The following is a 391,204-nucleotide window of genomic DNA, read 5'->3' on the forward strand; positions in this document are numbered from 1 at the left end:
CGCTACCCGGACGGCTGGGGCGAAGCAGCTCCCCTCACAGGCTTGCTTTATTGTGCCGATTGCGGCGGCAAGATGTATGTCCACCGTACCAACAACGGCAAGCGTATTTCTCAATATACCTGTTCCCAATACAGCAAAGTCCCAGTTGGAAAGCTCTGCACGACACAGCACCGTATCAATGAAGATGTGGTACTGTCCCTTGTTTCCGAAATGCTCAAAGCTATTGCCGAGTATGCCAAGCATGACCGAGCCGAGTTTGTCCGTGTGGTGCAGGAAGCGCAGTCCAGCCAGCAGACGGCAGAGGTCAGAAAACAGCGCACACGCCTTGCCACAGCAAAGCAGAGAGTTTCCGAGCTGGAAGTCCTGCTCTGCAAAATCTATGAGGACAACATTTTAGGCAAGCTGTCCGACAGCAGATACGCCACTCTGGACGCTCAATACGAAAAGGAACAGTCCGAGCTTACCGCTGAAATCTCTGTTCTGGAAAAGGCTGTCAAGAGCTATGAGAAGCACGAAAAGGACGCTGACCGTTTTATCGCTCTGATCGACAAATATGAGAACTTCGACAAGCTGACCATTGCCATGCTCAACGAGTTTATCGAGAAAATCCTTGTGCATGAGCGTGACCGCAAAGGCAGTATACAGACCACACAGGAGGTCGAGATTTACTTCAATTTTGTTGGGCGATTTGTTCCCCCGGCGTTTGGAGAAGTGGAGCTGACCCCGGAAGAATTAGAGGAAATCCGCAAACGTGAGGAACGCAAGGACAGGCTTCATCAGAACTACTTGAAGCGGAAAGCCAGCGGAGCGCAGAAGCGATACGAGGACAAAATCAAGAAGCGGAAAAAGGCAGAAATCGAAGCCAAGAAAGCCGCCATTCGTGCGGAGGATATTGCAAAGGGCGTGTTCGTCCCGGTCAGCAGTTTACCGCAGAGAGAGCCGATGAAAGGAGTACAAACAGCATGAATATCACTTACACACAGAACGGCGATTATCTTATCCCAAACATCATTATCCGCAAGACCAAGCCCCTCGGACACTACGGCAGACTTCGCAAGGCGTATCTGGAAATGCACCGTCCGATACTGTTCAATGAGCTGGTGCTATCCGACAAGCTCTTTGAGCATTGCGCCGAGATTGACGAAACAGCACGAAACCGCATGGAGCTGATCGTGCGGTCACTGGCAGAGCAAAACGGCGTGACCGAGCAACTGAAAGCCGAAAACCAAATGGAATGGGTGCGGCAGATGAACGCTTGCAAGGCACAGGCAGAGGAGATTGTGAAAGTGGAATTGATTTATGATTGAGCGAGGAAGTCCGGGCAGAAAACTGTTCGGACTTTTCTCATGTAGTCCAAAGTTACGGTAGAATTGTTCACGAGTTTTATGGTACAATTTATGCGAATAAAGAAAACGGAAAATTAGAATCTAACAAGAGAATGTGGTTGTATGAAAAAATCCATATTAGTATTTTGGGCAATCGTGTGTCTGTTACCTATTCAAAGGAGGTTTAAGAATTTCAAATGAAACATATAAGAAATATATTGCTGTTGATTACGATTATTTTTGCTTTTGTTATGCAAGCTGAAGTATATCAAAATATGCTCTGGAACTTTAATGGTGCTTATTATTTATCGTCCAGATACACAACTACCAATGACGATATGGATTCATTTTTAGCCAATGCAGAAGATACAGCTGAGAAGCATGGTGTTCATATTTTTTCGACCTTTAATCAGAGAGTTTCTAATTATCAGACAAGACTTTATATTTATGGTGATGATACCGTTGTTCGGGATAGTCTTAAAAGCACAATGGATATTGAGGAAAAAACATATACGGCTTTGATAGGCGGAATCACCGTAATAGAATTTGAAGATTTTAGAGAAGCAAAAAACACAGGCAATGGACAGGAAATAATGGTCAGCTATATCGGTGACGATGATGACATTATTGCCACATATCAAGATTTGGCAAAAGAATATTCTATATCGCAGCCAGAGTTTTGGCAATCAACCGAAACTGATATGATGTTCATTGTTTGGGGCCTGGTTGCCATATTGATGATTGTACTTAATATGATTGAGGTGATACGCAGACAAAAGGAAGTAGTTGTACGAGCTTCTCTGGGCGAAAATGCTGCTGTGATTGCTCTAAAAGCTGTAGTGGCTGATATGATTTCATATGCTGCATTATTCGTCTTAGCAAAGTTGCTTGTTTCTCAATTTATATCGGGAGCGTATGAAGATCATCTCATTTTGGCAGTGTATTGTGCCGGAGCAGTTCTTTCCGTAATTCCTTATGCTGCTTTTGTCCGCTTTGATGTAAAAAAAGCCTTTGCCAATGCTTCAGATAAAAAAGGTATGTTTTATCTTCTGAACGGTCTTAAAGTATTTGCTACTGCTATGACAATTTTTACAATAACTACAAATCTCAGTAGCATTCAAGGTAATTTACTTACAAACACGACTCTTTTAGAAAATCATTATAATGATTATTATTTTGGAGTTATGCAGATTGAACCTCCTTTTGAAGAAAATGAGGAGGAATCCAAAGAGAGCAAATTTTGGAATGACCTTTACGAAAATGAATACAACACTATAAATCCGGTGGTCTGCATAGGCAGCCGGATAAGCGATACGGATAATTATATTTTTGTAAATCATAATGCCAGAGATATGCTACAAGGGTTTTCTGATATGCTTACTGAAGATGATGAAAAAGAGGATATCGTGGTCTTCGTGCCAAAGGGAAGAAATGCGGAATCATACAAAGATATCGCAAAAGAGGAAATTGGCTCTCTTACCCAAAATGCAGAAGAACTGCGTGTTGTTTATAAAGAATATTCTGGCAGAGAGCAATTTTATTATCTCAATTCGAACAGAGAAGAGGCTATTGACGGATTGTCAAGAGTAACAAATCCGATTGTGATTTATCAGGCAAATGAGGCTGTTGCTTTAAATGGAAGTTATATCGAAACAGGAACATATAATGGTGAGGTAATCTACGGATGCGATGAAAGCACAATTCGTAATGCTGCGAAAAAATATGCAGAACAGCTTGGTTCACACTATTTTATGCTGACGAATGTCGGAGAGGATTACATTTATAGTCATAGTTTCCTTGTAAAATTGATTAGCTTTATAAGCTCTCTTTGCGTATTAGTATTGCTGTTAGATATAGCTATCATCGTATCTGAAGCGAAAATGGAATTTAGACTTAGCTCTATGGAAATCTCCCTCAAAAAGGTTTTAGGTTATAGCTTTTATGAAAGGCACAAAAGATTTATTTCCGTTAATCTCATAGAAAATATAGCCGTTGTGATATTGATTTGCATTGTTTCGATTTTTATATCTAACGCAAGTGTCGGGATTGCTTTACTGATTGGATCATTGCTCACCATTATTGAAATGGCAATCATTTTCACAAATATTATGTGGGTTGAAAAAACAAATATCTCAAAGTCATTGAAGGGAGGATGTTTATGATTATAATTCGTGGCTTAAATAAAGCATTTGGAGAGAAAATAATTTTCTCCAACTTTAATTTGGAAATTCCGGATGGAAGTTTTGTAGTAATCAGCGGGGATAGCGGCAGTGGAAAAAGCACTTTGCTCAATATGATTGGTGGTATCGAAAAGCCGGATAGCGGCAGTATCATAATCGAAGGGCTGAATATTACCCGGCTTAAAAATAAAAACAGTTTTTTTGCGGATACAGTGGGGTTTCTTTTTCAGAATTTTGCACTGCTTGAAAATAAGACAGTTAAAGAAAATTTAAGTTTGATTAAAAAATCAAGCCGAACTAAAGTATCACTTAAAGAAGCTCTTAATCGTGTGGGGTTATCAAAGGAAGTTAACAAAAAAGTTTATCAGCTTTCCGGTGGTGAACAACAGAGAGTTGCTTTAGCTCGTCTTATGATGAAAAAATGTTCTGTTGTTTTGGCAGATGAACCTACTGGCTCACTTGACAAGAAAAATAGAGATATTGTTATGAGGTTATTGCACGAACTCAATGAAGAAGGTAAAACGGTTATCATTGTTACCCACGATCAGGGTATTATTGAAGATGAATCTTATGTTGTGAAAATCTGAGAGTACCTCTTAGAAATGTCTTGATCTACATTTTATGTAATTTGGGTCAGAAGAAAATCCCTTTAGGAACTAAAGGGCGCACTTCTATACTCTCCTATCGGGAGTATGTGCGTCCTGCGGAGCTTCATTCCCGGTCAGCAGAAGAAAACTGCACGACCGAGAATGTTGCGTCACTTTGTTCCGTCAAGGTGGCTACACCCCCTTGCGCCGCTAAAGCGACTATCCCCTGTGTACTTGCCGTCCGCAAACAGCATGAAATGCTGTTCGCCGCCAGCAAGTTTGGAAAAATAAATACCGAAAATCAGACCGTTGACTGGTCGCAATGTGCGAAAAGTTGACGGTCTTTTTTATCCCAAAAATCAAAAAAGGAGGTCAATCACAATGACAAAACCGAAAACCCTCGATCAGCTTCGAGCCGAAAAGGAACGGGCCGAGACGCAGCTTGCACAGGAACAGCACAAGCTCAACCGTCTTGAGAACAGAAAGAAATATCTGGAGAAAGGCGAAAGGCAGCAACGCACCCATCGTCTTTGCAATCTGGGCGGCACGATTGAGAGCCTTGCCCCGGAGGTCAAAGATCTCACACGCACCGAAATGACAGAGCTGATGGAACACATCTTTTCCCTGTCCGAAGTCCAGCGAGCCGTCCGTCACATGGCGATTACTCACACCAACCAAGCGAACAGAGAAAAGGAGTTGAAAGCCGATGGCACTATTTCATCTAAGCGTCACGCAGACTAAGCGAAGCGCAGGACAGTCCGCTATTGCTTCTGCCGCCTACCGTGCCGGGGAGCGATTGTATAGCGAGTATTACGGCGAATACAGCGACTACACCCGCAAGGGCGGCGTGATCTGCTCCGATATTCTCCTGCCGTCCCATGCCCCGCCAGAATACGCAGACCGCCAGACCCTATGGAACGCCGTGGAAAAAGCCGAGCGTGGAAAGAACGCCCAGCTCGCATACAGCTTTGACATTGCCTTGCAGAATGAATTTTCCCTTGAGGAAAACATCGCTCTTGCAAGGCAATTTTTATTGGAGAACTTTGTGAGCCGGGGCATGGTGGTTGACTTCGCCGTACACCAGCCAGACCGGGAGGATGGCGGCATACCCAATCCACATTTTCATGTGCTTTGCCCCATCCGTCCCATTGAGCAGAACGGCAAATGGGGACTAAAGCAACGCCGGCTGTATGAGCTGGACGAGGACGGCAACCGTATCCGGGACGCAGATGGAAACTTTGTGTTTAACGCCGTCCCCACTACCGACTGGGGCATTCCCGAAACGCTGGAATACTGGCGGCAGACATGGGCGGAGCTATGCAATGGCAAGTTTGCGGAAAAGGGGCTTGACGTTCGTATCGACCACCGAAGCTATGAGCGTCAGGGCGTGGAGCTTCTTCCCACCGTCCACGAGGGCGCAACCGTCCGGGCAATGGAGAAGAAAGGCATACGCACCGAGAAGGGCGAGTTCAACCGCTGGATCAAGGCAACCAATGCCGTTATCCGGGACATCAAGAAGAAAATCGCTCTCCTGTTCGATTGGATTGCCGAAGCAAAAGCAGAGCTTGCCAAGCCGCAGGCACCCGACCTTGTTTCTCTGCTGAACGCCTATTACACCCAGCGCAGAGCCGGGGCGTATTCGCAGAAAGGCAAGGTCAGCAATCTAAAGGAGATGAACGAGACTTTCAATTATCTCCGGGCAAACGGCATTTACTCCCTTGAAGATTTGGAAAGCCGTGTCAGCGAACACAGTGCTGCCACAGAGAGCTTGAAGAAAACGCTGGACGAACAGACTGCCCGAATGAAAGCAATTAAGCAGCTCTATGACAGCTCCGCTGCTTTCCAGAGCTTGAAGCCTGTCTATGACGGCTTGCAGAAAATCAAGTTTGAGAAGCCCAGAGCCAAGTACAAGGCAGAGCATGAAGCGGAACTGAAACAGTTCTACGCCGCCAGACGAAAGCTGACCGGGGAGTTCCCAGACGGCAAGGTGGATATGAAAAAGCTGTCCGACGAGTATGACGAGCTGGAACAGGCGCACAACACCACCTATGGCGAGTTTAAGACCGTCAGAGACGATTTACACCGCCTTTGGAAGGTCAAGTCATGTGTAGATACTGCCGCCCGATTTAACGAGCGTACAGAGGAACAAAAGCTCCAAAATCGACCCCAAACACGACAGAAAAAGGAGGAACTATCCCGATGAATTACACCCAAGCACAGATTGACCGGGCAAACGCCGTCAGTCTGGAAGATTTTCTCCGCACACAGGGAGAGACACTTATCAAAAGCGGACGGGAATACCGCTGGAAAGAACATGACAGCCTGACCGTCCGGGGAAACAAGTGGTTTCGCCACAGCCAGAGCAAGGGCGGCTATCCCATTGATTTTGTCATGGAGTTTTACGGCAAGTCCTTTCCCGAAGCTGTCCAGCTCCTGACCGGCGAAAGCGGCGAAGGACAGACCGAAGCCACCACAGCACCGCCCACAGCGTTTCACTTGCCCTTGCACAACAGGACAGCCGACAGAGCAATCCAATATCTCACAGAAAACCGAGGTCTCAACAAAACGCTTGTTGAGGCTTTTCTTCTTTCCGGGGATATTTACGAGGACGCAAAGCGGCACAATGTTGTGTTTGTCGGCAGAGACCGAAACGGCACACCGAGATATGCCCATGTGCGAGGAACGGCAGACACATTCAGACAGGATATTACCGGGTCTGACAAGTCCTATCCGTTCCGCTATGAGGGCAACAGCAACCAGCTCTTTGTCTTTGAAGCGCCAATAGACCTGTTATCATTCATCTGCCTTTATCCGCAGGATTGGCAGACAAGAAATTATCTTGCCCTGGGCGGCGTTTCGGGCAAAGCCCTTGACAGTTTCCTTTCTGAACGCAAGGACACCCGAAAAGTGTTCCTCTGCCTTGACAGCGACGCCGCAGGAAGTGAAGCCTGCTTCCGACTGGCGCAGGACATTCCCAGCGAGATCGCCGTCATGCGCCTTGTCCCGGCAAGGAAAGACTGGAACGATGTTCTCCGTCAGCAAGGGGACATTCCCAGCCGCAAATTCATAGCCGAGACAATCACGCTGCGAGAGCTGCCCACCGCCCAGCCTGTCCCAATGCTCCGTATGGCAGATGTGGAGCTGACGAGCGTGGATTGGCTATGGTTTCCGTATATCCCCTTTGGAAAGCTGACCATCATACAGGGCAACCCCGGCGAGGGCAAGACCTACTTTGCTATGCGCCTTGCGGCGGCTTGCACCAATCGAAAGCCTTTACCCGGTATGGGGACACTTGAGCCTTTCAATATCATCTATCAGACCGCCGAGGACGGTCTGGGCGATACCGTTAAGCCCCGGCTGATGGAAGCGGACGCAGACCTTGAAAGAGTACTTGTCATTGACGATAGAGACACGCCGCTGACCCTTGCTGATGAGCGCATCGCAAGAGCAATCCGAGAGAACAACGCAAGGCTGGTTATCATTGACCCGGTGCAGGCGTTTCTGGGCGCAGATGTGGACATGAACCGGGCAAATGAAGTCCGTCCCATCTTCCGCAGTCTGGGAGACATTGCACAGGCTACCGGGTGCGCTATCGTGCTGATCGGACACCTGAACAAAGCCGCAGGAACACAAAGCACCTATCGGGGATTAGGGTCTATCGACATTACGGCGGCAGTCCGCAGTCTGCTTTTTATCGGCAAGCTGAAGGACAGCCCCACAACGAGGGTGCTGATCCATGAGAAAAGCTCCCTTGCGCCGCCCGGACAGTCCCTTGCCTTTTCTCTGGGAGACGAGAAAGGTTTTGAATGGATAGGGGCTTATGACATTACCGCTGACGAGCTTCTTGCCGGGACGGACACCGCCAAGACCGAGAGCAAGACCGCACAGGCGCAAATGCTCATTCTGGAACTGCTTGCAGACGGAAAGCGTATGCCGAGCGCAGAGCTGGAAAAGGCAGTCAATGAGCGTGGGATTTCCTCACGCACCATGAGAACGGCAAAGAGCCGTATCGGGGACAGACTTGTGACCGAGAAAGACGGCACAGCATGGGTCTGCTATCTCCGAGACTAACAACAGGAACAAGGCAAGCGTGGCAAAGACGGCAAGGTTTTTATAGATACCTTAATGTTGCCGCCTTGCCTTCTTCCCTCATACCGACACCGCCCGATGATGAACAGTCACCGGGCATTTTTCATTTACAGGAGGATTTTGAATGAACAATACCGCAACCAACAGCACCCCTTGCCCGACTGTCAGAAAGCAGATCGGCAAGACAACCTATATCGTCCGTGTCCATTTCAGCCAGACCGCAAAAGAGACGATGGAGGACAAAATCAAGCGTCTGCTCCGTGAGGAAGTCCGCAAAATGTGACTTCTTTTTGAATTTGATGAAAAAGTCCTTGACTTTTCGTCTCTGGCAAAACGGCTAAGTCTATCCTAATTAGCTGTTCGACACGACTCGCGCCTTTTGCAATAGATGAGGTTTTGGAGATCACCTCCTACGATGAGCTGCACCTCGACAAGCTCGGTGACGAGCTGAGTGCGCTTTTCATCATTATCTCCGATACAGATGCCACATTCAACTTCCTTGTAGCGATCATGTATTCCCAGCTTTTCAACCTACTCTGCACCAAAGCAGATAATTCCCCAGGTGGAAAGCTGACCTATCATGTACGCTGTTTGTTAGACGAGTTCGCCAATATTGGCGAAATACCGCAGTTTGAGAAGCTCATTGCGACTATCCGAAGCCGTGAAATATCGGCAAGTATCATCTTGCAAGCTAAGAGCCAGCTAAAGGCTATCTACAAAGACAATGCAGACACGATCGAAGGCAACTGTGATACGATGCTGTTTTTGGGCGGCAAGGAGAAGTCAACATTAAAGGAGATCAGTGAAAGTCTCGGAAAAGAGACAATCGACTCCTTTAATACTTCTACTAACAGAGGTCAGAGTGAAAGCTACGGTATGAACTATCAGAAGCTCGGCAAAGATATGCCATACTTGTTCGTGAAGAGTTCAGTTGCCTTGAATTTATCATGAACAGGGACACGATCAACTGGATTCTGAAAAAACTGAATACAGGAGGTCGAACATGGAGCATTTACCAAAGAAAATCCATCAAAACGGCATCAGCTACACGCTGGTGGGAGAATACTACATCCCCGACCTGAAGCTGCCGGAGGAAAGCCGCCCCATTGGACGGTGGGGCCGGATGCACAAGGCGTTTCTGCAAGAACACCGGCCCGACCAGTACAGCGCCCTGCTTCTGTCGGGAAAACTCTGGACATATCTTGCTGACCTGAACGAACAGGCCGCTGACCGGCTGGCGTGTATCGTCTCGCAGATGCAGGAGGCGGAGGGCGTCACCGAGGAACTGAAAGCCCTTGACCAGCTTGCATGGGTCGGGGCCATGAACAGCATCCGCAGTCGGGCAGAGGAAATCATTCTGTCTGAGATGATTTTTGTCTGAGGGAGGTGGACGCATGATTCTGGAAGAAATGTTTAACGGCAAATTTTATCCCTGCGAAACAGTGGTCGCAGATTCACCGAGATTTAAGCAGGCAGTCAAGGCCAGTGCCGCCCTGATGGACACCTTATCGGAGCGTCTGAGCAAAGAGGACTATGCACTGGTTGAAGAATTGCGGGAGCAGGTGGCAATCGCTCAGTGTGAGGAAAACGAAAGCCACTTCAAATACGGCTTTTCGGTGGGGCTGCTTGTCCAGCAGGAAGCCCATACGCAGGTGTCGCAGAAAGACAAAGAATAGCATCTTCAATAGTGGCTGTTCCCAAACTGGGAACAACCACTACAACAGAATACAGCTTCACGAAAGCCATTTGCCAATCAACCGGCGGATGGCTTTTTTGCCGCTCCCGGATATGGAAATTTTACTTCCGCTTACGTCTGGCCTTGCGGTTGGGCGGGATGGGGCTGGCCTTTCCTCTCATATTGTTGGGGCTTTTGAGCTGCTTGGACAGGCTCAGTATCCGCAGGAACGCCGAGAAGTCCTCCGAAGAAATCTTCTCAAAGGGTATCTGCAACTTATCGCAGAACTCGTGGATCAGCATTTCTGTATCGCTGCCCTGCCCTATGGCCTGCTCAAATTTTTCCTTCACATCATCCAGCGTGGGCTGCGGGTCGGCGGTGGTCTTGTCTTTGCGGTGTGCTTCCCGGATGTCCCGGACGATGCTGTCCAGATCATCGTGCATGACGTGGCTGTAAAAATCGCTTTCCTGCACCTGCCCCAGTTCCAGCGTCCGCATATAGAGGTCATCTTCTCCGGGTGCATACTTGCTCATGACGGTCTGCCGGGTGGCCTCCAACACCAGATTCATCTGCTCCACCCGCATATTGGCGATCTGGTCGATGCAGATTTCCATATCTATCATCAGCCGCCGGAAATTCGGGTGGGTAGCCAGTTCGCAGAGAAGCCGGTTGTTGATTTTGCCGCTGCTCAAAAGTTCCACCATATCATCACTCAGATGCAGAGATTGAAGTTCTGTGTTTGGGTGATTTTTATTTTCCGTCAGCCCCATCAGATAGTCGGTGGACACGCCGTAAAAGTCCGCCAGCGTTGCAATCGCAAACGGGCTGATGTCCTTGTAGTCATCGGTTTCGTATTTTCCCAGCGCGGATTTAGACAGGCCGGTCTGCTCCGCCAGTTGTTCCAGCGTCAGGTGCTTGTCCACCACCCGCAGGTCTTTGAGCCGCTCCGGGATTGTCAGCTTTGCGTACATCCAAAGCCCCCTCTCTCGTTATCGTTTTTCAGTGATTACATCCATTATAGCACGATTCCATAAGCGTGGAAATATGCGGATTTCAAGCGTTTTTCCGACGTTTTGGATATACGGGAAAGGGCCTCTTTTTTCGGTAAACTGGTTCTTGCAGACAGGCACAGAACCTTGAAAATCGAATGACCGGCTGCAAGGGGTATGGCCTCCGGGAAAGTGACGCCAGGACAGAAATCGAGCGCACCAAAGAGGCCGATACGCCGGGAGAAATTCCGGGCAGGAGCGGCTTGCAGGCAGACCGGCGGACAGGAAACAAGTTTATCATGCGGGGCGTATGGCTCCGCAGCAAAGAAATGGAGGAAGTCATTATGACACTGAGTATGAAAGAAAAGAAGATTCTCTACGCTTACGGCTGTCCCAGCCACCACAATACGGTGACACGGCTGAAATGGCTGACGGCCCTGACGGTTGACCCGGAGGCCAAACGCCGGATGCTGGGGCTGGCCCGGAAAGTGGAGACAGAGGTGGATGAAAGCTGGTACGAGGATTTTTACCACCATCTGCGGATGGAGATGGACGAGTACCGCCGTCTCAAGCGCAGCCTGCGTGTGCTGAAATCTTACACTGATTATGAGGAGGATCTGTATGAGGAAGCTGTCTAAGTATGAGAAAGAAACCATCATCAACTGGAACGAGGCGGAGAACCTTGCCAGCATCTACACCTTCAACGCCAGCTTGAAGCGCAGGCTGGCTGATTTCAGCCGGAAGTACCCGCTGCTGTGCCGGTTGGAGCGCAGCACGCCGGAGGGCAGCGTGACCTATGTGCTGGACAAGTCCCGGCTGTCGATCCGGCTGGTGCCGCCGTACAGCGAGGAACGGAAAGCCGCCGCAAGGGAGTACGCAAAGGAGCATGGCTTTCAGGTGGTAGGGGCGGAAGAAAAAATCGCCTGAAATCGGGGCGATTACGGTCAAAATGCCGGGTCTGCACCCGCTGTTTTGACGGGCAATCCCCGCAGGCGTATTCCGTATCCACTTCCCGCCTATGGGCGCAAATGTGCGGATACGGAGCCGGTGAAACTGGCAAACACCGCTTCTGCGGTGGAAGCCAGCTTCGCCGGTGCGGGAGTACAGAGGGCAGCCAGCCCTTTGTGCCGGGGTGCAGGGGCGGCAGCGCACTGCTGGGGTCAAGGGGCAACGCCCATTGGCGGGTTGAGGGTAGCCGCCCCATCGGGTCAAGGGTGAAACGCCTTGCCCAGGGAGAGTTGATGCCTGCGTCAACTCGTACTGGGTATTACCTGACGCAAAATTCGCAGGATTTGCGGCTTCGCCGCCCCTTGCCCGGCCCCAGGACATCTTCGCAGGAAGGAGGAAATCTGTTTGAAACTGACACGACACAATGGGCGCTCCGGCAAGCATGGCACCTATAATCCCCGCCACAATGACCGCCGGTTCGATGTGGAGAACAGCGAACACATTGACGCAGAACGGGCAAAGCAGAATGTCTACTGGGACTGCTACCGGGGCTTTACCACCCATGAGTTCCGGGAGAACCCGGAGCAGCCGGATTTCAGCTTTGAGGAAATTGAGCGGATGTACTACTACGAGCATTACGGCGGCCATGTGGAGGCCCAGAACGCTCGGAATGAGAAAACCCGCCACACCGAGCGCAACCGCACCGTGGAGGACTTGCTGAAAAACAACAAGACCTGCCCGGAGGAAAGCATCTACCAGATCGGCACGCTGGGAGAATCCGTCCCGCCGGATACGCTCTTTTCCATCGTAAATGAGTTTTATGAGGAATTTGAGCGCCGCTTCGGTTCCCATATCCACATCCTGGACTGGGCGCTCCATCTGGACGAGGGGACGCCCCACATCCATGAGCGGCACGTCTTTGACTGTGAGAACCGCTACGGGGAGCTGTGCCCCCAGCAGGAAAAGGCGCTGGAGGAACTGGGCATCCCTCTCCCCAACCCGGAGAAGCCCAAAGGCCGGAACAACAACCGCAAGCAGACCTTTGATGCGGTCTGCCGGACGATCCTGTTTGACATCGCCAGACGGCATGGGCTGCATCTGGATCAGGAGCCGTCCTACGGCGGGCGGGACTATCTGGAAAAACAGGATTATATCCTGATGAAGCAGAAGGAGCAGCTTGCGGCGCAGGAGCAGAAGCTGGAAGAACTGACGCTCAAAATTGAGGATGTGGAGACACTGTTAGATGATGTTTCCGATGCGGCATACGACAAGGCGGTGGAGGTCGTGACCGATACCGTCCGGCAGGAGACGCACAAGGAAGATATTCGTCTGGTGGAGGAATCGAAAAAATGGGTGCTTTCGCCGGAGCGCAAAGCCCCAAAGAAGGAACGTGAGTATGCCGCTGAGCGTCTGGATGGGGTCATTACCAAAATCAAAAACGCCATGCAGCACGCTCTGGCGAAAATCCAGCGGACGCTGATGCAGCCGGAAGTCAAGCAAGCCGGGAAGGAGCAGGTCAAGAAGAAAGCCAAAGAATCCATTATGGATATTCTGGCAAAGGCAAAAATTAACGCTGACCGGGATAACCGGGAGCGTTGGGAACGTGAGGGGCGAATCGCCCCGACCAAAAAGAACGATATAGAGTTGTAAGGCATCTGATTTTCTGTGAAAACCGGATGCCTTTTTCTCTGTCTGGAGGTGAGAAAATCGAATGTATTTGAAGCGGTGAAGCAGGCTGTCCCCACAAGGCAGGCTGCGGAATCTTACGGGGTACGGGTCGGCAGGAACGGGATGGCCTGCTGTCCCTTCCATAATGACAAGCATCCCAGCATGAAGGTTGACCGCCGGTTCCACTGCTTCGGCTGTCAGGCGGACGGGGATGTGATTGATTTTACCGCCCATCTGTTGGGGCTGAGCAGTAAGGAGGCGGCGTTGAAGCTGGCGGAAGATTTCTCGGTCAGCTATGACGCCAAAGGCCATGACCCGCCCCGCAGGAGGCCGGTCAAACGGAAAATCAGCGAGGAACTGCGCTACCGGCAGGCGGAGCAGAAATGTTTCCGGGTGCTGTGCGATTACCTGCACCTGCTGGAACGCTGGGAGAAGGAATATGCCCCGCATACGCCGGAGGAAGCATGGAACCTGCTGTTTGTGGAGGCATTACAGAAAAAGCCTTATATCGAGTATCTGCTGGATATTCTGTTGTCCGGCAGCATGGAGGAACGGGCCTGCGTGGTCGCTGAATACGGAAAAGAGGTGAGGAAGATTGAGCAGCGAATATCAGAGTTTACAGCCAGCCACCCGGCAGGCCGCCATGAGCGCAGCCGAAGCCTTAGCGCCGGAGCGGAGCGTTGACGAGGTGCGGGAAAGCCTCTCTGTCACCGAGAAGGGCCAGCCCGCTAACACCATCGGCAACTGCCGGACGGTGTTCTGCCATGACCCGCTGCTGCGGGACGCCATCCGGCTGAACCTCCTGACTGACCGGGTGGACATCGTGCGGGATTTGGGCTGGCGCAGGAACACCAGCGCCCTGACGGATACGGACGTGAAGTATCTGCTTCTCTATTTTGAGCAGAACTACGGCCTGACCAGCGAGAAGAAAATGACGGCGGCCCTGTCCATCGTGGCGAATGAGAATTGCTACCATCCCATACAGGACGTGCTGAACGGCCTTGTCTGGGACGGGACGCCCCGTATTCGCTCCTGTCTCCATCACTTCTTAGGTGCGGAGGTCAGCGACTATGTGGAGGAAATGCTGAAACACTTCCTGCTGGGGGCTATCCGGCGGGTGTTTTCCCCCGGCTCCAAATATGAGGAAATGCTCTGTCTGGTGGGCGGACAGGGGGCTGGCAAGTCCAGCTTCTTCCGCCTGCTGGCAATCCGTGACGAGTGGTTTAGTGACGATCTGAAAAAGCTGGACGATGACCGGGTGTTTTTGAAACTGCAAGGCCATTGGATCATCGAGATGTCGGAGATGCTGGCCACCAGCAGCGCCAAAAGCATTGAGGAAATCCGCTCGTTCATCAGCCGCCAGAAGGAAACCTACCGCACACCCTATGAGGCCCAGCCCAAAGACCGGCTGCGGCAGTGCGTGTTTGGCGGTTCTTCCAACACGCTGGACTTCCTGCCCCTTGACCGGGCCGGGAACCGGCGTTTCCTGCCGATTATGATTTACCCGGAGAATGCGGAGGTTCACATTTTGGAGGACGAGGACGCTTCCAGAGCCTATCTGTTGCAGGTCTGGGCGGAGGCCATGACGGTTTACCGCAGCGGCCGCTACTCCATGAAATTCAGTAAGTCCATCCAGCGGCAGCTTGTGGAGGTGCAGAAGGATTTCATGCCGGAGGACACGGAGGCCGGGCAGATACAGGGATTTCTGGAACACTACACCGGCAGCATGGTCTGCTCCAAACAGCTGTTCAAGGAGGCGCTGGGCCACACCTATGACGAGCCGAAGCGGTGGCAGCTTCACAATATTAACGAGATCATGAACACGGTGGTGACGGGCTGGAAGCCATTCTCTAATCCGAGGATGTTCGCCGGATACGGCAGGCAGAAGGGCTGGGAACGGGATGCTTCCGGCAACGAACTGCCTGGCAACGAAGATGGATTTGTGGAACTGAGCGAGGAAGAATGCCGTCAGTTGGAGCTTCCGAATGAGTGGATTGCCTGAAAATAGCGGTCTGTTGCCGGGATGGTTGCCGCTTGGTTGCCGGGTTCGTTGCCGGGGATTTCCCTGTCTGGATACGGGAAAAGCCAGTAAATAAGGGATATTTTATGATTTATCTTTATCTCCGGCAACGAAAGCAACGAGATTTTTCAAAAAAATTCACAAAGTAAGATTTACAGGCCAGACGGTAGTTTACAGGTTTTTAGAGGTTCGTTGCCGGACTTCGTTGCCGGTGCTGCCGTCCGGCCTATCTCTCTATGGAGGTAGCCTATGGAAAAAAGCAAAAATCAGAAGAATAAAGTCCGTTTTGTGGTGGTGCGGGAGTTCTCCGGGGAGAAGTCCATGCGGGAAGCCTTTGAGCAGCTCATTGAGCGCCAGACCTGCGAACACTTCGAGGAATGGCGGCATCAGCGGGAAATGGCAGAAAAAGCTGCGTAAAAACGGTTGATTCAGGGACAGGGACATGGTACTATAATGGTATCGTGTCCCTGTTCATAGAAGGAGAACGCTATGAGCAGGAAAAAACAAGTCTATGAGAAAATCACCGCTCTCTACTGCCGTATCTCTCTGGATGACGGCGGCGACAATGAGAGTATGAGCATCAGCAACCAGAAACTCATGCTCCGGGACTTCGCAGAAAAGCATGGGATGTTCCAGTATGAGTATTATGTGGATGACGGCTATACGGGCCGCAACTTCAATCGTCCCTCGTTCCAGCGCATGATCGTTGACATTGAGGCGGGGAAAATCGGCTGCGTCATCACGAAAGACCTATCGAGGCTCGGCAGGAATTATATCGAAGCTGGAAGCTATATCGAAATCTTTTTCCCCAAACACAATGTGCGCTATATCGCCGTCACGGACGGTGTGGACAGCCTGACCCGTCAGGAAATGGACATCACGCCCTTTAAGAATATCCTGAACGATATGTACAGCCGGGATATTTCCAAAAAGGTGCTGGCGGGACGCATGACCCGTTCCCGGCAGGGAAAGTTCTGCGGCGGGCAGCCGCCTCTTGGCCTGATGCGTGACCCGGAGGAAAAAGGTCATTTGATCCTTGACCCGGAAACGGCGCCGGTGATCCGAAAAATCTATGATATGGCACTGGACGGCTGGGGCTGTATGCGGATTGCAAAGCAGCTCATGGAGGATAAAATCCCCATTACCAGAGTAAAGAGCAATACAGAATGTGACGTGAACTACTATTCATGGGGGAGCGCAAGGATCAGCCATATCCTGAGAAATCCCTTTTATAAAGGCGCACATCTTGTCTGCCGGACACACCAGAAAGGCATCCGCTCCAATACCTATGACATTATCCCACGTGAGGATTGGGAAGTCATTGAGGGCTGCCACGAAGCGATTGTGACGCCGGAGGAATGGGAACAGGTGCAGGAAATCATTGACCGCAGGCCAACCATTATGAAAGGCAACGCCTGCCCCTTCTATAACCTGTTCCACGGGCTTGTCTACTGCACCACCTGCGGGAAGTCCATGCAGGTGCGGTATGAAAAGGTCGGCAGAACCGGGAAGAACCGCTTCACCGGCGAGATGCGGGAGCCGATTGACAGGGCATACTATATCTGCCAGACCTACAACCGGCTGGGCAAGAGCGCCTGTACCAGCCACAAGATTGAGGCCAGAGATTTGTACAATCTGGTGCTGAAGGATATACAGGAATTGGCGGAGCAGGCCATGAAGGACGCCGATGCGTTCTACCAACGGCTCAGCAGCCGGATGGAGCGCCGGTATCTGGTGGACGCTTCCCAGACAGAGAAGGAACGGAAACGGCTGGAAGCCCGGAATCAGGAAATTGACGGGATGTTTTTGAGCCTGTACACCGATAAGACCAAAGGCGTCCTGACTGAACAGCGGTTTATGAAGCTGACGGCGGCGCTGGAACAGGAGCAGGAAGCCAACCAGAAGCGCCTGCATGATCTGGCGGTGATGCAGAGCCGGGCGGACGCACAGGAAAGCGAAGTCCGAACCTTTATCAAGGAAATCCGGCGCTATGCCGCCATTGAGGAACTGGACGAGTCCGTACTGAACCGGCTTATCAGCAAAATCCTGATCGGCGAAGTCAAAAAGGTGGACGGTCAGAAGGTGCAGGAAGTCAGGATCGTGTATAACTTTGTCGGGGAAATCCCGGAGATTGCAGCGTAAATAGTTTGCCCCATCTCTCAACCACTGAGGGATGGGGCTTTTGTTGTGGATAAAGCGATTTGTCTGAACGATAGTATTATCCCATATAATCCGTTCGCAGTGCTTCTACCAGATCACATTTCAGAATTTTCTTGCCACCCAGGTAATATGCCAATGCGACAAAGCCAAAAAGTGCCGCGATAAAAAGCAGGATAGGAACAATGGGAGCCACTGCTAAAAATTCCATTGGATTCAGGTAGCTTGCCGTTATCATCAACCACACAAACACAACCGTAATCGGCAGCGTGATCAGAACGGGGCGACCCGCTATCACGAGGGCCTCGATCCAAAACATTTTTCGCATACCTTCCGGCGTCATGCCAATGGACATATATCTCGCAAATTCTCTTTTCCTTTGCCGGATAAATCCCAGCGTGTTGGAAAATACGTTAGCGATCCCGATGAAGGCCAGCAACACACACAGCGCCCCAATTATCAGTTTGTATCCGTTCAGCATGGCATCGTTGTCTATCTTTTCCTGAACCCGGTTTTCCACCTCGAAAGAAATGTCATGCCCCAGCACATTCGTCAGCTCGGTTTCAATCATACTCAGTTCTGTCAGGGTTCTTTCTTTTTCTGAGAGAATGCGGATATAGGTATCTGGTTCAGCATTTCCAATCGTCTCTTCGATTTGTTTCCATGTGGAAAGGGACACAAATTGAACTAAAGCATAGTTATCATATTCTTCTCTCAAAACCGGCGGCTCCTGTGTAAAGCCCAAAACCGGAATTCCCACAGTTGCAGCCGCATCTTCCGGGTTTTGTAAAGTCATCGTGTCCTGGTTCTCTGACAAAAATGGAACATATTCTTTGTATCTGAAATTGCTGTTTATGTTGTCCCAAATACGGTTCAAAACAACGCTCCCGTTTTTCGCTGAGGAAACGCCGATCTGCTCACAATACGTGGCAAAGCTGCTGTCGTCCATGATTACAATAGGAGCCTGAATGGTATAAATCCCATCTGCCATACTGACATCACTTCCGGCGACTGTTTCAAGACCACCCAGACTTTTTACTTCTTCGCTGACAGCGTCCGCCCCAATAGAACAAACGGCGTTTGCCCTTTGATAAATCACACTGTCTGTATCAGGCAAAGCATGGATTTCATCCGTATGAGAAAAGTCCTCGATCCTTGTGTCCTCAAGAGTTGCCATCACATCCCAGGCATCCTGGTAGCGTTCAAAATAGGTATGGTTTGTACTGATTCCAGAGAGAGTAAAAAAGCTCAGCATGAGAGCAAAGCCCAGAAAGGAAAGGGTCAACGACAGCGTGGCGGTTCGCAGAGATTTTTTCTGTGCTTTCAGCGCATTCCCGGCAAGTTCCCCTTCGGTTCCAAATAAAAGCGCAAGAATACGGGATTTTTTTCTCCGTTTTAGCTGTAATTCTCCCGTGTTTTTTATAGCTTCCAGTGGGGTCATCTTGCTCAATTTCCTGGCTGGCAGCCAGGCAGAAATCAGTACCGTCAAAAACGAGGTCAGAATCGTGACTGCAAACACCAGCGGATGATAGGCAAAGGCAGCTTCATGTCTGCCGACAATACCATCGGCGAGAATATTGACTGCTTGGATGGCTCCGAAGGTCAAAGCGATTCCGACAATACTTCCGATCAAAACAGGAATCACACAAAGCATCGCCGCTTCCTGTAAAAGACAGGTGCGGATTTGCCCCGGCGTCGCCCCAATGCTGGAAAAAATGCCAAACTGATGGACACGGGCATTCATAGATACAGCAAACGAGTTATGGATGATTAAAATCAAAGACACCGACACAAGCAGGAGTACAAAGAGATAAAAAGCCATCAATAAGGGCGGATTGCTGTCCTGCGGATCGTTGATGAAATAACTTGACAGCAGTGATTCATGATACGATACGGAAGTTTCCGGAACACCTAACTGCTGGGCGATAAGAGGCATATCCTGATACACAGCCCTCATGTTATCAAAGCAAATATCAACTACAAGAGTTTGATCGTCTGATAAATCCTCATTGATTATAGCCGTTTTTACATTGGCGAAATTCTCAATCTCGGACACTTTATCTTCTTCAAACGCCCCGCTGATGCGTCCCTGCCAGTTTCCTTCTTCTAAAACAACAGATTCTATTTCATAATTCCAGAAGTTATAAAACAAACCGCACAGCAAAGAAAGAAACAGGGCAGAAATAAACGCCGCAACCAGAACGGATACGCTGGAAGCCCGATTCTTTTTGATGAATCCTATCGAATAGTCTTTCCACATATTCTTACCTCCGTTTCTGATCGCCGACAATTTTCCCGTCCTCTATGGTAATAACGCGATCCGCCTCCAATGCGATCTTTTCATCATGGGTAATCAAAAGAATCGTCTGTTCCAGATTACGGTTAGATAATTTTAGCAAGTCAATAATTTCCTCTCCGTTTTTCCGATCCAGGTTGCCGGTCGGTTCATCAGCAAGCAACAGCGCCGGGCGATAGATCAAAGAACGGGCGATAGCAACTCGCTGCTGTTGTCCGCCGGAAAGCTGGCTGGGCAGTGATTCCAGTTTATCTTCGATTCCCAGGGAATGTATAATCTGCTCAAAGTATTCTTGATTGGGTTTGCGTTTGTCTAACAGGAGCGGCATGAGTATATTTTTTCGGACGGTAAGGGTGGGGATCAGGTTATAAAATTGATAGACCAATCCGACCTTCCTGCGCCGGAAAATGGCTGCCTGGGTTCGGTTCATGGCAGATAATTCTGTCCCCTCTATCAGGACTTTCCCTTCTGTCGGCTTATCCACGCTTCCCAAAATATGCAGCAGTGTAGATTTCCCCGAACCGGATGCCCCTACGATTGCTACAAATTCTCCTTTTTGTACAGACAAGTCAATGTGATCCAACGCCACGACCTGATTGTTCCCAGAACCATATACCTTTCGGACATTTTCACATTTTAGTATTTCCATGTCACTTTCTCCTCTCTACGAAATGGTCTTGCGTACAGTATAACAAAGTAAAGTGACATCTCAGTGACTGTACATCCTTATTTCAAAACAAGCACCGCCATTTTGCAAGTTACAGGCGGTTATAGTTCCGTTCTGCAATTCAAAAATGGAACGGGCAAGAGCCAGACCAATTCCAATTCCATCTCCAACCGCACACCGGCCCCGGTAAAAACGATCAAAAAGATGCGGTAAGTCCTCTGTGTCAAAGCCCGCCCCGTCATCCCATACCTGAATTTCTACATAGAGAGGGTTGCCAGAGTAGCCACAATGGACTACGCCGCCCGGCTTGGAATGTTCCATACAATTCTTGATGAGATTGATGAGGGCTTCCATTGTCCACTCCAAATCCCCCCAAAATTCAATACAGCCATTTTCTGGAATTTCAACAGTAATATGATTTTTCCGCAATAAATCGTTCAGATTATCTGCCGCCAGATTTAATACCGTATAAAGATCGACCTTTTCCCGTTTGAGCGGCAGCGTTCCAGCATCAATTTTGGAAAGCATAAGCAGAGATTCTTCCAGACGGTTTAATCGTTTCAACTGCTGCTTTACCTGTTCTGCGTAAGCCCCCGGAATTTCTTTTTCCATAAGCTGCAACGACAAAAAGGCCGCTGTGATCGGCGTTTTCAGTTGATGTGCGATATTAGCCAGGTTCTCTGCAAAATTTTTCTTTGCGGCAACTGCTGTTTCCCTTGTTTGATAAAGCATCGTGACAGTTTTGTATATTTCGTCCTGCAAATGGGAATATTCATCTTCCTTCGCCTGTATCAATGTCCCGCCAGCACCGATATTAACCTGTTCCAAATACTCGGTCAAATCATCAATTCTCTTTCGATTTTTTCTGTGGGACAAAAAAGTTCCAGCTCCAAAAGCACAAGCAGTCACAAGGAAAAATAGAATCGGAAAAAGCACGGTATCCAGCGGGAAATCATAGCAAAAATCATCGACCCGGTATCCGTATTTTTCCAGATAATCGTTGCCTCTGAGTTCTTGTTCCGTCAATGAATGATAGTCTTTCAGAGCCGCTAATAGCTGTGGCTCTGCTTCAGGAGAATTTGCCAATATGGTTTCGCATAATGCCGAGGTGTGTTCAAATGCAATCTGCCGGTACGTGTGCAGGAAGAAAGCGGCGGTAAGTATCATGCCTGCCGCAAGAACAGCAAACGGAAAAATCAGAAGTATTTTTTGTTTCCATTTTTCGCTCATTGTGTGTCCTCCATACGGTAGCCAAAACTTCGGATCGTTTTTAGGCAGGCTGGATGATTCAGCTTTTCCCGCAATCTTTTCATTGTGACCGTCAGCGTATTATCGTTTACATAATTCCCGCTGCGATCCCAAACCTGCTCTAATAGCTGATTTCTGGTGATCGTTTTTCCCTTGTTTTCCATCAAAATCAGCAGAATGCGGTACTCCGGCTGGCTTACAACGATTTCTTTCTGCCCGTCATAGACAGCCGTTTTTTCTTTATCCAACATCAGGTCATCGCAGAATAGCTTTGTGTCGGTTACGGTTTTGGTTCTTCGCAGCAGTGCCAAAATACGGGAATACAGAACGGCAAGATCAAAGGGCTTTACCACATAATCATCCGCCCCATTTTGGAAACCAGTAACAATGTCGTGGGAATCGCCCCGAATCGTTAAATAAACAATAGGCAGAGTTTTCCATCTTTCCCGAATCCAAAGGCATAATTCACTCCCTTGTCCGTCCGGCATATTCCAGTCCAGCAAGACGATTGTAGGTAAATGACCGATTAATGCTTTCTTGACATCTGCAATTCTATCAAAAACGGCTACTTTGCAATTCTGCTGTTCCAAATATTCTTTTACAGACTTGCCAATCGTTTCGTCATCTTCCGCATAATAAACTTCAATCATGATGTTCTCCTCCTGATTGCCCGGCAGATTTTCTCCGCCCATCCAATGGCTTCGTAGCATTCTTTGGGATAAGCCAGACGGTTCCCATTTTTTCCGCTCCTGGGATACGTCCTGCGGAACAGTAGTAATTTATCCAACGGGGTGTTACTCCCCAAATTTTGCTTGCTTCTTTCAAAGTCATGTAATCCATATAGCACCTCCGTACTGCCATATTATAATTCGTACTCTCGAATAAAACAAGTTAAGCAGTACAAGTCAAGCTAATAATTATCAGAATGGCAGCCACAAAAAGGAATTCTTTGATCGTGGCTGCCATTTTTTTAATTCATCACTTGACATTGTGGCAAAGAACTGAAAAGTCAGGACGAACTGGCGGTCATGGACGGCGGTAAATGTATCTTACAGGTGCGAGGAGTGCGTCCGTTCTTCTCGGACAAGTTTGACATTACCCGTCATAAGCAATATCCAATGCTCTTGGACGATAATCCTGAGATGGGGTTCAACATCGAAAAATTTGTGAGTGACCAAAAGGCGATGCGTTTGAGACTGTCTCGACAGGAAAAGTTCACGGGGTATGGTGTTGATATGACGGCCGCCGGACAGGAAGTTACAACAGTATCAGCAACAGAAACAGAAACCGCTGATACACAAAATTCTGAGGAAACCGACGAAAAAGAGATATATGTCGGATTTTAACTCGGACAGTGAAGAAACCGAATAAAAGAGAAACGGTTGAAGCTGCGGACACTACTTTTTTTATTTTGAGGGAGACTTTTTACCTATGAACGAACTGAATATTTCTGCGGTCGATGCTACCGCTATGGAGACAGCAACCACTACCTCTGCACCTAAGCACAAGTGGCTCTCTAAGCTCACCCGTGGTGCAAAGAAGGCAACGATGTTCTGCACTGTTGCAGGCATCATGGCATCTACCTGTGCAACTCAGGCATTCGCAGCAGGCACCGGCGAGGTCGATACCTCGTCCTTTATCACTACTGCCTGCACCGTACTCAAAAGCGTCATCTGCCTTATCGGCGGCGGTGTTTCGCTTTGGGGTGTCGTAAACCTCCTCGAAGGTTACGGCAACGATAACCCCGGTGCGAATGCTCATGTACGGTAGAGAAGCACAAGACATGGATAGCCAGCCCTGCCACTATTCCGAAGTCAGGGGAACGCAATAGAAAAATTCATAGCTGTATGCTATACTTAATTAGCATTTGAACATATCAAGCTGACACAGCAATCTCTTTGCTTGCCGTTAATGCGCGTCTACCAATAGTCCGCAGAAAGCAAGAGTAGCGTAAAGGTATAAAAATTTCAAACTTCTTTGTAACGAAATTCCGATTTCTCCGTCTAACCTATGAAGCTGAAGGAGGTGATGACAAGTATGGACTATGAAAAGCTCTATAAAGCCTACTATTTACAGGTATACTCGTATACTATTTCTCTTGCCAAAAATCGTGAGATAGCAGAGGAAATCACGCAGAACACATTCTATAAGGCTGTTTCTACAACATCACAATTCAAAGGCAAGTCAGATGAATTGACATGGCTCTGCTCCATAGCAAAAAATCTTTACCATGATGAAATGCGAAGCCGTCAGCGAGTAGCTGATGTGAGTGAAATCAATGACTTGCCATCAAATGAAAATGTTGAGAACTCAGTTGCAGATTCTGACATGGCGTTCCGCATACACCTCGTTCTTCACCGTTTGGAAGAACCATACAAAGAAGTCTTTCAGCTTCGCGTATTCGGGGAACTATCTTTTTCACAAATCGCTGCAATTTTTGGAAAAACAGAATCATGGGCGAGAGTTACTTATCATCGTGCAAAGCTAAAAATTCAAGAAAGGATGGATGAAAAGCATGAGTAAACAATGCGATATTGTTCGAGATATTCTTCCGCTGTATGTTGACGGTGCTTGCAGCGAAGCAAGCGCAGAGATGGTAAAAGAGCATTTGAACGCCTGTGCTGACTGTAACGCAATTTATCAGAAATTGCTTTCTCACACGAGCGAAGATGTTCTTCACGAAGAAAGCGAAAGCGTTATTATGCGCCATGAGGCAAAAGAAAAGCAGAGAGGCAGAAAAAAGATAACGATTGCTGTTCTCGTTTCCATCGCTCTTTGTATCATTGCAATTTTTACAGCTCTCTTTCTGTTACCTATAAACATTGCTTATGAGCCTGTCAAAATCGACTTCCCATTTGAGGTTGAAGATGTCGAAAACGTTGAAATGTACCACTATGACGGAGTGCCTGCATCAGCAGAAAAGAAAGTAGTTGTTGCTGAAAATGATATAAAGACCCTGTATGATAAGTTCAAGGGCTTATCCCTAAAAGACAAAACGACTGAGGAAACTGCCGGAGCAGATGTGACCAGCTTTAGATTTAACCTCTCAGATGGAACAAGCTACGATTTGATTTACGCCTGCTATGGGGTTAAAAACGGCGAATTGAAGTCAGCAGCAGGCGGTTTTAAGTATTTCACAAGTGCGGATATCGGCTCTTATTGGAACAATTTGAATACGGAACTTGAGGCAATTCCTATCAATGAGAGTGAATTGCCGTGAGCAGATAGCAAACCCAGCCGAGCCTGTCAACGGTCAAGATGAACGGCGCAAATGCGCCGCCGTTGACAGCCCCGCCCGTCTTTGCTGTTCGGTAATCAAGAGGGCGACAGCATAAAATGCTGCCGCCCTCTGCCATTATTCAGAAAGGGGGATTTTCCATGACCGAACACGAAAAGTATCAAGAACATATCCGGCATACACACGATGCCTTTTGCAAGACTGTTATTCGCCACGCTGCCATAGACGCAGCCCGGAGCATACGCAGCCGCCGCAAGCGGGAAATCTCGCTTGAATATCTGATAGAAGAAAAACACTATCCATTCAGCACCACAGATAAATACTTTGCGGAGCAAGCTGCCATGAACAGCTATCCGCTTTTCGTCTGTGGTCAGATGGTGCTTTTGGAAAGTCCAGAGCTTGCCGCAGCGCTGTCCGCACTATCACAGATGGAACAGGAAATCATTTTCCTGTACTACTTCCAACGATTGACGCATAGGGAGATTGGACGGAGATATGGACGGGCTGGCAACACAACCGGGCGGCGTATTCAGATGATTTTACGGCAGCTACGGGCAGAGTTGGAGGGCTTGTCCTATGAACCAGCTACTTCCCTATGAAACAATCGTTAAGGCAAGCGAGGGCGACCCAGAAGCTGTTGCCGCCGTTCTATCTCATTATGCCGGATATATCCGCTCTTGTGCGAAAATGGACGGACAGATTAACACGGATATGCAGGAGCATATCGTCAGGCAACTGATAGAAAGCCTGTTGAAGTTCCGCTTTGACCGCTAAACAGAAAAGTTGTATAATTAGAGGCTGACAAATTAAACTTCAATGAGGGTAGATCAAATGGAACAGATTATCAATTATAGAGACATACCCACAGATAAAAGGATTGACATATTAAATGCTCTTGAGCGAATAGGTTTTTTTCCGGCATACGGCGGCGTGAAAACAATGCAGCAAATTATGGAAAAGTCAGTTCCAGGTTCAGGCCCACAATTCTATTTCGTTTTCCGTGAAAATGAGTTGATAGGGTACAATTTTCTCATTGGGGACACTAAGAAATATAAAGCGTTCCCATGGCTTGCTATTAGCAATATGGATGAGCAGAAGTTGACTGTTTGTGAAGAACTGATGAAAATACAAATTGCCTTTTTTGAAGAACTCGGAATGCAAAAGATAGCAGATCATTGCGTTAGGATTATGGAAGATTACAGAAAAGGAATTGGAAAGCAGAAAGAAAGCGATTGCAGATAAATTCCATTTGAAAAACGGCTGACAATTTAATACCGCCGCCCATCACAGCGGCAGATAAGCAGTAAATCTTGAAAAGGTTTACTGCTTTTTTTGCGTCCATTTTCAAAAATCTTTGGCAAACCACACCGCCGGATTGTTGTAGGGAGCAGACAGGGAAAACAAAAAAAATTCCGCTGCGTTTGCCAAAACGCCCCCTTTTCACCGTTGTAGTGGTGAACAGCGGGCAGAACACGCCGCCGCAATCGCTATATTGGTGGAGCAAGCCAGTATATCCACAAACCAGAGCCGCCGAGGAAAGCGGTAGTTTTTTAGAGCAAGATTCTACCGCAGTACCAAAATTCGCTTTTCGCTCATTTTGCCCCTGCGGGAATCTTGTTGGGGAGTGCCTTCCCCAAACCCTGCTTATGCGGCTTGCGCCGCTTAAAAATCCCTCAAAATATTTTTTCGGATTTTTCAAAAACAGTTCCGCTTCACCCCCCTGTTTTTCTCCTATTAGTGAGAGGACACCACGCACAGAAAGGAGGTCAACCACCTATGAAACGATACAACACGCCGCACCGCAGCCGGGTAGTCAAGACACGCATGACCGAGGAAGAATATGCCGAGTTTGCGGAAAGGCTTTCTGCTTACAACATGAGCCAAGCCGAGTTTATCCGGCAAGCCATAACCGGGGCAGCCATACGCCCCATCATAACCGTTTCCCCCGTCAACGATGAGCTGCTTGCCGCTGTTGGGAAGCTGACCGCCGAATACGGCAGGATCGGCGGCAACTTAAACCAGATAGCCCGGACGCTGAACGAGTGGCACAGCCCCTACCCGCAGCTTGCCGGGGAGGTACGGGCGGCGGTTTCCGACCTTGCTGCCCTAAAGTTTGAAGTCTTGCAGAAAGTGGGTGACGCTGTTGGCAACATTCAAACATATCAGCTCTAAAAATGCGGACTATGGCGCAGCGGAAGCCTATCTCACATTTGAGCATGACGAGTTTACCATGAAGCCCACCCTTGATGAAAACGGGCGGCTGATACCGAGGGAGGATTACCGCATTTCTTCCCTCAACTGTGGGGGCGAGGATTTCGCTGTTGCCTGTATGCGAGCCAATCTCCGCCATGAGAAAAATCAAAAACGGGAAGATGTGAAAAGCCACCACTATATCATCAGCTTTGACCCACGGGACGGAACAGACAACGGCTTGACCGTAGACCGGGCGCAGGAGCTGGGCGAGCAGTTCTGCAAAGAGCATTTCCCCGGACACCAAGCCCTTGTATGCACCCACCCGGACGGGCATAACCACAGCGGCAATATCCATGTGCATATCGTCATCAACTCCCTGCGGATTTACGAAGTCCCGCTTCTGCCCTACATGGACAGACCAGCCGACACAAGGGAGGGCTGCAAGCACCGCTGTACCAACGCCGCTATGGAATATTTCAAGAGTGAAGTCATGGAGATGTGCCACCGGGAGGGGCTTTACCAAATCGACCTCTTGAACGGCAGCAAGGAACGGATAACGGAACGGGAATACTGGGCGGCAAAGAAAGGGCAGCTTGCCCTTGATAAAGAGAACGCCGCCAGAGAAGCCGCAGGACAGCCGACCAAGCCCACCAAGTTTGAAACGGACAAGGCGAAGCTGCGCCGGACGATACGGCAGGCACTTTCCCAAGCTGCCAGCTTTGACGAGTTTTCTTCCCTTTTGCTGCAGGAGGGTGTGACCGTCAAGGAGAGCCGGGGGCGGCTTTCCTACCTCACGCCGGACAGGACGAAGCCTATCACAGCCCGGAAGCTGGGGGACGATTTTGACAAGGCTGCTGTCCTTGCCCTGCTTACGCAGAACGCCCACAGAGCCGCCGAACAGACCAAAGCCATACCGGAATACCCACACACCCAAAAGGGACGCTTGCAGGAGGAAAAAGCCGCAAAAACCACCCCGGCAGACAACATCTTGCAGCGCATGGTTGACCGGGAAGCCAAGCGAGCCGAGGGCAAGGGCGTGGGTTATGACCGCTGGGCGGCAAAGCACAACCTAAAGCAGATGGCGGCTACCGTTACTGCCTACCAGCAGTACGGCTTTTCTTCCCCGGAGGAACTGGACGAAGCCTGTTCTGCCGCCTATGCCGCCATGCAGGAAAGCCTTGCAGAGCTGAAGCAGGTGGAAAAGACGCTGAACGGGAAAAAGGAGCTGCAACGACAGGTGCTTGCCTATTCCAAGACCCGCCCTGTCCGGGACGGGCTGAAACAGCAGAAAAACGCCAAAGCAAAAGCAGCCTACCGTCAGAAGTACGAAAGCGACTTTATCATAGCAGACGCAGCCGCCCGCTATTTCAGGGAGAACGGCATTTCCAAGCTGCCGAGCTATAAAGCCCTGCAAGCAGAGATTGAAACCCTTATCCAAGAGAAAAACAGCGGCTACAACGATTACCGGGCAAAACGGGAGGAATACCGCCGCTTACAGACGGTCAAGGGCAATATCGACCAGATTTTACACCGGGAGCGCAAGCCTGTGAAAAGGCAGGAACAGGAACGATAAAAACCGCCCCAAAATGTACCCGAACCTATACAGAACAAGGGGGCTGCCCCGTACCCTACCCGCAAATACCAAAGGATTTTTTAACGGGCTTATAGGGCAGAAAAACCCCGAAAATGATACCGAGATGATACAGAATTACCGCCGATACCGCCACACCAGCGGAAACGGCAGAAAGGAGCGCACCCATGCCAAGAATGAGCAAGAAACGGCGGCTGGAATGGTCTTTTTTCCTGCGGCAAGTGAAAGTCGGGAATTCCACCTGCGACCGTATCACATACAATGACCTCTGCCGGGGCTGTACCCATAGCTGCAAGCAGAGCTTCCGGGCGGTTGTCATACTCTGCCCCCGCTACTACTCCAAACGCCGGAAAAAGGAGGACAGGGACAATGGCAGATAACCGCAAGTATTACTACCTCAAGCTGAAAGAGAACTTTTTTGACAGCGACTCCATTGTGCTGCTGGAAGATATGAAAGACGGGATTTTATACTCCAATATCCTCTTGAAGCTGTACTTAAAATCGCTGAAAAACGGCGGGAAATTGCAGCTTGACGAGCATATCCCCTACACAGCGCAGATGATAGCGACACTGACCCGCCACCAGATAGGGACGGTTGAGAGGGCTTTAGAGATTTTCCGGCAGTTGGGGCTTGTGGAGCAGCTTGACAGCGGGGCTTTTTATATGACCGATATTGAGCTGATGATAGGACAGTCCTCTACCGAAGCCGAGAGGAAACGGGCTGCAAGGCTGGAAAACAAGGCACTTTTACCGCCCCGGACAAAAGGCGGACATTTGTCCGACATTCGTCCACCAGAGATAGAGATAGAGTTAGAGAAAGAGATAGAGATAGAAAAAGAGAGAGAGGGAGAAACGGGACACCCCGCCCCCGCTGCTTATGGCAGATACAACAATGTGATACTGACCGATACAGAGCTTTCCGGGCTGAAAACAGAGCTGCCCGACAAGTGGGAGTATTACCTTGACCGGCTTTCCTGCCATATCGCTTCCACCGGGAAGCAGTACCACAGCCATGCAGCCACCATTTACAAGTGGGCGCAGGAGGACGCTGCCAAAGGCAAGGCTGCCCCGAAACAGGGCATACCCGATTATTCATGCAAGGAGGGCGAGAGCTTATGAAAAACGAGATTGAAGCTATGATTACGGACATTACAACCACTACCACCGAAGCGGAGGATTACACAGGCGAGGACGGGCTTTTATACTGCGGTAAGTGCCATACGCCCAAAGAAGCCTATTTTGCAGAGGGAAAGACTTGTTTCGGGCGTAACCGCCACCCAACAGACTGCGACTGCCAGCGGGCAGCCCGTGAAAAGCAGCAAGCCGCCGAAAGCCGACAGAAGCACCTTGAAAAAGTGGAGGACTTGAAACGCCGGGGCTTTACTGACCCTGCTATGCGGAACTGGACATTTGAGCATGACAACGGCAGAAACCCACAGACCGAAACCGCCCGCTTTTATGTGGAGAGCTGGGAAACCATGCAGGCTGAAAATATCGGCTACCTGTTTTGGGGAGGCGTGGGGACGGGAAAAAGCTACCTTGCCGCCTGTATCGCCAACGCCCTTATGGAGCAGGAAGTCCCGGTGTGCATGACAAACTTTGCAACGATACTGGGTGACCTTGCCGCCAGCTTTGAGGGCAGGAACGAATATATTTCCCGCCTTTGCAGCTACCCCCTGCTGATACTTGATGATTTTGGTATGGAGCGAGGGACAGAATACGGACTGGAACAGGTTTACAGCGTGATTGACAGCCGTTACCGAAGCGGCAAGCCGCTGATCGCCACGACCAACCTCACACTGGAGGAATTGCAGCACCCGCAGGACACGCCCCACGCCCGTATCTATGACAGGCTGACTTCCATGTGCGCCCCCGTCCGCTTCACGGGCAGCAACTTCCGAAAGGAAACCGCACAGGAAAAGCTGGAACGCTTAAAGCAACTGATGAAGCAGCGAAAGGAGAGCCTATGACAGAAACGAAACAGACAAGCACCACCAAAACAGACCGCCGCCCGGACTGTGTGACGGAAATCCGCATGGGCAACTCCGTCCTTACCGTTTCCGGCTTCTTCAAGCAGGGCGCAACCGATACCGCAGCCGACAAGATGATGAAAGTGCTGGAAGCGGAAGCTGCTGCCGGACATACGCCACCGTTCAGCGCATAAGTGATGACATGGAAAAGCGGTCATGCCGGGGAGCATGACCGCTGGAATATCAGTAACAACTTTATTTTTTCCGAAGTTTCAACTCAATGCCTTTTGGAACAGCTATATCCCGCAACAGTTTTGCGATAACAGAAGCCTGTTCTTTCTTCCCCATACTTTGAAAATCCTTATCGGATTTAACTGTTTGCAAGATATTTTCAATTTCTTTAATCGTTAAGAGATTGACTGCAACACAGAATAGATTTTTTCTGCGCCCGTCATTATAGTGTGACAAGAGGAAATCCAATAATTTGCGCTTTTCTTCCTGTTCAGCATTATAGGCGGGAATCCCTATCTGGCTGGCTTTTTCCATGTCATTCATTTGATTATGATGAGTTATAAAGGAATCAAAATCATCTATATGAGCGTATTTGTCACAAGGGAAGCTGGTACACTGAAAGCAATATTCGATTTTCCCATGTTCAATACTACACTTTGCGATTTTACAACTTTGATTATCAACGCCGCAACCGGAACAATGCCCTGCCAAATTCATAGGACATAATTTACAATTTAGACCACAAAGAGAAAGGTACTGATTGTTACGGACAAACCCTTTCATTGTCACACCCCCTTGTATTGATTAGCTCCATTTTACCATAAGAACAAGAGTTTTTCTACTATGCAATCCCAATCATCTGCTACACAAAAAACGGCGATTTGACCGACCATAAAGAAGCAGATTTGACGCTTTTGCCGCTATACAGACAGCCACCCCATGTGGTACAATCAAGGTACGAAATAGTGGGGCTGGCTGTCGGAAACGGAGGATTTTATGTTAAGACAGACCAACCAACAACCAATTACCGCCCTTTACCCAAGACTTTCCCATGAGGACGAGCTGCAAGGCGAGAGCAATTCCATTTCCAACCAGAAGCGTATCCTTGAAACCTATGCAAAGCAGAACGGCTTTTCCAATCTGCGCTGGTACACGGACGACGGTTATTCTGGTGCGAACTTTCAAAGACCCGGTTTTCAAGCCATGCTTGCGGACATTGAAGCCGGAAAAGTCGGGACAGTTATCGTAAAGGATATGTCGAGGTTAGGGCGAAACTACCTGCAAGTGGGAATGTACACGGAAATGATTTTCCCACAGAAAGGCGTCCGCTTCATCGCTATCAATGACGGAGTGGACAGCGCACAGGGCGACAATGACTTTGCCCCGCTGCGGAATATCTTTAACGAATGGCTGGTGAGAGATACGAGCAAGAAAATCAAAGCAGTAAAACGCTCAAAAGGCATGAGTGGCAAGCCCATCACAAGCAAGCCTGTGTATGGCTACCTCATGGACGAGGACGAAAATTTCATTATTGACGAGGAAGCTGCACCCGTAGTCAAGCAGATATACAACCTCTGCCTTGCCGGGAACGGTCCGACTAAGATAGCCCGTATGCTCACAGAGCAGCAAATCCCCACGCCGGGGACGCTGGAATACCGTAGGACGGGCAGCACCCGCCGCTACCACCCCGGCTATGAGTGCAAGTGGGCGACCAATACCGTTGTGCATATCCTTGAAAACCGGGAATACACAGGCTGTCTGGTAAACTTCAAGACAGAAAAGCTCTCTTACAAAGTCAAGCACAGTGTAGAAAATCCCCTGGAAAAGCAAGTGATTTTCGAGAACCACCACGAGCCTATCATAGACACCCAGACATGGGAACGGGTGCAGGAACTTCGCAAGCAGCGCAAACGCCCCAACCGCTATGATGAAGTGGGCTTGTTCTCCGGCATACTGTTCTGTGCGGACTGCGGCAGTGTCATGTATCAGCAGCGATACCAGACGGACAAGCGCAAGCAGGACTGTTATATCTGCGGCAACTACAAGAAACGCACCCATGACTGTACGGCGCACTTTATCCGCACCGACCTCTTGACCGCTGGCGTACTCTCCAATCTGCGGAAAGTGACAAGCTATGCGGCAAAGCATGAAGCCCGGTTTATGAAGCTCTTGATTGAGCAGAACGAGGACGGGGGCAAGCGCAGGAACGCCGCTAAGAAAAAGGAGCTGGAAGCCACCGAGAAACGCATAGCCGAGTTATCCGCTATCTTCAAGCGGCTGTATGAGGACAGCGTGACCGGGCGCATATCAGACGAGCGTTTCACAGAGCTGTCGGCAGACTATGAAGCAGAACAACGGGAGCTGAAAGAAAGAGCCGCTGCTATCCAAGCGGAGCTTTCCAAAGCACAGGAAGCCACCGTGAACGCAGAAAAGTTTATGAATGTTGTCCGGCGGCATACCAGCTTTGAAGAACTTACCCCTACTCTGTTGCGGGAGTTTGTAGAGAAAATCGTTGTGCATGAGTGCAGCTATGACGAGAACAAGACCCGTAGGCAGGACATTGAGATTTATTATTCTTTTGTTGGCAAGGTGGACTTGCCCGAATAACCGCCCGACCTATCCGACACAAGAGCTAAGTGCCGGATAGGAACGGCAAAATTTTTTGCACTTCTATTACTTCTTTATCACACATCAGCAAAGTCTCAGGGCATGAAGCAGCTCATGGCTAATTAGATGTAATAAAAGCGGAGAAAGGAAAAGCACAATCCAGACGGAACCGGCGGTGTAGTCAAGAAATATTGTGGAAACGCAAGATTTCTGCTATAATGGGTATAAAACACTTGACGATGGAAAGAAAGGCGGGAAGCCTATGCACATTAGTTATCAGCCACTATGGAACACACTGAAAGAGCGTGGCATGAGGAAAGAGGATTTGCGGCTTGCCGCCGGTCTTACCACAAATATGATTGCCAACATGGGCAAGGGAAAGAATATCAGCATGGAAACGCTGGTTCGCATTTGTGAAGCCTTGAATTGTGGTATTATGAATGTGATTAAATTAGAACAGGACAATATCTAAAGCGATATAATTTTATATTTGATTCGATTTGCACAAAAAATTAAATTTTAATGGTGTATATTTTCTATTGTACCCAATGTAAATAAGTGCTATCATAAAATAAAACAAGTACATTTGAAACATTTTATGATTTGAGAGTGTGCTTGCAGGTTAGTAGCATATTGCCAATAACTGAATACAAAAAATGTAGGTTCTGGTCATTTTAGAAAGGAGCATTGTTTATGAAAAAATTTAGTAAAAGATTGTTTACCTCGTTGGTAGCGTTTTGTATGCTTTTTTCTGTGAGTGCGGTTCCTGCTTTTGCAGCGGAAACAACAACGGAAATAACGGATACTCAACAGCCGGTAGTCATTGGAGAATATGACGGATACTTAACCGATGTTATGATTTCCGATGGTGTCACCAAAAGAGCAGTCGCTAATGTTCGTATTAACTCTTATGCAACTTATGATGAGGATGTTCATGTGAAGTTGTATGTACCGTGGTATGAATCTCCAAAACCGGAGTTCACTGGTATGACTGGTACAGTTAATGTGCTTATGAACAAAAAATCCACCAATACGGCATTTGCAGAATTAGCCGACGGTGAAGAAACAATCGAAACTGATGTGGATACTGGAAGAACAGGTAATAGCGGAGATAAGGGAACGGTTTCTGTTTCTGGTGTTGCTACCGCTAATAATGCCTTGGCAGGCGGTGGAGCTTTCGCTATTTCTTACCCTGTGACACTTCCCTAATTAAATGCAAAACAGTTGTGAATTAAGGTTGGTAATAGGTAAAATGAAACGGTTATTGGCAATATGCGTATGTTTTTTTATGTGTGTAGGCTTATGTTCGTGTGATTCTTCCCAAACTCGGTCGGTATCATCATATAACTGGTCTTTAGAATTTATTACTGATTTAGATGGTAATATGTTATTCTCAGGTTCAGTGCATGATGACATACCAGTATTGGATTTGACATTGAGTTTTGAAGAAAAAAGTTTTATCTTAACAGATAACACTCATAAACAAGAATGGACAGGTACATATTCGCTTGAAAAGATTGACAATTCTTCTTCGAAACTCGGATTAACTTTTGAAAATTTAGAGGAGCCTGTTACAGGCGTATATGGAACAAGAGTTTATTCTGATGATTCAGAAAGCGCAACAATTACATTACAAACTGATGAAAATATCCTGTCTTTTGTTGGAGAAGATTCATAAATAAAAACAGCCGCTGTAGGAACAAAATCCTACAACGGCTGTTTTTATTTCCACGGCCTGCGCCGGAAGTTCATACCAGACTGTTTTATCAGCGGGGATTTCTTGAACAGCTTTTTCAAAAGGCTTCGTTCCTCTTGTGAGAGCCGCTTGTATTTGAGCCGGAACGCCTTGCAGAATATCTCCGTGAATTGCTGAACCCTGTCCCCCGGAGATTGCATGGCCTTTTGTACTTCCCGTATAAGTTCATCGGCAGGCGTGGTATCCGGCGCACTTTCGCTGTCATTTTCGTGCGCCTTGCGTATATCATGGAGAATGACGTCCCATGTTTTGTGCGTCACATGGCAGAAAAAATCTTCTTCCTCTATCTGACAGGCTTCCAACACTTTGATTGCCCGGTCTGCCGCAGCTTCGGGGTGTTCTTCCAGTACCATAGCCCGTAAAGCAGCCAGTGAGCTGTTTGTGTCATGGAAGTGCATGGTTGCTATCCCGTCCACATAGATTTCTGCGTCTGCCAGCAATTCCTTAAATTTTTCATGGGAGATAATCTCACACAGCAGCCGGTTATTGAAGCGTTCACTTTTCAGCAGTTCCACGACTTCATCACTCAAATGTAATTCTTCTATCGGGGTGTTTTCATATCTCCGATTATTGGTAAGGCCGAGCAGATAGTCAACCGACACCTGATAGAAGTCTGCCAGCTTCAACAGGCTGCCGTGGTTAATTTCCTTGTATTCGTCGTTGTCGTTTTCATAACTGCCGAGGGCTGATTTTGAAATGCCGGTTTCCTGTGCCAGTTCTTCCAGATTCAAGCCCCGTTCCACCCGTAAATCTTTCAGGCGTTCCTGTACGGAAATGCGGGTTTTCATAAACACATCGCTCCTTCCTGCGGCTGGCTGCCGCTGTTATTCCTTATTATACCATATACCGTTCCGAAATCGTGGAATTTTTCGATTTTGGGGCGGTTTTCCTATTTTATGGACATACGGGAAAGGGTTCAAAAATGAGCTATGATTAAGTCAGTTCATCGATGGATTATTTCCAATCGAATGACCGGCCTGATGGGATATGCTCCCCGGCGATGTAGCGCAACGACCTGCGGCAAGGAAATGGAGGAACCTTGACCGCAGCGAGTGTACCAACGGGAACGAAACGCCGCTGTGAGATTCAGGGGCAGGAACGACAGCAGGACAACCCGGCAGAACTGATACCAAAACGCTACCCAAACACGACAAATCGGCGGGGTGTAGTCTGCCCCGTCCGTGTAATACTATGGGGCATTTCAAAGCGGCTCTATGGCCGTATTTTCCTTGAAAATCGCCCCGAAACATGACACCAAAAACCTTTATCCGCCTGTTCCCGTTGTTACGGCTGAAATGGGCGGATTTTCTATGATAGGAGGCACTATGCCGAGAATGAGCAAGAAACGGAAGTTGGAGCTTTCCTTCTTCCTCAATGACCGGGGGCGTGTGGCCTACAACGACCTGTGCCGGAAGTGCCAGCATAAGTGCAAGCAGAGTTTCCGGGCTGTCGTGATAGACTGCCCCCATTACCTGTCAAAACGAGCCAAGCGAAAGGAGAAAATCAGTTAAATGGAATTTGAATTTATGAGCGCAGACACGGTTCTGCCGCCTTGTATGCCGCTACCCGCCGCAATGCTTCGGCTGCCGATCAGCAGCACAGCAAAAGTCATGTATGCCCGTCTGCTGAACACCACCCTTACGGCAGGGATAGAGGATAGCAACGGCATTTTGTTTGTCCGTTTTCCTATCATGGAATTAGCGGCAGCCCTCTCCCGCAGCCCCGTCACTGTGAAGCGTTCCCTGAAAGAATTGGAGGACATCGGGCTTATCCTGCGGGTGCGCCGGGGTGTGGGAGAACCAAACCGCATTTACACGCTGCTTCCCAAAGGAGGGCTGCCATGATAAATGAGAAGCTGGAAAAGCTGAATCAGGAGATTGCCAAAGGCGAAGCCAGACTGCGGCGGGCGCAGCATGAAGAAAAAATACTGGAACACCAGGTGAAGCAGCTTACCCGGAAGGAACGGACGCACCGGCTCTGTACCAGAGGAGCTATGCTGGAAAGTTTCCTTTTAAGGCCGGAAGTGCTGACAGACGAGGATGTGATGGACATTCTGAAACAGGCATTTTCTCAAAGTGGCATGAAGGAAATAGTTGCAGAAAGCGTGAAAGGGCGGGTAGCCGGGGAATCCCTTACGGAGTAAGGGCGCAACTATACACCGGTCAAGCCGGTGCGTTGCGCCCTGCCGGGGGCTTCCTGCGGAAAGCGGATGATTTTCAGCACCGTTGCGGCTGCTTCCAATCATCACAGGGGACGCTACACTTCCCCTGCGCTGGCTGCGCCAGCTACCCCTTTGTGGACTTGCCGCCCGGGAACACCTTGCGCTGCAAGCTGTTCCCGTCCAGCAAGTTTACAATTTATCTATTCCAAAACAGGACTGCCCGTAGTATAATAAAGCTAATGACGAACACTATCTAAGGAGATGGTTTTATGTATGGATTGATTGCTTTGAATTTCATCATACCCTTTGTTATGGTTTTTGTAGGATATATCTTAAAGAAGCACCCGGTAAAAGATATGACATCCGGTAACGGATACAATACGCCTACATCTCGGAAGTCACAAGAGCATTGGGATTATGCACAAAGCATAGCACCTAATATTTTTATTGGTATTGGCAAAACATTAGGTTTGGTAGAAATCGTTTTGTGTATATCCTTACTTCTTCTTAATATTTCTACACAGACTACCGTATTTGCAGGAGTAGTTGTTGGAATTATTTTTCTGATTTTTGGATTTTATAAAACAGAAACTGGAATTACAAGTAAATTTGCGAACAAAAACTTTTAAGCTATTAGACAGCTTTCCATCATCGAGCCAACCTGACCCGAACCTTCAAAACTGAATACTAATCGCCTACCAGCGACACCACTAAGCAGGAAATCAGAAACGGTTTCCTGCTTTTCTTTTGCCCAAAATCAACCACAGGAAGGAGGAACGCTATGCCCTGTCCACACCATGATATAAAAATAATCCAGCGCAGCAACCACCAGTCAGCCGTTGCGTCTGCCGCCTACCAGAGTGGGGAACGGCTGTTTTCCGAGTACGACCAGAAGCAGAAATACTATTCCCATAAAAGCGAGATTGTCCATACAGAAATCATGCTGCCGCCCCACGCCCCACCAGCGTATGCAGACCGCAATACTTTGTGGAACGCCGCCGAAGCTATCGAGAAGCAATGGAACTCCCAGCTTGCCCGGAGAATCGTGCTTGCCATACCGAGGGAAATCCCCCCGGAACAGCACGCCGACCTTATCCGGGACTACTGCCGGGAGTTTTTTGTTTCTAAAGGCATGATTGCCGATTTTGCCATCCACGACAAAGGGAATGGGAATCCCCACGCCCACATCCTGCTGACCATGCGGGCAATGGACGAAAACGGGAAATGGCTTCCCAAGAGCCGGAAGGTTTATGACCTTGACGAGAACGGCGAGCGTATCCGGCTCCCGTCCGGGAGCTGGAAAAGCCACAAGGAGGATACCGTGGACTGGAACGACCAGAAGTACGGAGAGATCTGGCGGCAGGGCTGGGCGGCTACCGCTAACCGCTATCTGGAAGCCAACGGACGCCCGGAGCGCCTTGACCTTCGTTCCTATGAACGGCAGGGGCTTGATAAAATCCCCACCGTCCATATGGGGCCAGCAGTCAGCCAGATGGAGAAACGAGGGATACAGACCAACATCGGCAACTTGAACCGGGACATCAAAGCCGCCAATTCCCTTATGCAATCTATCCGGCAGATGGTACGCCACCTGAAAGGCTGGATTGCAGACCTGAAGGAGAAAAAAGCCGCCCTGCTGGAAGCCTTGCAGGAATCGAAGGAACCCACCCTGCCGGAGCTGCTGGGGAAATATCTGGATTTGCGCCGGGAGGAACGTACAGGCTGGACAAGCAAAGGCCAGCTTACAGGCAGCGTTGCCGATTTCAACAAGGTTATGGAAGCTATCCGCTATCTGCGGGAAAAGGAGCTGTCCACTGTGCAGAGTTTGGACGCTTATCTGGATACCGTCAGCGGGCAGGCCGTTTCCATCCGGGCAGAGATGAAGCCGAAAGAACAGCGTATGAAAGAAATCAACACCCTGCTTTCCCATATCGCCAACTTTGAAGCCCATAAGCCGGTTCATGTGGAGTATGCTGCCATCCGGTTTAAGAAGCCACGGGAACAGTTTGCCGCCGCCCATCGGGACGAGCTGGACGCCTATAATGCCGCTATCCGTTATTTCAAGGTGCATTTGAAGGAGAAGAAGTACAGCATTAAAAAGCTGAATGAGGAACAGACACAGCTTGCCGGAGAAGTTGCCGGATATAAGGAACGGTTGTCCGCATTACAGGAGGATGTGAAGATTCTCCGGGATGTGCGTCACTGGCTCAATCAGGTTCTTCCGTCTGAACAGTACCGCCAGACCGCCGAGCCGGGAAAGAAACCGTCCATCCAGCAGGCAGTCAAAGGCCGGACGCAGCGTATCCGGGAAGAACAGGCCGAGAAACGGAAGCAGCCCCGCACAGAGAAAAAACAGGATATGGAACTTTAATAGGCGCTTGCTATTTTCTTTTTCGAGAATGACAGGCGCTTTTCTTATTTTCAGGAGGATTTATTTGAATGTATTTAAAGCTGTCAAGCAGTCTGTTACCACCCGGCAGGCTGCGGAGCATTTTGGAATCCGGGTGGGACGAAACGGGATGTGTGTCTGCCCCTTCCATGCTGATAAAAACCCCAGCATGAAGGTTGACCGGCGCTTTCACTGTTTCGGCTGTCAGGCAGACGGGGATGTGATTGACTTTGTTTCCCGTCTGGAAGCTGTCAGTCCGAAGGAAGCCGCCCTCATGCTGGCGCAGGAGTTCTCCATCCCCTATGAGGACAGGGAACCACCCGGCAGGAGAAAACCCAAACCCCGGCAGGAAACCCCGGAACAGCGGTTTTGCCGCATGGAGCGTTACTGCTTCCGGGTGCTGTCCGATTATTACCATCTTCTGCGCCGCTGGAAACGGGACTATGCCCCTAAGATGCCGGAAGAAGCATGGCACCCGCTTTTTGTGGAAGCCTTGCAGAAGCAATCCCATGTGGAATATCTGCTGGATGTGCTGCTCTCCCCGGATATGGAGGAACGGGCAGTCCTTATCGTTGACTATGGAAAGGAAGTGAGCAATCTTGAAAGACGAATGGCAGAGCTTGCCGCCCAAGATACGGCAGGCCGCAGAACAGACCATACAAGAAGCAGCCCCGCCCCGGAGCATTGAGGAAGTAAAGGCCATGCTGGAAAGCACCGAGAAAGGCAGCGTCCGCAACAGTATCCGCAACTGCCTGACCGTCTTTCAGAATGACCCGCTGCTTTCCGGGGCAATCGCAAAAAATCTGCTGACCGAGCGAGTGGACATTGTAAAGCCCATCGGCTACCACCGCATCGGCACCGCCATCACGGACACGGATATGAACTATCTGCTCCTGTATCTGGAAGAAACCTATGGGCTTACCAGTGAGAAAAAGATTACCGCCGCCATCGGGATTGTTGCCAATGAAAACGGCTACCACCCCGTCCGGGACTACCTGAACGGCCTTTCATGGGATGGGCAGGAGCGTATCCGCTATTGCCTGCGCCACTTTCTGGGAGCCGACACCGACCAGTACACCTATGAAGCCCTGCGGCTGTTCCTGCTGGGAGCCATCCACCGGGCATTTTGCCCCGGCTGTAAATTTGAAGTCATGCTCTGTCTGGTGGGCGGTCAGGGAGCCGGGAAATCCACCTTTTTCCGGCTGCTGGCAGTAAAAGACGAGTGGTTTTCCGATGATTTGCGGAAGCTGGATGATGATAACGTGTACCGCAAGCTGCAAGGCCACTGGATTATCGAGATGTCGGAGATGATTGCCACCGCCAATGCCAAGAGCATTGAGGAAATCAAGTCATTTTTAAGCCGACAGAAGGAGGTCTATAAAATCCCATACGAAACCCACCCGGAGGACAGGCTGCGGCAATGTGTGTTCGGCGGCACTTCCAATGCCCTTGACTTCCTGCCCCTTGACCGTTCCGGCAACCGGCGCTTCCTGCCGGTCATGGTGTACCCGGAACAGGCCGAGGTTCACATTTTGGAGGACGAAGCCGCTTCCAGAGCCTATCTTGCACAGGTCTGGGCAGAAGCTATGACGGTTTACCGCAGCGGGGATTTTAAGCTGTCTTTCAGCCCGGAAATGGTGCGCTATCTCAAAGAACACCAGCGGGATTTCATGCCGGAGGACACCAAGGCCGGGATGATACAGGCATACCTTGACCGCTATACCGGCGGCATGGTGTGTTCCAAGCAGCTTTTCAAGGAAGCCCTGAACCACCCCTTTGACGAGCCGAAGCAATGGGAAATCCGGGAAGTCAACGACATCATGAACCATTGCGTGACGGGCTGGAATTACTTTTCCAACCCCCGTGTGTTCCCGGAATACGGCAGGCAAAAGGGCTGGGAGCGTGAAACGAAAGCAACGGACATCAGCAACGGAGCTGAAAAAATCCCGGAAGGATTTGAGGAAGTCACGGAACAGATGGAGCTTCCCTTCTGAAAAATGCAGCCGGTTGCCGACCCTGTTGCACTCCCGTTGCCGAGCCGGTTGCCGGGAAACCCCCCGTAACTGCGGGCTTTTCCCCTTATCAGCAACCAAAACAACAGAAAAATAAAAGAAAATAAAAATAAGAGCCAAACTGCCAGACAGAGATAGTTTTCAGGTTTTTTGAAGCCCGTTGCCGGACTTCGTTGCCGACCTTCTCCTTGTCTGGCTTATTCTATTATGGAGGATAACTGCCTATGGCAAAAACGAAAACAGAGATTCATGTTACCACAGTTTTTGACGGCGAACTGGACGCCACAGACGTCTTTGTGAGCCTGATTGCCCAAAAATATGGGCAGAATACCAGCAAAGAAAATCTTGCGAAAACACAAGATTTAGAGTATAATAAGGATGAGGTTCAGAAGAACCGTGTTCCGTCTGGATTGTGCGGGTAAACGGTTATGATGAACGGATATGAATATACAGACATGGACGCAATACTGGCAGGCAGCTTCCGGGCAGCCATCTATTGCAGGCTTTCCAAAGACGATGACCTTGACGGGGAGAGCGCCAGTATTGCCAACCAGCGGGATATGCTGGAAAAATACTGCGAAAAGCAGGGATGGGAGGTTGTGGCAGTCTATCAGGACGATGGCTACACGGGGCTGAACATGGAGCGCCCCGACCTGAAACGGATGCTCAAAGCCATCGAGCGCAGGCAGATAAACCTTGTCATAACGAAAGATTTATCGAGGTTGGGCAGAAATTATTTGCAGACCGGCACACTCATTGAGGACTTCTTTCCCCGCCACGGCGTCCGCTATATCGCCATGAATGACGGTATCGACACCATGCGGGAGAATAACGACATTGCGCCGTTCAAGAACATCCTCAACGAGATGTACAGCAAGGATATTTCCAAGAAGGTACATTCCTCTTACCTTCTGAAAGCCCAGCAAGGCCAGTTTACCGGCTGTATCGCCCCTTTCGGGTATCAGAAAGACCCGGAGGACAAAAACCATCTGCTGGTGGACGAGGAAACCGCCCCCATTGTCCGGCAAATCTTCCGCTGGGCGCTGGAAGGACACGGCCCGAACTTTATCCGGCGCAGGCTGGAAGAACAGAAGGTGCCTTGCCCTACATGGTGGAACCGGGAACGGGGCTTCCGCAATGTCCGCACTAAATGGGAAAAGAAAGACCCGGTAAACGGGCGGTATATGTGGGATTTTTCGGTAATCAAGGACATCCTGATGAATCCCGTCTATACCGGGGCTATCGCTTCCCAGAAGAAGGACTACCGCTTCAAAATCGGCACCATCGGGGAAAAAAAGCCGCAGGACTGGATTGTGGTGGAGGAACGGCATGAGCCGATTGTTGACCGCAAGAGCTTTGACATCGTGCAGGACAAGCTGAAATCCCGGCAGCGTTCCCGCCAGACCGGGGAAATCAGCCTGTTTGCGGGGCTTCTCAAATGTGGCGAGTGTGGGAAATCACTGACTATCCGCTACACCAACGACAAGCACCCGAAGCAGATTTATTCCTGTAAGACCTATAATGCCTATGGGAAACAGCACTGTACCCAGCACCGTGTGGAGTACGAAACCCTTTACCGCCTTGTGCTGAACAAAATCCGGGAATGTGCGAAGGCCGCCCTGATGGACGGGGAAGCTGTTGCCGGACGGCTTACCAACACCTGTGAAGCCGAGCAGAAAGGCCAGCGGGAAGCGTTGGAGCGTTCCCTGACGAAGCACGAGGAACGGATTGAGGTACTGGAAAAAATGGTGCTGCGGCTCTATGAGGACATGGTTGCCGGACGTATCAGCGAAGCAAACTTCAATCTCATGCTGGATAAGACGCAGAAGGAACAGGCTGAACTAAAGGAACGGGTTGAACAGGGGCGCAGGAAGCTGGCTGATGAAATCCGCCTTGCCGTGGACGCCAAGCAATGGGTGGACGCCATTCAGGAATACGCCGACATCACGGAGCTGGACGCTGCCACCCTCAACCGTCTGATTAAAGAAATCGTTGTCCATGAACACATCGACAGCGATAAGACACGACACATTTCTATTGAAATTCATTTTAATCTCAAACCCATCCCGGAGGTGGAACAGGTCACGGCCTGACCTGTTCCCGCCGGGGCGGTTCTAAAAAAATTCCATAAATTTCTTGACACGCCGCCGCCCGCCATCGAGCAGAGTTTTACACCTATTTTGGTATGAAACAGCTTATGGCTGGTCTTGGTCTGATCCTCCTCGCTATCATTCTCGTACCTGTTCTTGAGGGTATGATGACGGGTGCGGTGTAATCTGACACACGCTAATCAAGAAAAGAGACAAGCGTAAACCTCGGCTGAACGCTATATAAATGATGCCGTTCCAATAGAATTATGAAAGGTCGCTCAGCGGTGGGCTGTGGTGGGTATGGGCGATAAGACAGAATGGGAATAAACATCGGTTATCTGACAGCGAACCGAACAAGTGCAGGAGATGAGGTCTACACACCATTTTATGCGGTAGAACCGTTACTGGAGTTTCTTCCGAAAGACAAGAAGATATGGTGTCCGTTCGATGAGGAATGGAGCGCTTTCTATCAGTTCCTTTCGGAGAAAGGCTATGAAGTGGAGCGAAGCAGCTTAAAGGAGGGACAGGACTTTTTCAGGTATGAACCCGAACATTGGGACATTCTTGTGTCCAATCCCCCATTCAGCAAAAAGAATGATGTACTGAAACGAGCATTTTCTTTCCAAAAGCCCTTCGCTCTGCTCCTGCCCGTGAACAGTATTCAAGGCAAGGCGAGATATAAGATTTTCAACAACGAAATCCAGATGCTCTCCTTTGACGGGCGTGTGGACTATCATACACGGCAGAACATGGAATGTACCACTAAGGGCAATCACTTCGGCTCTGCTTATTTCTGCCGTGACCTTCTGCCCTCCAAACTGGAGCTTCGGCAGCTTGTCAAATATGACAGACCTTTAGTCACTCCCACGATTGGAGGTGATGAATAATGGGAATTATCAGCGATGCGATCGATGCACTGGAAGATTGGTGTAAAGACTTATTTAAGGACGGCATCCAGTCTCAGTTTGACGGCATTTCCGACCTACTGACCGACACTTTCTCGCAAACAACGGGAACAGGCGGCAGCGGTGGACTTGTCAATGACTTCGTAACTCAGCACCCGTCACAGTTCACCGGCGGAGGTACTGGCGGTACTACGATCTGGACAACGATCGAAACGCTTTGCAACAATGTCGTAGTGCCTATCGGCGGTTTCATTCTGACAGTTATCCTGCTGAATGAACTGATACAGATGGTACTGCGAGGAAATAACTTCAAGGACTTCGATGATTCTATCTTCATTAAATGGATCATCAAAGCCTTGTGCGGTGTAATACTGGTCGCCAACACCTATTACATCGCTTCGGCACTATTCTCGTTTGGCACAACGGTATGCTCCAATGGGCTTGCCACACTATTCGGGACCGGAGATTATCTATCTTCCACACTCTCGATCAATCCGTCGGCTCTCAGCGGTCTGAGCTTGGGTGAGCTGATGACGGTGTGGTTTATTTCCCTGATCGTTCATCTTGGGGTGCTGATACTGATAGTTGCTATCGTTATCACACTTGCAAGCCGTATCATCGAGGTGTTTATGTATCTCAGCATTGCACCTATCCCTATGGCAACCATGATGGACAGCGGTGAATGGGCTTCTATCGGTAAGAACTGGATCAAACAGCTTCTTGCTCTTTCTTTCCAGGGCTTCTTTATCGTGGTGGCACTCGGTATTTTCAAGACGCTGTTCAGCAATGCGATCGTTGCCCTGAATGCAAGTACAGACGGCGTGATCCTGCAAATGGGACTGCTTCTTGGCTATACTGCGGCACTTATCTTCACGATTCTCCGTACAGGAGCTATCAGCAAATCAGTCTTTAACGCACGATAAAACAAGATCGGAGGTCAAAAATGGCACATTACGTTCCTATCCCGAAGGACTTGAACGACATCAAGGAAAAGTTCATCATGGGATTTACAAAACGTCAGGTGATCTGCTTCGGCATCGGTCTTGTTTTGGGTGCGCCCGTGTATTTTCTGACAAGAGCGTCTATCGGAATGTCGGGAGCGATCTTCGCAATGGGGGCGGTCGCCGCCCCTGCGATCCTCTGCGGCATTTACAAGAAAAACGGCGTGTTCTTGGAGAAACAGGTGAAGTTCATGCGTGAATACTTCACAAGACCACGAAAGCGGTATTACCGCACAACCAACGTATTCATGTGCATTGAACGGCACATCGAATACAACAGAATCAAGAAGAAGCTGGCAGATGCCGAAAGAAAAGGCTAACAGCTTTACCTATACATAATAGTATAACTTTCGGTATCTCCGCTTTTGCATATAACGGAGGTTTCCAATGGGCTTTAGAAAGAAAAATGCCAAAAGAAGTGATAACCGCAGTTCTGCTAAGGTTATCATGGGCAAGCCTGCCTCTAAACTGACAAAAGAGGAAAAAAAGATTTTATCCGCACGAATGGCGGAGATCAGGAGTGAAAACGGCGGTAAATCGACTGTGCAGAACACCATTCCGTACCTGTGTATGTATCAGGACGGCGTGTGTCAGGTGTCGGAGAATTTCTTTTCTCTGACGGTGCAGTTTTACGATGCCAACTACTCTATCGCTGAATTTGAGGAGCAGAACAACATTTTCAGCAAATACTGTGACATTATCAATCTTTTCGATAACACGATCAAATTCCAGCTTACCTTTGAGAACCAGAACCGTTCAAAGGCAAAGCTCGTCAAGACGGTGCAGATACCCGAACAGGACGACGATTTCAATGCGATCCGCAAGGAGTACAGCGAAATGCTCACCGATAAGCTACTGAAAGGCAGTAACGGTCAGAGTGCAAGGAAGTTCCTGACATTCGGTATCGAATCCACATCATACAAGGCAGCAAGGGCAAAGCTGATGAGTATCAAGAATGACGTGATCAAGGGCTTCAAAGCCTTTGGCGTTGATGCCGAGGTACTGGACGGCAGACAGAGACTTGAAGCTCTGTATTATGCCCTGAACCCTTACAGAAACGCCCCATTCATTTTCGATTGGGACTCTATGCTGAGGGCAGGAATGGACACAAAGGATTTTATCTGTCCGCCCTCGATCAAATTCAATAAGGCGGACTTTGAGATCGGCAATGCCTACGGCGCAGTATGGGGTATGAATATCCTCGCCGGAGAGCTGCCCGATGAGATACTCAAAGACTTCCTTGAAATGCAGAACCTTTTCTGCGTGAACATTCATGTTGATCCGCTGGACCAGATAGATGCCCTGAAATTCGTCAAAAAGAAGCTCACGAATGTGGAGCAGATGAAGATCGACGAACAGAAGAAAGCATCGCAGTCGGGCTATGATCCGGACATTCTGCCTCCTGCGATCAAGATGTATATCGAGGACATCGAAAAGCTCCTCGGTGACTTGAACAGCAAAAATGAGCGATTATTCCATATCAGCATTTCACTGAGGGCATACGCAAAATCGAAGAAAGACCTGAAACTTCTTTCTGAGATGCTGAAAAGAACTTGCCAGAAAAACAACTGCATCATGTTCCCGTATGATTACAGGCAGGAGCAGACACTTGTATCCACGCTGCCTATCGGCTATAACGAGATTCCCGTCCGTCGTGAGATGCACACTTCGGGCATTGCGATTTTCGTACCGTTTACCACAAAAGAGCTGTTTCAGGACGGACAGGCTACCTATTACGGTATCAATACGCTGTCGGGCAACATGATAAGAGCAAATCGCTCCCGATTAAAGAACCCGAACGGTCTTATCCTCGGTACGCCGGGTGCCGGCAAGAGTTTCAGCGTCAAGCGTGAAATCCTCGACTGCTTTCTCACTACGCTCGATGATATTATCATCTGCGATCCCGAAGGCGAGTATTTTCCGCTTGTATCGGCGCTTCACGGTCAGCTTATCCGCATCGCCAGCAATTCCGAACAGCATATCAATCCGATGGACATAACCATTGATGACTATATGTTCACCAATCCTATGGAAGTGATTGCAAACAAGAGTGATTTTCTTATCAGCTTGTGCGAGATCATTGTCGGCGGCAGATACGGGCTTTCCGCTGAGGAACGCTCGGTCATTGATAAGTGCGTACAGCGTATCTATAAGCATTTCATCGAGAATGAACCGACTGAGGACAAGATGCCGCTTCTCTCCGACTTACAGCGAGAGCTTCATGAGGAGGGTGAAGTCGCTCTGCGTGTGGCGAACAGCCTTGAAATGTTTGTAAATGGTTCTCAGAACCTTTTCAATCACCGCACAAACATTGATATGAGCAATCGTATCATCTGCTTTGATATTAAGGAACTTGGCAACCAGCTCAAAAAGGTCGGTATGCTGATCGTTCAGGATACGGTTTGGAACAGAGTTTCCGCTAACCGTGAGAAAAAGAAGATCACCCGCTACTACATCGATGAATTCCACTTGCTTCTGAAAGAGGAGCAGACTGCGAAATATTCCGCTGAGATATGGAAGCGTTTCCGTAAATGGGGCGGAGTTCCGACAGGTATCACGCAGAATGTCAAGGACTTGCTTTCTTCTCAGGAGGTCGAGAATATCTTTGATAACTCGGACTTCGTGTATATGCTCAATCAGGCAGCCGGTGACAGGGACATTCTTGCCGAGAAACTGCACATTTCCAAAGAGCAGATGAAGTATGTCACGAACAGCGGTCCGGGCGAAGGACTTATCCGTTATGATAAGGTGTTACTGCCGTTTACGGATAAATTTCCGCAGGATACGCAGATGTATCGCCTTATGACAACCCGTCCCGCTGACCTTGCATAAACTGCGCAGAATGGAGGATTTATGAGCTTACAACGAAAAGAAAATAACCTCCGCAGAGCGCAGGCGCGTTTCGATAAAGTCAGCAGACGGTCGAAGCAGTTTCAGATAGACTTCCGCCGTGAACAGAACAGCAGAGGTCGCTTTCATACCCGTGCCCATATCCTTCGTGGTGAGAAAACGCACCACGGCGGCAGGGGTATCATTCACAAGTTTGCAAATGCAAAATACCGTATTACGGGTGATGCTCCCTCGGTCACAAGGACGATCAAATCATGGCAGCCTAAGACCTTTAAGGGCAAGCTGTTCAAGGCGAATGCCCGTGCGGTCAATTTTGCAGTACATGATGTAGCGCAGACGGCGGTAGATACGGCTCTTGCGACAGAAACGGTAGGGCTGAAAGTATCGGATACTGCCCAGCGTGAAGTCCGCAGCAAACTCAAACAGAAATATACCCGTGAAGCGGTTGACGATTATCACCGTGGAGTATTTCTCATGGGACGGACGGCGACTGATGCTGTCAAGGGCGTTCACAGTCACCTGAAAACCAAGAAGCAGTACAAGCTCGAAAAGGCAAAGTTACAGCTCAAAAAGGCGGATAACAAGCTGTATCGGGCAAAAACGAACCGTCCGAAGCTCTGTGCCAATTCCGCCGATCTGCGGAAAGCGAAAGCGGAGTATATCGGATTTCTCCGTGAGTTTATGGGAATGTCCTTTGTAGAAGCCGTTGAAGCCCTCAACGGTGAACACTATGACCTGACATATACTCCGTCCCGCACCTACGAACAGAAGCCGAAAACAGTAACGGCAAGGGAGCTTTCCCTTGCCGAAGATGATAATTGCAGGCGTGTATTTGCGTATCTCTGCAAGACCAGAGGGCTTGACTATGACCTTGTGGCTTCACTTGTGAGACAGGGCGTAGTATCTCAGGAAGAAAAGACAGGCAATGTGCTTTTCAAATATTATGACGATAACGGCAAGGTCATCGGTGCTGAAAAGGTCGGTACTTCGACAGAACACCGATTCAAGGGTATTGCCGAACATTCAGCCGATGGGCACGGCTTTGAGGTTGTCCGCGGCACGGGCGAAAAGGCTTTTTTCTTTGAGAGTGCAATAGATATGCTCTCCTATCTGCAAATGCACGATAAGGAAATGACGGATTGCAGGCTTGTTTCCATGATGGGCGTGAAGCCGAATATCGTTCTTGACACGATGCTCCGTCATAATATCCCGCCTGAGAATGTTTTCCTTTGCTCCGACAATGATACCGCAGGCAATGAATTTGCCCAGCGTTTGCAGGAGCAGTATCCAGACATGAAGCGTGTTATCACTCCCGATACATATAAAGACTGGAATGATATGCTTCGTTGTATCCCAAAACAAGTAGAACATGAGACTGAAAAAAAGGAGGTTCAGCAAACGAATATGCAGTATTACGGCAACGAAATGTGGAACAAGGCAACAGATAACAGAGACAAAAACCTTGTGACGATCCAGGCTGCGGATTTTGCAAGATTGCAGAAACAGCTTGATAATTCGGGCATCAATTACTATGCCTATGCCCGTGATAATTCCGTCATTATGGCGATCAATGATAAAGATATAGAGTGGTTCAAGCGTATCGCAGGCACTCCCGACCTTGTTCCCACCAAATCCAACAGACCTTATTCTCCGCCCGAAAAAAACATCTTCGGTTCAGCGGAGTATCGTTATATTCCGCAGAAAGAGTACCTTTCCGCTGACCGTGACCTTGTGCTGAAAATGGCTGAGATCATGAAAGCCCGTGGTATGCAGTTTTCGGGCAGAGTCTATCCGTCCGGCAAGGGTACGCTGACGGTTTCTCACGCTGACCTCTTTGCTGTCCGCAACATCAGGGACGAAGTCGTGAATATGCGTAAGCAGTTCGCAAGTCCCGATAAGGCGCAGGAAGTCGGCAATCGTGACTATCGTGCAAACCGTGATACCCATTACTATATGAGCAAGCTCACACCTGATCAGTTCGGAGAGGTCAAGCCTTTCCTTGAAACAAGTGTGAGCTATCATGCTGTTGTCCGTGACGGTAAGGTTGCTTTTGCGGTCGATAAGGAGAACGCTCCTGCATTTCACAGAGCTTTGGAGAACGCTGTCCGTGAGACAAATATGCTCCGCAAAATGACTGACCTCGGTCTTTCTATGGAGCAGAATATCGCACTTTCGCCCGTAGTTCATCGTCTTGCTGTTGAGGATATGCAGCTTGATCTTGCTGATTTCTTTGACCGCAGATACGATGAAGCACAGTTCGGTGAAATGCTGTCTCTTGTTCAGGCATACTTGGCACAAGCTCCTGCAGAGAGATACGGCGAAAACAGCAAGCTCACCGATATGCTTGAAGCAAAGTCCAGTTTTGATCGCAGTATCGAGCTTTCCGACTTTTTCTCTCAGCACGATTTCTCCGATGAACAGAGGGCCGCTATTACTGCTATGTTCGTGGGTGATGTGACAAGAGGACAGATTGACAGCATTGACGAGAGTTTCACCGCTGAGGATATTCAGGCTTATGACGAGATTCTGCACAATGCTTTGCAGGAATCCGATGTTGCTGACTTTCTGACTGCCCATAAGCAGGCAGTTATCAACCGTGAGAACGCAAACAGAGTTCCTACTGAGGAAGAAGTGCTGTTTCCGCAGGCTGACCTTGCAAAGTTCCTTGCAGTGCGTACTCTTTCCTCCGATGAGTGGGAGGATATGGCGTATCCGATGTTTGAGCGTGGGTATCTTGAAAAGCATAAGCCCAGCGACAAGGCGGCTTTCGGCTATCATCTGAGTGAGCCTGCGTTCTATGACCTTGCCCAGCGTTTCCATTATGGTGAGGATATTCGCCGTGAGCTTGCCCTCGGACTGTTAGAGGGCGGTACTGCTTCTGACATTGAGTTTGTCTTTGAGGACGGCAAGATTTCGGACAGAGTGTACTACTATGCTGAGAACCTCCGTCATTCCCTGCATTTAGAGAGGACTGAGGACGGATATAATTGCAGTTTCGGCGGTATGGAGCGTTTTGTTTCCTTTGAGGAGATCGGCCAGGCTTTCATAGACCGTATCCATGAGGAATTTGACGATCTCGCTTTATGGTGGGTGCGTGACGATATGCTCGATGCGATTCCCGATATGTCCGATGAAAAGATCGCTGACCTTCTGACTGCATTTGACGGTGCGGCTCTGCACGGTTGGGAGAACGGCGATAATATCCCGAAGCTCAACCGTATCAAGAAGGCTCTCCATGATATTCTCGGTGATGAAGCACTGACCGAAAAGGCTTTTGCTATCATCGCAAAGGAAAAGTATCATGTGAGCTTTGATGCAGAAACACCCGAAAAACAGCCGGATAGCCTCTCTTTCCATTTCGGTAAGGATAAGGGCGATGAATGGGTTAGCGAAAGCGACATCGTTCACGATTTTGCCCTTGCACACCCTGATTGCAGTTTTGCCCTCGGCAATGCTGTCCTTGAATACCTTGATGAGAAGCAGCATTCAGAGCGTACTATCCCTGATCTGAAAGCAGGCTGGTACAAAAAGACTGATTTCAGCATTACTGCTGTCATCGGCGGTGAGGAGTTCAACTATGACGGCCGCTTTGATATTGGCGACGGCAAGGGTACGGGCGGCGGTTCGCTGATCGACCATATCCGCACATACAATGAGGGTATCCTCGGTTATACGCAGCACCCGTTCAATCAGCCGGAGTATAAGGAGAGGGCGCAGAGAATGCTTGACATTTTCGTTCCTTTCCTTGAAGCACACTCTGAGCTGACTGCTGAGGAACAGCGTATTTTCGACGATTTCAAGGCGCAGCACCCGATCCGCACCTACGATAATGTGGAAAAGGCACAAGGGACTTTCAAAATCTATCAGCTTCCCGGTGGTGAGAAGTATCACGGCATTCGCTTTGAGGGTATGGAACAACTCAAAAAGGACGGTGTACAGCTCAACAAGGACGATTATGAGCTTATGTATGAGGGTGAGGTCGGAGAGTTCAGGGGCAATGCTACGCTTGAAGCACTTTTCACTCAGTTTAATAATGACCGTCCCGATGATTTCTTCGGACACTCTCTTTCTGTTTCTGATGTTATCGTCATTTCCGCTGACGGCAAGGATACAGCATATTTCTGTGACAGTTTCGGTTTTACGGAAATGCCTGAGTTTTTCAAGGAGAAGGAGCTTGTGCAGGAAAAGTCCGAAACAGCCAAAGTATCCGATCTCGCTGTTGGTGATATTATCATGTATGACGGCGCTCGCCGTGAGGTCGAGAAGATCAGCGATAAGAGTATTTCGCTGAAAGACCTTGACGCTCCCGATTATGGCGGTATTCTGCTCGGCACTTCTGATGTACTTGCCTACGACGGCTGGCAGCAAGATATGGAGGAAAAGGGCTTTGAGATCATCAGCAAAGGCGGACAGCAGGCTGAAAAGGCTGAACCCGAAGATAAAGGTCCGGTATCGCTCCGCAAGGCAGGCGATTTTTACGAGATGCACGGCAAAAATGCTGAGATCGGTGTGGAAGTCCTCGGACTGCAAATGCACTCAAAAAACGGGCAGCCTATGGTCGGATTTCCGGCTGAGGATAAAGACGAATACTCCAAAAAGCTCAGTGATGCAGGATATTCCGTCCTGATCGAACAGGCTTTTGAGCTGAATCCTCCGAAGCGTGAGCCTGAAAAGCTCCAGACTTTACAGCAGGTCGTTGATAAGTTCTTCGGCACTGACTGCGAATCTGCGGAGACAGAGCGCGGCACATGGAAACTTGCTATCGCTGACGGCGATAAAGTCGGTGAGCTGTTTTATGACGGTGATCCCGTCTGCGGTATCTATAACCGTAGCGATAAAATGGAGATCGAGCCGTACCGTGAGCTGACTACATTTCCGGCGCTCCTGCGTACTGCGATGCTTGAACATAATCCCGACAAACCTGTGGAGATCATGGACTTTCAGCGTACTTTTGAGACTCCGCTTGATAAGGCAAAGTTCTTAATTAACGACTTCTGCGAAGCAGAGTACCGTGAGAGTGCTGATTTTGATGATCTGCACAATGTCGGTCTGGTGTTTACCACTCTGACCGACGATGAGCTGCCTATTCAGGTGACGGCTGACCTTGTGGACTTCAAGATCACCTACGAGTTTGACGGCGAAGTTTACAATACGGAGCAGTATGACAGCATTGAGGATATGATCGAGAACGGTCTGACTGGACTTGATTTCTCTGACCTCATTTCCGTTCCCGATGAAGCTTAATTGCTTCTTTTGCGAGTGTAAAAGCTTCTTGGAACTGACCATTAATAAACGCCACTTTTGAATTAGATATAAACTCAATGAGTCTTTCATTTTGTATATCTGACATTTTATCACTCCATTCTCTTCTGGACTGTTTACGAATCATTATACGAAATGAACCATATCATATGGATAATATTGCTCATTTTTCAAATCGTCATCTATAAAACCAAGTCTTTTTGCAATAGCACCAGCTTCAAAACACCAATATCCATAATACTGATATTTATTCACCAGTTCATGTGTACCATACCAAGCACTATCTACAGAGCCTTTATACCATCCTCTCAAATATTTTAGAAAAGCATCTCTATCTTCATCGTTAATGCTTTTTACTAACTTTTTGTATGGACGAGGAAAGGATATTTTCGATGTATCAAACTCACTTTTATTTCCAATGAGGATAAAATCTAATAATGAATCATATGTTTCAGATTTCCTCAATTTATTTTTTATTATATTCAACTTACCATCGTCCAAATTCAGAAGATATGCTAAAGAAGCAAAAATAATATTGCTCTCGTATACTGAATCATCCCACGCTTCACCAAACAAATCTAAAGAAGATTCAAATTCTTTTTTTATTTCTTCAATTGAATCACCTTTTGAATACTTAGCGATTATTATCCCGATTTTTTTTTGTAAAATGTAATCTTTTACAAAAAGTATCTTGTCATTTAAGTATTTTCCAGCAGCAATACCCTCTTCAAATCTTTTGATTCCTTCTGACATTTTCAAAATATACTCATCAAAATACTCTTTTGATTTAATTGTATCTCGCATAATATTCTCCTTAATATCAAAAATTCTTGATGTAAATAATTGTCTACTTTAATGACTTAACACTAGTTGTAACATTTACTAAACCGTTATCGTTACTTACATTTACTCTGAACAATTCCTTAACAGTATCACCAGTTGCAAGTCCTTCGATTATGTCATCTGGGTCATCGACTATTTTTCCTATATTATTTTTTATCCATTTATCACCCATTTGCGGACCGCTCTTTTTGGTGTTACCTAACTGCGAAGAACCATACTTTGCCTCTGCTATGATAAATTTAGGATCTCCATTTGGATCCTTATTCTTATATACGCCATCTATACCATGATGAATTTTATCGTCCAGTGATTCAACACCATTATGCATTTTCTCAAATCCCTTGCTGTCATAGTGTTCATCCATCTTCATTTCACCATAGTTGCCTTTTTGTTTTTTTGTTTCCAGTTCTATTTCACCAGATTCGACTTTCTTTACACAGTCATTGTTATGAACCCAAATCTTGCAATTGCCAACAAAGTATGTATGGTAATCCTCAACTTTGAAGTTATAAACAGTTATAGGCTTCTCGCACTGCTCAATATCATGTGTTTCAACGATAAGATCTTTACCGTCAACACTTATGAGTTTATCACCTACGAAAAGACCTTCTGCCTTGATAAATCCTCTGCCTTGTACATAGAATGGGTGATTGTCAGTAGTTACTATCTTCTCACCGTTTATTGTAAGATGAACAAGCTTGTATACCTTACGTTCAAATGCTTCAAGAATGGTTTTCTCACCGACTTCAAATGACTCAGGATCAGCAGCTAAGACCTTATCACCAGCTCTAAGCTTTTCAATTGCAAGTAAACCAGCAGTTGTAAGAATCAATGTACCAGCAACAAAGCATGCCATATTCTGAGAAGCAGCACCTGAGAACGAAGATACCAAGCTAACACCCATCTGGAACTTGTTGTATACATCGCTCTGGTGCATTTTGTTGTTCAGTTCTGTAATAGGATTGTTAGGATCTATCATTCCAAGTCCCAATGAAACCATGTCGAAACCATCCATACTATTGGAAATGGCTCCGCTGATTTTAGAGGTTGTCTGTATTGCGTTTCCTAATTTAGAACCGCAGGTTATGAATTTGCCAGCGATTCCACCTACGCCGCCCAAGGCACCACCCATTATGGCACCATCTAATGCGCCTTGGGCAAATCCTTCTAGGAATGACCCTCCGGTTAGCATACTGGTAATTCCGCCGATCAAGCCGCCGGTCAAAGCACCTTTTAAGGCTCCGATAAGAATACCAGTGCCTATACCCTGTAAGCCAGGAACGCAAAGGCAGACAACAGCCGCTACGATTTCAATTACAAGCACAATCTCTTTCCAGTGATCTTTACACCACTGACCGACCTTCTTTAAGCCTTCGCAGAACTTTTCCCAGTCGGTCTTCTCACAGTCAGGCTTAAGATAAGAGTATTGTTTGTAAAAGTTTATCTAACTTCTACCGTATCCACCAGGCATGCAGCACACACAAGGCATACCGCTTACACAACATGACATGAGGGTACATATAGTACAAAGGTTGTTGCAGAACTTTCCGCCGGTCGGCATATCCATTCCATATCCGGCACCTCTGTCCATGTACCACTGGCGTCCGCTCTTGATGGCCTCATATGCCTGTCGGTACTCCTGATTGCCCGGGTCAAGCTCCATGGCGCGCTTTATCATCTCCATGGCCCTTATCTGATTGCCAAGTCCGGCGTTGCACACACCACTGTAATAATGCCATCTGGCATCGTGGTTATCTATCTGATTGAGGACGTTCTTCGCCTCCTCATAGCTTCCGCTGTTCATGTAGTTCTTCGCAGCCTGAAAATATCTGGAATCCTTATCATTTGGATCGTAGTCATTCTGTCTCTGATATCCTCCAAAGCCAAATGGGCCAAATCCTCCAAAACCGCCAAATGGATCATCATACTGTCCGTAGCCTCCTGACGAACCGCCATAAGAGCTCCCACCATAAGATCTACCAGATCCATAACCGCCGCCGTAGCCCTGCGAGCTTCCGGTTCCATATCCACCAGCACCACCGTAACTTGCACGGTCGGCCTCACCACTCACAATGGACTTGTACGCCTGCTGTATCTCCTTGAACTTTTCCTCAGCCTCATCCTTGTGGGGATTGTTGATATTTGCATCCGGATGATACTTGCGGCTCAGCCTTCTATATGCTTTTTTCACTTCTTCTTCGCTGGCACCTCTTTTGAGTTCCAGTACCTCGTAAGGATCCTTCATAATCTGTTCCCTATCCTTTTCACCAAACCATTTATAATCGTCTTTGACTAGGCCTAGTGCTATAATCAAGTAATCTTCTATTTGATGACGTTTTATTTATCTGCATTTTCACCATCTGTATTTTTATCTTCTGCGCATCCACATCTTCTGTTCGTAGTTGCATAATACGCTTCCCATATCCCTGAGTATATTATATTCCTGAGTATTCCTACATTCTCAATAATAGGAAGCATCTCATACTCTTTTGCAAGTGGTGCCACCATCATCATCAGAACATCCTTCGTCCACTCTGCAAGTTCCTGCCATTTGCCCTGATCTATTGGGTTATCCACACCCACTGATTGTACCTCAACACCCAGCTCATGCGCAAGTCTACACACGAATGGATTGTAGTTTCCGGCACCTATATCCTTCTCTATATCGTCATACGCGTCCATTATGTAGACAAATTTGCCCAGATAATAGCCTATGGTGCGGAGATATGATTCCCACTCATCATGTTTCGGGGCACATATCTCTGCCATTATATTGCCAAAATGCCCCGACAATGCATCCATGTCATCAGATCCTGCCTCCTCCAGCTCGCTTATCGCCTTGAGGTTATCCACTATGCTGCGAATCTTCTGTGAATACTCTTCCTTGAGTCTCCTGCCATTTTTCCCGGCGAGCAGCACATCTGCATAAAGCTTCCGGGTAAACATATGCTCATCGTCCCAGTCATCTATACATTTATAATAGGTAAGGATCACGTTCATGTCAGCAACATAGTCTGTGTACTCATTCTGTACATAAGTATGCTTTGATGCCGGGTGTGCGATGCACCTTCGGCTGCCCGAAAACTTCTCCGGTTCATATAGCCCTGTCAGAAGAAGTACCAGAAATGTCATGTCGTAGCTGAGGCTGATCTGTCCTCTGGCACCATATCTGTCCTTCAGCGATTTGCACAGGCCGCAATAATACTTACGGTATTCATCATATTCTTTCATCTTAAGCTCAGGCTGGTTCACCACTATATATCCAAACATCTCTCAATCTCCACACTGTATTCCAATATACGACTTTATCAGTCTGCGCTGTTACTATGACTTCTTCACAAATCTGTTGCCGCACTTAGGGCATCTGATCTCTATCTTGCCCTTTCCTCTTGGCACTCTGATCATCTGCTGGCATTTGCTACAGACAAATATCTTGTATTCCTTGCCGGCTTCCTTCTGTTTCTTCGCGCGCTTGAATATATTTCTCACGCCCGCGGTATGCTCCATGAACCATCTGTTCTGCGCCGCGCGCTTGTCATAGTTCTTGGACATGATCCTGACATATCCATATATGAACATGAGAAGTCCAAGGAAATAAAATATCCCTGTCTTGATAAATGCATCCAGCACCATAAATATCAATCCGCCCCAGGTAAGAAATGATGACAACTGATCGTTGCCGTACCTGGATCTCATAAATCTTATAAATTTGTCTTTCATAATTCACCATTCTCCTCGCAAATTCTTACATTGTCTCCAGTTTCTCTGCAGATTCCTGGAGCTGTCTGTAGGCTTCCTTCATCCTGCCCATCTCCACGTCATCTACATGATTCATGTCTGTTCGTGTCACAAGCTTCCTCAGATACTCGCAGTCGCTCTTGATCCGTTTCATTTCTTTTTTATCGAGCTGTGCGCCCTTGGTCTCAAGAAGATTCTCTACCTTATATACATACGCCTCGGCCTCGTTCATAATGTCTTTGAACTCTCTGGCTCCAGCCACATCATCCTCGTACTTCTTCGCATCCTCCCTGGCTCTGCGGATCTCCTCCTCCGAAAGGTTGGTGCTGGATGTGATCACTATCTGCTGTTCCACACCCCTGCCCAGATCCTTAGCTGAGACCTTGAGAATACCATTTGCATCCATGTCAAATGTGACCTCGATCTGAGGAACGCCCGCCATGGCTCTCTTGATACCGCTGAGTCTGAAGTTGCCTAGCAGCTTGTTGTCCCTTGTGAAATGCCTCTCGCCCTGGTATACCTTGATCTCGACATCCCTTTGGAAATTGCCCGCCGTGGTAAATATCTTTGATGCCCTGGTCGGAATGGCTGAATTTCTCGGAATGATGACATTTGCCACGCCTCCAAGGGTCTCGATGGACAGCGAGAGAGGCGTCACATCCATGAGGAGTATATCATTCACCTTGTTCGACACGGTGAGCTCGCCGCTGAGCTTGCTTCCCTGAACCGCCGCACCCATGGCAACACACTCGTCCGGGTTCATATTCTTGGATGGCTCCCTGCCGGTTATGGCACGAACCTTATCCACAACCGCCGGTATACGGGTGGAGCCACCCACCAGCAGCACTTTATCTATCTGATTTCTCGTTATGCCCGCATCGGACAGCGCCTGATTCACGGGTCCCGCCGTTCTCTCCACCAGATCATAGGTGAGCTCGTTGAACTGCTCCCTGGTTATCGTCATATCCAGATGCACCGGCTGATTCTTCACCGTCGATATAAATGGCAGATTGATGTGTGCAGTCTGCGCGAATGAGAGCTCCTTCTTGGCATTCTCACAAGCCTCCCTCACTCTCTGGGATGCCGTGATATCCTTCGCCAAATTGACCTTTGTCTCCTTTTTAAAGGTCTTGATGACGTAGTCCTGCAGCCTCTCATCAAAATCATCTCCGCCTAGATGATTGTCTCCCGCGGTGGCAAGAACCTCTATGACGCTGTCCCCTATCTCTATAACAGACACGTCAAATGTTCCTCCGCCAAGATCGTACACAAGTATCTTCTGCGCCTGACCATTGTCCAGGCCATAGGCAAGAGCCGCCGATGTAGGCTCATTTATGATTCGAAGCACATTCAGCCCCGCTATTCTTCCGGCATCCTTGGTCGCCTGCCTCTGGCTGTCGTCAAAATAAGCCGGGACTGTTATGACTGCATCAGATACCGGTCTGCCCAGATAACTCTCAGCATCGCTCTTCAGCTTTGCAAGTATGATGGCCGATATCTCCTGCGGTGAATAATCCTTGCCGTCTATCCTCTTTCTGTATGTTGTTCCCATCGCTCTCTTGATGGATGTGATAGTTCTGTCCACATTCACAGTCATCTGTCTCCTGGCAGCCTCACCCACCAGTCTCTCGCCATTCTTCGTGATGGCTACTATGGAAGGTGTGGTCCTGCCACCCTCCGAATTCGGTATGACGGTTGGCTGATCGCCCTCAAGCACTGCCACACAGCTGTTTGTTGTTCCCAGATCTATTCCTATTACTCTGCTCATATATGTCAACCTCTCTGTTATGGTATTCTGATCCACTCATGGGGACGGAGGGGTCAGGCACCTCCGTCCCCATCTATCGTATATAATAACCATCACTTATGAACATAATTTGGACAAAAAATAAAGTAAGTATAAAGTTCGGTTAAGAGAGTATAAAAAAGGGGACGGAGGTACCTGTCCCCTCCGTCCCCGGACTGAATATTCTACTTTGATGCTTTCTCTGCCTTGATAACCGCCTGGAATTCCTTTATATCCTTTGCGATCTCTCCGCTTAATGCCAGCAGGCAGATAAGGTTCGGAATCGCCATGAGCGCATTCGCTATATCTGAGAAGTTCCATACAAGATCCAGTGATATAGTCGCGCCTACGTATACAACGAGCGAGAACACTATCCTGTATATCATATTGTACTTGTGCGACTTGAACAGGTACTCGAACGCCTTCTCTCCGTGATACTCCCATCCAAGAATCGTGGAGAATGCGAAGAGCACAATTCCTATAGTTACGAGCCAGCCTCCCACCTTGCCAAGTGCAGAGCCAAATGACAGGATCGTGAGAGCCGCACCTTTTATAACAGTTGAGCAGGCAAATGTTCCATCCTCAGCAAATGTATAATGGTTTCCGGCTACATCAGTCCATGTACCGGTAAGACTTCCTATGGCAGCCTGACTCTCCTCCACCACAAGCTCACTTGCAAGCTTTGTATTCTCATCCTTGTTGAGTTCGTCGGATGGAAGAACTGAAAGCGTCAGGGTATTTGACGAATTGGATGTATCTGTCAGGATGAGCTGGTCATCTGTGAATTCATATGTATAATCCGTCGTGGTAGTCTTGTTATCAGAATCAACAGCCTCCACAGTAACCGCCGTTCCGCTCACCTGATAGCTGCCCTTTGTACTGTTCTCAGTAATACCAAGCACACCCGATGATGCAATACAGAGACCTGTGATGGTGCAGACTACTATAGTATCCCAGAATGTACCTGTCATATTGATGTAACCCTGACGGACAGGATTGTCTGTTGTGGCAGCTGCCGCTGTGATGGCCGCCGAACCCATTCCAGCTTCATTTGAGAATACTCCTCTGGCAACACCGAATCTCATGGCATTCATCATAGCTGCTGTGATCGTACCACACAGACCGCCACCGACTGCCTTGACTGAGAATGCCATCTTGAATATCATGGCAACTCCTGCCGGAAGATTCTGGATATTGACGATTATTACAATAAGTCCGGCTACAACATAGAATATCGCCATCAAAGGAACAACAACTGATGACACCTTAGATATGGTCTTGATTCCTCCAACTATTATAAGAAGGGCAAAAACCGTAAGTATGATTCCTGTAACATATGTAGGCACGCTGAATGTGCTGCTAAGAGATTCAGATATGGAATTGGCCTGTGTCATATTTCCTATTCCAAATGAGGCGATGACTGCAAAGAGTGCGAACAGCCAGCCCAGCACTGCGCCGAACTTCTTATGCTTGAATGCTTTCTTCATAGTGTACATAGGACCGCCGCTCATCTCGCCCTTGGCATTCACCTCACGGTACTTGATAGCAAGCATACACTCTGAGAACTTGGATGTCAGTCCAAATGCTGCGGATATCCACATCCACACCAGTGCCCCCGGACCTCCCGATACCATGGCCGTTGCAACACCAACGATATTTCCCGTTCCTATGGTTGCAGCAAGCGCGGTGGTCAGTGCCGAAAATGGTGACACGTCTCCGGTTCCTCTGCTCTTTGTCCTTGCCTCCTTGCTAAGTGTACTCTTCAGCGCATAGCCGAGATTCCTCCAGGGAAGAAACCCTGTTCTGATCGTCAGAAATATTCCCGTTCCAACCAGAAGCACCAGCATGACCGGTCCCCAGACAAATCCGTCCACCGCCGACACGATCTCATTTAACTTTTCCATACAACCGCCTCCTCTTTCCAGGTTATCCATACCATCCGACCCGGCACTCCCCTCATTTTTTGTCCCGAATCAGTTTATATACCCGTAAATTTACTTTATTTTTGCCACAAAGTCCAGAGTATTGTGGTGTTATAGTTATTTTCCTTTATTAATTAAGTTATGCGAGCGGTTGGCGAAATATTATGCGGTGTGGTGGTCATTTAAAATTCACCGTTATCGGACATATCTCCGCCTTGGTTCCAACCCGCATATCAGGGCCAAACACACCGACTCCGGATGTCACTATGTTGTGCATGCCGTCAACATTCAGGTAACCGCAGGAATTTTCCCACATCATCGCCACAAGGATGTTGCCTGGGAACATTTGTCCGTCATGGGTGTGTCCACACAGATCCATATCCACACCTGCCGACGACAGCTCCTCCAGCTCCTTTGGTTCGTGATCGAGAACTATGATAGCTTTGGACTTGTCCACATTTTTCGTTATCTCATCCGCCGATACTCTGTCAGTGACTCCATTTCCCGGTCTATGGGCATCGCGGCGGCCATAGATGTATATGGAATCGTTTATCAGCACTCCCTCGTCACGAAGAAGTGTGATTCCCGCTTTCTCTATAAACTCGTCCATCTCCGGGCTGCTGGTCTTCTCCTTCTGTCCGCCAAATGTAAATCCGGCAAGCACCTGCTCCTGTATATCGTGGTTGCCATAGCAGGCATACACTCCATACTTTGATTTGATCCCCCGGAGTATTTTCTCAAGCTCCTCCGGCTGGTCAACGGCTTCCCATTCGTTGTCAAATATATCACCCGCTATCAGCACCAGATCTGCGTCCTGCTTATTTATGGAATTCACTATTCTTTGAACCTGCCTGACACCTATGTTGTATCCAAGATGAAGATCTGCAACCAGCACTATCTTCATGGAATCCATCTTCTGACCATTCTCATCCTGTGCTTCCTTATTGATGGTCACATCATAAGGCGTCACCCGCACAAGTCTCGCATTTACCACTCCCCAGATGGATATGCATATAATGAGTGTTGCGCACGCACAGCCCACTATCCTGCGTACCCTCGGCACGCATATCTTATCTTTGCTCACTCTGAATACATGAAGCAGAAGGAATCTTCCAAGCTCAGCTATCACTATGAAAAATATCATATACAGCAGAACGCCCAGCCAGTAATTGCCCACCAGCTTCATGCCACGTCTGAACCTTCCCTGTGGCAGGAAGAATGCGATCACCAGCGCCGACGCCAGAAATGCGTATAGCACTATCGGGACTATCCAGCCCTTCTTGCCTTTGAGTTTCGGGAAATATGCCTGTACCCAACCCTTTATTCTCCAGAACAAATATATATTTAACGCTATGTAAAAAGGCGCAATAAAAATTGCTATCATCTTTTTTCTCCTTTGTTTTTCTGACTGGCCAATATACATATTGACGGCAGTCCTTTGTACGATTTATTCATACAATAATATACTCCCAACACCACACATACACAAACTTAATAAATCGTAATTCCACCGTCATCCCCTAATATCCAAATATATTTAAAGAAAGTACAAAATTATCCTAAATCACAAAAAAATAGCCCGAAAGATACAAAATCTTTAAGATTTGTACCTTTCGGGCCGTATTCTCTTGATCAGGGATAATTTTTTCCAAAATGCCTGTTTTAAACCCTAATATTATATCCCTTAGTCGTTCTTCTTCACTCCGAGAGTTACCTTCTCGCCGTTGATGTTCCACTCCTTAGAGTAACCATCAACTGAACCGGTGATGATCTCTGTTGCCATAACGTCGCCGATGATGGCATCCGCATTTGCTGCGATGATGTCATTTGCCTTCTGGCTTCCGTCAGCGTATACAGTGATCTTGTCCATAACCTCGAATCCAGCCTCTTTTCTCATAGTCTGAACCTTGGATACTATCTCACGGACAAATCCTTCCTCAAGAAGCTCCTCTGACAGATTTGTGTCGATAACTACTGTCACACCGCCGTCTGCCTCAGATACGAAACCGTCCATCTGAGCCATGTCGATCAGAAGATCAGCCTCAGTGAGTACGATCTCCTCTCCGTCTGCCTCAAACTTCAGAGCGCCCTCTGCCTTGAGCTCTGCCATGGCTGCGTTGCCATCCAGTGCTGACAGATGCTCCTTGATCTTACCAAGGTGCTTACCGTACTTAGGTCCGACTGTACGAAGCTGTGGCTTGAAGCTGTATGTTGTGTAAGCGCTTACATCATCATCGAACTCAACGTTCTTCACGTTCAGCTCATCCTCGATGATAGCCTTCTCCTCACCGAAAAGCTTCTTGTCAGCCTTGACATACATCTTGCCGATTGGCTGTCTGTTCTTGATATTTGCTGTATTTCTTGCTGCACGTCCCAGAACTACGATCTTCAGGATCTCGTCCATAGCTACCTCGAGCTCTGGATCGATCATCTTCTCATCCACCTCAGGGAATGAGCACAGATGAACTGAGAGAGGTGCATCCTTGTCTATATTTCTAACCAGATTCTGGTAAATATCCTCTGCCATGAATGGGAGCATAGGAGCTACTGTCTGTGCTATAGTAACGAGCGCTGTGTAAAGTGTCATGTAAGCATTTACCTTGTCCTGCTCCATGCCCTTTGCCCAGTATCTCTCACGGCCACGACGGACATACCAGTTACTCATGTCATCCACAAACTCCTCGAGAACTCTTGTTGTCTCAGGGATCTTGTATGCGCCAAGGTTTGCGTCAACTGCCTTGACTGTTGAGTTCAGCTTGGACAGAAGCCACTTATCCATAAGTGACAGCTTGTCGTACTCTAGCTCATGCTCAAGTGGATTGAAGTTGTCTATATTTGCATAGAGTACATAGAACGCATATGTGTTCCACAGTGTACCCATGAACTTTCTCTGACACTCAACAACCGCATCCTCATGGAATCTGTTAGGAAGCCATGGTGCTGAATTGCTGTAGAAGTACCATCTGATGGCATCTGCACCATATTTGTTCAGAGCATCCATAGGATCTACCGCATTTCCCTTGGACTTACTCATCTTCTGTCCGTCCTTATCCTGGACATGTCCGAGAACGATTACGTTCTTAAACGGCGCCTTGTCGAACAGCAGTGTTGAGATCGCCATAAGTGAGTAGAACCATCCTCTTGTCTGGTCAACAGCCTCACTGATGAAGTCAGCAGGGAAGTGCTTCTCAAATATATCCTGATTCTCAAATGGATAGTGCCACTGTGCAAATGGCATTGATCCTGAATCGAACCAGCAGTCGATAACCTCTGTAACTCTGTGCATCTGCTTGCCACACTCAGGACACTTGATGGTTACAGCGTCGATAAACGGACGGTGAAGCTCGATGTCCTCAGGGCAGTTGTCACTCATCGAACGGAGCTCTTCCTTTGATCCGATTGCATGTCTGCAGCCGCACTCACACTCCCAGATGTTCAGCGGAGTACCCCAGTAACGGTTTCTTGAAAGTCCCCAGTCCTGAACGTTCTTCAGCCAGTCGCCGAAACGACCCTTACCGATGCTCTCCGGGATCCAGTTTACAGTGTCATTATTCTTAACCAGCTTGTCTCTGACTGCTGTCATCTTGATGAACCATGTATCTCTTGCGTAGTAGATAAGTGGTGTGTCACATCTCCAGCAGTGTGGATACTCATGCTCGAACTTAGGCGCATCGAAGAGAAGTCCCCTTGCGTCCAGATCCTTGAGTACCTCAGGGTCTGCATCCTTTACGAACATTCCGGCAAATGGAGTCTCCTCAGTGAGGTCACCCTTGCCATCTACAAACTGTACAAATGGAAGATCGTAGTTTCTTCCAACATTTGCATCGTCCTCACCAAATGCAGGTGCGATATGAACGATACCTGTACCATCTGTCATAGTTACATAAGTGTCACATGTGATGAAGTGGCCCTTCTTGTGCTGCTTCTCACATACAGGCTTTACGCACTCATAGAGTGGCTCATACTCCTTGTACTCAAGATCCTTACCGACATATGTCTCAAGAACCTCGTATGCAGGAACTGCTGCCTGATCGTCTGCTGCTTCCTTTGCAAGACCGCCGAGAACCTTGTCTGCAAGCGCCTGTGCAAGATAATATGTGTAGCCGTCTGCTGCCTTAACCTTCACGTATGTCTCATCTGGATTTACACAGAGTGCTACGTTTGAAGGAAGTGTCCAAGGTGTTGTTGTCCATGCGAGGAAATATGCGTCCTCTCCGATAACCTTGAATCTTACTACTGCTGAACGCTCCTTGACTGTCTTGTATCCCTGTGCAACCTCATGGCTTGAAAGAGGTGTACCACATCTTGGGCAGTAAGGCACGATCTTGAAGCCCTTGTACAGAAGTCCCTGATCCCAGATCTTCTTCAGCGCCCACCACTCTGACTCGATGAAGTCATCATGGTATGTTACATATGGGTTGTCCATATCAGCCCAGAAACCTACCTTGCCTGAGAACTCTTCCCACATGCCTTTATATTTCCATACGGACTCCTTACATTTCTGGATAAATGGCTCCAGTCCGTACTCCTCTATCTGCTCCTTGCCGTCGATTCCCAAGAGCTTCTCAACCTCGAGCTCAACAGGCAGACCGTGTGTATCCCATCCGGCCTTTCTGACTACGTTATGTCCCTTCATTGTCTGATATCTAGGGATCATATCCTTGATTACACGTGTGAGAACGTGTCCGATATGTGGCTTACCATTTGCTGTTGGAGGGCCATCATAGAATGTGTATGTTGGCAGATCCTTTGTCTCTTCAACACTCTTCTCAAATACCTGATTTTCTTTCCAGAAGTCCAATACCTTCTGCTCTCTGTTCACGAATTCCAGTTTAGTCGAAACCTTGTCGTACATGTCGTCTTTCCTTTCTGTGATAAATATAAAAAAGCCCTTCGTCGTAATCAGGACGAAGGGCTTTGAGTTCGTTATACCACCTATTACTTACATACTAACATATGCGCTCCCCTTAACGCAGGAAATACGTCAGAGCCTACTTGATATGCCACAAATGCCTCACCGATTATCACCGCTTTGACACCGCAGCTCTTTTGGTCTGCAACTCCAGAGTGATATTCCGAAAGTCTCTACTGTCACCGGGCTCGCACCGCCCCCGGCTCGCTGCTGATCTCGCAGACTCCGTACTGTCTCTGTCATCGTTTTTAACTTATATGATCCAGAAAACCGCCTGTATAAGCCATTTCTGAACCTATCCATTCATTAGTATAGCAAGTATTTGTGGTTTGTCAATCGCAATATGCGCAAATAATTTACTATTCTACTTCTTTATAACCACATTCTTTGTTGTGCTCCATGCAGAATAGTAAGTTGTTTTTCCTACCTTCTTGAAGCTTCTGACTCTCACATAATATTTCTTCTTAGCCAATTTTGCTATTGTGACATTTGACTTTTTAGCTCCGGTCACTTTTACAGTCTTTGCCTTGGCAAAATTGCTCTTTACAGAATACTGTATCTGATATCCTCCTGCCTTGGAATTTACCGACCACTTAACCGTCATCTTCTTTCCTGCCTTGTTCGTGGTCTTGGTAACCTTTGACGAAGTGATTCTCATAATGGTTTTCTGATTGCTGTCAGCCGCATTGTAACTTGTCTTGCCTGCCGTCTTGCACGCAACAATCTTATATGTGTATACCGTTCCATTTTTAGCTGACTTATCTGTATAGCTCAGTATTGTGTTTTTGTTTATATTGGCCAGCTTGCTGTACTTTCCCTTTCCAGCCTTTCTGTATACGATATATCCACCAGCTCCATTATTAAGATACATATAAAAATTTCTTACGTTTTTTATATTATCACCATGCATATACAAATACAATTTGTTTTTTATGCATATTTACTACAAAACACGTTCGTATTTATCTAATATATACAAAAATCTCATGAACTGAGAAATCAATCCTCAATCCATGAGATTTATTTTCTAATATACGTAGAGATCATAGTCTACAAGATACCACTTACCGCCAGTCTTTATAACTGTGTATATGATCTCGCCATCTGATTCGTCAGTAGATCCTTTTATCTTGACATCAAGGTCCACCTCGTAGCACTTGTCAACCGTCATGTCGACATCCAGCATGTCAAATGTATCATTTACATCCTTAAGCTTATCCTCGTCATATTCCTTCTCTGATCGGTCCTCGACCTTGATACTCTTGACCTTGCCTACCTCATCTACCATGTCGCTGACCTGCTCGTTGAATGTATCCTTGACATAGTCATCACTGCCTGTATAGCTTCTTATTCTGTTATACAGCTTGTAATATTCCTTGTCCATCAGATCAACCATGGCATCGGCATCGCCTTTTTCATAGGCTGTCACCAGCTTGTCTCCGACCTTCTTGGCACTTCTCTCACCGGAACCACCCGCCAGGATCAGAACAACGACTATTATCGCGATCAGGACTGCCGCTGCGATTCCTCCTATTATTGCTATAAGCTTCTTGTTCACCTTTTTACCCGGCTCCATAACACCCGGAGTCATGCCCGGCTGCTGGCTGTACTGTGGCTGCCCATACTGTGGCTGCCCAAATCCTCCATACTGTCCACCTGTCGGCTGGACATTTCCACCAAACTGCTGACCCTGACCGTACTGCGGCTGACCATACTGTGGCTGTCCAAATCCTCCATACTGTCCACCTGTCGACTGGACATTTCCACCAAACTGCTGACCCTGACCGTACTGCGGCTGACCATACTGTGGCTGTCCAAATCCTCCATACTGTCCGCCCATCGGCTGTCCAAATCCACCCGGCTGCTGATTCTGCTGTGGCTGACCCGGGTTCGGCTGCCCTTGTGCACTGTTCTGCACCGGAGAAAATGCGCTCACTCCCGGAGTCGTGAGGACAGTAGTTCCCTCGTCCTCATCGTCGTCCATATCATTAAATCCATTTACGTTATTCTCGTCCATCTTTCTCTCCTTATTCTGCTCATCCCTTTTGCTGCTCTGGAACAATAATGTTCCCATAGAATCATGGTAGCATTTTATATCTGCCATGTCCAACTAAAAACATCACATTACCTCAAATTTTACACTTTATTACCTGTTTTCTTTCGCTATTATGTAATAAAAGGCGTTATGATGATGAACACACAGAATAAAAAAACAATCCGCCACGGATACAAATTGTATCCATGGCGGATTCTTCTATTTCTTTTGATATTATCTCTTCTTTATTACAACCGATTTCTTTCCACTCCATGCGGAATAGTAAACCTTACCATCAATCTTCTTAAAGCTTCGTACTCTGACATAATATCTCTTGCCCTTAGTAAGTCGTTTGATGGTCTTACTTGTAACTGAACCTCCGTTTACATTGGCCGTCTTTGCAGATTTAAACGATGCATTGTCTGCATACTGTATCTGATATCCGGTGGCCTTGGCTGCCTTATTATATGTAACCTTGGCTGTTCCGGCCGATGCACTTGTGAATTTCTTCAGCTTCACGGCAGGTACATAACTTCCTGTCTTCTCGCCGCCAAATGCCGAATTGTATGTCACATCGCCAAATGTCTTATAAGTTCTTATCTTATATGTATACTTTACACCCACATTTTTAGCTGTGACGTCCACGAACGATGTTGTATCCGGATTCTGAACAACACCTGCTATCGTATATGCTTTTCCATTTACTCCTCTGTAAACAACATATCCCGATGCCGCTTTATACTTCTTCCAGCTCAACTTTATTCCATTTGCTGTGTTGTCAATGGACTCAACTTTTCTCACACCCATCTTGATGTCAAATGTGAGTGTCTTCTCCCCTTCATAGTCACCCTTGAATTTGATGACAACTTTGGCCTTGCCGATATTCTTGTTATTTGAATATGAAACGCTGTAATTTCCTGCGGCAACCTTTCTGCCCTTTGAGTCTTTTACCTCTACCGCAGGCTTCTTAGCTGTACCATCATACTCAACAGCGCTGTATGCAAGCCTGATACTCTTTATCCTGTATATACTCTGAGTTTCCTTGCTGGCTGACTTGCAGTTTTTGCACACATGCGCCTTATATCCGTCACTGGTCTGTGATGCCTTTTTCTTAACCGTCCACACCGTCTGATAATCGTGAGGAACTGTGGTCTCATCGTCTATGATAGTATCCTTTTCTCCGCAGTTATTGTCACATTTTGCCGTCTTGGTTCCCTTCTGCGAACATGTGGCATTTCCATCTGACTCATACTTTGTGAAACTGTGTCCTGTAGCAGGGATCACCTCGGTCTCATATATATCCTCATCCTCAATATACCTTGTCTTCTCTCCGTTCTCAGTACATGTCGGAATCTTGGTTATGATCCATCCCTCGTCATCTCCATCCCCAAACTTCTGGGTCTTTGACTCGGCATACACCCATTCTGATGAACCCGTATTCTTATATCTGAGATCCAGAGTCACATCTGTGTATGTGTCATTTTCCACAACAGACATGATTCCCTGAATGATATTTCCATATGCATCAGTCCATCTTCCGCTGACAAATGGTGTCTTCTGGCTCTCATTATTTGCATATGTTATCTTTATATCTCCGGTTACACTGTATCCGTCCTCCGTCTTCTTCACCTTGCATCCTGATATGCTCACAGCGGAGATATCGTACTCGTTCTCTACCTCTGCCTCCACCTTCTCAGGAGTGATCGTCACGCTTCCTGTCTGCTGCGACGCAAGGCTGATCCTGAATGTATAACTGCGGTTCGCCTCAAATGTCCTGTCTATAATGAGTTGTCCGCCGTTCCGTGAGTATGTCTTTTCCAGAACCCCATCAGCATAGATTCTGGTGTATACTGTATTATCTCCGCAGTCCACCGTAAATCTGTACTCTCCGGTCTCCGTTGGGATAAATTCATACTCGATGCCCTCTCCGTCATAGCTTATATCCGCTGTTGTCTTCTGACCCGGTGTTATTTTTCCATTACCTGTCACATACGAATCGTGATATGTAAATGTTATCTGATCATCTTTCTCTCTCGCATAGAGTGCTATAATATAGCTTCCCTTTTTCAGAGAGAAAGCATCTCCACTGCTATATGTATCTGAAAAGCTGCCATCATCCTCAATGGTATATATACCCTTAAGCTCAAAGCCCTGTCTCTGAAGGGATACCACTCCATCTGACGCAATATCAAATCTGTACAGCTTTACATCCCCAGTGTTCTCAACACCTGAAAGCACCGCAGGCTCACCTGATATCAGGTACTCCAGCTCATCCACATTCAGATCTACGACGTCAAATGATGCTCCCTGAACTTCACAATCGTCAGCCATTCCCCATATGGAAGGTATTATCTCATATAATCCGGTCTGTTCTGTTATCGTGTCGATGCTTAAATAGCTGCTCACCCTGCCGTTTTTCTTGATCGTAAAGCTTATATCATCGTCATCCGCGCCAAATGTTCTGGTACTTCCATCAGAATATGTGACAACGGTTTTTATGCTGCCCTTGATCTCATCAAATTCCCTCAGATATTCAGTCTTAGAAACGGTTGTGCTTACACTTACAGCCTTGACGATCTCCTTCATTGTCACGCCGCATTTATTTACATTTTTTCCCGGATACACACATACATACAGATCCCCGCCTGCTGTGTCAAATCCCGCACTGCCAAATCCATCAGATGAATAAGCCACGTTGTTAGTCGTTATCTCTGTTCCATTTGCATCCAAAATCCTGATGCCATCGATCTTCTCATCAGCGGATACCACATACGAACCCGCCTGGGCACTTACCTTATATACATACACATATCTGTCGCCTGAAATATCAAGCGTCTTTGAGCCGTCCCATGTTCCAAGGCTCATGCTCTGTGCAGTCTTCACTGCAAATGGTATCTCAACCGTATCCATGCCATCCGCACCAGCAATTGCAAGTTCAACCATGTATCTGCCAGTATCAACCCTGCCGCCAAAGCCTGCGATCTCGACATACTTTCCAGTTTTCTCGTTATATCTGTACCATGTACTCGTGATCAGCTCATTATCCTCGCTGTCACCGACACTGGCCTCTTTTACACTGCCATCATCATATACAAACTGGAGAGTCTCTCTATCCAGAAGGTTTTTAATACCTGATAATTTCATATCTGGAAGGAATTCATAGGTTCTGTTATCTCTCAGCTTCCATGAACTGATCTTTGAATTTGACAAAGTTTCTCCCCTTGTCACATTCATGCTCCAACTGGTCTGCGTATCTCCCCACTTGTCCTCTACTCCGCCATCGAGACAGATATAGTATGTATTGCCGCTCTCAAGTACAGCCTCGCCATCCGATACACTAAGTTTCTTCAGATCATACATTGTCTCATCATCAGCGTCAATTTTGCTGTAGATCTCCATACCGCCCACTGGGGCAAATGTATACCTAGCGGATGTCGAAGGCATAAACGTATAATATGCACTGCCATTCTCCGACAGACTTACCTGGTTAGATCCCTCCGCAAGACTTCCGGCAGCAACATCCTCTATATCCTTTATCTCTATGTCATATGCATAAGAGTCCTCACTATACAGTGTGTATATCCTAATCTGTGCCGCTCCGACAGGGCACTCATTTTCCATATCTGTAACTATCTCAGCACGTACCTCGTCTCCTCTGGAGGTTTCCACACTGTCCGAATCGTCAAACACCAGCTCCTCTGTTTTTCCGTCAGCATACGAGATCTTTACTCTGGTTCCATCTACATAACTGCTGATATCCTTATCATAGCTGCCCATTCTGATAAAATCTGTGTTCTCGGGAACAGCAATCATATCTGTTACTTTCGGAATAAAGCTCAGTCTCACATTTGTCTTGGAAGTAGATAACTCATTATACAAGCCTACGTAATAAGTGCTGCCTCCAGTAAGTTTTCCTGTAACCTCTACCGGGCCCTCATCACCGGACTCATATACACAATAAGGACTGTCGCTTTCTATTACCACACTTCCGTCAAATGGCATGACAAAACTGTAATAGGCCTTGTCATACTCATCCGTTCCGACACTCACATTGTTGTCACCTTCGGAGAGCTGTCCTGCGCTCAGCTTGTCTATGGACACTACCTTAAGCACTGCCGTGCCGAGCAGCTCCTGATCTTCCTCAGCCGCATCATATCCCACAGCTACTTTGTACTCGCCCTCTGAAAGAGTTACACCTTTTTCATATTCGTACTCTTTCCAGTTATCATCAGATGACGAATAATATACTGTATATCTGTTTCCATTACTGTATCCACTTCCACCGGTCAGATCTATGCTTTCCGTGGACTTATCATTATACTTTATTGTACTGCTCGCACCATTCATGAAGCTTATCGGCGTTCCGGCTGCCCATTCGCTCTTTGCCAGCTTCAATGTCACCCCTGAAGGTGCCGCATACTTCTTCGCCTTGAGCCTGACCTCATTCAATGTTTCATTGTCATCATCCGTTGTTCCTGAAAGTCTGACATAATAGATCTTTCCCTTGACAAATGAATACCTGTCATTATCGGTCTCAACCACCGCCATGTCCGAATCATATACATCTATAAATGCAGTTGATGATTTATCTACTTCAAACACAAAGTCAGCAGTTGCAGATGGTATAAATCTGTAATACTCGTAACCGTCCACCCTGGTATCATATGCGTAGGTATCCGTCTCACTGATATTCCTTTTTCCTACAAAATATTCAGCAGGAGTCTGCACCTTTGCAGTGTACGAATCGTATATCTTGGTCGACTGGTTCGGCTCACTATCCATTTTATCTGTAAGCTGAACAGTATACGTACCGGCCGGAAGTTTTTCCGCATCCGCATACGATACCATATCCCCTTCATCGCCCTCATAATAATAACTTCCCTTGGAATCCTTCACCCACAGACTGTATGTAACTCCATCTATCTTACAGTCTGAGCCGCTGATACCTGAACTGCGCACCTTTCCACCGGAATAGGTTACCGTTGCGTACGCCGATGTTATGGAGTCTGGTGTTCCCTCCAGTATCGTTGTATTATCCGGCACCATTTTTATTGCCGCCACATCCGGAAGCTTTCTCACGCTTATATTTGCACTTTCGGAAACTGTATAAGAACGGGCATACTTAGACCCAAGAATGTATTTCTCCCCCGCAGTGCACTTGTATACCAGCCTGCAGCATCCACTGCCATCCTTTTTACCTGTAGCAAGGCGCTTACTCTTACTGTTATACAAGGTCTCCTGAAGCATCAGCCGTGACTGGCTTCCCTGCAATATTATCTCATAATATCCTGTCTCATCCGTGACAAATGATATTTTACTCTCCTTGCCATTAAATATGTTCACAACCCCATAGTCACCCTCAAGCTCTGAAATATCCTCTGTAGCTGCTGATATCTCAGCTTCATTCATCTGTACGGCATACGCTGTCATATTTGACAGTAAAGTCTGTGCCTGTGCAGTCGTCATCGGTATATGAATGCACGACGACACCATGGCTACAGTTACAGCCGCAGCCATTATCCCCTTCAATTTCATATGTAACCTCCCTTTTTCTCCCATACATATTCAGCACATTTATGCCGAATATATAAGCACAAAAAATTACAGCCTCATATTATCATGAAGCTGTAATTTAATACAATATAATTAATAATTATGTATAAATAACACAATATCACTTATGCAATTTTACTTTCTAACCAGATGGATCTGGTAAGCATTGTACTCGCCGAACTTGAGTGGTACAGGAAGTCCTATCTGGTCAAGTCCCTGTCCGCTGTACTCTGCGCCGGTCTCCTCGTCAACATATGTGGCATCCACATCAAGTCCCTTTACTCTGACAAAAGGTACAGGGGCATTGCAGAAGCTCTCCACCGTCACGATATTGACAAGGGTCTCTGACTTGTCCCTTGCGACAAATGACCATGCAGCTACACCTTTGCTCTTATCCGCATCCGTCAGTCTGTAGTAAAGTCCATTATGAAGAAGATCCCAGTACTTCTTGTAGTTTTCTACCTGAGCCTTTACCTCTTCCTTCTCCTCATCGCTGACCTTGTTCAGATCAAGCTCGTAGCCAAAGCTTCCTGCCATGGCAACAACGGCTCTTGTATTGAATGGAGTTGTCCTGCCTGTCTGATGATTTGGAACCGCTGATACGTGTGAACCAACCACCGATATAGGATAGCCAAATGAAGTTCCATACTGTATGTCAAGTCTGCAGATGGCATCTGTGTCATCACTGCACCAGATCTGTGGTGTGTAATACATCATTCCGGCGTCAAATCTTCCACCGCCACCGCTGCAGCCCTCGATGAACATCTTTGGATATCTTGCCTGAAGTCTCTCCATGAAGTCATATACACCGAGTACATACTTGTAGAGGATAGTTCCATTGTTCTGGATTCCTTCGGTCATGGAGTATACGTTCAGTATACTTCTGTTCATATCCATCTTTATGTAATCAACATCTATCTTGTCCAGCACTGCTGTCATCTGGTCAAATATGCAGTTTACGACCTCTTTTCTTGAGAAGTCCAGATTGAGCTGGCTTCTTCCCATGACAGGCTTTCTTCCAGGGATCACAAATGCATAATCCGGATGCTCCTTGAACAGCTCGCTCTTCTCGGATACCATCTCAGGCTCGATCCAGATACCGAACTTCATGCCGAGATCCTTAACCCTCTTGACAACATCAGCCATAGGGCCGCCCATCTTATCCTCATTTACAAACCAGTCGCCGAGACCTGACTTGTCGTCATTTCTCACACCGAACCAGCCATCATCCAGAACCAGCATCTCAACGCCGAGCTCTGAAGCCTGCTTTGCTATATTAACTATATCATCACCATTGAAATCGAAGTATACTGCCTCCCAACTGTTGATGAGAATAGGTCTCCTCTTTGTCTTGTACTCACCGCGGCAGATATTGTATCTCACAACGTCATGCATCTTATGTGACATGTCAGCAAATCCATCAGGTGAATAAACCATAACTACCTCAGGTGCCACAAACTCGCTCTCAGGATAGAGCACATACTCAAACATCTCATCCTGAACACCCATATTGAGTCTCACCTGATCTGTCTGATCCTTCTCAACCTCACAGTTGAAGCTTCCGCTGTAGAGAAATGAGATTCCATAGCAGTCACCTGCATCCTCATTCGCATCCTTGCCTGCTATAACCACAAATGGGCTGTGCTGATGGCTTGATGTACCCCTTGTGCTTCCGATCTTCTTCACACCATGATTTATAGCTTCTCTCTCATACATGCGCTCCATAGCATGTCTTCCGTGGAAGTGGATGAGATCATAATCACCTGTCACAAAATCCAGGCTCATACTTGATGCCTTTGCCACAAATATATCCGCATCGCTTATATTTCTGACTATAGCTGATCTTGTGATCAGATCCTTATCCTCTATAATTCCATACAGAAGATCAACCTCCACTCCCACCTGAGGATCCTGAAGAACGATCTTAAGGGTCTCACCCTTCTCGCCGTCATTTGTGTAAGCAGCAGGAAGTCCCTTGAGACTATACTTACTGTCCATCACCTCATATGAAACATATCTGAGATCACATCCATGTATTCCCTCTATGTCCTTTATGTTGAATGCCGGAGTCCTGAAATCTCCGTTGCCGTAGCAGCTATATTCCAGTGGAATGTTGTCCAGAGAGAATTCTCTGTGCTCCTGTGCTTCATAAGGATTGCCTGAGAATCCTCTATCGTAATGAGTTATGACATATGACATATCCCCGTCCATTTTCTTGCCATAATACAGATGAGCCAGATACCCATAGTCGATCACCTTCATCTGATATGTAGTATTTTTGGTGTTCAATGTGAAAAGCTTTTTCTCTTCATTTATCAATATTGCCATGCCCAAGTCCTCCTTTTCGTGATCTCCAGTTTCTCTACAGCCAAATTTCATTTGACTGGTCTTTCCTCATAATTTATCTACAACCGGCTCCGCCGGATTGTATTCCAAGTTCCACCATGTAGTCCACAAATTTCTCCACATATCCATAATCCGCCGCATATGCTGACAATCCAATATATGCCTTGCCATCTGTGTACTCAGTAAGTCCTGCCGCCTTGTATCCTTCAGATACATCTATTCCGACAGGTATCTTCTTCCCCTCTTCATCCTCGTAATAAATTATCCTATCCTTATACTTATCATATATATCGCCGACCTTCTCATCCGACAGGTCTGCAAGTCTGCCGCTCTTCGCCAGACCTATGAGATTGTCATACTGGCACAAGACTGCCTGAGCAGTGTCCGCCTCAAGGTATGCCAGCACCTTCATATAGTAACTGTTCTTATAATCTGAGTTATTTGCCAGATTAAAAAATGCATTGTTGTCAAATGTAACCCTTCCCGGGAGATTTTCTTCCCCTACATACGACACAAACCCCTGTGTCAGCCTGCAGTCCTCTGAAACATCATCGTAGTTGTTCACAAGGACGACATCCAGTATCGGCTTGTCCTCCCTCGTTGCAAACACAACAGTGAAATACACTACAAGTCCCACGAGAACGACCGCACCGATTATCCAAAGCTTGTAATAATCCCAGATATATCCTATTTTTTTGCGGGTGGAGTCCATCTCTTTGATCTTCTGTTTTTCTTCTTCCGTGATTATCGGCTTTTTCATAGACGTCCTCCTTTTGTTTCGCACTTACGATATATTTTGGAGTGGACGCATGAGAGGCGCTTCGCGCGGCGTCCACGGCATCGTAAATACTTCGAATTTACGATATATTTCACAAGGGTGGCGTCAGTAACCGACGTCACCCTGTGGTCATATATAATATCTTCTTTAACTTTCTTTAGAGCTTTCCACCTGATGTTGCAATACCTTCTACGAACTGCTTCTGGAATATCAGGTATATAACGATCATTGGTATACATGATATAAGAGATGCAGCCATCAGCTGTGGATAATTGGACTGATACTGTCCCTGCATTGTTGCAAGAGCTGCTGAGAGCGGCATCTTGTTTGCACTGCTGTTTACAACCAGTGGCCACATCAGATCCTTGAATGCGAACACTGCTGTGAATATTCCGAGGGCAACCATAGATGATCTTGCAAGTGGAGCCATAACGAACACGAATGTCTTTGGAATGTTACATCCGTCAAGTCTCGCTGCCTCCTCGAGATCTCCAGGAAGTCCCATGTAAGCCTGCTTGAGCAGGAAAGTACCAAACGCTGTTACGATACCTGGGAATACCAGGGCGAACATTGTATTTGTCAGTCCCATCTTACTGATCATCAGGAACTGTGGGATGATGAATATCTGTGAAGGAATCATCATCTGGAAAAGTATCAGGGAGAACATAAAGTCTCTGCCCTTGAACTTAAGTCTTGCAAATGCATATCCTGCGAGTGTTGCTGTGAGACATGCACACACAACTCTAAAGAATATGAGCAGTAATGTGTTCTTGTAGAGAACAAGGAAGTTCATGTTATTCCAAACAGTAGTGAACGCGTCTGTACGCCACTGTGATGGGAATATTACGAATGGACTTACCGAAGTTGCCTCTGTTACTGTCTTAAATGCTGTGAGTGTCATCCATACAAATGGCACTATCATAATGATTGAGAATATGATCAGAATGAGGTGAATCAATAATCTCTGCATTCTTCTCTTAAACTGTACGCCTCTTGTCATATCGATTCCCCCTTCCTAGTTATAATGAACCCACTTCTTCTGACCGATCATCTGGAATACTGTAAGTACCATGATGACTGCGAGAAGAAGAACTACTATTGCTGATCCATAACCCTTGTTACCATTCTGGAATGAGTACTGGTAGAACAGATATACGATGGATTCTGTCTTCTTGAGGGCCGGATTGGAAATATCCATTACCATGTATACAAGGTCGAATACCTGAAGTGCTCCGATTACTCTTGTTACAAGTACGAAGAATACTGTAGGGGAGAGAAGTGGAAGAGTGATCTTGAAGAATGCTCTTACTCCTGATGCTCCGTCAATATCCGCTGCCTCGTAGTAATCCTTAGGTATCTCCTGAAGTCCTGCAAGGAACAGAACCATGTTGTAACCAATGATTGACCATACACCGATGATCGCAACTGAGATCCATGCGATCTTTGGATTGGATATCCACTCGATCTTTGTACCGAGGATGTGGTTTAACAGACCGAACTGTGAATTGTATAACCATCTCCATACCATGGCTACAGCTGCAGGTGCAACTACCATTGGCAGGAAGAATATTGCTCTGTATATTGTTCTTCCGTGCATCTTACGATTCAGGAATACCGCAAGTATAAGTGCGATGGCGATTGAGAATGGAACCTCAATGATCGCATACTTGAATGTATTGAGAAGTGACTGCCATACCTCAGGGTCAGCAAACATCTTCTTGTAATTTGCAAATCCTGCAAATGATGAATCTCCGAATGATCCAACCTTACAGAATGACTGATATATTGTCTGTACTATAGGCCATAAGTTAAGTACGATGATTCCTATCATTGTTGGGAGGATGAATGCCCAGCCCCATTTGCGCTGGTTTCTTTCCCATGTTGTTGACTTCTTTTTCTTGAACTCTTTATCTTCTGCTGCTGCCGGCTTAACTGTCTGTGTCTCTGTAGCCTGGATTATCTCAGCCGCTTTTTCTTCAACTTTCTTGTTGTTATCTGACATAAAATCCCTCCTCTTATTCATTTATATTGTAATTAACACCCCGCCTGTTTCTGGTAAGCAATGGGTAGGACCTCCATCCTACCCACTGTTATGTTATCTTATAAATGCTCTGTAGGATTACTTGTCTTCCTCATCGATGTACTGGTTCATCTGAACTGCGAAGTCCTTACATGACTGCTCCATCTTTGATGGATCTGCCCATGCATCTGCGAAGAAGGTCTGTGCTGCCTGTGACCATACTGTTGAATTGTATGTGTAAGGTCTGAGTACAAGCTCATTTGTTACGCCTGGAACTGTCGACTCCTTTGTGATATCAAGGTAAGCGTTGAGGTTGAACTTATCTGTACAGTTAACCCACTTGTCTGATGTGTTGTTGTAAGCTGACATTGTTACACCGAGCTCAGCCTGCTTCTCCTGCATCTCCTTTGAACCGAACCACTCGATAAGCTTCCAGCAGTCATCTGGTCTCTTTGTGCCTGCTGATGCAGCCCATCCAAGTCCGTTACAGATAGAAGTTCTCATACCTGTTGTCTTGTCATATGGAAGAATTGCTACATCACAGTTCTCAACGAGATACTCGTTGTCAAGGAATCCTGCTGTCATCCATGAACCCTGTGTGATCATTGCTACTGTGCCTGACTGGAACATAACGTCTGTACCTGTCTCTGACATTGTTGTTGCTGGTGGGCAGCAATCCTTGAGGAGCTTTCCTACATAATCCATAGCCTTGATAGTGTTGGCATCATCATATCCTGACTTTGTGTGATCGTCATTTACGATGTAACCGCCCATTGAGTAAACCATGTTGTAGTAAGTATCCTGATCGTTTGATGTGTTCATACAGAAACCGTACTGTGAACCGTCATCCTTTGTGAGTTTCTTAGCTGCATCATAGAGATCATCCCATGTCCAGTTCTCATTTGGATACTCAAGTCCTGCATCATCGAACATCTTCTTGTTGTACCAGAGAGCGATTGTATCGTAATCCTTTGGTATTGCATAATATGAACCATCATATGTGTAGAGCTCTGTGATCTCTGACATGTAGTTGCTCATATCAACTTTGTCACTCTTTTCGATGTAGTCATCGAGCTTTAAGAGCTTGTTGTTCTTCATGTACATCTGTGAGTTGTTGGAGTGCATCCAGAATACATCCGGCATATCTCCACCTGATGCTCCAGCCTCAAGAAGTGTCCAGTATGAATCCCACTCCTTAACCTGTACATCAACCTTGATTCCTGTCTCTTCTGTGAAAAGATCACATATCTGCTGCAGACCCTTCTGCTGGTTGTTATCCCAGATAACTACCTCAAGTGCATCCTTGCTGCTGCCGCCCTTACTTCCATCGCCGCCGCCACATGCGCACAGTGAAAATGCTGTTGCTGCTGCAAGCCCTACTGCCACTGCTTTCTTCATTGTTCTTCTCATAAAACATTCCTCCTTTTTACATCACCGGCAGGATTTACGACACCCACATTCTCTTTCATACCCTGAATTCTGCGTCCTGTTCTGCCGGTTCGCCTTACGGCGTTCTGTGTGCTTCCTATGATTGAATTATAAAATTTTGGTGAAGATTTTTACATGGAAAAATGTCAAAATGTCATGGGTTTTTGTCACAAATGTATATTTTTAAGTAGTTAAGTTCGCTGTTTTTGTGCTATTTTATGGTAAATTGTAGAATACATATGGTAAATTGTAAAATTCGCTATATATTGGCATACCTTTTTGTGCTATAGTTAAACAAACGATATTATCACTTTTTACATCAGGAGGAATTTTATGAACATTTTCAACAGTGACGGCTGGTTTTCCAGATTTTTTGGAACGCTCGGCGATATTATAATAGTGAACATTCTATTTATATTGTGTAGTATTCCCATAGTCACCATGGGAGCTTCCATGAGCGCAATGTATTTCACTCTGTTAAAGAAGCAGAGGACAGGCGAAAATGGAGGTGTAGTGAAATTATTCTTCAAAGGCTTCAAGGATAATTTCAAACAGTCAACGATTTCATGGCTGCTATTCCTTCTTATATCATTTATATTCACTCTGGATTTCAACCTTTTTGGCAAGGGTGGTCCACAGGAAAACAAGCTCATGTACTACACCAGTGTCGTGCTTATGATATTGACATGCTTCATCGCAATTTACCTGTTCCCTGTCATAAGTGCCTTTAAGAACACATTGAAGAACCTTCTCTTGCAGTCCATTTACCTGGCAGCCAAGAACTTCATATTTACAATAGTGATCATGGTTCTCTACACTCTGCCTGCATATGTTCTGCTATCCAGCACTCAGGTATTCATGGTAGGTATATTCGTGTTCATAGTATGTGGCTTTGGCCTTATAGCATATGTATCATCATTCATGTTTTTGAAGGCATTCACCCCATATCTGGATGAGGTCACAAAGAAGTACACGGACGACGATCCTGCTTCATGGATGCACAGCGATGACCAGACATCTGAATCAGATGAGGATAATCCCGAATCCACAAAGGTGACCAAGAAGCTTATCGTTGACAATTCATATCATGGCAGACAGTAGTTTTTACCGTATATCGTAAATACAGCAAAGGCGGATGTGCGACAAATCGCACACCCGCCTTTTGCTTAATTCAAATTTTTTGATTCAATTATATCTTACAGCTTCGAAGCCTCATGTCCAAACTTGGCATCCTTCGTCTCAAGCTCAACCTCAAGATTCCTGAATGACTTAGGACTCATTCCAAACTTCTGCTTGAATGCTTTGGAGAAAGAAAGAGAATCCTCATAACCACACTGATATGCGATTATATTGATCTGTTCCTTTGATGACCGGAGAAGACTTGCAGCTTTCTCCAATCTGAAGTTGATAAGATACTCCTGAGGAGATACACCCATCTCCTTCTTGAAGCTTCCTGTCAGATGACTTCTGCTGATTCCTATGAAATCCGCAATGTCATTGATCTTGTTCATGTACTTCTCTGTTATGAAGTCGACAGCAGCCTTTACATATATCTTACTTGGATACTCAATGTTATCATCTTCCTGCGCATCGGAGGCATTATCCTCCATAATGGTTGCGAAGAGAAGCATCAGTGCACTCATTCTCTTCACCTCGTTTATACGTGTGATCTGGGAATATTCGAGCATCTTGTTGATACATTCTGCACACGTATCCATCTGCTCTATCTTGATGATAGGTGAGCCCTTTACATACCCCATCGCCTCAATAAAATCTTCAGCTCTGTAGCCATGAAATCCAACCCACATGTAGCTCCATGGATCATCATCGTCAGCCCTGTAAGTAGTCTCCTCACCAGGTCTGATGATAAACGCCTGTCCAGGTCCCAGTTCATAAGTCTTCCCCGCAATTGTAAATGTACCCTTGCCCTTCTTTACCATATGGATAACATATGATTCTCTGACGTATGGACCAAACTTCCAGCCTTTTATACAATCCTCTCTGCCACAATAGTCCAGACTGATTGCGGTACCCCACATATAGGAGTTCGACAACTGTAGATCTTCCAGACAAGCAAAACCAACACTGTCAGTTAAACCAACCTTTCTTACCATAACCCGTCCTTTCCTTTACCATATCTTTGCCACCCTTTTATATAAGTTAACACCAAAACACCTTTATATTTTAACAAAAGCAGACAAACCTGTCAATTTTCAGATCTGTCTGCTTCCTGTAAAATATCTATAAATTATGTCTTACCAGTGACGGTAACCAAATACTGTTGCAGCGTTCTTGAAGTAGCTGAGTACCTGCTCTGCACATGTTGCGCTGTCACTGAATATCTTTTCTGCGATGTTATCTATAACAGTGATGAGGAATACTGAGATAACTATAGCAGCGATAACTGCAAATATCTTTGAGTTGTCATTTGTCTCAAGGTTATCGAATAACGCATGAGCTGCGATCACGATTCCGCAAAGGCTTATTCCGAGGAAGAGTATGTATCCAAAGCCTCCGATGATTCCGCTGAGGAAATCAACCTTGTGGAAGAGTGCTGAGATGATCTCAAATATGATTCCTGCAACCATTGCTATTGCCTCATAAAGTGCAAATACACCAACGGCGTTAAGTGCTTTTCCAAATGTGATTCCACCCTTGAATATAATTCCTCCGGCGATAAATACCGCTGCTGTCATGATGACTGCTGCGATTATAGTGAAGAAGAACATGTAGAATCCCTTTGCTATTGAATCGCCAAAGTCAAATCCCATTATGAGGAATCCGACAGTTACAAATATAAGTGAGAGGATGGCATTTACTCCTGCAAGTATTCCGCCAGGAACCATGTTGTCACTCTGAACCATCTCACCCGCTGTATCTGCAGGGCTCTTGAAAAGACCTATCACATTCTTGAGAAGATCATTTATCATATTGCCCGCTGCTGATGGCTTCTTCGGCTGTGGCTGTGCATAGCCCTGCTGGCCGTACATCTGCTGGTTCATCTGTGGCTGGCCGTAGCCCTGCTGACCATACATCTGCTGGTTCATCTGCTGACCGTAGCCCTGCTGATTGTATGCTCCCTGGTTCATCTGCTGGCCATAACCCTGCTGATTATACATCTGCTGGTTCATCTGCTGACCGTAGCCCTGCTGGTTGTATGCACCCTGCTGGTTCATCTGCTGGCCGTAACCCTGTTGATTGTATGCACCCTGCTGGTTCATCTGCTGGCCATAGCCTTGCTGATTGTACACTCCCTGCTGACTCATCTGCGGCTGGCTGTAAGCCGCTGCCTGCTGATCTGCCTGTGGCTGGCTGTTCTCCGCCGCCTGCTGATTTGTCTGTGCCTGATCTGCCACCTGCTGTTCTCCCTGTGGCTGACCAAACTGCTGATCCTGATTCTCGTTCATTCCTGTTACCTCCAATTCCTTTCCCTGTGTGAAAATATATCAAAAATATGATACCAAATCCCCCTGGTTTTGTCATCATATCATTGCTCTATAAACTTCTGTGCGATATCGAAGGATCTGACTCAATCCTTATAATATCCATCGAAATAGTTAATCGGGCTGTGGCTGTCATACTTTGCATGATACACAAATGTAGTATAATCAACGTATTCCGCTTTCTTCTCCTCATTCTGTCCAATATTGTTGGATCTTACAAGAGCAGAAATCACTATGGATACCGTTAAGCATATCCCGCACACGATACCTATTGCAACATACAAAAATACTATCGAACCCATGTCTTATCCTGCCTTTCCTTAACGTATTCTATAGTGCCATAGCTTCTGAATCTGTGAATATCTATCCTTGATCTGTGAAGCTTGTTGATCGCACGCCAGAAGCTCACCAAACTATATATAACTCCAGCCACATACGCGGAAAATACCATAAAAGCTCCACTTGAATCACCCACACCTGCACTTATCCTATACAGATCCGTCATAAGTCCCCCAACAAATACAGATACATATGTACAAAGCACAACCATCACTGTCATAAGTATCGCTATGGATGCCCCAACCTTAAATCTGTTGGATGGGACATTTCCCACGACCTTGCCGGTCTGCCCATTCACTGCCACGGTATAGAGTATTCCCTGATAACGAAAAGTCATGAACCACGCTGGCAGCAATGCATACTCAATATCCGTCATCTTTATATCCGTTTTTTCCTCAGTAACCCGTGCGTTTTTCGGAACATCACTCATCATCTCTTCCTTCACCGCATCATTACTCTTTCTCTTTGCAACTGCTGCGACCTCGGCAGCTGGTACATCGTACCTGTCCGTGTAAAATCCGGACAGATATTCTGGGGAAAACGTCAATGCCTTCTCTAAATCATAAGGCTCCAGTCTTGCCGAAATGTGATCATTCAATCTTCTTGTTGCATCACCAGGTACCCTTGGAACTGTACACTCACAATCTCTCATACAATTGTGTGTGACTGTTTTGTCTGCAGTTTTCTGTGCAACTGCTGCTATAGAACCAAAGCATTTTTCATAATTACTAACGCGCTCGCCTTTTTCATTCTCCTGAAATACATACTTGAGCTTTTTTCTAACATGATAAGATGCCAGCCAATATGGTATATATATTCCTCGTATCTTATCAATCTCAAATTTCTTTATCTCATCCGGAACAAACCACCCTTTGCAGAACCTGTCACGTATAAGCTGTTCTGCTCTCTTCTGAGAAATTCCAAATGGAATAATAAGGTCCGGCTCCAGTTCATCCTTAACTCTGTCAACCAATATCATCGGCTGCCCACAATACGCACAGAAACTGGAAGTTTCCGTGGATTTCACCATAAGTCTTGCACCACAGGATGTACATTCATATAGATTCATATCCATATACCTTGGTGATTCATCATCCTTTCCAATATTGATCTCATCCAATGTGTATATCGTATCCGTGGCATCAGTTATGTATCTTTTTATTCTGGCAATCTTCTGAATTGCCTTATAGCTTCTCTTATCTACAAGCTCTCCATCCTCATTCCTGGTCATGGCAGAGTTTTCTTCTCCTATGCCTCTGCTGATCACCGAATCACACTGCGTACACTGCAGCTGCCTCGTCTTAGGATTCAGTACCACAACACCGCCGCAGGATGGACATTTTACTGTAAGATTCATTGCATGTTACCCCCATGTCTACCAAACATAAGCCCCATTTGACTAAAACAGTATCATCTAAATTATAAGCTATCAAGTAGTCAAATTACAACTATATGTACCTGTAACGGATGTAAATATTACATAAAACGTCTTATCATCCAAATAAAGCTGTATCATAACCATTCCATCACAATACAGCTTCATAATGTTATCAATTTATCTTATTCACGTCGTCTTTATTGGTGTCGGAAATTATATAATGTGGTCTTCCCTTGGTCTCCATATATGTCTTGGCGATATATTTGCCCATGATTCCTATGCACAGGAACTGGAGTCCTGATACAAACAGTATGATGCACACAAGTGACGGCCATCCCGCAACAGGGTCTCCCCACACCAGCTTTCTTATGAAGAAGAACAGCATCATGACAAATGAGACAAATGTACAAAATATTCCAAATCCTGAAGCTATACTCATCGGCGCCTCGGAGAAGTTGATTATTCCGTCCAGTGCGTATTTGAAAAGCTTCCAGAAGTTCCACTTCGTCTCGCCCGCAACTCTCTCCACATTCTCGTATTCCAGCCATTTTGTCCTGAACCCGATCCAGCCAAATATTCCCTTGGAGAATCTGTTGTACTCGCACATCGACACGATGGCATCCTTCATCTCTGCCTTCATAAGCCTGAAATCCCTGGCGCCATCCACGACATCGGAGTCGGATATCTTGTTGATGATCTTGTAGAACATCCGCGCAAACCATGATCTTATCGGCGGCTCGCCCTTTCTTGTGACTCTTCTGGTCGCCACACTGTCATATTCTCCCTGCTCAAGTATACCGAGCATCTCCGGGAGCAGACTTGGCGGATCCTGCATGTCGGCATCCATCACCGCCACGTAATCCCCATCTGCATTGCAGAAGCCCGCATACATTGCAGCCTCCTTACCAAAGTTTCTGGAAAATGACAAATACTTGAAATAATCGTATTCCTCTGAGATCTTTTTCATGGTCTCAAGAGTCTTATCCGACGAACCATCATTTACCATAAGAACCTCAAAATCATACTGCCTGAGTTCCTGTCTCACCTTGTCCAGCTCCCCTGCAAATATCGGAAGAGCCTGCTCTTCGTTATAGCATGGAATTATCAAACTAACTTTTTTCATTTTGTTTCACCTGCTTTAAATTTATAAATTCGTATTCCTGAAAATCTGTATTCTATAGATTTCTTTGTATACTTTGTTATCTCTGCTATTTTCTCAGTCATCTTGTGTATCTTTTTCTCTTCAAATTTTGGATCATTGATGACCGCCACATATATCTCATCGCCGCAGTCCTTCACCAGATCAGCGATGCTGTCTATATCATCCTCGTACACATACCGGCATCTTCCCATCTGGGAAAATACGTTCATTCCCGCGTACACGTTGTTCCATTTGCCATCTCCGTGACACAGTATGATACAGTCCTGTCCCTTCATCTCCTCCAAGGCTGTGCTCCAGTCGCTGTAGCCCATGTACTGCCAGTCTATACCCTTTACAGCTATACTGCCTGCACATAATACCAGGCATATGACAGCGGTTACAACTGCACTTCTCTTCCTGGTTATTACTGGAACCAGCTTCATCATACACCATATCATAAACACAGCCACTATAGGAAGTGCCGAGTAAATATATCTTGCATTTACAAGCTCGGACCCCTGTATTCCCACAAATGCAAGAACGGCGTCAGCCACGATAACCCCCGCCAATAACAGTGAGCGTGACTCTATCCTTCCTGTTCTGTCCGCATCTATATCTCTCCTGTGTATACATACTCTGTAGGATAATCCATCATTTTCCCTGACCAAGGATATCTTTATATCCACAAATGAAAGCACTATCCTTGCCACGATGAGCACCAGTGCCACAAGCACGATCAGCGGAAGCAGTCCTGCAAAATACGACCTGTTTATATAACTGATATAATATAAGAATTTGTGACCGGAAAGTCCTATCAGATTATCGGTAGCATAGCTTCCCCTGTAACCAAATATGTGCTTTATCGTCGCGGGAAATACCGCTATTGCCGCACCAAGTCCAGCAACAAGACTAAAGCCATACGCAAACATCTGCTTTACCTTTCGCATATACAGCAGGTATATACATACACACAATCCAAGTCCGGCAACATAGAAGTAGAAATAATAGTGTGTGAGTCCGCCGAACATGACCGCCAGTGCCAGCAATATAAAATACGGCACGGTCATCTTCTTTTTATGTCTCAGTATATATACATGAACCGCCGTCAGCAGCAATACATTCAAGGTCTGAAGAAGATACATACGTATGAGCATACAGTTGCTTATGCCCACCGATGATACGCCCCACAGAGCTGCCGCCATCAGTCCATACCATCTGTTTCCAAGCAGATATGCCGCCACATACAACAGAAGAATATCCACAAATATCAGGAGTATGAGGTTGAGCACTATTCCCGGAACTGCACTGTATCCCGCTCCTTTGAAAAAGTAGCACACCGTATGCAGCAGCATATAATATACCGGCGGGTGGACATCATTTTCCTGATTTCTGTATGCCGCACTGTAGTTGAATGAATCATCGTTATAATTCATATAGTTCTCAAAATATGACCCCGTCACCCACTCATCAAGTGGCGTGTTGTCCTCTCCCGGATGGAGAAAAGTCTTGTCCGTGGAGTTTGCAAGGCCATAGCTGTACACCTCATCGCAAAACAGATACTGTCTCTTAAGCCCGTAGTGGATGCACAGTCCATACTGCAGTAACACCAGCACTATGCATGCGATCCAGAAATACCGATTTGTCCTGATTTCTTTATTTTTCTTTACACTCTCTGTCATAATCTATTCTCCCACTGTCTTTGCCCATATAATAAGAGCAGTTTACCTCCTTTGTATACTTAATTTATTTTAAAATAAAAAACGGACTGCTACATTGTGACCGTATATTATACGTCACTGTAACAATCCGTTTGTTTATGATTATTTTTCTTTATTACTTTTCAAGTATATCGTAGATAAGATCCATGACCTTGTCACCAAATGCTGCTGACTCCTTCTGTGCCTCATCGTATGATGAACCCTTGATTCCGTAGTAGAACTTGATCTTTGGCTCAGTTCCTGAAGGTCTTACCGCAAGCCATGCATCGTTCTCAAGCTCGTAGTAGAGTACATTGGCATTCGGGAATCCGGTAGGCTTAACCTCACCTGTCTCGATATTCCTTATATACTCAAGACGATAATCACGTACCACTCTGGTCTTGTATCCTGCTACTTCCTCAGGTACATTTGCACGGAGGATATTCATGATGTGTCCGATCTTCTTAGATCCCTCAACACCCTTGAGTGTTACGGTCTTGATGTCATCTACATAATATCCGTACTTCTCGTACATATCCATCATCGCATCCCAGAGAGTCTTGCCCTGACCTCTGTAGTAAGCTGCTGCCTCACAGAGAGCCATAGTTGCAACAACCGCATCCTTGTCTCTTGCATGTGTTCCGATCAGGCATCCGTAGCTCTCCTCAAATCCGAAGAGGTATGTTCCCTTGCCTGTCTGCTCAAATCTGAGGATCTCACGGCCAATGTTCTTGAAACCTGTGAAACACTCGATGAGATCTGTTCCATAATACTTTGCTATAGCATCTACCATGTTGGTAGTAACGATAGTCTTGATGATTGCTCCGTCTGCTGGAAGGCTGCCATTCTTCTCCTTCATCTGGCTTACCTCATACTCGCAGAGTAAGCTTCCTGACATGTTACCTGTGAATACCTTGTACTCACCTGTCTTGGAATCCTTGGCGTAGCATCCGAGTCTGTCGGCATCAGGGTCTGTTGCCAGAACGAGATCTGCATCGACCTCCTTTGCCAGCTTGAGTGCCAGTGCAAATGTTTCCTTTGCCTCTGGGTTTGGATACTCAACTGTTGGGAAATCTCCATCCGGAAGCTCCTGCTCAGGAACCACGTACACATTCTCAAATCCGATCTCCTTGAGAATCCTTCTTACAGGGATGTTGCCTGTTCCGTGAAGTGGTGTGTACACGATCTTGATATCCTTGCCATACTTGTCAATTGCATCCTGATTGAGGATGAGCTTCTTGAGCTCGCCCATGTATGCGTCATCAACCTCTGAACCGATAGTTACAAGAAGCCCCTTCTTCTTTGCCTCTACCATGTCCATGGTCTTTGTATCTGCGAAATCTGTGATGGCCTTTACCTCGGCCATGATTCCCTGGTCATGAGGTGGTGTGATCTGTGCGCCATCCTCCCAGTATACCTTATATCCATTGTACTCTGGTGGGTTATGTGATGCTGTTACATTGATACCAGCTACACAGTCCAGATATCTCACTGCAAATGAGAGCTCAGGTGTCGGTCTAAGTGACTCGAATCTGTAAGCCTTTATGCCATTTGCTGCCAGGCAGAGAGCTGCCTCCATAGAGAACTCAGGTGACATTCTTCTTGAATCATAAGCTATTGCCACACCTTTGTCCTGCTTGCCCGCCTTGATGATGTAGTTTGCAAGTCCCTGTGTAGCCTTGCGCACTACATATATGTTCATTCTGTTAGTACCAGCTCCGATGATGCCTCGAAGTCCGGCTGTTCCAAATACAAGATCACAATAGAATCTTTCTTCTATCTCTTTCTCGTCGTCCTTGATCGCTAAGAGCTCATCCTTGGTTTCCTGACCAAACAAAGGATTGTTCACCCACTGCTCATACACGTCCTTGTAATTATAATCGCTCATCATTTTGCCTCCTGTGAAATCTATTGCTTTATGTTACCCATAGAGCATCCTACAAATGGAAAACACACACACGAAAAAACCATCTGTAAAATACATCACAATTCAGTATCACGTGTCTAACTCAATTATTATCCACGCCCCAACATTATACTCTTAATTTGTCAGCTTGTGAAGTCCATAGGTATCGTTAATTTCACTCAAAATTTTGAGCTTTTCTTGGTCATCTTCGATAACTTTTTGGAGTTTTTCCATCAAAACCGGGGATATGTAGCTCTTTCTGGTGTTCATATACCGGTTACTTATCTTCCAGAACTTCTCCGGGAAACTGTACATAAGATATATGAATTCATAATCCTCATGTTCAAGATAATTGATCTGACTGTACGCACTCAGAATGTCCTTCGCCATGGTGATATCATACCTGTTCTTCTCCATGGCTTTGCGGAGAAACTGGTACAGATCCATGAGCTGGTATCCCACATGGAACCGGTCAAAATTTATGGTTGCTATGTATCCATCACAGAACATCACGCTGTGATAATTATACGAGCCGTGACAATAGCCAAGCCATTTGTCGTTGTATGTGAAATTATCCTGAAACAGCGACAGGCACTTCTCTGCCTGGCTGTAAAAATAATCAAATGTCTTTATGTACAGCATCTCAAAGTCATTCTTCAGGGTTCTCCTGCTGACAAAATTTCTTATCCTGCGAAGCTCATTTACCTTTCTATCCAGATTTCCCGGAGTTTTTTTTGTGTATGACGTATTCTCCTCCATGTACAGTTCCCTTCCGGCTCTGTGAAACCACGCCAGATTTATAACTGCTTTCTCAAGATCCCTTATGCTTGATGCATTACACTCCCGCCCTTGGAAATATTCCCTGCACACAAATGGATTTCCATACCTGTCGCAGGTCACCAGCTCGTCTTCTCTGTTGGCCACGACCCGGTCTATATTACAGAAGCCCTTTTCATATATCTTATCCTTAAATTCCTTCTCCTGCTGAAGCCTCTCGTCAGTTCCATTCAGGGATGACACCTGTCTGACCCCCTTGTCCGTCATCAGGATCACAGCACCTCTGCCTCTGCCCGTTCCCTGTACTTCCATATCGTATGCTTCATACACTTCACCCATTTTTTCAGCCAAATAAAAACCCCCTCCTACAACTGTCGCTCGGGGGTATCTGTGAAGTGTGTATCTATCTGGCTTACCTAATCATGAGCGCTCTCGCTCGATGAATCCTGCAACGGCACTAGCACTCGCTCCGCATCGCTGAGTGCCGGCGGATTCATATGTCATGATTATGGTAATGTCAGATAAGATACACACATCCACTTCACAGATAAACCCTCGCTCACTTTATAGCAATAATAACCTGCTAAATTATTGTATGAGGGGCTGTTAAGTTTCATTCTTAAGTTGTAACTTTTTATTTGTCTGTTTTACGACGGGTATCGCTGATACCTACATCTGCTTTACCTGATCCAGCAGATATTCCCTGCCGTTCTTCTCCGGGTCTTCTATAACCATATCCAGCAGTTTCTGAAGTATCTCGCCCATCTGAGGTCCCGGCTTTATTCCCAGCTTTATGAGGTCTCCGCCATTTACCTTGAGGTCCTTGATCCTGACGCAGTCAGCATCTGCCACGATCTCTTCATATTTCTTCTCAAGCTCCGCAAGCTGGCTCTGTCTCTCCTCCAGCTTGTAATCGCTCTGGGCAGCCATATCGGCTTTCTTGATCTCGATTATATATGGGAAGAAATCCTTTCCAACCTCTCCGAGAAGCTTCCTGATGGTATTCTTCTTCGGAACGCAGCCCATGCCAAAGTCATGCCATCTCACCAGCTTGCACACGTCCTTGATGGTATTGTTGTCAAACTTCAGTCTTCTGAGAACCGCCTCCGCCAGTGGAACTCCAGCGATCTGGTGGTCGTAAAAGTGATCTGTTCCATTCTCGTCCACAGTGTGTGTGGATGGCTTGCCTATATCGTGGAGAAGCGCCGCCCATCTCATGGTGACGTCAGCTCTTATATTTTTAACCGCCTCAATGGAGTGTACACCCACATTGTATCTGTGATACTGGTTGTTCTGTGGCTGCTCCATCATCTTGTCAAATTCAGGAAGGATATATGCAGTGATACCTGTAACATAGGCCTCGAGCAGCTTGTCCGGGTGATCTGATACAAGGAGCTTTGTGAGCTCCACCCTGATCCTCTCCGCACTTATATCCTTGAGGTACTGTGCCTGGATGATCATGGCCTTTCGGGTATCCCTCTCTATGTCAAATCCAAGCTGTCCCGCAAATCTTATGGCTCTGAGTATCCTAAGTGCATCCTCATCGAATCTGTCCCTTGCCACACCGACAGCTCTTATAACCTTGTCATTCAGATCCTGCACACCGCCAAACATATCTATTATGCCCTTGCTGTGGCTGTACGCCATGGCATTTATGGTGAAGTCTCTTCTCTTCAGATCCTCCTCAAGGCTGGCTGTGAACTCCACCTGATCCGGTCTCCTGTGATCACTGTACTCTCCATCTATCCTGTACGTCGTGACCTCATAGCCTTCCTTGCCCATCATGACTGTTACGGTTCCATGCTCTATTCCTGTATCTACGGTTCGCCTGAATATCTCCTTGACCTGCTCAGGTCTGGCAGATGTGGTGATATCCCAGTCCCCCGGCTCTCTTCCGAGTATGCTGTCTCTCACGCAGCCGCCGACTATATAGGCCTCATAGCCTGCTGCCTCAAGACCCTCTATAACTTTATTTGCTCCCTCTGGAATGTCTATTCTCATATATCTTCTCTCCGCATCTTTATATCTGTAAAATAATAACTTCTCCAGCAAAATGCTGAAGAAGTTATTATACATGATTATTATCTATATTTTAGTATGCTCTTCCGAAGTATACCATCTTCTTGGCCGGCTTGCCGCAGTGTACACATACATCTGAAAGATGCTCCTGTGCAAATGGCATACATCTTGTGGATGCTCCTGTCTCATCCTTGATAGCCTCCTCACAAGCTGTCTCGCCACACCACATAGCCTTTACAAAGCCCTGCTCGTTGTCGATGATATTCTTGAACTCATCCCAGTTAAGCGCTGCATGTGTATGTGAATCTCTGTGAGCCTTTGCTCTCTCGAACATATCCTTCTGGATAGTCTCAAGAAGCTCTCCAACCTTTGTATCTATCTCATCAAGTGATACTGTGATCTTCTCTCTTGTGTCACGGCGTACCAGAACTGCCTGATTGGCCTCGATATCCTTTGGTCCGATCTCAACTCTGATAGGAATACCTCTCATCTCCTGCTCTGAGAACTTCCAGCCTGGGCTCTTGTCGCTGTCATCGACCTTTACTCTGAATGCTCCAAGCTTCTCACGGAGCTCTGCTGCCTTCTCAAGCACTCCTGCTTTCTTCTGCATGATAGGAATGATCATGACCTGAGTTGGAGCAACCTTTGGAGGAAGTACAAGACCTGAATTGTCTCCGTGAACCATGATGATGGCTCCGATAAGTCTTGTTGTCATACCCCATGATGTCTGATGAACATACTTGAGCTTGTTGTCCTTGTCTGTAAACTGTATTCCAAATGCCTTGGCAAATCCGTCTCCGAAGTTATGGCTTGTTCCTGACTGGAGCGCCTTGCCATCGTGCATAAGTGCCTCTATTGTGTATGTTGCCTCTGCTCCTGCGAACTTCTCCTTCTCTGTCTTCTGTCCACGGATAACAGGCATAGCCAGTACATCCTCACAGAAGTCTGCATACAGATTCAGCATCTGTATTGTTCTTGCCTCAGCCTCCTCAGCTGTTGCATGAGCTGTGTGACCCTCCTGCCACAGGAATTCTCTTGAACGAAGGAAAGGTCTTGTCTCCTTCTCCCAACGCATTACTGAACACCACTGATTATATACCCTTGGCAGATCACGATATGACTGGATATCATTCTTGTAGAAATCGCAGAACAAAGTCTCTGATGTAGGTCTTACACACATACGCTCTGTAAGAGGATTGAGTCCACCATATGTAACCCATGCTACCTCCGGTGCAAATCCCTCAACGTGATCCTTCTCCTTCTCAAGAAGGCTCTCTGGAATAAGCATTGGCATGTACACATTCTCCACACCTGTAGCCTTGAATCTCTCATCAAGCTGCTTCTGTATAAGCTCCCAGATTGCATATCCTGCGGGCTTGATAGCCATACATCCCTTCACGTTGGTATATGCGATAAGTCCTGCCTTGAGGACAACGTCAGTATACCACTGTGCAAAATCTTCATCCATGGAAGTAATAGCTTCAACCATCTTCTTATCGTTTGCCATCTTATTTATCTCCTTAATTCTAAAACATTCTATATCTGCTGCATAGCTGAACTACCTAATGCATACACTCTTTAATCTACAAAATTTCAGGACGTATGTCAACACGAAACATGCCAACATCCGCCCTGTAAATACCATTTTAACTAAAACTCATCCAGATCCAGAATGGCAAATGCTCCGCCCTCCGGCTCATGCTTGAACACCATGTGTTCCCCTGTTGTCGGATGGTCAAATTCCAATCTGGACGCGTGAAGTCCTATCTCCTTGTACTTCTTCTTTGTCCTCTGAAATTTAGGATTGTACTTTGTGTCACCCCAGATTCCACACTTTCTCTTTGCAAACTGTGCCCTGATCTGATGATGTCTTCCAGTTATGAGTTCAACAAGTATATATGACAGAACTCCCTCGTCCGTATCCATGACATCCAGCACCTCATATTCCAGCTCGGAATACTTTGCTCCAGGTGTGTCCTTGTCCACGACCTTTGTCACATTGTCCTTAGTATCGTGAAGAAGATAATCCTTCAAAACTCCCTGGTCATTTGAAAGCTCACCAGTGAGGATCGCCTGATAATACTTCATCATAGAACCATCCTCGCTCTGCTTTGAGAGATTTGCAGCCGCCTCAGGAGTCTTGGCAAATACCATAACTCCGCCTACAGGCCTGTCCAGTCTGTGTATAGGCACAAGATATGGCTCCTCTTTTCTGTTCTCCTTCTCGTATATCCTGAGCTTGAGCATACTCACCATGCTCTCTGAATTGGTCTTGTCCGGCTGAGTTGGCACACCACATGGCTTTACAGCCACGATTATATCATTATCCTCATGTAAAATGTTTAATTTCATTTGTTTTCTCCTCATTCGCCATCTGGGGCTTATTATAATTGTGATAAGAAAGCCTTACGATTACTTCGCCACTTCGTGGCTCTCGTAATCGCACATTCATTCGCATTCCTGCCTATCGGCATACATGCTCATGAATATCTGCCCATCCGATGAACATGCAGCGTTTCATGCAAGCATGAACGCTGCATGTTCGCCGTCTGGGGCTTTCTTATCACATCCTAAACCTGTAACCAACGCCCCATACAGTCTCTATGTACTGTGGATTCGATGTGTCAAATTCAATCTTCTCTCTGATCTTCTTGATATGAACAGTAACCGTGGCTATATCTCCTATGCTGTCCATATTCCATATCTTGCTGAACAGCTCATCCTTGGAAAATACCTTGTTTGGGTTGCTGGCAAGGAAGCACAGTATATCGAACTCCTTATTCGTAAATACCTTCTCCTCGTTATCAACATACACTCTTCTGTCCGTCTTGTCTATCTTAAGACCTCTGATCTCGATGACGTCATTCTTGAGTGCCGTTGAACCAACAAGTCTCTCGTATCTGGATATGTGCGCCTTGACTCTTGCCACCAGCTCACTTGGACTGAATGGCTTTGTGACATAGTCGTCAACTCCCAGACCAAGACCTCTGATCTTGTCTATATCATTCTTCTTGGCTGTTACCATGATGATCGGAATATCCTTCTTCTCCCTTATCTGTCGGCATATCTCAAATCCATCCACCTCAGGGAGCATGAGATCCAGAATGATAAGACTGTATTCCTCATCCAATGCCTTCTCAAGACCCTTAAGTCCATTTGTCTCTATCTCTACCTCGAAATCATTGAGCTCCAGATAATCTCTCTCAAGCTCTGCAATACTAAGCTCATCTTCTATGATCAATATCTTACTCATCTGTATCTCTCCTTTTCTTTAGTGAATTTATGATCTGCAATGATCCTTTTCTCTGACCATCCTTTTTCTGATTGTCTTTTCTCTGATCATCTTTTTTCTGTGTATCCTTTTTTACATTTGCCTGCTGTTCACCGCTGGCGTCAGAAGTATCACCCTCGATCTCCTCAACCTTTGGAATATACTTCTTCAGGGTAAATACTATCGTTGTTCCGACACCAAGCTGGCTTGTGGCATATATGTTGCCGCCGTGCTCCTCAACGATCTTCTTGCATATAGCAAGTCCAAGACCACTTCCGCCTCTTGACTGTCTTGCGCTGTCAGCTCTGTACATTCTGTCAAATATATGAGGCAGGCTCTCTGAATCTATTCCACGGCCATTGTCGCTTATGGATACCTTAACCTCCGCGTCATTGTCATATATGTTGATATCTATCTGTCCATATTCCTTATCGGTATACTTGATAGCATTTGTAATTATGTTGTTGATGACCCTCTTGAGCTGGTCAGGATCAACTATGACCTTCACATCGTCATCACAATAGTTCTTGTATGTGAGCGTCATGTTCTTGGAAAGGAGCGTCGTATATACCTCCTCCATACAGTCATCAAAATAATCCTTCACCGATACCCTGTGGAACTCATATGGTATGGCGTTGTTGTTGATATTCGTATACAGTGAAAGCTCATTGATGAGGCTGTCCATCTCATTTGCCTTGCTGTATATCATCTTCAGATATCTCTCCTGCTTCTCAGGGGTATCTGCAACTCCATCCATGATTCCCTCCACATAACCCTTGATGGTCGTGATAGGAGTACGGAGATCGTGTGATATATTGCTTATGAGCTGCCTGTTCTCTTCCTCATATCTCATCTTCGCCTTGGTAAAGTCTGACAGTTTCTGTCTCATATCCTCAAATGACTCACAGAGCTCACCAACCTCATCGACTCTGTTATCGCCAAAGTCTATCTTCTCGTCAAGGTTGCCTGAGCCCATACGCTCTGCTGCCTCCTTGAGCTTGACAAGAGGATTCACAAACTGCTGGTATACAAGGAATGCCACGACACCGCTCAGGAGCATCATCATTAGAACCATCAGTATGGAATAACCCATGATGGTTCCCCTGAACTTCGCCATATAATTACCATAGTATGTGAGCATGTAAATATCTACCTGACTTCCATCCAGCACATATGATACCTGGTTGCACAGATAGAATGACGGCTGGGTTATGAGATATTCCTGAACCTTTATATCACTGTTATTTCCGGTATCAATCGAATCACCATCTATCGCATTGATATTCGAACTGTTATCATTTCTCTTTAACTGCTCCTTCAAGCTCTCAGAAAAAGGATCAACGGAACTATATATGTACTCTCCACCCTTCTTCACTGCTATATGAGTATTTAATACCGAGCTCTTTTCATCCAGGGCATCTGCATTATCCTGGGTTGTATAGTATGAAGGATCCTTCTTCACCTTGCTTATAACTTCCTCACGCAATGTGGACAGAGATTTGTACACATCATTGACCGGATCGTCCTCCGAATATAAAAGCTGCAGTGAGTGATTACGGCCATAAGTTCCAGTGATAAAATATCGCCCTATGATAGCCGTACCTATAACCATGGACAATATCGCTGCTATCCATATAAAAATTATCGCTATCTTAACTTTCTTAGTAATCTTCATTCGTGTTAACTCCCATCTTACTAGCGCTAATTATAGCATTAATCCCTATTGTTAGTGTGTGAAGTTTTTATAAACTCTCTCTCTGTTTTCTTCTGAAAATGCCCTTTTTCTTCCTCTTTATCTCCGTTGCCGCAACCTCCTGTCTGGTCTGCTGAAGTTCTCTTATGGTGGCGTCAAGCTTTCTGTATCTCGCTTCCTCCTGATCCTCCTTCTCCTTCATCAGCACATCCATCTGTTTTACCACGTCATCGGACACCGCAGCGGACACTGACTGTGTTATCACCTTAAGGTTGTCCTTTATGGAGTTGCTGATTATCTTGTCCATGATATTCTGGAATTGTGCCATCTTGAAATCAACTATTCTTGAATCATCCCCCACATCGCTGCTCACCCTTATGGTTTCTATGGTCTTCTTCTCTGTATTTTCTCTCTCTGCGATAAGCTCCGTCACCGCATCATCCACATTTTTTTCCTCTGTGCTCTCTCCCTCGTCAAGAAGTTCATACATTCTGTGAACCATATCCTTTATCGCCTTGAGCTGTATCCCCTTATCCTTCAAAGTCTTAACCCTCTGAAGTATCTTTACATCCTTCTCACTGTAGCACCTGTGACCCATGTCATTTCTCTTGATATCGATCTCAAGCTCTTCCTCCCAATACCTAAGCACATGTGACTCAACCTCAACCTTGGCTGCTGCCTCACTTATACTGTAAACTCTCTCTGTCATCGTGTATATCTCCTCCTTGTCTCAGATCAGGTCCTGTCTTAAGTTATTTCCTGTCCTGATACAATTCTAAGGACTTTAATACACAGTCTCAACGCGAATCGTCCTCTAAATTTTCCCACTATACTTGTTTATTCTCCCATACTTATCACATTCTGAACTTATTCGTGGCAAATAGAACTTTTTCAGTATTTTTAAACAGAAAAATCCCCTGCACATATCAGTTTGCCCTTATGTGCAGGGGATAAATATCAGTTATTTATTTTTGTGATGACAAACTGTCCATCGTCGTTCAGTCTGAAATGTACATTTTTATAGTTTGTTCCAATTACATATTCGGAGCCGTCGTTGGTTTTTCTCAGATTATCCAGTGCATTCTCATCGTTCAGAGCCTTCATAAGAATGTCAGTGAACAGCGCCTTCTTATCAACATTCAACAGCTCATTTTCATTTGCTATGGACTGTCCACCACTTGTCTCCTGAGGATATAAAACCATATCCTTCATGGTCTCAAGATCTTCATCATTGAACACCTTCACGATCTTCTCAGCAAATGCTCTGCTGTCCGTCTCTATCTGCTGCTGGACATCAGCCCTGTCCGTATATCTGTTCTCAAATACTATATGTGACAGCACTTCATTGAGTACCTCATCACTGGCTGTGACGTATATATATAGCGAATAGTTAATTGTTCCATCGCTCCAGAAAGCTATACGTCCGGGAGTCAGAGTGTAATAAGTAGCACTGTATCCCTGGATGTTGCCGGTTATCATGTCACCATTGCTGGTGTTCTCAACGCCCGCCAGATCGTACATCTCGTATTTGCAGGAGCCTCTGAGTTCAACCTTCACTCCGCTGTACCTGAAACTCACGATACCTATGTCACCGGATATCTTGTACTTCACATCCGTTATCTCGGAACTGTTCTTATCCACATCGAGATACACTCCTATCTGAGTCATATCCTCCGCGGATTCAACATCACCGCTCTTTATCTGGATACCGGTACTCTCCTCCTGACCGTCATCCACCTTCCCGCATCCCATGCAGATACCTGCAAAACAGATGACCGCAATCATAAATAATATATATTTTCTGCCCATGTCCATCCACGACGCTTTTTTCATATATCTATTCTCTCCACATTGAACACGATATTACCATGCTATTCCCTTATGACATCCGTTCTCTCTACACTTGTATGCCATGGTTGGATCTGTAGGATCCCATGTATGGCTGTAATCAAGCTGAACTGATGTAGGCTTAGGGAACGGGCCGCTCTTATTGCTCTCGAATATAGTTACCTTTGTTCCAAGATCGCAGTTATCATATATCCACTTTGCATCTCCTGCCTTAAGTCTTATACATCCGTGTGAGCATGTCGTTCCGAGCATGTTATAAGCGCTGACTGATAATGTGGTAGGATCCTCCTCTCCGTAATACACAGAGTGGAAAAGTATATCACCTGTTATAAGTGTATCCCACTGTCCATAGCATGGCCCCATCAGTGTCCACCATCTTCCCTTTGCCGGGGTACAGAATGTTCCAAGAGGTGTTGTGTCACCGCCTGAACATACAAATGCCTTTACCGGAATGATATATCCCTTGTTGCCATCCTTTGCATATACAGTCACAACATTTGTGGTCTTGTTGACCTTTATCTCATAGGAATCCTGTTTTCCGAGGATCTTATCAACATCTGTGAGTCTCTTGCCACCTCTGTTGAAATAGAACTTATATCCATTCGCATATGCCCACTTGCTTCTGTACATGGCACCGCTCTTACTGAAGTAATAGTATGCTCCATCCACATATCTGTATCCGGTGAGTAATGTTCCCTTGACGCTTACGAAGTAACGCTTGCCGTTGTAATATTTCCAGCCTCTGCCCTTCACCAGTGCACCATTCTTGTCGAACAGATACAGCTTGCCATTTACCTTCTTAGGTCCTTTGTATGCAACACCTGAAGCGCTGTAATACTGTCTGTTTCCAAGCTTTGTAGTATACCATCCTGTATATGGCTTTCCATTGGAACCAAATCTGTATGTCACGCCATTTATCTTTCTGACACCCTCCGCAAGATAACCATTACTTGAGAAATTATAGTAATACTTGCTATTCTTTACCTTATGTGCACCCTTATAGGCTTTTCCATCAGAACCAAAGTAATACTTCTTACCCTTTATTTTCTTCCAGGTATTCACCAGTGCCTTGCCATTTGTTCTGAAGTAATAGTAATTATTCTGGATCTTGTTAAGACCTCTCACCATGCGGCCATATCTGTTAAAATAATATTTGTCGCCCTTGTATGTAAGGAACTTGCTCTTTAACGCCTTGCCGTTCTCATCGTAATAATATGTCTTACCGTTCTTGGTATACCAGCCCTTCTTATTCTTCACAGTGGCAGTTGCATCCGTCAATGTCGCAACACTCTCTCCGGCATCAGCCTGAGTCTCCGCAGCGTACACCGTGTACTGTCCGCCGACCCTGCTTTCTGACAGATTTGAGATTCCTGTCGCACAAGTTGACAACAATACTGCTGCCATTGTCAAAAACGCAATTTTTCTAAACTTTACCATATACTACCTCTCTTATTCCTCACATGGATTTTATTCATTCAAATGCTTCTGATACACTCTTCTCGTCTGCTGCCTTCTGATTCCTATACACATACCACACTCGACCATGGTCATGAGAAGTGCGGAACCTCCCGAGCTTATGAAAGGAAGAGTGACACCTGTATTCGGAATTACATTTGTCGCAACGCTTACGTTGATCACTATCTGGCATACAAGGTGTACCATCACACCTATGACCATCATGCTTCCAAATACGTTCGATGACTCTTTAACTATAACATACATCTGGTATAACAGATAGCCATACAGAAGAAATAACATGATTGCTCCTGCCACACCAAGCTCCTCGCAGATTATAGCGAAGATCATATCATTCTGGGCCTCCGGTATAGCCGAAAGCTTCTGTGTTCCATTTCCAAGTCCCTTGCCGAAGAAAGATCCGCTTCCTATGGCATACAGCGACTGTATGACCTGATATCCTGCACTCTTCTCATATTTTTCTGTGTACAGCCATCCCAGGATTCGCTTTGCACGGAAGTTGTCATTTGACAGAAGTTCTTCCTCCGTAGGCAGGTAGCTCGTGGCTACCTTCACATAGACCACCGCCACCACCACAGCTATCAGCAATATTCCCAAATGCAGTTTCCAGTTCTTGCTGGCTATAAATGTTGAACAGTAACATATTCCAAGAACGACCAGACACGAACTCAGGTTTGTGGATATGACGAGCAAAAGTCCCGCCTGGAGTCCCACAAGCACCCACAGTATTATGACAGTCTGCCACTTGTGCATCTCTCTCCATTTGCTGCTTATAAATGAAGCTATGAATATGATCATGAGAGTCTTCACTATATCAGCGATCTGGATTCTGAATGGTATGTGAGGGATCTGGATCCATCTCGTCGCACCATTTACATTTACTCCCAATGGCGTGAGAAGCAAAAATGTCAGTATCAATGACAGAAAATATGCAGGCCATGTAAGCTTCTTATACAGACCGTATGGGAAAAACGCCAATCCCCATATTGCCAATGCTCCGAAAACGATAAACACCAACTGGCTTCTGAAATTGCTGGCAGCCGTGCCGTAACTGGATGCGCTGAATATCATTATCAGTCCAAATGCCAGAAGGAACGTTATAGCAATTATCATCTTATATATGGTTCCCGATGTATATCTGCTTTTTTCTTTGCCCGTGGAGTTATCCACAACTGATGTATCACTCATATACAAATCTCCATCTATCTGTTCATTATCTCTTTTATAAATTTATACGCACTTATCACATCTGTGTCAAATATATCCAGGCTGTCCCTGTATTCCGGTTTCTCTATCGCTCCTGAATCACAGCCGATATGCATGCTTCCATCACTGTCCCCGCTCCACGCAAGATCAATGCTGTTACCCTTATCATATCCGGTGATCTCCGCATTTTTTCTGAACACGGCATCTCCAACCTGTATACCAAGAATTGCATCACTTCCAGACAATCTAAGCTCCAGCGATGCACTTATACTGACAGGCTTCATGGAATCCATGAGATCGGCTGCCGATATATCCACATCAAACACCACTCCTGTCTCTCCGTCACTGCTCACATCCCTCTTTTTTATCACAAGATGGTTGTCAGAATTGTCAGTAACAGTGAACTCATACGACTGTGCTGTATATTTGTCTCCGTAAAATGTCAGCGACATGCTCATATCCCTGTCGGACACATGATCCGCATACAGCTTGACCAGCTCATTTTTACTGTTCACAGCAAAATAGAGCGTGATATCCCTGCCGTCTAACATTTCATCCACAAATTGCTTTATATCATGTACCAATTCTGCCGTATTGTCAATGGTATCTATCTCCGGTATGTATTTGCCAAACATGTCATACACTTCCTGAAGATCTATATCATGTGTGCCAAAACATTCATCCAGATAACTATAGAAATCATCCACATTGAAGATGACCGAGTACACCTTGCAGTCCTGTGTACTATCCCCAGTAACCACAGTCTGTTTTCCCTCACTCGTACCCTCCATATTGAAGAAATACTTAAGTGTCTTCTGGATAATATCTGTCTGGATATCGTCACCGTTGATGTCCGCATAATTATTTGCAGCCATCCTCATACAGTTCTCATAGGCAGTGCCAAATGAGTACACTGTGTCGCTGTCTATCCCAAGCAGTGATACCACCTGAGAATTGCTCATGTTCGTGATGAGATTGTCAGCGTACTGTATTCTGATTGCCATATCATCTATATATATGAGAGAAGTCCTCTTATTTGCATAGAGCTTGAATGTCTTGTCATCAACTCCTGCCTCCGCAAGAAAATTGTGATCCGAAGCACTTCTCTTCAGCGATATGTCAACGCTGTGATCAGAATTATCCTCAAATGAAAAGCTCTGACTGCCATTTATCATGTTCATACCCATGTCAAATGTGCCATACTGCTGATTCATCTCCGACTCTCTGGAAGAATTGATGGTATTTACCATGGCCTCCACAAGCTTTATCTGAGGTTTTCTCATAAGATGAAAAAAAATAATTGCAACAACTGCTGCCATCAGAATGATGACAGTCGCTGTTATTCCAATTATTCTTTTAAGTAGTTTATTATTGTTTTTTTTGTGCATATGCATCATGATTTTCATTCAACCAGGCTATGGCCTCACACAATCCTTCCTCGGAAAAATCAAACTGCTTCGATCCCTTCTGTTCATCCGGTGTGACCTCAAAACAGAATGGCTCCGGCCATATAAATGCCGTGAGTACAGTCTTTGTCTCCTTCGGTGCATCTTCCTCTGTCTGATCTTTTTCACCCTCCGGCTCAATCTCCACAACATCCTTCTGTATCATGTAACGGATACCCTTGTCACTGCCCTTAAAAGGCCGCGACTTGTAGAATTCCAGAGCCAGCAATTCAGGTCTGTTTATCACATATATCACCCTGTCTCTTTACTTTATTGTGAACGGATATACCTCTATGATCTTCTTGGTCGTCTCATTCTGAAGATACAGATATGTTACACCCTTAGGTGCGCTGTCACCTGATATCTTGACCCATGTTGACCAGCCATCAACCACAGGATCTGAGAATGTTATGACGTCAGACTTGTTTCCATCCGCATACACAACGTATCCCGATATCTTCATAGAGTCATCACCGTCAAATCCAAATGACGTATGAATATATATATCTGATCCATCCTTTGTCTTGATGCTGTTAGATCCCTTATCAAGATCTTTTTCACTGCTGTTTACAAATGATTCTATATTCCACTTCACAAGCTCTGAATACAGCTTCTGAGCCTTCTCGTTGCCGTCGTATCTGAGTTCTCCGAGATATGTCATTGTAGTCTCATTGGCTGCGTTCTTATTTGCATTTGCAAATGCAAGCTTTCCATTTGCTATCTTCTTGGACACATCAGTCTTGACTACCTTCTCATAGTAATCAACTGACTTCTTGTATTCCTTATCCTTGTATGCCTGGGCTCCAAGTGCCTGATAACACTTGTCTTTCTCAGCTACACAGTCCTTGTAATCCTTGTCCACCTTATCATAGCTCTTGATGGCATTCTCGTAATCCTTGTTCTTGTAATACTGCTCTGCCTTCTTGTATGTACACTCACTGGCCTTGTTCTTGTAGTCATCAAATTCTGACTTCATGTACATATCATACGCATCGTCATATTTGCCGCTGTCGAGCAGCTCTGATGCCTTGTTGTAATAGCACTTTGCAAGAAGAGTCTGGGAATCGCTGTACTCCTCTATGGTTGACAGAATACTGATGGCGTCATCGTACTTCTTGGCTGTTATAAGTGCCTCCGCTTTCTTATATGTACACTCGATAACCTTGTCCGATGCATCCTTGTATGAGCCTGCGTTGTTGAATGCATCTATGGCTGCATCGTAGGATGCCGCATTCATCTGATCCATTCCCGCATTGTAATAACACTGATAAGCCTTATCAAATGCGTCATCGCTGCTGAAACTCTCCTCGTCACCGTCAGATGACTTGCTGTAGTTCTCTGCAGCCTTTCTGCTATTGCCTGACTTCTTATAATATTCAGCCGCCTCAAGGTTCTTGCCTTCTTTTTCAAGACCCTCGGCATACTCATAATAAGCGTCTCCGTTTGCCTTTTTATAGGAATCCTTGAATTTTCCAAGATCCTTATACAGTGTCACGGCCTCTTCAACCTTTCCCTGGTCCATGAGGTCGTTGGCCTCGTTATACTTTCTAAACTTTGGAACAAATATAAATGCAAGGACGCCTATAGCGATGACGATAACCACTGGTATAGCTATGAGTGCGGCCTTTGCACCCTTGCTCATACCCTTCTTCTCGCCCTTTTTCTTTATCATTATATCGGCGCCTTCCTGTGGCATTATCTGAGGTTGTGGCATTCCCATCTGAGGCTGCTGCGGTGGCACAGGATTACCCTGTGGCTGCTGCATCATCTGAGGCATGCCCTGTGTTCCGCCTGTCAGGACAGTTGTGCTGTCATCGTCCTCATCGACGTCCGGCTCACTTGTAAGCACAGTTGTGCTGTCGTCAACTTCCGGCTCTATCAAAGGAAATTCTTTTCCACAGACAGGACACTTTCTTACGTTCTCCCCCAATTCACAACCACAATTATCACAATACATATCTCTTCCTCCATCTTGAACTCCAGCCATTCAAAATTTGCCTTCGGCAAATGGCTGGAGCTACATGTCAAGTTTTCATAGAAAACTTGACACATCCCTTACGGATCAACCTGATTTATTACATTTATCGAACTCCATATTTAAGAATTTATCCTGAATATGAACTCCTCGTTTGAAAGCCTTATCACACTGTTATCAGGGATAGCCACATCAACATTGCTGTACACCTGAGTTCCGTTCAGGAATGTATGGTTTGTTGAGTTGTTATCTCTCAGATAATGTGTTCCATTGATACTGGTGATATAGGCGTGTCTTCTACTTATAGACTTGTTTCCTGTTACCTTATAGTCAACACCCTGATCAGCCTTGCCAATACAGAATACCTGTTTATTAATCTGAACGCTCTCACCCGTAGTCTTTCTGGTGAGGGTCGGCTTGCTGCCTGTGACAAGTGTTCTGTTGCTGAACAGTGTTGTAGGTGGCTCCTCATCCGGCTGCTCGCTAAGTCTCTTGGCTTCCTCCGCCTTGAGCTTTGCAAGGCCTGCCTGTCTCTTAGCCTCCTCAGCATTCTTGCGGGCTGCAAATTCTGCCTGCATTCTAGCCTCCTCAGCATGCATCTCCTGCTCTCTGGCACGTCTTATCTCATCTGCATACTGCGATGAAACCTTCTCTGCCCTGATTCGCTCCTCCTCGGCATTCCTGAACATTTCTTCAGCCTTAAGCCTCTCACTGTCATCGGAATTGCCCTGATATGAGTACATATCCTGAGCTGTGAGTACCGCTGTCTGCTCATAATCCTTTGCCTCAGCAGTGACCTTCTGTCTCCATATCTCGGCTTCGACCCTTGCCGCCTCGGCCTTCATACGGGTCTCCTCTGCCTGTCTGGCAACTTCCGCCTGATACTTTGCTTCCTCTATCTGTCTCTTTACCTCATTCTCGGCCTGCATTCTTGCCTCTTCAGCCTTTCTGGCTGCCTCCTCGGCTTTGTGGATTGCAAGCTCTTTATTATTGTCATTTGAAGTGAGTACCTTACTCTTGCCCTTTTCACCCTGTATTATAAGGAGCTGACTTGATGCTCTGAGATCTGACACGAATTCATTGAAATGAAATGCATCAAACTCCCTGTGATCGTTGAAATAATCAACTATCTGGTTAGCACATTCTATGGCTGGTGTGTGTGCATAGACAAATCCTGACAAGATGCTCTTCACGAACTCCCCAATGTCCTTCTTGTCAAATTTGCTTTCAAATGGAAGATACAGAAGCTGTATGGAGAAGTCACTAAATCTCACATACATATAATTCGTATCCCACACTACCTTCTCGGGTGCTAGTCCATTCTGTATGACTGACACAAGCTGCTTGCTTATGCTGAATATGTATTCCACCAGTTCATCCCTGAAAACCGGTTTCTGCATTATCTTACTAAGACTCATATCCCCATCTATTGAGAATTCGAGTTTTCTTTCCCCCTTAACAAACACTTCCCTGCACATGCTTGTGTTGCCTGCAAAAGGCACATTATAGGCATTCATTTCATATTTGCTAATAGGAGTAACCTGATCAAGTTTGTATTCAATTTTTATTGAATCTTTTAAAATTTGAGTCATACCCCACCTCCTACTATTTCAATAGCCAATATACCTCTACAGTATAACAGACAAAAAAAGCATATTCAAGGTTACAAAAAAAGGAAGATATATATTACATATATCTTCCGCTTGAGAGGTGCGAGCCGGATTTGAACCGGCGATGACGGTGTTGCAGACCGGGGCCTTACCACTTGGCTATCGCACCATATTATTTAATTAAAGCTCCCCGAGTAGGGCTCGAACCTACAACCCCTCGGTTAACAGCCGAGTGCTCTACCATTGAGCTATCGAGGAATAACGTCATAAGCATCTCCAAAAAGGAAACGCAGAAGGAGGGATTTGAACCCTCGCGCCGCGCAAACGGCCTACACCCTTAGCAGGGGCGCCTCTTCAGCCACTTGAGTACTTCTGCAAAATGCCTAAATAAAAATCTCCTACCAAAGAGTATTTAATTTTTGACGCTTGTTTATAATACCAAACCTGGCAGTGAATGTCAAGGAGTTTTTACAAGAAAATAATAAGCCAAAAATCGACAAAAAGGCGGATACTTTTTTGTATCCGCCCTCTTATCGTTTTGTAGATGTTTCTTACTATCTTATCTATAGTAGTAACTGCATCTTATATACTCACAAGCCTGTCCTCTGTAGGTCTTTCCTCTTACCTTGACAACAGGGATAACATATACTCCAAATGTAGAATATGCCTTAAGACCTCTTATTGTATAAGAGCTGCTCTTAGCACTTACCTTTTTCTTTATCCATTTTGCATTTGAAGCGTATGGATTCTTTGTATAGTATACAAGATAATACTTTGTATTTGCTACTTTCTTCCATTTAACCTTTGCAGCAGTGCTGCTTACAGAAGTTACATTACTCTTCTTTACACATGCCTGAGGTATGATTGTCTTGAATGCTGACCAATTGCTCCAGCACTTAGCACCACCATTTGCCTCTTTGTATGCACGGATTCTTACCTTGAATCCCTTGTTGTTGATTGCCTTACGAACCTTTGCGTTGTTGATCTTAACGCTGGTCTTTGTTGTAGCCTTTGTTGTGTATAATCTGGTCTTTCCGTTGAGAGAGTAGATCTGAACCTGATATCCTGTAGGATAGTCATAGTTTGGATTTGCCTTCCATCCGATTGTTATTACATTTCCACTCTTAGCTGGACTCCATATAAGAGTTCCTGCCTTTGCATCGGCAACATACTGTGGGTTAACAGGTGCTGAGTAGAGTGTACCTGTTGACTGTCCATAACCAAGTGCTATGTAGTTTGACTCTGATCTCTTATATGAATATACATAATATCCACTGTAGTGGGTTCCGGCCTGTGCAGGTACAGTTGCCTTGTTTGTAGTAACGTTGTACTGAGCCTCAACCTTTGAACCACTGATCTTGGCAACTACATATCCTGTTACACCTGAAACGCTGTTCCACTGTAAACCAATCTTGTTCTTTGTGCCTGAAGTCTGCTTTATTGACTTATAATTTACATTCTCAGGAGTTGTTACAACCTGAAGTGGATCTGACTGTCCAACAAGCTGCTTGTTGACATATGTCTGAACTATTACATAGTATGCTCTGCCGGCCTGAAGATTGTAAATATACTTCTTATTTGATGTTGAAGTATAAGAACTTAATGCCTGATATCCTGAAGATCTATCCTGGGATAAATACACTAAGTATTCCTCTCCATAATTACCGCTCCACTGAACTGTGACACTTGTCTTGGTATCATCTGTCTGCTGAAGATTTGTTACTGCTCTTCCTGATGCTGCCGATGCTGTTATTGTCATTGCAAAGAGCATGATTGACATGATTGCAAGGATCAATAACGATCTGTTGAAAACTTTTTCTCTTCTCATTAAATCTCTCCTTTTTCTTCTTTCCCTTGTTAATACAACAATTAATTTAATATGAGACTAACTCATATTAAAAGTTTAATATATTTTAGTCAACATTATTGTGACTGTAATATTCAACAATTATTTTGTGCATTTTTGCTAATTCATTGTTGAGATTCTGTATACTTTTTATTTTATTCCTGTATTATTTATTCTGCTCAATATAATCTTTTACCGCTGTTTCATACAGGTTGTGTCCCTCTGAATCTATAACCACAATAGCTGGGAAATTCTCCACTGTCATCTTCCTTATAGCCTCTGTTCCGAGATCATCGTATGCAATCACCTCGGATTTCTTGATACATTTGGAGAGAAGCGCTCCTGCACCACCAACGGCTGCCAGATACACAGCCTTGTTGTCGATTATTGCCTGTATAACCTCCGGGCTTCTCTTTCCCTTTCCTATCATTCCACACAGACCCTTGCTGAGAATGAGTGGAGTGTATTTGTCCATTCTGCTACTGGTTGTCGGTCCCGCCGATCCTATGACCTGTCCAGGCTTTGCCGGTGTCGGTCCGAGATAATATATCACATTGCCGTTAAGGTCTATAGGAACTATGCCCTTCTCATATAACTCAGTTCCACTGGCGTCCACGCATCCTGATTCCATGATTGAATCATACATTCTCTTGTGTGCGGCATCCCTGGCACTGTACACTATCCCATCTATATATACATAATCCCCTGCCTTAAGGGTCTTTACCTCTTCTCTGTCAAATGGTGCCTTTATATGTCTATCCATGATGAACCTAACCTCCTCCTATAATACTCTCGTAACGTGTCTGTTCACATGACAGCACATATTAACTGCCAGTGGCATTCCGGCTATGTGAGTGGCATATGTCTCTATGTTCACAGCCAGTGCCGTGGTCTTTCCTCCAAGACCGCCAGGTCCTATTCCGGTGTTGTTGATCATCTCCAGAAGCTCACTCTCTATCCTTGCTATATGCTCTCTGTCTGAGTGAACTCCGACCTTTCTTGTAAGAGCCTTCTTTGCAAGCTTCGCAGCGAGCTCAAAGTCTCCTCCAAGACCCACACCTACAAATACGGGAGGACATGCATTTGGTCCGGCATCCTTTACAGCCTGAAGAACAGCAGCTTTCACACCCTCTTCTCCATCTGCCGGCTTGAGCATGTACACCTTGCTCATATTCTCGCTTCCAAATCCCTTTGGAGCTATAGTTATCTCTATTTTATCTCCCGGAACTATATCATAATGTATGATTGCCGGGGTATTGTCCTTTGTATTTTCTCTGATAAGAGGATCCTTTACCACTGATTTTCTCAGGTATCCGTCAGTGTATCCCTGTCTCACACCTTCGTTTATGGCATCAGTTATGTTCATTCCTTCTATATGTACATCCTGTCCAACATTCACAAAGAAAACAGCCATTCCCGTATCCTGACAGATAGGAATATCATTCTCCTTTGCTATATCCAGATTCTCACATAACTGTCCAAGTATCTGTTTTCCGAGCGGACTGTCCTCAGATTCTACTGAATCCCTGACCGCCTTCTCCATATCCTCAGACAGATTTACATTTGCTTCGATACACATCTCCCTTACATTTCTGGTAATCTCTTCTGCTGCAATAACTCTCATCTCTTCACCGCCATTTTATAAATTTGTTTTAATCATCCAGGAACGTATCATCGTTCTTTTTGTAGTTTGGATCTCTCCTGTTCATGATGAATTTGTATATGTATAACACCACTGTAAATATCGCAACAACTATGATCATCGCCGCCAATATATATATGATGTTCATTATACTGTAAGAAAGTTCAGACGCCTTCTCGGAGCTCTGGAATATCTTGTCCAGTTTTCCCTCCGTTGTTGCCTCTGTAACTGTAGACGCAGCCGTTGTAGCCGCCGATGCCACCACCTGTATCACATTCGCCGTCATGCCTTTTACCCCCAATAATTTTGTTGTATTTTCCCATAATTTCAATCTCTTTATAATAACCTTCAAAATCCTGCGTTCAGGATTATTTTCTCCCAATGTGTAATCCAAGATAAGTATATCATAACGGCTATTTGCACACAATCTGTAAACATCCATGGACATAAAAAAAGATGTACTGTCTTGCATATTACAACACAGTACATCTATCTTTATTTGTGATTATAATTACTCCTCTGAATTACTCTCGGCATCATTCTCCGTATCGTTCTCTACATTCTCTGATACTTCATTTTCTGCTGATTCTGGATTCTCTGAGTCCTCTGCCTCTTCATCTTCATCACTTCTTGCAAGCTTTGCAACAGATGCCACAAATGTGTTGCCATCCTTGCCGATATTCATAAGCTTGACACCTGAGGTTATTCTTCCTATTACAGTTATATCTGAACAATGCATTCTGATCATGATTCCCTCATTGGTCATCATCATAATGTCATGGTCATTTGTCACGGCCTTTGCGCTGACGATGTCACCGGTTTTATCGGTTATCCTGTAACATTTGACACCCTTACCGCCTCTCATCTGAGGGGCAAATTCTGACAGTTCAGTTCTCTTACCCATACCCTTTGTGGTTACGAAGAGAATCTCATCGCCCTGAACATCAAGCTGCATTGCTATGACTTCATCTCCCTTGTCGCATCTTATTCCACGTACACCCATGGATGTACGTCCTGTATCACGGACACATTCCTCATTGAATCTGATACACATACCCTTGGCAGTTACAAGGAATACATCATTCTCACCGCTCGTTGCCTTAACCTCTATGAGTTCATCTCCCTCATTCAGTGTTATGGCAGCCAGACCGGTCTTTCTTATATTCTCAAATGCCTCTATCTTGGTCTTCTTTACAATACCATTCTTTGTAGCCATCATGAGATACTTCTTGTCAAATCCGGCTATAGGGATTATGGCTGTTACCTTCTCACCAGGAAGAAGCTGAAGAAGGTTGACTATCGCAACACCCCTTGCATTACGTCCCGACTCAGGTATCTCGTATCCCTTCATTCTGTATACTCTTCCCATATTGGTGAAGAACATTATGAAGTTGTGGGTATTAGTAAGGAATATCTCATCGATTATATCTTTGTCGATGGTGTTCATTCCCTTGATACCCTTGCCGCCTCTGTTCTGTACCTTGAAGGTATCCTTTGGCATTCTCTTGATATATCCGAGCTTTGTCATGGAGATAACTATCTCTTCTCTCTTGATAAGCTCTTCATCTGTTATATCATCTGAATATGCAGTTATGGATGTTCTTCTCTCATCACCGTACTTGTCAGCTATCGCTGCAAGCTCAGTCTTGATAACTCCAAGAAGCTTATTCTCATCTGCAAGTATCTCCTTGTACTCAGCTATCTTCGCAATAAGCTCATTGTACTCGTTCTCGATCTTCTCTCTTTCCAGACCTGTCAGAGCACGGAGTCTCATATCAACGATTGCTCCGGCCTGTGCCTCGGAAAGTCCAAATCTTTCGATCAGCTTTGCCTTAGCCTCTCCAACATTCTTTGAATTTCTGATGATCGTGATGACCTCATCTATGTTGTCCAGTGCTATGAGATAACCCTGTAATATGTGGGCTCTCTCCTCAGCCTTGTTCAGATCATACTTTGTTCTTCTTGTGACAACATCCTCCTGATGCTTCAGGTAGTATGTGAGCATGTCCTTGATGTTGAGTATCTTAGGTACTCCATCCACCAGAGCCAGCATGATACATCCAAATGTATCCTGGAGCTGTGTGTGTTTGAAGAGCTGGTTGAGTATTACGTTGGCATTGACATCCTTTCTAAGCTCAATGACAACTCTCATTCCCTCTCTTGAAGACTCATCTCTTATATCTGTGATTCCATCGATTCTCTTGTTCTTGACAAGATCGACCATATTCTTTATAAGAAGTGATTTATTTACCATATATGGTAGTTCGGTTACAACAATACGGTGCTTTCCGTTGTTCATTGTTTCGATTTCTGTGATTGCACGTACTTTTATCTTGCCTCGACCTGTTCTATATGCATCGTTTATTCCCTGTCTGCCCAGTATCTGTGCGCCTGTAGGAAAATCCGGACCCTTTACTATGTCCATGATCTCATCTATCTCTGTCTCACGTCCTTCTTCCACTCTGTTATCGATGATCTTTATGGCTGCATTGATAGTTTCCTTTAAATTATGTGGTGGAATATTGGTAGCCATACCTACTGCGATACCTGATGTACCATTTACCAATAGGTTGGGATAACGTGATGGTAGTACCACAGGTTCTTTCTCTGTACCATCAAAGTTAGGTGTGAAATCAACTGTATCTTTGTTTATATCTGCCATCATTTCCATGGATATCTTGGAAAGTCTTGCCTCTGTATATCGCATGGCAGCGGCATGGTCACCGTCGACCGATCCAAAGTTTCCATGTCCATCCACAAGTGGATATCTGGTATTCCACTCCTGAGCCAGCTTTACAAGTGCCTCGTATATTGAACTGTCTCCATGTGGATGATATTTACCCATTGTATCACCGACGATACGGGCACATTTACGGTGTGGCTTATCAGGTCCATTGTTAAGTTCTATCATAGAATGAAGTATTCTTCGCTGAACAGGTTTAAGACCATCTCTTACATCAGGAAGAGCTCTGGCAGCGATAACGCTCATGGCATAATCTATATATGAACGCTCCATTGTTTTTTTCAGACCAACTTCATCTATTTTATCAAAAATCTTATCGTCATCCATTTTTTGATTTCCTTTCTCTCGATATTGGTTATGTTCTATCACATTTATTTAATCAATATACTATATATCGAGATTCTTTACATACTTGGCATTTGTCTCTATAAACTCACGACGTGGTTCAACCTTATCTCCCATGAGTACATTGAATGTCATATCGATTTCTGACTCATCGTCATCATCAATTGCCACTCTGAGAAGAATTCGTTTTTCTGGATCCATGGTTGTCTCCCAGAGCTGTTCTGCATCCATCTCTCCAAGTCCCTTGTATCGCTGTATCTTGTTGTTCTGATCTCTTCCGACTTCATCAAGTATACTGTTCAGCTCATCATCACTGTACGCATACCATACCTTCTTGTTCTTCTCCAGCTTGTAAAGTGGTGGCTGTGCCAGATATACATGTCCCTTTCTAATAAGATCAGGCATGAATCTGTAGAAGAATGTGAGGAGAAGAGTTGCTATATGAGCTCCATCCACATCGGCATCGGTCATGATGATGATCTTGTTATATCTAAGCTTCTCTATATTGAAGTTCTCATGGATACCTGTTCCAAATGCGGTGATCATGGCTTTGATCTCTTCATTTCCAAGGATTCTGTCTATTCTTGCCTTCTCAACATTAAGGATCTTACCTCTGAGTGGAAGTATGGCCTGTGTTGCTCTTGATCTCGCTGTCTTAGCTGAACCACCGGCGGAATCTCCCTCGACTATGTAGATCTCACAGTTCTTTGGATCCTTGTCTGAACAATCCGCAAGCTTTCCAGGAAGTGCCATGTTGTCTGAAAGATTTGCCTTTCTTGCAACATCCCTTGCCTTTCTTGCAGCTATTCTGGCTCTCTGTGCAACAGCCGCTTTATTCACAATTATCTTAGCAATCTGCGGATTCTGCTCAAGATAATATGTAAGCTGCTCAGTTACAACACTCTCAACTGCAGGTCTTGCCTCTGAATTACCAAGCTTCTGCTTTGTCTGACCCTCGAACTGAGGATCACTTATCTTGATAGATACAATGGCTGCAAGTCCCTCTCTCAGATCATCACCCGAGAGATTGTCATCCTTCTCCTTGATAATATTATTCTTTCTTGCATAATCATTGAACACCTTTGTTATGGCTGACTTAAATCCTGTCAGATGTGTTCCACCCTCAGGTGTGTTGATGTTATTTACAAAGCTGTATGTGGATTCATTGTATGAATCATTGTGCTGAAGTGCCACCTCAACACTTATTCCATCTCTGACTCCCTCACAGTAGATTACCTCATTGTACAGAGGATCTCTGTGTCTGTTCAGATATGTTACAAACTCCTTTATACCACCCTCATAGTGGAATGATCTTACCTTCTCAGGAATAAGTCTCTTATCTGTAAGACTTATCTTCAGGCCCTTTGTAAGGAATGCCATCTCACGAAGTCTGTTTCTCAGTATATCGTAATCGTATATGTTATCTTCAAATATTGTATGATCCGGCAGGAATGTAACCTTTGTTCCTGATACTCCCTCAGGTGCTTCACCTATAACCTGAAGCTTGTACATAACCTTGCCCTTCTCATATCTCTGCTTGTACACCTTGCCATCTCTGGTAATCTCGACTTCAAGCCATGTTGAAAGTGCATTTACAACTGATGCTCCAACACCGTGAAGTCCTCCGGATACCTTATATCCTCCACCGCCGAACTTTCCGCCGGCATGAAGTATGGTAAATACCACCTCAACAGCAGGTATTCCCTGCTTTTTATGTATTCCAACAGGAATTCCTCGTCCATCATCCACTACAGTGATGGAGTTATCCTCATTTATATACACCTGAATGTGGGTACAATATCCTGCCAGAGCCTCATCTACAGAATTATCAACTATCTCGTATACAAGATGGTGAAGTCCAGTGGAGGATGTACTTCCTATGTACATACCAGGTCTCTTTCTGACTGCTTCCAGTCCCTCCAGAACCTGTATCTGTTCAGCTCCATAATTATCATTTTCCATTGTCATACTTCCTCCGTTCTTACTCTGGTGGCCGTTCCCTCTACCACGCTATAAACATTGTTGATTATTACCTGCTCTTTAACAAAATCATCATATCCCGTACAGGTTATGATAGTCTGTATATCTTTTATCTCTTCTATCAATGCATCACGTCTGCTGGTGTCCAGCTCGCTCATGACATCGTCCAGAAGCAATATCGGATTATCATTGATTATCCTTTTTACAAGTTTTATCTCCGCCATCTTGAGTGACAGGGCAACTGTTCTCTGCTGTCCCTGTGAACCATATTTTCTGGCGTCTATTCCATTTATGAGAAAACTTATATCATCTCTGTGTGGACCAGACTGTGTACTTGAATATCTGATATCCATCTCAGTCTTTTCCTGAAGTGTCTCATCGAATTTATCTTCATCGACATTGCACTCATACACTATCTCCAGCTTTTCCTTGCCCGATGTGAGATGACTGTGGATCTCCCCAATTATCTCATTCATCATGTCGATAAAATTTCTTCTCTCTTTTATTATCCTCGACCCATAGTCCACAAGCTGCATATTCCACACATCCAGTGTATCTATGAGACTTCTGTTATGATAAATCTGCTTTAACAGATTATTTCGCTGATTGAGTATCCTGTTATATGATGCCAGATTCTGATAATACAATCTGCTTATCTGACACAATTCAAGATCCATGAACCTTCTCCTCTCGGCTGGTCCATTTTTAATGATAGTCAGATCTTCAGGTGAAAAGAATATGACATTGAGAAGACCATATAATTCCGTGGCCCTCCTTATGGGTATGCCATCGATCGCCACTCCCTTATTTTTGCTCTTTCGAAGATGCATATCTATCTTGTGCGATATGTCTTTCTTGTTGACAAATAATCTTATATGGCTCTCATCTTCACCTATCTTTATGATATCTTTATCCTGCGTATTTTTTCTGTGTGACTTCGTAGTCGCTGCCATGTATATGGATTCAAGTATATTTGTCTTGCCCTGGGCGTTATCGCCGTACAGGATATTCGTATTTTTTCCAAATTCTACTTTCACATTACTGTAATTTCTGTAATTACTCAGCTCTATCGACTCTATATACATAACCTTCACCATCTGCAAGATGGCGACCACAATTATTTCTGAATACTTATCTTATCACCATCAAATTCTACTTCATCACCATCATAAAGCTTTCTTCCACGTCTGGTCTCTATCTCACCGTTAACCACAACCAGTCCCTGAACTATGACCTCCTTTGCTTCAACTCCTGACTCCACCAGACCGGCAGCCTTAAGCGCCTGTCCAAGCTTTATGAACTCATCTCTTAACTTGATTATCTCCATATTCTCACCCCTTCTTACTCTTCGTTGATTCCCATAGGAAGGATAAGGTAGATATATGTCTCTGCATCATCCTTGATAACACATGGAGATTTTGTATTGTTGAAATAAATAGTTACATTCTCATCGTCAATTACTCTGAGTGCATCTATTATAAGCTTTGGATTAAATCCAATGACAAGATTGTTACCTTCCTTCTCGATATCTATCTCCTCATTCAAAGAACCGATGAGAGAACTGATCTTGAGACCGAGCGTTCTGTCATCAATGCTGAGTCTGATAGGCTTCTTGTCTGAATCCTTTATAAGAAGAGTTGCTCTGTCCAAACTGTCAAGGAACTCTCTCTTGTTTATCTTCATCTTGATCTGATAATCAACTGAGAGCATGTGGCTTATTCTGAAATACTCGCCCTCTATCAGTCTTGAAACAACCTTTGTATTGTCAAACTCAAATAATATATTGTTGTCAGTGAAATAAATATTTACAGGATCATCAACTCCACCGTTCATGATCTTACTTATGTCGCTGAGGGATTTTCCTGGAACTACAACCTTAATGTCTGAATTATCTCCCTTGAGCTCTATATATCTGATGGATATTCTGTGTCCATCCAGAGAAACCACGCTGAGCTTATTGTTTGATACCTCAAATAACTCACCGGTCATAAGCTTATTGTTCTCATTATCTGATATAGAGAATATTGTCTGATTGATAACCTCTCTCAGCGCAAACTGAGATATGGTTATGAACTTATCCTTTGATACAACAGGAAGATTGGAGAAATCCTCTCCTGACTTTCCAGGTATGTTGAACTCAAGTCTCTCACACTTGATAAGTGTCTTGCTGTCCTTATCACTCTCTATAGTTATGTCGCTGTCAGGAAGCTTTCTTATGAAATCTGAGAAAAGCTTTGCCTCGAGTGCAACCTTTCCGTCCTCTATAACAGTACCGTCAACATAACTTTCTATTCCTATCTCCATGTCATTAGCTGTGAGCTTAATAACACCGCCTGCAGCTTCAACCAGGATACAAGACAGTATCGGATGGGTCGTCTTGTTGGAGACAGCCTTTGATACGATATTTATACCCTGAAGTAAGTTAGATTTTCTTATGGAAATTTTCATTTTAAGTGTGATCTCCTTTCATGTCCAAATATAATGATCATCAAAATATGATATGTGTGTATAACTTCAAATAACAACAAACAGTGCGAGCGCTTAACTATAAATATATTAAGATAATTAGTAGTATCAGTAGTAGTGCTTTTGATAATGTTGAAAGTGTATCAAGCCCTTACAAATCAAGGCTTAGAGAATTATGTGTCCATGTTACTAATCAATTTTAACCTGTTCATAAACTGACCATTTACCAACATGGCAAAATCCTGTTCATCAGGAGTAAGAACAATTCTCAAACACATAACAACATGTAACAAACATCAAATAACAATATACAATCAAGTTATGTTTGTAAGGTTATAAACAAATAAGTGAGTTTATAAGATAAAAATGTGGATAACTTGCTATTTTTGTGGATTAAGCTTCTTGATTATGACGTCAACCATCTCAGCAAATTCCGGATCCTTCTCAATCTTATCTTCAACCTTCTGTATATTGCTGTGCACGGTGGAGTGATCCTTTCCTCCAAATGCATCTCCTATACTCTTCAGACCCTTGTCCGTGTACTTTCTGCACAGGTACATGGATATCTGACGGGCAGTGGCTATATCCTGGCTTCTCTTCGTGGATACAATGTCACTGACTGATATATTAGTATGTTCTGAAACCGTGTTGATAATGAGCTCAGGTGTTATGGTAACCTTGGAATCCTTGGATATGAAATCCTTGAGGACGTTCTTGGCAAGTTCCTCAGTGATCTTGATATCTCCGAGCTCTGAATATACGCTGAGCTTGTTGAGCGCACCCTCAAGCTCACGTACGTTGTAGGTTATATTGTTGGCAATATACTCAAATATCTCCTCGCTGATGATATCGGTAAGTCCCTTTATCTCAGCCTTGTTCTTGAGGATAGCCATACGTGTCTCATAATCAGGAGCGTGGATGTCGATAGGAACACCCCACTCAAATCTTGATCTGAATCTCTCATCCAGAGTCTTGATCTCCTTTGGTGGCTTATCCGACGACAGGATTATCTGCTTACCTTCGTCATGAAGAGCGTTGAAGGTGTCAAAGAATTCCTGCTGCGTACTTGCCTTACCAATCAGGTACTGGATATCATCGATCAGAAGAACATCCACTGTTCTGTATTTGTTTCTGAATTCTTCAGTTTTATTCTTGGAGATTGCTTCTATGATCTCATTCGTGAATTTGTTCGATGGCACATAGAGAACCTTCATATTACTATTGTGCTGGAGTATATAGTGGGCTATGGACTGCATAAGATGAGTCTTGCCCAGTCCTGATCCTCCATACAGGAAAAGCGGATTGAACTTGTCCTGTCCAGGTGAATCGGCAACTGCCAGACATGTTGCGTGAGCGTGCTTGTTACTCTCACCAACAATAAAGTTCTCAAATGTGTAGTCAGGTCTGAGATTGCTCTTGGCAATGGCATCGTTGTAGTCCTCTGAATATGTAGGGGACTTTTCATCCTTTCTCATCTGACTCTCGAGTGTGAATATAACCTGAATTGAATCGTCCTGAAAGAGCTCTCTGAGAACTGTTTCAAGATATATATCAAATAATTTTCTCTTGAGAAATTCTACGCCTCTCTGTCCGTAATCCTCGTCCAGAGTGAAATAGACCTTGTTATCCTCAACTGAATATATCTTGAGAGGTTCGATCCATGTATGGATCATGATATGGGAAATTCCATGTTCATTTTCAAGTATATTCAAAATGTCATTCCACTTGGCTAATATTAAGTCCTTCATCGTAAAAAACCTTCCTCAAAAAAATAATTCTTCCTATTATTAATAACACTATTACATTTTATAATAAATGCACCCCTATTTCAAGCATATTAAGGTCAAAAACAAGATAAATTGCCTTTATTTTGATTTTACATGCTTATACGGTTAGGTACACGTATTTGGGGGTAAAATCAAAATAAACGAGAATAAGGGGCAAAAAATGAAAAAGTTAATAAAAAATCTTATTTGTGTATAATCCACATGGAATGTTGATAACTTTGTTACATAAGTTTCATAATAATTATTATTTTCAAACTTATGTAAATATAAAAAAATGACTGTTTTATATTTGTGAACATCACAAACAGCGATAAATACTGGGTTTTTTAGAATTAAACCCACAAAAGTAAAAAGTTATCAACAAGTTACCAACAAATTGTGGATAACATTATGTAAAGCGACTGGTAACAAAAATTAAATGCTTACAAAAATGTGATTAATCTATGAAACCACAACATTTTGTGATTAATATTAATGTATCCACCTAATTAATCCAGAACGATTCGTCACCTTTATCAAATAGTGGCTGAAATCCTTATAAAATATAGGAAAAACGGCAAAAAAGGCTTGACTCACATTACCTATTTATTTATAATAGGCAAGTAAATTTGTAAAGAAGGAGGTGTTTTGTAATGAAGATGACATTCCAGCCTAAGAAGAGACAGAGATCTAAGGTTCATGGCTTTAGAAAGAGAATGAGTACTGCTAATGGCAGAAAGGTACTGGCCGCTAGAAGAGCTAAGGGAAGAAAGAAATTATCAGCGTAAGGTCACATGGTTGTGACCTTTTTTTATAGGGTCACAGCAACAGTTTTTCTAATAATCAAAGTTTCGGTGGTTACACAATGAGTAAGATGATTACATTAAAAAACAGCAGAGAGTTTGGCAGTGTGTACAGCACAAAGAATTCGGTAGCCAATAAATATTTAGTTATGTATCTGAGAAGCAACGGCTTGGATTACAACAGACTCGGAATCTCTGTTAGTAAGAAAGTTGGTAACAGTGTGGTAAGACACAGGGTAACCAGATTGATTAGAGAAGCTTACCGATTAAACAGAGCAAATATTGATGTTGGCTATGACATAGTGATAGTAGCCAGACCGTCATCAAAGGACAAGAAATGTCAGGACATTGAGAGTGCTTTGATGCATTTGTGTGGGTTAAAGAAGATAAGCCACATAGGGTAAAAAAATGAAAAAAATATTTATTGGTTTAATCAAATTTTACAGGAAGTATTTGTCACCGCTTAAGGGACATGCTACCTGCAAGTATTTTCCTACTTGTTCGCAGTATGCAATTGAGGCTATCGAAAAGTATGGAGTTTTAAAAGGTGGTCTCCTTGCAGTATGGAGGATACTTAGATGCAATCCTTTTTCAAAAGGAGGATATGATCCAGTTCCATAAAGGAGAAAATTATGTTTCTAACTAGAGAAGATGGTATGATACTCGGACCAGTTTGTTGGGTTCTCGGTAAGATATTCAACTGGATATATATGTTCGTTGGATTTATCGGAAATCATATGGGAATCACATATGTCAATTTAAGCGTGTGTGTTATATTGTTCACATTTGTACTGAGAGGTGCACTGTTCCCATTATATTTCAAACAGCAGAGATCTACCAAGATCATGAGTTTCATCCAGCCTGAAATTGCCAAGGCAACAAAGAAATATAAAGGCAAGACTGATCAGGACTCAATGATGAAGCAGCAGCAGGAAACTCAGAAGATCCAGAAAAAATATGGTGTCAGCATGGCATCAGGATGTCTGACTTCGCTTATACAGCTGCCTATATTCTATGGTCTGTACAGGGTTATCCAGAACATACCTGCGTATGTTCCTTCAATGACCAAGAAGTACAGCGAGATCGTGGACATATTGAGTACAAAGACTGATTATATCAAAGCTATAAGTGATGTAGCCGGAGAGTCAAAGGTCAGCACTGTGACAATGGCTCTTAAGCAGATGGGAGATGATCCTACAAGAAACCAGATCATTGATGTTCTTGACAAGTTTGCCAAGAGCGACTGGGATAAATTGATAAGTAATCTTGATCTTGCAGGCAATGCTACTCTCACAAGCTATGTTGACCAGTTCCACAACATGAATCAGTTCCTGTTTGGACTGAATATTGCAGATGCACCGGGATGGAAGCTTTCAATAGCTTTGGTGGTTCCTATCGTTTCTGCTCTCCTGCAGTTCTTACAGACAAAGATATCCATGAAGTCATCACAGAATAACAACATGGATAGCAATCAGCAGACAGCCAACAACATGATGAAGGGTATGATGTACTACATGCCTATCATGTCACTTATATTCTGTATAACTCTTCCTATAGCTATCGGTCTTTACTGGATAGTTGGTTCTGTTATTATGATAATATCTCAGCTTATAGTTGATGCTTATTATAATCATCAGGACAAGGATGAGCTGCTTGCAAAATGTGCCGAGAAGGCTGCCAAGAAGCAGGCAAAGAAGAAGAAACCTGACAAGAAATCTTTCTATGAGAGAATGATGGATGCTCAGAATGGTAACGTTCCAACAGAGAACAGTCAGTCAGAGAATATAAATAAGATGGCTTCTTCAAGACTTAAGAGTTATGTTAATCCTGCACATTCAGTGAATGTTGACAGTGATGATGTAACCCGCAGAGAAAATGTAAACTATAAACCAGGCAGTATAGGAGCTAAGGCGAATATAATGCTTAAGTACCAGAACAATAGCAACGATAAGGGAGGAAATAAATAATGGAATTCTTAGAATTCAAAGGTAAGACCAAAGATGAAGCCCTTATGCAGGCCAGTGTTGAACTTGGAGTCCCTAGTACAGATCTTGAGTATGAAGTTATCAGCGAAGAGACAAAGGGATTTCTTGGTATAGGTTCAAAGCCTTGTATCATAAAGGCAAGAAAAAAGAAGACATTACTGGACGATGTTAAGGAGTACCTTGACAGCCTGTTCAAGGCTATGGATATCCAGACAGAGATCCAGATGGATTTTGATGAGGAAGAGAATGTTCTGTCTATCAATCTTGAGGGACCAGAGATGGGAATTTTGATTGGAAAGCGTGGACAGACTCTAGATGCTCTTCAGTATATTATAACACTTGCTATCAATAAGAAGAGCGAGTCACGTATCAGAGTTAAGCTTGATACAGAGAACTACAGAGCAAGAAGAAAAGAGACACTTGAGAATCTTGCCAAGAATATAGCATTCAAGGTTAAGAGATCAAAGAGATCATTTGCTCTTGAGCCAATGAATCCTTATGAGAGAAGAATAATCCATGCTACTCTTCAGAACGACAAGTATGTAGCAACCAGAAGCGAGGGCGAGGAGCCATATCGTAAGGTTATTGTATATCTCAAGAAGAAATAATAGTCACGCTGATGCGTGTAAAGATCATCGCAATATTTTATGGTGACAGGAAAGAGATCATTTGAGAAAATGGTCTCTTTTTTGTTGCAGTTTAGTCTTTTTATATGGAAAATGAATTGGTAATGTTGTACACTACATAGATAGGTTGTTTAATCACGGTGAAAGGAAAAGTGTAAGACAGATATGTTCAAGGAAGATACCATTGCAGCTATAACCACCGGTATGAGTAATGCCGGAGTTGGAATAATAAGGATCAGCGGAGACAGGGCATGTGAGATAACAGACATGTTGTTCCGCGCTGCAAATAAAAACAAAAAAGCGGTAAATATGAAATCTTACACTGCTGCATTTGGTGGTGTGTATGAGGATGACAGAATGATAGATGAGGCTATACTTCTGGTCATGAAGGCTCCCCATACGTACACATGTGAGGATGTGTGTGAACTTCAGTGTCACGGAGGCATAGTAGTTCTCCGAAAGATACTTGATCTGGTAATAAAATGTGGTGCAAGGGCAGCCGAACCTGGAGAATTTACAAAGAGAGCATTCCTCGGTGGAAGGATAGATCTGTCACAGGCAGAATCCGTCATGGATATAATAAATGCAAAGAATGACTTTGCAGCCAGAACATCTGTGGAGCAGCTTCAGGGAAGACTTAGGGATAAGATCATTGATATGAGAGAACAGATTCTGTACAATGTGGCGTTTATTGAATCTGCTTTGGATGATCCTGAACACTATAGTCTGGATGGTTTTCCACAAAAGTTAGAAATAATTGTGGATAACCTTGTAGATAGTGTGGATAACCTTTTGACAACATTTGACAATGGAAAAGTGTTGTCTGAGGGAATAAATACGGTTATTGTTGGTAAACCGAATGCGGGTAAGTCTTCGCTGATGAATATGTTTGTGGGCGAAGAAAGGGCGATTGTAACAGATATGGCCGGCACAACCAGGGATACGCTCAGTGAAGTGATAAATGTAAGAGGTATAACTCTGAACATAGTTGACACTGCGGGAATAAGAGATACAGATGATGTAGTTGAGAAGATAGGTGTGGATAAGGCATTAGAGTCTGTGGATAAAGCTGATCTTGTGCTCTATGTGGTAGACAGTTCAATTGACCTGGATGAGAACGATCACAGGATCATGTCCAGAATACAGGATAAGAATGTTGTTGTGATACTCAACAAATCTGATCTGGAAAAGAAGATAGACGAATCGGATATTAAGAAATATATAGATGCAGATATAATTCAGTTGTCAGCACTGACCGGTGATGGCAGTGAAGAATTGTATGAGCTTCTGAACAGGATGTTTTTTGAGGGTACACTGACATATAATGATCAGCTTTATATCACTAATACCCGACACAAAAATGAACTTGTGTGCACCAAAAATGCACTGTTAAAGGTTAAAGAAAGCATAGATATGGGAATGGAGGAAGACTTTTTTTCCATTGATCTCATGGATGCGTATGAACATCTCGGTTTGATAATAGGTGAAACTGCCAGAGATGATCTGGCTGATAAGATATTTAAGGAATTCTGTATGGGAAAATAGATTGCAGGATATAAGGTACTGGAAGGAGGACATTTGTATGCCTGTTTTGAATGAAGAATATGATGTGGTAGTTGTGGGGGCAGGACATGCAGGATGTGAGGCAGCTCTTGCAAGTGCAAGACTTGGTCTGAATACTATTATTTTTACGGTGAGTATGGACAGTGTGGCCATGATGCCATGTAATCCGAATGTAGGAGGAAGCTCTAAGGGACATCTGGTAAGGGAAATAGATGCACTTGGCGGAGAGATGGGCAAGAATATAGACAAGACGTATATTCAGTCAAAGATGCTTAATGCGTCTAAGGGTCCGGCGGTTCACTCTCTTCGTGCCCAGGCAGACAAGGCAAATTATTCCAGAACCATGAAGCACACCCTTGAGAATACGGATAATCTCACATTGAGACAGGCAGAGGTGTCGGAAATTATTATCGAGGATAATGTGGTTAAGGGTGTAAAGACATATTCGGGAGCAACTTATTTTGCAAAGGCTGTGGTTCTGTGTACAGGAACATACCTCAAGGCGAGATGTATATACGGAGATGTCGTATATCACACCGGACCTAATGGACTTATGGCAGCTAATTATTTGTCAGATTCCATGAAGAATGCAGGGATAGAGATAAGAAGATTCAAGACGGGAACCCCTGCCAGACTGGATAAAAGAACGATAGATTTTTCTCAGATGGAGGAACAGAAGGGCGATGAGAAGATAGTTCCATTCTCATTTACAAATACTGAGGCGGATATAAGACGTGATCAAATATCATGCTGGCTCTGTTACACAAATGAGAAGACACATGAGATAATCAGAGATAATATAGACAGATCACCTCTGTTTTCAGGCGTGATCGAGGGTACAGGACCAAGATACTGCCCTTCCATTGAGGATAAGGTTACGAAATTCCCTGATAAGACCAGACATCAGATATTTATTGAGCCTGAGGGTGAATATACGAATGAGATGTATATGGGTGGAATGAGCAGCTCTCTTCCTGAGGATGTTCAGTATGAGATGATACACAGCATGAAGGGACTGGAGAATGCAAAGATAATAAGGAATGCTTATGCCATCGAGTATGATTGTATAAATGCCATTAACTTAAAACCTTCTCTGGAGTTTAAGAGTGTATCAGGACTTTTTGGTGCCGGCCAGATAAATGGAAGTTCAGGATATGAGGAGGCTGCAGCCCAGGGTATAATGGCAGGAATCAATGCTGCCAGAAAAGTACAGGGCAAGGAAGCGGTGGTTCTTGACAGATCACAGGCATATATAGGAGTTCTTATAGATGATCTTGTCACAAAAGAGACATCGGAGCCATACAGAATGATGACATCCAGAGCTGAGTACAGACTTCTTCTCAGACAGGATAACGCTGATCTGAGGCTCACGGAGATTGGACATGAGATCGGTCTTATAGATGACAAGAGATATGCTGCATTTACAAAGAAGAGACAACAGATAATGGATGAGATACAGAGACTTGAGAGCACCATGGTTGGAGCAAATTCAACCATACAGAAGTTTCTTGAGAATCTTGGAAGTACAGGACTTAAGACTGCTGCATCTCTTGCAGAACTTATAAGAAGACCGGAACTGTCATATGAGGCGATTGATCCAATAGATGAGGGAAGAACCAAACTTCCGGATGATGTTATAGAACAGATAAATATAACCATAAAATATCAGGGATATATAGACAGACAGAATCAGCAGGTAAATCAGTTTAAGAAGCTGGAGAAGAAAAAGCTGCCGGCAGATATTGACTATAATGATATATCAAATCTCAGAATCGAGGCCAGACAGAAGCTGTCTCTCATCAGACCTGAAAATATTGGACAGGCGTCAAGAATATCAGGAGTTTCTCCGGCTGATATATCAGTATTGCTGGTGTATCTCAAGATGAAGGGTAGAGACTAAACTGGTATAGAAGTTATTCAGAATAATTTGTTGAAGGAGAACAATATGGACAGATTAAATTCCATAACAAAACAGTTTGGTCTGGAATTGAGTGATAAGCAGATAGAACAATTTTCAAAATATTATGATATTCTGGTTGAGTGGAATAAGGTAATGAATCTTACAGCCATAACTGAGAAGGAAGATGTAATAATAAAGCATTTTGCTGACAGTCTGCTTCTTTCAAAGTATAAAGATCTTCATGAGAATATTGACGTTATAGATGTTGGTACAGGTGCAGGATTTCCGGGAATTCCTCTGAAGATTGCTTTTCCAGAGCTGAATATAACACTTATGGATTCGTTGAATAAGAGATTAAAGTTCCTCGATGAAGTTATAGATGAACTTGGACTGCAGGATATCCACACTGTTCATTCAAGAGCAGAGGATGGAGGCAGAGATGAGATGCATAGAGAAAAATATGATCTGGCTGTATCCAGGGCAGTTGCCAATCTTGCAACTCTGTCGGAATGGTGTATTCCATTTGTCAAGCCGGGTGGATATTTTGTATCTTATAAGTCAAATGCTTTGCCGGAAGAGATGCGGGATGGAAAGAAAGCAATCAGGATTCTTGGGGGACAGGTCGAGAACATATTTAATACGAATATACCGGAGACCAATAACCAGAGAAGCTTTGTGTTTGTAAAGAAGATTGCAAATACAGACAACAAGTACCCGAGAAAAGCGGGAGCTGCTAAAAAGCCAATAGCATAAAAAAATAAAACAGCCTTAAATGGCTGTTTTATTTTTTAGTTTGAAGATTTCATATGTCTTTTTTCTTTTCTTTTTTCACGAATATCTTCCTGTTTTTGTTTAATTGCCTCTATACCCTGTTTGTCGATAGGTTTTATTGTCTTGTGAACATAATAGTTATTGTTTACAGATTTGAATTTTATCTTGCCACAAAAATAACCATGCATCCAGCATTTTCCAACACACATGTACGATGATGGACTATTTGCAAACCAGTCAATATGTGTCTTGACCTTCTTGCTGCATTTGTAACAACGAATCTGAGTTACTTTTTCATCGTCCAGTGCTGCATGTTTATTTCTGAAACCCCTTGAGATATATTCGTACTGGTTATTATGAGATACTTCAATCTCTTCTTCTTTATTCTTAGGTGTTATATAGAGATCAAAGCTGTAAAGCTGATTTATATTCTTGGCTTTCATCTCTTTCATAACAAGTGCGGTGTATCTTGCATCGTTGAGAGCTGTGTGAAATGGTTCATTTTCCGGAATATTCATCTCACTGACCGCTTTTTCAAGTTTACTCATACTCTGAGGTATTCCTGAGGTATTCGTAACGCTTGCATATATACTTTGGAGATTCAGAAACTTAAGTGGCCTAGGAAGCTTGTCCATATAATAAAAGTCCATATTAGTCTGAAGCTCTGTGAGGTCCATAGGTCCCCATGTGCAGAATATGTAATCTTTTCCACACCAGTCAAGAAATTCTGAACAGACTTCCTTGAATCCTCTTCCGAGACTCAGGTCATCCTCATCATAGTTCAGAATTGTTCTGATCTTTGAATGTAATTTCTTATAAATTTTTGGTTTGATAAGACTTGAGTATTCGTCAATGATGTTGAGATTCTTATCTACCTTAACGGCACCAATCTCTATAATTTCAAAAGGCATACGTGGATGTTCACCCATATGCCCATTGTAGCTTTGATTCCATTCAAGATCCATAACAATATAATTCATAGTCATGTCCCTTTAGAAAATTTATTAGTGAAAAATAGTGCACCTGACGGGATTCGAACCCACGACCTTCCGCTTAGGAGGCGGACGCTCTATCCTGCTGAGCTACAGATGCACATCAATTATAAGTGTAACATTTATAGAGTTTATAGTCAAGGATTAACTATATGCCCCTGAAGCCACACATCACCCTTGAATCTTCTTCCCGGAGCAGGTTCACCCAGAAGATGGTTTTTGTTGATCGCTACGGTAAATGTCAGATCATTGCTTTCTACATCAATCAGATATATCGATTCATTTGTATAGCTGTTGGTTGTCTCGATATATGATGTGATAGTTCCTATAACTGCGTAGTGATCAGTCTCAATACCGACAGGCATGAAGCTTGATTTCACTATGGACAGAACATCCTCTTTGTGAGTCCTTCTTCCAATGGTGTTATAGGTGTCCATATCTTCAAGAGTAAGACTTTCTATTGCGTCCGGATCACCCTTCTTTGCAGCCTCGATGAGTTTACTTCTCTTTGCATTGCCGTAGGATGTATTTTTATCACTGTGATCATCCACATCAAGAATAATCATACCATTTACTGACAGACCGGAAAAATACGCCTTTGAAAAGTACTTGTTTGATCTGTTCATCCACAATGATTTTTCATAGTCTGCTATGTTGGTTATGAAGAAAATAAGAGTCATTCCAAGACTGAAATCACTGCTAACACCGGCATATGCTCTCTTGTCAGAATATTTCTCAACGTATATATTTTCGTCATCGGTCAAAAGCTTTGATGTGACGTAAGGAAAATAATACTCAATGGATATTGAGCCATCCTTTGACATTTCACCTACAAGCGATATTCCAAATCTCTCCCCAAAGTCTTTGCTGAATTGTACAAGACAGGTGTCAGCACTTATAGTTGATATAAATTTCCTGTCAGGCGATTCAAGGATCTGCCTGTATATAGGTTCAAGCTGCTGTCTGTTTTTTATGTTAGTAAAGCCTATAGATGGAAGAAAACTATGCATTCCGACACCTCCCTTGTTGTATGTTTTTATTTATATTATTACTTTCCTGTCTTCTCAAGATACTCTTTTCCACCCATGTATGGACGAAGCTTCTCTGGAATTCTGACTCTTCCGTCAGCCTGGAGATTGTTCTCAAGGAAAGCGATAAGCATTCTTGGTGGAGCAACAACTGTATTGTTGAGTGTATGAGCGAGATACTTCTTGCCATCCTCGCCCTTTACTCTGATCTGAAGTCTTCTTGCCTGTGCATCGCCAAGGTTTGAACAGCTTCCAACCTCGAAGTATTTCTTCTGACGAGGTGACCATGCCTCAACATCTACAGACTTAACCTTGAGATCTGCAAGATCTCCAGAACAACACTCAAGTGTTCTTACAGGGATATCCATTGATCTGAAGAGATCAACTGTGTTCTGCCACAGCTTGTCAAACCACATCTTGCTGTCCTCAGGCTTACATACAACGATCATTTCCTGCTTCTCAAACTGATGGATTCTGTATACACCTCTCTCCTCAATTCCGTGAGCACCCTTCTCTTTTCTGAAGCAAGGTGAGTAGCTTGTAAGAGTCTTTGGAAGCTCATCCTCAGGAATGATAGTGTCGATGAACTTACCGATCATTGAGTGCTCTGAAGTTCCGATGAGATACAGATCCTCACCCTCAATCTTATACATCATGGCATCCATCTCAGCAAAGCTCATAACACCTGTGACAACGTTGCTTCTGATCATGAAAGGTGGAATACAATATGTGAATCCTCTGTCTATCATAAAATCTCTTGCGTATGAGATAATAGCAGAGTGAAGTCTTGCTATGTCGCCCATGAGATAGTAGAAGCCGTTTCCTGCAACTTTTCTTGCTGAATCGAGGTCAATTCCTCCAAGTGCCTCCATGATATCTGCATGATAAGGAATCTCAAAGTCAGGAACAACAGGCTCACCATACTTCTGAACCTCTACATTCTCTGAGTCATCCTTTCCTATAGGAACTGATGGATCAATGATGTTAGGAATTATCATCATGATCTTCTTAACCTTCTCCTTGAGCTCAGGCTCTAAAGCTTCAAGCTCCTTGAGTCTTGCTGATGTCTCAGCAACCTGCTTCTTAACTTCCTCAGCCTCTTCCTTCTTTCCCTGAGCCATAAGAGCACCAATCTGCTTTGCTATTGCATTCTTGTTTGCTCTGAGTGTATCAGCTTCCTGCTGAGCAGCACGAGCCTGTTTGTCAAGCTCTATTACTTCATCGACAAGTGGAAGTTTGTCATTCTGGAATTTATTCTTTATATTCTGTTTTACTACGTCTGGGTTTTCTCTTAAGAATTTAATATCAATCATGATATCCTCCTATTAAATATATAAATTTATTTGAAAATACATTATAATAATGTAGCTACATAATATATTTTCATGTTTTTGTTTCTTTTTATTTTCTTGTTTATTTTATAAATCTTGTTCTTATCGTTTTAGCGATTTTACGTTTTATACGCTTTTGCATTTTATATACTTTTGTGCTTTATACGCTTTTCTATTTTATGTGTTTCATACACATTTGTACGTTGCATGTTTTGTATAATATTTTTTTGAAATATGGTTATTTTAGTTTGTTTTCAGCTATTTCATCCTCGAGGGTTTTAGCTCGTTCAATAGCCTCTTTTTCCTCTTCTGACAGTGCAACATATGCTTCACCACCTATGATCTCTTTTGCATAGTTAAAACAGCCTTCTCTGGTATGCATACAGTTGAGTACGACACCATTGTTCTCTGTATCCAGAAGAGCAAGTGCAAAACTTAGATTACCACCCATTCCTTCAAATGCATTATACTTTACAAGACCAATTTTACTGACACATGCTGAAAGATGACTCTGTATTTCCTTATGTTCCTTTGTGAGTCGCTTGGAATTGTTTTTTACAGCATCCATCTCAGCGAATCTTTTCATGATAATATCTTCAAGATCACCTGCCTGAGTTCCGCTCAACAGCCTTTTTATCTGTTTGTTTCTATTTTTAATATTGCCCATCAATATGAATAATAGTACAAACAAGGCTATTATGAGAACCAGCATACCAATTAGTATGTAGGCAGGATCAATACCTATTTTTTGTAATATGGAACTTTCCATTATAATATTGTCCTTCCTTGATTGTGCATATGTATGATGCAGATGGTTACTACATCATTTCTTTATTGATTGAGTAAAGCATCTCTGTTATTCGGTCAAGCTCGTCCTGAGAATAGTAGTTTATCTCAATTTTGCCTTTGTCGTTATTAGATGCCTTTATAGCTATCTTTGCACCTAAAATTGACTTTAATTTGTTCTCTATATCAGAATAGAAGACGGATAAATCCTTTTGAGGCTTCTGTTTTTCCTCTTTTTCCGGTTTTTTCTCCAGAATTGCCTTTACATATGCCTCTGTTTCTCTAACACTGAGCTTCTGATCGTATACAATTGCAGCCGTTTCGTACTGTAATTTGGGATCTTCTATAGGAATAAGTGCTCTGGCATGTCCTGTTGATATCATATTATACATGACCATCTGTCTTACATCCTCGCAAAGCTTCAGAAGTCGGAGAGAATTGGTTATGGTTGATCTGCTTTTTGATACTCTCTCTGCAACTTCTTCCTGCTTGAGATTATATTCCGATATAAGAGATTCATAAGCCTCAGCTTCTTCAATTGGATTCAGATCTTCTCTCTGAATATTCTCTATAAGAGAAATCTCCATTATTTCTTTGTCAGTATAATCACGTATAACTACAGGAACTTCCTTTATTCCTGCCATTCTGGCAGCTCTCCAACGTCTTTCACCTGCAATTATCTCATAATAATCGCCTTTTTTAGTGACAATCAGAGGCTCAAGAACACCATATTTCTTAATGGAATCAGATAATTCCTGTAATGCCTCTTCATCAAACTGCTTTCTTGGCTGTGACTTATTTGGCTCAATGAGATTGATTTTAATCTTCTGTTCAACCTCTTTTACAACTTCCTTCACAACCTCTTTGGTTACTGTTTTTACCTCTTTACTTGTGTTTTCAGAGGAGTTTTGCTGATTATTTCTACTTCGGGACGGCTTTGAAGCCTCTGAAGTGCCTAAAAGGTCGTTCAAACCTCTTCCTAAACCTTTTTTCTGTGCCATATTAGCCCTCCATTATCTATAGTAGTCATTTTCTATAACTTCATCTGCCAACATCATATAATGCTCAGCTCCGGCTGATCTTGGATCATACTCAATTATTGGCATTCCGTAACTTGGCGCTTCAGCAAGTCTGACATTTCTCGGTATAACTGTGTTGTATATGTGCTGTTTGAGGTTTTCTTTTACATTTTCAACAACCTGAACTGATAAATTGGTTCTTGAGTCAAACATTGTAAATACAACACCTTCTATAGTAAGAAGTCTGTTCAGATTTTTTCTTATCAGTTCAATAGTGTATACCAACTGTGAGAGACCATCCAGTGCGAAAAATTCACATTGAATAGGTACAAGTACCGTATTTGCTGCTGTAAGAGCATTTACAGTAAGCATTCCAAGTGCAGGAGGACAATCAATGATAACGTAATCAAATTTGTTCTTTACCTTCTTGATATGTGTCTTAAGAATGTGCTGCATATCCTCCATTCCGACAAATTCAACCTCAGCACCTGCCAGTTCTCTGTTGGCAGGAATGAGATTAAGACCAGGATATACGTTTATGAGCATACATTCTCCTATGTTGCACTCATTTCTCAACATATCATAGACTGTGTATTCAAGAGAATCCCTGTCTACACCTAATCCACTTGTCATATTGCCCTGTGGATCCATATCAACGGCCAGAACCTTTTTACCCTTTGTTGCCAGACATGCGGCAAGGTTTATGGCTGTTGTTGTCTTGCCAACGCCACCTTTCTGGTTAGCAATCGCTATAATTCTGCCCATTTTGTCTCCTTTTCATTCAAAAAAAGAATGTTTCACGTGAAACATTGTTGTTTGCTTATTTAATATAGATAAAATATGATGATATTTTATGTTATAAATAGTGCTTGTCTATTATAGCACTTATAAAGTGCTAATTCTACAAAATACAGAAAAAATATGATGTTTAATAAAATGTTTCACGTGAAACATTCTATTATCTAATGAATGGATAATATCGTATACAAAGTGGCAATTAAACTGTGTAAAATCTGATAAATAGTGGGTGCATGTTTTGTATTCGTTATATGGGTAAAGTTTCACGTGAAACATTTTATAATTGAATTAATGGTTAAAAAGGTAAGTAAAGTATTGACTATGCTTGAAAGTTCTGGAAATTCTTTGAAAAATCAGAATAATAGACAAGAAAGTACAATTATTATATGTGGATTACTTAGACATATAAATATTATATGTAATGATGAAAATGTTTCACGTGAAACATGAATATTATCAAATAAATCAGAAAAGTAGTTCATGGAGTGATAATTGAGTTGTAAAATACTTTGTAATAATGTAAATGAATAATAAGGTAAATGAATAATAAGGTAGCAGAAACAACAAACAAGATGTAAAAGATTTATAAGTGTAGAAAACAAATGTATGCGATATCTGAAGTTTGAGTTGAAATACGTTTATCATAAAGTTTCACGTGAAACATTCAAATATATATAATATTAAAGCAAAATTAAATATACAAATGATCTATTTATTGAAATTATTTAAATCACCATATAATTTATTATTTAACAGCTTTAAAGATTCTGTATTCATAAAAACGCAATGTAGAATATAGAAGTATATAAAGGAATATAACAGAAGAGATTATATAATACGTAATATGGTTAGAAATATGATTTTGTTATTGTAATAAACAATTTCTTCACAAAGAAAACTGTAAAACTTAGAAAAACAAGAGAAGAATACCTAAAAATATTCAGATATAAGAAAAAAATACCTGAAGTAAAGATATTCAGAACAAAATTATCTAGGATAATAATTTCGAAACAATGATGTCTGGAAAATAGTGTTTAGAAGACAATATTCAGAATGAAATATTCAGAATGAAATATTCAGAATGGAATCTTCAGAATGGAATCTTCAGAACGATAATACTCAGAACGATAATACTCAGAACAATAATATCCAGAACAATGACAGCCAGATGAAAATATTCAGAACAGAAATATCATTAGTAATATTATTTAGAGAAAAGTATCAAAAACAATAATATCTATGACAATATAATTTAAAATGGTTCCTGGAGATATATGAGAAAAAGAGAATGTTTCACGTGAAACATTCTCTTTTTCTTTAACCAGGTTATATGGTCATATATTAATATAGAAGAAACACTGATTACATTGCCTCTGGAGCTTCGATTCCAAGTAGGTTAAGTGCCTCAGATATTGTATTCTTAGTGAGATATGTGAGCATAACTCTTGCATTCTTGAGCTCAACATCATCTACATTGATTCTTGTTGAGTTATAGAACTTGTTAAATGCCTGAGCAACATCAACTGCATATCTTGCTACAACAGATGGCTCATACTTATCAGCAGCATCCTTGATCACAGATGGGAATCTGTTGATCTCTTTTAATAACTCTATGGCATCCTGCTCTGTAATGAGACTGTAGTTAACCGGTTTTGATGGATCGAATGACTCAGCAAGTCTTACAACGCTGCAGCATCTTGCATGTGTATACTGAACATAAGGACCTGTCTCACCATCAAAGTTGAGAACCTTATCCCAGCTAAATGATACATCCTTGATTCTCTGGTTATATAAGTCATTGAAAAGAACAGCACCAACACCAACTTTCTTGGCTACATCCTCCTTGTTTGGAAGATTTGGGCTCTTTTCGGTGATTATCTCAAGACTCTTTGCAATGGCATCCTTCAGAATATCCTCTGCGTATATGATATTACCGCTTCTGGTAGAAAGCTTTGCTCCCTCAAGACTTACAAGACCATAAGGAATGTGAACAAGCTGATCCTTTGCCCATTCGTTTCCAAGAAGCTCAACTACCTTGAATACCTGTGCAAAATGAAGTTTCTGCTCCTGACCGGTTACATATAAGCACTTTGAGAAGTGATATGTGTCTTTTCTATAGAATATAGCAGCAAGATCTCTTGTTGCGTATATTGAGCTTCCGTCTTTCTTGGTTATGATACATGGAGCCATATCGTAATCTGAGAGATCAACGATCATAGCACCTTCGCTCTCCTTCAGAAGACCGGCAGCCTTAACCTTGTCCACAACAGCCTGGCACTTGTCTCTATAGAAACTCTCTCCAAGATAGTAGTCGAAATCCATTCCGAGGAGGTTGTATGTTCTCTTGTATTCAACAAGACTTATATCCTTGAACCACTGCCATATGCTGAGTGCTTCCTCGTCTCCATTTTCCATCTTGTTGAACCATGCTCTTGCCTCGTCAACAAGCTCTGGATTCTTGTCAGCCTCTTCATGGAACTTCACATACAGCTTCATGAGCTCTGAGATTCCATCCTTCTCAACAGCTTCCTTTGAACCCCATGCCTTGTAAGCTACGATAAGCTTACCAAACTGTGTGCCCCAATCGCCAAGGTGATTTATTCTTACAACATTGTATCCAAGCTTGGAATGAATCTTGTAAAGAGAGTTACCGATTATTGTAGTTCTGAGATGGCCAACATGGAAATTCTTTGCAACATTAGGAGATGAGTAGTCAATACATATGGTCTGTCCCTCGCCTATATCGGATTTGCCGAAGTCATCTGTGTTGGCTGCCTCTATCATTGTCTTTACAAATACATCTTTCTTGATATAGAAGTTCAGGTATGCACCTGCTACATCGATCTTCTCGATGAAATCTACATCTCCTATGGCTTCCTTTATATCGGCTGCAATCATATTTGGGGCTTTTCTGAGCACCTTTGCCAGTCTGAAGCAAGGAAATGCAAAATCACCCATATCAGGGCGTGGGGGGATCTCGATTGAAGCCATGATATCTGACATTTCGATTCCTTCTACGTTATTTGAGATAAGCTGTGCAATTTTTTCTTTCATGATAATGTTCCTTTTATGTTTATTTTATTCGAAATATATATGTGTTGATAAAACAACATATACACAATATAACACTTTGCTACTTTAAGATATCCAACCTGTAAACTAAGTAATATATGTCTTTCAACAGATACGTTATTATTCAAGTGGAATAGTAAATCTTACATTTGTTCCGGTTTTTGAATCTCCATCGATCTTCAGAGTTCCATTTAACAGATATATGATCTCCTTGATTCTGTGGAGACTGCTGTACCATGGACTGTTGGTATCATAATTGTTGTCTATACCCACGCCATTGTCGTTGATATATACATCTATGAGCTTACTGCTCAGATATATCTTGATTGAGACCTTGTTGGCATTTGAATGAACAAATATGTTGTCCATAATATCTTTAGTTATTGATAAAAGATATGTAGCTACAATACCTGGAATATTCATGGCATAATCAGCACAGTTGATGTCGTATGATATGCCACATTCAGGATGTTCATCCCTGTAACCCTGGAAAAGTTTCTCAAGATGATTCCATACAGGCTCTTCGCTGTCTGATTCTCCAGAGAGAGAATTGGCAAGTTCATCTACATGGTCGGCAAGTTTTGCCGTTGATGAGGTGAGCTCTTCGAGTGTGACCTTAGCTCTGTTGATATCTGATCTTATAAGCCAGGACAGTACATCCAGCTTGTGTGAATTGGAGTCAAGAACATCTGTGATGTCGGATTGAATCCTGTCCGCAAGCTGTTTTTTCTCATATTGGTACAATCTGAGGATATTTTTTCCGTGATCCGCTGCTGTCAGGGAATCAGTATCTGGTCCGTCTGTTTCTGTTGTATCTTCATTATTAATAGTAGATACTTCCTCAGTCACCTCCGTCAGAAGATCATCTATATGTCTGTTGGAGGTGGATAGATCAGTTATACGCTTCTTAAGCAATGCGGTTTCTTCTTCGTCCTCTTTGATCTGAAGATGAAGAGTCTGCTGCATATCCTGAAGCTCCTTTAACTGAAGCTCTATCTGAGTAGCCTTTTCCTGCTGTGAGGTGGTGTCTACTGAGAATGGTGAAAATACATTGTGACCAGTGCTTGTCTTGAAGGAGTATACATCTAATGTCTTTATAAGCTGGTCTATCTTTGCCTTGAGTTCAAAATCTTCAGTTTTGAGTGACTGAACCTGCTCAAGCTTGCTGATATATGAATCATTGAAGAAATTCAACAGATCCTGATTGGTCTTGCGCACCAATTTGAGACTTTCTATAGAAGATGTATCCATGATGAAACTCCTTTCCATAAATTTGCTGTAATCTTCATTGTAGTATACCAAAAACTGTGTGTCAACAAATGCAAAATCAACGTTTATTTCTTTTCTCTGTATGCGACGAGTCTGTTGATAGGTGTTCCCATTGCTGAGAATTTGGTCTCATACTCGGTCATGATGTTGCCTTCGTTGTATTCTGAATTGTGAAGGTCATATGTGTAGTTCTCAAGGATCCATCCTGCCTCGGGAACCTGTTCCAGAGAGAAATCAAAAAGACCTCTGTTATCAGTCTTAAATATAACTCTTCCCTCAGGGGCGAGGAGCTGATCATACAGACCAAGAAAATGTGTAGATGTGAGACGTCTCTTGGCATGCCTGTCCTTTGGCCATGGGTCCGAGAAATTGAGATATATTCTATCTACTTCATTTGTATCGAATACGTCAGTTATATATTCGGCATCCATTCTTATAAAGTAGAGATTAGTCATCTCAGGTTCAAGCTCTCTTTTCTCAAGGGCACGCACCAGGACACTTGAATACTTCTCTATGCCTATGTAATTGATATCAGGATTGCGTCTTGCAAGCTCCATGATAAACTGTCCCTTGCCCATGCCTATCTCAATATGTATAGGGTTATCGTTGTCAAATAACTCATGCCAATGCCCCTTCATGCCTGTTTCATTGTGCACTACATAGTCATTTGCTGCGATAGTCTCTCTTGATCCTTTTACATTTCTCAGTCTCATAGTAATCTCCATCTATTTATTGTAAAAATCTTCTTTTTATTGAAAAAGTCATACCTTATAATAATAACATAGGCGAAAATGATATTCAAACAATATATATAACTGGTAATTTTGGTATGGGATAGGAGCAGAGTAATACCGAACAAATAAAAATGAAAAAAGTTGAAAAAAACACTTGCATTATAAAAAGAACTAATGTATACTCTAATCTGTTGTGACGAACACAACATAATAAATACGGGCCGCTAGCTCATTTGGTAGAGCACCTGACTCTTAATCAGGGTGTGCGGGGTTCGAGCCCCCGGCGGCCCACTACAAGGTGGATTGACTGCAATATAATTGTGGCTGGTCCATTTTTTTGTCACTCAGTTTGGAATTATCTGCTGGATGTCAGAAAAGTTGAAAAAAATGAGAAAAACACTTGCATTATTCTCAGAACTGATATATAATCTATTCTGTTGTGACGAACATAACAAATAAATACGGGCCGCTAGCTCATTTGGTAGAGCACCTGACTCTTAATCAGGGTGTGCGGGGTTCGAGCCCCCGGCGGCCCACTACAAGATGGATTGACTGCAATATGTTGTGGCTGGTCCATTTTTTTGTGCAAAAATCCATGGTCTTTTATTTATTTCCTTATTTGAAGATGTGTGGGTTACACGCCTTCGTTATCGAATGCTGGAATGAAGCTCTCTTTTGCTGTCTCACCCTCCTGTATAAATCCATTTTCAACGCCGATATCAATGGCATAATCCACAAGCTCATCGTATTCAGAAGGAGTTATAGTTCTGCCAAGCTCTGGAAATCTATTCTCAATTCCCGGCATAGGGGTGTACTGGTTCATGATGCTTATATATATTGAATCTTTGTATGTGTTATATAGATATGTGATTATTGACTTGGAATCATCCAGATGATCAGGAAGCTGCAGATGACGGACGATAACACCTCTCTGCATAATTCCGTCGTCATCAAAGCGGGTCTGGTCTCCTCCGCATTGTCTGACCATCTCAGATATGGAGGCTTTGGCATGTTCAGGATAGTCTGGAGCATTACTGTATTTTGCGGACAGATCCGGTGACATGAATTTGAAATCAGGAAGATACACGTCTATATAGCCATCAAGTAGCTGTATCATCTCGGCCGTTTCGTAACCACTGCAGTTATATACAAATGGAAGCTTGAAGTTCCGTGATCTCGCCATGTCTATAGCTGATATGATCTGTGGTATATAGTGATCCGGTGTGACAAGATTGATGTTGTTGGCACCCTTATCCTGAAGCTCAAAGAAAATGTTGCACAGCCTTGATATGGATATATCCTTGCCAGCCTTGCCTCCGGATATGGCTTTATTCTGGCAGAAGCAGCATCCAAGTGCACATCCGGAGAAGAATACGGCACCTGAACCGTTCTCTCCGGATATACATGGCTCTTCCCACATGTGTAGCGCTGCACGGCTCACCCTGACTGTGTCTGTCATATGGCAGGCACCTGTGTGACCGGATGTACGGTCTACACCGCATTTTCTTGGACACAATATGCAGTTGTTCAGGATGTGCCGGATATCCATATTATTTACCTCCAAAATAGATGATAATTGTTATTAACTGATAGGTGAATTAGTATTTGTCAGGGTCAAATGTGCTTATGAGATCAGCAAATTCCTGAAGATCAGCATTTGCTTCCATGTGCTCTATCTCACCCCTATCCATAAGCCCCGCAAGGGAAGGATTGATAGGCAGACGGATCGCGTGGCCTATATACAGGTCTCTTATGACCTGCTCAAGCTGGCTCTTGCCAAATATATAGTGCTTGTTATTGCAGTCAGGACAAATGAAATATGACATATTCTCTATCATACCAATGACAGGGATATTCATGCTGTCTGCCATGTGAACAGCCTTTCCAACGATGACAGATACGAGATCCTGAGGGGTGGTAACTACCACAACTCCATCTATAGGGATGGACTGGAATATGGTAAGTGGCACGTCACCGGTTCCAGGAGGACAGTCGATGAACATATAGTCTATGTCTCCCCAGATGATGTCTGAGTAGAACTGCTTGACTGTTCCCGCTATGATAGGTCCTCTCCAGAGGACAGGTGTTGTCTCGTCGTCCAGAAGAAGATTCACAGACATGATCTTGATTCCTGTTTCCGTCTCATCGGGATACAGGAAATCTCCTTCTGCCTCTGGTGTCTTATGTACGCCAAATGCCTTTGGAATAGAAGGTCCTGTGATATCTGCGTCAAGTATGGCTGTCTTGTAACCCATGCGCTGCATGAGAACGGCGAGCTGACAGGTTACTGAGGATTTGCCGACTCCTCCTTTGCCGCTGACCACGGCAATAATATGTTTTATATGTGAACCTGGATGTGGCTCTATGATAAGACTCTGTGGTTCTGTTCTGCTGGAACAGCTCTGACCACAGGTACTGCAGTTGTGTGTACAATTCTCTGACATGATACTCTCCAATCTACTGCACATGGATGTCTGTGCAATCTGTGTTGTATGCTAAGTTACGCATTTGATTAATATATATCATTAAGAGGTTACAAAGTCAACGAATGCAGGTACTATGAAATTTGAGAGGTGAGTTGAAATTGACGGGTGTCAAATATATAATCAGAGACATGATAGTATACGGATTGTAGAGTTGAAATGAAATACCTGATAGAAAGTATTCTAATAAAGTAATTGGGCATGAAAAATACTATAAAAAGGAGAATATAGCATGGGAGTTTTATCAAATATCGAGCCATATGGAGTTTTTCATTTCTTTGAGGAGATATGCGGGATTCCACACGGATCGTCGGATACAAAGAAGATAAGTGATTATCTGGTGAAGTTTGCCATAGACAAAAATCTGAGATATATACAGGATGAGAGCAACAATGTGATCATATTCAAGGACGGAACTGCCGGGTATGAGGACAGTGCCCCTGTCATGCTACAGGGACATATGGATATGGTCTGTGAGAAAGATGTTGACTGTGATATTGATTTTGAGCGGGACGGACTGAGACTAGTGCTTGAGGACGGAGTGATATCCGCTGATGGAACCACCCTTGGCGGAGATGACGGGATAGCTGTGGCATTTGCACTGGCTATACTGGATGCCGATGATATACCACATCCACCGATTGAGTGTGTATTTACGGTTGATGAGGAGATAGGAATGCTGGGAGCTGCGGCGATTGACTGTAGTCCACTTAAGTCACGGATCATGCTCAATCTGGATTCTGAGGATGAGGGGTATCTGCTGGTGTCATGTGCCGGAGGTGCGTGTGCTACGTGCCATATTCCGGTTGAATATGAGAATGCAGAAGATGATCATTCAGTTGTGAAAATTATTGTAGAGGGTCTTACCGGTGGACATTCCGGCGTGGAGATCATAAAACAGAGGGCAAATGCCGACAAGCAGCTTGCAAGACTTCTATATAATATAGGAAGGGATATTCCATACAGACTGATATCTATAAAGGGCGGTCTTAAGGACAATGCAATACCTAACAAGGCGGAGGCATATGTGGGTATTGATCCGGAGGATGTGGATAACTTTGTAAAATCTGCGGAAAAGAATGAGAAGATTCTGAGGCATGAATTTGGAAATACTGATCCAGAGCTTGTAGTGAAAGTAGAAACGGATCTGTCAGATGATCTGGGTTCATATAATAACGCGGATGATGTGCAGAACGATATGTATGGTAGAACCATGATCAACAGAGTTATGACAGAAAAGTCATCGGATATAGTTATCAGGAGTCTTATGATGATGCCAAATGGAATTCAGAAGATGAGCAATGATATAGAAGGGCTTGTGCAGACATCGCTGAATCTTGGAATATTGAATACAACTGAGGATGAGGTCACAGCAAGCTTTTCAGTAAGAAGCAGTGTACAGTCTGAAAAGGAAAATCTGATAGATCAGCTCCGATGTGTATCTGTCTCGGCTGGTGGAAGTCTGGAAGTGCAGGGGGATTATCCTGCATGGGAGTACAGACATGATTCTCCTCTCAGAGATATTATGGTGGATGTGTTTGAAGAGCAGTATGGAAGAAAGCCTGTTATACAGGCGATTCACGCCGGAGTGGAGTGTGGACTTTTCGCTGGCAAGATGCCGGGTCTGGACTGTGTATCATTTGGCCCGGATATGAAGAATATCCATACAAGCAGAGAGTCTATGGATGTTGCCAGTGTACAGAGAACATGGAGGTATACACTGGGTATACTTGAGAAATTGAAGTAATTGACAGCAATATAATTTCAATAAGGAGAAGAAGGATGGAAAAGGTAAAAGGATTCTTGAAGAAGAAGGACATCGTGTTCAGCGTCAAGAGATACGGAATAGATGCCCTGGGTGCCATGGCACAGGGATTGTTCTGTACTTTGCTTATCGGAACTATATTGAACACACTTGGCAATCAGTTTGGTGTAGGATTTCTCAAAGCGGTTGTTGCGACCGTGAATGGGACAGATTATACAGTTGGAGGTCTCGCATCTGCTATGGCAGGACCTGCGATGGCGGTGGCTATAGGATATGCTCTTAAGGCACCACAGCTCGTATTGTTCTCACTGATAACAGTTGGATTTGCGGCAAATGCCTTGGGCGGCGCAGGAGGCCCGCTGGCAGTTTATTTTATTGCAGTTATTGCAACTGAACTTGGAAAGGTTGTCTCAAAGGAGACAAAGATTGACATACTGGTGACACCTCTGGTTACCATCGGAAGTGGTGTGGCTGTGTCTGCACTTCTTGCACCTACACTCGGTGCCATAGCCATGAAGGTCGGAGATCTCATCATGCTGGCTACAAACCTTCAGCCGTTCTGGATGGGTATTGCGGTATCAGTTCTCGTCGGTGTGGCACTTACACTTCCGATATCATCCGCTGCGATATGTGCGGCATTCGGACTTACAGGTCTGGCCGGCGGTGCTGCTGTGGCGGGATGTTGTGCGCAGATGGTTGGATTTGCAGTTATGTCATTCAGAGAGAATAAATGGGGTGGCCTTGTTTCACAAGGAATCGGAACATCAATGCTCCAGATGGGTAACATCATCAAGAATCCGAGAATCTGGATCGCACCTATAGTTACCTCTGCGATCACAGGTCCTCTTGCAACATGTCTGTTCAAGCTTCAGATGAATGGAACTCCTGTATCATCAGGTATGGGTACATGTGGTCTGGTTGGACAGATCGGAGTATACACAGGCTGGATGAATGATATCGAGGCGGGAAGCAAGACAGCGGTCACAGCTATGGACTGGGTTGGTCTGATCCTAATCTCATTTGTACTTCCTGCAGTTCTCTGCCCGCTCATCAACATGGTGGTGAGAAAACTCGGCTGGGTTAAGGATGGAGATATGACTTTATCATAAAGATTGGCTGAAATCCGGTGGAAGAAAATTATCTCAAAATTGTTTCCATCAGGCAGATTACAACAGAAAAGATACAATATTTTCGCAAATAAGATTGAAATTGGCTCGAAAGATACAAATTTACAGATTTTGTGTCTTTCGGGCCTTTTTATATGGAAAAGGAGATAATATTTTCCTAAAATGGGTGATTCAGAAGGAAAAAGATACAAAATATATGGTGCTTGATTTGTGGAGTGAAAATACAGCAAAAATGAGCAGACGATAGAAAAATCAAGAATACAAAAAAAGTCCTTGCCTTGAAGTGAACTCCAAAGAGTATTATTAGATATGTCAGAGAAACAGTTCCTGACGTTTTTCGAAAATATGGTAGTTAAAACAGACAGGAGGACGCTTTAATGAAGAAATTAGGAGCATTTTTAGTGTGTGCTGTTATGGCTTTTGGACTTGTTGGATGCGGAAGTGGCGACAGCACAGAAAGTAAAAGTACCACACAGGCAGAAACCCAGACAGAGGTTGTTACGGATGCGGTCAATGAGGCCGATACAAGCAACGACAACGCTGACTCTACGGTATCAGAGGAACAGACCAGCGAGGAAAGCAGCGCTGATGAGACAGACAATGTTGACACAGAGACAGGTAAGACTCTGGTGATCTATTTTTCAGCAACTGGAAATACAAAAGATGCTGCAGAATATATAGCGGCAGAGACAGGAGCAGATATATTTGAGATCACCCCGGCCCAGGAGTATACATCGGATGATCTGAACTACAATGATGACAGCAGCAGGGTATCAAAGGAACACAATGACGAAAGCCTCAGGGATGTGGAGCTTACCACCACTGAAGTTCCTGGCTGGGAATCGTATGATACGGTATTTGTAGGTTATCCTATATGGTGGGGAACGTCTGCATGGCCGGTAGATTCATTTGTCAAGGCAAATGACTTCACTGGCAAGACTGTATATCCGTTCTGCACATCGGCGAGCTCGGGACTGGGAAGCAGTGCAGATGATCTGGCTTCTGAGGCAGGAAGCGGAGACTGGAAGGATGGTCAGAGATTCTCGTCGGGTGTGACACAGCAGGATGTGGCCGACTGGATAAGCGGGCTCGGCCTTGGACAGTAATGTGTCAGATAAGTAACTGAACAGATGTAATAAACATAGCTGGAAATAATTTGAAATTGAAATAAAAAGAAACAGGAGGATATAAAAATGTTAAAAGAAACTTACACACTTAACAATGGAGTAGCAATTCCAAAGCTTGGACTTGGAACATGGTTCATCGACGATGACAAGGTAGCAGATGCCGTGAGGGAGGCCGTAAAGATAGGTTACAGACATATTGACACTGCACAGGCATACGGCAATGAGCGCGGAGTAGGCGAAGGAGTTAGAACCTGTGGTATTCCAAGAGAAGAACTGTTCGTAGTCTCAAAGGTTGCGGCTGAGCACAAGACATATGAGGAGGCCAAGGCGGGAATCGATGGAACGCTTGAGAAGATGGGACTTGACTATCTCGATATGATGATCATTCACAGCCCACAGCCTTGGGTAAAGGTAAATCAGAGCGATGACAGATACGTGGAGGGCAACAGAGCAGCATGGAGAGCACTTGAGGAGGCATACAAGGAAGGCAAGCTCAAGGCTATTGGTATATCCAATTTCCAGATCGGTGATATCGAGAGCCTTATGGAGACTGCTGAGATCAAGCCTATGGTCAACCAGATACTTCTTCACATCAGCAATACTCCGATAGAACTGGTGGATTACTGTCAGAAGAACGATATACTTGTTGAGGCTTATTCACCTATCGCACATGGTGAGATACTCAATCAGCCTGAGATCAAGGCTATGGCGGACAAGTATGGTGTGACTGTTCCACAGCTCTGCATCAGATATACTATCCAGCTCGGAACAATTTCACTGCCAAAGACGGCCAATCCAGAGCACATGAAGAGCAATACAGAGGTCGATTTCGAGATAAGTGCAGAGGATATGGAGGCTCTTAAGAATTTCAAGAAGATCGAGAGCTATGGAGCGAGCAGTGGTTTTCCTGTATATGGTGGACGTATATAATAAAGAAAAGTTCATAGCTATAGTGGACAGCCGTCAGGTTTGTATAGTTTGCAATCATAAATATCTTGCATAATATAATAGTTACCTTATAATAGAGATGTTGCTAATTTTATACATTTAGGAGGAAATGAACAATATGAAAAAGGGAACAAGTTATATTGTAGTGGCTGCAATGATGATGGGATTGATGCTGACAGGCTGTGGGGGCAATGACAATTCTGTAACTAAGGCTACAACTGAAGCTGAGACAGAAGCAGCAACAGAGGAGCAGGATACTGAAACACAGGACACTGCAGATGATACTGAGGACAGTTCGGTCGCCATTGATGAGGAGGACACAGAGGAAGATACAGAGGACAGTGAAGAGGCAGAAGCTGATCCTTCAATAGTAGGTGTATACACCAAGAATGGTTATGAGAATTCGTATTTTGGATTTAAGATCAACCTTGAAGGAAGCTATGGAATTCAGACAAGAGGTTCATTACTGACTGCCACCGATATCTCTGAGGTTGTGGAGGATTCCAATAGCGATGAGACTGTACAGAGGGCATTGGATAATCTGGACAATAGCTTTACGGTAGGAAACGATTATGCATTCTGTGCAAATGATGGTACACACTATATTCTGCTCAAAATAAAGTCCCCTAAGGGTGGTGGAAATTACGGTTATGATGTGTGGGCTGATGAGAATACAGTAGCAAAGGCAACTGTTGCTCAGATGGATACTGTTATTACATCTACAGCAAGTAGAATTGGCGCTGAAGCAAGCAATATTGAGACTGATTATTCCAAGTGTACAGTATTTGGCGAAGAGCACTACATATGTACAGCAACGGCTGATATGTCTGGAACTGAGTACTCTCTGACAAATGTAATAGTAAGATCAGATGACGGAAAGTATACGATGATAATAGCTATAGAGACACTTGGTGACAGAAATTATCAGGATATTCTGGATAACATGTTCAGTCCATTATAAATTTTACAACTTTACTTTTTCAAAAACAAAAAGTATAATACACATCGAAAGCGAGTGGCAAAGATTGCGTAAATCCAGTTTTGTCACTCGCTTTTTATGTGTATATATAATAATTTTCTAGTGTGTAGCTATTCAGCGTAAGTCCAACTAACTTAGGCGATAGCTGCTTTTTTTGTTCAGGGAAAGGAGTTTGAAGAGTGGAAGAAATGGATAAGAACAAAGAGGAAAACAGAGAGAGAAATAAGATGAAAGATATGCCAGTTGGAAAGCTGATGATCCAGATGGGTATTCCTATGATTCTTTCCATGGCGCTTCAGGCGGTGTACAACATCGTAGACAGCGCATTTGTGGGAAATATGAAGGTGGGAAGTGAGGCTGCGTTAAATGCCCTCACGCTGGTATTTCCGGTGCAGATGCTCATGGTTGCTCTGGGCATAGGCACGGGAGTCGGCACAAATGCGTTTATTGCCAGAACCCTTGGTCAGGGTGATAAGGAAAGAGCTGCCAAGGTGGCTGGCAACAGTCTGTTTCTCGGTGCTGTAATATATGTGGTGTGTTTGTTATTTGGAATATTGGGAGTGAGGACTTATATAGTCTCACAGACTATGGACACGCAGGTCACAGAGATGGCTGTGGATTATCTAAGAATATGCTGTGTGTATTCATTTGGAATAATATTCTTCTCGTTGTTTGAGAAGCTGCTTCAGGCAACTGGCAGATCCATGTATTCAACGATAGGTCAGGTGATGGGAGCTGTCATAAACATCATACTTGATCCGCTTCTCATATACGGAGTGGGACCATTTCCAGAGATGGGTGTCAGAGGAGCCGCCTATGCGACTATTATAGGTCAGATAGCGTCTGCGGTTCTGCTGTGCGTGTTCCATCTGAGACTTAATAAGGAATTTGAACATGGATGTGCATACATGAAGCCTGACTGGAGAATCATCCGGGGAATATATGCCATAGGACTCCCGGCCATCATAGCCCAGGCACTTATGTCCATCATGGTATACGCGCTGAATCTCATTCTCAAGTTTAACCAGTCGGCGCAGACTGCATATGGTCTGTTCTACAAGGTTCAGCAGTTTGTGCTGTTTCTCGCATTTGGACTCAGGGATGCGATCACCCCGATCACGGCATACAGCTATGGAATGGGTGACAGAAAGAGGATAAATGATGCGATTAAGTATGGAATAATCTACACAATAGTGCTGATGGTGTTTGGAATGGCTGTGACAGAGCTGTTTCCAGCTGCATTTGCCGGACTTTTCAATGCGGGACAGTCCAGAGTGTATTTTATAGACGCCATGAGGATAATCTCCCTAAGTTTTGTATTTGCCGGGGTAAATGTTGCATTTCAGGGAATATATCAGGCCCTTGAAGGCGGTGTGGAATCGTTTGTGATATCGCTGCTCAGACAGTTGATAATCATCCTGCCGCTTGCCGGAGCATTTGCGGCTCTGGTCAGAGGCGGTCAGACGGATGTATCACTGATATGGTGGGCATTCCCGATCACGGAGATCGTGTCGTGCGTGGTGGGCATGGTGTTGCTGAGAAGGAAAATGAGGAGGGTTACTTCTTCCCTGCACCTTTCATCATTGACTTAAATGTCAGCATGAATGTTGCGCCGCATGAGAATGCGGACACTATGTCGCTGATAGGCTCGGCGTAGTAAATACTCATGACTGAGTGCGTGCAGTATGGCAGGATGATCGCGAGTGGGATTATCAGTATGACCTTTCTCAGCAGTGCAAATATAAGGGATTTGCCTGCTTGTCCCATGGATATGAAGGACTGCTGACATCCGTTCTGTATGCCAAAGAACATCATTCCGAATATGTATATCGGAAGAACTTTTGCACAGAGTGCTTTGAGGGATTCATCCGAGGTAAATATTCCGGCTGCCACGGACGGAAACAGGAATGCGGCCCCAGCCAGGACAAATGACACTATGATGGACATGGTTATCAGTATGGTACATGTCTTCTTCACTCTGTCCACGTTGCCCTTGCCGTAGTTGTAGCTGATGATGGGCTGGACTCCCTGGGAGAAACCGCTCATCGGGATAAATATAATCTGCATGATACTTTGGAGTATGGTGAATGATCCCACGTACAGGTCATCGCCGTACTTCTGGAGCCCGTGAGTGAACACGATGGTTATAAGGCTCTCCGTGACCTGCATGATAAATGGGGACACTCCGAGGGCTGCAATTGACAGGATCAGTTTGCCCTGTGGGCGCATCATCTGCGCTGATATGCGAAGACTAGCCTTGTCGGATGTCAGAAATCTGATAACCCATGCCGCGCTTATCGCCTGGGATATGACGGTCGCTATGGCCGCACCCTTGATTCCGAGGTTCAGTGCAAATATGAATATCGGATCGAGGATGATGTTGAATATGGCTCCTATGAGCACAGAAAACATGGCGGTCTTTGACTGTCCCTGGGCTGTGATAAATGTGTTCAGTCCGGTGGTGATCATGACAAATATAGTGCCTATAAGGTAAATACTCAGATAGTCATCGGCATGTGGATAGGTGGCATCGCTGGCACCGAAGAAATACAGAAGCGGTTTCTTCAATGTGTAGATGACAGCCATAACAATAACTGTAAATATGATGAGCAGGGTTACGCCATTTGACAGGATGCGCTGTGCCTTGTCCCTGTCGCCTTTACCGAGAGCAATGGAAGCCAGAGGTGCTCCGCCCGCGCCCACGAACACGCTGAATGCACTTACAAGGGTGATGATCGGGAGACACAGTCCGATTCCGGTGAGGGATGCTGCGCCTACCTCGGGGATATGTCCTATGTATATTCTGTCCACTATGTTGTATAAGAGATTGATGAGCTGCGCCACAAATGTTGGAATGCCCATGGAGAGCATAAGTTTAAATATCGGCGCCGTGCCCATCCTCTCTTCGGAATTTGAAGAAATTGTACTTGTGTTCATAACTACTCCTTAATGTTGATAACTTTTCGAATTTTTCGGAAAAGATTATATTTTGAATAGATGTGTTCTCTATTATAATGCCTAATGTATAGAATATTTCAGTTAGATGGGGTAGTCAATCAACAAATAATAAAGAAAGTATAAAATAAATGATAAGTGGAAAAAGTCCAGCAAATATGCGGGAAACAGTAAAAAACGAGTGAAAATATAGCAAAAACTTGAAAAATTATTCTTGACAAATTTACTAGGAAAGCGCATTATGGTTACAGATATAAGATAAACCGTTGATCAAGAGGAGTAGCGGCATATAACATGTTCAGAGAGTTGCAGGTGGTGTGATTGCAGCGATGGGAGTGCAGGTGAATGGACTTGTGAGGGCAAACCGAAAGATTTGAGATTCAAGTAGGGGAGACGGAGACCTACCGTTATAGAAGGTACATATATGATTGTATATGGTCGAGGGCATCGATATATATAAATATATATAAATTATTTATATATATTTTTTTTTATTTATTGATGAAATTAGGTGGCACCGCAGGAGATTAGATTTCTTGTCCTAATGTTTGTAGGATAAGGAATTTTTTTATGTCCTGTGGTGCTTTTTTAGTTTGCAGAAAGACATGTGACATTTGATAGATCCTTTGACGATAGCCTGATAGACATATATGAAAGAGATGAGCACAGGGAAATTTATTGAATGCATGATAGTGTTCAAAAACAAGGAGGATGAGACATGATAAGACCAGAACTTAACGAGGCAAAGAAATATGCGGCAGACGGATATAGGATGGTTCCGGTGTGCTGCGAGATGTTATCGGATGTGATCACACCGATCAACTTACTCAGAAAGCTGAAAGCGGCAAATGAGCACTGTTACATACTTGAGAGCGTGGAGAATCAGGAGGTGTGGGGACGCTACACATTTCTTGGTTATAATCCAAAGCTTGATGTCACATGCATGAATGGGCACATACAGCTCAAGGATATAGATGGAAATGTGATAAAGAAAGCGGATGACATTCATCCTGAGGTATTCATAAGAGAGATTCTCAAGGATTACAAGAGTCCGAAAATAGAAGGACTTCCAACATTTACAGGCGGGTTTGTCGGTTACTTCTCATATGATTATATAAAGTACAGTGAGAAGAAGCTTGTGATCGATGCCGATGACGATGAGGAATTTCAGGATCTGGATCTCATGCTCTTTGACAAGGTCATAGCATTTGACAATTTCAAGTCAAAGCTGATCCTCATTGCAAATGCTGACACGTCCGATATAGAAGCCGGATATGCAAAGGCACTTGCTGACATAGAAGATATGAAGAAGCTAATCCTCGATGGAGAGATGGCTGAGATAGAGCCGGTTAAGATGAAGAGTGATTTCAAGCCTCTGTTCAATAAAGAAAAATATTGCAGCATGGTCGAGAGGGCAAAGAAGTACATATTCGAGGGAGATATCTTCCAGGTGGTTCTGTCCAACAGACTTGAGGCTGAGATGGAGGGTTCACTGTTCAATACATACAGGGTTCTCAGAAGCACAAATCCTTCTCCGTATATGTTCTACTTCAGCGGCGACCAGATAGAGGTTGCGGGCGCATCGCCTGAGACACTGGTAAAGCTTGAGAATGGTGTGCTCCACACATTTCCTCTTGCTGGAACGAGACCGAGGGGAAAGACAAAGGAAGAGGATATGAGACTTGAGGCCGGACTTATGGCGGATGAGAAGGAGCTGGCGGAGCACAACATGCTGGTGGATCTCGGAAGAAATGATCTTGGTAAGATAAGCAAGTTCGGAACTGTTGAGGTTGAGCAGTACATGAAGGTTCAGAGGTACTCACATGTAATGCATATCGGGTCAACGGTCAAAGGAGAGATCGATGACAGCAGGTATGATGAGCTGTCAGCCGTAGATGCGGTACTTCCAGCAGGAACCCTCTCGGGAGCACCGAAGATCAGGGCGTGTCAGATCATCAACGAGCTGGAGAACAACAAGAGAGGAATATATGGCGGTGCCATAGGATACATAGATTTCACAGGGAATCTTGATACATGTATAGCCATAAGGATCGCATACAAAAAGGGTGACAAGGTATTTGTCAGATCCGGAGCAGGAATCGTGGCGGACAGTGTTCCGGCAAATGAGTTCCAGGAATGTATCAACAAGGCAAAGGCAGTTACAACAGCACTCACAATGAGCGCCTTTCATGCGCATGCACAATACATATAAGGAGGACAAAATAAATGACAATACTTATAGATAATTATGACAGCTTCTCCTACAACCTGTATCAGCTTGTGGGGGCAATAAATCCGGATATAAAGGTCATAAGAAATGATGAGTTCACCTGTGAGGAGATCGAGGCGATGAATCCGGATCACATAATCATCTCACCGGGACCCGGAAGACCTTCGGATGCGGGAATGTGTGAGGAAGCGGTGAGATATTTTGCAGGAAAAGTACCAATCCTCGGCGTGTGTCTCGGACATCAGGCGATTTGTGAGACATATGGTGCGACAGTCACATATGCAAAGAAACTTATGCATGGAAAGATGTCGCTGGTTGATGTGGATCTGAACTGCAGATTGTTCAGAGGACTTCAGAGCAAGATACAGGTTGCCAGATATCATTCACTGGCAGCAGCCGATGAGAATTTCCCGGAATGTCTGGAGGTCACAGCCAGGACGGAGGATGGAGAGATCATGGCGGTGAAACACAGGGATTATGAGGTATATGGAGTTCAGTTCCATCCGGAGTCGATACTGACACCGAAGGGCAAGATAATGCTCAGAAATTTTTTAGAGATATAAAATGATATAAAATAAGGAGGATATGGCGATGATACAGGAAACTCTTAAGAAGATAGCAGCAGGACAGGATCTTACATACGATGAGGCATATGCCAGCATGGATGAGATATTCAGTGGACAGGTGCCGGGAGAGACAACGGCGGGATATCTCACAGCGCTTCACATGAAGGGCGAGACGCTTGACGAGATAACAGCCAGTGCAAATGGAATGAGAGACCATGCGGAGTCTCTTCCACATGACGGAATAGATGTTCTTGAGATCGTGGGAACAGGCGGAGATTGTGCGAATTCATTTAATATATCGACAACGAGTGGTATAGTTGCAGCAGCGGCCGGAGTACCGATCGCAAAGCACGGCAACAGAAGCGTATCGAGCAAGAGTGGCGCAGCGGATGTACTTGAGGCTCTTGGTGTAAATATCTCCATATCACCTGAAAAGATGGGCAAGGTTCTCGCTGAGTGCAACATGAGCTTTATGTTTGCCCAGGTATATCATAAGGCGATGAAATATGCAGGTCCGGTCAGAAAGGCACTTGGAATACCGACAGTATTCAATATCCTTGGTCCTCTTACCAACCCGGCAAAGGCTCAGATGCAGATCATGGGAGTATACAAGGAGGAGCTTGTTGATCAGATGGCTCCTGTACTTGTTGGTCTTGGCGTAAAACGGGGACTTGTCGTATACGGACAGGATTGTCTGGATGAGATATCCATGAGCGCACCTACAACAGTTGCAGAGATCAAAGATGGCGGGATCACAAAGTACGAGATCAAGCCAGAGAATTTCGGATTTGAGAGATGCAGCAAGGAGGATCTGGTGGGCGGCGATCCAGAGGAAAACGCGCAGATTACCCGCGATATCCTGTCAGGCAAGATTAAAGGAGCCAAGAGAAATGCAGTTGTACTGAACGCAGCAGCTTGTATCTACATCGCAGGCAAGGCAGATTCCATAGCGGATGGAATCAAGGTTGCAGAGGACGTGATCGACAGTGACAAGGCTGCTGAGACGCTTGATGCATTTGTAAGACTGACAAATGAGTAGATAAGTTTCATCGCAGACTATGATAGAAAGTTGTATAGAGAGGTAAGAGATGATATTAGATGAGATAGCTGCAAAGACAAAGGAACGTGTGGCGGAGCAGAAGAAAAAAGTTCCTCTTGAGGAGATGAAGAGACAGGCACTTGATATAGTTGCCAGAGAGACGGATAACGGCAGCAGCCCATATAGTAAGTTCCCGTTTAGAGATAATCTGGAAGCGGATGGAATATCGTTTATCTGTGAGGTCAAGAAGGCATCGCCTTCCAAGGGGCTTATCGCACCGGACTTTCCTTATGTTGAGATCGCAAAGGAATATGAGGCGGCTGGTGCTTCAGCCATATCGGTGCTCACTGAGCCGTTTTATTTCCAGGGAAGCAATCAGTTCCTGATGGATATAAAGAAGGAGGTAAATATACCGCTGCTGAGGAAGGATTTTACAGTTGACGAGTATATGATATATGAGGCAAAGGTCATAGGAGCCTCGGCGGTGCTTTTGATTTGCGCAATACTGGATGACGAGCAGCTTGTCTCATATCTTCGGCTTGCACATGAACTTGGAATGTCGGCTCTGGTTGAGGCTCACGATGAGGATGAGGTCAGACGGGCGATAGCCTGCGGAGCCGGTATCATCGGAGTGAACAACAGGGATCTCAGAACATTTACGGTGGATATCATGAACAGCGTTCGTCTTAGAAAGCTGATACCGGATACGGTGCCAGCCACCCATATGGGGACGGAGGTACCTGTCACTGGTACAGGAGCTGCGGCTGACACTTTAGCACCCCAGAAGATGGTGTATGTGTCTGAGAGTGGAATCAAGGCAAAAGAGGACATAGACAGGCTCAAGGCAAATGGAACTGATGCAGTGCTCATAGGTGAGACATTTATGAGAAGTCCCGACAAGAAGAAGTTATTTGCGGAACTTAGAGGCGAGTAACATATTATATAGAAGAAACACAATACAAAAGTGTAGAAATTACATTTGAAAATATATCTGAGAAGACAAAAACAGGAGGGAAAACATATGTCAAAAGGCAGATTTGGCGTTCACGGCGGCCAGTATATTCCAGAGACTCTGATGAATGCGATGCTGGAGCTGGAGGAGGCTTACAAGAAATATAAAGATGATCCGGAGTTCAACAGAGAACTCACAGAGATGCTCAACGAGTATGCGGGAAGACCTAGCAGACTTTACTATGCGGAGAGAATGACAAAGGATCTGGGCGGTGCAAAGATCTACCTCAAGAGAGAGGATCTGAACCACACAGGAGCGCACAAGATCAACAACGTAATCGGACAGATGCTCCTTGCCAAGAGAATGGGCAAGACAAGAGTTATCGCGGAGACCGGTGCCGGACAGCATGGAGTTGCAACAGCTACAGTTGCAGCCATGATGGGCATGGAGTGCGAGATATACATGGGCGAGGAGGACACGATCAGACAGGCTCTCAATGTATATAGAATGAGACTTTTAGGCGCAAAGGTTCATCCGGTAAAGACCGGAACAGCCACACTGAAGGATGCTGTATCTGAGGCATTCCGTGAGTGGACAAGCAGGATTGATGACACACACTATGTACTCGGCTCAGTCATGGGACCATATCCTTTCCCTGAGATCGTTCGTGATTTCCAGGCTGTGATCAGTAAAGAGATCAAGGCACAGCTCATGGAGAAGGAGGGAAGACTTCCTGATGTCGTCATGGCATGTGTGGGCGGCGGTTCAAATGCCATCGGAGCTTTCTACGATTTCATACCTGACGAGAGCGTCAGGCTGATCGGCTGTGAGGCAGCGGGCAGAGGTGTTGATACATTTGAGACAGCGGCAACTATCGCAACTGGAAAGCTTGGTATATTCCACGGCATGAAGTCCTACTTCTGTCAGGATGAATTTGGCCAGATCGCACCTGTATATTCTATCTCAGCGGGACTTGACTATCCGGGAATCGGACCTGAGCACGCATACCTTCACGACATCGGACGTGCAGAGTATGTGGCGATCACAGATGACGAGGCAGTTGATGCATTTGAGTATTTGTCAAGGATCGAGGGAATCATCCCTGCGATAGAGAGCGCACACGCTGTGGCTTACGCCATGAAGCTGGCACCTACAATGGACAAGGATAAGATAATAGTGATCAATGTATCAGGACGTGGTGACAAGGACGTTGCAGCCATCGCAAGATACAGAGGGGAGGATCTTCATGAGTAATATAGCAAAAGCATTTGAACATGGAAAAGCATTTATACCATTTGTGACATGTGGCGATCCGTCGCTGGATGTGACAGAGGAGGTAGTATACGCAATGGTGGAGGCCGGTGCAGACCTTATAGAGCTGGGAATCCCATTCTCAGACCCGACAGCCGAGGGTCCGGTCATTCAAGGCGCAAATATAAGAGCGCTTGCAGGCGGCGTGACGACAGACAAGGTATTTGACCTTGTGAGAAAGCTCCGCAAGAAAGAGACAATACCTATGGTGTTCATGACATATGCAAATGTCGTGTTCTCGTACGGTTCGGAGAGATTCATCAGCACATGCAGGGAGATTGGCATAGACGGTCTGATCCTTCCTGACATTCCTTACGAGGAGAAGGATGAGTTCGACGGAATCTGCAAGCAGTATGCTGTGGATCTCATTTCACTCATCGCACCTACATCCCATGAGAGAATATCCATGATCGCAAATGATGCGAGTGGATTTGTATACTGCGTGTCATCACTCGGTGTAACAGGAACCAGAACCAAGATCACCACAGACATAGGAGCAATGGTCGATCTGGTGAAGAAGACGAAGGACATCCCTTGCGCTGTAGGCTTCGGAATATCCACACCTGAGCAGGCAAAGCAGATGGCGGAAAAGTCAGATGGCGTCATCGTCGGTTCAGCCATCGTCAAGCTGTGTGCCCAGTACGGCAAGGACTGTGTGCCTTATGTGAGAGATTATGTGAAGAGCATGAAGGATGCGATAAGGTAGGAAATTATAGATACTAATTGGGGTATGCATTTGTGGATGCATATTTAAGAGAGTCGGAGAAATCTGGCTCTCTTGTGTTTTATAGATATATTTATAAATATGTTGACACCTCAGTTAGTTTTTGATATAACATATACATCAGCGATTGCTGATATCCATAATGAAAATTGAATAAATCATATTTTAAGTAGAAGAGTTTGAAAACATGATGAGTAGCAAGTGCTACAAGTCTGCGATCATGACTCTTTTTTTGTTGCATTTTGGGCATGGGGCAGATTTCAAATGAAAACTGAATATGCATCTGCCCGGTATCCGGGGCAGCAAAGAATACGGACACAGCGACTGTCGTCGGCTGAAAAATGACAGACCGAGGAGCAGGCACCATGGAGGTGTGAGCTGGTGAAGCTTCAGATAACACATTGACAACATTTTGTAGATTTATTTTAGGTTTATTTTTTCATTATGGAGGTAACGATTATGAGATATTCATTTACAGAAAAGACATCACACAGACAGCAGGAGACAGCATACATGCTTTACATGATCATCGGCAGCTATTTTCACAGATGCAGCTGCAGATCAAAGGCGTTGGAGGAGAATCTCTTCCTTTATTATAAGGAGCTTCAGGAGAAGAGACAGGTGGAGAAGGAGAGACAGATCATCAGAGTCAGCGAGGGTGTGCTGAAAGACAATATGACAGATCTTGCGGAGATGAATGCTGAGGTGGTTATCTCAAGGGCAGATGATCTGTATATATTAAGATTTTACACAGGATTTGAGAGAGTCGTGGTGACTGTCGATGAGAAAGGCTGCTATGAGATAAGCCTGGGTAGGGATGAACTAGCGGTATAGAAGGTGTTGTGAGCAAACAGATGAAGTATAGTGGCAGTTGTTCAGGGCATAAATAAACTTGAGCAACTGCCGTGTTTTTACTTGATATGGGAACTAATGTTCGATATAATAGATGCAGGTTTTAGCCTAGAGTAGGAGACTTTTATGGATCATTTTGAATTGGTATCGGAATACAAGCCCACCGGAGATCAGCCGGAGGCAATAGAAAAATTGGTAAAGGGTTTTCAGGAAGGTAATCAGTTTGAGACGCTGCTGGGTGTAACCGGATCTGGTAAGACTTTTACCATGGCGAATGTCATACAGCAGCTGAATAAGCCCACGCTTATACTTGCACATAACAAGACTCTGGCGGCGCAGCTTTATGGGGAGATGAAGGAGTTTTTTCCGAACAATGCGGTGGAGTATTTTGTATCATACTACGATTATTATCAGCCGGAAGCATATGTGGCGTCTACGGATACTTATATTGCAAAGGATTCGTCTATTAATGACGATATTGACCGGATGAGACATAGCGCCACAGCAGCACTCATAGACAGAAAAGATGTCATAGTGGTTGCATCTGTATCGTGTATATATGGCATCGGTGATCCGAACGAGTACAGGAATCAGATGTTGTCGTTCAGAGTTGGCATGATAAAGGACAGAGATCAGGTCATCGATGAACTGACAGATATACAGTATGACAGGAATGACATGGATCTGCAGAGAGGCACATTCAGAGTGCGTGGGGATGTACTTGAGATAATTCCTGTGTCAACATTTGACGATGGAATAAGGATAGAATTCTTCGGGGATGAGATAGACAGGATCACAGAGTTTGATCCGCTCACCGGAGAGGGAAAGAGAGATCTGACATATACCTGTCTTTTCCCGGCGTCCCACTATGTGGTTGGACAGGAGAAGATGGAGAAGGCGCTGAAGAGGATAGAGGCGGAGCTCAAGGACAGAGTTGCTTACTTCAAGTCAAAGGATAAACTCATCGAGGCACAGCGTATCGAGGAGAGAACTAACTTTGATATGGAGATGATGAGAGAGACTGGATTTTGCTCTGGTATAGAGAACTATTCCGGTCCGCTGGCTGGAAGATCAGCCGGAGAGACGCCGAGCACACTGCTGGATTTCTTTGATGATGACTTTCTTCTTATTATAGATGAGTCACATATGACTGTGCCTCAGGTTGGCGCGATGTATTCGGGAGACCGATCCCGTAAGATGAATCTGGTTGACTATGGATTCAGGCTTCCATCTGCACTTGACAACAGGCCGCTCAACTTCTCGGAATTTGAGCAGAAGCTTGATCAGGTCATGTTTGTATCAGCCACACCGGGCAAATACGAGGAGGAGCACCAGATGCTTATGGCTGAACAAATCATCAGACCTACAGGACTTCTTGATCCGCCGGTTGAGGTCAGACCGGTGGAAGGTCAGATAGATGATCTGCTGAAAGAGGTTCGCAAGGAGACCGAGCAGGGACACAAGGTGCTTGTAACAACACTTACCAAGCGTATGGCTGAAGATCTCACCAGCTATATGAGAGATAATGATATAAAGGTGAAATATCTGCACTCGGATATAGACACTATGGAGAGGGTTGAGATAGTGAGAGATCTCCGTCTTGGCGTATTTGATGTGCTTGTTGGAATCAACCTTTTGAGAGAGGGACTTGATATACCGGAGATCACTCTGGTGGCAATACTGGATGCTGATAAGGAAGGTTTCCTGAGATCGGAGACATCACTCATCCAGACCATAGGAAGAGCAGCCCGAAATGTGGATGGACATGTCATCATGTATGCGGATACTATCACGGGTTCTATGAAGTATGCCCTCGATGAGACGAGCAGACGTCGTGAGATACAGCAGAAGTATAATGAGGAACATGGAATAACCCCTAAGACTATAGAGAAGAGCATAAGGGATCTCATAACCATAGAGGTGAAGAAGGAGGATCTTCCAGAGGAGGATAAGGACGCTGAGTCCATGACGAAGAAGGAGCTTCAGAAGGTTATCGCCAAGCTGACCAAGAAGATGAATATGGCGGCAGCAGACCTCAACTTTGAGGTGGCGGCAGAGATCAGGGATCAGCTCAAGGTGTATAAGGCGGCACTGAGAGATTATGATAAAGAATAGATGGATGCAGGGTAGATAATTAAGATATAACAAATATAAATGATAAAGAGAAAAGGTTAGATCAAGATGGAAGACAATAAGAATTATGAACGAAGTGAGCATCTGGAGAATATAACGGATGCGAGCATGAAAGATGATGATTATTTCAACGCCAGCAGGAATATTGACAGGAAGTATATTACTATTGAGGGCGCACGTGAAAATAATCTGAAGAATATCAATGTCAAGATTCCAAGGGACAAATTTGTTGTCGTGACAGGACTTTCGGGATCAGGTAAGTCTTCACTGGCATTTGACACGATATATGCGGAGGGACAGAGACGATATATGGAGTCGCTGTCCTCCTATGCGAGACAGTTCCTTGGACAGGCTGAGAAGCCGGACGTGGACAAGATAGAGGGACTTTCCCCTGCAATCTCCATAGATCAGAAGTCAACAAACAGAAATCCTCGATCCACAGTTGGCACTGTCACTGAGATATACGACTATTTCAGACTTCTCTATGCCAGAGTGGGAATACCACACTGCCCGAACTGTGGTAAGGTCATAAGCAGACAGACGGTTGACCAGATGGTGGATGAGATTATGAAGCTACCTGAGAGGACAAAGTTCATGGTGCTTGCGCCTGTGGTCAGAGGCCGAAAGGGAGAGCATGTAAAGCTGCTGGAGAAGGCAAAGAAGAGCGGATTTGTCAGAGTGGTTGTCGATGGCAGCATGTATGAGCTGTCGGAGGAGATAAAGCTCGATAAGAACAAGAAGCACAGTATAGATATAGTAGTCGATCGTCTGGTTGTAAGACAGGATGTGGAGAGGCGACTCACAGATTCCATAGAGACCGCACTTCAGCTTGCAGAGGGGCTTATGAAAATTGAGGTGATCGGGGAGAGGGATGAGAATGGTGTTCAGAAGGAGAATACCATTATCAATTTCTCAGACAGCTTTTCATGCCCGGATTGCGGAATCAGCATAGATGAGATAGAGCCGAGAAGCTTTTCGTTCAACAATCCATTTGGCGCATGCCCGACATGTGCAGGTCTTGGCTTCAAGATGGAATTTGATCCGGATCTTATGATACCCGATCAGAGTTTGTCGATAAATGATGGAGCCATAGTGGTTCTGGGATGGCAGTCGTGTAATGATGGCAAGAGCTATTCCAATGCCATACTCAGGGCACTCAGTGCGGAGTATGGATTCTCTCTTGATACACCATTTCAGGAATATCCACAGGATATAAAAGATCTCTTATTATATGGAAAGAACTCTCGCCCGGTTAAGGTGCATTATAAAGGACAGCGCGGGGAGGGAGTGTATGATATAACATTTGAGGGACTCATAAAGAGTGTTGCCAGAAGATACAGGGAGACATCTGCGGAGTCCACAAAGGCCGAGTATGAGACATTCATGACTGTAACTCCGTGTGAGGTCTGTGGTGGTAAGAGACTTAAGCCGACAGCCCTTGCTGTTACAGTTGGAGATAAGAATATTGCCGAACTTACAGAACTACCTATCACAGAACTTGCAAAGTTCATGAAAGATCTGGAACTCACTGACAGACAGAAGATGATAGGTGCGGCCATACTCAAGGAGATAAGGTCGAGACTGCATTTTCTTATTGATGTGGGACTTGACTATCTGTGTCTGAGTAGAGGTACAAGTACGCTCTCAGGTGGAGAGGCACAGAGAATAAGACTTGCCACGCAGATAGGTTCAGGTCTGGTCGGAGTTGCATATATTCTGGATGAGCCAAGTATCGGACTTCACCAGAGGGACAATGACAAGCTGATAGCAGCGCTCAAGAATCTGAGAGACCTTGGAAATACGCTTATCGTTGTAGAGCACGACGAGGATACCATGAGGGCGGCGGATCACATTATAGATATAGGACCGGGAGCCGGTGCAAATGGTGGATATGTGGTAGCTGAGGGTACGGCTGAAGACATTATGAAATGTGAGAATTCTATCACCGGTGACTACTTAAGTGGCAGGAAGAAGATAGAGGTTCCGGATGTGAGGAGAAAGCCAACCGGATGGCTCACTGTCAAGAATGCTTATGAGAACAATCTCAAGCATATAGATGTGGACATACCACTTGGAATCATGACATGTGTGACGGGTGTGTCTGGTTCAGGAAAGAGTTCTCTGGTAAATGAGATCTTGTACAAGAAGCTGGCGAGAAGACTCAACAAGAGCAGGATTAAAGCAGGAAAGCACGACCATATCATTGGCTATGATGCTTTGGATAAGATTATCAATATAGACCAGTCACCTATAGGTAGAACGCCGAGATCCAATCCGGCTACTTATACAGGTACATTTGATCTGATAAGGGATTTGTTTGCTGGAACCAAGGATGCCAAGGCAAGAGGTTACGGCAAGGGAAGATTCAGCTTCAATGTATCCGGAGGACGATGCGAGGCATGTCGTGGAGACGGAATAATCAAGATAGAGATGCATTTCCTGCCAGATATATATGTGCCATGTGAGGTGTGTGGAGGAAAGAGATACAACAGAGAGACTTTGGAGGTCAAGTACAAGGGCAAGAGTATCAATGAAGTTCTCGATATGACAGTTGATGAGGCGTGCGAGTTCTTTGCAAATGTTCCAAGGATACTGAGGAAGATAGATACTCTCCGCGATGTGGGACTCGGATATATCAAGCTTGGACAGCCGTCCACCACTTTGTCAGGAGGAGAGGCACAGAGAATCAAACTTGCAACTGAGCTGTCAAGACGTGGAACGGGAAAGACGATATATGTGCTTGATGAGCCAACCACGGGACTTCATTTTGCTGATGTGCACAGACTTGTGGATATACTCAGAAGGCTCAGCGAGGGCGGCAACACAGTTGTGGTTATCGAACATAATCTTGACGTTATCAAGACCGCAGATTATATTATTGACATGGGACCTGAAGGAGGTGCTGGCGGTGGAACGGTCATTGCCAGAGGAACTCCTGAGGAAGTTGCGAAGATACCTCAGTCCTATACAGGACAGTATCTGAAGAGGTATCTCGATATGTAAGGGATGTGTAGAATAATTACATCGGAGGTAGATGACGAACATGGATGAACAGAATAGAGTAGAAGATATTGACAGAGTTGATGGCGGGTCGACTTCTGAGCAGAATCTGGAGCAGGAAAAGGCTATGATGGCTGAGAATAGTCAGGCACAGAATGGTCAGGGTGTGCAGTCAGTTCAAGCACCATATAGTCAGGTAGCACAGCCAGCTCAGTCACTGTATCAGCATATGCCACAGTATGGCCAGCCGGTGCAGCAGCCATACCAGCCACAGTCGCAGTACGGTCAGCCAGCCCAGCAGCCATATCAGCCACAGTCACAGTATAGCCAGGGAGCACAGCCAATGCAGACACCATACCAGCAGATGCCGCAGTACGGCCAGCCGGTACAGCCAACGCCATACAACAACCCTATGGGTTATATGGGATATGAGAACAGGCAGAACATACCTGATGATGTGAAGAAGGGATCCACACATGTACCTAATATGTTAAACCTGATCGGCATTATCATGGCTGTTGTATCAGTATTTATTCCTTATGCTTATATGGGGACAGATGCCAGAAGCATAGTTGGAGTGTTTGGGATAAATGTACTGTCAATGCTTGTTGTGGCGGTAGTTATCATAGCAGACGTGATCTGTGCATTTATCAACAAGGCAGGCTGTTATATAGCAGACCTTGTTATATCTATAGTTGTTGGCGGAATATTGATATTTGAATTTGTTCTGTCATTGATAGATCTTGGAAAGCTAGATGCAGCGGCAAATGCAAGACTCGGAGTCGGTGCATGGATCAGCGTGGCAGCGGCACTTTTCATGCTGATATCAGTTCCTATATGGTGGACAATCAGCAGAAAAAAGGATAAGGCAGAGAAGCAAGATTAGAATTTAGAAATTTATATTAGTGAAGATAAAAAATAATATAAAAGAAAAACAAGTAAGAATAAGAACCCCATCATGGCTTGTACAAGCTGTGATGGGGTTCCTTTAAGTTTACGTGAGCGATACTTGTCCGAAAGCTGTCGAACAGTTTATCGTTACATTTGTTAATTGTTCTGTTAAAGATCTGTTAATTAGTCGTTAGCCTTACCAACTGATCCGAAGAGTTCCATCTTCTCCTTAACAGTAGCCTTGATAGCCTCGAAACCAGGAGCGAGAAGCTTTCTAGGATCAAATCCCTTGCCCTCAAGATCCTTACCAGCCTCGATGTACTTTCTTGTAGCATCTGCGAATGATAACTGGCACTCTGTGTTAACGTTGATCTTTGAAACGCCAAGTGAAATAGCCTTCTTGATCATGTCAGCTGGGATACCTGTACCACCGTGAAGAACTAATGGCATAACGCCTGTCTTCTGCTGGATAGCATCAAGTGTCTCAAAGCTAAGTCCCTTCCAGTTAGCTGGGTACTTACCATGGATGTTACCGATACCAGCAGCAAGCATATCAACGCCGAGATCAGCGATAGTCTTGCACTCCGCTGGATCAGCGCACTCGCCCATACCAATAACTCCGTCTTCCTCACCACCGATAGAACCAACCTCACACTCGATTGAGAGGCCAAGCTGATGAGCTACGTTAACGAGCTCTGTTGACTTAGCAAGGTTCTCCTCGAATGGATAGTGTGAACCATCGAACATGATTGAAGTAAATCCAGCCTTAACACACTTGTAGCATCCTTCGTATGTTCCGTGATCAAGGTGAAGAGCTACAGGAACTGTGATTCCAAGTGACTCATCCATAGCCTTAACCATTGCTGCAACTGTCTCAAATCCTGTCATATACTTTCCAGCGCCCTCTGAAACACCAAGGATAACAGGTGACTGAAGCTCCTGAGCTGTGAGGAGAACAGCCTTTGTCCACTCAAGGTTGTTGATGTTGAACTGACCTACTGCGTAGTGACCAGCCTTAGCTTTCTTTAACATTTCTGTTGCTGAAACTAACATTTGTAAAATCCTCCGTAAAATTATATTTGGATACAACGTACCCACTTACGCTGATTATACCCCATATAATAAGAAAATAAAAGAATTTTTAGCCAAAAGTTCAACATATAGTTAGTTTGAACTTATCGATAGAAAATAAAACATTTATAAAGAATAGCCTGCCTTAATTGCATTGAAAAAAAATAAATGCTATGATTTTCCAGTAATAATGACAAATCTATCAAAGTGTAATGCATATAGAACACAATATGATTTTTGTAAGGAGGATAGAATGCTTCAGCTTAAGAATATCGTGAAGGATTATCACACTGGTGATGAAGTTGTTCAGGCACTTAAGGGTGTATCTGTGAACTTTAGGAGAAATGAGTTCGTGTCCATACTTGGTCAGTCGGGTTGTGGAAAGACAACGCTTCTGAACATAGTGGGCGGACTGGATCAGTACACCAGTGGAGATCTGGTTATCAATGGCAAGTCGACAAAGGATTTCAAGTCAAGAGACTGGGATTCATATAGAAACAATTCAGTCGGATTTGTATTCCAGAGCTACAATCTGATACCGCATCAGTCGGTACTGTCAAATGTAGAGCTTGCGCTTACTTTGTCTGGAGTATCAAAGGCAGATAGAAGAAAGAGAGCGAAGGAGGTTTTGGAGAAGGTTGGTCTGGGAAATCAGATTCACAAGAAACCAAACCAGATGTCCGGTGGACAGATGCAGAGAGTTGCCATCGCCAGAGCACTCATAAACGATCCGGATATTCTGTTGGCTGATGAGCCAACGGGTGCACTTGACACAGAGACAAGTGTTCAGATCATGGAGCTGCTCAAAGAAATAGCCAAGGACAAGCTGGTTATTATGGTTACTCATAATCCGGAGCTGGCACAGCAGTACTCAACAAGGATCGTAAAGCTCCTCGATGGAAATATAATAGATGATTCCAATCCGTTTTCAGATGAGGACGAGGCGAAGGAGGATGACGGAAGTTATGCTCCGAGGAAGACCTCCATGAGTATGTTCACAGCGTTCTCGCTGAGTCTGAACAACCTCATGACAAAGAAGGGACGAACGTTCTTAACAGCATTTGCCGGAAGTATAGGAATCATAGGAATAGCACTTATATTGTCGCTATCGTCTGGATTCCAGAAGTATATCAACGATGTACAGGAGGAGACACTTGCCACATATCCAGTGCAGATAACGAAGAAAGCGATGGATTACGATGAGCTGCTCTCAAAGATGGTAGGTAACAACGAGGAGGATTCAGATCACAATCACGCTGGCGAGGACAAGATATATTCGGGAGATATCATGGGAGACATGCTCGTGTCCATGGTGTCAGATGTGAAGGAGAACGACCTTGAGTCATTTAAGAATTATATAGAAGACGATGCAAACGGCTTCACCAAGTATACAAGTGATATAACATACACGTATGACACGCCTTTGTATGTGTTCAACGAGAACAGTGCAAATGGCGGAGTTGCTCAGGTAAATCCAAGCACAACAATGGCAGACATGGGGTTTGGAGGTATGGCGGAGGCACAGGAGTCAACGGCAGATTTCATGTCGGCGTTTAGTTACGGCTCATCATCAATGGACATGTGGACACAGATGCTTGACAATGACACTCTGCTCAAGCAGCAGTATGATGTACTGGCAGGACACTGGCCGGAGAACAAGAACGAGGTTGTACTTGTCGTTGATAAGAACAACGAGATAAGTGATTTTACACTGTATACTCTTGGACTTAGGGATTCAAAAGAACTGAGCGATATGGTTTCAACCATACTTGCCGGCGGAGAGGCACCGGAGCTTGAGCAGATGGTGTTTACATACGATGACCTTCTTAATCTCAAGTTTAAGGTTGTGCTTCCGGGTGATCTGTACAAGAAGAATGATGATGGAACATACACAGATATGAGTTCTGATGCTGATTTTCTGAAGTCTGCAGTGGCCGGGGGCCTTGAAGTAAAGGTGTCGGCAGTAATCAGGGCTTCGGATAAAGCGTATGCAACTACCATGCAGCCGGGATATATAGGTTACACATCGGAGCTTGCCAATTACATAGTTTCAGAGAACGAGAAGACAGATGTACTCAAGGCTCAGATGGATAATCCTGATACTGACATATTTACAGGAATGCCATTTTCAGATGGCAAGGAACTGACAGCGGATGATGTGGATATGGATTCTGTTATGCAGCAGCTTATGGCTTCAGGTCAGGTTACTGAGGACATGCAGGCACAGATGGCGTCCATGACCAAGGATCAGCTCTTCGATATGCTCAAGGGTTACGGTTTCTTCCAGGAGTCAACATCTACTTATGAGGATAACATGTCAAAGCTTGGATATGCAGAGCTTGCAAAGCCGGCTTCCATCAACCTCTACTGTGCAGAATTTGCGGATAAGGACGAGATAACAAAGCTTATAGACAAGTACAACGAGGATTATCCTGACAAGGAGATCACATACACTGATTACATCGGAATCATGCTGTCATCGGTGACCAAGATCATCAACGCGATAACCTATGTACTCATTGCATTTGTGGCAATTTCATTGATAGTTTCATCCATCATGATCGGAATAATCACATATATCTCAGTTCTTGAGAGAACAAAGGAGATCGGTATTCTGCGAAGCATAGGAGCTTCAAAGAAGGATATCTCAAGAGTGTTCAATGCGGAGACATTTATAATAGGTCTCTTCTCAGGACTCATAGGAATCGGCGTGACGGTGCTGATCAATATACCGATCAGTAAGGTGATAGAGAGTTATATCAACGTTGCCGGTGTATCGGCGCTTCCTTGGAAGGGTGGAGTGATGCTGGTAATCATCAGCGTTATACTGACATTGATCGGAGGACTTATCCCATCGAGACTTGCAGCTAAGAAGGATCCTGTTATAGCGCTCAGAAGTGAGTAATTATAAATTATCTGAATACAAAAAGAAAAGGCTGCCATCTCTGGCAGCCTCTTCTTTTTGTATTAAAAGGGAGTGACTGCAACTACATTATGTGAGGGGAGGGTGTTGCAGTCGTTTATGAAAAAGGGGATGTAAACAACTCGCTTACGCTCTCGCTGTTTACAGTTAATAATATACCGAGAAAATGTGTTCTAATTTTGGAGAAGTTGTGTAGAAAATGTGTTTTTCGGGTAAAAATATGAAGATGCTGTAAGAAATTTAAAGGATATGAAAACAGCATAAGGCAGACATGGTTAGAAATTAGAAAGGTAAGTAAAGGTATGAGACAAAATGTGTATTGTCTTGTTTATTTTTGCTGATCATATAATGTATAATGGTAGAAATGTATTTAGGAGGATAAACAGATGGCAGGAAGTCATATAGCAATACCAACCATTCTTAAGATCGGAAAGGGAACCCTGAATGATCTGGGCAAATATATAAGTGCTTCCGGGATGAAGAATGCTGTTATTTATTTTGGAAATGGACTCATAGACATGTTTGGACAGCAGGTCATGGATTCTCTGAAGAAAGAAAATGTGACAGTTGTGGAGTACAGAGAGCTGGATTCCACCAATATAGAGGATATAATCAAGCTGGCATTTGATATAGATGCGAAGGCCCAGGTGATCGTGGGTATCGGCGGAGGAAAGGTTATTGATGTGGCAAAGTATGCGGCATATCTCAGAAAGCTTCCTTTTATAAGTATTCCGACATCGGCGTCATCGGACGGATTCTCAAGTGCCAGCGCATCACTTATGGTAAATGGACGGCGTACATCGGTGCCTGCAAGGATGGCATACGGAATCATAGCGGATACGGAGATCATTAAGTCTGCACCGGAGAGATTCCTTTACTCGGGAATCGGAGATATGGTATCCAAGATCACATCCCTCTATGACTGGCTCTTCGAGTCTGAACTGGGATACTCTGAGATGAACGATTTTGCAGTTATGATAGCGAAGAAGGCAGTGAACAGTTTCGTCAGAACACCATTTGAGACGATCAAGGATGACCTCTTCCTGAAGGAGCTTCTCGATTCCCTTGCCATGAGCGGTGTTGCTAATGAGATTGCAGGCGGAAGCACACCGACATCCGGAAGTGAACACCTGATCTCACATGCACTTGACAAGATGCTTGAACAGCCACAGCTCCATGGAATCCAGGTGGGAATTGCCACATATATCATGGCTGTTGTCCAGGATCACAGATATGTCAGGGTAAATGCAATATTTGAAAAGACTGGTTTCTGGGATTATGTAGCCACACTTGACCTCAAGAGAGAGGATTTTGCAAAGGCGATAGACATGGCTCCTCAGATCAAGCCTCACAGACACACATACCTTCACGAGGAGAACTACAGAGAACTTGCCAAGAAGGTTCTGTATGAGGACGAGGTACTTAAGAGAGTATTCGACTAAGAAAAAAGGTGTGAAGAATGGTACTGCAAGGTGGAAAAACAGTGTATCGTGTAAAACAATGAACAGTATGTGGATGCCAGCCGTGGAGGGCATTGTCAGGAGAGTATTATATGGAAGAAAACAATTTCGGCTATGGCTTTGAACATGATGACTATGGGAGATTTGAGCAGGATATTGACCAGGACACAGCATATGTGATCAGACCTGAGCAGATGGGCGGTGGAGCTTCCCCACAGCCACAGATAAAGAGGACGATCCCTATAGTTACGATTGCATTGATAGTGGCAAATGTCATAGCTGGCATCATGTGCATCGGTGTGGACAATTACTCCAGAACCGGTGGACTCAACTATCAGTACGTGAAGCTGAATGGCGAGTATGGACGACTTATATCGGCGATGTTCCTGCATTCTGGCTTTGATCATCTCTTTGGCAATATGTTTGCACTATATATGTTTGGCTCCACGGTGGAGAGAAAACTTGGCTCCCTGAGGACGACTATCATATACTTTGTATCAGGAATTGTTGCCGGGATCATATCCATGAATGTGTATCATATGACTGATCCTGACAGAATGCATTTCTCTATAGGAGCATCAGGGGCGGTGTTCGGAATCATATGTGCTGCTGTGTTCCTGACATTCATGGGCAACAGGAAAGCAAGCAGAAAAGATATGATGATATCCATAGTTGTTGTGGTCATATATGCTCTGTATACAAATGAGAAGAATATAGATATCTATGCGCATGTGGGTGGTGCGATCGTGGGAGGAATCCTTGCATTTGCACTGAATATCAAGCGGTGGGAGAAGTTTAGGGAGAACAAATTCTGCAAGCTTTTGGCAGTCATACTCACATTGTCCATGTGCGTGACAGGTATCGGTGAGGCGGGGATCGGCAAAGATGCAGCCGATATTCCGGATAAGAGGATAGATTATATAAAGGAACAGAAGATATTCCCGGATGGAGACACAACCTATGGGGATGGTCTGGATGCCTATTGCAGCGATGAACACTGGCAGGCATTTGTCGCGACGGACGGAAGTCAGATAGTGCAGTTTGAAGGGAATGCCACATATAAGGGGCAGCAGGTGACGGTCACAGTCCAGTTTCAGATAGAGGGTGACTGCGAGGGCTATCAGCCGGGATATGTCGGGCTGAATGATGTGGGACAGAACAGTGAGAGTGCCACGGAATTCATGTTGACAGTGTGTGGAAGATCGATAAATGAGCTGAAGTACGGAATATAAATATCGTTGTGTGAACAAAAGTGTCATGGTATACTAAATCTGTGTGTCCATATGCGGATAGAGAAGATAGGTGTCTCAGAATATGGGCAGATATATCAGGAAAAGTATATGGTATAAGATCTATTATAATCAGGAAAGTACAGAGATAGAGAAAACATGGCACTCAAATACGTGATGATAAATGACATAATTGAAGAACATAATGCAAGAATGCAGAATCTGAGGAAATATTACCCGTTTTTTGTTCTGGCTGAGACCACATTTGCGCAGTATAAGGAAGGTCGTTATGCACAGCTGGACATGGGTTATATAACCATGGCGATTCTGCGTTTTTTTATTCAGGAGAACAGCTTCAATGAGCGTGAAGTGTCATACGATGAATATGAGGAATTCATGGGGCAGCTCCTTGACCGTGATTTCGATGTGGAGATCGCGGGAGATGACAGGGCTGACCTGATAATGTATATATTTGACAAGATCAAGAACGACGGAAGAGCATTTGAATTCACGTTCTATGATCCGGGAAAGAAGCAGCGCAAGACGGGACGAGTGAAGCTGATAGACAGCCATATAGTGGATGGCAAGGTCCTGTATTTCATTACTGCGGATGGAATCGAATTCTATCTGGACACCAAGGAGATCAAGGACGAGAGCAAGATCAACGTGCAGCAGCTTCTTCTGGAAAAGATGATCGTTGGAGAGAACTTCCGTGGCGGTATCGAGGTCGTGCGCAGGATCAATAGCGAGGTGAGCAGGCTGATCCGCGAGAAGGATGAGATAGTAAATCTTCTGTCCATCGACGTGTTCAAGGGCGCGGAGGAGTACGAGAATTATATGAAGACCGTCGGCAAATGGTTCGCTGACGAGCAGAAGCTCTTTGCCAAGAACAAAGCTCTGGTGGACAAAGCGATCACTAAGGCGAGCTATGATAATATGGGCAAGGGCAACCTGAAAGCGATGGAGGAGATAAGCCAGCTTGAGCTTGAACTCAAGAGGACCATCATCAAGCACGGAAGTCTGATAAGCAGCACCATGGAGCTGCAGAACATATCGGACAATATCATACACAAGGCAAAGTTGCAGAAGCTTAGACCTGCATTTGACTTTGCAGGACAGCTTCAGAGTATCATAAAAGAGGACAGACCGGATAAGATACTCACCATACTTGCGCCTCTCTTCGCTCCGAGGATCGTGAAAACGTTCAGCATGACATCCATAGATCACATGCTCACGCTGAAGTCCGAGGACAATGCGAAGACCACAAAGGTGAAGAAGGAGCAGATTGATCCGAACTTCCGTTACGAAGATGAACTTCTCGATGAACAGATAAGTGCCAACTTCACAAAGCTGTTCCACGAACTCCTTGACCAGCTGAACAAATGGGGACATCTGAGTCTCAAGGAATTCAATGGAATACTTGAAGTTAAGTTTGGAAAAGAAATCTACGACAACAAAGATTACTATTCCTTCCTCACACACCTGGCTCAGAAGGACAGATACAGCGTGGATGAGATACTGGCAAAGCCGGACACTATGCTGGAGGGAATGCTGGTAGATCACATAGAGAGAATAAAGAAAGTTGACGAAAAAACGTTGGCGGCATCTGTATCTGGAGATCAGGCTGGTGGCAGCAGATCCGGTCTCTCCCGTGAGATGTATGCACCGGAACTCACACTGGATGCGTTCAGAGGCATGACATTTACACTGGAATTCCATCCAGACGAAGAGATACAGATTGGCGAGGACATGTACGTTACGGGAATTCAGTTTAACAAAACCAGCTGAGAGTGATTGTACGGAGAATAGGAGAAAAAGATGGAAAGTAAGAATCTGGACAAGGCGATAGAGATATATTCCAAGTTAATATCAGGTGAGGAGATCTGCAAGAAGCATCCCGACAACGGCCCGCTGTACGATGAATTCTACGGCAATGCCGAGGTGTACGACATCGTCATGAATATGATGAAGAAGATGAACCTGTCACTGTACGAGTACAATGACAGCTTGTATATAACAGCCGGAGAGGGCAACAGGGTATTTGGCTATACGAATGACGATATGAAGAAGCTTCTGGGACTTCGTCTGAACAAGGAGCTCTATCTGTGTTACTTCATTATGTATATGACACTTCTCTATTTTTACAAGGATTCATCCAGCTATCAGTTCAGGGAGTATGTGAAGTCAGAGAACATTATAGATGAGACAAGCAAATATCTTGCGGACATAACGAAGAAGCTTGATGTTCTGTCAACTGATGAGGTGGAGCAGGACAGCTTCAAGGCGATAGCGCTTCTGTGGGATGAGCTCCCGGCGGTGACGGGCAATCAGGAGGGCGACAGCGCCAGGGCGTCCAAGGCATCCCGGGCGGGTTATGTGAAGCTGGTGTTCAACTTCATGTCGGCCCAGCGGTTATTTGTGGAGAATGCGGACAGGTACTATCCGACAGACAGGATGAAGGCTTTGTCGGAGAACTATTTTGAGGAATACAGAGGACGGCTGTATCAGCTGCTTGGAGGTGAAGAAGAGGATGCCTAGTATCAACAGGATAAGGGTCAACAATGTAAAATATAACTTTGGTACACAGCAGTACGATGACTTCACCATGAGAATGTATGGCAAGAACACGCTGTATGATCTGGCAAATGGAGGAGGAAAGAGTATTCTCATGCTTCTGCTCCTTCAGAACCTGATACCGAACTGTACTCTGGATGAGAAGCAGCCTGTGGAGAAGCTTTTCCGTGCGGGCGGCGGCAACACAGTCATCCATTCGCTGATCGAGTGGAAGCTTGACGAGGCGGATATAAAGGATGGCTACAGATACATGACCACCGGATTCTGTGCCAGAAAGGCAAAGGATACGGCGGATGCCGGGGAGGTACAGAAGGACACTGCATCCATAGAGTATTTTAATTACTGCATTTTCTACAGGGAATATAACAAGAATGACATAGTGAACCTTCCTTTGTCGGAGGGGAATGAGAGGATCACATTCAACGGTTTAAAGACATATCTCAAGGATCTCGGACACAGGGATATGAGCCTGGAGGTCAGGGTATTTGACAAGAAGGGCGAGTACCAGAGATTTATAAGTGGCTATGGTCTCCACGAGAGCCACTGGGAAATCATACGAGGAATCAACAAGACAGAGGGGCATGTAAGAACGTATTTTGAGACAAATTACAGGACCACAAGGAAGGTCGTGGAGGATCTGCTTATAGAGGAGATCATAGAGAAGGCATTTGCCACAAAGACAGGACGAAACGGTGAGGAAGACACCATGGCAGAGACTCTTCTCGACATCAAGGACAAGCTGAACGTTCTGGCACAGAGAAAGCGTGACATAGCCAACTATGACCACCAGATAGAATTGATAAATGTGCTCGAGGGCAAGGTGAACTCATGCATAGGTCTCTACGAGGACAACGACAGGATATGTAAGGGCCTGGCCGATGTGTATGCCACAGGAAGGGCGTGTACACAGGAGGGCGACACCCATATGGAGGAGCTGGCGAAGGCAAAGGCTGACGCCGGGGAGCAGATGGAACAGCAGAACAAGCGTCTGGCAAATCTCAGGGTCACCAGGGATTATCTGCGCCTTGAGGACATGAACCGCAAGATGGATGACACTGCCACGCAGATAGAGGACAATGAGAAGAAGCTTGCGGAGCTGAAAAACCAGATCGGCTACAAGGAGAGTGCAAATGACTACCTTGTATACAGGGAGAATAAGCGACAGTACGAAGAGAGCAGACTGATAGTCGACAATATAAGAAACAACATCGGATCATCCAGTGAGAAGATGGCGGTGTATGCGTACAACAGACGCATCCGTGATGAGAAGAAGCTTGCAGAGCTCATGGCGGCAAGGGAAGAGGCCCAGACCAGCTATGATCACGCACTTGAGGAGGCGGAGTACTGCAGAAAGGTCATGAGGGAGGGCGAGATCGCCCAGGCGGTGGCGGAGAACAATATCGCTGATGCCACAGCCAAGATTGATGAGATAAGTGCCCGCATAAGTGAGCTGGCTGCATCGGTCAACCTGCTCGTAGTGGGTGATGTGAAGGATATGATGAACAAGGCTCAGGAGGAGTCTGACAGGATACTTGCTGAGATGACAGAGTTGGAGATAGCCATAGCAGATGGCAGGACAAAGCTGTACGATGACAGATACAGACTGACGACTGTGCAGGCTGAGTATGATGCGCTGGAAAGAAGCTGCGAGGATGCAAGGCTTGACGCCGAGGCGTACAGGCAGTCGGGAAGCCAGCTCGACAGCATCATGGCAGTATACTCTGTGGAGAATCCACAGGATATAACAGGTGTTATAAATGACAGGATTAGGGGCACCATAACAGAGACGATCAAGCGCCAGCAGGAGATCGACAGACTGACAAAGCTTGCGAAATGCTATGAGGATGGCAGACCATTTCCGCCGTCGGAGGGTGCTGAGACTGTGATAAACTACATCTCCACCAGACATGGGCTCATGGCCATGCATGGTGCGGATTATCTGTCGGCACTCCCGGGTGATACAAAGGAGGAGCTGCTTCAGGCAAATCCATACCTGCCGTACAGTGTTGTGACAAAGGGATTTGATAGTCTGGAGGACGATATAAATCTCGGTTCGATAGACACCGGCAGCGAATGTGTAATGGTGTACGATATGGATAAGCTTTCAGACTCAGCGATAGTTCCCGCCGAGAACATGCTTATCATAGGAAGAGACAGGAAATATTTCATGTCTAAGGACTCCATAGAGGACGCCAGAAAGGCAAATGCTGATAAAATAGCAGGTCTCACGGAGGAGATCAGTCTGATAAATGAGAAGCTTGCGACTTATCAGGAGGATCTTGCATTTGTCACAAGGCTTGTGGATGCGAGATATACAGGTGCCGAGGACAGGGAGAGAGAGCTGAACCAGGCACTGCTCGATAAGAAGGATGAGCTTGAGGAGCTTAAGACATCGATCAAGGTTACAGAGACGGAGCTTAAGAATAACACCGAGAGATATGGAGACCTGCAGCAGAGTCAGCAGAAGGAATCTGACAGAAGACAGACATTTGTCATGATAGAGCAGCTGTCGGATCTTGCAAGACCGGAGGAGCAGAGACTTGCCGAGTATAAGCAGAGGAAGTCTGACCTTGTGGCAAAGCTGTCAGGACTTCAGAGCGATGTGCTGAAGTGGTCGACGACGGTTGGAGAGACTGAGTCAAAGCTTGCGGGGCTTACAAGGAATATAGAGGATATCCAGTACAAGTGGACGGAGTATTTCGAACCGTATCTGCCGAAGTCTGAGAATGCGGGAGTTGCTGATAATACAGATGGTGCAGGCGTGGCTGCTGCGGCATGGCAGGACGGAATACCGGAGGAATACAAGGAGACTTTGGACATTTCAGATGAACGGCTTGAACAGGAATTTATGGCTATGCTGGCGGTTTCAAAGGAGCATGCGCCGGATCTTGAGGACAAGAAGAAGCTCATGGATGCGCTGAAGAAGTCAATGGACAGAATACAGAAGACCATAGAGAAGAGAGGCTTTGACATGGCGGTATTTGCCGGGGCAGGAGAGCTCTATCCGACGTCTGAGGACAATCTCAGGGAGATGGACGATGAGCTGGCAAGGCTCACGTTGATAGAGGCGTCGCTGATGCAGCAGCAGAAGGCTGACCAGAAGGCGTATAGCAAGCTTGAGGGAAGCATAGAGTATGCGATAGAGAACATCAACCGCACATACGGCGATGGCAGCTATGTACGTGAGGAGATATCTGCAGCCGATGCAGATACAGCCATAGCCAATGGAGATGCGGTGCTTGCGGATATGAACCGCATATTCAAAGAAGCTGAGAAGGCGTACAGCGATTACTATAAGCAGTATGGTTTCATGGTGGATCTGTACAAGGATGTAAAGAGAATAGTCGATACAAATGACATAGATGTGTCCGGTGGAAATGTACTGGATGAAGACATGGATACCCTCAGACAGTTATTTGAGACAAGTCTCATGAAGTACGACAGGAGCATGAAAGCCCTTGACCGCGCGAAGAATGAAATCATGAGATTCAAGGGACAGACGGCGGATACACTAGTGGAGATGGGTGTATTCGAGATGGCCAATACGATCAGACAGGATGTGCAGGTTCCGGATACCTATAGTCAGGCAAAGGAACTTCTGGCAAATCTTCTTCAGATTATTGAGTTCATCAAGCTGGAGAAGGAGCGCGTTGAGAAGGGTATCGAGGATATGGTTGCCATCAAGGAGAACTTCGAGAATCAGTGTGTACAGAGATGTATGGATGTGAAGACTGAGCTTGAGAAGCTTCCAAAGCTGTCACGTATCACGGTGGGCGATGATGTCATCAAGATGGTTGATCTCACCATACCTTACGTGAAGGATGAATTTGTAAAGCAGAGGATGTCTGATTATATAGATGACATAGTGAAGGGTGCGGATGCCTACGAGGATGAACGAAAGAGGATCAAGTACATCCGTGACTGTCTGGGCCTCAAGAAGCTGTTCGGTGTCATGGTCACAGATATGAATGCCATCAGACTCAATCTCTACAAGAGGGAGAGGATAAAGGAGCAGAGCCGGTATCTCAGGTATGAGGAAGCTGTTGGAAGTACAGGACAGTCCCAGGGTATCTACATCCAGTTCCTGGTTGCTGTCATCAACTACATTGCAGGAATGTACAGCCTGGCACCGGAGGAGTCGGTACAGTCTAAAACAATATTTATTGACAACCCGTTTGGTGCGGCGAAGGATATATACATATGGGAGCCTATATTTGCCATGCTGGCAGCCAACCATGTGCAGCTCATCGTACCTGCCCGTGGCGCGACCCCGGCCATCACAGGACGCTTTGATGTGAACTATATCCTGGGACAGCAGATGGTGGGCGGAAAGCAGCAGACGGTAGTGGTGGACTACACCAGTAAGACGGATCAGGAAGAACTGGAATATCAGGAACTTTCCTATGAGCAGGCGACCTTCGACTTCATCTAGGGGGATTCAGGTTATGAGTTTCACAGTTTGCCTGAGTGATGTGACATTAAAAATGCGGTATATAGACGTAAGATGATAACATTTAAAATTCTATAAGGGAGAATGTATTATAATGACTTGGAACAGGAAACAGCTTAGAAAAGGAGCGTGGAACACGGTATTTAAGCGGGGACTTATGGCTTGGATGGCTATGGTCGCTGTGTGTTTTATTTTCTCTTATCTTGGGGTAGATGATTCTTCCCAGACAAAATTCGTGAAGGGAATAGATCAGGTGCTTGGACAGGAGACCGAGCATGAGGCTGACAATGTGACCATACTCAAGGAGTATGTAAAGAATATGCCGATGATTGAGCATATGTCGGAGAAAAAAGCCGAGACAGTAGCCCGTGTGATAGACTCGGTGACGGCGAAGCAGACCTGGATCATCAAGCTTTTAGGCGCCAACACGGCATATGTGGAGAGAAATCCCGGCGAGGTCATAGTGATGCTCCTGATATCTGCTCTTATCATGGCTGTTGTCCATTTCTTTATACAGAGTGCGGCGATAGTGGGCAAATGCCGTTATGCCATGGAGTGCAGATACAGTGACAAGGTGTCCGTCAACCGAATGTTTGCACCTTTCCACAGACATTATTTACTCAGACTTATGTGGGTCATGTTCTGTTACAATGTTGTTATGACACTCTGGTGGCTCACGATAATCGGTGGTGTGTACAAGTATTATCAGTATAGGATGGTTCCATATCTCCTGGCGGAGAATCCAAGACTCAAGTGGAGAGATGCGAAGAACATGTCAAGGGAGATGACGAGAGGCTATAAGTGGAAAATGTTCCTGACGGATCTGTCATGCATCCACGTGTGGATGATCAAGGCTATACCGGTTGCAGGACTTCTGGTAGCATTACCGTTTCAGATGGAGCTTGATGTGGAGATGTACTTCTGGTTCAGACAGAATATAGGTGTGGAAAATTTTGTCGAGGAAGCATTCAATGCTGCACCATATAACAAAAAGGTTATCGAGGCTGCTTATCAGTCGGCAGGAGACGCGGGAGTTGCTGAGGTATGGACTAAACCAGCCTATATTCTCCAGGATGTCGCGGTCGAGGTGCCTGAGGGAATGAAGGTGAAGAGTGAATACAGTCTCAGGGACTTCATTTTCTTCTTCTTTGTGTTCTGTTTTATAGGATGGCTGTGGGAGGTCGTACTCTATATAGTTATGGATCATGTTCTTGTAAACCGTGGAACCATGTATGGACCGTGGCTGCCTGTGTACGGAGTCGGCGGCGTTGCTATTATATTCCTGCTTGACCGCTTCAAGGCAGATAAAGCAAAGCTGTTTGCTATGGCTATGGTGGTATGTGGAATCATAGAATTTATAGCGAGCTGGGCACTGGATTTCTTCTTTAACTCACAGTATTGGGACTACAAGAACGAGTTTCTTAATGTAAATGGAAGAATATGTCTGGTGGGACTTCTTGCATTTGGTTTGGGCAGCCTGTTTGGAGTGTATATAGCGGCACCGAAGCTCAGTGAATTTCTGAATTCCAAGAGCAAAAAAGTGCAGAACATTATATGTATCACATTGTCGGTATTGTTTATCATAGATCTGATATGCTGTGCCATCTTCGGATTTAACAAGGGCGAAGGAGTTGGCGGCACATTATAAAGAGAAGGAACCAATATGACGAAGTCATATAAAAAGGAGGAACCAATATGACGGATATACAGAATGGTAAAATGATTGATCCGGGGAAAAAGTCCTGGAATATAAAGGCAGGAGTATTCAGCTCCTGTATGCTGCATATCATTGCGATGACATGCATGCTAAGTGATCACATGTGGGCAACGTTGTTTCCGTATGTAGATATACTTACGTGCATAGGAAGAATAGCATTTCCGATATTTGCCTTCATGATAGTTGAAGGATTTTATCACACCAGTAATTTCCGCAGATATCTGTGCAGAATGCTGGTATTTGCGGTGATATCTGAAATCCCATTTGATCTTGTGTCCGGAGACAGTGTCCTGTATCTGTTTCATCAGAATGTACTTTGGACATTCCTTATAGGATTACTGCTGATAGCATTGATAGACAAGGTGAGGAAAACGGGCAAGGTATGGCTGTGGATCCCGGTTGCGATTGTTGTGACTCTTGTGGGATATGTGATAGGAACGATCACCATGGTTGATTTCTATGGAGCGGGAGTTGTCATGGTTATAATGTTCTATCTGTTCCGGGGCAAGGAACCATGGAAATTGATAGCACAGCTCGTGTGTATGTATTATATCAATGCACAGTTGCTTAGTGGATATTGTTATACATTTAGTATAGCGGGACATAGCTTTGAATTCCCGCAGCAGGCGTTTGCGCTCATCGCATTGCCGGTGATATGGCTATACAATGGAAAACTGGGATACCATAAGAAGTGGTTTAAATACTTCTGTTATGCATTTTATCCGGGACACTTGCTTGTATTGTACATAATCTGGCAGATGGTGATGTAGACATGGTATGAGCAGAGAATCGGTGGGTTTTGCAGATATTTGAGAAAGGAAGAAATAGTATGAATGCGGCTCATAAGATAGTGGTTTTGGTTGGCAGTATATTCCTTGCTGTCGGCGTTTTCGTGGGAATTATATTTGCAATTGTGGCGGAGCCGGGAAAATTCCCCCTGGCTATGTTGAGCCTTCCGGGAGGTTTCTTACTGATCGGTGGGGGCATGGATATAGTGGTGGCGATATTGGTCCACAACAAGAAGATGATAGTAAAAAAAGGTGTGAAGTATCCTGCAAAGATATATGGATACACAGAGAATACTTCTGTTAAGGTGAACAATACATATATGATGGACACGATCGTGCATTACTTTGACAGCTACCATGTCGAGCGGGAGGCTATAATACCAACTGGATTCACAAGGGGTGCCGGCATGTACCCGATAGGTCTGACGATAGATATATTCGAGTACAACGGCAAATACGGCTATGATCCGGATTCAGTAAGGGATGAGAGGCTTCCAGGTGAAGAAGAGCTCATGGACGACAAGCCGGTGGCGCCGGATAAGCTGAGACTTGTGGCGGTCAGATGCCCGAATTGTGGTTCGAGTTTCCGTGCAGCGACTGGATATTCCAGCAAATGTCCTTATTGTGGAAATTACTTGAATGTGAATATGTAAGCCTGAAAAAGAGCGTGGGTGAGTCGAACCCACGCTCTAGCAAAAAGGAGATAATTTTATGCACAAACCTACGAAACAACAACAAAAAGATAAAAACAAGCCGTTATAGAAGATTCCACTAAAACTAAAATGCCGAGAATGAGTCAAAACTGCCCAACTCAATATGCAATTTTACCCGTGTTAAGCAAAAAATACACCTGACATATAACTATTAACCAGTGTGAATTGGTAAAAATATCTATAAAAAAATCAATAAATCACAAAATTTTGCTAATTAATCCAAAAATATTCTATTCTTTCAAATCCCGTATCAACTTATAATGAGTACAGTCAATGAGGCAAGACGAAAAAATAAAACACACAAAGCCAAAGGATGTGTTAAGTTTCAGAAAACTTAACATGCAGCATCAGCCCTTGCCGAAGGCAATTACAAATGGGCTGATGTTCAAAGAACAGGAGGGAATGTAATATGAGAAAAAGAAGAATTTTAGCTGTAGCAGCAGCTGCAACACTTGCTTTATCAATGGTAGGATGTGGATCAGGCGGAAGCTCAAGTGGCGGAAGCTCAAGCAGTGGAGTAGCCAACAAGGACAAGCCACTTTGCTGGTTCAACCGTCAGCCATCTAACAGTTCAACAGGAGAGCTTGACAAGGACGCTCTTAGCTACAACAAGGACACATATTATGTAGGATTTGATGCTAATCAGGGTGCTGAGCTCCAGGGCCAGATGGTTCTTGATTACATCAAGGCAAATGCAGCAACGATCGATCGTAACGGTGATGGAGTCATCGGATATGTACTTGCAATCGGTGATATCGGACACAATGATTCAATCGCACGTACAAGAGGTGTTCGTTCAGCACTTGGCACAGGAGTTGATGCAAACGGAGCAGTTGATTCAACACCAGCCGGAACAAACGTAGATGGTAAGGCAACAGTAGTACAGGATGCTAAGCTTGATGTTGATGGCAAGACATATACGATCAGAGAGCTTGCATCACAGGAGATGAAGAACTCAGCAGGAGCTACATGGGATGCAGCTACAGCTGGTAATGCAATAGGAACATGGACAGCATCATTTGGTGATCAGATCGATGTAGTTGTTTCAAATAACGATGGTATGGGAATGTCAATGTTCAATGCCTGGGCAAAGGACAACAAGGTTCCTACATTTGGATACGATGCTAACAGCGATGCAGTTGCAGCAATTGCAGAGGGCTACGGCGGAACAATTTCACAGCATGCAGATGTTCAGGCTTACCTGACACTGAGAGTTCTCCGTAACGCACTTGATGGTGTAGATGTTGATACTGGTATCGGTACAGCAGACGAGGCTGGAAACCAGCTTGAGGAAGGTGTTGACTACAGATACAGCGCAGACGAGAGATCATACTACGCACTGAATGTGGCAGTAACAGCAGACAACTATCAGGATTTCACAGATTCAACAAAGGTTTATGACAAGGTTTCAAAGCAGCTTGACTCAAGCAAGAGCCCAAGCAAGAAGGTATGGCTTGATATCTACAACGCTTCAGATAACTTCCTGAGCTCAACATACCAGCCACTTCTTCAGAACTACGATGACCTTCTTAACCTGAATGTAGATTACATCGGTGGTGATGGACAGACAGAGTCTAACATCACAAACCGTCTTGGTAACCCAGGCGAGTACGATGCATTTGCAATCAACATGGTTAAGACAGACAATGCAGCATCATACACATCAATTCTCTCTAAGTAATATAAGTTACCTGGATGATTGATCAATAGGAAATGATTTAACTCAGAGGGGTGTCAGACTAAACATTTGATACCCTTCTTTTACTAAGAGCATGTATCAAGTTTTCTATGAAAACTTGATATGTAGCATCAGCCCTCGCCGAAGGCGACTATTAATGGGCTGATGTTCAATGAAAGGAAGTAGAGATATGGCAGAAGATAAGAATAAATACATCTTATCGATTCAAGGCATGAGCAAATCATTCGGCAGAAACAAGGTCCTTAACCATATTAATTTGAATGTTAAACCTGGTTCGATCATGGGACTTATGGGTGAGAATGGTGCCGGTAAATCGACAATGATGAAGTGTCTCTTCGGAACCTATCAGAAGGACGAAGGCACAATAATATTAGATGGAAAAGAAGTAAATTTCTCTGGCCCTAAGGATGCACTCGAGAATGGAGTTGCGATGGTTCATCAGGAATTAAATCAGTGTCTTGAGAGAAGCGTTGTTGACAACCTGTTCCTTGGACGTTATCCAAAGAACTCTCTTGGAGTCATCGATGAGGGCCGTATGAAGAAGGAAGCTTCAGACTTGTTCAGAAAGCTGGGTATAACGGTCAATCTTACACAGCCGATGAAGAGAATGTCAGTTTCCCAGAGACAGATGTGTGAGATCGCAAAGGCTATCTCGTACAATTCCAAGGTAATCGTACTTGATGAGCCTACATCATCACTGACAGCACCTGAGGTTGCAAAGCTTTTCAAGATGATGAGACAGCTCAAGGAGCAGGGAATTTCCCTGATCTACATCTCACATAAGATGGATGAGATATTCGAGATCTGTGATCAGATATCAGTTCTCCGAGACGGTAGTCTGGTCATGACAAAGGACAGCAAGGACACCAACATGAATGAGCTTATATCAGCCATGGTTGGTCGTTCACTTGATAACAGATTCCCACCGGTCGACAATACGCCGGGTGAGACGATCCTCTCAGTACAGGGACTCTCCACAAAGTATGCACCGAAGCTCCAGAACATCACATTTGATGTGAAGAAGGGTGAGATATTCGGTCTCTATGGTCTGGTTGGCGCAGGTCGTACAGAGCTCCTGGAAACTATATTTGGTATTCGTACAAGAGCAGCAGGAAATGTAATGTATGGTGGCAAGATCATGAACTTCACCGGTCCAAAGGATGCTATGGATCACGGATTTGCCCTCATCACTGAGGAGAGAAAGGCAAATGGTCTCTTCCTCAAGGCAGATATCACCTTCAATACCACCATTGCAAATATGAACCACTACAAGAGCGGCGTGGCACTGTCACATGACAGCATGGTTCGTGCCACAGCTGAGGAGATCAAGGTCATGCACACCAAGTGTATGGGACCTGACGATATGATCGCCAACCTGTCCGGTGGTAATCAGCAGAAGGTTATCTTCGGAAAATGGCTTGAGCGTTCACCAAATGTATTCATGATGGATGATCCTACAAGAGGTATCGATGTAGGAGCCAAGTATGAAATATATGAACTTATAATCAACATGGCAAAGCAGGGCAAGACTATCATAGTTGTCTCCTCTGAGATGCCGGAGATCCTGGGTATCACAAACCGTATAGGTGTTATGTCAAATGGACACCTTGCCGGAATTGTAAATACCAAGGAGACTAATCAGGAAGAATTGTTAAGACTTAGTGCTAAATATTTGTAATAGAGAGGAGCATGGATATGGCAGATAAAAATATGATCCTTTCGGCTGATGCAGAGGAAAAACTCCTCAAGCCGATTGATGAATATGTTGGAAAGATACAGGCTCAGATCGATGAACTTCGAGTTGATGGATCTGACAAGGTTCGTAGTTTGAAGAACCATATAGCTATCGCAAAGGAAGATAAGAATTTATCAAAGGAAGAAAAGGATAGCATAATCGCAAAGGATAAGGCAGCCCTGGAGAAGGCAAAGGCAGTTGAGGCAGCCAATAAGGATAAGGTTGCAAAGCTTATCGCTGACGCAGAGGGATACCTTAAGGAGCATTATGACAGCGAGTACTACAGCAAAGTAGTGGCAAGCTGCGAGACTGAGAAGGCAGCAGAAAATGAGTCCTATGAGAGAGTAAAGGCAACACTCAAGACAGAGCATGAGCAGACACTTGCAAAACTCTCTGATCCGGAGGAGATCAAGGACGAGAAATATGTATACAAGAACAAGCTCTTTGATGCACAGATGACACATGAGTCAAGACTTCAGGAGATTAAGGACAGAAAGCATGATGCATTTTCACACAAGTATCATCTGATAGATCTCCTTAGAATGTCCAAGTACACATTCATGCAGAGCAGAGCACAGAAATTTGAGAATTACAAGTACACATTCAACACAACACAGTTCCTTTACAAGAACGGTCTGTATATAGTAATCGTGTTGATATTCATTGCACTTTGTATCATCACTCCAATTGTGAAGAACACACAGCTCCTCACAGTTACCAATATACTGAACATACTTCAGCAGGCATCACCTAGAATGTTCCTGGCACTCGGCGTTGCGGGACTTATCCTCCTGACCGGTACCGATCTTTCGATTGGACGTATGGTTGGTATGGGTATGGTTACAGCTACCATTATCATGCACAATGGTGCAAATACAGGTGGTGTGTTTGGACACATATTTGATTTCTCAAGTATGCCGGTTGTAGGAAAAGCACTATTTGCACTTGTTGCATGTATTATCCTCACAACAGTATTTTCAAGTATTGCAGGTTTCTTCATGGCGAAGTACAAGATGCATCCGTTCATTTCAACAATGGCGAACATGCTGATCATCTTCGGACTTGTAACATATGCGACAAAGGGTGTTTCGTTTGGTGCTATTGATTCAGCAATACCAAATATGTTCATCCCAACAATAGGAAACTTCCCAACTATTATCATTTGGGCAGTAGTTGCAATCGTAGTAGTATGGTTCATCTGGAACAAGACTACATTTGGTAAGAATCTGTACGCTGTAGGTGGAAACCCAGAGGCAGCAGCAGTTTCAGGTATATCAGTTTTCAAGGTAACACTTGGCGCATTCATCCTTGCCGGTATCCTTTACGGATTCGGATCATGGCTTGAGTGTAACAGAATGGTTGGTTCAGGTAGTGCAGCTTATGGACAGGGCTGGGATATGGACGCCATAGCAGCCTGCGTTGTTGGTGGTGTTTCATTCACAGGTGGTATCGGTAAGATCTCCGGTGTTGTAACTGGTGTTCTTATCTTCACATCACTTACCTACTCACTTACCATTCTTGGTATTGATACAAACCTTCAGTTCATATTCGAAGGTATCATCATCCTTGCCGCTGTAACTCTTGACTGTCTCAAGTATGTACAGAAGAAGTAAGGAACAACAAATTTAACTCTCACAAAACCTTTATATAAAAAGCCGCTCGGATCGTCTACAAGATGGATTGAGCGGTTTTTTTCATAAGGAGGGGCCCGCATAAGCGGGAGGATTCCTTGTGAAGTGCACGAAGTGCACGCATGACGCAAGGCATGTGGATTGGCGGACGCCTTCCTGCATCTATGCCACTTTTTTATGCATGCCACCTAATCACGCAGCCGCTTCCTTCGTTCTATTTTCCTGTAAGGGCTATATGGGGAGAGAAAAGTTACAATTTTTTCCTACAGCAGCTATTTTTGTTGGAGATAGGGAAAATATTCCAGATTACGGGAGGGCAAGATGTTCAGCCGGAAACAAGCTGGATCCTAAGCTGGAAACAGGCAAGGTTTCGAGTCACGGACAGGTGAGGAAAATTTCTTGACGGTATAGATGAAGAAATAATAATAAAAGTACAGATATTCTCTGCGGTATTTGATATAATTACACTGCTGGAAAAGACCGGTGAACTGGGTGGCATTTGATATATAGAAAGGATTTCTGTTATATGGATAAATACAAGGTTATCCTTGTCGATGACGAGGAAGAGGTTATAGATGTTATAGAGAGAAAGATCCACTGGGATATGCTTGGGTTTGATGTTGTGGGAAGTGCCAACAACGGTGTTAAGGCTCTTGAACTGGTGGAGAAGCTGCAGCCGGATGTGGTCATAACGGACATCAAGATGCCATACATGGACGGCCTCGAACTGTCCAGGAGACTTAACAATGATTATCAGAATATACACATCATCATATTCACAGGATTTGATGAGTTTGAGTATGCCAAGGAGGCAGTGCACCTTGAGATAGAGGAGTACATGCTCAAGCCTATAAATGCCTTAGAACTTTCAGACTGCCTGAAGAGGGTCAAGAACTCTCTGGACAAGGAGAGGGAGGAAAAGCTGAATGTGGAAAAGCTTGCAAATTATTTCAATGCATCTCTGCCTGTTCTTCAGACAAATCTGTTTGTATCCCTGATAGAGGGCAGAGTGAGCGAGTCGGATTATGAGAAATTCCTTGCAGCATACCAGATAGATATGAAGGGACCATTTTATTGCTGCGCGGTTTTTCATACATCGGAGCATCACGTTCCAGATGGAATGAACCCACTTCTGTTGTCAATGTCGGTGGAACAGCAGATCAAGGACAGAATTGCTGATACATGGACATGCCAGGTATTTACATACTTGGGCAACACAGTGCTCATCATCGAGATAGCCTCAGAGGATGCCATGGCGGAGCTGACGGATGCCTGTGACAGATTCTGCAGATGGGCTTACCGAGTCATGGGCGCAGTGGTTACTGCCGGGATTGGCAGAGTGTGCGACAGTCTTCTGAATATCAACAATTCGTATGAGGGTGCCAGGGAAGCTGTGTCATACAGGGTTTTATACGGAACCCAGAGGGCTATAAACATTGCTGAGATCGCACCGAAGGAGCAGAAGGCAGCAGTACAGTATGAAGATGCAAATATGCATGAGCTTATCAAGTCAATATATCTTGGCAAAAGAGATGCCATTGAGGGCGCAGTACATGATGAGATAGAGAAGCTGCACAGATCTGCACAGACCATGAACAGGTACAAGCTGACACTCATGGAGATGGTAGGAACATTCTACAGATTCTGCGCAAATAATTTTATAGATTTTGACAATTTTTCAGGTGGAATCAGTAACCCATATGAGAAGGTTCCGGAGATGGATGAAGTCACACTCACAGCATGGCTCATAGACACATCTATGGCGATCAGCGAGGAATTGAAAAATGCCAGAAATAACACATCCAGAAGAATGGTAACGGATGCCCAGAATATGATAGTTGGCAGGTATATGGAGCCTGATCTGTCGCTGGATACGGTGTGCTCAGAGCTTGGTGTGTCCAATTCGTATTTTTCATCGGTGTTCAAGAAGGAGACAGGCAAGTCATTTATCTCGTATCTGACGGATTACAGGATGGATCACGCAGCCAATCTCATACTTGAGACAAATGAGAAAAGCTATAAGATAGCAGAGCAGGTGGGATATCAGGATGCAAATTACTTCAGCTATGTGTTCAAGAAGAGATTTGGAATGTCGCCATCAAAGTACAGAACTGAACATACGGGGAATAAGTAGAGCAGAGAAAAAATAATGGGAGTAGAATTGTTTTGAAGATCAGAGAGAAAAAGAAGGGTGCTCAGGGCAAAAAGCAGAAAAATAAATATTCTCTGCGCACGAGGCTGCGAGGCTGGTTTCATCATGGCAGATTTATAGGATTTGACATACAGTCAATAATCATGGCGGTGCTCACAGGACTGACGATAACCACAACTGTTGTTATGGGGTTTCTTATTTACAATAGATTCAAGCTTGCGATAAAGCAGACTGCCGTCTCGAATGCAGAAAGCATGATAGAGAGTACTGTGGATAAAGTGGATACAGACCTGGCAGGCATCAGACAGATATCTAATGGAGTGAATTATAACATTATCCAGGAATATGACATCTCCAGTCAGGAGTTCAGCAGACAGTTCAGCCTTTTATATGAGGTGAATGTTGACAAAGTGCAGAGTATGGCGTTGTACGACAATTCCGGGAAGCTTGTTGCTGCGGAGCCGGTTGCAGTGCAGAAGGATAAGGTTAATGTGGAGGAACAGGAATGGTACAAGAATGCATCTGAAGATATAGAGAATATGCACTTTTCTACACCTCATATACAAGATCTGTTTCAAGATGGCGCCAACAGGTATTATTGGGTCATATCCCTCAGCCGTTCTGTTGATATCAATGATGGAGATAAGCCGGTAAACGGCGTGCTTCTGATAGATATGAAGTATTCCGTGATCGAGGAGGCTCTTTCAAGGATCAATGATTCTTCAAGTGAGACTTATTATTATCTGTGCAACCGTGACGGAGATATCATATACCATCCGCGAAGAGCAGAGATAGACAGAGGCTTTTTCACAGAGGAAAGTACAGAGGCAGCGGTATACGATGACGGTACATATGAGATCAAGATGACGGGTGGCAAAGAAAATGTTGTTGTCAGCAGTATAGCCTACACTGGATGGAAGATCATAGGAGTTGTCCCGGAAAGTGTTCAGACTGCCAGCATCAATCAGTACAGATATTACATCATAACTACGGTTGTGATATTGCTTATGATGCTCTTGTGGGTGAACAGGATCATAACAAAGAAAATCTCAAAGCCTATACTTAAGCTGAATGAATCAGTAAAGTCATATGAGACAGGTGGAACCACGGATATATATATTGGAGGATCCTCCGAGATAAGACATCTGGGATATTCGGTCAAGAAATCCTATGAGCAGATAGAGGTTCTGATGCAGGAGATAATCAGACAGCAGAATGAGCGGAGAAAGAGTGAAATGGATGCTCTCCAGAGCCAGATCAATCCGCATTTCCTGTATAATACACTGGAGTCCATAACATGGATGGTGGAGGCGAACAGAAATACAGATGCAGTATTTATGATATCTGAGCTTGCAAAGCTGCTGAGGATAAGTCTGTCAAAGGGCAGAACTGTCATAAGGATAGCGGACGAGATCCAGCACAGCACGAGTTACATGAACATACAGAAGGTAAGATATAAAGAAAGATTTGCTACAGAATTTATCATAGACGAAGAGATAAATGACTATTGTACAGTTAAACTTATCGTGCAGCCGATCCTGGAAAATGCAATATACTACGGTGTGGGCAACATGGATGAGGACGATGGCGGCAAGATAACTGTCCGCGGTGAGAAGAAGGGCAATGACATCTACATTTCAGTTGAGGATAATGGCATGGGTATGTCGGAGGATGTTGTCCGGAACATCCTTGTGGACAACAATAAGGTGCCAAAGCATGGCTCCGGAGTGGGTGTTATCAATGTTCACTCCAGGATAAAGCTGATGTTTGGCAGCGAATATGGATTAAAGGTTTACAGTGAGCCGGACGAGGGAACAAAGGTTGTCATTCACATTCCAGCCATTCCTTATACGGAGGAGAACAGAGAGAGACTTGAGAGGCAGGATTTTGGAAGGGGGATGGTGACAGATGAAGAAGAGTAAGATAACCTTTCTGATCGCGGAGCTGTTTCTGGTGGTTATAGCCGGATTCTTTATACACCAGATATTCCGGGAAAATGTGCCTCAGAAAAGAGTAGCGGTCATACTTTCAAATTCCGGTGATAAGAGGTGGGATGGACTTATAAATGGACTAAAACAATCAGCAAATGTCAATGATGTCCATCTTATCATATGCAACACCGATGATATCGAGTCAGCCCAGGATGAGAAGGAACTCATAGATGAACAGCTTGAAAATGATGTAGATGCATTCATAATTTGTCCTGCACCGGGCGAGGATACATCGGATATGCTGGGACAGCTTGGCGATGTACCATTTGTACTTATAACCCAGGATGCATACAGTGAAGATGGCGCCTCGGGATTTGTCACGATAAAACCTGATAACTACAAGATAGGATATACCCTTGGAGAACAGATCAGGGCAAATGATGCGGACGGACTCCGTGGCAAAAGCATAGGCATTATAACCGGATATTCCCAGACAGAGGGAAGTGTGAGCGGAAAAGCAGGACTTATGGATGCGATAGAAGGAACCGGATGCGAGGTGAGCTGGGTGTACAGCCGATGTGGCAATCAGAACATATGTGACATTGTGGATATTCTGGGAAAGGTGGACTACATGGTTGTGATGGACACATATGCGATTGATGAGATAGGAGAGAATGCGGATAACGGTATGTACAATGGCGCCCAGATATATGGAATGGGGACCAGCGTAAAATCTGTGGCGCTGCTTGATGCGGGCAAGATAAAGTGCCTTGTTATTCCGGATGGATACGGTGTTGGCTATGCCAGTGTGACAGAGGTAGTAAAGGGTCTGAACAGCAGATTGTATACGATGAAGAGTCGGGAGGAGGGCATAAAGATAATATACAGTGACGATTTGTTCTCCGATGATGTAGAGAGGTTTTTATATTCATATGAGTAGACAGAAACGAAGAAAAATATATGTGCTTTTGCTGGCAGCTGCGATGATAGTCTCGCTTATGGGCTGCGGCAGCAGCAATAAAAAATCAAACAAAACCATGAGAGTCGGGGTGGTCACTTATACAGCAGATGATCCATTCATAAATGCCATGATTGAAAAGGTGAAATCTCAGCTTAAGACTATGGAGACCACAGACATGAATGTGATAGTATCGGTGAGAAGTGGTGATAATGATCAGCGTGAGCAGGATGAGATAGTTGATGAGATGATAGATGCAGGCTGCGATGTGCTGTGTGTAAATCTTGTAGACAGAACCGCACCGGCAAATATTATCAAGTCAGCAAGGCAGAGTGATATACCAGTGATCTTTTTCAACAGAGAGCCGGTGCGTGATGACCTGATGCAGTGGGAAAAGCTCTACTATGTTGGCTGTGACGCAAAAGAATCCGGTGATATGCAGGGTGAGATTGCGGCAAATTATATAAAGAAGCACAGCGAAGTGGATCGCAACGGTGATGGCAAGATACAGTATGTTCTTCTGGAGGGGGAGGCCGGACATCAGGATGCCATAAGCAGAACCGACTGTTCGGTGAAGACCATCATGGATAAGGGAGTGGATCTTGAGAAGCTCAGTTATCAGTTTGCAGACTGGAACAGAGGTCAGGCGGAGAACAGAATGACTCAGCTTATAAGTCAGTATGGCAGTCAGATAGAGCTTGTCATATCCAACAATGATGAGATGGCACTGGGCGCAGTTGAGGCGTACGATAACTCAAGTATAAGCCGGGACAAATGGCCTGTGATCTTTGGAATAGACGGACTTGATGATGCTCTCCAGGCGATAAAGCAGGGAAACATGCAGGGAACAGTTTACAATGACAAGGAGGCCCAGGCGGGAGAGATAGCGCGGTTGGCAGTTGATCTCTTCAAGGGAAACAGCCTTGATGGTCATAATCTTGAAGAGGGCAAATATTACGTGTCGCCTTACTGGAAGGTCGATGTTGACAGCGTGGATGATTTCCTGCTCAGATAAGGGTAACCAACTGATACATGAGTAAACAATCGTGAATTAAAAGCATATATAATTGGAGAAGATCTGTCTGGAAAAATTATCAAGAATTGATGTAGAGATACAGATCCAATTATATATTCGGGAAGGATGCATATGGGAAATAGCTGGATAGAAGAATTTTACGGAGAGACGGATGCAGATAAGAGACTTGAACTGCTGGAAAATAACAGCACGGATATGGACGGTGACAGCGCCGGTTCGTCTACTGCCTTCCGTCAGAGATTGTGGACGGCGAGATATGGCAAGAGAAAGCCGAAGAATGATGCATTTGTGGGCTGCCTTATGGAGCTCAAATACATATCGGAGGGCGGTTCTGTTGACATCGGAGGTCAGAAAAAGAAACAGGCTGTGGAGATCATAAGCAAGCTCTGTCTGTTCGACGCAGACAGAAGAAGTGCCGAGGAACAGGAGATACTGCTATATGAACTCAAGAATGCGTTTCTCAAGTTCATCGAGGTGAGCAGAGGCGGCAGAGGTTTCACATCCATAGCATTTGGTATGGGGCAGCTCTCGGATGAGGGCGTGGCGAAGAAGATCGCAGATCAGATAAGCTCCATCGCATTTGACGCGCCGCACATGCTGCACATGGACAAGGAATTTGCCATACTTCAGAGTGCCGCACTGGCGGCATTCAGGCAGGAGTATCCGAACAGGGAGCATTTCTTAAGAAAATGATAGCATACTTATCCATTGTACCTGTTTTGGCGTTATCTCATGAATGTATGGATTCGAAGATAGAATAAGTATCATCAGAATCCTGGGTGTTCATAAATATCACTTCATCCCTTGTCTTTATCATGATGATGGGATAACTGTCTGCGTATACATACAGCTCACATTTGCCGTAGGTGCTGCTCTTGAAATGACCGATCAGGTATTCATCGGTGGCACCTCCGTTTGTGCGAACAAAATCGTCGTCTGGCAGTTCATTCAGAAGCTGAACCTCCTCGATGTCATCAAAATATATCTCCGATGAGTATATGGCAGCAGACACTGTGAGTTTGTTGGAGTCAAGATGAGTGTCAATATGCACGTTTATGAATGGCACAAGCACGCCTATCGTCCAGACAATGCAGGCGGTGATAAGGATATATGTAAGTCCTGTAAAAATCTTTGCGCTCCTGGTGGCATAGTTAAATGTATAATTTCCACTTTGCAATCTGTTCTGAACCAGCACATGCGGGTCGGAAGGATTGTAGTAATATCCGGTTTTCCAGTATTCGTCGTCATCCACGTAGAGAGGCTGGGTGTCGGCGGCCAAGAGTTCACGTTTTCTGCTTTGTGCCATGAGGAGAGGTGCAAACAATCCGATGGCAGCAAGAGTCTGGACAAATATATAGACATAGAGTGCGGAGCTGCACAGCGAGACATCTACAAGCGCACCCTTGAAATTTAGGATATCAGAAAGCGAAATTTGCCGGGACTTACTGGCTGATGATATGCAATGAATCAGGGTGTCAATAGTGATATATACCCATGCGACAGCATTTGTTGCCGAAAGAATCAGCATTGCTAGTCCCTTGTATATCTTCATGGTTCTGTTGACGGTCTGGTTGAGCTGGGTATCCGAGCTGTACACAGTTCGCTCGTGCCGGTTTACATATATGTGGAATATCATGGATGTAAGTGACATCAGGACGGAGCAGAGTCCCATTATTATCATTGTGGTTGATATGACCGCACTTTTCCCTATCACAAATGGCACTAGGCAAATGAGCTCTACAAGGATTATTATTCCATGATAATTGAAACTGATCTCACTTTTGCCGATCTGGGTTGACACATTTGTATCAATGTAACGTTTTCTTCTTTGATCAGGGACCACCCAATCATTTTTCATCTTTAGGGCATACATTTTCCTGTGCGCAGAGTTGTTTGCATATGTTATAAGGAAACAGAATGCGATCATCCAGACAGTGTATGCCAGTATGAATATAATGATCTCCCAGAATACGACAAAGCACAGGGCTGTTCCAAGGATGAGATTTATCCAGATAATCCGGTTCATCTTACGTCTGGCAGCAGCAACAATATTCAGGACGGTTTCGTCTTCAATGTGTTCCTTTGGAATGTGGACACCCAGGAGCATTCCTTCGGTATACGAATAATTACTTGTATATACGAACTTCATTATGAGCAGTATGAAGAAGTTCATAAACAGGAAGATGATAAATAATGCTATGCTCATAAGCGGCTCCTTTCTAGTAATTTAAGTGGATATTTGGATTGGAGAAGACTTCATTTTGGAATATACTTCATCGCATAACTTGAGAAAATCTTCCCGGTTCATCCCGGTTATGCTTGCCTCGGCGGACAGAAGTTCCAACTCTGACTCCAGCTTGTCACGGAACTCGGCGTCCATATTGATATTTTCTGATACAAATGCGCCAAGCCTTCTGTCAGTTCTGATATATCCCTCATTTTTTAGTATCTGGTATGTCTTATTCACAGTCATTGTGTTCACGCCGGCATCCGCCGCAAGCTGTCTTACAGTGGGAAGCTTTTCGCCTGGCTGTATCTCGCCTTTGCCGATTCCCTTTACTATCTGATTGCGCAGCTGTACGTATATGGGTGTGTCACTACTCATGTCAAGCTCTATGATCATGTGGTGGCCCTCCTTCTTGTATTGTCTGTATTATAACATATAATACAGATTCCGCGATAAGTCAACTATGAGAAATCGCCGTATAAATAAAAATCATCCGTGAGCAAGTTGATTACCCACAGATGATCCTTATATCTTGTTAAATTTTATTTTTGTGTAGCTGATTTTTGCAGTTCCAATAAACGTTCATTTGAAATGGTATGAAAATACGAGTTCAATACTTTTGAATAGTTTATAGTTATTTAATTGTATTTCTAAAATCAGCGTGTTATATTTCGTTTATCATGTTATGTGTAATTCCGAAATTGATCTTTGCAGTACTTCACTGCGATTATCACAAAATAATTCAAATTAATATGGAGACGGTAGAGGTGTGTTGCCGCTCAGGTTTTGCTATAGTATAATTATAAAAAATATGGCTATAAATTCATGCAACTATCCTCTATTGGTTTCTTTACTTTTCATAGAAACAAGAGGAGGAAGGTTTGTATGGGAGAAAAGGATATAACAGAAAAGATACTGGCAGATTATAATGATGTATTTGCAGATATAGTAAATGTATTGTTGTTCGGTGGAAAAACAATTGTTGACGAGGTGTTAAAGCTCATGAGCGTATTGACGCAGGACGAAAGATTTGAACAGGCGCAGGCTAACGGAAATAAAGGAGGTTTAAAAAATATGTGTGAAGTACTTGATAGGGCGGAAGCCAGAGGAGAAGAAAGAGGAATATCTATAGGCGAGGCGCGAGGAGAATTAAAGGGTGCAGTGAGGGCATATTTGGATGTGAAGGTTCCTATAGAAGAGATAGCGAAGAAACTGAACATATCAGTGGAGGAAGTCCAGAAGATAGCCGACACACTATAGGAGATGAAAAACATGCAGGTACACACACTTATATCTTCGGAAAATGGTCCGATCATCCTCTGGGTCATGTACCCACACAGGGGAGATGAACTGGAGCACACAGCGGATTCTATCAGAGAACTGGTGGGAGAAGAACAGTTTACACTTGTTGCGATACAGATAGATGACTGGAACAGGGATCTCTCACCGTGGAGATCAGATGAGGTCGATGGATCATTTGCCGGAGAGGCGGGACGGACACTGGATTATATAGAACAGCAGGTCGTCCCACAGTTGGATATTCAAAGTCAGGCGAACAGACCTCTTTATATCATGGGATACTCGCTTGCCGGGCTTTTTGCACTTTGGGCAATGTATCAGATTGATATATTTGCCGGGTGTGCCACATGTTCAGGTTCAATGTGGTATCCGGGATTTGTGGAATATGTAAACAGCCAGCCAACACTTGCGAATAAACGTATATACATCAGCCTAGGCGGCAAAGAATCGCGGACATCCGACAGGCTGATGTCAACTGTTGCGGATCGGACAAAGGAGATTTGCGACCTGCTGAAGAAGGACAACGATGTGATATATGAGATAAATTCAGGCGGACATTTTGCCGATTCCGGGAAGAGGCTGGCGAAGGCTGTGAAGTGGATAGGGAAGGCAAAAGGATAACAAAAAGCACAGGAGAGCACATATATACAATCGTTCACTGGCAGAACGATACGAGGCATAACATATACCGGATAGATATATATTTTTATCGGAATAGATGATAATATATGGGGCAGACATATGGAGTAGATAGATTAATGGCAGACACGATCCGGTAAGTATATGCAGTGAAAAATCAGACCGTGGTAAGCCGGAAAGAAGGGCAACATGGGTAAACAGACAAAGAAAAAGAAAAGCACAGGAGCGGCAAAGGAGATATTTGCAAAAGCCCCGGGAAGGCTCGGCAAATGGAATGCGATAGCATTTGCAGTGCTTGTTGTGGGAGAGCTCATATATTATTATGCGGCAACGCCGGCGATTAACATACAGAGTACAAGTTTCTGGGTATGGCTTATCATTTCAGCAGCATTGGTTGGTTTTTGTACACTTGATTTTACAGTGGAGAGCAATGCTGACAGGAGTGTCGCAACGAAAGCAACGAAACCGGCAGCATGGATAGTAGTAATAATGATAGCGGTCGGACTCATTATGGTGGCGGCGTCATCCAAGCTGTTTTGTGCATCAAAGTATGCAAGTCTCATCAATATAGAGGATGGGGACTTCCAGACGGATATCCCGGAGAGCAGGCAGATAAATGACATTGCACTGATGGATACAAGCACAGCGAGAATCATAGGTGAGAGAGCCGTCGGTTCACTCTCGGATGTGGTCAGTCAGTACGAGGTCAGCGGCAAATACAGCACTATAGATTACAATGGCGCGCCGATGAAGGTCGCAGCACTCAACTATGCGGGATTCATCAAATATATGAACAACAGGAAGAACGGAATCCCGGGTTATGTTCTTGTGGATCCTGTAAAGAATGAGGCACACTATATACAGACCGAAAAGCCTATAGTGTATTCACCTTCAGCGTATTTCAACAAGAACCTGTACAGACATGTCCAGATGGCTTATCCGACATATATATTTGAAGGTTTCTATCTGGAGCTCAATGACGATGGCAATCCATATTACATCTGTCCGGTTCTTGAGTCGCATGCAGGACTCTTCGGTGCAAAGGATGTAAAGGGCGTGGTTATATGCGATCCGTGTACGGGCGATACAGAGTACCATGAAGTCAGTGATGTTCCACACTGGGTGGACCGTGTATATGATGGCGACCTGGTGTGCCAGAAATACGACTGGTACGGCGAGCTCTCAGGCGGCTACTGGAACAGCGTATTTGGCAATAAGGGCTGCAAGAGGACTACGGATGATTATGGTTACAAGGTTATGGACGGCGATGTGTGGGTATATACAGGTGTCACATCGGTAAATGGTGACGAGTCCAACATAGGATTTGCCCTGATGAATCTCCGGACAGGAGAGAGCAAATATTACAAAGTAGCAGGTGCAGAGGAATACTCAGCCATGTCATCGGCAGAGGGACAGGTACAGCATCTTGGTTATAAGGCATCCTTCCCATCACTCATCAATATCAGCGGAATACCAACCTACATCATGGTCTTAAAGGACAACGGTGGTCTGGTAAAGATGTATGCGCTTGTCGATGTGGAGAAGTACAATATTGTAGCTACAGGCACTACCCAGAAGGACGCACTTGCGGCATACAACAAGCTGCTGGCAGAGAACGGACTTAAGAGTACGCAGAGCATGACGGACGATATACCAAACAGACAGATCACGGTAGCTGATATCAAATATATCAACATGGATGAGACGACATATGTGTATATCACGGATGAAAATGGCAATGTATACAAGCAGGATTTCTCAGAGAACGAGGAACTGATATTTATACAGAGCGGGGATAAAATAAAAGTATTTTATCAGGAATCAGACAACGGAATAAATGACATAATATCTGTTGAGAGATAGATTTATTCACTAAATAAAGGCTCTCCCTGTGATAAACAGGGGGAGCTTTTTGCATGATAATGTGGTATTATAGAAATATCTTATTGAGAATAAATCTATATAACTGATTAATTATGATTGACAAGGAGGTTATTATCATGGATAAAAAGGCGATCTACAGTTTATCATACGGGATTTTCATGTTGTCCACAAAGCTGGGCGACAAGGCAAATGGCTGCATCATCAACACCTGTATACAGGTGGCGAACAATCCAACGCGGGTTGCGATATCGGTTCTCAACACGAATTACACATGTGATCTGCTCAAGGAGAGTGGTGTGTTTGCCCTTAGTGTACTTGACGAGCAGTGTACATTTGACTCGATAAAGCACTTCGGTTTCCAGTCGGGAAGAGATGTGGACAAATTCGAAGGAATAAAGATGCCGGAGGATATCAACGGAATCCCATACATGGGCTGGTATGCCTGCGCGGTCATCAGTGGCAGGGTGGTTGAGCGTCATGACCTTGGAACACACACGTTGTTCATCGCGGAGGTGGTAGACGCAAAGACATTGTCAGACAAGGCGCCTCTCACATATGCTGATTATCAGGCACATGTAAAGCCAAAGGCAGACAAACCTCCTAAGACAGATAAGAAGATAGTGGGATGGCGCTGCAAGATATGTAACTATGTATATGAGGGAAGTGAGCTTCTGGCAGATTATGTATGTCCTCTGTGTGGACACGGAGCAGACGACTTTGAACCTATATATGAGTAATGTAAGATATGCCGCTATCGGCAAGAAATGAACGGTTTCAAATCTTGAAAAAGTTGATTTTTTGCCGGTAACGGCATATACTATCTATATACAAAACACTGTGCAGATGATAAAAGCCTATTGCGTAAAAGGAGGGATTTTCATGGGTTATATTTCAGTTGCAGAGACTGCAAAAAAATGGAATGTGTCAGAACGAACCGTTAGAAATTACTGCGCTCATGATAAGATTCCTGGGGCTTTTCTGACGGGAAAGACGTGGAATATACCGGATTCTGCGCAGAAACCAATGCGTCAATCTGCGGGAGAAGAGAACCGGGATCTGCTGACTGTGCTGAGAGAAGAGAAAAAAAATGGAATTAAAGGTGGCATTTATCATAAGATACAGGTGGATCTCACTTACAATTCCAATCATATAGAGGGCAGCAGGCTCAGTCATGATCAGACACGGTATATATATGAGACAAATACTATAGGCGTGAGTGATCAGGCGATAAATGTTGACGATATAGTCGAGACGACCAATCATTTCAGGTGTATAGATCTGGTGATCGATGATGCAAAGAACTTATTAAGTGAGAAAATGATAAAGGAATTGCATTTGATTCTCAAGAATGGAACTCAGGACTCACGAAAAGAATGGTTTGCGGTGGGAGATTACAAGAAAGTTCCGAATGAGGTGGGCGGTCATGATACGGCTTTGCCGGAAGAAGTTCCAGAGAAAATGAAAAATCTCCTTGCAAGATACCGCAAGCTCAATGAAAAGACACTAGATGATATTCTGGATTTTCACCATGAATTTGAAAGTATTCATCCGTTTCAAGATGGCAATGGCAGGGTTGGCAGGCTGATATTGTTCAAGGAGTGTCTGAAATATGATATAATTCCATTTATCATAGATGAAGATCTCAAATGGTATTATTATAGAGGACTTTCAGAATGGAATAGAGAAAGAGGATATCTGCGGGATACCTGCCTTACTGCGCAGGATAAGTTTAAAAAGTACCTGGACTATTTCAGGATACAGCACAGAGATTAAAATAATGGAGGAAATTATGGACAGAGAAAGAATGATGAAGAACGTAGCAGAGATATTCAGCCGCGGTGCGGTGGAGAAGAATCTTCCGGCATGGGTAAATATGCGCCACGCCTGGAAAGCAAGTGATGCGGCGAGAGACAGAGGGCTTGAATATCCGGCAAATGTTGTACAGATAAAGAATCTGGATTACAAAAAGGAGCTTGATGAGGTCCGTTTCAATGAGCTGATTGAAACATGGGACAAAGGTGTAGAGAGGAACATTATATTCTTTGCCGATTCCGGGGATGCCGCAGACGTGGATTCTGCAAGCTATACATCCAACAGCTACATGGATATCTGCGTTCCAATATCGTATATGACAGATGAAAACAGAAAATATCCGGTGATAGTGAGCGTGCATGGCGGAGGCTGGTTCTATGGTGACAAGGAACTGTACAGCCACTATTGCTGCCTTCTTGCGGAGCACGGGTACGTGGTGGTGAACTTTAACTATAGATTGTCACCGCAGAACAAATATCCTGCGGCCATAGAGGATGTGGCGTATCTCATTCGGTATATCCATGAGAATGCGCAGACACTTGGAATAGACATGGACAATCTCTACATGGTCGGTGATTCGGCGGGGGCACAGCTCACGGCAAATTATTGCATCATAGCATCAAACAGCGATTACAGGGCAAAGCTTGATTTCTTCACATATGATCTACTGCCTAAGAAGGTATGCCTTAACTGTGGTGCATACAAGATGGCAGAAAGAAATGACAATATATCCGCATGGTATCTGAGAAATGATGTGGATGATGACCAGAATAGTGACGGAAAAACAAGTTCGCACGACAAAGCTGAAAAATGTGAAAGTAAGAAAATAAGCCAGGCATATGCAGTGACTGAGGAACAGTACAAGCTGTTTATGGATCAGCTTGATTATGTAAATGCTGAGTTCCCGGAGGCGTATCTCATGTACAGTGTAAATGATGATCTGTCATCACATACAAAAGTGTTGGATGAGGTGCTGAACAAAGTTGGAATTGCACATATCACAAAAGCGTATGGACAGAACAATCCTGACAGTGGTCATGTATTCCATATGAATATGTACAATCCAGAGGGAATACTCTGTAACGAGGATGAGTGTGCATTTATGAAATAAAAAAACTGTTTGACAACACGACATCAGAATGCTATCCTAAAAATCAGAAAAAGGCAAAGACAGGAAGGAGTACTTAAGTCACTGTCACTTCAGAGAGTAGGCGTTTGGTGCGAGCCTATAGGACACCTTAAGGAAGCAGTCCCCGAGCTGTGACCGCGAAAGATTTCCGGGTAGTGGTCAACGGAAGGTTCCACGTTATAGGAACAACGATAGTGATGGCTGTCGGCTGAGAGCAGGAATAAGTTCCTGAATTTAGGTGGTAACACGGACAAGAAAGTTCGCCCTAAGCATATTATAAGTATGCTTAGGGCTTTTTGCGTTTTCAGGGTGACAAGCTGCTGCGATGCACGAGCTTGCTCGGGAGCATCGGCAGATGCGGAGTAATCTCGAAGAAAACGCAGGTTAAAACCAACAATCAGCAAACACAGACAACAAGGGATCAAGAGATATAAAGGAGTGTGTATCATGAGAAAATTCGAAAAATCATCAAAGCTTGACAATGTGTGTTACGACATAAGAGGTCCTGTTATGGACGAGGCAAACAGAATGGTGGCTGAAGGGGTAAATGTCCTCAAGCTGAACATAGGAAATCCTGCACCGCACGGACTTATGGCGCCTGATGAGGTGGTCAGGGATATGGCATATAATCTCAGAGATACTGAGGGATATTCAGATTCAAAGGGACTTTTTTCTGCAAGAAAGGCAATCATGCAGTACTGCCAGCTGAAGAATATTCCAAATGTAGGAATCGATGACATATACACAGGAAATGGAGTCAGCGAGCTTATTACCATGTCCATGCAGGGGCTGCTGGATTCTGGTGATGAGATACTTGTCCCAATGCCAGACTATCCATTGTGGACAGCATCTGTCAACCTGGCAGGAGGAACAGCGGTTCATTATCTCTGCGATGAGCAGTCCAACTGGTATCCGGATATAGAAGATATCAAGAAGAAGATAACCTCAAGAACAAAAGGAATCGTAGTCATCAACCCTAACAACCCTACAGGAGCTCTCTATCCAAAGGAGGTTCTTGAGCAGATAGTTCAGGTTGCAAGGGAGAATGAGCTTATCCTTTTTGCTGATGAGATATATGACAGACTTGTCATGGACGATAAGGAGCATGTAGCTCTTGCATCTCTGGCACCAGATCTTTTCACCATAAGCTTTAACGGACTGAGCAAGTCCCACCGAGTTGCAGGTTACAGAGTTGGCTGGATGTGTCTGTGTGGAAACAAGAGCAATGTGAAGGGATACATAGAGGGACTTAACCTCCTGTCATCCATGAGACTTTGCTCAAATGTTCCTGCCCAAAGTATAGTTCAGACCTGTCTTGGCGGATATCAGAGCGCAGATGAGCTGCTCCTGCCTGGAGGCAGGATCTATGATCAGAGAGAGTATATTTATAAAGCACTCTGTGATATACCGGGAATAAGTGTGGTTAAGCCGGAGGCAGCGTTCTACATATTCCCTAAACTTGACAAGGATAAGTTCAACATCACAAATGATGAACAGTTCGCTCTTGATCTTCTGAGAGATAAGCACATCCTCGTCACATGCGGAACGGGATTTAACTGGAAGGATCCGGATCACTTCAGGATAGTATATCTTCCAAATATGGAGATACTCAAGGAGGCAACCGCAAAGCTGGCTGATTTCCTGAGTTATTATCACCAGTAAAATATCAGGCACTAATATAAAATGTCAAATAACAGGAGTCTCATATGTAGGGCTCCTGTTATTTTTTTGAAGAAGATTTAAGATTCCCATATATTGCGGAATATATGTATATAAGTTTATTATAAAAGCAGGGACAACATGGGGGATAATTTAAGATAGGGGGGACATATGAAAACAAACTTATTTCTGATAACAAAATACTGGAGATATCATAAAAAGCAGTTTGCGAGCATGCTTACCTCGATAGTGATATTAACGGCTTTCCTGTTGATTGCACTTTTGATGGAGAGAACAGAATGTAGACGGCAGTATGATGACAAGCTGCGGGGAAGTAGTAAGACATTTTACCTGTATAGCAATCTTGGCAGTGATGCATATGAGGAGATGTCACAAGACAAAAGGGTCAGCATGATCGGGCGTACGGCTATATGTGGAAAGCTGGGAAATGACAAAACACAGTATACATATGGTACATATATTGACGATACGGCAGAGGAGCTTGAGTATGTAAAGCTTTCGTCGGGAAGATTCCCTGAAAAAACCGGGGAGGCAGCAGTGTACGATTATGTGTTGGAGGATATGTTTTTTACTGTTGATCCTGACTCGTATGTTGGAAAGGAAGTAACATTTGACAGTTACGATTTGGATGATACATATCTGTTGAGAACAGGTAGACATGTGGGACAGATTACGTTTACTATCACAGGTGTATTGTGTACAGACAGCAGAAGAGATCTTAAGGAGAACAGAGTAGACTGGGGATCTGACCTTTCGGAAGTACAGATGCCAACGATATATCTGTGGCGGGATGACTGTGATTTGGATGAGAATACATTCGTATATACTGCTGTCTCACTGTATGGTGATGACGAGATAACAGAGCAGTCGGAGAGCGCTATGGAAGAGTTTGCGCAGGATTATTATGACAAAACTGGAATATGGCCAAGATCCGGCCGCAGCAGATCGGCTGCAGAAGATATCTGCAACATTACCCTTGGAAACGAGAAGCTTAACAGCGAAAGTTATCTGTCGGACTCTGTCCAGGGAATACTATATTTCAGTGTTATTGCTGTGATCTTGTCGGCTATATCCCTGTTTGGCGTGATGATAACTGTTATGAGCGAGAGGCAGAAATCCCTGGATATCGTGAGAGATATAGGAGCCAGCCGGATGAAAGTGGCTTGGATACATATATTGGAATGGGGAATCCTGCTGGTTTCAGGAGTGATATGCGGCGGAGTCGTTGGAATCACTGTATATGAGGTCATACTCGAGATTCAAAGTCGTTTTCTGAGGCTGCCTAAATTGCGCGGTTATACAGTGGAGTGGTGTGTACAGCAGATTACAGAAAATCCATTTGTAATCTCTGTTGTGTGTGCAACAGGTACATTTACTCTTGGATATTTACTTTTTTATATATACCTTCATATAAAATCAAGAAGACTTATAAGAAGAGATCGTGTGAGATCATTCGGGAGAATCAAATCGGTGGTTTCCGGTATTCCATTTGCAAATATAATGCAGATGTTGTCTGTTGCCCTGATCCTGTTTGCGGCGGTGATGTGCTACGCATTCTGCTCTATGGACGGCAAGGGAAAAGGATATTTTCACAATGATGATCTGGACAGAGACACATATTATACATATGGACAATTGGATATGGAAACCAGTGATGTAGATATATGCCTTTATGATCAGGGGTCGGGGATTACTGGTGGAGTATTGCTTACAGATACAGGACTTACTGAGGATGGGCGCAAGAGCATTGCGGATATGAACGAAGTAAAGTCAATAGAGAGTTTCTCCACAAACGATGGCTTTGATATATTTTATGATAGAAATGACGAGGATATTCCGGATGGATTGTGGCAGGCGGAGGTCCAGTTTCCGGAAGATACAGAAGAATTCTATCATGCAGACGATAGATTTTATTTCAACGTTCCAGCGATATGGCTGGATGATAACGGAATGAGAAAGCTGGATAAATATGTAAAAGAGGGGGCAATAGGTACCCATGAAAATGGTGTGGCGTGTGTTGAATATGAATATGACGGAATGACTGCGGAGTCGCCATATAAGATAGGCGATGTAATGCATACAATGACTGTGAACGGAAAAGGTGAATACAAGGAGACTGTTGAAATCGTGGATGCGATAATCGTGATTCCAGAGACCACAAAGGAGAGCGATCCGGTATTGTACGCAGGTCTTGGCAGAGCTTCACAGTATGGATATGCAATAGTGGCCTCACAGGACACAGCAGTCAGTATTGGGATGTTTAAGACATGTTATGACGTTACATATATATCTCTAAGCAACAGGGGAGATATTGATAAAGTTGTATCCAGGTTTGCTGATATATTGGACTCTTCAATGGAACTCAGGATACGGACGATAGATGAGTGTGATAAGGAGTATCGTGAGGCATATATATCACAGTATGCGAGTACCATATGCCTGTTCTTTATTCTTCTTATCATGGCGGCATGGGGATATTGGGGACTTGTCACCATGCGTTACCAGAATGGCAGGCGGAACGTGGCGATCATGCGGGCACTTGGAATGGAGAAGCGCTCATGGAACATGACGTTTGTATGGCATAACATAAGAAATGCCCTGGTATCATGTGCTGTCGGATCCGGTATGGTGTATGGTATGAGATGGCTTTTGCGCTACAAGTACGAACAGGCGCTAAACATGTTCAACTGGCCGGAGACAGATTTATGGAATGTAGATGCAGATGTTATAAAAGAGGTAACGAGACTCCAGCATGTATTTTTATTTGACAGCGAGATATTTGTTGTCCCTGTGGGAAGAGCATTGATATTGATAGGAACATTCCTTGTTGTGATTTCGACGATTATTACGGTGCTGGTCATTCATAGGAAGAAATCGGAAGAGATAATTGATGATCTGGCTGAAAAAGAGTAAGGGGGACGATGCATATGATTCAGATAAAGGATTTAAATAAGACGTATGGTGAAGGAACAAATACTGTTCATGCACTTCGCAACTGTAACGTGGAATTTGAGTATGGAAAATTTACAGCGATTATAGGAACATCAGGCAGCGGAAAGTCAACATTGCTGCATCTGATGGGCGGACTGGACACAAAAGCAGAAGGAGAGATATTCTATGATGATGAAGATATACTCAGATATTCAGATGCACAGCTTGCAAAATTCCGCAGAAAAAATATAGGTTTCGTATTCCAGTTCTTCAATCTGGTGCCAGAGCTGACTGCAAAGGAAAATATATTCCTGCCAATGATGATAGATAAGGTTAAGGTAGATGAGGAGTACTTTGATAAGCTTACTGAAAAACTTGGAATTTCAGAGAGACTGACACATTATCCGTCACAGTTGTCCGGTGGACAGCAGCAGAGGGTTGCGATAGCCAGAGCGCTCATACACAAACCAAAAGTATTGCTTTGTGATGAACCTACCGGAAATCTGGACTCTCAATCAGGAAAAGAGGTCCTGAGACTGCTTAGAGAACTGCAGAGTGAAGATGGACAGACTATAATTATGGTTACTCACGATGGAAATATAGCAGATCAGGCCGATCGTATCGTAAGGATAGAAGATGGACAGATAAAATGTGTATAATATTCGCACAATTATATACATAAAAGACAATTTGATGATAAAACGCAACAACAATGACAATAAAATTAATAAATTGTCAAAAAATATGTTGACGATTTAGCCCTTATCATGTATAATAAAGTTACATTAAAGAACGGCCATTTGAAAAGATACAGATGGCACACCATAGATTGTCACCCGTGACACATAACATGTACGAAGTGTTCACAGAGATTGATAGAATCTCACAGACAAGGCTTTACACATGGTGCGCAGGAAACAGAGATCCGTGGTACAAGTTCACGAAAGGAGGAGGTTCCGTTGGAGACAATTGAAGAACATTTTTATCATGATGGTAACTCAGAACTGGGAAGTTGTTTCCACACGAGATGCCTTTAAGATAAATCTTGAATCAGTCCACATGTAGATGCTGTATATAGCATGATTGAAGTGCCAGGACGCAGGTATTTGATACCAGATTTGATCCATCGTGATTGTTCAAAACACAAGATATGAGTGGTGTTTCAAGGGCATCAGGTCATATCACATACCGCAAGACCAGTGCTTATAAGAGGTTGGTACATATACAAGTTCATGCAGTGCATGTTATGAGTAGATGCAATTCGTACCCTGATAGTTTATATTCCGGTAAGTTTAATCTCTAGGCACAACGAATTTTTTCATAGATATTTATAATATAGTGGAAGAATCAATGGCATGTGTGGAAGCATTCAGATATTTTGATTAGATACTTCAATATTTGAAAAATGAATAAACTAATATAAAGCCAGTTGGTATTATGCCAGCTGGCTTTTTTATGTATTAATTACAACGTGTGTTAAACCACTGATTGCCCGCTCTGCGAGCTATAACAATCCGTGCGGCAACAAGAAACTAATATTAATTGCAAATAACTTAAATTATTGACTAATATGGCGTGCAAAAGCAATAAAAAACAACTTAAATATTCGGTAATTAATGACATGTTCAACAATTAAAAAATGAGTTAATATAAGTATATGTATAAATATTAATCACGAATTAGGCTGTTCGTGGTGAGTAAAGTGGAGGAATATCACAAAAAAGAAAGGGTAAGGAAATATGGTGAGATTTAGAACAAGACTTGTTGCTGTGACATGTGCAGTTGCAATGGTTGGCTCATTCTGGGGAAGTGCAGGGGCAATAGTCTCAGCTGATGCAGCAGAGCCGTCTGCGGAAATGGCGTGGAGCATCACTACAGACAAACTGGTATTTGACACTGGCGCAGATGCCAAGTGGACAGATAAAATTTATGCCAGCAATGATGAAGGTACATACCCAGAGTTAGGCAGGATCGATGATGTGTCTGTGGGTAAAAAGGCTGTGCTCACGGCAAATGTAACACTTAATGGAGATTTTTCAGGATTGGATGGTGCGGAGGCTGCTGACGGAACGTATAATGCGATCCAGCTTTCCTGTGCAATCAAGACTGGCGATGGATGGACATACACCAAATCTGATGATTATCCATTCCTTAAAGCGGAAAATTTTACAGATGGCAAGACACAGGTATCATTTGCATTTGATGTGGAGGATACAGGAGCTGCGAACGAGATAATATTCCAGTACAATTCAAACTCTGCATATACTGGAACAATATCAATATCTGATGTGGAGATTCAGAGTGATGATTCAGGAGAGGAGCCTGGTGGTGGAGAAGAGCCAGGTGGCGGATCATCAGCAACAGGAAATGTGACAGGTGTGGCAGCACCTTCGATCACAGACAATACAGTATGGAGCAGTTCAGATGCAGTTCTCACATTTGACGCTGCTTCAGATACGACATGGAAGGATAAGGCGTACGCCAGCAATGACAGCGATACATATGCTGATATGGCGAGAATAGAGGGTGCAACTGTAGGTGAAAAGGCGAAACTCACAGCTACGGTTTCACTTGATGGCGATATATCAGGCCTTGACGGTGCTGAGGCGTCAGACGGATCATATAATGCGATCCAGCTTGCTTGCGCTATCAAGGCAGGCGACAGCTGGACATATGTCAAGTCAGATGACTATCCATTCTTAAAGAGTGAGAACTTTACAGATGGCAAGTGCAGCGTAGAGTTCAACTTTAACGGAGTGGATGCAGGCGATGTTCAGGAGATCGTATTCCAGTACAATGCAAACTCAGCATTTACAGGAAAGGTTCTCATCGGCGGCGTTGCAGTTGACAAGGTAGAGAGTGGCAAGAAGCCGACTACAACTGAGACAGAGGCTGGAAACTTCGCAGATGCAAGCCTTGTATTTGACACAGCGAGCGATGCAAAGTGGACAGACAAGGCATTTGCCAGCAATGATACAGAAAGCTATACAGATCTTCCTACAGTAGACAATGTCAAAGTTGGAGCAAAGGCAAAGCTCACAGCTACGGTTTCACTTGATGGCGATATATCAGGCCTTGACGGTGCTGAGGCATCAGACGGATCATACAATGCGATCCAGCTTGCATGTGCCATGAAGACAGGCGACAGCTGGGATTACGCCAAGTCAGGCGACTATCCGTTCATCAAGGCTGAGAACTTTGTAGATGGCAAGTGCGATATATCATTTGCATTTGATGTATCAGAGGTGGGAAATGTACAGGAGATCGTATTCCAGTACAATTCAAACTCAGCATATGCCGGCAAGATCACAATAAGCAACGTTAAGGTACTTGATGTTAAGGAGAGCAGCGGCGGACTTGAGCAGAGAGATCCTGCTGTGATCTCAGATCTCTCATCGGCTGAGGATTATGACAAGTGGAGCACAGAGGCCGGATATGCATACAAGCACGGCGATGCAGCCAACAAGGCCGGTAATGCCACACCTGACATATCATATGACAGTGCAAATGAGAGACTTAAGGTTTCTGTTGACTACTCAGCAGATTCAACTTCCTCATGGAGTGAGGCAAAGGTTAAGTGTGTTCCTACAGAGGCTATGGATGTGAGCCAGTACAACCAGCTCAGTGTGGATATAATCTACCCGGCAAAGCTCAAGGGAAGTAAGATCAAGTTTTTTGCAGATGGAATAATAAATAAAGATACAACCATCGACGATGATGCAGAGGATATCGGAGATGGATTAAAGAAGGTTACAGTTACTATGGGATTTACTCCTACAGATAAACTACTCAGAGATGTGACAATAGGAATCATAGGAAGCAGCACAAGCTTTAAGGGAAATGTATATCTTGATAATCTTGTTCTGTCACAGGCAGATACAACAAAGGATTTTGTTGAGATAACAGAGACTCCAGGTGCTGGTTCACCAGCGGATCTTTCACAGATGCCATCATCAGTTAGAGTGAGCGATGCGAATGCAGCAGACAGTGCAAAGGCGCTCGCGGCATACCTGAATACGCTCATGAACAGTGATCAGGTTCTGTTCGGACATCAGAATGATGTGAGCAGAAGCGTAAATCCACAGGCGACACTCGGTGATGTATATGATGTGACCGGACAGGTCAGCGGTGTGTTCGGAATCGATTCACTGGCAGTTACAGGCTCAGAGGCAGGCGGTTCAGATGCGGCTTCCGCACTGGCAAACTCAGTGGCATACAGCAAGACGGCAGCGGCAAATGGTGCGATCGTGTCATTGTCAATGCATATGCCAAACTTCTCCAGCTCCAAGATAGTGAAGAATTCGGATGGAACATACAGCTTCTACGGATGTGATTTCTCAGAGTCCAAGGATCTGTCAAATGACATAGTTAAGCAGATTCTCCCAGGTGGAGAATATAATAAGGTATTTACAGCTTACCTTGATGTGATCGCAGACTACGCATCACAGCTTCAGGCTGCCGGAATACCTATCATGATCAGACCATTCCACGAGAACACAGGAAGCTGGTTCTGGTGGGGATCAATGAACACAGCAGAGACATACAAGTCTCTCTACAGATATACCAAGGATTACATGGAGCAGAGCGGTGTACACAACCTTCTCTGGGTATACTCACCGAACGGACCTGTCACATCAGAGGCAGCTTACATGTCATACTATCCAGGCGATGAGTATGTAGATATCCTTGCATTTGACTACTACAACGATTACAATTCATACCCTGCAGCAGCAGACAACTCTTTCTTTGACAGTCTTGATACAACATGTAATATCGTGTCATCAATAGCTGCAAAGAGAGGCAAGATACCAGCCATCGCTGAGTGCGGTGTCAGAGTCATGAAGAAGGACGGTTCAGACAACGAGGGACTTCTCGTAAAGGGTAATCCGGTTGGAACAGAGGCTTCAGGAAAGAACTGGTATCAGGAAGTCAACGACATTGCGAAGAAGAACAACATGCCATACTACCTTGTATGGGCAAACTTCGGAGACAGCAACTTCTATGTACCATACAAGTATGATGCTACACATGGACAGGAGCTTATCAATGACTTCATAAAGTATTATAACGACGACTCATCAATATTTGGTGGAGACACAGGATTCTACAACAACATGGGAACCCTTGCAGGAGTATCTGCAAATACATACACGGGCCAGATGGGTTACATGGTATATCCATTTGACAGAGATACCATCCTCAAGGCGACAACACTCAAGGCTGGTGTTAAGAATGCATCAAAGGTTCAGTTCATTATCAACAATCCTGATACAGGTGTTAAGCTTACACTCAACGCTGAGGCTGGAGCCGAGATTGCCGCTGCAGGATCAGAGCCAACACTTTACACGGCTGATCTTACAGAGAAGAATCTCAGCAAGCTTGGAAAGACAGATACAGCAACCATCACACTCTTGGCAGATGGCGAGCAGCTCGCACAGCTGTCACACATAAGCCTTGGAAAGGCCAAGGATAAGGCTCCTGCAAATGTCATCGAGGACTTCGAGTACTATTCAGGAAGCGACGGACTTCTGGATTCCACATACACATCTAACTCAGCCGCAGGATGCAGCTCAAGCTTTGTTCTTAACAAGACACATAAGAACGGTGGCACATACGGCGGTGCGTTCAAGTATAAGCTTGAGACAAATGGATCAGAGGTGTGGACAGGAAGGATTAAGTCAGAGCTTACAAACAATGATTTCTCAAAGTATAATGCGCTTGAGATGTGGGTACAGCCGGACGGTATGGGACAGAAACTTGTGATCCAGATCACAGATGGAAGCGGCGAGGAATTTGAGGTATACCTCACAGATTTCGTAAAGGGAACAAAGGCACAGTATGTTACTATTCCATTCAGCTCATTCAAGGGTAAGAAGGGTGGTACACTCGATGCATCGGATATAGTCAAATTTGCTGTATGGTGCAACTCGATCGTGCCGGAGGATCACACTGGCAAGTGGATAGTTGACTCAACTATCTACTTTGATGGAATCCAGGCAGTGAAGCTCACAGATGATATGCTCAAGAAGAATCCAGTGGACAAGAATGGACTTATCATAACAGACAAGTCACTGGTTAAGAAGGATGCGGCAGATTCTGGCAAGGATGATTCAAATACAGAGGATCCAGGCAAGAACGATGCCACAACTGAGAATCCAACCACAGAGGATCAGACTACCGAGGCTCCAACAACTGAGAAGCCTGGCAATGACGACAAGACAACTGAGGCTACCACAGCAGCAACAACGGATGGAAGCACAGGTGGAAATGGACAGAACGTGGTAAATACAGGAGATAAGTCACCTGTAGACGTAATGTTTGCGATAATGATAGCATCACTTATCATGGCTGGTGCAGGCTATATCGTTATCAAAAAGGATAAGAAGTAATACTCATTTTAGCCATACAAAGAGCCCCACTGTCGGCGGTGATGAAGACCACCGTCAGTGGGGCTTTATTTGTTGGTTTATATTTGTATGCAATATCAGTTTGCAGCACGTCTCTTCTCAACAAGCTTCTCCACAGGGGTTGTGAGATACATTATGGAGAGCATCAGTGTACAGCAGAACCAGATGATAGGCTCTGTGATGGTAACTCCGAGATATCCAAGTCTTGGAGTGAGTATCATAACCGCAAGTACCTTTCCAACCAATTCTATAGTGGATGACATAACTGGAACGATCTTCCTGCCCATTCCCTGCATTGCACATCTCAGAACGAACAGAGGACCAAGTACATAGAAGCACGTCACGCCGATCCTTACATATCTCACGGCCGGATCTATGATGGCACTGGCAGATGTACCTGCAACCAGCTTTATAAGTGCCGGGCTGAGCAGCCAGCCGAATATTATCATGACAGTGGTTATGATCGTGTTTATGATGATCGCAGCCCTCACACCCTGATGTACCCGGTCGTATCTGCCTGCGCCCATATTCTGGCTTACATATGTCGTCACGGCATTTCCTACTATATATAACATGAACATGAGGATATCAAATATCTTTCTTGCCGCTGTGTGGGCGGTTACTATATCAGTTCCGAGTCCATTGATGGCTCTCTGGAGTATGACCGTTCCGATGTTCACTATACAGCTCATAAATCCCATGGCAAGTGCGGACTGTATGAGGTCTGACCGGTCACTCTTCTCTACGGAGTATTCATCCTTCTCCGGAATCAGATGCTTGGCCTTCACAAGTATATAGATCAGGGCAAGTATGCCCGCCAGCGCCTGTGATATATCGGTGGCGATGGCTGCACCTCGTACTCCCATGTCAAATGCCCTTATAAACATAAGATCCAGAACAATATTGAGGACAACTGATATACCGAGGAATATAAGAGGCGTCTTGCTGTCTCCGACTGCACGCAGTATGTTGGCGCACAGATTATATAATGAACAGAATATGATTCCAACGATTATGATTATAACGTAGCTTGCTGCCATATCCAATATGTCGTCTGGTGTTTTGAGAAGTACCAGGATAGGCCTTATAAATATTAGACTCAGAACGGTCAGGACAATGGATGCCAGCAGTGTCATGATGGCCGATGCACCGATACATCTTCTCATATTGTGATAGTCCTTTGCACCATAGTATTTGGCTATAGGGATGGCAAGCCCCATGGTTCCGCTGTTGAGGAAGCCTATTATCATATTCGAAATGACTGAGGTTGCGCCAACCGCGGCGAGTGCCTGTGAGCTTACGTAGTTGCCCACGATGGCTGAGTCTGTAAAACTGTATAACTGCTGTGCGATCTGTCCCAGTATCATAGGAACAGCAAATAACCATATGACTTTCATTGGCTTTCCGACTGTTAGATCTTTCATATATAATAAACCTCCTTAATTTTTGCGCCTGATATTCGATTGTACAACAGTTCGCGATAAAGTCAATGTGGTTTTTGCTTAATTTTAAAGAAAAATGTTTTATTTTGTTATATAAAATGTTATGTTAAAGTGTAACGATTAAAAATGGCTTGATTGTGCATACTAACATTTGACATATATTTATAGAAAGAAATGGAAAATATGGAAAAGAATAACAGACAAAAAAATAAGCGTAACAAGAAGAGACATGCGGAGCTCGAGAGAATTGCGTTATACGCAGTGGGAGTCATTCTGCTTGGACTGGTCATAGGCCTTGCTGTGAAAAACTATAGACTTAAGAGCAAACTGGATAATCATAATGAAAAGGACTCGGTTGCCACAGGAACATCGGCGGACAGTGATAATACGAATGGCGATGCCTCAGCAGCAACAACAGAAAAGGTTGCGGAACTCAAGGTTCAGGGAACTGTGGAATGTACGGACATAGCGGTTCCGGCGACTGAGCAGGAAGAGAATTATAATGGCGAGGATCTGGCGGACAATGGCTGTCCATACGCCATCAAGATAAACAGACAGGAAAATATAGTTACTATATACAAGCTGGACGCTGCTGGATATTACACTGTTCCGGTAAAGGCAATGCGCTGTTCGGTATCACCGGTGGGAGAGACTCCTGTCGGACTGTTCAACATACAGCTCAAGTGGGACTGGCTTGCACTGTTTGACAACTGTTATGGCCAGTATGTGTCACAGATAGATGGCGACACCCTGTTCCATTCCGTGCCTTATCTGGACACCACAAAGGATTCGCTTGAGACATGGGAATTCAACAAGCTTGGAACCGGGGCATCACTGGGATGCGTCAGACTGTGCGTTGCAGATACCAAATGGATATATGAGAACTGCGAGTCTGGAACATATGTTGATATATTTGACAGTGACTATTATGGCCCGCTGGGAAGACCTGTGCCGGTGACCAGACTGGATAACACTGATGAGACCGGATGGGATCCGACAGACATGGTTGAGGAGAATCCGACCGCAGGAACAGCCGTGATATACGGTGCGGAGAGCCACAGCATAAACCAGGGCGAGAACTATGACACAATGGCGGGAATATGGGCCTTCAATTCACAGCGTGAGGATGTAACGGATCAGTTGAAGGTTGAGGGAACCGTGGACAATATGAAGCTGGGAAAATATACAGTAAAGTACAGCTTTACAGATCAGGGCAGTGAGATATGTAAGAGTATCGAGATAACAGTGGAGGATGATGAAGCTCCTGTTATAACAAGGGTTCCTGTGGAGATAAAGCTGGAGAGTTACAATGGACAGGCTGATGAGCTTGCAGATCTTGTTGCATCTTATGTGAACGCACAGGATGGTGATACACTGATAAGGACAGGAGTGGCCACAGATGGCAATGGCAAGACTCTGGATGGACAAGCACTCACAAGTCTTGGACAGGACGTTATATGTGTGGCTGTTAACAAAATGGAGTCCAAGGCGGGCAGCTATACAGTTGTGTGCTGTGCGCAGGACAGCAGCGGCAACAGATCATCCTATCACACAGTCACAGTCACCGTTGAAAAGTAGAGGTGGATCATGGCAGACAGGAAAAGTACAATTTATGATCTCGAAGCAGAGAAGATAAAAGAAAAGATAATCATATTTGCCGCCGATACAGGTGGATATACACAGAAAGAGGTCTCCTTGGAGATTCAGGCATCCCTGGACGAGCTCACGGAGCTCATAGACACAGCCGGAGCCGAGGTCGTGGGACGGCTGGTGCAGAACAGGGACCGCATTGCAAATGACTTGTATCTGGGAAGAGGAAAGGTTGAGGAGCTCAGGGAGATGATATATGAGCTGGGCGCCACAGGAGTGTGCTGTGATGATGAGCTGTCACCGGCACAGTTGATGAACCTTCAGGACGCACTGGACATAAAGGTTATGGACAGGACAATGGTCATTCTCGATATATTTGCAGCACATGCTGGAAGCTACGAGGGCAAGCTGCAGGTGGAACTTGCACAGCTTAAGTTCAGAGCCACCAGACTCGTTGGTATGAGAGATTCATTGTCGAGACTTGGCGGTGGAATCGGAACGAGAGGACCGGGAGAGAAGAAGCTGGAGATAGACAGACGAGTCATAAGGGACAGGATCTCCAGACTGAAGGCGGAGCTCAGGAACGTTGAATCCCAGAGAAGCCAGCAGAGAAAGCAGAGACAGAGGAGCGCTGTGCCGGTTGTTGGCATAGTCGGATACACAAATGCGGGCAAGTCGACCCTGCTGAATGCACTCACGGGGGCAGGAGTATTACAGGAAGACAAATTATTTGCGACCCTTGATCCTACGACAAGAGGATACAAGCTGCCGGGCGGACAGAACATACTGCTCACCGATACGGTCGGTTTTATAAGGAAGCTGCCGCATCATCTGGTCGAGGCCTTTGGCTCCACTTTGGAGGAGGCAAAATACTGTGATGTCATCCTTCATGTTGTGGACGCATCGGATGAAAACTGGGATAAGAACATAGAGACGGTGTACGGCACATTAAAGCAGCTCAAGATAGATGAGAATTCGGGAAAACCTGTGATAACTGTATTCAACAAGATAGACAGAATATCGAAGGATGACCTGGTGGGTGTGCGCGATCTGAGAGCGGACAAGACTCTGTATATCTCGGCTGCCACGGGACAGGGACTCTCGGAGCTTGCCAGTGCGATAGAGGAAATACTTAGAAATCAGAAGTCATATATAAGGCATACATTTGCATATTCTGAAGCAGGGCTCACAGGACTTATACACAAATACGGTGAGATCCAGACAGAGGAATATCTGGACGATGGCATATTTATAGAAGCTTATGTTCCAAAGTCAATACTTGGAAAACTTGGACTCAGTTTCGACGATGAAGCTGATTTTTAGTGCCAGCAATGTGGCGTATCAGGCGTTAACGTGCCATTTCACATTGCTTACATAATATGAAGAGATAATAAAAAATGTTTACATTTTATAAGTATTTGTGTAAATTTACAGAGGAAGGATAATGGTTATTCACACAGAAAGGGAGATATTATGAGTGATAATAACATGAATCAGATGCCGGACGGAATGAATCCTAACGGCGCCGATGGTCCACAGCCATCACAGAATCAGCAGGGCGATGCGGGTCAGCAGTATAGCGCAGACCAGCAGTATGCAGGACAGTACGGCCAGCAGCAGTACGGAGCAAACCAGCAGTACGCAGGACAGTACGGCCAGCAGCAGTATGGAGCAAACCAGCAGTACGCAGGACAGTACGGCCAGCAGCAGTATGGAGCAAACCAGCAGTACGCAGGACAGTATGGCCAGCAGCAGTACGATGCAAATCAGCAGTTTGCAGATCAGTACGGTCAGCAGATGAATGCACAGCAGAGTGTATATGATCAGACCGTGAACATGTATGGTGATCAGGCGCACAAGCCTGAGTCTCCAAAGAAGAGAAAGGGTATCAAGATAGCCATAATAGCAGTTGTGGCAGCGCTTGTTATCATAGCAGCATTTGTTGTTGTATTCTTCGTGTTCATCAAGAAGAGTCCTAAGGATGCGGTTAAGGACGCGATGGAGAACACAGCAAAGGAACTTGAGAACAATAATATTGTGGGTATCGTCGGAGCAGATGACATAGATGTCGACAAGCTGGACGTTCAGTCAGATTTTACCATCGACAAGGTTGCCGGAGATGGTCAGCTCGACGGTTCAACATTTACATTTGACGCAAGCACAGCCAAGAGCAACGGACAGAACAGCTTCAAGCTTGATTCTTCCATGACACTGGCAGGCGAGACAGTCAGTGCGGATGTTGTAATGATCGGTCAGACGCTCTATATGTCATGTCCTGATCTCTTTACCAAGACATTTTCATTTGACATGAACAGTGTTATGGCAGAGCTCGACAGCAAGGATGCGGGAGCCGGCGGTTCAGTTGACAGCGAGGCTCTTCAGAAGATCATAGATGAGGATCTCAAGCCGGCTGCAGATAAGCTTGCAGAGTCCATAACATATGAGAAGGTCGGCAAGGATGAGTTTACAAATGCAAATGGCAAGACTATCAAGGCAGACCACTACACAGTGACAATCACAACAGACGCTATAGATGAGTTCTCACAGGCACTGGTTGACTGTCTGAACAAGTACATGGACAGCAATCTGTCAGATGATATGATGGATCAGATGGGTGTTACAAAGGATCAGCTCAAGCAGTCCATCGGCACTATTCCATCTCTGGTCAGCGCAGTAATGACAAAGGATGCCGTTGCAAATGTATACGTAGAAAACGACAAGGTGATCCGTGTTGACTGGGATTATGATCTTGCAGCAGCAGGCGTTAAGATTTCATTCACAGCAGATTACATGGGTGACGGAAATGTCACATCAGATGCTGTAACAAAGATAGCACTTACATACGGTTCAGATGTAAATATAGAGCTCAAGAGTGAGTCAAAGACTGACACATCAGGAGATAAGATATCAACTGACAAGAAGTACACATTATCAGCAATGAGCGGCGGAGAGAGCCAGGAGTTCACAGGAAATGTGACATCAGACTATGACAAGAACAGCGGTAAGATGAGTGGAAGCATATCTGTTGATGTACAGGGTGAGACTGCTCAGGCTGCATTTGAGGGTGTCCTTGCAGATGTCAAGAAGGGCGAGTCATTCAGCATAAATGATGCAAAGCTCACAGTTACAGTATCAGGCGAGGATGTTCTTCAGTGCTCAGGAAATCTCAAGGTAGCAGAGAAGGACAACAAGATAGAGGCTCCTGCAGCAGGAGATGTGGTTGATTACTCAGTTCTCAACAGTGATGATGTAGATCAGTACATCAACATGGATAAGATGGAAAAGATCGTATCAGCATGGAGCGAGATATTTGACTCAGTAAGTGTTGACAGCAGACTTGACGGAAAGTTCGGCACCGACTCAAAGGATACTGAGGAGGAAGAGCCTGAGACAACAGAGGCAGCTACAACAGAGGAAGCAACCACAGAGAAGTCAAATGACAGCACAGAGGAGGAAGACCTTTCAAAGGTTACATTAAGCCTTGGCGATAAGTCAGTAAAGATCAATGATCCAAAGGGATACGAGAGAAGCTATGCTTCAGAGTATACCATATCTTATAATGATGAGAAGGGCGATGTATATGCAAGCTATTCTACATATACACACTATTCAGCAAGTGATCTTGTGAAGAACATGAAGGATACTTACACAGAGTATTACAACGATGAGAACTCCAAGGTCAACGAGATGACAGATGGCACAGTGAAGGCAAAGGATGGCACAGAGGTAACATATCTTGTGATACAGCTCACATCATATGATATGGACAGAACAGAGGTGCTGTTGGTATATCCTACAGGCGAGGATGTAGTTACATGTTCTATCAGCTACTGGGATAAGGTCGACAAGGTTGACGCGCAGAAGCTGTGTGAGACATTCATGGATGCAATTGAGATAAAGTAATAGCTGTACAGCGTGCAGGGAAAATGTGAAAAGGGCAGGAGGCAGTGATGAAGGTCGTTAATGTGAAGAATGTGGCGATAGGAGAGGGAATGACTAAGATCTGTGTACCTCTGGTAGCTCCGACGGATTATGATGTGGACTATCAGTTGAGGATCATAGCGAAGTCGGAACCAGACATGGTGGAATTCAGAGCGGATATGTACGAGAAGTGCTTTGACAGAGAGGCACTTATGAAGACTCTGGCGAAGATCCATGATAAGCTGGGGCAGTTTCCTATTATATTTACATTCCGAACAAAGGGCGAGGGTGGCTGCATGGAGGCAACACTCAGCCAGTATCACGACCTTCTTATTGACGCTATAGACAGTGGATATATAGACATCGTGGATATAGAATATTTCTCCGACATGGAGATTGTGGATGAAGTCATAGCGGAGGCTCATTCCAAGGGCGTGTATGTCATAGTGTCCAATCACGATTTCAAGACTACTATACCTATGGAACAGATAGTTGACAGATTTAAGTCCATCATATTCACAGGTGCAGATATAGCCAAGATAGCCATGATGCCTGAGGAGGGATCGCAGGTCGTAGATATGATGCAGGCTGCAAAGGAACTGCAGGATAGTGGAAATCAGACCCCTCTCATAGTTATATCCATGGGTGAACTTGGTGTGGAGACAAGAACCACAGGAGAGATGTATGGCAATACGATATCATTTGCCACAGCGGGCATACCTTCCGCCCCTGGACAGATATCTGTGGATGCACTCAGGAGCCAGCTCACCATGATACATCACATTATAGCTGGTAAATAATAATAATTATATGATGCTATTATTCTGGAAGTCACGGATGAATGCCGTGGCTTCCATTTTTTTAGTGTTGTGTGGCTTGTTTCGCAGATATATGGTATTATGACATAAATGTTCCGGGGCCTTGTATGGCAGACGGCGGCTAAGGAGATAAGAATATATGGAAGAAAAGATACACAAGAGGAGAGTGCACTACAGTGGCACCCATCCGAAGAGGTTTGAGGAGAAATACAAGGAGCACGATCCTGAAAAATATGCGGATACGATAGAGAAAGTCATAAGTAAGGGAAGTACCCCGGCAGGGATGCACATTTCAATATGTGTAAATGAGATACTGGATTTCCTTCAGATACAGCCGGGACAGCAGGGGCTTGATGCGACACTGGGCTATGGTGGACACACAAGGCGTATGCTTGAGCAGCTCCATGGAGAGGGGCATATGTATGCTCTGGATGTTGATCCTATAGAGATAGTGAAGACGAAGCAGAGACTGGCGGAGGCCGGCTACGGTGAGGATATACTCACGATAAAGCAGACAAATTTCAGGAATATCGACCAGGTGGCAGAGGAGGCCGGGGGATTTGATTTTATCCTTGCGGATCTCGGAGTGTCTTCCATGCAGATAGACAATCCAGACAGGGGATTCACATACAAGTTTGATGGACCACTTGATCTGAGGCTTGATCCGGAGAAGGGTGAGTCGGCGGCGGAGCGTCTACGAGAGGTTTCGTATGAGGAACTCGTTGGGATGTTCCAGGAGAACTCGGACGAGCCTTATGCGGAGGAGATCGCCACGGTCATCATGAAGAGAAACCGAACTAAGAATTATGTGGAGACCACCACGCAGATGAAGGATGCCATCGAGGAGGCATTGGCATTTGTGCCGGAGAAGGACAGAAAAGAGGCTGTAAAGAAATCCTGTCAGAGGTGTTTTCAGGCTCTGCGAATAGATGTGAACAGTGAGTTTGAGGTTTTGTATGATTTCCTTGACAAGCTGCCGGATGCGCTCAGACCTGGTGGAAAAGTGGCGATACTGACATTCCATTCAGGTGAGGACAGACTGGTAAAGAGAGCGTTCAAGGCGGGAGCGAAGGCTGGTGTTTACAGCGAAGTCAGCAAGGATGTCATCAGACCGTCAGCGGAGGAGTGCGCCCGCAATCCGAGAGCAAGATCGACGAAGATGAGATGGGCTGTAAAAGCAGAATAAAGGACACAGAAAGGCGACATCGTCTGTATATCATGTTAATATGATGACAGGGGATGTCGCCTTTTGGACATATGTTTCAGATGTATTGTGGCTGACTATTTCATAGGAGTTGAGGCAAGTGAGATGAATGTGAGCTGCGCCTGTGATGGCATACAGGCAGAGGAAATGCTCTATGAGAATCGGTATGATCTTTTTTCGGTGGAGATAAGCTCCCAGTAAATGCGTAACAGGCATATAGAGGATAGTAAAAATGTCCAGGATAATTTAGGCAGAACATTTATAGAAATCATAATAAAATTTTCATATATAATACAAAAATATTCATATTTTTTTGATGTAATAGGTATGATATACTTCAAAATGTAGTGATAACTTGCATATATAAAAAGAAACCATCGTAAGGATAATTTTAAGAGAGGTATCAATATGGGAGATTATAAGGCAGCAGAGAATAGATATAAGAATGTTGAAGGTACAGGATTTTACAGACATTGCGGCAAGAGCGGTCTTATGATGCCGCCTCTGGCACTTGGACTCTGGCACAACTTTGGAACAAATGACGATTACGAGAATATGAAGAAGATGTGCTTTACCGCATTTGACAACGGAATAACACATTTTGATATAGCAAACAACTATGGCCCGGTGTATGGAAGTGCAGAGGAGAACTTTGGAAAGATACTCAGAGAGGAACTGGGTGCGTACAGGGATGAGCTGATAATCAGCACTAAGGCCGGATTCGATATGTGGGAAGGCCCTTACGGCAACTGGGGCAGCAGAAAATATCTCATAGCAAGTCTTGACCAGAGCCTTAAAAGACTTGGCATCCCATATGTGGATATATTCTATCATCACAGAATGGATCCGAACACTCCACTCGAGGAGACCATGGGAGCATTGGCGCAGATAGTGAAGAGTGGAAAGGCACTTTATGTCGGACTCTCCAACTATGACGGACCTACCATGGCAAAGGCGGAGCGCATACTTGATGAGCTTCATGTGCCATTTGTGATAAATCAGAACAGATACAGCATACTGGACAGATCTGTCGAGAACAATGGGCTTCTGAAGCAGACATACGCATCAGGCAAGGGACTCATATGCTTCTCGCCTCTGGCACAGGGAATGCTGACAGACAGATATCTGAAGGATATGCCGGCGGACAGCAGGGCAGTGAAGGACGGAAGATTCCTTCATGAGGATCAGGTGCTTGAAACTAGACCTCTCCTCAACCAGTTAAATGAGATCGCAGCCGGATATGATATGAAGCTATCAGAGCTTGCCATCGCATGGCTGCTGAACAAGCCGGAGGTCACAACAGTGCTGATCGGTGCTTCAAAGCCTGAGCAGATCATCAGCAATCTCAAGGCTGTTGAAAAGCAGGCACATACAGTCATGACCGATGACGAATTACAGAAGATCGAGGATGCCGTTGCAGCATTTGAAAGATCATAAAATAGGCAAAACTTTTTTTATACCCCCTCGCAGGAGAAGCCGGATAGAGCTTCTCCTGTTTTTTATATCTGTGCAGACGTTGGGAGAAGTCTGTGCTGTTACAAATACATAAAAGTATGGTATTATATCACACAGAATCTATGTTACGGAGAAAAACTGGTGAAGGAATATATAAATGAAGCACTTGAAAAATATATAGAGAAGGGTACATACCCGTGGCACATGCCTGGGCACAAGAGACAGCCGATAGAAGCCGTCCAAAATGTTGATAACATTTCAAAATCCCGGGAAAACTTCTGGAACGGGGTGTATGCACATGATTTCACTGAGGCTAAAGATCTTGACGACATGCATGAGCCGGAGATGTTCATAGCGGATAGTATTGCCGAGATGAAGAAGGTGTATGGAACATTTGCAACATATATGCTGGTGAACGGTTCCACATCCGGACTTATGACAGCTATACACGCCACCTGTCACAGAGGAGACGTGATACTTGCGGCAAGAAACTGCCACAAGGCGGTGTACAACGCTATCTGTATGTTGGAGCTTGAGCCCGAGTATATAGTGCCGGATTATGTGAGTATGAGCTGGCCTGACGGTGTGGGTCAGAATGAAGTCGGAGCAATATCGAATGGAATGTCAGATGATGGAGAAGATGAATGCGAAATATCGCAAATGATGGCTCCAGGCGATGAAGATGATCGTGAAATGTCAGAGAGGACAGACATACTGGGTGACATATCGCCGGATAAGCTGGAGCTTGCTCTTAAGGAATTGGTAGCAGATGGCAGAAAGCCAAGAGCGGTGATAATCACATCGCCGACATATGAGGGTGTCATATCTGATATAAGAACCATAGCTGGGATAGTACACAGGTATGGAATATATCTCATTGTGGACGAGGCACAGGGAGCACATCTGAACTTCATGGAAGGACATGAGACCGCCATGCAGCAGGGCGCGGATATTGTCATCGAGAGCCTGCACAAGACCATGCCGGCACTCACACAGACATCACTTCTTCATGTGATGAATCCTGAGCTTGATGAGAGGGTTAGAAGATATCTGCAGATATTCCAGACATCTTCGCCTTCATATATATTTATGCAGAGCATGGAGAAGGCAGTTGCATTTGGCGCAAATAACAGAGATGGATTTGCCAGGTATGGGCGGAGGCTTGAGGCATTTGCCGGGAAATGTGATGGGCTCAGAAATATACGGCTGTTCAGACCTGATGCTTCCTCAGTGAAAAATGATGAGATCTGTAATGCGTGTAAAGTGTTCGACCGTGATGAGGGCAGGCTGGTATTTGTCGTGAGACCGGGAACTGTAGACGAGTCGGGACAGAAATTTACAGGGGTTATGCTTGCTGAAATTCTGGCGGACAGGTATGGGTTGATTGTTGAGATGGCATCGGTGAGTTATGTCATTTGTATATCATCTGTTGTGGACAGTGCAGACAGTTATGATATACTATTTAATGCGGTGGCTGAGATAGACGGGAACCTTGGCTATGAGCCGGATAAAACAGACCGGCAGGAGCTGGATATCATATCCGGCAGAAGGTCAGCTATGCCGCCGGGAACCGCGTGGGACAGACCAGTGGAGAGCGTGCCGATTGAGGGTGCGGCTGGAAAGGTGTCGGGGGCATTTGTATATGCATATCCGCCGGGAATACCTGTGCTGGCGCCGGGAGAGATCGTTGACCGGCAGGCGGTGAACGGAATAAAGTCCATGATAGACAGCGGACTTAATGTGGCAGGAGTCAATGACGGTTATATCAAAGTGCTGTGCGGAGAATGATATGTAGCATTATGATCTGGAAGGTTTGATAAGAATCACAATATAAATATGAAAGGTGTACATGTGCAGGAACAGCATATGGCAGGGTTAGGATATGAAAGGAATATTTATAACTATAGAGGGCCCGGACGGAGCGGGCAAGACCACACAGAGGGAGCTGCTTAAGGAATATCTGGAGAAGAAAGGCTATGACGTGCTGATAACCAGAGATCCGGGGGGAAATCCCATAAGTGAGGCGATCCGTGAGGTTATATTGAACAAGGATTTTACAGAGATGGGATATATGACTGAGCTGCTTCTGTATGCTTCGGCGAGAGCCCAGCTTGTGAAAGAGAATATCAAGCCTGCACTGGATGCCGGTCAGGCGGTGATTGCAGACAGATTTGTGGACTCATCCGCTGTGTATCAGGGAATCGGAAGAGGACTCGGAGTTGACACGGTGTATAAGGTAAATGAATTTGCACTTCAGGGAATCATGCCGGATATGACATTCCTCATGGATCTTGACGCCCAGGAGGGAATATCCAGAAAGAAGAACCAGGCTGAACTTGACAGAATGGAGAATGAAAAAATGGAGTTCCATCAGAAGGTCGTGGATGGATACCGCATGCTTGCGGATATGCACACTGAGAGAATAGTGAAGATAGACGCTACTTTACCTATTGATGAGATTCATGGTATAATAGTAGGGTATGTAGAGAAGAAACTTAATCTTTAATATATTTTGATTTTGGAGAAGGTCAGAATAGACATACAGAAAAAATTAATTGTAAGGGGGTTGGTATATATGATAGATTTCACAGACATAATCGGACATGAGGACATAATACGCCACTTCAAGAGCAGCATTGAGCTGGGTAAGATATCCCAGGGCTACATCATCAATGGCGAGACAGGAAGTGGAAAAAAGACCCTTACCAGGGCGTTGGTCAAGACTCTCCAGTGTGAGGAGGGCGGTACAGAGCCATGTAATCATTGTAAGTCATGTCTTCAGTGTGAGACGGGAAATCAGCCTGATATCGTGTGGGTGACCCACGACAAGCCAAATGTGATCTCGGTTGAAGAGATACGTGATCAGGTGAATTCTGATATTGATATCAAGCCTTATAGCAGCAGATATAAGATATATGTTATAGAGGATGCACAGCTTCTGAATGTGAATGCACAGAACGCTTTGTTAAAGACGATCGAGGAAGCTCCGTCCTATGCAATAATCATACTGCTCACCAACAATCTTGATAAGATGCTTCAGACTATACAGTCCAGATGTATAGTGCTGAATGTGAAGCCTGTCAGAGAACATGATATACTTGATTATCTCATGAACGAGCTCAAGCTGGACAAGCAGAAGGCTGACTTCTGTATGGATTTTGCCCAGGGCAATCTGGGAAAGGCCATCAGGCTTGCAACTAGTGATGAGTACAAGGAGATCAAGGAAAATGTGGTGAAGTTCATGAGACATATAAGTGATATGTCGGTTGATGACATGATATTTGCCATTAAGAATATGGAGCTGTACAAGCTCAAGGTAAGTGACTACATCGATCTGATGATGATGTGGTACAGGGACATTCTTATGCTCAAGGTGTCCAATAACCCGGGCCGGTTGATGTTCAAGGAGTATTATTCTGATATAAGAAAGCAGTCCTCACACATCAGCTATGAGGGTATAGAAAAGGTACTCAAGTCTATGGACAAGGCCAAGGTCAGACTTGAGGCGAATGTCAGCTTTGACATTGTCATGGAGCTTATGCTCCTAACCATGAAGGAGAATTGTTAATGAAAGAGATTATAGGAGTTCGTTTCAGACCAAACGGTAAGATATATTATTTTGATCCACAGAACTTTGAGGTCGAGGCCGGCAGTTTTGTCATTGTCGAGACCGCAAGGGGTGTGGAGTACGGCAAAGTGGTTCTGGGAAGACGAGAGGTAGAAGAGGGCAAGATAACGGCGTCACTCAAGCCGATCATAAGAATTGCCACAGAGGATGACACCAGAAGATACGAGGATAACAAGAAGAAGAGCAAGAGAGCATTTGGCATATGTCTTGAGAAGATCGCAAAGCATAAGCTGGACATGAAGCTCATCGAGGCTGAGTATACATTTGACAACAATAAGGTGCTGTTCTACTTTACAGCAGACAGGAGAATCGATTTCCGAGAGCTGGTAAAGGATCTGGCATCTGTGTTCAAGACAAGAATAGAGCTCAGACAGATCGGTGTCCGCGATGAGACCAAGATGGTTGGCGGAATCGGCATATGTGGAAGGGAGCTCTGCTGTAACAAGCATTTGTCGGAGTTCGTTCCAGTATCAATCAAGATGGCAAAGGAGCAGAACCTGTCACTGAATCCTACTAAGATATCCGGTGTGTGCGGAAGACTTATGTGCTGTCTGAAGCATGAGCAGGACACTTACGAGTATCTGAATGAGAAGCTTCCGAATGTAGGAGATTTCGTCAGGACCATAGATGGCAACAAGGGCGAGGTCATGTCAGTGAACGTTCTCCGGCAGAAGGTTAAGATCGTGGTGACAGACAAGGATGACAACAAGGAAGTTATGGAGTATCCTGTGGCTGAACTCAAGTTCAAGCCTAAGAGAAGAAAGAATTCAGAGAGACTCAGCGCTGAGGAGTACAAGGCACTTGAGGCATTGGAGGACAAGGGTGGAAAGTCCAAATTTGACGATTAGACCGGAAGTGGTTATAAAATCCTGTGAGAGGATAGATGACCTGCAGTGCAAGGGTTATCAGATCATACAGAACAGCGGAATGTTCTGCTTTGGGATGGATGCTGTGCTGCTGGCAAACTATGTGAGATTTAAGCGCGGTGGCAGATATCTGGATCTCGGAACGGGAACAGGTATCATACCTATACTTCTTGCTGCAAAGGAGTATGGGGATGAAACTCTTACCAGAGATGAGAGACTTGCTGGTTTGAATGCCGATGATTATAGATCCTCACATGATTGTATTGCCGTAGATGGAGTTACTAATTCGGATGCAGGGGTGAATCAGCAGCCTGGCGGTAAAATGGCAGATGGAGCACGGTTTATAGGCATAGAGCTTCAGCCTGCATGTGCGGACATGGCGGCAAGGAGCGTGAGCCTCAATGGGCTTGACGGTTTAGTGCGAATAGATAACGGAGATATAAAGGAGGTCTCTTGTAACTACAAGAAGGCCTCCTTTGACATAGTGACCTCAAATCCGCCATACATAAAGGGCAGTCACGGTCTGGAGAATCCGGATGCACCTAAGAACATAGCGAGACATGAGGTACATGTGACATTGGATCAGGTGGTGGCGGCGGCAGAGTATGCCCTTAAACCCGGCGGAAGCTTCTATATGATACACAAGCCGTTCAGGCTTGCTGAGATATTTGAATGCCTGCATGAGCACAGGCTTGAGCCAAAGAGGATGCAGCTTGTACATCCATACATAGATAAGGAGCCGAACATGGTCATAGTGGAGGCCGTTAAGGGTGGCAACTCCATGATCAAGATTGATCCGCCTATGATAGTCTACAAAGCTCCGGGAGTGTACACGGAGCAGCTGCTTGCGACGTATGAAGGCACGGCAAAGCGGTAACAGGCAACGGCTGCAGCATGAAAGTGAAAAATGTTGTAAACACCCTAATGTACATATTACAGATAGTGAGGTTTATATATGGCAGGCAAATTATATCTGGTGGCAACACCCATAGGAAATCTTGAGGATATGACATATAGAGCCGTCAGGGTTCTTTCCGAGGTGGATGTGATAGCGGCGGAGGATACGAGGAACAGTATCAAGCTGCTCAATCATTTCGAGATCAAGACTCCCATGACGAGTTATCATGAATACAATAAATACGACAAGGCGAAGGTTCTCGTTGAGAAGATGCAGCAGGGACAAAGCGTTGCAGTTATCACTGATGCCGGAACTCCGGGTATATCTGATCCCGGGGAGGAGCTTGTGAGACAGGCTCTTGCCGCAGAGCTTGAGGTTACACCGGTGCCGGGGGCGTGTGCATGTATATCGGCGCTCATCAGCTCAGGACTTTCGACCAGAAGATTTGCATTTGAGGCGTTTCTGCCGTATGACAAGAAGGATAGAACAAGAGTGCTTGAGGAGATGAAGCGAGAGACGAGGACTATGGTGATGTATGAGGCTCCACACAAGCTGAAGAAGACTTTGGCGGAACTCATGGAGGCTCTCGGTGACAGGCATATAACACTTGCCAGAGAGATCACCAAGAAACATGAAACCATAGAGCCTATGATGCTCTCTCAGGCGATAGCTCGTTACGAGGGGGAAGATCCGAGAGGAGAATTCGTCATAGTGATAGAAGGGCTTGATGTGAAGAAGCTTGAGGAAGAGAAGAAGAGCTCGTTCGAGGCTATGTCCGTGGAGGAACATGTCCAGACGTACGTTGATCAGGGTATGTCCAAGAAGGATGCGATCAAGCAGGCAGCTGTAGACCGCGGAGTCCCTAAGAGGGATGTGTATAATGCGGTGATGAAATAGAAAACGGAGGTAGATTGGTGTCAGGTGCGGATAAACAAAAGTTTATCTGTACCTGACACTTTTTAATTTTTATGTAATATGGCGAAAAACAACTTGCATATACACAATGCGTATGATAATATAAATGTGCAATATACGCAACGCGGGCACAAAAGTAACATGCTAACGGGAGATATGTAGTCAAAGGAGAGTGCGATATGGACAGTAAAGACTATCTAGTAGAGCTTAGAGAAAGCACTGGTATGACCAGAAAGGAGTTTTGTGAGTATTTCGAGATACCATATAGGACAGTTCAGGATTGGGAACTTGGAAACCGCAAGATGCCGGATTATCTCTTGCGTCTGATGGAGTACAAGATCAGGATGGAACAGGGAATAAAGGATGGAAAAGAGCTTGAAAACAACAAATAAAGCCGCTATACTTCAGATAAAGAAAGGCGGTGGAAAGGATGGAAGAAATGCAAAATCAGGAGTTATGTATTTTACTTGATAGTATCCTCGCACTACTTGAAACGAACAATGAGGATAAAGCAAAAGAGATTATAAGAAACGCAATAAAGAGAATAGATAAAGGATCGACATCCAGCTCGAAGGAAGAGTAGGTTGAACAGAAAAGAGGGGGTGCACATGTCGAAAATTGGTGTCAGGTGCGGATAAACAAAAGTTTATCTGTACCTGACACTTCTTGCTTAAAAATCTCCTTCATTTCAGATTTATCTCCATCATTTTATCAATAAATGATGGAGATAATAATAGACATGATGGAAATAACACTCCCCATATTCACACCTTATCTTTTGAATTGTAAAACATACTGGTTTCTTATTCTCTGTTCCGGTCTGACATCAACCAGATATAAGAATAATAAAAATATCCATTCCAATGGTTTCATTATAATATAAACAACATCTGCTCTAAGAGGATTTGTTATGAGTTTCGACAGTGGATAGCCGTATGTATCATATATGTGGCGAACCATCCTGTGAAAACTTGGAAATTTTATCTGAATCACTTCTTCAAATGCGTTGGCAATACATAATTGCCTGTTTACAATGATCGTTGCACCTCTCCTGCTTCCAAATCTAAGCGGTTTCACAACTTTTTTGTGCCCACCGGCGGCTACCGTACAAAGATAATGTCCTTCGTAATCTGATGGCGGTGGTGGTGTCTGCTTTGAAAATGTCCAATCTGCAGTATCTGTAAATGCCTTAATCGGAGCATCCAGTCCCTGACCAATTAGGACAAATATAATCTCGATAATTGCCACAACCAAAAACAGTGCAACAAAAATTACAAAGGTGTACCTGGATAAGCTGTTAATGATATCGTAAAATTTCTTGAAACGTATATTGTTATCCTGCGCTGCTGCTCTGTTTTTAAAGATTTCTACCTGTTGCAGCGTATGTCTCTGAATTGCTCTTGCAGATAACAGCAATATGTTGAAATGATAAACATAAAATGACAATTCTAAGGGATTATTGATATTTTTAGATAACTGAACAGCAAACGTAATCTGCAATATATTAAGCAGGATAATAAAGGAAATTGCAGCCGCGGATACTAATGGCGGCAGTCGGTCTGCATTTATGTATAACAACACAAAATATGCAGCAAATCCTAATAAAGCAACCCAGGAAATTCCCCAATACCCGGAAGAAATCACATAGTGAAATTGCATAGTATTAACCTGTTCATACCAGTCGCCGGCTATATCATACGTTATCGCAAACAGCATCAGATATAACAGGCCGCCAACCAGAACGGTTACGGTTGAGATAAGCTTTTCCTTTTTTGGTTTGGCAGAAAAACAATTGTAAATATTCCAGACTGTTAAAGTTCCGGGTATAACAAATGCGACTATACCGAAAAATAAAAATATTAATATGTCGTTCAAATGAAACATTTACAAATCTCCCTTTCCCCAATACTGCCGATCAGATATCCCCATTTATATACACCCTCGGAACCCTTACCGATATGTTGCACACGATCACATCCACATTCGTGTCAAGCATATTTGCCATGTCCTCGATGGACATGCCCTCACCGAGAAGGGTTACAGTGTCGCCGCGCTGTACATCCGGGATGTCTGTGACGTCCGCCATGCACTGATCCATACATACGCGTCCGATGATCGGCGCCTCATGACCATTTATGATGACCTTGCCCTTGTTGGACAGGTAACGGCTGTAGCCGTCTGCAAATCCTACCGGAAGTGTGGCGATCTTTGTAGGTCTTTCAGTGACAAAAGTTCCGCCGTATCCAATCTCAGATCCGGCAGGAACCTCCTTCACCATGGCAACGTATGTGTACCAGCTGAGGATCTCCTGAAGTCCTGAATTCTTCCAGTCAAAATCATCAGAAGGAGTGAGACCATAGAGGATATCACCGCATCTGACTGCGTCGAGCTGTGCCTCAGGCAACATCAGTATGGCAGGGCTGTTGGCTACGTGGTGCTTTGGTATGACAACCCCCATTTTCTCAAGTTCATTTACGGCGTGGAGGTATAGGTCAAGTTGCTTTCTTGCACTTGTGTGATCCCCCTCATCTGCCCTTGCAAAATGTGTAAATATACCTGTTACGTTCAGGTCATCCATCTCGCAGATCTTCTTTATAGTGTCAAATGATTCCTGACATACCGGGAATCCTATTCGGTTCATACCGGTGTTCAGCTTTATCTGGACATTCTGTTTCTTGCCGGCTCTTCTTGCAGCGGCAGCCATGTTCTCAGCACCCTCCATTGAAAAGACAGTGAGATCAAGGTCGTACTTTGCGGCCTCATCCAGCATGTCATCTGCTGTATCGCCAAGGATAAGGATAGACTCTGTTGCCCCCGCGTCCCTGAGCATCTTTCCCTCTTCCCAGATGGCAACGGCGTAGCTGTCTATGCCACATTCCTTGAGTGTCGGGTAAAGTCCTGCAATGCCGTGGCGGTATCCATCGCCCTTCATGACTGCGATAAATTCAACACCCGGTTTCAGTCTTGATTTTATGTTGGCAATATTGCTCCTGAGCTTTGCCAGATCTATAACTGCTGCAGTTCTTCCTGCAAATGGTCTGTTATTCATAGTCATTCTCCTGTTTTACAACTGTCAAATTATAGTAACCATGTAATTATATTTTTATTTGTTGAATGAGTCAACATGTGTGTTATGATGTTGTCAAAAGCCACGCAGAATATATATTTTACAAAGCTTATGTTTATTTCTGTTTGGTGTCATGTTATTATACCTAAAAGGAAAAAACAAAGGAGGCGAAAAATATGGACAGTTGTGATAGTCATGGTCGAAGTACATATAACGATGAAACAGACCCGGATTATCTTCAGGTGTCTGTATAAGCGCTTTTTATATATGGTCTAAGTCTGTCCATCGTTAAAGAATGTCGCAACAAAGCAGTAGAGTTTGCGTAGCATTTGCTACGATGGTTTTTTATGCCCTTTTTAGGGAGAATGGAGGCTTAGAATGACGAAAGAGATATTAAAGGAATCAACATTTGCGCAGGATATCGTAACGATAATAAGAAGTGGTTATGACCGGGAACAGCTTGTTGACAGGCTGAAGGATTACCACGAGAAGGACATTGCACAGAGTCTGGAGCTGCTGACAAATGAGGAGAGAAAATCCCTGTATGACAGTCTTGATCCGGAATGGATATCCAACATTTTTTCATATATAGAGGAACCGGAGGAGTATATACAGGAGCTGGGTATAGGCAGGCTGGCAGAAGTCATAAATGAGATGGATTCGGACGACGCTGTCGATCTTCTGGAGGATGTGGATGAGAAAGTCAAGAATCAGCTGCGTCCGATACTTGACGAGGATCTGAAGGCGGATATCCGTCTCATAAATTCCTACGATGATGATGAGATAGGAAGTCTTATAACCAACAATTATATAAGCATATCGAGAAATCTGACCATACGTCAGGCCATGCACGAGCTTGTACAGCAGGCGGGAGAAAAAGACAATATATCAACACTCTACGTGGTTGACGACGAGGGAAGGTTCTGCGGCGCCATAGATCTGAAGGATCTCATAATTGCCAGAGAGCATGATGAGCTGGACGATATAATCATTGATTCCTATCCGTATCTGATAGATCATGAGAAGATATCGGAGTGCATAGAAGATATCAAAGATTATGCGGAGGATTCCCTCCCTGTGCTGAACGGCGAAAAAAAGATAATCGGTATCCTTACTGCACAGGATGTCATAGAGGCAGTGGACGATGAAATGGGTGATGACTATGCCAAGCTGGCAGGTCTGACTGCGGAGGAAGATCTGAAGGAGACAACATTTGAAAGCATGAAAAAGCGCATGCCGTGGCTCATCATACTGCTGTTTCTGGGCATGGGAGTGTCCACGGTTGTCGGAGCATTTGAAGGTGTGGTGGCGGTGTTGCCGATCGTCATGTGTTTTCAGTCTCTGATTCTGGATATGGCGGGCAATGTCGGCACACAGTCCCTTGCGGTGACGATCCGTGTGCTCATGGATGAGAATCTGACAGGAAAGGAAAAAATGTCGCTCGTGGTCAAGGAGATGAGAGTTGGATTTGGAAACGGCCTGATCCTAGGAGCGTTGTCATTGATCTTCCTTGGGGTATATATCGGTGTGTTCAAAGGTTTCACTATGGGAAAAGCGTTTATGATATCTGGCTGTGTTGGTGTATCACTGCTAGTGGCAATGGTAATATCAAGTCTGGTTGGAACCCTTGTACCTATGTTCTTTCACAAGATCAAGGTTGATCCGGCAGTGGCATCCGGCCCGCTCATCACCACGGTAAATGATCTTGTGGCGGTTATCACATACTATGGACTTGCGTGGCTGCTGCTCATACAGTGCATGCAAATTGTATAGAGATATATAGCAGAAAATATTCGGGACAGCACCACTTTATAACAGTAAAGTGGTGCTGTCCCGAATATTTGTTGTCATTGAAAGCCGTGGAGGGTATAATATCGAAATATAAGAGAATTTATAAATGACTTGGAAGGTAGTATTGTTATGAGAAAAGAATATGTTATGGGTAACGGGGCCATAGCCCTCGGTGCACTTGCGGCGGGTCTGAACCTTGTGGCGGGATATCCGGGAACCCCGTCTTCGGAGATACTGGAGACAGTAGCAAAATACCCGCATGACGGAGTCCATGTGGAGTGGTCGGTAAATGAGAAAGCGGCTATGGAGGTTGCCGCCAGTGCATCATACAGTGGAGCGAGGACACTTGTTACCATGAAACAGGTAGGTCTCAACGTGGCATCGGATCCGCTTATGTCGCTGGCGTATGTCGGGATAAAGGGCGGAATGGTCATCGTGTCTGCGGACGATCCGGGCCCTATATCATCACAGACAGAGCAGGATACGAGGATGTTTGCAGACTTCTGCAGGATCCCGGTATTTGATCCGTCGACTCCTGAGGAGGCATATCAGATGATACAGGATGCATTTGACTACTCGGAGAAATACAAGACCCCTGTTCTGTTCAGGCCGACAACAAGAGTGTGTCATGCATACGCATCCATAGAGGTAAAAGACGAGTGGAAGGCAAAGGAATATGAGGGATTTGTAAAGGATTCAAAGAAATGGGTCATCTTCCCGAGATTGTCATTTGCCAATCATGCCATGATAGAAAAAAGAAATGTGGAGATTGGGGATGACTTCGGCAGCTACTCCATGAATACGGTGGAGGGCAGCGGCAGCAAGGCGGTATTCGCATCGGGAATCAGCTACTGCTATGCAAAGGAGACACTTAAGAACGTGCCTGATGTGAAGCTGGTCCGTATAGCAACCCCGCATCCGTTCCCTGAGCAGTTCGTGAAGAATGCGCTGGACGGAGTGACGGAGGTCATGTGTCTTGAGGAGCTCAGCCCATACATAGAGAATCAGATATTACGCCTTGCAGGCAAATATCATATGGATATAGATGTCAGAGGAAAGCAGACCGGGGATGTGCCGGCGAGCGGAGAGCTTTCTACCAACAAGGCTGCGGATATCCTGTGCGATTTTCTTGACCTTGAGAAGACTTCCCAGGTGGATGTGTCAGATGCACCAGAGCTTCCTGTGAGGCCTCCGGTGCTGTGTGCGGGATGCCCTCACAGAGCGTCATTCTACGCGGTAAAGAAGGCGATGGCCGGAAGAAAAAGCTACTTCTGCGGAGATATCGGATGCTATACACTTGGAAATGCCATGCCGCTTGACATGGTGGATACCTGTCTGTGCATGGGTGCCGGAATCACCATGGCGCAGGGCTTCCACTGGGTGGATGAAGATGGCGTGTGCTTTGCATTTGTGGGAGACTCCACATTCTTTGCGTCGGGTATGACGGGAGTGGTAAATGCAGTGTACAATGATGCGAATATGATCCTGTGTGTGCTCGACAACTCGACCACAGCTATGACGGGACACCAGCCACATCCGGGAACAGGACGCAATATGATGGGTCAGTTCGTGGACAAGGTGAGCATACAGAAGGTGCTCGAGGGAATCGGAGTGAAGAAGATAGTCACTGTTGATCCGCTTGATTTTGAGGCCAGCGTGGCAGCAGTCAAAGAGTGTGCGGATATCAGAGGAGTTAAGGCGATCATTTTCAAGTCGCCTTGTATAGCCATCACCAAGCCGTCGGGCAAGATGGAGATATCCGAAAAGTGCATACAGTGTAAGAAATGTATCAGAGAGATAGGCTGTCCTGCAATCATCCTGAAGGATGGCAAGGTGGCGATAGATGAAAGCCTGTGTACGGGATGCGGTCTGTGCTCACAGATCTGTCCGGTGGGTGCGATAGGAGGTGCTAGCAATGAATAAGGATATTCTGGTCTGCGGTGTAGGCGGACAGGGAACGGTTCTTGCGTCCAAGCTCATCGCATCGGCGTATATGGCAAAGGGCGAGACGGTACATTCGGCGGAGACTATAGGTATGGCACAGAGAGGCGGAAGTGTCACGAGCCATGTGAGGATTGGTGAGGCGTATTCACCACTGATAGCCCAGGGCGGTGCTGACATTATACTTGCGTTTGAGCCTGCAGAGGCGGTGCGCAATCTGGCTTATCTGAAAAAGGGAGGAATCGTCATCACCAACAACGTCCCGGTGAAGCCGGCGACTGACTCGCTCATGAATTCAGGCTACGAGGCACAGCCGATGCTTGACTACCTGAAGGACAAATGTGACTGCATAGTCATGGATGGCGCGGCGATAAGCCGTGAATTTGGTTCGGCAAAGTTCTACAACATAGCACTTCTTGGAGTTGCAGCAGCCAGCGGCAGACTGGGACTAGACGAGGCAGACATCATATCAGCCATTGAGAATGGAGTGAATCCGAAGTTTGTAGAGGTGAACAAGAAAGTATTTGAATATGCGATGAAGATGTAGTTGGCGATGGGCTGACAAAAGGGAAAAGGAGAGTAAAAATTATGAAGTTAAATGACACACAGCTCAGTCAGGTGGATGCTCAGATAAAGAGACTTGTAAAGACTGACAGCTATTATGGTAAGAAGTACAGAGAGCTTGGTATAACAGAGGTGGCAAGTCAGGAGGCGTTTGAGGAGCTTCCGTTTTCAAGCAAGGATGACCTGAGAAATGCTTACCCGCTGGGAATACAGGCTGTTCCGGATGAGGAAGTGGTACGTATCCATTCATCTTCAGGAACAACAGGAAAGCCGGTCATCATACCTTACACAGCAAAGGATGTCGATGATTGGGCGATCATGTTCGCAAGATGCTACGAGACAGCCGGAGTGACAAAGAAAGACCGAGTACATATCACTCCGGGATATGGTCTGTGGACAGCCGGAATAGGATTTCAGGCAGGCGCGGAGAAGCTTGGTGCCATGGTGATTCCTATGGGCCCTGGAAATACTGACAAACAGTTACAGATGATGATCGATCTTGAAAGTACAGTTCTCACAGCAACATCATCATACGCACTTCTTCTTGCCGAGGAGATAGATAAGAGAGGGCTTAAGGATAAGATACATTTGAAGAAGGGTGTATTTGGCTCGGAGCGCTGGAGTGAGAAGAAGAGAAAGTATATAAAAGAGAAGCTTGGAATAGAGCTGTATGATATATATGGACTTACAGAGATCTATGGACCTGGTATCGGAATAAGCTGTGATGCCCAGAATGGAATGCACTATTGGGATGACTATGTTTATATAGAGATAATAGATCCGAAGACCGGCAAGACTCTTCCGGACGGCGAGGAGGGTGAGATCGTCATCACTACTCTGGTGAAGGAGGGAGCTCCGCTCATCCGTTTCAGGACACACGATATATCAAGGATCATTCCGGGTGAGTGTCCATGCGGAAGAAAGCATCCCAGACTGGATATCATCAAGGGCAGAAGTGACGATATGTTCAAGGTACACGGCGTAAATATGTTCCCAAGTCAGGTTGAGGAGCTGCTTGCACTCGTGGATGGAGTTCCAAGTGAGTACACCATAAATATAGCCCATGATGAGCCTGCCAATAAGGATATCATGCTGGTTACAGTTGAGGCCGAGGGACGTGTAGATTTTGAGCAGACAGGACGTCAGATCAGAGATCTGTTCAAGTCAAGGATCGGAGTTACACCGAAGATCACTGTTGTCCCTGTTGGAACACTGCCTAGAAGTGAGAAGAAGACACAGCGTGTCATCGACCATCGTGAGCAGTGATATTTTTAGAAGGGATATTATATTTATGAATTCAATCAATATAGCAGCTTGTATAGTTGCGTTTTTACTTGGGGTGGTGCTTTTCACTCTGGCGAATGAGATCATACTCAAACTGCCGAACAATGAGAATATCTTCAAGGGAAAGCCGAAGAGTTTTGAGAAGTTTTCTCCGAGATGTCTGTTCATACAGATCCTTGGTGGAGTGTTCGGAGTGCTTATGGTGTGGCAGTTTGATGTGAGCCTTGAGGCGGTCACGGTATTCCTGTTCTTTGGACTGCTGACTATCATCACATTCATAGACGCGGACACCATGGAGATACCATTTGTGCTGAATGTATGCATACTGGTGCTTGGAGTTGCATCCATCTTTACAAGAGGCGGATTTTCTCTGACAGGCGGTGATCTCTCACTTGTGAGCAGGCTCATAGGAATGATATGTGTGAGTCTTCCACTGTTCCTGATAGTGCTGGTCATTCCGGATGGATTTGGCGGTGGAGATATCAAGCTCATGTTTGCCGCAGGATTCTTCCTTGGCTGGAAGGCTACGGTCATAGCGTTCTTCATCGGACTTATCATCGGTGGATGCCAGGGCGTGATACTTCTTGCAAGGCGTAAGAAAGGCAAGGACGATCATTTTGCATTTGGCCCGGCGCTCAGCGTGGGACTGATGATCGCGACATTTGTGGGATCACAGATGATGAACAGTTATATCAATATGATCAAGGCGTCATTCTATGCGTAGAGTGATGAATCCATGAAAAAAATAGTGCTGATGTATAAGTGATAAAAAACTTATACATCAGCACTATTTTTTATGATAGTATTCAAATGTAATTGCCTATTGTATATTTTCCATGTGAGGGATATACTGTAAAGAGCGTGCAATTTAACGCGTTAAAGCTTTTAATTGAGAAAGAAGAGCAATTATTAAGAGAGGTTAGGAGTTACGATTATGCCAATCACAGATTACTTAGAGAGAAATGCCAGAGAATATGGAAATGATGTCGCTCTGGTAGAGATAAATCCTGATGTGCAGGAGACGAGAAGGGTTACATGGAGAGAGTATGAACTCATAGAGTCTAATCCTACATGTCAGTACAGAAGAGAGATAACATGGAGCGTGTTCAACGAGAAGGCAAACAGATTTGCCAATCTTCTGGTGTCACGTGGAATCCAGAAGGGAGACAAGGTAGGTATCCTCATGATGAACTGCCTTGAGTGGCTTCCAATATATTTCGGAGTGTTGAAGACGGGAGCCATAGTGGTTCCGTTCAACTTCAGATACGATGCGGAGGAGATCAAATACTGTGTAGAGCTTGCAGATGTTGACGTGCTTGTATTTGGCCCTGAGTTCATCGGACGTATAGAGGCTGTCGTTGACGAGATAGCTGAGAAGAGAATCCTCTTCTATGTGGGCGGCAATTGTCCTACATTTGCAGAGGACTATGACAAGCTGACATCCAACTGCTCAAGCGTGTTCGAGAAGAGAGACATCAAGGACAGTGATGATGCGGCTATATATTTCTCATCTGGAACAACAGGATTCCCAAAGGCTATTCTGCACAACCATGAGAGCCTGATGCATGCGGCAAAGGTCGAGAATGTACATCACGGACAGACAAAGGATGATGTATTCCTGTGTATTCCTCCGCTGTACCACACGGGTGCCAAGATGCACTGGTTTGGAAGTCTGATAGTGGGCGGCAAGGCAGTTCTGCTCAAGGGAGTAAGCGCCAAGACTATACTTCAGACTGTAAGTGATGAGAAGTGTACTATAGTATGGCTTCTTGTGCCATGGGCTCAGGATATACTGCTTGCCATAGAGAACGGCGATGTACATCTGGAGGATTATGAGCTGTCACAGTGGAGACTGATGCACATCGGAGCACAGCCAGTGCCACAGAGTCTTATAAAGAAATGGAAAGAGATATTCCCTAACCATCAGTACGACACGAACTATGGACTTTCAGAGTCTATCGGACCGGGCGCTGTACATCTGGGAGTAGAGAACATACATAAGGTCGGAGCCATCGGTGTGCCGGGCTACGGCTGGCAGGCAAAGATCGTGAATGAGGACGGAACAGAGGTTGAGCAAGGCGCAGTCGGCGAGCTTATCCTCAAGGGACCTGGTGTCATGACCTGCTACTACAAGAATCCGAAGGCGACAGAGGAGTGCCTGAAGGACGGCTGGCTGTACACAGGAGATATGGCTATGCAGGACGAAGATGGATTTATTTATCTTGTAGATAGAAAGAAAGATGTTATAATCAGTGGTGGAGAGAATATCTACCCTGTACAGATAGAGAACTTCCTCAGCAAATACGAGAAGATCAAGGACGTTGCGGTCATCGGTATCGCAGATGCCCGTCTCGGAGAGATCACAGCGGCTATCATAGAGGTAAAGGATGGCATGACCTGTACAGAGGAAGAGATCAACGAGTTCTGTAAAGAACTTCCAAGATATAAGAGACCAAGGAAGATCATATTTGAGCACGTTCCGAGAAATGCTACAGGTAAGATAGAAAAGCCACTTCTCCGTAAGATGCACAATAGTGAGAACCTGGTAGCGGCAGAAAACAACGCATAGTGAGATACTTGCCGTAATACAGCACAGAAAGGACAAAAAAGATGAAGACACCATTTATTACAAAGGCAAAGGCAGAAGAGATCATCAAGGAGATCCCTACACCATTTCACATTTACGATGAAGAAGGAATCAGAGAGAATGCGCGAAAGCTTTACAAGGCGTTTTCATGGAATAAAGGATTCAAGGAGTATTTCGCTGTAAAGGCTACTCCGAACCCAACAATACTCAAGATCCTCAAGGAAGAGGGCTGCGGAACAGACTGTTCATCACTGACAGAGCTTATGATGTCAGACAAGATGGGATTTAAGGGCGATGAGATCATGTTCTCGTCCAATGACACCCCTGCAGAGGAGTTCGTGCTTGCGAAGAAGCTGAACGCAACCATCAATCTTGACGATTTCACACACATTGATTTTCTGGAGAAGTCAGCAGGAATTCCAGAGAAGATCTGCTGCAGATTCAATCCGGGTGGAAAATTCTCCATATCTACCACCATCATGGACAACCCTGGTGATGCAAAGTATGGTATGACAAAGGATCAGATCATCGAGGCATACAAGATCCTCAAGGCAAAGGGCGTGAAGAGATTCGGAATGCATGCTTTCCTTGCCAGCAATACAGTGACAAATGAATACTATCCAACACTTGCAAAGATCCTGTTTGAGACAGCAGTTGAGATCAAGGAGAAGACAGGCGTCAAGCTTGACTTCATCAACCTGTCAGGCGGAGTTGGAATCCCATATACACCGGACAAAGAGCCAAATGACATTATGGTCATCGGCGAGGGTGTAAGAAAGGTATACGAGGAAGTGCTTGTACCAGCAGGCATGGGTGATGTGGCTATCTTCACAGAGCTCGGACGTTTCATGCTGGCACCTTACGGACACCTGGTTACAACAGCTATCCATGAGAAGCACACACACAAGGAGTACATCGGAGTGGACGCATGTGCAGTCAACCTCATGAGACCTGCTATGTATGGTGCATACCATCACATCACAGTCCTTGGCAAAGAGAATGAGCCATGTGATCACAAGTATGATGTGACAGGTTCACTGTGTGAGAACAATGACAAGTTCGCTATAGACAGAATGCTTCCAAAGATCGACATGGGAGACATCCTTGTCATCCACGACACAGGTGCTCATGGATTTGCCATGGGTTACAACTACAATGGAAAGCTTAAGTCCGCAGAGGTTCTGCTCAGACCGGACGGATCATTCAAACTTATCCGCCGTGCAGAGACACCGGAGGATTACTTTGCAACCATCAAGGATTTCTGGGATGTAGAGCTGTAACAGGCAGACCATAGATAAGCATAGAAAACCGGCAGTATATGAGTTGAAGTCCAACTGTATACTGCCGGTTTTCTATGTGCATGAGCTGCGTTACACTGTCACCTCGAAGCAAATATAATTCTGTCCGGATATGGTTCGGTTATCCAGACATATCTTTCCCTCATATTCATCCACAAGCTTTTTCATGTTCGGAAGACCATATCCGTGATGCTGCTTGTCGATGGTCTTGGTTGTGTAGCCGTAGGTAAACATATTTCTTCTAAGATCAGAGCTCAACACAGGACCTTTGTTCATGGTGCTTATGATGATCTGGTTCTGACTGCTGTCAAGAGACAGGGTGGCAGATCCCGGAGCATCTACAGCCTCCAGAGCATTGTCTATTAATATTCCAAGTATACGTATGATCTCATATTCGGGCATACAGCTTTTCAACGTATGCTGTCTGACTATCACATTCAGAGTCTTTCCGTTCTTTTCGGCATTGATCATCTTGCTATATATAAAACCGGCGACAACAGACAGATTGATGCGAAGCAGCTCAGACTCACGGTATTCAGATACCATATTGTCCGAATAGTTTATCAGGGCATTTTTCAGAGACTCATAATCCCTATAGGTGTATGGAAGCATTCTGACTGCAGTCAGATGGTTGTCAAAGTCATGTTGTTTGCTTCGCAGATCCTTTATCAGATCAGCCATCATAGGCTGATAGGTTTTAAAGCATTCCAGGTCGTGCTGCTGCTTTCCTATGGTTCGCTGCTGTCCCAGAATGATGATATCCGAGAGAATGACCACAACTGCAAAGCATGATATCACAGGTATATACACCGAGGTGTCGATGGTACTGAATTTGTACAGCCCGGTCTCGATCATATACACAACGTACAAATGAATAGACAGGAATTTGATAATTCCACTGCCGCCCATGAAGGTTTGGAACACATGGTTCATAGGCGCATATCTGCACAGAGCCACTGAAATCAGAAATGAAAATACAGCACAGGAAATGGACAAGTATGTCTCATTGTTCGCACCCAGACGTGTCATACCCATGATGATAATGTCCTCAAGAAAAGCCGCATACAGATATTCAAGAATATACGCCATCAATACATAAAAATATCTGGTCTTCATAATATACAACAGCATGAGATAGGATAGCAGGCATAATGCCAGCCATCCAAATGCATTTGGGAAAATTAAGGATACCGTATTCCCGAGTATAAGGTAAGCAGCCGTTCCGATAATTGGGTGGCGCATATCCCGGAATTTTCTTCCGATGAGGGCAGATATAAAAATAACATCCTTCATTGTTTCCAATGTAAAGCATAGGAGATCTATTATAGAATTCAGCATTTCAAATACCCCTTATCATTGTTAAGCCTGTTCAACGTGTTTGCGCGCAGCCGTGGAAGCTTTAAGTCTGTGACCAAACTCTGTGGCGTATTTGCGGCCAACCGGTATCCATTGATAGTCCGGTGTGTCAAGCGATACCATGGCGGTAACCTTGTCGTAGGTATCCACATGGTGAAGGTTTACGACAAAGCTCTTGTGGCAGCGTGCAAAATACGATGGAAGAGAGTCCGCAAATACAGAGAGTCTTGTTCCTGTGGATATAAATAGTCCGGTGGTTGTGTGGACATGCATGTTTCGCAGCTCGGATTTAATGTATAGTATATTGTCTGGTCTGATCCTGGCAAGTACACCATCTCTGTCGGTAAGCTCTATTGGTTCCTCCCTGATCAGAGAAAAGTTCAGAAGCTTGGAGACAGATTCTATCAGATCCTGCTGTGAGTAGGGCTTGACCAGATAATCGTAGCAGTTGGTCTTGTGGATCGCTCTGGGAGCTTCGTTTACAAGAGCTGTCACGTACAAAATAGGAGTTGTCTGATAACGCGGATTTCTTCGCAATTGTTCTCCCAGCTTTATTCCGTCCTTATCCGGGTCGGCGCCAAGCTGTATATCCAGCAGAAAAAGCTGGATGCTGTGCGAATCTGCCAGAGCCAGAGCATCATCATAACAGGCGGCCTTCAGACATTCTATGTCGGGGAAGCTTTCTTCTATTATCTCTGCCAGACCATTTAATTGTGCCACATTGTCTTCAACTACCAAAGCTCTCATTATAAAAGACTCCTTCCTTCTATGTGTTGTATTTTAAACCATTACTTCAAAACGCACCAGAGTATCATCCAGAAGATAATCGTTTTCCAGATATATTTTTCCATTATATTTAAATACCAGACGCCTGAGATTGTAAAGACCAAGGCCGTGCTTCTGACGATCACAGGTCTTGGTGGTATAGCCTGCTGTGAAAAGCTTTGCTCTGATCTCGGGTGTTAGCAGAGGACCTTTGTTCAGAGTGGTGATGATGATTCTGCCGTCCCGGCTATCCAGGTGCAGAGTCATACTATCGTGCTCAGATATGGCCTCCAGTGCATTGTCGATGAGTATTCCCAGAACCCTGACCAGCTCATATTCAGGCATCCGGCTCTCGAGCAGATAGCTGTGAACGACAATATTCAGCTTTTTGTGCGCCTTTTCTGCCTGCTTTTGTTTGCTGTATATAAACCCGGCGATCACGAACATGTTGATTTTTAGAAGCTCGGTGGTTCTGTATTCGGATATAACCTCATCTGAACTGCTGATAAGAGCCTCCTTTAATGAACTGTAGTCGGTGTGTGTATATGGAAGCATTCGAATACCGGTCAATATATTGTCAAAGTCATGCTGCCTTCCCGTGACGTCCTCAATCAGATCATCCATCATAGGCTGATAGACGTTGTAATTTGCCAGATCGTGCTGCTGCTTGCTGATGATCTGTTGCTGGCTGAGGATTACTATGTCGGTGATGAGGACTATCACGGTGAAAAATGAGATGAGGGGGATATATATGATTGTGTTAAATGTGCTGTATTTACGCAGTCCCAGCTCAAGCATGATTATCAGAAAAACATGTATTACAAGGTACTTGGATAAAAATCTGCCATTAATCAACTGAGAGTAGAAGCTATGGAATGGAAGTAGCCTGCATATAGCACAAGCAATAGAAAAAGTAATCAGGGAGCCTGCGATGGAGGAGGCTATCTGATTATTATAATTCACTCTGTAAAATAACAGAATTATAGAATTTTGAATAAGAAGGATAAAAGTGTGTGATATGACGAAGGCAATTAGAGAATTAAATATAGTCGTATTTAAGATAAAAAGAGTCGTTAAATAGGCTAGTGAACATAAGATGATCCACCCAAGCGCACCTGGAAACAGGGATGAAAAAAAGGTTCCCAAACAAAAGTATAAAATTGCACTTATCACAGGATGTCGCATTTCTTTTATATGTACTCCGGCAATGGATGAGAGCATGATGAGATCATATAAAATTTCAATAATATAACAAAAAGAGTCTACGATATGATGTATCATGGCAACCTCCATAAAGATAATATAACATTATACAAAGACGATTTATACCGCGTCAATTGTCGTTTATGACATGATAGATACCGTTCATGACAAATTAAGCAAAATATATTGCAATCTAAGTAGTTGTATGATAAAAGAAAAGTGGAGGTGGTCAAATAGATAATCTAAACAATAAGCTGGGAATATTATTAACACAGATCCTGCTGGGCAGAAAATACAGAAGCGATGAGGATCGTGATGTAAAAATACAATATTCTATACTGCTTCTTATTGACAAGGTAGAGAAATATTTAATTATTTTGGGCCTCTTTTCAATATTGGGACACGTTGATATAGCAATAATAACAGGATTGACAATAGAACTTACAAGAAATTATCTTGGCGGTATACATATGAAAACATGGTATGGCTGTACAGCGGTGACTGTATTGTTTTATATCGTGGTGTTAGCATGCGGAGAAAATATTATATTGTCAAGCAAACTGCAGAATTCATTGTGGGTATCGGAGATAGTAGTTATAGCATTATTTGCGCCTATACCATCAAAACAGAGACCTAAATATAATCAACATAGAAAAAATATGATAAAGGCTCGTGGTATAGCAGGTGTGCTGATAATTGGAGCGGTGAGTCTTGGGGTGAAATCTTACAATAACTATATTGTATGGATATGGTTGTTGCAGATTATAGAAGTGATGATATTAAAATTATCATCTCTGATAAAAAGAAATAAAAAGGGGGTGACAATGCGTGACGCAGAAGAGGGTTAGAAATATGCTGTCGGACATACTTGAGAATATGGCAGAAGATGTGATTAGACTGACAGGATGTTTCGGTGCATGGGGAGAGATAGAACTCCCAGAGTGTCTCAGGAATATCGATTCACAGAAAGAGACAAAGTAAAATATCCTGAAGAGTTGAGCTTCAGGATATTAGAAATATCAAGACAATCATTTGCTGGAAAAATCTTGATAAACGGATTGTACTATCAGACACAGAAAAGTACAATAGCAAAATTGTTAAAAGTGGCAAAATTGGAGTAAAGACCGCAGATAATTAATTAGGAGGGACAAAAGGTTATGAAGAAGTCAATGAAATCAAAGCTTGCGATGTTCGCTGTTGCAGGAGCGATGGCAGTGTCAGGAGCAGCGGGAATTGCTGCACCTGCTAAGGCTGAGAATGTACATACAAATAATGCAGGTACAGTGGTTACATGCAAAGAATCATATTCTAATACAGATAACGAGCTGTTTACTTTTAGCAACAATAACAGCGGATATGGTTATAGTTCGTACAGACGTAAATATAATAAGACAAAGGTTTATGTATATCCAACAGTAGGACCAAAGCTCAGTTACACAGTAATGGGCTCGCATTCATCAAAAGGGACAAACCCAATAGTAAAATCTGATACGCATATTATTCCGCTTGGAATTGAGGCGAGTATCACAAACATGGTAAACGAGAAAGGCTATGCCTATGCAGGCTTGAGGATGCACAGGACAGTCAAAGCACAGACTGATTCAAAGGGCTGGTGGAGTCCGGATTCCACAAGAAATTACACTATTTATGACTGATTAAAGCAGTGACATAAGACGGATGGCAAAGGCAGAGTTGGGAGGAGTAGAAGTGAAGAAGAAAAGATATCTTGTGATGACAGTGGCAGCAGTGCTGATCATGGCAGCAGTGGCAGCTTCGGCGTATGTGCTCCAGAAAAAACGGGAAACCCCAGAGGACAGAGCGTTAAGGAAGTCGTCTGAGGCGGCATCTGAAGAGACAGACAGCGAAGCTTCGGGAAACAAGACCGGAGAGAAAATAAGTGAAAAAGAAGGTGTGGGTGATAACGTGCTGATGTCAGGAGCGGTGAAGATAGAGCTGCTGTCGGCTGATGTATACACAGGTGACGAGATAACAACAGAGGATAAATATCCGGTTGAATATTTTCGCAGTGAGACTCTGCCGGAGCCTGAGTCGGAGGAGGAGATAACAGACTGGGATGCTCTGTATGAGGAGGCTCCGGGATACAAGGAATTTCAGGAGTCGGCAGGGGATGCGTATACTCCTGAGGAGTGTGAGGAGATAACTGCACAGTATCAGGATGTGATAGATAAGCATACGCAGACTGTGGTAAAGACCAATAAGCTGTATTTTATTAAGTGCAGACTGACGAATACCGGGGATGCGGTTGTGAAGAATGTGTTCCCATACGACATTGTGGAGAGGATTCCCGGTGAGAGTGAGGTTTCGTTCGTAGAAGGAATGGTATACTTTGACAAATCAGTCCACACAGAGGGCGATGACAGAGCCAGTTGGTACTATCTATACAGACTGGAAGGACACGAGACAATGGAATGTACGATTGGACTTGTTGTGCCACAGGAGCCGGAGGATGGCGTGAAATATTATTATGGACAGGTGATCACAGGATATTTTACGTACAATCCGGCGGATCTTCCGGATTTTGTGGATCTGGATGCACTCCCAAAGCCGGAAGCGGATGACAAGCCATGAGGTGGGAATCAGATTTTGTGGAGGTATATGCATGAGGAGAGGTGTTCTGATGGCATTGGGTGTTGTGAGCTTGTGTGCAGTCACCTTGTGGTGCGGAAGAATATTCAGCGTTAACAGGGCGTACAGTGATGACACCAGAGTTGTAGAAGCGGCTGAGAATGTATCGGTGGATGGATTGCTTATAAAATGCAGGGAGACCCGCATATACAGTATAGATGAGTATAAAGCACGTTTTAATGTGGACAGTGTGGATGTGCTGAGCCCGGAGGATCGGTTTATCTGTACACGCCTGAATGTAGATAATACAACTGAAGAACCGATCGATTGGGATACTGTGATGGCGGCGACTGAGTGTGGCTTTGAGTCACAGACATGGTGCAGTTCGGTGAATTTGTATTCTGGCCGGGAACTGAATACGTTTACAAGTAATGATCTGGAGCCCGGAATGAATCAGGATATATGGTATGTGACAAGTCTGGCGCGGGTGTCATTTAGCAGGGATACGTGGGATAACCTGGAGCGGGAGAGCTTCTATTATGTACTCACCCTTGAACCTGATAAGCTGATGATCAGACTGGATATTGAATGAAGTGGTGTTGAGATATGAGAGTATTAAGATTTGAAATGACCAGAGCGTTCAGAAATAAGTGGCTTGCAGTAAGCGTAGCTCTGGGAACGTTGATTGGGCTGGCGGACATATGGCTTAATGTCAGCCAGTATGGATTTAACAGAGGCAGGGCTTTGATCCAGACATGGATCGGGACAGACTATCAGTTTGCATACAACAGCTTGTTTTACGTACTGCTGCCACTGATTGCGTGTTTTCCGTATGCGGGGTCGTGTTATCAGGATCAAAAAACCGGATATGAAAGCAGTATATGTATTAAGACGTCCCGCTTAAGCTATATGATTGCAAAGGAAGCGGCTGTGGCGGCTTCGGGAGCGGCAGCCGTGGCGTGCCCGCTGCTCATAGCCATGTTCATTGCTGCGGGGATATATCCGGATAAAAGACCGGAAAAACTGACATTTTTGTATGCAGGAATTATAGACTGCCACATGTTCCCGAGAATATTTGCAGAGCATCCTGTGTGCTATGCGCTGCTGTTTACGCTGCTCGATGCAGTGTTTGGAGGGATAACAGGTCTTGTGGCTATGTGCTTTGCGAGGTGGTGCGGGAGCAGATTTTCAACGATAATGGCTCCGTTCGCATTGTATGTATTTACCGGTGTGATGTTTGAGGGACGTGGGATTGGAACCTGGTCAGCCATGCAGATGGTCAATCCACTGCAGAATGTGGTTACATACAGGTACCAGATGGTGACGATGTATGCTGCGGTGAGTGCAGCGGCACTCGTTCTTATATACATATGGCACAGAAGAAGGGATATTCTATGAAAGAAGGAAATACAGATAAAAAAGGAATGTATGTGGTGGACAGATATGAGGTGATGCGGGAATGAGGACTCTGAGACTTCTCGGAAGAGATATGGAAAATGGAATATTAAGGAGATGTGTTCTTTTTATACTGCCGTTACTGTTTGCGGTGTCGCAGACACGTGAGCTCCACGCATATCTTATCGAGCTTGCAGATGGGAATATCCTGTTGACCAACGGAACATTTGCGGACTATCTTCTGTTTGCGATGAAGGGGATGGAGGTGTATTACTTTGATCCAAGGAGCGTATTTTACATACCGATATACTGGTTTGCGTTCCAGATAGGCCTGGCCTATTTCCTGGCATATTATTCCAGTGATGATTTCGCCGCAAATGCGAGAGTGGTGTGCCTTGCGTCCGGAAGCAGAAGAAGCTGGTGGGTCAGCAAGCTCATATACTGTACGGTGGCTGTGGTAATGTATTTTGCTGTATGTGTGCTGACGATATATTTAATGGCGGCGGCATATGGGGCAGATATGACCATGGATATGACGGCGGCGCTGACAACACGGCTGTATCCTCCGCAGACATACAATCTTAGTGCCGCAGATCTGCTTCTGATAACATTATTTATACCGATGCTGGTAACGCTGGGGATAAGCCAGCTTCAGGTACTGGCGGGTTTTATAATCACGCCGGTTATCAGCTTTGCAGCGGTGTGTGGAGTGTATGTTCTGTCGGCATACTATACTGTATGGTATCTGTCGGGAAATTATACGATGTGGCAGAGAGTGTCATATGTAGTGGCAGATGGGGTTAATCCCATGAGTGGAGTGGTGCTTGCGGCTGGTATGCTGATCACTGCATTTGCAGGAGGAATCGTGTATTTTGATAATAAGGATATAATCTGATAGGAGAATACATATGAGCGAGATAAGGATAGAAAATCTGAATAAGAAGATAAAGGGTTCAGTCATACTTGATGATATCAGTCTGACCATGACTCCGGGCAGGATATATGGACTCCGTGGAAAGAATGGCTGTGGCAAGACAATGCTTATGAGAGCTATATGTGGTCTGCTCATACCTGATGGAGGACACATATATATAGATGATGAGGAGCTCCACAGGGACATAAAGTTTCCACGGAGTATAGGTGCTCTGATAGAGAATCCGTCATTTCTGCCTCAGTACACAGGCTTCAGGAACCTCAGGCTTCTGGCAAAGCTCATGGGAGGGATCAGTGATGACGATGTCAGATATGCCATAGAGAGGACAGGTCTTGATCCGGATGATAAGAGGGTATACAGAAAGTATTCCCTTGGAATGAAGCAGAAGCTTGGCATAGCAAATGCAATCATGGGAGAGCCGGATGTCATAGTGCTGGATGAACCTATCAACGCACTTGATGAAGAGTCTGTAGAGAACATAAAGAAGGAGCTGCTGAAGCTGCGTGATGGAGGAAGTCTTATAATCACTGCCTGCCACGACAGGGAGGAGCTGGAATATCTGTGCGATGAGATATATGAGATGAAGGATGGAAGGATAGTACAATAAATGAACATAAAAAAACATCTGCTGCGAACTCCTGTATACCTGGGATCGCAGGGCAGATGTTTATTTTTTTGTAAGAAGAATTATAAGTGTTTTCAAAAACTGCTATATGGGTTATAATACTTTCAATTAAGCCTTTACAGGTTCAGGATAATCAACACCGAAGGTCTCGACTGTTACAGTCTTCATCTTCTGTTCCTGACGAGGCTTGTCATTGTAATCAGTTGGCACATTTGCGATCTTGTCTACGATGTCAAGTCCCTCGATAACCTTACCGAAGGCAGCGTAAGCACCGTCCAGATGAGGAGATGTCTTATGCATGATAAAGAACTGTGAACCTGCTGAGTCAGGCATCATGGAACGGGCCATTGACAGCACTCCGGGAGTGTGGGCCAGATCGTTCTTGAATCCGTTCTGTGAGAATTCACCTTTGATTGAGTATCCAGGACCGCCGATGCCGATTCCCTGAGGGTCTCCACCCTGTATCATGAAGCCTTTTATTACACGATGGAAGATTATTCCGTCATAGAAGCCTTTCTTGATCAGTGAGATGAAGTTGTTTACAGTGTTTGGAGCAATGTCAGGATAGAGTTCTGCTTTCATGACATCGCCATTTTCCATAGTGATAGTAACTATTGGATTTGCCATGTATATCATTCCTTTCTTGGTATAAGATAGGGTAATGATAACATCAGTTAACAGAACAGGCAAATGAAATTTGCAGATACAGAAGGAGAAAGAGATGGATTGGAGAAACATAGCAAGACCAGTTATTATAATAGCGCTGGCGGTATGTCTGGTGCTGTTCGGTGTATACAAGGTTAAGGAGACGTATACCGGATTTATGCAGGAATACGAGGGCACCTACAGTGCCGGCGGCGGAGAGAAGATCGAGGTTACAATACCTGAGGATACATCTGTCAAGGAGGCAGCATCTATACTTAAGGATGCGGGGCTTATAAAGTACAAGCTTGCATTCCAGCTCAGAATGACAGGCTCACAGTACAGCCACAGTCTTCAGCCTGGTACCTACACACTCACAACAGGTATGTCGACACTGGACATGATAAAGACTCTGTGTTACGTGGAGTCGACCAGAGAGGTAAAATACACACTGACGGTTCCGGAGGGATTTACGGTTGAACAGATCGCTGACAGATGCGAGGAGCTGGGCTTCTGCTCTGCAAAGGAGTTCCTTGAGGCGTGCAAGTCGGGAGAGTTTGAGTATCCGTTTGAGATACCTTCATCGGAAGTCAAGTACGCATTACAGGGCTTCCTGTTCCCTGCTACTTATGACATATATGCCGATATGACTCCAAAGGAGCTCATACAGGACATGATAGACAAGTTTAACAGCATTTACACAGATGACTTCAGGAAGAAGGCGGAGGAGCTTGGATATACAGATTTTGAGGTTCTCACCATGGCTTCCATAGTTGAAAAAGAGTGTAAGCTGGATTCAGACAGAGCGATGGTTGCGGGAGTATTTATCAACAGATTGAATGATGACATGCCTCTTCAGGTAGATCCATCTGTTCTCTATGTTGTGACTGACGGTCAGTACAATCAGGCAGAACTGTCATATGATGATCTGGAGGTTGATTCACCGTACAATACCTACAAGTACACAGGACTTCCTGTCGGCCCTATATGTAATCCGGGCGAGGCATCCATAGAGGGTGTCCTGAATGCGGTTAAGCATGATTACTACTACTACCTGACATCAGATGAGAGCCAGGGAGCATGTATCTTTAATAAGACATACGAGGGACATCTTGCTGACATAGAAAAGGCTGATGCAGCCAAGGCGGAAAAGGAAGCTACAGAGGGTGATGGATCAGAAGATGGCTCCGATGAAAGCACTGATTCAGAGTAAAAAAATATAGACAAAATTATATAGCGAAAATTATCTAAAAGGGTATAAACTGCTTGCGATATATAGACTTTTTATATATAATAAAGGAGTATGTACCATTTTGGGTTTTTATGCATCTAGTTATGCGCTTATGGAGGTGCGATAGGAGGAATATTTGATGAGGAAAATAAGTTTCAAGGTAAGAAATATCGGCTCTGAGAAATATTTGTCATATATTCTGAATGATGATTGTGAGTTTGACGAGGAGTTATTGGATTATCTGGAGGAGAACCGGATTCCTGAGCTCATTGATATCATTTATGAAGAGGATGATGAGAACGATTATCTTACATATAACGTTACAGGCAGGACAACGGTTGACGCACTCCTTTCGAATACGGTAAATGCTGAGAAGATATTGGGGATAATCAGAGGGGTAGCTTCTGGTATAGTTAATTTACGTGATCTTGGAATACCGGCATCATATGTGGTTCTTCACAAGGAGTTTACATATGTTAATCCGGTTACATACGATGTTGGGATGTTATGTGTTCCAGTTGAGTCAGAAGCCAATATCAATGCCGAATTCAGGATGTTCGTAAAGGACTTGCTGACGAGCGTTATTTATGATGACAGTGAGGATTGCAACTATGTGGCAAAGCTTCTCAATCTGTTGAATGCAGACAAGTTCACAGTGAGAAACTTCTATGCACAGCTCACAGAGCTTATGGAGTCTGCAGGAATGCAGGTGGAGGAGAACTTTGTTGATATAGGATCAGATATGTCGGTTTCACAGTCTTCAGTTGACACGGTGGCATCTGATACAAGTATGGATGATCTGCCTGAGTTTGAGGACGTATCATTTGGCGATGATGAGGAAGACGAGCTTGATGAGGTAGAGGAGATCAGCGACGAGGCGGCCGCAGCGAATGCGATATTCAAGGATCTTGATCTTGATTCGGATGAGACGAAGAAAGAGAATGTATCAAGCGAGATAGATATGTCGGTATTTGATGACAGCGTTCTTGAGGAGCTCGAGTTAGATGAGAGCCTTGATGAGGAAGAAGAGGACGACGAGGAGGGCATGACAGAGGCTCTCACATCAGATATGGCAGTACATGAGCCATCAGGACTTACAGAGGTTGCAAAGGCTGCCGATGGAGTTACGGAGGTTGAGCTTGACAAGAAGAATGAGCAGAAGCCGGTTCTGATATCTACGGACGAGCCTATGGATAATCCACCTGTTGTTAAGAATATCAAGATCAACCGTGCGAAGATCATACAGAAGGCGGTTGCTGAGACAGAGGAAGCTCAGATAGATAACCCTACAGAACAGATAGTTGCACCACAGTTCATGGACGGTGACCAGCCGGAGCCTGAGACGAATATGGATCCGGTGAAGGAGAAGGCAGAGGAGCCTGAGCAGAAGGGCACAGGAAGCACTGTTGAGCTGACCGGAGGAATGAACGTAGTTAAGGATACCGAACCTGAGAAGGCAGCGGTTAACAGGAACGCTCCAAAGGCTATGCCATATATAGTCCGTGTCAACACAGGCGAGCGAGTTATGGTCAACAAGGCTGTGTTCAAGATAGGAAAGGCGGCAAGAGGTGTTGATTACCATGTCGGTGGTAATGGGGCCATCAGCAAGGTACATGTCATCATCTACCAGAGAGAGGATGGATGTTATCTGAAGGATAACAAGGCGACAAATGGCACATATCTCAACGGAGCGCGCCTGGATGAGAATGCAGAGCAGAAGCTTTCAAACGATGCCATGATAAGCATCGGTGGAGAGGACTTTATCTTCAAATTAAGTTAATATACACCACCCACGATGTGGGACAAGAGCAGGTAGCAATACCTGCTTTTGGTGTTTGAATGAAGGAATAATTTTTGACGGAAAATATGCGGATTTAGACGAAAGGGATTGAAAAAATGAACAGAGAAAAGGTTGTTGTAGTTCCGGCGGGGGAAACTTACAGAGTGAGTTACAGTCTGGATATCAGTGATGTGATAGATGCTAAAGTGTATGATATGAGCAGAAGCGGATCTATGCCTGAGATGGCACCGTGTGACATGCAGGAGAATGCCGGAGTCAGGGTGTTCAATTATCAGATCGATGACAAGAAGCCTCTTGCGGAGATACTGAGACAGGAGATGAACAAGAAGGAGATACTCACACTTCTGTACAACATTCTGCATGCACTGGAGATGTTTGGTAAGAATATGGTTTCGCTCAGCTATGTTGCAAGGGACGAGCAGTGTGTATTTGTATCGCCTGAGACATACGATGTCTGCTTTATTGTTGCTCCGGTACAGAAGGAAGTGACAGATCTCAACGATGTCAGAGCATTTGTGAAGTCGGTGATAGTTGATGCGAGATACTCAGAGAATGACAATGACAATTACGTAGCACGCCTTATAAACTGTGCGAATATGAGAGGTACATTTTCAAACTCGGACATGAAGAACGAGGTTAAGGCGATGCTTGCAGAAGCAGGCATAGACGCTGCTGAGATAGACAGGATGAAGGAGCTTTCCACAAATGCTCCAAAGGGTGGCAACAGCCACATACTTCGAGGTGAGTCACCTAAGGTGAGCAGACTCGAGGTTATGAGAAATAATGCGAGAATGAATGGATATGCACAGCCGATGGGACCAAACGGCCAGATGCCAAACGGAATGCCACCGATGGGAATGCCACCGATGGGACCGAACGGCCCGATGGGATCAAATGGTCAGATGCCGAATGGCAAGGTTCCGAACGGAATGCCGCCAATGGGCATGATGCCGATGGAACCAAACGGTCCGATGCCAAACGGCTCAATGGGACCAAATGGCCAGGTGCCAAACGGAATGCCACCGATGGGCATGCCGCCAATGGGGCCGAGTGGACAGGTGCCAAACGGCCCAATGGGACCGAATGGACAGGCACCGAACGGAATGCCACCGATGGGCATGCCGCCGATGGGACCAAATGGCCAGATGCCAAACGGAATGCCACCGATGGGCATGCCGCCAATGGGACCGAATGGCCCAATACCAAACGGCCCAATGGGATCAAATGGAATGCCACCGGTAGACGTGCCACCGATGGAGGAGCTAATTAAGCCTGAGGTGGCTGGAGCACAGCCGCAGGGTGATAAAACGGAGAATGATGAGGCGGTTGAAGCAGAAGCACAGGATGCCAAGCCGGAGGTTGTAGAGCCTGTTGTGACAGAGCCGCAGGATGTCAAGCCTGAGCCAGCAGAGCCGGTTGAAACACAGCCACAGGAGATAAAGCCAATACCTCCAATGCAGGGCAACCCATTTGGAGGAAACCCGATTCCACCAATGCCACAGGCGCAGCCAATGCCGCAGATGCAGCCGGTGCCACCAATGCCACAGATGCAGCCGGTGCCACCAATGCCACAGATGCAGCCGGTGCCACCAATGCCGCAGATGCAGCCGGTACCACCAATGCCACAGACACCGCCGATGCCACAGGCACAGCCAGTGCAGGGCAATCCATTTGATGGAGCACCGGCACCATATTTCCTTAGGGTGAAGACGGGCGAGAGAATAAGCTTGGACAAGGCAGAGTTCAAGATCGGACATAAGGCAAGACTTGTGGACTATGCGATTACTGACAATTCAGCTATAAGCAGAGTTCATTGTGTTATCACCAAGAGAAATGGCGTGTGCTTCATCAGGGATAACAAGTCTACAAATGGTACATTTGTGAACGGAGAGGAATTGAAGGCGGGCGAAGAAAAGTTCCTGACGAACAATGCGATCGTTATACTCGGGGACGAGGAGCTTGTCTATCACATTAGATAGAATATCCGCAACGAAAGTTGAGACATAAATATTGGGAGGAATGTATATGGGGTTTAGCGCAGTATACAATACAGACGTAGGAATAAAGAAAAAGACAAATCAGGATTCGCTGGCGATCAAGATAGCGGATACTCCAAATGGACAGGTCGTGTTCTCCCTCGTATGTGATGGCATGGGAGGTCTGGCAAAGGGAGAGGTCGCCAGCAAGGAAGTCATAACAGCTTTCTGCAACTGGTTTGACACACAGTTTGTTGAGATGGTTGACAACAACAGCTTTAGTGAAGAGCTGCTGAGATACCAGTGGATAAGACTTGCCGTGGAGCAGAATGAGAAGATCAAGGCGTATGGCGAGCAGAATGGATTTATGCTTGGTACGACCATTTCTGCGATCCTCATATACAGAGAAATGTACTACATTCTCCATGTTGGAGACAGCCGAGTGTATGAGATCACTTCAGGGATAAGGCAGCTCACCGCAGACCAGACGCTTGTTGCAAGGGAGATCGCAGCGGGAAGACTTACACCGGAGCAGGCGGAGACGGACAGCAGACGAAGCGTGCTTCTCCAGTGTATCGGAGCTTCACCTGTGGTGGAACCGGATTTCGTAGTTGGGCAGGCAGCTCCCGGAGCGCATTACATGCTGTGTTCTGATGGATTCAGACATAAGATAACGCCTCAGGAGATGATAGAGAGACTTGGCCCGGGAACATGCGTCGACGAGGCGAAGATGAAGGAGGGCTGTGAGTTCCTCACAGAGCTTGTGAAGTACAGAAAAGAAACGGATAATGTAACAGTAGTGCTTATTAAATCGGAGTAATGGGGATCGATATATGACAGAGTTAGGAACGGTATTAGACGGAAAATACGAAATACTTAAAAAAGTCGGTCAGGGTGGTATGTCAATAGTTTATCTTGCCATGGATAACCGACTTAATAAACAGTGGGCTGTAAAGGAGATCAAGAATGATGGCTCCAAGAGTACAGCCACACTCTTAAAGGGATTGGAGCGAGAAGCAAATATCCTCAAGGATGTGGATCATCCGGTACTGCCACGAATCGTTGATATCATCAATGAGAATGGCACGATCTACGTTGTCATGGACTTCGTAGAAGGACGTCCACTCAGCGATGTGCTCAAGGCGGAGGGAGCACAGCCACAGGAAAAGGTAATCGAATGGGGCAGGGCGCTTGCCAGTGCACTTGACTACCTGCATTCCATGAATCCGCCGATCATATACAGAGATATGAAGCCTTCAAATGTCATGCTGAAGCCGGATGGCTCGGTAAAGCTTATCGACTTTGGAACGGCTAAGGAATACATAGTGGAGAACAATGCGGATACCACGGCTCTTGGAACAAGAGGCTATGCGGCACCGGAGCAGTTCGGTGATGCGCAGGGACATGGAATCTACAACACGGATGCAAGAACAGATATTTACAATCTGGGAGCAACGCTCTATCACCTTGTTACCGGCAAGAATCCATGTGAGCCTCCTTACGAGATAAAGCCTATCAGACAGTGGAATCCGATGCTCTCATCAGGATTTGAGAGAATTATACAGACGTGCTGTCAGCCGAGTCCTGAGGACAGATATCAGTCTTGTTCAGAACTGCTGTATGCGCTGGATCACTACAACGAGCTAGACGATGCATACAAGGCAAAGGCAAAGCATAAGATAGCAGCGTTCTCAGTGGTTGCGGGATTATCGATACTCTCAGCGTGCTGTGCTGTGATAGGTGGAGTAAAGAAAGGCCAGCTCAAGGATCTTGATTACAACAACAAGGTCAACGAGGCGAGGGATGCAGTCGACGAGGGCGATTACAACAAGGCATTTGAGTGCTATAAGGCGGCTGTCGACATAGACCCAACCGCATCGGATGCCTATATAGGCTACATGGAGACATATGCTTACTATTATACAGAGGACGATGGAAACACTTCGGCCAACACCGAGACGGCGGCAGAAAAGGGAATAAGACTTGCGCTTAAGAACAAGGACGAGATAAAGGACGACGTAAAGTTCAAGATAGCCATGTTGTATTACGACGAGGTCAAGGACTACAGTGCGGCCAAGAAATATTTCAATATGGTTGATGAGAGCAAGGACTTCCCGGATCAGGCAAAGCAGGCAAAGTATTACGCTGCGATATGTGACAGCAAGATAAACAAGTCAGCAAGCTTTGATACGAACAAGGAAAATATATTTGCATTCCAGGATTACAACAGTGACAACATAGATGACACCAATCCTGACAAATACACCAATTACCTCAACATAGCTTACATATATCTTGGCGAGATATCCAATGATCCGGAGCTTGCGAACAGAATAGAGGTGCTGATGGATGAGGCGATGAAGAACCTGGACGACAACGCAGAGGTGCTGAACAGCCAGTTCCCGGCGGACAGAGGCGTAAAATACTACAATGGCCAGTATTCAGGAGTTATGTACTCGGTATATACAGAACTTGCCGAGAATGCGGATGATGCGGGCCAGCAGTTACATTATTACAACTCTGCGGCGAACAGTGCAGCGCTTTATCTGAACAGTCTGGATATAGAGGGCGAGAATGCGACAGAGACATCCAAGAAAGCATATTCAGAATACTCGGTGAACGAGGCTGAGACTTATATCAAGATGGCAGAGAACAGCGGCGATGACAGCTACTATGATGAGGCAGAGAGAATATATGGCAACGCTGAGACTACACTTGGAACCGATGACAACGCAGCGGTCGTGTACGTAAGCCATCTGAGTTATCTGGTCGATAGATATTCGAATAAATTTGGAAGCGATTCGGCAGCATGGAATGCCAGTGCCACAAGGGCTGTGAGGAAAGTGTACGAGAACGGTAACAAAGTTCCGGCACTTGCAAATGGTCTTAAGCAGGGATGGCAGTCGTTATCCAATGACCTGACAGTTAAGAGCATAGTAAATGGCAGTTCAAGGTCAACGAGCGAGTAAGGGAGGAGTGAAAGGTTATGGCAACAGTTTATAATGTAATGTTATATGGCGGCCTGGCACTTGCGATCGTATTCGCTATTGTGGCGGTGGTACTGTTCTTTGTGTTAAAGATACCGAAGGCGGTGGGAATTGCCACAGGCTCAACAGCCCGTAAGAAGATCGATGAGATCAAGGAGAAGGGCTATGAGAGTGTACAGGGAGGCGGTGCCTCCAAACAGGAGGCGATCAAGAACCATACATCCAGAATTTCGGTAAGGGATGTAAAGTCAACTGCAGCCGAAAAACATTCTGAGAAGGGAATGGCAAATTACGAGAAAGCGATAGCTGATCTCGGGAAAAAGAGACTGGAGGATGAAGGCGAGACTGCAACTGATATTCTCCGCGATGATGCCGAGGAGGCAACAGATATTCTGAGGGAAGACGAAGAGAATCTTGACATCAATGGCAGCAGCTTTGAGGAGGCGACAGACATCCTCAGAGAAGATGCGGATGAGGAAGCAACGGATGTACTCAGAAATGACGAGGCAGACGAGGAAGCAACGGACATACTCAGAAGTGATGAGGCGGACGAGGAAGCAACGGACATACTCAGAAGTGATGAGGCGGACGAGGAAGCAACGGACATACTCAGAAGCGATGACGCAGATGAGGAAGCAACGGACGTACTTAGAAGCGATGACGCAGATGATTCCACAGCCGTTCTTCAGGGAGGACGCGCAGCGAGCTCGGTAAGAATGATAAAGAATGTAATTATAGTACATTCCGATGAAGAGATATAGGAGGAGAGGGACATGAAAAAGGTTATGCAGAATAAATCACTTTTGCATCGACTGATCGCGCTTACGATGGCGGTAGTTATGACACTCACTCTTGTGGCGATCGATTCACATTTTCATTTGTTTGCGGAGGAGGAAGATACACAGACCATAGATGTAACGGCCATTGTAAAGGGCGATAAGGCGGATATGGTGTATGGCTTCAAGGATTTTGACAAGGCAATAAAGTTCAAGATCAAGTCCGACAAAGTTGACGGAATCGACAGCAGCAAGTTGGGAGTGGCTGTTTACAAAGGAGCTACAGCGGACGATAAGATCGCTACAGCCACAGATGCAGCAGGAAAGCTTGTCACATTTGATAATGTGTATGAGCTGAAGAATGACACAGCAGTACAGAAGATAGCTATTTACTATTATACAGGTACTGATGAGAGCGGTGATTTCGAGCTGCTTGGAACCATAAAGGTTGCCGTGGATAAGCAGGCACCTACAATATCGGTTGAGGCTGATGATAACTACAATCTTCACAACAAGGTGAGCGATGGCTATTATCTCCTGAACCTCACAAGCAGTGATGCCGACAGAACATTTGTGATAGACGCCAAGGATACCACAGATGCAGCAGAGGAAAATGCCACAGGAATAGACTATGTGGAGTATTCATCAGACAATGGAAAGACCTGGAGCAAGACTGAGAGCACATCCCAGTTTGTTGCACCTGATAAGAGTGGAGCATACAAGTTCAGAGCGGTCGATGTTGCAGGAAACAAGTCAGAGGAGACCAGTGTTATCGTCAAGAAGCTCAACGGAGCTCCTGTCATAACAAGTGTTACCCCTGAGATCATACAGAAGAACGGAGTGGATTACAGATTCCCTCAGCTCAAGGTAGATGATGCTTATAAGTTCACTGTACAGGTGAAGAAGGTTACAGCCGGCAGTGATAACACTGAGATAGATGACGTGAGCCTGTACTACAAGCTTACGGGTGCAGCCTCAGCAGTGGAGTGCACAGGCAAAAAGGCTGTGTCCGGCGGATATGAATATGAATTCGAGATAAGTGCACAGTGGTTCAAGAAGGACAATGCAGACAATGCAAAGAAGCTTGTCATTTACGCCAAGGAGAACGAGTTTGGCAATAACTCAGTCGGCGCAGATGAGGATGGCGACATTGTATTTGTAAAGGAAGGAAAGCCTGAACTCACAGTTACAGGCGGTTCCACAAGCTATGTGAAATCCACAAAGCTGACAGTGAAGGCAACTGGAGAGTATTCTTACATAGACACCGTGTCATACAGCGTGGATGGCAAGAAGGAAACGATCCTTGAAAAAGGAAACAAGTTCACATACAGCAGCGATGTCCGCGTGAGCGGTGGAGATGTCAAGGATTCAACAAAGTCAGACATATATCTGGCTGATGGAGAGCATACCATCACATTTGCGGCAAATGACTTCGCCGGAATAGAGGGCAGGATAGAGACTGTAGTCAAGGTGGATAATACAGCACCTGTTGTAAAGGTTACGGACAACGCCGGAACAGACAGGACAAACAATGATCAGCAGTACACAGTCACAGACGCAAAGGAAGCTGTTCTTAATATAAAGTACAGCGATGCCACATCAGGTGTTGCATCGGCGGTCGCTTCACTCAAGAAGGCAGATGCAAATGGATCATATACATCAGTCAAGAACTGGTATTCAACATCTACAGGTGACAATGGCCTGCAGAGCGGAAAAGAGATAAGCATAGATGGTTCAGGAAGTTATGTCCTGACAGTTGTGGTAACTGACGAGGCTGGAAATAAGACAGAGACGAACACATATGTGTATGTCAATGTGGATGGCCTTTCAGGAGAGAAGTTATCTGCGAACGGTACAGATGCTGACAACGGCGCTATATTCTGGAGAAATGATGATACTCTGACTGTAGAGGGTGCAGTATCAGGCTTCCAGCTTGCAGCAGATGACGCAAAGCTGGTGATCACCAGAACATCATTTGCAGGAAAGAAGGATAAGGCAGTTGAGGTAAAGGGTACAGTTGCCGCTGCATATGACAAGAATACGGTCAACATATCCTACGAGCTTCCAGATGAGGGTGTGTACGAGATCTCACTCATGGCGAGAATACACGATCCGAACAATGCTGACACGAAGTTCAAAGAAGTACAGAGCATAAAGGTTTACTATGATAAGACTGCACCGGCAAATGTGAAGCTGGAGTGTGCAAACCAGAAATACAAATCAGGATCGACATTCTATTACAGATCAAAGAGTGACGTGAAGATCAAGGTCTCTGGTTCCGATAACGATGACAGCAATGGCAAGGTTACATATACGGTAGGCAGAAGCAGCACAGCCGGATCACAGGACATTACAGGAAGCATTAATGTATCAGGAAATGATATAGAAAAGACACTGGATGCAAAGGCCCTTGGCATAACAGATGAAAATACAGAGTACACGATGACTGTTAAGCTGAAGGACAGAGCAGGAAACGAGAGCAAGGCCAGTCAGGAGATACACCTGATAGTTGATACCGTCAAGCCATCAGTGTCAATAGATGGAACTGCCGGCGGAAAGCTGATAAATTACTGGAATAACAGCAATGTGACCATAACAGCAAGGGGAACTGACAATTACTTCGTGGAGAAGTTCGTTGTGACAGGAACACGCGATGGCAAGAGCATAAGCAAGTATGAGCTGGATGCGGATTACACTGCAAATGCAGCAAAGTCCACAACATTCAGAGAGCCTGGACTTTATAATATCACGATCGTTGCTGTCGATGAGGTTGGCAATGAGTCGGGTAAGGCAACAACTTCATTTGTAATAGATAAGAAGAGCCCTGAGATATCAGTTGTGTCCGGTGGAAGCAGCAGATTCCTTAACAGGAGCAGAACTATTACATTTGGCATAGAAGACGATTATGGAATGGATACACAGAATGCGACGCTTAAGGTGTACTACAAGACCTACAGTGATTCAAACTGGTCAGAGACCACAGTTCCGTTCCAGACAGCAGATGGCAAGACCACTGCAGCATATAAGATGACAGCCAAGGGCGGCAAGGCAACTGTATATTATTTCACAGTTGAGGGAGCCGATAATTCCGGCAATGCACTGAAGCCGGCAGCAGACGAGGCGTTCGGTGTTCAGGAGGGCACAAGTGCTCTCAAGACAAAGAATTATTACGTCGACACCACAGAGCCACTTGTGTATGTGGACGATGATCCTGAGTACAGACTGGATAATAACAATTACTTCAAGACTTCAATATCATTCAGAGTTGGTGTGGAGGAACAGTTCAAGTCGCTTCAGAACACTATTATCACAGAGAATGATGGAAATGTAGCAGTGGATGAGAATCCGCAATACTTCTATATAAAGAGTAACGGCGGAACATGGGGCAAGAAGTACACATATGATAAGGAAGGTGAGTATGATCTCACCATGACCGTTACCGACAAGTGTGGAAATGAAGGAACAACAGGAACCCATTTCTACATAGACAAGCACAAGCCTGAGATACAGCTTGGAAATGTCAACACTATAAACAACAGAGATGTGACAGTCCCTGTAACACTTACAGATAACATGAGAGGTGGAAAGTACACCATTCATGTAGTCAGAACAAATGAGGGTGGATCTGTTGTAGAGAACAGAGATATCAGAAAGAATGTTACCTGGGGAACAAAGGGTGATGGAGTCAGCACAGTCAGAGAGGTACTCAGCGGTGTGACATTTGACGCCCAGGGCGATTACACAGTCACCGTGTCCGCAGAGGATAAGGCGGGCAACAAGGCTGTGACCAGAACAGTGAAGTTCAGAATCGATAAGACTGCACCGGTTATATCGATTTCAGGAATGAGCGACAGACAGACAACGGCGGTAAATGCAACCATCAGCATAGATGAGGCATTCTCATTTGCATATGAGAACAACAATCTTGCCGCAGATGCATTTAACGTGACAATAACCAGAAAGACGGACGGAACAGCGGCATCGAATATCGCTACGCTGGGAACAAGCAGCTTCTCAGGAAGCAATCCACATACCGCAACTTACAACTTTACAGAGGATGGCGAGTACACGATCACAGCAAATGCAAGAGATCTTGCAGGAAATGTGGCAGCCAGCCAGACCAAGACCTTCAAGGTTGACTCAAAGGCACCTGTTGTAAAGGTGAGCGCAGTGGATAAGAACAACAAGGAAGTAAAGAATTACGACCCAATAGGAAGTATGGATTCTTCCGCACCGAACTATGTTGATATGTCACTGAGCGTTCAGGAGTCATTCTTCTCGACAGATGATGTGAAGATAACCGTGAAGAAGGACAGCAAGGATGTGTCATCATCATACTTTACAAATTACAGCAATTCTTCAGAGCTCAGCACAGGAAGCCAGAGATTCTCTGAGGATGGTGTATACGAGGTGTCAATAACAGCGCAGGATGAACTGGGAAATAAGGCTGATGATTACAGCCTGGTATTCACAGTCGATAACACACCACCTGAGCTCAAGGCTACATCGACACTTGCCGGATTCATGAGCAAGAGCATTGCAAGCGATGACGGAACACTGCTTCTCAATGCATCAGATTTTGCTGATATACGAGACAAGGGCTACGAAGCACTGTGGGATGTAAGTGATACTTCAGACTTCTCGGTTGACGCCAAGATAGACGGAGTAAATCTTATCGATTTCTCAGATATGACAGACGGATATCACAAGATAACACTTACAGTAACTGACAAGGTTGGACACACGGCAACACAGGAATTTGATTATACTTATGATGGTACTGCACCACGAATCATCATAACAGGTGTTGAGGATGGAGAGACTCTCAGAGAGCCATTCAACATGACGATAGGTCTTGAGAATGAGGAAGACGAGATCACATCCATCGTTATAAATGGCAATACCATAGATCCTGCAAGCTATCAGGCAGATAACAAGTATGAGATGCAGGTAGATCAGTATGATACATACACGGTTGAGGTAACAGCCCAGGATAAGGCCGGTAATATAGCGACAACATATGACAGAGAGACCGGAGAGGTATTCACCTTCAAGCTCAGCGAAAAGATGTCACCGGTTGTGCTGATCATAATAATAATCGCAGCGATCCTGCTTCTTGCATTGCTTGCATTCATCATCATAGCTGGCAGAAGAAGAAAGAAAAACGCCGCTGCTTAATGTAGGAGAAAGTGCTATGTACAGGGCAGTTGTATTTGATATGGACGGCGTGTTGGTAGACACGGAGAAGATATACAGGAAGTGCTGGAAGGAAAACGGCATGAGCATAGGGATTCCTGAGGCACAGATGGAAAATGTATGTGACCGGGTGGCTGGAGGCAACAAGACCTCCAACGCCCGGGTATTTAAGGAAATAATGGGCGAAGATTTTGATTATCTTGCGTTCAGACAGAGAACAATGGATCTGTTCGATGAACATGTGGAAAAGTATGGAATAGACATAAAGCCACATGTCGAGGACACGCTGAGATTCTTAAAAGAACACGGCGTGAAGATAGCACTTGCAACCTCCACTGCGAGGACGAGGGCGCAGCAGAGACTTGATAGCGTTGGAATAGCCGGATACTTCGATGAAAAGGTATGCGGAGACGAGATCACCCACGGAAAGCCGGAGCCTGATATATATCTTAAGGCCTGCGGGAAGCTGGGCGTAAACCCGGACGAAGCGGTGGCCGTTGAGGACTCTGTGAATGGTATCATATCTGCCAGCCGGGCAGGGCTATGTACGGTCATGGTGGTGGATCTGATAAAACCAAATGGTATCACGCGCGAGCGTGCATACAAAACCTTTTATGATATAGAAGATATATGCAGCCTGTTTGAGTAAACAGGCTGTATTTTTATTAATAAAATGAGGAGGAACATCATAATAATGTAAAGAGTAAAGAATATGGTGGTAGTATGTCTGCAAGTCAGAAATTTATGGGAGTTGTAAAGGGACTGATCCTGTCCTATCTGCTCACGATAATCATGCTGTTTATAACGGCGGTGGTCGTATACAAAGTGGGGATAAGCGATAAGGTGCTCGGTATACTGGTTGTTGTGATATACATAGTGGCCACATTTGCCGGGGGCTTTGTTACGGGCAGAAAAGTCAGGGAGAAGCGTTTCCTGTGGGGGATGGTGTATGGCCTGACTTACATATCGGTCGCATTGACCGTGTCGGTGTTGTTTACAGGTTCAGGCGACAGAGAGGGAATAGCAGTTATAACCAAGTGTATTATGTGCGTTGCAGGCGGGATGCTGGGGGCTATGCTCAGTTAAAAAAACTTTTACTTTATATATCTTTGTGTTATAATCCCGATATATGACATAAAAAGAGAGGTGTATCCAGAATGAAGAGAATTAAAACACTCACAAACAGGACTATGAAGAATACAATGGTCAAGGGTGGATGTGGCGAGTGCCAGACATCATGCCAGTCAGCTTGTAAGACATCATGCACAGTTGGTAATCAGAGCTGTGAGAATGTTAACAACAAGTAATTTGTAACAGGTTTGTATTTGATCAGCTAAAGGGGACCGTCGTTTATGATGACAGTCCTCTTTAGTGCGTGTATAAGGGTGCCGTGTGTGGCGCCTTGAATTAGAATTTCACGGATAGATCCGATGGAATATATTGAAGGAGAATTATGGTTCATCAGTACAAGAACAACGGTTATAATATAGTGCTTGATGTCTGTAGTGGTTCTGTACATGTCGTAGACGATCTTGTCTATGATATTATTTCTTTATATGAGGAGAATGATAAAGAGCAGATTATAAAGGCACTGTCACAGTATGACAGCGCAGATGTTTCCGAGGCTTATGACGAGGTAGCCCAACTGGTAGAGGACGGAACATTATTTACAGATGACGTATACAAAGATTATATTATAGATTTCAAGAAGAGAAAGACAGTTGTCAAGGCGTTGTGTCTGCATATCGCCCATGACTGTAACCTTGCCTGCAGATACTGCTTTGCCGGTGAGGGAGAATATAAGGGAGACAGGGCGCTTATGTCACTTGAGGTGGCAAAGAAATCCCTGGATTTTCTGGTTGCGAATTCCGGTTTAAGAAGAAATCTCGAGGTGGATTTCTTCGGCGGTGAGCCGCTTATGAACTGGGATGTAGTCAGGAAGACCGTGGAATACGGAAGAAGCCTTGAGGAGAAGTATGACAAGAAGTTCAGATTCACACTTACTACCAACGGAGTGCTTCTGAATGACGAGATCATGGAATTTGCCAACAGAGAGATGGCGAACGTGGTGCTCAGCATAGATGGAAGGAAGGAAGTCCACGACTACATGAGACCTACCAGGAATGGCAAGGGAAGTTATGATGTGATACTATCCAAGTTCCAGGAATTTGCCAAGAAGAGAGCAGGCAAGAGCTACTACGTAAGAGGAACTTACACTCATAACAATCTTGATTTCTCACAGGACGTGCTTCATATGGCGGATCTGGGATTTGACCAGATATCCGTTGAGCCTGTTGTATCACTTCCGGACGAGCCATATGCTATAAAGGAAGAGGATATACCGGTACTGCTTGAGCAGTACGATATCCTGGCTAAGGAGATGATCAAGAGACATAAGGAGGGAAGAGGCTTCAATTTCTTCCACTTCATGATAGATCTTGAGGGTGGACCTTGCGTGGCCAAGAGACTTTCCGGTTGTGGTTCAGGTACAGAGTACATGGCGGTCACTCCTTGGGGAGACCTTTATCCTTGCCATCAGTTTGTTGGTGAGGATGATTTCTGTATAGGAAATGTATTCGATGGAATCAAGAATCAGGATATAGTCAATGAATTCAAGCTGTGCAATGTATATGCCAAGGATAAGTGTAAGGACTGCTTTGCAAGATTCTATTGCAGCGGTGGCTGTGCGGCCAACTCATACAAGTTCCACGGCAATATACTTGATGCATATGACATAGGTTGTGAGCTTCAGAAGAAGCGTATAGAATGTGCAATCATGCTGAAGGCGGCTATGGCCGATGAGGCAGAAGAGGAATAAAAAGGGTAAAAGGAGAAGACGATGAAGAAGACAAAGAGAAACGCTGTGCTCGTCATCATTGCCTTTCTGCTTATACTGGGTGTTGCTATATATACAGCAATATTCGGTGTTGCAGACAGAGGTAAAGTCGAGTACATCAAGCTTGGACTTGACCTTAAGGGTGGTCTGAGTGTAACTTACGAGATTCAGGAGGATGATTACAGCGACAAGGATCTCGAGGATACCAAGTATAAGATTGAGCAGCGTGTAGAGGCCTACACCAATGAGTACTCAGTCTATGAAGATGGAGACAAGAAGATCACAGCAGAGATCCCGGGTGTAACAAATGCAGATGAGATACTTAATGCTCTGAATATTGAGGGAAAGCTTGAGTTTCTTGATCCGGACAATTATACAAAGTGGTCACAGGGACAGGAGTATGAGGCTGCTCTTACAGGAGATGACATCAAGAATGCCACAGCCGGAATTGACTCAGATAACGGCAATGACAATGTGGTACAGCTTGCATTCACCGATGAGGGAGCTCAGAAGTTCGCTGATGTTACCGCGGCAAATGTTGGGAATATAGTATACATTATATATGACAACAAGGTCGTAAGTGCACCAACAGTACAGTCAGCCATAACAGGCGGAAGCGCAGAAATCAACAAGATCGGAAGCTACGAGGAGGCCGAGCAGCTTGCTACTACTATCCGTATCGGTGCACTTCCTCTTACACTTAAGCAGGTTCGTTCCAATATAGTAGGTGCTACACTTGGATCAGATGCCATCAGCACAAGCCTTAAGGCAGGTGCGATCGGTATTGCACTTGTATTTCTTATCATGATCATAGTATTCAGGATCCCAGGTCTTGTGGCATCATTTGCTCTGGCATTCTACACAATACTTGATCTGCTGGTACTCAATCTGTTCAACGTAACACTGACACTTCCTGGTATAGCTGGTGTTATCCTGTCAGTAGGTATGGCGGTCGATGCCAACGTAATCATATTCACGCGTATCAAAGAGGAGCTGGCGGATGGCAAGTCCGTAAAGCAGGCTGTAAAGGGTGGTTTCCACAATGCCCTGTCAGCCATCATAGATGGTAACGTTACAACACTTATAGCAGCTCTTGTACTTGGAATATTCGGAACAGGTACTATCAAGGGATTTGCGATCACACTGGCTATCGGTGTTGTTCTTTCAGTATTCACAGCTCTGGCAGTCAGCCAGTCACTGCTCACAGCGCTTGTAAATCTCGGCGTTACAGATGCCAAGTATTTCGGCGTTGCAAGAGAGCCAAAGAAGACAAACTTCGTGAAGGCAGGTAAGTTCTGTATGCTCGGATCACTCATTGTGATCATCGCATGCTTCTGTATGATGCCTGTTAATAATAAGTCAAAGGGTTCACCACTTAACTTCAGTGTTGAGTTTGCAGGCGGTACAAGCCTTACAGTAGGTTTTGACAAAGAGTACTCACTTAGCGAGGCTGAGAAAGATATAGTTCCTGTCATTGCAGAGGCAGCCGGTATCGGTGAAGCGGGAATATCAGTACAGACAGTATCAGGTACAAATGAGATCGTGTTCAAGATGCCTGAGCTTTCAGATGACGGAACAGATGACTCACAGATGTCCAAGGTGCGCAGCGCACTCACAGACAAGCTTGGCGCAGATGTCAAGGAGGCAAACGTAATAAGTGGATCAGTCAGCAGCGAGATGTCCAAGAACGCTATATTCTCAGTCATCCTTGCAGCTATCCTGATGCTTATATACATTGCTATCAGATTCCATGATGTGAAGTTTGGTGCAAGTGCAGTTATCGCACTTCTCCACGATGTTGCGATGGTATTCTGTCTGTATATTATACTGAGACTTACAGTTGGTAACACATGTATCGCATGTCTGCTTACCATAGTGGGTTACTCGATCAATGCGACTATCATCATATTCGACCGTGTAAGAGAGAATATAAGTGTTATGAAGCCTAAGAAGGCCACATACAAGGATATAGTCAACCTGAGTATTAATCAGACCTTCAGCAGAACAATATATACATCACTCACAACATTTGTGACAATATTCGTTCTGTATATCATGGGTGTAGCTTCTATCAAGGAGTTCGCTCTCACACTTATGGCTGGTGTAGTTATCGGTGCTTACTCTTCAGTATGTATCACAGGACCACTCTGGTACTACATGAAGACAAAGCTTGGTAAGACAGAAAAAGATGCTTAATAGAATAAAGTTATCGGACGGATGTCAGATGACAGATGATAACAGGCTTCCATGGCAGAGATGCTGTGGAAGCCTGTTGTATTATTGGGAGATGGAAGAGATATGAATTGTAAAGCAGTGGTGTTTGATATGGATGGAGTCATCCTCGATTCAGAACAATTGGTTGTCAAGAGCTGGCAGAAGACAGCGGACAAATATGGCATAGAGGACATAGAGAGCTTCTGTATGGCTGCCCTTGGACTCAACCGTGAGGCGGCGAAGAAGCTGTTCGTGCAGATGTACAAAGGAAGATGTGGTGAAGGACAGGATACATTGGATGAGGAGAGATATGAGAGCCTCAAGGTTGAGATGGCGGCGGAATTCCACCGGGCAGCGGCAGAGGGAGAGCTCGTGTTGAAGCCGGGAGTTACGGACATGCTGAAGATGCTCAGGGATAATGGCATACCATGTGCCCTTGCCACATCCACCAGAAAAGAGGTAGTCACCATGGAGCTCATCAACCTCGGGGTGATAGATTACTTCGACAAGCTTGTATGTGGAGACATGGTAGATCGGAGCAAACCCGCACCGGATATATTCCTGAAGGCCTGTGAAGAGCTTGGAGTTGAGTCGGAGAGTGCATGGGCGGTGGAGGACTCATACAACGGAGTCAGAGCAGCATATGCGGCAGGGATGAAGATTGCCATGATCCCGGACCTCGTGCAGCCGGATGATGAGATGAGGGATAAGGCAGATTTTATATTTAAGAATATGAATGAGTTTCAAGAGTATATTCTTGAGTACATCAGAGCATGACAGATGGATCCGACGAACAAAAAAAGAACTCCTGATGCAGAGAGAGCAAAATCTCTGTAACAGGAGTTCTTTTAGTTAGTTTTTAGGGGTTTAAGGGGACTGGTGAGGTCCCATATATAATATGTAAGTCCCGGCAAAGGACTGACATATTTTGATCTAATGGGTCAGTTAGATCAATGACTCGTAGAGCTTGGTGATATCCTCCACGCTAGTCTCCTTTGGATTGCCCGGACGACATGCGTCATCGTAGGCTGACTGTGCCAGGAATGGAATATCCTCTGGCTTTACAATGTCTTTAAGGTCTGTAGGAATGCCTACATCGATGGACAACTGGCGTACTGCGTCAACTGCAGCTTTTCTGTATTCTTCCTGGGTCATGTCGTCTACGCCCTTGACGCCCATGGCTCTTGCTATCTCACGATACTTTTCTCCTGTTGCTTCTGCATTGTATTCCATTACAGTAGGCAGGATAATCGCGTTGGCAACACCGTGAGGTGTGTCATACAGAGCTCCCAGTGGATGAGCCATGGAATGAACGATTCCAAGACCTACATTTGAGAAGCCCATGCCTGCAACATACTGGCCAAGAGCCATATCTGCACGGCCCTCAGGTGTATTGGCAACAGCCCCTCTGAGCGAACGGCTGATGATCTCGATTGCCTTGAGGTGGAACATGTCTGACAGCTCCCATGCGGCTGCGGTGATGTAACCCTCGATTGCGTGTGTCAGTGCATCCATACCTGTGGCTGCTGTGAGTCCCTTTGGCATGGAGCTCATCATCTCAGGATCGACAAATGCCACAACAGGAATGTCCTTAGGATCAACACATACCATCTTGCGGTTCTTCTCAACATCTGTGATGACGTAGTTGATAGTTACCTCTGCTGCGGTTCCGGCTGTAGTTGGAACTGCAAATATAGGAACTGATTTATTCTTTGTAGGTGCAACACCCTCCAGACTTCTGATGTCTGCAAAATCAGGGTTGGCAATAACTATGCCGATACCCTTGGCAGTGTCCATGGATGATCCGCCGCCTATGGCGATGATGTAATCTGCCTCAGCAGCCTTAAATGCGGCCACACCCTGCTGCACGTTCTCTATAGTAGGGTTTGGCTTGATGTTGGAATAGATCTCGTATGCAAGTCCTGCACCGTCCAGAACATCGGTGACCTTCTTGGTCACACCGAACTTGATCAGATCAGGATCTGAGCACACAAGAGCCTTGGCGAAGCCTCTGCCGACTGCCTCTGTGGCGATCTCAGCGATGGCACCCGCTCCGTGGTAAGAGGTTTCATTGAGTACGAATCTGTTTGCCATAAAAATATCTCCTCCTTTGCACTGCGCATTTGTGATAGAACTTCCAGATACTGCCATCAAAATGCACAAAAGATATATTTAAAATGTATATTTATTATAACATTTGTACAATAAAAAGCAAATAGACATAACAGGTGAAATGTCAACATTTACAGGCAAAATGGTGGCATTTACACTGGTAATACCATAATGCGTCTGCTAAAATATGTGGATGGATACAGCAGGGATGCGGATATGTCCCTGCGATAAAATGATACGGAGAACAGAAGATGACATTGACACCGGAGCAGAAGGATATAATAGATAAATATGTTAAGAAGCCAGAGTGGAGAGTGGCGGGCAAAAGAGCGGACTTTAATGCCATAGGCGAGAGGTTCGGTGTGAGTCCTGTTGTGGCGAGGGTTATCACGAACAGAGGAGTCACCGGGGAGAAAGCCATAGCTATGTACCTTGATGGCGACTGGGATTCCATGCACGATCCGGCACTGATGAAGGATATGGTGGAAGCCGGTGAGATAATAAAGGAAAAGCTCAGCGATAACAGGAGGATAAGGATAATCTCGGACTACGACGTGGACGGAGTTACCTCCAATTATATATTGCTTCTCGGTCTTCGGAGAACATGGGCGGCGCTGCACGGAAGCTGCGCTGATGACTGCACCGTGGTGGATTACGACATTCCACATCGAGTGCATGATGGATACGGAATAAATAAAAGACTTATAGATGCCGCCATAGCGGATGGTGTTGATACTATCATAACCTGCGACAATGGAATAGCGGCGATAGAACAGGTGAGATATGCGAAGGAGCGCGGGCTTACGGTCATCGTCACGGATCACCATCAGATCCCATTTGAGGAGAGTGATGGCGGCGAGCGGGTATATATGCTGCCCCGGGCGGATGCGGTCATAGACAATCAGAGGCAGGACTGTGAATATCCATTCAAGGGGCTGTGCGGGGCCGGCGTTGCGTTCAAGCTCATCCAGTACATGTACAGGATATGCGGGATAGCCGAGAGCGAGGTAAATGAATTCATGGAGATCCTGGGGCTGGCTACCAACTGTGACATGATGGATCTGGTGGATGAGAACAGAATCTATGTAAAATATGCCCTTGAAAGTCTGAAGGACAGCCGCAATCCGGGTCTGAATGCCCTCATGAGGCTCAGCGGCAGAAATGAGAAGAAGATATCAACGTATGATCTGGGATTTCTGATAGGGCCGTGCATCAATGCGGCGGGAAGACTGGGGGATGCGAAACAGAGCCTTGAGTTCTTGCTTGAGAGAGATCCAAATGTCGCCGAGGCAAGGGCTAGGGAACTGCTGGCTGTCAACAATGAGAGAAAGAGCATGACGGAGGCCGGAGCCCGGCATATCACAGATATGCTTGAGACAGCCACTGTGAACGGAGAGTTCGGACAGGCGGCTACCCTTGCGGACAAGGTGCTTGTGGTGTATATACCGGCTGTACATGAGAGCGTTGTGGGAATAATCGCCAGCAGGCTCAAGGAGGCATACACAAGACCTGCGATGGTGTTCACGGACGCAGAGACGCCGGGGATACTGAAAGGATCGGGAAGATCCATAGACAGCTACAACATGTTCGAGGAGCTGAACCGGTTCCGGGAGATGTTCACTGCATTTGGCGGACATGCCATGGCGGCGGGCTTTTCCATAGAGAAGGAGAGGCTTGACGAGCTGAGGCGGAAGCTCAATGAAGCGGCGGTGCTGACGGATGAAGATATAACACCTAAGCTGATGATAGATGTGACCATGCCGCTGGCGTACAACAGCATAGAGCTGACGGAACAGATCGAGAGGCTTGAACCATACGGAAAGGGTAACAGGAAACCGCTGTTTGCACAGGCGGCAGTACCGGTGCGAAGGGCGCAGATACTTGGAAGAAACAAAAATCTTCTGAAGCTCCAGCTTGATACCTGGTACGGAAGGTGCGTGGATGCCATAGATTTTGATCCGGATACATTTGTGAATAACATAAAACAGTGGTTTGGAGAGGATGAATGTGTTAAAATGTTAAATGGTCAGCCGAACGCCGTAGTGATAGATGTCGCATACTATCCGACCATCAATGAATATATGGGAAGACGTTCACTCCAGATGAAGATGGAGGCCTATAACAAGGGAATATAAGCTGACTTTGATGAGAATATTATTAAGTACATTTGTAATATATATCATACAGGAGGACGTAAGATGAGTGAGGTAGAAAAGTATATCAAGAGTATTCCTGATTTTCCACAGCCGGGAATCATATTCAGGGATGTGACAAGTGTAACTGAGGATCCTGAGGGCATGAAGCTGGCCATCGATGAGATGGATAAGCTGCTGGAGGGAGTAGATTACGATGTCATCGCCGGAGCAGAGTCCAGAGGATTTATATTTGGAGCACCGCTGGCCTACAAGAACGGCAAAGGACTTGTTCTCGTGAGAAAGAAGGGCAAGCTTCCAAGAGAGACCGTGGAGATGTCTTACGATCTTGAGTATGGACAGGCTACTATAGAGATACATAAGGATTCCATCAAGCCGGGTGAGAAGGTTGTGCTGGTGGATGATCTTATTGCAACAGGTGGAACCATAGAGGCTGCGGCTAAGCTTATAGAGAGCCTTGGCGGAATCGTGGTCAAGATGGTATTCCTCATAGAGCTGACAGACTTGAAGGGAAGAGAGAGACTTTCCAAATATGACGTGGCTTCAGTAGTACAGTTTGAGGGAGAATGATCAGGGCAGAATAAAACAGGAAGTGTGGTGAGCATATGGGAGAGACATTGGATAAGACACAGGACAATATAATAGCTCAGGAGACAAAGAGGGCTGCGGAAGCAGGTGTTATCACCTCGGAGCAGGCCACGAAGGATGGAATAGCAGCCATCGAGAAGGCTCTTGCGTCTGGCAAGAATGTTCCTCAGAATGAACTTATAAAGCTGGAGGAGCAGGCGAATAAGCAGATGAAGGCGAAGAGAGAGATAGATCTGTCCACACCGGCAGATTTTACACCGCCGGAGGAATTGTATAAGGAGCTTATCTCAAGGATACTCACATATCACCCATCTGCCGACATCACTATGATAGAGAAGGCATATAAGGTGGCGGACGCTGCCCACAAGGGACAGCTCAGAAAGTCCGGGGAGCCTTATATCATGCACCCTCTGAATGTGGCCATAATCCTGGCAGAGCTCGAGCTTGACAAGGAGACGATAGTGGCTGGAATACTTCACGATGTCGTTGAGGATACAGTCATGACATCTGAGGAGATAGCAGCGGAGTTCTCCGAGGAGGTTGCTTTCCTTGTGGATGGAGTTACGAAGCTGACACAGCTCAAGATGACCACGGACAAGATAGAGGTTCAGGCGGAGAATCTGCGTAAGATGTTCCTCTCCATGGCGAAGGATATCAGAGTCATACTGATAAAGCTGGCGGACAGACTCCACAATCTGAGAACCCTCCAGTATCAGTCACCGGAGAAGCAGATAGAGAAGGCCAGAGAGACCATGGATATATATGCGCCTATCGCACACAGACTTGGTATCAGCAAGATCAAGGTCGAGCTGGATGACCTGTCCATGATGTACCTCATGCCGGATGTGTACAAGGATCTCAAGGCGCAGATAGATGAGAAGCTTACCGAGAGGGATGCTTATATCAAGAGGGTCGTTGCCGATGTCAAGAAGCATATTGATAATGCCGGACTTGAGGCTGAGATAGACGGAAGAGTAAAGCATTTCTTCAGTATATATAAGAAGATGAAGAACCAGAACAAGACTCTGGATCAGATATACGATATATTTGCGGTACGTATCAAGGTGAATACGGTCAGGGACTGTTACTCAGCACTGGGTATCATTCATGAGATGTACAAGCCTATTCCGGGAAGATTCAAGGACTACATAGCTATGCCTAAGTCCAACATGTACCAGTCCCTTCACACCACACTGATCGGACCTGAGGGACAGCCATTTGAGATACAGATAAGAACCTACGAGATGCACAGAACGGCTGAGTATGGTATCGCTGCGCACTGGAAGTACAAGGAGAACATAACCGGTACGGTCATGCAGAAGGAGGAGGAAAAGCTCTCCTGGCTCCGTCAGATCCTTGAGTGGCAGAGGGATACCGATGACAACAAGGAGTTCATGAGCTTTGTCAAGACTGACCTTGATCTCTTTGCTGAACAGGTATACTGCTTTACTCCTGCCGGAGATGTTAAGAACCTTCCTAGCGGATCCACACCTATAGATTTTGCCTATGCCATTCACACGGCGGTGGGCAACAAGATGGTCGGTGCAAGGATCAACGGACGACAGGTTCCTATAGATACCAAGCTTAACAACGGAGATCGTGTGGAGATCATAACCTCACAGAACTCCACAGGACCAAGCCGTGACTGGCTGAGTATAGTCAAGAGTACACAGGCGAGGACAAAGATCAACCAGTGGTTTAAGCATCAGCTCAAGGATGAGAATATCAGCCGCGGAAGAGAGCTCATACTGAACTACTGCAAATCAAAGGGAATAGACTACTCCATGTACTCAAAGCCTGAGTATCAGGAGAAGATATACAAGAAGTACAATTTCCAGGATTGGGATTCCATAGTTGCCGCCGTTGGACATGGCGGAATCAAGGAAGGTCAGATAGTAAACCGTCTGATTGATGAGTACAACAAGGAGCACAAGCCACAGACTGCCACGAACGCTGAGGTTCTGGACGAGTATTCGGTGAAGAAGAACCATGGCAACCATACCGGCAAGGGTGGAATAATCGTAAACGGCATAGATGACGTTGCCGTGAGATTCTCCAAGTGCTGTTCACCTGTTCCGGGGGATGAGATCATAGGATTTATCACCAGAGGACGAGGTGTGTCCATACACCGTACCGACTGTGTAAATGTGTTGTGCATGAGCGAGGCGGACAGAGCCAGAGTCATCGAGGCTGAGTGGAAGGATGACGCTGTTGCATCGAACACATACATGACCGAGATAAATATATATGCAGATGACAGAAACGGCATATTATTTGACATAACCAAGATCCTCAGCGAGGCAAATATAAACGTAAACAGTATCAACAGCCGTACAAGCAAGCAGGGCAAGGCTACGATCACGATCTCATTTGCGATCAAGTCGAAGGAACAGTTGAATACGATAATTGCCAAGATAAGGAATGTTGATAATATAATTGATATAGAGAGAACTACGGGCTGATGGCCGGAAAGGTTTATATGGCGGAATTAAAAGTTATCAGAAGTGAGCTGGGAGGATTCCAGACGAATTGTTATATAGTGGCAAATGAGCAGACCGGGGAGGCGATAGTCATTGATCCTTCATGGAATGCGAATTATATATACAACACACTGAAGAAAAATGAGTATACCTGCGTTGGCATTTATCTCACCCACGGTCATGTGGATCACATGGCGGCGATGGGAGATCTGAAGAAGCTCACAGGCGCGGATACATATGCTTCGGAGGACGAGAAGGAAGTTCTCGGCAACAGCAGGGTGAACCTGTCGGCGATGATGACCAGTGTATTTGAAAAGGTGATAGAGACTGAGACGGATCACTATCTGAGCGACGGCAGTGTGAAGAAGCTGCTTGGCACTGAGATGAGATGCATCAGTGTGTCGGGACATACCAGAGGCGGAATGTGCTATTACTTCGAGTCAGAGAATATACTGTTCTCAGGGGATACGCTGTTCAAATACAGTGTGGGAAGATCGGATTTTCCTACAGGTGATGAGCATGCGCTGCTCGAGAACATAAGAGAGAAGCTGTTTGTGCTTCCTGATGATACCGTGGTGTACCCTGGACACGGGGAGACAACACTTATAAGAAAAGAGAAGAAGATGAATCCGTTCTTCTGATGGGCGGATCATGGTGGAAATATGATATTACTGATACAGAATATAGAAGATTACAACAATGATCTCCGGGTGAGTCTCCAGGCCTTCTACGGCGGTGAAAGAATAGTGGTCCCGGAGATATTTGACAAAAAGCCGGAGCTTAAGGCGGAGATAGACAAGGAGCTTGTGGCGGATATAGATGACAATAGAATAAATATAGAGCTGTATTCTGTAGCAGACGGAGGAGAGCGGACTTTGGCGTGCAGCACACAGATCCCTGTGGATGGCGACTGCCGGGATAAGAGTGCCGTGAGGAATCCGTTAAAGCTGGCGATATACAATATGCTTTCGGAGTATACAGACCGCAGACTTCCGTGGGGCTCCCTGACGGGTATCAGACCTACGAAGATAGCTGTGTCTTATATGGAAGCCGGGATGACCTCAGAGGATATAATAGGAAACTACCAGGAGATATATGGAACCTCCCGTGAGAAAGCCGAGCTGGCAGTGGCGGTGGCTGACAGGGAGAAGAAAATCATAGACTCTGTGGCGGAGGAGGACGAATACTGTCTGTATATAGGCATACCGTTCTGTCCGACAAGATGTTTGTACTGTTCATTTACCTCATATCCGATCGCGGTATATAAGAATAAGGTGGATGCATATCTGGACGCAGTCGAGAAAGAGATGGCATACGTTGCGGAGGCATATTCCGGAAAACGGCTCATATCAATATATGTGGGAGGCGGAACGCCGTCATCCATATCTGCGGAGCATATGGACAGACTCTGCAGCATGATAGAGAAGTCATTTGACCTGTCACAGGTGAGGGAGTTCACCATAGAAGCGGGCAGACCGGACAGTACCACATTTGACAAGCTTGAGGTCATGAAGCGCCACGGAGTGACGCGTATAAGCATAAATCCACAGACCATGAACGAGGAGACATTAAGGACCATAGGCAGGGCACATACGCCGGAGCAGACGGTCATAGCCATGGAGAATGCCCGGAGAGCGGGCTTTGACAACATCAACATGGATCTGATAGTGGGACTTCCGGGAGAGGACACGGACAGTGTGGAGAACACGCTGAGACAGGTGAAGGAGCTTTCCCCTGAAAGTCTGACGGTTCACACCCTTGCCATCAAGAGGGCGGCGAATCTGAACATAGAGATGGACAAATACCGTGACACCCTGAAGTCGGATATAGACAGCCAGCTCGGTGCTGTTACGAGGGCGGCGGCTGAGATGGGGCTTGATCCATACTATCTGTACAGACAGAAGAACATGACCGGCAATCTGGAGAACGTGGGTTACTCGAAGCCGGGGCTTGAGTGCCTGTACAATATACTCATCATGGAGGAGAGGACTGACATCATCGGTCTCGGTGCCGGAAGTTCATCGAAGCTTGTGGTGAGACCAGGACATGACGGAGTGACAGAGGGGACACGTATAGACAGAATAGAGAATTGTAAGAGTGTAGACGATTATATAGCTCGAATAGATGAGATGATCGAGCGTAAGAAAGCGGGATTTATATGGGATTAGCATTGGAGAAGGATGCAGAAGAATGCTATTCAGTTGATATGAATGATGCGGTGCGCCATGGAATGTGTGTGAGTGTACTGGCATCTGAGCTGGCGAGGGAGCTGGGCTGTGATGAGAAATTCATACACAAGGTTGCTGTGGCGGGAATGCTGCACGATGTGGGCAAGCTGCAGGTGAGTCCTTACATATATGGACGGCGGCAGGGTGCGATGAAGATCGAGGAGATGAGATACGTCAGGCTGCATGCCAAGCTTGGCGCGGAGATACTTAAGCGTGAGGGCTACGATCAGGACATAGTGGATATGGTGCACTATCACCATGAGAACTATGACGGCTCGGGATATCCGTACAGGATGCGGGGCGAGGAGATACCACTCGGCGCAAGACTTATCAGAGTGTGCGATGTGTTCAGTGCACTGGTCAGCGACAGACCATACAGGAAGGCATTTGACGCGGATACGGCATTTGGAATGGTGATAGATGAGGTGAGACACTTCGACATGAGGGCGTTCCTGGCGTTCCAGCGGCTGATCAACACCACAGACATCATGAGCAGGGTGGATCAGGTGCTTCACGGCGATATTCCAGGTCTTGACGAAAAATGAAAAAAGTGTATAGTGACATAAGGAAAGTTTTTAATTTTAGGAGGATAGCGTAAGATGGCAGAATCTATGCAGGGGCTTAAGAGAAGCCACAGATGTACAGAGGTTAGCAGTGCCAACATAGGTGAGAAGGTCACCGTGATGGGCTGGGTTCAGAAGAGCAGAAATAAAGGTGGAATAATCTTCGTAGATCTTCGAGACAGAAGTGGAATATTACAGGTTATATTTGAAGAGTCACAGTGTGGCGCAGAGTGCTTCGAGAAGGCAGGAAAGCTTCGTTCAGAGTTCGTTGCAGCCATCGAGGGAACAGTGTGCAAGCGTGCGGGTGCAGTGAATGAGAACCTTGCAACAGGAGACATCGAGGTCGTTGCAAGCAGCCTCCGTATACTGTCAGAGTCAGAGACACCTCCATTCCCTATAGAGGAGAACAGCAAGACCAAGGAGGAGATAAGGCTCAAGTACAGATATCTCGACCTCAGACGTCCTGACCTCCAGAGAAATCTTATCATGAAGAGTAAGGTAGCCACCATCGCCAGACAGTTCATGGCAGATGAGGGATTCCTTGAGATAGAGACACCTATGCTGACCAAGTCAACACCAGAGGGAGCGAGAGATTACCTTGTGCCAAGCCGTGTACACCCTGGTACATTCTACGCTCTGCCACAGTCACCACAGCTCTTCAAGCAGCTTCTTATGTGCTCTGGTTACGACAGATATTTCCAGATCGCAAGATGCTTCCGTGACGAGGATCTCCGTGCAGACAGACAGCCGGAGTTCACCCAGATGGATATGGAGCTCTCATTTGTTGACGTTGACGATGTAATCGATGTAAATGAGCGTCTTCTTGCAAAGCTCTTCAAGGAGATACTTGATCTCGACATCCAGCTTCCAATTCAGAGAATGACATGGCAGGAGGCAATGGACAGATTTGGTTCAGATAAGCCTGACCTCAGATTTGGACTCGAGCTCAAGGATGTCAGCGATGTTGTCAAGGACTGTGAGTTCGGAGTATTCACAGGTGCCCTTGCAAATGGCGGAACAGTCCGCGGTATCAATGCCGAGGGACAGGGAAGCATGCCTAGAAAGAAGATAGATGCCCTTATTGAGTATGCAAAGACATACGGCGCAAAGGGACTTGCATATATAGTTATCAACGAGGATGGAAGCTACAAGTCATCATTTGCCAAGTTCATGACAGAGGAGCAGATGAACGCCCTTGTGGCAGCCATGGATGGAAAGCCTGGCGACCTGCTTCTGTTCGCAGCGGACAAGACAAAGATCGTATGGACAGTCCTCGGCGCACTGAGATGCCATCTGGCAGAGCTCATGGGACTTGTGGACAAGAATGTATACAGATTCGTGTGGATCACAGAGTTCCCACTTCTTGAGTGGTCAGACGAGGAGAACAGATTCACAGCTATGCACCATCCATTTACCATGCCTATGGAGGAGGATCTTCAGTACATCGATTCTGATCCGGGCAGGGTTCGTGCAAAGGCTTATGATATAGTATTAAACGGAAATGAGATCGGTGGAGGTTCAGTCAGAATCCATCAGGATGACATTCAGGAGAAGATGTTCGAGTGCCTTGGCTTTACAAAGGCCGAGGCTCACGAGAGATTCGGATTCCTTCTGGATGCGTTCAAGTACGGAGTACCACCTCACGCAGGACTTGCCTATGGTCTTGACCGTCTGGTCATGCTCATGGCAAAGCAGGATTCTATCCGTGACGTAATCGCATTCCCTAAGGTAAAGGATGCATCATGTCTCATGACAAATGCGCCTGACTATGTAGACGACAAACAGCTCGCTGAGCTTGGAATCGAGGTCACACCAGAGGCTGAGGCCGAGATCGAGGCTGAGAAGAGCGCACCTGCAGACGCAGAGTAGAATGACAGAATAATATACAGAAGGACGAGCTTCTGATACGGAGGCGGGATATCAAACAGGATATCCCGCCTCTTTTTTGCGTTTACAGACATAAAGAGCAAATAGGGTACATATACTATACCAAAGTGTGTTAAGTGGCTTAAAATGACAGCCAGACACCTTAAAAAGCAAATGGCGGAGGTGATACATGTGGAAAATGAAAAAGAGTTTCTAAGAGGGAGAATGTGGGGCAGACTTACCTTCCTGCTGGTGGTTGCACTGGAGCTCATGATATTCTGCGTTGGATGTGCAAGGTTTGAGGTGTCGGACAGTGGTGAGCCGCTGCTCTATGACGTGTGCGATGAGACCATGCTGCCGGATGAACTGGTTACCATCATAGACAAAAAGAAGGAAAACCCATTTAATCTCGTATATTCAAACAGCACGTATACATATATAGTCATCGCTGCGGGCATGCAGGATAGGGATGACGTTGGGGTGACTCTGGAGGAGATGTACAAGGACGACAATGCCATTTACATCAAGGGAGTTTTAAGGCAGGTGGCGACTCCGACGGATGGCGTGAAGGGAGACAATGTATCATTTCCTTATATGGTGGTCAGGATAGTGAAGATGGATCTTCCGGTTGTATTCAAGTAGAACGGTATATCATAAAAAATAAGGTGGGGAAAATATGGAGCTTACTAAGAACAGGATCACAACGACGAATCTTAAGGCGGCAAAATATGTTGAGTTTACCGTGGATGATGATTTCAATGTCCCTGATGTGAAGGGGGATATAGACAGACAGATAGCCAGCAAAGGACAGGTGACGATAGAAAACATAGACGTCATGGAGGGCAAGGCGCGCATCACAGGAACTGTGAGCTACGCCATCCTATACCAGACTGACCGGGAGGGGGATTCATTTGAGAGCCATGACGGAGAACTGCCATTTGAGGAGACGATAAATGCGGATGAACTGTCGCTGGGAGATAAGGTTTCCGTACAGGGTGTGCTGGAGGATCTGTACGTGACCGTGATAAATTCCAGAAAATACGAGGTGAGAGGGCTTGTGGGCGTGAAGCTCTGGGCGTGCCAGCAGATCACCGCAGAGGGCGCCGTGGGCATAGCAAACGGCTCTGGTATAGAGTGCATGACGGAGAAGGTAAGCTTTACAAATCTTGCGGCGTCTTCCAGAGACATAATGAAGATAAAGGAGGACATAGAGATCCCGGCAAATAAGCCGAATATCGGACGTGTGCTGTGGGATCAGGTGAACTTCTCGGAGATAGAGAGCCGTGCCACGGACGTGGGGGTACATATAAGCGGCAAGATGGACATATTTGTCATATACAAGCCTGATGACGAGGTGGCTCCGGTGCAGTATGTCAGCGCCACGAGGGAGTTCCAGGACACTGTGAACTGCGATGGAATAGACGAGGATATGATACTGGACGATATGATAACCGCATCCCGCGGTTCGGTGTCCGTGCGTGCAAATGACGGCGGTGAGGACAGGATACTCCAGGTGGAGAGCAGCCTCAATGTGGACATCAAGGTGTACGAGGACGTGGAGGCAGACCTTCTCAAGGATATGTTCTCATATTCTGCGCAGGTCGATCCCGTCAGGAGCAGATTCAGCTACGAGAACCTTCTCATGAGAAACAATGCAAAGACGAGGGTCGTGAAGAAGGAGAGGCTCAAGAGCAGCCAGCCGTCCATTCTCCAGATCGTAAATGTGACGGGCAGTGTGGATATAGACGATGTCAGGCCGGCGGATGACGCCGTGGTCGTCGAGGGTGCTGTGAAGGCGGCAGTTCTTTATGTGTCATCGGATGACAGCAGACCTCTGTGTCAGATGGAGGTGGTAGCTCCATTTTCATACAGGGTGGAGACTGTTCCGCTCAGAACTCAGGATTCCATCAGGATTACCCCTGCACTCAATCAGATCACGGCGGCGCTGCCGGGCAATGACGAGGTGGAGATAAAAGCCATAGTGGATATGGGAATGACCATATTTACCCGGAAAGAGATAGAGCTTATCGATGACATGACGGTGGCTCCGGTCGATATGAAGAAGAAAGCGGTGGCGCCAGGTATAGTGGGCTATGTTGTGCGTGACGGTGACAGCATATGGTCGATCGCAAAACAGTATTATTCCAGTCTTGATTCCATAAGAAAGCTCAACAGACTTGAGGGGGATGACGTGAAAGCCGGTGACAGGTTGATAGTGGTCAAATGTGCGGGAAAGAATTAGCTGTTGCCCTTCCAGTGTATATTGTATTTTCCCGGTGATCTGGGATCCTGGTCGGTGACAGCGGCTTCTCTGTAATATTCTTTGTATGGAACAGGGTTGTTGGTGATTCCAAGAATGTAATCGGATGACACGTTATATAACTCGGTGAGATATATAAGGTGATGGATTGGCAGCGCGCTTGCGCCCCTTTCATAACGTGCGTACATGGTCTGTGAGGTGTTCAGATAGCGGGCAACATATTGTTGTGTAAAGTCATGATCTTCCCGCAGTCCACGGATTCTTTCTATATACTTTTTATCCTTGCTAAATTCCATATACTGCATTCGATCACCCGCAAAAATGATAACATACGGGTTTGTGACCCTTTTAATTTTAGTAAATATGTTTACTAAACGAGATAGTAACAAAAAAGTGCAATCATAGCCGACAGCTATAATTGCACTTAAGTTTGTGTATTTCCATTAATCAGGCTTCTTTTGCCTGTTCATTGGCCTCTTTGTCGTCCTTCTCAGGGAGAAGTCTCTTGAACAGTGGAACGAGCTGTGCGGCGATGACAGCCTTAACGAGGTCGAGTGGAATGAATGCCACGAAACCTGATAAGAATGCAACCTTCCATGTGAGGTTACCGTTGAACTTCCACCAGATCATTCCCACGATATCAATGATCACGACACCTATGATCGCAACGATGGTATACTTAAGTCTCTTGTACTTTTTGCCTTTGATGAGACCGACTACGATTGATGCAATGATGAATGAGAAGGTGTATCCACCGAATACTCCGAACAGATATCCAAGGCCTGCGCCTCCGCCGATGAATATAGGAACGCCGATGGCACCCATGATCATCCAAAGTGCTATTATGATCGTTGAGTCTCTGAGCTCAAATACGAGAGCTATCAGAATTATCATAAAGTTGAGTAATGTGATGTGTGCTGCGTTAGGGAGCGGTGTTGGAATGCTCAGGTAAGCGGATGCACACAGAATTGCAGTGAACATGGCCATCATGACCAGCTCTACAGTGGTAAATGCTTTTTTCATTTGTAATAATCCTCCAATGATTGTAATGCCTGTGTACAGCTTATTCACAACAAATCCAGGTAGTTTCGACGGGCTGATGACGAATACTGCCTGGATTTGTTAACCTATACACAAGGGCTATGGTTGACATTATATATATACATGGGAGGAATGTCAACCATAAATTTTGAACGCAGGTTAACATTTGCAAAACACACGTTATTGTGTAAAATACTTAATATAGAATTCGAACGATATACAGAGTGTATACACAGGAGGCGGGATATGATAAAGGTCGGAATCACGGAGATCGATATTGGATACGAGGATAAGGAGTATGCCAGGGAGCACTGTCTTGAGGTCATGCAGGAGGCATATGAGAATGGCGTTGAGCTCTTGGTGTTTCCTGAGATGACGCTGACGGGATTTACCATGATGCCCGCGCGCATGTGGGAGGCGTACAGGGATGGTGAGATACCGGAGAGCGTTTCGTTTTTCATGGAGAACAGCAGGAAATACGATATGGCCATGGTATTTGGTTATATAGAAGCTTTCATGGCAGATGGAAGCGGTGAGTTTGATGAGAGCAGAAGGAAGGTATTTGAAAATAAGCTGGCGATCGTCAGCGGTGATGAGGTGATCATGGATTACGCAAAGATACATCCTTTTTCGTTCAGCGGTGAGGACAGGGTGTACCGGGCAGGCAGCCGTATTTGTCAGGCGAATGTCAAGGATCTGAGGCTGGGCGGATACATATGCTATGATCTCAGATTCCCGGAGATATTTTCGGCGGCGAGGGATTCTTACGATGCCATACTTGTGATAGCCAACTGGCCTGAGGAGAGAGTTGTCCAGTGGGAAGCGCTGCTCAGGGCGAGGGCCATTGAGAATCAGGCATACGTGATAGGCGTGAACAGAGTGGGCATGGGTAAAAGGGAGAGATATGTCCCGAGCTCACATATATATGATGTCTACGGCAACGAGATGGCGGAGAGGGTGAGCGACAGACTGCTCGTTGCGGAGCTGGATCCTGCGGTCATAGCCGGTGCCAGAAAGACATTTCCGCAGGGCAGGGACAGGAAAAATGAATTTTACATGTCAATATTATAGAATTATTTGACTGGTGTATAAAACTGGTGTTCTCTTTGGTGCTTGTAATATTTTGTCAGATGGTTTACAATGGATAGAGGCAATGAGGAGGTAAAACTTATATGAATAAGGACGATTGCATTTTTTGTAAGATAGCCAACGGTGAGATTCCATCAGCGACAGTTTATGAGGATAGTATCTGCAGAGTAATACTTGATGTGAATCCTGCTAACAAGGGCCATGCGCTTATTATCCCGAAAGAACATTTTGACAATATATACAGCATGGATGCTGAGACAGCAGCCAAGATATTTACTATAGCTACAGAGGTGGCAAAGGCACAGAAGGCTGAGCTGAATCCGGACGGACTGAATATCCTTCAGAACAACGGCGAGGCAGCAGGTCAGACTGTATTCCACTTCCATATGCATCTTGTTCCAAGATACATCAAGGACAACGTGACTATGACCTGGATACCGGGTAAGGCTGATACAGAGGAGCTGTCAGCATTGTCTAAGGCTCTCAGAAAGAGAATCTAGACGATTGAAGATAGATATATAAGGTTTTGTGAGAAGAGCAGCACATGATGAACATAAGTCATGTGCTGTTTTTCTGTTACGGTGTTACTGATAGAAAGAGCAGGCGGTAGGAAAGGACTGTATATGGAGTATAATGAAGAAACTGAGGAAAGAGGGCTGAGGCGGCTGTCGTCAAATGCGCTCAAGCTGACAGCCTGTGTGTGTATGGCCGTAGATCACATAGGCATAGTATTCATGGATAACAACAACATAATGCGCGCTGTGGGGCGTCTGGCATTTCCTGTATTTGCATTCCTGCTTGTACAGGGGCTTATGCGTACATCCGACGTGAGGAGGTATCTTCTGAGACTTGGAATATTTGCGATGGTGTCAGAGATGCCATTTGATCTGGCAATGCACGATACGATCTGGTATCCGGGGGCTCAGAACATATTATTCACCCTGACAGCCGGACTGTTTGCCATATACGCCATGGATAGCCGGGGGTCAATCGGAAGATGGAAGGTCGAGATCGTACTGGCCGCAGCACTTCTGGCGGAGTTCCTGAGATTCGACTACGGCATGGCGGGAGTGGGAATCATAGTTATGTTCTATCTGATCGAGAAGGAGCGGAGTGGAGCGGATGCTTATACTCTGGCATATTTCAATAAGAATCAGAACATTGAGATCGTGGTGCTCAGTTCGCTGGTATACATTCTCTGCCTGGGCATGAATCAGCTATACGCTCTGTTGGCGATGATACCTGTGAATATGTACAGCGGAGAGAGAGGAAGGATGAAGCTCAAGTATTTCTTCTATCTGTTCTATCCCCTGCATTTGCTGCTTATATGGTTTATATGGAAAATAATTCATTAAGCATCATTTCCCCCAAAAATATGTTGACTAATAACTCTCAATGATATAGAGTAATGATTGCATTTATAGATATTAGAAAAACGCTCTTATTCAGAATGGTGGAGTCAGAAGGGACGAAGAAGCCATGGCAACCCCGATGTCAGATTCGGAAGGTGCCGACCTGAGCGACGCAGATATGTAGGTGATACAAGATCTGTGCTCGAACAATGAGAGGCTTGACAGACACGATCAAACCGCTCATACGAAGCGGTTTTTCTTATGTACAAAAAGGAAAGGAAGTAGTATGGAAAGAAGATTATTTACATCGGAATCAGTAACAGAAGGACATCCTGACAAAATCTGTGACCAGATATCAGATGCAGTGCTTGACGCGCTGATGGAGCAGGATCCAATGAGCCGTGTGGCATGTGAGACATCCATCACGACAGGTCTTGTGCTTGTCATGGGAGAGATCACAACCAACGCTTATGTGGATATTCAGAAGATCGTTCGTGAGACGATCAGAGAGATCGGATACGACAGAGCAAAGTACGGATTTGACTGCGATACATGCGGCGTTATCACAGCCATAGACGAGCAGTCATCAGATATTGCCATGGGAGTTGACAAGGCACTCGAGGCAAAGGAGCACCTCATGAGCGAGGATGATATCGAGGCGATCGGTGCCGGAGATCAGGGTATGATGTTCGGATTTGCAACAAATGAGACACCTGAGTACATGCCATATCCAATAGCACTTGCCCACAAGCTTGCAAGAAAGCTCACAGAGGTAAGAAAGAACGGAACACTCCCATACTTAAGACCGGACGGTAAGACACAGGTAACAGTTGAGTACGATGAGAATGACAAGCCTGTAAGACTTGATGCAGTCGTTCTCTCAACACAGCACGGAGAGGAAGTCAGCCAGGAGCAGGTCCACGCTGACGTTAAGAAGTATATATTCGACGAGGTTCTTCCACAGGAGCTCATCGATGAGAATACCAAGTTCTTCATCAATCCAACAGGAAGATTCGTAATAGGTGGACCAAATGGTGACAGTGGTCTCACAGGACGTAAGATCATCGTTGACACATACGGCGGATATGCCCGTCACGGCGGCGGAGCCTTCTCAGGCAAGGATTGTACCAAGGTAGACCGTTCAGCGGCTTATGCGGCCCGCTACGTGGCTAAAAACATAGTTGCAGCAGGTCTGGCTGACAAGTGTGAGATACAGCTCTCATACGCTATCGGTGTTGCAAGACCTACATCCATCATGGTAGACACATTTGGCACAGGAAAGCTTTCAGATGAGAAGCTTGTCGAGATTATTAGAGAGCACTTTGACTTAAGACCAGCAGGTATCATCAAGATGCTTGACCTCAGAAGACCTATCTACAAGCAGACAGCAGCTTACGGACACTTCGGAAGAACAGATCTTGATCTCCCATGGGAGAAGCTGGACAAGGTGGATGTGCTGAAAGCATACTTATAAGCAGATTAAAAAAATTCAGACAAATATAAAAGCACATGTATCAGATTGAAACTGATACATGTGCTTTTTGTATATCACGTTATTCCGTGAGTATTAATCTTTGTATTTCTTTGCGGATTCAAGTGCCGCATCTATCTCGTCGAGGGATGCCTGGATCTTGCTCTCCGTACTCTCCGTATCCTCTTTGACGTCAAATGCTGAATCTATAGGCTCGCTGTCATCGGCGACATCCTCAAATGCAGTGTCGTCATAGTCGTCAGTGTGGATGACATCGTCCTCATCAGGAGATACCTGATTGTCGTAATCGGAGTCTGCGTAACTCTCGTGGATAACCTCGTTGTCCCCAGGGAAGAGCGCCTTGTTGTTGATGGTGGGCACCTCGCTATTGTCGTGGTGAGGCATTCTGACGTGTTCAGCGGCTTTTGCGGAAGGCTCGGCAGCTTCTGATGTTTCATTTGCTGTGCTTTCCTTCTCCTCGTTGTCCTTCTTCAGCTTGTCTATCTGAGCCTCGTAATCAGCGATGAGACCCTTGAGTGAGACAGCAAGGATGATGATGACAACGACCAGTATCACAAGAACTATGATGGCTATGAGCATTATTACGAACTTGTGCTTGTCTATGAAGCTGGACAGCGAATCCGTCTCCTCGATGAGATCCGTTGCGTCAAGGAAAGTTCCTTCATTTGGATTGAAGAAATACCAGCCCTGGTGTCCGTCGTTTGTTGCTGCGTAGAGGAGAACGGTGTTGGAACTGCTTCCCTTCATATAAGCTCTGATGTCCGTGTCGTTCAGGTTGATCTTCACTGGAAGATATCCGGTTGGCACTGAGACTGAATTAGGCTTTGGAATGATGTTATAAGTGTTGTTGTTTGAGTGAACGCTTACAAGGGTATCTGCAGGTGCGGATGCGTTCTGATCTGCCTCTGTGAGTGTTCCTACCTCATCCTCAGTAACAACAGGCTTGGTCTCGCTGTCGATCAATGCAAGAGGTGTTGCAGGCTCGGCTTCTGAACCGGTATCGCTGACAGTAGATGAAGCTGCTTCGGTGGAAGCGGCGGCTGACTTGTCGCTGATGGTTACCGAGTTGTATGACGGTGTCATGTCTATCGACTCTTCTGTGTCGGAGATGACCTCAACTGCTGATGTCTCTATGCTGGCAGTTCCGCTTGCAATGGCGGTAAATGTAAATGTTGCTGTCATTGCATCTCCAGGCTTTACATTTGCCTGGGAGTAGCTTACGGTGCCCTCAGATTCCACGGTGCCGCCGCTCACAGCCTTGAGCAATGTGGAATCATATGTGATATTGTAGCTGTAGCTTGATAAAGCCTGATCGGCTGCGTTTATACTTACCTTGATCTCCACGGTATCGCCAACAACGACCGTGGTGGATGGAACCTCAACACTAAATGCGACTGTAGCGGCATAAGTGGTATGAAGCATGAAAAGCATCATAGTCAACACACATGCAACTTCTGTCATAAACGTTCTAAAGCTAAATCTTGTAGTCCTCATAATATTCATATACGGTTATCCACCGAGTCCTCCTTATCCTCTGTTAATTATTATGGTGTAAGTACGTGTAGCTTTACTCTGGGATTTACATACTATCTTAAATGTATTCTTTCCTGATTTCAGGGTTTTTGTTCCCTTTCCGCTCACTGTGGAGTAGCTGCTTACAGGTGAAGCGTTTATTTTCACACTTGATACAGATGAGCACACATTTACCGTGTACTGTGTAGTGCTGTTTATTGCAAATGTAGGTGACAGCTTCTTGCCGCTTACAGAGAGTGTTTTCAGGTAGTTGTTCTGGTTGCCCGGATTAGCCGCAGGCATCTTCATTGCTGTGCTTGGCATATTCTTGTAAACAGGTATGGCAAATGTTATGGCCTTGTTGAGTGCTCCTGAAGACTTGTAGGCATCATATACCTTCCATGCCTCTGTTGTAGGGGCCTGTACATTTCCCATGTACTGATGCCAGTACAGGCAGTCTGTGTAGGTTACGTTGAACTTCTGAGTATACAGAGTGTTCTGACCCTTGTTGATGTAGGACTCTCCGATATACATCGCACCGCCGATTATTGATTTGGCAGGTGTTGTCCATGGCCTGTTGTACGATGTGCCCGATGAAGCCCATCTCAGACCGTTTGTTATAGCGTTGCCTGATGCACTCTCAAATGCACCGATATTGTAGAAGTTATATATGCCGGGATATGTGGCATTCTTACCGTTTGTTCCCGAGGTTATCGAGCCTCCGACCTCCTGCTTGATACGTGAAGCAATGTGGTAAGGGCTGACGCCGGATTTCTGTGCTGCGGTGATTATCATGGACGAATATGTGGTGGTCGAACCGGTTGGGTGCGCATTGTGCATAAACGAACCAGATAATATAGCCTCAACTCCTGACTTTGTCTGTGATGAGTCGTATGACAGCTTTTCAAATGCGAACATGGAGCTTGCGGATGACATATATGTTCTCGGATCGAGGTAATACTTTACAAGATCGTCCGAGGCTGCAAACCATGTTGAACCATCATATGATGAGTAGGAGTCTGTCTTGTAGTTGTATCCAACGGTCTGTGATCTCCAGCCGTAGTTAGGACTGGAAGATGTACAGTTTACAAGGTTGTTGACACGTCCCTGTACGTTGACCTCGTTCTTGACCACGTCGTTCCAGTTAAGGTTGGTGTGTACCGCCTTGAATATCCAGTTTGGGTGCTCCGCATGGAGCTTTCTGAGAAGCACTTTGTAGCTCTCAGGGAAGTTCTGGGCGGATAACTGCTTTTCAAATGCTGCATCCGATGTCTGGTTACCGTCAGGTTCCTTGTATGTTCCCATTGTGATGAGCGATGAGGAGATAAATCCTGTATACTTCTTGCTGCTGTATGTGAGGTTGACCTTGTACCATGACTTGTTGGATGTATCAGTCACGGAGAGTGCCTGTCCCTTCATGAGCATGATCGCGCTTCCGTTGTAGGTTATAGGTGTACCCGCTGCCGTCTGGCGGAAGTATACATAGTCTTCATTCACGTAACCGCTCTTGGCTGCCTGAGCCGCTGTGGTAGGCTGCTGTGTAGTAGCCTTGGTCGTGGCCTTTGTTGTGGCTGAAGTGGAGTCGATCACGATGAACTTGGAATATACATAACCGGTGTAGCGTTTCTTCTTATATGTAAGCTTGACCTTGTACCATGTCTTGTTGGAAGTGCTCAGTACGGTCATGCTCTGACCGCCCATGAGCATGATCGGCGATCCGTTATACTTCAGCGGCGTGCCGTTTGGCGTTTTTCGGAAATATACATAGTTTTCATTTTTTCGAAGGTGAGCCTTCTTGGAGGTTGTCCTTGTTACCTTGATAAATGCGGAGTACACATAACCGGTGTAGCTCTTCTTCTTGTATGTAAGCTTGACCTTGTACCATGTCTTGTTGGAAGTGCTCAGTACGGTCATCTTCTGACCCTTCCTTAGGAGTATGGCCGAGCCGTTATATTTTATAGGCGTGCCGTTTGGTGATTTGCGGAAATACACGTAGTCAGACGTGAGAGTTCCCGTGGTCGCGGCTTCTGCGTGATTGTTTCCCACATACAGTCCGGTCACCGCGATGCAGACGACCGCCCAAATAAGCATTACGATAGAAATAGTAGTCCGGGTTCGTTTAGTATTGATATCCATAGTAACCTCCATTTTTCATAAAACAAATCTATATATAAAATAGTATTTATGACAAAATTACATCAGTCTAAGTTTACCATAATTATTGCAAATGAGCACCATTTTTGTGAAAAAAGTTATAAAAAAGTAATAAAATTGCAACAAAAAAGCTTTTGCCGGTCAGACAAGTGCTGACCGGCAAAAGCTTTTCGCCTTATGTCGTATATATTAACCTACTTTGAGCTTGAATTTCTGGATCTCTTTGTCCGTCTCTACCTTCTCGATGAGAGCACCAAGTCCGCGAAGCTTTTCGTCGAACTTCTCGTAGCCTCTCTGGATATACTTGATATCACATACAGTAGAGAAGTCGTTGGCCACAAGTGCCGCAATTACAAGTGCTGCGCCTGCTCTCAGGTCAGGTGCTGCAACATTTGCACCGGTGAATGTCTCCACACCATCGAGAATAGCGGTGTTGCCCTCGACTCTGATGTGTGCGCCCATTCTTGAAAGCTCTGCGACATACTTGAATCTGTTCTCAAATATGCTCTCGGTGACGATGCTTGTTCCGTTGGACAGTGCAAGTGTAACCGCCATCTGTGGCTGCATATCTGTCGGGAATCCCGGATATGGCAGAGTCTTGATGTTGGTAGCTTTGAGTCTCTTGTTGCACATTACTCTCACTGAATCATCGTACTCGATGACAGTGGCACCTATATCTGTAAGCTTTGAGGTTATAGCCTCAAGATGCTTAGGAATTACGTTCTTGATGAGGACGTTGCCTCTGGTGGCTGCTGCTGCAACCATGAAGGTTCCTGCCTCGATCTGATCCGGAATGATGGAATATGTAGTTCCGTGAAGTGACTTTACGCCACGGATACGGATGACATCAGTTCCGGCACCCTTGATGTTAGCACCCATACTGTTGAGGAAATTGGCAACATCAACGATATGTGGCTCCTTGGCTGCGTTCTCTATGGTAGTCTTGCCGTTTGCCATTACGGCGGCCATCATGACATTGATGGTGGCACCTACTGAGATCACATCCATGTAAATGTGGCTTCCGATCAGCTCATCAGCCTCAACGGATATCATACCGTTTGCTATATCAACGTGGGCTCCAAGTGCTTCAAAACCTTTTATGTGCAGATCTATCGGACGGGCTCCGATGTCGCATCCGCCTGGAAGAGCGACCTGTGAATGGTTATATTTGCCAAGCAGTGCGCCGAGCAGATAGTAGGATGCTCTGATCTTTCTGATATATTCGTCGTCGACACAGAGATCGGTATTCGGATTGATGGTTCCACCACATATAGCAACCGTGTGCTCGTCTATGTAACGGACCCTTGCGCCGATACCCTGAATGGCCTGAAGAAGGACTCTTGTATCTCTGACGTTCGGTACGTTTTCTATTGTGACTTCCTGGTCGGTCATGACTGCAGCGGCAAGTATTCCAAGTGCGGCATTCTTAGCACCCGCAATGGTAACTTCGCCCTCCAGAGGACGACCTCCCTTGATAACATACTGTTCCATATTTCACCTCTTAGATAATTCTCGGATTATCGCAACTTTATAGATTATAGCACATAAAACTGAAAAGTAAACAGTTACTTGTCTGCTTCACAGTATATACATCTGTAAATTCGCTTTTCTCTGTCTGTGAGTTTGAATATATGGGTTATTCCCTGCTCTGTGGTCGTAATGCATCTTGGATTGGTACATTTCTTTATTCCAACCAGTCTCTCAGGCAGTTCGATCTTACGTTTTTCAACGAGCTTGCCGTCCTTGATGATGTTGACGGATATATCCGGGTCGATATACCCCAGAACATCAAGGTTTATGTCGATATCCTGATCTATCTTAAGAATGTCCTTTCTTCCCATCTTCTCGCTTTTAACATTCTTGATTATAGCAACGGAGCAATCCAGCTTATCAAGATGAAGATCGTTGTATATCTGCAGGGCTTTGCCTGCTGTTATATGGTCAAGTACAATACCATTCTGAATACTGTCAATATTCATGATCATTCCTCCTATGCCTTAAAATCCTTGTCGAGTCCGAGAAGGTCCATGATGAGTGCCATTCGGACATATTTGCCGTTGAGTGCTTGTCGGAAATAACATGCTCTCGGATCGTCATCCACCTCAACAGATATCTCATTTACACGAGGAAGCGGGTGAAGGATCGACAGGTCAGGCCTAGCGAGAGCCAGCTTTGACTTGTCAAGAATATAGGTATCTTTCAGTCTTATGTAGTCCGCCTCGTTGAAGAAACGTTCTTTCTGGACTCTTGTCATATAGAGAACGTCCAGAGATCCGATAGCATCCTCAAGAGAGGAAATCTCCTCATATGGTATATTATTCTTTTCGATGACTTCTGTTCTTATATAATCAGGTAATTTTAATTCATCCGGTGATATGAGAATAAATTTTATGCCTTCGTATCGTGACATGGCCTTTATAAGTGAATGAACCGTACGACCAAACATAAGATCTCCGCAGAAACCTATGGTCATATTGTTTAGTCTGCCTTTCTCTCTCTTTATTGTGAGAAGATCGGCCAATGTCTGCGTAGGATGATTGTGACCGCCGTCACCAGCATTAATAATAGGAACATCTGATTTCATGGAAGCCAGCATCGGGGCACCCTCTTTATAATGTCTCATAGCTATAATATCGGCATAACAGCTGACGATCTTGACGGTATCGCCCACACTCTCACCTTTTGTTGAAGATGAGGAGCTCGCAGATGAAAATCCGAGAACGTTTCCGCCAAGTTCCATCATGGCAGCCTCGAAGCTAAGTCTTGTGCGTGTGCTTGGTTCAAAGAACAGAGTTGCAAGCTTTTTGCCCTTACAGACTTCGCTGTATTTCTCTTTATTGTCGATGATGTCCTGTGCCAGCACGAGAAGGTGGTCAACCTCCTCAACTGACAGGTCCATTGGGTCTATTAAATGTCTCATTTGACATGATCCTCCTTAGGTTATCAGAATGAATATTTTAAGAATTAAGAAGGGTATACATAACAGCCTTCTCAGCGTGACGTCTGTTCTCAGCCTCATCCAAAATGTGGTTGAGGTTCTTGTCGATAACGCCCTGTGAGATCTCAAATCCCTGGTGCATAGGCATGTCGTGGAATACTATAGCCTTGCTGCCCTCTGTAAATTCCTCGTTGAGCTGGTAAGGCATCATCTTGGCGAGAGTCTCTTCCTTCTGCTGCTTGTATGCAGGGTTGTTGAAGAACTCCATGTCAACCCATGTATCTGTGTAGAGGATATCCATATCCTTTGCGTACTTTTTTGCCTCCTCCATGCTCATGGTAGGATCGAGTTCAACATAGTGGCCTGTAGCCTTTGCTGCCTCAAAGAAGTCATCGCCGCATACGGTGTTGTTCACAAGTGGCGTGAGTCCGTAGATAGTTCCCTTCTTCATCTTTGCAAAGAACTCAACAAGAGAGTTGAATACATTATTCTTGGCACCGATGTACATAAGCTTTACATCGAGACTGCCAAACTTTTCTATAATAGTGAGGGCATCTGCCAGGATCTGGCATGGATGATAAGAACTGTCACATCCGTTGATAAATGGAACAGTAACATTGTTGCCGAACAGCTCGACTGTCTCATTCTTTACAAGACGTGCCATGATGATATCTACATTCCTGCATACATACTTAATCTCTGATACAGGCTCACCGAGTGTAAAGTTGGAATCCTTCCAGAGCTGGTTGTAATATGTACCGCCGAGCTCGGTGATACCTGTTGTAAATGAAAGAAATGTTCTTGTGGAAGTCTTCTCAAAAAGAGTGTAGAGTTTCTTGCCCTCAAGAGCGTGAGCGTACTTATCAGGGTTCTTCTTCATGTCAAGTGCCAGATTGAGAATATCCATCAGCTCATCAGCTGTGAAATTCTTGAAGTTAAGCATGTTTTTCATAACAAATGTCCTCTTTTCTCTAGAATTATAAATTGTTTGCAATACGGACAAACATAATCTGTGGATCCTGGCAATATATTTAGGATACGGGTGTTGAGATATGTCTGCCTGAAATTTTATTATATAGCACATGGTTTCAAAAGTAAAACAGTTTACGACATCACATAAATTATGAATGTAAATATTTGAAGATTTATGCCTGATTATAAAAAAATATAGATAATAAAGCAAAAAACAGCTTAATTTTTTGATTTTTATTGACAAAGATGTATATATATGGTTTTATATATTTTATAAAATTTTTATAAAAAATTTATAATTAAATCAAGGGAGGACATTTTATGATCAAACAGAGGAACATTGCTCTGTGCATAGTATTTTCAATCATTACATTTGGAATTTATGCACTGTATTGGTTCGTTTGCCTTACAAACGATGCTAATCAGGAATCTGGACAGACAGATGCAACAAGCGGTGGGGTAGCATTGTTGCTTACTATCGTTACATGTAATATCTATGGATGGTTCTGGGCATACAAGATGGGCGAGAAGATTGACGCAATAAAGACAAAGAATGGTCAGTCAGCAGGAAATTCAAGCATACTTTTCCTTCTGCTCCAGTTATGCGGACTTGGAATTGTATCATATGCTATTATGCAGGATACCATCAATAAAAATGCGTAATGAATCAAATTGCATACAAATATACATTGAAAAATGTATAGATGCAGTTGCGTACAGACAAAATGTATGAGAAAATAGTCCCGTAGACTGAGTTGTGTCTGCGGGGCTATTCTATTATTTTTATTGCAGTTATGTAGTGGTTATATAGGAACAGTATAATTGCAGTCATACACAAGTCATACATATGTAATTAAGGATCTAAATTTAAGGAGGATTATCAATTATGATCAAACAGAGGAATATTGGAATATGTATTCTGCTTTCAATTGTGACATGCGGAATATATGGATTGTATTGGTTTGTTGTGCTGACAGACGATATCAATCAGGAGTCAGGAGAGACAGATGCAACAAGTGGTGGAATGTCGCTTTTGCTCACTATCGTTACATGTAACATCTATGGATGGTTCTGGGCATATAAGATGGGCGAGAAAGTTGATATCATAAAGAATAAGAACGGTGTACCATCAAGCAACTCAGGCATCTTATACGTTCTTCTTCAGGTATTTGGACTTGGAATTATTGCATATGCGCTTATGCAGGACACTGCAAACAAATATGCAGAGGCTATACCTCAGATGAATACAGGATATGGTCAGCAGGGTTATAATCAGAACACATACAACCAGAATGCGTATGGTCAGCAGCAGGGATATGATCAGAATGCATACGGCCAGCAGCAGTATAACCAGAATGCGTATGGTCAGCAGGGATATGATCAGAACGCATACAACCAGAATGCGTATGGTCAGCAGCAGTATAATCAGAATGCATACGGACAGCAGCCATATGGTCAGCAGGGATATGACCAGAATGCATATAACCAGCAGGCATACGGACAGCAGCCATACAGCCAGCAGGGATATGATCAGAATGCATACAATCAGCAGGGATATGGTCAGCAGGCCGGTTTAGACCAGAATACATTTGGCCAGCAGTCAGATCAGAATATTAACACATCAGCAGATGCTTCAGGCAGTGATAACAGCCAGCAGTAGTCGGCGGAGACAAAGAAATACAGAGCATGGATCAGATACAGAAATCAAGAAGAAATGCGATAATTAAAAGGGATGCCATCCTCGTGGGGATAGGCATCCTCTATTATATATTTATAAGAGTGACAGGACTTGCCATACCATGTATATTCAGAAAGATAACCGGATTTTTATGCCCAGGATGCGGGATAACACGGGCTATCCTTGCGGCCGTAAGGCTGGATCTTGCAAAGGCATTTGCTTATAATCAATTTATGTTTATAGCTCTTCCGGCGTTGGCATACATAATTGTAAAAAACGATTATGTATTCGTAAAATATGGAAACAGAAAGTTATCGCGATTTGACAATATACTTATATTTATATGTATTGCCGGGGCGGTGATGTTTGCCGTTCTCAGGAATGTGATGCGCTTTTGAGAGAGAGACGATGACAAGTTTATTGGCAGCGTTATAGAATGACCATCGTAACAGACTTATTTAATATCCCATCTTCTTGACAATAAATAATAAAAAGGCATATAATTTACAATTACCGAGGAGTTTTTCGGTAAAGTTGCACAAGCATTTCATTTGTGCTTGTAGTATTTTTTCAGGGAGGGTTTTTGAAATGGCAAAAAAAACGTATTATATTACAACCGCCATTGCATATGCATCAGGTAAACCTCATATAGGCAACACCTACGAGATCGTGTTGGCTGACAGCATTGCAAGGTACAAGAGATTCGCAGGTTATGATGTAAGATTCATGACAGGAACAGATGAGCATGGACAGAAGATTGAGAACAAGGCTTTTGAGAACATGCAGACCCCAAAGGAATTCGTTGATGAGACATCAGGTGAGATCAAGAGAATATGGGATCTCATGAATACTTCATATGACAAGTTTATCCGTACAACAGATGATTACCATGAGAAGCAGGTACAGAAGATATTTAAGAAGCTGTACGATCAGGGTGATATATATAAGGGACATTATGTAGGAAAATACTGTACACCATGTGAGTCGTTCTTCACAGACGGACAGCTCATAGATGGCAAGTGCCCGGACTGTGGAAGACCTGTTCAGGAGGCCAAGGAGGAGGCATACTTCTTCAAGATGAGCAAGTATCAGGACAAGCTCATGAAGCATATAGAGCAGCATCCTGAGTTTATACAGCCTGAGTCAAGACGTAACGAGATGGTTAACAACTTCCTTAAGCCGGGACTTCAGGACCTGTGTGTTTCAAGAACATCATTCAAGTGGGGAATTCCGGTAGACTTTGATCCAAAACATGTTGTATATGTATGGGTTGATGCGCTTTCAAACTACATAACTGGACTTGGATATGACGTAGATGGAAAGAGCGATGAGAAGTTTTATAAATACTGGCCGGCAGATCTTCACTTGATCGGCAAGGATATCCTGAGATTCCATACCATTTACTGGCCTATCATGCTGATGGCACTGGGACTTCCGCTTCCAAAGCAGGTATTCGGACATCCTTGGCTCCTCCAGAGTGATGGCAAGATGAGTAAGTCGAAGGGCAACGTAATGTACGCTGACGATATGGTCAATATATTTGGCGTGGATGCTGTCAGATTCTTTGTTCTTCACGAGATGCCATTTGAGAATGATGGAGTTATCTCATGGGAGCTCATGGTTGAGAGACTCAACTCAGAGCTTGCAAATACACTTGGAAATCTGGTCAATAGAACCATATCGATGTCAAACAAGTATTTCGGTGGCATTGTGACAAATACCAACGTCACAGAGCCTGTCGATGAGGATCTTAAGAAGGTCGTTATGGACTGCAGATACAAGGTTGCAGAGTGCATGGATAAGCTCAAGGTTGCAGATGCGATTACAGAGATATTTGCACTGTTCAAGAGATGCAACAAGTACATAGATGAGACAATGCCTTGGGCACTCGCAAAGGAGGAGGACAAGAAGGACAGACTGAACACAGTTCTGTACAACCTTGTCGAGAGCATCGTTATAGGTGCAACACTCCTTGAGCCATATATGCCTGAGACAACTGAGAAGATCATGGCACAGCTCAATACCGAGAAGAGAAAGGTCACAGAGCTTGGAAAGTTTGGTCTGTACAAGTCAGGAACAAAGGTAACAGAGCAGCCTGAGATCCTATTCGCACGTCTTGACGTGAAGGAAGTTATGGCTAAGGTTGCCGAGTTCGCTCCAGTGGAGAAGGAGTCCATGTACGAGCAGGCCAAGAAGCAGAAGGAAGAGAAGGAGAATTCTGCTGAGACCAAGAAGATCAAGATAGCTGAGGCGAAGGTCCAGGCACTCAAGGCCAATCCTGATGTAGTTGACAAGCAGGAGATAAGCATTGAGGAGTTCCAGAAGATGCAGCTCATGATCGGCGAGATTGTTGCATGTGAGGAGGTTCCTAATTCAAGAAAGCTTCTCTGCTCACAGGTAAGCTTTGGCAAGAACAATGTAAAGCAGATAGTATCAGGAATCAAGGGTACATACTCAGCAGAGGATATGGTAGGTAAGAAGGTTGTGGCTATAGTAAACCTCAAGCCATGCAAGCTTGCCGGAGTCGTATCAGAGGGTATGCTTCTGTGCGCAGAGGATCCTGAGGGTAATCTGTCACTCCTGACCACCGAGAAGGACTTCCCAGGTGGATGCTTTATAAGCTAAGATATAAAATAGTGGATATAATGAGGGAAGCATCACAGGCTGGGCACACGGCCGGGATCCGTGGTGTTTCCCTGTTTTTATTTATAAAGCTGAAGTAAATTTTATGTTACAAAGATTATACGCAGAGGCCTTTCTGCATTGATTTATTAGATGTTTCATGATAGAATTTTGCTAGGTGCACGGACAGGAGGAGTGTGCCTTTGGAAAGATTTAGAAATCTTAGCGCCATGACCCCTGGGCTTTGGCTTTCAGGGATAACGAGGTTGAAGGTTATCGAATATTCGGCGGATGCCTTCACGCAGAGTCTGGATGCGCACATGATATCCAAATATGGGGGTAACTCCAAAACAAAGAATCATGACTAGACACCCATAGCTGTTATGTATGGTGGCTTCACCTTTTTTAAGTGCGCCATATTATAATATTATCAGTATACAGCGTGGTTATAAGCCGAAAGGAGATTAATTTAATATGTGTGGAATCATAGGATATGTAGGAAAGAAACCAGCCAAGGACATTCTTATTGACGGACTGGCAAAGCTCGAGTACAGGGGATATGACAGTGCGGGAATAGCACTGCTTAATGATGATGATACACTGACGATCAAGAAGAAAGCCGGCAGAGTGGAAGACCTCAGGGAGATGTGCAGCGACGACAGTCCTGTGTACAGATCAACCTGTGGAATAGGCCATACGAGATGGGCTACTCACGGCGGAGTTACGGATGTGAATGCACATCCACATAGGTGCGGAGATGTGGCACTTATACATAATGGAATTATAGAGAACTATAACGACATTGTGAGAGAATACGGACTGGCCGACAGGCTGGTATCTGAGACGGACACAGAGGTAGTAGCAGCACTTCTGGACACACTGTACGATGGCAATCCCATCGAGACTATCAGAAAGGCTGTTAAGGCTATAGCCGGTTCATTTGCACTCTGCATTATGTTTGCAGACAGACCGGGCAAGATATACGCAGTGAGAAATGTAAGTCCGATGATCGCTTCATACACAGATGAGGGATCGATCATTGCATCAGACCTCACAGCGATAATATCATTTTCAAAGGAATACTTTGTTGTGCCGGAGTATCATATACTGACACTCTCAAGCACAGGCATCAAAGTAGAAGACATGAAGGGGAACATGGTAGAGCCGGAGATGCTCAAGATAACATGGGACATAACGGCAGCTCAGAAGGGTGGATATCCGCACTTTATGCTGAAGGAGATCTATGAGCAGCCAGAGGCACTGAGAAACACGATAACTCCTCGTATAGTGAATGAGCTTCCTGATTTCACTGAGGACGGCATCGATGATGAGGTGTTTAAGAATCTTGAGAACATCACAGTGGTTGCATGCGGAACAGCTATGCACGCCGGAATAGTCGGCAAGGCCATGATTGAGAAGGAGTTAAAGATTCCTGTTAATGTTGAGATAGCATCAGAATTCAGATACAAGGAACCACTCATAAATGAAAAGACTCTCGTAATAGTTACATCACAGTCAGGAGAGACTATTGACACACTCGAGGCACTCAGACTTGCCAAGAGATGTGGATCAAAGGTTCTGTCCATAGTCAATGTAAAGGGATCGACCATCGCCAGAGAGAGCGATTACGTCCTTTATACACATGCCGGTCCTGAGATCGCAGTTGCAAGTACCAAGGCATATTCGGTACAGATGGCTGCAATGTATCTCATTGGATGCAGACTTGGCTATGTCAAGGGTATATACTCTGAGGACAGGGCAAAGGCATTCATCAGACAGCTTCAGGGCGTTATCCCGGTGATAGAGGAGACACTCAAGCAGGCAGATGAAGTAAAGACAGTTGCAAACTATATAAAGATGGCTCCGGATGCATTCTTCATAGGAAGAGGACTGGATTATACACTGTCACTGGAAGGTGCACTGAAGCTGAAAGAGATTTCTTATGTTCACGCTGAGGCTTATGCGGCAGGGGAGTTAAAACATGGAACGATAGCACTCATAACTGAGAACGTTCCGGTCATAGCTTTGGCTACACAGGAATCTGTATACGGAAAGATGATTTCCAATATACGCGAGGTTAAGGCAAGAGGCGCATACGTCATTCTTGTCAGCATGGATGAAGAGTACAATGATAAAGATGTATGTGACAAACACATATCCATACCAAAGCAGGATGGATTGTTCACGGTATTTTCGGCTGCTGTCATCCTGCAGCTTATAGCGTATTACACGTCCGATGCAAAGGGGTTGGACGTAGATAAGCCACGTAATCTGGCAAAGTCAGTTACAGTAGAATAATTGACTCCGGGACTTACATGGATATCGTGCGATAAATATCGGAGGGTTTTATATGAGTGATAAGATGTATTTGTGTGATGAGTACAAATTGTACTTTAAGATTGAAGACGATGTAGAGGTTCTTCACAATGAGGTAGAGCTGTACAATGCTCAGTTTGTGGGCAATAATGCGTTCTGCCATGAGGAATATATAGATGGTCAGAGAGCTCTGACATATTCTATTCCAGCCATGACTACCATGAATCAGTTCCTTGAGAAGAAGATACACAAGGATGAGCTGGTTGATCTGATATTCAGTATTGCAGATCAGCTCATGTATCTCAAGGCGAATGATCTGTCCATTGGAAAGGTTATACTGAATAAGGGATATATGTATATAGACTTCCAGAATATGGCTGTTCAGCTCATATTCCTGCCTATAGATAAGCCTATGGACAGATGTAATATGGAGAAGTTTATAAGGGATCTTATGGGCAATATGAAGTTTGCGAATAAGAAGGCATCCGATGCCGGATATGAGCTTATCAAATACTTTGATCACAATCCTACATTTTATCTGTCAGAATTTTATAAGTTTATAACAGACCTGAAGAATGACAATATAGCACATCCTGAGGATGAGCAGGAGCTTATGAAGTCAGCGGGAGTCAGCCCGGTCAATGTGGCTAAGGTAGAGGTTCCTGAGACTCCTCATGTTACAACTTCTTCATTCAAGCTTGCAAAGGAAGTTAAGGATTTCTCATCAAATGATATTGGATTTGATGACAACGATGACGGTTCGACAACAGTTCTCACAGCCAACAACCGTGGCAAGAGCGGCCCTGTCATCATAAGAACCAGAACAGGTGAGAGGATAAGGATCGATAAGCCGATATTCTGTATCGGTAAGTCTACACAGGGAGTTGACTATCAGGTAACTGACAACAATTCAGTCAGTCGCCGCCATGCTTACATTATCAATGTCAACGGCGTGTACTATCTGAGAGATAACAAGTCGACCAACCACACTTACCTTGGTGGCAAGATCATAAGCAGCGGAACGGATATGATGCTCATAGATGGTATCAGATTCAAGCTTGCGAACGAGGAGTTCACCTTCAAGGAGAAATAAAATAGTATATTATACTGGATAAGGAGACTTGTTTATTATTATAATGAGTCTCCTTATTTTATAATAAATCCCCTGCATGGGCGCGCCGGAGTACATGTGGGTAAAGGGGTAATATAAATAGAATGTGAAAAAAGGGGGAGTATCAAAGATTATGAAAAGAAAAGGAAGCTTATCGGGCAGGATATTGTGTAAAAAAGCGGCAACCGTGGTAATGTGTGCAGTGCTGATGCTGACGGCAGGTATTCAGACGACAGGTATTCAGACTGTCAAGGCCAGTACCCTTGACCAGCAGATAGAAGAGGCTCAGAGTGAGCTGGAACAGGTGAAGAAAGATCAGAGTGAAGAGATGACCGTATATGATCAGGGCTCTATAGGTTTTGTAGACTGGATGCTTGCGAAAAGCAACCTGACAACAAAACAGAAATATGATCTGAATCGGGCCAAGACTGTTCTGCAGGAGGCATGTGAGGAAGATTTCTCCAAGTGGGCGGGAGGAAATAATACAGGTCTTCCGGAATCGAGAAATAACAAGGTTGTTGTTACCGGAGATAAGAAAGATGCCATATCGCTTGAAAACACAAAGGCGACATTTGCGGTATTGAATAAAATTAATTCGTTAAGAGACACAGACGAAAACTATGTCGGGGCAATGAAGAGAAATGCGGCTAAGACTAATTTCTATTTCATGGCGGTGGCACAGTCAGGCGCGGACAGAGGTGCAGGACTCACAAATCATTCACTTCTTCAGGTGTCATGTGAGAATCTGGCGTTTGGATATACTGATCCGGCGGCAGGATGGAACAGTGAGAAGGCATCTTTTAACAAGATAAGGGATGAGCTGGGATATTCATCCATAACTTCGCAGAGTCAGCTTACAGCTGTTGAACAAAAGGCGGATTCGGAGGGAGTCACGGTTGGACATTATACCAATATGTTCTGGGCAGCAGATCAGGTGATGGGAGTCGGATTCACACTCTATGGCAGGTATGGCAATACTTCATGCTTCAATGCAAGCAAGCTTTCAAACTATACTAGCAAATATGAGGTGTACACAATAGCTGAATTTGAGAAGCTGTTTGATGAATATTATGAGACTGTAGATCCGGAGAAGTGGCAGAAAAAGGTGGATGCAGCGCAGGCCAAGCTGGATAAGCTGCTTGGACAGCGGTATGATGCATGCACGGAGCATGTGTATGGTGAAGGTGTGAAAAAAGAGGCCACATGTACAGAGACAGGTGGAACAGTATACACATGCGCTAAATGTGGCTACAAAAAGATAGAGGATGAGGTTCCGGCTCTTGGGCATAGCTTTACAGATGGCGTATGTACGAGATGTAAAGTAACAGGACCAAAGACGATGTACGTGTACTGGAGATTATCGGAAACTGCTTCATCAGCCACATATGATCAGGAGTTCGAAGTAGGAAAGGATATAGAGACATACATATCTTTCTCGACGGCATCAGATAGCAAATCCGATGACAAATTCGTGTTTGATATAGCAGACCCGTCTATTATTTCGTATACCCCTTCGTCTAACTATGCTGGAACATTCCATATGAATAAGATAGGTGAGACGACGGTTACTGTATATCCGGTCGTGAATCCGGATATGAAGAGGGTAATCACTGTGTCGGTAACAGATGTGGGTGGTCATGACTATGTAATAAGTCAGGCAGAACCGGGATCTGGAGAGACAGAAAAAATTTGTTCAAAGTGCGGGACGACAAAAACGGTGACAATCCCGACGGCGATAACACGTACTGTATGGTGGAGTGATAGTAATGGATATTACAAGCCTGCTGATGTGGAAGTAGGTGATGAGATCAATCTGGAAGTAGATTATGCACCAACGAAGGTCGACAACTCTGAGTTTATAGTTACATCATCGGATGAAGGTATTGTAAAAGTGAGTGATCCGGAATCTTCTTATAGAAGATATGATGCTAAGCTTACGGCGGTCGGAACAGGTGATGTAACCATAAGAATAGTTCATAAATATGACAGCTCAATTTGTCAGGAATACACGTTCAATGTGGCAGATCAGGGGGGACATGAGTATGTCATATCAGAGGCAGATGAGGGTGAAAGCCAGACAGTAGAGACGTGTTCAAAGTGCGGATATGAGAAGATTGTGTCACTTCCTACCAGTATCAGATATGTGTATTGGCAGGAGAAGGACAGCGATAACAGGACTACTTCACCAAGTGAGTATGAAATTGGAGCGGAACTGAGTATAAATATAATGGATTGGCCAACGAGAGCGGACATACATGAGTATGCGGTTACATCGTCGGATGAGACTGTTGTAAAGGTGAATGAAGTGTCTAGGACTGCGGCATCACTTTCGGCAATCGGCAACGGCGTTGTAACGATTACGGTTGCCAGTAAATATAATCCGTGGGTGAAGGCTGAGTATGAACTTGATATAACAGAGATAGGCGGACATTCATACACTGCGGAAATAGTAAATGATGAAACTCTTGCACAGGCTGCGACCTGTACAACTGCTGCGAAATATTATTATTCCTGTGATAACTGTGGAAGAGTGAATCGCAAAAAGACATTTACACACGGGGATAGCCTGAGGCATGATTACGCCCCAAAGTATGAGTGGTCAGCAAATGGCAACACTTGCAAGCTGGTTCTCACCTGTACCAGAGATTCGAGTCATGTGATCAGTGAACCGATGACTGTAACAAGCAAGATAACGCAGGCATCCTGCGAGAACGATGGTGCAAAGGTGTGTACAGCAAAATGCACGCTGAATGGCAAGAGTTATCAGAGTACCAAGAAGATAGCCATTGGTGCATTGGGACATAGATGGGATTCAGGCGTGGTTAAGAAAAAAGCTTTGTGTGCAGCAGAAGGTCTGATCAGATACACATGTGAGCGATGCCAAAAGACAAAGGATGAGAAGACAGAGCCACTCGGACATACCCAGGGAAAGGCTGTGTATGAGAATGTAAATCTGGCTACATGTCAGGCTGAAGGCAGCCGGGACAAGGTTATATACTGCACCATGTGCAAGGCAGAACTCAGCAGGACTACTGAGATTCTTCCAAAGACAGACCATGATAGAACGCTTGTAGGAGAGAAGAAAGCTACTTGTATGGGCGGCGGATATACAGGAGATGTTGTCTGCAGCATGTGTGGTGAGATTTTTGAAACCGGTACAGCAACAGACCCAGTCGATCACAGCTACACAGCAAAGAAAACAACTGCACGATATCTGAAGAAGGCAGCAGATTATGATTCTCCGGCAGAGTATTACTATGCATGTGTATACTGTGGAGAAAAGGGTGAGACTAGCTATGCGTATGGCTCAAAGCTCACGCGTAAGAGCATATCGTCAGCAAAGGTTACACTTAACAAGACAGAATATACATATGATGGTAATTCGAAGAAGCCGGCTGTAACAGTAAAGCTTGGCGACAAAACGCTGGAGAAGGATACAGATTATACGGTTTCATACAATAAGAACAAAGCAGCCGGAACAGCAGAGGCTGTAATTATAGGCGCTGGCACATATCAGGGACAGAAGACGATCAATTTTACGATCAAAAAGGCGCCGAACAGCATAACGCTGAAAAAGCGCAGCTACAGAATAGAGATGTCAACCAGCTCGAAGAGAATATCTATTTCACAGAGCGTGAGCGCACGTGCCGGAAAGCTCAGCTACAGCTCGGATAAAAAAGCTGTAAAGGTAGACTCTGCTGGAACAATAACGATCGCAGCCCGGTATATAGGCAAGGCAAACATCACCGTATATGCTGGAGATTCGAATCATGTGAAGGTGAAGAAGATAATACCTGTTACTGTCAGCCCGAAGATACCAGGTATAAGCCAGATAAAGAGCCCATCGGCTGCGTCTGTAAGATTAAAGTGGGGAAAGATAAGCTGCGCAGATGGCTATCAGATCCAGTATTCAACAACATCAAACTTAAAAAAGGGTACATATGCATTCACGGTGTTAAGCGGTGGAAGCAAGACGACTGCGAGTCTTGGAGCAAAGCAGCGGATTAAAGGCGGAAAAACATATTATGTAAGGGTTAGAAGCTTTTCGAACAAGTTTGGCACAAGATGCTACTCAGCATGGAGCAAGACAAAGTCAGTCAGGGTGAGAAAGTAGCCGGAGATAACATATATATAAAGCTCAGCCTGTGTGATGGATTCAGTAGAAATCACACAGGCTGAGCTTTTCTTAATGTATATTCTTAAGACACATTCTTAATGCATATAGTTACTCGGCGGTCTCGCCACCCGAGGAGATATCGCCTTCGTCTGAACTGTCCTCGCTTGAGCTGTCAGAGCTGTCAGAGCCTGAGCTCTGCTGGGAACCCTCTATTGCAAGCATGGATGCATCAACCTGGGACAGCCCCGCCGGGTCAGCACAGTAATAGTCGCCGTCATCGGTTATCTTCACAGAGACCACAACAGGACTGCGGTAATCCATGTCTGCGGCTTTATTCTGAAGGATATCCGACACGCCCTGGGCAAATTCTTTCTCGTAATCTTCCTTTGTGGTGTTGTTGAAATCGCCGGCGCTGATCTTCTTGTTATAGTCGTCGATATATGCGAACACATCGTCAAATGCCTGATTGAGAATGTCCATAGGATACACGGTCACGTCCACATAGTAGTCGCTTCCGCTCTTATAGGCTCTTGACACCTCGTATTTGGCCTTGGAGTAGATGACCTTTGCGGTCTCGTCAAATATAGCATCCACCTCGTCTGTCTCTGCGTTGTTCAGTGAGTAATGATTGATGAGCTGGCCGGCCAGATAATCTATGCTGTCGCTGTACATGGCTGAGGCGTCCTCCTCGGAGCCGTCGTTGTCCTTCACGTATCCGTCAAAGCTTCCTTTGTAGTTGACGTCGAGAATGTTCTGCATGTATGTCTGATAGGTGGTCTTCTTGCGGTGAAGACAGCCTGTGAGTGATGTTATCACGAGGGTTGCCGCGAGACCTAATATGACAAGTTTTGAATGGTGTTTCATCTATATGATCCTCCGTAAAATTTAAATTCAATGAGCAGTTACAATATAGCATAAAAAAAGTGGTTTGTAATCATAAAAGGTAAAAATACTTTGCTTACAGAATTATGTGTGCTATAATTACGGAGTATCTACAATAGGATTAGTTTTTCGGAGGTAAGGTCATGGCAAAACAGGTAGAAGATGTTGTAACTGACGATAGAGTAGAATCACTGAAGACAGTGAAGTTTGGTGGATATGATAAGGCATCCGTTGATTACTATATTGATGAACTTAAGGAAAAGCACAATAAAGAAGTAGAGGAGCTTAAGGCGAACGTCAACAAGCTCAGCGAGGCTGTTCTGAGTCTCAAGACCATGAGAGAGGTCAATATGACAGAGTCTTCCAAGACCATAGAGACTCTCAAGAAGACCAATTCAGAGCAGGAGAGCGAGATAGAGTCACTCAAGGAGCAGATCAATGCATACAAGCAGAGAGAGCTTGAGAATGCAGGAAGATACGAGTCAATATCAAGAACACTTCTTGAGGCCCGTGAGAGCGCAGACGCACTGATCGCACAGACTGAGAAGGAGTGCACAGACAAGAAGAATACTATAACTGCAGAGCTCGAGGCATACGAGACAGATGTCAAGGAGAGATGCACAAAGCTCCAGACAGATACAGAGATACAGTGCCAGCAGATGTATGATCAGACCGAGGCAAAGTGCAACAGCATGAAGGATGAGGCATACTCAGAGGCAGAGAAGACAAGAAATAAATCTCACGCAGATGCAGAGGCTCTGTCGGCAAAGACAGATTACGAGTGCAAGGTTATGAGAGAGGAAGCTCAGAAGGATGCTGCCAATACAAGAAATGCAGCCACAGATGATGCAACCAGACTTCGCAACAATGTGAAGAAGGAGTGCGAGAGCGTAAGCAGATATATGTCAGATCTTCTGTCATCACTGGACAATGTTATTTCTGCATGTGCTTCAACAAAGGATGTTGCCGACAAGGCATTTACCGGACTGAAGAGCGAGGCAACTGCTATGGTTAGTGATGCTGAGGATGCACAGTAGTAATATATGATATATGGTAACATGAAACTTTTCTATGTGATGGGACATAGGAAAGTTTTATGTGCATTAAGGGGTAAATAATATACGGGGTGTATAATAATGGGATAAAACTGCACTTGTGCAGTGGATATATGGAGAGATATTTATGGAGATAAACAGACTTAGTGGTTATTCAGATTTTCTGGGAATAGTTGAATATCCTGCGGTTGTGTTCTGCGAGGATGGTGAAGTCCTCAGCATAAACAATGCCGCAGTTAAGATCGTGGGTTCGGATGTTGAATCCATTGCCATGGAGCCGGATAAGTTTATGGTCAGCGATGAGTTCTGGCCGACACTTGACGACAAGAAGGCTATCATATGGCACAGACTTGGACTTATAGTTAACGACAAGGACAGATATGTAGTCAGTGGATTTGTCAACCAGTTTGAATATGGTGACAAGAAGGCGTATATGGTATTGTTTGAGCTTCGATCAGACGTTACGATAGGAAGCGTGAGTCTTGAGAGGATCATAAACCATATAGGCGTTATAGCTCTGTATCTGTATAAGCCGGAGGGTGTATGGAGAACGAGATACGTATCTAAGAACATATCTGAGTATGGATATACAGATGGCAATTTCTACAGTGGGCTGGTGGGACTCAGCGACCTGCTCCCTAAGAGTGATTATGATCTTCTGATCGGACAGCTCTACAAGGTTCAGAATACCGGAGTGGATGATTTTGAGATGGAGACTAGGATCGTATCTGCTCACAGAGATATAAATAAGATGAGACTTAAGTGTCACATCGTGAGAACCACAGATGGCGACATGGATGGAATAGAGCTCCTGTTCATAAAGGACAAGGAGACCGGATACAATGAGGATCAGGCGGCGTATATATTATCTGCCATGTCTAAGATCAAGAGCTTTGTCATGGTACAGCAGTACGAGAATGGCAGACCGATCTTCAAGTATATAACCCCGAACGCCAAGCAGATGGGAATAAATGTGGATGCCATCAAGCTTGGTGACAGACTCATAGAGGATTATATCCATCCGAAGGACAGAAGCAGGGTTATGGCGAATGTCAGAAACGCCACGAAGCGCGAGGACAAGGACTACGAGGAAGAGTTCAGGATAGTCAACGACAGAGGCGAGGTTATCTGGGTGAAGGCCCAGAGCTCTGTGACACAGGCGGCTGATAACACATACACGGTTGAGTATTTTATATCTGATATTACGGACAAGAAGGCTCTTGAGAACAGTGTTGAGCGCGCTAAGAAGGAGTTCGATGACAAGCTCTCATACATTATGAAGACAAATACCCAGTCGGATGAGGAAAGGAATCAGATAGATACCGAGAAGTGGACTCTGATAACGAAGGCGTTTTCTGCACTCACAGGGCTTTATACAACTATCATAGACCCTGTGGGCAAGAAGATGGTTGAGCCGGCCGGCCCTCAGAAGCATATGGGTTATTTCTATGATATGTTTGAGAAGCCTCAGTATAAGCAGATATATATGAAGTTAAATGAGGTAGTTCTCAGGAACAATGTTCCGGTTATGATGGAAATGGACGATGACATCACGGGAAGTATGATCTGTGGTGCACCGATCATGATAGATGGCAAGCATGTGGCAACATGGATATGCTGTTCATATGATGACGAGGATGCAAAGAAAATGGAGAGCGTATACAAGGTGCAGTGGCAGCTTGGACGCATTTTCTCCGAATACGCATTCAGCTCTCAGATCCTGGCAAAGGAGGCGATCCGTGCCAAATCAGAGGAGGTCATAATGGAGAACAAGCTGCAGTGGCAGAAGATTCTGCTTGATGCCCTGAACACTTCAGATAAGAGCTCCCAGCAGGTTATCAATGACGTGATAGCACAGGTGGGCGAGGTCTTAAATGCTGACGTGGCAGCCCTGTATGTGAAGGACAAGCAGGGAGATCTGGATTGCCAGTATATCTGGTCCAAGAATCAGAGCATGTCTGCGGAGGAGTATGTGACAGAGTGGCAGCGCGCCAACATGAAGTTCAGATCATGGCAGAATGGTCAGGGCTCGGGCAAGCTGGTGGACAAGGGATACCTTGTGATAGATGCAAAGCATATGGATGAAGCAGCTAAGAAGATCATGTCAGGGGGGCCTGTTAAGAGCTTTACCGCAGTTCCTGTGTATGTCAATGGCAATTATGGAGCGGTATTTGTGCTGGCGAATACCTCTATCAACAAATTGTGGACCACAGAGGAGATTGAATTTGTAAAGCAGACAGGTGATGTACTCAGAAGTGCCCTTGAGAAGATAGAGAGCGATGACAGTGTTAAACGCATAAACAGTGTTCTCCTCGATACATATAACTATATTGATGAGGGTATATTTATTAGAGAAGTTGATACTGGAAGAGTGCTGTTCTCGAACAGGACTCTGAACGATATGCTTGGATATGATTTTACAGACAAGGACAGTAAGCTCCTTATAGAGAATCTCAGAGATAAGTACAAGCTCATGGGAGGTCCGGATCAGCATCTGGCTACGGACAGCAAGGAGGTCAACTGGAGAAGCTATATAAGAAGTCTCGACAAGATCATGGATTTGACTGAAGTTAGCATGAAATGGCTTGACGGCAGCAATGCATCTCTTGTAATATTAAGGGACGTGAACGAATAGAAGGGAGACTTGTGATGGCAAGCGCAGATATTGGTATAGATTTAGGTACAGCCAGTATACTGGTGTATGTGAAAGGCAAAGGAGTCGTACTCAAGGAGCCTTCAGTAGTTGCATACGACAGGGATACTAATAAGATAGTGGCTATTGGTGAAGAGGCGAGACTTATGCTTGGAAGAACTCCGGGTAATATAGTGGCCATCAGACCTCTCAGGCAGGGCGTAATCTCTGATTATACGATAACAGAGAAGATGCTCAAGTATTTCATACAGAAGGCTGTCGGAAGGAGTTATTTTGGAAGACGACCTAGGATCAGCGTATGTGTACCTTCTCAGGTTACAGAGGTTGAGAAGAAGGCAGTTGAGGATGCAACTTATGCGGCCGGTGCCAGGGATGTGTCCATAATTGAGGAGCCTGTGGCAGCAGCCATTGGCGCAGGAATAGATATATACAGACCATGTGGTAACATGATAGTTGATATAGGTGGTGGAACTGCCGATATAGCAGTCATCTCTCTCGGAGGTCCTGTTGTCAGTGCATCCATTAAGGTGGCCGGAGATGATTTTGATGAGGCAGTTGTCAGGTTCATGAGAAAGAAGCATAACCTTCTCATAGGAGAGAGAACCGCCGAGGAGATCAAGATCAAGATAGGTACATGTTACAGAAGACCTGAGAATATAACGTTGGATATACGAGGCAGAAACCTTGTAACCGGTCTTCCGAAGACTGTTACGGTCACATCGGATGAGACGGAGGAGGCACTTCGTGAGCCTGCGTCCCAGATATGTGAAGCTGTTCATTCAGTTCTGGAGAGAACTCCTCCTGAGCTTGCTGCTGATATTGCAGATCGTGGGATAGTTCTGACCGGTGGTGGTGCGCTGCTCCACGGACTTGAGGAGCTGCTTGAGGAGAAGACAGGAATAACCACCATGACAGCGGAGGATCCACTCAGAGCGGTGGCCATTGGTACAGGAAAGTACATCGAGCTTCTCAGCGAGAAGAACAATTAAGACAGGAGCTGAGGACTCAGTCTTCAGAGGAGAGAAAACTTGGTAAGAGAAGGTTACGTAGAGAAAGTTATATATAAGAATGAAGACAATGGGTACGCCGTCTTCGCCGTTGAGGGCGAGGACGGCGAAGATATTTTTGTGGGGAATCTTCACGGCGTTGCAGAGGGGATCTATGTATCGGCGGAGGGGGATTATGTAGAGCATCCAACTTATGATTTGCAGTTCAAATTCACCTCATGTGAGATCAAGATGCCGGATGATGTGCTCAGTATTGAGAAGTACCTCGGTTCGGGCATCATAAAGGGTGTCGGAGAGGCTCTGGCAAAACGTATAGTGAAGAAGTTTCGCATGGACTCACTCAGGATAATCGAGGAAGAGCCGGAGCGCCTTGCGGAGATACGTGGAATATCAGAGAGGAAGGCCAGAGACATTGCCGTGTCATACAACGAGAAGAAAGAGATGCAGGATGCGCTCATGTTCCTGACCGGTCTCAATATCCCGGTGAACCTCGCTGTAAAGATCTACAATGAATACGGTGACGAAGTGTACGACATAGTGAGGACAAATCCCTATAAGATAGCAGAGGATATAACGGGCGTTGGATTCAGGACAGCGGACGAGATTGCGGACAGACTTGGTATCGGAAGAGATTCGGATTTCAGGGTAAGAGCCGCTATTATGTATGCCCTATCCGGTGCAAATGGACTTGGCCATATGTATATTCCCCAGAAGATGCTGGTAGACAAGACATATTCATTGCTGATGAATGAGTACATGCCATATGATCCGGAGCTTGAGATGTCTATATGCAATCAGATACTTGAGCTCAGCGTTGCCGGCAAGATAATCATAAAGGAGTTGAAGGACGATCCAGATTCAGGGGAGCTCCCAGATGTGAGTCTTGATGATCCGGTGGCTGACATAGACATGGATTTGCTGGATACGGAGTCAGAGTCAAACGTGACAAATGCCGTGTATGCAGCACCTAATTATTATATGGAGCTCAATTCGGCAAGACTTCTGTGTGAGCTCAACATAGATTTCTCAAAGGCAAAGCTCAAGATAGACAAGGTTGTTGAGACGGTAGAAAAGTCAGAGAATATGAAGCTGGCTGATGCCCAGAGACTTGCCATAAGAAATGCCGTGGATCACGGCGTTGCGGTCATAACCGGAGGCCCCGGAACCGGAAAGACAACGATCATAAATGTACTTATCAAGATATACGAGAGCTTCAGGATGAAGATAGTTCTCGCTGCGCCTACAGGACGTGCAGCCAAGAGGATAACAGAGGCCACAGGATACGGAGCACAGACCATACACAGAATGCTCGAGCTTACGGGCGGAGTGGAAGGAGAAGAGACTTCTGCGTATACATTTATGCGGAATGAGAGCAATCCACTTGAGGCCGATGTTATCATAATAGATGAGATGTCCATGGTTGACAGCAGCATTTTCTACAGTCTGCTCAAGGCTGTGGCTCCGGGCACAAGACTTGTGCTTGTGGGTGATTCGGATCAGCTTCCGTCAGTTGGCCCGGGAAATGTGCTCAAGGATATCATAGCGTCCGGTGTGTTCAGCGTGTCGGTGCTGGACAGGATATACAGACAGGGCGAGGACAGCGATATCATAGGCAATGCCCACAGGATAAAGGATGGAGAGCATGTGGAGATCAAGAACAAGAGCAGGGATTTCTTCTTTGTTCCAAGGAATGGCTACAATGAGATCGTGGCAGAGCTCAAGGTGCTTCTGACAAAGCAGCTTCCATCATATTTTGGTGTGGATAAATCGGATATACAGGTGCTGACACCTATGCGTAAGTATGATATGGGTGTTGAGAACCTCAACAAGCAGCTTCAGGATGTCCTCAATCCGGAGGGACACGGAAAACCCGAGCATGACCGGGGCGATGTGGTGTTCAGACAGGGCGATAAGGTCATGCAGGTCAAGAACAATTACAAGCAGGAGTGGAAGATACTGGATCCGTCGGGCAGATTTGCCAAGGAGGAAGGAGTCGGAGTGTTCAACGGCGATATTGGATTTGTAAAGGCTGTTGACGACTACGAGCAGAGGATCGTGGTGGAATTTGACGATGGAAGACAGACTGAGTATCCATACAACCAGCTTGAGGAGCTTGAGCATGCATTTGCGATAACCATACATAAGTCGCAGGGAAGTGAGTATCCCGTGGTTGTGATCCCGCTTCTCAGATGCCCACCTAAGCTTTTGAACAGAAACCTGCTGTATACGGCGGTGACGAGAGCCAGAAGAAGCGTGGTCATAGTGGGCAATATAGGACTGGTAAATACGATGATAGACAATGAGGATGAACAGAAGAGATACACCTCATTTGCACTGAGACTCAGGGAGATGGAGAGAAGATGAAACGATGCGCAGATAAGTTCGGGTTCGGACGACTGCTCACGGATCTCCTGTATCCCCGCCGGTGTGCGATATGTGACGAGGTGCTTCCGATGGGAGAAGGGCTGATATGCAGAGGGCATAACAGCCTTCCCTATGTGAAGACTCCGTCATGTATGGTGTGCGGCAAGGAGGTCGACAGTGAAGAGCGGGAGCTCTGTCTGGACTGTGAAAAACATTCAAGAAATTTCGAAAGAGGTTTCCCCGTATTTAATTACGTGGAACCCGTCAAAGCCAGTGTTCTGGCGATAAAATACCATAACAAAAAAGAATATTGTGATTTTTACGGAGCTCAGATGGCGGAGAAGGTGCGCCCGTATGTCAGAAGGTATGGAATAGATGCGGTCACCTGTGTACCTTTGCACAGGAGAAAGCAGAGACAGCGCGGCTACAATCAGGCGGCTGTACTGGCGAAGGTTGTCGCTGATGAACTGGGGCTTCCATTCTGTGAGGATATGCTGGTGAGAAGAAAGTACACCACACCGCAGAAGAAATTGGACAACCTGGAGAGGGCAAACAACATAAAGACATCCATGGACATAGGCAGAGTGTACCCGGAGTACAGAAATATCCTGCTTGTGGATGACATATATACAACCGGTGTCACCATAGACGTGTGCGCCCGCCTTCTGAAGAAAGCCGGCCCACGCCATGTATATTATTCATCTGTATGTGTTGGCAAGGGGTGTTAGTCCTCGTCTGTATCGTCAACTATATGGAAGTCCTCGTCGCTCTTCTCTTCCTCCTCCGGCATGTACTCGTTGAAGATGTGTACAAATACCAGTGAGCACAGATAAGCGTGAAGTCCTGCGACACATATGAGCATAAGACCGAGCACGGTGGAGCTGAAATAGCATCCCGCTGCGATCGCTGCCGTTATCGCAACCATGAGAAGTGTCCATGGAAGATTCTTGATGGACATGAGGAATGCGTTCTTGATGGTCGCTTTGACTGTGTTCTCAAACTGCGCCTGAAGTGGGAATACATACAGTACAGTGAACAGGTAGATAAGTGACATGATGGTGAATATGACCAGCATACTCTTGATGTTCCTGCTCACGGCGAACCACATGTCAAATGCACACAGGACACCGGCAAGCAGAGCCAGAACTCCTATCCCTGTGGCCTGTTTGAAATTCTCCCTGAAGCTCTTGAAGAACAGCTTGACCACGCCGCCCTGACCGTTTCTGATGCATTTCATGGTGGTGTAGTAGAGTGCTGTGGTCGATGCACCTATCGTGAGGATTGGCAAGGAAGTCAGCAGCCACAGAAAATGCAATATTACTATATCGCACACTATGGTTAGAAAATTCATGATAGGATTATCTGTCGATAATGATCTGTTCAAAATAAAATACCTCTCTTTCTTTATCCAAAAAATATTACAAGCCTAAGCCATCAGATCTTCCTTTGTAAGGGTCTCAAGTGTGGCTACGTCAATGTTGTCCATGGAAACTATTCTAGTGGCCTGCCTGGATATGGCGGATTCCATAAAGTTACGGACTTCACGGGCGTTGGCAAATGTATCGTCGTGATGTGCGGCTTTGTCGTGCCAGTATTCTGAGGCGTATGCGCGGGCATCATCGTCCAGCTTGTATTCCTGCTTGGAACACATGCTCTCGAAGATGGACATAAGCTCGTCCCCGGTGTAATCCTCAAATGTGATGAATTTGTTGAATCTGGAACGAAGTCCCGGGTTGGAGCTCAGGAACCGTTCCATGAGATCCGGGTAGCCGGCAACTATGACTATGAGATCATCTCTGTGATCCTCCATAGCTTTGAGCAGCGTGTCCACTGCCTCCTGGCCGAAATCATTCTCACCCTTGCCTGCGGTGAGAGTATAAGCCTCATCTATAAATAAGATCCCGCCGAGGGCTGATTCTATGACCTCGGTTGTCTTGACGGCTGTCTGACCAATATATCCCACAACAAGTCCGCCTCTGTCGACCTCGACAAGCTGTCCTCTTGACAGTATGCCCAGACCCTTGTAGATATTTGCAAGAAGTCTTGCCACCGTGGTCTTTCCTGTTCCCGGATTGCCGGAGAATACAAGGTGGAGAGATACGGACGGTTGTTTCATGCCGTTTTCCTCGCGGAGCTTCTTGATCTTCAGAAGGTTTACGAGGTTGGTGATGTCCTTCTTCACGTTCTCGAGACCGGTCATGGAATTCAGTTCCTCGAGAAGAGTGTCCACATCCTTGACGGGTTCAGCCCTTTCGGAAGCTGTCGACTTAGCCGGAGTCTGTGAGACTGGGGAAGCACTCTTTGGGAGTGCGTTGTACTTGTCGAGCAGTGGGCTTGGATCTATGGCGTACAGGTTCATGGACTTGAGATATTTGTCGAGCATGAGGCAGTAGCCTGTGAGCCTTGCTATCTCGTTGTCGTCAGTCATGTTGTTGCAGGCGATGAATTCCTGACCCATGAGCTTGAACATTCTGACGTAATCTCTGGAACGGTATACTGATCTGGGATTTACCTTTGCCCGGGCCAGATCGCCCTGTACAAAATATGTAAGGGATCTAGGTGGTGTCACGGCAAAATCCCTGGTTGTTCTCTCATATTTGAATGTGCGGAATTTGTCTGTTGTAAAGTGCTGGTTCAGGTATTCGCGGACAAATTTTATCTCCAGGGTAAGTTCTGCCTGGTCGGAGCTGGACAGATATGCAAGAAACTGAAGCAGGTCAAACTGAAGCATCTCTCTTGTCTTGAGTCCTGTCTTCTGGCGCGCACCGTAGCCGTCGTTGTCCAGCGAATCGGCATAGGAATAGCAGTTGTCCAGTTCGGCTTTTAGTGAGTAATTCATAAGTTGTTCCCCATCCTTTCCATAAAGCACATAATTGTATCTATTGTAAAGCCTTTGGCCCATGTAATCAAATAAAGTTTTGCCTGGTTAATCCATTTATTGTGTCATATTTGTATTTTGTATGATAAAATAGCAGTTATATGAGCAAAATTTACACCAAAAGGTGACAAAAGCGACAGGAGACAGACGATATGAGATTCAGACCATGCATAGACATACACAATGGACAGGTAAAGCAGATAGTTGGAGGCAGTCTCTGTGATGAGGGTGACAGAGCAGATGAAAACTTTGTATCACAGAAGGACGGAGACTTCTTTGCTGAACTGTACAAAAGCTATGGACTTAAGGGTGGTCATATCATACTTCTCAATCCTGCGTCCAGCGAATACTATGACGCCGATGTAAGACAGGCACAGCTCGCTCTGGCTGCATATCCGGGAGGACTGCAGATAGGCGGGGGAATAAATGCTGACAATGCACAGCGGTTCATAGATATGGGTGCGTCACATGTCATAGCCACATCATTTGTGTTCAGGGATGGAGAGATCAACTACGACAACCTGAAGGCACTTGAGAAGGCTGTGGGCAGAGAACATCTGGTGCTGGATCTGTCCTGCCGGAAGAGGGACGGAGAGTATTATATTGTCACTGACAGATGGCAGAAATTTACAAATGTAAAGGTGGAGGAGGCAACGCTTGACCGGCTCTCAGAATACTGCGACGAGTATCTCGTTCATGCGGTGGATGTGGAGGGCAAGGCGTCAGGCATAGAGACCCATGTTGCGGACATGCTTGGAAGATGGGGAAAGCTGCCGATGACATATGCCGGAGGTGTGGCATCATTTGACGATCTGGAACAGCTCAGAAGTCTCGGAAGGAACAGGATAGACGTGACCATAGGGAGTGCACTGGATATCTTTGGGGGACATATGGCGTTTCAGGAGATTATAAGGTTTATGGAGGGTTAACATGGCAAAGATGAAGAAGGTACTGGCCATTGCGATGGCTGCGGCTATGGGTATGTCCATGCTGGCTGGCTGCGGAGGTCAGGGCAAGGACGATGTGACAGAGGCGACAAGCCAGGCGGAGACCAGCGAGGCTGCGACCTCGGAGGAGAAGACAGAGGAGGCTGCTTCGGAGGAGGCTGAACAGGAGAAGACAGAGGTCAAGGCAGGGGATGTCCTGATAGACCTGAACTTTGATGACAATGACACGGACGAGTGCCATACATATTCAAATGGCGGACAGGCCGTACTCGGAGCAGAGAACGGAGAACTGTGTCTGGATATAACCGGAACAGGAAGCCTAGATTATGCGAACCAGATATACTATGACGGATTTGAGCTCAACCAGGACTGTGTGTATGAGCTGTCATTTGACGTGCACAGCACCATTGAGAGAGGAATTCAGTACAGACTTCAGATAAATGGCGGTGATTACCACGCTTATGTGATGGATGACATAACGATAGGCACTGAGACACAGCACATATCCAACCAGTTCACCATGAGCGAGGCATCGGATCCGGCACCTAGAATGTGTATGAATCTGGGACATTTCGAGGGCGTTGGTGATGACAGCGTGCCTCACAAGGTATACTTTGACAATATCAAGCTCACTGTAGTTGACGCCTCAAGCGCACAGAGCGTTGAGGGTATTCCTGATCCAAAGCTGGTTGGCATCAACCAGATGGGTTACGGCAAGGATGCGAAGAAGCTTGCCACAGTGACTGACAGAGACGCCAAGAGCTACGAGGTAAAGAGCGTCGCTGATGACAAGGTAGTCAGCAAGGGTGACGTATCTGGCTGGGATTACGATCCTGCTGTGGGCGACAAATGTGCGGTTATAGATTTCTCTGATGTCAAGGATCAGGGTACATACAAGATAGTTCTCGACACCGGAGCAGAATCATACGAGTTCCCTGTTGGGGATGGCGTGTATGACGATATATACAAGGCGTCAGTGCTCATGTTCTATGACCAGAGATGTGGAACAGAGCTTGATTCAGCCATAGCCGGTGATTTTGCACACGCTGCATGTCACACGGGAACTGCCATAGTGTACGGCTCAGATGTTGCAAAGGATGTGACCGGCGGATGGCATGATGCCGGAGACTACGGAAGATATGTTGTTCCGGGCGCAAAGGCGGTACAGGATCTGCTCCTTACATATGAGGATTCAGAGTATGCGGCAAAGGACGACGCTATCGGAATACCTGAGAGCGGCAACGGTGTTCCTGACGTTCTGGATGAGGTCAGATACGAGCTTGACTGGATGCTCAAGATGCAGGATGAGACCAGCGGCGGAGTTTATCACAAGGTTACCGGAGAGGTGTTCCCTGAGATGGTGGCTGCTGTTGAGGAGACTGCACAGATGATACTCTCACCTATATCCAACACAGCAACAGGCGATTTTGCGGCTGTTATGGCAAAGGCTTCAGTTGTATACAGAAAGTACGATGCAGCATTTGCAGATTCATGTCTTGCTGCAGCTCAGAAGGCATGGAAGTATCTTGAGCAGCATCAGGGAGATGCAGGCTTTAAGAACGTTGGAAGCATAGTTACAGGTGAGTATCCTGACAGCAATGACAGCGATGAGTACCTGTGGGCAGCAGCGGAGCTGTATATCGCAACAGGTGATGAGAGCTACAATGATTATGTGAAGACAGCCATCGAGGGAAGCGTTAAGTACGGCCTTGGATGGGCGGATGTCGGATATTATGGAATATATGACTACTGTGTAAATGTAAAGGACTGCGCAGCAGAGAAGGAGATACTTAAGAAGGGTGCTGACAAGCTTGTAGATAACTATGCCGGCAGCGGCTTCGGTTCAACAACAGGCGGCTCTTATGTATGGGGAAGCAACATGGTCGTTGCGGATAACGGAATCCTTCTGCTCATGGCATCAAAGGTTCTGGGCGACGATTCATATGTGGACTATGCGGCAGACCAGCTCAACTATATACTTGGAAGAAATGCAGTCAGCTACTGTTATGTGACAGGATATGGTTCACAGACTCCTGAGAATCCACACCACAGACCTTCAGAGGCACTGGGCAAGGCAATGCCTGGAATGCTTGTGGGCGGTGCCGATGGAAACCTTGAGGATCCATATGCGAAGGCTGTTCTTGCAAAGATTCCAAAGGAGAGATGCTATGTCGACAACGCACAGAGTTATTCATGTAATGAGGTAACGATCTACTGGAATTCACCTCTTGTATATCTTCTTGCGAACTTCAAGTAGCAAATATTTAAGAATATGTAACTATAATTAGTACATCATATTTGATATAACTATTGAATATCATGTAAGGAATCGGTATGGAAATATGAATGAATATGTAGACAAAATAAAAAAGCTTATGGAGAAAGAGATGGTCAGATATGTTATAGCCGGAGGAATGACCACGGCTGTGAATCTTGTATCATTCTTTGTGTTGAGACTTGTGACGGATCTGTCGCGAAGTGCGGCGAATATCATAGCGATAATGCTTGCCATATTATTTGCTTACTTTGCAAATGGATTTTACGTGTTCAGGTCGGAGCAGAGGAAGAGCGTAGGCCGGATCATAAGGGAGTTCATATCATTTGTGGGCATGCGTCTGTTTGCCATGGTGGTGGAGGTCGTTGGAACCAACCTGCTGTGCGACTCCTTCAGATACAATGAGTTTATATCAAAGATAATAATTCAGGTAGTTGTACTTGTAATAAACTATATATTCAGCAAATGCTTCGTATTTAAGAAGGATAAAAAGCCTGTAAAGGATATATTTGCTGACAACTATATCATGATAATCGCTTTTATCATCCCGGCGATATTTATGTTCGTGCTGTGGGTGGTGGCGGAGATAGGACCATTTGGCGGACACAGCCTTACCATGGTGGACAGTCTTCACCAGTATCTGCCATTCTTCTCTGATTATCATGACAAACTGGTGAACGAGGGAAGCCTGTTCTATACGTGGGACATAGGCATGGGAAGCAATCTGCTTGACATAATCGCCTACTATATGGCTTGCCCTCTGAACTTTATAATCGTGCTGTTCAGCAGGGAGCATCTGTACATAGCGATGTGCCTGCTCATAAGTATCAAGATAGCTCTGTCCGGTATGACCATGGCGAGCTATCTTGGATACAAGTGCAGGAACAAGAACAACCTGCTCATCATTCCATTTGCTGTGGCATATGCACTCAGCAACTATGTCATAGGATATTCATGGAATCTCATGTGGATGGACTGTATACTGATACTTCCGCTTATCATGCAGGGCTTCGAGCAGATGATGGAGGACGGCAGCAACTACAGACTGTACACACTCAGTCTGTTCTATGGACTTCTGTGTAACTACTATATATGTTTCATGATATGTGTGTTCCTGGTTCTCCAGTTTATACTCACCAATCACAAGAACATATACAAGGGCGCAGAGGACACTTTGAGATTTGCGGGAACATCTGTCATGGCTGCGGCTATGTCTGCGTTTCTGCTGATCCCAGCTTATATCGGGCTTAACACCACGGCGTCTGCCACCAGACATTTTCCTAAATGGGAGTGGTACGGAAGCATATGGGATATGATAAAGCAGATGTTTGTCCTGACTGAGCCGATAAAGAGCCAGCAGTTTGACGGCGGTGTGAACCTGTACTGCGGTACATTTGCCATACTGCTGATAGGAATATATATTTTCAATACAAAGATCAAATGGTACGAGAAGCTTAAGAATGTGATACTGATCGTATTTCTCATGATGAGCTTCAACAATACGCTGCTCAACTATATATGGCACGGCTTCCATGATCAGTACGGAATCCCGAACAGATTTTCATTCCTGTTCATCTTCATTCTGCTGAGCATGGGATACGAGGCCATTGCAAATACAGACAAGAAGCAGATACCGGGAATAGCCCTGGGAATCATCGTGGCGTTCGGTTTCCTGGTTTATGCAGACAAGAATATTGATATGGACAGGACGGTAATTATCCTCACATGGGTGCTGTTTGCTGTGTACTCGGCGGGAATCCTGGTGCTGGGACTTGTCCGCGGCAAAGGCAGATTCGCAGTGGCAGCTATACTTTCAGTGTTGTGTCTGACTGAGATCGTGTTCAGCGCGGCAAAGGGATACGAGAGCAACGGAACGGTGAACATACCGGATTACTATGGCGATGCTGCTAGTGTGCAGGCCGCTATAGATTCTGTTAAGACAGGCCATTTTCCGTATAGAACGGAGCTCAACAACACAAAGGTGGTGGATGAATCTACCTATTACAATATGCAGGGAGTCAGCCTGTTTGGTTCGACGGTTTCAAATGACCTTGTGAATGCCATGCACGGACTTGGTTTCTACACAGGTGCCAATGAGTTCCTGTTTGACGGAGCAAATCCGGTGTCAAGTTCGGTTCTGGGCATAAGATATTTGTTCAGGAGACAGGATGAGCATATGTCCTACGATATGGACTATGTGGATACAGTGGATGGCGTTGATGTATACCAGAACAGCCGGGCGCTCAAGCTGGGCTTCATGGTGAATAACGAGCTGAAAGACTGGACTTCTGACGCATCGAATATGTTTGACAGTATAAATAATTTCGTGGAAAAGTCGACTGGGGTGGCTGGTACGTTCAGCCAGATATATCCGGAGGTAACTGGCTCTTCAAATGACATCACGATAACACATGACAATCCGTACAGTGAATACTTTGGACTTTCCGATATCACACCGGGTATCGTGAGCTTTGGACTCAGCTTTGACATAACAGAGGAACAGAATGATCTGTACATCATAGCGAACTGCAATGGAATCACCAAGATAAGGATATATGTGAACGGTGAGGAGCAGAATTACGAGAGACTTCAGTACCAGACATACCATGTGGGACATCTGATAAAGGGAACCAACGTGGAGGTCGAGTATTATTTCTCTGCGGGTGTACCTGACAATACATCTGCAAGACTTACGATAGCCACTCTCAACGGTGCTGCATTTGACCAGGCGTATGAGGGATGGGCTGACAATCAGTTAAATATCAACAAATTTGAGGATGGATATGTGAAGGGACATATATCAGTCGATGAGGCTGGCCTGATGTTCACATCCATACCATATGATTCGGGCTGGACTGCCTATGTTGATGGCAGAAAGACCGATATACAGACTGTTGCGGGAGCATTTATCGCACTGGATCTTGAGAAGGGAGACCATGTGATAGAGTTCAAGTATTTCCCTAGAGGACTCAAGAGCGGCCTGATATTCACATTTGCCGGATGGCTTGTGTTTGCACTGCTTATGAATGCGAAGACCATCAAGGAGAAGCGCGGCAGCAAAAAGGGGAAGCCAGAGGATGAGGATCGGACAGATGATGAAGCAGCGATAGAGTAATGCAGATCTGTTGATAGATAAAATATGCATAATAACGAGGTAGAATGGCTGGGAGACCATAAAAAGTAGTCCAATATGTACAAAATAACAGAGAAAATTTGTACATTATTCAGCATAAAAAACTATATGAGCGTTGACCTTAATAATTATTTATAATATAATGTATCCATGTGGATATGCATAGGAGTGTCTATGTGGCAAACGCAATATTTATAGAAACAGAGGTGCATTAATGGACAAAATTAAGGAAATTGGGATTAAGCCGCTTGCACTGGCCATGGCTGTTCTGGCTTTGCTGGCGGGAGTGCTGGGAGTCGCCGGTATAGGTGTGGGAGCTATTATATGTGGCGTCCTGGCAGCGGTCGTTGCTGTTCTGGTATTACTGGTATTCGGAGATGGCAACATGGGATCAGCAGGAAAGTCTGATAAGTATAAGAAACTTTTCATGAACCTTCCTATAGGATTTGCACAGGCGAGGATCGTTAATGATCCTGTCAACGGAACAAACTACGAGATAGTAGACGCCAATGAGATATTTGGGGAGTATTTCAAGCTCGATGTGTCTGACTACAAGGACAAGATACTGAAGGAGAGCAAGATAGAGGTACTTCAGGATATCAATGCATGGTTCACAGCTTATAACAACTCCGGCACCAAAGAGGGAGATCTGATGGATGTTGAGATCACCATGGAGTCACTTCAGAAGGTGTTCAACACGGTTATGTATAAGTCTGAGGCTGATTACATCAACATGGTAGTCATAGATGTGACCAAGCAGAAGGAGACTGAGGAGAAGCTCAGCAAGGCCATCGTGGATGCGAATGCAGCATACAAGACACAGGCCGAGTTCCTTGCAAACATGAGCCACGAGATAAGAACACCTATAAACGGTATTCTCGGTATGCTCCAGCTCACACTTATGGCTGAGGATCTTCAGGCTGATTACAGAGATAACCTTATCACAGCTAAGAACTGTGCAGACACACTGCTCAGACTTATCAATGATATTCTTGATATAAGCAAGCTTGAGGCTGGTAAGTACAAGATCAAGGAAGAGACATTTGACATCAGGACTGCCATTGAGGACACAGTTGCTGCACAGGTTCCGATCGCAACCAACAAGGGACTGCAGCTCGACTGTTCATTTGGAAGCAATATTCCAAAGCTTGTCCGCGGTGATGGACAGAGAATCCAGCAGGTTCTCAACTGCCTGCTTTCAAATGCTATCAAGTTTACATCCGAGGGAAGCGTAAGAGTCAAGATAGCATCCATGGATGATGGGGACAACAAGATTAAGATCAGAATGGCAGTTGCAGATACCGGTATAGGTATCTCAGAGGCTAACATGAGCAAGCTGTTCATAAGATTCAGCCAGGTAGATGCATCAGATACAAGAAAGTACGGTGGTTCAGGTCTGGGACTTGTCATCACCAAGCAGATCGTTGAGCTGATGGGTGGTAACATAACAGTTCAGAGTAAGGAAGATATAGGTTCAACATTCATCGTCGAGATACCACTCAAGGTTATCAAAGCGGCAGATGCAGCAGATGAGTTCCTCAAAGAGAAGGAGGAGCCTGCAGTATTCTCCATCAATGCACACAGCAAGGCAAGGATACTTGTTGCAGAGGATGAGCCGGTCAACCAGCAGGTTATCGGTAAGCTTCTCGGTATGGCAGGATTCTCATACGATATAGCTGAGAATGGTCAGAAGGCTGTTGAGCTGTTCAAGACCAAGATATACGATGCGGCACTGTTTGACGTACAGATGCCAGTTATGGATGGTATAGCAGCTACACAGGAGATCAGGGAGATAGAGCGCAAGGAGAAGAGAAAGAGACTTCCGATCATTGCGGTTACGGCGAGAGCCATGTTCGGTGACAAGGAGAGGATCCTTGAGAACCAGCTTGATGATTATATCGCAAAGCCTTATAATCTCAATGATGTGGTTGATACACTGAATAAGTACATAGACGACTGATGTGAAAGGTCATAAGTATACATGACATAGTGAGAAACAAAGTCAAATAAAAAATCGGGGATTATGGAATCAACACCCATATTCCCGGTTTTTTTAGTTTTACATGGATATATTAAGGCAGATAAAGAAAGATCTATATTACATGGAGGTATATGATATGTCAGATTTTTTCCAGGATGTGTTCAACAAGACCAAGAAGTTTGCAAATAATGCGGTGGATGAGACGAAGGACGCAGCGCAGAAGGCAAAGCTCAACAACAAGATATCAAATGAGGTGCAGATGATCGACAGGAACATGGTTGAGATTGGCAAGTATTTCTACGAGCGGAACAAGGAGAATCCACCTCAGGAGCTGCTCCAGTATTTCAACAATGTAAAGGTTCTTCAGGACAGTATAGCCATAAGCAGGAGCGAGATACAGAACATTGATAATGCCATGGCGGCAAGGAAGCAGGCTGATATGAATCCTAATCAGAGTCCTAACCAGAACTATAACCAGAACCCAAATAACAATCAGAACATGGGAAATGGACAATTTTAGTAAAAAAAATTATATATACATGCTGTAAAATCAGAAGCCCGTTCGTAACAGGACGGGCTTTTTGTATATTGAAATTGGGCAATATACAGCCTGTATATTGCCGCAATTTATAAAATTTTCTTTATGAAATCCCCCCTTTACAAAGGCTGAGAGAGGGTGTAAGGTGTGCTTACAACTCAGAGAGAAGGGAGGACAGAGATCATATATTATGTAATACCATTGATCGCAACTGTGAGCATGGCGGTGGTATCGGACTTCAGAGACTGGAGGATTCCGAACAGGCTTATCGCAGTTGGCATGATACAGGGATTCCTGATGTCGGCAGTTGTCAGAGGACCGTGTGATGGACTTCTGAGCAGTGTGGCAGGCTGTGTTATTCCTGTGGTGATCTTGTTTGTATTATTTCATAAAAAAGCCTTGGGGGCAGGTGATATCAAGCTGCTGGCGACGGCTGGCACATTTGTAGGAACCGATGTGATCCGGGTGATTGTTTACTCCTTTTTGGCCGGAGGAGTTATATCTTTATTTTTTCTTTTAAAAGAAGTTTTAATGTCAGTTACGAATCGTAAAGAAATTTCAACAAAACAATTTTATAGGAATCTGATGAAGTCCAGGGTACATTTCTCTGCTGCCATAATGGGCGGAGTCATGTATTACGTGTGCACTATAGAGTGGAGGTGACAAAATTCAGCAGTACAAGATTGGAATACTGGATGGTGACAGGGCTTACATGATAAGTCTTATGAACCATATCAATTCGGACAGGGACAATCCGCTGTTTGCGCTTGCATTTTCATCGGAGGGAGAACTGTATGGGTATCTTGAGACTAAGACTCTGGATGTTCTGCTGATGGATGAGAATATTCCTCTGGATGAGAGCAAAGTGCCGGTGGCCTGCCGGATGATATTTATGACGAGGGATAGAGTCGATGGATCAGAAGAGATCAGCCATAACAGGATATTCAAATATTCCAGGGTACGGAACATTTCTTCAGAGATCCTCAGATATATGAATATAGACGATACGGACCGCAGAAGAAAGCTGTTCAGGTCGTATGCAGTTATATCACCCATAGGGAGGTGTGGTAAGACAAACCTTGCGGTCAGCCTGTGCATGAATGATGAGGTGCGGGGCGGCCTGTATGTGGGCATGGAGGAGTACAGTGCATTTCACGACCATGAGGACGTTCTGGCGAATGTGATATATCTGGTGAAACAGAGGTCACCGGATCTGACCGGATATATGGAGCAAAATATCGTGGAGCTTGAGGAATACAGCGTGCTTGGATATCTGGGATCGTACATAGATGCACTGGAGCTGGACACGGAGGATATGGTGTGGCTCATAGACGAGTTCCGCAGATGGGGCAGATATACAACGGTTGTGTTTGATATGGGACAGGCGGTTCTCAAGGATCTGGCGATACTTGGGGCATTTGACGAGATAATGGTTCCTGAGCTTAAGGATGAATTGTCCCAGGACAAGCTTGGGATGTTCGAGAGGGTTCTGGAGAGAAGGGAGCTCGGCAAGATTGCTCGGAGGCTGCACAGGTTGAACGTGCCGCTGGCGGTTCCGGGAAGTGCGGAGATGCTGAGATTTATAGAAAGTGAAATAGGAAGCAGAAGATGAAACAGGATGACAGACAGTTGATACGAAGCAAGGTCATGCAGAGTATAGATATGTCGGGTGACATAGGAGATGAGCAGGTCAGCGATATGATCGACAGGTGTATTCTCGAATCTGAGTCCGGGAATGTGCTGAGCGTGAGGGATAAGCTTGCGCTGAAGAAGGAACTGTTCAACAGTCTGAGGAGGCTTGATATATTGTCAGAGCTTCTCGACGATGAAGCGGTGACTGAGATAATGATAAATGGCTGCAGCAATATATTTGTCGAGCGGGCAGGAAGGATGTACAGGTATGACAAGGCATTTGAGAGCGAGGAACGGCTCAAGACCATAATCCAGAGCATCGTAGCGGAGTGCAACAGGATAGTAAATGAGGCATCGCCGATAGTGGATGCAAGGCTTAAGGATGGTTCGAGAGTGAATGTGGTGCTGCCGCCGGTGAGCCTGAGCGGCAGCGTGATGACCATAAGAAAGTTTCCGAAGGACAAGATGACCATGGACAAGCTGGTGGAGATCGGATCAGTCACCATGGAGGTTGCTGATTTCCTGAAGAATCTGGTCGTGGCGGGCTACAACATAATCATCTCGGGAGGAACCGGCGCGGGCAAGACGACATTTCTGAATGCCCTGTCAGGGTATATACCGGCGGATGAGAGAATTGTCACGATAGAGGATTCGGCGGAGCTTCAGCTTGCGGGCATCGACAATCTGGTGAGCCTTGAGGCGAGAAGTGCAAATGTCGAGGGCGAAAATGCGGTGAGCATAAGGGATCTTATCAAGACGAGCCTCAGAATGAGACCTTCACGGATAATAGTGGGTGAGGTCAGGGATGCGGCGGCGATAGATATGCTTACTGCCATGAACACAGGACACGATGGAAGCCTGTCAACAGGACATGCAAATTCTGCCCGGGACATGCTGACGAGGCTTGAGACCATGGTTCTGATGGGTGCGGATATGCCTGTTCTGGCGATAAGGCAGCAGATAGCGTCGGCGGTGGACATAGTTGTCCAGCTTGGAAGACTGAGGGACAGATCCCGAAGATGTATAGAGATAAGCGAGGTCACAGGGCTGGAAGGAGGTGAATTTGTCATGAATAAATTGTATGAATTTCATGAGAGCAATATGGGAAAGGACAGGGGGCGAGTGGAAGGAATGCTTAGAAAGATAAATGATCTTCACAACACATCAAAGCTCGTGGCGGCTGGACTTATAAGCGTTAATGAGAGCAGTGATTCAAGGAGGGATGTGTGCTGAGACAGGGTATAGATTATGATTCTTATAAACTAAGTGTCAGGGAAATCGTAACCGGTATCGCTGTGTATTCAGTCATAGCGGTGATGGTGTCGGTGCTCTTCTTTGACAGTCTTATACCGTGCCTGGTGTTCACGCCGGGGATTCTGGTATTTCTCAGGAAAATTGCCGATGGTAAATGCCGGCAGAGAAAGAATAAACTTAATAATGAATTTAAGGAAATGCTGCTGTCCCTGTCCGCAAATATGGCGGCGGGATATTCATTGGAAAAAGCGTTTGTTCCAGCTTGTCACGAGCTGGACGGAATGTATCAGGGGAAATCTTATATCAGACAGGAAATGCTGCTCATAATAAACGGCCTTGAGATGAGCTCTGATGTTGAAAGTCTTTTGAGGGATATGGCGGACAGGTCAGGACTTCAGGATGTGAAGGAATTTGCTCATGTGGTCGCAGTTGCAAAGGGCTCCGGGGGAAATCTCATCAGGATGATGAAGAAGATGGTTGAAAATATTGACAGGCGTCTGGAAGTGGAGGAAGAGATAGACACGATGATAACGTCAAAACGGCTGGAGCAGAATATCATGTCTGCCATGCCATTTGTCATCATTCTGTATCTGAGGGTGTGTAATCCTGGATATATGGATGCGCTGTATGGCAATGCTCTGGGGATAGCTGCCATGAGTGCGTGTCTGGTGATCACGGCGGCGACGGTGATATGGGGCAGAAAGATCACAGATATACATATGTGAAAGGATGATGGATATGCTGAAAAGGGCTGCGGGAAAAATATACGGCTGGATAGAACCGCATATGGACAATGACAAGATGCTCACGAAGATAAAGAGGGTATACATATGTACGGATGCCGCGGCGAGGGATAAATGTGCGGAGATGTACACAGACATTATTGCGAAGATCCTGCTGACGCTTTTGGTGACATGTATTCTTGCGGTGATCCTTGTGGCAAAGGAAGCATTTGCGCCTCATCAGGTGGTGCTCACCAGAGATGGGTACGGAGGGGATGTGTCCACCGTCACTCTGGAGACTGACATAGATGGAGAAAAGACTGATTTTGATGTGGATGTCATGCCGCTGGAATATGATCCTGACGATATGGAAGCAGTGTTTGAGCAGGGATTTGGTGAGATTGAAGACCTGTATCTTGGGGAAAATGAATCCCCCGACGAAGTGATATATGATCTGGAGCTTGTGGATCACCTGGATGCGCTCGGACTCGATGTGCAGTGGATAAGCGAGGACAACGAGCTGGTGTCGTCCGATGGACGTATCGGCGATATAGCGGAGGGAGAAGACAGAATAGTGTCCATCACGGCTGTTCTTACATACAGGGAGCTGAGCGCGGAGAGAACATATCAGATACGCGTGTGCGGAAGGGAAGAGACAGGCAGGGAAAAGGCTCTGAAGGATATAAGGGAAGGCATCAGGGAGATACAGGCGGGAAGTGGAGATTCGAGCGAGGTGGCGCTGCCGGAGCAGATAAACGGATATGCGGTCAGGCCCACCTCGGGAGGCGGAAGCGGTCTTATGATACTGTTTCTCGGTGGTTTCGCAGCCATTTGTATATGGGGTGGAAACAGGTCGAAGATCCAGGGAATGGAAAAAAAGAGATCCGACGAGCTCATGTCGGAGTACCCGGAGCTTGTGGATAAGCTGACGCTCTATCTTGGAGCAGGAGTCACGGTCAGAGGTGCATTTGCAAGGATAGTGAAGAGTGGCAGGGAAGATTGTGCCGGTACGGATCAGGGCGGGAGTGTTCTGACCAGGGAACTGATTTATACGCTAAATGAGATCCAGGCAGGAGTATCCGAGAGTGAGGCTTACTACAACATGGGGCACAGGATAAATCTGCCGATGTATATAAAGCTCATGTCGCTTTTGTCACAGAATGTGAAGAAAGGCACGAGAGATATATTGATCATGATGGCGGGCGAGGAGCAGAACGCAATGCAGACCAGAAAGGAGATGGCGAAGAGAAAGGGGGAGGAAGCCGGGACAAAGCTGCTTCTTCCGATGGTGGTTCTGCTGGGAGTGGTCATGGTAATAGTCATGCTGCCCGCAATAATAAATTTTTAAGATAATAAGTTTTTAAGGAGGAAAAATGTATGAAGAGATGGGAAGATTTTATGGAAGATGAGTCAGGTATGGGAGTGGTCGAAATAATCCTTATAATTGTAGTCTTGATCGCGATGTGCGTCATATTCAAGCAGCAGATAACTTCTCTGGTGAACAACATATGGAACTCGATCAACAAGAGTGCAAAGAAGATATATTAAGGGGGAGCTGTATGAGAAATCAGGGACATGTAACGGTTTTTCTGAGTATAATCCTGATCTCCATGCTGCTTCTGGGGCTCTCCGTGCTTGAGATGGCGCGGATAAGAATGGGCAGTGCCAAGGCCGCAATGGCGGCCGAGGGCGCAGCCTGTGATGTGAAGGCGGCGTACGACAAGGAGTTGTTTGAGGAGTATCATCTGCTGGCAGTCGACAGCACATTTGGCGGACACGGTGAGGGAAAGCTTGAGCAGATGGCGCAGGATTATCTGGAATATACTCTGGAAAATGGTCAGGGCGACAATATGAGCGTTGAAGATGTGGCGCTGGCAGAGTGCAGGGGACTTCTGGAGAATGACTGCGAGAATATGAAGCTGCAGATAACCGACCATATGAAGGTGTACATGGAGGAGAAGGGAATAGAAGACATTCTTGAGATGATAACATCCGGGGATAAGGCCATGGAGGATGCTTCTGGAGCTGTGGAAAATGGTAAGAATGAGTCGAATCAGGATGAGAGCAGTTGGAGCGGTACGGATCCTAGAAAAGCGCTGAAAAGCATCCTGACAGGTGGACTTCTGAATGTTGTCACGCCATCCGGGCGGGTGGTGTCAGATCAGGCATACGATCTGGATGGCTTTCCGTCAGACGGACAGGCGGAGGATACGAGACAGTGGGAGGACATAGAATTTGACGATCTGGATAAATTCCAGAGGCAGCTCATGTTGGATGGAGAGAGATCACAGACCGGAATAGTGGATGACATATATGGTGTCGGGTATGCACTGGCGAATTTCAATACATTTACTGACAGGAAACAGGACAGACCATTTGAGTGTGAGGTGGAATACATTATCGCCGGAAAGGATAATGACCATGACAATCTGCAGGGGGTCGTGAACAGGATAGTGCTTCACAGACTGCCGCTCAATCTGGCATATCTGCTCTCAGACAGCGCAAAGATGGCCGAAGTGTCATCCATAGCTGCGGTGCTGGCTCTTGTGCCGGGGGTCACCTATGGGGCGGCGAAATATCTGCTGCTCGGATGCTGGGCTTATGCTGAGACAATTGTTGATATAAGGCTGCTGCTTGACGGCAAAAGCGTTCAGTTTATGAAGACAGACGAATACTGGGTGACGGACATCAACAATCTTGACAAGCTGATGAATCTGGATTCCGTGGACTATGAAGGCGTGGATGCTGTGAGCTACAGGGATTATCTGGCGATACTTCTGATAGAGAATAAAGGAGGCATGTATTACAGGATGGCGGATCTTATACAGCTTAATTTCAGACAGACGGATGAGTCGTTTGAGATGAAGAATATGATGTATTCTCTGACATTTGATGTTGAGGTCAGTCAGGACAGGAAATTTGCATCGTTTATAGAAGATCACGAGGGCGTATCGAAGATAGATGACGGACTGTACAGGTACAGCTTCAGGCAGTGTGTGAGTTATTGAGATATGAAAATATCCTGAAGGGGGGTGTTATATGTTCTCTTGTTGTATGTTGAAAAGTAAATATATGAAAGATAAATCGCCTCTCCAAGCGCATATTACTATAGATTTTGTTCGGATCAGGTATGGCAGGAGAATATATAAGACAGCTCCTTTGGGATGTGACCGTGGTAGTGCCAGTGTGGAGGCATCGCTGGTGCTGCCAGTGTTTATATTTGCCATGCTGACTGTGTTTGCCATGGCCGGATGTATACGGACACGGACTGTGATATATGAGGGCTTACATGAGACGGCTGCGTATCTTGCGGAATACAGCTATGCGTATGAGCTAGCCGAAAAGGGCGCGGACATGGGGCCGTATGCTGAAGGTATGGCAGATGGTGTGTCGCTCGTGCTGGCGAACAGGAAGATCAGGGAGTACATAGATGACAAAGGCACGGTGAACACATATGTCGACGGCGGAATGTCCGGGGTTAAGGTGATAAATGCAGAGCTGTCGGATGACGGATTTGTGTGCCTCAAGGTCAGATATATGCTGAAGATCAATCTGCCATTTGCCGGAGGATCCACCGTGGGGTGCGTGGACAGGATAAGACAGAGGGCGTACCTGGGATATGACAGGTCGCAGGATGATGACGATGATGATGAGTATGTGTATGTGGCTGAGAATGGTTCGGTGTACCACAACTCGCGGAGCTGTTACCATATCAGGATATCTGTGAGAAGCGTGAGTGGGGAGGTTCTGGATGACAGATATTCCGGGCTTTCGGCGTGCAGGATCTGTGGAAGATATAAAAGCAATGGTGTGATCTATGTCACTGAACAGGGAGACAAATATCACTATTCGCTGGGCTGCTCCGGCTTGAAGCGGACGATATACAGAAAGAAAAAGTCAGAGTGCGGGGGACTTCCTCAGTGCTCTGAGTGCGGGAAAAGATAGGAGAAGAGAAGAAAAGACAGGAGGAGTCAGATATATGGATGACAATGGATCTATAGTTCTGGAGATGTGCCTGATAACACCGATACTTGTGTGTGCCGTGTTTGTGGTGATGAACATGTTGTTTATAGCGTTTAACCATGCGGCGGCATCGGGGGAGGCATATCTGGTACTGTACAACCGAGAGGAATACAGGATCAATGAGAGTGGTGAGGGGGATACGGACAGTGCAGAGAAAGCGATGTCCACAAATGTATCCGAGACCGTGATATGTGCCGATGGTGTGAATGCGGAAATGGCCATGAATGGGAATAATCTGGTTGCGGAGATAACTTACAGAGAGTCATTTCCGGGGATACAGATATTGATAGATGACGGCAGATGTGACAGAAAGACTGCGGCCAGACAGGAGATAAGGGATGTAGGAAATGAACTTAGGAGGTGGCAGGAATATGGTAAGTTATTGCCAGGTAGAGGGAATTAACACTTTTTTTGTGGTGGAGGTCAGTGCAGCGGCCATAAATTCCTATGAGACGGACATGCTGTACAATAATTTTGTCGAGGGAATAATACAGCCGGAATTCAGGGCCATCAACGGAGATATGTTCATATACTGCAAAATAAATGGCATGAAGAGCCTGGACGATATATCTGACAGGGGGATAATGTCCATGGAGCAGGCTGTTGCTCTCATAAGATCGTTGTGCAGTGTGGTCATGGAGACGGGAGAATACATGCTTGAGCCGGACAATCTTCTGATAGAATCCGACAAGATATTTTACTCGGATGCAGAGAAGAGTTTCAGATACGTGTATGTGCCGGGACAGGGAACGGATGTCAGAATGGGAATAAAGAATCTTGTGGAGAAGATCATAAAGAGGGTAGATCACAGGGACACTGAGCTTGTGGATTTTATGTATGAGATATATGACATGGTGGTGTCGGCAAATTATGACATGGAGCGGATGCAGAAATATGTGGATGAGGTTTCTGCCCGTGAGCAGGAAAAATGCTGCTCCGGCAATAGAAAAAGAAATGTGGAATCTTTGGCTGCGGCCCGTGAGCAGGAGCTTTTGATGGATGAGGTGTTCGGAACGGATCAAAGCAGTGCGGCGGCGTTGACGATACCGACAATGGAGAAAAACAAATATGATAGGATATTTTTCATACTCATAGGATTTACTGTGGTGGCATTTACGGGAATAGCGGCTGTTCAATTTTATATACAGGGGCATGCGGCGGATGTGAGATTTATAATGCTGGCACTCATCGTGCTGTCCGTGGAGTTATTTGTCTATGTGGAGATGAAGAGGAAGCTGTCTGCTGCTGAGGATGAACGGCGGGGACAGGAGGGCGTGGAGTGCTCAGAGCTGCGATATGCGGAGGAAGATGAAAACAGAAGACCTAAAAAACAGAATGTTGATGCATTGGAACATGTAAGTCTGGCTGACGAAATACCTGGCGATACCACGGTGCTTGGCTCGGAGGATGACTGTACAACCCTGCTTACACAGCATAATCTCGATGGCAGAGAGTCCGTACAGGAGCAGAGACTGTCTGTGAGACTGATCGAAGACGGAGGCATTGTGGCTACTGAATTCCCGGTGACGCCGGAGGGAGTTGTATTGGGGCGGGACAGACGACAGGCGGATCAGGTTATAGAGGATATCAGCGTCAGTAGAAGGCACATAAGGATATACGAGGATGCAGAGAAGATCTATGTCGAAGATCTTGATTCCACAAATGGAACTGTCATAAATGGGATCAGGCTTCCGGCGGGCAGGAGCTGGCAGCTTGCGGACAGAGATGTTCTGTGTATAGGCACCAGGCAATACCATATTCAAATATTGCTTATCTGATTGATATAAAATGTAAATTCAGATATAATAGTCTGTGTGAGTTTTATGATACAAAGGTAGGTATTGGTGATGTCGTATGTAGCTTTATATAGAAAATGGAGACCTGATACTTTTGATGAGGTAAAGGGGCAGGATCATATAGTTACCACTCTTAGAAACCAGATTAAGAATGATAGACTTGGTCATGCCTTTTTATTTTGCGGTACGAGAGGAACAGGTAAGACTTCGATCGCCAAGATATTTGCCAAGGCATGTAACTGCGAGCATCCGGTGGACGGAAGCCCATGTAATGAATGTGCAAGCTGCAGAGCCATATCGGATGGATCATCGCTTAATGTCATTGAGATAGATGCGGCCTCCAACAATGGTGTTGACAATATAAGGCAGATAAGGGAGGAGGTAGCATATCCTCCTACTGAGGGCAAGTATAAGGTATACATCATAGATGAGGTTCATATGTTGTCTCCGGGAGCGTTCAACGCTCTGTTAAAGACTCTCGAGGAGCCGCCATCATATGTAATATTCATACTGGCTACCACGGAGTCCCACAAGATACCTATAACCATATCGTCAAGGTGTCAGAAGTACGACTTCAGACGTATCCCGGTGGATGTCATCTCGGATCGACTGGAGGAGCTTATGGACAGGGAGGGACTTGATGCGGATAAGAAGGCGATAGATTATATCGCAAAATCCGGCGATGGTTCCATGAGAGATGCCTTATCTATTCTGGATCAGTGCGTTGCATTCAATCTCGGACAGAAGCTTACATATGATAATGTGCTTGAGACCATAGGAGCTGTGGACATAGATACATTTGCAAGACTTCTGGAGTGCGTGCTGGAATCTGATGTTGAACATGCAATAGATGTGGTTGACGAAGTTGTGTGGCAGGGACGTGAGCTTGGCCGTTTCGTAAATGAATTTACATGGTTTCTCAGGAACATACTCGTTGTCAAGCTGTCCTCGGCGGAGGGCGACAGATTGGATATGACCAAGGAGAATTTGGAACGCATAAGAGAGATATCCGGTCATATGGAGGAGAGCACCATAGTAAGATATATAAACGTGTTCTCGGATACAGCCGCCAGCATCAAGTATTCCTCACAGAAGAGGATAGTGCTTGAGATGGCTGTCATAAAGCTGTGCAGACCACAGATGGAGGTTGATACCACAAGTCTGATTGAGAGGGTAAGGATGCTTGAGAAGAAGCTTGATGACCTTGAGGCAAATGGCATACAGGCTGCGCCGGTTCAAAGTGCTGCCCCCGTAAGCCCGGCTGACGATGTGATAGATCAGAAGGGCATGAAGGAATATCAGGACAAGCTGGCAATGGAGCTTCCAAAGGCAGAGTTCGAGGATCTGCAGAGAGCTGCGGAGAACTGGAATGATATACTGGAGAAGCTGTCGGTTCCTGCGAGAAGATATCTCAAGAGAAATGATGCTGATCCGGCCATAAGGACGAAGCTCATACTGTCCGATGATCACAGAAGACTTCTGCTCATGATCCCGCTGACGGATGACGATATGCCGAAGTTATACTTTGACAAGCCTGAGAATGTGGAGCATGTGAAGAGTGTGATCGAGGAATATCTTGGAAGAGAGATTGAATTTGAGATACTTTGTACAAGGAATTCCCACAGTGATAATGGAAGGCTTGAGACGGAGAATATACTGAACCTGAACAAGATCAACTTTCCAATAGATAAGAAATGATGATATCATATTATAAATTATTTAATCAGAATAAGGAGGACTATTGTAATGGCTAAGAGAGGCGGTTTCCCAGGAGGTATGATGCCTGGTAATATGAACAATCTTATGAAGCAGGCACAGAAGATGCAGAAGCAGATGGAGGAGACAACTAAGACACTTGAGGATAAGGTGTATGAGTCATCTGTAGGTGGAGGAGTTGTCACTGCAAAGGTGTCAGGTAAGAAGGAACTCATGGAGATCAAGCTTGATCCTGAGGTTGTTGATCCTGATGATATAGAGACACTTGAGGATCTTATCATATCGGCTGTGAACGAGGCACTGAGAGCACAGGAGGATGACTACAATAGCAGTATGGGCAAGATCTCAGGTGGAATGGGACTTGGAGGATTGCCGTTCTAATGGAAGTTTATGGAGGAGAAGTAAACAGACTTATAGAAGAGCTGGGAAGACTCCCGGGAATAGGCTCCAAGACGGCTCAGAGACTGGCGTTTCACATAATCAGTATGCCTGAGGAGAGGGCGCTGGCGTTATCCGATGCCATTGTGAATGCAAAGAAGAACATAAAATACTGCAGTTGTTGCTACACGATAACTGACAGGGAGGTATGTCCTATATGCAGTTCACCAAACAGGAATCACAAGGTGATAATGGTGGTGGAGACCCCGAGGGATCTGGCGGCATATGAGAGAACAGGACAGTTTGATGGTGTTTACCATGTGCTCCACGGAGTTATAAATCCTGCCCTGGGTATCGGCCCAGCGGATATCAGGATATCCGAGCTCATGAGAAGGCTTCAGAATGAAGATGTGGATGAGCTCATAATCGCTACAGGTTCAGGCCCGGAGGGTGAGGCGACTGCGATGTATATATCAAAGCTTGTGAAGCCGGCTGGTATCAAGGTCAGCCGTATAGCAAGCGGTGTGCCTGTAGGCGGAGATCTGGAGTGTATAGATGAGGTTACGCTTCTGAGGGCTCTTGAGGGAAGAGTATACTTATAATGTATACAGACAGTCTGTGTACATAAGAAAAATAAAAGAAAGAGGTGCAGAGTATGTTAAGAGTAGGTTTTTTGACTAGTGGTGGTGACTGTCAGGCATTAAATGCAACTATGCGCGGAATCGCAAAGGGTTTGTATGAATTGTTTGACGAGGTTGAGATCTATGGATTCCTTGAGGGTTACAAGGGACTCATAAGAGGCAACTATATCAAGATGAAGCCGGCTGATTTCTCAGGTATTATCAACAAGGGTGGAACGATCCTCGGCAGTTCAAGACAGCCATTCAAGCTCATGGGAGAGCCAACTGAGGATGGTCTGGACAAGGTAAAGTCCATGAAGGATACCTATAAGAAGCTGAAGCTGGATTGCCTGTGCGTTTTAGGTGGAAATGGTTCACAGAAGACCGCAAATCTCCTCAGTGAGGAGGGACTCAATGTCATCGGTCTGCCAAAGACCATAGACAATGATCTGTGGGGAACTGACATGACATTTGGTTTCCAGAGTGCTGTTGATATAGCGACCCAGACAATAGACTGTATCCACACAACCGCTGCATCGCATAACAGAATCTTTATCGTTGAGATTATGGGCCACAAGGTTGGCTGGATAACTCTCCACGCCGGAATCGCCGGTGGCGCAGATGTGATCCTGCTCCCGGAGATCCCATACGATATCGATAAGGTATATAAGGCTATAGACAAGAGAACAAAGGACAACAAGGGCTTCACGATAGTTGCAGTTGCCGAAGGTGCTATTCCGAAGGAGATCGCAGAGCTTCCAAAGAAGAAGAGAAAAGAAGCGATAGCCAACAATCCATATCCATCAGTTGCGTATGAGCTGGCTGATAAGCTCAAGGCGTACACAACACAGGATATAAGAATAGCAATACCTGGACATACCCAGAGAGGTGGAAGTCCGGATGCATATGACAGAGTCATATCATCAAGATTTGGAGCAAAGGCAGCAGAGCTCATAAAGGCAAAGGATTTTGGAAAGCTTGTTGTATTCCTTGACAACAAGGTTACAGCTATCCCACTCTCAGAGAGTGCAGGAAAGCTCAAATACGTATCTCCTGATGACGACATCATCAGCGAGGCAAGAACACTTGGAATCTCATTCGGAGACAGATAAAGTAAGCTCTGAAAAAAGTAACAGAGATATTCACACATTCTCCCCATTTGCATATCTATGTAATAGACATACAACAATGCAGATAGGGAGATTTGTATGAGTGAAGAATTTAAGTATATTCCTTACAGCCCGGACGATGAAAACCTCAGGGGGCTTATAAGGGATGGAAATGTCTATAATATCAAGACACCTGTGATACCCGGTATGGGTGAGACTGGTGGATACAGTATGAGTTCGACAGGAATCATGCTTCCTGACTGTGATGATGGAACAGATGAAATGATGAGGGATATTGAGTACATGAAGGAGATGTACCCGGAAGAACTCCGAAAGGTCAGCATGGCCGTGGAGGAGGAGTGTGACAAGCTCGAGTATGAGGGCAGTCCGATGCTTGTTCAATATCCTGACAGAGAAGAGATGCGCCGTGTTGCGCGAAGGGTGTACGATGATCTGAGCGAAAGTGGGCAGATATCGGAGGATTGTTATGCAGGAATGGCTTCGGCAGGTGAAGCTTCGTACGAGGAACCGCCATATGTCCCAGAGGGACCCGGATGCGCCAATTGTGTTATGAGAAATATAATCGAACTGCTTGTGTGCAATGAATTCTGTATGAGACGCGACAGGCATAGAAGACGTAGAAGAAGGTTTTATTAAGTGAAGAAGAAAATAAATGTACTTGTAAGAATACTTGTGATGGCAGCAATATTTGTGATCACAATATATTTGGTCAATATATTTCAGAATAGAAGTTACAAGAATCTGGCTGCGGAGATGAAGGATGCAGAGTTGCCATTAGCTTATGTGTGCTATGGCGATTCGCTTCTCAATTGTATGCATGGTTATACAGGGGAGGTCGACCTCACACTTCTCAGGGACTCTGTGACGCCGATAGATGAGAATAAGAATCTTGAGATAATGGTGGAGAATGATGCATTTAAGGATGCGTCGTATTCGTATGAGATCAGGTCGATATCCGGAGATTCCCTTATAGAGAAGGGTGATCTGGAGGCGGCCTCGGGAACTGATGGCTACGATGTGCTTGATATAAGTGCGAGAATGGATCTCAAGCAGGATATGGAGTATATGCTGGTTGTCAAGCTTAAGAGCGGTGATGGCAGGAGTGCTTCATACTATACCAGAGTGGTCGTAAATGACAATTATCATGAGTCCCAACTGCTGAATGCCGCAAAGGATTTCCACGATGCGACATTTGCATTTGACAAGCTGGAGTCGGAATCGGTCATAGGAACCTACAAGCAGGAATACACGGGCGGCGGAACGGGAGATTCCTACGGACTGGGACATGTGAACCTTGCAAATGCATACTCGGATCTCCTCTGGGATGGGCTTAAGCCTACGGTTATAAGCGATGTAAACACATATATAAAGGAGATAGATGTCAACTATGCGGTGATCGAGATGGAATATAAAGCTATGTCCATCACATCGCAGGATGTCATGAGCTATTATACAGTTAAGGAGTTCTATAAGATCAGCTACAAGGATGTGCCTGTTGCCAGCCAGACTGATGAGGCGGACGGAGCCGGCACTGATGGAATATATTTTGACGAAACAGCTTCGTATGATGAGGCCTATTCGGATGAACAGGATGCAGATACTGTTACGGAGACTGAGCCGAAGATCACCATGCTCAGCTATGACAGATATGTGGACGAGTATTTTGACAAAGACGGCATAGATGCTATAAACAATGTGTATGAGATAGGTATCGTGTCATCGGATGATCTGGAATACCGCTACACAGAGGATAACAAGAAGATCGCATTTGTGAGAAATGGACAGCTCTGGATGTATGACTACGGCGATGGACAGATAACTCTGGTGTACGGATCAGGAATGGATGACCATGCAAATGACTCAAACACTTACGCCGACCATGACATGAACATCATAAGCTTTGACAAAGATGGAAATATGACATTTGCGGTGTATGGATATATGAACAGCGGAGATCATGAGGGAAAGCTCGGAGTTGCGCTGTATACATTTGATTATACGACTCTGGAGGTGGACGAGCTTCTGTTCGTCGAGTGCAATGTGCCTTATGAGGCTATGAAGAGCGAGACCTCCAGACTGACATATTACGACGGAGATAAGTTTTATTACATGCTCGGCGGAAAGGTGAACGCCGTGGACATGAAGACGAGACAGCAGTCTTATATTGCGGAGGGACTGTCAGCCAGCGATGTCAAGGTGTCGGTGAACATGGAAGTTATGGCGTATGGAGAGAGCGAGGACCAGAGCAGCAATACAAAGCTGACTCTGATGAATATGCATACCGGAAAGAGTTATGAGATAACCGCCGGAGCAGGGGAATGTCTGATATGCTATGGCTTTAAGGACTCAGATATGGTATACGGAGTGTCGAGCATATCTGATGCGCAGGTTGATGTGGATGCCGAGTCATTTGTTGGTACGAGGTACAGCGAGGAGTCCAGAGATAACATACCTGCATCCAGATTGTATATAGTAAACAGCGATGGCGAGCAGATAAAGGAATACGCAAAGAGCGGGTATTATCTGATGCAGGTTGATGTGGATACGAATCTGCTGTATCTGACAAGAGGAGAGAAATCCGACAGTGGATTCAAGTCTGTGGACGATGATTTCATAACCTTCAAGGAGGACGATACAAAGGAGACGATAGGAACTACCCATCTGTCATCCATAACCGGATATGACAGGCTGTATTTTACGGTTCCGTCAAATATGTATCTGAGCTATATACCGGCGCTGAACATAACAAAGGAAAAGATAGATCCTGATGCTGCAAGTATGATAATGACAGTAGTGCGTGATAAGGTGACCTATCATGTGTACGACAATCTTGGACTTTCAAAGATATATGACGTGGCGGGTGATGCGATAAATTATGCAGTGTCTGTATCAGGTATAGTGGTGTCAAGCGAAGGCGAGGTAATATACAGGCAGGCTGAGAGCCAGGAATACAACACCATTGCCTCTGGAATATTCCATCGCAGTACGCGAAGTGTGGATGCGTCACTCGGCGACTGTCTGTACATGGTTCTGACGTATCAGGGAGTACAGGTGACAGAGGATGATATAGCACAGTATACAGATCCTGTCGAGGCTCTTAACTCTCTTGGAAAGAGACAGGGCATAGATGTTACAGGTCTTTCGCTGGATATGCTCCTCGGTTATGTGAGTTCGGGAATACCGGTAATATCGAGGATAAGCGATGGCAGATATGTTCTCATAGTGAGCTATAATGAGGCAGACATAAGATATTATGATCCTGTCGAGGACAAGGAGATAGTTGTGTCAAGAGATGAGTATACGGATATGATGCTCCAGTGGCACAATGAATCCTACACTTATGTTGAGGAATAAAGATAAAAAGAAAACGGAGCGAGTTACCGCTCCGTTTTCTTTATAATAGTTGTAGTATAAGTTACTTAGCATGGATCCGAATGTTACGGATCATGTAGATTACTCCTCTGCGATTGTTCCTACTGGACAAGAACCAGCACAAGCACCACATGAGATACACTGTGAACCATCGATAACAAATACGCCGCCATTATCGCTGATAGCACCTACTGGACAAGCACCAGCACATGAACCACAACCGATACATGAATCGCCAATAACGAATGCCATAATTGTTTCCTCCTTATAAAGTAAAAATAATCACACGCTTATTGTAAAACAAAACTCATTAATTAGCAAGTGATAATAATATTTATCAACAACGGGTTTTATCAATAAGTAACAATAAAAGGGATAGACATTTAAAATTGGGTATAATATAATGTGAATGCTGAGTAAGAGCGCAATCTAAGGAGGATATAAATAATGGTAAAGATAAGTAAAGACATGCTTATAAATGACATTCTTGCAGTTGATGCAGGAAATGCAGCAATACTGATGGCAGCAGGTATGCATTGCATAGGATGCCTTGCAGCAGCAGGAGAGAGTCTTGAGGAGGCAGCAGCCGTTCATGGACTTGATGCAGAGGAGCTTGAGCAGGAGATCAATGATTATCTTGCAAAAAAGGAGGCTGAGTAGTATACTTGCCAAAGTAACCAGGTGTACTATAAAGGATGGAGAGATATATGAAGACAGACGGAACAAATCCTCCCGGGCAGGGAATATTTGGACTGATAGATATTAATTGTCATATTTTACCGGGAACAGAGGATGGACCGGATAATTTCCGGGAAGCGGCAGAGATGCTCAGAATAGCGTATGATGAGGGAATAAGGACGATAGTTGCCACCCCGCCATACAACAAGAAGAATCCGATAATGGATGGAGACAAACTGGACAGACTTGTGGAACAGCTCAACGTTGAAGCTGGAAAGATAGATCCGGATTACAGAGTCTATCTTGGAAGAGAGATAGAGTATAACGATGAGAACCACCAGAAGATCATATCTGGTCAGTTGGATTCCATGGCAGACAGCAAGTATGTTATGATCAGATTCCCTTACGATGTGGATTTTGAGACGATATCTGAAGCTATAAGAGACATCAATATGGACGGATATATACCGATAGTTGCCAATGTAGAACAGTATGAATGTCTTGAGGAAGACGAGGACAAGGTCGAGGAGCTCATTCAGTTTGGTGCATATGTACAGATAAGTGCATCGGCTGTGGTTGGAGATCTTGGACATGACATCAAGAATTTTTCGAGAAAGCTTCTCAAGGGAGAGCTTGTTCACTTTGTGGCAAGTGATGCATTGGATTCAGAGGATAAAGCACCATACCTCAGGGAGTGTGCTGAGTACATAGAGCGAAAGTATGGAGAGGATTACATGACGGAGCTCTTCTACACCAATCCAAAAGCAGTTATCGAGAATGATGATATTGACATATAAAACAAAAAGACGTATCGCTTGTGCGGTACGTCTTTTTTGCTGCGCCGGAATCTCTGGCTATTACTTATAATGCTGACAGTGTCTGAAGTGCTTCCTCCGGCATAATAGCGGTGAAGTGCTCCTTGAAATGTGCCGGCATGGCATATGTGAGCTTCTGTGCTGTTCCGTATTCTGCAAGGATATTGCAGACTCTCACAAATTCCTGGCTTGTGTTATTGCTGTTCGTGAGAACCAGATAATATCTTCCGTTGGAAGGATTCTTGTACAGGCAGTTCTCGCTGAAGTAGAAAGAAGCAACCTGTTTTGCTGCACTTATGATGGTTGCAAGTGAGTCAAAGATGTACAGTGAGCACATGCTCTCCCTTGCTGAACCTGATTCCTTTGTGCTGCCTGTTGTACTGGCGGCAGTGCCTGTGGTGCTGTCATCAGATGATGTATTGCTGCCATTTGCCGCAGCGGCAAAATCTCCTGCGGTTCCGGCAAGTCCGGATATGGTGTTGAAAATGCCCTCAAGTGCCTCTCTTACGCCCTGTGGAACGGAACCGGATCCACTGATCTCAAGTCTTGCGATGGTTCCGTTGTTATCCCTGGACTCATCGTTGTCGTCAAGATCGTCATCTATGTCATCATCATCCATGTATTCGTCATCGTCATCAATATCATATTCGCTGGTCTTTGAGAATCTGGAAAAGCGGGTATCCAGTTCTTCCGGATCTTCAACCTTTGTCACAATGAGTATGAGACAATCTGGTGATACCGGTATGGCTTCGATCATAAGTGGAGTGTCGTCAGCCTCAAAGCCTAATTCTACAGATGCCTGCTGCATCATATCCTTGAAGAGCTCTTTTGCCTTCGGTGTGCCATAGGCAAGCTCGGAGATCTTGAGCTGCTTTTCGGTGAGATCGGCTTTGTTGAGTGTGCATCTTATCTGATTTTCACTTAGACGTTCAATCTTCATAGAATCGACCCCCTTCAATAATTTAATGGTATTAAAATGTGTATTATAGTTTACCACATTTGTCAAGCAAGTAAATAGGATATATGGAGAAAATATTGGAATTTTCCGTGAAAAAATATCCCTAATTCTACGTTATGTATACTTTTATGAAAATTTCATAAAATATGCTCAAATGGGGTTGGAAAATGGCTTTTTATGCGTTATTGTGGAGTTGTGAGCGGGACGTGCTCAGGATATTTAGATGAGCTCATTTCTTTATTTTTCTACAAATTCTGTCTGATTCTTATCGTCTCAGATACAATTCCCAGAGATAGTGATATGACAGTGCTCACACATTTCCATAACTGACACATGGCACATAAAAGGAGAATAATACATCACAACACATCTGTCTTTACATTGCATGGCAGGGCTGGAAAAATAAACTATTTGGGGGTGATGCCTATAGGGGGTTAAAAGGCAGCAGTAGCATATAGAACATAATTATATGCACAGAATTACACTTAACATCTATTTGGGGGCTCTGCCGCTGTCACAGCAGAGCTCCTGGTTTTATTTGGCGTGCTGTTCATGCCATGTACAGACTGCATTGCAGATGGCGTTTGCTAGGGCGGTCTGGTATTCATCATTGCACAGATCGGAACATTCCTTTGTGTTGCTCAGAAAGCCGCACTCAACGATGACGGCGGTGCATGGACTTTCCCGCAAAACAAGGTATTCGGAATTGCCCTTTGCTGCCCGTGTGTTGGATGGATCGGCTTCGGAGATGAGATGCTCCTGGATGCACTCCGCCAAGGCTTTACCACCGGAGGAAGTGGAGTAATAAAATACCTGCGCTCCGTGGACATACTCGGCTGAATAGCTGTTCTGGTGGATGCTGATGTAGAGATCAGCGTTTACATTTGTGGCGAGGTTGGTGCGGGCTTTCAGATCTGAAGTCTTCTTGCTGGATGCATTTTCACTGTTCAGGGACTTGTCGGAGTCTCTGGTCAGATACACGGAAAATCCCTGATCCGTAAGTGCCGATGCCAGCTTTGAGGCGATGGCCAGATTTATATCCTTTTCCATGATCCCATCCGGGCTGACCTTACCCGGGTCAAATCCGCCGTGTCCCGGATCGATGAGGATCGTAAATGATTTTGCCGCATCTGTGGTGCCCAAACCTTCGGTGGATGCGCGCCCATTTCCTGTATTGGTGGAAGTATCCTGCCCGGCTGTATGGTCTGCGGGACGGACTATAAATATGTAGCAGAGGATTGGAGGAAGTATTACTGCAAATATTATGGCAAATACAAGTATGTATAATTTGGTGGAAGTACGCATCGGTGATACCCGGGAAGTGTAATTACTATTTTATATGACGGCGGCGGACGTTATATGATATATGTTACCCAAATATAGCCTAAACATTTGACACACATGCGGTGCTGGGCTAAAATATGGGCGTATATGCAATAATATAGAAGCGATAACAATTTATTATAGAAGAAGGTAAAGTGATGAACACTATAATTGCAAAAGCAGGAGTGGATGACGACCGCATGTATGAGCAGGCGGCGGAGATACTTAAGAGAGGTGGTCTTGTAGCATTTCCGACAGAGACAGTGTATGGCCTTGGAGGAGACGCGCTGAATCCGGATGCGTCACATCGGATATATGCGGCAAAGGGCCGGCCATCGGACAATCCGCTCATAGTCCATATAGCAGAGACATCAAGCGTGTATGAACTGGCGGAGACAGTAAGTGACGACACGAAGAAGCTCATGGAAGCATTCTGGCCGGGACCACTCACCATCATACTCAACAAGAAAGAGGTCGTTCCGCACACGACCACTGGCGGACTTGATACGGTTGCCATCAGGATGCCATCGCATCCGGTTGCCATGAGGCTCATAAAGGATTCGGGAGTGTATATCGCAGCTCCAAGTGCCAATCTGTCCGGACGACCATCCCCGACCACTGCGCAGCATGTGCAGCAGGATATGGACGGCAGGATAGATATGATCATCGACGGCGGGGCAGTCGGAATCGGTATAGAGTCGACGATAGTGGACATGACCGGAGACAGACCGACTATATTGCGGCCTGGATATATCACTCCGGAGATGATAAGGGATATCGTTGGCGATGTGACTATAGATCCGGCGATAACAGGTATGAACAATGCTCTGAGACCTAAGGCTCCGGGTATGAAGTACACACACTATGCTCCAAAGGGAGAACTCAGCATAGTAGAGGGCGATAGACTGGCTGCGGCTGAGAAGATAAGAAGTCTTGTTGCGGAGAAAAAGGCGCAGGGATACAAGACTGCGATACTGTGTGACACTGACAATGTCAGTCTTTATGATGACGGAGTATGCGAGAACGTATACGATGCCGGAAGCAAGAAGAACGAGATAACTGTGTCTGCCGGACTGTACAGCCTGCTCAGAACCTGTGATGACATAGGTGCACAGTATATATACAGCGAGTCATTTGAGGAGGGGGACATGGGCTACGCCATCATGAACCGTCTCATTAAGGCTGCAGGACACAGGATAATAAGCTGTTAGTTAATTTCGAAAAAAATATTATATAAAAAGGAGAATCAGAACATGATAGCACTTGGATGTGACCACGGCGGATATGAGCTTATGCAGGAGGTTATAAAGCATCTTGAGGAGAGAGGCCTTGAGTACAAGAACTTTGGCTGCTACAGCACAGAGTCAGTTGATTACCCGGTATATGGACAGGCAGCAGCAAAGGCAGTAGCCTCAGGTGAGTGTGATAAGGGAATCATCATCTGCGGAACAGGAATAGGAATATCGATCTCAGCGAATAAGATAAAGGGAATCAGAGCTGCACTCTGCCACGACTGCTTCTCGGCACAGGCGACAAGAGAGCACAACGATGCAAATATGCTGGCTATGGGTGCCAGAGTCATAGGACCTGGACTTGCACTTAAGATAGTCGACATATTCCTCGACACACCATTCTCAAATGATGAGCGTCACGTAAGAAGAATCGGAATGATTGAGTAGTATCATAAGTTATGCCGTAAGGGGGACCCCGTTCATACTCAAAAAAGAATCCCATGACAGTATGGTCAAGACTGTCATGGGATCTTTTTTTATACGGTTTTCGTCAAACTGCATCATTTGTTCGACATATAACCGCGTTAAAAGGAAGAAAAATGATTAATGGATAAACATAAGTATTATCAACATAGTCACATTGTACATTAACAATAAAAAAATATCAAGGGGGTTGTACAAACTTTACAAAATGTTTATTTACAATATAGCCAACTCATTATAAAATAATATTACTTGAGTTTTGACATAATAATCTAAAGTGATGCTTTGATGAAGTGTTTATGGAATTGAGTCTGCTCATAAATTTTTATAAGGGAGGAATGTTATGCTGCAGGAGACTATGAAGAAGATAACCGATGCAGAGTCTGAAGCTGACGAGATCATTCGCAAGGCCAAGGAAGAAGCCGACTATACAGTAGCTGCTGCAAAGAATGAGGCTGCGGATATGATCGCGGCCGCAGGATCAGCTTCGAGAGAAAGCATGAAGAGTGCCGAGGGAGCCGGCAGATCTGAGGAGGAGAAGCTCACGGTGAAGGCGATGGATATTGCCACCGCTGAGATCGCACATCTCAGGGAACGTGCAGCGTCCATGGAAGGCGAGGTTACTTCCATGATCATCGCAGAGCTGGTGGGATGAAAAGCCCTGCAGGCATTTTAAGAAAGGGGGTAAATGTATGGCGGTACTTCCTATGAAGAAGATTGAGATCTGTGCCATGAAGAGGGACAGAAAAGCAATTCTTGAGAAGCTCCAGTCGCTGGGAATGGTTGAGATACAGACTGATAACGAAGAGACTGATGACTTCAGGAAGATGAGTACCACAAGCCAGAGAGCAAAGTACGAGAAGAGAGTACAGAATACAGATGAAGCCTTACAGATAATTGATAAATATGCTCCGGAGGAGAAATCCATATTTGCCAGCCTGGAAGGACGGCAGGAGGCGTCAGAGGCTGACATTCAGGAGATCATAGCTGGAAGATGGGATTATAACCGTAAGGTTAAAAAGATCCAGGAGATCAGCAAGGACATAGCCGGCTGCGAGGCGGGAATAGTCAAATGTCAGGTGGCTATAGACGGATTGGCGCCGTGGCTGAATATGGACATACCGATCAATACCACAGGGACCGAGAAGACGGATGTGATGATCGGAACTATGCCACCGGGGCTCACGGAGACGGATATTCAGGGGTATATAAGCTCTGCGGAACCGGAGATAGCGGGATACACAGTCACTGTTGTAGGATCTGATAAGGACCAGACTTGTATGGTGGCAATAGCCATTAAAACTGTATCACAGAGGGTGGAGGAGATATTGAGATCCCATGGATTTACAAGAATTTCGTATTTCTCCAAAAGAACACCTGAACAGAAGACGGATAAGTACAGGGCGGATATAAGGGAGTTCGAACAGTGGATAGAGGACAAGAAGAATGAACTAGTATCCATGGCTGATGACAGAGACAAGCTGAGACTTCTGGCTGACTATTACCGCATAAGGGCGGATAAATATAAGGTCCTTGGAAGCCTTCTCCAGTCAAAGAGCACATTTGTCATATCGGGATATGTGCTGGAGAGAGATGCAGACAGGGTAGTGGCTGTACTCAATGAGAATTTCAGCCTGATGGCTGATGTATATGATGTTCCGGAGGATGAAGCGGCACCTATACAGCTTCAGAATCCGAAGATGTTCGCATCGGCGGAGGGTGTACTGGAGTCATTTGGACTTCCGGGAAAAGGTGAGATGGATCCAACCACACCGATGGCGATATTCTATATATTCCTGTTCGGACTCATGTTGTCCGATGCGGCGTATGGACTCATCATATTCCTGGCATGTTTTATTTTGATCAGGAAATTCCCGAAGATGGAGAACGGACTTCAAAAGTCCCTGCGTCTGTTCATGTACTGTGGTATATCCACACTGATATGGGGAATATTATTTGGTGGTTTTTTCGGAGACCTGATAACGGTGGTATCGAGGACGTTTTTCCACCACGAGGTGACGTTCAAGCCGGTATGGTTTGCACCGCTGGATGACCCGATGAAGCTTTTGTTATTCTCTTTGCTGTTCGGACTTATACATTTGTTCGGCGGACTGGCACTCAAGGGATATATGTGTCTGAAGAAGGGAGATGCGAAATCATTCATATGCGACGTGCTGTCGTGGTTCATGCTCATCACAGGACTTGTGCTGATGCTCATGCCGACGGAGCTGTTCGCATCCATAGCACAGATGCAGTTCAATTTCCCTGGCTGGCTTAAGAATACAAGCTACGGACTGGCGATTGTGGGAGCTGCGATCATCGTGCTCATGTCGGGAAGAGACCACAAGAATCCGGTGCTCAGACTTGCACTTGGACTGTATGACATATACAACCTGACAGGCTGGCTGTCAGATCTGCTGTCGTACTCAAGGCTTCTTGCTCTGGGACTTGCGACGGGAGTTATAGCACAGGTAATAAACCAGATGGGAAGCATGGCTGGCGATGGAATATTCGGAGCCATAGTGTTCATCATCGTATTTATAGTAGGACATCTGTTCAACCTTGCGATCAACATGCTGGGAGCATACGTGCACACATGCCGTCTCCAGTATGTAGAGTTCTTCGGCAAATTCTACGAGGGCGGCGGCAATCCATTCAGGCCGTTCAGAGAGAATACGAAGTACGTTGATATAGTAAGTGGTACAGAAACACAGAAATAAGAAACCAATTTTAGGAGGAGAAAATATTATGACAATGGGAACGGTTTTGGCATTAGTGGGAGCTGCGCTTGCAGTAATTCTTGCAGGCATGGGATCTGCATATGGAGTAGGAGTTGCTGGTCAGGCGGCAGCAGGTGTAGTAAGTGAGGATCCAAGCAAATTTGCAAAAGTTCTTATCATCCAGCTTCTTCCGGGTACACAGGGTATCTACGGACTTCTTGTTGGATTCATAGCATTGTCCAACATAGGAATCCTTTCAGGAACACCGAAGGAGCTCACAGTAGCACAGGGACTTATGATGCTTGCAGCATGTCTTCCAATAGCGGTAGTTGGTCTTGTATCAGCAATGCACCAGGGCAAGACAGCAGTTGCAGCAGTTGGAATAGTTGTAAAGAAGCCTGATCAGTTTGGTAAGGCGATGCTTTTCCCAGCCATGGTTGAGACATATGCGATCCTTGCACTTCTGGTATCAATTCTTGCGGTAAATGGAATCAAATTATAACTTTTTGTAAGGAGGATGTACTTTATGACGGGATTGGAAACAATCGTAGAACAGATCCTTCAGGAAGCGCAGAAGGAAGCTGAAGAGATCAAAGCTCAGGCTGCCAGAAACGCGGATTCCATCATTGCAAATGCCAAAAAGACTGTGGATAAGATGAATGAGGAGACCAGAGAGAAGGTTGCTCAGGCAGAAAAGTCCGGATCATTCAGGGCAAAGTCCTCATCAGAACTTAAGAAGAGACAGGCGATACTTGCGGCAAAGCAGTCCATAATTGGAAATATGCTGGATAAGGCATATGACGCAATGGTGGCGCTCCCGGATGAGGAGTATTTCCAGGTGATCGTCAAATGTCTGGAGAAGTCGGTACAGCCGAAAAGCGGAGAGATATGTTTCTCTGGGAAAGACAGAAAACGACTTACACCACAGACTGAGAAGCAGATAGAGCAGATAGCTACAGCTCATGGAGGAAGCCTTAAGGTGTCCAATGGGAACTGTGATATAGATGGAGGATTTATCCTGATCTACGGAGGAATCGAGGAAAACTGTTCATTCAGGGCGATGCTGGACGCGAACAGAGAACATTTGGCAGACAAGGTAAATGAATTATTATTTGTTGATAACAGATAGCTGGAGGTAGGCAGATGGCAGACAAATATATATATGCAGTTGCCAGGATCAGGGCACTTGAGATGACGCTTATGAGTCAGGCAGTCATAGAACAGCTCGTGGCCACGGATTCCTACAAGAAGGCGGTTCAGTTCATCATAGAGAAGGGCTGGGGCGATAGTGATAAAGCCAGTATGGATGAAAATGACATACTTAGGGCGGAGACTGACAAGACGTGGGCTGCTGTGGCTGAGATGGTGGATGATATGTCCGTGTTCGATGTCATAAGACTTCCAGATCTGTATCACAACCTCAAGGCGGCGATCAAGACTGTGGTTGCCGGGGAGACTCCTGCCCATGTGTTCTTCGACAATGCCGAGATAGACGGTCAGAAGATGCTGTCCATCGTAAGTGACAAGGCGTGGGACAGACTTCCAGAACACATGAGAGACTGCGCGAGGGAGGCTTGGGACTGTATGGCACAGGCTGGAGATGGACAGATGTGCGATGCTGTGATAGACCGAGGAACACTGCTGGCAATCATGCAGGCTGCAAAGAAGGCAGATGACAGCCTGCTCAGGGATTATGCAGAGACGACGGTGGCTGTTGCAGATATCAAGATAGCGGTGAGATCCATGAAGACAGGTAAAAACAAGGATTTCATGAAGAGAGCCATGGCGGAGTGCAATACTCTGGATATTGACAGGCTGGCGACGGCTGCGGTGGCTGGCATGGAGGAGATAGAGAGATACCTTGCAGATACAGCATACGCTGGTGGGGCAGAGGCACTTTCTAAGTCGGCATCGGCATTTGAGAGATGGTGTGACAACCGTATCATAGAAACGATAAAGCCTCAGAAGTACAACCCATTTACGGTGGGACCGATAGTGGCGTACATTCTGGCGAGGCTCAACGAGATAAAGACAGTCAGGATCATATTGACATGCAAGCTGAACCAGCTTCCGGAGGAGGCTATCAGGGAAAGGGTAAGGGAGATGTATGTATAAGATAGCTGTTATGGGCGATTATGACAGTATATACGGATTTGCAACTCTGGGCCTGGATACATTCCCTGTAGATAATCTGGATTATGGGGTCACGTTGCTGAAAAGGCTGGCGGAGGACAATTATGCAGTCATATATATGACCGAGGCACTGGCTTCGGATCTCAATAAAGAGATAGACAGATACAGAGAGGTTATGAAGCCTGCGATCATTCTCATACCGGGGATATCTGGCAATACAGGGGCCGGAATAGCGGGAGTAAAGAAATCCGTTGAGCAGGCTGTAGGCTCGGACATATTATTTAATGAAGAATGATTAGAAAATAATGGTGAAACGAGCGGATATAGGTAATTGCGAAATCGGTATAATTCGATTTTGATATACTAAACTGCCTCAATCATATCGGAAAGAGGATTCGCAATTATCTATGGAGCGAGTGAGTATAGAAGGGAGCGTGAGCTGTTAAGTGGCTACAGGAAAGATTAAGAAGGTCGCCGGACCACTGGTCATCGCTGAGGGCATGCGTGATGCAAATATGTACGACGTGGTGCGTGTAAGTGAGAGCAGACTTATCGGCGAGATCATAGAGATGCATGGAGATCAGGCATCAGTTCAGGTATACGAGGAGACATCAGGACTTGCACCGGGAGCACCGGTGGAGTCAACGGGAATGCCTCTGTCGGTTGAGCTGGGACCGGGACTTATAAGCAGTATATACGATGGAATCCAGAGACCGCTGGATGATATCATGAAGATATGTGGTAACAACCTGAAGCGAGGAGTTGAAGTCCCATCGCTGAAGAGAGATATCAAGTGGACATTTGTGCCGACTGCCAAGGTGGGTGATAAAGTGTCGGCAGGCGATGTGATAGGAACAGTTCAGGAGACTGTGGTCGTCACACAGAAGATCATGGTGCCTTATGGTGTGACAGGAACCATCAAAGAGATAAAGGCAGGAGAATTCACAGTTGAGGAGACTGTGTGTGTGGTTGAGACAGACAAGGGTGACAGGGAGCTGACACTCATGCAGAAGTGGCCGGTTCGTAAGGGCCGTCCATATCAGGAAAAGATACCACCGATCATGCCACTTATCACAGGACAGAGAGTTGTAGATACATTCTTCCCTATAGCAAAGGGAGGAGTGGCTGCGGTTCCCGGACCTTTCGGAAGCGGCAAGACAGTTATCCAGCATCAGCTTGCAAAGTGGGCTGAGGCGGATATCGTTGTCTACATCGGATGCGGAGAGCGCGGAAATGAGATGACAGATGTTCTGAACGAGTTCCCAGAGCTGAAGGATCCGAAGACCGGACATTCACTCATGCAGAGAACAGTCCTCATAGCCAACACATCGGATATGCCGGTTGCGGCCAGAGAGGCATCTATATATACGGGTATAACTATAGCTGAGTATTTCCGTGATATGGGTTACTCGGTGGCACTCATGGCGGATTCCACATCGCGTTGGGCTGAGGCGCTCAGAGAGATGTCAGGACGTCTGCAGGAGATGCCTGGTGAGGAGGGTTACCCTGCTTACCTCGGTTCAAGACTTGCACAGTTCTACGAGAGAGCCGGAATGGTCAAGACTCTCGGCAGCGAGGGCAGAACCGGTGCACTGTCGGTTATCGGTGCGGTTTCTCCTCCGGGTGGTGATATTTCCGAGCCGGTTTCACAGGCAACACTTCGAATCGTCAAGGTATTCTGGGGACTGGATTCATCGCTTGCGTACAAGAGACATTTTCCTGCCATCAACTGGCTGACCTCATACTCTCTGTATGTGGACAATATGGGCAAATGGTTCGAGGAAAATGTAAATGAAAAGTTCATGGTCGACAGACAGAAGATGATGACCCTGCTTCAGGAGGAGGCAGAGCTCGATGAGATCGTTAAGATGGTAGGTATGGATGCCCTTTCAGCGGGAGACCGACTGAAGATGGAGGCGGCGAGATCCATCAGAGAGGATTTTCTTCACCAGAACTCATTCCATGATGTGGACACATACACACCGCTTCACAAGCAGTTTCTGATGATGGAGCTCATCATGGCATTTTATGAGGAGTCAGCGCAGGCACTGGCCGGTGGAGCAAGCATAAGAAATATTCTGAACATGCCGATCAGAGAAAAGATCGGACGATTCAAATATGTGCTTCCTGAGAATGTGGATGAAGAGTACGAGAAGATATCCAGGGAGCTTGACAAGGAGCTTCAGGAAGCTATAGAGAAGGAGGACTAAGACTATGCCAAAGGAATATAGAACTATACAGGAAGTTGCGGGTCCTCTGATGCTGGTGCACGGAGTTGAGAATGTAGCTTATGATGAGCTGGGTGAGATTGAGCTGGCGGACGGCGAGATCAGACGATGCAAGGTCCTTGAGATAAATGGCGAGGACGCCCTGGTACAGCTCTTTGAGAATTCGACAGGTATCAACCTTTCAAACAGCAAAGTAAGATTCCTTGGAAGGAGTATGGAGCTCGGCGTATCAGAAGATATGCTTGGCCGTGTATTTGACGGACTTGGAAGACCTATAGATGGCGGCCCTGAGATACTTCCTGATGAGAGAAGAGATATCAATGGTCTGCCGATGAATCCGGCTGCCAGGAACTATCCGTCTGAGTTCATTCAGACAGGTATATCAGCCATAGACGGACTGAACACACTGGTAAGAGGACAGAAGCTGCCGATATTCTCGGCTTCAGGACTTCCGCATAGCCAGCTTGCAGCACAGATAGCAAGACAGGCAAAGGTGCGCGGAACAGATGAGCCATTCGCCGTCGTATTTGCAGCCATGGGTATCACATTTGAGGAGGCAAACTTCTTCACAGAGAGCTTCAAGGAGACTGGTGCCATAGACAGAACAGTCCTCTTCATCAACCTGGCAAATGATCCTGCGGTTGAGCGTATCGCCACACCTAGAATGGCACTTACCGCCGCTGAGTATCTTGCATTTGAGAAGAACATGCACGTTCTGGTAATCCTCACGGATATCACGAACTATGCGGATGCACTTCGTGAGGTATCAGCCGCAAGAAAAGAGGTTCCGGGACGCCGTGGTTATCCTGGATACATGTACACTGACCTGGCAACTCTGTATGAGAGAGCCGGAAGACAGAAGGGTAAGAATGGAAGTATAACCATGATACCGATCCTGACCATGCCTGAGGATGACAAGACTCATCCTATACCAGACCTTACGGGATATATCACAGAGGGACAGATTATTCTCTCAAGAGAGCTGTACAGAAAGGGAGTCACACCGCCTATCGATGTACTTCCATCACTGTCCAGACTTAAGGATAAGGGAACCGGTGAGGGCAAGACCAGAGGAGATCATGCCAGCACCATGAACCAGTTATTTGCAGCTTATTCAAGAGGAAAGGATGCCAAGGAGCTCATGACTATCCTGGGTGAGTCGGCACTTTCGGATATAGATATCATATATGCAAAGTTTGCAGAGGCATTTGAGAAGGAGTATGTATCCCAGGGGTACGGCACCGACAGAAGTATTGAGGAGACACTTGCCATAGGCTGGAAGCTTCTCTCCATTCTTCCTAGAGCCGAGCTGAAACGTATCGACGACAAGTGGCTTGACATGTATTACGGAAAGTAGTGGGTAGGCAATTTTGTGGGAAGATTGTGGAATATAGCATTCGACTGCATACCTGAGCAGGAGCGCTTTCGCTCGTTTCACCCTGCAGCGGTACTAGCGCTCGCATGCTCGCTGAGTACCGGCGGGCTCAAATGTCCTGCCCATGGTAATGCAGTGGATTGCTATATATTTAAAGCATTCGTGCAAAATTGCCATATACACGTTGTCTTTGTAATACATGTCAAGTAGCTTGAAAATATATTTGGAAGAAAGGAGAAGACAGATGGCTAATGTTGTGGTTAATCCAACCAGAATGGAGCTGACAAGGCTTAAGAAGAAGCTGGTCACGGCATCCAGAGGCCATAAGCTCCTGAAAGATAAAAGAGATGAGCTGATGAGGCAGTTCCTTGACATGGCAAGAGAGAATATGGAACTGAGAAAGAAGGTTGAGGCTGGCATCAAAGCTGCCAACACAGGCTTTGTAATAGCGAAGGCGGGTATGAATGAGCAGACATTGAGTACGGCGCTCATGGCTCCGAAGCAGGAGGTGCGGATCGCCCTTGGCGACAGGAATGTAATGAGTGTTGATATTCCTGTGTACGACTATAAGACGAAAAGCGCAAATTCAAATGACATCTATTCGTATGGATTTGCATTTACATCTGGAGAGCTGGACGATGCAGTGAAGTCCCTTTCGGATATACTTCCTGATATGCTGAGATTGGCGGAGGTGGAGAAGTCTTGCCAGATGCTCGCAGCGGAGATAGAGAAGACCAGAAGGCGTGTAAATGCTCTTGAGCATGTTATCATCCCGGAGACTCGGGAGGGAATAAAGTATATAAGCATGAAGCTTGATGAGAATGAGCGAAGCACCCAGGTCAGACTTATGAAGGTCAAGGACATGATGCTGGAGGAGGCTCATCACTACAAAGAGCATCAGTTCGAGCATGCGCAGTAGACAGAATGATATTTAAACTTATAGGACAAAAGTTTTGATAAAAACCGCCCACACCTCAGATAAATAAAGGGGTGTGGGCGGTTTGATCTTCTTGTGGACGGGAAATGAAAATAATCTGTATTTCCAGTTTGCGGGAAGCAAGACTGTTGCAAGAGTATCAAAGTATGAGATAAGCCAGATAGGCGACAAGGTTTCGTTCGTATTCATGCCACATAAGCTGCACTTCTTTGACAGTACAACCGAAAAAACAATCTAATCAAACAGAAGGAGGTCACAGTATGTATACATGCCAGAAGGCAGATGAATATATAGAAAAGAACAGAGTAGACAGAGCAGACAAGCCGGAGTTCCATCTTACAACTCCGGTGGGCTGGTTAAACGACCCTAATGGATTTTCCATATATGGAGGAAAGGCACATTTGTTTTATCAGTTCCATCCATACAGCACGGAGTGGGGACCTATGCACTGGGGACATTCCACCTCAGATGATTTTATAAGATGGGAGGAGCTTCCAACAGCACTGGCACCTGACTCGGATTATGATGCATTTGGCTGCTTTTCAGGAACTGCAATAGAGAATGACGGGAAGCATGTATTGTTCTATACAGGAGTAGTTGAGGAAAAACTGGCTGGTGGAACTAAGAATGTTATACAAAACCAGTGTATGGCTGTAGGCGATGGAATTAGTTATGAAAAAATATCCAGCAATCCTGTTGTTGATGGGAAGATCATGCCGGAGGAATGCAGCCGTGCTGATTTCAGAGATCCGAAGGTCTGGAAGGATGCGGACGGTAGGTACTATATGCTGGCTGGAAACCGGACATATGATGGAATCCCTCAGGTTGTACTGTTCTCTTCAGATGATATGTACAACTGGAAATTTGAATCAGTATTTGCAAAGGATGAAACAGGCAGATTTGGCGCAGTGTGGGAGTGCCCAGACTATTTTGAGATGGATGGACATAAGGTGCTTATAGTATCCCCACAGGACATGTCAGCAGATGGAGAGTTTCACAATGGAAATAACGTGGTATTCTTCACAGGCGATGTGGATGAAGAGAAACATATTTTCAAGTATGAAAAAGCGGTATCTGTGGACAGTGGATTTGATTTTTATGCACCACAGACTATAAGAACACCTGATGGACGAAGAGCGATGATTGGCTGGATGCAGTCTTGGGACAGCGTAAATACGCTGCCACGTGGACAGAAGTGGGCATGTATGATGTCAGTTCCAAGAGAACTAATGATCTCTGACGGCAAGCTGATTCAGACTCCGGTCAGAGAGCTTTGTGAATACAGGCAGAACAAGCTGGTAGTTAATGATACTTTGCGTGGTGAGAAGACATATGAAGGCATTAACGGCAGAGTTATCGATATGACAGTTGATATAAAGAAAGCTGAATGCGGACATTTTACAATGCACTTGGCAAAGAATGAGATTCATGAAACCAATGTCAGCTATACCACGGGAACACAAATGCTTGAGATAGACAGAACATTTGCGGGATGGATACGTGATACAAACTGTGTGCGCAAGGTCAAAATCAAGAATGGCAATGGACTTTCAAAAATGAGAATAGTGATGGATTGGAATTCCATAGAGATATTTGTAAATGATGGAGAACAAGTGCTGTCTACAGTTATATATACACCGCGCAATGCTCAGGATATTGTATTTGAAACTGACGGATGTGTGGAACTTGAGGTGGAGAAATACGATCTGAACATATAGGTCATATGCTCTGATTGACACAGAGGGTGATCGAATACCAGCTTGCAAAGATTAGAAAAACATCTGATTTTGCAGACTGGTATTTTGTTTATTTATCCAGCAAATATGCTGACTACATGTAAATGCGCAATGTCATAAATTTAAGCGTATTGAAAAAAAGTTAAGCTCTGTTATTCAATGCAGTTATGTTATACTTATAGTGAAAACACTGCTGAAAAGTGTGGTAGTGCATAAGTGCGGGGGCCTAAAAACGACTACTGTACTTATTAGGACTAAAACATCAGTAAATGTTGGGAAAACAAAGGAGAAATTGCATGAAAGTTCATAATTATAAAATAAAAAATAACTTTGAGCAGGCAGAGGGTGCAACTTGTGAAACGTGCAGAAAAATAACATTGAACGGAATAGGTCTGCTTTCCGGAGCACAGCTTAAGTATATAGCGTTCATTTCAATGCTCATAGATCATACGAATAAGACATTGCTGTATCCGTATCTGGATGGTGGAATAATATCGGCTGTAAGTGATGTATTTGATGTCCTGGGGCGGATAGCTTTCCCGATATTCATATATATGTTGGTGGAAGGATATTTTCATACGAGAAACAAGTGGAAGTATCTTGGAATGCTGCTTATATTTGGCGTGATATCTGAGATCCCTTATGACATGTTCTCCAGTGGCGTATTCTTTGAATGGAATGCAAATAATATTATGTTTACATTGGCGATGGTGCTGGCAATGATATGGATCATTGATGTGCTGAGGAAAAAAATGGAGAAGCTTCCCAAGGCAGTATGGTTTATAGCAACGATACCGATAGTTGCCATAGTGTGTCTTATATCGATGAATCTTGCGGTTGATTATGACTACCATGCCATACTTATAGGATATTTCCTGTATATATTTCATGAAAAGTCCGCAATTGCAATACCGTTCTGCTACCTGGCGATGTTCAAGGAACCGTGGGCACTGTTGGGGTTTGGACTGACTTTGACATACAATGGCAAGCGCGGCAGGCAGAATAAGCTGGTGAATTACCTGTTCTATCCAGTGCATATGCTGATACTCGGTATTATAAGGATGTGTCTTGGGCTGTGATAGATGAGAAGGAGCACGGAGGCGTTATGGAAATTGACAAAGAGCTGATGACAAAGATATATGACCTCAGGCGCAGGCTTCACAGCATTCCTGAGGCTTCGATGCATGAGATGCAGACTAAGGCGGTGCTCATGTCGTTTCTCAGGGAGAATACTGACCTTGAGATCGTGGATAGAGGTGCTTGGTTTTATGCGGTGCTGAAATCTTCTGATGACAGAATATGGGATGAAGAAAGAACACCGATCGCGTTCAGGGCAGACATGGATGCAGTGTGTGGGCAGGATGGAAAGCCGGGACATTACTGCGGGCATGATGGACATAGCAGTATATTATGTGGGGCTGCGGTCTGGCTGTCCCGTGCAATGGAGAAATGCGAAAATACGCATGTGTGTGATAGAAATAACGATTCCGGGGCAATTTGCCAGAATCAGATAATTAACAGGGATGTCTATTTTATCTTTCAGCCCGGAGAGGAGATCGGTGCCGGGGCAAGGCTGTGCAGAGATCTTATAATTGAAAAGAATATAGGTGAGATTTATGGACTTCATAACATACCGGGATATCCAAGAAATCATGTGCTGACGATAGATGGAACATTTGCATGCGCATCAACGGGGCTTGAGATACATATGATAGGGACAGCCAGCCATGCGGCATATCCTGAGGCGGGAAAGAATCCGGGGCCTGCGCTTGCCAGGCTGCTGCTGGAGATAGAGAAGCTTACGGAGGAGTACAACCGCAGCAGGGGATTTGTCAGGATGACGCTCATCGGAATGGATATTGGAAATGCCAATTATGGTGTGGCTGCATCAGAAGGAACGCTGCGTATGACGGTGAGGGCTGAGAGAGAAAAGGTATTTGCCGGGTATGTGGATGAGATAAAGCAGATTGCACAAAATACTGCGGACGATGGGGGCTTCACCCTTGATATACAGGAGATAGAGCGGTTCCCGGCAACGGAAAATCATGCTGTGAATGTGGACAAACTTAGAAAATGTGCTGCTGACCAGAATATTGTGGTTACAGAACTTGCTGAACCGATGAGGTGGTCGGAGGACTTCGGATACTATCTGCAGGAGACAAAGGGAGCATTCTTCGGCGTAGGCGATGGTGAGGATCATGCCCAGCTCCATACGGCGGGATTCGAGTTCCCGGATGAGATCATAGAGACAGCAGTTAAAATGTTTGTGGGGCTGGCGTTGATGTAGTGCATGTAAGAGATAGTAAGTTATTTTATGTTCAAAAATGGGGTAAAGACGTATGAAGATAAAATATGACAGGCGCGTAATGCGTATAATTCTGATTGCTGCGGTGGTGGTATCTATTCCTACACTTGCAGGAATGATCTGTGGTGTGTTTTTTGATGATATTGTCAGTACATTTTGCGATGTTATGATGGTGACCAGCGTTATTACATTTTGCCCTATGGTTGGTTTGTGGCTTGCCTACCTGGACGCATGGCTGTACCTGAGAGAACTGATCAAGGCCGGATATGAGGTTCCAGATGACAGAAGGAAATATAATTGTGTGCTGGAAAATCTGCCGAGAGAACGAGAAGATTATTGCATCGTTGATGGAAGGGACAGGGATAGCGTGATATCAGCATGTATCACGGCTGCATGTGCACTTTGTTTTGCAGTGGTGGTTATAAAGTATTATGTAGGGTGGTGGCGCTGGATCCCCGGAGTGTCGATTCCTGGAATATGCCTGTGTATTGTTGCTGTATTCTGGGTGGCTGGGGCGGTTGTATATTATAGGCAGTCTGACAATAGAAGATATAGAGGAAGGCTTGAACCAGTCGATGACAGAAAGGTAAGAACCTATCTGTTTAAGAAGATAATGACTGTACTTTTGGCTGGCTTTGTATCCGTGATTTTTGATCTGGCTATGTTTTCTGCGGCTGGTTACATGGCCAAAGCGCAGGTGGAGGCGGATGTTGAGAAGGTGAGATACGAGGTCGCTGGTATCAGCGATGTATCTCGTGACGGTCAAGATGGAACATACCAGCCAGGAGAGATAGACACGGACAAGCTGGGCATAGATTTTCGGATGAAAGACGGACATCTTGAATGGCAGTCAGAGCACGGGCAGATGAAGCTTACGTATGTATATACATGGAAATATGGGAAAACGGAAAGAAGGATTATCAGATGATACTGTGGAAACTTCCGAACTCAGGCATAAAAATACTCTTATTGAACAAAATAAATATAGAATGTGTTGCAGAATATTCTGAGGTTTTGCATAGCATGTCCTGAAGAGTGATGGATTATTGTGTGTGGAGGTTCGACATGACAAAAGCGGCAAAGATATATCTGGTGGTTCTCATATGGCTGTCAGCACTGGTGCAGCTGGCGGTACTTCTGATCTAGAATTTATTAGCTATTATCTGAATAGCGATTCGGATTTGACGGATTCAGTAAAATGTGACTGCCTCTTGAGTCATTCCGGCATTGTTCAGAATGAAATAACAGGTAACGACCTGTTTTGTTAAAGAATTAAATGAAAATATATATCATTACCAATGATTATATGTTAGAATAAATCGACTTTGTTTCAAATTGCAGGGATGCAGCCGCGAATATGCGGAATGTTTGGAGACAGGGTCGATTTTTCTGCATAAAATGCAGAATGATCTTCATGGATTTTGGGAAAAATAGGAAGTCTGTTAGCTATTTTACCCTGGATATCGTGCCTTAAAATGTATCTCGACATGGAGAGGCAGGTGGATAGGGCTACTAACCGTGATCCATGCCATCACCCGGTATCATAAAGGGGTTTTTTCTTAACATGTTTTTGATTCCCCGACAGTATGAGGGCAAGATAAAGTTGTGCTCATGCGAGGAGAGCTATCAGATAGGCTTTTCGTTATTTGCTCCCCGGGCTGGTGAGATATACAGCAGTGATACATGGAGCGTGGATTTGTTGTCCGCTGACGGCGGGGCGGTCGCTCTTGTCGTCCATTTGGAATGGCAGATGACAAATGCGCTTTGTTGGGGCACTGTAAGTAAGTGACGGAGTATGTCACGATACTTAAGGAGGAAATAAATGGAAAAAAACAACAATAATTCCAACAATATCATTGAATTGAAAAACATTGTCAAGACCTATGACAATGGATTCACAGCAGTTGACGGTTTTAACCTCGAAGTGAAGAGAGGCGAGTTCGTCACGTTCTTAGGCCCTTCAGGCTGCGGAAAAACCACGACACTTAGAATGATAGCAGGATTCGAGATTCCTACTTCAGGAGAGATATTACTGAATGGACAGGATATCAGCAAGCTTCCACCAAATAAGAGACCTATCAACACGGTCTTTCAGAGGTATGCGCTGTTCCCACATCTGAATATCTTTGACAACATAGCATTTGGCCTCAAGCTCAAGAAGCTTCCTAAGGCAGAGATCGTGAAGAAGGTCAAGAAGGTCCTTGAGATGGTTGACCTTGAGGGCTTTGAGGACAGAAAAGTCGCCACGCTTTCGGGTGGACAGCAGCAGAGAATAGCTATAGCGAGAGCTCTTGTCAATGAGCCGGAGATACTTCTTCTGGATGAGCCTCTTGGCGCACTGGATCTCAAGATGAGAAAAGAGATGCAGATAGAGCTCAAGGGAATGCATGACAGGCTGGGAATCACTTTTATCTATGTAACACATGACCAGGAGGAAGCACTCACCATGTCAGACAAGATAGTTGTCATGAGCGAGGGTGAGATACAGCAGATAGGAACTCCTGAAGATATATATAATGAGCCAAAGAATGCATTTGTTGCGGATTTCATAGGCGAGAGTAACATCTTCAACGGAATTATGACGGGCAAGTTAAAGGTAAGATTCTGTGGTGCAGAATTTGTCTGTCTGGATGACGTGGAGATTGGAACAAAGGTGGACGCCGTAGTAAGACCGGAGGATGTGATGATCACTACACCTGAACAGGGCGCTGTAAAGGGAGTTGTGACATCTGTTGTGTTCAAGGGTGTACACTATGAGATCACCGTTGAGTCCGGAAGGAATGAGATAGTTATTCAGACCACAAAGTCCGCTAAGGTTGGAGACAAGGTTGGCCTCAATGTTGAACCTGATGGAATACACATCATGATATCGGAGACTGCAATCAACAAGATTGAGAGCTCAGTCAATAGAAATTATGCCCTCGGCGTATTTGACGGTAAGGTATCATGCGATCTCACGGAGATCGTTCCGGGTTCAGCCATGAAGGATGGCGTGCTGGTGGATGCAAATGGTGAGACGATAGACCGTGAGAAGATCAAGGTAATAGTATCTATACTTCCAGAGGATATCGACATGAGTGATGACGAGGAAGCTGGTATAATCTGCGGACATATCATCAATCTTATATATAAGGGAGACCACTACAGCTATGTGGTGAGAACTGACAATGAGGAGGACTTTATCGTGGATGACGAGTACCTGTGGAACATGGAGGACAGAGTCAGCCTGATAATTCCAGAGGATAAGATGAAGTTTTCACTTAAGAAATAGATGGAGGGATGAACATGAACGGCTTACGTTTTTCAAGAAAACAGCTGGGCATCCCATACGCATTATTTCTCATATGCTTTGTAGTTGCACCACTGTTTGTAATTATTTATTATGCCTTCACCAACGGCGAGGGCAGGTTTACATTTGACAATCTGACGGGATTCTTTACCAGCCCGAACACCATAGGTACTCTGGCATACAGCTTTTTGCTTGCCATAGTGACTACTCTGGTGTGTCTGCTGCTGGCATATCCGATCGCATATATACTTGCGAGAAGTGAGATGAAAAGGAAATCGGTAATTGTCATGATGTTCGTGCTCCCGATGTGGATCAACTTCACACTGAGGATCACAGCACTCAAGGAGGTACTCACGGTTATAGAGGGCAATCTGGCATTCCACCCGTTTCTCAATTCGGTTATAGGAATGACATATGATTTTCTGCCATTTATGATACTTCCTATATACACAACCATATTGAAGCTTGACGGCAGCCTTATGGAGGCCGCTGTGGATCTTGGGGCAAATAGCTTCCAGACATTTGTCAAGGTTACACTTCCGCTCACCGTTCCGGGAATCGTCAGCGGAATAGTTATGGTATTTTTGCCATCTATGACTAACTATGTTGTGCTTGACATGCTTTACAACAGCACATACATCATGGGTAGTCTGATAGGAAGCTACTTCTCAGCATACAACTGGAACGGCGGTTCCATGATAGCACTCGTCCTTCTTGTGATAATACTTGTATTCACACTTGTGACAAACAAGTACACGGATGACGACGGCGGAAGCAGAGGAGGTGCGTTGTTATAATGAAGAAATGGTCTAAGATTATATTTATATGCATTATGCTTCTTCTCATATATATGCCTATATTGATACTGGCTGTTTACAGCTTTACAACATCGGCAAATATCGGAAGCATTCACGGATGGTCGCTTCACAATTATGTGACTTTGTTCACCAAGGACGAGCTGAGGTCAATGATCGTTGGAACTGTGTTTCTGGCCGCAGGTTCAGCACTGATAGCAACCATACTCGGAACACTCGGTGCCATAGGTGCTTTTTATTCAAAAAAATGGGCTTCAGCATCGATAAATGCCATGAATGAGGTGCCTGTTGTAAATGCAGATGTTGTGACAGGTTTCTCTATATGTATACTGCTCATAGTTGCATTTGGCATGAGCAAGGACAGCTATGTTCCACTTGTCATCGGCCATGTGGTTTTGTCGGCACCTTTCGTATATCTGTCAGTGGTGCCAAAGCTCAAGCAGATGGACAGCAGTCTGTATGAGGCTGCGTTAGATCTGGGAGCTACACCTTTCCAGGGACTCACAAAGGTAGTGATACCTCAGATACTTCCGGGTATTATTTCGGGATTTGCGCTGGCTGTTACACTGTCACTGGATGATTACTTCATCGCGACATACACCAAGCCTGCGACATTTGACACCATAAGTACTTACGTTGTAAATGCGACAAAAGGTTCACAGACGGAAGTTAAGACAGCCCTGTGGGCGCTCTCAACAGTCATATTTGCACTGGTTGTCATAATCGTTGTGGCTATGAATGTGGCCGGAAGAAAGAAAGAGGTGGAGCGATGATAAGACATAGATGTTTTGGACGTTCGATTTCCAGAAAGCTGGCGGCAGCAGTCATGGCTGTTTCATTGCTTGCCGGACAGATGCTGCCGGTAATGGCAGCGGAGGATACAGGAGATGCTGCTTCTGTCAAGAGTGACGGCGCATCTGCTACTGAAAAAGAGGTCACTCTCAGGGTGTGCAGCTGGGAAGAGTACATTGACGAGGGTGGTTGGGATGAAGACGAAGCCCTGGAACTGGACAATGGAACAACTATATTTGGTGAGAATTCCATGGTGGAGGATTTCGAGAACTGGTATTACGAGAATTATGGTGTGAAGGTGAATGTTCAGTATTCGTGCTTCGGCACCAATGAGGATCTCTATAATATGCTGACTCTCGGCGATGTGTATGATCTTGTATGTCCTTCGGAGTACATGATCATGAAGCTTATGTCTGAGAACAAGCTTGAGCCTTTGTCCGATGACTTTTTCGATGAGAACAACGACAAGAATTATTATATAAATGGTGTGTCGCCATACATCAGAGATACATTTGAGACGCATGAGATAAATGGAGAGACTTGGAGCAAATATGCAGCTGGCTTCATGTTTGGAATTACGGGAATTCTGTACAATCCGGAGAAGATGACCGCTGACGAGGCGGGAACATGGACAGTCCTCAACAACCCTAAGTTTGCAAAACAGATCACCATAAAAGACAATGTCAGAGATTCCTACTTTGCCGCAGTCGGAGCACTGCAGAGGGACAAGCTGATGGACACTGAATTCAGGGCTCAGGATGATTACTCAGAGCAGCTCAAGGATATCATGAACGATGTCAGTCCTGAGACTATAGCAAAGTCACAGGATCTTCTTCAGGACATAAAGGATAATGTGTATTCATTTGAGACTGACAGCGGTAAGGCAGACATGATAACAGGAAAGGTTGTTGCGAATTACCAGTGGTCAGGAGATGCAGTTTATGCCATGGATCAGGCTGAGGAGGATGGTGTGAAGCTTGACTTTGCGGTCCCTGAGGAGTGCACAAATCTGTACTTTGACGGATGGGTCATGCTGAAAAATGGAATAGACGGTGACGCTGACAGAAAGCAGGCGGCCGAGGCGTTTATCAACTTTGTGTCAAGACCTGACAATGCAGTCCGCAACATGTATTACATTGGTTATACCTCAGTCATAGCAGGTGGGGATGACGATACGGTATATTCTTATCTGGATTACACTTATGGTGCAGAGGATGACGAGGAGGATGTTGTTGATTATCCACTTGGATATTTCTTCACAGGGGACAACTCAGATCCTGACTACGTTCTCAGAGCTCCTGCGGAACAGGTCAACAGACAGCTTGGGGCTCAGTATCCGTCACAGGACGCCATAGAGAGAAGTGCGGTCATGGAGTATTTCGATGAGGATGCCACCAAGGATATCAACCAGATGTGGATCAACATCAGATGCTACAATATCAAAGATGTGCCGACATGGGCATGGTTTATTGTGGCAGCGGTGATCGGTGCACTGGCCGGAGTGATCGTATATCATAAAAGGTCAAAGAAATTTTATCTTGGAAAATAGAATAATATAAAATAAACGGCTGCCTTGATGGTATGTGGTTTTCGGTAAGAAAGGCCATATGCCATCGAGGCAGCCGTTTTAGTTTATGTGAGCGGCGAGGGAAAGGCTGCGTTGTTTCTGTGGTATTACAGCATCGAATAACCATAGCTGTTGACAATGGCTTCTATCTTCTTGCCGGCCTTACACATAGGGCACTCGTCAACGGAATAAGAAGCATAGTCGTCGATATCCTTCTTGCTGAACAGAGAGTGAACCTCGTGGCCCGCAACCTCGTCTGTAGCTGAGAAGATAGCTGATATTCCTGAGATGCTTCCACCGTAGTATTCAATACATTCGATGCTCTGCTTGATTGTCTTGCCGGTGGTTGCCGATGCAAGGAGAAGGAGAACGTTCTTGTTCTTGATCATTGGCTGAAGGTTATCACGGAATATGAGCTGGCCTGAAGAATGAACCTCAGGTGTCATGATGTATATGGTCTGGTGCTGGTTCATGGACACGATACCGTTCTCTGTGAGGGCATTTGCAAGGTAAGCACCGATAACCTCTGTTCCGTCCATGCAGACGATGGTGTCAACGATCGTTGTTGCAACATACTCTGTAGCCATGGATTTGGCAGCAGCGAGAGCCATCTTTCTTCTGCTTTTGATGGTTGTCATATCGATGTATCTGTTGATGTGGGAATGGTTAGTTGCAAAATGTCCGTCAACTACTTTGATGTCCAGTGCATTGTTATAAGACGATGTGATCTTGGTTGTCATGTTTTCCATAGTTTAAATTCTCCTTTTCTATTATTATGTTGTCTGTAAATAAAACAGTAATTTCCTAGACTATTTCCAGCACGGTGTTGACCAGCAGGTCATCCTGTTTTGGATTCATAAAACAGAATCTTATGTATTTGTTGTCAAGTCCGCCTATATCAGCACAGCTTCGTATATAAAGACCCTTTGGCATGCAGTAATCCACCACATCACCCGCGGAAATAGCATCCCTCAGGATACGGATCAGTATGAAGTTGGCGGCCGGTTTGTACAGCTTGATCGACTTGTGGGTGGACAGTGCCGAGTACACAAGGTTGCGCTCGGTTCTGATGAGCTCTCTTGATTCGGCAATGTATTTTTCGTCGGTGAACATGGCAACCCCGGCGGCCTCCACAAGCTTGCCTATCGCAAATGGCAGTCCGGTGATCTCAAGTGTTTTCTTGAGAACAGGATTCGGTGTGATCATATATGCCAGCCTGAGTCCGGGAACTGAAAAAAATTTCGTTGTGTTTCGCAGCACGATAACATTCTCGTATTCCGATGTGAGAGGAATGGCAGAATTACTCTCCAGATCATCAACAAAATCCATGTATTCCTCGTCAACGACCATGGTTATGTTATTGCCATCGCATATCTTGGCTATAAATTCCAAAGACTCTGCATCGATTATCTGTGATGTTGTACCATTAGGATTCGATATAAATATAATATCGATGTCCTCTGACAACTTCGATATAAAATCTGCGATATCGAGGGTGAAATCCTCCTCCTCAGGTGTGGAGTAGTAGATTATCTCACAGCCGTTCATAGAGAGCAGCTTTTCGTAATTCTGTGCTCCAGGTGTTATCAGGATAGCTTTCTTAGGCGAGGTAAATTCGCACAGTATCTTGACAAATTCATAGGAGCTACCGCCGACGATTATGTCGTCTGTCTTTGCTCCGGAGTATGCGGATATGGCCTCCTTTAATTTCTTTGTGGTGTGATCAGGGTATACTGATAACTGACTCATGTTGTCCGCAATAGCTTTAGTAACAGATTCGGGAACTCCCAGTGGATTCATGTTAAGATCTGCACGAACAGTTTCGACCTGACTGAGGAGATTCTCTGTTTTTAGATTGATAACCCCATTTTTCATAAAAAAACCCCTTTTTCAGTTGTTTTAAGTTATTTTTCTGTATATATTGTTTAAAAAGAGACAATATTTTGTTATAATCTGAATATATGTCTTTTTGTCAATTATACCGATTGGAAGCTTCAAATACAACCACTATGAGTGATTTTTGACAAAAATACAATAGAAATAGATACAGGAGACCAGACGATGAAGGGAATAGTTGAACAGTATGCTCGTGGTGAGTTTAAGGTTGACAGACCAGCGGTAGCCATATCAGTCAGCAAGATAGAATTGAATATCGAGGCGGGAACTGTGTATGATGGAGAGTTTACAGTGGATTCTTCAAACAGTTGTGCAGTGAAACTGATGGTATACGACAGCCGCTATATACTGGATTTCAAGAGTCACACATTTGTGGGCAGGAAGAACAGAGTCAGCTATTCATTTGACGCCCGAGGAATCGAGCAAGGCAAATCCTTCAAGGGTCATATAAATATAATCACTGATGGGGGAGAGTTTATCATCCCTTATCATATAGCTATAGTCGCTCCATATATTCAGGTCGAGGGTAAGAAGCTCGAGGATCTGTTCCAGTTTGCAGCATATGCAGAGGAGAACTGGGAGGATGCCATAAGGATATTCGGAAGCGAGGATTTTGTACGCACTTTTATAGGCAGGGATGAAAAGCTTCAGAGGGTGTATGACACACTGGGAATGTCACTGTCCATAGGACAGGCCATGGAGGAATTCCTTGTGTATACACACAAGAAGAGGGCACTCACACTGTCCGTGGCTCAGAACGATCTGCTGGTTGAGATGCCATCCGAATTGGTCAGGGCATCGGTTACGATCACCAAGAACACCTGGGGTTACACGAATACCAAGATAGCATCGGACTGCGATTTCCTCATACCGGAGACCAGCGTGCTGAAGTGGAACAGCTTCGATGGCAACACATTTGACCTCAGTTTCCTCATAGATCCGCAGAAGATCCACGACGGGGAGTCATCGGGTTACATTTATATATGGAACACTTATCAGAATATGAGAATACAGGTGAGCATCAGAAAGCCTGAGGTCATCAAGATGACTCCAAAGAGCAGGCAGACGAGATTCACCATCAAGAGGGCGGAGGAGACTCTGATCCGTGCATATATTGACTTCAGAACGGACAAGATCGATCTGAAGAAGTACATAGCGGAGACCAGAGATGCCCTGAACACCCTTATAAAATACAGACCGGAGTATGGCATGTACAGGCTGGGACTGCTCCATATGCAGATCCTGGAGGGACACACGGAATTTGTCGAGCAGGAATTTCTGAGAATAGATGCGGATGCCAATTTCACAAGCATGGAGGACATGGAGAAGTGTTATCTCAGTTACCTGAAGTCGCTTCTGCGCAGGGAGAAGTTCATCATAGACAGAACTGCTGCCATGGTCAGAGAAAGATTTGAGGCAAATGACAAGAACAGGCTGTTCTATTTCTGGATACTGTTATTTGTGGATGTGAATTATACAGAGGACAAATGGGTTCTCTACGAGGATATACAGAAGCTGTTTAACTCAGGTGTAAACAGTCCGGTAATATACTTTGAGATATGCGACATGTTCAACAAGCAGCCTCTCATGATGAAGAAGATCGCACCGCTTGAGATCGCAGCCCTCAGATGGGGCATGAGAAATGAATTTGTTTCAGAGGATGTCATCGTGGAGTTTGTCAAGACTGCTTCGAGACAGAAGGATTTTGACGAGCAGGCATTTAAGATGCTTGAGCAGATATACGATATGAGGCATGACAGGACGACTCTGGATGCCATTTGTGGAATACTGATCAAGAATAAGATGTACGATCCGTGTTATCACAGATATTACAGTGACGCATCGGACAAGGATCTCAAGTATGTTGGCCTGAATGAATGCTTTATCAGGAGCATGGACAAAAACCACTACGATGAGATACCGGAGGCTATACTCAGATATTTCAGTTACAAGAACGTTTTGACGGACGAGGAGCTGGCATATATATATGCAAATGTCATCATGAACAAGGAGAACCAGAAGTCGGTGTACAGGGATTTTGTCCCTGCCATTGAGCGTTTCATGGAGAAGATGATACTTCAGGGAAATGTGAGCGATGACCTGACAGTCATATACGATGAATTCCTTGATCCTGATACGGTGAAACCGGAATTTGCCACAAAGCTCATCAACATAATATTCAAGAGAAAGTTCGTGTGTGATAATGAGAATATAACACACATACTGGTATCCCACAGTGAGCTTGGCGGAGAGGTCAAGGTTCCGGTGGTTAATGGTGAGGCATATGTAGAGATAATATCGCCGTCTGCCATAGTCACACTTCTGGATGACAACGGCGGCAGATATGTGAGCACCGTACAGTACAGAATGGAGAGAATCGTAGACGAGAGGAGCTATCTGGACATTTGTCACGAGTACAGTCCAAGGGATTACAGATACCTGTTGTTCCTCTACAACGATATAGATATATTTACACACAGGGATGCAAAGGAGATAAATCTTGCCAGAGATATCGCACTCTGCCCTGAGGTGAGCTACAGGGTGAGACAGGAAGCGCTTACCCATATGGTTGAGTATTATCATGAGAATTTCGATGCGGACATTCTCGGAAAATATTTGTCCAAGATAGATCTGGATTACGTGGATCCTTCATATGCTTCCAGGATAAATACATATTATATAGCTCTGGATATGTATGAGAATGCATTTGAGGGAATGTACAGATTTGGCTATGTGGATGTGGATATAGATGAGCTGATCAAGATAGCCGAGTTTGGAATCGATGACAAGAGATACGATGAGAGCAGGCTGCTCATATCCATATGCGTGTATATATACAGGAGAGGGTACGCCGGACAGAAGATACTGTCATATCTCATCAATAATTACAACGGATCACTCGAGGAGATGGCAAATCTCTTCAAGTCGGTCAATTCAAATTACAGAAATATTGATATGCTGTCTGAGAACATACTCGCACAGATGATGTTCGCGGACGGATATATAGAGTCCATATACGATATATTTGAGGTGTACTATCGCGGCCGCAGCCGAGGCATGGTGGTGAAAGCTTTCCTCAGATATTGCGCGCACCAGTATTTTATAAAGGATCAGAAGATCCCTTCATATATAATGGAGGATCTGTACAAGGAGATCGCCAAGGGCAATATAAAGGACGAGATATCCAGAATGAGCCTGCTGTATTATTTTAGCAACCGAAGTGGACGATACACTGAGGAGCAGCAGGAATGGATCAAGGCAAATGTAAAACAGTTTATAGAATACAGCAAGATACTTCCGTTCTTCAGAAAATTTGAGTCGATCGTAAAGCTGCCAGGGGATATGAGATTCAAGACATATGTCATATTCAAGGGTGAAAGCGGAAAGCAGGTATGGGTCAGCTACAGCTTTGGACAGGAGAGCAGCAGTATGGCAAACTACAAATCCGAGAGGATGAATGAGATAATTCCGGGAGTGTATGTTAAGGAAGTTGTCGTATTCCACGGAGAGTCGCTTGTCTACTCCATCGATGGAGTGGTTGGAACTTCAGTCGTGGTTGAGAGCGACATACTCAAAAATGAGACATTCCATAAGGATGGAAGCAGCAGCTTTGAACTTATCAATAGCATGCTGGTTAGCCAGGAGACAAGAAATGACCATGAGCTCATACAGGCAATGGACACATATCTGTACAACAGCCATTTCTTCGACGCCAATTTGATGTTGCTTTAACTTTTTGATTTTTCACAAGGAGGGGCATAATTTATGTCTGACACACAGTTATATCTGGGTCTGGATCTTGGCCCGGAATATACACAGCTTAGTTATTATAATGTTGACACGCGGGAGCCGGAATCGGTGTACCACAAGGAGGCGAGGGATACATATATGCTCCCTAACATCATGTTCTACAGCGCGTACAACAAAAAGTCGGATGACGGACAGAGTGAAGCTTACAAGTTCATAGATCTGGCGGGCTGGTGTGCAGGGGCGAAGGCTTCAGCCTGCAGGTTCGAGGAAAATGGAACGGTTGTGGATCAGGTGTATGAGCGTACCCTGAGAAATGAGAATATAGAAGTTGCGGGGCGTAATTATAAGGCGGGAGATCTTCTTGTGAAGATGATGATACTGCATATAAGACAGTTTACCGAGCAGTTTGAGGGTTTTGTGATAAAGAAACTGACAGTCACAGTGGCTGACACAGATCCGCGCATCATAGCTGCAGTCAGAGGACTTAAGTCGGCACTCCGTCTGACCCATGACCAGTTTAATATAGTGAGCCATCTGGACAGTGGCCTGTGCTATATATTTGCACAGCCTGAGCCGCTCAGGAATAACAGCGTGGGACTGTTTGATTTCGGCAGGAGCGGGCTGGATTTTTACAGGATAGATATGACAAGGAAATATCCTTTGATAGTGACCGTTGAGCATGTGAACTTCCATGACAGGATGAACATGAAAAGATTTGGAAAATACCATGAGGATATGGATGAGGCATTTGCGGATATAGTTAAGGAATGTATGTCACAGGTGTTTATATCCTCTGTATTCCTCACGGGAATAGGATTTGCTGACAACTGGATGAAGCAGTCGGCGGCGGTTCTGTGTCAGGGCAGAAGGGTATTTGTTGGACAGAATATATATACAAAGGGTGCATGTTACAGATCGCTTGGCGGTGTGTACACGGAGGCGCTCAGCAGATATTTTATAGATACGGAGCAGACGGTCAAGACAAATATCGGAATAAATCTCATGGATGAGAAGAAGACGTTCTGGCCGATAGCATACGGCGGGCTTGAGTGGTTCAACACCCGCGGAAGCATAGAGGTATTCCTCGACAACACAAGAAGGATACAGATCGTATACCAGGATATACTGACTGAGGAAGAATGGCGGGAGACTGTGGAGATATACGGACTTCCGGCGAGACCAAAGAAGACGACAAAGCTGTCGATATCCGTGGAGTATTATGGTGCGGATAAGGGCGCGATAGTCATCCGTGATCTTGGATTTGGAAGTTTGTATCCTACCACAAATAAGATATACAGAAAAGAATTTGACATAGGAGCCATCAGGAGAAAGCATGCGGAGAAGCTTGAGGCGGCGCGAAGGGAAGAGGAGCTCAGGATACGCATGGGTGACACCGAGGAACTGAGAGGCGAAGATCCGGCGGTGGAGCATGGTAATGCAAAGACGGTGGAAGCCGAGCCGGAGGTACATGAAGAGCCTGTGGTATATTACGGAACAGCGTCACCTGTGGAGCCGGAGACTGTGGAAGAGCCGGATGATTTCGGAACGGAAGCAGAGGATGTTGTGGAAGAGATTGACGACGATGCGGGGGATATGACGGAGGCTGAAGAGTTAGAAGATGATGCGGTCTCTGATCCTGAGAACATTTCAGATGAAATTGATGATGACGAAACGGAATCAGTGGATGCTGCATATGAGGTAGATGATGACGAAACGGAATCAGTGGATGCTGCATATGAGGTAGATGATGACGAATCAGAATCAGATGACATTACAGACGATGCAGATGACAGCGAGATTGAGATCGACGAGTCAGAGCCGGACGATGAAGAAACCATAGATGAAGAGGATCTGGATGACGAAGATTCCGATGAGTATGAGCAGAGTGCGTTCAGCATCCCGTCATACCTCAGAGGACAGCATTTTGATCCGGGAGAGTGATACACATATGAGTGGAATTATTATTTGTAAGACAAAGACAGCGGACAATCCGTACACATTCCTCAATACGAAGATAACCATATATTCATATGAGGAGCTGTGCTACTACATATTCAACAATATGGTGCTCATAGGTAAAGACGACCTTGCGGACAGACTCAGCAACTGGCTGAGAACGGCCATAGACATGGAGGATCTTGCAGACAAGATAGACGCGCTCAATGCCAAGAATGCGTATATCCAGGATATCATGGTGGAGATACTTACATTTGGTGAGTTCTACAGCAAGGATGAAGTGAAGGAATTCATGGACGAGTGCAAGAGGATCAGGACTCTCAAGCCGTATGAGCTGGACAAGAAGAGAGCTGACAGCTACATGATGTACAAGCATTACATCAAGGCTGACGCCATATACGATGACATCATAGAGTACAAGGAGTCACATGGTGAGTACGATGAGTTCCTTGGAAATATATATCACAACAAAGGCGTTGCGCTGGCGGGCAATCTTCAGCTTGAGGAGGCAAAGGATGCTTTCATCAGAGCATTTGCGCTGAATAAGAACAATGAGTCATTGATAGAATACTTCTGTGTAATGGCGGTGACGGTGGACACGGCGACACTCCAGAGGGAGATAAGAAAGCGCGGTATGCCGGCCGGATTCCTGGACGATCTGATGAACGAGATCGCTGATTCAAAGGAGGATGTACATGAGATGTCCATATACAACAAAGTCCAGAAGGCTGTGTACAACAGAATGCACGGCGACATAGAGGACTATGACAGGCGTATGAATTCCATCCTGAGTGCACTCAAGGATCAGTTCAGAAACCAGATAGGATGACTTTGTGCTTGACGTACAGCCAGCCTATGTTGTACTATCACAATGAATAAAGAAGATATATGCAAATGCTGTGACGAAGAGGAGTAGCATGTGGAGTCAGACAGAGAGAATGGTTCGTGGGCTGTGAGACCGTTCCTGACAGAGACTTGTGAAGGTAGCTTCTGAGCTGCATGGCTGAAAGATCATGATAAGGATAGGCCATGCCGGGGCGTTCCCGTTATAGGATAAGATGAGATACAAAACAAGGTGGTAACGCGAATATTTACTCGCCCTTCTGACAGAATGTCCGGAGAGCGGGTTTTTTTGTGAAAAATTTTGTAAAAGTATATATCAACATGTAAGAGATCAGGAAGAATAGAAAGGAAGAATGAGATGAAAGAGTTAGAGAAGACATATGATCCTTCCCAGATAGAGGACAGACTCTACAGAAAGTGGGAGGAGAAGAAGTATTTCCACGCAGAGGTTGACAGGAGCAAGAAGCCATTTACGATCGTAATGCCACCTCCAAATGTAACAGGACAGCTCCACATGGGACATGCCTTGGACAATACAATGCAGGATATACTTATCAGATTCAAGAGAATGCAGGGCTACTCAGCACTGTGGCAGCCTGGTACAGACCACGCAGCCATCGCAACCGAGGTTAAGGTTACAGAGAAGCTGAAGGAGCAGGGAATAGATAAGAAAGAGATCGGCCGTGAGGAGTTCTTAAAGCATGCATGGGCATGGAAGGAAGAGTACGGCAACCGTATCGTGAGCCAGCTCAAGAAGATGGGTTCATCCGCTGACTGGGACAGAGAGAGATTCACCATGGACGAGGGATGTTCCAAGGCAGTCAAGGAAGTATTTGTAAGACTGTACGAGAAGGGCTACATCTACAAGGGCTCAAGGATCATCAACTGGTGTCCTGTATGTAAGACTTCCATATCAGATGCTGAGGTTATACATGAGGAGCAGGACGGATTCTTCTGGCATATCAACTATCCTGTAGTTGGAGAGCCTGGAAGATTTGTGGAGATAGCAACCACAAGACCGGAGACACTTCTCGGAGATACAGCCGTTGCAGTAAATCCTGACGATGAGAGATACACAGATATAGTAGGAAAGATGCTGGAGCTGCCACTTACAGACAGACAGATCCCGGTTATCGCAGATCCATATGTTGACAAGGAGTTTGGAACAGGATGTGTAAAGATCACACCTGCACATGACCCTAACGACTTCGAGGTTGGAAAGCGTCACAATCTTGAGGAGATAAATATACTGAACGATGATGCAACCATAAATGAGCTCGGAGGCAAGTATGCAGGCATGGACCGCTACGAGGCAAGAAAGCAGATGGTGGCAGACCTTGACGCACTGGGACTTCTCGTAAAGGTAGTTCCACACAGCCACAACGTAGGAACACATGACAGATGTAAGACAACTGTAGAGCCTATGATCAAGCCTCAGTGGTTCGTCCGCATGAAGGAGATGGGACAGGCAGCACTTGACATCATCAAGACCGATGAGCTCTCATTTGTGCCTGAGCAGTTCGACAAGACATACATCCACTGGCTTGAGAATATCCGTGACTGGTGTATATCAAGACAGCTCTGGTGGGGACACAGAATCCCTGCATGGTACTGTGACGAGTGCGGCGAGACCATCGTCAGCCGTGAGACACCTACAGTATGTCCAAAGTGCGGATGCACACATCTCACACAGGATGAGGATACGCTCGATACATGGTTCTCATCTGCACTGTGGCCATTTTCAACACTTGGCTGGCCGGATAAGACACCTGAGTATGAATACTTCTATCCTACAAGCGTGCTTGTAACCGGATACGACATCATATTCTTCTGGGTAATCCGTATGGTATTCTCAGCACTTGAGCAGACAGGCAAGAGCCCGTTCAAGCATGTGCTGATCCACGGACTTGTAAGAGACGACCAGGGACGTAAGATGAGTAAGTCACTTGGAAATGGTATTGACCCGCTTGAGGTTATAGATAAGTACGGTGCAGACGCCCTTCGTCTGACACTTATAACAGGAAATGCTCCTGGAAACGACATGCGTTTCTACTGGGAGAGAGTTGAGAATTCCAGAAACTTTGCAAATAAGATCTGGAACGCAACACGTTTCATCATGATGAACATGGAGAAGGCAGATTTCACAAATGTGAAGCTGTCAGACCTGACAATAGCTGACCGCTGGATCCTGTCCAAGGTCAACACACTTGCAAAAGAGATGACAGACAACATGGAGAAGTTCGAGCTTGGTATCGCTGTATCCAAGGTATACGACTTCATTTGGGAGGAGTTCTGTGACTGGTATATCGAGATGGTTAAGCCTCGTCTCTACAACGATGAGGATGAGACAAAGGCAGCAGCACTCTGGACACTTAAGACAGTTCTGATCCAGGCACTTAAGCTTCTTCATCCATACATGCCATTCATCACAGAGGAGATCTTCTGCAACATTCAGGACGAGGAGGAGTCGATCATGATCTCCAAGTGGCCTGAGTACACAGACGAGTGGAACTTTGAGGCTGACGAGGCCGCTGTTGACACTATCAAGGCAGCAGTCCGTGCCATCAGAAACCTTCGTACAGGAATGAACGTACCACCTAGCAGAAAGGCAAAGGTATATGTCGTATCTGCAAAGGAGGACGTGAGACATATATTTGAGTCATCAAAGAGCTTCTTTGCCACACTGGGTTATGCCAGCGAGGTACACGTTCAGGAGGACAAGACAGGAATCGATGAGAATGCAGTATCAACACTGATCCACGATGCCGCTGTATACATTCCTCTTGAGGAGCTTGTGGATATCGACAAGGAGATCGAGCGACTTGAGAAGGAGGCTGCTAAGCTTGCCGGAGAGATCAAGCGTGCATCAGGAATGCTTGCAAATCCAAAGTTCGTTGACAAGGCCCCAGCCGCAAAGGTTGAGGAGGAGAAGGCAAAGCTTGCCAAGTACACTGAGATGTCTGAGCAGGTTGCCGAGCGTCTTGCACAGCTTAAGAAGTAATTATAAGGTCCCGACAGACGGAATTGGCTTTTCGCCTGCCGGGATCTTCGTTTTTATTGTGTCGATGAGACATTTCCTTCATATCATATAACAGAAGAGGTTTTTCTGTCGGTATGAAGGAGGTGGAGAAATGGGATTCACAAGTATTCCCATACGCAACATCATACGTGAAGCTGTTGCAAGGGGCGGCATAATAGTGGATGTCAGGGATCGCGATGAATTTCTGGAGGGACACATCCCCATGGCGGTAAATATTCCATTTGAGTTGATAGAAGCGGGGGAGTATACTCTTCCCAAAAGCAAATATCTGCTGGTATACTGTGCTCATGGGGTGAGCAGCATGAAGGCTGCGCTCATCATGAGCGAGGATGGATACAGAGTTATCAACACGGTGGGAGGCCTGGCGCAGTACAGAGGCCCGCTCACAAGACAGCGATAGAACAAATATACAACCCACAGAAAGGGCAGGAAATGAGTAGAGTAGAACTTATAGCTCCATGTCATTTTGGACTGGAGTCGGTACTGAAAAAAGAAATACTTGATCTTGGATACGAGATAGTCCAGGTGGAGGACGGAAGGATCACATTTGCCGGAGACGAGAGTGCGATTGCAAGGGCAAATATTTTTATAAGGACAGCCGAGCGTATCATGCTCAAATGTGGCAGCTTCAAGGCCGCCACATTTGACGAGCTGTTCGAGGGAACAAAGGCCATCGCCTGGGAGAAGTATCTGACAAGGGATGCAAAATTCTGGGTGTCCAAGGCGACATCAAACAAGAGTGCACTCTTCAGTCCATCGGATATACAGTCCATAGTCAAGAAGGCTATGGTTGAGAGATTGAAGCAGACATACAGAGTGTCATGGTTCACGGAGGATGGCGCAAGCTATCCGGTGAGAGTATTTATATTCAAGGATATAGTGACCATAGCACTTGACACGTCAGGTGTGTCACTTCACAAGAGGGGATACAGAAAGCTGGTTGGAAAGGCTCCTATATCGGAGACGCTGGCGTCCGCACTGATCATGCTCACGCCGTGGCACAGGGACAGAGTCCTTGTAGATCCGTTCTGCGGAAGTGGAACATTTCCGATAGAGGCTGCCATGATAGGCGCACACATCGCACCGGGAATGGACAGGGAGTTCACGGCCCAGGAGTGGTCCAAGATCTGTGACAAGAAGATATGGTACAATGCGGTGGATGAGGCTCATGATCTCATAGACCACGATGTGAAGATGAACATACAGGGATATGATCTGGATGGCGATATGGTGAAGTGTGCCATGGAGAATGCCAGGGCAGCAGGAGTGGAGCAGCACATCCATTTTCAGCAGAGGGATGTGAAGGATCTGAGAAATCCGAAGAAGTATGGATTTATAATCACAAATCCACCTTACGGAGAGAGACTTGAGGAGAAGGAGGCTCTGCCTGAGCTGTACAGGACCATCGGCGAGAGCTATAGGAATCTTGATGACTGGTCAATGTTCCTCATCACATCGTATACGGATGCGGAGAAGTATATCGGCAGAAAGGCCGACAGAAACCGCAAGATATACAACGGAATGATAAAATCATATTTCTATCAGTTTATGGGACCGAAGCCGCCTAAACGAAGGAGAGAAGAAGCTTGAAGAAATTTGTATATATAATTCTGATCCTTGCCATAGGTGCTCTGGCGTATTACGGAACAAAGGAGCCGTCGGGACGTCTGGAGAAGAACGAGGAGGATCAACACGCAGTTTCCGGCATGTCTGAGAAGCTTGCGGGCGATTACAATGAAGCGGGACTCACACTGTATGTAAATGGCAGTGAGGTGGAAGAGGACGAGTACAAGCCGTATGTAAGCAATAATCTTCACCTTATGATGCCGCTGAAGATGCTCAAGGATAAGATGAAGTGTACATACATAGAGTATGTGAATGGCAGTATCGTGATCAAGAGGAATGAAGGAGTCGCCAGACTGGTGCTTGATTCCCAGGATGCAGAGCTGGACGGCAAGGACGTGAAGATCGCGGATGCGCCTATAAAGAAGGATGACGAGACATTTGTCCCTATAGAGTATATAGCGGACACGCTTGACTATACATGTGAGTACAATTATGACACAGGCCGTGTATCCCTGCAGAAGGTCGGTGAGGACAGTAAGCTGCCGGCCGCCTACGACATGAGAAAAGAGGGCAGGGTCACAGAGGTCAGAGACCAGGGAGACTCGGGAACATGCTGGGCATTTGCGTCGCTGGCTGCGCTTGAGACAACTCTTATGCCGGATGAAAAGCTGCAGTTCTCTGTGGATAACATGACCATGAACAACGGATTTGGCGTTGAACAGTTTGAGGGTGGCCAGTACAGGATGAGTATTGCATATCTTGCATCCTGGAAGGGACCGGTTCTCGAGAAGGATGATCCGTACGGGGATGACAAGACGAACTCCAAGCTTAAGGCCGTGAAGCATTTGCAGGAGGCGGAGATAATTGACGACAAGAATCTGAAGGCTGTGAAAGAGGCAGTGTACACCAAGGGCGGTGTGGAGACTGCGATATACAGCGATATGATAGATGCCGACAGCAGCTCGGAGTATTACAACGAGGAGACTCATGCGTACTATTATGATGGTTCAGAGGGAATCAACCACGATGTGGTAATAGTAGGATGGGATGACAATTACAGCAAGAACAACTTTAACAAGGCGCCGAAGAAAGATGGTGCTTTTATCTGTAAGAACAGTTGGGGAACCGAATTTGGCGAGGATGGATATTTCTATATATCCTACTATGATGCGCATATTTGCGAGACCAGTGTTGTGTACACCAGACTTGAGGGTGCAGACAACTACGATAAGATATACCAGTCGGACAAGCTGGGCTGGGTCGGAGTCCTTGGATTTGACCAGGAGGATGCCTACTTTGCAAATGTTTACACGGCAGGCAAGAGCGAGGAGCTCAAGGCTGTGTCATTCTATGCTACTGATGCAAAGACGACATATGAAGTATATGTGGCTACAAATTTTGAGGACACTGACGATCTGGCAAATAAGAAGCTTGTCGCGTCAGGCGAGATGGAGTACGCAGGATACTACACGGTCAACCTGGATGATGTGGTCAAGCTCCCGGATGAAAAGAAATTTGCGGTCATAGTACATATAACCACGCCGGGCAGCAAATACCCGATAGCCATAGAGTATGATGCGGATTCCATGACCGACAGCTTTGACATCTCCGATGGAGAAGGCTATATAAGTCTGTATGGAAATCAGTGGTACAGTGCGGAAAAAGAGAGAAAATGTAACGTCTGCCTCAAGGCATTTACGGATAAGACAGAATAAACAGGAAGTGTATGTAAGCTGTGGGAAAGGAGAACTATTATGGACAAGCTGATATTTGCAACGGGAAATGAAGGAAAGATGAAGGAGGTCCGCATGATACTTGCTGACCTCGGATTTGAGATACAGTCCATGAAGGAGGCTGGGATCGATATAGACATAGTGGAGGACGGACAGACATTTGAGGAGAATGCTCTGATCAAGGCGAGAGCCATCAGCAAGGAGAGCGGATGCCTGGTGCTTGCGGATGACTCAGGACTTGAGGTCGATTACATGGACAAGGCGCCTGGAATATACAGCGCAAGATTTCTTGGTGAGGACACGTCATACCGCATCAAGAACCAGTACATAATAGACAAGCTGGCCGGGGTTCCAGATCCTGAGAGGACAGCAAGATTCGTGTGCGCTATAGCAGCAGTGTTCCCGGATGGAAGCGAGTACACAGAGCGGGGAACCATAGAGGGAATCATAGGCTACGAGGAGCGCGGCGAGAACGGTTTCGGGTATGACCCTATATTTTACCTTCCAGAGCTGGGCAAGACCACTGCGGAGCTTGATCCTGAGGAGAAGAACAAGATCAGTCACAGGGGAAATGCACTGAGACTGATGAAGAACGTCATCAGAGCGCACAGGGAGAGTAAGTGAGAATCAGGAATAAATCAGTTAATGATCAGTGGGATCGATGGATTCTCGTTAGGAGGAATAGATGAAAGTACTGATAATAAGTGACACTCATGGCAAGAGTAGCTGCTTAAAACAGATACACGATATAGTTGGCGACGTGGACATGCTGATACATCTCGGAGATGTTGAGGGAGATGAAAAGCTGATACATGACCTGTTTGACTGTGAGATTCACATGGTGAGGGGCAACTGCGATTACAACCCGGAGCTCCCGATATATGATGAGTTCAACATCGGAGACAAGAAGGCATTTATAACCCATGGACACAGGTACAGTGTGAACAGCGGAATCTCCTATCTGGAGGAACTCATAGATCTGGAGGGATATGACTTCGTGATGTATGGACATACACACCGCCGTGACCTGACGTGCTACAAGGATTCATACATTGTCAATCCGGGAAGTCTGGCTCTGCCGAGAGACAACCGGATTGGAACGTATATGCTGCTTGATTTTGACCAGCACGGAACGCCGTTTTTTGCGCAGAATGAGCTGCCGAGGGTAGAGTCGAATGTGTCAAGTTTTAGAAGAAAATTTGACATGTAGCATCAGCCCTGCCGAAGGCAGCTTTAAATGGCTGATGTTCCATACCGGAGGAGAAGAAGAGGAAGAAGTTTTTTGAGGATCTGTGGGGATAGGGCAGACCGTTCCAGAAAAATAAATAAGGATTGGAAATAGAATGAAGAAACACGATATAGTTGAAGGTGTGATAGACACATATGAGTTCCCGAACAAGGGAAGCTTTCATATGGATGACAGAAAAGTAACAGTTAAGGGTGCGATAAAAGGCCAGAAGGTGAGCTGCCGCATAACGAAGCTGAAGAAGGGCAAGGCCGACGGCAGACTCCTTGAGGTTTTGGAGAAGTCGGAACTTGAGGATGCTTCGCCGGTTTGTTCGCATTTTGGAATGTGCGGTGGCTGCAGCTACCAGACGCTCAGCTATGAGAATCAGCTGAAGGTGAAGGAGGAGCTTGTCAAAGGGCTTCTTGACGGTGTGATCGATGGTGAGGCTCATCCTTATGAGTGGCAGGGGATAATTGCATCTCCTGTGACAAAGGGATACAGGAACAAGATGGAGTTCTCATTTGGCGATGAGTACAAGGACGGCCCGCTGGCGCTTGGACTTCACAAGAAGAACAGCACATACGACATCGTTCAGATGGATGACTGTTATATAGTGAATGATGATCTGAACAAGATAGTGAAATATACTGTCCAGTTCTGCAAGGAGGCGGGACTCCCATATTACAAAAAGATGCAGCACGAGGGGCTTCTGCGCCATCTGGTTATCAGACGTTCGGCGACAAATGGCGATCTGCTGGTGAATCTGGTGACAACCACCCAGAATCTGGCGGCTCTCGACCTTGATGCATACGTGAAGGGGCTGCTGGAGCTGCCACTTGAGGGCAAGATCGCGGGAATTCTCCACACGGAAAATGACTCCATGGCGGATGCAGTCATCAGCGACAGGACAAATCTGCTCTACGGAACAGAGTATATATATGAGACTGTCCTTGGACTTCAGTTCAAGATATCACCGTTCTCTTTCTTCCAGACAAATACCAAGAGCGCGGAGAGACTCTATGACAAGGCGCGCTCTTATGTGGGTGATACAAAGGATGCCGTCATATTCGACCTCTACAGCGGAACCGGAACGATAGCCCAGCTTCTTGCGCCTGTTGCAAAGAAGGTCATCGGCGTGGAGATAGTTGAGGAAGCCGTGGATGCCGCCCGTGTGAATGCGGAGCTTAACGGCCTTGACAACTGTGAGTTCATCGCCGGAGATGTACTCAGGGTAATAGATGACATAGAGGACAAACCGGATTTCATAGTGCTTGATCCACCTCGTGACGGAATCAATCCGAAGGCCCTGTTGAAGATCATCAACTATGGTGTGAAGGAGCTTGTGTATATAAGCTGCAAGCCAACATCGCTTGCAAGGGATCTGGTGACTTTGCAGGAGCATGGATATTTTGTGACCAAGGCTTGTGCCGTCGATCAGTTTCCGGGTACTGTTCACGTAGAGACGGTAGTACTGCTTTCCCACAAAAAGCCAGACGGACATATCAACGTAAAAGTTGAGTTTGGCGAGGGTGAGGGAAAAGTTCCACTTGATAATATTGCTAAAAGAGCGGAAAGCTATAAGCCCAAAGAACGAGTGACCTACAAAATGATAAAGGAGTACATAGAAGCTAAATACGGCTTCAAAGTACATACCGCATATATCGCAGAGGTAAAGAGAGATTTAGGCTTGCCGATGTACGATGCTCCTAATGCGGTAGAGGAATTGAAACAGCCGAGGAAGCATCCGACAGTGGAGAAAGTGGAAGCGATAAAGGATGCGTTGAAGCATTTTGAAGTGATTTAATGAGGATAGGCGTATCATTAGAAATAGTGGTACGCTTATTTTTGTCCTTTTTCGCAGATTTGTCCTTTCCCCTGCTTTCCAATATAATGAAGCTAAAGAAGTGGAGGTGTGCTTATGAGAGAGAAATTTAATCATCTGTATTTGGATAGCCACGAAAGAAAACTTTTGATACATAGCCTTGTAGAGTTAAAAAATCAACTTATTCAGCAAGACAGATATACGGATTGCATTGACGAGCTTATTTTTAAGGTCACAAATGCACCGACCAAGAGAATGAAAATTGAATATGTCTAAGGCAGATTACAAAGCCGCTTATTCTTATTGATTTTAAGAGTAGGCGGCTTTTTTGCGTTCTCTGGTACTGTTTACATAGCCACCTTGACAAAGTGGCTAAATCTATGCGAAAGGAGGACGCATTTATGTCAAATTGCAAAGTGATTGCTCTGACTAACCAGAAAGGCGGTGTCGGAAAAACAACAACAGCGGTCAATCTGGGCGTAAGTCTGGTGCAGCAGGGTAAAAAAGTCCTGTTGATTGATGCCGATGCACAGGCAAATCTCACGATGGCTTTGGGTTATAACAGACCAGACGATATTCCCATAACGCTCTCTACTGTGATGCAGAACATCATAGACGATACAACGCTTGATGTTTCACAGGGTATTATCCACCACAGAGAGGGCGTTGACCTGCTTCCGTCAAACATTGAGCTGTCGGGCTTTGAGGTAAGGCTAATCAATGCAATGAGCCGTGAGCGTGTGCTGAAAACCTATGTCAATGAGGTTAAAAAGAATTACGATTATGTGCTTATTGATTGTATGCCGAGCTTAGGTATGATAACCATCAATGCTCTGGCGGCGGCTGACAGCGTGATTATCCCTACACAGCCCCACTATCTCTCGGCTAAAGGTCTGGAGCTTTTACTTCGCTCCGTATCAATGGTCAAGCGGCAAATCAACCCCAAGCTGCGGATAGACGGTATCTTAATGACTATGGTAATACCCCGTACCAACATTTCTAAGGAAATTACGGCAACGGTCAAAAGTGCATACGGTAAGAAAATCAAGGTATTTGATACCGAGATACCACATTCTATCCGTGCGGTGGAAGCTACCGCAGAAGGCAAAAGTATTTTTGCTTACGACAAAAGCGGCAAGGTTGCCGCAGCCTATGAGCAGTTAGGAAAGGAGGTGGCAGAGATTGGCGAGAAGCAGAGAAACCAAAATCGAGCTGACCGCATACGATGACCTTTTTCAGACGGACGAAAGCCGTGAGGAAGCAAAGCTAAGCAAGATACGGGATATTCCCATATCGGAGATTGACGAGTTTCCAGACCACCCGTTCAAGGTTTTGATGGACGAAGATATGGAACAACTTGTTGAGAGTATCAAGCGAAACGGTGTAATGACCCCTGCGACAGTTCGCTTAAAAGAGGACGGACGGTATGAGCTTATCAGCGGTCACAGGCGAAAAAAGGCTTGTGAACTTGCGGGGCTTGAAACGCTGAAATGCGAGGTTAAAGAGCTTACCCGTGACGAAGCCATTATTGTGATGGTGGAAAGTAATCTCCAACGCTCCGTTATTCTACCAAGTGAAAAAGCCTTTGCGTATAAAATGCGGTTGGAAGCTATGAAACGACAAGGTGAAAGAAGTGATTTAACTTCGTCCCCAATGGGGACAAAGTTGAGGAGTGATGCTGAACTTGCCGAAAAGGTTGGAGAAAGCCGCAATCAAATTCAGAGGTATATCCGTCTAACGGAGCTTGTTCCCGAAATCCTGCAAATGGTAGATGAAAGGCAGATTGCTTTTCGTCCTGCGGTTGAGGTTTCTTATCTGACCGAGGAACAGCAATACACCCTGCTTGAAGCAATGGAGTACAACGATGCTACCCCGTCATTGGCACAGGCTATCAAAATGAAGAAGTATAACCAAGACGGCAAGCTTACTTCCGAGGTTATCCAGTCCATTATGGAGGAAGAAAAGCCCAACCAGAAGGAAAAACCTGCTTTCCGTGACGAGAGGATAACCAAGCTCATTCCCAAGACTGTTCCCAGAGGGCAGGAAACGGATTTTGTTGTCAAGGCGTTGGAGTTTTATAACCGACACTTGCAGCGGAA

General features: G+C 45.3%; 322 protein-coding genes, 6 tRNA genes, 3 pseudogenes, 1 riboswitch and 2 other annotated features (1 of these 334 only partly in view). Of the genes and pseudogenes, 231 read left to right on the top strand and 100 right to left on the bottom strand.

The features are described 5' to 3' along the window. From GT575_RS02350 to GT575_RS02410, 11 genes and pseudogenes are all read left to right on the top strand, one after another. Window positions 1-966 carry the 3' portion of a DUF4368 domain-containing protein gene (locus GT575_RS02350; protein WP_161171538.1) on the top strand. It extends 1,998 nt beyond the left edge of the window, so only the last 966 of its 2,964 coding nucleotides appear in the window; its start codon lies off the left edge, out of view; its stop codon occupies window positions 964-966. Then, entirely contained in the window at window positions 963-1,307 is a 345-nt protein-coding gene (locus tag GT575_RS02355; protein WP_002593326.1) for a TnpV protein, read from the top strand. The genes GT575_RS02350 and GT575_RS02355 overlap by 4 nt, the downstream gene beginning before the upstream one ends. 215 nt (window positions 1,308-1,522) lie before the next feature. After that, a complete protein-coding gene (locus tag GT575_RS02365; protein ID WP_008396273.1) occupies window positions 1,523-3,487 on the top strand; it encodes a hypothetical protein in 1,965 nt (654 codons plus the stop codon). After that, window positions 3,484-4,092 (top strand): ATP-binding cassette domain-containing protein, encoded by a 609-nt coding sequence (locus GT575_RS02370; RefSeq protein WP_044930696.1) that lies wholly within the window; start codon window positions 3,484-3,486, stop codon window positions 4,090-4,092. Before GT575_RS02365 ends, GT575_RS02370 begins: the two co-directional genes overlap by 4 nt. 381 nt (window positions 4,093-4,473) lie before the next feature. Continuing rightward, complete coding sequence (locus tag GT575_RS02380) at window positions 4,474-4,833, top strand: DUF3847 domain-containing protein (RefSeq protein ID WP_008396269.1); 360 nt, start codon at window positions 4,474-4,476, stop codon at window positions 4,831-4,833. Further along, on the top strand, window positions 4,799-6,295 hold the full coding sequence (gene mobQ / locus GT575_RS02385; protein ID WP_161171413.1) for a MobQ family relaxase: 1,497 nt from the start codon (window positions 4,799-4,801) through the stop codon (window positions 6,293-6,295). The genes GT575_RS02380 and mobQ (GT575_RS02385) overlap by 35 nt, the downstream gene beginning before the upstream one ends. Then, on the top strand, window positions 6,292-8,163 hold the full coding sequence (locus GT575_RS02390; RefSeq protein ID WP_161171414.1) for an AAA family ATPase: 1,872 nt from the start codon (window positions 6,292-6,294) through the stop codon (window positions 8,161-8,163). The genes mobQ (GT575_RS02385) and GT575_RS02390 overlap by 4 nt, the downstream gene beginning before the upstream one ends. Before the next feature lie 142 nt (window positions 8,164-8,305). Further along, window positions 8,306-8,464 carry a transposon-encoded TnpW family protein gene (locus tag GT575_RS02395; RefSeq protein ID WP_081731980.1) on the top strand — a complete coding sequence of 53 codons (159 nt, stop codon included), beginning with the start codon at window positions 8,306-8,308 and terminating at the stop codon, window positions 8,462-8,464. Between the two features lie 41 nt (window positions 8,465-8,505). Further along, window positions 8,506-9,087: pseudogene (locus GT575_RS02400) on the top strand (VirD4-like conjugal transfer protein, CD1115 family); the annotation flags it as partial. Between the two features lie 97 nt (window positions 9,088-9,184). Beyond that, a complete protein-coding gene (locus GT575_RS02405) occupies window positions 9,185-9,562 on the top strand; it encodes a TnpV protein (RefSeq protein ID WP_161171415.1) in 378 nt (125 codons plus the stop codon). A gap of 13 nt (window positions 9,563-9,575) precedes the next feature. Next, window positions 9,576-9,857 carry a DUF6809 family protein gene (locus GT575_RS02410; RefSeq protein ID WP_161171416.1) on the top strand — a complete coding sequence of 94 codons (282 nt, stop codon included), beginning with the start codon at window positions 9,576-9,578 and terminating at the stop codon, window positions 9,855-9,857. Between the two features lie 121 nt (window positions 9,858-9,978). Here the strand turns inward: GT575_RS02410 and GT575_RS02415 are convergent, their stop codons facing one another. Then, complete coding sequence (locus tag GT575_RS02415) at window positions 9,979-10,827, bottom strand: helix-turn-helix domain-containing protein (RefSeq protein ID WP_129873171.1); 849 nt, start codon at window positions 10,825-10,827, stop codon at window positions 9,979-9,981. Between the two features lie 176 nt (window positions 10,828-11,003). On the opposite strand from GT575_RS02415, the gene GT575_RS15060 reads away from it, so the two are divergent. The 7 genes from GT575_RS15060 (at window position 11,004) to GT575_RS02445 (ending at window position 17,623) form a co-directional block, all read left to right on the top strand. After that, window positions 11,004-11,483 carry a hypothetical protein gene (locus GT575_RS15060; protein ID WP_243147807.1) on the top strand — a complete coding sequence of 160 codons (480 nt, stop codon included), beginning with the start codon at window positions 11,004-11,006 and terminating at the stop codon, window positions 11,481-11,483. Next, window positions 11,467-11,772: a hypothetical protein gene (locus GT575_RS02425; RefSeq protein ID WP_015544885.1), complete on the top strand. Its 306-nt coding sequence runs from the start codon at window positions 11,467-11,469 to the stop codon at window positions 11,770-11,772. The genes GT575_RS15060 and GT575_RS02425 overlap by 17 nt, the downstream gene beginning before the upstream one ends. 426 nt (window positions 11,773-12,198) lie before the next feature. Continuing rightward, a complete protein-coding gene (locus GT575_RS02430) occupies window positions 12,199-13,443 on the top strand; it encodes a serine/arginine repetitive matrix protein 2 (protein WP_161171417.1) in 1,245 nt (414 codons plus the stop codon). A 15-nt stretch (window positions 13,444-13,458) separates the two neighbouring features. Next, complete coding sequence (locus GT575_RS02435; RefSeq protein WP_161171418.1) at window positions 13,459-14,145, top strand: CHC2 zinc finger domain-containing protein; 687 nt, start codon at window positions 13,459-13,461, stop codon at window positions 14,143-14,145. Next, window positions 14,105-15,463 (top strand): virulence-associated E family protein, encoded by a 1,359-nt coding sequence (locus GT575_RS02440; RefSeq protein WP_161171540.1) that lies wholly within the window; start codon window positions 14,105-14,107, stop codon window positions 15,461-15,463. Before GT575_RS02435 ends, GT575_RS02440 begins: the two co-directional genes overlap by 41 nt. Before the next feature lie 267 nt (window positions 15,464-15,730). Continuing rightward, window positions 15,731-15,898 carry a hypothetical protein gene (locus tag GT575_RS14870; protein ID WP_009891878.1) on the top strand — a complete coding sequence of 56 codons (168 nt, stop codon included), beginning with the start codon at window positions 15,731-15,733 and terminating at the stop codon, window positions 15,896-15,898. Between the two features lie 72 nt (window positions 15,899-15,970). After that, window positions 15,971-17,623, top strand: a complete 1,653-nt coding sequence (locus GT575_RS02445) for a recombinase family protein (protein WP_161171419.1) — start codon at window positions 15,971-15,973, stop codon at window positions 17,621-17,623. 76 nt (window positions 17,624-17,699) lie between these two features. Here the strand turns inward: GT575_RS02445 and GT575_RS02450 are convergent, their stop codons facing one another. Genes GT575_RS02450 through GT575_RS02470 form a run of 5 tightly spaced genes read right to left on the bottom strand, consistent with a single transcriptional unit; the run spans window position 17,700 to window position 22,689 of the window. Continuing rightward, window positions 17,700-19,898, bottom strand: coding sequence for an ABC transporter permease (locus tag GT575_RS02450; protein ID WP_161171420.1), 2,199 nt, complete (start codon window positions 19,896-19,898; stop codon window positions 17,700-17,702). A gap of 4 nt (window positions 19,899-19,902) precedes the next feature. Next, window positions 19,903-20,583: an ABC transporter ATP-binding protein gene (locus GT575_RS02455; RefSeq protein WP_138373143.1), complete on the bottom strand. Its 681-nt coding sequence runs from the start codon at window positions 20,581-20,583 to the stop codon at window positions 19,903-19,905. A 60-nt stretch (window positions 20,584-20,643) separates the two neighbouring features. Beyond that, a complete protein-coding gene (locus GT575_RS02460; RefSeq protein WP_161171421.1) occupies window positions 20,644-21,831 on the bottom strand; it encodes a sensor histidine kinase in 1,188 nt (395 codons plus the stop codon). Further along, window positions 21,828-22,499 (bottom strand): response regulator transcription factor, encoded by a 672-nt coding sequence (locus GT575_RS02465; protein ID WP_055221923.1) that lies wholly within the window; start codon window positions 22,497-22,499, stop codon window positions 21,828-21,830. Before GT575_RS02465 ends, GT575_RS02460 begins: the two co-directional genes overlap by 4 nt. Beyond that, window positions 22,492-22,689 carry a helix-turn-helix domain-containing protein gene (locus GT575_RS02470; RefSeq protein ID WP_005341232.1) on the bottom strand — a complete coding sequence of 66 codons (198 nt, stop codon included), beginning with the start codon at window positions 22,687-22,689 and terminating at the stop codon, window positions 22,492-22,494. The genes GT575_RS02465 and GT575_RS02470 overlap by 8 nt, the downstream gene beginning before the upstream one ends. 152 nt (window positions 22,690-22,841) lie before the next feature. Between GT575_RS02470 and GT575_RS15530 the strand changes: the two are divergent. From GT575_RS15530 to GT575_RS02505, 7 genes and pseudogenes are all read left to right on the top strand, one after another. Beyond that, window positions 22,842-23,195 (top strand): annotated as a pseudogene (locus tag GT575_RS15530) (hypothetical protein); the annotation flags it as partial. Window positions 23,196-23,280: 85 nt separating this feature from the next. After that, on the top strand, window positions 23,281-23,619 hold the full coding sequence (locus GT575_RS02480) for a Maff2 family mobile element protein (protein ID WP_161171422.1): 339 nt from the start codon (window positions 23,281-23,283) through the stop codon (window positions 23,617-23,619). Window positions 23,620-23,886: 267 nt separating this feature from the next. Then, complete coding sequence (locus GT575_RS02485) at window positions 23,887-24,372, top strand: RNA polymerase sigma factor (RefSeq protein ID WP_008818014.1); 486 nt, start codon at window positions 23,887-23,889, stop codon at window positions 24,370-24,372. After that, a complete protein-coding gene (locus GT575_RS02490; protein WP_005946129.1) occupies window positions 24,365-25,069 on the top strand; it encodes a zf-HC2 domain-containing protein in 705 nt (234 codons plus the stop codon). The genes GT575_RS02485 and GT575_RS02490 overlap by 8 nt, the downstream gene beginning before the upstream one ends. A gap of 158 nt (window positions 25,070-25,227) precedes the next feature. Next, window positions 25,228-25,686 carry an RNA polymerase sigma factor gene (locus GT575_RS02495; RefSeq protein WP_434062915.1) on the top strand — a complete coding sequence of 153 codons (459 nt, stop codon included), beginning with the start codon at window positions 25,228-25,230 and terminating at the stop codon, window positions 25,684-25,686. Further along, window positions 25,664-25,861, top strand: coding sequence for a helix-turn-helix domain-containing protein (locus GT575_RS02500; RefSeq protein ID WP_008818017.1), 198 nt, complete (start codon window positions 25,664-25,666; stop codon window positions 25,859-25,861). Before GT575_RS02495 ends, GT575_RS02500 begins: the two co-directional genes overlap by 23 nt. A 57-nt stretch (window positions 25,862-25,918) precedes the next feature. Next, window positions 25,919-26,329 (top strand): hypothetical protein, encoded by a 411-nt coding sequence (locus GT575_RS02505; protein WP_005341790.1) that lies wholly within the window; start codon window positions 25,919-25,921, stop codon window positions 26,327-26,329. Here GT575_RS02505 and GT575_RS14875 read toward each other — a convergent pair. Continuing rightward, the gene (locus GT575_RS14875) at window positions 26,274-26,786 is read right to left on the bottom strand and encodes a hypothetical protein (protein WP_181991270.1); all 513 of its coding nucleotides are present in this window, start codon (window positions 26,784-26,786) and stop codon (window positions 26,274-26,276) included. The two genes, GT575_RS02505 and GT575_RS14875, sit on opposite strands and share 56 nt — an antisense overlap. A 77-nt stretch (window positions 26,787-26,863) precedes the next feature. Here GT575_RS14875 and GT575_RS02515 point away from each other — a divergent pair, with 77 nt between their 5' ends. The 6 genes from GT575_RS02515 (at window position 26,864) to GT575_RS02545 (ending at window position 31,035) form a co-directional block, all read left to right on the top strand. Next, window positions 26,864-27,259 carry a plasmid mobilization protein gene (locus GT575_RS02515; protein WP_097771034.1) on the top strand — a complete coding sequence of 132 codons (396 nt, stop codon included), beginning with the start codon at window positions 26,864-26,866 and terminating at the stop codon, window positions 27,257-27,259. After that, window positions 27,231-28,853, top strand: coding sequence for a relaxase/mobilization nuclease domain-containing protein (locus tag GT575_RS02520; protein WP_032747089.1), 1,623 nt, complete (start codon window positions 27,231-27,233; stop codon window positions 28,851-28,853). Before GT575_RS02515 ends, GT575_RS02520 begins: the two co-directional genes overlap by 29 nt. A 185-nt stretch (window positions 28,854-29,038) precedes the next feature. Next, entirely contained in the window at window positions 29,039-29,251 is a 213-nt protein-coding gene (locus tag GT575_RS02530) for a hypothetical protein (protein WP_161171424.1), read from the top strand. After that, window positions 29,241-29,990, top strand: coding sequence for a phage replisome organizer N-terminal domain-containing protein (locus GT575_RS02535; RefSeq protein WP_006555734.1), 750 nt, complete (start codon window positions 29,241-29,243; stop codon window positions 29,988-29,990). Before GT575_RS02530 ends, GT575_RS02535 begins: the two co-directional genes overlap by 11 nt. Then, window positions 29,987-30,841, top strand: coding sequence for an ATP-binding protein (locus GT575_RS02540; RefSeq protein WP_007054584.1), 855 nt, complete (start codon window positions 29,987-29,989; stop codon window positions 30,839-30,841). The genes GT575_RS02535 and GT575_RS02540 overlap by 4 nt, the downstream gene beginning before the upstream one ends. Beyond that, window positions 30,838-31,035, top strand: a complete 198-nt coding sequence (locus tag GT575_RS02545) for a transposon-encoded TnpW family protein (RefSeq protein WP_009320846.1) — start codon at window positions 30,838-30,840, stop codon at window positions 31,033-31,035. Before GT575_RS02540 ends, GT575_RS02545 begins: the two co-directional genes overlap by 4 nt. A gap of 61 nt (window positions 31,036-31,096) precedes the next feature. Here GT575_RS02545 and GT575_RS02550 read toward each other — a convergent pair whose 3' ends face one another. After that, entirely contained in the window at window positions 31,097-31,636 is a 540-nt protein-coding gene (locus tag GT575_RS02550; RefSeq protein WP_139009664.1) for a DUF3795 domain-containing protein, read from the bottom strand. A gap of 213 nt (window positions 31,637-31,849) precedes the next feature. Here GT575_RS02550 and GT575_RS02555 point away from each other — a divergent pair, with 213 nt between their 5' ends. The 5 genes and pseudogenes from GT575_RS02555 (at window position 31,850) to GT575_RS02570 (ending at window position 35,138) form a co-directional block, all read left to right on the top strand. Next, window positions 31,850-33,460: a recombinase family protein gene (locus tag GT575_RS02555; RefSeq protein WP_006773196.1), complete on the top strand. Its 1,611-nt coding sequence runs from the start codon at window positions 31,850-31,852 to the stop codon at window positions 33,458-33,460. A 36-nt stretch (window positions 33,461-33,496) separates the two neighbouring features. Continuing rightward, window positions 33,497-33,580: pseudogene (locus GT575_RS15610) on the top strand (Maff2 family mobile element protein); the annotation flags it as partial. 142 nt (window positions 33,581-33,722) lie between these two features. Continuing rightward, entirely contained in the window at window positions 33,723-33,932 is a 210-nt protein-coding gene (locus GT575_RS02560; protein ID WP_015514784.1) for a helix-turn-helix domain-containing protein, read from the top strand. A 221-nt stretch (window positions 33,933-34,153) separates the two neighbouring features. After that, complete coding sequence (locus GT575_RS02565; protein WP_161171425.1) at window positions 34,154-34,669, top strand: hypothetical protein; 516 nt, start codon at window positions 34,154-34,156, stop codon at window positions 34,667-34,669. 175 nt (window positions 34,670-34,844) lie between these two features. After that, window positions 34,845-35,138, top strand: a complete 294-nt coding sequence (locus GT575_RS02570) for a hypothetical protein (RefSeq protein WP_006859269.1) — start codon at window positions 34,845-34,847, stop codon at window positions 35,136-35,138. Window positions 35,139-35,182: 44 nt separating this feature from the next. Here the strand turns inward: GT575_RS02570 and GT575_RS02575 are convergent, their stop codons facing one another. Next, window positions 35,183-36,004 carry a helix-turn-helix domain-containing protein gene (locus GT575_RS02575; protein ID WP_006859270.1) on the bottom strand — a complete coding sequence of 274 codons (822 nt, stop codon included), beginning with the start codon at window positions 36,002-36,004 and terminating at the stop codon, window positions 35,183-35,185. A gap of 537 nt (window positions 36,005-36,541) precedes the next feature. Here GT575_RS02575 and GT575_RS02580 point away from each other — a divergent pair. The 14 genes from GT575_RS02580 (at window position 36,542) to GT575_RS02655 (ending at window position 53,868) form a co-directional block, all read left to right on the top strand. Then, entirely contained in the window at window positions 36,542-36,727 is a 186-nt protein-coding gene (locus GT575_RS02580; RefSeq protein ID WP_033118356.1) for a hypothetical protein, read from the top strand. Continuing rightward, a complete protein-coding gene (locus tag GT575_RS02585) occupies window positions 36,728-37,060 on the top strand; it encodes a hypothetical protein (RefSeq protein ID WP_006859272.1) in 333 nt (110 codons plus the stop codon). Further along, entirely contained in the window at window positions 37,057-37,359 is a 303-nt protein-coding gene (locus GT575_RS02590) for a DUF3847 domain-containing protein (RefSeq protein WP_006859273.1), read from the top strand. Before GT575_RS02585 ends, GT575_RS02590 begins: the two co-directional genes overlap by 4 nt. A 287-nt stretch (window positions 37,360-37,646) precedes the next feature. After that, entirely contained in the window at window positions 37,647-38,006 is a 360-nt protein-coding gene (locus GT575_RS02595) for an SdpI family protein (protein ID WP_006859274.1), read from the top strand. 152 nt (window positions 38,007-38,158) lie between these two features. Further along, window positions 38,159-39,748, top strand: a complete 1,590-nt coding sequence (gene mobQ / locus GT575_RS02600) for a MobQ family relaxase (protein WP_006859284.1) — start codon at window positions 38,159-38,161, stop codon at window positions 39,746-39,748. 64 nt (window positions 39,749-39,812) lie between these two features. After that, the gene (locus GT575_RS02605; RefSeq protein ID WP_014081132.1) at window positions 39,813-40,454 is read left to right on the top strand and encodes a CHC2 zinc finger domain-containing protein; all 642 of its coding nucleotides are present in this window, start codon (window positions 39,813-39,815) and stop codon (window positions 40,452-40,454) included. Window positions 40,455-40,467: 13 nt separating this feature from the next. Continuing rightward, window positions 40,468-41,760, top strand: a complete 1,293-nt coding sequence (locus GT575_RS02610) for a virulence-associated E family protein (protein ID WP_007884071.1) — start codon at window positions 40,468-40,470, stop codon at window positions 41,758-41,760. Window positions 41,761-42,002: 242 nt separating this feature from the next. After that, a complete protein-coding gene (locus tag GT575_RS02620) occupies window positions 42,003-42,200 on the top strand; it encodes a hypothetical protein (protein ID WP_006858666.1) in 198 nt (65 codons plus the stop codon). Window positions 42,201-42,206: 6 nt separating this feature from the next. After that, window positions 42,207-43,871 carry a recombinase family protein gene (locus GT575_RS02625; RefSeq protein ID WP_007884068.1) on the top strand — a complete coding sequence of 555 codons (1,665 nt, stop codon included), beginning with the start codon at window positions 42,207-42,209 and terminating at the stop codon, window positions 43,869-43,871. A 314-nt stretch (window positions 43,872-44,185) separates the two neighbouring features. Then, window positions 44,186-44,755, top strand: coding sequence for a tRNA (adenine-N(6)-)-methyltransferase (locus GT575_RS02635; RefSeq protein WP_117904601.1), 570 nt, complete (start codon window positions 44,186-44,188; stop codon window positions 44,753-44,755). After that, window positions 44,755-45,696, top strand: a complete 942-nt coding sequence (locus tag GT575_RS02640) for a VirB6/TrbL-like conjugal transfer protein, CD1112 family (RefSeq protein ID WP_161171426.1) — start codon at window positions 44,755-44,757, stop codon at window positions 45,694-45,696. Before GT575_RS02635 ends, GT575_RS02640 begins: the two co-directional genes overlap by 1 nt. A 20-nt stretch (window positions 45,697-45,716) precedes the next feature. After that, complete coding sequence (locus GT575_RS02645) at window positions 45,717-46,094, top strand: PrgI family protein (RefSeq protein WP_117904597.1); 378 nt, start codon at window positions 45,717-45,719, stop codon at window positions 46,092-46,094. A 127-nt stretch (window positions 46,095-46,221) separates the two neighbouring features. Beyond that, window positions 46,222-48,606: a VirB4-like conjugal transfer ATPase, CD1110 family gene (locus GT575_RS02650; RefSeq protein ID WP_330577012.1), complete on the top strand. Its 2,385-nt coding sequence runs from the start codon at window positions 46,222-46,224 to the stop codon at window positions 48,604-48,606. Between the two features lie 21 nt (window positions 48,607-48,627). Continuing rightward, window positions 48,628-53,868, top strand: a complete 5,241-nt coding sequence (locus GT575_RS02655; protein WP_161171428.1) for a YodL domain-containing protein — start codon at window positions 48,628-48,630, stop codon at window positions 53,866-53,868. Between the two features lie 144 nt (window positions 53,869-54,012). On the opposite strand, the gene GT575_RS02660 is transcribed toward GT575_RS02655, so the two are convergent. The 17 genes from GT575_RS02660 to GT575_RS02740 all read right to left on the bottom strand — a co-directional run bounded on the left by GT575_RS02660 (window position 54,013) and on the right by GT575_RS02740 (window position 81,229). Next, entirely contained in the window at window positions 54,013-54,690 is a 678-nt protein-coding gene (locus GT575_RS02660; protein ID WP_117904541.1) for a PoNe immunity protein domain-containing protein, read from the bottom strand. A 43-nt stretch (window positions 54,691-54,733) separates the two neighbouring features. Beyond that, complete coding sequence (locus tag GT575_RS15385) at window positions 54,734-56,053, bottom strand: polymorphic toxin-type HINT domain-containing protein (protein WP_161171429.1); 1,320 nt, start codon at window positions 56,051-56,053, stop codon at window positions 54,734-54,736. A gap of 120 nt (window positions 56,054-56,173) precedes the next feature. Beyond that, window positions 56,174-56,974 carry a J domain-containing protein gene (locus tag GT575_RS02670; RefSeq protein ID WP_044998253.1) on the bottom strand — a complete coding sequence of 267 codons (801 nt, stop codon included), beginning with the start codon at window positions 56,972-56,974 and terminating at the stop codon, window positions 56,174-56,176. Between the two features lie 92 nt (window positions 56,975-57,066). Continuing rightward, complete coding sequence (locus tag GT575_RS02675) at window positions 57,067-57,999, bottom strand: DUF5685 family protein (RefSeq protein WP_161171430.1); 933 nt, start codon at window positions 57,997-57,999, stop codon at window positions 57,067-57,069. Between the two features lie 54 nt (window positions 58,000-58,053). Then, window positions 58,054-58,449: a hypothetical protein gene (locus GT575_RS02680; protein ID WP_015534466.1), complete on the bottom strand. Its 396-nt coding sequence runs from the start codon at window positions 58,447-58,449 to the stop codon at window positions 58,054-58,056. 25 nt (window positions 58,450-58,474) lie between these two features. After that, window positions 58,475-60,235, bottom strand: a complete 1,761-nt coding sequence (dnaK, locus tag GT575_RS02685) for a molecular chaperone DnaK (protein WP_161171431.1) — start codon at window positions 60,233-60,235, stop codon at window positions 58,475-58,477. A gap of 203 nt (window positions 60,236-60,438) precedes the next feature. After that, the gene (locus GT575_RS02690) at window positions 60,439-62,157 is read right to left on the bottom strand and encodes an alanine/glycine:cation symporter family protein (RefSeq protein WP_161171432.1); all 1,719 of its coding nucleotides are present in this window, start codon (window positions 62,155-62,157) and stop codon (window positions 60,439-60,441) included. Window positions 62,158-62,353: 196 nt separating this feature from the next. Next, on the bottom strand, window positions 62,354-63,559 hold the full coding sequence (locus tag GT575_RS02695; RefSeq protein ID WP_161171433.1) for a metallophosphoesterase: 1,206 nt from the start codon (window positions 63,557-63,559) through the stop codon (window positions 62,354-62,356). Window positions 63,560-63,859: 300 nt separating this feature from the next. Next, entirely contained in the window at window positions 63,860-67,030 is a 3,171-nt protein-coding gene (gene ileS, locus GT575_RS02700) for an isoleucine--tRNA ligase (RefSeq protein WP_117874356.1), read from the bottom strand. A 421-nt stretch (window positions 67,031-67,451) separates the two neighbouring features. Further along, window positions 67,452-67,958 (bottom strand): hypothetical protein, encoded by a 507-nt coding sequence (locus GT575_RS02705; protein WP_161171434.1) that lies wholly within the window; start codon window positions 67,956-67,958, stop codon window positions 67,452-67,454. 156 nt (window positions 67,959-68,114) lie between these two features. After that, on the bottom strand, window positions 68,115-69,191 hold the full coding sequence (locus GT575_RS02710) for a hypothetical protein (RefSeq protein ID WP_055222357.1): 1,077 nt from the start codon (window positions 69,189-69,191) through the stop codon (window positions 68,115-68,117). A 165-nt stretch (window positions 69,192-69,356) separates the two neighbouring features. Beyond that, on the bottom strand, window positions 69,357-74,657 hold the full coding sequence (locus tag GT575_RS02715) for a hypothetical protein (RefSeq protein WP_161171435.1): 5,301 nt from the start codon (window positions 74,655-74,657) through the stop codon (window positions 69,357-69,359). Between the two features lie 153 nt (window positions 74,658-74,810). After that, the gene (locus GT575_RS02720; RefSeq protein WP_161171436.1) at window positions 74,811-77,003 is read right to left on the bottom strand and encodes an alpha-galactosidase; all 2,193 of its coding nucleotides are present in this window, start codon (window positions 77,001-77,003) and stop codon (window positions 74,811-74,813) included. A gap of 73 nt (window positions 77,004-77,076) precedes the next feature. Further along, a complete protein-coding gene (locus GT575_RS02725; RefSeq protein ID WP_055272033.1) occupies window positions 77,077-77,781 on the bottom strand; it encodes a hypothetical protein in 705 nt (234 codons plus the stop codon). Between the two features lie 175 nt (window positions 77,782-77,956). Next, the gene (locus GT575_RS02730; protein ID WP_161171437.1) at window positions 77,957-78,799 is read right to left on the bottom strand and encodes a carbohydrate ABC transporter permease; all 843 of its coding nucleotides are present in this window, start codon (window positions 78,797-78,799) and stop codon (window positions 77,957-77,959) included. A 15-nt stretch (window positions 78,800-78,814) separates the two neighbouring features. Then, complete coding sequence (locus tag GT575_RS02735; protein WP_015534456.1) at window positions 78,815-79,801, bottom strand: carbohydrate ABC transporter permease; 987 nt, start codon at window positions 79,799-79,801, stop codon at window positions 78,815-78,817. Between the two features lie 117 nt (window positions 79,802-79,918). Continuing rightward, window positions 79,919-81,229, bottom strand: a complete 1,311-nt coding sequence (locus GT575_RS02740) for an ABC transporter substrate-binding protein (RefSeq protein WP_022058397.1) — start codon at window positions 81,227-81,229, stop codon at window positions 79,919-79,921. Between the two features lie 351 nt (window positions 81,230-81,580). Between GT575_RS02740 and GT575_RS02745 the strand changes: the two genes are divergently transcribed. Continuing rightward, window positions 81,581-82,348 carry a YesL family protein gene (locus GT575_RS02745; protein ID WP_015534455.1) on the top strand — a complete coding sequence of 256 codons (768 nt, stop codon included), beginning with the start codon at window positions 81,581-81,583 and terminating at the stop codon, window positions 82,346-82,348. A 95-nt stretch (window positions 82,349-82,443) separates the two neighbouring features. Here the strand turns inward: GT575_RS02745 and GT575_RS02750 are convergent, their stop codons facing one another. The 34 genes from GT575_RS02750 to dnaA all read right to left on the bottom strand — a co-directional run bounded on the left by GT575_RS02750 (window position 82,444) and on the right by dnaA (window position 121,241). Next, window positions 82,444-83,361, bottom strand: coding sequence for an AraC family transcriptional regulator (locus GT575_RS02750; protein WP_161171438.1), 918 nt, complete (start codon window positions 83,359-83,361; stop codon window positions 82,444-82,446). A 141-nt stretch (window positions 83,362-83,502) separates the two neighbouring features. Then, the gene (locus tag GT575_RS02755; protein ID WP_055145904.1) at window positions 83,503-84,654 is read right to left on the bottom strand and encodes a YIP1 family protein; all 1,152 of its coding nucleotides are present in this window, start codon (window positions 84,652-84,654) and stop codon (window positions 83,503-83,505) included. Between the two features lie 122 nt (window positions 84,655-84,776). Further along, entirely contained in the window at window positions 84,777-84,992 is a 216-nt protein-coding gene (locus GT575_RS02760) for a hypothetical protein (protein WP_015534452.1), read from the bottom strand. Beyond that, the gene (locus GT575_RS02765; RefSeq protein ID WP_161171439.1) at window positions 84,980-86,386 is read right to left on the bottom strand and encodes a hypothetical protein; all 1,407 of its coding nucleotides are present in this window, start codon (window positions 86,384-86,386) and stop codon (window positions 84,980-84,982) included. The genes GT575_RS02760 and GT575_RS02765 overlap by 13 nt, the downstream gene beginning before the upstream one ends. Before the next feature lie 193 nt (window positions 86,387-86,579). Beyond that, the gene (locus GT575_RS02770) at window positions 86,580-87,530 is read right to left on the bottom strand and encodes a glycosyltransferase family 2 protein (protein ID WP_055280385.1); all 951 of its coding nucleotides are present in this window, start codon (window positions 87,528-87,530) and stop codon (window positions 86,580-86,582) included. Continuing rightward, on the bottom strand, window positions 87,527-89,227 hold the full coding sequence (locus GT575_RS02775; protein WP_161171440.1) for a hypothetical protein: 1,701 nt from the start codon (window positions 89,225-89,227) through the stop codon (window positions 87,527-87,529). The genes GT575_RS02770 and GT575_RS02775 overlap by 4 nt, the downstream gene beginning before the upstream one ends. Window positions 89,228-89,381: 154 nt before the next feature. After that, on the bottom strand, window positions 89,382-91,133 hold the full coding sequence (locus tag GT575_RS02780; RefSeq protein WP_161171441.1) for a phospho-sugar mutase: 1,752 nt from the start codon (window positions 91,131-91,133) through the stop codon (window positions 89,382-89,384). Between the two features lie 153 nt (window positions 91,134-91,286). Then, the gene (locus GT575_RS02785) at window positions 91,287-92,279 is read right to left on the bottom strand and encodes a hypothetical protein (RefSeq protein ID WP_243105811.1); all 993 of its coding nucleotides are present in this window, start codon (window positions 92,277-92,279) and stop codon (window positions 91,287-91,289) included. A gap of 318 nt (window positions 92,280-92,597) precedes the next feature. Next, entirely contained in the window at window positions 92,598-93,929 is a 1,332-nt protein-coding gene (locus tag GT575_RS02790; RefSeq protein ID WP_055280418.1) for a CCA tRNA nucleotidyltransferase, read from the bottom strand. Between the two features lie 91 nt (window positions 93,930-94,020). Beyond that, window positions 94,021-95,454: a proline--tRNA ligase gene (proS, locus tag GT575_RS02795; protein ID WP_022217371.1), complete on the bottom strand. Its 1,434-nt coding sequence runs from the start codon at window positions 95,452-95,454 to the stop codon at window positions 94,021-94,023. Between the two features lie 143 nt (window positions 95,455-95,597). Continuing rightward, window positions 95,598-96,299 carry an RluA family pseudouridine synthase gene (locus GT575_RS02800; RefSeq protein WP_161171442.1) on the bottom strand — a complete coding sequence of 234 codons (702 nt, stop codon included), beginning with the start codon at window positions 96,297-96,299 and terminating at the stop codon, window positions 95,598-95,600. A gap of 211 nt (window positions 96,300-96,510) precedes the next feature. Beyond that, the gene (locus GT575_RS02805; RefSeq protein WP_161171443.1) at window positions 96,511-97,200 is read right to left on the bottom strand and encodes a response regulator transcription factor; all 690 of its coding nucleotides are present in this window, start codon (window positions 97,198-97,200) and stop codon (window positions 96,511-96,513) included. Then, a complete protein-coding gene (locus GT575_RS02810) occupies window positions 97,193-98,893 on the bottom strand; it encodes a sensor histidine kinase (RefSeq protein ID WP_015534444.1) in 1,701 nt (566 codons plus the stop codon). Before GT575_RS02810 ends, GT575_RS02805 begins: the two co-directional genes overlap by 8 nt. A 67-nt stretch (window positions 98,894-98,960) precedes the next feature. Next, on the bottom strand, window positions 98,961-99,620 hold the full coding sequence (locus tag GT575_RS02815; protein WP_015534443.1) for a helix-turn-helix domain-containing protein: 660 nt from the start codon (window positions 99,618-99,620) through the stop codon (window positions 98,961-98,963). A 248-nt stretch (window positions 99,621-99,868) separates the two neighbouring features. Further along, window positions 99,869-100,744 carry a hypothetical protein gene (locus GT575_RS02820; protein WP_015534442.1) on the bottom strand — a complete coding sequence of 292 codons (876 nt, stop codon included), beginning with the start codon at window positions 100,742-100,744 and terminating at the stop codon, window positions 99,869-99,871. Between the two features lie 30 nt (window positions 100,745-100,774). Continuing rightward, entirely contained in the window at window positions 100,775-102,196 is a 1,422-nt protein-coding gene (locus tag GT575_RS02825) for a L,D-transpeptidase family protein (protein ID WP_055145928.1), read from the bottom strand. Window positions 102,197-102,226: 30 nt separating this feature from the next. Continuing rightward, window positions 102,227-103,423, bottom strand: a complete 1,197-nt coding sequence (locus GT575_RS02830; RefSeq protein WP_015534440.1) for an FtsW/RodA/SpoVE family cell cycle protein — start codon at window positions 103,421-103,423, stop codon at window positions 102,227-102,229. A 14-nt stretch (window positions 103,424-103,437) separates the two neighbouring features. Next, window positions 103,438-104,760, bottom strand: a complete 1,323-nt coding sequence (locus GT575_RS02835) for a hypothetical protein (protein WP_243147809.1) — start codon at window positions 104,758-104,760, stop codon at window positions 103,438-103,440. Window positions 104,761-104,809: 49 nt separating this feature from the next. Then, window positions 104,810-105,133, bottom strand: a complete 324-nt coding sequence (locus GT575_RS02840) for a GNAT family acetyltransferase (RefSeq protein ID WP_161171445.1) — start codon at window positions 105,131-105,133, stop codon at window positions 104,810-104,812. Between the two features lie 18 nt (window positions 105,134-105,151). Then, a complete protein-coding gene (locus tag GT575_RS02845; protein WP_243147810.1) occupies window positions 105,152-106,873 on the bottom strand; it encodes a hypothetical protein in 1,722 nt (573 codons plus the stop codon). Between the two features lie 110 nt (window positions 106,874-106,983). Next, on the bottom strand, window positions 106,984-108,453 hold the full coding sequence (locus GT575_RS02850) for an FHA domain-containing protein (protein WP_055222369.1): 1,470 nt from the start codon (window positions 108,451-108,453) through the stop codon (window positions 106,984-106,986). 116 nt (window positions 108,454-108,569) lie between these two features. Next, window positions 108,570-108,640: transfer RNA gene (locus GT575_RS02855), tRNA-Cys, on the bottom strand. A gap of 17 nt (window positions 108,641-108,657) precedes the next feature. After that, window positions 108,658-108,729 (bottom strand) — tRNA-Asn (locus GT575_RS02860). A gap of 30 nt (window positions 108,730-108,759) precedes the next feature. Continuing rightward, window positions 108,760-108,847: transfer RNA gene (locus GT575_RS02865), tRNA-Ser, on the bottom strand. Between the two features lie 183 nt (window positions 108,848-109,030). Next, entirely contained in the window at window positions 109,031-110,299 is a 1,269-nt protein-coding gene (locus GT575_RS02870; RefSeq protein ID WP_161171446.1) for a fibronectin type III domain-containing protein, read from the bottom strand. A gap of 184 nt (window positions 110,300-110,483) precedes the next feature. Continuing rightward, window positions 110,484-111,080, bottom strand: a complete 597-nt coding sequence (locus tag GT575_RS02875) for a Fe-S-containing hydro-lyase (RefSeq protein ID WP_161171447.1) — start codon at window positions 111,078-111,080, stop codon at window positions 110,484-110,486. A gap of 18 nt (window positions 111,081-111,098) precedes the next feature. Continuing rightward, entirely contained in the window at window positions 111,099-111,941 is an 843-nt protein-coding gene (locus GT575_RS02880; protein ID WP_055145945.1) for a fumarate hydratase, read from the bottom strand. Between the two features lie 28 nt (window positions 111,942-111,969). Then, window positions 111,970-112,245, bottom strand: coding sequence for a hypothetical protein (locus GT575_RS02885; protein ID WP_015534433.1), 276 nt, complete (start codon window positions 112,243-112,245; stop codon window positions 111,970-111,972). Between the two features lie 225 nt (window positions 112,246-112,470). Beyond that, window positions 112,471-115,029, bottom strand: a complete 2,559-nt coding sequence (gene gyrA / locus GT575_RS02890; RefSeq protein WP_161171448.1) for a DNA gyrase subunit A — start codon at window positions 115,027-115,029, stop codon at window positions 112,471-112,473. Window positions 115,030-115,089: 60 nt separating this feature from the next. Then, window positions 115,090-117,009 (bottom strand): DNA topoisomerase (ATP-hydrolyzing) subunit B, encoded by a 1,920-nt coding sequence (gene gyrB / locus GT575_RS02895; RefSeq protein ID WP_015534431.1) that lies wholly within the window; start codon window positions 117,007-117,009, stop codon window positions 115,090-115,092. 2 nt (window positions 117,010-117,011) lie between these two features. Then, window positions 117,012-118,112, bottom strand: coding sequence for a DNA replication/repair protein RecF (gene recF, locus GT575_RS02900; protein WP_161171449.1), 1,101 nt, complete (start codon window positions 118,110-118,112; stop codon window positions 117,012-117,014). A gap of 32 nt (window positions 118,113-118,144) precedes the next feature. Further along, window positions 118,145-118,354, bottom strand: coding sequence for an RNA-binding S4 domain-containing protein (locus GT575_RS02905; protein WP_161171450.1), 210 nt, complete (start codon window positions 118,352-118,354; stop codon window positions 118,145-118,147). A 14-nt stretch (window positions 118,355-118,368) separates the two neighbouring features. Continuing rightward, complete coding sequence (gene dnaN / locus GT575_RS02910; protein WP_022217382.1) at window positions 118,369-119,475, bottom strand: DNA polymerase III subunit beta; 1,107 nt, start codon at window positions 119,473-119,475, stop codon at window positions 118,369-118,371. 398 nt (window positions 119,476-119,873) lie between these two features. Continuing rightward, window positions 119,874-121,241, bottom strand: coding sequence for a chromosomal replication initiator protein DnaA (gene dnaA, locus GT575_RS02915; protein ID WP_022217383.1), 1,368 nt, complete (start codon window positions 121,239-121,241; stop codon window positions 119,874-119,876). 671 nt (window positions 121,242-121,912) lie between these two features. Here dnaA and rpmH point away from each other — a divergent pair. From rpmH to rsmG, 8 genes are all read left to right on the top strand, one after another. Then, window positions 121,913-122,047, top strand: a complete 135-nt coding sequence (gene rpmH / locus GT575_RS02920) for a 50S ribosomal protein L34 (RefSeq protein WP_004852723.1) — start codon at window positions 121,913-121,915, stop codon at window positions 122,045-122,047. A gap of 77 nt (window positions 122,048-122,124) precedes the next feature. After that, window positions 122,125-122,466: a ribonuclease P protein component gene (rnpA, locus tag GT575_RS02925; protein WP_022217384.1), complete on the top strand. Its 342-nt coding sequence runs from the start codon at window positions 122,125-122,127 to the stop codon at window positions 122,464-122,466. A 4-nt stretch (window positions 122,467-122,470) separates the two neighbouring features. Beyond that, a complete protein-coding gene (yidD, locus tag GT575_RS02930) occupies window positions 122,471-122,683 on the top strand; it encodes a membrane protein insertion efficiency factor YidD (protein WP_022217385.1) in 213 nt (70 codons plus the stop codon). Between the two features lie 11 nt (window positions 122,684-122,694). Beyond that, window positions 122,695-124,029 carry a YidC/Oxa1 family membrane protein insertase gene (locus GT575_RS02935; protein ID WP_161171451.1) on the top strand — a complete coding sequence of 445 codons (1,335 nt, stop codon included), beginning with the start codon at window positions 122,695-122,697 and terminating at the stop codon, window positions 124,027-124,029. After that, the gene (gene jag / locus GT575_RS02940; protein WP_161171452.1) at window positions 124,029-124,655 is read left to right on the top strand and encodes an RNA-binding cell elongation regulator Jag/EloR; all 627 of its coding nucleotides are present in this window, start codon (window positions 124,029-124,031) and stop codon (window positions 124,653-124,655) included. The genes GT575_RS02935 and jag overlap by 1 nt, the downstream gene beginning before the upstream one ends. A gap of 183 nt (window positions 124,656-124,838) precedes the next feature. Continuing rightward, entirely contained in the window at window positions 124,839-126,218 is a 1,380-nt protein-coding gene (gene mnmE, locus GT575_RS02945) for a tRNA uridine-5-carboxymethylaminomethyl(34) synthesis GTPase MnmE (protein WP_117549928.1), read from the top strand. A gap of 37 nt (window positions 126,219-126,255) precedes the next feature. After that, entirely contained in the window at window positions 126,256-128,136 is a 1,881-nt protein-coding gene (gene mnmG, locus GT575_RS02950; RefSeq protein WP_022217389.1) for a tRNA uridine-5-carboxymethylaminomethyl(34) synthesis enzyme MnmG, read from the top strand. A 45-nt stretch (window positions 128,137-128,181) separates the two neighbouring features. Further along, a complete protein-coding gene (gene rsmG / locus GT575_RS02955; RefSeq protein WP_015534426.1) occupies window positions 128,182-128,889 on the top strand; it encodes a 16S rRNA (guanine(527)-N(7))-methyltransferase RsmG in 708 nt (235 codons plus the stop codon). Between the two features lie 35 nt (window positions 128,890-128,924). Here the strand turns inward: rsmG and GT575_RS02960 are convergent, their stop codons facing one another. The 10 genes from GT575_RS02960 to trmB all read right to left on the bottom strand — a co-directional run bounded on the left by GT575_RS02960 (window position 128,925) and on the right by trmB (window position 139,915). Next, window positions 128,925-129,887, bottom strand: coding sequence for a 3'-5' exonuclease (locus GT575_RS02960; RefSeq protein ID WP_022217390.1), 963 nt, complete (start codon window positions 129,885-129,887; stop codon window positions 128,925-128,927). A gap of 38 nt (window positions 129,888-129,925) precedes the next feature. Beyond that, window positions 129,926-129,999: transfer RNA gene (locus GT575_RS02965), tRNA-Arg, on the bottom strand. Between the two features lie 37 nt (window positions 130,000-130,036). Next, entirely contained in the window at window positions 130,037-130,909 is an 873-nt protein-coding gene (locus tag GT575_RS02970; RefSeq protein WP_015534425.1) for a DUF3881 family protein, read from the bottom strand. 38 nt (window positions 130,910-130,947) lie between these two features. After that, on the bottom strand, window positions 130,948-132,240 hold the full coding sequence (serS, locus tag GT575_RS02975) for a serine--tRNA ligase (protein WP_055145972.1): 1,293 nt from the start codon (window positions 132,238-132,240) through the stop codon (window positions 130,948-130,950). A 256-nt stretch (window positions 132,241-132,496) separates the two neighbouring features. Beyond that, window positions 132,497-133,027, bottom strand: a complete 531-nt coding sequence (locus GT575_RS02980; protein WP_022217392.1) for a DUF4446 family protein — start codon at window positions 133,025-133,027, stop codon at window positions 132,497-132,499. Window positions 133,028-133,076: 49 nt separating this feature from the next. Continuing rightward, the gene (locus tag GT575_RS02985) at window positions 133,077-134,045 is read right to left on the bottom strand and encodes a ParB/RepB/Spo0J family partition protein (protein WP_055272019.1); all 969 of its coding nucleotides are present in this window, start codon (window positions 134,043-134,045) and stop codon (window positions 133,077-133,079) included. 12 nt (window positions 134,046-134,057) lie between these two features. Next, window positions 134,058-134,828, bottom strand: a complete 771-nt coding sequence (locus tag GT575_RS02990) for a ParA family protein (RefSeq protein ID WP_161171453.1) — start codon at window positions 134,826-134,828, stop codon at window positions 134,058-134,060. Between the two features lie 1,395 nt (window positions 134,829-136,223). Beyond that, window positions 136,224-137,915 (bottom strand): arginine--tRNA ligase, encoded by a 1,692-nt coding sequence (argS, locus tag GT575_RS02995; protein WP_118757905.1) that lies wholly within the window; start codon window positions 137,913-137,915, stop codon window positions 136,224-136,226. Window positions 137,916-138,053: 138 nt separating this feature from the next. Next, on the bottom strand, window positions 138,054-139,184 hold the full coding sequence (locus GT575_RS03000; RefSeq protein WP_055145981.1) for a sensor histidine kinase: 1,131 nt from the start codon (window positions 139,182-139,184) through the stop codon (window positions 138,054-138,056). A gap of 83 nt (window positions 139,185-139,267) precedes the next feature. After that, a complete protein-coding gene (gene trmB / locus GT575_RS03005) occupies window positions 139,268-139,915 on the bottom strand; it encodes a tRNA (guanosine(46)-N7)-methyltransferase TrmB (protein ID WP_015534422.1) in 648 nt (215 codons plus the stop codon). 239 nt (window positions 139,916-140,154) lie between these two features. Between trmB and GT575_RS03010 the strand changes: the two genes are divergently transcribed. Together GT575_RS03010 and GT575_RS03015 are read left to right on the top strand one after the other, a co-directional pair. Next, window positions 140,155-140,227: transfer RNA gene (locus GT575_RS03010), tRNA-Lys, on the top strand. Window positions 140,228-140,399: 172 nt separating this feature from the next. Further along, a tRNA-Lys gene (locus GT575_RS03015) sits at window positions 140,400-140,472 on the top strand. 98 nt (window positions 140,473-140,570) lie between these two features. Here the strand turns inward: GT575_RS03015 and GT575_RS03020 are convergent. Both GT575_RS03020 and GT575_RS03025 read right to left on the bottom strand, forming a co-directional pair. After that, on the bottom strand, window positions 140,571-141,485 hold the full coding sequence (locus GT575_RS03020) for a radical SAM protein (RefSeq protein ID WP_055280377.1): 915 nt from the start codon (window positions 141,483-141,485) through the stop codon (window positions 140,571-140,573). A 49-nt stretch (window positions 141,486-141,534) separates the two neighbouring features. Beyond that, window positions 141,535-142,380, bottom strand: a complete 846-nt coding sequence (locus GT575_RS03025) for an Mrp/NBP35 family ATP-binding protein (protein ID WP_022217397.1) — start codon at window positions 142,378-142,380, stop codon at window positions 141,535-141,537. 271 nt (window positions 142,381-142,651) lie between these two features. On the opposite strand from GT575_RS03025, the gene GT575_RS03030 reads away from it, so the two are divergent. From GT575_RS03030 to GT575_RS03055, 6 genes are all read left to right on the top strand, one after another. Further along, entirely contained in the window at window positions 142,652-144,166 is a 1,515-nt protein-coding gene (locus GT575_RS03030; protein WP_161171454.1) for an aminoacyl-histidine dipeptidase, read from the top strand. A gap of 35 nt (window positions 144,167-144,201) precedes the next feature. Continuing rightward, the gene (locus GT575_RS03035) at window positions 144,202-145,293 is read left to right on the top strand and encodes a PTS transporter subunit IIC (RefSeq protein WP_055272015.1); all 1,092 of its coding nucleotides are present in this window, start codon (window positions 144,202-144,204) and stop codon (window positions 145,291-145,293) included. A gap of 395 nt (window positions 145,294-145,688) precedes the next feature. Further along, the gene (locus GT575_RS03040) at window positions 145,689-146,417 is read left to right on the top strand and encodes a flavodoxin (protein ID WP_015534419.1); all 729 of its coding nucleotides are present in this window, start codon (window positions 145,689-145,691) and stop codon (window positions 146,415-146,417) included. 87 nt (window positions 146,418-146,504) lie between these two features. Next, entirely contained in the window at window positions 146,505-147,368 is an 864-nt protein-coding gene (locus GT575_RS03045) for an aldo/keto reductase (RefSeq protein ID WP_015534418.1), read from the top strand. Between the two features lie 136 nt (window positions 147,369-147,504). Continuing rightward, window positions 147,505-148,347 carry a hypothetical protein gene (locus tag GT575_RS03050; RefSeq protein ID WP_022217400.1) on the top strand — a complete coding sequence of 281 codons (843 nt, stop codon included), beginning with the start codon at window positions 147,505-147,507 and terminating at the stop codon, window positions 148,345-148,347. Between the two features lie 206 nt (window positions 148,348-148,553). After that, the gene (locus GT575_RS03055) at window positions 148,554-149,957 is read left to right on the top strand and encodes an MATE family efflux transporter (protein WP_161171542.1); all 1,404 of its coding nucleotides are present in this window, start codon (window positions 148,554-148,556) and stop codon (window positions 149,955-149,957) included. Here the strand turns inward: GT575_RS03055 and GT575_RS03060 are convergent. Beyond that, window positions 149,923-151,302, bottom strand: coding sequence for an MATE family efflux transporter (locus GT575_RS03060; RefSeq protein ID WP_022217402.1), 1,380 nt, complete (start codon window positions 151,300-151,302; stop codon window positions 149,923-149,925). The genes GT575_RS03055 and GT575_RS03060 overlap by 35 nt on opposite strands. Before the next feature lie 736 nt (window positions 151,303-152,038). Here GT575_RS03060 and GT575_RS03065 point away from each other — a divergent pair. From GT575_RS03065 to GT575_RS14880, 10 genes are all read left to right on the top strand, one after another. Then, on the top strand, window positions 152,039-153,532 hold the full coding sequence (locus tag GT575_RS03065; protein WP_161171455.1) for an anthranilate synthase component I family protein: 1,494 nt from the start codon (window positions 152,039-152,041) through the stop codon (window positions 153,530-153,532). A 14-nt stretch (window positions 153,533-153,546) separates the two neighbouring features. After that, a complete protein-coding gene (locus tag GT575_RS03070) occupies window positions 153,547-154,113 on the top strand; it encodes an anthranilate synthase component II (RefSeq protein ID WP_161171456.1) in 567 nt (188 codons plus the stop codon). Window positions 154,114-154,141: 28 nt separating this feature from the next. Beyond that, entirely contained in the window at window positions 154,142-155,155 is a 1,014-nt protein-coding gene (gene trpD, locus GT575_RS03075; RefSeq protein ID WP_161171457.1) for an anthranilate phosphoribosyltransferase, read from the top strand. A gap of 49 nt (window positions 155,156-155,204) precedes the next feature. Next, a complete protein-coding gene (gene trpC / locus GT575_RS03080) occupies window positions 155,205-156,089 on the top strand; it encodes an indole-3-glycerol phosphate synthase TrpC (RefSeq protein WP_161171458.1) in 885 nt (294 codons plus the stop codon). A gap of 87 nt (window positions 156,090-156,176) precedes the next feature. Next, window positions 156,177-157,361 carry a tryptophan synthase subunit beta gene (gene trpB, locus GT575_RS03085; RefSeq protein WP_055280369.1) on the top strand — a complete coding sequence of 395 codons (1,185 nt, stop codon included), beginning with the start codon at window positions 156,177-156,179 and terminating at the stop codon, window positions 157,359-157,361. Next, window positions 157,354-158,124 carry a tryptophan synthase subunit alpha gene (gene trpA / locus GT575_RS03090; RefSeq protein ID WP_192934930.1) on the top strand — a complete coding sequence of 257 codons (771 nt, stop codon included), beginning with the start codon at window positions 157,354-157,356 and terminating at the stop codon, window positions 158,122-158,124. Before trpB ends, trpA begins: the two co-directional genes overlap by 8 nt. Before the next feature lie 477 nt (window positions 158,125-158,601). After that, window positions 158,602-158,976, top strand: a complete 375-nt coding sequence (locus tag GT575_RS03095) for a hypothetical protein (RefSeq protein ID WP_015534409.1) — start codon at window positions 158,602-158,604, stop codon at window positions 158,974-158,976. Between the two features lie 144 nt (window positions 158,977-159,120). Beyond that, window positions 159,121-161,109, top strand: coding sequence for an excinuclease ABC subunit UvrB (gene uvrB / locus GT575_RS03100; RefSeq protein WP_161171459.1), 1,989 nt, complete (start codon window positions 159,121-159,123; stop codon window positions 161,107-161,109). A gap of 126 nt (window positions 161,110-161,235) precedes the next feature. Next, complete coding sequence (gene uvrA / locus GT575_RS03105; RefSeq protein WP_161171544.1) at window positions 161,236-164,130, top strand: excinuclease ABC subunit UvrA; 2,895 nt, start codon at window positions 161,236-161,238, stop codon at window positions 164,128-164,130. Between the two features lie 40 nt (window positions 164,131-164,170). Beyond that, window positions 164,171-165,013 (top strand): hypothetical protein, encoded by an 843-nt coding sequence (locus tag GT575_RS14880; protein WP_192934929.1) that lies wholly within the window; start codon window positions 164,171-164,173, stop codon window positions 165,011-165,013. 188 nt (window positions 165,014-165,201) lie between these two features. On the opposite strand, the gene fba is transcribed toward GT575_RS14880, so the two are convergent. Further along, on the bottom strand, window positions 165,202-166,071 hold the full coding sequence (gene fba / locus GT575_RS03110; protein ID WP_022058049.1) for a class II fructose-1,6-bisphosphate aldolase: 870 nt from the start codon (window positions 166,069-166,071) through the stop codon (window positions 165,202-165,204). A 271-nt stretch (window positions 166,072-166,342) separates the two neighbouring features. Between fba and GT575_RS03115 the strand changes: the two genes are divergently transcribed. From GT575_RS03115 to GT575_RS03200, 18 genes are all read left to right on the top strand, one after another. Then, window positions 166,343-168,994 (top strand): ABC transporter ATP-binding protein/permease, encoded by a 2,652-nt coding sequence (locus tag GT575_RS03115; RefSeq protein WP_161171460.1) that lies wholly within the window; start codon window positions 166,343-166,345, stop codon window positions 168,992-168,994. Window positions 168,995-169,398: 404 nt separating this feature from the next. Beyond that, the gene (locus GT575_RS03120) at window positions 169,399-170,454 is read left to right on the top strand and encodes an iron-containing alcohol dehydrogenase family protein (protein ID WP_055146022.1); all 1,056 of its coding nucleotides are present in this window, start codon (window positions 169,399-169,401) and stop codon (window positions 170,452-170,454) included. Window positions 170,455-170,564: 110 nt separating this feature from the next. Beyond that, entirely contained in the window at window positions 170,565-171,704 is a 1,140-nt protein-coding gene (locus GT575_RS03125) for a rhomboid family intramembrane serine protease (RefSeq protein ID WP_161171461.1), read from the top strand. 156 nt (window positions 171,705-171,860) lie between these two features. Further along, window positions 171,861-173,489, top strand: a complete 1,629-nt coding sequence (locus tag GT575_RS03130) for a hypothetical protein (RefSeq protein WP_161171462.1) — start codon at window positions 171,861-171,863, stop codon at window positions 173,487-173,489. Window positions 173,490-173,519: 30 nt separating this feature from the next. Then, window positions 173,520-174,239 carry a DUF6063 family protein gene (locus GT575_RS03135; protein ID WP_004852816.1) on the top strand — a complete coding sequence of 240 codons (720 nt, stop codon included), beginning with the start codon at window positions 173,520-173,522 and terminating at the stop codon, window positions 174,237-174,239. Next, entirely contained in the window at window positions 174,181-178,707 is a 4,527-nt protein-coding gene (locus GT575_RS03140; RefSeq protein ID WP_243147811.1) for a hypothetical protein, read from the top strand. Before GT575_RS03135 ends, GT575_RS03140 begins: the two co-directional genes overlap by 59 nt. A gap of 112 nt (window positions 178,708-178,819) precedes the next feature. Continuing rightward, window positions 178,820-180,373, top strand: coding sequence for a DUF975 family protein (locus GT575_RS03145; RefSeq protein WP_161171463.1), 1,554 nt, complete (start codon window positions 178,820-178,822; stop codon window positions 180,371-180,373). A gap of 47 nt (window positions 180,374-180,420) precedes the next feature. Further along, window positions 180,421-181,212, top strand: coding sequence for a TraX family protein (locus GT575_RS03150; protein WP_055280362.1), 792 nt, complete (start codon window positions 180,421-180,423; stop codon window positions 181,210-181,212). A 59-nt stretch (window positions 181,213-181,271) separates the two neighbouring features. Continuing rightward, window positions 181,272-181,883 (top strand): zinc-ribbon domain-containing protein, encoded by a 612-nt coding sequence (locus GT575_RS03155; RefSeq protein ID WP_022217413.1) that lies wholly within the window; start codon window positions 181,272-181,274, stop codon window positions 181,881-181,883. Window positions 181,884-182,352: 469 nt separating this feature from the next. After that, window positions 182,353-183,624, top strand: coding sequence for a substrate-binding domain-containing protein (locus tag GT575_RS03160; RefSeq protein ID WP_015534394.1), 1,272 nt, complete (start codon window positions 182,353-182,355; stop codon window positions 183,622-183,624). A 187-nt stretch (window positions 183,625-183,811) separates the two neighbouring features. Continuing rightward, window positions 183,812-185,320, top strand: a complete 1,509-nt coding sequence (locus GT575_RS03165) for a sugar ABC transporter ATP-binding protein (RefSeq protein ID WP_015534393.1) — start codon at window positions 183,812-183,814, stop codon at window positions 185,318-185,320. A 17-nt stretch (window positions 185,321-185,337) separates the two neighbouring features. Further along, entirely contained in the window at window positions 185,338-186,990 is a 1,653-nt protein-coding gene (locus GT575_RS03170) for a galactose/methyl galactoside ABC transporter permease MglC (RefSeq protein ID WP_022217415.1), read from the top strand. A gap of 253 nt (window positions 186,991-187,243) precedes the next feature. Next, window positions 187,244-187,411, top strand: coding sequence for a hypothetical protein (locus GT575_RS03175; RefSeq protein ID WP_161171464.1), 168 nt, complete (start codon window positions 187,244-187,246; stop codon window positions 187,409-187,411). A 123-nt stretch (window positions 187,412-187,534) separates the two neighbouring features. Next, on the top strand, window positions 187,535-189,142 hold the full coding sequence (locus GT575_RS03180) for a response regulator (protein WP_161171465.1): 1,608 nt from the start codon (window positions 187,535-187,537) through the stop codon (window positions 189,140-189,142). Window positions 189,143-189,174: 32 nt separating this feature from the next. Next, window positions 189,175-191,082: a cache domain-containing sensor histidine kinase gene (locus GT575_RS03185; RefSeq protein WP_161171466.1), complete on the top strand. Its 1,908-nt coding sequence runs from the start codon at window positions 189,175-189,177 to the stop codon at window positions 191,080-191,082. After that, window positions 191,069-192,031 (top strand): substrate-binding domain-containing protein, encoded by a 963-nt coding sequence (locus GT575_RS03190; RefSeq protein ID WP_015534391.1) that lies wholly within the window; start codon window positions 191,069-191,071, stop codon window positions 192,029-192,031. The genes GT575_RS03185 and GT575_RS03190 overlap by 14 nt, the downstream gene beginning before the upstream one ends. Continuing rightward, the gene (locus GT575_RS03195; RefSeq protein WP_161171467.1) at window positions 192,024-193,064 is read left to right on the top strand and encodes a galactose ABC transporter substrate-binding protein; all 1,041 of its coding nucleotides are present in this window, start codon (window positions 192,024-192,026) and stop codon (window positions 193,062-193,064) included. The genes GT575_RS03190 and GT575_RS03195 overlap by 8 nt, the downstream gene beginning before the upstream one ends. A 132-nt stretch (window positions 193,065-193,196) precedes the next feature. Continuing rightward, entirely contained in the window at window positions 193,197-193,778 is a 582-nt protein-coding gene (locus GT575_RS03200; RefSeq protein WP_161171468.1) for a DUF6553 family protein, read from the top strand. 37 nt (window positions 193,779-193,815) lie between these two features. Here GT575_RS03200 and GT575_RS03205 read toward each other — a convergent pair whose 3' ends face one another. Next, window positions 193,816-195,291 (bottom strand): PH domain-containing protein, encoded by a 1,476-nt coding sequence (locus tag GT575_RS03205; protein WP_161171469.1) that lies wholly within the window; start codon window positions 195,289-195,291, stop codon window positions 193,816-193,818. A gap of 21 nt (window positions 195,292-195,312) precedes the next feature. Then, window positions 195,313-195,708: a GntR family transcriptional regulator gene (locus tag GT575_RS03210; RefSeq protein ID WP_117875311.1), complete on the bottom strand. Its 396-nt coding sequence runs from the start codon at window positions 195,706-195,708 to the stop codon at window positions 195,313-195,315. A 489-nt stretch (window positions 195,709-196,197) separates the two neighbouring features. Between GT575_RS03210 and GT575_RS03215 the strand changes: the two genes are divergently transcribed. The 10 genes from GT575_RS03215 to GT575_RS03260 all read left to right on the top strand — a co-directional run bounded on the left by GT575_RS03215 (window position 196,198) and on the right by GT575_RS03260 (window position 213,075). Next, window positions 196,198-196,572 (top strand): hypothetical protein, encoded by a 375-nt coding sequence (locus GT575_RS03215; protein WP_022217422.1) that lies wholly within the window; start codon window positions 196,198-196,200, stop codon window positions 196,570-196,572. Between the two features lie 12 nt (window positions 196,573-196,584). Next, window positions 196,585-197,232: an alpha/beta hydrolase-fold protein gene (locus GT575_RS03220; RefSeq protein WP_161171470.1), complete on the top strand. Its 648-nt coding sequence runs from the start codon at window positions 196,585-196,587 to the stop codon at window positions 197,230-197,232. 207 nt (window positions 197,233-197,439) lie between these two features. Then, window positions 197,440-199,113, top strand: coding sequence for a hypothetical protein (locus GT575_RS03225; RefSeq protein WP_161171471.1), 1,674 nt, complete (start codon window positions 197,440-197,442; stop codon window positions 199,111-199,113). Window positions 199,114-199,250: 137 nt separating this feature from the next. After that, complete coding sequence (locus tag GT575_RS03230) at window positions 199,251-199,871, top strand: flavin reductase (protein ID WP_161171472.1); 621 nt, start codon at window positions 199,251-199,253, stop codon at window positions 199,869-199,871. Between the two features lie 142 nt (window positions 199,872-200,013). Next, window positions 200,014-200,907: a Fic family protein gene (locus GT575_RS03235; protein WP_117875315.1), complete on the top strand. Its 894-nt coding sequence runs from the start codon at window positions 200,014-200,016 to the stop codon at window positions 200,905-200,907. Between the two features lie 16 nt (window positions 200,908-200,923). Beyond that, window positions 200,924-202,057, top strand: coding sequence for an alpha/beta hydrolase (locus GT575_RS03240; RefSeq protein WP_161171473.1), 1,134 nt, complete (start codon window positions 200,924-200,926; stop codon window positions 202,055-202,057). A 47-nt stretch (window positions 202,058-202,104) separates the two neighbouring features. Further along, window positions 202,105-202,346 (top strand) — a binding site (T-box leader). Window positions 202,347-202,522: 176 nt separating this feature from the next. Continuing rightward, complete coding sequence (locus GT575_RS03245) at window positions 202,523-203,737, top strand: aminotransferase class I/II-fold pyridoxal phosphate-dependent enzyme (RefSeq protein WP_161171474.1); 1,215 nt, start codon at window positions 202,523-202,525, stop codon at window positions 203,735-203,737. Window positions 203,738-203,905: 168 nt separating this feature from the next. Continuing rightward, window positions 203,906-206,668: an FtsX-like permease family protein gene (locus GT575_RS03250; RefSeq protein WP_161171475.1), complete on the top strand. Its 2,763-nt coding sequence runs from the start codon at window positions 203,906-203,908 to the stop codon at window positions 206,666-206,668. Window positions 206,669-206,676: 8 nt separating this feature from the next. Next, complete coding sequence (locus GT575_RS03255; RefSeq protein ID WP_055222400.1) at window positions 206,677-207,345, top strand: ABC transporter ATP-binding protein; 669 nt, start codon at window positions 206,677-206,679, stop codon at window positions 207,343-207,345. Window positions 207,346-208,425: 1,080 nt separating this feature from the next. Next, the gene (locus tag GT575_RS03260) at window positions 208,426-213,075 is read left to right on the top strand and encodes a glycosyl hydrolase (protein WP_161171476.1); all 4,650 of its coding nucleotides are present in this window, start codon (window positions 208,426-208,428) and stop codon (window positions 213,073-213,075) included. 95 nt (window positions 213,076-213,170) lie between these two features. Here GT575_RS03260 and GT575_RS03265 read toward each other — a convergent pair whose 3' ends face one another. After that, window positions 213,171-214,517 (bottom strand): MATE family efflux transporter, encoded by a 1,347-nt coding sequence (locus GT575_RS03265; protein WP_161171477.1) that lies wholly within the window; start codon window positions 214,515-214,517, stop codon window positions 213,171-213,173. A 201-nt stretch (window positions 214,518-214,718) separates the two neighbouring features. Between GT575_RS03265 and GT575_RS03270 the strand changes: the two genes are divergently transcribed. The 15 genes from GT575_RS03270 to GT575_RS14890 all read left to right on the top strand — a co-directional run bounded on the left by GT575_RS03270 (window position 214,719) and on the right by GT575_RS14890 (window position 230,413). After that, the gene (locus GT575_RS03270; RefSeq protein WP_118649491.1) at window positions 214,719-216,113 is read left to right on the top strand and encodes a L,D-transpeptidase family protein; all 1,395 of its coding nucleotides are present in this window, start codon (window positions 214,719-214,721) and stop codon (window positions 216,111-216,113) included. A 9-nt stretch (window positions 216,114-216,122) separates the two neighbouring features. Beyond that, window positions 216,123-217,448 (top strand): GTPase HflX, encoded by a 1,326-nt coding sequence (gene hflX, locus GT575_RS03275; protein ID WP_161171478.1) that lies wholly within the window; start codon window positions 216,123-216,125, stop codon window positions 217,446-217,448. Between the two features lie 150 nt (window positions 217,449-217,598). Then, complete coding sequence (locus GT575_RS14885; RefSeq protein WP_192934928.1) at window positions 217,599-220,028, top strand: hypothetical protein; 2,430 nt, start codon at window positions 217,599-217,601, stop codon at window positions 220,026-220,028. A 47-nt stretch (window positions 220,029-220,075) separates the two neighbouring features. After that, a complete protein-coding gene (aroD, locus tag GT575_RS03280; protein ID WP_022217433.1) occupies window positions 220,076-220,846 on the top strand; it encodes a type I 3-dehydroquinate dehydratase in 771 nt (256 codons plus the stop codon). Window positions 220,847-221,003: 157 nt separating this feature from the next. After that, window positions 221,004-222,050, top strand: a complete 1,047-nt coding sequence (rsmH, locus tag GT575_RS03285; protein ID WP_161171479.1) for a 16S rRNA (cytosine(1402)-N(4))-methyltransferase RsmH — start codon at window positions 221,004-221,006, stop codon at window positions 222,048-222,050. A 63-nt stretch (window positions 222,051-222,113) separates the two neighbouring features. Then, complete coding sequence (locus GT575_RS03290) at window positions 222,114-222,269, top strand: hypothetical protein (protein WP_158565907.1); 156 nt, start codon at window positions 222,114-222,116, stop codon at window positions 222,267-222,269. Window positions 222,270-222,476: 207 nt separating this feature from the next. Then, a complete protein-coding gene (locus GT575_RS03295) occupies window positions 222,477-223,505 on the top strand; it encodes an aldo/keto reductase (protein ID WP_022217435.1) in 1,029 nt (342 codons plus the stop codon). A gap of 159 nt (window positions 223,506-223,664) precedes the next feature. Continuing rightward, window positions 223,665-225,311 (top strand): aminotransferase class I/II-fold pyridoxal phosphate-dependent enzyme, encoded by a 1,647-nt coding sequence (locus GT575_RS03300; RefSeq protein ID WP_161171480.1) that lies wholly within the window; start codon window positions 223,665-223,667, stop codon window positions 225,309-225,311. A 94-nt stretch (window positions 225,312-225,405) separates the two neighbouring features. Beyond that, window positions 225,406-226,029, top strand: a complete 624-nt coding sequence (tmk, locus tag GT575_RS03305) for a dTMP kinase (protein ID WP_055146089.1) — start codon at window positions 225,406-225,408, stop codon at window positions 226,027-226,029. Between the two features lie 69 nt (window positions 226,030-226,098). Further along, complete coding sequence (locus tag GT575_RS03310) at window positions 226,099-227,091, top strand: DNA polymerase III subunit (protein ID WP_015534369.1); 993 nt, start codon at window positions 226,099-226,101, stop codon at window positions 227,089-227,091. Further along, entirely contained in the window at window positions 227,091-227,999 is a 909-nt protein-coding gene (locus GT575_RS03315; RefSeq protein ID WP_015534368.1) for a PSP1 domain-containing protein, read from the top strand. Before GT575_RS03310 ends, GT575_RS03315 begins: the two co-directional genes overlap by 1 nt. Continuing rightward, a complete protein-coding gene (locus GT575_RS03320; protein WP_161171481.1) occupies window positions 227,974-228,894 on the top strand; it encodes a tRNA1(Val) (adenine(37)-N6)-methyltransferase in 921 nt (306 codons plus the stop codon). Before GT575_RS03315 ends, GT575_RS03320 begins: the two co-directional genes overlap by 26 nt. 78 nt (window positions 228,895-228,972) lie before the next feature. After that, complete coding sequence (rsmI, locus tag GT575_RS03325; protein ID WP_161171482.1) at window positions 228,973-229,812, top strand: 16S rRNA (cytidine(1402)-2'-O)-methyltransferase; 840 nt, start codon at window positions 228,973-228,975, stop codon at window positions 229,810-229,812. Between the two features lie 197 nt (window positions 229,813-230,009). Then, window positions 230,010-230,222 (top strand): helix-turn-helix domain-containing protein, encoded by a 213-nt coding sequence (locus GT575_RS03330; RefSeq protein WP_015534366.1) that lies wholly within the window; start codon window positions 230,010-230,012, stop codon window positions 230,220-230,222. A 38-nt stretch (window positions 230,223-230,260) separates the two neighbouring features. Further along, window positions 230,261-230,413, top strand: coding sequence for a hypothetical protein (locus tag GT575_RS14890; RefSeq protein WP_015534365.1), 153 nt, complete (start codon window positions 230,261-230,263; stop codon window positions 230,411-230,413). Between the two features lie 188 nt (window positions 230,414-230,601). Here GT575_RS14890 and GT575_RS03335 read toward each other — a convergent pair whose 3' ends face one another. Together GT575_RS03335 and alr are read right to left on the bottom strand one after the other, a co-directional pair. Beyond that, window positions 230,602-231,714, bottom strand: a complete 1,113-nt coding sequence (locus GT575_RS03335; RefSeq protein ID WP_022217440.1) for a DUF6688 domain-containing protein — start codon at window positions 231,712-231,714, stop codon at window positions 230,602-230,604. Between the two features lie 31 nt (window positions 231,715-231,745). Further along, entirely contained in the window at window positions 231,746-232,879 is a 1,134-nt protein-coding gene (gene alr, locus GT575_RS03340; protein ID WP_022217441.1) for an alanine racemase, read from the bottom strand. A 396-nt stretch (window positions 232,880-233,275) separates the two neighbouring features. Between alr and mgtE the strand changes: the two genes are divergently transcribed. From mgtE to GT575_RS03375, 7 genes are all read left to right on the top strand, one after another. Further along, window positions 233,276-234,670, top strand: a complete 1,395-nt coding sequence (mgtE, locus tag GT575_RS03345) for a magnesium transporter (RefSeq protein WP_022217442.1) — start codon at window positions 233,276-233,278, stop codon at window positions 234,668-234,670. Between the two features lie 147 nt (window positions 234,671-234,817). Next, complete coding sequence (gene iorA / locus GT575_RS03350; protein ID WP_172682076.1) at window positions 234,818-236,611, top strand: indolepyruvate ferredoxin oxidoreductase subunit alpha; 1,794 nt, start codon at window positions 234,818-234,820, stop codon at window positions 236,609-236,611. Beyond that, window positions 236,604-237,176, top strand: a complete 573-nt coding sequence (locus tag GT575_RS03355) for an indolepyruvate oxidoreductase subunit beta (protein ID WP_055222410.1) — start codon at window positions 236,604-236,606, stop codon at window positions 237,174-237,176. The genes iorA and GT575_RS03355 overlap by 8 nt, the downstream gene beginning before the upstream one ends. 41 nt (window positions 237,177-237,217) lie before the next feature. Beyond that, window positions 237,218-238,459, top strand: a complete 1,242-nt coding sequence (locus GT575_RS03360; protein ID WP_055222411.1) for a phenylacetate--CoA ligase family protein — start codon at window positions 237,218-237,220, stop codon at window positions 238,457-238,459. Between the two features lie 25 nt (window positions 238,460-238,484). Next, window positions 238,485-239,201, top strand: a complete 717-nt coding sequence (locus GT575_RS03365; protein ID WP_055222412.1) for a prepilin peptidase — start codon at window positions 238,485-238,487, stop codon at window positions 239,199-239,201. Between the two features lie 210 nt (window positions 239,202-239,411). Then, window positions 239,412-241,046 carry a class I adenylate-forming enzyme family protein gene (locus GT575_RS03370; protein ID WP_055146095.1) on the top strand — a complete coding sequence of 545 codons (1,635 nt, stop codon included), beginning with the start codon at window positions 239,412-239,414 and terminating at the stop codon, window positions 241,044-241,046. A gap of 41 nt (window positions 241,047-241,087) precedes the next feature. Then, window positions 241,088-242,344 carry a diaminopimelate decarboxylase gene (locus GT575_RS03375; RefSeq protein WP_022217445.1) on the top strand — a complete coding sequence of 419 codons (1,257 nt, stop codon included), beginning with the start codon at window positions 241,088-241,090 and terminating at the stop codon, window positions 242,342-242,344. Window positions 242,345-242,434: 90 nt separating this feature from the next. Here the strand turns inward: GT575_RS03375 and GT575_RS03380 are convergent, their stop codons facing one another. From GT575_RS03380 to GT575_RS03390, 3 genes are read right to left on the bottom strand one after another with little or no spacing between them, the layout of a single operon-like run. After that, window positions 242,435-243,700 carry a sensor histidine kinase gene (locus GT575_RS03380; protein ID WP_161171483.1) on the bottom strand — a complete coding sequence of 422 codons (1,266 nt, stop codon included), beginning with the start codon at window positions 243,698-243,700 and terminating at the stop codon, window positions 242,435-242,437. A gap of 21 nt (window positions 243,701-243,721) precedes the next feature. Further along, entirely contained in the window at window positions 243,722-244,465 is a 744-nt protein-coding gene (locus GT575_RS03385) for a LytR/AlgR family response regulator transcription factor (RefSeq protein WP_015534355.1), read from the bottom strand. A gap of 33 nt (window positions 244,466-244,498) precedes the next feature. Then, window positions 244,499-245,281, bottom strand: coding sequence for a sensor histidine kinase (locus GT575_RS03390; protein WP_015534354.1), 783 nt, complete (start codon window positions 245,279-245,281; stop codon window positions 244,499-244,501). Between the two features lie 686 nt (window positions 245,282-245,967). Between GT575_RS03390 and GT575_RS03395 the strand changes: the two genes are divergently transcribed. From GT575_RS03395 to GT575_RS03430, 8 genes are all read left to right on the top strand, one after another. Further along, on the top strand, window positions 245,968-246,534 hold the full coding sequence (locus GT575_RS03395; protein WP_243147829.1) for an accessory gene regulator B family protein: 567 nt from the start codon (window positions 245,968-245,970) through the stop codon (window positions 246,532-246,534). Next, window positions 246,515-246,667, top strand: a complete 153-nt coding sequence (locus GT575_RS03400) for a hypothetical protein (protein ID WP_156332998.1) — start codon at window positions 246,515-246,517, stop codon at window positions 246,665-246,667. The genes GT575_RS03395 and GT575_RS03400 overlap by 20 nt, the downstream gene beginning before the upstream one ends. Window positions 246,668-246,843: 176 nt before the next feature. Beyond that, window positions 246,844-247,341: a hypothetical protein gene (locus tag GT575_RS03405; protein ID WP_015534352.1), complete on the top strand. Its 498-nt coding sequence runs from the start codon at window positions 246,844-246,846 to the stop codon at window positions 247,339-247,341. Between the two features lie 52 nt (window positions 247,342-247,393). Continuing rightward, complete coding sequence (locus GT575_RS03410) at window positions 247,394-248,275, top strand: hypothetical protein (protein WP_238051178.1); 882 nt, start codon at window positions 247,394-247,396, stop codon at window positions 248,273-248,275. A gap of 31 nt (window positions 248,276-248,306) precedes the next feature. Then, window positions 248,307-248,864, top strand: a complete 558-nt coding sequence (locus GT575_RS03415) for a hypothetical protein (protein WP_015534350.1) — start codon at window positions 248,307-248,309, stop codon at window positions 248,862-248,864. 14 nt (window positions 248,865-248,878) lie between these two features. Further along, window positions 248,879-249,670 carry a hypothetical protein gene (locus tag GT575_RS03420; RefSeq protein ID WP_015534349.1) on the top strand — a complete coding sequence of 264 codons (792 nt, stop codon included), beginning with the start codon at window positions 248,879-248,881 and terminating at the stop codon, window positions 249,668-249,670. A gap of 61 nt (window positions 249,671-249,731) precedes the next feature. Continuing rightward, window positions 249,732-250,562 carry a hypothetical protein gene (locus GT575_RS03425; RefSeq protein ID WP_117549805.1) on the top strand — a complete coding sequence of 277 codons (831 nt, stop codon included), beginning with the start codon at window positions 249,732-249,734 and terminating at the stop codon, window positions 250,560-250,562. A gap of 13 nt (window positions 250,563-250,575) precedes the next feature. Next, entirely contained in the window at window positions 250,576-251,208 is a 633-nt protein-coding gene (locus tag GT575_RS03430; RefSeq protein ID WP_117875331.1) for an ABC transporter ATP-binding protein, read from the top strand. Window positions 251,209-251,334: 126 nt separating this feature from the next. On the opposite strand, the gene GT575_RS03435 is transcribed toward GT575_RS03430, so the two are convergent. After that, entirely contained in the window at window positions 251,335-251,853 is a 519-nt protein-coding gene (locus tag GT575_RS03435) for a peptidylprolyl isomerase (protein WP_015534342.1), read from the bottom strand. A gap of 94 nt (window positions 251,854-251,947) precedes the next feature. On the opposite strand from GT575_RS03435, the gene mltG reads away from it, so the two are divergent. From mltG to GT575_RS03500, 13 genes are all read left to right on the top strand, one after another. Next, a complete protein-coding gene (gene mltG / locus GT575_RS03440; RefSeq protein WP_161171484.1) occupies window positions 251,948-253,081 on the top strand; it encodes an endolytic transglycosylase MltG in 1,134 nt (377 codons plus the stop codon). Window positions 253,082-253,238: 157 nt separating this feature from the next. After that, entirely contained in the window at window positions 253,239-254,879 is a 1,641-nt protein-coding gene (locus GT575_RS03445; RefSeq protein WP_161171485.1) for a DUF6382 domain-containing protein, read from the top strand. Between the two features lie 116 nt (window positions 254,880-254,995). Then, window positions 254,996-256,879: an FHA domain-containing protein gene (locus GT575_RS03450; protein ID WP_161171486.1), complete on the top strand. Its 1,884-nt coding sequence runs from the start codon at window positions 254,996-254,998 to the stop codon at window positions 256,877-256,879. A 46-nt stretch (window positions 256,880-256,925) separates the two neighbouring features. Next, window positions 256,926-257,696, top strand: a complete 771-nt coding sequence (locus tag GT575_RS03455) for a PP2C family protein-serine/threonine phosphatase (RefSeq protein WP_015534340.1) — start codon at window positions 256,926-256,928, stop codon at window positions 257,694-257,696. Between the two features lie 13 nt (window positions 257,697-257,709). Next, on the top strand, window positions 257,710-259,845 hold the full coding sequence (locus GT575_RS03460; protein WP_015534339.1) for a serine/threonine protein kinase: 2,136 nt from the start codon (window positions 257,710-257,712) through the stop codon (window positions 259,843-259,845). A gap of 17 nt (window positions 259,846-259,862) precedes the next feature. Continuing rightward, entirely contained in the window at window positions 259,863-260,624 is a 762-nt protein-coding gene (locus GT575_RS03465) for a hypothetical protein (protein WP_015534338.1), read from the top strand. A 12-nt stretch (window positions 260,625-260,636) separates the two neighbouring features. Continuing rightward, on the top strand, window positions 260,637-265,817 hold the full coding sequence (locus tag GT575_RS03470) for an Ig-like domain-containing protein (RefSeq protein ID WP_161171487.1): 5,181 nt from the start codon (window positions 260,637-260,639) through the stop codon (window positions 265,815-265,817). A 16-nt stretch (window positions 265,818-265,833) separates the two neighbouring features. Further along, window positions 265,834-266,484: an HAD family hydrolase gene (locus tag GT575_RS03475; RefSeq protein WP_161171488.1), complete on the top strand. Its 651-nt coding sequence runs from the start codon at window positions 265,834-265,836 to the stop codon at window positions 266,482-266,484. Between the two features lie 74 nt (window positions 266,485-266,558). Beyond that, the gene (locus GT575_RS03480) at window positions 266,559-266,921 is read left to right on the top strand and encodes a TIGR04086 family membrane protein (protein WP_015534335.1); all 363 of its coding nucleotides are present in this window, start codon (window positions 266,559-266,561) and stop codon (window positions 266,919-266,921) included. Between the two features lie 71 nt (window positions 266,922-266,992). Further along, window positions 266,993-267,142 (top strand): six-cysteine ranthipeptide SCIFF, encoded by a 150-nt coding sequence (scfA, locus tag GT575_RS03485; protein ID WP_015534334.1) that lies wholly within the window; start codon window positions 266,993-266,995, stop codon window positions 267,140-267,142. Between the two features lie 146 nt (window positions 267,143-267,288). Then, window positions 267,289-268,653 carry a thioether cross-link-forming SCIFF peptide maturase gene (gene scfB, locus GT575_RS03490; protein ID WP_055146142.1) on the top strand — a complete coding sequence of 455 codons (1,365 nt, stop codon included), beginning with the start codon at window positions 267,289-267,291 and terminating at the stop codon, window positions 268,651-268,653. A gap of 21 nt (window positions 268,654-268,674) precedes the next feature. Further along, a complete protein-coding gene (gene secD / locus GT575_RS03495; protein WP_161171489.1) occupies window positions 268,675-270,867 on the top strand; it encodes a protein translocase subunit SecD in 2,193 nt (730 codons plus the stop codon). Between the two features lie 102 nt (window positions 270,868-270,969). Beyond that, complete coding sequence (locus tag GT575_RS03500; protein ID WP_243147812.1) at window positions 270,970-271,662, top strand: HAD family hydrolase; 693 nt, start codon at window positions 270,970-270,972, stop codon at window positions 271,660-271,662. A gap of 168 nt (window positions 271,663-271,830) precedes the next feature. On the opposite strand, the gene fucO is transcribed toward GT575_RS03500, so the two are convergent. Further along, window positions 271,831-272,979 (bottom strand): lactaldehyde reductase, encoded by a 1,149-nt coding sequence (fucO, locus tag GT575_RS03505; RefSeq protein ID WP_015534330.1) that lies wholly within the window; start codon window positions 272,977-272,979, stop codon window positions 271,831-271,833. Window positions 272,980-273,248: 269 nt separating this feature from the next. Here fucO and recJ point away from each other — a divergent pair, with 269 nt between their 5' ends. From recJ to GT575_RS03550, 9 genes are all read left to right on the top strand, one after another. After that, window positions 273,249-275,132: a single-stranded-DNA-specific exonuclease RecJ gene (gene recJ, locus GT575_RS03510; RefSeq protein ID WP_161171491.1), complete on the top strand. Its 1,884-nt coding sequence runs from the start codon at window positions 273,249-273,251 to the stop codon at window positions 275,130-275,132. 63 nt (window positions 275,133-275,195) lie between these two features. Continuing rightward, the gene (locus GT575_RS03515) at window positions 275,196-275,720 is read left to right on the top strand and encodes an adenine phosphoribosyltransferase (protein WP_015534328.1); all 525 of its coding nucleotides are present in this window, start codon (window positions 275,196-275,198) and stop codon (window positions 275,718-275,720) included. Between the two features lie 35 nt (window positions 275,721-275,755). After that, the gene (locus tag GT575_RS03520; RefSeq protein ID WP_161171492.1) at window positions 275,756-278,200 is read left to right on the top strand and encodes a RelA/SpoT family protein; all 2,445 of its coding nucleotides are present in this window, start codon (window positions 275,756-275,758) and stop codon (window positions 278,198-278,200) included. Window positions 278,201-278,217: 17 nt separating this feature from the next. Continuing rightward, window positions 278,218-278,859 (top strand): MBL fold metallo-hydrolase, encoded by a 642-nt coding sequence (locus tag GT575_RS03525; RefSeq protein ID WP_070098441.1) that lies wholly within the window; start codon window positions 278,218-278,220, stop codon window positions 278,857-278,859. Window positions 278,860-278,880: 21 nt separating this feature from the next. Continuing rightward, window positions 278,881-280,386, top strand: a complete 1,506-nt coding sequence (hemZ, locus tag GT575_RS03530; protein ID WP_055146151.1) for a coproporphyrinogen dehydrogenase HemZ — start codon at window positions 278,881-278,883, stop codon at window positions 280,384-280,386. Next, a complete protein-coding gene (locus tag GT575_RS03535) occupies window positions 280,377-280,991 on the top strand; it encodes an HD-GYP domain-containing protein (protein WP_161171493.1) in 615 nt (204 codons plus the stop codon). The genes hemZ and GT575_RS03535 overlap by 10 nt, the downstream gene beginning before the upstream one ends. 54 nt (window positions 280,992-281,045) lie before the next feature. Next, window positions 281,046-282,878 carry an aspartate--tRNA ligase gene (aspS, locus tag GT575_RS03540; RefSeq protein WP_161171494.1) on the top strand — a complete coding sequence of 611 codons (1,833 nt, stop codon included), beginning with the start codon at window positions 281,046-281,048 and terminating at the stop codon, window positions 282,876-282,878. Window positions 282,879-283,067: 189 nt separating this feature from the next. After that, complete coding sequence (locus tag GT575_RS03545; protein ID WP_242857308.1) at window positions 283,068-283,517, top strand: protease complex subunit PrcB family protein; 450 nt, start codon at window positions 283,068-283,070, stop codon at window positions 283,515-283,517. Window positions 283,518-283,551: 34 nt separating this feature from the next. Then, window positions 283,552-285,117 (top strand): DUF3794 and LysM peptidoglycan-binding domain-containing protein, encoded by a 1,566-nt coding sequence (locus GT575_RS03550; RefSeq protein ID WP_055222431.1) that lies wholly within the window; start codon window positions 283,552-283,554, stop codon window positions 285,115-285,117. Here GT575_RS03550 and GT575_RS15070 read toward each other — a convergent pair. Continuing rightward, window positions 285,114-285,431 carry a helix-turn-helix domain-containing protein gene (locus tag GT575_RS15070; protein WP_330576975.1) on the bottom strand — a complete coding sequence of 106 codons (318 nt, stop codon included), beginning with the start codon at window positions 285,429-285,431 and terminating at the stop codon, window positions 285,114-285,116. The two genes, GT575_RS03550 and GT575_RS15070, sit on opposite strands and share 4 nt — an antisense overlap. Before the next feature lie 151 nt (window positions 285,432-285,582). Next, window positions 285,583-286,158, bottom strand: coding sequence for a biotin transporter BioY (locus GT575_RS03560; RefSeq protein WP_161171496.1), 576 nt, complete (start codon window positions 286,156-286,158; stop codon window positions 285,583-285,585). A gap of 264 nt (window positions 286,159-286,422) precedes the next feature. Between GT575_RS03560 and GT575_RS03565 the strand changes: the two genes are divergently transcribed. The 4 genes from GT575_RS03565 (at window position 286,423) to metK (ending at window position 290,091) form a co-directional block, all read left to right on the top strand. After that, window positions 286,423-287,247 (top strand): nitrilase-related carbon-nitrogen hydrolase, encoded by an 825-nt coding sequence (locus GT575_RS03565; RefSeq protein WP_161171497.1) that lies wholly within the window; start codon window positions 286,423-286,425, stop codon window positions 287,245-287,247. 101 nt (window positions 287,248-287,348) lie between these two features. Next, a complete protein-coding gene (locus GT575_RS03570; RefSeq protein ID WP_015534318.1) occupies window positions 287,349-287,765 on the top strand; it encodes an HIT family protein in 417 nt (138 codons plus the stop codon). 123 nt (window positions 287,766-287,888) lie between these two features. Next, window positions 287,889-288,620 (top strand): TraX family protein, encoded by a 732-nt coding sequence (locus GT575_RS03575; protein WP_161171498.1) that lies wholly within the window; start codon window positions 287,889-287,891, stop codon window positions 288,618-288,620. Window positions 288,621-288,703: 83 nt separating this feature from the next. Further along, window positions 288,704-288,833: riboswitch (SAM riboswitch) on the top strand. A 70-nt stretch (window positions 288,834-288,903) separates the two neighbouring features. Then, window positions 288,904-290,091: a methionine adenosyltransferase gene (metK, locus tag GT575_RS03580; RefSeq protein ID WP_161171499.1), complete on the top strand. Its 1,188-nt coding sequence runs from the start codon at window positions 288,904-288,906 to the stop codon at window positions 290,089-290,091. A 93-nt stretch (window positions 290,092-290,184) separates the two neighbouring features. Here the strand turns inward: metK and GT575_RS03585 are convergent, their stop codons facing one another. The 6 genes from GT575_RS03585 to GT575_RS03610 form a co-directional block, all read right to left on the bottom strand. Then, window positions 290,185-291,612 carry a cohesin domain-containing protein gene (locus GT575_RS03585; RefSeq protein WP_117875340.1) on the bottom strand — a complete coding sequence of 476 codons (1,428 nt, stop codon included), beginning with the start codon at window positions 291,610-291,612 and terminating at the stop codon, window positions 290,185-290,187. 24 nt (window positions 291,613-291,636) lie between these two features. Further along, window positions 291,637-293,757, bottom strand: coding sequence for a cadherin-like beta sandwich domain-containing protein (locus tag GT575_RS03590; RefSeq protein ID WP_243147813.1), 2,121 nt, complete (start codon window positions 293,755-293,757; stop codon window positions 291,637-291,639). 207 nt (window positions 293,758-293,964) lie between these two features. Next, window positions 293,965-295,266, bottom strand: coding sequence for a UDP-N-acetylglucosamine 1-carboxyvinyltransferase (locus tag GT575_RS03595; protein WP_015534313.1), 1,302 nt, complete (start codon window positions 295,264-295,266; stop codon window positions 293,965-293,967). A gap of 74 nt (window positions 295,267-295,340) precedes the next feature. Next, window positions 295,341-295,754: an aspartate carbamoyltransferase regulatory subunit gene (locus GT575_RS03600; protein ID WP_015534312.1), complete on the bottom strand. Its 414-nt coding sequence runs from the start codon at window positions 295,752-295,754 to the stop codon at window positions 295,341-295,343. 11 nt (window positions 295,755-295,765) lie between these two features. Beyond that, entirely contained in the window at window positions 295,766-296,695 is a 930-nt protein-coding gene (gene pyrB / locus GT575_RS03605) for an aspartate carbamoyltransferase (RefSeq protein ID WP_004852491.1), read from the bottom strand. 37 nt (window positions 296,696-296,732) lie between these two features. Then, entirely contained in the window at window positions 296,733-297,665 is a 933-nt protein-coding gene (locus GT575_RS03610) for an ornithine carbamoyltransferase (protein WP_022217503.1), read from the bottom strand. Between the two features lie 341 nt (window positions 297,666-298,006). On the opposite strand from GT575_RS03610, the gene GT575_RS03615 reads away from it, so the two are divergent. The 8 genes from GT575_RS03615 to GT575_RS03650 all read left to right on the top strand — a co-directional run bounded on the left by GT575_RS03615 (window position 298,007) and on the right by GT575_RS03650 (window position 309,526). Next, window positions 298,007-298,348 carry a DUF4234 domain-containing protein gene (locus tag GT575_RS03615; RefSeq protein ID WP_004852487.1) on the top strand — a complete coding sequence of 114 codons (342 nt, stop codon included), beginning with the start codon at window positions 298,007-298,009 and terminating at the stop codon, window positions 298,346-298,348. A 223-nt stretch (window positions 298,349-298,571) separates the two neighbouring features. Continuing rightward, window positions 298,572-299,345 (top strand): DUF4234 domain-containing protein, encoded by a 774-nt coding sequence (locus GT575_RS03620; RefSeq protein ID WP_015534310.1) that lies wholly within the window; start codon window positions 298,572-298,574, stop codon window positions 299,343-299,345. Between the two features lie 26 nt (window positions 299,346-299,371). Beyond that, on the top strand, window positions 299,372-299,761 hold the full coding sequence (locus GT575_RS03625; RefSeq protein WP_055271956.1) for a DUF2752 domain-containing protein: 390 nt from the start codon (window positions 299,372-299,374) through the stop codon (window positions 299,759-299,761). 190 nt (window positions 299,762-299,951) lie between these two features. After that, window positions 299,952-301,988 carry a methionine--tRNA ligase gene (gene metG, locus GT575_RS03630; protein WP_161171500.1) on the top strand — a complete coding sequence of 679 codons (2,037 nt, stop codon included), beginning with the start codon at window positions 299,952-299,954 and terminating at the stop codon, window positions 301,986-301,988. Window positions 301,989-302,188: 200 nt separating this feature from the next. Beyond that, the gene (locus GT575_RS03635; RefSeq protein ID WP_156337921.1) at window positions 302,189-302,353 is read left to right on the top strand and encodes a hypothetical protein; all 165 of its coding nucleotides are present in this window, start codon (window positions 302,189-302,191) and stop codon (window positions 302,351-302,353) included. Window positions 302,354-302,459: 106 nt separating this feature from the next. Next, window positions 302,460-304,283, top strand: coding sequence for a glutamine--fructose-6-phosphate transaminase (isomerizing) (glmS, locus tag GT575_RS03640; protein WP_022217506.1), 1,824 nt, complete (start codon window positions 302,460-302,462; stop codon window positions 304,281-304,283). Window positions 304,284-304,335: 52 nt separating this feature from the next. After that, complete coding sequence (locus GT575_RS03645; RefSeq protein ID WP_015534306.1) at window positions 304,336-305,394, top strand: DUF6382 domain-containing protein; 1,059 nt, start codon at window positions 304,336-304,338, stop codon at window positions 305,392-305,394. A gap of 151 nt (window positions 305,395-305,545) precedes the next feature. After that, window positions 305,546-309,526 (top strand): hypothetical protein, encoded by a 3,981-nt coding sequence (locus GT575_RS03650; RefSeq protein ID WP_161171501.1) that lies wholly within the window; start codon window positions 305,546-305,548, stop codon window positions 309,524-309,526. Window positions 309,527-309,637: 111 nt separating this feature from the next. Here the strand turns inward: GT575_RS03650 and GT575_RS03655 are convergent, their stop codons facing one another. Then, window positions 309,638-310,393, bottom strand: coding sequence for a hypothetical protein (locus GT575_RS03655; RefSeq protein ID WP_161171502.1), 756 nt, complete (start codon window positions 310,391-310,393; stop codon window positions 309,638-309,640). Window positions 310,394-310,554: 161 nt separating this feature from the next. Between GT575_RS03655 and GT575_RS03660 the strand changes: the two genes are divergently transcribed. The 5 genes from GT575_RS03660 (at window position 310,555) to GT575_RS03680 (ending at window position 318,218) form a co-directional block, all read left to right on the top strand. Beyond that, window positions 310,555-311,448, top strand: a complete 894-nt coding sequence (locus GT575_RS03660) for a hypothetical protein (RefSeq protein ID WP_015534304.1) — start codon at window positions 310,555-310,557, stop codon at window positions 311,446-311,448. Window positions 311,449-311,593: 145 nt separating this feature from the next. Then, window positions 311,594-314,101, top strand: a complete 2,508-nt coding sequence (locus tag GT575_RS03665; RefSeq protein WP_055271953.1) for a PAS domain-containing protein — start codon at window positions 311,594-311,596, stop codon at window positions 314,099-314,101. 14 nt (window positions 314,102-314,115) lie between these two features. Then, entirely contained in the window at window positions 314,116-315,108 is a 993-nt protein-coding gene (locus GT575_RS03670; protein ID WP_015534302.1) for a rod shape-determining protein, read from the top strand. Between the two features lie 39 nt (window positions 315,109-315,147). Next, window positions 315,148-317,490: an SF1B family DNA helicase RecD2 gene (gene recD2 / locus GT575_RS03675; protein ID WP_055146199.1), complete on the top strand. Its 2,343-nt coding sequence runs from the start codon at window positions 315,148-315,150 to the stop codon at window positions 317,488-317,490. Continuing rightward, window positions 317,487-318,218 (top strand): ComF family protein, encoded by a 732-nt coding sequence (locus GT575_RS03680; protein WP_161171503.1) that lies wholly within the window; start codon window positions 317,487-317,489, stop codon window positions 318,216-318,218. Before recD2 ends, GT575_RS03680 begins: the two co-directional genes overlap by 4 nt. Here GT575_RS03680 and GT575_RS03685 read toward each other — a convergent pair. Together GT575_RS03685 and GT575_RS03690 are read right to left on the bottom strand one after the other, a co-directional pair. After that, window positions 318,215-318,874 (bottom strand): YesL family protein, encoded by a 660-nt coding sequence (locus GT575_RS03685; protein WP_022217511.1) that lies wholly within the window; start codon window positions 318,872-318,874, stop codon window positions 318,215-318,217. The two genes, GT575_RS03680 and GT575_RS03685, sit on opposite strands and share 4 nt — an antisense overlap. Before the next feature lie 42 nt (window positions 318,875-318,916). Continuing rightward, window positions 318,917-320,329, bottom strand: coding sequence for an AAA family ATPase (locus GT575_RS03690; protein ID WP_161171504.1), 1,413 nt, complete (start codon window positions 320,327-320,329; stop codon window positions 318,917-318,919). A gap of 191 nt (window positions 320,330-320,520) precedes the next feature. Between GT575_RS03690 and hisA the strand changes: the two genes are divergently transcribed. The 21 genes from hisA to GT575_RS03795 all read left to right on the top strand — a co-directional run bounded on the left by hisA (window position 320,521) and on the right by GT575_RS03795 (window position 345,867). Further along, window positions 320,521-321,297, top strand: a complete 777-nt coding sequence (hisA, locus tag GT575_RS03695) for a phosphoribosylformimino-5-aminoimidazole carboxamide ribotide isomerase (protein ID WP_055146208.1) — start codon at window positions 320,521-320,523, stop codon at window positions 321,295-321,297. Between the two features lies 1 nt (window position 321,298). After that, window positions 321,299-323,572, top strand: coding sequence for a glycoside hydrolase family 9 protein (locus tag GT575_RS03700; RefSeq protein ID WP_015534298.1), 2,274 nt, complete (start codon window positions 321,299-321,301; stop codon window positions 323,570-323,572). Between the two features lie 130 nt (window positions 323,573-323,702). After that, window positions 323,703-326,705: a GtrA family protein gene (locus GT575_RS03705; protein WP_243147814.1), complete on the top strand. Its 3,003-nt coding sequence runs from the start codon at window positions 323,703-323,705 to the stop codon at window positions 326,703-326,705. Window positions 326,706-326,937: 232 nt separating this feature from the next. After that, on the top strand, window positions 326,938-328,683 hold the full coding sequence (locus tag GT575_RS03710; RefSeq protein WP_015534296.1) for an ATP-binding protein: 1,746 nt from the start codon (window positions 326,938-326,940) through the stop codon (window positions 328,681-328,683). A gap of 157 nt (window positions 328,684-328,840) precedes the next feature. Beyond that, the gene (locus GT575_RS03715) at window positions 328,841-329,224 is read left to right on the top strand and encodes a hypothetical protein (protein WP_055222489.1); all 384 of its coding nucleotides are present in this window, start codon (window positions 328,841-328,843) and stop codon (window positions 329,222-329,224) included. A 165-nt stretch (window positions 329,225-329,389) separates the two neighbouring features. Continuing rightward, window positions 329,390-329,905, top strand: coding sequence for an A24 family peptidase (locus GT575_RS03720; RefSeq protein ID WP_055222450.1), 516 nt, complete (start codon window positions 329,390-329,392; stop codon window positions 329,903-329,905). Between the two features lie 4 nt (window positions 329,906-329,909). Beyond that, complete coding sequence (locus GT575_RS03725; protein ID WP_330410625.1) at window positions 329,910-330,854, top strand: hypothetical protein; 945 nt, start codon at window positions 329,910-329,912, stop codon at window positions 330,852-330,854. Further along, complete coding sequence (locus GT575_RS03730; RefSeq protein WP_015534293.1) at window positions 330,851-332,107, top strand: CpaF family protein; 1,257 nt, start codon at window positions 330,851-330,853, stop codon at window positions 332,105-332,107. Before GT575_RS03725 ends, GT575_RS03730 begins: the two co-directional genes overlap by 4 nt. Then, window positions 332,101-332,853 carry a type II secretion system F family protein gene (locus tag GT575_RS03735; RefSeq protein ID WP_055271948.1) on the top strand — a complete coding sequence of 251 codons (753 nt, stop codon included), beginning with the start codon at window positions 332,101-332,103 and terminating at the stop codon, window positions 332,851-332,853. The genes GT575_RS03730 and GT575_RS03735 overlap by 7 nt, the downstream gene beginning before the upstream one ends. 13 nt (window positions 332,854-332,866) lie before the next feature. After that, entirely contained in the window at window positions 332,867-334,198 is a 1,332-nt protein-coding gene (locus GT575_RS03740; protein WP_015534292.1) for an immunoglobulin-like domain-containing protein, read from the top strand. Window positions 334,199-334,227: 29 nt separating this feature from the next. Continuing rightward, complete coding sequence (locus tag GT575_RS03745) at window positions 334,228-334,398, top strand: Flp1 family type IVb pilin (RefSeq protein ID WP_161171506.1); 171 nt, start codon at window positions 334,228-334,230, stop codon at window positions 334,396-334,398. A gap of 11 nt (window positions 334,399-334,409) precedes the next feature. Beyond that, a complete protein-coding gene (locus GT575_RS03750) occupies window positions 334,410-335,858 on the top strand; it encodes a DUF5702 domain-containing protein (protein WP_015534290.1) in 1,449 nt (482 codons plus the stop codon). Between the two features lie 64 nt (window positions 335,859-335,922). Further along, window positions 335,923-336,795, top strand: a complete 873-nt coding sequence (locus GT575_RS03755) for a TadE/TadG family type IV pilus assembly protein (protein ID WP_133300876.1) — start codon at window positions 335,923-335,925, stop codon at window positions 336,793-336,795. A 34-nt stretch (window positions 336,796-336,829) separates the two neighbouring features. After that, on the top strand, window positions 336,830-337,276 hold the full coding sequence (locus GT575_RS03760) for a hypothetical protein (protein WP_161171507.1): 447 nt from the start codon (window positions 336,830-336,832) through the stop codon (window positions 337,274-337,276). Further along, window positions 337,245-338,651, top strand: a complete 1,407-nt coding sequence (locus GT575_RS03765) for a DUF6382 domain-containing protein (protein WP_161171508.1) — start codon at window positions 337,245-337,247, stop codon at window positions 338,649-338,651. The genes GT575_RS03760 and GT575_RS03765 overlap by 32 nt, the downstream gene beginning before the upstream one ends. Window positions 338,652-338,720: 69 nt before the next feature. Then, window positions 338,721-340,367 (top strand): DNA polymerase III subunit gamma/tau, encoded by a 1,647-nt coding sequence (gene dnaX, locus GT575_RS03770; RefSeq protein ID WP_117875087.1) that lies wholly within the window; start codon window positions 338,721-338,723, stop codon window positions 340,365-340,367. A 48-nt stretch (window positions 340,368-340,415) separates the two neighbouring features. After that, window positions 340,416-340,766: a YbaB/EbfC family nucleoid-associated protein gene (locus GT575_RS03775; RefSeq protein WP_015534286.1), complete on the top strand. Its 351-nt coding sequence runs from the start codon at window positions 340,416-340,418 to the stop codon at window positions 340,764-340,766. Next, the gene (gene recR / locus GT575_RS03780) at window positions 340,766-341,365 is read left to right on the top strand and encodes a recombination mediator RecR (RefSeq protein WP_022217523.1); all 600 of its coding nucleotides are present in this window, start codon (window positions 340,766-340,768) and stop codon (window positions 341,363-341,365) included. The genes GT575_RS03775 and recR overlap by 1 nt, the downstream gene beginning before the upstream one ends. Window positions 341,366-341,418: 53 nt before the next feature. Beyond that, window positions 341,419-342,495, top strand: coding sequence for a 6-phosphofructokinase (locus GT575_RS03785; RefSeq protein ID WP_015534284.1), 1,077 nt, complete (start codon window positions 341,419-341,421; stop codon window positions 342,493-342,495). Between the two features lie 96 nt (window positions 342,496-342,591). Then, window positions 342,592-343,149: a hypothetical protein gene (locus tag GT575_RS03790; protein WP_015534283.1), complete on the top strand. Its 558-nt coding sequence runs from the start codon at window positions 342,592-342,594 to the stop codon at window positions 343,147-343,149. Beyond that, window positions 343,150-345,867, top strand: coding sequence for a hypothetical protein (locus tag GT575_RS03795; RefSeq protein ID WP_118017966.1), 2,718 nt, complete (start codon window positions 343,150-343,152; stop codon window positions 345,865-345,867). It abuts the gene before it with no gap. Window positions 345,868-345,966: 99 nt separating this feature from the next. Here GT575_RS03795 and GT575_RS03800 read toward each other — a convergent pair whose 3' ends face one another. Then, window positions 345,967-346,137: a DUF362 domain-containing protein gene (locus GT575_RS03800; RefSeq protein ID WP_015534282.1), complete on the bottom strand. Its 171-nt coding sequence runs from the start codon at window positions 346,135-346,137 to the stop codon at window positions 345,967-345,969. 195 nt (window positions 346,138-346,332) lie between these two features. Between GT575_RS03800 and GT575_RS03805 the strand changes: the two genes are divergently transcribed. After that, entirely contained in the window at window positions 346,333-346,545 is a 213-nt protein-coding gene (locus GT575_RS03805) for a DUF1858 domain-containing protein (protein WP_015534281.1), read from the top strand. Between the two features lie 47 nt (window positions 346,546-346,592). Beyond that, window positions 346,593-347,360, top strand: coding sequence for a CpsB/CapC family capsule biosynthesis tyrosine phosphatase (locus GT575_RS03810; RefSeq protein ID WP_022217525.1), 768 nt, complete (start codon window positions 346,593-346,595; stop codon window positions 347,358-347,360). Between the two features lie 64 nt (window positions 347,361-347,424). Here the strand turns inward: GT575_RS03810 and GT575_RS03815 are convergent, their stop codons facing one another. Both GT575_RS03815 and GT575_RS03820 read right to left on the bottom strand, forming a co-directional pair. Then, window positions 347,425-348,318 (bottom strand): adaptor protein MecA, encoded by an 894-nt coding sequence (locus GT575_RS03815; protein ID WP_015534279.1) that lies wholly within the window; start codon window positions 348,316-348,318, stop codon window positions 347,425-347,427. Between the two features lie 552 nt (window positions 348,319-348,870). Next, complete coding sequence (locus GT575_RS03820; protein ID WP_055271943.1) at window positions 348,871-349,641, bottom strand: N-acetylmuramoyl-L-alanine amidase; 771 nt, start codon at window positions 349,639-349,641, stop codon at window positions 348,871-348,873. Window positions 349,642-349,817: 176 nt separating this feature from the next. Here GT575_RS03820 and GT575_RS03825 point away from each other — a divergent pair, with 176 nt between their 5' ends. From GT575_RS03825 to GT575_RS03925, 21 genes are all read left to right on the top strand, one after another. Then, window positions 349,818-350,870 (top strand): L-threonylcarbamoyladenylate synthase, encoded by a 1,053-nt coding sequence (locus GT575_RS03825; protein ID WP_015534277.1) that lies wholly within the window; start codon window positions 349,818-349,820, stop codon window positions 350,868-350,870. 42 nt (window positions 350,871-350,912) lie between these two features. Then, complete coding sequence (gene rpiB / locus GT575_RS03830; protein ID WP_015534276.1) at window positions 350,913-351,338, top strand: ribose 5-phosphate isomerase B; 426 nt, start codon at window positions 350,913-350,915, stop codon at window positions 351,336-351,338. A gap of 379 nt (window positions 351,339-351,717) precedes the next feature. Next, complete coding sequence (locus GT575_RS03835) at window positions 351,718-352,029, top strand: Vacuolar (H+)-ATPase G subunit (RefSeq protein WP_161171509.1); 312 nt, start codon at window positions 351,718-351,720, stop codon at window positions 352,027-352,029. A 37-nt stretch (window positions 352,030-352,066) separates the two neighbouring features. Beyond that, a complete protein-coding gene (locus tag GT575_RS03840) occupies window positions 352,067-354,094 on the top strand; it encodes a V-type ATP synthase subunit I (RefSeq protein ID WP_161171510.1) in 2,028 nt (675 codons plus the stop codon). 28 nt (window positions 354,095-354,122) lie between these two features. Beyond that, complete coding sequence (locus GT575_RS03845) at window positions 354,123-354,596, top strand: V-type ATP synthase subunit K (protein WP_004850778.1); 474 nt, start codon at window positions 354,123-354,125, stop codon at window positions 354,594-354,596. 24 nt (window positions 354,597-354,620) lie between these two features. Then, a complete protein-coding gene (locus GT575_RS03850; protein WP_055222458.1) occupies window positions 354,621-355,223 on the top strand; it encodes a V-type ATP synthase subunit E in 603 nt (200 codons plus the stop codon). A 14-nt stretch (window positions 355,224-355,237) separates the two neighbouring features. After that, the gene (locus GT575_RS03855; protein ID WP_015534272.1) at window positions 355,238-356,209 is read left to right on the top strand and encodes a V0D/AC39 family V-type ATPase subunit; all 972 of its coding nucleotides are present in this window, start codon (window positions 355,238-355,240) and stop codon (window positions 356,207-356,209) included. Further along, a complete protein-coding gene (locus GT575_RS03860) occupies window positions 356,202-356,522 on the top strand; it encodes a V-type ATP synthase subunit F (RefSeq protein ID WP_022217532.1) in 321 nt (106 codons plus the stop codon). Before GT575_RS03855 ends, GT575_RS03860 begins: the two co-directional genes overlap by 8 nt. Window positions 356,523-356,673: 151 nt before the next feature. Next, on the top strand, window positions 356,674-358,437 hold the full coding sequence (locus tag GT575_RS03865; protein WP_022217533.1) for a V-type ATP synthase subunit A: 1,764 nt from the start codon (window positions 356,674-356,676) through the stop codon (window positions 358,435-358,437). Window positions 358,438-358,441: 4 nt separating this feature from the next. Then, complete coding sequence (locus tag GT575_RS03870; protein ID WP_004850771.1) at window positions 358,442-359,812, top strand: V-type ATP synthase subunit B; 1,371 nt, start codon at window positions 358,442-358,444, stop codon at window positions 359,810-359,812. Window positions 359,813-360,074: 262 nt separating this feature from the next. After that, window positions 360,075-360,749: a V-type ATP synthase subunit D gene (locus tag GT575_RS03875; protein ID WP_004850770.1), complete on the top strand. Its 675-nt coding sequence runs from the start codon at window positions 360,075-360,077 to the stop codon at window positions 360,747-360,749. An 82-nt stretch (window positions 360,750-360,831) separates the two neighbouring features. Next, complete coding sequence (locus tag GT575_RS03880; protein WP_227135321.1) at window positions 360,832-361,005, top strand: hypothetical protein; 174 nt, start codon at window positions 360,832-360,834, stop codon at window positions 361,003-361,005. A 22-nt stretch (window positions 361,006-361,027) separates the two neighbouring features. Continuing rightward, on the top strand, window positions 361,028-362,485 hold the full coding sequence (locus GT575_RS03885; protein ID WP_161171511.1) for a glycoside hydrolase family 32 protein: 1,458 nt from the start codon (window positions 361,028-361,030) through the stop codon (window positions 362,483-362,485). A 314-nt stretch (window positions 362,486-362,799) separates the two neighbouring features. Then, on the top strand, window positions 362,800-363,582 hold the full coding sequence (locus tag GT575_RS03890) for a TraX family protein (RefSeq protein WP_015534268.1): 783 nt from the start codon (window positions 362,800-362,802) through the stop codon (window positions 363,580-363,582). Then, window positions 363,579-364,790: a M20 metallopeptidase family protein gene (locus tag GT575_RS03895; protein WP_161171512.1), complete on the top strand. Its 1,212-nt coding sequence runs from the start codon at window positions 363,579-363,581 to the stop codon at window positions 364,788-364,790. The genes GT575_RS03890 and GT575_RS03895 overlap by 4 nt, the downstream gene beginning before the upstream one ends. Window positions 364,791-364,842: 52 nt before the next feature. Continuing rightward, a complete protein-coding gene (locus GT575_RS03900; RefSeq protein WP_161171513.1) occupies window positions 364,843-365,736 on the top strand; it encodes a hypothetical protein in 894 nt (297 codons plus the stop codon). A 636-nt stretch (window positions 365,737-366,372) separates the two neighbouring features. Next, window positions 366,373-366,597 (top strand): hypothetical protein, encoded by a 225-nt coding sequence (locus tag GT575_RS03905; RefSeq protein WP_015534264.1) that lies wholly within the window; start codon window positions 366,373-366,375, stop codon window positions 366,595-366,597. Between the two features lie 33 nt (window positions 366,598-366,630). Beyond that, window positions 366,631-368,079, top strand: coding sequence for a polyamine ABC transporter ATP-binding protein (potA, locus tag GT575_RS03910; RefSeq protein ID WP_161171514.1), 1,449 nt, complete (start codon window positions 366,631-366,633; stop codon window positions 368,077-368,079). Window positions 368,080-368,093: 14 nt separating this feature from the next. After that, window positions 368,094-368,894 carry an ABC transporter permease gene (locus tag GT575_RS03915; protein ID WP_015534262.1) on the top strand — a complete coding sequence of 267 codons (801 nt, stop codon included), beginning with the start codon at window positions 368,094-368,096 and terminating at the stop codon, window positions 368,892-368,894. Further along, window positions 368,894-369,685, top strand: coding sequence for an ABC transporter permease (locus GT575_RS03920; RefSeq protein WP_015534261.1), 792 nt, complete (start codon window positions 368,894-368,896; stop codon window positions 369,683-369,685). Before GT575_RS03915 ends, GT575_RS03920 begins: the two co-directional genes overlap by 1 nt. Beyond that, entirely contained in the window at window positions 369,682-371,253 is a 1,572-nt protein-coding gene (locus tag GT575_RS03925) for an extracellular solute-binding protein (RefSeq protein ID WP_055271937.1), read from the top strand. The genes GT575_RS03920 and GT575_RS03925 overlap by 4 nt, the downstream gene beginning before the upstream one ends. 125 nt (window positions 371,254-371,378) lie before the next feature. Here the strand turns inward: GT575_RS03925 and GT575_RS03930 are convergent, their stop codons facing one another. Next, window positions 371,379-372,020, bottom strand: coding sequence for a phosphoribosyltransferase (locus GT575_RS03930; RefSeq protein WP_022217543.1), 642 nt, complete (start codon window positions 372,018-372,020; stop codon window positions 371,379-371,381). Window positions 372,021-372,075: 55 nt separating this feature from the next. Then, window positions 372,076-373,146, bottom strand: coding sequence for a pyridoxal phosphate-dependent aminotransferase (locus GT575_RS03935; protein WP_161171515.1), 1,071 nt, complete (start codon window positions 373,144-373,146; stop codon window positions 372,076-372,078). Between the two features lie 186 nt (window positions 373,147-373,332). Here GT575_RS03935 and GT575_RS03940 point away from each other — a divergent pair, with 186 nt between their 5' ends. The 13 genes from GT575_RS03940 to GT575_RS04000 form a co-directional block, all read left to right on the top strand. Further along, complete coding sequence (locus GT575_RS03940; RefSeq protein WP_161171516.1) at window positions 373,333-376,899, top strand: DUF5717 family protein; 3,567 nt, start codon at window positions 373,333-373,335, stop codon at window positions 376,897-376,899. Between the two features lie 33 nt (window positions 376,900-376,932). Beyond that, window positions 376,933-378,858 carry a DUF5716 family protein gene (locus GT575_RS03945; protein WP_161171517.1) on the top strand — a complete coding sequence of 642 codons (1,926 nt, stop codon included), beginning with the start codon at window positions 376,933-376,935 and terminating at the stop codon, window positions 378,856-378,858. A 7-nt stretch (window positions 378,859-378,865) separates the two neighbouring features. Further along, window positions 378,866-379,702: a hypothetical protein gene (locus GT575_RS03950; protein ID WP_117549702.1), complete on the top strand. Its 837-nt coding sequence runs from the start codon at window positions 378,866-378,868 to the stop codon at window positions 379,700-379,702. Between the two features lie 61 nt (window positions 379,703-379,763). Then, window positions 379,764-379,979 (top strand) — a binding site (T-box leader). Between the two features lie 95 nt (window positions 379,980-380,074). Continuing rightward, window positions 380,075-382,717, top strand: a complete 2,643-nt coding sequence (locus GT575_RS03955; RefSeq protein ID WP_022217547.1) for a valine--tRNA ligase — start codon at window positions 380,075-380,077, stop codon at window positions 382,715-382,717. Window positions 382,718-382,847: 130 nt separating this feature from the next. Continuing rightward, the gene (locus tag GT575_RS03960) at window positions 382,848-383,156 is read left to right on the top strand and encodes a rhodanese-like domain-containing protein (RefSeq protein ID WP_022217548.1); all 309 of its coding nucleotides are present in this window, start codon (window positions 382,848-382,850) and stop codon (window positions 383,154-383,156) included. A 32-nt stretch (window positions 383,157-383,188) separates the two neighbouring features. Beyond that, the gene (locus GT575_RS03965) at window positions 383,189-384,346 is read left to right on the top strand and encodes a THUMP domain-containing class I SAM-dependent RNA methyltransferase (RefSeq protein WP_015534252.1); all 1,158 of its coding nucleotides are present in this window, start codon (window positions 383,189-383,191) and stop codon (window positions 384,344-384,346) included. Continuing rightward, window positions 384,343-386,037 (top strand): lectin like domain-containing protein, encoded by a 1,695-nt coding sequence (locus GT575_RS03970; RefSeq protein ID WP_022217549.1) that lies wholly within the window; start codon window positions 384,343-384,345, stop codon window positions 386,035-386,037. Before GT575_RS03965 ends, GT575_RS03970 begins: the two co-directional genes overlap by 4 nt. A gap of 39 nt (window positions 386,038-386,076) precedes the next feature. Continuing rightward, complete coding sequence (locus GT575_RS03975) at window positions 386,077-386,679, top strand: XTP/dITP diphosphatase (protein ID WP_022217550.1); 603 nt, start codon at window positions 386,077-386,079, stop codon at window positions 386,677-386,679. Between the two features lie 61 nt (window positions 386,680-386,740). Beyond that, complete coding sequence (locus GT575_RS03980; RefSeq protein WP_055146265.1) at window positions 386,741-387,265, top strand: YfcE family phosphodiesterase; 525 nt, start codon at window positions 386,741-386,743, stop codon at window positions 387,263-387,265. Between the two features lie 133 nt (window positions 387,266-387,398). Continuing rightward, the gene (gene rlmD / locus GT575_RS03985) at window positions 387,399-389,087 is read left to right on the top strand and encodes a 23S rRNA (uracil(1939)-C(5))-methyltransferase RlmD (RefSeq protein WP_161171518.1); all 1,689 of its coding nucleotides are present in this window, start codon (window positions 387,399-387,401) and stop codon (window positions 389,085-389,087) included. Window positions 389,088-389,201: 114 nt separating this feature from the next. Next, entirely contained in the window at window positions 389,202-389,381 is a 180-nt protein-coding gene (locus tag GT575_RS15075; RefSeq protein ID WP_055199999.1) for a hypothetical protein, read from the top strand. Between the two features lie 125 nt (window positions 389,382-389,506). Continuing rightward, window positions 389,507-390,334, top strand: a complete 828-nt coding sequence (locus GT575_RS03995; protein WP_055199998.1) for a ParA family protein — start codon at window positions 389,507-389,509, stop codon at window positions 390,332-390,334. Continuing rightward, the coding region (locus tag GT575_RS04000) for a ParB/RepB/Spo0J family partition protein (protein ID WP_161171519.1) at window positions 390,288-391,204 on the top strand (917 nt) is incomplete at its 3' end. The genes GT575_RS03995 and GT575_RS04000, both read left to right, overlap by 47 nt.

Origin of the sequence: Coprococcus sp. BIOML-A2, from assembly GCF_009875795.1 — a bacterium.
Taxonomy (GTDB): Bacteria; Bacillota; Clostridia; order Lachnospirales; family Lachnospiraceae; genus Coprococcus; species Coprococcus aceti.

Coding starts and splice junctions, on each gene's coding strand:
- GT575_RS02355 (WP_002593326.1), top strand. CDS start 963: ATGAATATCACTTACACACAGAACGGCGATTATCTTATCCCAAACATC.
- GT575_RS02365 (WP_008396273.1), top strand. CDS start 1,523: ATGAAACATATAAGAAATATATTGCTGTTGATTACGATTATTTTTGCT.
- GT575_RS02370 (WP_044930696.1), top strand. CDS start 3,484: ATGATTATAATTCGTGGCTTAAATAAAGCATTTGGAGAGAAAATAATT.
- GT575_RS02380 (WP_008396269.1), top strand. CDS start 4,474: ATGACAAAACCGAAAACCCTCGATCAGCTTCGAGCCGAAAAGGAACGG.
- mobQ (WP_161171413.1), top strand. CDS start 4,799: ATGGCACTATTTCATCTAAGCGTCACGCAGACTAAGCGAAGCGCAGGA.
- GT575_RS02390 (WP_161171414.1), top strand. CDS start 6,292: ATGAATTACACCCAAGCACAGATTGACCGGGCAAACGCCGTCAGTCTG.
- GT575_RS02395 (WP_081731980.1), top strand. CDS start 8,306: ATGAACAATACCGCAACCAACAGCACCCCTTGCCCGACTGTCAGAAAG.
- GT575_RS02405 (WP_161171415.1), top strand. CDS start 9,185: ATGGAGCATTTACCAAAGAAAATCCATCAAAACGGCATCAGCTACACG.
- GT575_RS02410 (WP_161171416.1), top strand. CDS start 9,576: ATGATTCTGGAAGAAATGTTTAACGGCAAATTTTATCCCTGCGAAACA.
- GT575_RS02415 (WP_129873171.1), bottom strand. CDS start 10,827: ATGTACGCAAAGCTGACAATCCCGGAGCGGCTCAAAGACCTGCGGGTG.
- GT575_RS15060 (WP_243147807.1), top strand. CDS start 11,004: ATGACCGGCTGCAAGGGGTATGGCCTCCGGGAAAGTGACGCCAGGACA.
- GT575_RS02425 (WP_015544885.1), top strand. CDS start 11,467: ATGAGGAAGCTGTCTAAGTATGAGAAAGAAACCATCATCAACTGGAAC.
- GT575_RS02440 (WP_161171540.1), top strand. CDS start 14,105: ATGAGCGCAGCCGAAGCCTTAGCGCCGGAGCGGAGCGTTGACGAGGTG.
- GT575_RS14870 (WP_009891878.1), top strand. CDS start 15,731: ATGGAAAAAAGCAAAAATCAGAAGAATAAAGTCCGTTTTGTGGTGGTG.
- GT575_RS02445 (WP_161171419.1), top strand. CDS start 15,971: ATGAGCAGGAAAAAACAAGTCTATGAGAAAATCACCGCTCTCTACTGC.
- GT575_RS02450 (WP_161171420.1), bottom strand. CDS start 19,898: ATGTGGAAAGACTATTCGATAGGATTCATCAAAAAGAATCGGGCTTCC.
- GT575_RS02455 (WP_138373143.1), bottom strand. CDS start 20,583: ATGGAAATACTAAAATGTGAAAATGTCCGAAAGGTATATGGTTCTGGG.
- GT575_RS02460 (WP_161171421.1), bottom strand. CDS start 21,831: ATGAGCGAAAAATGGAAACAAAAAATACTTCTGATTTTTCCGTTTGCT.
- GT575_RS02465 (WP_055221923.1), bottom strand. CDS start 22,499: ATGATTGAAGTTTATTATGCGGAAGATGACGAAACGATTGGCAAGTCT.
- GT575_RS02470 (WP_005341232.1), bottom strand. CDS start 22,689: ATGGATTACATGACTTTGAAAGAAGCAAGCAAAATTTGGGGAGTAACA.
- GT575_RS02480 (WP_161171422.1), top strand. CDS start 23,281: ATGAACGAACTGAATATTTCTGCGGTCGATGCTACCGCTATGGAGACA.
- GT575_RS02485 (WP_008818014.1), top strand. CDS start 23,887: ATGGACTATGAAAAGCTCTATAAAGCCTACTATTTACAGGTATACTCG.
- GT575_RS02490 (WP_005946129.1), top strand. CDS start 24,365: ATGAGTAAACAATGCGATATTGTTCGAGATATTCTTCCGCTGTATGTT.
- GT575_RS02495 (WP_434062915.1), top strand. CDS start 25,228: ATGACCGAACACGAAAAGTATCAAGAACATATCCGGCATACACACGAT.
- GT575_RS02500 (WP_008818017.1), top strand. CDS start 25,664: ATGAACCAGCTACTTCCCTATGAAACAATCGTTAAGGCAAGCGAGGGC.
- GT575_RS02505 (WP_005341790.1), top strand. CDS start 25,919: ATGGAACAGATTATCAATTATAGAGACATACCCACAGATAAAAGGATT.
- GT575_RS02515 (WP_097771034.1), top strand. CDS start 26,864: ATGAAACGATACAACACGCCGCACCGCAGCCGGGTAGTCAAGACACGC.
- GT575_RS02530 (WP_161171424.1), top strand. CDS start 29,039: ATGCCAAGAATGAGCAAGAAACGGCGGCTGGAATGGTCTTTTTTCCTG.
- GT575_RS02535 (WP_006555734.1), top strand. CDS start 29,241: ATGGCAGATAACCGCAAGTATTACTACCTCAAGCTGAAAGAGAACTTT.
- GT575_RS02540 (WP_007054584.1), top strand. CDS start 29,987: ATGAAAAACGAGATTGAAGCTATGATTACGGACATTACAACCACTACC.
- GT575_RS02545 (WP_009320846.1), top strand. CDS start 30,838: ATGACAGAAACGAAACAGACAAGCACCACCAAAACAGACCGCCGCCCG.
- GT575_RS02550 (WP_139009664.1), bottom strand. CDS start 31,636: ATGAAAGGGTTTGTCCGTAACAATCAGTACCTTTCTCTTTGTGGTCTA.
- GT575_RS02555 (WP_006773196.1), top strand. CDS start 31,850: ATGTTAAGACAGACCAACCAACAACCAATTACCGCCCTTTACCCAAGA.
- GT575_RS02560 (WP_015514784.1), top strand. CDS start 33,723: ATGCACATTAGTTATCAGCCACTATGGAACACACTGAAAGAGCGTGGC.
- GT575_RS02565 (WP_161171425.1), top strand. CDS start 34,154: ATGAAAAAATTTAGTAAAAGATTGTTTACCTCGTTGGTAGCGTTTTGT.
- GT575_RS02570 (WP_006859269.1), top strand. CDS start 34,845: ATGTTATTCTCAGGTTCAGTGCATGATGACATACCAGTATTGGATTTG.
- GT575_RS02575 (WP_006859270.1), bottom strand. CDS start 36,004: ATGAAAACCCGCATTTCCGTACAGGAACGCCTGAAAGATTTACGGGTG.
- GT575_RS02580 (WP_033118356.1), top strand. CDS start 36,542: ATGCCGAGAATGAGCAAGAAACGGAAGTTGGAGCTTTCCTTCTTCCTC.
- GT575_RS02585 (WP_006859272.1), top strand. CDS start 36,728: ATGGAATTTGAATTTATGAGCGCAGACACGGTTCTGCCGCCTTGTATG.
- GT575_RS02590 (WP_006859273.1), top strand. CDS start 37,057: ATGATAAATGAGAAGCTGGAAAAGCTGAATCAGGAGATTGCCAAAGGC.
- GT575_RS02595 (WP_006859274.1), top strand. CDS start 37,647: ATGTATGGATTGATTGCTTTGAATTTCATCATACCCTTTGTTATGGTT.
- mobQ (WP_006859284.1), top strand. CDS start 38,159: ATGCCCTGTCCACACCATGATATAAAAATAATCCAGCGCAGCAACCAC.
- GT575_RS02610 (WP_007884071.1), top strand. CDS start 40,468: ATGCTGGAAAGCACCGAGAAAGGCAGCGTCCGCAACAGTATCCGCAAC.
- GT575_RS02620 (WP_006858666.1), top strand. CDS start 42,003: ATGGCAAAAACGAAAACAGAGATTCATGTTACCACAGTTTTTGACGGC.
- GT575_RS02625 (WP_007884068.1), top strand. CDS start 42,207: ATGATGAACGGATATGAATATACAGACATGGACGCAATACTGGCAGGC.
- GT575_RS02635 (WP_117904601.1), top strand. CDS start 44,186: ATGGGAATAAACATCGGTTATCTGACAGCGAACCGAACAAGTGCAGGA.
- GT575_RS02640 (WP_161171426.1), top strand. CDS start 44,755: ATGGGAATTATCAGCGATGCGATCGATGCACTGGAAGATTGGTGTAAA.
- GT575_RS02645 (WP_117904597.1), top strand. CDS start 45,717: ATGGCACATTACGTTCCTATCCCGAAGGACTTGAACGACATCAAGGAA.
- GT575_RS02650 (WP_330577012.1), top strand. CDS start 46,222: ATGGGCAAGCCTGCCTCTAAACTGACAAAAGAGGAAAAAAAGATTTTA.
- GT575_RS02655 (WP_161171428.1), top strand. CDS start 48,628: ATGAGCTTACAACGAAAAGAAAATAACCTCCGCAGAGCGCAGGCGCGT.
- GT575_RS02660 (WP_117904541.1), bottom strand. CDS start 54,690: ATGCGAGATACAATTAAATCAAAAGAGTATTTTGATGAGTATATTTTG.
- GT575_RS02670 (WP_044998253.1), bottom strand. CDS start 56,974: ATGAAGGATCCTTACGAGGTACTGGAACTCAAAAGAGGTGCCAGCGAA.
- GT575_RS02675 (WP_161171430.1), bottom strand. CDS start 57,999: ATGTTTGGATATATAGTGGTGAACCAGCCTGAGCTTAAGATGAAAGAA.
- GT575_RS02680 (WP_015534466.1), bottom strand. CDS start 58,449: ATGAAAGACAAATTTATAAGATTTATGAGATCCAGGTACGGCAACGAT.
- dnaK (WP_161171431.1), bottom strand. CDS start 60,235: ATGAGCAGAGTAATAGGAATAGATCTGGGAACAACAAACAGCTGTGTG.
- GT575_RS02690 (WP_161171432.1), bottom strand. CDS start 62,157: ATGGAAAAGTTAAATGAGATCGTGTCGGCGGTGGACGGATTTGTCTGG.
- GT575_RS02695 (WP_161171433.1), bottom strand. CDS start 63,559: ATGATAGCAATTTTTATTGCGCCTTTTTACATAGCGTTAAATATATAT.
- ileS (WP_117874356.1), bottom strand. CDS start 67,030: ATGTACGACAAGGTTTCGACTAAACTGGAATTCGTGAACAGAGAGCAG.
- GT575_RS02705 (WP_161171434.1), bottom strand. CDS start 67,958: ATGTATCTTAATAATGGAGCTGGTGGATATATCGTATACAGAAAGGCT.
- GT575_RS02710 (WP_055222357.1), bottom strand. CDS start 69,191: ATGGCAGATATAAAATGCTACCATGATTCTATGGGAACATTATTGTTC.
- GT575_RS02715 (WP_161171435.1), bottom strand. CDS start 74,657: ATGAAATTGAAGGGGATAATGGCTGCGGCTGTAACTGTAGCCATGGTG.
- GT575_RS02720 (WP_161171436.1), bottom strand. CDS start 77,003: ATGGCAATATTGATAAATGAAGAGAAAAAGCTTTTCACATTGAACACC.
- GT575_RS02725 (WP_055272033.1), bottom strand. CDS start 77,781: ATGAAAAAGCCGATAATCACGGAAGAAGAAAAACAGAAGATCAAAGAG.
- GT575_RS02730 (WP_161171437.1), bottom strand. CDS start 78,799: ATGACAAGAGGCGTACAGTTTAAGAGAAGAATGCAGAGATTATTGATT.
- GT575_RS02735 (WP_015534456.1), bottom strand. CDS start 79,801: ATGTCAGATAACAACAAGAAAGTTGAAGAAAAAGCGGCTGAGATAATC.
- GT575_RS02740 (WP_022058397.1), bottom strand. CDS start 81,229: ATGAGAAGAACAATGAAGAAAGCAGTGGCAGTAGGGCTTGCAGCAGCA.
- GT575_RS02745 (WP_015534455.1), top strand. CDS start 81,581: ATGAACATTTTCAACAGTGACGGCTGGTTTTCCAGATTTTTTGGAACG.
- GT575_RS02750 (WP_161171438.1), bottom strand. CDS start 83,361: ATGGTAAGAAAGGTTGGTTTAACTGACAGTGTTGGTTTTGCTTGTCTG.
- GT575_RS02755 (WP_055145904.1), bottom strand. CDS start 84,654: ATGAACGAGAATCAGGATCAGCAGTTTGGTCAGCCACAGGGAGAACAG.
- GT575_RS02760 (WP_015534452.1), bottom strand. CDS start 84,992: ATGGGTTCGATAGTATTTTTGTATGTTGCAATAGGTATCGTGTGCGGG.
- GT575_RS02765 (WP_161171439.1), bottom strand. CDS start 86,386: ATGAATCTTACAGTAAAATGTCCATCCTGCGGCGGTGTTGTGGTACTG.
- GT575_RS02770 (WP_055280385.1), bottom strand. CDS start 87,530: ATGAAAAAAGTTAGTTTGATAATTCCATGCTATAACGAAGAGCAGGCT.
- GT575_RS02775 (WP_161171440.1), bottom strand. CDS start 89,227: ATGACAGAGAGTGTAAAGAAAAATAAAGAAATCAGGACAAATCGGTAT.
- GT575_RS02780 (WP_161171441.1), bottom strand. CDS start 91,133: ATGAGCGATTATAATTACAAGGACGTGTATGAGCAGTGGGTGAACAAT.
- GT575_RS02790 (WP_055280418.1), bottom strand. CDS start 93,929: ATGAGAATAGACATTCCAGAGGGAGCAAATAAAGTTATAGAGGGTCTT.
- proS (WP_022217371.1), bottom strand. CDS start 95,454: ATGGCAAACGATAAGAAGATGGTTGAAGCTATTACTTCCATGGATGAA.
- GT575_RS02800 (WP_161171442.1), bottom strand. CDS start 96,299: ATGAAATTAAACATTTTACATGAGGATAATGATATAATCGTGGCTGTA.
- GT575_RS02805 (WP_161171443.1), bottom strand. CDS start 97,200: ATGAGTAAGATATTGATCATAGAAGATGAGCTTAGTATTGCAGAGCTT.
- GT575_RS02810 (WP_015534444.1), bottom strand. CDS start 98,893: ATGAAGATTACTAAGAAAGTTAAGATAGCGATAATTTTTATATGGATA.
- GT575_RS02815 (WP_015534443.1), bottom strand. CDS start 99,620: ATGACAGAGAGAGTTTACAGTATAAGTGAGGCAGCAGCCAAGGTTGAG.
- GT575_RS02820 (WP_015534442.1), bottom strand. CDS start 100,744: ATGAAAAAAGCGTCGTGGATGGACATGGGCAGAAAATATATATTATTT.
- GT575_RS02825 (WP_055145928.1), bottom strand. CDS start 102,196: ATGGTAAAGTTTAGAAAAATTGCGTTTTTGACAATGGCAGCAGTATTG.
- GT575_RS02830 (WP_015534440.1), bottom strand. CDS start 103,423: ATGAGTGATACATCAGTTGTGGATAACTCCACGGGCAAAGAAAAAAGC.
- GT575_RS02835 (WP_243147809.1), bottom strand. CDS start 104,760: ATGGCAGCAGTTGTTGCAATTATTTTTTTTCATCTTATGAGAAAACCT.
- GT575_RS02845 (WP_243147810.1), bottom strand. CDS start 106,873: ATGGCTGGAGTTCAAGATGGAGGAAGAGATATGTATTGTGATAATTGT.
- GT575_RS02850 (WP_055222369.1), bottom strand. CDS start 108,453: ATGACTCAAATTTTAAAAGATTCAATAAAAATTGAATACAAACTTGAT.
- GT575_RS02870 (WP_161171446.1), bottom strand. CDS start 110,299: ATGAGAAGAGAAAAAGTTTTCAACAGATCGTTATTGATCCTTGCAATC.
- GT575_RS02875 (WP_161171447.1), bottom strand. CDS start 111,080: ATGGATAGACATATAAAGGCACCATTTGACAGAGAAGAGGTAAAGACC.
- GT575_RS02880 (WP_055145945.1), bottom strand. CDS start 111,941: ATGAGAGTTATTGCAGCAGAAGAGATTACCAGAAATGTAAGGGAGATG.
- GT575_RS02885 (WP_015534433.1), bottom strand. CDS start 112,245: ATGACGGCGAATGTGATACAGGTGGTGGCATCGGCGGCTACAACGGCT.
- gyrA (WP_161171448.1), bottom strand. CDS start 115,029: ATGGATGACGATAAGATTTTTGATAAAATAGATGAAGTTGGTCTGAAA.
- gyrB (WP_015534431.1), bottom strand. CDS start 117,009: ATGGAAAATGATAATTATGGAGCTGAACAGATACAGGTTCTGGAGGGA.
- recF (WP_161171449.1), bottom strand. CDS start 118,112: ATGTATATAGAGTCGATAGAGCTGAGTAATTACAGAAATTACAGTAAT.
- GT575_RS02905 (WP_161171450.1), bottom strand. CDS start 118,354: ATGGAGATAATCAAGTTAAGAGATGAGTTCATAAAGCTTGGACAGGCG.
- dnaN (WP_022217382.1), bottom strand. CDS start 119,475: ATGAAAATTTCCATAAGAAAATCTAACTTACTTCAGGGTATAAATATC.
- dnaA (WP_022217383.1), bottom strand. CDS start 121,241: ATGAAGGACTTAATATTAGCCAAGTGGAATGACATTTTGAATATACTT.
- rpmH (WP_004852723.1), top strand. CDS start 121,913: ATGAAGATGACATTCCAGCCTAAGAAGAGACAGAGATCTAAGGTTCAT.
- rnpA (WP_022217384.1), top strand. CDS start 122,125: ATGAGTAAGATGATTACATTAAAAAACAGCAGAGAGTTTGGCAGTGTG.
- yidD (WP_022217385.1), top strand. CDS start 122,471: ATGAAAAAAATATTTATTGGTTTAATCAAATTTTACAGGAAGTATTTG.
- GT575_RS02935 (WP_161171451.1), top strand. CDS start 122,695: ATGTTTCTAACTAGAGAAGATGGTATGATACTCGGACCAGTTTGTTGG.
- jag (WP_161171452.1), top strand. CDS start 124,029: ATGGAATTCTTAGAATTCAAAGGTAAGACCAAAGATGAAGCCCTTATG.
- mnmE (WP_117549928.1), top strand. CDS start 124,839: ATGTTCAAGGAAGATACCATTGCAGCTATAACCACCGGTATGAGTAAT.
- mnmG (WP_022217389.1), top strand. CDS start 126,256: ATGCCTGTTTTGAATGAAGAATATGATGTGGTAGTTGTGGGGGCAGGA.
- rsmG (WP_015534426.1), top strand. CDS start 128,182: ATGGACAGATTAAATTCCATAACAAAACAGTTTGGTCTGGAATTGAGT.
- GT575_RS02960 (WP_022217390.1), bottom strand. CDS start 129,887: ATGAATTATATTGTTATGGATCTTGAATGGAATCAAAGCTACAATGGG.
- GT575_RS02970 (WP_015534425.1), bottom strand. CDS start 130,909: ATGCATAGTTTTCTTCCATCTATAGGCTTTACTAACATAAAAAACAGA.
- serS (WP_055145972.1), bottom strand. CDS start 132,240: ATGATTGATATTAAATTCTTAAGAGAAAACCCAGACGTAGTAAAACAG.
- GT575_RS02980 (WP_022217392.1), bottom strand. CDS start 133,027: ATGGAAAGTTCCATATTACAAAAAATAGGTATTGATCCTGCCTACATA.
- GT575_RS02985 (WP_055272019.1), bottom strand. CDS start 134,045: ATGGCACAGAAAAAAGGTTTAGGAAGAGGTTTGAACGACCTTTTAGGC.
- GT575_RS02990 (WP_161171453.1), bottom strand. CDS start 134,828: ATGGGCAGAATTATAGCGATTGCTAACCAGAAAGGTGGCGTTGGCAAG.
- argS (WP_118757905.1), bottom strand. CDS start 137,915: ATGAAAGAAAAAATTGCACAGCTTATCTCAAATAACGTAGAAGGAATC.
- GT575_RS03000 (WP_055145981.1), bottom strand. CDS start 139,184: ATGGATACATCTTCTATAGAAAGTCTCAAATTGGTGCGCAAGACCAAT.
- trmB (WP_015534422.1), bottom strand. CDS start 139,915: ATGAGACTGAGAAATGTAAAAGGATCAAGAGAGACTATCGCAGCAAAT.
- GT575_RS03020 (WP_055280377.1), bottom strand. CDS start 141,485: ATGGATATCCGGCACATCCTGAACAACTGCATATTGTGTCCAAGAAAA.
- GT575_RS03025 (WP_022217397.1), bottom strand. CDS start 142,380: ATGTCAGAGAATTGTACACACAACTGCAGTACCTGTGGTCAGAGCTGT.
- GT575_RS03030 (WP_161171454.1), top strand. CDS start 142,652: ATGGGAGTTTTATCAAATATCGAGCCATATGGAGTTTTTCATTTCTTT.
- GT575_RS03035 (WP_055272015.1), top strand. CDS start 144,202: ATGGAAAAGGTAAAAGGATTCTTGAAGAAGAAGGACATCGTGTTCAGC.
- GT575_RS03040 (WP_015534419.1), top strand. CDS start 145,689: ATGAAGAAATTAGGAGCATTTTTAGTGTGTGCTGTTATGGCTTTTGGA.
- GT575_RS03045 (WP_015534418.1), top strand. CDS start 146,505: ATGTTAAAAGAAACTTACACACTTAACAATGGAGTAGCAATTCCAAAG.
- GT575_RS03050 (WP_022217400.1), top strand. CDS start 147,505: ATGAAAAAGGGAACAAGTTATATTGTAGTGGCTGCAATGATGATGGGA.
- GT575_RS03055 (WP_161171542.1), top strand. CDS start 148,554: ATGGATAAGAACAAAGAGGAAAACAGAGAGAGAAATAAGATGAAAGAT.
- GT575_RS03060 (WP_022217402.1), bottom strand. CDS start 151,302: ATGAACACAAGTACAATTTCTTCAAATTCCGAAGAGAGGATGGGCACG.
- GT575_RS03065 (WP_161171455.1), top strand. CDS start 152,039: ATGATAAGACCAGAACTTAACGAGGCAAAGAAATATGCGGCAGACGGA.
- GT575_RS03070 (WP_161171456.1), top strand. CDS start 153,547: ATGACAATACTTATAGATAATTATGACAGCTTCTCCTACAACCTGTAT.
- trpD (WP_161171457.1), top strand. CDS start 154,142: ATGATACAGGAAACTCTTAAGAAGATAGCAGCAGGACAGGATCTTACA.
- trpC (WP_161171458.1), top strand. CDS start 155,205: ATGATATTAGATGAGATAGCTGCAAAGACAAAGGAACGTGTGGCGGAG.
- trpB (WP_055280369.1), top strand. CDS start 156,177: ATGTCAAAAGGCAGATTTGGCGTTCACGGCGGCCAGTATATTCCAGAG.
- trpA (WP_192934930.1), top strand. CDS start 157,354: ATGAGTAATATAGCAAAAGCATTTGAACATGGAAAAGCATTTATACCA.
- GT575_RS03095 (WP_015534409.1), top strand. CDS start 158,602: ATGAGATATTCATTTACAGAAAAGACATCACACAGACAGCAGGAGACA.
- uvrB (WP_161171459.1), top strand. CDS start 159,121: ATGGATCATTTTGAATTGGTATCGGAATACAAGCCCACCGGAGATCAG.
- uvrA (WP_161171544.1), top strand. CDS start 161,236: ATGAAAGATGATGATTATTTCAACGCCAGCAGGAATATTGACAGGAAG.
- GT575_RS14880 (WP_192934929.1), top strand. CDS start 164,171: ATGGATGAACAGAATAGAGTAGAAGATATTGACAGAGTTGATGGCGGG.
- fba (WP_022058049.1), bottom strand. CDS start 166,071: ATGTTAGTTTCAGCAACAGAAATGTTAAAGAAAGCTAAGGCTGGTCAC.
- GT575_RS03115 (WP_161171460.1), top strand. CDS start 166,343: ATGCTTCAGCTTAAGAATATCGTGAAGGATTATCACACTGGTGATGAA.
- GT575_RS03120 (WP_055146022.1), top strand. CDS start 169,399: ATGGCAGGAAGTCATATAGCAATACCAACCATTCTTAAGATCGGAAAG.
- GT575_RS03125 (WP_161171461.1), top strand. CDS start 170,565: ATGGAAGAAAACAATTTCGGCTATGGCTTTGAACATGATGACTATGGG.
- GT575_RS03130 (WP_161171462.1), top strand. CDS start 171,861: ATGGCACTCAAATACGTGATGATAAATGACATAATTGAAGAACATAAT.
- GT575_RS03135 (WP_004852816.1), top strand. CDS start 173,520: ATGGAAAGTAAGAATCTGGACAAGGCGATAGAGATATATTCCAAGTTA.
- GT575_RS03145 (WP_161171463.1), top strand. CDS start 178,820: ATGACTTGGAACAGGAAACAGCTTAGAAAAGGAGCGTGGAACACGGTA.
- GT575_RS03150 (WP_055280362.1), top strand. CDS start 180,421: ATGACGGATATACAGAATGGTAAAATGATTGATCCGGGGAAAAAGTCC.
- GT575_RS03155 (WP_022217413.1), top strand. CDS start 181,272: ATGAATGCGGCTCATAAGATAGTGGTTTTGGTTGGCAGTATATTCCTT.
- GT575_RS03160 (WP_015534394.1), top strand. CDS start 182,353: ATGAGAAAAAGAAGAATTTTAGCTGTAGCAGCAGCTGCAACACTTGCT.
- GT575_RS03165 (WP_015534393.1), top strand. CDS start 183,812: ATGGCAGAAGATAAGAATAAATACATCTTATCGATTCAAGGCATGAGC.
- GT575_RS03170 (WP_022217415.1), top strand. CDS start 185,338: ATGGCAGATAAAAATATGATCCTTTCGGCTGATGCAGAGGAAAAACTC.
- GT575_RS03175 (WP_161171464.1), top strand. CDS start 187,244: ATGGGGAGAGAAAAGTTACAATTTTTTCCTACAGCAGCTATTTTTGTT.
- GT575_RS03180 (WP_161171465.1), top strand. CDS start 187,535: ATGGATAAATACAAGGTTATCCTTGTCGATGACGAGGAAGAGGTTATA.
- GT575_RS03190 (WP_015534391.1), top strand. CDS start 191,069: ATGAAGAAGAGTAAGATAACCTTTCTGATCGCGGAGCTGTTTCTGGTG.
- GT575_RS03195 (WP_161171467.1), top strand. CDS start 192,024: ATGAGTAGACAGAAACGAAGAAAAATATATGTGCTTTTGCTGGCAGCT.
- GT575_RS03200 (WP_161171468.1), top strand. CDS start 193,197: ATGGGAAATAGCTGGATAGAAGAATTTTACGGAGAGACGGATGCAGAT.
- GT575_RS03205 (WP_161171469.1), bottom strand. CDS start 195,291: ATGAGCATAGCATTATTTATCATCTTCCTGTTTATGAACTTCTTCATA.
- GT575_RS03210 (WP_117875311.1), bottom strand. CDS start 195,708: ATGATCATAGAGCTTGACATGAGTAGTGACACACCCATATACGTACAG.
- GT575_RS03215 (WP_022217422.1), top strand. CDS start 196,198: ATGGGAGAAAAGGATATAACAGAAAAGATACTGGCAGATTATAATGAT.
- GT575_RS03220 (WP_161171470.1), top strand. CDS start 196,585: ATGCAGGTACACACACTTATATCTTCGGAAAATGGTCCGATCATCCTC.
- GT575_RS03225 (WP_161171471.1), top strand. CDS start 197,440: ATGGGTAAACAGACAAAGAAAAAGAAAAGCACAGGAGCGGCAAAGGAG.
- GT575_RS03230 (WP_161171472.1), top strand. CDS start 199,251: ATGGATAAAAAGGCGATCTACAGTTTATCATACGGGATTTTCATGTTG.
- GT575_RS03235 (WP_117875315.1), top strand. CDS start 200,014: ATGGGTTATATTTCAGTTGCAGAGACTGCAAAAAAATGGAATGTGTCA.
- GT575_RS03240 (WP_161171473.1), top strand. CDS start 200,924: ATGGACAGAGAAAGAATGATGAAGAACGTAGCAGAGATATTCAGCCGC.
- GT575_RS03245 (WP_161171474.1), top strand. CDS start 202,523: ATGAGAAAATTCGAAAAATCATCAAAGCTTGACAATGTGTGTTACGAC.
- GT575_RS03250 (WP_161171475.1), top strand. CDS start 203,906: ATGAAAACAAACTTATTTCTGATAACAAAATACTGGAGATATCATAAA.
- GT575_RS03255 (WP_055222400.1), top strand. CDS start 206,677: ATGCATATGATTCAGATAAAGGATTTAAATAAGACGTATGGTGAAGGA.
- GT575_RS03260 (WP_161171476.1), top strand. CDS start 208,426: ATGGTGAGATTTAGAACAAGACTTGTTGCTGTGACATGTGCAGTTGCA.
- GT575_RS03265 (WP_161171477.1), bottom strand. CDS start 214,517: ATGAAAGATCTAACAGTCGGAAAGCCAATGAAAGTCATATGGTTATTT.
- GT575_RS03270 (WP_118649491.1), top strand. CDS start 214,719: ATGGAAAAGAATAACAGACAAAAAAATAAGCGTAACAAGAAGAGACAT.
- hflX (WP_161171478.1), top strand. CDS start 216,123: ATGGCAGACAGGAAAAGTACAATTTATGATCTCGAAGCAGAGAAGATA.
- GT575_RS14885 (WP_192934928.1), top strand. CDS start 217,599: ATGAGTGATAATAACATGAATCAGATGCCGGACGGAATGAATCCTAAC.
- aroD (WP_022217433.1), top strand. CDS start 220,076: ATGAAGGTCGTTAATGTGAAGAATGTGGCGATAGGAGAGGGAATGACT.
- rsmH (WP_161171479.1), top strand. CDS start 221,004: ATGGAAGAAAAGATACACAAGAGGAGAGTGCACTACAGTGGCACCCAT.
- GT575_RS03295 (WP_022217435.1), top strand. CDS start 222,477: ATGGGAGATTATAAGGCAGCAGAGAATAGATATAAGAATGTTGAAGGT.
- tmk (WP_055146089.1), top strand. CDS start 225,406: ATGAAAGGAATATTTATAACTATAGAGGGCCCGGACGGAGCGGGCAAG.
- GT575_RS03310 (WP_015534369.1), top strand. CDS start 226,099: ATGATAGATTTCACAGACATAATCGGACATGAGGACATAATACGCCAC.
- GT575_RS03315 (WP_015534368.1), top strand. CDS start 227,091: ATGAAAGAGATTATAGGAGTTCGTTTCAGACCAAACGGTAAGATATAT.
- rsmI (WP_161171482.1), top strand. CDS start 228,973: ATGGCAGGCAAATTATATCTGGTGGCAACACCCATAGGAAATCTTGAG.
- GT575_RS03330 (WP_015534366.1), top strand. CDS start 230,010: ATGGACAGTAAAGACTATCTAGTAGAGCTTAGAGAAAGCACTGGTATG.
- GT575_RS14890 (WP_015534365.1), top strand. CDS start 230,261: ATGGAAGAAATGCAAAATCAGGAGTTATGTATTTTACTTGATAGTATC.
- GT575_RS03335 (WP_022217440.1), bottom strand. CDS start 231,714: ATGTTTCATTTGAACGACATATTAATATTTTTATTTTTCGGTATAGTC.
- alr (WP_022217441.1), bottom strand. CDS start 232,879: ATGAATAACAGACCATTTGCAGGAAGAACTGCAGCAGTTATAGATCTG.
- mgtE (WP_022217442.1), top strand. CDS start 233,276: ATGACGAAAGAGATATTAAAGGAATCAACATTTGCGCAGGATATCGTA.
- iorA (WP_172682076.1), top strand. CDS start 234,818: ATGAGAAAAGAATATGTTATGGGTAACGGGGCCATAGCCCTCGGTGCA.
- GT575_RS03355 (WP_055222410.1), top strand. CDS start 236,604: ATGAATAAGGATATTCTGGTCTGCGGTGTAGGCGGACAGGGAACGGTT.
- GT575_RS03360 (WP_055222411.1), top strand. CDS start 237,218: ATGAAGTTAAATGACACACAGCTCAGTCAGGTGGATGCTCAGATAAAG.
- GT575_RS03365 (WP_055222412.1), top strand. CDS start 238,485: ATGAATTCAATCAATATAGCAGCTTGTATAGTTGCGTTTTTACTTGGG.
- GT575_RS03370 (WP_055146095.1), top strand. CDS start 239,412: ATGCCAATCACAGATTACTTAGAGAGAAATGCCAGAGAATATGGAAAT.
- GT575_RS03375 (WP_022217445.1), top strand. CDS start 241,088: ATGAAGACACCATTTATTACAAAGGCAAAGGCAGAAGAGATCATCAAG.
- GT575_RS03380 (WP_161171483.1), bottom strand. CDS start 243,700: ATGCTGAATTCTATAATAGATCTCCTATGCTTTACATTGGAAACAATG.
- GT575_RS03385 (WP_015534355.1), bottom strand. CDS start 244,465: ATGAGAGCTTTGGTAGTTGAAGACAATGTGGCACAATTAAATGGTCTG.
- GT575_RS03390 (WP_015534354.1), bottom strand. CDS start 245,281: ATGCTTGAGCTGGGACTGCGTAAATACAGCACATTTAACACAATCATA.
- GT575_RS03405 (WP_015534352.1), top strand. CDS start 246,844: ATGAAGAAGTCAATGAAATCAAAGCTTGCGATGTTCGCTGTTGCAGGA.
- GT575_RS03415 (WP_015534350.1), top strand. CDS start 248,307: ATGAGGAGAGGTGTTCTGATGGCATTGGGTGTTGTGAGCTTGTGTGCA.
- GT575_RS03420 (WP_015534349.1), top strand. CDS start 248,879: ATGAGAGTATTAAGATTTGAAATGACCAGAGCGTTCAGAAATAAGTGG.
- GT575_RS03425 (WP_117549805.1), top strand. CDS start 249,732: ATGAGGACTCTGAGACTTCTCGGAAGAGATATGGAAAATGGAATATTA.
- GT575_RS03430 (WP_117875331.1), top strand. CDS start 250,576: ATGAGCGAGATAAGGATAGAAAATCTGAATAAGAAGATAAAGGGTTCA.
- GT575_RS03435 (WP_015534342.1), bottom strand. CDS start 251,853: ATGGCAAATCCAATAGTTACTATCACTATGGAAAATGGCGATGTCATG.
- mltG (WP_161171484.1), top strand. CDS start 251,948: ATGGATTGGAGAAACATAGCAAGACCAGTTATTATAATAGCGCTGGCG.
- GT575_RS03445 (WP_161171485.1), top strand. CDS start 253,239: ATGAGGAAAATAAGTTTCAAGGTAAGAAATATCGGCTCTGAGAAATAT.
- GT575_RS03450 (WP_161171486.1), top strand. CDS start 254,996: ATGAACAGAGAAAAGGTTGTTGTAGTTCCGGCGGGGGAAACTTACAGA.
- GT575_RS03455 (WP_015534340.1), top strand. CDS start 256,926: ATGGGGTTTAGCGCAGTATACAATACAGACGTAGGAATAAAGAAAAAG.
- GT575_RS03460 (WP_015534339.1), top strand. CDS start 257,710: ATGACAGAGTTAGGAACGGTATTAGACGGAAAATACGAAATACTTAAA.
- GT575_RS03465 (WP_015534338.1), top strand. CDS start 259,863: ATGGCAACAGTTTATAATGTAATGTTATATGGCGGCCTGGCACTTGCG.
- GT575_RS03470 (WP_161171487.1), top strand. CDS start 260,637: ATGAAAAAGGTTATGCAGAATAAATCACTTTTGCATCGACTGATCGCG.
- GT575_RS03475 (WP_161171488.1), top strand. CDS start 265,834: ATGTACAGGGCAGTTGTATTTGATATGGACGGCGTGTTGGTAGACACG.
- GT575_RS03480 (WP_015534335.1), top strand. CDS start 266,559: ATGTCTGCAAGTCAGAAATTTATGGGAGTTGTAAAGGGACTGATCCTG.
- scfA (WP_015534334.1), top strand. CDS start 266,993: ATGAAGAGAATTAAAACACTCACAAACAGGACTATGAAGAATACAATG.
- scfB (WP_055146142.1), top strand. CDS start 267,289: ATGGTTCATCAGTACAAGAACAACGGTTATAATATAGTGCTTGATGTC.
- secD (WP_161171489.1), top strand. CDS start 268,675: ATGAAGAAGACAAAGAGAAACGCTGTGCTCGTCATCATTGCCTTTCTG.
- GT575_RS03500 (WP_243147812.1), top strand. CDS start 270,970: ATGAATTGTAAAGCAGTGGTGTTTGATATGGATGGAGTCATCCTCGAT.
- fucO (WP_015534330.1), bottom strand. CDS start 272,979: ATGGCAAACAGATTCGTACTCAATGAAACCTCTTACCACGGAGCGGGT.
- recJ (WP_161171491.1), top strand. CDS start 273,249: ATGACATTGACACCGGAGCAGAAGGATATAATAGATAAATATGTTAAG.
- GT575_RS03515 (WP_015534328.1), top strand. CDS start 275,196: ATGAGTGAGGTAGAAAAGTATATCAAGAGTATTCCTGATTTTCCACAG.
- GT575_RS03520 (WP_161171492.1), top strand. CDS start 275,756: ATGGGAGAGACATTGGATAAGACACAGGACAATATAATAGCTCAGGAG.
- GT575_RS03525 (WP_070098441.1), top strand. CDS start 278,218: ATGGCGGAATTAAAAGTTATCAGAAGTGAGCTGGGAGGATTCCAGACG.
- hemZ (WP_055146151.1), top strand. CDS start 278,881: ATGATATTACTGATACAGAATATAGAAGATTACAACAATGATCTCCGG.
- GT575_RS03535 (WP_161171493.1), top strand. CDS start 280,377: ATGGGATTAGCATTGGAGAAGGATGCAGAAGAATGCTATTCAGTTGAT.
- aspS (WP_161171494.1), top strand. CDS start 281,046: ATGGCAGAATCTATGCAGGGGCTTAAGAGAAGCCACAGATGTACAGAG.
- GT575_RS03550 (WP_055222431.1), top strand. CDS start 283,552: ATGGAGCTTACTAAGAACAGGATCACAACGACGAATCTTAAGGCGGCA.
- GT575_RS15070 (WP_330576975.1), bottom strand. CDS start 285,431: ATGGAATTTAGCAAGGATAAAAAGTATATAGAAAGAATCCGTGGACTG.
- GT575_RS03560 (WP_161171496.1), bottom strand. CDS start 286,158: ATGAAAAAAGCATTTACCACTGTAGAGCTGGTCATGATGGCCATGTTC.
- GT575_RS03565 (WP_161171497.1), top strand. CDS start 286,423: ATGATAAAGGTCGGAATCACGGAGATCGATATTGGATACGAGGATAAG.
- GT575_RS03570 (WP_015534318.1), top strand. CDS start 287,349: ATGAATAAGGACGATTGCATTTTTTGTAAGATAGCCAACGGTGAGATT.
- GT575_RS03575 (WP_161171498.1), top strand. CDS start 287,889: ATGGAGTATAATGAAGAAACTGAGGAAAGAGGGCTGAGGCGGCTGTCG.
- metK (WP_161171499.1), top strand. CDS start 288,904: ATGGAAAGAAGATTATTTACATCGGAATCAGTAACAGAAGGACATCCT.
- GT575_RS03585 (WP_117875340.1), bottom strand. CDS start 291,612: ATGAATATTATGAGGACTACAAGATTTAGCTTTAGAACGTTTATGACA.
- GT575_RS03590 (WP_243147813.1), bottom strand. CDS start 293,757: ATGGATATCAATACTAAACGAACCCGGACTACTATTTCTATCGTAATG.
- GT575_RS03595 (WP_015534313.1), bottom strand. CDS start 295,266: ATGGAACAGTATGTTATCAAGGGAGGTCGTCCTCTGGAGGGCGAAGTT.
- GT575_RS03600 (WP_015534312.1), bottom strand. CDS start 295,754: ATGAATATTGACAGTATTCAGAATGGTATTGTACTTGACCATATAACA.
- pyrB (WP_004852491.1), bottom strand. CDS start 296,695: ATGAGACATTTAATAGACCCAATGGACCTGTCAGTTGAGGAGGTTGAC.
- GT575_RS03610 (WP_022217503.1), bottom strand. CDS start 297,665: ATGAAAAACATGCTTAACTTCAAGAATTTCACAGCTGATGAGCTGATG.
- GT575_RS03615 (WP_004852487.1), top strand. CDS start 298,007: ATGATCAAACAGAGGAACATTGCTCTGTGCATAGTATTTTCAATCATT.
- GT575_RS03620 (WP_015534310.1), top strand. CDS start 298,572: ATGATCAAACAGAGGAATATTGGAATATGTATTCTGCTTTCAATTGTG.
- GT575_RS03625 (WP_055271956.1), top strand. CDS start 299,372: ATGGATCAGATACAGAAATCAAGAAGAAATGCGATAATTAAAAGGGAT.
- metG (WP_161171500.1), top strand. CDS start 299,952: ATGGCAAAAAAAACGTATTATATTACAACCGCCATTGCATATGCATCA.
- glmS (WP_022217506.1), top strand. CDS start 302,460: ATGTGTGGAATCATAGGATATGTAGGAAAGAAACCAGCCAAGGACATT.
- GT575_RS03645 (WP_015534306.1), top strand. CDS start 304,336: ATGAGTGATAAGATGTATTTGTGTGATGAGTACAAATTGTACTTTAAG.
- GT575_RS03650 (WP_161171501.1), top strand. CDS start 305,546: ATGAAAAGAAAAGGAAGCTTATCGGGCAGGATATTGTGTAAAAAAGCG.
- GT575_RS03655 (WP_161171502.1), bottom strand. CDS start 310,393: ATGAAACACCATTCAAAACTTGTCATATTAGGTCTCGCGGCAACCCTC.
- GT575_RS03660 (WP_015534304.1), top strand. CDS start 310,555: ATGGCAAAACAGGTAGAAGATGTTGTAACTGACGATAGAGTAGAATCA.
- GT575_RS03665 (WP_055271953.1), top strand. CDS start 311,594: ATGGAGATAAACAGACTTAGTGGTTATTCAGATTTTCTGGGAATAGTT.
- GT575_RS03670 (WP_015534302.1), top strand. CDS start 314,116: ATGGCAAGCGCAGATATTGGTATAGATTTAGGTACAGCCAGTATACTG.
- GT575_RS03680 (WP_161171503.1), top strand. CDS start 317,487: ATGAAACGATGCGCAGATAAGTTCGGGTTCGGACGACTGCTCACGGAT.
- GT575_RS03690 (WP_161171504.1), bottom strand. CDS start 320,329: ATGAATTACTCACTAAAAGCCGAACTGGACAACTGCTATTCCTATGCC.
- hisA (WP_055146208.1), top strand. CDS start 320,521: ATGAGATTCAGACCATGCATAGACATACACAATGGACAGGTAAAGCAG.
- GT575_RS03700 (WP_015534298.1), top strand. CDS start 321,299: ATGGCAAAGATGAAGAAGGTACTGGCCATTGCGATGGCTGCGGCTATG.
- GT575_RS03705 (WP_243147814.1), top strand. CDS start 323,703: ATGGTCAGATATGTTATAGCCGGAGGAATGACCACGGCTGTGAATCTT.
- GT575_RS03710 (WP_015534296.1), top strand. CDS start 326,938: ATGGACAAAATTAAGGAAATTGGGATTAAGCCGCTTGCACTGGCCATG.
- GT575_RS03715 (WP_055222489.1), top strand. CDS start 328,841: ATGTCAGATTTTTTCCAGGATGTGTTCAACAAGACCAAGAAGTTTGCA.
- GT575_RS03730 (WP_015534293.1), top strand. CDS start 330,851: ATGAAACAGGATGACAGACAGTTGATACGAAGCAAGGTCATGCAGAGT.
- GT575_RS03740 (WP_015534292.1), top strand. CDS start 332,867: ATGCTGAAAAGGGCTGCGGGAAAAATATACGGCTGGATAGAACCGCAT.
- GT575_RS03745 (WP_161171506.1), top strand. CDS start 334,228: ATGAAGAGATGGGAAGATTTTATGGAAGATGAGTCAGGTATGGGAGTG.
- GT575_RS03750 (WP_015534290.1), top strand. CDS start 334,410: ATGAGAAATCAGGGACATGTAACGGTTTTTCTGAGTATAATCCTGATC.
- GT575_RS03755 (WP_133300876.1), top strand. CDS start 335,923: ATGAAAGATAAATCGCCTCTCCAAGCGCATATTACTATAGATTTTGTT.
- GT575_RS03760 (WP_161171507.1), top strand. CDS start 336,830: ATGGATGACAATGGATCTATAGTTCTGGAGATGTGCCTGATAACACCG.
- GT575_RS03765 (WP_161171508.1), top strand. CDS start 337,245: ATGGTAAGTTATTGCCAGGTAGAGGGAATTAACACTTTTTTTGTGGTG.
- dnaX (WP_117875087.1), top strand. CDS start 338,721: ATGTCGTATGTAGCTTTATATAGAAAATGGAGACCTGATACTTTTGAT.
- GT575_RS03775 (WP_015534286.1), top strand. CDS start 340,416: ATGGCTAAGAGAGGCGGTTTCCCAGGAGGTATGATGCCTGGTAATATG.
- recR (WP_022217523.1), top strand. CDS start 340,766: ATGGAAGTTTATGGAGGAGAAGTAAACAGACTTATAGAAGAGCTGGGA.
- GT575_RS03785 (WP_015534284.1), top strand. CDS start 341,419: ATGTTAAGAGTAGGTTTTTTGACTAGTGGTGGTGACTGTCAGGCATTA.
- GT575_RS03790 (WP_015534283.1), top strand. CDS start 342,592: ATGAGTGAAGAATTTAAGTATATTCCTTACAGCCCGGACGATGAAAAC.
- GT575_RS03800 (WP_015534282.1), bottom strand. CDS start 346,137: ATGGCATTCGTTATTGGCGATTCATGTATCGGTTGTGGTTCATGTGCT.
- GT575_RS03805 (WP_015534281.1), top strand. CDS start 346,333: ATGGTAAAGATAAGTAAAGACATGCTTATAAATGACATTCTTGCAGTT.
- GT575_RS03810 (WP_022217525.1), top strand. CDS start 346,593: ATGAAGACAGACGGAACAAATCCTCCCGGGCAGGGAATATTTGGACTG.
- GT575_RS03815 (WP_015534279.1), bottom strand. CDS start 348,318: ATGAAGATTGAACGTCTAAGTGAAAATCAGATAAGATGCACACTCAAC.
- GT575_RS03820 (WP_055271943.1), bottom strand. CDS start 349,641: ATGCGTACTTCCACCAAATTATACATACTTGTATTTGCCATAATATTT.
- GT575_RS03825 (WP_015534277.1), top strand. CDS start 349,818: ATGAACACTATAATTGCAAAAGCAGGAGTGGATGACGACCGCATGTAT.
- rpiB (WP_015534276.1), top strand. CDS start 350,913: ATGATAGCACTTGGATGTGACCACGGCGGATATGAGCTTATGCAGGAG.
- GT575_RS03835 (WP_161171509.1), top strand. CDS start 351,718: ATGCTGCAGGAGACTATGAAGAAGATAACCGATGCAGAGTCTGAAGCT.
- GT575_RS03840 (WP_161171510.1), top strand. CDS start 352,067: ATGGCGGTACTTCCTATGAAGAAGATTGAGATCTGTGCCATGAAGAGG.
- GT575_RS03845 (WP_004850778.1), top strand. CDS start 354,123: ATGACAATGGGAACGGTTTTGGCATTAGTGGGAGCTGCGCTTGCAGTA.
- GT575_RS03850 (WP_055222458.1), top strand. CDS start 354,621: ATGACGGGATTGGAAACAATCGTAGAACAGATCCTTCAGGAAGCGCAG.
- GT575_RS03855 (WP_015534272.1), top strand. CDS start 355,238: ATGGCAGACAAATATATATATGCAGTTGCCAGGATCAGGGCACTTGAG.
- GT575_RS03860 (WP_022217532.1), top strand. CDS start 356,202: ATGTATAAGATAGCTGTTATGGGCGATTATGACAGTATATACGGATTT.
- GT575_RS03870 (WP_004850771.1), top strand. CDS start 358,442: ATGCCAAAGGAATATAGAACTATACAGGAAGTTGCGGGTCCTCTGATG.
- GT575_RS03875 (WP_004850770.1), top strand. CDS start 360,075: ATGGCTAATGTTGTGGTTAATCCAACCAGAATGGAGCTGACAAGGCTT.
- GT575_RS03885 (WP_161171511.1), top strand. CDS start 361,028: ATGTATACATGCCAGAAGGCAGATGAATATATAGAAAAGAACAGAGTA.
- GT575_RS03890 (WP_015534268.1), top strand. CDS start 362,800: ATGAAAGTTCATAATTATAAAATAAAAAATAACTTTGAGCAGGCAGAG.
- GT575_RS03900 (WP_161171513.1), top strand. CDS start 364,843: ATGAAGATAAAATATGACAGGCGCGTAATGCGTATAATTCTGATTGCT.
- GT575_RS03905 (WP_015534264.1), top strand. CDS start 366,373: ATGTTTTTGATTCCCCGACAGTATGAGGGCAAGATAAAGTTGTGCTCA.
- potA (WP_161171514.1), top strand. CDS start 366,631: ATGGAAAAAAACAACAATAATTCCAACAATATCATTGAATTGAAAAAC.
- GT575_RS03915 (WP_015534262.1), top strand. CDS start 368,094: ATGAACGGCTTACGTTTTTCAAGAAAACAGCTGGGCATCCCATACGCA.
- GT575_RS03920 (WP_015534261.1), top strand. CDS start 368,894: ATGAAGAAATGGTCTAAGATTATATTTATATGCATTATGCTTCTTCTC.
- GT575_RS03925 (WP_055271937.1), top strand. CDS start 369,682: ATGATAAGACATAGATGTTTTGGACGTTCGATTTCCAGAAAGCTGGCG.
- GT575_RS03930 (WP_022217543.1), bottom strand. CDS start 372,020: ATGGAAAACATGACAACCAAGATCACATCGTCTTATAACAATGCACTG.
- GT575_RS03935 (WP_161171515.1), bottom strand. CDS start 373,146: ATGAAAAATGGGGTTATCAATCTAAAAACAGAGAATCTCCTCAGTCAG.
- GT575_RS03940 (WP_161171516.1), top strand. CDS start 373,333: ATGAAGGGAATAGTTGAACAGTATGCTCGTGGTGAGTTTAAGGTTGAC.
- GT575_RS03945 (WP_161171517.1), top strand. CDS start 376,933: ATGTCTGACACACAGTTATATCTGGGTCTGGATCTTGGCCCGGAATAT.
- GT575_RS03950 (WP_117549702.1), top strand. CDS start 378,866: ATGAGTGGAATTATTATTTGTAAGACAAAGACAGCGGACAATCCGTAC.
- GT575_RS03955 (WP_022217547.1), top strand. CDS start 380,075: ATGAAAGAGTTAGAGAAGACATATGATCCTTCCCAGATAGAGGACAGA.
- GT575_RS03960 (WP_022217548.1), top strand. CDS start 382,848: ATGGGATTCACAAGTATTCCCATACGCAACATCATACGTGAAGCTGTT.
- GT575_RS03965 (WP_015534252.1), top strand. CDS start 383,189: ATGAGTAGAGTAGAACTTATAGCTCCATGTCATTTTGGACTGGAGTCG.
- GT575_RS03975 (WP_022217550.1), top strand. CDS start 386,077: ATGGACAAGCTGATATTTGCAACGGGAAATGAAGGAAAGATGAAGGAG.
- GT575_RS03980 (WP_055146265.1), top strand. CDS start 386,741: ATGAAAGTACTGATAATAAGTGACACTCATGGCAAGAGTAGCTGCTTA.
- rlmD (WP_161171518.1), top strand. CDS start 387,399: ATGAAGAAACACGATATAGTTGAAGGTGTGATAGACACATATGAGTTC.
- GT575_RS15075 (WP_055199999.1), top strand. CDS start 389,202: ATGAGAGAGAAATTTAATCATCTGTATTTGGATAGCCACGAAAGAAAA.
- GT575_RS03995 (WP_055199998.1), top strand. CDS start 389,507: ATGTCAAATTGCAAAGTGATTGCTCTGACTAACCAGAAAGGCGGTGTC.